Source organism: Stenotrophomonas genospecies 3, assembly GCF_054473855.1.
In genome coordinates this window covers 168,571-525,067 of record NZ_JBTMUR010000002.1, presented here as the reverse complement: position 1 = coordinate 525,067, position 356,497 = coordinate 168,571, and the positions used below count along the sequence as shown (strand labels likewise).

Here is a 356,497-nt window from a genome sequence, read left to right as displayed (position 1 = left end):
GGATCGCTCGACTCGTCTGTCGGCTAGTATCCGCAGATGCATGCTTGACGGTCCCTCCACCCTGGCTCCTACATACCTCGTAGGAGCCGGGAGGAACATACAAGCCATGCTCGACTCCGCTCTTTGACGGACTACGGGTGCCTTCTGGAACAGTGGTCGAGCATGGCTCGACTCTACAGGGGGCAATGGCAGTCGAGCATGGTTCGTCGCCACATTGTCCATAGCGCGTGCATTTGGCACACTGCGCGGCTTCTCTTTCAAGGATCGATGCCGTGCAGGAAATGATTCTGCCGTTGAAGCGCTACGCCCAGTTCGAGGGCCGCGCCAACCGTCGCGAGTACTGGATGTACCAGCTGTTTCTGTTCCTGGTCGCAACCGCGGTGATGCTGCTGGCCGGTGTGCTGGCGATCCTCCTGCGCAACAGTCCCGATGCACTGGCCGGCATCCTGATCGGCATGGTGGTGCTGCTGGGCGTGATGTGGCTGGCCACGATCGTGCCGCTGATTGCCGTGACCGTGCGCCGCCTGCATGACTGCAACCAGTCGGGCTGGCTGTTCCTGCTGGCGCTGGTGCCGGGCGGTGGCATTGTGATCATGATCTTCTCGCTGCTGCCGGGCACGCCGCAGGAGAACGTGTACGGTCCGGTTCCCGCGGGGCCGTGAGGCTGCGGGAGTCGAGCATGGCTCGACTCTACAGAAGCGGGGGGGGCGAAGCCGGCGTGATGCCGGCTTCGTCATTTGCAAGGGGGTGTCGGTTGCGCGAGGCAGGATACCGGAGGGGGCTGACGGCCTATGCAGCGCGTGCCGTTATAGGCAAGCCCAGCAGGCTCTCGTGGATGATGCCCCATTGCGGGTATTGGCTATCGTGCAGCTTGACGTCAACAAAGCCGGCTTCCCCCAGCAATCGCACCAGGTGAGGATACGAATAGATCCTCAGTTCCAAAGTTGAGCCGTCACCACCATGGAAGGACAGGTCAGAGAATCGTTGCTCCCTGCCATCGCTGGTGATGTTGACAAGAACCCGATCCGCACCTTTGCCCTCGATCCGGTAGTCGTTGAGCTCAGGGAAGTGCTCAATCGTGACCTCGTGAAATCCATAGGGAACGGTGAGCACAAGCAGCCCGCCCGGCTTCAGCAATGCACGCAGGTTTCCGAGCGTGCGCTCGCAGGGCCCATCCACGTGTTCCAGCACATCTGAGCTGACAACAAAGTCATATTTTCCCAGGTAGTGTGCGGCTGGGTGACGGATGTCCAGCATGGGGCGCTTGTGGAAGTAGGTATTGATGTAATCGAACTTGCGCCGCAGGGCATTAGTGTAGATATGGGCGTCGGTCATGCCGATTCCCTTGATCTGTCCGCGCCTGGGGATCCGCTCAAGCACGCGGATCTCCCGCGCTTGGTCCATCTCCGACTGCAGGGCTGCCATGAGGGCACGGAAGCGCAGAGTGGATCCGCAGCCAATACAGCTGCGGGTTTCCCTTTCGGCGATGGCTTCGCGGGATGCTCGCAGGCGGAAACCGCAGATGTTGCACGCGGGCCTCTCGGTGGTCGGGATGCTCACGGGGAAGACGTGTGGGCGAATTGTGTCGAGCCCTTTTCGGGCAAGGCTGCGGCAAATGGCGTACACGCTATGACAGTCCCTGTTCTTGTTGATACCGCCTAGCTTGCCGTATGGCCGTGGCGCGAATCCAGCCTGCCCATTGCCTCGTTTCGTGCCGAAGGCCCTCATGCGCGCGTGATACACAGTGTGACGTTCGATCGATGTGATAATCATTCGCGTTTAAGGTAGACTGCGGTCCCTTGTGAACCGGCGGCCGTGAGCCGCTTCTGCCGCCGCTGATGAAGCATTTCGTCCCGCCTTCGCGCCGTGGTCCACTGGCCCGCGGCCTGGTCGCCTTGATGATGGGTCTGCTCCTGGCCACCCCATACGCCCATGCGCAGCAGCGCAATCCGCTGCAGAAGATCGGCCACACCGTGCTCGACGAGCCGGCGGTCAGTTATCGCTTCGAGCATTTCGTGGTGGACAGTCCCGACCAGCAACGCCGCTGGCGGGTGAATGTGGCGATCCCGGCCAAGGCCAGCAAGGCGCCGCTGCCGGTGCTGTACGCGCTGGACGGCAATGCCGTCGCCATGGTGCTGAACCAGCCGCTGCTGGCCGAACTGGCCGCGCGCAAGGCGCCGCCGGTGCTGGTGCTGATCGGCTACGACAATGACCTGCGCATCGATTCCAAGGCGCGCACCCGCGACTACACCGCGTGGATCGACCGCGCCGACGATGAGAGCGGTACGACCCAGGCGGTCGGCGGTGGTGCTGCGGCCTTTCTGGATGTGATCGAACGCCGCATCAAGCCGGAAGTCGAGCGTCGCGCACGCATCGATACGCAGCAGCAAGCGCTGTGGGGCCACTCGCTGGGTGGGTTGTTCGTGCTCAATGCGCTGTACACCCGTCCCGCCGCCTTCCAGTCCTATCTGGCGGCCAGTCCCTCGCTGTGGTGGAGCCAGGGCGCGGCGCTGGGTGATCCGGAACAGCAGTTCGTGCAGAACGTGCATGGCCAGCCGGCAAAGCTCTGGTTGATGCTGGGCGGTGCCGAGCGTGTTGGCGATCGTGGCAAGCGCGACATGAACAATCCGCGCGTGGTCGCACACCTGCGCCGCATCGGTGGTGCCACCCCGGATGCGGCGATGCAGCTGTCCGAGCGGTTGGGCAAGGTGCCGGGCATGCGCGTGCAGTACCGCGAGTTCCCCGGCCTCGGCCATGGCCCGATGCTGCCCGCGTCGTTCCACGCTGCGCTGCACGAGCTGTATGGCGTGACCGACCGCAGCGCCGGTGACGGCGCGCCCAACGGTGGTGACAACGCCGCCGAATGAATCCCTTCGCATGCCAAGGCATGCGACCCCACTACCCAGGCGAGGCTGCCGATGTGCAGCGGCCCAGGCAACCGATGAATCCCGCGTCACGTGGCGCGGCCTACGTGTGCAAGGAGCCTTCCATGTCGTTCCGTCCGTCTTTCCGTCTCACTTCTCTCGCCGCTGGCCTGTTGCTGGCCGTGACCGCCACCGCACAGCCGGTGTTCGATCAGCCGGCCAACGCCACCTTCAAGGGCGAGGTCGTCTCGCGCGGTGAGAACGTGGTTCCCGGCAGCACTGCCGACGTGATCGGTCGCGGTTTCGTGCCGGGCCAGAAAGTCAGCCTGCTGCGTGGCGACAGCGTGCTCAACACGCAGCCGCTGGTGGTCGATGCCGATGGCAACTTCAAGACCCAGCTGAGCATTCCGGCCGACGCGGTGCCGGGCACCCACCCGGTGGTGGTGCGCGCCAGCCAGCCGGCTGCAGCCACCGTGCTGAAGCTGCGCGTCTCGCCGCAGTTGCCGCTGTCCGGCCAGGCGCAGTTCGCCACCCAGTCCAACAAGCTGGTGCCGGGCCTGTACCAGTCCGCCTACAGCGCCGCCAGCAACGCGGTGTTCGTGACCTCGGCCGTGGGCCGTCCGCCGGTGACCCAGTCGCAGCTGCTGAAGCTAGACCCGAAGTCGCTGAAGGTGACCAAGGCGATCACCCCGGCGCAGGTGCCGGGCGGTACCAATGGCGCGGTCTATGCGGTCTACGGTGTGGGCGTGGATGACACCAATGGCAACGTATGGGTGACTAATACCCGCCAGAACTCGATCGCGGTCTACCGCCAGAAGGACCTGTCGCTGGTCCACCAGTTCCCGGTCGACACCGTGCCGCACGCGCGCGACGTGGTGGTCGATGGCACCCACGGCAAGGTGTTCGCCTCGGCCACGGGTGAAGACCACCTGTCGGTGTTCGATGCCAAGACCTTCAAGGAGCTGCCGGCAGTGACGCTGGAATCCGGCGTGGACGACGGCAAGTTCACCCCGATGAGCCTGGTGCTGGACGAGAAGGCCGGCAAGCTGTTCACCGTCAGCATCGGCACGCCGGAAGCGGCGGTGATCGATGTGGCCAGCGGCAAGGTCGAGAAGGTCATCGACCTGGGCAACTCGATCAGTGCCTCGGGCGTGGCCTTCGACGCGGCACGCAACCGCCTTTACGTAGCCTCGCAGGGCACCGACAACCTGCTGATCGTCGACGTGGCGGCCGGCAAGGTGCTGCATGACGTGCCGGTCGGCGCCGGTGCGCTGAACGTCGCATTCGATGATGCCTCCGGCCTGGCCTATGTCAGCAACCGTGGCGCTGGCACGGTCACCGTGGTGAATGGTGACGGCAAGGTGGTCGCCAACCTCGATGGCGGCACGCTGCCGAACCATGTCCGCGCCGACGGCAAGGGCAACGTGTTCGCGGTGAACAAGTCGCGTGGCGCCGAAGACCCGAAGGGTGACCGCATCACCCGCATCACCCCGAAGCAGTAAGTCACACGGCAGGGCGGCGTGCGCGTCGCCCTGCCAGCAAGGAGAACGAGCATGAACATCGCGTCCCGTCTGCGCCTCTGTGCGCTTCCATTGGCTGTCTCGCTGGCACTGGCTGCCTGTGGCGGTTCATCGACGCCCTCGGACACCGGCAAGCCGTCTGAGCCTGCCGCCGCGACCGCGGCTGGCGAAGCCGCGTTGCCGGCTGGCTGGCAGCGCGTGGCCGGCACCGATATGCCGGCCGTGCGCGATCAGAAGGCTGTGCTGCCGGCCCAGGTGCATTCCGATGACGGCGCCGACGTCGAGGTGGCCGATACCAGCCGCATCATTGCCGGTGGTGACGACGTGATCGCGGTGATCGAGGCGCTCGGACTGGACAAGCAGGTGTTCGCCGCGCCGACCAACACCACCACCGGGGCCGGCCTGGCCGCGCCGCACCAGTTCCTGTTCAACCGCACCACCGGCGTGGAGGGCGTGCTGAGCCTGCAGGGCTCGCTGTTCCTCGGCAACAGTCTGCGCCGCCACACCGAACTGGCGAAGAAGCTGCGTGAGGTGGGTGAACCGGCGGTGGTCATCGATGACCTGCAGCCGGCGCCGGACAAGGTTCGCAAGGTCGCCGCCGCACTAGGGCTGGCCGAGGCAGGGCAGGCACTTGCCACACAGGTGCAGCGTCAGCTCGACGAGGCTGCAGCGATTGGCAAGGGGTTGGGCCATGCGCCACGAGTGATCCACGTCTCGGCCACCGGCGCCGGTGGCTCACCCACCGTTGCGGGTGCCGACAGTGCGTCGGCGCAGCTGATCGCACTGGCCGGTGGCGTCAACATCGGCACCGAAGCGGGAGTGAAGAACTACTCGCAGCTGAGCAATGAGGGCGTGGTCGCGGCGGCACCGGAAGTGATCCTGGTGACCGAGCATGACCTGCAGCTGTTCGGCGGTGCCGAGGGCCTGTGGAAGGCGTACCCGACGCTGAAGCAGACCCCGGCCGGGCAGGCCAATCGGGTCTGGGTGATGCCGGATGTGCAGCTGAAGTACACCAGTGTCGGTTCCGGTGCTGGTGCGCTGGCGCTGGCCAAGGCCCTTGCGGCGTTGCCGAAGGCATGAGTCCGGCGGATCGGCGCCGCCGTCGCGGGCGGACGATGTTGCTGGTGGCGTTGCTGGCACTGCTGGGGGCAGTGCTGGCCTCGTTCGCCGTGGGTCCGTTGCGGTTGCCGCCGCTGGAGGTGATGCAGGCGCTGGCAGTGAAGCTGGGGCTGCTCGACCCGCAGGCGGTCAGCAGCCGTGATCTGGCGGTGGTGTGGCAGTTGCGTATTCCGCGTGCCCTGTTGGGCGCGATGGTCGGTGCGTCGCTGGCGATGGCCGGTGCCAGCCTGCAGGGACTGTTCGGCAATCCGCTGGCCGATCCCGGCATTGTCGGTGTCAGCCAAGGTGCCGCACTGGGTGCAGTTGCCGCCATCGTGCTGGGTGCTGCGGGCGCGGCCGGTTGGCTGGTGCCGGTGGCCGCGTTCGCTGGCGGCGCACTGGCCATCGGCCTGACCTACGCGTTGGCCCGGCCCGGCAAGGGTACGGGCAACGCCACGCTGCTGCTGGTCGGCATCGCGATGGCGGCGTTCTGCTCGGCGTTGATCGGTTTCCTTACATATATCGCCAGCGAGAGCGAGCTGCAGTCGCTGGTGTTCTGGCAGATGGGCTCGCTGGCGCGCGCCAACTGGGCCGATGTGGCGGCCGTGGTGCCGTTGTTTGCCATCGGCGTGTTTGCGTTGCAGCGGTTGGCCACGCCGCTGGACATGCTGGCGCTGGGCGAGCGCCAGGCACAGCACCTCGGGCTGGATGTGACCCGCACGCGGCGTCGTCTGGTGGCGTTCAGTGCGCTGCTGGTGGGCGCAGCGGTGGCGTTTGCCGGTTCGATCAGTTTCGTCGGCCTGGTGGTGCCGCACGTAGCGCGCCTGCTGGTCGGTCCGGGCCATCGCTGGCTGCTGCCGTTGTCCGGCCTGCTGGGCGCACTGCTGATCGTGGTGGCCGACACCGCGGCTCGCACGCTCGATCCCCCGGCGGAGATTCCGCTGGGCCTGTTTTCGGCCGCACTGGGCGCACCGTTCTTCCTCTGGCTGGTGCTGCAGCAGCGCCGCAAGGCCGCGCCATGAGCGTGCTGCTGAAGCTGCATGAGGTGGTGGTACGCCGCCAGCAGCGCGAGATCCTGCACGGCATCTCGCTGGCGTTCGAACCGGGTACGGTCACCGCACTGGTTGGCCCGAATGGCGCGGGCAAATCCACGCTGTTGGCGGTGGCTGCCGGTGACCTGCGTGCCGACGCAGGCGAAGTAAGTCTGCTCGGCAAGCCGTTGGCCGGTTACAAGGCCGGGCCACTGGCGCGCGAGCGTGCGGTGATGCCCCAAGAGCACGGCGTGCGCTTCGCCTTCAGCGTGGAAGAAGTGGTGGCGATGGGGCGGCTACCGCATCCGCCGGATCCAGCCGTGGATGACGCCCAGGTGGAAGCGGCGATCGATGCTGCCGAGCTGCAGGCGCTGCGCTTGCGCGAGGTGCAGCAGCTGTCCGGTGGCGAGTCCGCCCGGACCACGTTCGCGCGCGTGCTGGCGCAGGACACGCCGCTGCTGCTGCTGGATGAGCCGACCGCAGCGCTGGATCTGCGTCACCAGGAACGCACGCTGCGCAGTGTGCGCGCCTGTGCCGAGGCCGGTGCGTGCGTGATCGTGGTGCTGCACGACCTCAATCTGGCTGCCGGCTATGCCGACCGCATCGTGCTGCTGGAGCAGGGCAGGGTGGCAGCCGATGGCACGCCGTTGCAGGTGCTCACCGAAGACAACCTGCAGCGGGTCTACCAGCAGGATGTGGTGGTGCTGGAGCACCCACGGCGCGGCGTGCCGCTGGTGGTTGTGACCTGAGCGTCCAGTCGTTCTGCGCGGCCACGTATCATGTGCAGTTCGTTTTCTTCAATGGACTGATGTGATGAGCTGTTTCTTCCCGCGCGGCGCACTCTTTGCTGCAATGACTGCGGTTGCCGGCGTGGTGAGTGCTGCACCGGCAACCTCCATTTCCCTGATGGATGCGACCGAGCAGGCTTCGCTGATCGAGAGCCGCCATTCCTCCGGCGAGGGCGCTGCGGTGTCGTCGATGAGCACCAGGTACTACGCCAGTGACGAAATGCATTTCAGCTGGGACGGTCAGCAGGTGCTGACGTTGTGCGAGGGTGCGGTGTATCTCAGGTTTCCCGAGGGCAAGCCAATGATGTTGACCGCAGAGCAGCGTCAGATGTTTGCTTACCAGGCCATGATGTCCAGTCTTGGAGCAATCGCTGCCGTTGGTGCCGCATCGGGCGAATCCCTGGAGGTGGCGGCTGATGGCAGCGGGACCCGCAGCGCGGGGGAGAGTCCATGGGCCTATGGGGTGGAGCGCTTCGATGTGACCACCCAGCGCATGCCGGATGGCGCGGTGCGCGTGCATTCCCGCAAGACCGAGATCGTGAACACGACGCCCCCGGCGCGCCCGGACGATATGTTCAGCACCGAAGACGATCAGGCGGCGCGTCTGTCCGAGTTGGCGCCGGTGGGCAGCTGGACCGAGGTGATTGTCCATGAGGGGCCGCGGCTGCCACATGTGGATCCGGCGATGTCGTTGAAGGGCTGGATCTCGATGGGGGACGACCAGGCTGCGACGGTGGGTGAGGCGCGCAAGCTGCACAAGTGCAAGTGAGGTCAGCTGGGGTCAGAGCCCTTTGCCCGTGGCCAAGGGACCGGACCCCAATCGCTGTCGGCTTCATCGTTCCATTTATGTGCGCAATATTCACTTGCGCGCCAGATTGGCAGGTCTAGAATGCGCCCCATGAACCGGATGCCGCTCCTGACGTTTTTCACCCTGACCCGCGCAAGCGCGGAACGGGCGTGTCTGCCTGGAGCCCCACGAAGCCGTTGAGACGGCCATCGCTGGACCTTCGACAGAGCGCCCTCCGGGGCGCTCTTTTTGTTTCCGCAGTTCCATTCCCCGTAACCCGGTGTACCGCAAGGAGAACGTGCCATGCACCAGATCGCCGAGACCGAACGCTAGCCGCGCACCCTGTCGCCAACCGGGGTGCGCGGCCCCTGGAGTTGGCTTTGCAGGAACCTCTTTATGAACACCCAGACCCTTTCCCACCGTCGCAACCTCGGCATCATTGCCCACATCGACGCTGGCAAGACCACGCTGACCGAACGCCTGCTGTGGAAAAGCGGCGAGATCCATCGCGTCGGCGAAGTGCACGACGGCAATGCGACCACCGACTTCTCGGCGATCGAACGCGAACGTGGCATCACCATCGGCGCCGCCGCCGTGCAGGCGCAGTGGGCGCCGCGCGACCTGCCGCCGCATCGGCTGACCCTGATCGACACTCCCGGCCACATCGACTTCGCCATTGAAGTTGAGCGTTCGCTGCGCGTGCTCGACGGCGCCGTGGCTGTGTTTTCGGCCGTGGATGGCGTGCAGCCGCAGTCAGAGACGGTGTGGCGCCAGGCGCGTCGCCATCGCGTGCCGCTGATCGCGTTCGTCAACAAGATGGATCGCGTCGGCGCATCGTTCGAGCGCGTGCTGGAGCAGCTGCAGGACAAGCTGCAGGGGCGGCCGTGGGCGCTCGGTGTGCCACTGGGCAGCGAAAGCGACTTCAACGGCTGGGTCGACCTGGTCGATGAGCGTGTGCTGCACTGGCAGGATGGTGCCGTAACCACGGTGACCCCGTGGGACGCCGCCGCGCGCACCGTGTGGCAGCCGCAGCGCGACGCACTGGTCGAGGCCGTGGCCGACCACGACGAACTTCTGGCCGATGCCTGGCTGGAAGGTCGCGCGATCGATGCCGAACAGCTGCGCGCGGCGATCCGACGGGCGACGCTGGCCGGTGCGGGCGTGCCGGTATTGGCCGGTGCGGCCTTCAAGGACAAGGGCATCGAGACGCTGCTGGACGCGGTGGTCGATTACCTGCCGTCGCCGCTGGATCGGCCTGCCGTGACCGCCGAAAGCGAGAGCGGCGAGGTGGTGCTGCCGCCGGATCCGGACGGTCCGCTGGCCGGTCTGCTGTTCAAGATCACCCACCAGCAGCACGGTGCGCTGAGCTTCGTGCGGCTGTACTCGGGCACCTTGAAGGTCGGTGATGCCGTGGCCAGTTCGCAGCATCCGCAGGGTCGACGTGTCAGTCGCCTGGTGCGGGTGCAGGCCGACCAGACCCACGACATCGAACAGGCCGTGGCCGGCGATATCGTGGCGGTGCTGGGCTGGAAGGATGCGGTCAGCGGTGAAACGCTGAGCGGCCGTGCGCAGCCGCTACGCCTGGAGAACATCCAGGCACAGGCGCCGGTGCTGGCCTGGCGGCTGGAGCCGGCGCGTGCGGCCGACCTGATCCGGATGGCGCAGGGCCTGGCCAGCCTGGCCCAGGAAGATCCCTCGTTCCGCGTCGAAACCGATCGCGACACGGCGGAGACCCTGGTCTGGGGCATGGGCGAGCTGCACCTGGAGGTGATGGTCGAGCGCCTGCGCAGCGAGTGGAAGGTCGAGGTGGGCGTAGGTTCGCCGCGCGTGGCCTACCAGGAGACACCGCTGCGAGCGATGACCGGCGTGGTGGGGCGGCTGGTCAAGCAGACCGGTGGCCAGGGCCAGTTCGCGCACGTGGTGCTGGATGTGTCGCCGCGCGAGGACGACCAGGTCGTGTTCAACGACCGCATCGTCGGTGGCGTGGTGCCGCGTAGCTTCATCGCGGCGGTGGAGAAGGGCGTGCGTGCCGCGCTGTCGGAAGGTCCGCAGGGCCATCCGGTGGTCGGTATCGAGGTCAGTCTTGTCGATGGCCAGACGCATGCCAAGGACTCGTCGGAGATGGCGTTCCACCGTGCCGGTGCCGAAGCGGTCAAGGCGGCACTGGTGGAGGGCGGTACGCAGCTGCTGGAGCCGGTGATGGCGGTGACGGTGCATTCGCCGTCGGCGTCGGTGGGTGATGTGGTGGGCGATCTCAACCGTCGCCATGGTCGCATTGCCCGCATCGACGACCAGGACGGTCGCGCCGAGGTCAGCGGCTTTGCGCCACTGGCGCAGCTGGTGGGTTACACCACGTCGCTGCGGTCTCTCAGCCAGGGGCGGGCCAGCAGTGAGGCGCACCTGCATGGTTACGAGCCGGTACGCGCTGCGTAAGCAAAGGCGAGGGGAGCCCGTGAGCGGGCTCCCCTTTTTTGTAGGCGTTGGTGGGGTTCCGTATCCACGCATGGCGTGGATCTACTGCGAAGCGGCGCGAATGATGAATCCGCATCAGCACGCGAGTATTTGCACTGCATTGCAACAAAACTGCAGAAAAAGCTGGATTAAAGTGATGCCTCACGATAAATTGCGCACCCCCCGTTGCTCGCCGCCGCCCGCACCCCTCTCATGCGTGATGACAAAGACCCCGGAACCCTGGAGCTGACCCTGCCGCGAAAGCGCGGTCGTCCGCCCAAGTTCGGGTACGCAATGAGTGACGCGCAGCGCGCAGCGCGCTACCGCGCGCGCCGGGCCGGGCAGGCCAACCACGCCGATGTGCGCTCCTGCTCGGACATGGTGCTGCTGGACAAGATCCGCGCTGCGGTGAGCGCGCGCGACACCGAGCTGGCCGGGTTCCTGGTCCACGTCCTCTGGCAGCGCTACCCCCTGCAGTTGAAATAGGCCGTCGGTGGGGTGGCCGTTGTCATCGAGCTTGTTGATAATGCGGGATTCAGGTTGTTCCCGCTGGCGCGCCCGGGATGGCAGGCGCGCATGATCGAACGGTTCCCAAGATGACGACCACCAGCGACACCACCACCGAAGCGGCGCCGAGCAGCGCCCCCCTGTTCTACACCCGTCCGGTGCCGCTGCAGGCCGATGTGCATGCCGATCTGCGCATCCTGCCGGGCAGGCTCGAGTTTGCCGCCGGCAACAACGCCATTCCGCTGGTGCTGGGCGAGTTCTCGCTGGCCCTGCACCACTTCCCGATCCTGTTCGCCGGCCCGACCGCCGTGCCGATGGCAGCCGTGGGCGTGTCCGACCAGAACCTGTTCATCAAGGACGGCCTGTGGGAAGACGAGGCCTATATCCCGGCCTACCTGCGTCGCCACCCCTTCATCTTCATCGACACCGGTGCAGACAACGACTTCCTGCTGGGCATCGACGAAGAGAGCGCGCGCGTGGTCAAGGGCGGTGAAGAAGGCCAGCCGCTGTTCGTTGATGGCAAGGCCACCGACATGGTGCAGCAGGCGTTGGAGTTCTGCGGCCAGTACACCCGCGAGCACGAACAGACTCAGGCCTTCTCCAAGGCGCTGATCGACAACGGCCTGCTGGTCGAGCGCAACGCCACCGTCCGCACTCCGGATGGCCGCGAGTTCAATCTCAACGGCTTCCTGGTGGTGGACGTCGAGAAGTTCGTAGCGCTGCCGGAAGCGACCGTGGTCGAGTGGCACCGCAGCGGCTGGCTGGCGCTGATCCACCAGCACCTGATGTCGCTGGGTCGCTTCAATGACCTGACCCGTCGCCAGGTCGAGCGCCTGGCGGCCTGATCAGGCCGATGGTGCGGCTTCCGCCTTGCGGGAGCCGTGCCACTGCTGCAATCCCCGCAGCAGTCGCCGCGCCTCGACCCAGTCAGGCGCGGCCTCATGCCCCAGTTCCCACAGGTCGGCCGCTGTGCCGGCCTGATCCGTTGCCCGGCACATCTGCAGCGTTCCCTGCAGCCGATGTGCATGATGGCGCAGTGTCGAGGCATCGGCGTCCTGCACGGCCTGTTCAATCCTGGCCAGCTCATGGGCAATGTCCGCAGCGTAATCCGGCTCGGCGCCAGGGGTGTCATCGGGCGCAGTGCCGTGCGCCGAGGGCGGCAGGTCCAGCGCCTGCAGCAGGCTCGCAACCTGCAGCGGCTTGACCAGGATGGCGTCGAAGCCGGCCCTTCGGCAGCGTGCCGCGTGCCGGCGCCCCATGCGGGCGGACAGGGCAATCACTCGCAGAGGTGCCTGTGCCTGCGCGCGCAGCTGCTGCGCCAGTGCATAGCCATCCGAGCCGCGAAGCCCGATATCCAGTACTACCGTGCCGCGCGGTCGTAGCGCATGCTCGGCCAATGCGGCGTCGGCATCGGCAACCGCGCGTACGTCGGCGCCCAGCCGACGCAGTTGCTCTGCGACGACATGCCGGCTGAGTGCATGATCTTCGACAAGGAGCAGGTCGATGCCGGTCAGTGGCGTCTGCTGCAGCGGCTCGATGGGCGGCTGATCGCCGTGAACGGCGCGGACCGGCAATCGCAGGGTGAAACGGCTGCCGCGCCCATGCACGCTGTGTGCGGTCAGGTTGCCGCCCATGGCAACGGCCAGTTCGTGCGCAATCGTCAGGCCCAGTCCGCTGCCGCCACGTCTCTGGCCATCCTCGTTCTGCTGGAATGGTCGGAACAGAAGCGCCAGTTGAGCGGGTGCGATGCCGATGCCGCTGTCGATCACATCCAGCAACAGCTCCCGGGGAGACAGGGCGGGTTGTAGTTGCAGGCGCACCTCGATACCGCCGACATCGGTGAATTTCAATGCATTGCCCAGCAGGTTGTCGACAATCTGACGCAGTCCATCAGCATCGAGCACAACCACTGGCGCTGGATCGGGCGCGCGATCCAACTGGAGTGACAGCCCTCTCCGCAGTGCCTCCGGCCGGATTGCTTCCAGTGCACGGGCACAGAGTTGGCCGACGTCGCAGGGCGTGGGATGCGGCCTGAAGCTGCCGCTGGCAAGGCGCGAGAACGCCAGCGAGCGATCGAGCAGCCTGCGCAGCGAGTGGCCGGCGGCAAGGGCAGCCGCGAGCAGTTCACGCTGCCCCTTGGGCAGGTGTGACTGGCTCAGCAGGTCGATCGAAGCCAGTACTGTCTGCGCGGAATTGCGCACTTCATGGCTGATCATTCCCGCCGCGCGCCCGAGGCGTTGTTCCGCGCGGCCGATTCGCCAGCGTAACGCCTGCCAGAGCACGGGCAGGCCGATGAGTGCCGCGGCCAGACACAGCAGCCAGAGCAGGAGCGGGGAACGCACCCGATCCAGTGCGCTCTCGATGGATGTGGGCAGCATCTGCTGCGCCCACAACTCCAGCAGGCCTGCGTGCTCTTCGAGGGTGATGGCGCGCAGCGCCTGATCGATGCGCGCCAGCAGCTGCTGGTCCTCCCGGCGGACAAGCAGGTGCAAATCGGTGGAGAATCCGCTGTCGAACGGGTGCAATTGCAGGTTTCCCGTGAAGTGCTGCCGGATCATCGAGTGCAGCGTTGCTTCCAGCCCGATCGCAGCATCGGCGTTGCCGCTTTCAACAGCGGCCAGGGCCGCATGGCGGTCGGGGAGATGCAGGAGGTGGATCCGGGGGTGGTGGATCGTCAGCCAGTCGGCATAGGGACCGCCTTCAACTACGGCCAGCAGCTGCGCCCTCACGCCGGTAATGTCACGGGGCGGGTGCTCGCCTTTACGCACAGCCAATACCGTCTTGCCGCCATGGAAGGCGCCGGAGGCCCTCAGGTCGGGACAGGGAAGCGGGTGATGCGAGGGGCTGCCCATGACCAGCACCAGGTCGGCCTCGTCCCGGCAGACGGCAGCGACCGCTGCGCTCGTGCTGGGGTAGTTGAGATCGCGGAAGCGCAGGCCGGAATGCCGAGCCACAAGCTTGGCATAGCCATGGGCGAGGGTGGGCAGTGCGCTTGAATCCGCCAGCGTTGGGGGGAGCGGTCGCAATGATGGCGCGGTGGCAACCCGCACTTCGCGGCCGGCGGACCATCTCCGCAACTGTGCATCCTCGGCCGATGCAGCCGGCAGCAGGATCAGGGCCAGCAACAACGTGCACGACGTGCGCAGACGGAGGCGAACGCGCCGCCTCATTGGATCTCCAGCTGCTGCCGCAGTGCATAGATCTCCGCATCATTGCGCAACCCGAGCTTGCGCAGGGCCGCGACCTTCTGGGTACTGACCGTCTTGACGCTGCGGTGGCGACGCAGCGCGATTTCCGAGACAGTCAGGCCGGCCAGGAGCAGGTCCAGCACTTCGCGTTCATTGCGGCTGAGTTCCTCGCGGCACGCCGGGAACAGGCAATCGGCAGGGAGGCGGCACAGCCCCTGCGAGATGCGCACGATGGCATCAGACAGCATCTCCAGGGGCTCGGACTTGCTGACTACGCCGGAGATGCCGGTCGCCAGCAGGTGGTCGATGCGGGTGGATGGCGTCAGCGTGGCGAAGGCGAGCAGGGGAATATGTGGGAAGCACTCGCGCAGCAGCGGAACCAGCTCATCACTGCTGCGGTCGCCAGGCGCCAGGGTGAGATCGATGATGGCGACATCCACTGCCAACTGGCGCAGGCTGCCGATGAGCTCATCGCTGCGGGTGTGGCTGGCGACAATGCTGAAGCGGACGTCGTGGGACAGGTGCAGGGCGGTGCCGCGGCGGACGATTTCGTGATCGTCGAGGAGTGCCAGCCGCAGTCGGCGCGGTGCAGGATATCCATTCATGCGCAGGGAGGTGATCGGCGCCCGCAGGGCGTGGCGATCATTCTGGCGCCGCTGTCGCGTCGAGCATCGAACTTGTTGGAATTTTGCGATTATTCCTAAGAATCGATGCGTAAAGCCCATCAATTCAATGCCGCCGATTGATGAGGTGGATCGTCAGTACCCAATCAAGCGTTTCGGGGTACTTCGCTCGCGCTGCGCAGGTCGCGGGCCATTTCGCTGGTCGCAGCCCATCCGAGATCCGCATACAGTGGTTTCCCTTGGGTGGTAGCGTGCAGCACCGCGTAGGCCACCGCTCGTCCGGCGAATGCATGGTCGGCCAGTTTCATCAGTTGGCGGGCGATGCCGCGACGCCGATAGCCGGGCTCCACGTAGACATTGAGTACGTAGCCGCGCGTGTCCTGCTCTGGATGGGCGGGGTGGGGCGGCCAGTCGATCAGCATCAGGCCAATGCCTGCGATGGGTTGTCCATTGTCGGAAAGGACATGGCCGAAGTAGTCGCCTGACACCAGGCGCGGTTCGAGCCAGGTACGGAACGGGGCCGCCATCTGCTGAAGGATCTCTTCGCTCCGGCCGCTTTCACGGAACATCGCTTCTCGGTGAGCGCAGATGAGGTCGAGGTCGCACGGAAGGATCTGCCGGACTTCGAATCCATTCCAGGAGGTTGTGATGGCATCGTCCGCGGGGCTGTTCATCGATCGTGTATCCGTTCCGGCCTTGCTGGCCTGCCCAGCATCGTATCTGCAGGGCGCGTCGAGAGTGCACCACGTTGCAATGATTGATGATCGACTGATGCTCCAGGACGATCGACCCGGGCAGAAGGTGCCGCGTCATCGCACCGATTGCGGCACCCGCCTCAGCTTGCGGGTGTCGTAACCCATGGCCGCAATCCGCTCGACCGCCTGCTGGTAGTCACTGTCCGACACCTGCGGGGTGCGGGCCATGTACCAGACGTAATCGCGCTTGCTTCGTGCCACGATGGTCTGGCGGTAGCTTTCATCGAGCCAGGCGATCACGTACTCAGCCTGGATCGGCCAGATGAACTGCATGCCCCAGACCGCGCCGTTGCCTTCCTTCTCGACACGGCCGATGGGGTGCATGGACTTCTGTGGCGCTTCGAAGCTGCCTTTGCGGTACGTGAAGGTGGTCTGGATGCGTCCATCGGGGCGCAGGGCATAGCTCTCCACGGCGTCGAAGGCTTCGCGCTCAGGGCGCGACGGGATATGCGCGATCACGTACCAGTCGCCCATGAAGCGCGGCACATCCACCGACGGTGGACGCGGCAACGGGCGGGTGTCGCTGGAACTGCAGCCGGAACCGAACAGGCCGACCGCGATCAGGGGAAGCAGCGGAAACATGCGCATCGGGCACCTCAGCGGGGTCGGAACAGATAGTGGGCCACCAGCCACTGCTGGCCGTCGTCGTAGCCGAACAGCTCGGCGCATGCCATCCAGAACATCCGCCAGCGCTGCCACCAGACCTTCGCTGCAACCTGGCCATAGGTGGCGATCAACACCGGCATCACCTGCTCGCGGGCTGCATCCTGGTTGGCCAGCCAGTGGTCGGCCGTGCGCTGGTAATGGGTGCCGTCCAGCAGCCAGCGTTGCTCCAGGCGCAGGTCGCGCTGGAAATGCAGCAGTGTGTCGGCCGCCGGCATCAGTCCTCCGGTAAAGAAGTGGCGACCCATCCAGTTGTCGCCGCCGTCTGCCTCGAACGGATACATCAGTGTGCGATGGGCGAAGATGTGCACGAACAGTGCACCGTCCGGTTTCAGCCACCGTGCGATGCCTGCCAGCAGGCGCTGGTAGTTGCGTACGTGCTCGAACATCTCCACCGAGATACAGCGGTCGAACCGGGCCGTCGGCAGGTCAAGCTGGTTGACGTCGCGGGTCATCACCTCGACGTTGCCCAGGCCGCGCGCCTGGCACTGCGCCCTGATGTACTGGCGTTGGCTGTGCGAGTTGGAGACGGCGGTGATATGCGCCTGCGGGTAACGTTCGGCCATCCACAGGGTCAATGAGCCCCAGCCGCAGCCCAGCTCAAGTATCTGCTGGCCATCGGCCAGTCCGGCACGCTGGCCGTACAGTTCCAGCATGGCGTCCTCGGCCTGGTCCAGCGTTTCGCGCCCGGTGGCGTAGTAGCAGCTGCTGTACTTCAGCCGCTTGCCCAGGCAGGCCTGGAAGAATGCCGCGGGAACTTCGTAGTGCTGGCGGTTGGCCGCTTCGGTATGCAGCGCGAGTGGGCTGTCGGCCAGCTCGGCGATGCGCTGGCTGAAGCGTGCCGATTGGCCTTCGATGCCGCCTTCGCTTTCCTCATGCAGGCGTTGCGCGCACAAGCGGCGGATGCCCGCACGCAGCGCCGCATCGGGCACCAGCCCACGTTCGGCCCAGGCGATCAGCCCGGTTTCCGCATCTCCGGCCGGATTCAGTGAAGGGATCGCGCTCATGCGGAATGCTCCTTGGAAGAACGGGAGAACCAGGGAAAGAACATCGATGTAGTGCGCTGGTAGGCGCGGTAGTCGTCGCCTCGGCTGCGCAGCGCTTGCTTTTCAGTGAAGGGAATGCCGCTGAGATAGCGCAGGAACACGTACATCAGCAGCGGGCCGGCCCAGGCCAGCCACCACAGTGGCGAGCCGACCGCGAGCAGGACATAGCTGAACCAGTGCAGCCACTCGAAGAAGTAATTGGGGTGGCGGGAGTAACGCCAGAGCCCCTCGCGGCAGGTGCGGCCCTTGTTCGCTGGATTCGCGCGGAACCGGGCCAGTTGATGGTCGGCCAGGCTCTCGCCGCCGACGCTCAGCAGCCAGACGAGTGCGGCGGCCACGATCCACAACGTCGTGCTTGTCTGCGGATTGTCAGCCACCGCGACGAAGGGCAGGGCGAACAGCACGACCAGCAGCGCCTGGGCCATGAAGAAGCCGAAGATCTTGCCTTGATGCCCTTGCCAGTGCTCGCGCAGATAACGGTAGCGGCCGTCTTCCTGTTCGTGGCGGACCCGGCGCCACAGGTGCAAGGCGAGTCGACTGCCCCACAGGCCACCGAGCACGCCGAGCGCCATCCGTGGCGCCGCCGCACCATCGCCGAGCCACGCCAGCAACAGGGCTGATGCGCCCACGCCCTTGGCCCAGAGCACATCGACCACGCCGATGTTGTCGTGGCGGCGCTGCCAGGCCCAACCCCAGCTCATCACAAGTACGGCATACAGCAGGACCCACAACAGATTGATCATGACGGTGCTCCTGCCAAGGGCGGCGGGAGGGTGCGGGAGCCGCGACGAGCGGCCATGCACAGCAGCGAAAGCGCGATGCTCCAGCCCACACCCAGCACCAGCAGGCCCTGCCACAGCGGCGCAGTGAAACGGACCGCCTCGAAACCGCGCGATGCGGAGATATACGCCAGCGGGGCCAGCAACAGGCCGAACAGGGCTGGCAGGGCAGGGTGGCGCAGCAGGAAGCGCATCGACGTGGTCAGCGTCATCGCAAACGCGGCCCACAACGCCATGATCCAAAGGGGTGGAGTCCAGCCCAGCGGGGCAGCAGCGTAGCGCACGGCGCCGCTGGCGGCGGCACTGGCATCGACCAGCCACGCGCAGGCCAGCGCCAGCAGCATCAGCCGAAGGTCCAGTCGAGGGTGCGGTGAAGTCAGCAGCTGGCTGCCGATATAGATCGTTGCGGCCAGCAGCGCCGGCCACTGCCAGCCTCGCCCTGCGCCGGCCACGGCACACAGCCAGACCAGCTGGTTGCCAAGCAGATTGGCCCAGAACCGGCGCATGTCAGCGGCTGTCGCCCGCAGCGAGGACGGGCCGGTGGTCCGGACGGGCCAGCAGCAGATGCGAGACGCCGATCGAACGTTCCAGGAAGCCGCCCTCGCAATAGGCCAGATAGAACTCCCACAACCGGCAGAAGCGCGCATCAAAGCCCTGAGCCTGCACCGCAGGCAGCTGGGCCAGGAAGCGCTGGCGCCAGGCGCGCAGGGTCAGTGCGTAGGAGTGGCCGAAGTTCTGCTGGGCGATCAGCTGCAGGTCGCTGGATCGGGTCTTGGCGGCCATGATCGCGTTGATCGATGGGATGAAGCTGCCCGGAAATACATAGCGCTTGATGTAGTCGACGCTGCGCCGGGCCTGTTCGTAGCGATGGTCCTCGATGGTGATGGCCTGCAGCAGGGCAACGCCATCCGGCTTGAGCAGGCGTTGCAGCGTAGCCATGTAGGTGTCCAGGTACTCGGCGCCGATCGCTTCGATCATCTCGATCGAGACCAGCTTGTCGAACTGGCCCTGCAGGTCGCGGTAGTCCTGCATCAGCAGCGTGACCTGATCCTGCAGGCCCGCCGCCTCTACGCGCTGGGCGGCCAGCGCATGCTGTTCCGCGGAGATGGTGGTGGTGGTCACATGGCAGCCATAGTGCTGGGCGGCGTGTACCGCGAAACCGCCCCAGCCGGTGCCGATCTCCACCACGCGGTCGCCTGGCTTGAGTTGCAGCTGCTGGCAGATGCGGTCCAGCTTGCGCCGCGAGGCGGATTCCAATGGCTCGGATTCGCTGGCGAACATCGCCGACGAGTACATCAGGTCCGGCGACAGGAACAGGGCAAAGAAGTCGTTGCCCAGGTCATAGTGCGCGGCGATATTGCGGCGACTGCCTTCGCGGCTGTTGCGGCGCAGGCGGTTCCAGGCCCGCAGCATCCCCCCACCCAAGCGGGCCGGGCCACGCTCCATGCCGTCGAGCAGATCGCGATTGCGCACCAGCAGCCGGATCAGTGCCACCAGATCATCGCAGTGCCACTCGCCCTGGATGTAGCTTTCACCTGCGCCCACGCTGCCTTGCGCAGCAACCTTGCGATAGAACGACGGGTCTTCGATGGTGACGGTGACATGCAGTTCGCCGCGGGCATCGCCCAGCCAGACCTCGCCCAGTGCGTCGCGCACGCACAGCCGACCGTCGCGCATGGGGGCAAGCTGGGCCAGCAGGCGGCGGCGCAGGAACGCGTCCAAGGCACCGGGGCGCGGCAGGGCAACCCAGGGAGTCATCGAGTTCATCGCGGTTTCTCGGCAAGAGTGGGGTGGTCGTGCACCGGGTTGCGTTTCAACCACAGCCGCAGTGCGTGCCAGTGAATGGCGGCCACCACCTGGGTGGTCATCAGTGGATAGCAGGCCAGGACGCGGGCCAACCCGCGGCCATCCAGGGTGTGCCGTTGCATGACCTGGGTGGCATCAAACTGGCGCGCGCCGTCGCGCCAGACCTGCATGTGCACGCGCAGATCCTCATCCGGGCAGTTGAACCGCCAGTCGTAATGGCAATCCATCGGCATGAAGGGCGAGACATGGAAGCACTTGTCGAACCGCCAGCGCAGCGAGTTGCCTTCGTGCGTGGCCGTCGCGACCGGCAGCACATAGGCGTGCCGTTCCTTCCAGGGCGTGTTGGTGATCTCGGCGACAATGCAGTCCAGCGTGCTGCCGTCTGCCTGGTAGCAGTAGTAGAAACTGACCGGGTTGAACACGTGCCCGGCAAAGCGAAGATGGGTGAGCAGGCGCACCGGGCCGGTCGGCCGGTAGCCAAGCGTGTGGGCAGCGTGATCGCGGATGGCATCGGCCAGTGGCCGTGCGGGATCGCCGAAGTAGTCGCTGCGGCGGAACTCGGCCAGGTTGCGGCGATTGACCGACCACAACCAGCGCCCGTCGAACACCGTATCGAGTTCGTCCAGATCGAGCAGCAGCTGGGCGATGGGGTAACGGAAGGCATGCGGGTGCGGATGATGCCGGCGATGCATCACCTGCCCGATGTAGAGCGCGCTGGCACTCATGCCGCCACCTCATCCGCGGCGGATGCCAGCCGATGTGGAGCGCAGGCCTGCAGGGCATCGACCACGCGGCGGGCGCTGCGGATGCCATCCTCATGGAAGCCCCAGCCCCAATAGGCGCCTGCGAACCACGTATGGCGACGGCCCTGCAGTTCCGCCCAGCGCTGCTGTGCCCGCACCGCGGCGTGGTCGTGCACCGGGTGGGCATAGCGCAGCGTACGCAGTACTTTGGCCGGATCGATTGCCTCGCTGCGGTTGAGGGTAACCACCAGGGGCGTATCGCCGGGCAGGCCCTGCAGCAGGTTCATGCAGTAGCTGACCGTGCAGGGCGCGGCGCGATCCTCTGGCACGTGCGCGTTCCATGCTGCCCACGCCTTGCGGTTGCGCGGCAGCAATGACGCATCGGTGTGCAGCACCGCTTCATTGGTTTGATAGCGGATGGCGCCGAGCACGTCGCGCTCGATGGGGTTGGCGTCGGCAAGCAACGCCAGCGCCTGGTCGCTGTGGCAGGCCAGGATGACCTCATCGAAGCCTTCCACGCCGGCCGCGCTGTGCACGCGCGCGCCCCAGGGCATGCGCTCGACCGACTGCACCGGGCACTCCAGCCGCTCATGCACCCGCCAGCGGGCGCGCAGGGCATCGACATAGCGTGCCGATCCGCCGCTCACCACCCGCCACGGCGCGCGCCCGCTCATCTGCAGCATCTGGTGGTTGGCCATGAACTGGGCCAGATAGCGCGCCGGGAAGTCCTGCACGGTGGCGGTCGGTGAGGACCACAGTGCCGAGGCCATCGGCAGCAGGTGCTCGTCGATGAAGGCCTCGCCATAGCGCTGGCTGCGCAGGTACTCGCCGAGCGTGGGGCCGTCTTCCTCGGCCAGCAGCAACGGCGCATCCCGATAGAACCGGCGCAGGTCGGCCAGCATGCCCCAGAATCGAGGTGACACCAGGTTGCGGCGCTGGCAGAACAGGCCATCCAGCGAGGTGGCGTTGTACTCCACGCCGCTGCGCTCGCTGTGCATCGAGAAACTCATCGTGGTCGGCTGCGAAGCCACACCCAGCTCGTCGAAGAGCGCGGTCAGCAGCGGATAGTGCTGGGGATTGAACACGATGAACCCGGTATCCACCGCCATGCGTGTGCCATCCACCTGCACGTCGTGCGTGTGGGTATGGCCACCGAGGTAGTCGTTGGCCTCGAACAGTGTGACGTCGTGCTGGCCATCGAGCCACCAGGCACTGGCCAGCCCCGCGATACCCGAGCCGATGACGGCGATGCGCATGTCAATACCTCGCCTTGGCCAGGACCCACTCGGGGATGGGCTTGAGACCTTTGACCAGGCCCAGCGCCGCCATCGCGCGCAGTCCGTACCAGGTCAAATCCACTTCCCACCAGCGGAAGCCCTGGCGGACAGTGCCGGGGAAGAAGTGGTGGTTGTTGTGCCAGCCTTCGCCGAAGGTGAGCAGCGCCAGCCAGAGGTTGTTGCGGCTGTCATCGCGTGTGTCGAAGCGGCGGCGGCCGAATCGATGCGCCAGCGAATTGATGGTGACCGTGGCATGGAACAGCACGATGGTGGAGATGAAGAAGCCCCACACCAGCAGCTGTGGGCCGGAGGTGTGCAGGCCCGGTGCCCAGCGCTCCAACCCGGCGCCCAATGCATACAGCGCTGCGGCCAGCAGTACCGGTACGGCCGTATCGAAACGGTCCAGCCAGCGCAGTTCGGGGAAGCGTGCCAGGTCCGGTACCCGCGACAGATCGGTGGCGAACGCCTCGCGGGTCAGGAACCAACCCATGTGGCTGCGCCAGAAGCCGCCCTCGCGTGGCGAGTGCGGATCCAGCGGCTGGTCGGCATGCCGATGGTGATGGCGATGATGGGCGGCCCACCAAAGCGGCCCACGCTGCACGCTGGAGGCGCCGATGACAGCGAACACGAACTGCACCGTTCGCGATGCCTGGAAGGTCCGGTGCGAGAAATAGCGGTGATAGAACGCCGTGATGGCGAACATGCGCACCGCATAGAGCACTGCGGCGACGATCACCGCTGTCCATGAGATTCCGACCCAGAGCACAGCGATGCAGGCCAGGTGCATCAGTGCGAATGGCACGGCGCGCAACCAGTCGATGCGGCCGGGCTGTTCGTCGGTGGTCTCTGCGACGTTGCCGGTGTCGATCCAGCGCTGCAGCGTACGCAGCAGGCGCGAGCGTCGACGGGGGAGGGGCGCTACAGAGGCCATTGGGGGATCTCGGCGGGTGTCGTGTCTACCTGTACGCAGCAGCGCGTGCAATGGATGCGCTGCCACGCGAAGAATCTCGACTTCACCTGGGCGTCACGGCGCAGCGGTCGACCAGAGGATGCGTCCAGGCCTGCTGCCATTCCGCGGCAGTCTGCTCGGCAGCAGGCGAGCTGAAGCGCACCGTCACCTGCGGATAAGTGCCGCGTGCATCGCGCAGGTTGCTGGTACCGCGGAATTCCAGCAGGCGGCGGTCGGTGCTGGCATAGACCAGTGACAGACGCGGGGCGATGCTGCCGTACCAGGTGTCCAGACTGACGTCGATCGACTGGGCATCAATACCCTGCCAACGTACCGGACCGATGCGCCGCACCTGCACCGGGAAGTAGCGCTGCCGCCCCGGCACCAGGAAGGGCAGGCTGATGCGTTCGCCGCGCAGCAGCGCCGGCCAGTGCAGGTGCACCGCCGCGTCGAACCCTGCATCGATCACCGCGTCCGGCGGCAGTTCAAGCCGGCGCTGATGCGGCTGGCTGGCGGCATCTTCCTTCCAGGCAATCGACACCGAGTCGCCAGTGGCGTCGACTTCGGCGGTCTGGCCGCTGCGGCGGTCCTGCAGCGAATAGCCCCGTGCCTGCGGGCGGGCGCTGGCGGGCAGATGCTTGCGGGCGAAGGGCTGGCCATCCGGGCACTGGTACAGCACCCAGCGTTCGGCACCCTCCGTTGCCTCGCGCCGCCAGTGCACTTCACGGTAGAGGATGTCGCCCTGCGCGGAGGTGGCCACACCCTCACTTCGCAGCCAGGGTGCCGCCAGCGCGGCATGGGGCAGGCACAGCAGCAGCCAGGCAGTGCGCATGGTGTTCATCCGGAAGGGTAGGTCTCTCAGGTCATACGGTGGGGGCGCCCGGTTGGATGCGCAGTGCCGACTGCATCCAATGGCTGCCCCTGCACGTACAGAGGACAGACCTTCACCCGCCCGCCGCGAACGCAGATGTACCCTGACGCCGCCAGCACACTCCTCAACTTCGATAGCGCACGCACCGTGTCCAGTTCCCAGCAGCCGAGCAGCGAGCCGACGAACTGGGCCGGTGACATGGACGGCGTGGCGCGGCTGCGCGACCGCGAGTGTTTCATGCGGATCTACGACTACTTCATGCCGCGGCTGTGCGTGTACCTGCGCGGCCTGGGCGCACCCGATGCCGTAGCCGAAGAGCTGGCGCAGGAATGCCTGTTGCGCCTATGGCTGCGGGCCGCCGATTTCGATCCGGCACAGGGGGCGCTGAGTACGTGGTTGTATCGCATCGCCCGCAACCTGCATATCGATCGAGTGCGCCGTGAGCGCAGCTGGATGCAGGTGCAGGCGGCGGTGGAGGACGCGGCGACGCTGGATGTGATCGAGCGCAGCAGCGCCGAGCAGTTCGCCGACCAGGCGCGTCTGCGCCAGCGCATCAACGAGCTGCCTGCGGTGCAGGCGCGGCTGGTGCGGATGTCCTATTTCGAGGCCAAGAGCCACAGCGAGATCGCCGAAGCGCTGGGCATGCCGCTGGGGACGGTCAAATCGCATTTGCGCCGTGCCTTCCTGCAACTGCAGGCGAAAGTGGGAGGTGTGCTGTGAATCCGCACCACCACCTGCACGAATCCACGCTGATGAGCTATGCCGCGGGTGCGCTGTCGTCGCCGTTGAGCATCGTGGCCGGTGCCCATCTGGAGCAGTGCCCGCATTGCCGTCAGCGCCTGCGCGATGCTGAGGCGATCGGTTCGGTACTGCTGGAGCAGACCCAGCCGCCTGCAACCGACACGCGGCGCGAACAGTTGCGCGAGGCCATGCTGATGCAGCTGGCCACGGAAACGCCGATGGCCATGGCGGAATCCCTGCGCCCTATGCCGAAGGAGCGGCCCGAGGCCGATCCCGATCATCTGCCGGTATCATTGCATCCCTACTTTGGCACCTCGCTGGGTGACCTGCGCTGGCGTTGGATGGCGCCGGGGGTGCACTGCATCCGGGCCGAGCAGATGCCCTCGCTGATCATGCTGAAGATCGCCCCCGGCAAGTGCCTGCCCATGCACAGCCATGGCCGCAGCGAGCTGACTCAGATCCTGCGCGGTTCCTACAACGACGCGCTGGGGCTGTTCGCGCCGGGTGACGTGGCGGATCTGGACGAGGAGGTGGAGCACCAGCCGGTGACCGCGCCGGGTGTGCCGTGCATCTGCGTGTCTGCGTTGGATGCGCCGTTGGTGTTCAGCGGTTGGCTGGCGCGGAAGATCCAGCGTTTCGTGAAACTGTGAGGCGGGTGCGATGATGGTCGGGACAGGTGCACTACGGATTCTGTTGACCGGTGCCGCAGGCCTGGTCGGGCAGGGTGTGGTGCTGGCCTGCCAGCGCTCACCGCAGGTCTCCCGCCTGACCGCGCTGGTTCGTCACCCAGGCAGTCTGAGCGGCACCGGCAGCGAACTGATTGTCCCGGACTTTCTGCGTATCCAGGAGCGGGTGGAGGAGCTTGCCGGGTTCGATGCATGCCTCTACTGCGCCGGAGCGCCACCGGTCGGCACCGCCGAGGCCGAGTACCGACGCGTTACCGTGGACACCACACTGGCGGTAGCCCGTGCCTGGGTGGCCGCGAATCCCGAGGGATGCTTTCTGTATGTATCCGGTGCGGGTGCGGACCCTCAGAGCCGGCTGATGCCGCTGAGGGTCAAGGGCGAGACCGAAGTTGCTTTGCAGGCCCTGCCGATGCGCTCGGTGATGCTGCGCCCGGGTGGCGTCAGGCCGGTCGCGGGAACCGGCACCCGTCATGCCCTGTTGAAGCCGTTGTACTGGGGCGGCGCGCCGTTGATGAAGCTGGCCGGTGCGATTGCGCCTTCGTTGATGACCAGCAATCTGGCCCTGGGCCAGGCGATGATTGCGTTGGCCGGCAGGGAGCATCCGCCGGCCACGGTGGAGTGCGCAGACATCAACCGGATCGCCGCTGGCATGCGTGATCCGGCGTCCTGACCTCAGTGCGTCGCCCCCAGCGCGGTGCGTACCGCCGCTGCAAGATCACTGCGGGTAAACGGCTTTGGCAGCAATGAAACCGCGCGTCCCTGGCTGCCCACCTGGTCGTGGTCACGTGGATAGCCCGACGTGAACAGGACGGCGACTTCCGGCCAGCGTTCACGGACTTCGTGCACCAGTTCCCACCCCGACATGCCGGGCATCACCACGTCCGAGAACAACAGATCCACCTTGGTGTCGGGGCGCTCCAGCAGCCGCAGCGCGGAGGGGCCGTCGTGGGCTTCCAGCACGCGGTAACCGAGCAGCCGCAGCGCATCCACCGTGTGGGCGCGGACATCGTCATTGTCCTCGGCGACCAGAATGGTTTCCTCGCGCGGTGAGTAACCCGCCAGGCCGGTCTGTGGGGTGCGTGCTTCGCAGGGCAGGGCCAGCGGAGAGCGCGGGAACATCATGGTGATGCTGGTGCCGCCGCCTTCCACCGAGTCGATCAGCACGTGGCCACCGGACTGCTTGACGAAGCCATGCACCATGGACAGGCCAAGCCCGGTGCCGCGGCCAACCTGCTTGGTGGTGAAGAACGGCTCGAACACGCGCGCCAGGGTCGCCGCGTCCATGCCGTGGCCATTGTCGCGAACCCGCAGCATCACGTACTCGCCAGGCGCTGCATCGGGAAACAGGGCGGCGTAGTCGTGGTCGAGATGGCTGTTGTCGACTTCGATCACCAGCCGGCCGCCATGCGGCATCGCATCGCGGGCATTGACCGCCAGGTTCAGTACGGAGGCCTCCAGCTGGCTGATGTCGATCTCCACGCACCAGATGTCCTCGGCATTGCGGATCTCCAGCTGCACCAGCTCACCCAGTGCACGCTGCAGCATGTCGTGCATGTCCAGCAGGCGTTCGTTGAGGTTGGCGGCCTGGCTGTGCAGCGGCTGGCGACGGGCAAATGCCAGCAGGCGCTGGGTCAGGCTGGCGGCACGGCCGACGCCTTTCAGTGCATTGTCCAGTGCACGGCTGACCATTGCCCCGGGTTCTCCGGCGCGTTCGTTGAGCAGCATGGCGTGCTCGACGTTGCCGGAGATGACCGTCAGGATGTTGTTGAAATCATGGGCGATGCCGCCGGTGAGCTGGCCGACCGCCTCGATCTTCTGCGACTGGCGCAGTGCGTGTTCTGCCTGCAGCCGCGCGGTGGTTTCCACCGCCTCGGAGACCACGGCGGTGACCACGCCTTCGGTATCCAGCAGCGGGCGGAACGAGAAGTCGAAGCTGCGCCGCCCGGTCGGGAGTTCCAGTTCCAGTGCATGCAGCGAACTGCGGCCCTGTACGGCTGCAGCGACGGCCTGTTCGATCAGCGCACTGATGCCATCGGTTGTGGCAAACCAGAGCGATTCGCCGAAGCGCGCGCCAACAGTGTCCTTCTTGTCCGCAAGCACCGCGGCCAGTGACGCGTCATTGGCATCAACCACGCGTCCGGACAGATCCAACAGCACCTGATGCTGGAAGCTGGATTCGAAGATCGCCTGCAGGCGCCGCTTGCTGGCCCGCAACTCGGCGGTGCGTGCCTGCACCTGTCGCTCGAGAACCTGGTTGTCCTCGCGCAGCGCCAGTTCGGCCTGCTTCAACAGTGAAACATCGCTGCCCATGCAGATGTAGCCGACCACGCTGCCATCGGCCGCATGTTCCGGTACGCAGTCCATCTGCACGAATCGGGATTCGCCGCTGCGGTGGACCAGTTCGACCTGGAAGCTGGTGCGCTCGCCCTGCAGTACCCGCTCCAGGCTGGGCAGGGCGTGCTCGAAGGCGGAAATGCCGGTGACATCCCGTGCCGCGCGACCCAGCAGTTCGGCCAGGCTGACGCCGTGCCAGTCCAGGAACGCCTTGTTCGCGAAGCGGTAGCGATGCGCCGCGTCGAGCTGGGCGATCAGCGCAGGGACGGCATCGGTTACCTGCTGCAACTGCGCCTGGCTGTCGTTCAGTGCGGCCTGCGCCTGCACAAGCTGGGTGCGTTCATGGGCCTCCTGCCGCGCACGACGGATCGCATCCGGCAGGCGCTGCAGGCGCTGCTTGACCACGTAGTCGCGCGCGCCGCGGGTCAGGGCCTGCACGGCCAACTCCTCGGTAAGCGTGCCGGAAACGAAGATGAAAGGGGTCTGCGGAATCCGCTCGCGTGCCAGTGCAAGGGCCGCATCGCCGTCGAATCCGGGCAGCACATGATCGGCCAGGATCACATCGAAGGCGCGATTCTCAATTGCCTCGATGAAGGCATTGCGGGTCCACAGGCGCTCGGCCTCGAAATCGAGGCCGGCACGCTGCAGCTGTGCGCTGATCAGCTCCGCATCAAGCGCGCTGTCCTCCAGCATGAGGATGCGCAGGCGCTCGCTGCGGCGCGATCCATCACGCATTGTGCTGCCCCGAGCCGTTGGGCCGATACGGCGGGGGCTGGTTGGTGATGCCCCAGAACATGCCCAGCCCCTGGATAGCGTCGAAGAACTCCTTGAAGTCCACTGGCTTGACCACGAATGCGTTCACGCCCAGTTCGTAACTGCGCACGAGATCCTGTTCTTCGCGCGACGAGGTCAGCATCACCACCGGGGTGCTGCTCAGCTGTGGGTCACCACGCACCTGTTCCAACACTTCCAGACCGTTCACCTTGGGCAGCTTCAGGTCCAGCAGCACCACCACCGGGCCGCCGTGCATGGCGCCGGCGAACTTGCCTTCGCAGCGCAGGTAATCCAGCGCCTCGGCACCATCGCGTACATGGATGACATCGTTCAGCAACTGGCAGCGCGACAACGCGGCCAGCGTCAGCTCGGCATCCTTGGGGCTGTCCTCCACCAGGAGGATCGGCCGCAGGTCCCTCATGGGTGATCTCCTGTGGAACGGGGTAGGGTGAAATGAATTGTGGCGCCCTTGCCGGGCTCGCCCTCGGCCCAGGTACGGCCGCCATGGCGGCCGATGATGCGGCGTACATTGGCCAGGCCGATGCCGGTGCCTTCGAATTCTTCGACGTGATGCAGGCGCTGGAACACACCGAACAGCTTGTCCACGTAGCGCATGTCGAAGCCGCAGCCGTTGTCACGCACGAAAAAGTGGTCTTCGTCGACGTTGCGCTCGTGACCGACCTCGATAACGGCCTGCTCGCGCTCGCGGGTGAACTTGATCGCGTTGGCCAGCAGGTTCTGCCAGACCAGACGCAACATCGTGGGATCGGCCTCCACCTCGGGCAGCGGCGCCAGCGTCCATTGCACGTCGCGTCCGGCGTAGTCCAAAGCCAGGCTCCGGTGCATATCTTCGGCCAGCGCCGCCATATCCAGCCGTACCCGGCCGAGCGTGGAACGGCCCATCTGCGAGAAGCTCAGCAGATCGTCCACCAGTGTCCCAGCGGATTTGGCCGACTCCACGATCGTATCCAGGAAGCGGCGCTCGGTATCGTTGAGGCGTTCGCCGGCCGAGCTGCCCAGCAGCTCCGAGTAACCGACGATGTGGCGGAACGGCGCGCGCAGGTCGTGGCTGACCGAATAGGAAAACGCTTCGAGTTCCTTGTTGCTGCGGACCAGCTGCTCGTTGAGCTCGGCCATTTCCTCGGCCTTGCGCAGCACGATATCGACGATGGCGGTGCGCATTTCGTGTGCGGCATCGCAGTCGGCGTCGGTCCACGGCAGGCTGCGTTGCCGTACGGTCTCTTTCCAGGCTTCGAATGAACTGCGCGGGGACAGTGCCACGCCGGGCGCCGCCGCTTTGCGTGGGTCGCCACCCCAACGCACGGTGCGCACCACTTCCGGGCGGAACCACATCAGATAGCTGTCGTGCAGCTGCGAAATGGACACCGCCAGTACGCCGCTGGCCACGTCGGACAGGCGCGCGCCGGGCGCCCAGTTGGCTGCCAGATGGTCACTGCAGTACGTTTCCTGCCCGGTCTGCTGGGTAGCCAGCCAATCAGCCAGGGCCAGCACGTCGCTGGCGGGTGGGCACTCACCCACGCGCATGCAGTCGCCCCTGTGCACGATGGCCGCACCGGCAGCGCCGGTCAGCGACAGCAGGCTGGCTTCATCGTGGCGCAGCGCAGCCATGAAATCCTCGTCGCCGGCCATGCGTGCCAGCAGCTTGACCAGCACCGAGCGGCGCGCCACGCGCTCTTCGATGGCGCGTGCACGCTCCTTCAGGGCGATCTGCAGTGACAGGATCTGGCCCATGAACTCGCAGGCAGTGCGCACGTGGTAGGGCAGGCGGCGTGGCTGCACCGTGTGGCAGGACACCAGGCCCCACAGTTGGCCCTCGTGCACCAGCGACACCGACATCGATGCGCCGGTGCCCATGTTGCGCATGTACTGCAGGTGCACGGGCGAAACGCTGCGCAGCACGGCCAGGCTCAGGTCGGTAGCCGGCGCGTCGCGATGGTCCTCGGCCCGCATCAGCGGGGTAGGGGTATAGCTGTTGTCCGCGATCAGGCGCACCCGATTGCGGCGGTACAGCTCGCGGGCCTGCGCAGGAATGTCCGACTCGGGGAAGCGCAGGTCCAGGTAGGACGGCAACAGGCCGTTGCCATCTTCGGCGACCACGATGCCGTTCCAGCCGGGATCGAACTGGTAGACCAGGGTGCGATCGAAGCCGGTCAGCCGGCGCATGTGCGCGGCCGCCAGCTGGCACAGATCTTCCACGGTGGTAGCCGATTCGATGCCGGTCATCAGTTCGCGGATCGACGGATACAATTCTTCCAGCGAACCAGGCTGGCCGGGAACCGGCGCCTCCAGCTCGATCAGCAGATCGGTGGCGGAGCGATGCACCAACAATTGATGGCGGCCGTGGCCATCCAGGTGCACGGCGCCGACATGCGCGCTGCTGCCCACCGTGGCCTGCTGGAACAGCGCCTGGAAGGGCGCCAGCACGCCGCCCAGTACCTCGCTGACATGCTGCATCAACGGTTCGCCGAACTGCTGCAGCAGGCCGGGATGACTGACGGCGCGCTCGCGCACCCGCAGGGACTGCGGTTCAACGACCAGAAGCACGCCGTAGGGCTGGATCGCGCCGGGGGTGTGGATCGGTTCGCGCGCGCAACTGGACAAGGCAGTGTCGTGCGTGGACTCGGCAGAAGGCATCAAAGGCGGGACTCATGATTCGTGGATGGCTGGAATGGCCCAGCGTTGCATCCGGCATGCACGGATGGTGACGCAAAATCGTGCATTCGCATACCGGTACGTGCGTGTGAAGAACGTTTCATTCAAACCTGAATTCTTCATCTGGACATTCCAACAGCACTTGCATGTTTCGCGAAAGGTACATGTGCGCTGCACGCGCACTCGACACCGACTTGCCTAAGGTGAACGCACATTCCTGAGTGACCACGCCCCGTCAACCTGCAGACCTTGCCTTCAACGCCATACCGCATGCTTGCCGACAGCTGCCAGTTTGAGCTGCTGGATGTGGATGCCCTGCAGGATCCGGCCAGTGGGCGCCTGCTCCACCTGTACTCGCTGGTTGCGCGCTGTCTGTGCTGCGAAACGGTGTTCAAGGCGGAGGAAGGGCAAGGGCTGGTCAGCCACACCGCCGCGCGCGTGGTGCGATGCCCCACAGGTTGTGGCCAGCAGGCGTTCAAGCCGGCGTTGCTGCGTGCATGGCAGCCGCAGCGCGTCGCACAGGCCTGAGAGCACTGATACGGGGTCACAGCACCCCGGGATTGGCGCGCCACACCGCGAAGTTCAGCGCCGAGGCGAACGATATCCAGGCCAGGTAAGGCAGCAGCATCGCCGCCGCACCGCGATGGAGGCGGGCGAAGGCAACGATCGTTGCGCACACCAGCGCGATAAGTATCAGGATGTCGACGAAGGCCAGCGCGCCCAGCTTCCAGCCGAAGAACAGCCAGCTCCAGAGGGCATTGACGGCCAGCTGCACCAGATAGAGCACCAGGGCCGGTTGCGCGTTGCGCCAGCCGCGTTCGCGCCAGACCAGCCACGCCGCAATGGCCATCATGGCGTAGAGCAGGCTCCACACCGGGCCAAACACGCTGGCAGGCGGTGCCCAGGCAGGCAGGGCGAGGGTGGCGTAGAAGCTGGCGGCGGATGTCGATGCCCACGCGCCGACCGCCGCCGCCGCAAAAGTGAGCACGCCCCATCCCAGAAGACCCATAACCTGTGAACGCCGCTTCATTCCGTGCTGCTCCATCCTGCGTTTACCCGCTCATACGAACGGAAGCGGCCAATGGATGCATCCCGGGGCGATCAATCTGAAGAACCCGCAGCGCTTCCACTTCCGCCAGCTGGCAACAGCGAAGGGCGCTGGTCGAACCATTCTCGCGCCTTGGCCAGATGCCACTGGCGCTGTTCGCCATCAAGCTCGATGCCCGCGCCCAGCAGCCCCCAGCGCAGGTAGAGATCGCCACGCTTGCGCTGCTCCAGAAGATCCAGCCGCGCACGTACCGCCAGGCGATCATTCTCGGCCCGCAGGCCGTCGATCAGCAGATGACCCGGGCGCCAGCGCAACGTGGCCTGTGCATCGACCTGGCCGGAGTCGAGCAGCGACAGCGTCCAGCGCGGGTAGTCGGTGCGCTTGGCGAACACGGCCAGCAGGGGGCGTGCATCGCTCAGGGTCAGATCGGTGGTAGCGTCCACCTGGAACGGGGACTGCGCGTCGATGCGGCCCCGCTTGAACACAGCACGGCCTTTCCACGCGCTGCTGGAATCGGTGCCCGCCACCTGCACATTGCGCAGCTCCACGGTGGTGCCGGACAGATCGAAGTGGCGCTGGTTGAAGTCCCCGCGGCGAAGCGTCGCGTTCACGTCGACATCGCCGCCCATGTCCAGGCCTGCAACCTTCGCACTGGCGTTGCGCCCCTGCAGGCGCGCGGTGCCGTGGCCGACGCGGCCATCGGTGTCGAGCGTGGCGTCGCCGCTGAGGCTGCCGGTGCCACGCAGCAGGCGCACCTGTTGAGAGCCAAGGTAGCGGTTGTAGGCGGCCAGGTCAGGGATGGTCGCCTCGCTGAAACGCAACCGTGCGCGAACGCCCTTGCGCAGTTCCTGCAGGCGGCCATCGCCGGTAAGGTCCACGGCCAGGTCACGCCCGTCGAACAGCCGCACATCCTTCGCATCGCTGGGGCGCGCGGTGAAGCGGGGCAGCCGGATCGCCAGCTGTGCCTGGTTGGGGGTGCCGGCCTTCAGCTCGCCATGCGCGCTGGCGGTGCCGGCCAGACGCACGCCGGCCACTTCGGCCACCGCCGCGGCGGAGGGAATGTCCACGGTGCTGCCTTCGATCAGTTCGCCATTGCGCAGGCGCAGATCGGCCTTCAGGGTGCCGCCGCCGTCGAGCTGCAGCCACGGCTTGCGCACGAACAGGGCAGGGATCCAGTTGAGCGAGGTGAAGGCCCATTCGCCACGCACTGTACCGGAGCTGCGTTCCAGCAGCTGGGCAGGGTGCTGGAACGGAATCTCGCGCCCGGTGATGAGCAGGTCGGCATCGATGCCGGCGGCCGAATCCGGGCGTGGCGGCAGGCGGGCCTGCAGGCGCAGGTCGTTGGCCACATTGAGCTGCAGGGCCAGCACGCCGCGATTGGGCGCGCCATCGCCGAGGAAGAGCGGCACCTGCCAGAGCGCGTGGTCACCGGGTTGCAGCTGGCCGTCGATCAGGTGGACCGCCAGTTGCAGGCGTCCGGGCACGGGCGCGCTGGAGATCTTTGGCGTTGTGGCATCCGTATCCATGCGCAGGCCCTGGCTGCGCGCATCCACCTCAAGTTGCGCATGCAGCAGCTTCAACTTGGCCAGGCCGGGCGCCTGGTCGCGATAGTGCCGCGGATAGCTGAAGCGCGCGGTCAGATCCATGTCGCCCAGCAGCTGCACGCCGTCATAGCTGGTGTCTGCCTTGCTGAACGAGACCTCGGAATCGAACAGTTCGGACGGGCCGCCGCGCAGCTGCTTGAGGAACCCGACCGTGCCCTGGCCCTTGCCGATGATCAACAGCTTGCCCAGCCGGGCGCTGCGGATGCTGTCGCTGTGGATGGCGTCGAAACGCAGGGTCCAACCCTGGTCGCCGCGCGGGGGCGACGGAATGGCGTCCTCGACGCGACTGATTTCGGCCGACACGCCTGTGGCCTGCAATCGGGGAACCCGCACTTCGCGGCGGAACAGGGGCAGCACGGCCAAGCGAGCGCTCGCACGCTCGGCATGCAGTACGTAGACGGTGTGGTTGACGTGTCCGCGCATATGCACGTTCCAGGCAATGACGTGGCCCGGCAGCAGCGAGATGGCCGGGCCGGTGGTCATCACGAACTTGTGCGGCTTGCGGTTGGTGACCTGGTCGAACAGCGGGGTGTTGAGGAAGATGTTGCCGGCCAGCAGGTAGAGAACGTACATGCCCAGCAGGATGTAGCCAGCGACGCGCCATCGGCGGAGCCGGTGTGGGATGCGCGCGGAAGTAGGGGGCATGTACTGCTCTAAGGGCCGGAATTCACTCAACTATTGCCGAACCGATGGCGGTGGCGCGTGAAGCGGGTGCCGGCGCACTTGCTGGATTCTGCTAGTGTCCGCCTTGCCCACTATGCCGAACCGCGGGGAATTGCATGGAGATCCGAGCTGCCACCGCCGGTGACTTCGACGCCATGTGGGCGATTTTCAAGGCGGCCATTGCGACGGAGGATTCGCTTCCGTTCGCCGGCACCTTCGAGGCCGGAACCTTTCGGAGCCACTGGTTCGGGGTGCAGCCGGCCTTTGTGGCCGTTCTGGAGGGGCGCGTGGCCGGAATGTACAAGATGGGTGCCAACTTCCCGGACCTGGGCGCGCACGTCGCCAGTGCCACCTACGTGGTCGACCCGCTGACGCAAGGGCGTGGCGTCGGGCGGGCGCTGGTGGAACACAGCTTGGATCGCGCCAGATCGGAGGGGTTCCTGGCCATGCAGTTCAACTACGTGGTCAGCACCAATGCGCCAGCGGTTGAGTTGTACCGGAAGCTGGGCTTCGCCGTGGTCGGGACGCTACCGGCGGCGTTCCGGCATCGGGCGCTGGGGCTGGTTGACGTGTATGTGATGCACCGGTTCCTGTAGGACGACGCAGGGCAGGGGCTCACGGTGAGCGGGCGACACTGCTTCCACGCACGAAGGTCGCTGCCAGCCGCAGTGCATCGTTACTGCCACGATCGCCGCGCAGCGCGTCGGCCAGTCGGCCGGGCGTGACGCCGGTCCAGCGCACCAGGTCATGCGTGGCATGGGCCTGGTCGCTGTAACCGTGGCGCGCCGCAGCGGAGGCGATGCTGGTGGCTTCTCCATCCAGCGTGTGCAACAGAGCCTGCAGCCTGCAAACCCGGGCATATTCTTTCGGGGTCATGCCCACGGCCGCCAGAAAACGCGACTGCAAGCCACGCAGGGACATGCCAAGCCGCCGTGCCAGTTCGGCGATGCGCAGGTCGCCTTGCGCTGCATCCAGTTCCCCAACGGCCTGTTCGATGCGCTCGTCCAGGGTGAAACTGGCACAACATTCCCGCAGCACCTGCCAGAGGGGCTCGGGCGTACCGCTTGCCGCGCTGGCGCGTGCGGCTGCACTGAACGTTTCGGCAAAGAAGGCGTCCAGCGTGTACAGATCCGGGGCCTGGTCGCGAAGCCCGGGCAGGTGGACGCCGGCAATCAAGGCACTCGCCGCCGGCTGCAGCCGCACGCCGATGCAGAACACCGGGCCGACGGCCCGCAGACGAATCGGACCGCATTGCTGTGCGGCGAAACAGAACGGCAGATCGGAGCGGATCCGGCCGTCTGCCCCATGCAGATGCATCGGCACGCCCAGTTCCGCCAGCAACTCGCAGCGGCCATCGGGATAGATGACCTGTACGTCATGGCCGGGGGCTTCGTCCTGCAGCCACCAGAGGCACTGGACATGACGGCGCAGTTCGTCGGGGGCAGGGTGCTCGCGGTAGTCCATGCGGCATCGGACGCCATCCTGCGCATTTTTACAAGCGCCCTTGGTGGCCCTGCCGCTAGCCTGCAGCCAACCATCCAGGAGGTCAGTACATGTTGAAGTCGAAGGTGGCGTTGTTGGGCGCAGGCCTGGCGTTGGGAAGCGGCGCGGCCATGGCTGCACCGGCCGAGTTTGACTGGCTGGCCGGGCATTGGTGTGGCGGTACCGAGGAGCGCAGGGTTGATGAGGTCTGGCTGCCCGAGGCCGGCGGCGCCTTGCTTGGCATGTCGCGCACGCTGAGCCGCGGCGATATGGAGTCATTCGAGTACATGCGCCTGGTGCCTGCAGGCAAAGCGGCTGGCCTGCATGTGCAGCCCAATGGCGTGGCGCCGACCACGTTCGTCATTGCCGAACATGGCGCGAACTGGGTGGTGTTCGAGAATCTGCAGAATGACTTCCCGAAGCGCATTGAGTACCGGCGTGATGGAACGTCATTGCAAGCGAGCATTTCGGGACCGGGAGATGATGGGAAGATCCTGCGTATTCCGTTTGACTATCGACTCTGCAACTCATGACGTCGCGACGAATACTCCTACTGCCGCGGTAGCAGGGGAGGCGGGAACTGGACGTCGCCTGAGACCCGCATTCTCCGAACATGAATCCAAGCAGATGGAAAAGAAAGGCCTCCATGGATCGTATTGACATTGCCACGCTGTCAGCGCTGAAAGTAGTTGATGTGCCAATTAGCCAGGCAATCAACGTTCACACATCTGATCTGGCGAGGCCGGCCGAGGCCGGATGCCACGGTCAGTCGTTGGCACGCAGCTGGTCAATTTTCTATGGAGAAAGATCCCATGTTCATCAAAAATCTTCTTGCATTCGGCATGGCCGCCATCGGTACGACCGCGCTGCCATCCGCGGCGTCCGAGAGAGCGCTGAGAGGGCACTTCGCACTTCCGGGATCAACCGAGAAGGTGACTGCCGAAATTTCCATTGAAAAAACGGGCCCTCTTTCCCGCGAGTTACTTATCACATTCTCCGAAAAGACCACGGGTAAGCGCATAACGAAGTTCGAAGAGGAGTTGACGCAGGATCTGCATGTTCTGGCAACCGACAGCAACTTCTCCAGCTTCCTGCACGAGCATCCGGGCAAACCGGAGCCGGATGGTCGCTTCCGGGTGGCGATGAACTTCCCGAAGCCGGGCCTTTACCATGTTTTTGCTGACGCGGTTCCTGCTGGGCTTGGACAGCAGGTGGTTCGCTTCGACGTTTCAGTGGATGCAGCAACCGGCGCGTCTGGAACCGAGCCTCCCCTGTCATCCAGTGAAGGAGCCGACGGCCCCTATACAGTGCAACTGGATCAGAAGGGGTTGCAGGCGGGCAAGGAGAGCATGCTGAAACTAACGGTTCTCAAGGACGGAGAACCTGCCCAGGACCTGGGCCTGTACCTTGGCGTCCCGGCTCACGCGGTGTTCGTCGGAATTCATGACCTTGCTTACGTCCACGCCCATGCAATGTCGATCAATACACCCGAGGGCGCGCACGGTTCCCACAGAGCAGGGCATGTTCAAGCTGGCCCTATCCCAGCACAGATGATGCTCCACGCGAATCCTCCTAGACCGGGCCAATATGCGCTTTGGATCCAGTTCATGGGTAGCGGTGAGATCCGAACGGTTCCGTTGGTCGTCAATGTTGCTGAGAGTTCCTGAGACGAGCCGGGGTCTTGCTGAAGCAAGGCTTTGACAGGCCCTCTGTCGCGGCAGGTTTGAGCGTGGCCGGATTGCCTAGATGCACGTTGCTGGAAGCTACGGGCCCAGTGGCCAGTCACCCAAGCGAACGCTTGCCCTGACCTGTCGGCAGGGGGGTGCATCAACATTGATGCGCATACCTGCGCGCATGATTCCCACTGTTGACTCTGTCAACGTTGTAAGTCTGACACTCACCATCAATCGCAATTGGCGAGCACTTGATACTTGGAAGTCTCAATGCAGAAGAACATACCTGACCCGAAAAGATGGGCCGCTCTAGCTCTTCTTTGTACTGCCCAATTTATCGTTATTCTTGATACATCCATCATCGGCGTGGCCCTACCCGCAATGCAGGCTGAACTAGGCTTCAGCGCCAGTGGGCTTAGCTGGATCTTCAATGCCTATGTCATCGCATTTGGCGGTCTGCTGCTCCTGGGCGGGCGACTGGGTGACCTCTTCGGTGCGCGGAGGATATTTGCGAGCGGCTTCTTCATACTTACCGCCGCATCCCTGGTAGCGGGGCTGGCACAAAGTCAGGAGATGCTGCTTGCCGGCCGCGCCTTGCAGGGCGTTGGCGCTTCACTCATCGCGCCGTCCGCATTGATGATCCTCATGCGTCTTTTTGGACACAATGGTGCCGAACTTGGCAAGGCATTCGGCTTCTGGGGTGCCGCTGCTGCTGCCGGCGGATCTGCGGGTGTGTTTCTAGGTGGCGTCATCACCGAATGGCTGACTTGGCCCTGGACCTTCCTGATCAATGTACCGCTCGGCCTGTTGGTGCTCGCCTTGATACCGGCTGTGCTCCGCAAGTCTCCGCGCAACGCCGGCGCAGTTGATTGGTTTGGGGCGATCAGTGTGACGATTGCGCTTGTCAGTCTTGTCTTTGCCATCGTTACCATTGAAACGGCTGGATTCTATTCTCCGCAGGTTCTGGCAATGCTGGGTGTATCACTCGTTCTGTTCGCCGTCTTCTTGGTCGCGCAGTTCGTGAGGCGCGAGCCGCTTCTTCCCATGAGCATCTTCAAAGCACGAAACCTGGCGGCGGGCAACCTTGTAATGGCGCTTCTTGGCGCCGCTTGGATTCCACTATGGTTCTTCCTGAACCTCTACCTCCAGCAGATCCTTGGTCTCTCTGCGCTAGCCAGTGGCTTGGCACTTCTGCCGATGACCGGCACGATCATGATCGTGATGGTTGGCCTTTCCGGTAGGCTTATTGGGCGGTTTGGCGTGAAAGCAAACCTTGTGATCGGATTGGTGCTTATGGGTGGAGCGCTCCTGATGTTTGCGAATCTGCCGCCGGATGGTTCATTCGTGACGCACGTTCTTCCTGCTTCTCTCCTCGCCGCGTTCGGGATGGCCTTGGCGTATATTCCGACGACAATGGCAGGCATGGCTGGCGCCAAACCCGAGGAAACCGGCCTGGCTTCGGGCCTGATCAATACAACCTACCAGATTGGCTCTGCCATAGGTCTCGCTACTATGGTTGCGCTTTCTACATGGGGCTCCAGCTCTGTTGCAGGCCAAAGTGCGGAAGGTACGCTGACGGGTTTCCAGGCTGCGTTCTTGGGTGCGGCAATTGCTGCCGGCCTGGCCGCTCTGGCTGCAGTGGTGCTCGTTGGATCCAACGGTTCGAAGAGGGATGTGCCAGTGGGCTAGATGGGCTGAGGTCAGCGGATGCGGTGCGTCCGCTGACTCAACCATGATGAAATCGGGAGGGCTTCAATCAAGCTTGGATCCAATGGATCCAAGCAGGAGGGGGCGTAGCTGTGGCGGTCGAGTCCAATGGCTGAAGCCCATGACGCTGCAATGCGCGTACTGCCGGGTAGACAGGTGACTATCACCCTATCCTGGGAACAAATAGGATGCCGACTCCAGTCGAGCCTGATGGACCCATTCAGCGAGGGCGGCTCTTGTTGAGACGGTCAACTCGAACTGAACTGGCATGCCGGTCTTACGCTGCAATACGATAGCCCTCATTAGCAATGACCGCACCATGCGATACGTCTCGCAGTCGTAGGCTGATCAGATCGCAACCTCTCAGCTTTGTGTCGATCGCCAGGTTGAACAGCGCTAGGTCACGAGCACCTCCTGCAAGCTGTAGGCGCGCCCTGATCGACCAGATGTCACTGAGTGTGAGCGGCGCCTTCTGACCAGCGCCGCCGAAAGCGGCCGCTTCTGGATTCTGCGCTTCGCGCTTCCAGCGGGTTAGCAGGTTGTCGCGAATTCCCAGCTCCCGGGCCACCTGGGCGCAGCTGATGCCGGGCTGGTTCGCCTGCTCAACCGCACCGCGCTTGAACTCGGCACCGAACTTCCTACGCTTTGACATGAACACTCCTCATGGCCTGAATCGGCCTTCTTGTAAGTGTCCGTGAAAACGGGGTAGAACCCGATATATTGAGGGTAGGGGAGGGCTGCTCCCCGCTCCATGCCGAGCTGCGCTCCCCGTCCGAGATTGAGTAGCGCGTGGCGCAGCAAGTTCGGTGGCATGAGCGTGCCCGACGCCAAGCGGCTCAAGGACTTGGAGGCCGAGAACACACGCCTGAAGAAGTTGCTGGCCGAGCAGGTGTTCGAGAACGGCGCCCCCACGAGGCGGCGGCCATCGACGTGGCGAGGGTGGCGTGGGCTCACGAGAAGGAAATTGCCCAGCGCCTGATTGAGCCCGGCAAGCCGAACCAATGCGTTTACGTTGAGTCCTTCAACGGGCGGCTGCGTGTTGATTGTCTGAACGAGCATTGGTTCCCGACGTTGCTCCATGCCAGGACCAGTATCGAAAGATTGCGGCGTGACTACAACGAAGAACGGCCTAAAGTCTCCGCCACGATGGCCGACGCGAAATCTTCCAGCAGCAGCTCGCATCCCTTTGGGGGGTGACCAGTCGACCGCACTTGAACGAAAAGCCGACCTAAGGGGCGGTCGTTTCAGGGCACGCATTGATCGGGCTCCATGCCAACGTCGGAGCCGGGGGCTGGGCAAGACCCGTGCCAGCCACCGCTGCAGGAGGGTGAACATAATATACATTATGCGAAATAGTGGGTCCATCGAATCTGAGCCTTTGTAGGCTCTGTCCGATATGCCGACGCACGCGCCTGAAGCGGCCTATGACGCCTGGCTCTTATGACTGCCACAACGGAAACGCCCCAGATCCCACAGCTGTCCGCCCGTATTTCCCCACAAGGACGCCCGCGATTTCCAGATCTCCCCCAAAGATGCCCTTGATTCCTGGATCCGCACCTAAGACGCCCTCGATTTCTGGCTCCACATCCAGCTCGCCCTTGAGTTCCCAACTGCGCACCTGATCGGTCAGAGCTTGTCGCCTGCACTTCCCAGTTCCGCCAGTCGCGACATTGGTCGCAAGAACAATTAGACGAGATCTCGGGCCTGAACGTGCGAACAGTTCAGCGGGTTGAGCAGGACTACAACACCGCGACTTCCCTGGGTGACGCGCCACGCCCCGCACCACCTGCTCAAGCGCGTCGCTCGCCCCCTGACCAAGCTTTGACCTTAACTGGGCGTCGGTGACTCCCTCCCGTTCTGGTCGGCATCTGGGCCTTGTAGCGGCTCAAGCGCTGAGCTATAACGCCTTAGCCAGTCGCTATAAAGCGCCGGTGTTGTGCCCGCATAGCCAATAGGCTCCGGGTGCCCGAGGTCCACCCAATGGGGGCACGGGAATCCTTCGATTCCGGAGCCATCCATGACCGCCAAACGCCGCAGATCCCTTCGCACTTCTGCCTTCTACGCCCAATCGGGCCGTTGCTTCTATTGCGGCCTGCCGATGTGGCTCACTGCACCCTCAGAGCTCGGGCTGAAGGCCAGTAAGGCCCGAGCCTTTCAATGCACCGCCGAGCACCTGGTGGCCCAACAGGACGGGGGCAGAGACGTGTCCGGGAACGTGGTGGCCGCGCATAGCCGGTGCAACCAGGGCAGGCACCAGCGGAAGGGACCAGCCCCTTCCGCTGAAGCGTTCCGGGCGCTGGTTCAGACGCGGCTGGCAATGGGGAGATGGTGGTCCCGACTGCCATCAGGGATTGCACGTGCTTCCGTATGGCCAATTGAATTGAATCTTTGCAAGGAATCGGCAGCTGCTTGCCTGATTCGCTAGTCCACACTAGTGGCGCCCGGTTGCGGTGCTAGAACGGCGAGTCTGCTGCGAAATGGTCGCGCATTGGGCCTAACAAGGTCTGCGACCCTGTCAACACGTCCGAGAATTCCACCTGTCGCCACCTTCTCGTTCCAATATCGTTCCATCCACTCGGCTTTATCCAGGATCTTACCCGGAGCGCCTAGCAGCCTCTTGGCGATGAAATGCCGGATGAGAGCGGCCTGGCTATCGAGAATCACGACGCCCGCCCTTGGATTAGAGTCATAAGCGCTGTACGAGATCAGATAGTGGACATAGTGGCGGTCTGGCTCTTCGTCATCCCACGTCAACAGGTTGCTTAACCCCGCAGCGCGAGCATCCGATCGCACCTCTTCGCTCACGAGCACCATGGGATTGCGTGCTTCCTTACATTCCATGCGATAGGCGTCCAGCATCGCCGGTCCGAAGATCATCTGAGAATCATGATGAATGCTTCCAACTGTGAGCCCTCCACGTATCAATATATCAACCACTAGCAGGTTCTCGGCCAACATTCTGATGCAGCTCAGGATGTCGGCAAGGCCAGCAGGAGAGCGGCTGCTTGATATGACGATGCAGTCGCTGAAGTAAGTGAACAAAAGTCCTGTTGCTGGGTTGCAGCACGCTGTGTTCTTTAGTCTGTCGATGGCCTCTGCTATTTCATCAAGCTTGCTCATGTCGGCTGCCGACTCTTGGACAAGTGCGGAGAACCCGAGCATGTCGATGAAGGCGACGTACTTATCTTGGTAGAGCATGAAGAACTCCTTAGATGGTCGTGCCCATGGTGCCGAGGGCGGTTCCATTTGACCAGCGGGTGCGGGGCACGTCATAGGCCATGGAGCAATGTCAGCGACCTGGCTCGCGCACTAGTCTCGCAGAGGCTTGTTACGGCGCATCTTCGCATCGGATAGAAGCGAGCGAACGAGAGAGTTGAAGTCCATCCTGGCCCTAAAAGTTTCCTTCACCCTTGGTTAAACGAATGTCCGCTTTCGGTCAGAAGCGGACCAAAGTAGCCGGTGCTCTTCGCAGCCCGTACGCGACTTGGAGTCATATCATCAATCTGTATCAGGGCTCAGACCTAAGTGCCTGATGGTCCAATTCAGCGACACTATCCAGCTTCGGCGTCATCGCACACTTCGGGATACAGCCAGCGCGATCCGCTTATGGAACCAAACCGCACTGTGCCTTACTCTTAAGGAACATTGCCAACGGCAACCTTCGGCAATTGAATTTAGAGAATCCGGGCGGTTCATCCCGCGCGGCCCGTTAATGTCTACAGCTGTGGAGTTGTGAATGGCAGAAGATCAAGGTGGTGAAGAGGTAATTAGGGAGATAGGGAAGGCGCTAGCCCTTGCGTCTGAGCTTGATCCACAAATTGTTAGATCGCTTCGCTCCGCGATTGTTCAGGCGATGTCTGATTACGAGGACGACACGAATGCACAAGCTGCAGCCGCACTTGCGGCGGTTCTCGATTTTAGACCTGTGACGACCCAAGACGCCCTCTCGCAAACCTTGGGTGAGATCGGGAAGCTGGTCCAAGGTCTCACCGGACTGGAGGACGTTCATTACACTGTTGAGACACCAGAAGGTCGCCGAGTTCGCTCAATCCGGTCACATCTACCAACTGTATCACCCCAGCGTTTGACGGATCACGAGCAGGCAGATCTTGAGGCCTATATCGCTCGATATCTGCCACCGGACGACCCTCGCGAGGAACACGCGCCACGAGGACCGCGACTGTGACGATCAGTAAGTTAGCAATCCTCAACGCTGTGAAAGCAGCCATTTCGCGTGCTAAGGCGAGCGGGTCTCCCTACGCGCAAGGAAAGGCTTACGAACTTCGGGTGCTGCTTAGGCTTCTGCGAATCATCGATAGTGCGGGCTACAAGCTCACGTGTACCCCCAAGATGGCAGGCGTCCTGACGTTTGGAGGATCTCCATGCAAAGCAAACCATCCGGATCACGATTACATCAGTGGATCTACGTCTACTGAGAAGCTCGAGATTAGGATTTCAGTGCAGGTCACCACACTAAGCCATAGCTGGAAAGGCACGACGGTGGTCAAAGCGGCTGACCGTCACGAGATTGACGTCGGTGTATATCGTCCGATTAAGACCCGTCGCTATCCCGCATTTACGGAGTTACTTCTTGGGGTCTCGTGCAAGACTGGCGGCTGGAACAAGGCGTACGTCCGCGAGGCGCTAGGTATGCGTAGGGAGCTAGGATTCCTCACATCACCTAGGACGAGCTTGACGAGCTCAGCTCCGTGGTTCATCGCAACAGTTCCCTGCGATCCTCCGGTTCCCTTTGCCTTGTACGCGACCAACGCTGGGTCCGCCGTGTATGCGTCGTTGGCAGCTTTGGGGCTCTACGTCGAGCACTACAAGGGGTAGCGGAAACAGGCTTTGGAGTACGGATCAACTCAGGTGTGTCGAGAACGATGCCCGCTTTGGGTCGAAGGCGGATGCCATCACCGGGCCGGTCGCCGCCCAATGTCCGCTTCCGGCCAGAAGCGGACATCCACCCTGCCCTCGATAAACATCCCAAATCCACGGACGACCTTGGTCTGCTTTGGCCTTCTGCCTTAGGGCCAGACCTGAACTTCGATTTCAGCCCCTAGCGTATTTGACTCCCGCGACCTAGATCTCTCCTAGATCCTTGAGCAGGGCTTGCCCCTTCTGCAGAAACCCAACTAGCAGTCGACCTCCTGCTACTTTCCGGCCCAATTGCCCATTGAGGTAGCTGACCTGGAGACGCGCATGGGCCAGCAGATCCACCTGGGCCATGCTAGGGGTCGCGGCCTGGAGCGGTTCGCCCGGCGACGCCATCTGCCCCCCGATCGGCTGGACAACGCAAGGGCGCCGGCTGTCACTCTTCGCATACGCCGTGGCCATCATCCGGCCGTTCTTCAACGACCATCCACCAAGCACCAACTCGGTCCCGAGTTGCTCGATCGGCAATCCCGCTTCGCTAACCGCTTTCTCAAAGTTCGGCCAGAGTTGGTCCACCACCAGCCCTAGCTCGGCAGATAGCTGTTCTATTGTGAAATCTGCGCGGAAGCTGGCCTGCAGTGCAAGCTCGTAGATGCGGAGGAAGGGGGAACCGCAGAATTCGGAAAAAATCGTACGCTAAGCTAACGGTGTTCTCGTGACAGCTCTTTGACTAGGCTTTCTAAGGGGTCGTCTCAGAAAACGGAAAATAAAGCACGCTAAGGCATAGCCGAACCTGCCAAGCTTGCTCCACCCTGTAGTGACGCGATCAGCGGGCAGGAAACGTTCCCCCTTCGCGCATGGCAGGCGCGCACCAACTCAGACAGCACGGCCTCCATGCGCGCCAGGTCAGCCATTTTCTCGCGCACGTCCTTGAGCTTGTGCTCGGCCAGACTGCTGGCTTCCTCGCAATGGGTGCCATCCTCCAGCCGCAGCAGCTCGGCGATCTCATCCAGGCTGAAGCCCAGCCGCTGGGCTGATTTCACGAAGCGCACCCGCGTTACATTCGCCTCGCCATAGCGGCGGATGCTGCCATAGGGCTTGTCAGGCTCCAGCAACAAGCCCTTGCGCTGATAGAAACGGATGGTCTCCACATTGACCCCGGCCGCCTTGGCGAAAACGCCAATGGTCAGGTTCTCCAAATTGTTTTCCATATCGCTTGACTCCGTACATGAGTACGGAAGTAAGGTTACGCTATCCAATTTCAATTCGAAAGGACAAGCGCATGTCTGAACCAAAAACCGGGCGCGGCGCGCTCTTCACTGGAGGGCTTGCCGCCATCCTCGCCTCGGCTTGCTGCCTCGGGCCGTTGGTTCTGATCGCCTTGGGGTTCAGCGGCGCTTGGATCGGCAACTTGGCGGTGTTGGAACCCTATCGCCCCATCTTTATCGGCGTGGCGCTGGTGGCGTTGTTCTTCGCCTGGCGGCGCATCTACCGGCAGGCAGCGGCCTGCAAACCGGGTGAGGTCTGCGCGATTCCCCAAGTGCGAGCTACTTACAAGCTCATTTTCTGGATCGTGGCCGCGCTGGTTCTGGTCGCGCTCGGATTTCCCTACGTCATGCCATTTTTCTACTGATCGGAGTTCACCATGAAGAAACTGTTTGCCTCCCTCGCCCTCGCCGCCGTTGTTGCCCCCGTCTGGGCCGCCACCCAGACCGTCACGCTGTCCGTACCGGGCATGACCTGCTCCGCCTGCCCGATCACTGTCAAGAAGGCGATTTCCAAGGTCGAAGGCGTCAGCAAAGTTGACGTGACTTTCGAGACACGCCAAGCGGTCGTCACCTTCGACGATGCCAAGACCAGCGTGCAGAAGCTGACCAAGGCAACCGCAGACGCGGGCTATCCGTCCAGCGTCAAGCAGTGAGTCACTGAAAACGGCACCGCAGCACAACGGACGTCATTGTCTGGCGCCACAAACGATAAAGGATCTGTTGCATGACCCATCTAAAAATCACCGGCATGACTTGCGACTCGTGCGCGGCGCACGTCAAGGAAGCGCTGGAAAAAGTGCCAGGCGTGCAGTCGGCGCTGGTGTCCTATCCGAAGGGCACAGCGCAACTCGCCATCGTGCCGGGCACATCGCCGGACGCGCTGACTGCCGCCGTGGCCGGACTGGGCTACAAGGCAACGCTAGCCGATGCGCCACTGGCGGACAACCGCGTCGGACTGCTCGACAAGGTGCGGGGATGGATGGCCGCCGCCGAAAAGCACAGTGGCAACGAGCCCCCGGTGCAGGTAGCGGTCATTGGCAGCGGTGGAGCCGCGATGGCGGCGGCGCTGAAGGCCGTCGAGCAAGGCGCGCAGGTCACGCTGATCGAGCGCGGCACCATCGGCGGCACCTGCGTCAATGTCGGCTGTGTGCCGTCCAAGATCATGATCCGCGCCGCCCACATCGCCCATCTGCGCCGGGAAAGCCCGTTCGATGGCGGTATTGCGGCAACTGTGCCTACGATTGACCGCAGTAAGCTGCTGGCCCAGCAGCAGGCCCGCGTCGACGAACTGCGGCACGCCAAGTACGAAGGCATCCTGGGCGGTAATCCGGCCATCACCGTTGTGCACGGTGAGGCGCGCTTCAAGGACGACCAGAGCCTTACCGTCCGTTTGAACGAGGGTGGCGAGCGCGTCGTGATGTTCGACCGCTGCCTGGTCGCCACGGGTGCCAGCCCGGCGGTCCCGCCGATTCCGGGCTTGAAAGAGTCACCCTACTGGACTTCCACCGAGGCCCTGGCGAGCGACACCATTCCCGAACGCCTTGCCGTAATCGGCTCGTCGGTGGTGGCGCTGGAGCTGGCGCAAGCCTTTGCCCGGCTGGGCAGCAAGGTCACGGTCCTGGCGCGCAATACCTTGTTCTTCCGTGAAGACCCGGCCATCGGCGAGGCGGTGACAGCCGCTTTCCGTGCCGAGGGCATCGAGGTGCTGGAGCACACGCAAGCCAGCCAGGTCGCCCATATGGACGGTGAATTCGTGCTGACCACCACGCACGGTGAATTGCGCGCCGACAAACTGCTGGTTGCCACCGGTCGGACACCGAACACGCGCAGCCTCGCGCTGGACGCAGCGGGGGTCACTGTCAATGCGCAAGGTGCCATCGTCATCGACCAAGGCATGCGCACGAGCAACCCGAACATCTACGCGGCCGGCGACTGCACCGACCAGCCGCAGTTCGTCTATGTGGCGGCAGCGGCCGGCACCCGTGCCGCGATCAACATGACCGGCGGCGATGCGGCGCTCGACCTGACCGCAATGCCGGCCGTGGTGTTCACCGATCCGCAAGTGGCGACCGTGGGCTACAGCGAGGCGGAAGCCCACCACGACGGGATCGAGACCGACAGCCGCACCTTGACCTTGGACAACGTGCCGCGTGCGCTCGCCAACTTCGACACACGCGGCTTCATCAAGTTGGTTATCGAGGAAGGCAGCCATCGGCTGATCGGCGTACAGGCGGTCGCGCCGGAAGCGGGTGAACTGATCCAGACGGCGGCTCTGGCCATTCGCAACCGCATGACGGTGCAGGAACTGGCCGACCAGTTGTTCCCCTACCTGACGATGGTCGAGGGGTTGAAGCTCGCGGCGCAGACCTTCAACAAGGATGTGAAGCAGCTTTCCTGCTGCGCCGGGTGAGAAAAAGGAGGTGTTCAATGAACGCCTACACGGTGTCCCGGCTGGCTCTTGATGCCGGGGTGAGCGTGCATATCGTGCGCGACTACCTGCTGCGCGGATTGCTGCGCCCGGTGGCGTGCACACCAGGCGGCTACGGCTTGTTCGATGACGCCGCCTTGCAACGGCTGTGCTTCGTGCGGGCGGCCTTCGAGGCGGGCATCGGCCTCGACGCGCTGGCGCGGCTGTGCCGGGCGCTGGATGCGGCGGACGGCGACGAAGCGGCCGCGCAGCTTGCCCTGCTGCGTCAGTTCGTCGAGCGTCGGCGCGAAGCGTTGGCCGATCTGGAAGTGCAGTTGGCCACCCTGCCGACCGAGCCGGCACAGCACGCGGAGAGTCTGCCATGAACAACCCCGAGCGCTTGCCGTCCGAGACGCACAAACCGATCACCGGCTACCTGTGGGGCGGACTGGCTGTGCTGACTTGCCCCTGCCACCTGCCCATCCTCGCTGTCGTGCTGGCCGGCACAACCGCCGGTGCTTTCCTCGGCGAGCATTGGGTCATCGCGGCGCTCGGTTTGACCGGCCTGTTCCTTCTGTCCCTGTCGCGGGCGTTGCGGGCATTCAGGGAAAGAGAATGAGCGCTTTCCGGCCGGATGGATGGACGACGCCGGAACTGGCCCAAGCGGTCGAGCGCGGGCAGCTTGAACTGCACTACCAGCCCGTCGTCGATCTGCGCAGTGGTGGGATTGTCGGCGCGGAAGCCCTGTTGCGCTGGCGTCATCCGACGCTTGGACTATTGCCACCGGGCCAGTTCCTGCCCGTGGTCGAATCGTCCGGCCTGATGCCTGAAATCGGCGCTTGGGTGCTGGGCGAAGCCTGCCGCCAGATGCGTGACTGGCGAATGCTGGCATGGCGACCGTTCCGGCTGGCCGTCAATGTTTCGGCGAGCCAAGTGGGACCGGACTTCGACGGGTGGGTAAAGGGCGTGCTGGCTGATGCCGAGTTGCCCGCCGAGTATCTCGAAATCGAGCTGACCGAATCGGTCGCGTTTGGTGATCCGGCGATCTTCCCCGCCCTGGACGCCTTGCGGCAGATCGGTGTGCGCTTCGCCGCCGATGACTTCGGGACGGGGTATTCCTGTCTGCAACATCTGAAGTGCTGCCCAATCAGCACGCTCAAGATCGACCAATCGTTTGTCGCCGGGCTCGCCAACGACCGCCGCGACCAAACCATCGTGCACACCGTGATTCAGCTTGCGCACGGGCTGGGCATGGATGTGGTGGCTGAAGGCGTGGAAACATCGGCGAGTCTTGATCTATTGCGACAAGCGGACTGCGACACAGGACAAGGCTTCCTGTTCGCGAAGCCAATGCCGGCGGCGGCATTCGCCGTCTTCGTCAGTCAATGGAGGGGTGCCACCATGAATGCAAGTGACTCGACCACCACCAGTTGCTGCGTGTGCTGCAAGGAAATCCCGCTCGATGCCGCCTTCACCCCGGAAGGCGCGGAATACGTCGAGCACTTCTGCGGGTTGGAGTGTTATCAACGCTTCGAAGCGCGTGCCAAGACAGGGAACGAAACCGATGCCGATCCGAACGCCTGCGACTCGCTACCGTCAGATTGAGGCATACCCTAACTGGATGTCAGGCAGGGCCGCGCCGCTTAGTCAGAATAGAGTCATCTTTCGCATTTTTTGACACATGCCTGCGAAGGTCATAGATTTCAGCCTGACAGAAACGGGGTTTGAGGCACAACGGAACAGAAGGAGCACTTAAGCCGCCTTCAACCAAGGAGACATCGTGCAGGGGCACCGCATCGGCTACGTCCGGGTCAGCAGCTTCGACCAGAACCCGGAACGCCAGCTGGAACAGACACAGGTGAGCAAGGTGTTCACCGACAAGGCATCGGGCAAGGACACCCAGCGCCCCCAGCTCGAAGCGCTGCTGAGCTTCGTCCGCGAAGGCGATACAGTGGTGGTGCACAGCATGGACCGGCTGGCCCGCAACCTCGATGACCTGCGTCGCTTGGTACAGAAGCTGACTCAACGCGGCGTGCGCATCGAGTTCCTGAAGGAGGGCCTGGTGTTCACTGGCGAGGACTCGCCGATGGCCAACCTGATGCTGTCGGTGATGGGGGCCTTCGCTGAGTTCGAGCGCGCCCTGATCCGCGAGCGGCAGCGTGAGGGCATCACCTTGGCCAAGCAGCGTGGCGCGTACCGGGGCCGCAAGAAAGCCCTGTCCGATGAGCAGGCTGCTACCCTGCGGCAGCGAGCGACGGCCGGCGAGCCCAAGGCGCAGCTTGCCCGCGAGTTCAACATCAGCCGGGAAACCCTCTACCAGTACCTCCGCACGGACGACTGACACATGCCGCGTCGCTTGATCCTCTCGGCCACGGAGCGGGGCACCCTGCTCGCGTTGCCAGAAAGCCAGGATGACCTGATCCGCTACTACACCTTCAACGACTCCGACCTGTCGCTGATCCGTCAGCGGCGCGGCGACGCCAACCGCCTCGGCTTCGCCGTGCAACTCTGCCTGCTGCGCTACCCCGGCTATGCGTTGGGCACTGACAGCGAGCTGCCCGAACCGGTCATCCTGTGGGTGGCCAAGCAAGTCCAGACCGATCCGGCGAGTTGGACGAAGTACGGCGAGCGCGATGTGACCCGTCGCGAGCACGCCCAGGAACTGCGCACCTACCTTCAACTGGCCCCGTTCGGCCTGTCCGACTTCCGCGCCCTGGTGCGCGAGCTGACCGAACTGGCCCAGCAGACCGACAAGGGCTTGCTGCTGGCCGGCCAGGCGCTGGAGAGCCTGCGGCAGAAGCGACGCATCCTGCCGGCGTTGAGCGTGATCGACCGGGCTTGCTCGGAGGCCATTGCACGGGCCAATCGGCGGGTCTACCGCGCCCTGGTTGAACCGCTCACGGACTCGCATCGGGCCAAGCTGGACGAGCTGTTGAAGCTCAAGGCCGGCAGCAGCATCACCTGGTTGACCTGGCTGCGCCAGGCACCGCTGAAACCCAACTCTCGGCACATGCTTGAGCACATCGAGCGGCTGAAGACATTTCAGCTGGTGGACTTGCCCGAAGTCCTGGGCCGGCACATCCACCAGAACCGCCTGCTCAAGCTGGCCCGCGAGGGTGGGCAGATGACGCCCAAAGACCTCGGCAAGTTCGAGCCGCAGCGGCGCTATGCGACCCTGGCCGCCGTGGTGCTGGAGAGCACTGCAACCGTGATTGATGAGCTGGTGGATCTGCACGACCGCATCCTAGTCAAGCTGTTCAGCGGCGCGAAGCACAAGCATCAGCAGCAGTTCCAGAAGCAGGGCAAGGCGATCAACGACAAGGTGCGCCTGTACTCCAAGATCGGCCAGGCGCTGCTGGAGGCCAAGGAAGCCGGCAGCGACCCCTATGCCGCCATCGAGGCGGTGATCCCCTGGGACGAGTTCACCGAGAGCGTCAGCGAAGCCGAGCTGCTGGCCCGGCCGGAGGGCTTCGACCACCTGCACCTGGTCGGCGAGAACTTCGCCACCCTGCGCCGCTACACGCCGGCTCTGCTGGAGGTATTGGAGCTGCGCGCCGCCCCGGCCGCGCAGGGCGTGCTGGCAGCCGTGCAGACGCTGCGCGAGATGAACGCCGACAACCTGCGCAAGGTGCCGGCCGATGCTCCCACCGCCTTCATCAAGCCGCGCTGGAAGCCACTGGTGATCACCCCGGAAGGCCTCGACCGGCGCTTCTACGAAATCTGCGCCCTGTCCGAGCTGAAGAACGCCCTGCGCTCCGGCGACATCTGGGTCAAGGGCTCGCGGCAGTTCCGCGACTTCGACGACTACCTGCTGCCGGCCGAGAAGTTCGCCGCGCTCAAGCGGGAACAGGCCCTGCCGCTGGCGATCAACCCGAACAGCGACCAGTATCTGGAAGAGCGCTTGCAGCTGCTGGACGAGCAGTTGGCCACTGTCGCCCGCCTGGCCAAGGACAACGAGCTGCCCGATGCCATCCTCACCGAGTCCGGGTTGAAGATCACCCCGCTGGATGCGGCGGTGCCGGATCGGGCGCAGGCGCTGATCGACCAGACCAGTCAGTTACTGCCGCGCATCAAGATCACCGAACTGCTGATGGACGTGGACGACTGGACGGGCTTCAGCCGCCACTTCACCCACCTGAAGGACGGGGCCGAGGCCAAAGACCGGACGTTGCTGCTGTCCGCGATCCTCGGTGATGCGATCAACCTCGGGCTGACCAAGATGGCCGAGTCGAGCCCCGGTCTGACCTACGCCAAGCTGTCCTGGCTGCAAGCCTGGCACATCCGCGACGAGACCTATTCGGCGGCCCTGGCCGAGCTGGTCAACCACCAGTACCAGCATGCCTTCGCCGCCCACTGGGGCGACGGCACCACCTCATCCTCCGATGGCCAGCGTTTCCGGGCTGGCGGCCGGGGCGAGAGCACCAGACACGTCAACCCGAAGTACGGCAGTGAGCCGGGACGGCTGTTCTACACCCATATCTCCGACCAGTACGCGCCGTTCAGCACCCGCGTGGTGAATGTCGGCGTGCGCGATTCCACCTATGTGCTCGACGGCCTGCTGTACCACGAGTCCGACCTGCGGATCGAGGAGCACTACACCGACACGGCCGGCTTCACCGATCACGTCTTCGCCCTGATGCACCTGCTGGGCTTCCGTTTCGCGCCGCGCATCCGCGACCTCGGCGAAACCAAGCTGTACGTGCCGCAGGGCGTGCAGACCTACCCGACGCTGCGGCCGCTGATCGGCGGCACCCTGAACATCAAGCACGTCCGCGCCCATTGGGACGACATCCTGCGCCTGGCCAGCTCGATCAAACAGGGCACCGTCACTGCCTCGCTGATGCTGCGCAAGCTCGGCAGCTATCCGCGCCAGAACGGCCTGGCCGTGGCCCTGCGCGAGCTGGGCCGGATCGAACGCACGCTGTTCATCCTAGACTGGCTGCAAAGTGTTGAGCTGCGCCGCCGCGTGCATGCCGGCCTGAACAAAGGTGAGGCGCGCAACTCGCTGGCCAGGGCGGTGTTCTTCAACCGCCTTGGGGAAATCAGGGATCGGAGCTTCGAGCAGCAGCGCTACCGGGCCAGCGGCCTCAACCTGGTGACGGCGGCTATCGTGCTGTGGAACACGGTGTACCTGGAGCGCGCCACCCAGGGGTTGGTCGAGGCCGGCAAGCCGGTGGACGGCGAGCTGCTGCAATTCCTGTCGCCGCTGGGCTGGGAGCACATCAACCTCACCGGCGATTACGTCTGGCGGCAGAGCCGCAGACTGGAAGACGGGAAGTTTCGGCCCCTACGGATGCCCGGAAAACCTTAGCGTACGATTTTTTCCGAATTCTGCGAGCCCCCCAGGAAGAATTGCGTAGACCCGCGCGCAGCAAGCACTACGTTGTGCTGAGGGATCAGCAGCAGCTTTGCCCCCGCGGAATACGCCCCTGTGAGAGCATCCTCTGCCAGGGTATCCGCTGCGACGACGAGGTGGTCACGAGTGAGGAGAACGTTGAGGATGCTCATTGCGGGATCGTCTAGACGTTTGCAGACTATCGCCTTCCCCTCCCCTCCTGTCCAGACTGCTATGGCCTCCGCGATCACACAAATTCTTGGTCGCCCCAATGCTTGCGAGAACGCACTTGAGATACGCCGCGGCTACCTCAAGGCGATGGAAGATGCGCTGCGGGTTTCGCTTCTGATCCACCAAGATCCAAGGCTTCTGTTCGACACGTGGGCCAGACTGCTCCCCTTGATCGCTCAAAGCCACGAGAGTGACGGCAGCCAGCCATTTGCGACCGGGATCGTCCGCTCGCGCGATCATGGATCCCGGCGGTTGGCTGGCTGAGCGTATGGTTGCAATATAGGAAGCAATCGCGCGCGGACCAGAACGCTGTTCATCGCAGACATTCTTAGGGTGCCATTGCAGAGATTTCAGCTTTTGAGGAATAAAATTTCAGTGCAAGACGGTCCATTGCAGAAAAATTTGACTTGCGACTGACGCAACGCAGAAATTGCTGATGCACGGATGATGCAATGCAGAGATTACCGGCTAACAGATGCTGCAGCCCAGCCGGCCAACTGAGGGCTTTGCCCGATGGACGAGCCGTTACTCTTGCCTGCAGATCACGATTCTAGGATGACTTGTGCCTCAATCGGCTGACCAGGATCGGGCGTCTGTGCTGGAGGGCTCCTTAGAGCTCTTGGGTGAAATTCGAGCCGCTTGGATGGAGATAGAGCATGGACGTGACCGAAGATCGACGGCGGTGGCGGCACTTTGCCAGATGTCCCTTGATCACGCCGTGGCAGTACAGTCCCTGATCGCTACTCTGCCCCAGTCAGCAATCTCGCTGGTCCGGCCCCAGTATGAGGCCCTCGTGCGTGCAACCTGGGCATGTTATGCAGCTACCGACACCGACATCGAGAAGCTTCTTGCGCCCCTGACTCTGGAGAGTCAGCAAGCGGCAAAGAGGCTCCCTGGCGTTCAGGACATGCTCGTAAAGCTTGAGTCCTCTGGGCCCCGAGGAGCATCACAGTTGTTGGGCAGAGCCAGACAATGCCTTTATGTCGGCTTGAACTCCTATCTCCATGCCGGGATTCACCCCTTGGCAAGGCAGTTAAATGGCTACCCGGGCGCGCTTCTGGCGGGGGTGGCCATGAACAGCAATGCGCTTGCCATGCTAACCCTTCTGAATCTGGCGCACCTGTGGCCAGGCGAACCAGTTCTGGCATGGATGAATGCACTGCATCATCAATTTGGGGGTGTTTTGCCAGAGTTGGAGCCATTGACCCCCCATCAGCCCTCGCCATAGAGCTGTCCCGGATCGCCTGCGCGTCTAGGGTGGGGTCTGTGGTGAGTGACTAGGCAGTTGGGCCTCGCCCCCCTCTGGGGGCACGGGGAGAACATCACGGGCGCATAAGCAGTTGCCCCGGATTTCTCGTTGGGGCAAGTCCTGGCAGTTGATCTGTGTCGGGGGCCTGTCGGGCGACTGTCATGTTTCCAAGTTCGGCACCCTCCTAATCTGGGCTCCCTACCCCTCCGGAGTTATCTTCTATGACCACCAAGACCCCGCCTCGCCTGCTTACCGCTGCTGAGGTTGGCGCCTGCATTCGCCAGTTCCGCCAGTTGCGTCATTGGTCGCAAGAACAATTGGCCGAGATCTCGGGCCTGAACGTGCGAACAGTTCAGCGGGTTGAGCAGGGTGACTCGGCCAGTTTCGACACCCGTCGCGCACTGGCGCGCGCCTTCGATTTCAATGACATCGATGCACTCAACAAGCCTTTCTCGCTGCCGACAGACGAGGAACTGCAGGCGGCGCAAGCGCAGTTTGAGCGCGACTACATCACCCTGGCGGTGTCCCCGCTTGCTGCTGGGCGCGAGCTGGCCAGCCTGATCGTTTCGTGCGACATGGATCTGTCCGAACCGGCTTTCGAGCTGTCGCGCGAGGCGGCGAGCGAGTTTGCTGCACTGGTCGACTACTACCGTGAGTATCGCGACTGCCAAGACCTGTATTCAGAAGTCGACAAGCTAGACATCTACGACGGGCTGCAGCAGCGCATTGAGGTCCTGCGGGAACTGGGAGTATCACTGTCGCACGGTCAGCGTAAGGTCGTCATTCGGATGGGCTCAGGTATGCCGATGGATGCCACGGTCCTGTACGTCGTGGCGTTTCGCCTCGGCCACGAGTGCAGTCAGATCGTAACTCCTAAGGCAGCACGCATCGGCTGAGTCAGCATTCATTAGATCGATAGTGGTGGCGATACATCTGACAGATGTCTATTGATCGCGCCGTCGCAGTACAGTCCCTGGAGGTTGCCCTGCCTTAGTCAGCGATAGCGCTGGTCCGGCCCCAGCACAAGACCCTGATTCGTGCGACAGCAAGGTTCTTAGCTTTCGAGGCAGCGAATTTTTGATGTGCCCTGAACCCTCGCGAAGATCCACTATGGAGACGCCGTCGATTTCTGGATCCAGACCTAAGAAGCCCTCGAGTTCTGGATCCACAGGCAACTCGTCCTTGAGTTCCTGACTGCGCACCTGAGTGGTCAAGCTCCGCCCGGGTGAAGGCTCTGCGCCCAGTACTCTAGGAACTCCTCTTGAGCAATCGTTTCGATTGCGCCTGGCCTGGCATGCCGCACCATGTGGATGGCATCCGATGCCCGCTTGGCCTCGCCAGACTGCAGCAAAAGCATGGCAGCGACCGTTCCCGCGCGTCCCAACCCCCCCTTGCAGTGGACCACGATCCTTTGACCGCTCAGCATGTCAGCGACGAGCTCAGCACTTAGCTGTAGCCAATCTTTGAGGAGTCTGTCGTCTGGTGCGGCTCCATCAGTGATTGGCAGTCCATGCCAAGAGATGCCCTTCCCCGCCACTATCGCCGGTAAGCTCTCGATTCGAAGGTCCTTGAGCTCCCAAGGCTCAAGCAAGGTGACTAGGTGAGTGGCACCCCAGTCCTGAATAGCCGAGACGTCCACATCTAGGTCTCTCGCCCATGCTCCAGTCATGGCGACTTCCTGGTACTTGCCTGGCGCAAATGTCACCCCTATGCCGCCTCCATGGGCTCCAACAGGCAACTCTGCAATCAGTAACGGGTGGCTAGCGCTGGTGCGCATCATTTCGGCTCTCCCAACATGCGGTAACGTTCTGCGTCGTGCGCCGGGGCGCTCCCCGCTCATTCGCTGCACGGCTAGGATATCGGATGTTCAGATATCGTTGAACTGGAGAGAACACCTAAGGGTCAATATCGGAAAGTCAGATAGACAGTCTGTGGGCAGGTTGATATCCTGACAACTGGTATCGCGATTTGAGGGCTGTGTGGCCTATGTCGTTAGCCAACCGACCCTCATCGCGCCCTGGCCAGAACTGGACAATTTCGTTCGTTCAATAGGTCCCTTTCTTGCGTGCGCGTGGTGCGCGCTAGAGCGCTCAAGAACGGCTAGTTCGCCGGTAGCTGCTGAGGGGTTGGCCTCGCAGGCACTTGACACGCTTGCGACGCTGCGCGTCCTCCATCGCGAACCAGTCGAATGTTCTCGGCTTGCCGCAAGATCTCTGTATGAGCCCCTGGCTTGGTCCTACAAATCTCCGTGGTCTCGCAGTGACTTGAACCTTGAGTCGGCATTGACCCGGTCGCTCACCCAGTGGGCGGCTGAGTGCACGCCCAGTGCGAGGCGGAATCTCGGAATTTCACTGGCATCCACCGAAGCTCGAGCGTACTTGGCAAACCTTCTGCGGAAGCATCGGTTGGACCCGAAGCTAGGCGACGGGCTTCAGTCGATTGGATCGCCTGAATGGAATGCGCTCAGCTTGGGGCGTAAGCGCTACGTGCTGTGGGCGAGCATGCGAAATTCTGCCTCGGAGTTCATACAAAGCGGTTTGGATGAGCATGCCGCGAGGCGAGCACTTGATCGCGAGATAAAACGCAGATGCATCTGGTTAGCTGGACGCGAGCAAGCTGGAACCCTCGCCCGGAAGGATTTTTGCTTCTTGCCTGGTCAGGGTTGGCGTCAGCCGTTGATCCTGGACGTTGCAATGGAGACTTTCCTGCCGCTGGGCATGGCGTACTGGCTGGAACCTAGCGGCAGTTGGCAGCTTTAGCTTCTAGTCTGAGTAGACCGACCAGCTGCCACGGGTCCATGAGATGGTTTGAGGGGGCTCAGGACTCTATCGCGGTAAACGCCCCCCCAGGTCTATATCGACGGTTCTCCAACGAAGCGCTGGACCTTGGTTGACCGGCGAGCCTGTGGCCCATTGGACGCTGGCCAAGAGATGGCCCTCTAGTACTCGTTCAGTCGCTTACGGATTGCCTCGATGGCATCGTCCAGTCCCGCGTCGTCCTCGGGGTAAGGAGAACAAAACAGTTGAACCGGGACCCAGCAATGTTCCTGTCCCGGTTGTACATAGGGGGCGTAATCATCTAGTAGCCATGCAGAGCCGATGGGCTGGGAAACGTTGGCAAGATCCTTCGTCGGCCCAGTCCAGTCTATGTATGGCAAGCGGGCAAACCAACCCGGGGCCGCTCCTTCGCAAGCCAATAGGTCGGCAATCTCGCGAAATCTAGGCTCCGGAACTGTGGTGAAGATGACTAGACCCTCAAAGAGCGACTTTGCCGACTCCAGAAATTCGTAGAGGCCCGGGCGCGGGATCTGGCTTACAGCGTTGGAAATCAGCGTTCCTTCTAAGTCCAAGGCGAGGATGGACGGGCGCATTGTGTAATGGTCCTCTTTGGCGGGGGTGAACGTCGGTACCGCTACCAAGCCCCGCCGGAGGGTGATCCGCCGGCGGGGCTTGGTAGCATCAGACATCTTCGAACTCGCTCGCTTGCTTGAGTTGGTTCTCAAGGAAATCAATGCGCTTCTGAAGATCGGCACTTAGATAGGCTTTGTCCGTAAAGTCCATTGCTGTCTCAGGGATCATCTCCAGCTCGACGCGTGTGGATGTAGCTGATGTACAGCGCCGCATTCCAGCTCGCTTCGCTCAATGGCAGTGTTGAGCGGTTGATGATGCGGGCGGTGATGACTGGCTTGGGCCCAAAGAAGCTGTTTTCCATCCGGAACTCTGGATCAACCGCACTGACCCTCTTTAGCTCGGCGATAGTAGGAAGTTGATCGTTGGCCTCCTGTCATAGCGCTTCTATCTCCTTGGGATTGCTATCCCTGATGTGCTTAACCTGCCCTCTCACCACCTGCCTTACGGAAGCGTTTGGGTAGGTCTGGTTCAGTTTTTCAAGAAGGTCGGCAGGGATTCGTGAGAAAAACAGCCGAATCGTCTCTAACACCATGATTCAACGAGGAAACACCCCTCGACGTCAGGCAGTTCGTGGATTACAGACCTAGGCTTGATTGAACCAGAAGCCGCGTGACACAGGCATTCCTGGAGTACTGCTCAGGCACGCGTGCCCTTTTTGAATATTGGATTCAAGAGTTTCCACGCTCCTGACCCAACGGAAACCTTCAAGAAGGCTCTGACCGTCGCCTGATCCATTGCAGTAGTTCCTCGTGCGGGATCGTACGTCCAGCGTCGACGTCGGCCATACCCTCGCGGGTCCGCCGTTCCTTCTCTTCCTCGGTCAATCCCGGAAGGAGTGCTAGTAGCTTATCTTCAGGGCTCATAGGCCGATGAGCTGTGCTCAAGTTGGCTTGATTCTCGTGAAAAAATATGGGCAGGATCTGGGGATCATCCAAGCCCGCCGGCAAAGGCAGCGATACGTCGTGGACCGCCAAGTCGATGATGACGTCCAAATCTGAGCATAAGGGCTGTATGGCGGTGGTCACCAGACGAGCCGCCCGCTCGGCGAAAGCCAGGTCCACCACCAGCCAGATCAACAGACCGGGAGGCTGTTCGACGCCCCCTGACGAGTGAGTTTCCAGGAGATAGGCCGACGAGACGAAGTCGGCGTGCTCAAGGCTGCCGCTGATGGCCGGAGCGAGCCAAGCCGGCGCGGCCTGGGCAGGTCTCACCGCGAACTCCGCCGGCGCCAGACGTTCCACCCTGGCCAGAAAGCCCGTATCCAACAATGTCGCAACCTCTTCCGGGTACAGGACAACGCCGCCGTAGTTGGGATTGAGCATCAACGTCGCGCCGCGAGTACCGGTTAGCAGCTCACGGCCTGAAACTCCCAGAATTCTGACAGCAGACGAGCTGGCCGCCTGCGCCTTGTCGAGCGAGGTAAAGAAAGGGATCGCATCGAAACCGTCAGGATGGCGGAACTGGACCAGCCGCAGTGTCTGCGCGTCGTCCGAGATGGGCGCATGCACGTACACGATCGCATCCATCAGTCGCTTGAAGAATGCGCGTTCCTCGGCCGCACTGTCGCGGGCCCGTTCAAAGGAAGCCTCCAGCGCTGTCTCCGCAGACGTAGTCCCTCTTCCACGCGGCCTGCTCGGTTGCTTCATGGTCAGATGCGATGAGGGCCGAGCGGGTACCCGGAGAACCAATCCGCCTCGATCTCGCTGCTCAGGTAGGGTCGTACGAAGGCCGACTGGGTCAGCGCTCGCAGCCGCTCTTCGTGCTCAGCAATCGCCTCGATGTCGCTGACGGTTGGATAGTGCCGCAGCAGTCGATATGCCTCTTGCCGCACCTCTTTAGGCACGGCTTGGCTGGCCGCTAGCTGCCTGAGGAACGCGCCCGCCTGCAGCACATTGCGGGTGCGCTCAGATGGCATCGTCATGACATCAAGAATGACTAGCACTAAGGAATGCTTAGCTTATCGCGTTTGTGGCCGGCCAGGGCACGGTGCAACTACAGACCTTGCGATTCCTGTATTAATGTAATATAATCAATAACTTAATTCGCATAAGTGAGCGTTATGTCCATGGAGTGAGGGCCAATAGGAACGAGCAGGTAGCCTGAGCCTTCCCATGATGGGAAGGTCAACAACGCGGGACGGATTACCACTCAACTTGCCTGTCGTTTGACCTTCCCACCGTGGGAAGGCTCATCGTCACGCCGTCGGCAAACCGCCGATGCTTTTGGAGGGTTGTCCATGAATCTCGTTGTTGAAGGTATGACCTGTGGTCACTGTGTCCGAACGGTCACCCAAGCCATTCAGGCCCTTGACCCCCACGCCCAGGTGGACGTCGATCTGGGCAGTGGCGTGGTCAAGATCGAGGGCCTGCTTGCCGTAGAACAGGCGGTTGAGGCTATCCAGCGGCAAGGCTATGTGATCGCTGCGGTGCTCCCTTCTGAGGCTGGTACGCCGGCCGCCCCGGCCGTCGCATCCTCCTGCTGCGGCGGATGCCACCGCTGAGTCCGCGCGAGGGCTTGATCCTGATCAATGACAGTCGGCCCCAAGAGGGCTAGACTGGCCATCATGAGAGCTCGCACGTCCCCTGCCCTGATCTGCCCAGCGTCCGCAGGCGCTGCTTCGGGCGTGCGGGAGCTGTCATGGTGAGGCTGCTGAGGCGGTGGCGGCGACCCCGTTCTCGTGCCCGACTGGCATGGCTGGGACTGTGGGCGCTGCTGCTGCAGCAACTCGCGCTGGTGGCTTACGCCTGTCCGCTGGAATCGGTGGAAGCTGGACAAGCGACCCTGATGGTCGGTTGCGAAGAGATGTCCACGCCGGATCCCGATGCTCCGGCGTTGTGCGACCAGCATTGCCAGCGCGATCACATCGCCACGGCCGATGCGAAGGCCCCTCAAGTGCCTTACCAGCCCGCGCTGGCCGCCTTCGCGCTGGTGCAGGCTCTGTTGCCACCGGTACACGCGCAGTTGTATCGGGATGTTCCGGTGTGCGTGTCCGATCCGCCTCCCCTGCAGCGCTTCTGTAGCCTGCTGATTTAAGCCCCCTCCTGGATTGACCCGTGCTCGTGCTGCATGCGTTGCAGCGCGCTCGTTGTCGTTTCCCGGAGGTCTTATGGAGATGTCTTTCTTCTTGCGTGCAAGGCGCAAGATGGCGTGTGGGTTCGTGTTTGCCCTGGCGCTCAGTGGTCCTGTGCTGGCGGCATCGCCCGCTATCCCGATCAGCTACACAGAAGCCCTACAACGGGCGCTTGCTAACGCCCCAACCCTGCACGTGCGCCGATCGCAGATCGATGCCAGTACCGAAGAAGCCGCGCGTGCTGGCGCGCTTCCCGACCCACGTTTGATCGTGGGGCTGGCGAACTGGCCCGTCAGCGGACCCGATGCCTTCAGCTTGCGGGCCGATGAGATGACCACCCAGCAAATCGGTCTGATGCAGGAGTTTCCTGCGCGTGCGAAACGACGTGCCGAGCACGCGTTGGCGCAAGCGACGCTGGCGCAAGCGCGCTCACTGTCGATGGCCGAACAGCAGATGGTGGCCCAAGCGGCCGCGCTGGCCTGGATCGAGCTGTGGAGTACGCAGCAAGCCGTAGATGCGTTGGAAGGTCTGCGCGAGCCGGCCCGTATAGCCGAGCGTGCGGCGCGTGCTCGCTTGGCAGGCGGCACGGCCGGGGCCAGTGATGTGCTTGCCGCCCAGGCCGCCCTACTGCAGTTGGACAATCGCCTGGAGCAGGTACATGCGGAGCACGCCGCCGCGCAGGCCGGCCTGGCGCGGTGGTTGGGTATTGCACCAGAGGCGATCTTGGCCAGTGGTGCGGCACCGGATTTTTCGCAGTTGCCATTGGAGCCCACCCAACTGCTGGCCAAACTGGACCAACACACGCCACTACTGGGCTGGGAGGCACGCGAGAGCTTAGCCCAGGCCCAGGTGGATGCGGCCGTGGCCGAAACCCGCCCGGATTGGAGTGTGGAGCTCACCTACGGACGTCGCGAGCGCGCACCCGACGGCATGGCGCGCAGCGACATGCTCATGGTGGAAGTGGGTGTGGGCCTGCCGCTGTTCCAGAAGAACCGCCAAGCACGAGGCATCGCGGCACGGCGGGCCGAGCTGGAGGCGGTGTCCGCAGAGCGCGATGAGGCCCGGCGCATCCAAGCCGAGTCGGTGCAACGCGCGATAGCGCGATGGCGCGGGTTAACCGGCCAGTTGGAGCGCCAGAACACGCAGAGCCTGCCTTTGGCGCGCGATCGTGCACGCACGGCGTTGGCCGCCTACGGCGCCGGTGCCGACCTGCAGCCGTGGCTGGAAGCGCGGCGCGATGAGATCGAATTGCACCTGGAGAACGCCCGTCTGCTGGGCGAACAGGGCCGTGCCTGGGCGGCACTGGCCTATCTGCTACCCCATGAGGAGAACACGCCATGAGCCCGACCAAGACGCGTCTCACACAGCTCGCCGTGGCCCTCGGGTTGCTGGCGCTCGGCTTTGCCGGCGGCTACGCCTGGATGACTCGAACCTCTGATACCACCCCGCCCCCCGGCACGAGCGTCGCAGATCAAGCACGCAAGGTGCTGTACTGGTACGACCCCATGGCGCCGGAGCAGCGATTCGACAAGCCGGGCAAATCTCCGTTCATGGATATGGAGTTGCTGCCCAAATACGCAGATGAGGCCATAGGGGGCGGAACGCAGATCGATCCGCGCCTGCAGCAGAACGTGGGCATACGCACTCAGGAAGTGACGGTAGAGTTACTAGGGACTGCCGTACGCGTGCCGGGCACACTGACGTGGGATCTGACCCAGGAAAGCGTGATCAGTGCGCGCATGGAAGGCTTGATCACCCACGTGCAGGTAAAGGCGCCGTTTACCGAGGTTCGTCGTGGTCAAACGCTGGCCACCGTGCAGGCCCCGGCATGGAACGCGGCCATCGCCGAAGCACATGCCCTGAGCCAAGCTCAGTCCGCGGGCGCGCGTGAGCTGCAGGGTGCGGCGCAACAACGGTTGCGTTCGTTGGGTGTTCCTTCTGGCGCCTCGGCCAGAAGTGGCGTCGTGCTTAGCGCAGACCACAGTGGTGTCGTGACCGAGATCCTGGCACGCGAGGGACAGACGGTGATGCCCGGTACGCCACTGTTCAAGATCAATGGGCTGGACACGTTGTGGCTGGAGGCCTCGGTACCCCAGGCAGCGCTGGGCACCTTGCGGCCGGGGACCTCAGTGCAGGCCACGGTCAGTGCCTGGCCGGCAGAGCGCTTTGCCGGACAGATCCAGGCGTTGCTTCCCCAGGTCGACATGGCTAGTCGCACGCAGCGGGCGCGAATTGTGCTGCGCAACCCGCAGCGTCGGCTGGTGCCGGGCATGTTCGCCGAGGTTCTGGTGCAGCCCGACGCCGAGCAGGCCCTGCCAGTCGTTCCCACGGAGGCGCTGATCGCCACCGGGCGGGACAGCCGGGTCATCGTGCAGGATCCGGACGGGAGCTTCCGGCCAGTGCGGGTGAGTGTGGGACGTAGCGTGCAAGGGCGCACGCAGATCGTGGCAGGCTTGGCCGGTGGTGAACGCGTGGTCGTCTCGGGTCAGTTCTTGCTCGACTCCGAAGCCAGTCTCTCCGGTGCGTTGGAGCGCCTGGGTGCTGCACAACCGACACGCCCTGCCAGCGCATCAGGTGTGCACGAGCGCCATGACGCCGGGCACGAACCACGCACTGTCGTGCCGTCACCGTCCAGACAGCCGGCGCCTGTCGCGCCAGACACCTCCACCTCTACGCCGCCGCGCTGCCCGGTGCAGTACTGGTATGACCCGATGGTGCCGGAGAAGCATTTCGACAAGCCGGGCAAGTCACCGTTCATGGATATGCAGTTGGTACCCAAGTTCGGCCCCGCCGCAGCCGCTGATTGCCAGGCAAGCGAGGTCATGTCCGAAGCGATGGAGGGCACACCATGATCGCGCGCCTGATCCATGCTTGCATCGCCAATCGCGTGCTGGTGCTGGTTGCCGCCGCGCTGCTGGCGGTGGTCGGTATCTGGTCGGTAAAGAACACGCCGCTGGATGCGCTGCCGGACCTGTCCGATACCCAGGTCATCATCCGCACGCAATGGGCGGGGCAAACCCCGCGCATCATCGAAGACCAGGTCACCTACCCGTTGGCCACCACGATGTTGTCCGTGCCGGGCGTGAAGGCGGTACGCGGCTTCTCCTTCTTCGGTGATTCATTCGTCTACATCCTGTTTGACGATGCCACTGATCTTTACTGGGCGCGCTCTCGAGTGCTCGAGTACTTGAGCCAGGTACGCGATCGACTTCCGCCGAATGTGAATCCGGCGCTGGGTCCTGATGCGACAGGACTGGGCTGGATCTACCAGTACGCCTTGGTGGATCGGACAGGTCAACGTGATGTGGGGCAGCTGCGTGCGTTGCAGGACTGGTTTCTTCGTTATGAGCTAAAAACCGTGCCGGACGTGGCTGAAGTAGCCAGTGTGGGCGGTGCGGTGCGCGCCTGGCAGATCCAGCCCGATCCGCAGGCGTTGGCGGCCCGTGGACTGACGGTGGCCGAGCTCATCGAGGCGGTGGATGCGGCCAACGGCGCTACCGGGGGCTCGGTGATCGAACAAGGCGAAGCCGAACTGATGGTGCGCAGCGAAGGCTACCTGCGCACACAGGAGGCGTTCGAACAGGTGCCGGTAACCGGCAACGACGGCATCCCCGTCCTGCTCGGCGAGGTGGCCACGATCAGTCGCGGGCCGGTCTTCCGTCGTGGTATCGCAGAGTTGGATGGTCAAGGTGAGGTGGCCGGCGGCGTGATCGTCCTGCGGACCGGCAAGGATGCCTTGGGGGCCATTCGGAACGTCAAAGCGCGACTGCAGGCGTTGCAATCCAGCTTGCCCGAGGGCGTGGAAGTGGTGCCGGTGTACGACCGCTCCGAGCTGATCCAGGATGCGGTACGCAACCTCACCCACAAGCTTGGCGAAGAGTTTCTGGTCGTAGCGCTGGTATGCCTGCTGTTCCTGTGGCACCTACGCTCGGCGTTGGTGGCCGTCATCACCCTGCCTTTGGGTATCCTGGCGGCCTTCATCGTGATGCACGCCCAGGGGATCTCCGCCAACTTGCTGTCATTAGGCGGCATCGCCATCGCCATTGGTGCGATGGTCGATGCAGCGGTGGTGATGATCGAAAATGCACACAAGCATCTGGAGCACTGGCGGGAGGCGCACGGCCGGGAACCTCAGGGTGAGGAGCGCTGGCAGCTGATGGCCCGCTCGGCGGCCGAGGTCGGACCGGCCCTGTTCGCCAGCTTGCTGGTCATCACCCTGTCTTTCGTGCCGGTTTTTGCCCTGCAGGCGCAGGAAGGGCGATTGTTCTCGCCTCTGGCCTACACCAAGACCTACGCGATGGCCGCCGCAGCAGGGTTGTCGGTGACCTTGATCCCCGTCTTGATGGGCTACCTGATCCGCGGCCGCATCCGCCCGGAACAGCAGAACCCCATCAATCGCATCCTGATCGCTGGCTATCGGCCCATCCTGCTGTGGGTCCTCAAACATCCCGGTGTCACCTTGCTGCTCAGCGGCCTGCTGCTAGTGCTCACCTTGATCCCCTTTAGCCGGTTGGGCAGTGAGTTCATGCCGCCCTTGGAAGAAGGCAGCCTGTTGTACATGCCCACGGCCCTGCCCGGCCTGTCCGCCGACAAGGCCCGTCAGTTGCTCCAGCTCTCGGGCCGGATGATCAAGACCGTACCGGAGGTTGAGCACGTGTTCGGCAAGGCGGGCCGTGCCGAAAGTGCGACCGATCCGGCACCGATCGAAATGTTTGAGACCACCGTGACCTTCAAGCCGCGGGATCAATGGCGCCCGGGCATGACCCCCCAGAAGCTACGCCAGGAGTTGGACGCAGCGGTCAAGATTCCCGGTCTGACCAACCTATGGGTCCCGCCCATTCGCAATCGCATCGATATGTTGGCCACCGGCATCAAGAGCCCGATTGGGATCAAGGTCTCCGGACCCGATGTGGAGCAGATCGAGCGCCTGAGCCAGCAGATCGAGCAGGTGGCCAAGACTGTGCCCGGCGTGAGTTCGGCACTGGCCGAACGCGTCACGGGTGGGCGCTATGTCGATGTACAGGTGCGCCCGGAAATCGCTGCACGTTACGGATTCACTCAAGGCCAACTCCAGCAACTGATTGCCACGGTCGTTGGCGGTGATCCAATCGGGGAAACGATCGAGGGGCGCGAACGCTATCCCATCGTCTTGCGCTACCCCCGTGGCCAGCGTGACTCGTTGCAGGCCTTGCAGGATCTGCCGCTGATCGCGCCAGGCGGTGTGCAACTGACCTTGAGCCAGGTGGCGGAGCTGTCAATCAGCCCAGGCCCGCCGATGCTCAAGAGCGATAACGGCCGGTTGGTGGGCTACATCTACGTGGATGTGGCCGATCGCGACTTGGGATCGGTGGTCCAGGACCTGCAAGCCGCGGTGCAGACCCAGGTGAGTTTGCCTGCCGGCTATGGTCTGGCGTGGTCGGGGCAGTACGAGTATCTGCAACGGGCTTTGGCACGCCTGCAATGGGTGGTGCCCGCGGCGTTGGCGATCATCTTCCTGGTCATCTGGATGGTGTTTCGCCGGCTTAGCGATGTATCCATCATCCTGCTCAGCTTGCCCTTGGCGTTGGTGGGCGGTTTCTGGTTGATCTGGGGGCTGGGCCATGCGATTTCGGTGGCCAGCATGATCGGATTCATCGCCCTGGGCGGCGTTGCGGCTGAGTTCGGCGTCATCATGCTGCTGTACCTGCGTCATGCCTGGGAGCAGCGCTTGGCCAGCGGTGCGCCGGAAGATGTGTCTACCCTGCAAGAGGCTATCTACGAAGGCGCCGTGCAACGGGTGCGCCCGAAGGCGATGACGGTAGCCGTCATCCTGGCCGGGTTGTTTCCGCTTTTCGTCGGTGCCGGTGCCGGCTCGGAGGTCATGCAACGTATCGCCGCGCCGATGCTGGGTGGCATGCTCACCGCACCGGTGCTCTCTATGGTGGTGATTCCCGCAGCGTTCTATCTAGTGCGGCGACGTGGATTGCGCGCGGCGCGGGGCGACCAATGAGAGACAGACTGAGCACTTGAGGTAAGTCCCCACAAAAAGACGCCAGTCATGGAAGAAGTCATGACTGGCGTCAAAGGGGAGAGTACCGCCTACATGCTTACTTATCAGTGCCCGGCGTGCGGGGAAATCTCAAAGCTCAGCGACGCCCGATCCGACACAAAATCCAAACCCTTTTGTGTAGAGGGCACAATGTGATTGGTGTGGATGTACCAGGTCTTGGCGGTGGTCACCTGGAAACTGGCTTGGCCTTGGGCATCGGTGCGCAGGAGCGTAGCGCTACCGTGCCCACCCTTGACCGGTGCGTCAGCACGATGACCGACGTACACGCGTAGGTTGGGCACTGGCGTGCCCTGCTGCAGCACCTGGAACGACAGCTGTTCGCCGACCTTCACGCTTCCAGGATTGCGGGCCAAGCGGATCTCCAGCGGATAGCCCAGCGAGGCAGCGAAATCGTCGGTCAGTTTTGTGCCCACCTGTCCAATGGTACGAGCATGCTTGGTATAGCTATAGGTGACCCCTTTGGGAAACTTGCTCGCATCATAGGTGGCCAGGGTATCGGGCAAGTCTTCCAACTCCAGGTACTTGCCGAACTCGCTGGCCGTACGCGTGCTGGTGGAGGCCATCGTCGAGACCCCCAGCAGATAGGTGCCCTCGCCCGCCGGATGCACGGTGAGCTGGCTCTGCTTGCCGACCTCTTTCCAACTGGCCAAGTCCGGTGCAGCCTTAGCGCCGCCCTGACTCAGCGAAACGTCCTGTAGACGCGCTCGGGTGACTGCACCTGCACTTTCATCGAAGGTGCCATTGTTCACCAACGCTGTGTTCGCCTCGCCCGCTGCGGTGCCAGGCTTGGAGAAAGCGACAAACAGGTCGTGCGCACCGGCACTGCCGGCCACAGCGAACAGCAGTAGTGTGGCGGATAGTTGCGTGTTTCTCATGATGTGTAGCTCCTCGTGATCGTGGCTTACCAGTGGTAACCAAAGCGGACATTCCAGCGACGACCCAGCAAGTCGTACGTCATGGTGTCGGTGTCGGTGTTGGGGTTGTTCTTCACGAACGGCGCCTTCTTATCGAGCACTTTTTCAACGCCGGCGGAGATATCCCACTTCTTCTTGATGCCGTAGCTCAGTTGCAGGCTGTGGTACACCACGCTGGACACATGCGAGCCGATCGTGTCGGGCACGGCGATGATGTCGTCCGCGCTGCCGATGTACTGCGCCGAATAGACGCCGGTCCAACGGTTCTTGCCCATACGCAGTGAGCCCAAGCCACGCCACTGGGTGTAGCTACCCAAGCCGCTGGTGATCTTGCCGGCGTACTCAATGGTGGTGGCCCCGGGCGTGAGCGCCCCCAACCCACGCGGGGTGAGTCTGGAGGTCCTGGAAGCCCTGCTGGATCTGGTCATGGCCTCGGGCAAGGTACGTGTGGTCGACGTGGCGGAACTGTGTCCGCCCCTGGATCCGGATCAAGCCACCGCACGTGTGGCCGCGCGTTTGATCCACCGAATGGTCAGTGCGCAGGCTCAGTGAAGTGATATCGGCTGGCAAAAGGCAGTGAGCTAATGGGAACGCTCAGCCAGCAACTGCTTCATTTGCGCGATCTCCTGTGTCTGCGAGGTAATAATGTCCTGGCAGAGCTTCACCAACTCAGGATCCTTCAGACGATTCTCCTCACACATCAGGATGGCGCCAGCGTGGTGGGGAATCATCGAACGGATGAACTGTTTGTCAGTGACCGCTGCTTGAGTGCGAATGCCCCACCAGCAGAACAGCATGAACGCCACCGTCAGACCAGCCAGAATCAGATTGCGTCGGCGATCGGGGTACATGCTGGACATTAGCCACAGCTCGATCAGCAGCATGGGAGCGGCCATCAGGCCCGCCATGTAGAACTGGTTCACGTTGTTATAGACGTTAGCCCACTGATCGACCATTGCGTACATCAATGCGTACATGGCCACGAAAGACAGGCCCATCATCAACAACAGGCGGCCGTAATGGCCTTGATGCCCTTGTTGTGCCTGGTGGGCAGGTTGGTGTGAGGCGTGCGGTTTTGCGTGCTGGGACTGCGGGTCTTGCGCGTTTTCGTGCGTACCGTGCGAAGAGGACATAACAATCTCCGTGGGAATGGCAGAACGGCGGAAGAACCCGCGAACTGTTGGAACAGCTCCCGGGCTGAGAACACTTACATACCCTTGCCGGCAGCGAATTCCTGCGGGCTCAGCTTGCCATCTTTGTTGCTATCGAGCATGCCAAAGTGCGGCGCCAGCTTGTGCTTGGCCAGTTCTTCCTTGGACAGCGAGCCGTCCTTGTTGGCATCGAGCTTGGTGAAATCGGCATCGGCCGCCGCCGGCTTGTGCTGACCGTGGTCGGTGGTGGGCGTGGTGGTCTGGCCGCCGGCGAAGGCCGCGCCCGCCATCAGGAACAAGGCCATCATCGAGAGGGAGGCATAACGCTTCATTGCAGTACTCCTTGTGGGATATGAGCCATCAGTGACAGGAATGGCCGCGCGCAGGCTCATCGGCGCGGTCAGGGTGGGGGGTGGCAACAACGGTGGAGCCGGACAAACGCAGGGCATTGGTGACCACCGAAACCGAGCTCAGGCTCATGGCCAGGGCCGCCATCATCGGACTGAGCAAAAGGCCGAAGCTGGGATACAGCAAGCCGGCGGCGATAGGCACGCCGATGGCGTTGTAGACGAAGGCGAAGCCCAGGTTCTGCTTCATATTGGCCACCGTCAAAGACGAGATGGCACGGGCTTGCACGATGCGCCTCAAATCACCCTTGACCAGGGTGAGCTGGGCGCTGGACATGGCCACATCCGTGCCCGTCCCCATCGCGATGCCCACATCGGCTGCCGCCAGGGCCGGCGCATCGTTGATGCCATCGCCAGCCATGGCCACGCGACGACCCTGGGCTTTGAGTTGCTGGACCAGGTCGGCCTTGTCCTGCGGCTTGACGCCACCACGCACATCCTCGATGCCCAGCGTGCGCCCCACGGCCTCGGCCGTCGCCTGTGCGTCACCGGAGGCCATCACCACGTGCAGGCCATCGGCACGTAGCAGGTTCAAGGCAGGCAAGGTCGTGGCTTTGATGGGATCAGCCACCGCAATGGCGCCGGCCAACCGACCATTGACCGCCAGGAACATCACGCTAGCGCCTTCTTTCCGAAGACGCTCGGCGCTGCTTTGCAAAGGTGCTACATCGGCGCCAACCGACGCCATCAGGCTTTGGTTGCCGAGCACGACATCCTGATCGGACACGCGCCCGCGGACGCCTTGGCCGGTGAGCGAATCAAAATCTTGGGCGGCCACCAGGTTCAAGCCACGTCGCTGGGCTTCAGCCACGATGGCCTCGGCCAAGGGGTGCTCACTGCCCTGCTCCAAGCTGCCGGCCAAACAAAGGATCTGATCGGCGTCGAAGCCGGCGTTGGAGAGCGTGTCGCGAAAGGCTGGACGCCCCTCGGTCAACGTACCGGTCTTGTCCACGATCAACGTGTCGATCAGACGTAGCTGCTCGATCGCCTGAGCATCGCGGAACAGGACCCCGACCTGCGCAGCGCGGCCAGTGGCGACCATGATCGACATGGGGGTAGCCAAACCCAAGGCACACGGGCAAGCAATGATCAGAACCGATACGGCATTGAGGACGGCAAAGGTCCAGGACGGTTCGGGTCCAAACAGACCCCATCCGAAGAACGTGAGCACCGCCGTGGCCAGCACGGCCAGGACAAACCAGTACGCCACCTTGTCCGCCATACGCTGCATCGGCGCGCGGGAGCGCTGGGCTTGGGCTACCAACTGCACAATCTGCGCCAGTACCGTCCCGGATCCGACTTTGTCCGCCCGGATGACTAAGGCGCCCGTCCCGTTGAGCGTGGCGCCTATAACGTGATCACCGACAGCCTTCTCCACCGGAATGGGTTCACCGGTCAGCATCGACTCATCGACACTGGCGCGGCCTTCGATGACTTCCCCATCGACCGGCACCTTCTCGCCCGGTCGTACGCGAAGCAGATCACCCACGTGCACGTGATCCAGCGCAACGTCCTCTTCGCCCCCATCGGGTTTGACGCGGCGAGCCGTCTTGGGCGCCAATCCCAGCAGGGACTTGATGGCCGCCGAGGTTTTGGAACGCGCCCGCAGTTCCAGCAGCTGTCCGAGCAGGGTGAGCGAGACGATGACCGCTGCCGCCTCGAAGTAGACCCCTACCCGTCCATGCTCGCGGAAAGAGTCCGGAAACAGGTCCGGTGCCACGGTGGCCACCACGCTGTAGCCAAACGCGGCGGCCACGCCGATGCCGATCAGCGTCCACATGTTGGGGCTGCGATTGCCGATGGACTGTAGGCAGCGCTCAAAGAAAGGCCACCCCGCCCAGAGCACCACCGGGGCGCTCAGCACGAGCTCAATCCAGGTGCGCGCCTGCGTGGACAAGCCGGGCAGACGGTGTCCCAGCATGGCCAAGACCAGGACGATCAACGTCAAAGGCAACGTCCACCAGAACCTTCGGGTGAAATCGCGTAACTCTGGATTGTCGTCCTCCTCCAGCGAGGGCATCTCCGGCTCCAGCGCCATGCCGCAGATCGGACAGGTGCCGGGACCTGGCTGACGAATCTGCGGATGCATCGGGCAGGTGTAGACCGTGGCGTGGGTACCGCTGGGTTGGGCCACCGCTGCTGGGGCGGTCACTTCAACTTGCTGGGGAGCATCGTCCGTATAGCGGACGGGATTGGTGATGACCCGTCCATCCGCAGCCTCGACAGGGGCTGCGCCTGCAGAATGGTGATGGTCATGGGACGACGGTGAGTTCATGCCGATGCTCGCTTTAGTGGGGATGGACTGCCAAGGCAGTGTGCCATTGCGGGTTACACAGCTATTCGGGGCTGAGCGTCCCGAGCACTGAAACAACAATCAGGATCAAGATGGCCAGCGCGGCCTCAGCCGTAACACTCTGCCGCAAAGCCCGCACCTCCTGCGCGGGATCTCCGCTGGTCAGCGCTCGTTCCAAGCGCGGCACCAGCGTCCATCGGTGCAGCGCTCCCAAACCCAGCATTCCAGCGAACAGGGCCAGTTTGAAAAGCAGCAACTTCCCGTAGGTGCTCTGGAACAGGGCCGAAAACGACCACGCGGTGAGATCCCCGTAGTGCGCGATGCCGGACACGATGAGCGCACCAACGAAGATCGTTCCCAGCGTCGAAAAACCATGCAGAAAGTCATGCGTTGATCGCAGACGCCCGCTGCCGTTCGTCTCTTTGCCGCGCAGCAGCATGGCAAGGAACATCAGGACCGCTGCGATCCAGCCGCCTGCCGCGAGAAGATGGACGATGCCTGCAGCAAGCCGGACCGCGCCTGCCAAGCCCTCGCCAGCGGCGGCGTGGCCGTTCCATGCCAGCGAAGCGAGTGCGCCGCCCGCCAGCATCGCCCCCAGCGGGAAGGCGGTCTCCACCTTCCCGCGGCGACGATGCCATCCGAGCACGAACATCAGGGCGACCAGCAGCGCGCCTCTCGCCATGGCTGCCCGGCCCGCGGACGTCTCGAGCAGATACCAGCCAAGCGATGCGCGATCAACCTCGGCAAGCGGCATTCCCATGATGCCCGCGGTCTTGAAGACGACATCGAGCCCGGTGAGCACGAGACCGGCTACGGCACCCGCCAATAGAACGCCCATGAGTGACCACCCGGCCAAGGCGTCGGCGAGTGCCGATCGACGCGACCCGTACCAACCGAAGAGTGGAACCCCGAAAAGAACCATGATGACAAGGTATTCCAAGAATCTCAGTGCATAAGCCGACAGGTCGAACATTCGCGACTCCTCAGCGCACCGTGAAGCTGAAGCTGCCCGGCATGGGGTGGTTGTCACCACCGACGGCGCGGTATTCCACGGTATAGACGCCCGGAGCCAGCGGTCCAGGCAACTTGGCACGCAGGGTCTTGCCGTTGTTGACGATCTCGGTCGTGAAATTCTCGATCGGCATGGTGGAACTGCCGTGCTTCATGAGCAACTTGAGACGCGACGCCCGCGGAATCAATGTCTCGTTGAACACGAGATCGATCTGGCCTGGCGAGGCCACCACCGCATTTGCCGCCGGTGTGGACTGCTGCAGCGCGGCGTGGGCGTGCGCGACCTGCAGCGAAAACTGCCCGGCCGCGATTGCGAGGACGAGCGCGAAGGAGCGAATGACGTTGGACGACTTCATATGGATAAATCCTCATTGGAATGTGATGCAAAGCCCGTTCGGGAGGGGCCGCGCTGTGTTCGATGCGACAAGCGTTAGATGTCGGACTGTCACTGAAACCACGATTTGTCGGATTTTCTTGATACTTCCGCTTTCGCGAGACGAGGATCCCACCGGCTCAGGCGGGATCCTCGACGCATTACGCTGCCATGGCGCTGCAGCTTTCCGCGCAGCGGCGACAAACTTCGGCGCAGCGCGTCATCTCAGGGTCGTTCATGGCGTCGCATGCATCGGCGCACTGGCGGCAGATCTCCGCGCAGGCACCGCAAACCACGTCGTGAACGCTGGCACCGCGCAGCATCGCGTCGGCACTGGTTGCGCAGGTATCGGCACACGTCGCCAACAGCGCGATGTGCTCCGGGGCCGCGTGAACACCTCCTTTGGTCAGGCAGTAGTTGATGGTCTCCAGGCAGATCGCATGGCATTGCGTGCAGTTGTCGATGCACTCGTTCATGGCCTGGGGCCGGTGTGCTGCGGAATGGTGAGTCATGTAGTTCTCCTTCTTCCTCGCGGGCGAGAATCGGCGCGCCCGCAACACCGTCCCCTGTTGCTGCGACGGATCAGTGCTGTGCGAACGGTTCAGTGGTTCCGTCGCGATGTATCAGCTCGACCGTGAACGGCTGCTGGCGTCCCTCCGGGACCTCCATGCCCGGAGAACCAAGCGGCATCCCTGGGAGGACCAGGCCGCGTGCGTTCGGCTTTTCTTCGAGGAGACGCTTGATGTCCGCGGCCGGAACGTGGCCTTCGATGACGTATCCGCCGATCTCGGCCGTGTGGCAGGAGCCCTTTGCATAGGGGACACCCAACCGCTCCTTGACCAGACCCAGGTCATCCATGTCGTGCACATCCACGGTGAATCCCGCCTTCTGCACGTGGTCGATCCAGACACCGCAGCACCCGCAGGTCGGGGTCTTGTGGACGGTCATGCGTGGCAGGGCTGCTGGAGTCGCGTCGGCTGATTGGACGACAACCTGTGCGGAGGGCGAGGTTGTGGGTTGCGCGGATGAAGCATCCTGGGTGCAAGCACCCAGACCAGCCACGGCAAGGACCACAAAAGTCAGACGGTGCAATGTGAGCGTAGTCATTTCAATCTCTCGACTCAGCGCTTGGTCCGCGAGGACCAGTGGATGTGGACGATCCGCCAGCCGTCCGCGGTCTCCTTCAGCACCATCGTCTCGTCGCTCTGGACGGTCAGTGGCTGGCCGTCCTTCTGGGCATGCAACTCGCTTTCGGTTCCGACCCACGCGAACTCGCCAGCGGCTCGTGCGCGCTGACGGAGCAGCTGGCGATGGGCGCCCTTGAGGAACGCCGCATCGCTGACTGCGTGATGGCCCATGTATTCCTCGCGGCTGCGTTCGGCGCCCCCGGACTCGAGGATGAGAACGTCGGCAGCGAGCAGGGCTTCGACCGTGGCCAGATCGCCGCTAGACAGGGCCCTGTTGAAACGCTCCGCTACGGCGACCGCGGCCTCTGCAGTGACTGGGACGTCGACGTCCGCAGATGCCGCGGCAGCGGGGTGATGTGCGTGCGGCTGTGTCGCCTGCGCCATTGCGGGGGACACGACGGCCAGTGCCAGTGCGAGGGTGAACGAGATTGCTGTTGCGTTCATTGCGTGGGCTCCAAGAAGATCAATGGGGGTGCGCATGGCCGTCATCGGCCACGGGCGTGTGTGGTGCAGGGTGCGACTCCACCTTGCCGTCGGGATGGCCGTGGCTCACCAACCCGACTTCCGTGTCGCTGGGTGTCGGGCCGTGGTGATCGTCGTCCACGCCCGGCGGGTGCGCATGCGGCATGGAGTTGTTGCCCGGCTCGAATAAGGCAGGGTGATCCTCGGCCTTTTCGTCGTCATGGTGGCCTTGCGTCTCGCCGCCGCCATGCGAATGGCCCTCGCTGCTGTCGACAAGTTCCTTGTACGCAGTCGCGTCCAGCGTGGGCAACTTCTGCAGGAAGGCCGACATGTTCCATATGAACTCATCGTCCATGCTGCCGCCCCAAGCGGGCATGCCGCTGGCCTTGATGCCGTGCTTGATCACCCAGAACGCCTCAGCTGGAGCGACCGGCTGTTTGCTTAGGTTCGGTGGCGCGGGGTACAGGCCCTTGCTCATCTCGGTGGCCGCCGCGTCTGGTGAAAGATGGCAGGTCACGCACATGGCGTTGTAGTTGCCCGCACCCTGGCGGATACGCTCAGGATCATCAAGGTTCGTGGGTAGCTGAAGCTTGGCGGCGCGCACCTCAATGGAACGCTCGCGCGCCGTTTCAAGTAGCGCATACACCGGGCGACTATGCGGATCGTCGGCGGCCACGTTGTACACGCCCAGAGAGAGCGTGGCGGTTGCGACCACCGCAACCAATGCCACGCCGGCACCGAGCCATACCCACATCTTTTTGTTGGATTTCATTGTCAGTTCCCCTTAGAACCAGGTACGAAGGCCGATGACCAAGCGCGTGTCTTCAAAGGACTCGCCATGCTCGCGTCGCATGTCTGCGGTATTGCCAAACGCGCGCTCGTACACCACGCCGATGTAGGGAGCGAACTTTCGGGTGAACTCATAGCGAAGTCGTAGCCCCGCCTCAGCGGCACTCAGACCCGAACCTATCCCGCGCAATGGATCGTTCTTGCCATAGGCGGTGACTTCCACCAGCGGCTGCAAGATCAGCCGGTTGGTTAGCAGCAATTCGTACTCGGCCTCGACATTGGCGGCAGTCTGGCCCCCTTCGCCGAGATAGGCTGTGGCGGACACTTCGAACTTCATCGGCGCCAAGCCCTGTACACCGATAGCGGCGAAGTTCTGCGATGCCCCAGGCTTGAAGTCATGACGCACACCGGCCACCACATCCCACCACGTGGAGATACTGCGGCCGTAAAGCACTTCCAGATCAGCCGACTCGGTCTGACCATCCGTGCGTTCGCCTTCACTGCGGAGCCAGACGCGATTGAGGTCCGTACCGATCCAGCCCTGGCCCTCCCAGCCCAGCCCGGTGCCCGGATCGGCATCCCAGGTTTCCAGGCGATTGAGCAGCACGTAGCTCTTGATCGAGTTGTCATGCACCGGATGCGCGTGTTCCGGCGCGATGGCCGCCTTGCGATCCGCGTCCGTCACCGCGGGAATCGGGGTGCGCGGCTGCGTTGGCGCTGCAGGCCCGTGTCCCATCTGACTGTGGTCCATGCCCTCCATCGATTGCATTCCCGCTTCTGGTGTAGCGGGCGCGGGCGAATCATGGCCCATCTGCGAATGGTCCATCCCCTGCATCGCAGGCGTGGCCGTGCCGGAGGTGTCGGCTGCAGCGGGCTGTGCCATCTGACTGTGATCCATGCCCTGCATCGACTGCGCCTGCGCTGTGGGCGCCGCAGGTGTGCTCGCGGGCGAGCCGTGCCCCATCTGCGAATGGTCCATGCCCTGCATGGCAGGCTCGGCTGCGTTAGCCTGCGGCTCGGCGTGGCCCATCGCCGCATGATCGATCGTCGCTTCGCTCGTCTTGGCCGGTGTTGCAGGCTTTTGGGCTGGCGCAGGTTTTGATGTCGGTGCCTGATGTGCAGAGTGATCCTGAGTCTGGGTCTGCGCGCCCTGCTCCATCTGCATGGAGCCGTGCTGCATAGATTGGGCGCTGGCCGCATTGGCCAGGGCCAGCGAGATAGCCGTCAGCGCAGTCAGGGTGGTATCGCGTCTATTGATGTTCATTCGTCGACCCTCACCGTGCGCATCATTCCGGCTTCCATGTGATAAAGCAGGTGGCAATGGAACGCCCAGCTGCCCAACGCATCGGCACGCACGCGATACGTGCGTCGGCTACCTGGCGGCATATCCACCGTGTGCTTGCGCACCATGAAGTTGCCGTTGTCGTCCTCCACGTCACTCCACATGCCGTGCAAATGGATGGGATGGGTCATCATCGTGTCGTTAACCAATACGATGCGCATACGCTCGCCGTAGTTCAGCCGCAGCGGCTCGACATCGGAAAACTTCTGACCGTTGAAGCCCCAGGAGAATTTCTCCATGTGTCCGGTCAGATGCAGCTCGATCTCGCGACCGGGGTCGCGTCCGTCAGGGTCTTCAAAGGTGCTCTTGAGCATGGAATACGTCAGCACATGACGGCCGTTATCGCGCAGGCCATTGCCCGGATCATCCAAGCGCGAACTCACGCTCATGGCTTGGTTGTCCAACAGGGGATTGTTGGTCTCGCTAGCAGGGTGTGATTGCATGCCCCCGTGCTGCATGCCTGCCATGGCACCATCGCCGGCGGCGGGCATCGCATGGCCTGCATGGGCCGAGGTCGCGTTACCGCTGACAGGTGGGGTCATGCCAGGCATGCCCATGGCCGCACCACAGCCGCCTTCCATGCCCTTGCTGCCGCCAGACATATCCATCGACCCATGATCCATGCCCATGTCTGCCATCGTCAGCAGCGGCCGGGGATCCACAGACGGAACGGGCGCGCGTAATCCTTCGCGCACAGCGAGCGTGCCGCTGATGTAGCCGGTGCGACCGGAGTCTTGGGCAAAGATGGTGAATGCGTCCTGCCCGGAGGGCTCCACGATCACATCGAAGGTTTCTGCTACCGCGATGCGGAACTCGTCGACGGAAACCGGATGGACATACAAGCCATCTGCCGCCACCACGGTCATCTTCAGCCCCGGAATACGCACATCGAAGTACGTCATGGCAGAGCCATTGATGAAACGCAGGCGCACCTTCTCGCCACTGCGGAACAAACCGGTCCAGTTGCCCAGTGAGGTCGTGCCGTTCATCAGGTAGGTGTAGGTGTTGGCGTTGACGTCGGACAGGTCCGTGGGCGTCATCCGCATCACGCCCCACATCTTGCGATCTTCCAACGTGGCCGACAGGCCGTTGCGCTTCACATCGCGCGCAAAATCGCCGACCGTGCGCTTGTAGTAATTGTCATGGCCCGGCATCTTCTTCAAACGATCGAACAGGGCCGTCGGGTCCAGGTCTGTCCAATCGCTCAGCATCACGACGTAGTCGCGATCGAAACTGAAGGGCTCCGGCTCCAATGGGTCGATGACGATCGGGCCATAGAGCCCGGCTTGTTCCTGGAACCCTGAGTGGCTGTGGTACCAGTAGGTTCCGCCCTGATGCAGGGTGAACCGGTAGTGGTAGGTCTCACCACGTCCGATACCGTCAAAGCTCAGACCCGGCACGCCGTCCATGTTGGCCGGCAAAATGATGCCGTGCCAATGGATGGAGGTGTCCGCGCCATGGATGGAGTTAGCGGGCAATGCATTAGAGACGCGCAAGTTGACCGTGGTGCCTTCCCGCCACCGCAGCAACGGCGCCGGAACGGACCCGTTGACCGTGATCGCGGTGCGGGTCTTGCCGGTGAAGTTCATCGGCGTCTCGCCAATGGTCAGGTCAAACTCAGTGCCCGATAGTACGTTGGGTTGTCCCGGCCCCTTGAGCGCCCAACTGGCTTTGGGCCAGAAACCTAATCCTGCGACTGCGCCTCCCAAGGCCAAGCCTTGGACAAATCGCCGCCGCGAAGGCAGCAGCGGTCCACCGCGTGGACCACGAAAATCATCATGCGACATGAAAATGCTCCAAGCGTCGTGTTGCCACCGGCGGGCGGTGGTACAGAGCGGGCGGCTGGCCTAAACAGGCATGCAAGCCACACCAACGGCGCCATTGCGGCGCCTAGGGACGCTTAGCCGATCGGTGGTCGGATCAGATGAGGCAAGGCAGGTGCCGCATGCCCTAGGGGCAGCGGCATGACATCCAGGCCCAAGGCCAGTTGCACCGAAACATGCAGGCGCGCAGGAAGTGCGCTCGCGCAAGCGTGTACGCAGGCGCACCGGCACGCAGAAGACTTGCAACAGTCGGGACCGGCATGGTCGCCATGCCCAGTGCCAGCCTTTTCAATCGATGTGGCATCGGGATGATGCTCAGCACTGTGATGGGCGAAGCAGTCTTCGTCGACTTGCACCGCGGCAGCCACTTCGCTGGCCTGCTCTTCCATGACCGGGTTCATACTGACGGACGCAAACGCCGACCACGCGCCGTTAAGCACGAGCATGGCGATCAGGAACAGTCGCAGTAGAAGTGAGGAGGCTGACACGGGCGACATGGTATATCACTTTAGACAAGGCGCGTGTGTATCGGTCGTGAACAAAATCTCAAGTAAGCCTGAGATGTCGCGACTTGTCAGTCGCACTAGCCGCGGACACTGCAGCTCCCTCCAGAAGCGCCCAAAGGGCGGGTTGAGGCGAAGAGTTGCCCATAGGGCGAGCGCTTGTTCGGTTTACTTCTCGGGCGTGGCCTCGATCAGCTTCACCAACTCGCGCTTCTGCTGCTTGCTTAGCGAGCCCCAGCGCAGGAGCAACTTGGCCAGCAGATCATCGTCGGTGTAAAGGAAGGCGGCGGGGATCCCCAACGCTTGGGCCAACCGCTCAGCAATCTCCAGCATGGGCTCGTGCTTGCCACGCTCGTACTGGTTGATTCGGGGGCTGGCCACGTGAGGATCCAGACCGGCCCGGATGCCCAACTCCTTCTGCGACAAACCCGTGTGCAGGCGGGCTTGTTTGAGGCGTCGAGCGAAGGTCGGTGTTGAGTCGACGGACAAAGTCACGCGCGCACCCCATGGAGACCCCATAAGGATGGCGGATGTACCCAGCCTTGCATACTAAGATATTCTTAGCTTTGAGGCAACCGGCGACACCGGTAGCGCCGCCCCCCCCCCCCAGGAGCCACGCCGCTCCCTCATCCCCGGAAACCGCATGCCCGGAACCTCGTCAATGACGCCATCTGGGGTCGCCAGCATCGAGGAGTTGGGCCTTCGTGGCACCCTTTTCCTAGCCGCACTGTTAGCCGCGCAGCTACGACGCCTACCGGTGGCGCCCACACGCCGCTCCACCTTGCTGGTGCTGGACACGCTGCGAGACTTGGCCTTGATCCAAGTTCCCTGGCCAGCGGATCGATGGCAGATCCGCCCCGATGCCGAGGTCACGCCCATCGAAGATCCGCAATGTGCTTTCGCCTGGTCTACCCACGAGCGCAGGCACCTGCTCCCGGTGCTGGAAGACCAACTCGGCGATATGGCACACGATGTAGACTTGGCGGACGCGAAACTGGAGCTGTGGGATGAACTTGCACTCTGGGAGACCGAGCAGTTTCTGGAGCAGCAATTGCTCAAACATCACTTCGACCCAGGCTGGGCACGTGATGTGGGGTTCGTCTTTCAATCCGGACCGCGGGGCTTGCCGATCGCGCGGTGGCGTTACTGCTGCTGGGCGGCGGTACGCCAAGGTGCCTCGGTGGCGATGCGTCTTGGCGTGCACGACAGCGCCCATGTGCGGGAAGCCATCTTTCAGGAGGTCCAGAAGCGCCTGCGCTACCTGATGACCAGTTCGCCCGAGCAAGGCATGTTCAAGCCCTATCATTTGGCACCGGAGTCCTCAGTAGCCAAACTGTTTGTAGATTGGGTCGTCCCTATGGAATGGGCGTACTGGACAGGTGAGCGCCACCCCAGCCGCTAGCAGACAAACGAGCAGCCTCGTCAGTCGGCTCCCCCATCTTGCGCATGGCCGCGCCGAGTTTTCTTCACCGCATTTTGTGCTGGCGTCAGTTGATTCAGTAGAGGCTCTAGCGCTTCAAGACGTGCATTGGCACGCAACGCATCGGCTTCAGCGCTCTCGCGGCGCTCACGCTCCCGCGCAAGGGTGTCTTGAACTTGAGCTAGCTCGTTGCGCATGGTATCCAAGGTCTTGGCGTCAGTCTTCCAGCGCTCCTGCAGTGCCAAATAGTCCGTCGCGGTCTGGCGCAACGCCACGACCTCGCTGTGTTGGCCTTCGTGGGCCTGTCGTAGCTGGGCAAGCTCACGCTCAATCCGCCCGTGGCGCTCCAGCCATTGACCATTGTCGCGGTTCAGCACCAACAGCTCCTGATTCTTCGCGCCCAAGGCTTCATTGGCCTGACGTAAGGCTACTTGCAGCTCTTGGGCCTGATGCTCGTGACGGCGAAGCTCTTGCTCACGCTGCTCTTTGGTTGAAGTGCGGTAGTGCTCAAGCGCTTCCCGGGCATGGGCATGCTTGTCCTCCAGAGAACGCGTATGCGCCTCATGATCAGCCAGCCGCACCGTCATGCCAGCGATGCGCTCGTTCAACTGGGCGATTTCCGCGATCCTGTCACCTAGATTCTGTTGAAGGAGGGCGTGAGCAGCTTGCTCTTGGTGCAGGCTTGCTTCGGTGCGCTGCAGCCGACTGCTCAAGGCGGCAGCCTCCTCTTGGGCACCGGAAAGCGCCTGTTGCCGACTGTGGAGCTCAGCCTGATGGCGCTCACGCTCCTGGGTGAGGATGGCCTCTGCTTCCTCCTGGAGCCGCGAGGCCAAGCGCGCAACCAAGTCCTGCAAAGCATCACTAACGGCTACCGTCCTCGCCGGACCGCCGCCTTCCTCTCCTTCCAGTTCACGCAAGTAGCGGTGGATCGTGGTCTTGGAGCCCGTGTTGCCCAAGGCCACTCGCACCGCGTCGACTGACGGCTTCTTGCGTTGGGCCAGCAGCGCGTCGCGCGCCTTCTGGACGTCACTCTTATAGAGTCCTGCGCGCGCCATCGTGCCACCTCACTTTATTTCGTAATGTATTACATACCATGTAATTACATACTATTAAAGCAGGTAGACGACCGCTCGTCGGCGAAAATAGTTATACGGGATAATATTGAATTATCCCGCGTAAGGCGGATTCTGACCCTTCCCGGCGTCCCAAGCAGTACGAAACCGCCCAGGGCCGGCGATCGCTGGGTAGTATGGCCCAGAGCGGAAAGGAGGCCAGCCAGGGTGCAGGCAGGCTCCGCCACCGAGCCCGTTGGCCATCATAGGACTGTGCATGCCGATCGAACGTATCGTCATCGACAACTTCAAGTCGTTTCGCCATCTGGACCTGCCCCTCAATGCCCACATGAACCTGGTGGTGGGCGACAACGAGGTCGGTAAATCCACCCTGCTGGAGGCCATCCACGCGGTGGTCACCGGCCAGCTGCATGGGCGCAATCTTGCCTACGAGCTCACGCCCTACCTGTTCCACCAGCCCACGGTGCAGGAGTACTTGGGAGCGCTTGCCACGGGCACGCCGGCCTCGCCGCCACGGATCTCCATCGAAGCCTATCTGGGCGCCGACGCCGCGCTGGCGTCGTTACGCGGCACCAACAACTCCCTGCGTCTGGATACCGCCGGCATCCGGCTGCTGGTCGAGCTCAACGACGACTACCGCGAGGAGTTCAACGCCTACCTGCAGCAGCACCAGGGCGCGGTCAGCCTGCCGGTGGAGTACTACACGGTGCGCTGGTACTCCTTCGCCAACAATGGCGTCACCGCCCGTAGTATTCCGTTCGACTCGACCATCATCGACACGCACGGCATCAAGACCTTGTCCGGTGCCGATCGCTATATCGCCGGCATCATCGAGCAGGCACTGACGCCTGCGCAGCGCGTCTCGCTGTCGCTGAGCTTCCGCCGCATGCGGCAGAGCTTTTCCGAAGAAGCGGATGTGGCAGCGATCAATGCCTACTTGACCGAGCACACCGGGGACATCAGCCACAGGGCATTGACGGTAGGCGTGGACACATCGCCGCGCTCAACGTGGGAAACCAGCCTGTCACCCTACCTGGATGAGCTCCCGTTCACCCAGGCCGGCAAGGGCGAGCAAAGCGCGGTGAAGATGAAGCTGGCGATGCACGCGGCCGGCGCGGCTCACGTGCTGCTGATCGAGGAGCCGGAGAACCATCTGTCCTATTCCAGCATGACCCAGCTGATCGACAAGATTGCGGCCCTCTCCACCGCCCAGCAGGTGATCATCGCCACCCACAGCAGCTTCGTGTTGAACAAGCTGGGCGTGGACAACGTGATCCTGTTCAGCGCGCAAGGCCAGATGAAGCTGGACCAGCTGCCCAGCGATACCCACGACTATTTCATGAAGCTGCCGGGCCACGACACGCTGCGGTTGATCCTGGCCAAGCAGGCGATCCTGGTGGAAGGCCCTTCCGACGAACTGATCGTGCAGCGTGCCTACAGTGACCATCACGGCGTGGCGCCGATGGCTCACGGCGTAGACATCATTTCGGTCAAGTCGTTGGCATTCAAACGCTTCTTGCAGATTGCCGATCGACTGAGGATTCAGGCCAAGGTGATCACCGACAACGACGGTGATATCGCAGTTGTGCAAGAGCGCTATGCCGAGCACATCAACGCGATCTATTACGATTCCGACGAGAGCGCCCCTTCGCTGGAAGAGCAGCTGATCAAAGCCAACTCGCTGGCCGAACTCAATACCGTGCTGGGCAAGGCCTTTGCCGATGAGGTGGCGCTGCTCAAGTACATGAAGGGCCATAAGACCGATACGGCCTTGGCGATTTTCAATAGCCCGCACTCGATCAGGTTCCCGGACTATGTCCAGCGTGCCATCACCTAACCGGGTCCTGCTCTCGGCAGGCTCGGGCAAGACCACGTTGCTGGTCCGGCAGGCCTTGGAGCGACCTGAGCGCCGCATCGCGATTGTCACCTACACGCTGGAAAACCTGGAAGAGATCCGGCGCTCGTTTGAGGCCCACGCAGGCGCGGTCCCCGCGCATGTCACCTTGCACAGCTGGTATGGCTTTCTGCTGCGCCAGTGCATTCGCCCGTACCAGGCTGCGCTTTGCCCTGAGCCTCGCATCGAGACCATCCTGTTCGTAGAAGGTGTCACCAACAACCGCGCCCCACGCACCCAGGTGGCGCGCCACTACCTGGCGGGCAACCGGATGTATTCGGACCGAGCGGCCGATTTCGCTGTGCGCTGCGATGAGCTGACCCAAGGCCAGGTCGTGGCGCGATTGGCGGCGATGTACGACGAGCTCTACATCGACGAAGTCCAGGATCTGGCCGGCTTTGATCTGGATCTGGTCGAACGGCTGTTGAAGAGCGAGATTGCCATCACGTTGGTAGGCGATACGCGCCAAGCCACGTATGCGACCAACTATGCGCAAAGGTACAGCCAATACCGTGGTCCGAATCTGGCAGCGCTGTTTCAGATTTGGGAGGCCGACGGCTTATGCCGGCTGGATCACCGCCTCACCAGTCTGCGCTGCGTCCAGGCCCTGTGCGATATGGCTGACACGCTCTATCCGCAGATGCCGCGGACCCAATCAGGCAATGGCGAGGTCACCGGACACGATGGCATCTACCTCGTCGCTCCAGGGGATGTGGCCGCGTACATGCAGGAGTTCGCCCCCACCGTGCTCCGGCATGACCGGCGGCAGGCGTGCGACGGACTGCCGGCGGTGAACTTTGGGCAGTGCAAGGGCCGCACCTACAGTCGGGTCCTCATCTTTCCGAACGGGCCGTTGACGCAGTACCTGCGCACGGCCGATGCAGCGCGTATCACCGCGCCGCCGAAATACTACGTGGCCTTCACCCGGGCGCGGCAAAGCGTGGCCTTTGTGTATGCCGGCGCGTGCGCGTTGCCGGGTCATCAGCTCTATGCGCCTGCCAGCGCAGACGCATAGAGCCAGGGGCTGCGATCACATCTTCTTTAACGGCGCCGCGGTGGGCGGCGGCGGTACCGGGCCCGGGTCGTTGAAACACAGCATGATCTGATCGATGCCGAATTGATCGGCCAGGACCTGGGCAATCACAGCATGCACCAGGTCCAGGTCGACCGAGGGCGCCGCGACCGTGATGGTGGCCGCGATCGCACGGCCATGCTCACCGGCGACCAGGCGCAGGTCGTCCACCGCTTTCACGCCCGGGTCGGTAAACATCGCCGCACGGACCTGTTCCAGGTTGAGCTCGTTCATGGGGACTCCAAAGCAGTGCTACCGGCGCGGGGAGCTCGGTCGCGATGCAGCCAACGATAGAGCACCGGCAGCACCAACAAGGTCAATGCGGTGGATGAGACGATGCCGCCGATGACGACAGTGGCCAGCGGCCGCTGCACTTCCGAGCCAGCACCGACATTCAAGGCCATGGGTAGGAAGCCCAGCGAGGCTACCAGGGCGGTCATCAACACCGGTCGCAGGCGTCCAAGGGCGCCGTCGCGCACAGCGTCGTCTAGCGGATCGCCCTGTTCGCGCAGACGGCGGATGAAGGCGATCATGACCAGCCCGTTGAGTACGGCCACGCCCGACAGCGCGATGAAGCCCACGCCGGCAGAGATCGACAACGGAATCCCGCGCAGAGCCAGTGCCAGCACACCGCCGGTCAGCGCCAGCGGCACGCCACTGAACACAATGGCCGCATCCTTGGCCGAGCCGAAGGCCATGAATAGCAGAGCGAAGATCAACGCCAGTGTCACCGGAACGACCACGCCCAGGCGTTGGGTGGCCGAGATCAGCTGCTCGAAGGTGCCGCCGTAATCGATCCAGTAGCCCTCTGGAAGCGCGACATCCTGGCCGATGCGTGTGCGCAACTCGCCGACGAACCCGCCCAGATCGCGCTCGCGCACGTTGGCGGTGATCACCACGCGGCGCTTGCCGTTCTCGCGGTTGATCTGATTGGGCCCGCGCTCTACCTGGATCTTCGCCACTTCCCGCAGCGGCACCGTGCGAGGCCCCCCATTGGCGCCGGCGGCCAGACGGCTGGACTCATCGACACTGGTGCTTGCCGGCAGCGGAATGGGCAGATCTGCCAGCACAGCGGGGTCTTGGCGCTGCGCTTCGGGCAGGCGCACGACCAGGTCGAAGCGGCGGTCGCCCTCGATCAACTGGCCGGCAACACTGCCCCCAATGGCGGTGGCCACCGTTTCCTGCACATCGCCCGGGTTCAGGCCATACCGTGCCAATGCCGCCGGATCTGGCGTGATGGTCAGCAGCGGCAGGCCGGAGACCTGCTCGGCCTTGACGTCTTCGGCGCCGGGGACGCTACGCATGACCCGCTCGACCCGGCTGGCCAGGCGCGTCAACTGGTCAAGGTTGTCGCCGTAGACCTTGACCGCCACGTCCGAACGGACGCCGGAGATCAACTCGTTGGTGCGCATCTGGATGGGCTGGGTGAACTCGTAGTTGCTGCCCGGGATTTCCTTGGCCGCCGCCTCCAGCTCTTCCACCAGCTCGGCCTTGGGCTTGCGCGGGTCGGGCCACTGGTCGCGGGGCTTGAGCATCAGGAAGGTGTCGGCCATCGACGGCGGCATAGGATCGGTGGCCACCTCGGCGGTGCCGATCTTTGAGAAGATGTTGGCCACCTCCGGGAACTGGGCCAGGCGCTTCTCCAGCGTTTCCTGCATGGCCACCGACTGCTCCAAGCTGGTGCCGGGAATACGCATGGGCTGCAAGGTGATGTCGCCCTCATCCAGGCTCGGCACGAACTCCGAACCCAAGCGGGTGGCCAGCACGCCACAGCCCACCACCAGCACGGCCGCGCCGGCCAGCACCACCACGCGCCGACGCAGGGCCCAATCCAGCAGCGGCGTATAACGGGCACGCGACCAGCGCATCAGGCGGTTGTCGTGCTCAGCCACACGGCCGCGCAGGAAGCTGGCGATCGCCGCCGGCACGAAGGTCAGCGACAACACCATGGCGCCGGTCAGGGCCAGCACCACCGTGATCGCCATCGGGTGGAACATTTTTCCTTCTACCCCGGACAGCGAGAAGATCGGCAGGTAGACCGCGGCGATGATGCCCAGGCCAAACAGGCTGGGACGGATCACCTCGGCGGTGGCCGAGGCGGTCAGGTCATAGCGCTCTTCATCGTTGAGCTGGCGGCCTAGCGCGTGCTGCGCCTCGCCGAACCGGCGCAGACAGTTCTCGATGATGATCACCGCCCCGTCCACGATCAGGCCGAAGTCCAGCGCGCCCAGGCTCATCAGGTTGCCCGACACGCCGCCACGCACCATGCCGATGATGGTGAACAGCATCGCCAACGGGATCACCGCCGCGGTGATCAACGAGGCGCGCACATTGCCCAGCAGCAGGAACAGCACCACCACCACCAGCAGCGCGCCCTCGATCAGGTTCTTGGACACCGTGCCGATGGTGCGATCCACCAGCGCGGTGCGGTCATAGACGGCCTTGGCATGGACGCCGGCAGGCAGGCTGGCGTTGGCGGCATCCAGCTTGGCCGCGGCCGCCTGGGAGACTTCCCGGCTGTTGGCGCCGAACAACATGAAGGCGGTACCGACCACGACCTCGTGGCCATTCTGGGTGGCCGCGCCCGTGCGCAGCTCCTTGCCTTCGCCCACGCTAGCGACGTCGCGCACCCGAATGGGCACGCCATCGCGCCGGTCCAGCACGATGTTGCCGATTGCCTCCAGATTGGCTAGCTGGCCCGGCACGCGCACCAGGAACTGCTGTCCGTTGCGCTCGATGTAGCCGGCGCCGATGTTCTGGTTGTTGCGCATGACCGCGGCGACCACGTCGTTCAACGTGAAGCCCAGCGCCACCAACTGAGCTGGATCGGGAGTGATGTGGATCTGCCGCTCGAAGCCGCCGATGGTGTTGACCTCGGTGACGCCGGGCGTGGTGCGCAGCTGCGGCCGGATCACCCAGTCCTGCAGGGTGCGCAGGTCCGTGGCCGTGTACGGGGTGCCGTCGGGCTTGCGAGCGTTGGGCTCGGCCTCCACGGTGTACATGAAGATCTCGCCCAACCCGGTGGAGATCGGCCCCATTTCCGGGTCCAACCCTTCGGGAAGCTGGGAGGCGATCTGCTGCAGGCGCTCGGCGACCTGCTGGCGGGCAAAGTACAGGTCGGTGCCGTCCTTGAAGACGACGGTGACCTGCGAAAGCCCGTAGCGCGACAGCGAGCGGCTGTAGTCCAGCTTGGGCAGACCGGCCATGGCCGTTTCGATGGCAAAGGTGACCCGTTGTTCGGCCTCCAGCGGCGAGTAACCCGGGGCCTGGGTGTTGATCTGGACCTGGACGTTGGTGATGTCGGGTGTGGCGTCAATGGAAAGGTGACGGTAGCTCCACACGCCCAGCGCAACCAGCGCAGCGGTGAGCACTAGCGTCAGCCAGCGATGGCGGATGGACAGCCCAATGAGGCGTTCGAGCATGGCGGGCCTCATTCTTCTTCCACGGTGGACTTTTCGATGTCGGCCTTGATCAGGAAGCTTTGGGCCACCACCACCTGTTCACCGGCCTTGAGGCCTTCCAGCACTTCGGCGCGTTCGGCGTCGCGGCGCCCCAGCTTCACCGGCCGGGTGTGGTAGGTTTCGCCCTGCTGCACGTAGACCACGTCCTGGTCTTCTGCGGTCTGCAGCGCCGTGATCGGCACCACCAACGCTGCCGATTGGCGATCCACGGTGACCCGCGCCTTGACCGCCGACCCCGGCCGCCACAGGCCATCGGTGTTGGCCACCGTGCCGCGCGCAATGGTGCTTTGGCTGGCGGTGGCGGTGCCGGGCAGGACGCGCTCCAAGGTGGTCTGTGCGGTGACGCCATCGCTCAAGCGGGTAACCGTCACCGGCACGCCAGCACCGATGTGCTGGGCGTCGGCGCCGAAGATGTGCAGGTCCACCCACAGCGTGGACAGGTCGGCGACCTCAAACAGCGGCGCGCCCTCAGCGGCGGCCATGCCTACGGCGGCCGTGCGCGCCATGACCACGCCACTGATCGGCGCGGTGACGGTATAGGTGGTCAGGCTCAGGTTGCTCTCTACCGTGGCCAGTGCCTGGCCGGCCCGTACCTGATCACCCACGCCCGCACGCACGGAGCGGACCGGTCCGGGGAAGCGTGCCGTGACCTGCGCGATGCGACCGTCAATCGGGGTCAACAGCCCTTGCACCTCATGCTCGTCAGCAATCTCACCGGGGCCTGCCGGTGCGACCTGGATACCCGCTGCCTGCGCAGCTTTGGCGGCAATCTTGGTTTCCAGCGGCGCTTCCTCGTGCTCGCCGTGCTCTTCGCCCTCAGCGGCGGCGCCGCCTTCGGACGCTTCGTTGGGGGCCGACGCGTTGCAGGCGGCCAGCATCATCAGGGCCATGCCCAGTGCGGTCCAAGAAAAGCGATTCATGGGGTCTCTCCGGTGGAAGCAGCCGCCGGCGGCGCGACAAGCGCTTGGCCGGTCAGGCGTTGAATTTCGATCAGGGCGCGCTGCGCATCGAGCGCCACGTCCAGCTGCTGCTGGGCCATGGCCGTGCGTTCGGACTGCAGCTGTGCCCATTCCAGGTAGCTGATCGCGCCGGCGCGATAGGCGCGCTCGGCGGCCTTCTCAGCCCGGGCCAACTTCGGCAGCACCTCGCCTTGCAGCCGTGCCACCTCGGCCTGCGCCACGGTGTAGCGACCATGGGCTTCGACCAGCGTGGAATACAGCGACAGGCCCTTGGCCTCGCGCTCGATCGTCAGAACCTCCAGCTCGGCTTCGCCGGCGCGGATCTCCGGCTGCGCGCGGCTGCGGCTGCCCAGTGGCATGGACAGGCTGGCCACCAGCGCGGTGTCGTCAGTCTCCTGCAGGCGGCGCACGCCCAGCTGCCACGACAAGTCCGGCGAGGCCGCCGAACGCGCCAGCTGCAGTCGTGCCTGCGCGATCCGGCGGGCATCGGCAAACTGCGCCAACTCGGGAGTGCGCTCCAATTCCTCGGCCAGCGACTGCATGGACGCGATCGCCGGCAGGGTCATGGGATCCGCCGCGGCCACCTCGAAGCTCGGAGCACGTTCGCCCCAGAGGGCAGCAAGGTGCTGCCGGGCGGCAATGCGCTGCTGCTCGGCCCGATCACGGGTCAACTCTGCTCTCGCCAGTGCTGCTTGTGCGGTGAGCATCACCGATTCGGGAGACGCGCCAGCCTGCAGGCGCTGCCGGGCAGCGGCGACGGTCCGCTGGCGCTGGCCGACATCCATGTTCGTCAGGCTGCGTTGCCGGTCGGCACCGACAACGGCCAAATAGCGCTGCGCCGTCTCGGCGAGCAGGTCCAGCCGCCTGGTCTCGCGCTGCACGGCCAGTGCATCAATCCGGCTTTGGGCCAAGGTGCGGCGGGCGTCGAGCTTGCCGCCGCGCTCCAGGACCGAGCTCAGGCTCAAGGTCAACTCCGCGCTGTCCAGGCCACGGGCCGCGCCCGTGCCCAGCGCATTTTCAACCTCCGCCCCCAACGTCCACGGTGGCCGCTGCACGGCCTGGTCGCGCTCGGCAGCGAGCACCGTGGCTCGCGCATCGACCAGGCGCAGCTCGGGGTGGGTTTGGGCCACGCGTGCAAACGCGTCGTCCAAGGTCATCAGCTCTTCTGCTGTCGCCGGCGTTGCCGCCGCGCTCAACAGTAGCCACGCGGCCAGGGCCGCCAATCGCACATGCATGAAGTACTCCAGAATTTTCGATAGCCAACAGGGATCCGGCGCACGCCGGCGCGCATCACCCTGCGATCGGCGGCCGGAACGGCGCGAGCAGGTGCTCATGCCGATATCTGTCCGCATGGGCTGTCGCCGACGGCCAATGCCGGCCGATATGAGCAATGGCCAACACTATTTCTGGAGCCGGCGCGGCCTGGCTACAGCACAGCACCAGCTGCTGTAGCCGGTGCAGCGCGGCGTCTACGCCACGCTCGGAAGCTGGTGATGCCACTGCCGGGTCATGGTCGGCCGCGGCCAGATGGGTTTGAGCATGGAGCTCGCCAACCACTGCCAGCACCGGCTGCGTCACAAGGCCCACGGCCAAGTGCGCCAGCAGCAGCCAGCGCAGGCCACAGCTCAGCCGGCCAAGCGCTGTCATGCAGGCGTTTTGCGCGCGTCGGCACGCGCCCGGCGAGCATCACCCAAGATCTCGAAAGCCTCCTTGATCACATACAGGCCGATCAGGGCGCCGATCACGAAATCCGGGTAGGGGCTGGCCAGCCACCACACCAACAGGCCGGCCAGAATCACCCCAACGTTGGCCACCACATCGGCGCGGGTAAACAGCCAGGTCGCTCGCAGATGCACTTCGCCAGACTTCAAGGGGGCGAGCATACGGAGCACCTTCAGGTTCACGGCCAGCGAGACCAGAGCGGTACCGATCATCCAACCGCTGACCGGCTCGGCGCCGTACATCACCCGGCGGCCGACTTCGACCAGCACGCCTACGCCCAGCACCAGCAGCACGCTGCCACTGACCCACGCGGCGTTGGCCTTGAAGCGCGCCGTGCGCCCGATAGCGACCAGGCCAATGGCATAGGCGGTGGCGTCAGACAGCATGTCCAGCGCGTCAGCCAGCAGCCCGGTGGAATGGGCAATCCAGCCGGCAATGCCGCCGATCACGGCCATCGCTGCATTCAGGACCAAGGCGATCCAGAGGATGCGTCGCTCCTCCTTGTTCTTGGCTTCGTGGTGGCACCCGCAATCACTCATGTCTTGGTCCTCTGCTGTGTTGTTTCATTGCTTGTTTGCGCCTGGCTGTCTACGCACACCGGAACGGGCATTGGCGAGGAACCCCACGATGGCGGCGGTGCCTACCAATACCTGCGCCAGCAGCGACTGCCAGGTGGGATACAGGCCGATCCACTCGATGCGCGGCAACGCGAGCGGTGTTTGAGAGATCCAGCCCGCTTCCTGCAACGCGGCCACGCCTTTACCGATCAGGATGACCGCCATCACCGCGATGAGAATCGAGCTGATCGAAAAGAACCGGCCAATCGGCAGCCGCCTGCTCATGCGCAGCATCCAGTACGCCACCGCAGCCAACACCGCGATTCCCGCCGCCAGGCCTGCGAGGATGGCGGTGGACGCCTGATCGCTCCACATCGCGATGTAGAACAAGATCGTCTCAAACACCTCGCGGTACACCGCGACAAAGGCCAGCATGAACAGGAAAACAGCCGAGCGCCGTGTCAGCGCAGTCGTCAGCTTGGCGTGCAGGTACTCCTGCCACCGCCCTGCAAGGCTCTTTTGGTGCATCCAGATGCCTACGCTGAGCAGGACAGCGGCAGCGAACAAGGCCGAGACGCCCTCAGTGACTTCCCGGTTCGCACCGCTGATATCAACAAAGTAAGTGGCCACCGCCCAGGTAGCTGCGCCTGCCAACAACGCGCAGATCCAACCCGCATGCACATACGGCAACACATCAGACCGCTCGGCTTTACGCAAGAACGCCACGATACCAATCACGATCAGCAGCGCTTCCAGTCCTTCGCGTACCAAGATGGTAAAGCTGCCTAGAAACGCGGTGCTGGCGCCTATTCGGGTGTCCTGCAGCGCCACGTCCGCGCGATCAAACAGCTGGGCAATTTGCGCTGCCTGCCCGGCAACGTCAGCCGCGGGCGCATGCTGATCCAGCTGCGCGCGGTAGCCTGCCATGGCCGTCTCGATCTCTCGCAGCAATGACGGATTGCGCGTGGCCAGCGTGGGTTCAAGCGGCTCTACACCATCCAGATAGGACGAGAGCGCAAGCTTTTTGGCTTGAGCCAGGTCCTCATCAGCGTAAGCGCGCTGGCTGGCGGCCAGTCGCTGCCGCGCCACCGCAAAGCGATCGGCTCCTGGTACCGCTTCGTTTACTACCTGTGGCTGCGAACGCAGGTAGGCGATGATCGCGTTTGCCTGATCGGCGGGCATCGTGGTGGCAAGATCGGCCTCTCGCGTGCGTGTCAGCGCTTCGAGCGAGGGAATGTGCGTATGGGCCTCGGCACTGGTGCGCCATAACGCCTCACCTTGAGCCTTGGCTTGCGAGGAGTACCCCAAGCTGCCCACATAGAATGCCAACGCCCAGCGATCACTTTCTGACAGCCCAGAGAAGCTGACCATGCCGGTACCCGGCACACCCTGGGAAATGACCTCGTACAACGACAGCGGCGTTCGCTGCGCGGCGCGAGTGGCATCGGTGAACGCGATCGGCGGCGGACTTAACGCTTGCGCGGCGGGGCCATCACCGTGACCTGTGGGGCCGTGACAGGCCGCGCACTGCTGGCTGTAGATGGACGCGGCCTGGGAGGTCTTCGGCGCGCTCGCCGGAACAGCGCCGATCGGGTAGCGGGCCAACAGCGTCGTGCCGAGCCCGCGCGCCAACGTTGCCACTTGCGCCGGGTCGGCCTTCTCTGCCACCGCCTGGACCAGGCGGTCGGCCTGGGCCGTCAGCTCCTGCTGGTTCTGGCCACTGGGCAATGCTGCCAGCTGACTGCGCACGGCGCCGGCAAACTCGCTCATTTCGGCGTATTCGTTGGGGGCAATTACGCGACCGGCCTGGACCGCGCCGGGGTAGTCGACCGCGATGTAATCGAGCATCTGCCAGGTTTGGCGCAGGTCTGCTGCGGCAGGCTCCGCCTGAGCAGAAGCGGGCAGAACCCAGCCGATCAGCAAGGCAATCAGGCAGTAGCGAATCAAGGCGATGGGCAGTGGCATGGTCGTCACATGCAGCGCCGCGGCCGGAGTGGCGGCGGATACGGGTTCAGCGTAAAGTCCGTAGCTACTACGGAGTCAAGCGTACTACGAATGAAAATCAGTGAGGCTGCCGACGCCAGCGGATGCCACTTGGAGACGATTCGCTATTACGAGCGGATCGGGTTGCTGCCGCGCCCGGGGCGCACGGGCAACGGCTACCGGGTCTATGGCCCGGCCGACATCGAGCGGCTGCGCTTCATTGCGCGTGGCCGGGACCTGGGCTTCAGCCTGGAGGAGGTCCGCAGCCTGCTGCAGCTGGCCGGCGATGAGGAGCTTTCGTGCGGGGACGTGGACCGGTTGGCCCGCAGCCATCTGGCCGACGTGCGCGCCCGCATGGCCGACCTGCAGCGCATGGCCAGCGAGCTGGAACGGGTGATTGCCAGTTGCCATGGCGGGCAGCGGGCGGAATGCACCATCCTGTCGACGCTGCGCCAGACGACCTCGGTGGAGGCCACGCGCCAGTGACCGAACTGGACCGCTACCTCGATGCGGCCACGCGCCAGAACACGGTGCGCAGCTATGCGTCGGCGCTGCGGCACTTCGAGGTTGAATGGCAAGGCCACCTCCCAGCGACACCTGACAGCGTGGCCCGGTACCTGGCCGCTTATGCGCAGACCTTGGCGACCAGCACCCTCCGCCAACGTCTGGCGGCCATCGCCTCTTGGCACCGCGACCACGGCTTTGTCGACCCGACCCGATCGCCGCTGGTGCGCAAGGTGCTCAAAGGCATCCAGACCCTGCACCCGGGCCAGGTCAAGCAAGCCGCGCCGCTCCAGATTCGGCGGCTGGTCGAGCTCGATGACTGGCTGGCCGCGGCGATCGCTGCGGCACATGCCCGGGGCGATGGGCCGGCGGCGCTGCGCCATCAACGAGACCGAGCGCTGGTGCTGCTCGGGTTCTGGCGGGGATTCCGTGGCGATGAACTGCTGCGTCTGGACGTGGCCCATCTCACGCTGGTGCCGGGACAGGGGATGACCTGCTTCTTGCCACGCAGCAAGGGTGATCGCCAAGCAGCCGGCGTCACCTACAAGGTGCCGGCGCTGTCGCGGTTATGTCCGGTGGAGGCGACCCAGGCGTGGCTGCAGGCGGCCGACCTGCAAGAAGGGCCGGTGTTTCGGGCAGTCAACCAATGGGGCCAGGTGAGCGCCGAAGGCCTGCATCCCAACAGCTTGGTGCGCCTGCTGCGCGAGTTGCTGACCAGTGCAGGCTTTGCCGATGCGGGGCTCCACAGCAGCCATTCGTTGCGCCGCGGCTTTGCCAGCTGGGCCAACGACCAAGGCTGGGACATGAAGGCCTTGATGGAGTACGTGGGCTGGCGCGATGTGCAGTCGGCCATGCGTTACCTGGACGGGCGTGACCCGTTTGCCCGGGACCGCATTGAAGCAAGCCTGCCCAGTCCAACCGTGCCGGTACCGGCGATGGCACTGCCGGCGCCGGAGGGCAAATCGGCCCTGCAGCTGCGCCTGCGCATGGTGCTGACCCCGTTTGCCCGCACGGGCCGCGGCGCGGCCAAGGCCCGAGGCCGAATTGAAGAGATCTGCTTGGCCCCGTTCCAGGCTGTGCGCCTGAACACCGCCAGCAGCGAGTACCAGTTGACTGCTCCCACCGATCCCGAAAGGGATCTGGATGAAATCCTGGCCACGTTGCTCGATGACATGCACCGCATGGCCGATACGCACCAGTGCTTCCTGGAAGCGTCGCTCAGTACAGACGACGGCCGGCACTGGGACTGATCCCCCTCACACCCTCCGGATCCAATGGCTACCCTTCACGAGACCGCCTACCCGCGACTGAAGCCTGATCCCACCGCCAAGGAACTGGAGGAGATCTATACCCCGACCGCCGCTGAGATTGCATTCGCCAAGCAGCTGACCACCCAGCCGGGTCCGCAGCTGGCGGTACTGATTCATCTCAAGCTCTTCCAACGCTTGGGCTACTTCACGCTGTTGGCCGACGTACCCGAGCGGATCCGGAAGCACATCGCCAAGGCCGCCCGACTCGGGCGCGTATTGGACACCGACCAGCTCGAACGCTACGACGCTTCCGGCAGCCAGCGCCGGCATATGCCGCAGCTTCGGCAATTCATCGGGGTACGTCCCCTGGATAAATCGGGCTTGGCTTGGCTGGACACAGTGGCCACCGGAGCAGCCCAGACCAAGCACACCATCCCGGACATCGTGAACGTCCTGCTCGAAGAGCTGGTGCACCATCGCTACGAACTGCCCGGTTTCCGCACTCTGGAGCTGGCCGCCATCGGCGCCCGTGAGCGGGTCAATCTGGGCTACTACCGCAGCATCAGCCACGCGCTGACGCCTGCCACGCGCACGCTCATCGACGAACTGCTGCGCGCACCGGAAGGGTCCAGGTTCACCGGCTGGCAATCACTCAAGCGCGAGCCCGGCCGGCCCACCAACAAGGAAGTTCGGTTCTACCTGCAGCACATCCGCATGCTGCAGCAGTTGGCCGACCAGCTGCCTCCCATCGATGTGCCGGTGCCCAAGCTCAAGCAGTTCCGTGCAATGGCTCGGGCCTATGACGCCAGCGAGCTGGCCGAACTGGCTCCGGACAAGCGCTATGCGCTGGCCACCATCTTCATTCGCGCCCAGCATGCCAAGACACTGGATGATGCAGCCGAGTTGTTCATCAAGCAGGTGCGCGGGCTGGAGAACACGGCCCAGCAGAAATTGCTGGCCTACCAGCTCGAACATGCCAAACGGGCCGACTTCCTCATCGGCCAGCTCAAGGAAATCCTGCAGGCCTATCAGCTAGACGGCAGCGATAGTCAGCGCGTGGATGCCATCGACAACAGCCTGGAAGCGGAAGTGTCGACCTTGCTGGCCGAATGCGAAGAACATATGGCCTACGCCGGGAAGAACTACCTGCCTTTCATGCTGCAGCCCTATGGCGCGGTCAGGCCGCTGCTGTTCAATGGGCTGGAGCTGATGAAACTTCGGGCGACCAGCCACGACGCCGGCATGGAGCCGCTGATCGCAGCGGTGCTCTCGCTGCGCAACCAGCGCCGTGAGCTGATCGAGGTCGCCTCCCTCGGTTTGGACCCGGAAAAGGACTTTGACTGGATGTCCAAGCTCTGGTGTCAGCACGTGTTCGGCAAGCGGGCCAGTGCAGCCGGCGCCGGCTGGATGCACCGTAAGTACTTCGAGCTGGCCGTGCTGGTGCAGGTCAAGGACGAACTGAAGTCCGGAGATCTCTTCATTCCCAGCAGCGAACGGTTTGATGACTACCGTGAGCAGCTGGTCGATGAAGCCACCTTGGCCCAGGAACTGGAAGCCTACGGCCAGGTGTCAGGCCTGCCCACCGACGCCGAGTCTTTCGTGGCGGGATTACGTGCACAACTGACCTCCCTGGCCGATGAGGTCGACGCGCGTTTCCCGGAGAACGTACATGCGGACATCCTGGATGGGCGCCTGGTGCTGCGGAAGGGGCAACGCGCCGAAGTCTCCAGCGCGATTACCACGGTGGATCGCCTCATCGCCGAACGGCTTCCAGAATCCAGCATCGTCGATGTCCTGATCGATGCCAGCCAATGGCTGGATCTGCACCGTTTCTTCCGCCCGATCGCCGGCACCGAGAGCCAGGTCGAAGATCTGCCCCGACGTGTGATCACCACGCTATTCTGCTATGGCTGCAACCTGGGGCCGACGCAGACGGCGCGGTCGATCAAGGGCTTCAGCCGGCGCCAAGTCGCTTGGCTCAACCTGAAATACGTGACCGAGGATGTGCTTGAGAAGGCCATCGTGGAGGTCATCAATACCTACAACAGATTCGACCTGCCTGGCTATTGGGGCAGCGGCAAGAGCGCATCAGCTGATGGCACGAAGTGGAGCGTCTACGAGGACAACCTGCTGTCGGAGTATCACATCCGCTACGGCGGCTACGGTGGCATCGGCTACTGCCACGTGTCCGACAAATACGTAGCGCCGTTCAGCCACTTCATTCCCTGTGGCGTGCACGAGGGCATCTACATCCTCGACGGTCTGTTGGCCAACACTTCCGACATCCAGCCTGAGATCGTCCATGGCGACACGCAGGCCCAAAGCTATCCGGTCTTCGGCCTGGCCCACATGCTGGGCATCCAGCTGATGCCCCGGATCCGGAACATCAAGGACCTGACATTCTTTCGGCCCGAACCGGGTAGGGCTTATAAGAACATCCAGGCACTGTTCGGGGACAGCATCGACTGGCAACTGATCGCCACCCATCTCCACGACATGCTGCGGGTGGTGATCTCAATCCGATTGGGCAAGATCACCGCGTCCTCGATCCTGCGCCGGCTGGGCACCTACAGCCGGAAGAACAAGCTGTACTTCGCCTTCCGGGAACTTGGCAAGGCCGTTCGAACGCTGTTCTTGCTGCGCTACATTGATGACAATGAGATCCGCAAAACGATCCATGCTGCCACCAACAAGAGCGAGGAATACAACGGCTTCGTGAAATGGGTGTTCTTTGGCAGCCAGGGGATCATTGCTGAGAACGTCCAACACGAGCAGCGCAAGATCATCAAGTACAGCCAGCTGGTGGCCAACATGATCATCCTCCACAACGTGGAAGGCATGAGCCGGACCTTGGCCGAGATGAGGAAGGAGGGGATTGAACTGACGCCCGAGATCCTGGCCGGCCTGTCGCCTTATCGGACCAGCCACATCAATCGCTTCGGCGACTACCACCTGGATCTTGAAAGGGAAGTGGCGCCGCTGAGCTACACAGCCAAGGTGCTTGAACAGACCCCATAGATGGGGAGAACCTGATCGAGAGACGAGCAATCAACTTTGAAATTCAGTCGCTTAGGCAGCTTTTGGCCCTGTACGTAATGATTCCCTGCCGACCCTCTTCAAGGTTCATCCCAGCGACTGCCCAGTTGAAGGCCGCTCTTTCGTGGGCATTGAGTTCCGCGTCGATAGCGTCAATTGACTGCCGGTATTGCTGCTGGGTTCCATTCGTAACCATCTTCTTGTCTGTCGGACCGCTGCAGGCAGCTAGCAGTGCTGATGCTGCCAGGATCAGTGTTGCTCTGCTTCTGGCCGCGGTGATGAAGCGGTATGGCTGTTCGCTCATGCGTCCCCCTGTCAATGAAGAAGACAGAATATCTGGTTTTTAGATATCGGAGAACTGGATATAGCTTTCTAGGCCGCTCAGCCAAGGCGCGGCCGTGTCGAAGTCCATCCATCGAAAAGAGTACGCTGCCCTCATTGAGGCTGTTCGCGAGGCGCGGCTAGCTGCCGGTCTGACCCAGGCCCAGGTGTCCAGCATGCTGGGCCGCAGCCAGTCATTCATCAGCGACGTCGAAACAGGCAAGAGAAGGGTTGATGTGGTGGAGCTGAGAGATATCGCCCGCCTGACAGGCCTTTCGCTGGGCAAGTTGATCACAAACTTTGAGAAGCGAATCAAAGACTAAAGCCCCTTAGGGTGTAGCGGTAGGTTCGCGCTTCTTGCCGGCCGGTCGGGACCAGGCGCACACGCCAGTGACAGACGGCCAACCGGATGGAAGGGGCACGCCCTGCCGGAAATCCGTGACGTAGATCGGCCTCGGCGTGCCGGGTCGAAACTTTAGGCTGTTTTGTGGAACCGTGGGGTCTGAACCCTCGTGTAGATCCGGGTGAAGCGACGTCTTTACAGTTGTTGATGTGAAGACATTTCTCCGGCCCACTCCACAGCAGCTCCACAGGTCGCTAAAGCGAACCCCTAAATGCCTCCGATGGGCTTGTCGCGGGGCCTATACCCTTTCGGCGCGACTGTCTGACGTGGAGGATTGCGCCCTACACAAGCTTCGAGACGCAAAGGCTATCGCTTGGCGGCGGCAGCGCAAGATGCGCAGCTGGGCCGCGAAGCATCCCCGGTTCCTACTGTTAGCCTTTCCGCTTTGGGGTGATCCCCGGTCATTCGCTGAGTTACCGGAACAGAAGCTTTGGCCGCGCATTCTTGGCGTTTTCGCGCTTGTTAGCCCCCATCATCGATGCGCTACAAGCCGATCCAGGAAGTGGCCAGTCACTAGTTCAATGGGCAGAAGTTGCTGGCGTATCCTCTCGGACTCCTGCAAGACGCTGGGTTGCCGCTACTGGCCTGGGATGTTGTGAGTGGCGCCAGAGGCTGAAGCTTGCTGCGTCCCTCCCTCTCCTCCAGAGCGACTGCAAAGTTGGTGATGTTGCCAAGCGGCTGGGCTATAGCGGCCCCTCCCCTTTTATTGCAATGTTTCGCCGACTAACCGGCATGTGCCCAACTCAGCTGAAGAGCGCTGTCTAGATGCAACTTCACCTTGAGGAGAGGGCCCTTTGAACCTGGCTAGCCGAAGAAGCGTTCCCCGAACAAGGAGAACGGGCCTCAAGCGGCCCGTTTTCATTTGAACTGCAGCTATGCAATTGTCTTTCAGCGCTTGGTCGAGGTGTCATCCACGACCATGACCTCGTCAGGCTTCTTGCGAGCTGCGTACTCCGCCAGTACCACACCAAATACTGCCATCAAACCGCCACCCACGACCCAGGTGCTCAGAGACTCTTTGAGGACCACCACCGCAAGCAATGCAGTGACGATCGGGACGAGATTGAAGAACCCGGCCACGCGAGCAGAGCCCAGCCGATGCAGGCCGGTCATCCATGCCAACGGTGCCATGATCGAAGCGCCGATTGCTGCGAATGCAATGCAGCCGATGGCTGCGCCACCCTGGACGCCAGTGCCTGCGACAAGGAAAAGAGGTAGCAGCAGGATCGTTGCAGACATGGCTTGAAGAAACAGGGATTCGATCAGCGTTACGGGAATGCGCCACTTGTGCATCAGCAAATTGTAGGTGGCAAAAGCCAAAGCGCCCAGCAGCATCAGGGCGTCACCTTTGTTGATTCCATGGGAAACCAAGGCTTCAAAGTCACCATGGGACACTACCGCTATCACCCCAACCAAGGAGATGATCGAACCAATCACTGCGCCACCGCGGACTGCGTGACCCATGAAGATGCGCGACAAGGCAAGAGCGATCAACGGGATGAGTGCCTGGATAACGCCCATGTTGGTCGCAGAAGTGAAATGTGCGGCGTAGTACGCCAGGCATTGGAACATGACACCGCCCAAAGCACCGAGCACGAGGAAGCGTGCCCAATTGGCTTTCAGGACCGCTAGGTTCGACTTCAGGCGCGGCAGGGCGAATGGGAGCAAGATGATGGCCGCAGCAAGCCATCGCCAGAAGCTAATATCGACCGGGCCGACGGTCCCTGCAGCGAGCTTTGTAACGATGGTGTTGGCGCCCCAGAGAAGGCAGGCCAGGAGGGGGAGCAGGTAGTACATGGCATCCTCAGATACTGGATATCAACAGCCAGTAGCGTAGACTTGGCGGAATTTCGTTACATCCATAATTTGCGCCAATCTTCATCTTGAATGCGACATGGCAATGGACCCCGTCCCCTCGTTCAGCTCCATCCCTGGAGACATCTACGTTCGGCAAGGGACTTTGCCTCCCTCCGACTGGGATGCTCGTGTGCATCCGTGGGGGCAGTTCAACTATGTTGCGCAGGGTGTCATGGAGTTACAGGTAGGCGAGGACTGGATGGTGTCCCCTACCCACTATGCGATATGGATTCCGCCTGGTGTTCACCACTCATCCCGAAACCGTGGTGCGGTTGCTTATCGATCCGCATACCTTTCGGTCGGCGCGTCGGCGCAGATGCCCAGCATTCCGACTGCGTTAGCGGTTAGCTCGTTGCTTAGGGAGATCTTGGACGAACTGGCCCGTCGTGACATCGGCGAGGCCGTTAAGCCAGAAGACCGGCGACTCTCCGCGGTCGCCCTTGACCTGATTCTGGCCGCGCCGGTGATGTCGAGCTTCCTGCCGCTGGCCAGCGGTGACGTGCTAAAGCGGATTCTGAGCTATGCCGAGACCTCCCTTCAGGACTCTCCGTCGGCACTTGAGGTCGCAGAGCGCCACCACATTAGTGTTCGATCACTTGAGCGCTTGGCAAAGCGCGAGCTAGGGATGGGGTTCGGAGAGTGGCGCAGTCGGCTTCGTTTTCTGAGGGCAATTGATGCCTTGGGTTCAGACCGATCAATTACGCAGATTGCAGACGATCTGGGCTATGCAAACTCAACGTCTTTCAGTGAGATGTTCAAGCGACACTCTGGCCGGACCCCAGACCAGTATAGAAGGGGCCTCAGTCCGCTCCAGCGAGAGGTGGAGCCCTCCTCCCGCTGAATCGAGGCAGGCCTCGAAGCTGTTGGGTCAACCATTTAGCTGGCCCAGACAGTGGCCATTCGGATCGATGGATCATCCAGAGGGTGTCAACCACCGGAGATCCACAGTCAACCACCTCAATTGCGTCTTGCCGAGCGAAGGATTCACGGGCGTGTCGCGGAATGACAGTGAATCCCAGCCCGAGCGATACCGGCTCAAGGATGAGCGCAACCTGATTGGTGAAGCCGTGTATAGGAAGCGCGCGTACGCCTGGATTTCCTGGGAACTTGCGGGCGAGAAGGCGGGTGGCCATAGCCTGGCCATCTGGATGATCAACGAAACCCAACTTTTGAAGATCCGCCCAGCTGTCCGCGCAGGCACCTCTCGGAACTACCAGCTCAAGCGCCTCCTCGGTGAAGGGCTCAGCCCGCAGCCGAGGGTCATCCGGCCGAAGTGCAAGTAGACCCACCTCGTACTTCTTCTCCAGTACCGCCGATAGGATTTCTGGGTCCGGCGAGAAGCGATGACGAATGATCAAGCCGGGATGGGTGCGCTGGAAGTCCAGCAACACCGGGTAAAGAGCAAGGCCAACACTCCCGGGGGTTATCAGCGCAAACTCCCCCTGATCGCTGTCCGCGCTCGCGAGCTTGGCTTGAAGCCGGCGATCGGCCGAATCCATCTCTTGGCAGTACTGCAATAGAGCCATTCCCGCCGGCGTCAGCTCAATAAATCGTGGTCTGCGCAGAAACAGGGCACCCAGCTGTTGCTCAAGATGACGTACAAGCAGGGCGATGCGGACGCGCGCGGATTCCTCCGGGTCGTGCTCGAAGCCGTTGTGCCAGTTCGGCTGGTCGAAGCCGACCGCGAACACCGCGTCACCGGCGAAGGTCAGGGCCTGCCCGGCAGACGCCACGCGCACCACGCAGTGGCCCGGGGTATGCCCTCCGGTGCGGCGGGCCATCACGCCCGGCGCGATCTGCTGTTCGTCCTGGAAGGTGTGCACGTAGCTGCTGTACTCGGCCCAGAAGTGCTTGGCCGTGGCGCGCAGCGCATCGGGGAACCCCTGCGGCATGTTGGTACGGCTGAAGTCCGGCGACTTCCAGAACTCCACCTCCGCCGCGGCCACGTGGATTTTCAGGTCCGGGCGCAGCTGTTCCTTCACGCCTTCAACCAGCAGCCCGCCGACGTGGTCCATGTGCATGTGGGTGATCACCACATCGGTGATTTCGCCCAGGTTGATACCGGCGGCACCGAGGCGGCGGATCAACTGGCCGGCGCGCGGCAGCTGCAGGTCCGGGTCCATGCCCAGGCCGGCATCGATGAGGATGGTGCGATCACCGCTGTGCACCACCATCACGTTCAATGCCCAGTCGAAGGCATCCTGCGGCAGGTACATCTCTTCGAACCATTCGGCACGGTCGGCGGCCGGAACGTTGTGGCCGAGCATCTGGGTGGGCAACGGCAGGACGCCATCGCTGATCACCAGCACTTCGACGTCGCCCACCTTGAGGGCGTAGCGCGAGGGCACCAGTTCATCGAGGGCGGGGGCAATGGGCGCGGCGGTGTTTTCCAGACTGAACATGAGGGATCTCCACGAAGGGGCATTGGGCGGGCAGCGATGCAAGGCTGGCGCGGAACGATTCCGGGCGTTTTCCCACGGCGCAGGGCGTGGCGTTGCCAGGGCACGATGCCTGGCAGGCCAGCGCTGCAGGGTTCATGGGAAGGCGGGCCACTGCGCAAGCGGTGGGCCCGGAACACGGCATGTGCCGTGTGCGATCAGCCTAGGCAGCACACCGTTGCTGCGGTAGGCCCGTGGAGGGGGACGTGATGTTGCATTCCAGGAAGCAATGCGAATCACATACCCAGATCAGACAGCCCCGGATGATCATCGGGGCGGCGCCCCAGCGGCCAGTGGAACCTGCGGTCGCTTTCCTTGATCGGCATGTCGTTGATGCTCGAGAACCGGCGCTGCATCAATCCATCGGCGCCGAATTCCCAGTTCTCGTTTCCATAGGAACGGAACCAGTTGCCGGAGTCGTCATGCCACTCATAGGCGTAGCGCACGGCAATACGGTTGTCGGTGAATGCCCACAGTTCCTTGATCAAACGGTAGTCCAGTTCCTTCTTCCATTTGCGGGCCAGGAACTGCCGCGCTTCCTCGCGACCGTGGGTGAACTCGGCACGGTTGCGCCACTCGGTGTCCAGCGCATAGGCCAGCGAAACCTTGTCGGCATCGCGGGAGTTCCAGCCATCTTCGGCAAGGCGAACTTTCTCGATGGCCGATTCACGGGTGAACGGGGGGAGTGGCGGACGGGGTGCTTCAGTGGACACGGTGGGGCCTCCAATCAAATGGATGAACGGGGTGCTTCGACGGATTTTGATGGCTCAGGCGTCAGCGCCTGGCCTGCTCCAACAGCACTTCTGCAACATCCCTTGCAGTGTCTGCGGCGTTGTAGTCGCCCATCACGCGCGAGACGGTGATGGCGCCTTCCATGAGAACCAGCAGCTGCCGCGCCAGTGCGTCCGGCTGCTGGATATCCAGTTGCGTGGTGAGTTCCAGCGTGTAATCCAGCAGCTTCTGCTTGTGATGTTTGGCGATGTGGCGAATCGGATCATCGGGGTCGCCGACCTCGCCTGCGGTGTTGATGAAGGCGCAGCCGCGATAGCCCTCGGACTGGAACCAGCCCTTGAGCACGGTGAACATGCCGAGGATGCACGCTTCCGGGGTGTCGGCCTTGTTGCACTCCTGCTGGAACCAGGTGAGCCAGCGCACGTCGCGCGCGTTCAATGCCGCAGCGGCCACCTGGTCCTTGTTTTCAAAGTGCCGGTAGATGCTCTTCCGGGCAACGCCGGAGGTCTTCACCAGCAGGTCCATGCCGGTGGCGTGGATCCCGTTCTGGTAGATCAGCGCCTCGGCCGTGGCCAGGATCTTCTGCTGGGTATCGGAGGTAGTTGTGTTCACGACGCCAAGGTAGAACGATCGTTCTACTCTGTCAACGGGTGGCGCGGCGACCTCTCGCGCGGGCAAGCTCGCGCAGGACGATCTATCAAGAAATTCGTACATGTCATCATCCAGGCGCCTGATTTCGGTCGCAAAGTACGTCTCACCACCCACCCATGAGACGCCTCGCATGAACACCTTTGCCCGTTCCCTGGCCGTTGCCGCCCTCGCCCTCTCGGTCCAGGCCGGCCTGTCCGCGCAGGCCGCCGAACCGGCCAAGCCGGCGGCAGTCACCAGCATCGCGCGCACCGCCAGCTACATCACCACCGCCGATGGCGTGCAGCTCTACTACAAGGACTGGGGCCCGAAGGACGGCCCGGTCGTGACCTTCAGCCACGGCTGGCCGTTGAACGCGGACAGCTGGGAATCGCAGATGATCTTCCTGGCCAACCACGGCTACCGCGTCATCGCGCATGACCGTCGTGGCCACGGCCGTTCCAGCCAGCCCTGGGAGGGCAACGACATGGATCACTACGCCGATGACCTGGCCACGGTGATCAACACGCTGGACCTGCACGATGTCACCCTGGTGGGCTTCTCCACCGGCGGCGGCGAAGTGGCGCGCTACATCGGCCGTCATGGCACCGGCCGGGTGAAGAAGGCGGTGCTGATCAGCTCGGTGCCGCCGCTCATGCTGAAGACCGCCGACAACCCCAATGGCCTGCCGATCGAAGTGTTCGATGGCATCCGCAAGGCGCAGATGGACAACCGCGCACAGCTGTACAAGGACATCCCGTCCGGGCCGTTCTACGGCTTCAACCGCCCCGGCGCGAAGGTGTCGCAGGGGCTGATCGATGCATGGTGGGCACAGGGCATGCAGGGTGGCCACAAGAACACCTACGATTCGATTGCCGCGTTCTCGGCCACCGACTTTCGCGCCGACCTGAAGAAGTTCGACGTTCCGACGCTGGTCATCCACGGTGACGACGATCAGATCGTGCCGATCGACATCTCCGGCCGCCAGTCGGCGAAGCTGATCAAGGGCGCCAGGCTGATTGTTTACCCGGGCGCGCCGCATGGCCTGACCGACACCCACAAGGACAAGGTCAACCAGGATCTGCTGAACTTCCTGCAGGAGAAGTGAGTAACCGGGGCTCCGGCATCGCGCCGGAGCCCGTCTCACATCAGAGTGTTTCTGCCCCGCCGCGTGTCCGTTCCCGGTCAGAGTCGCCCCCGTGCGGATTCGGGCGGTGCAGAATTTCATCCGGGCCCGGCTGCAAGGGCGTGGAAATGGCCATGCCAGAACCTCGGTACCTGGCAATAATCCTCTACCCCTCGTTCGCAAAAATAGCTCGGCTTTACAGGGAGCGAGCGGGTAATCTGAAAACACGCGTTCGTGAAGGTGGTCACGGTTAAGTCCAGGGAAAGTCAATACCTTCAATCTCGCTGTAACGTAATTGTTGAAGATGCGAGTGGATTCCGGGCGGGCCAACAATCAGCTGTGACATGGAGGTGGGGATGTGCACGGTATCCTGCAGGTCTTCAGCAAAGCTTGCGGCTCTCCTTTATTTGATGATTGCCTCCTGCATCGCCGCGATCATGCCGGTTGGCGCCAAAGAGGGCCGATCACTTGTGCTTGTCAGACTCTCACCTGAGCAGGGGGCGGTCCTGGCAACCGGGCTACTCAGGGGGGTGTTGAGGCCAATCAATGGCTGTGTCTACTTCGTGGATCCAGGTGGCACGGCATATCTTGCAGCATGGCCTCACGATTACTCGCTGGCCATGAAGGGGGGCGTTCCCGTAGGCGTGCAGGATGAACGATCGGGGGAAATAATGGAATTCGGAATCGCCGCATCATTCGGAGGGGGGCATGGAGGTGAATCGCTCCGTTCGAGTCTTGCTGCGTCCATTCCGGATGCCTGTACTGGCCCACTCATGACGATTCACTTGATGCGTCAGGCAAAGGAGCAGCCATGATTAGTCTGCGCACGAAGCTATCCATGCGCGCCCTGGCATTGTCCGCCCTCGGTGCGTTCGCATTCTCCCTGAACGGCCAGCCGATAACTGGCAACCCCACGGCACACACCTACTCGCGAACGTTCAATGTATCTGAGGCCGAAGCAAAATACAGGTCGATGAAATCGATCTCTGCGGCAGGTCTGGAAGCCAGGATTCAGGCATCTGAGCCGGATACGTTTGGTGGCTTGTACGTTGAGCATGAGCCAGAATTCAAGATCGTCGTGCTGTTCACGAAGAGGCCGAAAGAGACCTTGGCAAAGTACACGCAGGATCCTGTATTTACCGGCCGCACTTCCGCTCAATCGCTCGAGATGCTCTTGGCGACCCAGGCGGAGGCAGAGGCCCAGCTTCTCGCAAAGAAGGTTGGGTTCGAGTCGGGCGTTGATATCAAGCGGTCCATTGTGACCTTTTACGTGAAGGACGAAGCGGCCGCTAGACGCGCACTCCGGCCATTGCTGGGCGCTGTCGATTTCATGGCGATCAAGCAAGTGAAAGGCTTTACTGTCACTACCGCAATCTCCGGCGGCCATAAGTTGACCGGTACTGCCTTCAGTTGCACTACTGGCTTCAACGTCTTCGACGCAGATCGTGAGCTTGGCGTCCTCACGGCCGGTCACTGTGACAATACGCTGACCTATCAGGGCATTGCCGCGCCTCTCGTTTTCCAGAGCGAGCAGAACGTAGGCGACTACGATGTCCAGTGGCATAAAGAGCCGCCCAGGGGCCCGCGCCACGCGCAGACAAATGAAATCTCCCTGATCAATGGTCCGTCGCAGACGCTCGAAATAACCAGCACGCTCCCCTCCAGTTCGACGCATGTGGGGGATGTGATCTGCAAGAGTGGAATTCACGGCCATTACGCATGCGGGACCATTGAGGATATGAATTCAAGGTCCAATCATAATGGGGCCATAGGCAGGTACATTCGTGCACGCAACCTTTCTCCAGGTCCTCTCAGCGTCGAAGGTGACAGCGGTGGGCCGGTCTTTTCGAACAATGCGGCCGTCGGCGTCATTCACGGCCGGGGCGGTGAAGACACGGGATTTGAGAACGACCTGTTCTACATGCCCATCGAGCGGGTTTCAGCACTTGGCGTTACCGTATTGACGGAGGCCTTTGAAGTTACCGGCATCGCAGATCGCACTGAGAATTATTTCAGGCCATTTTCCGTTCCGGTTGCGTACAAGGGAGTTCCGAAGTTCCCTATAGAGTTGACGCTGGAGCGCCCGGTGTGCCCGAGCGGGCCCTGCGAACCCGCCACGGAAACGTTGCCGGACAAGATGCCGTCCCCGCTCAACTACACATGGGCCTGCTTCTACCCCATCGTGCTCTACCCGCCTCCCGTCATTCCCCCTCCCCCGTTGACCTGGAGGGAGCGGATTACCTTGAAGGATGCGTCTGGAATCACCGCCGAGCCCGTTGAGTACAACCTGCACTGCAGTGGATGCCCTGATTGTCCATAGCCCGCATCTGTTGATGAGTGCAGTGCTGGAACCACGTGCGTGGATTCTTCGTCAGCCGAGCATGGCTCGGCTCTACATAAGCGCCAGCTCCCTGGCAAGGAACGGCGCCGTCCTGCTGCCTTTGGCGCGAGCCACCTGTTGCGGCGTTCCTTTCGCGACGATGGTGCCCCCTGCCCCGCCAGCTCCGGGGCCTACGTCAATCACCCAGTCCGCCTGTGCAACCGCGCGCATGTCATGCTCGATCATCACCACCGTATTGCCCGCGTCCACCAGCCGCTGCAGCTGCAGCAGCAGCCTGTCTGCGTCCGACGCATGCAGGCCGGTAGTGGGTTCGTCCAATACGTACAGCGTGCGCCCGCGCTGGCTGCGCTGCAGCTCGGTGGCCAGCTTGATGCGTTGCGCCTCACCGCCGGAAAGCTCCGTGGCTGGCTGGCCCAGCCGCAGGTAGCCCAGGCCGATCTCCTGCAGCAACTGCAGCGGCCGGGCAATGGCCTCTTCCTCGCTGAAGAACGCATGCGCCTGGTCGACTGTCATCTGCAGGACCTCGGCGATGTTGCGGTCATTCCACTGCACCTTCAGCGTGGCTTCGTTGTAACGGGCGCCGTGGCAGGTGGGGCACGGCGCATAGACGCTGGGCATGAACAGCAGCTCGACGCTGACGAAACCCTCGCCCTCGCAGGTCTCGCACCGGCCCTTGGCCACGTTGAACGAGAAGCGGCCGGCATCGAAACGGCGGCGGCGCGCGGCCGGCGTTGCGGCGAACAGCTTGCGCACGTGATCGAACAGCCCGGTATAGGTGGCCAGGTTGGAGCGCGGCGTGCGGCCGATGGGCTTCTGGTCGACCTGCACCACCCGCTGGATCGCGTCCATATCGCCTGCCAATGTGCCCCGCGTCGTTTCGATCACGGTCGGTCCGTCGGTGGGCGCGCTATCGGCGCGGTCGTCGGCAGGCTCATGCCCGAGGTGCAGCAGCAACAGCTCGGGCAGCGCCTGCGCCATCAGGCTGGATTTGCCTGAGCCGGAAATGCCGGTCACCGCCGTCAGTAGCCCCAGCGGCACCTGTGCGTCCACGCCCTGCAGGTTGTGGCGGTGGATGCCCTTCAGTTCCAGCCAGCTGTTTGCGCTGCGCTGGCGGCTGGCGGGTGCCGGCACCTGGTCGAACAGATACTGCGCCGTGCGCGACTCCTGGATCTGGCGCAGGCCGTCCGGCTCGCCGCTGTAGAGGACCTGGCCACCGTGCTCGCCTGCTTCCGGTCCAACATCGACCAGCCACTGTGCGCGGCGCATCAACTCCAGGTCATGTTCAACCACAAATACCGAGTTTCCGCTGTCGCGCAGCCGCTCAAGCGCGTCGTACAGCGCCTGGCTGTCGGCAGGATGCAGGCCGGCCGAGGGTTCATCGAGCACATACAGCACGCCAAACAGCAACGAGCTGAGCTGGGTGGCCAGCCGCAGGCGCTGCAGTTCGCCGGCCGACAGGGTTGGCGTGGCGCGGTCCAGCGAGAGGTACCCCAGGCCCAGGTCACGCAATTGCCGTACACGGGCCATGACCCCGCCTGCCAGTCGTTGTGCTGCCAAGCGCTTCTCTTCGGACAGGGCGGAGGTCAGCCGCACGTCGGGGGCACCCTCGTGAGTCGCCTGGCCACTCGCGGCCCTCCGGGCGCGATCGCGGGGTGTCGCGCTCCTGTTGGTGCGAGCGCCCGTGCTGTGCGCGCCGAAATCACCTTGTGCGATGGGCTCCAGCAGCGCCGCCAGCTGGTCCAGCGGCAGCCGCATGAACTCACCGATATCCACCCCGGCAAAGGTGACCGAGAGCGCCTCCGGCTTCAGGCGCTTTCCGTGGCACGCCGGGCACAACCGGCCTTCCATGTAGCGCGACACGCGCTTGCGCATAAGCGCGCTCTGGGTATTGGCAAAGGTGTGCAGCACGTAGCGGCGCGCGCCGGTATAGGTGCCCATGTAGCTGGGCTCCTGCTTGCGCTTGAGCGCGGCACGCGTCTCTGCGGGCGTGAACCCGGCATAGACCGGCACGCTGGGCGCGTCTTCGGTGAACAGGATCCAGTCCCGGTCCTTCTTCGGCAGCGTCTTCCACGGTACGTCGATGTCGTAGCCGAGCGTGACCAGGATGTCGCGCAGGTTCTGGCCATGCCATGCCGGCGGCCAGGAGGCGATGGCGCGATCGCGGATGCTCAGCGAGGGGTCCGGAACCATCAGCGCTTCGGTCACTTCGTAGACATGCCCCAGGCCATGGCAGGTACTGCAGGCGCCCTGCGGCGTATTAGGTGAGAAGTCCTCGGCATACAGCATGGGCTGGTTGGCCGGGTACGCCCCCGCACGCGAGTACATCATGCGCACCAGGCTGGACAGCGTGGTCACGCTGCCCACCGATGAACGCGCATTGCTGGCGCCGCGCTGCTGCTGCAGGGCCACTGCCGGCGGCAGGCCATCAATGGCGTCCACATCGGGCACGCCCGCCTGGTCGATCAGGCGCCTTGCATAGGGCGCGACGGATTCGAAGTAGCGCCGCTGCGCCTCGGCGAAGACAGTACCGAAGGCCAGCGATGACTTGCCGGAACCTGATACGCCGGAGAACACCACCAGTGCATTACGCGGAATGGAAACGTCGACATTCTTGAGGTTGTGCTCACGGGCACCACGCACCTCGACGCAACCGCTGGCGGCGGCAGCGCATGACGATTCACCAAAGGGGGTGTTGGACATTTCAGCGTTCCTGCATTCGGTGGGCGGGCCACACAATGGGCGCGCCCGGTAGGCCATTCTCGCTGCTGCGGAGTGAATGGTGTGAGGGCGCAGGAGGCGGAATGCCGCCTTCACCTCCCCTTGCTACGCCGTTGCGCGGCCAAGGGCTAGCGTGAGTCATCTGCACGATAGGAGGCGATCATGCATCCCGATGTACTTGGCTGGATCGCCACGGCGGTCCTGATGGCGACGTTGATCCGGCAGATGGTGAAGCAGTGGCAGTCGCCAAACCCCGAGGCGGTATCGAAGTGGCTGTTCGTGGGCCAGATGACCGCGTCCGCGCTGTTTACCGTGTACAGCGCGATGCTGGGCAGCACCATCTTCGTGGTGACCAATGCGATGTTGCTGTTGACGGCCGTGGTGGGCCAGGTGATGGCCTGGCGCCGTCGCGGCCGACCCCGAACACCCCCGCCCTGCTGATTGTTAACGCGCTTTGCCTGAAGGCTTGACGCCACGTTGCTCCGCCCTTGATGGGGCCGCTCACGATGCAGTTCCTATGCTGGGCGCGCCACCTGAGCCGTGGCACCCAACCTGGAGACCGCACCATGCAACGTGATCAGAAAGACCTTCCCCACCCGGACCCGGAAGCGCAGAATCCCGATCCTGTCAGTCCACTGCAGGCGAAGCTGCACAACCGCCGCAACCATGACGAAGCGCTGCAGGAAACCTTCCCCGCCAGTGACCCGATCTCTCCCTTTGTTGCTGCACCAACCCCGGAAGAGCAGGCCAAGCGCCTTGGGGAGCGGGTCACGCTGCCAGACCGCCGCACGGATAAGGAGGCCGCGGGAGGTGACGCGTGATCCGGCGCGGTTTTGCCCGTGTGGCGGCCGCAACGGCACGATTGTCCGGCAGCCTGGGCGCATTCGTCGCCGCGCTGGGGGTGATCATCACCTGGGCCGCCAGCGGGCCGGCCTTCCACTTCAATGATACGTGGCAGCTGGTGGTGAACACGGGGGCGACCATCGTGACCTTCCTGATGGTGTTCCTGATCCAGCATACGCAGAACGCCCATACGGCCGCGCTGCACATCAAGCTGGATGAACTGATCCGGGTCAGCAAGGATGCCAACCAGGAGCTGTTGAACCTGGAATCGATGGAGCCCGCTCACCTTGAAGAGATACGCCAGCATTACGAGGCGCTGGCGAAGACCGCTGCAGACATCAAGTTCAAGAAAGAGCGTTGCATGCCTTGCGATGCGGACCCGGCCGCCGAGGCCTGAAGGGGGCCGCGACGGCGGCAAACCCGCGTGGGGATGTCCTGGTGCAAGGCGCTGCCCGGCAGGGCCTTGCAGCGCTGTTCCGACGGAGGCCATCGACCGGGGACGCAAGCAGTCCCAAGCTGCGATGCCATCGTGAAGCCATGCCGAAGGCCTGCCGGCAGGAAAATGCAGCCACACACGGTGACGGGCGCCGCTTCGTGAAGACGGCGCGCAGGCTTTCTGCTGACGTTCCCATGCAGCCTTCACCTGGCCCCTGCTTTGGCGCAACCGGGCGACGCCTACGCTGAGCGCTCCACTCAACGCGGAGCCCACTATGGCTATCAAGACGGCGGAAGACCTGTTCATCCACGAACTCTCGGACATTTACAGCGCAGAGAAGCAGCTGACCAAGGCCCTCCCGCGCCTGGCCCGTGCGGCCGAGAATCCGGATCTGGCGGCGGCGTTCGAAACGCATCTGGAAGAAACCCAGGGCCAGATCGAGCGCATCGACCAGGTGGTGGAGGTGCTTGGCATCCGCCTGAAGCGCATCAAGTGCGCGGCGATGGAGGGTCTTGTAGAGGAAGGCAAGGAGGTGATTGACAGCATCGACATGGGCCCTGTGCGTGATGCCGCGCTGATTGGTGGCGCGCAGAAGGTCGAGCATTACGAAATTGCGTCCTACGGCACCATCGCCGCGCTGGCCAAACAGCTGGGCTACAAGGATGCCCTCCCCTTGCTGCTGGAGACGCTGGAGGAAGAGAAGGCGACCGATGAAAAGCTCACCCTGCTGGCCAAGGGCGGCGGCAACGCCAAGGCCGCGCAGGCTGCCTGAGCCGCGGGGAATGCAGCCCGGCCGCCATGGAAGGCGGCCTCAGGGTTCGTACAGCACCTGGTCGTTCGGGCAGAAGAAGGTGCGCCGCCGGGTGGTACCCATGTACAGCTTGCTGATCGGGCCACCGCAGACCGGGCAGATCCTGCGCGTATGTACCTGCCAGTGCTTCTTCAACGCGAAGCGGCGCTTCCACTCCAGGAAATCGAAGCTGTAGGTGCGTGCCTGCGTGATCAAGGCGGTGAGCTCGCGCGGCGGGAGGTTACCCAAGCGAGTGGCCGGGTGCACGCCTATGCGGAACAGCACCTCGTTCTTGATGATGTTGCCGACGCCGGCGAAGACAGTCTGGTCCAGAAGCGCGTCACAGACCAGGACGTCCGGCATTGCCTTCAGCTTGCGCCGAGCCAGCTTCGGATCCCAGGCATCGTTCAACACATCCGCGCGCCAATCATAGACGTCGTCCAATGGCTCGCCAATGAGCTTTACGGAACAGGCATAGAAGTTCAGCTCGCCATTGTCGAACCCCAGGGACACCCGCGCAGGGGTTGGCTTCCGTTCGTCGATGCGCCAGCTGCCGAACATCATCAGATGGATGCGCAGGGTCTGGTGGCTGAACTCCAACAGGAAATGCTTGCCCCAGCTTCGAACGGCTTTCACCCTGCGTCCTTGAAGTGGCGACAGATCGATCCGGCTGTTCCCTGAAACCGCGCGGACGACGTGCCCTTTGAAATGCCTCGCAGCCTCGCACAGCAGGACAATGGATGGGCCCTCAGGCATGCTCGTCCTCCTGCAGCAAGGCCTGCAGGCGCAGGGCGTTGCTTGTGGCGTGGCCCAGCGCGGTATTGTCCAGTACGAACCAGACTGATCGTTGCGTGTCGGCTTCGCGCCGCAGCCGTTGCGCCAACTCCGCCAGGGTCTGTTCACAGTACGCACTGCGATAGATCTGTGGCTGGCCGTGCCAGCGCCAATAGCTCCAGGAGCGGTCCCCGCCAGGAATCGCGGCTGAGGGCGCCCGTGCCGGGTCCGCTGCAACCCGTGCAACACCATGGTCGCTCAGCAGGGCGTCCGCTTCCGTAGTGAACCAACTGGGATGGCGCGGCTCACAGGCCACATCGACCTGGACGCGTTCGCGCAGACCCTGCAGAAAGCTCTCCGCCGTCGCCGGTTCGTATGCCAGGCTGGGTGGCAACTGGAGCAACAGCGGACCCAACCTGTCACCCAGTGCCAGCACCCCATCAAGGAACCGCTGCAGCGGCGGCATTGCATCGCGAAGCCGGTGTTCATGGCTGATCGAGCGCGGCATCTTCACTGCGAAGCGGAAATCGTCCGGCACGCTCGCAGCCCACCGCGCATAGGTACTGGGCAAGTGCGGACGATAGAACGAGGAGTTGATCTCGACCATGGGCAGGCGGGTGGCATAGCGTTGAAGAACGCTATTGCCCTGCCCAAAGGCTTCCTGCGCCGACCGGGACAGGGACCAGCCGGCACAACCGATGCGTACCGGACCAGACGGCGACGGAGTTGTATTCATCGCGCCACCCAGCCGTCAGGTTCGATAGCGCGGCTGGCAACGCCTTCCAGATTTGATTGCGTCACCCACAACAGGCGATCGAGCGCGCTGGTGCCTGAAGCCAGCGCCGATGCGCTGCGCACGAAGCCTGTCCAGTCGGAGATGGCGATCTTTCCCAGCGCCAGTTCATCCACCCGCACGCAGCACATCCGCCAATGGGGGAACTGCCGCCGCCCCACCCTCCCCCGGTTGAGCTCAACCACGCCGCTGTGGCTGCCGGCTGCCAGGATCCGCTTGTACGCGCCGTTGACCCCAGCCTCGGGGCCTTCGAGGTACTGCAGGAAGCGGCTGCCATCAAATAACAGCGTACCGGTGACATCGGCGGATTCATTGAACAGCACCGCGTCCATCACAAGCTGCTGCAGTCGTTCCGCAGTCAGGCTGTCGGACGCTTCACTTACATAGGCAATTGCGCGAAGAGGCATGACACCACCGGCTGTTGCAGACAGCCCTACCTTAGCGACGCGCATCGTACGCGCGGTGACACCGGTGTGGAGGTTGCGTCGAGCTGTGGCGTGGCCGCTGCGCATCGCGTCTACAAGCAACGTGCGCTTCAGATGTGCGCACGCGTGCCAGCACATGGCGGGCTTCAGCCGCGAGGGCGGCCGGCATGGGCTGACAGTGGCAATCAAGGCGGAATGCCGTATCGGCCCAGGTCGCACTCAGGCGGTCATCGAGCTGGAGAGTGCTGCGCCCGGGAAACCCTTGGGCCTGGCCGGGTCGCGGCCCGGTTCCGCCGAAATCAGCGCCTGCATCACGTGATGCTGGACGCGATTCCCACTCTCCTCCATGCCCACGAAATACACAAAACGGCCATCGAACTTGGCCTGCGCCCCCTCCAGGGCGGTGTTGGCCTGAACGGCTCGCTTCAGCGACTTCATCCACACCCGTTCGGGTGTGCGGTCAAGCTCTACAACAACGGCGGTGCCACCGCAGTCCAGGGACATGCTCTCGACACGCAGCACGCGTGGCGAAGCGGGATCGGTTCCAGGTCGATGCATGGCAGAAGCTCCAGTGTCGAAGATGGCGGCAATAATCCATGGCCGCTGCCAAAATGCCGTCAAGGAACGCCGCGCTCTTTCCACGCCACCTCGACAGCATTGGCGACACCTTCCCAGCTTCGCACCGGGCTGACATTCCACACGCGCAGCGTTGATGCAGCACAGCACACACTGCAGTTCCCGAGGCAATACAGGCATGCGCGCATGCAACCCGATATGAGCTGGCGCAGGTGCCACCTGCTGCTGGTGGAAGATCAGTTCGATCTGGCCGCACTGATGGAGCAGGCGCTCGAAGACGGAGGGGGCCAGGTAACCCATGCGTATAGCGTGTTTGATGCGATGGGGCTGTTGGAGAAGCAGACGTTCGATGGCGCCGTGCTGGATGTGGAGCTTCGTGACGGCGTGGTCTTTCCGGTTGCCGATCGCTTGGCCGAGCTTGGCATCCCGTTCCTGTTTGTGTCTGCGGTCTACGACCAACTGGTGCCGCAGCGCCACCGAAGCGCGGCCTTCGTGGCCAAACCGTTCCACATCGCCCAGTTGCAGCAGGCCGTCCAACGCGTGATGGGCGATGCCTGCACGCCCTTGACCACGCACTGATCCTGCTGCGCAGTCAACTCAGTGGTGTGTCAGCAAGGGAAAACCCATTTCACTTGTCCTGCGCCGCCCTGCGAAATTCGGGAGGGTCGGCCTACAGCAACGCATCGACCAGTCAGGCCGCTTTAGCATAGGGTTCGACGATCGAGAGGAGCTTTTCCATCGCGGTAGCTCCCGCCTGGTTCGTCGCCGCCCGCTGGATGAAACTGGTCCAGTCAGCAAGGGCGATCATCCGCAGCTCATCCGCACTGACTGGCAGGCAGCGCATTGGCCAGAACGGCAACCGCCGTTGCCCGACACGCCCGCGAGCAAGCTCCATCAGGTCGGTGTGACTGCCGGCGCCACTGACGCGGGAGAAGGCCACATCCAGCCCGTCGGCGGGGCCCTCCATGTATTGCAGGAAGTGCCGGCCGTCGAATAGAAGCACGCCGGTCACACCCGCTGATCGGTTGAAGCGGGCCGCATCTTCCATCAGTGCTTCCAAGCGCGCGGACGTGAATCCAGCGACGGCTTCGCTGACATACACAATGGCTCTGTTCGGCATGGTGGCGCTCCTGCTCTCCCGGTCGCTCAATCTAAGGCTGGTGTCGTTGAGAGACCGTAAACGCCAAACGTGAATTGGTCACATATCGCCCGGCGAACCGGTGTTTTTACAGCATTTCCGTTGCATCCCGCCATGGCACGCCGAAGCGGCTGATTTTCAAGCCAACAGGATCGGCTGGCCCGCCGCCGGTGCGGCGCCCAACCCGCCCATCTCCGCCAGATAGGCTGAAAACCCGCCTGTCGCGCGCCCTGCCAGGCGGGCACTGGTCATGACGAGCGGCGCCCCCGCCCACCGCACATCAGCGCCGAGACGCTGCAATGTCCTCACCAGCTGGACGTCCTCCCCGCAGTGCAGTGGCGAAAAGCCGCCTGCCGCACGATAGGCCTGGGCGGAAACACCCAGGTTCGCACCGTGGATACGCCCATGATCGTCCCCCCATTGCTGCCGCCTCCGGAACGCCTTGCGCAGGCGCTCCTCGGCGCTGCAGTTCGTTGCGATGTCCACCAGCCCGCAGAAGACGTCCCGGCGTCCCTCAAGCTGTGCGACCAGCCACTCAGGAGGTACCTCGCTGTCCGCGTCCGTGCTCGCCAGCCATCTTGCACCCCGGCCCAGCAGCTCGGCGGCGGCGGCGGCTCGGGCGATGCCGACGCAGCGTGCATCCAACCGCAGCGTATCAACCCGTTGCTGGGCGCAGATGGATTCCGTGGCGTCCGAACAATCGTCCAGCGCAACAATCACCTCCACCGCTTCGCCACCCAGCCCGGGATTCAGGGCCGCCCTCCTGATCGACTGCAGGCACCGCTCCATGCTGGCAGCCTCGTTGTGGGCCGGAACCAGCACGCCTATCACCGCAGGCCCTCCAGACGGGCCAACGACAGCGCGCTGCGCGTCCACCCCTGCAGTACGAAGTCCGCGTCGCGATAGTGGAAGGCCTCCTGCAGGCCTTCACCCAGGCATCGATGCACGACCTCGGTGCGGCTCGCGCGCCCCGGGAACGAGGGCAGCCAATGGCAGGCCACCAGCAGTCCATCATCACGAAGCGCTTCCCCGATACCGGTGCGCAGCTCGCGCAGCGCGCCGGCTCCCAGGTAGTAGCCCATTTCGCCGCAGACGATCAGATCGAAGCGGCCCGGCGGCCATTGCTCGGGATGGCTGGCGCAGTGGACCTGCACGTGCGGCAGGTGGGCCAGGTTGCGGCGCGCCTGGAACGCAGCACGCGGACTGATGTCGGTTGCCAGAAGGCGCTCGCAGCGGGCGGCCAGGGCCTCGGTCAGCACGCCATTGGAACAACCCAGCTCCCACCCGCGAATGAAATGGCGCTGGCTCAGGCTTGCCAGCAGCAGTGCACGCTTGCGTTCTTCATACCATCGGCTTCGGTAGCCGAACGGGTCCTCCTGCTCATGCAGGTCATCGAAGTACGGTTGCGCGCTCATGCCAGGAATACCTCGTAGTTTCGGAAGAATCGGGTCAGTACATGCGCGGGCAGCACCGGAGGGCTGTTCAAGCCCGGCACGTCGCCCGTCTGCGTCCGGAAATGCGCGATCGCGTTTCGTTTCGCGGCCGCTACTGCTGAAATGTCGACCAGTCTGGGCACCTCCCACGCCATATGTGCACAGGCCGGATCCAGCCAGTGCCATCCCCAGACCGGGTACTCCAGACGGCGGCACCCCACCGCCCGGGCGGCGCGGCAGGCAGCACGCCCTGCCGCTTCATGGTCGGGGTGGCCATCAAACCGCCATGGCGCCAGGACCAGATCGCGGGGCTGCAGTTGCTGTTGCAGCCAGCCTTCCAGGCCCTGTTCGTGCGTGCTGACCGCGCCGTCGGCGATACCCAGGTGAAATATGGAACCGGCCGGGATGCCGAGTTCGCCAAGGGCCGCGGCAAGCTCCGCCCGCCGTGCCGACCGCAAGCGCCCTGGCGTCCACCACGGCTCGCCCGGATAGCATGCTTCGCCGTCGGTCACGGCAACGACGCTCACCTCCATGCCCTGCCCCACTGCGTGATGGAGCAGTCCGCCACAGCCGAGGATCTCGTCGTCCGGGTGCGGCGCGACCACCACCAGGCGGTCATGCCCGGTGCACAGCGCGCTTGCCGGCGTAATCGGCTGCTGCCAGAGCCAATTGCAGCGCAGCCACGCCTGTTCCTGCGTTCCTTCGCCTTGCAGCGGTGCTTTGGCTACAGCGCCCATGTCGCCTCCTGGGCCGCCCGCTGCCCACCCAGCCATTCCCAATCGCGGTCGGCGTGGTTCTGGCGAAGGAACACGGTCAGGTCAGCGCAGCGGTGGGCATGGGCATCTTCCAGGCACATGGGCGCCGGGCCCAGGGCCCGACCCGCCAGATCCAGCACGCGCGTAGCCGCACGCTCGACCACGCAACGTATCCGCACCACGTCCTCGCGATGCGCCGATTCGGGCTCGGCATCGATGCGTGCCGCCAGTTCGCGAAGCAGCGCCGCTGCCGGCGCCAGCGCGAGGTCCACTTCACCCAGTAGACGTGCACGATTTCCCTCGGTGCAGGCTGATCGCATGCGTTCGGCCAACGCGACCGCTGCGCCAAACCATACCGCCGCCATACCCGCGCCTCCATGCCAGAAGCCCGGTCGTTGCAGATAGTCATCGCGAGCCCCCAATATCACCATTGGCGCGGCATCAAAGCGCACGGTGGTGGACGGAATCCCGGCCATGCCTACGGCGGGCCATGGTTCACCGGACAGCGTCCTCCAGTGCTCCGCTGCGACCTGGCATAGCCATACCCCCTGAGCACTGCGAACCGTGACCAATGCGGCATCCACCCAGGCGCTGCCCGAACACCAGGGCTTGTCCCCGCGCAGCCTGCCCTCGGCGTCGATGCGGAGTGTGCTCGCCGGGCCCTCTGCCGCCCACACCCCCAGCAATCTGCCTTCAGCAGCCGACGGTGCCTTCAACTCGGCCATGATCGCCTGTGCGTCGTAGTGCGCCTCCAGCACCTTGGCCAGGCAAAGATCTTCGCCCCCCAACGCCGCGAGCGCCCTCCAACGATCCAGTGTCTGCCCGCATCCCGGTAATGGCAGTTCAGGCTGCTGGACGAGTAGCTGGCGGGCGCGGTTGATCAATGATGATGGCGGCGTCACATCCTGCATGAGGGCTTCTGCAATGAAGATATGTCATGAACGTAGGCGGCAGGCGGTCACATCACTGTCTTGGAGGTGTGGCGGGCACATGAATGCCCTGCGCAGTGATCCTCACGCACCTGTCCCACGCCGTTGCTGCCTCACGCGCAGGCACTGCTGCAATTCCCACAGCCATGGCAGCACCACCAGCACCAGCGCAGGCAGCAGAACGAGCCACCAAACCTCCAGCGCTGCAGGTTCTACGCTCAGCGACCACTCCGGCTCCGCGTGCCAGCCCACCCAGCCCAGCAGGGCCCACGGCGCGGCATCGAGCACGCTATGCACATGCTGCTCTGCAGGGCTGATGCGCCGGCGGCCGTCCGCGCTGACGGTGTCGAAATAGCCGGTGATCGCGTGTGCGATCACCAGAAGCGCCAGGAGCGCGACGAGTGACCGGGTATTCTCCAGCAGGAGCCATGCCAGCACGCCACTACCAATCAGCAGTAGCTGCAGCCCGTGCAATGCGCTTTCCCGCAACGCAGAGGTGTGCGGCAGGTCGGTACGCCGGTGGAAATGGAAGTCGAGCCAACCGGCGGCCAACCAGAGCGCATAGACGCATGCCATGACGATCGCGCTCATGGCGGCATGCTCAGGGTGTCAATACGATCTTGCGGCAGTCGTCGTCCTTGGCGTCAAACATCGCGTAGCCCTGCGCCGCATCGGCCAGTCGCATCCTGTGCGAGATGATGTCGCCCGGGTCCAGCTTTCCTTCCATGATTGCGTCGAGCAGTTCCGGCATCAGTCCCTGCACATGGGTCTGCCCCATCTTGAACGTCAGCCCCTTGTCGAACGCGTCACCCAGCAGGAAGCCATGGATGAAGCCGGCGTAGACGCCTGGGATGCTGACCACCCCGCCGCGGCGTGCAGCTGCAATACATTGCCGGATCGCCACGCCGCTGCTGCCTTCCAGCTTTACAGCGGTCAACGCTGACTCCAGCGCACTGCCCTCGGCCTCGAAGCCCACCGCCTCGATGCAGGCGTCCACACCCCGTCCACTGGTCTGGGCGAGGATGAAATCGGCCGGGACTTCGATCTCGTTGAAATCAATGGGGGTCACCCCGTAGGCGCGGCGCGCATAGTCAAGGCGGTACCGAAGATGATCGATCATGAAGATGGTCTCGGCCCCCAGCAGGCGGCAGCAGGCCGCGCTCATCAGCCCGACCGGGCCCGCACCGAAGATGGCCACCGTTGAGCCCGGCTTCACCCCTGCGTTCAGCGCGGCCTGGTAGCCGGTGGGCAGGATGTCAGACAGGAACAGGACCTGCTCGTCGGCCACGCCTTCCGGAATACGTAGCGGGCCCACATTCGCCTTGGGCACGCGCACGAACTCCGCTTGGCCACCGGCAACCCCACCGTACAGATGGCTGTATCCGAACAGCGCGGCCGGCGGCAGAAGGCCCTTCTGATTCAGCGCGGCACCCTTGCCGGTATTGGTGGTTTCGCAGGCGGCATACTCGGCCAGCCGACAGTGGAAGCACTCACCACAGGCGATCACGAAGGGAATCACCACCCGATCCCCCGGCTTCACCTGGGTCACCCCGCTGCCGACCTCTTCCACGATGCCCATGAATTCGTGGCCCAGCACATCGCCGTCGTGCAGATCGGGAATCTTGCCCCGGTACAGATGCAGGTCCGAGCCGCAGATGGCGGTGGCGGTAACACGCAGGATCAGATCGTCATCAGCCGCCAGTGCCGGGTCCGGCACGGTCTCGACGCGTACATCCTTGCGGCCGTGGTAGGTCAATGCCTGCATCGCGGTTCTCCAGCAAGAGGGGGTTCCAGCATCGCAACACCCCCCTCCCCCTGCGGTGACATCCCGGTGTGCATGGTGTTCATTTCGCGACGTCACCGCGTTAACCGGATTGATTGCACGCTTCAACCTCCTGCTGCAGGAGCAACCCATGACCGACAAGCTCCCCTTCAATCCGACCACGGACGTGGATGATCAGTCGAAGGCACATACGCCGGACAAGCGGCGCAATGATCGAGCCAGATGGAAGGAGCACGACATGCCCGACGATGGCGATGGGCCCAAGGCTGTACCCGAGGACTACGAGCGTCCTGATCCCGATCCAACAGGGAAACGTTGAGACCGCCTCACATACTGGATGCGCCGGATTCACAGCTCATGGCCCGCTGGCGGCGCAAGCTTCATCATGGCCATTGAAACAGCCTGAACGAGGTGTTGCATGTGGAAGCGCAACGGTCTCTCGCTGGTGCTGCTTGTGCTCACCGTTGTATTCATTGGTGGGCAGGCAATTGCGGGACATCACGTGCACAACCAGGAGCTGCTGCAGCACGGACGCACGCCGATCGATCTCTGGCACTACCTGGCAACCGGGCATTTCGTCAGCGCCACATTCGAGAACTGGGAGAGCGAATTCCTGCAGATGGGGATGTATGTCCTTCTGACAGTGAGCCTTCGCCAGCGCGGTTCGGCCGAATCGCGGCCCTTGGACCCTGCGCAGGAACAGAATCGCGTCGAGCCGGGGCCCACGCCCTGGCCCGTGAGGCGTGGTGGCGCATGGAAAATCATCTATGGCCATTCGCTTGCCATCGCCTTCGGCCTGTTGTTCCTGGCCAGCTTTACGCTGCACGCATTGGGAAGCTGGCGAGCCGAGCAGGCCGAGCAGCGGCTGCAGGGCTTGCCAGTGCCGGGCTTTCTCGAGCACCTGGCCAGCAGCACGTTCTGGTTCGAATCGATGCAGAACTGGCAAAGTGAGTTTCTGGCCGTGCTGTCTCTGGTTGTGCTGACCATCTTCCTGCGCCAGAAGGATTCGCCACAGTCCAAGCCGGTCGAAGCGCCCCATGCCCAGACAGGAGATTGAGGCATGGCACGTGCCCCTTCTACCGCCCTGCTGATCATCGACATGTTCAGTCGTTTCGACTTCCCAGGTGCAGATGCGCTGGCGCCAGCGGCAGAGAAGGCGGCCCGGCAGATCCACCGCCTGAGAGACCACTTCGATGACCAAGGGTGGCCAGTCATCTATGCCAATGACAACTTCTCAGATTGGAAGCGGGACTTCCGCCAGCAAGTGGAGCAGTGCCAGCGGGACGGGGGGACGGCTGCCCGAATTGCCACAACCCTCTCCCCCCTGCCCGGCCACTATTTCGTGCTCAAGCCCAAGCACTCGGCGTTCCTCGCCAGTCCCTTGCCGATTCTGCTGGCCAAGCTGGGAGTACGCCGTCTTTGCCTCACTGGCATGACGGCCGACTCGTGTGTCCTGGCCACGGCGCTGGACGCCAACGCCAGGGAGTTCGAGGTCGTGGTGGCATTGGAAGCTGTGGCGGCGATGCCCTCGCAGAAACGGCGTGCACTGGCAGTGCTGGCAGACTCGGGCGCAGCCCGGGTCGTCCGACTTTCGTCGCTGGTCTCTGCGTAATCGGCAGGATCAAATCGAGGCAGTTCAGGCCCGGTCCGCTACACCCTGTACACCGGCATGACCGGCGCAATGTGCACAGCAGAAGATCTGGCCCTTTCCTTCAACGCCATGCCCGATAACCGCGCAGTTGCAATGTGCGCAGCGCGGCGCGAATGCATGGATCGCGCATTCGAACGAATCGAAGGTTCCGCTGCGTCCGCCCTGCTGCAGGGTGAAACTCATGTCGTAGTTGTTGCCGCAGACATCACAGGTGGCCATGTGGCACCCCTTTGTGTGTAAGGAAGGGGGAGTGTGGTGAGTGCGGTTGTCGGTGGCCGTGAACGCAGTGTGTCCAGAAGGTCCAGAATACGCATCGCAAGGTACTCTAGAACGTGCCCCGCCCAGTTGACGGGTGGGCTGTCCAGGCGTGCGTTCCGCCTGGTCAAACTCTTGCCGTGTTCTGCATCGGTTGGGATGCGGCACGTTTCCGGATCGGTAGCGAAGAACCCGCACGCGAGGGCCGGCTGCAGGGCGGCGATCCTGTTCCAGTGAGCCCATCGCGGCTGTGATGCCGGACGGTCATCGAGGCAACATCGACCTAGACCCGCAATGCCTCCAGCACCAGGCTGAACGCCGGGGAAGGCTGCCGCCTGCTCGGGTAATACAGATGATAGCCGGGGAACAGCGGGCACCAGTCCTCCAGTACCCGCACCAGGCGGCCGCTTTCCAGATGGGGGGCCAGCTCATCAACGGGCAGATGCACCAGGCCCAGGCCGTCAAGCGCGGCATCGATCATGTGCGGTGACGTGCTGAACACCAGCGGGCCATCCACGCGCACATTGATCTCGCGACCCTTCTTCTCGTACTCCCACACATACAGTCCACCGCTGGTGGGAAGACGGATGTTGATGCACCGGTGACCAGTCAGATCGCCCGGCACCTTCGGCATTCCGTACGCAGCGAAGTAGCCCGGCGTCCCTGCGGTGGCCATGCGCAGGCGTGGGCCGATGGGCAGGGCGACCATGTCCTTGTCGATGGATTCGCCAAGGCGAACACCGGCGTCGAAGCGGTCGGCAACGATGTCACGCAGTGCATAGCTGACGTCGAACTCGATGCGGATGTCCGGATAGCGGTGCAGCAGCGGCATCAGCTTGGGCAGCAGCACCGTGCGCAGTACGTGGTCGCCGCTGGTGATCCTGACCTGCCCGGCTGGCGTGTCCCTCAATGCAGTAAGGGCTTCGAGCTCCATTTCGATGTCGTCGAAGTGGTTGCCGATCGACTGCAGCAGGCGCTCGCCTGCCGTGGTCGGCGAAACGCTGCGCGTCGTGCGGGTCAGCAGCCGGATGCCGAGACTCTCTTCCAGGGTCTTGATGGCCTGGCTCAGTGCGGACTGGGTAACTCCCAGCACGCCCGCCGCGCGGGTAAAGCTGCCCTCCCGCGCTACGGTCACGAAAGCCAGCAGGTCATTGAAGTTGCGTCGTGCCATGCGTGCAGTGTGTCACAGGAATTAATTAGCGCAACTAATTGACCCATTCGCAATTGATTATCTAATCAAGTACCTCTGCGTGGTCCAGACTGGCCCCCTTCCCCACCAGGGGAGCTCCGGCCGCCGTAGCTTTCCGCCGTCATCGCCCTTCTGGGCCTGGAAACCTTCATGAGTTCACTCAATCTCCCCCCGACCGGGGCGAGCACGGCCGCGCCTGTCCGCTCGGCATCTCCCAGGGAATGGGGTGCCGTGCTGGCCCTGTCACTCGGCGCCTTCGCGCTGGTCGCTTCCGAATTCATGCCGGTCAGCCTGCTGACGCCCATCGCCACCGACCTGCACGTCAGTGAAGGCCAGGCCGGACAGGCCATCGCGGTGTCCGGCGGGTTCGCCCTGGTCACCAGCCTGTTGGTCTCGCCACTGGCCGGACAGCTGGACCGCAAATGGCTGCTGCTGGGCCTCACTACCGCGATGATCCTCTCGGGCACGCTGGCGGCACTGGCGCCCAGCTTCCCGGTGTTCATGCTGGGCCGTGCGCTGATCGGCGTGGCCATCGGTGGCTTCTGGGCCATGTCGGCCGCCACCGCCATGCGCCTGGTTCCTTCGCACCAGGTGCCCCGCGCACTGGCCATCGTCAACGGCGGCAACGCGCTTGCCACCGTCATTGCGGCGCCGATGGGCAGTTACTTCGGCGCCATCATCGGTTGGCGCGGTGCGTTCTTCTCGCTGGTGCCGGTGGCTGTGGTGGCTCTGCTGTGGAAGATCGCCGCGCTGCCATCGATGAAGGCGACCGCCGGTCGCGCTTCCTGGAATGTGTTCGCGCTGTTGAAGCGCCCGCCGGTGGCGTGGGGCATGGCGGGCGTGAGCCTGTTCTTCATGGGCCAGTTCTCGCTGTTCACCTACCTGCGCCCGTTCGTGGAAGGCACGCTGCACGTATCACCTTCGACGTTGTCGCTGTTGCTGCTGTTGATGGGTGCTGCGGGCCTGGCCGGCACGTTGTTGATCGAGCCCTTCGTGCACAAGGCACTCTTCCGCACACTGGTGCTGCTGCCCGCACTGATGGCCGTGGTGGCGGCGTGCATGATCCTGCTCGGCAACACGCTGCCGAGGGTGGCGGTGTTGTTCGCCCTGTGGGGCCTGCTTGGCACGTCGGCGCCCGTGGCCTGGTGGTCGTGGCTGGCCCGCACCCTGCCCGATGACGGCGAGGCCGGTGGCGGCCTGATGGTAGCCGTGGTGCAGATGGCCATCGCCATCGGTGCGACCGTGGGCGGCCTGCTGCTGGACCACCAGGGCTACCGCGCCACGTTCTGGTTCAGCGCTGTCCTGCTGTTGGGCTCGGTGGTCACGTCCTGCATCGCTGCGCGCTCGGCGCAGCACCATCGCCTGCCTGTCCATACCTGAAGGAGTCCCCCATGCACTACACCTGTCTGGGCCGATCAGGCCTGAAGATCAGCCGGCTGGGTCTTGGCACCATGAATTTCGGCGAGCTTGCCGACGAGCCAACCAGTTTCGCCATCATGGATGCCGCCGTGGACGCCGGCATCAACTTCTTCGACAGCGCCGACGTCTACGGCGGACCGCAGTCGCCGGACATGGCGCAGGGCTTCGGCGTGTCTGAAGAGATCATCGGGCGCTGGCTCAAGCGCAGTGGCAAGCGTGATGGTCTGGTACTGGCGACCAAGGTGTACCAGCCGATGGGGCTGGGCCCGAATGATCGCCGGTTGTCGGCGTACCACATCCGCCGCGCCTGCGAGGCCAGCCTGCGCCGACTGCAGACCGACCACATCGATCTGTACCAGATGCACCATGTGGACCGGGCCACTCCATGGGAAGAAATCTGGCAGGCCATGGAACAGCTGATCCGCGAAGGCAAGATCACCTACGTGGGCAGCAGCAACTTTGCCGGCTGGGACATCGCCACCGCACAGGGCGTGGCCACCGCGCGGCACACCTTCGGCCTGGTGGCCGAGCAGAGCCTGTACAACCTGACCCAGCGCACGGTGGAGCTGGAAGTGATCCCGGCCCTGCGCTACCACGGGCTCGGCCTGATCCCCTGGAGCCCGATCGGCATGGGCCTGCTGGGCGGCGTGCTGAAGAATGTCGCCAATGGCCGACGCGCTACCCCGCACCTCCTGCAGCGTATCGAACAGCTGCGCCCGCAGCTGGAAGCGTATGAAGCGTTCTGCGATCAACTGGGCGAAGCGCCGGCCGATGTTGCGCTGGCGTGGCTGCTGCACAACCCGGTGGTGACCACCGCGCTGAGCGGGCCGCGCACGGTGGACCAGCTTTTGCAGAACCTGAAGGCCCCTGCCCTGAAGCTCTCAGGTGAGTCATTGGCTCGGCTGGATGCGATCTGGCCTGGCCCCGGTGGCGAGGCGCCCAATGCCTACGCCTGGTAATCCCCCAACTCCTGGAGTACTCCCCATGTCCATGCTTCTCGGTACGTTGATATCCATGGCTGCGCCTGCGACCGGCGGCGGCCCGGCCAGCGATGATCTGAGCATAACGCCTGCTGGCAGCGCATCGTCCGTGGCGGGCCCCGCTGACTACTTCACTGGCAACGTGCGCATCGATGGCGGGTTCCAACGCCCTGCGCCGGCACGCGTAGGAGGTGCAACGGTCACCTTTGAGCCCGGCGCACGCACGGCCTGGCACACCCACCCGCTGGGCCAGACCCTCATCGTGACCGCAGGCGTGGGCTGGGTGCAGCAGTGGGGTCAGCCACGCCAGCAGATCCGTCCGGGGGACACCGTGTGGATCGCCCCGGGCGTGAAGCATTGGCATGGTGCAAGTGCCACAGTGGCGATGACCCACATCGCGATTGCCGAGGCGGTGGATGGCAGCCCGGTGACGTGGCTGGAGAAAGTAAGCGACGAACAGTATTCGGAGATGCGCGAATGAAGACGCTGATGCTTTCTCTGGTCCTCGCGGCCATCCCCCTCACTGCAGTTGGACAGGACATGGCCCACGGCGCGGACAACTTCTATCGCAGCACCCAGCTCACCAGCGAGAAGGTGCGCTTCAACAACCAGTACCACATGCAGATCGTCGGCAATCTGTACGTACCGAAGAACCGCAGGCCTGGGCAAGCATTGCCCGCGATCATCGTGGGCCATCCCATGGGCGCGGTGAAGGAGCAGAGTGCGGATCTCTACGCACAGAAGCTGGCTGAACAAGGCTTCGTGACCCTGGCTATCGACCAGTCATTCTGGGGTGAAAGTGCGGGCGAGCCCCGCAATGCAGTTGCGCCGGACATCTATGCCGAGGCCTTCAGTGCAGCCGTCGATTACCTGGGCACGCAGCCACAGGTGGATCGCGAACGGATCGGCGTGCTTGGCATCTGCGGCAGTGGCAGTTTCGTGATCAGTGCGGCCAAGATCGACCCGCGCATGAAAGCCATTGCTACCGTCAGCATGTACGACATGGGCGCCGCGAACCGCAGTGCCCTCAACCGCTCGCAGAGCGTTGAGCAGCGCAAGGCCGTGATTGCTGCTGCCGCGCGCCAGCGTTGGGTCGAAGCCGAGGGCGGCGCCGCACAGTACACCTCCGGCACGGTGCATAGGCTTGAGGCAGATACTCATCCGATCCAGCGCGAGTTCTACGACTTCTACCGCACTTCGCGCGGCGAGTTCACGCCGACTGGTTCATCACCGCAGCTCACCACCCACCCGACGCTGACCAGCAACGTGAAGTTCATGAACTTCTATCCGTTCAACGACATCGAGACCATCTCCCCGCGTCCGATGTTGTTCATTGCGGGTGATCAGGCGCATTCAAAGGAATTCAGTGAGGAGGCCTACCGGCTGGCGGGACAACCGAAGGAACTGCTGTGGGTGAAGGGTGCAGGCCATGTGGATCTGTACGACCGCACCGATCTGATTCCGTTTGCAGCGCTGGGGGCGTTCTTCCGGAAGAGCCTGGACGGAAGCATGTGACAGGCCAACGCCCCCCCTGGCCTCACCCCGTCCGCAGCATCGCCACCAGCAACCCCATCAGGGCACTCCCCGCCGCCAGACTCAGCCACACCCTCCCAACACTGCGGGCACTGAAGACGCCCGCAGCAACGGCAATGAACAGCACGAACCCCAGCAGTGAACTGGCCAGGACCGAAACGGACGTCCTTACCCCCACCAGCGCGGGCAGCAACAACGCCAGTGCCGCAGCGGTAACGGCGGTGAACACGTAGCCGCCCAGCGAGGCGGCCAGCACACGGCTCGCCACCTGCCAGCGATAGGCCGCTTCCCGCCCGGCCGGAGGCTTGGCCGTACGCGCCGCCTCCGGTGCCCGGGGCCAGCGGCGCTGCAGCATCAGGGCCATTCTTGCCAGCATCAACCCGAATGCCAGTGCGACCAGCTCCACGCCGGCCTGCTGCCACGCGCCCCGCTGCAGATACATCAGCAGCCCCTGCCCGGTGGTTGCCATGTTCACCAGCGGCAGCGCCAGGCACAGTGCTGCAGCCAGCCACAACTGCTCGATCCAGGCCAGGCGCGGTGGGCGCCACAGCGCGTGCAGCACCGAGGCAGCGCAGGCAGCAAGAAAAATGCGTATTTCCCATGCGCTGCGATCGCTCATTCCCAATGGCAGCAACCGATTGCCATGCAGGTAGACGATGCTTGCCAGCGCCACCCCGGCCAGCGATGCCACGTTGAAGGCTTCCACGCAGCGGTAGATGCCCGCCGTGGCCGCGCCGAACTCATGCTCGCTGCGCTTGCGCCGCTTGATGGAGAACAGCAACGTGCCGATGGCGATCATCGCCGTGCCCAGCAGGCCGCTGATGAAGTACAGCCACTTCATCGGCCAGCCGCCGAAATCGGCCTTGTGCAGTGCTTCGATGGTTTCGTGCACCTGTACGGCGCCAATGGCATGCGGATGTGCACCATGCTGTTGCAGCAGCGCGCCGCTGGCAGCATCGAACGCCGCCCGGCTGGTCTCGGTCAGCAGATGCCTGGCCGCGCCCCCCTCCGGCTTGCGGCCGATCACCTCCACCACGCTGTGCACGGTGCCGGGCGCCTGGATCACGATCAGTACTGGCGGCTGCCCGCTGATAGCCTGCGCGCGTGCGAGCAGGTGCTGCAGGTCCGGCAGTCGCGCGGTGGATATCAGGATGCCTGGCGGAGTCGGCTGTGCAGGCGCCAGCTCGGCTTCATAGCGCGCATAGGCGTCATCGGCATCGCCATAGGCTGCCTGCACGGGCCACGGCAGATAGCTGCTGTAGAAGAAGGTCAGCCCCGTGTAGCCGATCATGAACAGGAACGGCAGGGTCAGCACGGCACTCAGGTTGTGCGCATCCAGCCAGCTGCGCTGTCCCTTGCCCGGGCGAAAGGTGAAGAAGTCCTTGAAGATGCGTTTATGCACCACCACGCCGGACACCAGCGCCAGCAGCATGCAGGCCGTGATCCAGCCGACCAGCCAGTAGCCGGCCATGCCGCCGTGCAGGGTGTAGTGGAAGGACATGAAGTGGCGCCCGCCTTCGGTTTCCCGACGGCGAGGTGGAGGCCGTGGCATGCCTGTGCTGGTATCCACCCAGCGTTCGTGCGCGGTGCCGTCGCCACCCTCCCATGACAGCTCCAGTGGCCAGCCCGGCTGGGCAGGCCAACGGATCTGCCACGCCCGGGCATCGGCGGCGTTGGCGGCCAGCCAGTGCTGCGCACGTACCGCCTGCGTTGCGGTGTCCACCCCCGGCGAGGAGGCCGGCACGGGGCCGGCCTCCATCCATCGCGTGATCGGCTCACGGAACACGCTGAGCGTGCCGGTCAGGAAAATCGCGCACAACAGCCAGCCACAGGTGAGGCCGCACCAGGTGTGCAGCCACGACATGCTCTGCCGGAAGCCCGCTTTCATGCCTGCCCCGTGGCGGGCAGGCTGTTGCCCCGCCGATTGCGGAAGATCACAGCGATCCGCGCAGCGTCAGCATCACATTGCGGGGTTCGCCAAAGAAGTTGCCGCGGCGGATCTGGCTGATCATCGCGTAGTAGCGGGTGTCGAACAGGTTGGCCACGTTGACGCCCACGCTCCAGCGCGGATTGATCCGGTAGCCGGCGCGCAGGTCCCACACGGCACGTCCCGCTGCGCCCATGCGCCAGTCCGGGTCGTCGTAGGCCGGATAGGAGTAGCTGCTCTGTGCCGATACACCCCCGCCCACAGAGAACGCGTTCCACTTGCCCGGCAGCTGGTAGGACGTCGACAGGCGCAGCAGATGGCGGGGCGTCTCGGCGCTGATGGTCGCGCCCTCATCGTCGCGGCTGGTGACGTGGGTATAGCCCGCCATCATCTGCCAGCCCGGCGCCAGTTCGCCGCTGGCCTCCAGCTCAAAGCCCTTGCTGCGCAGCTTGCCGCCATTGCGGTAGCAATCGGACGACGCCAGCGAGCCACGGCAGCTGCCCGGGTCGGATTCGTCCACCACGGCGTTGCCGGTCTTGCGGATGGAGAACACTGCGGCGGAGACATTCAGGCGGCCATCGTTCAACTCACCCTTCACGCCCAGCTCGTAGTTGGCGCCGATGGCCGGATCCAGCACCGAGCCGGACGCGGTGACGTACGAGCTCTGCGGCTGGAAGGTATCGGCGTAGCTGGCATAGACCGACCATTGCGGACCCAGGTCGTAGACGAGGCCGGCGTACGGGGTGAATTCGTGCTTCTGTTCGTAGTCGCGGCTCTTGGCGCCGGTGAAGCCATCGCTGGACTGGTACTTCACCCAGCTCAGCCGGCCACCCAGCGTGAGGTGCAGCGGTTCTGCCAGCTGCAGGCGCAGGTTGCTGTACACGCCGCTCTGCTGGGCGCGGGCGTTTTCTGACCAGTCCCACGCGGGCTGCAGCGGCTGCGCGATGGCGCTGTGGTCGGGTGCGTAGACATCAATCGGCACGTCGATGGCCAGGTCCGCCGAGCTCTGGCGGGTACGCTGGCGCGACCACATCGCGCCCAGCAGCAGCTGATGGCTGCGGCCGAAGGCGTCGAAACTGCCGGTGGTGTGCAGGTCGATGCCATCACTACGCACGCGCGAGCGGTTGAAATAGATGTCATAGAAGCGCGAACCGATGCCGGTGGCGCGGTCCACCCCACCCAGCGGAACCGCGACACGCTGGTCCAGGTCCGACTCGGTGCGGTTCACCGACAGGCGTGCCTTCCAGCGTTCGTTGAAGCGGTGCTCCGCCTCTGCAAAGGCTTCGTCGACGGAGCCCTCCTGCCGGTTCCAGTCCTGGATGAGCGAGGTGGAACGCTTGATGTCCAGCGCACCGCCATCGGTGTAGCGCGGCAGGCCGAACAGCCAGTAGCCGTCGGTGTCACTGGCCTGATGGCGCAGGCCGAAGGTCAGCGTGGTATCCGTGCCCAGATTGGCATCGATCACCCCATAGGCCACCGGCGTCTTCGATGAGGTGCCCCGCTGGAAGTAGTCGCGGTCCTGATAGGCGGCGACCAGTCGGCCGCGCACGCTGCCGGTAGCATTGAGCGGGCCACCGCCATCCACCTCGACGCGGTAGTTGTCCCACGAGCCCAGCGTGGCCGCCAGATCCAGATGGGCCTGGTCGCGCGGGCGCTTGCGCACCATGTTGATCGCCCCGCTGGGGTCGGCCGCGCCGAGCATCATGCCACCGGCACCGCGCAGCACTTCAACCCGTTCCAGCACGGCGGTGTCGATCGGCAGCCAGCCCACCGGGGCATAGACAATGCCGGCCACGCCATCGACCAGATAGTTGCTGTCGTCCACGGTGAAGCTGCGGATCGAGAACTTGTGGTTGCCGAAGTTGCGGGCGGTCTTGGTCACGCCGGTGGTCTGTGCCAGCGCTTCGTCCAGCGTGGTGAGGTTGCGGTCGTCCAGCTGCTGGCGGGTGATCACGCTGACCGACTGCGGGGTCTGGCGGATGCTCTGCCCCAGCTTGCCCAGGCTCAGTTCACGTGCCGTGTAAGCGCCATCGCTTGGGGCATTGGCGGTCACGTTCACCGTCTGCAGGGTGGTCTGGGCATCCTTGCTGCGCGCAGGCGCTGCTGCTTCCTGCGCCAGGGTGAACACGCCCGGACGGGTGGCATTGACACGCACGCCACTGCCCTCCAGCAGGCGCGCCAGTGCCTCCTGCGGCGTGTAGCTGCCGGTCAAGGCCGGGGCGCGACGGCCCGCCACCGCCGATTCGCTGAACAGCACCTGCTGCCGGGACTGCTCGGAAAAGCGGCGCAGTGCGGCATCCAGCGGTTGCGCCGGAATATTGAACTGCACGCGCGCAGCCGGCTGCGCCTGTGCGATGGCTGGCGCTGCCAGCGCGCTGGAAATGCACAGTGCCAGCAACGGCAGCCGCTTGGCGTGTACCCCCGTAGAGAACGCGCCAGCAACAAGTGCGCGCTTGATCTTCATGTACCCCATTACCGCTCCATCATGCTTGGCCGCTACTGGCCTCACTGGGGTAAACGGAAAATGGCGGTGGGGTGGGAACCCGCGCCGGAAGAAATTTTCGTTCCGGCGTCAGCGGGTGACAGGCCGTTCGTCGATGCGATAGCCGCCCTGGGCAGTGCGGGTCACCTGCACGGGCAACAGATCCGGCAGCGCTTCCAGGAAGGTGGCCGGGGCATCGGTGGCTGCGTAGCCGGAGACCGGCAGGAACTTCAGCCCTGGCTGGCCCAACGTGACGGGATGGCCCAGATACTGCCCGACCTCCTGCGCCACTTCGTCCAGCGGGGTGCGCCGGAACACCAGGCGCCCGTTGCGCCAGCCGCCAATGCTGTCTGCGCTGGCGGCAATGGAGCGGTAGGCGGCTGTAAGCGTGGTAACGGCCAGGCCTTGTTCGGCGTGCAGGCTGACCGGCGCGGTGCCTTCGGCGCGATCCGGCTGTACCCGCACGTGCCCATGCAGCACCTTGACCACGACTTCGCCCGGCCCATTGCGCACATTGAAGGCTGTGCCGACCACCGTCACCCGGCTGCGCTGGGCATCGACGGTGAAGGGCCGGTCGGCCGCCGGGGCGACCTCGAAGAAAGCCTCGCCCTGGCTGAGCACCACTTCACGACGGGATCGATAGAAATGCACCGCCAGCGTGCTGCGTGCATTGAGTGAAATCCGTGAGCCGTCCGGCAATTGAAGATCGCGTATCTCGCCCGCACCGGTGGCCACGTCCTGTACGTAGCTGGGCGCGGTGTACCAACCGTAGCCGACGTACCCCAAGGCCAGCATCGCCACGGCCGCAGCCGCCGCAACGCGTGGCAGGCGCCACGACCGTGCACGCCGCGCCGCCCTGCCCCGCCGTGGAGCGGCAGGTGCAGGTACTGCTGGGGCGATCACCGCATGCGGGTCCGAGGCCAGCACGGGGCGCGGCAACTGGCCGAGGTCGTGCCAGGTTCTGGCCACGTCGGCGAACGCCTGTCGGTGCGCTTCGCTCTCGGCCAGCCAGTGCTGCAGGGCCGCCTCTTCTTCCGGTTGCCAGTCCGCATCCTGCCGCCGCACCATCCACGCGGCGGCCGCCTCATGCAGGGCAAACGGGTCGGAACCTGCGGCAGAAGGGAGATCGGTCATCGGCAGGGAAAATCAGCATCGATGGCAGGCGCCAACGCCTCGCCCGCCTTGATCGGGCGATGCAGTTCCTGCATCTGTGCCAGAGACGCATAGCGTACCCGCACTTCGCAGTAGGCAACCGCTCGCGACAGGTGCTTGACCACCATGCGGCGGGAGATCTGCATGCGAGCGGCCACGTCCTCCTGGGTCAGCCCATCGAAGCGGCAGAGCACGAATGCCTCGCGTTGACGCTCGGGTAGCTCGGCCAGCGCTTCTCGCAGGCGCTCCAGGCGCTGCCGCTGGGCGCTGAGCTGCAACGGGCACTGTGATTCATCGCTGGCGATGGCTTGGCCCGCATCCTCTGCATCTGCCAGCGGCAGCGTCTGGAGACGGCGGCCTGCGGTGTGCTCACGATATTCATCGGCCACGGTGTTCATCACCGTTCGCCGGAAATAGGCGCCTTGCTGGTCGCACGAGGCCAGTGCAGGGTTTGCCGCCAGCCATTTGACTGCACCGTCGTGCAGGGCGTCCTCACCCTCCGCACCTCTGACACGCGCAAGGCTGCGCAGAATGGGCCCGCGCCAGCGGGCATAGGCTTTCGCAAGGAGGTTCCCGCCCATTGGCGAGGCGTCTTCCGGAATGCCCGCCTCCGTGGACGAGGCCCGATCCGCGTTGCTGCCCGTGCCCCGGCCTAGCGTGGACACATCACCCTCAGGGCAAATGCCTGCGGTCTGCACAGGTGGGGCGGGGAATTCACGTTGGGAGCCGGAGTTCTGGCCGCCATAGGCGGCGGAAGGGGTGGGATGCCGCAAGTGTAGTGAGAGTCATTTGCAATTGGAACCACTTGCCCCGCCCCGGCGCCGTAGTGAAATGCAAGCAGCAGCTCACCAGTGATGGTGCTGCCTGCCAGCGAGACCTGCCGAATGCGTTGATTGCGGGCATGCGGGTTGATTGGAGCCTGTAGGGACAAGGGCTGCCGGCCAGCGGCCGGCACTACCCCTTGGGGCTATTAATGTGACGCGTCACGACGGAGCTGGTTTCAGCCTGCCACCCCAACCCCTTTACCTGCCTCACCCAGTCGCAACGAGGCCAGATAGCGGCAGTACTTGCCGATGAAGAGGCCGGTGAATCCGCCTGCCAGCAGCAGGTAGGCGGCGCTGAAGCCGGCGTTGGCGGTCAGCGACGGCGACACTGCAAATGCAACTTCGAAGCCGTACTTCACCAGGAAGGTGATCAGCAGCAGCGGCAGCAGGCTGAAGTCCGCGTTGCGCCAGAGCTTTCCGGTAGCGCCCTCCAGGGTCAGCTTCACGTGGCCCAGCAGCAGCCATCCCAGTGCCGCGCCGGTGCCGATGCCGGCCAACCACTCGCCCCAGGCGGTCAGCGAGGCGCCGAAGCGATGACTGATCGACCACGCGCCCCACACGGCGAACAGGACGGGCACGCTCGCCAGCTTCTGTAACGAAGTCTCACCCGGTTTCATGGCGGCGATGCCACGCGTGACCAGGAACGCCAGGAGCAGCCAGACCCAGATCGGCGTCTGCGAGGTGAGTTGCTGGAGCATGTTCATAAGCGGTCGCCTTGGTGGGTGGTGGCGAGGTGCCCTCGCCTTGGCGTCCACTATTCGCTTCCGCCCGGGTTGCAACCAGTGACAGCTGTGAGTCTTCGGGGGTTACGGGACGATTAGTGGGCGCACTCAGGACGCTCTCGATCCAACCCACATAGCGCGATACCCGAACGTTGTGCACAACCTGCCCGTAGAAGCCGGCCTCAAGGGCATGCTCGGGAACGGCGGTGATCCAGGAGCCCAGCCCCACCAGCTGCCAGACGCCGTGATCCTTGATCACCAATGGGCCGCCGCTGTCCCCGTTACCGAGCACGCCTTCCAGTGGGAGGCCCTGTGGCGGGGCATCGAACCGATACCAGAGATAGCGATCATTGCCGCCGGTAATGGCGTTGTATGCCCGCCGCAGCGTGGTGCGATGCGGCCCGCCCGGCACCAGTCCAACCGTACCATTGCCAGTGGCGCCCTTCCCGATCAAGGCGGCGATCTGCGTGACTTCGGCGCTGCCGCGATACAGCGCCACGGGCTGCACGTCGTTCACGGGCGCTGCGAGCCGGATCAGTGCAATGTCATCCGACCCGGCCAGGAAGGCGTGGATCTTCGCAGGATTTCCCGTTGCCAATGCCTCCTTGCCCAATGCGTCAGGCATTCTCCGGTAACCGGGGTGCAGGAATACGCGTTCCACGCCGTAGTCCTTCCCCTTGATGGTGATGGTCTGCCCCATCCCCTCCATCGGTGCGGCATGCGCTGCCGTCAGCACCCACTGCGGCGCGATCAGAACGCCTTGCCCTTCGCCCGGCATGTCGGCCAGGGCCGGAAACGCGGATCCATCGATCCGGTATCGGGCATCGTCCACATCGTGGCGGATGACCACGGCCCCAGCATCGAACGGCAGCGTGGCAAGCGCCAGAAACAGCCAGCGGATCATGAGTGCCTTCATCCTTGCGGTCAGTTGCTGCAGCCTAGCCGAACACCTCCGGCGAAGGGGAAACGTCCGACCAACCTCCCGTGTTCGACGACGAATGCGGGTGAACCTGCCCCGAAGCCGGGGCGGCCACAGGCCGTTAACAGCCCCGCTCTATGCTGGAGCATCATTGGAGACCCATGAGGTACGCGGCATGACCAGACTGCACACCCTGATGTTGACCGGCTGCCTGTTGGTCCTGAGCCCGCTGGCCTCCGCCGAGACCGTGAACCTGACCAACAGCGCCGACGGTGCCAATCGCGATGCGGGCATCGCGGCGGTCAAGAAGAAGCTGCAGGACGCGTGCACCGACCGCAAGGGCTCGCCCGATGCGGCGTCGTTCGAGGTGGTCTTCGAGAAGACCAGCGAGAACCCGAACGTACCCAAGCCGTACTACGTAGATGGCAAGATGAAGTGCGAACTGCCGGGCTGAAGGGCCCGGCCACGCGATCATCGATAGATCATCAGACGCTGGCGGCCGACGTGCGCCGCCGGTACCGCTCGATCCAGTCCAGTGATGGGGCAATGCCGCCGAACGGGAAGAAATGCGGACTGACCGGACCATGGGCGTCCGTCAGCCCACTCAATAGGCGATCCACAAACACCTCTGGCCCCGCCGTGCCGAGCAGCCGGCCGATCGAGATGCCATACCGCGCCAGCATCGATGCACTGGCACTCACGCCGCACATCGCGGCGTAGCGGGCCAACCGCGCAATGCTGGCCGGCCCCGGCACGCCCACCAGTACCGGAACCGTGATGCCACGGGCGCGCAGCGCATCCAGCCAGGCCAGCACGATATCGGCATCGAAGGCGAACTGGGTGATGATCAGCGGTGCCATGCCCCGCGCCTCGATGGCCTGGCACTTACGCTCCAGCACGCGCCAACGGTCCTCGGCGTTCATCATCGGATGCCCTTCCGGATGCCCGCCCATGGCAACAACCTTGATGCCGCAACGTTCAAGAAGGCCAGTCTCGATGATCGAAGTACTGTCGGCAAACGGCCCTGCGGGCGCGGAAAGATCACCCGCGATCAGCAGGCACGTCTCTACCCCCGCTTCGCTGGCGGCGCGTTCCAGGAACCGCGCAAGCGCCGCACGCGACGCGATGCGGCGGGCAGAGAGATGGGGCATCGGCTCGAAGCCGAGTTCGCGCACCGTGCGCGCGGCCGCCAGCCGGGCGTCGTCGTCCTCGCTCGCCAGGTAAGGGATCGAGATCGTCGTTCCCGGAGCGATGCGATCCGCTTCCGCGCGCAGTGCCGGCATGGCCTTCGCGCTCACTTCCAGAGAAAACGCGTTGATGAAGGCTTCCGCCCGCTGCGATCCAGGTGCAGGCATCAACGCGCTCCGCCCACATTGCCGGCAATCGGCGTGCTGTTACGCGCCAGTTCGACGAAGGCCTGCAGGTAGTCGATACCGGTATCGGCCTCGCGCGCGCCCAGGTAGATCTGCTTGGGAATGCCCTTCGCCCCCAGGCGCACCGGCACCACGTCCATGCGCGCGGCATATTCCTCCACCAGCCAGCGCGGCATCGCGGCCACGCCGCGACCGCTGGCCACCATCTGCATCATGATGTCGGTGGTTTCGATGGTCTTGTGGCGCCGCGGCGTGATGCCGGCCGGCAGCAGGAACTGGTTGTAGATGTCCAGGCGCTCGAACGGCACCGGGTAGCTGATCAGCACTTCCTGGCCGAGCTGACGCGGCTTTACGTGGTCCACATTGGCCAGTGCATGGTCCTTGGCCACCACCAGCACCTGCTCGTAGTCGAACACGGGCACGAACTTCAGGCCCGGCTTCAGCAGCGGATCGGGCGTGACCAGCAGGTCGATCTCGTAGCCGAACAGCGCGCCGATACCGCCGAACTGGAACTTCTGCTTGACGTCCACATCCACGTCCGGCCAGGCGGCCAGGTAGGGCGAGACGATCTTCAGCAGCCACTGGTAGCAGGGATGGCATTCCATGCCGATGCGCAGCGCGCCGCGCTCGCCCTGGGCGAACTGGCCCAGCCGTTCTTCGGCCAGGTCCAACTGCGGCAGCACGCGGTTGGCCACCGCCAGCAGGTACTGTCCGGCCTGGGTTAAGCGCAGGCTGCGGCCTTCGCGCAGCCAGACGTCGGTGCCGAGCTGCTGCTCCAGCTTCTTCATGCTGTGGCTGAGGGCTGACTGGGTCAGGTTGAGCACGCCGGCGGCAGCGGTCAGCGAGCCCTGCTGCTCGACCTGCTGCACGATGCTGAGGTGGATCCGTTCCAGCATGACGATGAATCCCGCTCATGGATTGGTGAAGTAATACCATTTTACGTCATGGAAGGGCATGACTAGGATCGGGTCATGCCTTCGGTTGCCTGCCAGCCCGGTCACCTCGCCGGCCTGCAGGACTGCGCCCCCGCAGATCGCCCGAAGGAGCTCCCTCCCCTGCTGAAAGCGAACAGATGACCCGCCCCCTCCGTATCGCCGCCGTTTCCGGCGGACTGCAGCGCCCCTCCAGGGCTGCAACCCTGGCCGAGCACCTGCTGGACCTCATCGGCGAGGACGTTGCCTGCGAGCCGCACCTGATCGAGCTGGGCGAACTGGCGCCGCAGCTGGCCGGTGCGCTGTGGCGCTCGCAGTTGCCCGACAGCGTGGAGCGGCAGCTGGTGGCCGTTGAACAGGCGGACGTGCTGGTGGTGGCCACGCCGGTCTACCGCGGTTCGTACACCGGCCTGTTCAAGCACTTCTTCGATTTCATCCACCAGGACGCACTGGTCGACACCCCGATCCTGCTCGCCGCCACCGGCGGCAGTGAGCGCCACGCGCTGGTGATCGACCACCAGCTGCGGCCACTCTTCAGTTTCTTCCAGGCCCGCACCCTGCCCCTGGGCGTGTACGCCACCGACCGCGATTTCGCCGAGGGCCGCGTGCACAACGACGCCCTGATCCAGCGTGCACGGCTGGCGGTGCAGCGGGCGCTGCCCCTGCTTGCGCTGTCCCATCGTGCAGCGCCCGCTGCCGCCGAGGCCGCTGCAGTCCTCTGAATGCCGAATGCCTGCGACCAGCATTCGGATGTCACCCCCGCAACCCGGAACGCCGCCCATGACGACCGACACCTTCACTTTCAGCATCACGCGCATCCCCTTCAACGAGGACTACCAGCCCGCTGACGGCACGCGCATCACCACCAACTTCGCCAACCTGGCCCGTGGCGCATCCCGCCAGGAAAACCTGCGCAACACGATCAGCATGATCAACAACCGCTTCAACGACCTGGCGCACTGGGACAACCCGAGCGCGGACCGCTACGCCGTTGAGCTGGACATCATCTCGGTGGAGATGCACATCGATGGAGCCGATGGCAGCGATCCGTTCCCGCTGATCGAGGTGTTGCGCCCGACCATTGTCGACACGCGTACCGGCGCTCGCACCGAGGGCATCGTCGGCAACAACTTCTCGTCCTATGTGCGTGACTACGATTTCAGCGTGGTACTGCCGGCCAGCAACGAGGGAAAGGCGACCTTCGGCATTCCGGAAGGCTTCGGTGATCTTCACGGCAAGCTGTTCCAGCACTTCCTGGAATCGGAGGCCTACCGCGCCAATTTCAGCAAGGGGCCGGTGATCTGCATCAGCGTCTCCAGCAGCAAGACCTACCATCGTACCGAGAACCACCATCCCATCCTGGGCGTGGAGTATCGCCAGGGCGAGTTCTCCCCCACCGACCAGTACTTCGACAAGATGGGCCTGCAGGTGCGCTACTTCATGCCGCCGGGCAGCGTCGCGCCGCTTGCGTTCTACTTCCAGGGCGACCTGCTGGGCGACTACTCGAACCTGGAACTGATCGGCACCATCAGCACGATGGAGGCATTCCAGAAGATCTACCGGCCGGAGATCTACAACGCCAATTCCGTGGCCGGCAAGGTCTACCAGCCCAGCCTGAAGCACCAGGACTACTCCTCCACCCGCATCGTCTACGACCGCGAAGAGCGCAGCCAGCTGGCGGTCAAGCAGGGCAAATTCACCGAAGAGCACTTCATCAAGCCGTATCGCGCCGTGCTTGAGCAGTGGGCTGCCCGCTGATCCACCGATTCTCCATCCGCCCCAGGACACAGAACGCAATGTCGACGAAGAAACTGCTCCCTACCTCCACCGCCGGCAGCCTGCCCAAGCCCTCCTGGCTGGCAGAGCCCGAAAAGCTCTGGTCGCCCTGGAAGCTGCAGGATGAAGGCCTGACCGAAGGCAAGCAGGATGCCTTGCGCCTGTCCCTGCAGGAACAGCAGCACGCCGGCATCGATATCGTCAGCGACGGTGAGCAGACCCGGCAGCACTTCGTCACCACCTTCATCGAGCATCTCAGCGGCGTCGACTTCGAGAAGCGCGAAACCGTGCGCATCCGCAACCGCTACGACGCCAGCGTGCCGACCGTGGTCGGCGCCGTGAGCCGCCCCAAGCCGGTGTTCGTGGAGGATGCGAAGTTCCTGCGCCGGCAGACCACGCAACCGATCAAGTGGGCCCTGCCCGGCCCGATGACCATGATCGACACGCTGTACGACGCGCACTACAAAAGCCGCGAGAAGCTGGCCTGGGAATTCGCGAAGATCCTCAACGAGGAAGCGAAGGAGCTGGAAGCCGCTGGCGTCGACATCATCCAGTTCGATGAGCCCGCCTTCAACGTGTTCTTCGACGAAGTGAACGACTGGGGCGTGGCCGCACTGGAGCGCGCGATCGAAGGGCTGAAGTGCGAGACTGCCGTGCACATCTGCTACGGCTACGGCATCAAGGCCAACACCGACTGGAAGCAGACGCTGGGCTCGGAATGGCGCCAGTATGAAGAGTCGTTCCCGAAGCTGCAGACCTCCAACCTCGACATCATCTCGCTGGAATGCCACAACTCGCACGTGCCGATCGACCTGATCGAGCTGGTGCGCGGCAAGAAGGTGATGGTGGGCGCCATCGACGTGGCCTCCAGCACGGTGGAGACGGCCGAGGAAGTGGCCAACACCCTGCGCAAGGCGCTGCAGTTCGTGGATGCCGACAAGCTCTACCCGAGCACCAACTGCGGCATGGCGCCGCTGGCCCGTGACGTGGCACGGGGCAAGCTGCGGGCGCTCAGCGAAGGGGCCAGGATCGTGCGCGAGGAGCTCTCGGCGTAACCGCTGAAAGAGATCAGCGTCCGGACCTCTGTGCGGGGTCCGGACGCATCGGCACTCAGCGCTTGCGCGCGCGCCGCTCGGGGCACTCCTTCGGATCGAACAGATCGTAGGTCTGCTTGATGGCCAGATTGCGGATCGCCCTGCGGTTTCCCTGCGCTGCAGCCTCACAGGTCCAGTAGATATCCTCATCCTGGTCCTTGGGCACCCCGCGCCCGATGGAGTACAGGTATCCCAGCTCGGCCTGTGCAGGCGCGTAGCCCGCCATTGCCGCCTTGCGATACAGGTCGGCGGATCGGGCCTCATCCTTCTCTACGCTGATACCCTTGGCATACATCAGGGCGAGCCTGGTCTGCGCCTCCACATCACCGCCATCGGCAGCCGCTGTGAATGCTTCAACCGGGCCAAACGCGCCGGGCGTGTCCATCTCGGCACACCACACCTCGTTCTCCTTGCGATTCAGGCACAGCTCCAGACGGGCCTCCTTGACTCCCGCTAGGCCGAGCTCCTGCACGGCTGCCCTGGCATACCACTGCATGGCCTGGGCCTCGTCTTTCGTGAGGCCGGCGCGTCCCTTCTGATAGAGATTGGCAAGGCTGTACTGCCCGGCCGGCGAGCCGAGTTCAGCGGCTCGGCGGAGCCACAGGACAGCCTGGGCATCATCCTGCTGCGGGCCCAGGCCCTGCAGGTACATGATCCCGAGATCGGACTGTGCGTCCGCATTGCCCTGATCGGCAGCCTTGCGTACCCAGTGCAGGGCCTGAGCGGAATCCTTCGGCACGCCATTGCCTCGCAGATACAGCACACCCAGCATGGACTGTGCCGGCGCATAGCCCTGATCGGCCGCCTTGCGGTACCAGTCCGCTGCCTTCGCTGCGTCCCTGTCGACGCCTGCGCCGCGCAGATACCTGTCCCCAAGTTCATTCTGGGCTTCCGCGTTGCCGGTCTTCGCCGCAGCCATCACGCGATCCCGCTCGGCTGCGTTGTCATTGCCAAGCGCAGGCGTGCTGCAGGCCAGGGCAGCCAGTCCCGCACAGAGTGCGACGCGCCGCAGGGCGCCAATCCATTCTTCCGTGAACGTCTGCATTCTTGATCAACTCCAGATGGATGCCGCAGGTAGACCCGGCAGGTGCCTCGATCAGCAAGTGATCGGGGCCGGGGGCGGCATTATAGGTGCGCGCAGGACCACGTGGCCGAGGTTCTATCTGGGTAGCGGGCGTGCCTGCTCCTGCGCTCGCGACATCGCAGGGGGCCGTCTCAGCGCGAGCGCCTCCTTGATCCGGCCCATCTCGCGCGACCCGGCCTCGGCCAGGCGGCGGGCCTGCTGCCGCTGCTCCCGCGTGAGCGTGGAAGGTGGTGGAGTACCGGCATCCAGCAGCCGCGCCACCGCATCGCGCAACCGCAACTGCGGGCAGAGCCGGGCGGCGCACCAGCGTTCGGCGTAGCGCTTGGCCTGCCGCGCATTTGCGGCAGCCACCACCTTGGTCTGTGACATTTTCCGCGCGTCGAGGAACAGGCGGACACCGAGCACGGCATGCGGCACGATGTTGGCCACGCAGCGGCCGTTCCACCACAGGTCCCAGTGGTCACCGCGCTGCACCCAGCCGGAGGGCCGGCGGGCCGTCATGAAATCGGGAGGGCTGGAGGGGGAATGCATGGCCGGAAGAATACGGTCGGCCGTCGCATGGACTGAGATTGCGGAGTGGCGCTGGCAACCTCACAATGCTTCTGCCGCAGTGAAGCCCTCTTTACCACTCTGGGCCGAGCAGCTTCTCCACCTCGGTTTCGAGCCTCTTGGCGGCTTCCTCCTGCGAGGCCACCTTGATGCACAGCCCGGACTGGGCGGGCCCGGGGGTCAACTGGTAACGATTGATGGTGCCGCCGCCGTCGCCATCCAGTTCCACCCGGGCCACCAGGGTTCGGCCATTGGCGTTGAAGGTCCAGTCCTGGTATTCGAACATCGTTGAGTCCACCGCAACGCCTTGAATGGCTCCCACCTTATGCGGGGTGGTGGTGAAGAACGCCCGAAGAAAACGTTCGCGGAGCGTGGGTGCCGGGGGCACGCGGCAAGCAGACGAGCATGGGCTGGGCTCCACAGCTCGGGCGCGGCTCACGGAGTATGATGCCGCCTTCCCCGAACTGCCGTGATTGCAGCGGGCGCGCTCCCGTGAGGTACGCGTCGGCGCCGCTGAGACACCCCGCCCGATGCTCGTTTCCCACTCCTCTTTTCTCATCTGGGCGGCCGTGGCCGTTGCCACCGTAGGCCTGCTGTTCCGGCCATTCCGCATTCCGGAGTACGTGTGGGCACTGGGGGCTGCCCTTCTGCTTCCACTGCTGGGAGCGATGTCGTTCGGCGCGACCTTGCACGCGGTGGCCGAGGGCCGCGATGTCTATCTGTTCCTGGTCGGCATGATGATGCTGGCCGAGCTGGCCCGGCGCGAAGGCCTGTTCGACTGGCTGGCGTTGTACGCGGTCCGTCATGCGGGAGGCTCGGGACGACGCCTGTTCGACCTGGTGTTCCTGGTCGGCACGCTGGTGACCGTGTTCCTTTCCAACGATGCCACGGCGGTGGTGCTGACCCCGGCGGTCTACGCAGCCTGCAAGGCGGCCCGTGCCAACCCCCTGCCCTATCTGTTCGTCTGTGCGTTCATCGCCAATGCGGCCAGCTTCGTGCTGCCCATTTCCAACCCGGCCAACCTGGTGGTGTACGGCCAGCACATGCCGCCCTTGATGCAGTGGCTGGCACAGTTCGCGTTGCCGTCACTGGCCGCGATCGGCGCCACCTATCTGGTGCTGCGCTGGGTGCATCGGCGCGAGATCGCGCAGCCGCTGGTGGCGGCACCGGCGCATCGCCCGCTGACCGATGGTGGCCGGCTGAGCGTGCTGGGCGTGTTGTTCACCGGCACCGTGCTGCTGGTGACCTCCGCACTGAACGGCCCGCTCGGATTGACCACGTTCTGCGCAGGCACGCTGAGTGTGGCGGTGGTGGCGATGCGCCAGCGGCGCAGTCCGTTGCCGTTGCTGCGCCATGTGTCATGGGGCGTACTGCCGCTGGTGGCCGGCCTGTTCGTATTGGTGGAAGCGGTTGCCCAGACCGGCGCCATCCAGACTGCAGCCAGCGCGCTGCAGGCCGTAGCGCAAGCCTCCCCACACCAGGCCAGCTGGCTGGCCGGTGGCGCGGCGGCGTTGCTGAGCAACGTGGCCAACAATCTGCCGGTCGGCTTGGCCGCTGGCTCGCTGGGCCAGATGGCCGACCTGCCGGCACAGACCCGCGCCGCATTGCTGGTCGGCGTGGACCTGGGCCCCAACCTGTCGGTGACCGGCTCGTTGGCCACGATGCTGTGGCTGGTGGCGCTGCGCCGCGAGGGCGAGCATGTCAGCGCGCTCGACTTCCTGCGCGTCGGCGCGCTGGTGATGCCGCCTGCGCTGATCGGGGCGCTGTTGCTGCTCTAGTTGGGCGTGGTTCGGTCGCCATGACCAAGTTGCTCAGCGATCACTCTCCAGCTCAATCACCCGGTCAGTCGGGCTCACGATACCGCGCCGATGGGTGATGGCCACTACGGTTACATCGTTCGCCAGTGCGCGGATATGGTCCATGATCTCGCGTTCAGTGGCCTCATCCAGCGCGGAGCTTGCCTCGTCCAGGAACAGGATCGCCGGCTCGCCATACAGTGCACGGGCAATCGCGATGCGTTGGCGTTCCCCACCGGACAACTTCAGGCCCCGCTCGCCCACCGTGGTTTCCAGCCCCTCGGGCAGCGCCTCGATCAACGGCAGGATCGCAGCCTTGCGTGCGGCATGCCGCAGCCGATCATCATCACGCGCGCGCCCGAGCAGGATGTTGTCGGCCAGGCTTTCGTTGAGCAGGATGACATCCTGCGGAACCACCGCGACAGCGGCATGCCAGGCCGCACGGTCGATCCGGGACAGGTCAAGGCCATCGACCAGGATCCGGCCACGCTGGGGATCGATCGATTTCAGGGCGAGCTTGAACAGCGTCGACTTCCCTGCCCCGGTCGGCCCGATCAGGAAATTGATGCCGCCACGTTCGGCCTCGAAGGACACATCGCTTACCCCGCGACCGTTGCCATAGCGGTGGCTGACTTGCTGGAACGCCAGGCGACCGCTTTCCCCGGCGAAGCGCTGGGCATCGGCTGCCTGCTGCTCCTCGGGCGCCGCCCACAAGGTGGAAAGCGGAGCCAGCATGCTCCACGAGCGCGCGACGTCATCGATCGAACGGGCGATCATCTCGAACGGCATGTTGAGCTGGAGCAGCAGCAGATTGAACAGGACGATGTCGCCGACGCTCAGACCGCCGCTCTGGTAGCGCGGCAGCAACAGATGGAAGGTAACGATGAACTCGACCGCCAGGCCGATGCCCAGCAGCGCAATGAAGCCGATCCGCTGTAGTACGTAGGCGCGCCAGCTGTCGCGCACCTCCTGGGCCTTCTGCTCGAAGCGCTGCACCATCCAGGCGCTGCCGCCGAACTGGCGCAGCGTCTCCATGGCATTCATGGCATTGCCGACGAAGCGCGCGTTCTGCTGGCCGGCCTCGACCGCAGCTTCGCGATGGATGCGTGCGCGCCGGGTAGCGATGGCGGAAAGCGTGACGGCTACCGTGCCGTAGGCCAGCACGATGGCCACCACCTGCAGGTTGATCAACGCACCCAGCGTTATCAGCGTCAGCAGGATCTGCAGCGCGCTGGGAATGAAGGCCACCAGCCCCAGCTGCACCACGATCTTCAGCGCGCCACGGCCTTTCTCCCCTGCAACCTGCAGCTCGGCGGCGTTGTACTCCAGGAAGAAGCTGTTGGTCTTCTTCAGCAGACGGGCGAAGTAGCGGGTACTGGTGATGAAGCCAAGATTCTCGCCGCTGAGGAACGACAGGTACTGCACGGTGTTCTGCAGGGCGCTGCCAGCGCCAAGCATGACCGCATACAGCAGGAAGCCGCCCGCGAGAGCGCCGACCCCGTCGATGGGCAGACAGTCGATCAGGCGTGAGAAAAGATAGGGCGCCGCAACATTGGCCAGGCTGGACAGCACGACACTGCCGGCGATGAGCAGCAGCAGCCTGCGGTCAGCCTTCCAGTACGTGCCCAGGATTTCAGCGACGGGCGGCGGAACAGCAGTCTTCTTCATCGGCCTGGTTCCGGCGTGGACTCAACCCCATAATGATATGCTATAACATATCCATTCAGGAGCGACGTAGCCACGTCGCAGGCCACTTTCGGATGGGATCGATGGACCGGGGAATGACGAACGTATCCGCTGCCATGCCACGCGCGCTCATGGCCCTCAGCATTGCCGCTGCACTGTTGGCCAGCGTGCCTGCGATCGCCCAGAACCCCGGCGATGCCCGGCGTTCGCGGGCCGCAGGCGCAGCACCCGAGGCGCCGACCGCCACCCTGGACAAGGTGCTGGTGGTAGGCAGCAACATCCGCGATGCCATTGGCGGAGGCGCCTCGCCGGTGATCGTGATCGACAAGGAGGCCATCGACCGCACCGGCGTGGCCACCGTGCAGCAGCTGTTCGAGAAACTGCCGCAGAACTTCGGCGGTGGCGCCAATGGTGCCAACGTCGCCAACCTTGGCGTCGACCGCGATATCGGCAACAACTTCGGCCAGGGCACCGCCATCAACCTGCGCGGCCTGGGAACCGGCACCACGTTGACCCTGATCAACGGCCATCGCGTGACCTCGTCGAACCGCTACCAGTACGTGGATGTCTCGCTGATACCGCTGAGTGCGGTGGAACGCGTTGAGATCCTCACCGATGGTGCCTCGGCCATCTATGGCACCGATGCGGTCGGCGGTGTGGTCAACATCATCCTGCGCCGCGACTTCACCGGGTATGAGACCGCTGTGCGTTACGGCGCCGTGACCACCGGCGGCATGGAGGAATACCAGGCCTCGCAGTCGGCAGGCTGGTCGTGGGATGGTGGCCATGTGCTGGCCAGCTACGAGTTCCTGAAGCAGAGCAACCTGCCGGCGGTGGACAAGGATTTCTCGAAGAACGTGCGGGTCAAGCCGTACGACCTCTACCCCGGTTCGAAGCGCCACAGCCTGTACGTGGACGGCGTGCAGCAGCTCAGCGATGTGCTGACCCTGAACGTGACCGGCTCGTTCGCCAAGCGCGAGATGGACACCACCATTTCCGGCACGGCCGACGAAACCCGGTTGTTCCCGCATACGCGCCAGTTCGACCTGTTCGCGGGACTCACCCTGGATCTTCCACGCGGGTGGCAGGCGCGCCTGAATTCCGGGTTCGGCAGGAGCGATGTGTCCTATCAGCGCACCACCATCACCGGCAGTTCGGCCAGTACGGCGCCACCGACCGATACGAACTCCGAATCGCGTTACCTGGACCTGGTCGCCGACGGTGAGCTGTTCAGCCTGCCCGCCGGTGGGGTTCGCGCGGCATTCGGCGCGGGCTATCGCCGCGATGGCTATGAACTGATCGATCACCGCGGCCTGGAAAAGCCACTCGACCTGCAGCGTACCGTGAGGTCCGCTTTTGCCGAGCTCAACGTTCCGCTGCTGAAGGATCTGCCGGGCGTGCGCAGCCTGTCCCTGACCGCCGCAGCGCGCTATGACGACTACAGCGATTTCGGTTCCACGCTGAACCCCAAGTTCGGCCTGCTGTGGGAGGCGACCCAGGGGCTTTCGTTCCGTACCAGCTACGGCCGCTCCTACCGGGCGCCGGTGTACCAGGACATGCAGTTGAACAACACCGTGGTGGTGGCGAACGTGCCCAACCCGAGTGCAGCCAATGGCAACACCATCCTGATGATGCTCTCCAATGGCAATCCCGATCTGGGCCCCGAACGGGCCAAGACCTGGACCGGCGGTTTCTCGTTCGCGCCGCCGTCGCTGCCGGGGCTCAAGATCGATGCGAACTACTTCCACATCGAATACGCCGACCGTATCGGCAGCGGCTTCGGCGGCAGCTTCCCGTCGCTGTTCCTGCAGTCCACCGCACCTTACGCAGACATCCTGACCACCAATCCCACGCAGCAGCAGATCCAGCAGGCACGCCAGCTGGGCGTATCGGGGCTGGGCCTGTTCGTCTCGCGCGTGGGGCCGTATGCGTTGCCGCCAGGCATGGACGAAACCAACAGCCAGGTGATCCTCGACAACCGCTTCCGCAACAACGCCTTCACCCGGCAGCGTGGTGTCGACTTCAGCGGATCGTATGGCTTCGATGCCGGCCAGACCCACATCGGGCTGAACCTGGCCGGGCAGTACATCATCGAGTCGAAGCGGCGCGTGACCAGTACGTCGCCCGAGGTGGATGCGGTGAATTCGGTTTACTACCCGGTGGACCTCAAGATGCGCGGTGGCATCGCGCTGAGCCGGCAGCAGGCCGCGGCGGGGATCTTCATGAACTACGTGGACAGTTATCGCGACCCCGCCAATGTCGCCCGGCCCCACGTCAGCTCCTGGACGACCGTAGATCTGAACCTCGCCTACCACTTCGGTGCATCGGCGGACCCGCAGCGTGGCACCTCGCTTGCGTTCAACGTGCAGAACCTGCTCGACCGGGATCCGCCGTTCATCGTCAACAGCATCAACACCGGCTACGACCCCACCAATGCGACAGCGCTGGGCCGCTTCCTGTCCATGTCGCTGACCCACCGCTGGTAAGCCGCCATGCGCGCCGAAGCCCCTGCCTTGTCCCGGTCCGTCATGGCCATCCAGCAGGCGTTTGCTGTTGCGGCAACCCAGCTCACGTTGATGTGGCGCGAGCGGCGCGTGCTGTGGCTCGCCCTTGCCCTGTTGCTGATTGCGGGAGCATCGGTGCTCGGTGGTGCTGCACGCCTGACCCTGCAGGCGCAGGAGCGCCAGGCAATGAGCGAGGAAGAGGCGCGGCTCTGGGACAGCCAGGGCACAATCGACCCGCATAGCGCCGCACATGTGGGGCGTGCCATTGCTGCCCCCGTGCGGCCACTGGCTGCACTGGACCCGGGGCTGACGGATTACCTGGGAACCTCGGTGTTCATCGAAGGCCACGCCCAGAACCCGGCCCGGCACCGTGCCGTGGATGGTGGCACCGCACTCAGCCGTTTCGAGGGTTTCTCTGCGGCGTGGGCGCTGCAGGTGGTGGCGCCGCTGCTGATCATCCTGGCCGGGTTCGCGACCCTGTCCGGCGACGTCGCCCGCGAGACGCTGCGCCAGGAGCTCGGCACCGGTGCCTCGGCCGGCGTGCTGATCTGTGGACGCTTGATTGCCCTGGCGGCCGCCTCGCTGCTGCTGGTGATGGCCATGCTGCTGATCAGTCTTCCGGGGCTGTCCATCCAGTACGGCGACGCCACGGATCTTGCCGCCCTGCTCGCACTGGCGGCCGCCTACCTGCTCTATCTGCTGGTGTTCTGTGCACTTACCGTGGGGGTGTCGGCACTTGCCGGCTCGGCACGGACGTCACTGGTCGTGCTGCTCGGCTTCTGGGTGGTGTCCACGCTGCTGCTGCCGAGGGTGGCGCCTGCGGTTGCCGAATCCCTGTACCCGACCCCTTCGGCACCGGCGTTCAGGACCGGCGTGACCGAAGAAGCGGAGAACGGCGCGGATGGCCATGACCCGGCCGACAAACGCCTTGATGCCCTGCGCACGGCGTTGATGGCGCGCTACCGGGTCGACAGCGTTGACGACCTGCCGCTGAACTTCCGCGGTGTGGCGCTGGAGTTTGCCGAGGCCAACTCGACGCGCGTCTACAACCGCCATTTCGATCGCCTGCATGCCACCTACCAGCAGCAGGACGCCACCCAGCGCCTGTTTGGCCTTGCCTCGCCGACGCTGGCGCTCCAGTCCTGGTCGCGCGCCTTCGCCGGCACGGATTTCCCGGCGCATCTGGTGTTCCTGCGCGGCGTGGAGGACTACCGTTATCGGTTGATCCAGGCTCTCAACCAGGAAGTGAAACTGCACAAGGCACCACAAGGCGGGAAGCATGTGGCCGACATCGCCGGCATCACCCGTTCAGTGCACTACCGGCCGCCGCAACAGACCCTGGCCGGTACCGCTGCCGCGCAGCGCGGAAATCTCGTCATTCTGCTGGTCTGGCTGATGCTGGGTTGCGTGGTGGTGCTCATCTCCGCTCGGAAGCTGGGGAGATCGCCATGAACGTTGTGTCGATTGCCCGCTATGAGATCCGCCGATTGCTGCGCGATCGAGCGCTGCCGGTGCTGCTTGTCCTGCTGCTCGGGCTGGGTGCCTACGCCGCGTGGAACGGCCGCGCATGGGTGGACCAGCGGGAGGCGGCCATCGCCCTGATCAAGCAGGAAGAACAACAGACGAAGGAACGCAGCCGGGCATTCGTCGGCAAGGCGCCCTCGGTGCTGCCCCGCGCCCAGCCGGTGCTGGCGCCCGCCGCCATGGCAACGCTGTCGATCGGCCAGGCAGACGCCTACCCCTACACCGCCGATGTGGTCGCGCTGGGCGATCCGACCCTGCTGCTCAAGCACGTCTGGGCCGACATCGGCAATCCAGCGGCACGGGCTGCGGGACGGTTCGACCTCGCCTTCGTCATCGTCTTCCTGCTGCCGCTGGTCATTCTCGTGGCCACCCACGATCTGTGGTCACGTGAGCGCGAGCGCGGCATCGCGGCGCTGGTGCTGTCGCAGCCGGTGCCGGCAACGCGCCTGCTGGTGGTCAAGGTGCTGGCCCGTGGCCTGGTGGTGCTGCTCCCCGCACTGGCCATCCTCCTGGCGGTAACGATCGGGGCCGGCGCGCGCAGTCCTGCGGGCCTGGCCATGCTGGCCCTGACCGTCCTCCTGTACGGCGCGTTCTGGCTGGCCCTTGCACTGCTGATCGGCTGCCTTGCCCGCCGCACCACCGAGGCGGCCATCGCCGCCGGCGCGCTGTGGCTGCTGATCGTGGTCATGGCACCGTCGCTGGCGCTGGCCACGGCGAATCTGATCGCGCCGCCGCCGTCACAGATGCAGTTCGCCACCGAAGTAAAGGCGATGCAGTCCGATATCGCCACGCGCCAGCAGCGCGAGCATGCGACGTCGGCACCAGTGAATTCGCCGTCCCCCGTCATCTCCGACACTGTGCGCCAGGCCTACGCCGATCGGGTTGCAGCTGACCGGGAACTGGAACGTCTGATCGCCTCGCATGCGCAGGCCGAGGCCGCGCATCGCCAGGTTCTGGACAAGGTGCGGCTGCTGCTGCCGGCCGTCGTGACACAGGACGCGCTCGACCGCATCGCAGGCTCGGATGCCGACCGCGCGCTCGACTTCCAGGGGCAGGTCCACTCCTTCTGGCAGGCGCGGCGGCTGTTGCACAAGGCCTATCTGGATCGTGACGCGCCGCAGACCTTCGAAGAGTACGACACCCTGCCCCGCTTCCAGTTCCACGAAACAGCCGGCGTCGCCCAACGTGGTGTCCTGGCCGATCTCGCCGCACTGATCATTGCCACCCTGCTTGTCCTGCTTGCAGCCGTTGCATTGCGCAGCCGGCTGGCAACGCCCTGAGGAGACGTCCGCATGCTGTCTGCAAAAAGCCTGGTCATGGAACACGGTGCACATCGGGCGCTGGATGACGTCAGCTTCGAGGTGAAGCCCGGCGAGATCTTCTGCCTGCTGGGCGCCAACGGAGCCGGCAAGTCGACCACCATCAAGCTGTTCCTTGGCTTTCTGAAACCCACCTCCGGTGCGGCCGAAGTGGACGGTCTCAGTTCGCACCAGCAGCCGCAGGAGGTACGTCGGCGGCTGCTGTACATCCCCGAGACCGTGGCGCTGTACGACGAGCTGACCGGCTACGAGAATCTGGACTACTTCGCCCGCCTGGCCGGTGTCGAGGAGCGCTCGCCGGCGCGGCTGAAGGACGCGCTCAGATCGGCCGGGCTGGCGACCGACGCATTCGGGCGACGCGTGGGCCTTTATTCCAAGGGCATGCGGCAGAAGGTCGGCATCGCACTGGCCATCGTCAAGGAAGCCAGGGCTCTGTTGCTGGATGAACCCACCTCGGGCCTGGACCCTACGGCGTCAGCCGAATTCCATGAGTTGATCGTGCGGGAACGCGATCGCGGCACAGCGATCCTGATGGCCACCCACGATCTGTTCCGTGCCCGTGAGGTGGCGACCACGATCGGCCTGATGCGGGCCGGCCGCCTGCGCAGAAGGCTTGATGCCAGCACGATCACCGCGAACGATCTTGAGAGCCTGTACCTGGAAGAAATGAGCCGCAGCGCCTAGGCCATGGCCGCCGCCTGCGCGCCACGTTGGCCGGACCAGCGCCGCAGCCACGCTTCGATGTTGATCTGCGGGCCGAAGATGCCGAGCACCTGCGACGAGTGGTCCGGGCCGACCTGCTGGATGCCGGCATCGGCCAGCGCGCTGTCGAGATAGCCGCGCCTGGAAAGCATTCCATCGACCAGAAGATTCCTGATGAACTGCTGGTGCCCCTGGGTGACCGCCACGGAATGATCATCCAGATAGGATTTCACCTTCCGCGACAGCAGCACCTCCGGCAACAGGCCTTTCATTGCACGCCGCGCGATGGTGCGGTCTTCCGCGTCCGCGATGAGCAGGTGCAGCGGAATGCGCGCGAACAGTTCGACAAGCGGCTGCGCACTGATCGGCGATACGCCATGCCAGTGGCCTGCACCTTCGAAGGGATCAAGGACGCTGGTCGGAAACACCATGCGGCCGATATGGGCCAGCTTGTAGGGTGATACGCGATGCCCCTGCGCCTGCGCGTGCCGCAACCAGGCCGGCTGCAGGCCATCCTGTTCGGCGCGGTCCACCCGCACCCATGGGCAGGGTTTGCCCCAACGGCCATTGATGCTGCCTGGCCGCTTGAGCAGACCATGGACCATCGCATCCTTCAGCACGCCGTACAGTGAATCGCCGGACTGCGCGGTTTCGAAGGCGACGCGGAAGAAATCCCGGTCGATGCCGCGCCGCCAGGCGTAGTCGATCGCAGCGGCATTGCCCTTGAAACGCAGGAACACCGCATCACCGCCAACGCCGGTGAACTGCACGGTGTCACCGTCGAAGGCCACTTCACGGCGGTGGAGAAGATAGCCGGAACAATGCGCCGGCCGGGCTGTACGCGGGAAGGTCATGATCTCTTCCAGCGCGCAGTGAGGTTGCCTTCGATACTCGATGTACTCGCAACGCCTGCCCGAGGAATCACTGGCCCCTTGCACTGCCATCCGCGCGAACAGCCGTTCGTCGGCACCGATGCCATCATCGTAGTGGTGGACACACGTCACCTCCGGTGCCGACGGCGCCTGCAACAGGCCGGCCAGGATGATCGAGGAATCCAGCCCGCCCGACAGCTGCAGCTGGATGCGCCGGTGCGGGCTGGCCAGTGCACCGATGCAGCCCAGCAGCGTGGAACGCGCCAGCGACACGGCTTCCTGAAGATCTTCGATCGGCGCGTCGCGGGCCAGCCGCACCACGTCCCACTGGCAGTGCCGGCCCACCGGCTCTCCATCGCGGATTGAAACCGCTTCACCCGCTTCGACCGCCGTGACCTCCTCGAAGCCGGTCTGCAGGCCATCACGAAACGGGTACAGCAGCGAGTACGACAGGAAGGACCAGTCAACGCTGAAGTCGCGCAGACCCAGCATCAGGCAGTCTTCCATGTTGGAGAAGGCCAGCGTCAACTGGCCCACCGTGGTCATATAGCACGGGATCTCCGCAGTGGGATCGCGCAGGACGAACCAGCTCGACGTTTCCTGCTGGAAGCCGAACGCCACATAGCGGCCCCAGTAGTGTTCTACGATGCTGCGGCCCTGGCTGCTGCAGGCGGCGTCCGCTGTGGCGGGATCCAGGTTCACGCAGCAAGGCAATTTGCCTTCGCCGAACGTCTTGTGGAACAGCTTGCCCAGTACCACCAGCGCGTTCGAGCGATTGCATTCGAAATAGCCGTGGTTGTCGCTCTGCACATGGATCGCCGCGCCGTTGTCGTTCAACACGCAGGCGATGCCGGGCAGCCTGGCGCCGATCCTTTCCACGATGCGTTCCGCCTGCGCCGTCGCGGATTCCGAGTGGGTGTTCCAGAGCACGGCGATGTATCGGTACATGGCAGGTTTCGTTACAGCACCAGGATGGGAACCATCCGGCGCAGGTTGAAGGGAATGTCGGTCAACACCTGATCGCCGTGCTGCAGCCAGCAATGCGCGGCGAACGGCTGGGTTCTGACGGCGAACACCCAGGCCGGAACGATGCCGTAGTTCGACAGGAATCCGCGCATCGCCAGGCAGTAGAGAAAGCACTCATCGGTTTTCCTGAAGGCCAGGGGTCGAAGCCAGTCGAACACCCGCACCCGCAGGGCCAGTTCTTCAGCGCTTACCGGCCGGCTGTGGCCGCGATCCGCCCGACGGCGCACGGCCGACACCGTGGAACTGAAAGGAAGGAACGTTCTGCTGCAGGCGGCATAGGCGCACGAGGCGATGAATCGACGCAGGTCGCGCGCCATGATGGGCGGACGGCCTCGCGGCGCGCCTTCGCGCGCCCAGTACCGAGGCAGCGCAATGGCAGGGCTGGCAGCGGATTTCCCCTGCTGCGGATCCGCGGTGATCAGGCGGCGGTCGATCAAGGCCTGCAGAAGCCTTGGCGTGCTTGCGTCATCGGACTGCAGGGGCCAATCGAGAACGAGCTTGCCAAGGCCTGCGGCGCCGCGTTTTTCAAGGGAAAGATACTTTCCCGTGGCCTGGTCCAGAATCACCATCGCATCGCCGGTGACACAGACGTGGGCGTGCTTTGACAGGAAATACGGGGCGGCAGCCTGCTCCATCATGCGCTCCTGCGCCGGAACCGGAGAAGCGGTGCATGCAGGGCATGCACCGCAGATGCGACATTGCGCGGTAGATCAGGGCGACGTGGTCGGGAACACGCCATCCCACAACGTGCCGTGGTTGTGCGCCTTCGTTTCCGAAACCACCGAGCCCAGCTCGATCAGTTCGCCACCCATGCCCTGATCCTCAGGGTTCTGCTGTCCTGCCACTACACCCAGCTCAATCAGCTCGTTCATGAACATCTCCTATCGTCAGTGGATGTACCCGCGCATTGCGTTGGATCGCGTTGCATTGGATACGGAGCAGCCAAGCCACCATCGCCGCGACATTGCAGGGCGATTGCCGCCAAGGCACCCAAATGTTACGATATAACATATTATTTTGGCGTGACGAATGACGCCAGTGGCCCGTTGTCGATATGACCTACGAGAGGCGAGAGGGATGAGCAGCGAGATCAGAGACGACGGCCTGGATCCCACGCTTCTGCTGAAAGGGATGTTTCCCTTGCCGAAGCTCATCCGTTTCGTACGGGAGCGTTGCCCACCGGGACGCTTCGACGAGGCTGCGCTGGTGGAGGAATGGCGGACGGCACGTGCCGAGGTGCCCAAGTTACAGCAGGAGGAAGCCGGTGAGGCCGAAGCCATCAATGTCCATGCGTTGCCGGATGAGATGCTGCCGCTGGCTGAGCAGGCGCTGCGACAACCCTCGATGCACCGGATGACGAGTGTTCTGCCACGCAGTTGGCAGATGGTCGAGATCGATCGACTGGTGATCTTCCAGGAGTGCATCAACCTGCGTCACATCGATCAGTTGGCGGCATCCCTGACCGCCTCGCCCAGCGCGCAGGAGGTCATGCAGCTTGTCGCGCGCAGCGGCAGCCATGCACATCCGGAAGTGCGCTTCACCCAGTCCGATGGCAGCTACACCTTCGCGTCCACCTCGAACGACCTGCGCTTCCTCGATGTGGCGACCCTCGATCCGGCTGCCATCGCCGACTACGAGCCGTTCGGCGCAGCCAGCCACGCCGTCGTCATCTATCTGGGTTTCAGTGACAACCTGATCAGCGCCACCCGGTTCGGCAGGCGCATGGTGCTGACCAATGGCTCCCATCGCCTGTACCTGCTGCGCCGGCTCGGGTTCCGCCATGCGCCCTGCCTCGTCACCGATGCCTCCGACAGCGACCTCAGCGAGGTTCTGCTGCCGGCGGCGGTCAAGCAGGATCGCGGGTTCTACCTGTCTTCCCCGCGTCCGCCGCTGTTCAAGGACTATGTCGATCCCCGCCTGACCTGCGTCGTGCCGGTCACCCGCAAGCACTACGCCCTGCGGGCCACGCTCGACCTGCAGAGGATCACGGTTCCGGCGCTGTAATCCTGGGCCGAACCCTCCCTTCCCTGGGGCCACGTCGACAGAGATGGCCGGATTGGTGAATCACCTGGCGGAACTGTCGAATGACGGTCTCCGGCCCGCCGAATACGCTTCCCCTCCTCGGTTCCAGAGGATGCCCGCATGAATGACACCGCCCCCGCCACTGAAGCAACACACAGCAGTCTGCCCATCATTCACGTCCTGATGGGATTCATCTGCGTCTGGCACCGACATGAACCCGGGCAGGCCCGTGATGAGGAGTGAGGCACGCTGTGGCGCCCGGCCGACCAGGGTTGCGCAGGTGCAGGCGTGACCAAGGCGGTTGCCGGGCGCAATGACGTGGGCGCCGATTACCCGGATCGGGTCGCGCAGACGGTCATGGTGTTCGAACTGGACCCGATCCCGGATGCGTGGGAAATGGACTTTCATTCGCATCGGAAAGCGCAGCTGCTGGTGGCCACGCATGGCCTGATCACGCTAGAGTCGCCAGCCGGCCTGTGGGTGGTGCCGCCGCAGGGGGCGATCTGGATTCCCGGCGGGTTGACCCACCGCGCCAGCAGCAGCGGAAAACCCCATGGGTTCGTCGTGTTCATTGATCCCGAGGCGGTTCCGGGATTGCCAGCCCACTGCTTCGCGATGGCGATCACCCCGTTCATGCATGCCCTGCTGCAACGCACCGCACGCCTGCCGCTGCAGTACGAGGACGGCAGCGCCCATGCCCGGCTGATGACCGTGCTGCTGGATGAGCTTGCTGCGGCGCCGCCGGAGTGGCTTCACCTGCCCATGCCTTCCGAGCCGCGACTGCGCACCCTGGCCAATGCCATGCTGGCTGCACCGGCCGAGCGCGCAACGCTCGACCTGTGGGCCGGCCGGATTGGAATGAGCGAGCGCAACATGTCCCGCCTGTTCTGCGCTGAAACCGGATTGAGCGTGAGGCGCTGGCGGCGGCAGATGCATGTGATGGTTGCCCTGCCGATGCTGGCAAGGGGCAGGACGGTGCAGTCCATTGCCGATGACCTTGGCTACGACAGCGCTGGCGCCTTCGTGACCATGTTCCGCAAGGCGGTCGGCGCCCCGCCCAAGCGCTTCCTCGCCGAACGCGGGGCCTGGCTGCAGGCGCCCGACGCAGGCGATCAACCGCGGGCGTGGCCCGCCTGCGGTTGATCGTGCGCCCGGCGGCTGGCAAGGGCACGCCCAGGCTGCGCCCGGGCGCAGCGATCACTCAGCGCTGCTGATCCTTCAGGAACAACCACGTGATCAGCGTGGCATCCGGTCCCTTCGGGTCGGTGAACGGCAGGCCGGACTGGCTGCCGCTCCAGGCATGGCCCATGCCCTGCACCACGTAGTGCTGCACCAGCGTCCTGCCACCATAGGCATAGGTGTCCACGGTGTAAGCGCGCCCACCCGGCACCTGCCCCTGGTAGGTGCTGGTCGGCAGGTACTTCACCGAGTCGTTGTCCAGGCCGTCGTCGGCCAGATCATTGGTCTGCAGGAACTGGCGCACGGCCTGCTGGCCGTTCACCGGATTGACGGTGAGATCGGCGCTGCCATGGAACACCAGCACCGGGATCGGACGCGGTGACGGCGAGCCCGAACACTGCCAGGCCAGACGGCCATTGCTGTCCGGCGAATAGATGCTGCCGGCCAGCAACGCATAGGCGCTACCGGAAATCGTGGTCGCACCCTTGAACATGCCACCGGAATGGATGGCGCCGGCAGCGAACACATCCGAATAGCAGGCCAGCATGATCGAGGTCATCGCGCCGCCCGCGGAAATGCCGGTGACATAGACCCGGTGCGGATCCACGCTGTAGCCCGCTTTCACCATGTCCACGATGCCGGCCAGGATCGATGCTTCGCCGCTGTCGCGGGCCTGGTTGATCGGCAGCTGCCAGTTCCAGCAGCGGGCCGGATTGGAGGTGACGTTCTGCCGGGGGTAGACCACGATGAACCCCTCCGTGTCGGCCACATCATTGAAGCCTGACGCCTCGCCCATCAGGTTCGGCCCGGTCACACAGCCATGCAGCACCAGCAGCAGCGGCAGCGGCCGGCTGTCGTCATAGCCGGCCGGCACCCATACCTGGTACTCGCGGGCGCCGAACAGATTGCCGTACAGGCCGATATCCCAATGCCCGGCCGGGCCAGCGGCAACCGCGCTGCCCGCCATCGCCAGCCAGCTGCACAACACCAGCAGTACCGCCTTGATCGAATCGATTCCGGATTTCATGACCTGATCCTCGTGCGTGAGTCGTGGATGAAGGAGTACCGGGGACCGCTTCCGGTTGGGGGCGCGCCCAGTATCCGCATCCACCGGCCGCTGCCGACTGGACCTAGGTCCACTCGCTGCTGGCCGATGACACCGCTAGCCTTGGCTGCAGGGGTGGCAATGGGCCATCCGCACGCTCATGCCTGGGGGAGGACCGAATGAAACGGAATTGTTTGAGTCTCATGATCGGCGCGCTGCTGGCCACGGGGCCGGTACTGGCACAGGAATCACCGACGGCAGGCAGATCCGCTTCGCCGACCAACCTGGACAGCATCAAGGTTACCGCGCGCAAGCGTGAGGAAACCTTGCAGGAAGTGCCGGTGGCAGTCACCGCCTTTACCTCCGAGGCGCTGGACAAGATGAATGTCCAGGACATCAGCGACCTGGACGCGCAGGTGCCCAACCTGACCATCTACGCGGCGCGCGGCGCCAGCAGCACGGTCACCGCCTACATCCGCGGCATCGGCCAGTCCGATCCCACCTGGGGCGCCGATCCGGGTGTAGGCATCTACCTGGATGACGTCTACATCGCACGCCCGCAGGGTGCGCTGCTGGATGTGTTCGATGTCTCGCGCATCGAGGTGCTGCGCGGCCCGCAGGGCACGCTCTACGGCAAGAACACCATCGGCGGCGCGATCAAGTACATCTCGCGCGGCCTGCCCACCCAGACCGAGGGCTTCGCCCAGATCACCGTGGGCAACTACAGCCAGCTGGATGCGAAGGCGGCCATCGGCGGCCCGATTGGCGGCGCCGACAGTGGCCTGCGCGCCCGTGTGGCGGTGGCCAGCATGAACCACGACGGGTTTGGCGAGAACACCTTCAACGGCCAGCCGGTCAGTGACAAGCAGATCAATGCGGCACGCCTGAACCTGGGCGCGTACGCGGGCGATGACTTCGACGTGCAGTTCGCACTGGACTGGATCGACGACCAATCCGGCATGCGCGGCTCGAAGATGCTGGAGCCCAATCCGTTCCTGCGCGCCTATCCACCGATGGACAGCCGCTACGACATCCGCTCGGGCATGCGCAATCTCAACAACGTGGAGAGCAAGGGTGCCTCGGCCACGGTGAACTGGCGGCCGAACGACGACATTGCACTGAAGTACGTGGTCGCCAAGCGTGAATCGGACAGCGAGGCCAACATCGACTTCGATACCGCGCCGGTCAAGCTGGCCGACGTGGGTGGCACCTATCACGACGACCAGGTCAGCAACGAAGTGCAATTGAACTACGATGCCGGCGGCCGGGTGCGCGGTGTGGTCGGCCTGTACCAGTTCAGTGGCGAGGCGGGCGGCCAGATCCAGAACAACTACTTCAGTGCGCAGTTCGCCGACAACCAGGGCAAGGTGTTGACCGACAGCATCGCGCTGTACGCGGACTGGACCTTCGACCTGACCAGCAAACTCAAGCTGGATGTAGGCGCCCGTTACACCGACGAGGACAAGCGCGCGATCGTGCTGAACCGCCTGTACGCCGACCCAGGTTTCAGCCGGCCGGTGGCGGTGACCGCGGACTTCGACAAGAAGACCAACTTCAAGAACGTCTCGCCCAAGGTCTCGCTGGACTACCAGATCACTCCGGACATCATGGTCTACGGCCTGGCCACGCGTGGCTTCAAGTCCGGTGGCTACAACATCCGCGCCAACGCGGTGGCCGTGCCGCGCTCGGCCGAACCGTTCGATGACGAGACCGTGGACAGCTACGAGGTCGGCAGCAAGATGGCCTTCCTCGACCAGCGCCTGTTCCTCAATCTGTCGGCCTTCTACAACAAGTACAAGGACATCCAGTTGTCGGTGTTCACCGGCCTGGATACCAATGGCGATGGCGTCGATGACTCCTTCTTCGGTGATTTCACCAATGCCGGCGCAGGTACGGTCAAAGGCCTGGAAGTCGAGTACCAGTACCTGCCCAGCCAGCACTGGCTGATTTCCGGCAACCTGGCGTGGCTGGATACCAAGTACGACGAGTACATGGATCGTGGCGTCAATGTGGCCAGGCAGATGAAGTTCACCAATTCACCGGAATTCTCCGGTGCGTTCAACGTGGAATACCGCACCGAGCTGGCCAACGGCAGCAACCTGTCAGCGCGGGTGAGCTACAGCTATCAGAGCGAAGTGTGGCCGACCACTGATCTCAGTCCGGTGATCCGCCAGCAGGGTTACGGGCTGGTCAATGCCGGCGTCATCTGGCGCCTGGATGATGCGTGGACCTTCTCGCTGCAGGGCACCAACCTGGCCGACAAGGAATACCGCACCACCGGCTACAACATCCCGGCGGTCGGCACGCTGATTGGCTTCTATGGTCCGCCACGCCAATATAGCCTCAGCGTCCGTTACGATTTCTAGCGCATCCGTTACGATCTCCAGGAAGCTTCTGCATGACGCAGTCTTACGACGACCTGTACTGGAACAGCAATGATGGGTTGCGCCTGCACGCGCGCGACCATGCACCCGATGCGGGGCAGGCAGCGCGTGGCACGGTGGTCTGCATTCCCGGGCTGACCCGCAATGGCGCCGATTTCGATGCGCTTGCCGATGTGCTCACCGCCGAGGGCTGGCGCGTGATCGCGGTCGACCTGCGCGGTCGCGCAGGGTCGGAACGCGCATATGACCCGTCCAGCTACAACCCGCGTGCCTATGCGGATGACATGGTTGCGCTGCTGCGCTCGCAGAACATCGCCAAGGCGGTATTCGTCGGCACCTCGCTGGGCGTGCTGGTGACCATCACCCTTGCCTCGCGCGCGCCCGAGCGGATCGCGGCCGCGGTGCTCAACGATGCCGGCCCCAAGGTGCCGCGTGAGGCGCTGGCACGGATCGGCAAGTACGCCGGCAAGCCGGTGCCGCCGATGGACCTGGTGCAGGCCACCGCTTACGTGGAATCCATCGGCAAGGCCGCGTTCCCTCGCTTCAGTACCGACGACTGGCGGCAGATGGCGGTGCGCACCTTCCGCCCGCGCAGCGATGGACTGCTGGAGCTGGATTACGATCCGGCCGTGATCCGAACGACACGTCCCTGGCTGCTGTGGTTGCTGCGGCCGTTGCTGTGGCGTGCGGTTCGTGGGCTGACCGCACGGGTGCCGGTGCTGGTGGTGCGCGGTGCGCTGTCCGACATCCTGCCGGCCGATGTCGCGCGGCAGATGGCGGCCACCTCGGAAAGTGCCCGCCTGGTGGAAGTGCCGGATGTGGGCCATGCGCCGATGCTGTCCGAGCCAGAGGCACGTGACGCGATCCTGACCTTGCTGGAGCGTGTGGCGTGAGTGCGGAGAGCAATCTGCCTCCCGCGCTGCAGGCGTTGCAGCAGTGGGCGGCCAGCGAGCGGGTGAGCGGCGTGACCCACGTGGACCAGGCGCGCATCGATGCCTTTGCCGACGCCACCGGCGACCACAACTGGATCCACGTCGATCCAGGCCGCGTGCAGACGCAGCTGCCGGGCGGGCAGACCATCGCGCACGGTTTCCTGCTGCTCTCGCTCACCGTGCAGGACGATGTGGTCGCCCTCACCGGCTTCCCCGGCATCGCCCATGCGCTCAACTACGGCCTCAACAAGGTCCGCTTTCTGGCGCCGGTACCCAGCGGGTCGGGGGTGCGGGTACGCTCGCAGCTGCTGTCACTGGAGGCGCGCCAGCCCGGCCAGTGGCTGCTGACCCAGCACAAGGCCGTCGAGCGGGTTGCCGATGGCGAGCTGGCACTGGTCGCTGAGCAGCTGTCACTGATCGTGGTCGTCCCCTAGCACCACCCTGCCCGGTTCTCTGCCTACACTGGAGCGATGTTGACGCCCTCCATCGTCCTCTTCGCCTGCATTGCATGGACCGCACTGCTGTTTGGCGTGGCGCTGTGGGGTGAGCGCCGGGGGCACCGGCTTTCGAAGGCATGGCCGCTCATCTATGCGCTGTCGCTGGCCGTGCACTGCACCGCGTGGACCTACTACGGCGCAGCCTCGCAGGGGCTGCAATGGGGCTTCCCCATTCCACCCACCCTGGCCGGCATGGCGTTGATCTTTGCCTTCGGTCTGCCGTTCCTGCTCCGCCTGGGGCGGCTGGCCAAGCAGCACAACAGTGCCACCATCGCTGATCTGGTCGTCGCACGACTGCGTGCCGATCGCGGCCTCGGCTTCACCATCACTCTGGTGGCACTGTTCGGCATCATTCCCTACATCGCCCTGCAGCTGAAAGCCGTCAGTCAGGGCCTGGGCGCCTTGCTGGGCGATCGTTTCGCGCCTGCTGCCGCGCAGCTGGACATGTCGTTCTGGTTCGCCCTGACGATGGCCGCGTTCACCCTGCTGTTCGGTGCACGCAAAGCATCGGCCACCGAGCCCAATCGTGGCATCGTGGTCGCCCTGGGGCTGGAGTCGGTATTGAAGCTGGTGGCGCTGCTCGCCATTGGCCTCTATGCGGCGCTGTCGGTGCGCCAGGCGGGCACGCCGCTGCTGGAAAAGATGACGCAGCTGCCACCACCGGCCATCATGCCGGACTATCTGACCATGGTCGCGCTGGGCGCGATCTCCGCGTTCACCCTGCCGCACCAGTTCCATGTCGGCGTGGTCGAGCTGCGCCAGACCTCGGACCTGAGGACGGCACGCTGGTTGTTCCCGGTCTACCTGCTGCTGATCGGGCTGCCGTCGGTGCCGATGGCGCTGGCCGGTGCCGCGCAGCTGCCCGCATCGGTGTCGCCTGACCTGTACGTGCTGGCGCTGCCGCAGGCCGGTGGCCACCACCTGCTGGCCTTGCTGGCCTATCTGGGCAGCCTGAGCGCCGCCACCGGCATGATGATCCTTTCGGGGCTGACCCTGTCGATCATGCTCGGCAACCATGGCTTCGGCTCACGGTTGCTGGACGGTATTGCCGGCGGTGCCGCGGCGGCCGACCTGCGTCCACGCGTGCTGGCCTTCCGCCGTGCCGGCATCCTCGCCGTGTTCCTGATGGCGTGGCTGTACAGCCGGGCGATGAGCGACACCGAGGCACTCAGCGATTTCGGCCTGATGTCCTTCACCGCCCTCTCGCAGCTGGCGCCGGCGGTCCTGCTGGCGGTGTATCGCCCGCGCACGCCCTCTCCGGCCATCATCGCCGGCATCGTGCTGGGGTCGTTGGCCTGGCTGTGGCTGGTGCTGCTGCCGATGGTGATCCCTGCCACGCCCCCCGCCTCGGGGCCCGATGACCTGCACTGGCTGTCCGTGGTCTCGCTGCGCCTGCAGTCGGGCCATATCGCCATCAGCATGGGCGCCAGTCTGGCGGTCAACCTGCTGACGGTTGCGCTGGTGTCGCGCGCGGTGCGTCCCTCGTTGCCGCGACGACGGGATGCGGTGGCAGCAGCCTCGCTGCGCAGGACGGCCGGACGCTTCCTCGGCCAGGAGCGGGCCCGGCAACTGATGGATGGGCATGCCGGGCAGCTGCTGGACGACGACCGGGTCATCACCATCGAACGCGAACTGAGCGCCGTGGTCGGCGCGGGCATGGCGCGCCTGCTGGTGGAGGCCGCTCGCGATGGCGGTGCCGCGCCCTTGGATGCGGTAACCCGTGCTGTAGGCGAAGCCACCCAGGCGCTGCGCTTCAACCAGCGCCTGCTGGAAGCGGCGCTGGAAAACATGAGCCAGGGCATCAGCGTGGTCGACGCGCAGCTGCAGCTGGTGGCCTGGAACAGCCGCTACGCCGCGTTGTTCAAGTTTCCGCCCGAGTTGCTGCAGGTCGGGCAGCCGGTGGTCAATCTGACAGCGTGGGCGCTGGCCGAACTGAAGATCGGCGACGGCCCTGGTGACTCTCGCGACAAGGCCCTGCAGCGTCGCGCCGCACACATGCGGCGTGGCACGCCGCATCTGTCCGAACGGATCTTCCCCGACAACACCATCGTCGAGATCCGTGGCAATCCAATGCCCGGCGGTGGCTACGTGGCCACCTTCACCGACGTCACCGCCTTCCGCCGCGCCGAGGAAGCGCTCAAGCGCAGCAATGAAACCCTGGAGCGCCGCGTACAGGACCGCACCGCACGGCTGGAACAGGCAGTGCACGAAGCCGAGCGCGCGAACGTTGCCAAGACACGCTTCCTGACGGCGGTCGTCCATGACCTGATCCAGCCACTGCATGCGGCGCAGCTGCTGACCGATGCGATGTCGCAGCACATCGAATCGGAGTTCCTCGACAGTTTCCTGCGCCAGATCCGTGGTGCGCTGGACTCCACCGACGACCTGCTGTCCGGGCTGCTGGATATCTCCCGGCTTGAGGCGGGTGGACTGGTCGCCGATCCGCGCCCCTTCGCGCTGTCGACCGTCCTGGATCCGCTCGCGCAGGAGTTCGCGGTACTGGCGGCGGCGCGCGGCCTGCAGTTCCGCCATGTGCGGAGCCAGGCCTGGGTCCATAGCGACCCCCTGCTGCTGCGCCGGGTGCTGCAGAACTTCCTGGCCAATGCCATTCGTTACACCCGCCATGGCGGTGTGTTGCTCGGTGTGCGCCGCCAGGGACAGGCACTGCTGATCGGTGTGCATGACACCGGCCCCGGCATTGCTCCGGAGCAGCAGGCGGTGGTGTTCGAGGAATTCCACCGGGTCGATCGCAGCAACGGCCAGGGACTGGGCCTGGGCTTGACCATCGCACACCGCATCGCCGACCTGCTGCACGCACCCCTGCACCTGCGCAGCGTGCCCGAGCACGGCTCGGCCTTCTCGATCAGCGTGCAACGCGCAGCACCCCCTGCGACCCCGCGCAGCTCGCCGCCGGCAGCCGGCAGCAGCGCGCTCAAGGGAGTCCGCGTGCTGGTGGTCGACAACGACCCGGACGCATTGGAGGCGATGCGGCAGCTGCTGCTTTCCTGGGGTTGCGATGTCATCGCGGCAGGCCAAGCCGATGACATCGGACCGTCAGCGCACGAGGCGGCGCTGTGGCTGTTCGACTATCACCTGGATGATGGCGATACCGGTGTTGCGCTGTGGAAGCGGCTGGTAGGCATGCATGGGCCGCGTCCGACGGTGATCCTCAGTGCGGATGCCGGCAGCGAGACGCGCGAGGCGGTGCGCGGCGTTGGGCTGTCCCTGCTCAACAAGCCGTTCAAACCGTTGGCGCTGCGCTGGGCGATCAACCACCTGCTGGCGGCCAGCACCACGCCCTGACCGGTCAGGGCTCAGGCAGTTCTTCGATCTGCCGGGACGGATCGGCCAATCCCATTTCGTGCAGCACGCGGATGGCCTGCGCGCGGTTGCGCACGCCCAGCCGCTCCATGATGCGTGTCATGTGCGCCTTGACCGTGCGCAGCTGTACGCCCAGCCGGTCGGCAATCTGCTTGTTGAGCAGGCCCTCGGCCACCAGGCCCAGCACCTTGTACTGATGTGCCGACAGGCTGGCCAGGCGTGCGGCCAGGTCGGCATCCCTGCTGAACGTCGCCACCCGGGCCACCGGTTCGCGCAGCAGCGCCGGGATCCAGCGCTCGCCCTCCAGCACGGACTGCAGCGCGGACTGCAGCTCGTTCAAACCCGAGCTCTTGGGCAGATAGCCCGCGGCGCCAAGGTCGATGGCACGCCGGATGACCTGCGGCTCCTCGTTGGCGGAGACGATGATGATCGCCAGACCCGGCTGCAACGCACGGATCGTGGCCAGCCCGGCCAGTCCGTGGTTGCCCGGCATGTGCAGGTCCAGCAGCATCAGATCGATCGACTGGTTCTCGATCACCTCCAGCACGCTGTCCAGCGAATCAGCTTCGCTGATCTGCAGATCGGCGACCGCCTCTTCCGCCGCGCGATGCAGTGCCGCGCGGAACAAAGGGTGATCGTCGGCGATGAGCAGGGTGGGCATGTCCTGGCGAGATTATCAAATCGGGTGCGCGCAGGAACAGGTACCTAGGTACGCTGGTGCAGCAGGAAGGGCTTGCTAGTGTGGTGCGGAGAAGGCCGGCGACCGCAACGCCGCCCACGAGGAAATGCCATGTCATCCGCCCCCACTCCCGATGCCAATGCCTATCCACTGCTGATCAAGCAGCTGCTGCTGATGCCGCTGGCGGTGAGCCCTGAACAGGAGATCGTCTACGGCGACCAGGTCCGATTCGACTACCGCACCCTGCAGGTGCGCATCGGCCAGCTGGCCGGCCTGTTGACCTCGCTGGGAGTCGGCCACGGCGACACGGTGGCGGTGATGGACTGGGACAGCAACCGCTACCTGGAGGCCTACTTCGCCGTGCCGATGATCGGTGCGGTGCTGATGATGGTGAACGTGCGCCTGGCCCCAGAGCAGATCGCCTACACGCTGAACCACAGCGGGGCGCGGGTGATCCTGGCCAACCGCGAGTTCCTGCCGCTGCTGGACGCCATCGACGAGCAGCTGCCGGACCTGCGCACGCGCATCCTGCTGGACGATGCAGGCGGTCCGCTGCCGCCAGGCTTCGCCACCGAGTACGAAGCGGGGTTGCGCGATGCCACACCGATCGTCTGCTTCCCGGACTTCGACGAGAACGCCCGTGCCACGGTGTTCTACACCACTGGAACCACCGGGTTGCCCAAGGGCGTGTATTTCAGCCACCGGCAGCTGGTGTTGCATTCGCTGGCGGCGATGGCCGCGCTTGGCGGTGCACCCCGTCAAGGCCGCCTGCATCGTGACGATGTCTACATGCCCATGACCCCGATGTTCCATGTGCACGCGTGGGGCCTGCCCTACGTGGCAACGGCGATGGGCATCAGGCAGGTCTATCCGGGGCGCTACCTGCCTGCGAAGCTGCTGGCATTGATCGCCCGTGAGAAGGTGACCTTCTCGCACTGCGTGCCAACCATCCTGCACATGCTGCTGGAGCATCCGGACACGGCGCAGACCGACCTGGAGGGCTGGAAGGTGATCATCGGCGGTGCGGCTCTGCCGCGTGCGCTGGCGCAGCGTGCGCTGGCGCGGGGCATCGACATCTTCGGCGGCTATGGCATGTCCGAGACCTGCCCTCTGCTCACCATCGCCCAGATCGACGTGGACAGCGTGACCGATGCCGATGAGGTGCTGTCGCTGCGCACCAAGGCCGGCATACCGGTACCGCTGGTGGACCTGCGCATCGTCGATCCGGACATGAAGGATGTCGCCCACGACGGCATCGCCACCGGAGAGGTCGTCGTGCGCGCACCCTGGCTCACCCAGGGCTACCTGCACGATCCGGATGCATCTGCAGCACTGTGGGCAGGAGGCTATCTCCATACCGGGGACATCGGCAACATCGATGAATACGGCTACCTGAGGGTGACCGACCGGATCAAGGATGTGATCAAGACCGGCGGTGAGTGGATCTCCTCGCTCGCCCTGGAGGACATCATCGCCCTGCATCCGGCGGTCAGCGAAGTCGCGGTGATCGGCATCGCCGACACGAAATGGGGCGAGCGGCCGTTGCCGCTGGTGGTCAGGCAGCCTGGCAGTGAGGTGACCGAAGCGGAGATCATCGAACTGGTCGCTGCGCGAAGCCGCTCAGGGGACATCTCACGGTATGCGATTCCGGAACGGGTCAGTTTCGTGGAATCGATCGAGCGGACCAGCGTGGGCAAGATCAACAAGAAGAAGCTGCGTGGGTTGCATGACCCAGCGACTGGCTCGGGCCGTGGGTGATCTCCGCCCGATCGCCGAGGTCAATGCTCGAAGGACACGATGCAGGGCACGCCAAAATATGGAGCGGCGCCCCGGGACGATGATCTCCCGGGGCACCACTGCTCTGCAGCAGACCTGGTTCAGTTCTGCCAGGACCGGTCACCCTCAGTCGATGCAAGGTCCCTTCGCAGCGATCTCCGTGCCGGATCCCTTCGCACCGATGCTGGCCGGGCCCTGGCATGCATCAAAGCTGTACTTGATCAGCTTCCACGCCCCACTCGACCACCGGTATGTCCACGACTCGGAAGCACCGCTCGGCAAGGTATTGGAGATCGAGATGACCTCGCCCTCCACACCGCGTGCAGGCAATGGAACAGGCGGGCCCGCCGCACCGGCCGACTTCAGGCTGCCAGCAGACTGATAGCTGTGCGAGATGGCCAGTTCGCCCGTCTGCAACGCCGGCGCGTAGGCGGGCGAATTCCGTTTGATCCAATCGACGATGTAGCCGGCTTCCAGCGAATCCGGCGCGTACGTGGCCTTCGTAACTACAGTGGCGGTCGCGGTGCCCGCGATCGGTCCTGCATTGACGCTTCCACCGGGGACTCCACTCAGTGCCAGCACCAATGGCAGCGCCGCGCCCAACAGCGAGAACTTCATACCCTGCTCCTTGTGTGTATGCAGCTTTCTCAACGGGCCGTCTATGACCCGCGGGCAGTGTAGGCATTGCGGACAGGCTGGGCATCGGCGCAGTCATGCCCATTTCTCATATCCATCAGGCTTCGAGCGCGAGCTGCCCTGCTGAAGGTCGCAGCGCCGATTGTGTTGAACGCGGCGCTCAGATCCGCGTCGTTGCCATGAACCGTTCGCGGTCCTGCTGCGTGCGGCGGCGGATCTCCTCCAGCGCCTGGCTTTCGGTCGCCTGCAGCATGGCTTCGAACAGGCGCTGGAAGTGAAGGCGCATCGCATTGCGCGCGGCCACCGGATCACGCGCGCGCAGGGCTTCGAAGATCGCCATGTGCTCGTCCGCACGGCTGGCGCCATCATCATGGCAGACCCGGGCATAGACCTCGGTCACCCGCGGCAGTTCGCTGCGCATGCGCCAGATCTGCTGCACGAAGAATTCCACCACCGGGTTGCCGGAAAGCCGTGCGATGGCCAGGTGGAAACGGCGGTCGTACTCGCCGGCTTCCGCGTCACTCAGGTCGCGACGGCACAGCGCTTCGGCCAACGCCTGCAGCTCGGCAATGCCGGCATCATCCAGATTGCTGGCAGCCAGAGCGGCGGCCTCGGCCTCGAATACCGCGCGGGCGGCGGTGAGGTCGAAGGCGCTGACATCCGGCAGCCCGCCGGACGCCTGCGTCGGGCGCGGTTTCACATGCACGCCCGAGCCGATGCGGATGGCGATCCAGCCCTGCGCTTCCAGTGCGATCTCGGCTTCGCGGATGGTGACCCGGCTGACACCGAACCGTTCGGCCAGCTCACGCTCGCCCGGCAGCCGCGAGCCCGGCGGAAATTCGCCGTCCTCGATCAGCTTGCGGAGCTTGGCAGCGATGGTCTGGTAAAGGCGGTTGGCGGACATGCGGCTGACCCTTGGCGATTCCTTCCGGGTCCCTGCCCTGCCACCGCGGCCGGCAAGGGTCCGGTTGGAGCGACGGCGCGACCACTGGCCGCGCCGCCCTGTTCAGAACTTGTATCGTACACCGAAATACGCACGCCGCCCGTAGGTCACCACTTCGCGGAAGTTCCCATAAAGCGGCTGGTAGGCCACGCGCGGCTCGTTGGTCAGGTTCATCAGCTCCAGCGACAGCGACAACTGCTTGTTCACCCGGTAGCGCAGGCGCAGGTCCACGCTGGTGTTGTCATCGTAGTAGCGGTTCTGCTGCGCGGTGTTGCCGGTGAAGTCCTGGTAGTAGTGCGAGCGGAACTTGCCGATGGCCTGGATGTTGAAGCGCCCGACGTCCCAGTAGATCGAGCCGGACAGCACGTGCCGCGAGAAACCACTCAGGCCAGCCGGTGGCACGATGGCCGGAATGATCGTGCCATCGCTGGCCAGCTGCTCGCCCAGTCGCGAGTCCTGGGTCTGATAGTCGGCATCGGCGTAGTTGTAGCTCAGCTTGAAACCCAGCCCGTCGAACGGCTTGGGCAGGTACGACAGTCGATGGGTGGCGGTCAGCTCGAAGCCGGTCAGCGTGCTGTTCTCGTCGGTGGTTACCTGTTGCCGCACCGGCACGGTCACGCTCTGGCCGTCGATGGTGTAGGTCTCCGGCACCAGCGCAGTGGCAGTGCCGCCGTTGAACTGCTTCCAGTACACCGCGCCGGCCAGCATCGTGTCCGGGTTCGGGTACCACTCCAGGGAAAGGTCGCCGTTCCAGGACATCAGCGGCTGCGCGGCGGGGTTGCCGCTGGCGCTGATGTCATCCAGCGCGTCGGCCAGGTTGCCGTAGGTGGCATCACTGCTCACGTTGATGGTGCGCCCGGCACCCAGCGCGGCAATGTCCGGCCGTGACATCGCGCGATATGCACCGACCCGCAGCAACACGTCCGGGCGCAGCTCGAAGGCCGCGTTGAGGCTGGGCAGCAGCTTGTCGTTGCCCGCCTTGAACACCTGCGTGCTGTACTCGCCGGTGGGTTGCAGGCGGATCGTCCCGTCACCGTTGTCCTCGATGCGCAGCCCGGTACGCACGCCTTCAGAACGAACATCGGTCTTGACCCAGCGCAGGCCGAGGTTGCCGGTCACCGGCAAGCCGAACAGGGTGCTGCTGAACTCACCCATCAGATAGAGCGCGCGTGTCTTCTCGGTGATGTCGACATTGTTCGGATCCTGGAAACCCGGATCCAGCCCGCTGTCGAGGCTGCCGCGGAACGACTGGTACAGGCAGTTCGGATCGAAGTACGCCCACGAGGAGATCGTGTTGCCGCTGGCGGCATCCATGAAGTCATCCTGCGGGAAGGGTGAACGGCAGGCCTGGTTGGCGGCGATGATCTTCGCTTTGTCGGCCGCCACGCGCTGGTCGTAGTCGGTTACCAGGGTGTTGTCGCGCAGGCGGTAGTCGGCCTGGCTGGCGCGCACGCCGCCCTTGATGCGGGTGAAGAAACCGGACTCCGGCATGAAGCTGGCATCGAAGCGGCCGGCCTTGATCCTGTGGTCATTCTCGGTGGCGCTGGAGGTCACCCGCGCCGCGCCGGTGTAGGCGTCCCAGTTGTTGGGGTCGAAGTTCGGCGCCAGGGCAACACTGGGCACTTCGCCGTGCCAGTCCCAGTCATAGTCCACGTAGCCGGTGGCACCACTACTGATACCGGGCACGACGGCATTGTTGACATCGCGCTGGTTGGCGCGCAGACGGGTCATGCGCTCGCTGTCGAGGCGATTGGTGTGCGAGTAGGAAAGATCGGTAGACAGCTCCCAGGCCGGGGTCGGGCGCAGGATCAGGTTCAGGCCACCCCCGGTGTATTCCTCGCCACGCCAGTAGCGGTTGGAGGTGGAATCAATCGAGGTGCTGCCGTGCAGGTGGCGCACGATACCGTCTTCGTCAACCTCGCGCTGGGTGATGCCGCGTCGTGCGTTGGACAGGCTCAGATCGCTGCGGTTCTCATACCAGTTGCGCTCGGTGTGCTCGAAATCGAGGTTCAGTTCAACCACATCATTTGGCCGCCACTGCAGTGCGGCGAACTCGCTCTGCCGGTCGTTGCGCTCCTGCTTGAGCCGGTAGATGCGGCTGCTCGGCACCAGGTAGTACGGCGCGCCGTTGGCGATGGCCTGCGCGGACACTTCGTTGCAGTTGGCATTGCCCACGTTCTGCGTGCCATCGCAGGCATACCAGGTGGAACCGCTGGTAATGCTCTCTTCCGGATCGGTGCCGTCCAGGCGCTGGAAGCCCAGCGAGATGCCCAGCTTCTGCCCGTTGCCGAACTCGAACTGATCGATGTAGCTGGCGGTGCCGCGATAGCCGATGCCGTCCTTGTCACGGTACTTGCTGTCGTACTCCGCCCAGCTGCCGCGCAGGTCCAGCTGCGCTGCACGCTTGCCGTACTCCAGTGGGCGCACTGTTTCCAGGCCGATGGTGCCGGCCACGCCGCCTTCGATGATGTCGGCGCGCTGGGTCTTGTAGATGGCCACCGTATTGATCAGCTCGGCCGGGAACATGTTGAAGTTCACCGAGCGGTCGCCGCTGCCGTTGGTGATCTCGCGGCCGTTGAAGTTGGTGCTGCTGAGGAAGGCGCCCAGGCCACGGATCGAGATCTCCGAGGCGCCGGTCTTGTCGCGGGTCGAGGCGGCGCCGGTCAAGGTCTCGATCGCATCGGCCAGCGACGGTGCCGGCAGGTCGCCGATGTCATCGGCCGAGAGCACGTCGGCGATGACCGTGTCGTCGCGCTTCTTGTTGATCGAACTCTGCATTGATTCGCGGATGCCGGTGACCCGCACCTGGTCCAGCGTGGTGGGATCCTGCCCTGACGCGTCCTTGCTGGACTGCGCCTGGGCCGCGGGCATGCCTGCCAGCAGGGCAAGCAGCGCCACGATCAGGGGTGTGGGGGACAACGAGATGCTGTGCACTGCTCCGGCGGGTCGCCGCATGGTTTCCTCCTCCCAAAGGATCGCCTGCATGCCAGGCGTGGGACGCAGCTTCGGCACGGCGAGATGAAAATGTCAACCAATTGGTATGTGAACGTTCAAATGCCTTTGATCCATACCAGTTGAACGCAATTTAATGTGCTCATGCAGCATGACTTTGCGCGAAAGCTGGCTTACAACGGACTCGAAAGTGGTATGCAGACCCACCCTGAAACGACGGCCCGCCCGTCTCTGGAAGGATTTCATGCGCATTCGTCCGCTTGCTCGACATCCGCTCCGCAATCCATCACTTTTTTGCCTGACCACTGGTCTGGCCATGTGCCTGACCACTTCAGCGGCAAGTGCAGCCAGCTGGCTCGTCCACGATGTCGCTGAGTTCACGACCGCCGCCTCGGCGCTGCAGCCCGGCGATGAGATCGTGTTGGCTGACGGCACCTGGACCGACGCGCGGTTGCTGCTGAAAGGCCACGGCACGGCAGCCGCGCCGATCGTGTTGCGCGCGCAGACCGCCGGCAAGGTCGTCCTCAGCGGACGTTCGGACCTGCGCCTGGCGGGCAGCTACCTGCAGGTGTCCAACCTGGTGTTCCGCAACGGCTATACGCCGGGTGATGCGGTGGTGGCGTTCCGCGAATCCAGCAAGGCGGTGGCCCGCCACAGCCGGGTGACCGGCCTGGTGATCGATGACTACACCAACCCCGATGCCAGCGACCAGGACTACTGGGTATCGCTGTATGGCAGCAACAACCGGTTGGATCACAGCCAGCTGCGCGGCAAGACCAACGCCGGGCCCACGGTAGTGGTGGTGCGCGATGCCACCCAGGGCCTGGACAACCAGCACCGCATCGACCACAACTGGTTCGGACCGCGCCCGGCGCTGGGCGTCAACGGCGGCGAAACCCTCCGCGTCGGCACCAGCGACACTTCGTTGAGCGATTCCAACAGTACGGTGGAGAACAACTGGTTCGAAGGCTGCGACGGCGAGACCGAGATCATCAGCAACAAGTCCGGCGGCAATACCTACCGCGGCAACGTGTTCTACCGTTCGGCCGGCGCGCTCACGCTGCGCCATGGCAACGGCAACCGGGTGATCGACAACGTGTTCCTGGGCGACGACAAGACCGGCACCGGCGGCGTGCGCATCATCAATGCCGACCAGACCGTCAGCAACAATTACTTCGAACGACTGGCCGGCTCCAGCAACCGTTCCGCGCTGGCGGTGATGGACGCGCAGGCCGATCCGCCGCTGTCCGGCTATGCGCCGGTGGTGAATGCCACGATCAGCCGCAATACCTTCGTGGACGTGGCGAAGATCAGTTTCGGCGTCGGCCATGATGAGGCCAAGGGCATCGTGGTCGCCGCCAGCAACAGCCGCTTCAGCGCCAACCTGATCGTCAACCGCACCAGCAGGAACCCGCCGAATGCCGCCAGTTCGCTGGCCGGCATCGACTTCAGTGGCAACGTGCAGTCACCGGCAGCCAGCACCGTATTCCCGGGCGGCGTAGAGGGGCGTGGCGTCAGCCTGCAGCAGGCTGCCAGCGGATTGTGGGTGGCCGCGCCTGCCCTGCCCGCCGTGGGCGCCGATCCTGCCCTGGCGATGACCGCGCGCGAGGCGACCGGCGTCAACTGGTATCCCAAGGTGGGCGAAGTTGCCCTGTCACGCACCCGCAATGGAGTTGATCGATGAGGTTGCAGCCGCTGTTCGTCTCCCTGGCCCTGGCCACCCCCTTTGCCCTGCTGCCGGCCGCGCCGCTGTTCGCAGCCCCCGCTGCCGCAGCGAGGCAGGCCGACACCGCGCCGGTGCTGGTGACCGCAGCGCAGTGGCAGCGGATGGCCAGCGAAGGCGGCCGCTACCCGTGGTTCGCCAAGGAACAGGCGCGCACGGAAAAATCGCTGAAGAAGATGATGAAGGCCGGCATCGACGTGCCGGTACCGAAGGACAAGGGCGGCGGCCGCACCCATGAACAGCACAAGCGCAACTACCAGGCCCTGATGGCGGCCGGCACCCTGTACCGGCTGACAGGCGACAAGGTCTATGTCGACTACGCGCGCGACATGCTGCTGCAGTACGCCACGCTCTACCCCACCCTGGGCCCGCACCCCGAAGGCCGCGGACAGATTCCAGGCCGCGTGTTCTGGCAGGTGCTCAACGATTCGGTGTGGCTGGTCAATGCCATCCAGGGCTACGACGCGATCCGCGACGCGCTGTCCGCCGAGGACCGCGACACCATCGAATCGAAGGTGTTCCGGCCGATGGCTGAGTTCCTCGTCAGCGAGCCGAAGAACTACGACCAGATCCACAACCACGCCACCTGGGCGGTGGCCGCCACTGGCATGACCGGCTACGTGCTGCGCGACCCTGAGCTGGTGGAGAAATCGTTGCGCGGCAGCCAGAAGAACGATCAGTTCGGCTTCCTTCGCCAGATCGACCTGCTGTTCTCGCCCGATGGCTATTACGAGGAAGGCCCGTACTACCAGCGCTACGCACTGGCACCGTTCCTGCTGTTCGCCAACGCCATCGAACGCAACGAACCGCAGCGCAGGATCTTCGCGCGCCGCGACGGCGTGCTGCTGAAGGCCGTGGATGTGCTGGTGCAGTCCAGCTATGACGGCCTGTTCTTCCCGATCAACGATGCCATCCTGGACAAGGGCATCGATACCGAGGAACTGGTGGCCGGTATCGGCATTGCCTATGCGCGCACCGGTGACGACCGCCTGTTGTCGGTGGCCCAGCAGCAGAAACGCCTGCTGTTGTCCCCCGAGGGACTACAGGTGGCGCAAGCCCTGGCCGCCAACAAGGCCAAGCCCTTCGATTACCGTCCGATGCTGCTGCGCGATGGCCCGGACGGCGACCGCGGTGGCCTGGCGATCCTGCGCATGAACGGCGAACGCGGCCAGGCGCTGGTGCAGAAGGACACGATGCAGGGCATGGGCCATGGCCACTTCGACAAACTCAACTGGTTGTTCTACGACAACGGCAATCCGGTGGTGACTGACTACGGCGCTGCCCGCTTCCTCAACGTGGAAGCCAAGCGGGGTGGCATCTACCTGGCCGAGAACCGCAGCTGGGCCAAACAGACCGTGGCCCACAACACCCTGGTGGTGGACGAACAGAGCCACTTCAAGGGCGACTGGAAGCGCGGCGAGGAGCATGCCCCGCAGGTGCGCTTCTTCCAGGCCGATGCCGATACCCAGGTTGCCTCGGCGACCATGCGCGATGCCTACCCCGGCGTGGTGTTCACCCGCACCCAGGCGCTGCTGCGCCATCCCGACTTGGGCCTGCCGGTGGTGCTGGACCTGCTGCAGGTGCACGGCGACAAGGCCGCGCGCTACGACCTGCCGCTGCACTTCAAGGGCCACATCGTCACCACCGGCTTCGAGGCAGAACACTTCCCCACCCAGCGCCCGGTGCTGGGCAAGGACAACGGCTACCAGCACCTGTGGCTGGATGCACGCAGCACGCCCGGCAGCGAATCGCGTTCGCTGGCGTGGCTGCTGGATGGGCGCTTCTACACCTACCGATTCGGCAGCAGTGCGCCGGCACAGGCGCTGCTGGTGGAAAGTGGTGCCAACGATCCGGAGTTCAACCTGCGCCGTGAACCGGCCCTGCTGCAGCGCGTGGAAGGCCAGAAGGACGTGACCTTCTTCAGCGTGCTGGAGCCGCATGGCGAGTACAACGGCACCGCCGAGTACGTGCACGGCGCGGACAGCCGCATCAAGGACATCGTGCGCAGCCGGGGCAGCGATGCAGAGGTGATCGAACTGCGCCTGGCCAGCGGTGCACGCATCGCCCTCGGCGTGGCCGACGACAGCAGCGCCAAGGGCGAGCACAGCGTGACCGTGGACGGCCATGCCTACCGCTGGAACGGCAGCCATGCACGCATGGACCGCAGCAAGGGTGACGGAAAATGAACGGCCCTGCCGTGGTGGCCAACCTGCGCAAGGTGCCGGTGCGTTCAGCAGTGCGCTGGTTGATCGTGGGCCTGATCGCCGTCGCTACGGTCATCAACTACATCGACCGCAATGCACTGGCGGTGATGTGGCCGGAAATCGCCAGGGAAGTAGGCGCGACCAAGGACGACTATGCCCTGCTGGTAACGGTGTTCATGCTGTTCTACGCCGCCGGCCAGTTCCTGTTCGGCCGCCTGTTCGACATGATCGGCACGCGCCTGGGGTTCGCCCTGTCGATCAGCGTGTGGTCGATCTCGATCGCGCTGCACTCGATCACCCATTCGATGCTCTCCTTCAGCCTGGTAAGGGCGATGCTCGGCATCAGCGAAGCGGGTGCGTGGCCCGGCGCGGTCAAGGCCAATGCCGAGTGGTTCCCTGCGCGCGAACGCGCGTTGGCGCAGGGCGTGTTCAACGCGGGTGCGTCGATCGGCGCGATCGTCTCCGCACCCGCCATCGCCGGCCTCTATCTGTGGCTGGGCTGGCGCGGCACCTTCGTGCTGGTCGGTGCGATCGGCTTCCTGTGGCTGCTGCCGTGGCTGTTTGTCTACCGCGCCGGGCCGGACAAGCATCCGTGGGTGAGCGATGCCGAGCGCCGGCTGATCCAGCAAGACCAAGCCGGGCAACAGACAGAGGCGGCGCCCAAAGCCAGCGTGCGCGAGCTGCTGGCCCATCGCCAGAGCTGGGGCATGCTCGCCTGCCGCTTCCTGCTGGATCCTATCTGGTGGCTGTTCGTGTCCTGGCTGCCGATCTATCTCGCTGAAACCTTCGGCTTCGACATCAAGCAGATCGGCCTGTTCGCGTGGGTACCCTTCGTCGGCGCGATGCTGGGCAGCCTCAGTGGCGGCTGGCTGTCGGGTCGCATGATCCGCGCCGGACACAGCGTGGACCGCGCCCGCAAGCTGGCCATCACCCTGGGGTGCGTGATCATGGCGCCTGCCCTGCTGGGTGCTGTGCTGGCCAATCAGCCGCTGCTGGCGGTGCTGGCGATCGCTGCGGTGCTGTTCGGCTTCCAGGTAGCCATCGGCAACATCCAGACCCTGCCCGGCGACCTGTTCGACGGCCGTTCGGTGGGCACGCTGGCAGGCCTGGGTGGCCTGGCGGCGGTCGCCGGCACCTTGATCACCACCTGGCTGGTGCCGGTGCTGACCCGCCACTCCTACGCCCCGATCTTCATCCTCGTTGCCGCGCTGGTGCCGCTGTCGCTTGCTGCGCTGTGGTGGTGGACCGGACCTATCCAGAAGCTCGACCGTCGCGGCGGCTGAGCCTGGGTCTCCTTCTTTTCCAAGTACATCCATTCCCCCGCAAACCAAGGAGTTTTCCGCATGTCGTTCCAGGACAAGGTGGCCATTGTCACCGGTGGTGGCCGCGATATCGGCCGCGCCGTTTCGATCAAACTGGCTGCCGCCGGTGCACGCGTCTGCATCAACTACGCCCATGATGAAGCCAGTGCCCAGGAAACGCTGGCACAGATCCAGGCGGCCGGTGGCCAGGCCATCGTGCATCGCGCCGACGTCACCGATGCCGCCGCCGTGGCCGGCCTGGTCGCTGCGGTACAGGCCGCGTTCGGCGAGCGTATCGACCTGCTGGTGAACGTGGCCGGTGGCATGGTGCAGCGTCGGCCGCTGGCCGACATCGACCCGGCGTTCTTCCACGCCGTGATGGACCTGAATCTGACCTCGACCTACCTGACCACGCACGCGGTGGTGCCACACATGCGCGACGGCGCAGCCATCGTCAACTTCGCCTCCCAGGCAGGTCGTGATGGCGGCGGCCCGGGGGCATCGATCTACGCCACCGCCAAGGCGGCAGTGATGACCTTCACCCGTGCCATGGCCAAGGAGCTGGGGCCGAAGGGCATCCGCGTGAATGCGCTGTGCTGCGGCATGATCGCCACCCGTTTCCATGATGAGTTCACCAAGCCGGAAGTACGAACGGCCGTTGCCGGCGCTACCCCGCTGCGCCGCCAAGGGGCACCGGACGAAGCCGCCGACGCTGCGGTATTCCTGGCCTCGGATGCGGCGGCGTTCATCACCGGTGCGAATCTGGACGTCAACGGCGGCACCTACTTCTCCTGACTGGAATCCTGACCATGCAGCGCTGGACGCTCCTGCTTTCATTGACGATCTGTTCCGCCGCGGCCGCGCCTGGCGCGTTGGCCGCACCGGTCTGGGTCACCGCGTGGACCGCCTCGCCGGCACCGGACCGCAAGGATGGCATCGCCGAGGCCCCCGTACAGTTCGCCGCGCAGACCGTGCGCCAGGACATGCGCATCGGCAGCCGTGGCGATGCGTTGCGGCTGCGCATCAGCAACGAACTCGGCACGGCGCCGTTACGGGTCGAGGACCTGCGCGCAGGAGTGAAAAACGGCACGTCCGCCCCTCTGCCGGTAACGGTGGATGGCCGCGCGGTCATCGAGGTGCCGGTGGGTGCCGCGCTGCTGAGCGACCCGGTACCGATGCCGGTGACGCCGCTGCAGGAGATCAGCGTGACGGCCTATTTTCCGCAGCCGACCCGCCCGGCGGTGCGCCGCACCGAAGTGCGGGTAGCGGACGGCAGGCAGACATCGGTTGCCGACAGCGTGCGGCTGAGCTACCAGCAGAACGTGTTCTCGGCAGTGATGGTGCAGCGCGCTGATCGTCCCCAGGTGATCGTGGCACTCGGCGATTCCATCACGGAAGGTGCCACCGCCCGTCGCGGAACCTTCAACCAGTGGCCGGAGCGATTGGCGCAGCGCCTGCAGCAAGCCTGCCCGAACCGGTTCGTGGTACTCAATCAGGGCATCAGCGGCAACAAGCTGCTTGACCATGGCCGCAGCCACAGCGCCCTGTCACGATTGGATCGCGATGTGATCGCGGTGGCCGATGCCGATCAGGTCATCCTGTTCGAGGGCATCAATGACATCCGCCACGGTGGTGGCACGCAGCCGCTGCCTGGACGCAGTGCGGCGGACATGCTGCTGGGCTATCAGCAGGTTGCAGCGCGACTGCATGCGCACGGCATCCGCGCCTGGCTGGGTACGTTGACCCCATTCGGTGGTTCCGAGCGCTACGAGCCCGTGTCCGCAGCGACCCGCACCTCGATCAACCAGTGGGCACGCGGTGGGAAGACCGGGTTCGATGGCATCATCGATTTCGATGCCGCGCTGCGTGACCCGAAGGCCGTGGAATCGTTGCCCAACGACATCACCCGCGACCACCTGCACCCCAATGACGAAGGCTACCGGCGCATGGCCGATGCCATCGATCTGCGCGTGCTGGGCTGCACCCCCACCGAATGAGAGAGAACCGATGAGCCGCGTCGTTTGTTTCGGTGAACTGCTGCTGCGCCTGGGCGCACCCGGTCGTGAACTGCTGCTGCAGACACCGCAGCTGCAGGTCCACGTGGGGGGCGCCGAGGCCAATGTGGCGGTCTCACTGGCCTGTTTCGGCCACGATGTGCAGATGGTCAGTACGGTGCCCGGCAACGCGCTGGGCCGGCATGCCGTGGCCGAGCTGCGGCGGCATGGTGTGGGCGTGGCAGGTGTGCGTGAAGTCGACCGCGACCGCATGGGCCTGTATTTCCTGGCCACCGGCGCGCTGCGGCGCGCCAGTGAAGTGGTGTATGACCGGGCGGGTTCGGCATTCGCCAACACTGCCCTTGCCGACCATGATTGGCCAACGCTGTTGCGTGATGCGCAGTGGCTGCACCTTTCAGGCGTCAGTCCCGCGCTGGGCGCCAATGTGGCCGAATCCGTCTTGAGCGCTGCACGGGCCGCACGCAGGTCAGGCGTGCGTGTGTCCTTCGACGGCAACTACCGACCTTCGCTCTGGCAGCGTTGGGGCGGCAACGCCGCCGCCATCCTGCGGGAACTGTTCGCAGAGGCGGATATCGTCTTTGCCGACCATCGCGATATCGAACTGGTGCTGGGACTGCGCTTCGCCGAGGACAGCCCCATCGCGCGGACCGAGGCGGCTGCAGCGGCAGCGTTCGCGGCGCTCCCGCACCTGCAGTGGCTGGCCTGCACCCAGCGCGACGTGGTGAGTGCAGACCATCACATCCTGGGCGCGCTGCTGTTGGGACGCGACGGTACCCGTGCGCAGGCCCCCTCGCGGCCATTGCCCGGTATCGTTGATCGCATCGGCGGCGGCGATGCATTCGCGGCAGGCATCCTGCACGGGCTGGCGTCCGGGTTCGATGCAGAGAGCACCGTGCGCTTCGGTCTGGCTGCAGGTGCGCTGAAGCACTCCATTCCCGGAGACTTCAGTCCCGTGTGCGAGGCCGAGGTCTGGGCGCTGCTGGAGAGTGACCAGTTCGACGTCCGGCGCTGATCTCGCTCCGCCCTACAGGCCGCTCGGCCTGGCCAGCGGCACACGCACGCCGACCATGTACTTCAGCAGCGCCACGCCGAGCAATGCACCGGGTGTCAGCATCCAACGACGGAAGGCTCCTGCCCGCGATGGCGGCCTGGCAGCGCTGGGTGGCGGGATGTTCATGCGATCCTCTCCTGCGGAATTCAGCCCTGCACGAGGTCCTGCGCGCACTTACAGCGTCAGCAGCCACGCTTCCAGCGACCGGGTGTCGCGCATGTCGCCCGTATAGCGATGATCGGGCACATGCGGTTCATTCGAACCACGTACCCGCCCACGGAACACCTTCATCGGCACCGAGATCCTGGCCAGCCCGCTGGGCAACCGCTCCGGCCGCACGTCCATGTACAGACTGTCGGCCGAGGTCTCGACGCCCACCTGCATCGCGCCCAGCCGCTTCCAGAGGTCCAATGCATCCAGGCAGGCCGAGCCACAGGAAGCATCGGCCACAACCAGGACCCTGCCCTTGCGCACAGGTCCGGCCTGGCTTGCGGCGGATGCTGGATCTGCGCTGGCCTCCGATGGCTCGCGCCACAAAGCCTCACCCCGGCCGCGAGCCTGCGCCATGCTTGCCGTCACCGATTCCAGCATGCGACGCAGCTCGGGCGACGCGTCGGGCGCCTGTTCCAGCTTCTGCAGGAAGCCGCGAAGCCGGGCGATGTTGCCCTCCGAGGTCCGCCACTCTACCCAGCTGCGGTCGGGCAGCGCGTCGACAGCGGCCCGGCCCCAGATCAATCGCGCCAGTTCGATGCTCCATTGCGAAGCACCGCCAGTGTTGCCACGCACGTCCAGCACCACCGTCGGTGCCTGCTGCAACCCTTCGGCTTGCGGTGCAAGCTGCTCAAGCAGCGCGGTCAGTTCCTTGAAGTTCTGCTCCGCAGGGTCGGCATTGAAGCTGCTGGTGGTGATCCAGTAACTGCCATCGGGCATCGCGTGCCAGCCGTTGGGGGGACGGAAGCTGCGCCGGGTATCAGCCAAGCGCTCCTTGCGCTGTGCTGCCTGCAGCGGCTGCCACCGCAGTGCATAGGATGTCTCACGTCCGCCCACCTGGAAAACGCAGGTACGCAATGCAGGCACGTAAGGATTGCCCTGTTCGAGCAGCACTTCACCGCCACCCTGGATGCGGCTGGCCTGCAGGTTCCAGCGCCCGTTGAAGTCACCCACCCGGCGTGCAGCCAGCGTCTGCGCATCGATGCCATCGCAGGCCAGCATTCGAGCCCCCAGCGGCGGATGGCCCGGACCACCATCCACGGTCATGACCACCTGTGCGTCGCCATCGAAGCCGGTCAGGAAGCCGGGCCACTGCGTTGGAAGATCGGGAGCATCGGCAAGCGCATTGAGGCTGACATGGCCATCATTGAAGGAGGCCGCATAGCCCTTCATCGCCCACCAGTAGCCCGGGTAGCTGGCGACCCGTTCCGCGCGCGAGCGTGCAAGCGCCAGGGCATCGTCCAGCTGTGCGCCGAAACCAGGATTCCGCAGGTCCACGGCGCCCGGATGGCTGCCGCGCATGGCGGCGTCGGCAGCGTCCAGATCCTTCAACAGCGTATCCGACCAGTCGATCGGCGCGCCTTGCGCGGTAGGTGCCGCAAGCACTGCACCGAGCAACAGCCATGCAGTTACCATGGATTCCTCCCTTCCCCGGAACAAACGCCAGTCTCGCAGTTCTACTGCCTGACGTACCGCGCCCGCCGCAACGGGCGCGGCCTTCCATCAATGCAACGGCACCTTCAACACTGATGGCGCATTGGCCGGCGAACTGAAAGTCACCGTGCCACCCAGCTGGCTGATGCCCGCGTACCGCAGGTCCACGGTGTCCACCACCAGGGTCAGGCGGCTGCCGGCCGGAAGGTTCCAGCTGCTGGCTTCCAACCGCAGGTCGATGGTCTTCGCCTGCCCCGGCGTGGCACCACGCAGCGTATAGGGCTTGTGGCTGATCAGCTGGCCGTTGCCCAGCACATCCTCGGCGTACAGGTAGGCGTACAGCGTGGTGTTGGCGCGGCTGGGCGTGACGGTCAAGCGTACCTCCGGCGTTCCATCCAGGCGCTGCGCACTCCACTGGATCGGCCCCTGCCAGACACCTGCGGCGTTGCGGCCCACGAAGGGCACATAGGCACCGGGCGGCAGGTTGATCATCTGCAATGCACCGGAGGCCATCGCCACGCCGGAATTGGCGGCGGTCAGCAGCCCGCTGCCGATCCGGCAACTCCAGCCGGTGCTGCTGCCGCTCGCGACCAGGCCGCCCGTGGGCAGCAGAAGTCCTTTGGGCGCGCTCAGCGCATAGCTGACAGCGCCGGAATTGGTCGCCTGCCAGTTCGGATAGGTACTCCAGCTGCCCTTCTGCGATTTCAGCTGTACTGCAGGCTGGCGGTCGATGCCATTGGCTTCACCCTTGAGGTAATGGTCGAACCAGTCGCCCACCGAATCGTAGACCTCGTTGGGAACACCCAGAGCGCCAAAGGCTTCGTTGAGCGCATGATCGCCATGGCGCAGCTGCAACTGCTTGGGGCCTTTCAACCGGGTGAAGAAATCGACCAGCTGGCCCGGCGGGAACAGGCTGTCGTTGAAGGCGTTGGCGAGGAACACCGCTGGCTGGTTGGCGTTGATCTCATCGATGCTGGCCCCAGGGCTGCGCTGCGCCGCCACCGGCAACAGCGAATCCACCGCGCCCTGGTAGTTGCCGACCAGTACATTGCGATTGATGGTCGTCAGTTCCGGTCCCGGGCGGCCGGTGGCCAGGCCGGCTGCCACCAGCAAGGCGATGCCCTGCGCGCTGGGGGTGTCGTTGCTGTACAGCGAGGCCTGCAGGTCGGCCCAGCCACTCAGCGCCGCCACGGCCTTGATGCGTGGATCGCGCGCCGCCGCCAGCAGGCTGGTGCCTGCGCCGTAGGAGATGCCCGAAACGCCGATCCGGGCCGGATCGGCGCGGGTGTTGTCCAGCGCCCAATCAATCAGGGCGCTGACATCTTCGACCGTGGCTGGCCCTGCGATGTCGATGCTGCCGCCGGACTCCCAGAAACCCCGCGAGCTGTAGCTGATCACCACATAGCCGCGCCGCGCCAGCGACTGCGCCACCCCCACATACTCCACGCTGGGTACCGCCCAGCTGCTGGGCATCACCAGCAGTGGATAGCGCCCGCTGCCCGCGTCCTGCGGTTCGATGACGAAGGCCCCGAGAGGCGTTCCATCCCAGCTGGGAATGGTCCGGTGGGTGGTCTTGACCGTAGCGGCCCAGGCGGTGGGCGCCAGTCCGGTCAGCAGGATCAACAGCAGCAATACCTTGCGCATCGTCGTCTGTCCCCGTCGGTGGTGGTGCAACGGGTTGGACCGTACCAGTGCGAATGGTGGGTGGCACCTTGCGACGCAACATGACGTTTGCTGCATTGCCGGCCCATGGGATCGATGCTATGAGAGCTGGGCCCAAAGGATGAATGGACGTCATGAGGTCACGCTTCCTGCTCTTCGCTGTACTGGCGCTATGTGCGCAACGAACTGTGATGGCCAACGAGCAGGCGTTCTCCGACGCGGCGGCCCGCGAGGTCTTCCGGCGCGCCGAACAGCTCTGCAACGGAGACCGGGGTCGATTGTGGGGTCAGTCCCTGTGCGGGCCGATGATGCTGGTGGATCCAAAGAGCCGGCAGGTCATCGCCTCGCAGGCAGACGCACAAGGTGCGCTGAAGGAGCGCGGCAATGTGTTCGCAGGCCAGCTTCCGTCTGATGCGATCGTCGCCAACACCGCCGTGGACTGGTCCGGCACACGCTGGACGCAGCTGCTCTGGCCATTGCCGCAGGACGCGTCCAGACGCAGTACGCTGCTGGCTCACGAAATGTTCCATCGCCTGCAGCCGGCGCTGCCCATCATCGCGCCGGCGGCAGGTGGAAACGAACACCTCGACACGCTTGAAGGACGTTACTGGCTGCAGCTGGAATGGCGCGCGCTTGCGGACGCACTTGAATCCACCGATGCAGTAGCGCAGCACACTGCGATGACGGACGCGCTCGCATTCCGCGCCGAGCGCTACCGCCGGTTCCCTGCGGCCGCGCAGGAAGAAGCGGCGCTGGAATTGAACGAGGGCCTGGCCGAGTACACCGGCGTGTTCGTCGGCAATCCGACGCCGTCGACACGTATCCAGGCGGCACTGCATGACCTTCGCGCACACGTGGGTGATCGCAGCTTCGTCCGCTCTTTCGCCTATGCCACCGGCCCGGCCTATGGCCTGCTGCTGGACCAGGCGGCACCTGGCTGGCGCGGCGACCTCGCCCACCAGTCTCGCGATCTCGGCACGCGTCTGGCCGAAGTGACGCAGGCCCCATTGCAGCTGGACGCGACCGCGCTGGGAGCGGCTGCCGCGCGCTATGACGGGCCAGAGCTGCACGAAGCCGAAACGCTGCGCGAGCAGCAGCGCCTTGCGCAGCTGGAACACAACCGTGCGCGCTTCGTGACAGGCCCGGTCGTGCGCCTGGATCTGCGCAACATGCGCATCCAGTTCGATCCCAACACCATGCAGCCGTTGCCAGGCCAAGGCATGGTGTATCCAGCAATGCGGCTGTCCGACGTCTGGGGCAGCCTGGATGTCACCGACGGTGCGTTGCTGCAGAGCGACTGGAAGGTCGTATTCGTGCAGGCCCCGGCAAGTGCTGAACCGCCACTGGAGGGGCCGGGGTGGTCGCTGAGCCTGAAGCCGGGATGGTCGCTGGTGCCGGGAACACGCAAGGGCGACTACGTGTTGAAGACGAACCCCTGACCATCGCTACAGGCAGCGCGATGTCCTAGCACGCCTGCGTTTCATCCACGCGCCGCATGATCTGACACATCTCCAGTGCTTGCGCGCTGTCACAGCTTCGTCGTTTCGCCATTGACCGAAAGACGACAGCTTGTGACGCTTACGACACCGCACGGCCTCCGCGGCCCTGTCATCGCGGTCACGTCCCACGCATTCCGCACTACCCGACTCCGCAGTGTCCTCACATGACCTCGCTCTGGCCCGGTCGTGGCGGGCGGCTGCGTCCTGAACTTCTGCTGGAGAATCGCAATGCGCCTTGCAGGTTTCTTCTTCGCGTTCGTCCTCAGTACCTTCGCCGGTGCCGCCCAGGCCCAGGTCGTCACCCTCAACAAGGGCGGCTTCGTGCTCACCTACGACTGCAGCATCCACAGCGCCACCCGCTACGAGTACACGCTCACCGCCGACACCGGCTCCGCCGCGCGCCCGTCCAGCTTCTACAAAGACCCGGACCTGCCGGCCGGCTGCCTCGGCCAGAACAGCACCGCGTCGTATGCCAGCATCCGCAGCGGCTATGACCGCGGCCATCTGGTGACCTCCAACCACATGGACTACAACGCGACCTACATCCGTCGCGCCAACTACATGACCAACATCGTTCCGCAGGTGTCCAGCTTCAACCAGGGCATCTGGGTGAAGGCCGAGAACGTGGCCGAGTGCTACCGCGACATCGCGCCGGTGGATGTCTATGGTGGCGTGGTCTACGGCGACGCCTCCAACGACTACTTCCTTTCCAGCCACGGCATCCCGACGCCGGAGTTCTTCTGGAAGACCATCATCACCCGTGACCCGAACACCGGCACCGCCAAGGCGATCAGCTGGATCATTCCCAACGAAGCCAATCTGGGCAGCCTCGACAGCTATCTGGTGACCATCGCCGACCTGGAGGAGCTGCTGGGCGCCAGCTATGTGGCGATCAACGCGCCCGCTTCGTTGAAGAACATGCTGCCGGTCACCACCTGGCCGCAGCCGGCGGGCTGTGATCTGGGCTGAGCTGCCAGGACGCCCGTGCGGTCGCGATTCCGGCCGCACAGGCGCACTTCGCCTGGACAGGCACGGCGCAGTTGGATTCAGTGCTCTGCCACCTGCACCACCACTTTGCCGAACGGCCCCTGCTGCAGTGCTGCCAGAGCCGCAGGCAGGCCGGCGAACGAATGCACGCTGTCGATGACAGGCTGCAGGCGCTCGCGTTCGATGAAGACGTTCATCGCCTCGAAGGCCCGGCGATGGCCAACCGAAACCCCCTTCAGGGTCGCGCGGCGCAGCATGAGAGGAACCGCCGGCATGTGCAGGTCGGGATCCTCGAGGAAGCCGATCTGCAGGATGTGCCCGCCCACTGCGAGCGCCTCCACGCTCTGGGCGAGGTCGCCGCCTCCGAGCAGCTCAAGCACATGATCGACGCCCTGCCCTCCGCTCAGCTCCATCGCTCGCGCGCCCCATGCAGGATGTTGCCGCGTGTTGATCGACGCCCATGCACCCAGCCGTTCTGCAAGGGCAAGCTTGCTGTCACTGCGTGAAGTCACGATTACCCGGGCTCCCAGCCGCTGGGCGAACTGCATCCCGAACAAGGAAACACCACCGGTACCCTGCACAAGCACGGTCTGGCCAGGAGCGAGTTGGCCGGCCTCGACCAGTGCAAACCAGGCCGTCAGCGCCGCCACCGGCAACGTGCTGGCCTGCAGGTCAGACAACGAGGGGGGGCGTAGCGACTGCCACGTCCTCCGGCAGCACCACATACTCCGCCAGCACGCCCGGCAGCGGACCGCCCAGGGACAGTCCGTGCTGCAGCATCTCGGGCGGAGGCGCGCCATCGAGCCACTGCGTCCAGAAATTGCCCATCACCCGCTGGCCAACGCTGAAGCGTCGCGCTGGGCTTCCGGTTTCGACAATGACGCCGGCCATGTCCGAAGCGGGAACAAACGGGTGTGGCAGCGGACCGGACAACAGTCCGCCGTCGATCACCAGGCGATCGCGGTAGTTGAGCGACACGGCACCGACCTTGACCAGTACCTCACCAGGGCCTGGCCTGGGAATGGGGCGCCGTACGCAGCGCAGGTGAGCAAGGCCCGGGGCATCGAGCTCCCAGACCTTCATGGTCGAAACAGACATGGGAAATCACTCATTGGCGCGCGGAAGTGCGCCAGGAAAGTCTATTGACGCACGCAGGTGTTCAGTGACGGGATATTGTCGATACACTGAATCCATTAATTCCCCAATTGACGCATATGACCAGCTACAGTGCGGCGCGCCTGCAGGGCATCAGTGTGTTCGTCCAGGCCGTGGACGCCGGCAGCTTCACCGCAGCCGGTCTGCGCATGGGGCTGAGCAAATCGGCCGTTGGCAAGAGTGTGGCCACGCTGGAGCGGCGACTGGGCACCCGGTTGCTGGATCGCACCACGCGCAGGCTGGCGCTCACTGTCGAGGGCGCCGAGTTCTACCAGGTCTGCCGGCGCATCCTGGCCGAACTGGACGAAGCCGAATCCAACGCAGCGTCGCGGCGGCAAGAGGTTTCCGGCCTGTTGCGGGTCAGCCTGCCGGTAGCGTTCGGGCAGCGCTGGGTGATGCCGGTACTGATCGGACTGGCGCAACGCCATTCGCGGCTGCAGCTCGATGTCAGCTTCACCGACCGCAGGGTTGATCTGCTCGAGGAAAACGTCGATCTGGCCGTCCGCCTGGGGCCGCTTGACGACAGCAGCTCGCTCTCTGCCCGGGCGCTCGGCCGCCAGCATGCCGTGATATGCGCTGCACCCGGATACCTGGCGGCACGTGGCGTCCCGGTGCGCGCCGAGGATCTTGCCGGACACGACTGCATCACCTTCGGCCGGCAGGGGCACGCGCTGCCCTGGACGGTGCCGGACGGCTCCGGCGGGCTTGTCCAGCACCGCATTGAAGGGCGCCACCGCATCAGTGACGGCGATGCGCTGCGTAGCGCATTGCTGGCCGGGCTGGGCATTGCAGAAGCGACCACCTGGCTGGTGGGGGACGCGCTGCGCAGCGGCGCACTGGTGGCCGTATTCCCTGCCACGGGTAGCGCGGGCGCGCCCCTGCATGCGCTCTGGCCTACCACCCGCGACCTTGCTCCCAAGGTGCGTGCCGCAGTGGATGCGCTGGTCTAGGCGTTCGTTCCGTCTCCACCGTGGGAAAATACCCGCTGATCGCCCCCATGGGTGTTGTTTCAAGGAGCTGTAGATGTCCCGTTTCCCCTTCGATGCCGTGCTGTTCGACTGCGATGGCGTACTCGTTGATTCCGAGCCGCTGGTCGCCCGCGTGCTCTCGGAAATGCTGACCGAGCGCGGCTGGCCGCTGACCCCGGCGCAGGCCGGTGAGGTGTTCCTGGGCCAGTCCGTGGCCCATCTGGCCGGCCTGATCGAAGAACGCACCGGCAAGCCGTTCACCGAGGAATGGCTGGAAGAGTTCCGCCAGCAGCGCAACCGCGCGTTGGAACGTGACCTGGTTGCCATCCAGGGTGCGCCCGAGGCGGTGCGTGCGATCGCGGTGCTCACCGGAGGCCGGATTGCCTGCGCGTCCGGCGCCGATCTGCACAAGGTGAAGCTGCAGCTGGGCAAGGTCGGCATCCTTGATGCCTTCGGGGCCCACGTGTTCAGCGGCCAGGACATGCCGCACACCAAGCCGCATCCGGATGTCTATCTGGCCGCCGCCGCTGCGCTGGGCGTGGACCCGAAGCGTTGCGCGGTGATCGAGGACACTGTTACCGGTGCAACGGCCGGTGTGGCCGCTGGCGCAACCGTGTTCGGCTTCAGTGAAGGCGGTCCGCACCACAGTACGCCGGAGGCCCTGCGTGCAGCGGGTGCACAGGTGATCTTCCAGCGCATGGAAGACCTGCCCGCCCTGCTTGCCGCCCATGCGGTCGACGCGGTCGCCTGACCTTGCCTCAGCCCGTAGCGCCGAGTGCGGCGCTGCGGCGCCTTCCGGCGTAGTGCAGCACGAACAGGTAAAGGCCGGTGAACAGTTGCAGGAACAGGGGTGGCAACGGCGAGTAGGTGAGCCACGCCGCAGGCTCGCCCTGTCCCATCGCGCGCACTACGAAGTTGGCGATCACCGCCAGGGTGAACACGATCGAGGTCCAACGATGCACGGGCCGTGCCCAGCCACCGCGGCTCATTGCCGGCGCCTCGTCTCGGAGCGGGCTTCGATCATCTTCCAGCCATTGCCTGATGGATCGCGGAATCCGGCGTCCACGGCACCATAGCGCTCGATCGGCTCCTGGGTGAATTCCACGCCCAGCGCCAGCCATTGCGTGTAGCACGCCTGGCAGTCATCCACGGCCAGCACCAGCGGCGGCATTGCGCCCTTGGCCACCAGCTGCTGCAGCGAAAGTGCGGTGGCCGCATCGTGGGTGGGCGGGCCAGGCACGAACAGGCCCAGCTGGAAACCGTCCTGGCCCGGGCTGCGTACCGTCAGCCAGCGGTAGCTGCCGTTGCGTACATCGGTATGCACTTCGAAGCCGAGCTTGCCGACATAGAACGCGAGCGCCTCATCCTGGTCGCGCACATACAGGCCGACCGTGTTCACAGTGTTCGTCATGGGACCTCCCTCAGGTGGGGTCCACGTTAGCAACCGCCTCGCGGCGACGCTTCTCCAAAACTGCGATCTTCAGGTCCGGTCGCTGTGCGGCACGTGCGTGGCATTCCGGCACGCTGGCCGACGCCGCCTGGCCTGCACGCTCACGCTCACGCACATTGCCCGGGCTGTCACCGGTGATGTCACGGAAGATGCGGCCAAAGGTGCCCAGGCTGCCCCACCCGGTCTGCACGGCGATTTCGGTCACCGGCAGGTCGGTGTCACGCAACATCGCCACGGCCCGTTCGATGCGGCGGCTGAGAAGATACCGGTGCGGCGGCAGCCCGAATGCCTGCTTGAACGAGCGGGCGAAGTGCGCCGGCGACACCGCACTGACCTCGGCCAGGCGTGTGACTGGCCATTCCTCATGGCTGGCCCGGTCCATCCGGTCCTTGGCACGCAGCAGTCGTCGCAGCAGTTCGGGGCTCTGGTTCACGGCGTCACCGCTTGCGCCAGATGATGGCGTGCTGCGTGCCGTGCCTCGGCGGCCTGTTCGACCAACCAGTCACGGAATGCGATGACCTTGGCGCTGCCACTCCGCGCCGAGGGCGCCACGAACCAGAAGCTGCGACCGTCGCTGGCGACACCCGGATGCGCCTGCACCAGGCGCCCGCTCTCCAGCTCGGCCTGGAACAGGATCGGCGAACCGATGGCGATGCCCTGCCCTGCGATCGCGGCACCGACATCCAGATGCTCGACGGCGAAGGGCGTGACCAGACTCCCTGGTGCCGGCGGTGGAAGGTGCGCGTGCGCGGCGAACCACAGGGCCCACCAGTCCGGCCGACCGAGCAGGGGAATCTCCAGCGCGGTGCTGCCCAGCCCACGGGCCGCCGGCAGCAGCGCCGGCGCACACAACGGCATGAAAACGCTGGGGAACAAGGGCGTGGCCTGCAGCCCAGGCCACTCGCCATGCCCGTTGCGGATGGCGGCATCGAAGTGGCCGGCGGCAAGATCCTGCGGCTCTGCCGACAGATCCAGTTCCAGCAGGAGCTGCCGATGGCGGGCGCGGAACGTACCCAGCCGCGGCGTCAACCAACTGGTGCCCAGCGTTGGCAGTACGGACAGGCGCAGTCGCGCCGCATCCATGCCAGCGGCGCGCATGAAGCTGGCGCGTAGTGCGTCGAATGCCCGGGTGGCTTCCTGCGCGACGCTGGCACCCACCACCGTCAGTTCCACGTGCTGTGCGTGGCGCAGGAACAGGCAGGTACCGGTCTGGGCCTCCAGCCGCCGCACGTGATAGCTCACCGATGCCGCAGTGGTGTCGAGCTCCTCGGCGGCACGCGCGAAGCTGCCCAGCCGCGCCGCCGCCTCGAAGGCGCGGATGGCGGCAAGCGATGGCAGCTGGCGTTGGGTGACCATAAGTGTGACTTAGCCTGAGCCCCGATATCTGCGTGGTCAATCCCCTTCGTACCCGCAACCATGGGGGCACCTTCGGTAGGGGATCACGCATATGGATCGACGGCAGTTCCTGGTCACCCTGGCCGCCACGGCCGCGTCCACCGCCCTGCCCGCCGGGTGGGCCCTGGCCAGTCACAGCGAAGACTGGAAATGGTTGCAGGGCGACTGGCAGGTCCGGCACCAACGCCTGAAGGAGCGGCTGGTGGGCGATACCCGCTGGGAAGCCTTCACCGGCGCCAGCGCGGTCTGGCTCACCCTGGGCGGGCTCGGCACCATCGATGACAACGTCATGGAACTGCCCTCGGGTCCCTACAGGGGCCTGGGCGTGCGTGCCTTTGATCCGGTGTCTTCCACATGGTCGATCTGGTGGATCGATGGCCGCAATCCTGCCCATATCGAAGCCCCCGTACGCGGCGGTTTCAAGGGCGATGCCGGCAGCTTTCGCGGCACCGACCGGATCGACGGACGCCCCATCGACGTGTGGTTCAGGTGGCACGCCATCCACGGCGAGGAGCCGTGGTGGGAACAGGCGTTCTCCGACGATGCCGGTGCGCACTGGGAAGTGAACTGGCGCAACTGGTTCCGCCGCACAGCTGCGGTCCCCTCGCCGCTTCCGAAGCTGCCGGATGCACCGGGCGATTTTGATTTCCTGGTGGGCCATTGGAATGTGCGCCATCGTCGCCTGCGCGCTCGGCTGGCAGGCAGCGATGCGTGGGACGCGTTCGACGGCACCCTGCACAACTGGCCGGTGCTGGGAGGATTCGGCAACGTGGGTGACAACCTGATGGACATGCCTGGAGCGCCGCTGCGAGGCATGGGCATCCGCGCCTGGAATGCGGCGGAGCGGCACTGGCTGAGCTGGTGGCTGGATGGCCGGGAACCGACCCGGATCGGCGCGCCGCTGCGCGGTGGTTTCGAGGCCGGTGTCGGTCGCTTCTTCGGCGAGGACCAGCACGACGGACGAGCGATCCAGACGCGGGTGATCTGGTCACGCATTACCCCGCGTTCGGCGCGCTGGGAACAGGCGGCCTCGACCGATGGTGGACGCAGCTGGGAAACCAACTGGGTCAGCGACTTCGAGCGACAGGCATGAAGGCGCTGCTGGCCGTGATGCTGCTGGTGTCTGCATCGCCTGGCGCGTCTCCATCCAGGGTGCTGCAGATCGTCGGCCCGGCCGAGCGCTTTGCTCCGGGCATTGCATCCACGCAGTACGACGAGATTCGACTGACCTTGAGCCCGGACGGAAAAACCGCATTGTGGTTCAGCCGCAACCGGCCCGGCGGTCCGGGCGGGTATGACATCTGGGTCTCCCGCAACGATGGTCAGCGCTGGCGGCCGGCGATGCCGGTGCCGTTCAACTCGCCGGGGCGCGACTTCGATCCCGCCTTTTCCGCCGATGGCCGCGTGGTGTATTTCTGTTCGGATCGCGCAGGCGGCCAGGGCGGCGACGATCTGTATCGGGTCAGCGTGGGGAGCGACGGCCGATTCGGGGAGCCGGTCAATCTTGGCCCCGCAGTGAACAGCGCGGCCGATGAGTTCGCGCCGATGCTCTCACCAGACGCAGCCACGCTGCTGTTCTCCAGCGATCGTGCAGGCGGTGCGGATGGCCATGACCTCTACGTCGCAGCGATGGTCCGTGGTGAGGCGCAGCCCGCGCGGCCACTGCCCGGAGACCTCAATACCTCGGCGCAGGAGTTCGATGCCACCTTCCTCGGGGATGGCCGTACTGTGGTCTTTGCCCGCGCTCTCGACTTCGGCAGCGCACCGGTGCGCCAGTTCATTGCTTACGAACGTGGAGGCCGTTATGACGCGGGCCATGCATTGCCCTCGCCCTTGAACGAGACCTCCGGCAACAGCTACGGCGCGATGCTGGATGGCTCGCAACCCGGCACGTTGACCTATTCGGCGCGGCGTGCGGACGGTGCAGGGTTGGACCTGTACCGCATCCACTACCGGATGAAGCGCCCTTGAAGGCGGATGTTGTCGATTCCCGGCGCCCCGGTTCGTCGAGAGGATGAGTACCCAGGAGAAAATGCAGATGCCCTCCCAACAGTCCCTTGCCTGCGCCTGCGGCCAGGTCCGCCTGACCGCCACGGGCCAACCCATTGCCACCGTCGAATGCTGCTGCGACAGCTGCCGCAAGGCCGGCGCCATGCTGCAGTCGCTGCCCCGAGCACCCGAAGTACTGGGCCCGCACGGCCAGACGCTTTTCGTAATGCACCGCAAGGATCGCGTCAGCATCGACGCCGGACATTCCATGCTGCGTGCGTTGCGCTTGTCCAGCAGGGGCGGCAGCCGCCGCGTCCTGGCGGGCTGCTGCAATACGCCGCTGTTCCTGGAGTTCAGTGGCGGCCATTGGCTGAGCCTGTATGGCCTGTTGTGGCCCGCATCGGCAAGACCCGCCGTGGAGATGCGGACGATGGTCAGTGATCTTCCTGATGCGTCTGTCCTTCCGGACGATGTGCCGAACCTGCAGACCCGGTCGCTGCGGTTCTATGCACGGTTGATGAAGGCGTGGATCGCCATGGGCTTCCGCAGCCCTCGCATCGAAGTCGCGGGAGATAGCCATGTCTGAGCCCGAGCGGATCGAGATCGAGAGCATCACCGCGCCCGGGCACACCCAGCGTGTGGATCGTGCCAAGTATCTCGCCATGCGCCATGCCTTGCTGCAGGCCCTGCCTGCGCAACCGCCAGGCCTGACCGTTGCGCAGGCCAAGCAGGCGCTGCTGCCGCACCTGCCCGCCGCCCTGTTCCCGGCAGGCGCCACCGCCGGCTGGTGGTTGAAGGCCGTGCAGCTGGACCTGGAAGCCAAGGGCGTGATCGAGCGCGTCACGGGCAAGCCGTTGCGCCTGTTCAAGCACCTGGCGGCCGGCTGATCAGCGCTGCGCAGGCAGCTCCAACCGGTGCTTGCGGCACAGGCGATACACCGTCACCCGCGAGATCTGCATCTGCCGCGCGCACTCGGAAACGTTGTAGCCGGTCTGGCGCAGGGTCTGCAGCAGCACATCGCGCTCGGCCTGCCCCCGCGCATCGTGCAGCATAGCCCCAGGCAGGACCGCCACCGATGCGCCCAGCTCCAGGTCACGCTCGCTGATCAGCTCGCCCTCGGCCATGATCGCTGCACGCTGCACACGGTTCAGCAGTTCGCGTACGTTGCCGGGCCATTCGAAACGCCGCATGGCCTGCAGTGCGGCCGGCGCAAAGCCGCGTGCACGCACGCTGTGGCGCTGCCGGAAACAGCGCAGGAAGTGTTCGGCCAGCAGCTGCACATCGGCACCGCGCTCACGCAATGGTGGCATGAGCAGGCGCAGCACGTTCAGACGGTAGTAGAGATCGCTGCGGAACCGGCCCTGCGCCACCGCGTGTTCCAGTTCCACGTGGGTGGCAGCCAGCACTCTCACATCCGCCCGCAACGGCTGGCTGCTGCCGACGCGCTCGAAGGTGCCTTCCTGCAGTACACGCAACAGGCTGGTCTGTGCCTCCGACGGCAGGTCACCGACTTCGTCCAGAAACACCGTGCCGCCGTGCGCGGATTCGAACACGCCGATCTGCCGCTTGTCGGCACCGGTGAACGAGCCACGTTCGTGGCCGAACAGCTCCGACTGCACCAGGTTGGCCGGAATCGCACCACAGTTCACCGCAATGAAAGGCCTCCCAGCACGCCCCGACAACGCATGCAGCGCATGTGCGGCCAGTTCCTTGCCTGTACCGGTTTCGCCGGTGACCAGCACCGGCAGCTCCACCGGCGCGAACTTGTGCAGCACCGTGCGCACCGCATGCAGCGCAGCGCTTTCGCCAATCAATGCGTGCGGTCCCTGCCCGCTGCAGGTTGCGTCGACAGGCGGATCATCTGCGTCGAACTGCTGGCGCATTGCGCAGACCAGATCCTGCAGGCCGAACGGCAGCGTGAAGCGGGCACGGCATCGCTGCAGCAACGGCAGCCAGGCCGCTGAAGCAGGTCCGCCACCCGGTGGCAGTACCGCCAGCCAGGGTAGATGCTGGTGCTGCTCGATCCACGGTACCAGCAGCTGCAGCGCGACCGCATCGAGGTGGCGCAGATCGAGCACGGCGAGCAAGCGATCGCGCCCGCGCAGGCCAATCGCCATGGCGGGATCGGGACGGATGCTGCGCACATACCAGCCTGCTGCCGCCAGCGCACTGCGCTCGTTCGCCAACGGCTCGCCAAACCAGAGCACGCAACGTGACGTTGAAGCCTCCGGGACCGCTGCCATGCTTCCCCCAGCATCCGGACACCGTCGGCGGACTGTCAGGCAATCACCGGCGTGCCGCCCCCCGCCGGGACCTCTACGGCCACCGGGGCGGCCTTTGTTGGGCGGATCCTAGCGCTTCCCTAAACGGTGGCGCAATGAGCAGTGCGTCAAGAAATTCCTGGCTGAAGCGGCACCGTTGCAGACCGCGACGCCACCTGTAACACGGATGCGACAGTCGCCCGCCGCCCTTGCCCTGCAGTGCCTGGGGCTTCGAAATCCCAACAATTCCACGACGTGCCTGTAACAGCGTGGCAGCAGCCCGGTCAGGTGCGGCACGGTGCCGACATTGGCCGGTGGGTACTTCGAAGTTGGCACGGTTGATGCGTGGTTTCGCCGCACCCATCGCGGGAGATCGGCATGGACGGCTCCACCCTGATTCGCGGCCTGGCCGCAGCACTGGCAGTGGCCCTGCTGTCGGTTGGCGCGGGCGCATCCGCATCCGGCGCCCGCCAAGGCGTGAAGGCACAACCGGGCGAAATCGTCCTGCTGCGGGATGTATCCGCGCGCCCGGCATATCGCATGGCGCCGCCGGGCATGGCGCTGATTGCCGACCCGAAGCCGCAGCGCGAGATCGCCACCGCATTGGGTGCCGGCGGCACAACGACCGGCATGGACGAGTTGAGCGATGAGGACTATGCCGGCATGGGCGCCGGCCAGGCCGCGTCCATCACGGCGCCGGGTGGCACCACCGTTGAACAGGTCACCCAGCAGGCCCTGGGCGGCACGCTGGGCCGCAGTGGCGACGGCATGGTCGGCAGCAATCTGGGGGGGGCCATGAGTGGGCCGCTCGGTGCGGTCGGCAGCAGCACCCGCAGTATCGCCGATACCGTGCGCGGCGCACTGGCCCAGTTCCCGCTGCAGGGCACGGCCCCGGCAGGTGGAAAATGAAGCCCCTGCACGGGTTGCTTCTGCTGCTCGCTGCCGCGCCCTGGGCGACCCGGGCCGATGACTACAGCGGCATGCTCGCCTATCTCGACGTGGCCCGCATCGACGGCCACGCACTTGCCGGAACAAATGGCGCCATCGCCGTGAACCAGGCCGCCGGCGACCTCAACGTGCAGACCAACCTACGGGGTATCGCCAAGGGTGATCGCGCCGACGTCGCGATCAATGCGCGGCAACTGCAGCAGGGCAACCGCGTGCTGTCCGGGCCGCTGCAGGCCACTGCATTCATTGGCGGTGACGCACTGGCCGATGCCAGTGGCATCGCATCCATCAACCAGGCCAGCGGCGTCGCCAACACGACGCTCAACGTCGTCAGCGCGACGCTGGCCCGACAGGGCATACGCGAAACCGACGATACGGCCTTGGCCGCCGAGGGTTCCGTGTTGGCAGGGGGGCGGGACGACACCGGTCACGGCGTCGCGACGGGCACCCGCAGCGCAGGTGTAGCCAGCACCGCACTGCGGGGATTCGACGGGGTCCTGCAACTCAATCAGATCGCGGGCAACGGCAACGACACGGCCAACGTATTGGGCCTGGTCGTGCAGGACCGCCCGTGACAACCACCCAACCGATGCACCACCTGATGAGAGAGAGGGCACCATGAAAGCGACCGTCAAACAGACCATGCTCGCCATGGCGATTGCCACTGCCTCGACCGCCGCTGCGGCCAATGGCTGGGACAACCAGAACGCCAACGCGAACATCAACCACAACCACACCGTCAGTGAAACCCGCAACGATACGCACAACCACACCGACAACGACGTGCGCAACCGCACCGTCAACGTCAATGTGCAGAAGCACAGCAACATCCAGGCCGACGAACGCAAGGAGAAGAACAACCACGGCGTCGACGTGAACCTGGAGAAGGACCTGCGGCTGAGCACCGACATCAATTTCTCCGGCGATCCGAACATCACCGGCGACATCGACCTCGACTCGGCGGCCATTGCCGTGATCGACAACCGCCAGTCGATCAGCAACAACGCCACCAGCAACAGCCTGGTCACCAACAGTGCGTCCATCGGTGACAGCGTGGGTGCCGGCGCATCGGGCAATCTCGGCTTCAACGTGGCCTCCGGCGACAACAATGCCCAGGACAATGCCGCGTCGTTGTCTGCTGCCGATGCGTCCTTCAGCTTCGGCATGGCTGACGCCGAGGTGTTCGTCAACCAGGCCGGCTTCGGCAACGCCACCATGAACTCAGGCGTCACCAACGCCGCAGGTCTTGGCGGCAACGCTTTCGGCGGCGCGTCCGGCAACATCGGCGTGAACATCGCCTCGGGCAACAACAACGAGCAGAAGAACGCGCTCGCGGCCTCGGTCGCGACCACGGCGGTGGCCCAGTCGAGCATCAGCTCCAACCAGGTCTCCACCGGCAACACGGTCAGCAACGCCGGCTTCGTGCAGTCCTACACCGATACCGTGCAGGTCGGCATGCGTGGCGGCGTCAGTGGCCTGACCCTGGCCTATGGCGCGGGCACCTACCGCGGTACCGGCAACGCCTACCAGATGGCCAACTACTACCTGGATACGTGGAGTGGCGAGCTGCCACACCCGGGTGGCAACAGCACCGGCCACATCGACCTGGACAACCAGATCCAGAACGCCACGATGAACCCCAACCGGCCGGGGGTGGGCGGCCTGGGCTTCGATACGCGTGAGAGTGGCACCAGCCAGTTCGTCGAACTGGGCGTGGCCGATCTGTACGCCAGCCTCAGCGGCACGGTCAGCACCACGCGCTGGGTGAACGTCAACGCCACCAACACCTCGGCGTTGTCCGGCAGTGCCTTCTCCGGCGCCTCCGGCAACATCGGCGTGAACGTTGCTGCGGGCACCGGCAACCTGCAGGCCAACAGCCTGGCCCTGGCCGTCGCCCAGCCCAGCACCGGCGGCGGTGGCGGCAGCGGCGAGTAAGCGCAACACCCCGGCCGTCCGCCAATGGCCGGGTCCCCGGGAGCCCCTGTTCCTCCTCCCCCTTGGGACAGGGGCTCCCCCCTGCTGCCGGAGACTGTGATGATCCGTTGCCGTCTTTCGATGTGCCTGCTGGCCTGCCTGTTGCTGCTGGCCACTGTTCCTGCGTGGGCGGGCGACGTGCGCTTCAGTGGCGTACTGCCCAATGGCGCGCTGCTGCAGCAGAAGGTGGAGAGCATGCAGGAGCGGCGCTACCGCAACGTGGTACGCCAGCACACCGACTACAGCTGCGGGGCTGCGGCGCTGGCGACCATCCTGCGCCACGCCTACCACCTGCAGACCGACGAGGCGACGGTGATCGAGGGAATGATGGGGGTCTCAGATCCCGCTCTGGTAGCCGAGCGCGGCTTCTCGCTGCTCGACATCAAGCGCTACGTGGAGTCGCTGGGCATGCGTGGCCGGGGCTACCGCATCGACGAAACACGACTGCGCACCCTTCGCGTGCCGGGACTGGTGCTGATGGACGTGCGCGGCTTCCGCCATTTCGTGGTGCTCAAGCAGGTGCGCAACGGCACCGTGGAAGTGGCCGACCCGATCCTGGGCAACCGCAGCCTGGCCCTTCCGGAGTTCCTGGCCGCCTGGCCATCGCGCGCGGTCTTCGTGGTGATCGGCAGCGACTTCGATCGCAACACCGCTCTTCTGCAACCCAGCGAACGGCCAAGCGCCCGCGCGCTCTACGCGCGGCAAGGGCCGATCACCGATGCCGAACTGGTCGACTTCGGCTTCAGCCACGCCGACCTGTTCTGAAGGAGGTTCGACCATGTTCCGCCAACCGATGATGATGGCTCTGCTGCTGGCCTTCCCTTCCCTGCCTCTGCAGGCGGCAGAGGGTGCTCCCGGTCGCGGCCTGAAGGAAATTCCGGACCCGGAACTGAGCCTGATGCGGGGGCGCTACACCGTGGGTGGCAACAACGTTGCCTGGTTCGGGGTCACCATGGTGTCGCAGTGGCAGGCCAGCAACGGCGCGACGCTGCAGGGCAGCCTCACCCTGGGCATGGACTTCCGTGGTGGTGGCGCGCCGAAGCTGAGCTTCCAGCCCAGCGTGCATGTCACGGCAGCCGATGCGCCGCTGCCCGATACCCACGGACGCAGCATCGACAGCAGCGGCCTGGCCAACGCCAGCGGCCTGGTGCAGAGCGTGCAGGTGGCCGGCGATGACAATGTCGCGCGCAACGTCACCACGCTGACCGTCCGCGAGGGTGGCGTGCCAGCCGTTATCTCTGATGGCGCAGGCAACGTCACCGCGCAGCAGGCCGGCGCCAGCGCGACCGCCGTGCTGGAAGGCAACCAGGCACGCCTGCTGCTGCAGGTGGATGGCCAGGGGCTGGTGCAGCAGTGGATCCGCAATGGCAGCGTCGGCCAGGGTATCGCCCTCGCCGGTGACGGCCAGATCGCCAGTAACCAGCTGCGGCTGGAGCTGGTGCGCAACGCCGTGGGCAGCAACCTGCCGTTGAGCCAGAACGTGGCCCAGGCGATTGCGTTGAACCGCGGCATGGGGCCAGGCCAGTAACAGGGCCTGGCATTGGGGGAAACGCTCCACAACGCAGGACACCAACATGCACACCCTGATGAGGATCACCCCGTTGGCGCTGGCGGCGCTGGCGGGCACCGCCCTTGCCGCACCGCCGACGTCCGACGATGGCGCTGACGTGCAGGCCCTGGCCAACCAGCTGGAACAGCTGAAGGCCAACTACGCACAGGAAGTGCGGCGGTTGCGCGAACTGGACATGCAGGTCCAGGCCATGCAGGCGCGCTTGAGCGGGCGGGTTGGCCCGGTCACAGCCCCACCGGCCGCACCATTGGCGCAGGCGGCCGCCGCCGCGGTCCCTCCGAGCAGCGAGGGCTACGCCAGTACCGCCGCCGAGGCGCAACAGGCCAAGCAGGAGTCGCGGCGCAGCGTGGACGACGTGAAGCAACAGCAATCGGCCCTGTTCTCCCGCCGCTTCACCATCGAGAACAGCCTCACCTACGCCCGCTACGACCGCAAGCAGCTCACCCTCAACGGCTTCCTCGCGCTGGACGCCATTTTCCTCGGCAATATCGCCATCGAGAACGTGGAGTCCGACTCGCTGACCTACAACGTGGCGGCCCGCTGGGGTGTCAGCCCGAACCTGACGCTCAACCTGGACGTGCCTTACCTGGCCCGGCGCACCGTATACCAGAAGGGCGGCGCCGGCGGAGCAGCGGCCGCCATTGCACAGGAAGAGACCAACGGCAACGGCCTGGGTGATATCGGCCTCAGTGCGAACTACCGGTTGTTCGGCGAACGCGGCTGGCGTCCTGAGACCGTGCTTACCGCCGGCGTCACCGCCCCCACCGGGCGCGCACCCTACGGCCTGGACTGGAAGGTGATCGAGCGCGATGACGACGACTACATCCGCTTCGCCGTGCCGCGCGAGCAACCCACTGGCAATGGCGTATGGCAGGCCAACCTGGGCCTGTCGATGGTGAAGACCGCCGACCCGGCCATCCTGTTTGCCAACATCGGCTACGTGCACTCCATCCCGCGCGGGTTCAACGACATCGACAGTAATCCGGACACGGTGAACCCGGGCGATGTGAAGCTGGGCGGCTCGGTGTACTTCGGCGCAGGCGTGGCCTTCGCATTCAACGAGCGGACCAGCCTGAGCCTGTCCTTCAGTGACCGCATCAGCGCACGCGCTTCCACCCGCTTCCAGGGCGGCAAGTGGATGAAGGTAATCGGCAGTGATGCCAATGCGGCATCACTTAACCTGGGCGTGACCTATGCGCTGAACCAGCACACCACGCTGGTGACGCTGCTGGGCATCGGGTTGACCCCGGATGCGCCGGACTTCACGTTGGCGTTCAAGATTCCGTACATGTTGTAGCTACTTGAACAACTCGTCCCAGCCAGTCATCGGCATGGCTGGGACGGCTGCCCTGCCCTCATTATCGGTATCGACTGAATACACACTCCAGAAGTGTGTCCATCGCCTTTGAATAATTGCCCTGCAGACTATAGAGGAGCTTCATCCGGCGAAAGCGCCGTTTGATCTCTTCATCAGAGAATTCAGGCGATCCCGATCGGTTTGCGAGGAAGAACCCATCGATCACCGGACTCAGCACCGCCTCGACGAGCTTTACTGGATAGCCACGCCCAAGAATGGGCCTGATCTCTTCCCGGAATCGGGAGTAGTCAGGGACGTCTTCGAGCGAGCACTCATCAAGAAGTGCATGGATGTCGCATGCGAAAGCATCGGCGTCGGCGGAGAACCGCACTTCGATGTCTGGCAACAGATCAGCAGCCCGGGCGAATGCACGATCGATCAGATCTGCAACCAATACGATCTGTTCGAACGTCGCTTCATCCTCACAGCAATCGCGCAGTGCCTGTCGCATCGCCCCAAGCCGATCTGGGAGAGCAGGATGAGAGCCCGCATCAGTCGCATGATCGCCCAAGCGTTCCAGCAAGGACCACGACTGTAGCGCGAACTCCGCAGCTGCATAGTTGAGCATGTGGAAATCCGGATCATCATCACGCGCCGAACTGGCGTGCATCGAGAGCTGCACCGCGATGTAGTCGCAAACAAGCTCCTCCTCCACAGGCCCGACGGCTTCTGGCCGCGCCTCTCGCAGCTTATCCTCAACGTCGCACATCACATGCGCGAGTTCATGTGCAACCAGAAAACGCTGAGCACGCATGGCGAGCTCGCTGGCATAGGCGCGCTGATGCTTTGAGATTTCGTAGTCAGGGCCGAAACTACCCTCGCACTGCCACCAGACAATCTCGCCCAGGATGCGCGCCAACTCGTCGAGCTCAAGCCCCTTGGAAGGATTGCTTTCAAGGCGAATGAGCGCACTGGAAAGAGGCCTTGCGACCCGATAGAGATACTCGGGGAGCGCTGATGTCATCACGATGCCGTAACTCCCGTCCTGGAACGTTTGGACGTATACGGCTGGGTTGTACTCGTAGATTTCCGCAGCTGAGATCCGACCATCGTCAAGGCGGCTGATGATGGACTCTGGAAGCAGGGGCCGCAGATCCTGAAGAACCATCTGCACCCGACAGGCGGCATCTGGCAAGCCAGTTGCCGCAGGTAGTTCCAGTTCCTCGGCAATCTCCGCGATCAGCTCCGGGCGCACTTTGCCTAGAGGATGATCCTGCTCCCGCTTCCGACGCTCGATGAAACTGCTGGCCTCAGTACTCATCTCATCAGCCCTTCCGCTTGAGCTTGAGCTTAAGCCCCGCCTGGGTCCCAGCAGAGAACTTCCCGAGCAACTCAACGCCGCCGCTTGCGGTTACGGCCAACGAAAGTTCGATTTCATCCACAACGACTGAAGTCGAGGCCAAAAAGCCGTCCTCCAGCATCTTCGAGAAATGTTCGGCCATCTTCCGGACACTATCATCCATTTCCATGGCACCTACTTCAACCACACGTGCCATGCCCGAACGCATCGACGCCAGGCCGTTTCTTACATTGCCTTCGGAAGGCTCTTCAACCAGAACGCGAATAACATCCATGAATCCCCCTGTTCGTCCGTTGATACTCTGAATTTCATATTGCCTCGCTCGAGGCGGGCTGATTATGTCCCGGTGGGGCGCCCTGACGCCAGATCAATCTACTGCCCGGACCTGCTGAGCCATTCGCGGCACAAGCGGTCGAAGGCAGAGACGGCATTCACCCACCGGCACCACAGCCGCCCCCGGCCACTGCTATATTCAGTCCAGCGCGGCAGGCATGGTGCCTGCCCTCGAATCACAGGGAGTTGGTCATGGGTCTGGTACAGGCGGTGAAGGGTGCGGTTGGCGGTGTGCTGGCCGACCAGTGGAAGGACTTCTACACCGTGCCGGCGGGCCTGCCGTCCACGGCGGCCCTGTTCGCGGCGGTGCCGCAGGGCACCAATGCCGGCCGCGGCTCCAACACCAGCGGCTCGTCCAACATCATCACCAATGGCTCGAAGATCATCGTGCCGGAAGGCTACGGTCTGCTGCTGCTCCAGGACGGCGCGATCACCGCGTTTGTTGCCGAGCCGGGCGGCTACGAGTGGCGTTCGGACGATCTGAACTCGCAGTCGATCTTCGCCGGCGACGGCCTGGTCAGCACCTTCATCAAGCAGAGCTGGGAGCGCTTCAAGTTCGGTGGCCAGCCGGGCGCGCAGCAGGCGGCCTACTTCGTCTCGCTGAAGGAGCTGCCGGACAACCGCTTCGGCACCCAGTCGGAAATCTACTGGGACGACGGTTTCCTCAATACCCAGGTCGGTGCGATCACCCGCGGCTCGTACACGCTGAAGATCGTCGACCCGATCCTGTTCGTGAAGAATTTCGTACCGGCCAGCTACCTGCGGCCGGGCCAGGTGTTCGACTTCACCGATCTGGACAACGCCGCTGCCAGCCAGCTGTTCAATGAAGTGGTCGGTTCGCTGGCGCCGGCCTTCAGCCTGTATACGAACGATCCCAGCAAGGGCAACCGCATCACCAAGCTGCAGCAGGACTCGTTGGGCTTCGCGCAGAGCCTGTCGGCCGCCGTCGAACAGGGTTACCAGTGGAAGTCGGACCGTGGCCTGGCCATCGTCAAGACCGCCATCGTCTCGATCGAGTACGACGCCAATACCCGCGAACTGCTGAAGACCGTGCAGCGCGCCGATGCGTTGTCCGGTTCGCGCGGCAATTCCAACCTGCAGGCCAGTGTCGCCCAGGGCATCCAGTCGGCTGGTGAGAACGGCGGCGCGGCGGGCCTGGTCGGCGTCGGCATGGCGTCGGGCATGTTCGGTGTGGGTGGCATGCAGCAGCCGGTCACCCCGGCGGCAGACGATCCGGTCGCCAAGCTGAAGAAGGCCAAGGAAATGCTGGACCTGGGCCTGATCACCCAGAGCGACTATGACGCCCTGAAAGCCAAGGCACTGGGCCTGTAACAGCAGGACGCACAACGAACATGTCCGATCCCCGAAACGGCCCACCGCCGCTGCCCGGATCCGGGCCCGCGACGCCGCCGCCCCTGCCGGCGTCGTCGTTGGATGGGCCCGGTTCGCCGCAGGACGTCCCTCCCCTGCCCGGCAGCTTCCCGCTGGACACCTCGAAGCTGCCGCAGGCCATCCGCGATGAAGTGGAAGCGCCCGATCCCGTGGCCATCGATACCTCGGCCAGCGAGCTGAAGGACGGCCTCAACCGCTGCCCGAAGTGCGGCGCCACCGACATCCGGCCCAAGGCCGGCACCGACATCCTCGTCTGCCTGTACTGCCGTCACGAATGGCATGGCGCGCGGGTCGAGGAGGAATTCGGGCTGGGCGAAGCCATCGACCAGCTGCGCGGCACCGTCATCGCGTCCGGCGCACGCGACATCGATGCCGACACCTCGGCGTTGATGACGTTCAAGTGCACCGGCTGCGGCGCCGAAGTCACGGTCAATACCGAAAGCACGATGACGGCGCGCTGCCACTGGTGCCGCCACGTATTCGGCGTCAACGAACAGATCAGCAATGGCGCGGTACCTGATGCAGTGCTGCCCTTCCATATCAAGAAGGACGACGCGGTCGCGCGCATCCGCCAGTTCGTCGACAAGCGCCGGATGTTCGCGCTGAAAGCGTTCAAGGACCAGTTCACCCCGGAAAACGTGGTGGGCGTGTTCCTGCCCTACATGATCGTCGACAGCAATGTCAGCGCTGCGGTGGCCGGCAAAGGCGAGATCAAGACCCGTGAGTACACGGTCGGCAGCGAGAAGAACAAGCGCACCCTCTACGACGCCGATGTCTACCAGGTCGAACGCCAGGTCGATTTCACCGTCGACGATCTTCCGCTGGAATCCTCGGCCGAGCGCGGCAACCTGGATACCCGCGCCAACACCAACAACATCATCAACACCATCCTGCCGTTCGATACCAAGAACGCGGTGAAATGGAACGCCTCCTACCTGGCCGGCTTCACTTCGGAGAAGCGCAACCTGGATGTGGAAAAGCTGCGGCCGCGGCTGGAAGACCAGCTGCTGTCGATTGCCCGCGCACAGGTGGAAGGCTCGGTGAAGCGCTACAACCGCGGCGTGCGCTGGGAGCAGGAACAGCTGGAGGTGCATGGCACCCGCTGGGTGTCGATGTACCTGCCGGTCTGGCTGTACTCGTACCATCAGCCTGGCAAGAACGGCGGCATGCTGCACTACATCGCGGTGAACGGCCGTACCGGCGAAACCATGGGCAGCGTGCCCGTGCAGCAATGGAAGATGCTGCTGGCGGCCCTTGCCACCGGCACCGTCATTGAAGCCCTCGCAATTGCCTTCCTGGTGGCATCGACATGAGCGACGACAGTGGCCTCTGGCTGTTGGCGGCAGGTCCGGCCGGCGCAACCGCGCTGTACTGGGCGTTGTACCGCTATTACCGCAACACCGACAAATCGCATTCCTTCGAGCACGAGACCGAAATCGAGGCGCAGCCCGTGACCGGTTCGGACCAGCAGGTGGGCCGGGTCACCGGCACCGAGGAAAAGCGCATACGCGGTGACAACGTGTACGAGTACCGGAAACGGGTGGCAAGGGTGAAACCCGACCCGTAGAGCCAGGCCATGCCTGGCTGATCGACAACGCCGCAACGACGACGGTGAACAGCTTCAGCCGGGCAGATGTGTACGCGCCTGCGACTGTGGCCTGCTTCGCAGATCAGCTCTGTTTGCCATGCCTATACTACCGCCGCTTCCACCCCGGCCATCGTTGCACCTGCCGGTGGAAGCGGCGGGGCTGGATGTCCCCGTCGGGCCGGCCGCCACGCTGCCGCCGGCCCTGCCAGTGATTTGTAACCCAACGCGGTTCAACCAATCACCAGGGGAAGGCTATGCGCTACACACGTCGTGATTTTCTTGCCACCACCGCCAGCGCTTCATTGGCGTCACTGGTAGCACCCGGGGCCTGGGCCAGCGGCGCCGCACCGGCCGGAAAGGCCGCGCAGGCACGCTACCACCGCTACAACGTCACCAGCCCCGAAGGCCAGCGCATGCTGGCCAGCTATGCACGCGGCATCAAGGCCATGCTGGCATTGCCGGCAGACGATCCACGCAACTGGTTCCGCAACGCCTTCGTGCACCTGATGGACTGCCCGCACGGCAACTGGTGGTTCTACGTCTGGCACCGGGGCTATGTCGGCTACTTCGAACAGACCATCCGCACGCTCAGTGGTGATCCGCAGTTCGCCATGCCCTACTGGGACTGGACCGAGCTGCCACGGATTCCCCCAGCGATGTTCGACGGCGTATTGACGCCCACTGACGGCGCCTATGCGCCGTATACGCGCAACCTGGCGGTCTTCACCCGATTCATGCGCCCGGCGCTGCAGCGCTACTGGGATACGCTGGATGCAGGCCAGCGCGGCCAGCTCAAGTTCCGCGGCTACCTCACTGCAGACGATGTCTGGAACGATGTGACCGGCTACAGCGTCGCGGAAAAGACCGGCATCTCGGGCAATGCGGCCTATGCGATCACCTGCGGCGCCCGCTACCTCTGGCGCGAGAATCCCGGCTTCGATGCAAAGACCGCTTCGGCCGTGTCTCCCGACACCATCCACGCGGGGCTGTCGCCGGTCGAGTTCTACAACGACGATGTCAGCCGCAGCTTCACCAGCTCGCGTACGGCCTCGCACGTGGTGCAGCCTGACGGCGCCACGAAATTCTCGGTACTGGAAGGATTCCCGCACAACAAGGTGCACAACTGCATCGGTGGCGTCGGCGCGGTCGATCCCGGCCCCTACGGCAACATGACCAACTTCCTGTCACCACTCGATCCGATCTTCTACCTGCACCACGCCAACATGGACCGCCTGTGGGATGTGTGGAACCAGCTGCAGCAATCCCGCGGCAAGCCGATCATGCCCGTCAATGTCGACCAGCGGCGCCAGTTCATGAACGAACCGTTCCGGTTCTTCGTCGATGCACAGGGCAAGCCCGTTGGCGAGCGTCCGGCCAGCGCGTTCTTCTCCACCACGGCCTTCGACTACGACTACGTCTACGCGCGCCGCAACGACATGCTGGAGGCGGTCACGCTGCCAGCAGCTGCCGGCGCGGTGCGGCTGGTGCGCGGCACACGCTCCGATGGCGCCGTCCGCGTGGCTGTCCCCAATGAGGCGGTGCGCGCGCACCTGACCACATCGGGCCCGCGCCAGTTGATTGCCGAAGTGACCCTGGAGCGACCACGCGGTTTGAACAATACGCGCGAGTTCGACGTGCTGATCAACGCACCGGCGGGCACCGCCTCCGTGGCGGCCGACAGTCCGTACTACGCCGGCACCGTATCGTTCTTCGGGCCGACCATGGCCGGGATGGATCACAGCCACCCAACCACGTTCGCGGTGCCGCTGCCGCAGAAACTGGGGGCCCTGCAGGCACTGAATGCCGCCGATGGGGGAACGACCACGCTGGAGATCCGCCTGGTCGCATCGTCCGGCCAGGCACCGCAGACTTTCCCGGTACTGGATGCCGCCATCCTGGTAGCACCGCAGCAGCCGTGATGACGCACGGCAGGTGCCGGGCTGTCCGGCACCTGCCTTCAGCCTGGCAGTCTTCAGCCAGCCTGCCCCAGCCGCACCTTCAACTGCTGGATCTCCTGCTCGCTCACTCCGATCGACTTCAGGTACCCTTCCGCACCACCATACTGGCTGTGCAACGCCGCCAGGAACTGCTCCATGTTGTCCGGTGCGGTACCGGCCATACCGGCCATCTTGCGGGCGATCTCGGGGTTCTGCTTGACCAGCGCCATGATCTGCGCGTTCATCGCGCTGTCCTTCGGCTGCCCTTCCAGGTAGTGCGCGGAGATCGCGTAGTTGTGCACGATCTCGGCCTTCGGCACGCCCGCCAGGTCCAGCAGCAGGCCAGCGATGATGCCGGTGCGGTCCTTGCCGGCCGTGCAATGGAACAGCACGGCACCGTCCTGCTGCGCGGCGATGCGCTGGAACACCTGCTTGAACTGCGGCTGGCTGTAGCCCAGCCACTGCACATAGGCTTCGCCCAGCGAATCCGGGAAACTGGTCATCATCTTCTGCAGGTCCATCTTCTCGGTGCCCATCAGCGAAATGCGCTGGTAGGCAAAGCGATCATCCCTGGCCAGCAGGTCCGGCGACTGCGCCTCTTCATCGGCGGTACGCAGGTCGATATCCAGCTTCACGCCGGCCGCGGCCAGGGCATCACGGTCGGCATCGGTAAGGCGGCCGAGGTCTGCGGTGCGCACGAACGCATCGGCCGGAATCGGACCGTGGCGGCCCTGCAGGCCGGCGAAGGTACGCACGTTCCAGGCGCCCTGCAGCGGGATCACGCGCTGCGCATCGGCAGCGACGGGCTTCACGTTCGCAACGGCCGTCGGCTTCGCGGCGGCGACCTGCGGCGCATCAGCGGCAGCAGCCGTCGCAGCCATCGGCAGGCTGAGCATCAGGGCCAGGACAAGTTCGGTAGAGCGGTGCTTCATGGAATTCTCCGTTCGAATCAGAAGTTGACGGCCATTTCCAGGCCGAAGGTACGCGGGTCGTTGAAGATGCCGCTCTGGCCCAGCGCCGCGCTGTTGATCTTGTAGAACAGGTGCTGCTCATCGAGCAGGTTGCGTGCCCACAACGAGAACGACATGGTGGTGCCAGTGCTGTTGACCGGCACATCCACCAGCGCCACCCGTGCGTTCACCACGAACGAGCTGTCGGTCAGCATCTGGTCGTACTCGCTGGTGTAGTAGCCATCGGACCAGTTGCCGTCCACATGGAACTTCAGTGCCGAGAAGTTCGCGAACGGCACCAGGTAGTCGACCGACAGGCTGCCGGCGTTCTTCGGCGCCAGCAGCGGCTGGACCGTTACCTGCACCCCTGCACCGAACGGGTCCGTCGCGGTCTGCGCGTCGATCTTCGTATAGGCGTAGTTGAGGCCGAGGGTGAGGTTGTCGACCGGCATCACGTTGAACTCCAGCTCTGCGCCGCGCGACCTGCCATCGCTCAGTGCATTGGTGGTGACCATGGTGGTGCGGGTTTCCCCGCTGTTCGGGTCGAACGGCAGCGAGAAGTCCATCTGCTTGTGCGCGATGGTCGAATCGAACACCGCCAGGTTCAGGCGCGCGCGGTTGTCCCAGAACTGCGATTTGAAGCCCAGCTCATAGGCCGTCACTTCTTCAGGACCGAACGCGCTGTAGTTGGTCGAGCGCGAGTTGGCACCGCCGGCCTTGAAGCCGGTGCTGTACTTGGCATAGACCATCGCGTGCTCGCCGAGGTCGTAGGCGATATTGACCATCGGGTCGAAACGGCTCCAGCGATCCTTGAACGCAAGGTTGGTCGCCGCACCATTGACGATGTACAGGCTGCCCTTCTTGTCATCGCGGGTATAGCGGCCACCCGCTGTCAGGTGCAGCCGCTGCATCGCTTCCGGGGTCCACGTGGCCTGGCCGAAGACGCCCAGGCTGTCGGTCCAGGCCTTGCTGGCGCGATCGATGCGTACCCGCGAGAGATCCAGCGGGTTGGTCGCCGGATTCACGGTGTAGCTGTTGCCACCCGCCCCCCAGACCAGCATGTTCGGGGTCTGCGCATTGTCACCGGCAGTCTCGTGGTAGTAGAACGCACCGCCAAGGAACTGCACCTGCGAGGTGTTGCCGATCAGCTGGAACTCCTGGCTGTACTGGTGCTGGTAGACCTGCGCCAGGCTGTAACGACCGAACGGCGTCCCTGCGCCACCATAGGCGGAAATCGCATCGACCAGGCCCATGTCGAACTGGCCCTGGGTCAGTTCGCGGTAGGAACTGATCGACTTCAGCTCAAGGTTGTCATTCAACACCCACGACAGGTTCAACAGATGGCCACTGGTGCAGCCGATGTTGTCTTCCTGCGGTCCACCGAGGATGGCGCTGTCGCGGCGGTCCAGGCTGGCACCCGCCTTCTGCAGTGGGCTGAGGTAGGCGCCCGGCACCAGCACCTGGGTGTGGTACGGCGTGGTGGCGTCGTAGGAACGGTCGAACGCGTACAACAGCGAGAAATCATCGCTCGGCTGCCACAGCGCACTCAGTCGTGCGCCACGCTTGTCGTAGCTGTTGAAGTCCCGCTCGCCGCGCATCGGGTTGTCGGTGGTGCCACCGCGCTTGGCCTGCACGGCGTCGATCTTGAAGCTGACATCGCCCACTCTGGGCAGATCCAGGTGCAGCGCACTGTTGTAGCCGCTGAAGTTGGACACACCGGCACTGACGCTGCCGCCGAATTCACCGGTCGGCTGCTTGGTCACGATACTCACTGCACCGCCTTCGGTGTTGCGGCCGAACAGCGTGCCCTGCGGCCCCTTCAGCACTTCGATGCGCTCCACGTCGTAGAGCATGCTGCCCAGCCCCTGCGCACGGCCCATGAACACACCATCGACATAGATGCCGACGCCGGCATCGCGGGCCGGTTGGTTGGCGTCGCCGGAGGCACCGATGCCACGGATGCCGATGTTCAGCGCGGAACTGCGGGTAGCGAACGGCGTGACCCGCAGTGATGGGATGGAGCCATCGGACAAGCTGCCCAGCGAAATCGCGCTGCGGTCCTTCAGCGCTTCGGCATCGACCACCGATACCGAGATCGGGGTCTCCTGCAGGTTGGTGGCGCGTTTCTGCGCAGTCACCATCACCTGGTCAAGGGCGACCACGGTGCGCGCGGCATCGGCGGATGCCTCGGCGTCGGCGCTGGGACTGTCTTCGGCATGGGCCAGCGCCGGCAGTGCGGCGGCAATGGCGAGGGTGAGCAGCGGGCGGTGCAGCAGGGCGTGGCGCATCGGACTCATTCGCGGAAGGAGAAGGCCGGCGCAGTCTGGGAGGCGGGAATTACAAATGAATGACCGTTCATTCACACCTTTTGTGACGTACTATCCCGCCTCTGGACGCCCCGACTTCACGCAATGACGCCGAAAACCGCCGTAGCCGTACCCGCTGACGCCCATGCCGAAGCCCAGCGCCGGCGCATCCTCGACGCCGCACAGAAGTGCTTCATCACCCGCGGCTTCCATGCCGGCTCCATCGGCGATATCGCCGCCGAGGCTGGGATCAGCCAAGGGCTGATGTACCGCTATTTCGCCAACAAACGCGCCCTGATCCTGGCCCTGATCGAGCGCCAGCTGCGTCACGACCAGGCCTCGATCGGCGAGATGCCGGTGGCGTCCGATCTGATTGATGGGCTGCTGGAGTGCTACCAGCAATGGGCACGCGGCGAGGTGCTGCCGATCCACGGCAATGCCATTGCCAGCGTGGCCCTGTATGCGGAAATCAACGCCGAGGCACACCGCGACCCCGTGCTGGCCGAGGTGCTGCGTACCCATGACAAGCAGACCAGCGCCGCGATCCATGCCTGGCTGCGCCAGCGCGATGTCGATCAGGGCCGGATCGTGGACGAAGAGCAGATTGCAGGCCGCACCCTGCTGCTGCGGCTGCTGGTGGAAGGTCTGGCCATGCGCGCCGTGCGCGATCCCGACCTGCCGCCGGAACGGGTGCGGGCGCTGCTGGCCGATGCCATTGGGCGGGTGATGGGGTAGTGCCGGCCGCTGGCCGCAACTCCAAGGGCAGAACTGCCCTGACTGACTCGCATTAGTTCCAGGAAGTCATCATTGCCACGCCTGTAGCTTGCATTGGCGCAGTTGCATCAGTGCCAGTGCACATCAACATCCAAGCTGTGCTCGGTTCTTGGCCGCAGCGAACGATGCGGCTGCCTGCAAAGATCGAACATTCAAGCAAAGCGCCCTGCAGCCGATACTTCTTCTTGGAACTCCCCCCATGGAAGAACCAGATTGTCTTTCTCACCGCCCTACCCCTACACGACCCCGCCACCGCCCCGCCCACTTTGGCCAGCGATTTCAAAGTTGCTTGTTGAAATCTACACGCACAAGTGGCTGTTCCTGCTGCTCGGCACCCTCGTAATGGTCGCGTTCTTCTGGCGTGTTCGATATCTGCCTGCAATGACGCTGACCGACCTCGGGCTGGTTGCAATTGCCATTGTCGCATTCTCGGCTTTGATGATAGTTCTGCTCGTTGTTTACGCTTTGCTACCCGTCGCTTTGTTGCGCGAGTGGCATGCGGCCGGGGCCATCACAGACAAGCTCAGCCCCAGGAATAGCAATGGGCCTTGGGTTGCACCCACTGGACTCAGCTTGCTGCTGCTACTGGTGGGCGGCGTCATCGCTCTAATTTTCCTCTGGGCCGCGTTGTTCACTGAAACTGGCGAGCAAAATTTGTGGGCACTTCCGCTACTCCTGCTTCTTGGCGCGCTGCTTTCGTTCGCCCCTATCCTTCTAAAGCGCGATGCATCCAAGCCGGTCAGCCGCATCGCATGGTCATTGAGACTGGTTGCGTTCTCGACAGGGCTCTACCTCTTCTTCTTTCCTTTCTTGACCCTTGTAGTTTTCGGCACGCATTCAGCCGCAGAGAATCTAACCACCGCCGAACTGGTGTGTATCTATCTCGCGCTCCCTTTGCTCCACTTCCTCTTTCTGTCTCTTCGCGCTCTGCCCATGCAGCAGAGGCTTATCGCCGCATCTATTACAATCATCTATCTGCTCTCAATGGCAGGCACTATGTTCGAGGCACTTGATCGTGCTGCGGCGACGTTCCAACTGGGCCTGCGCCCGCATCAGAATGTTGTTGTATCAAGTGAAGGTTGCCGCATCGCCAAGGCCGCTTCGGTCATTGCTTCATGCAGCACGGTCCAAGGCTCAGGGAAGGAACTCTATGAGATTCACGATGTCTTCGTTCTCAATCGCCTTGGTAGCCACATGGTCATTGCAGAGTCCGGTTGGACGCCAAAGAAGCCATCTCGCTCTGTTCCGATCCCGGCCAGCGATGTGGTGACGTGGTACGCAACGCCTCCCTCGGCGACACCTTTGGCCGAGTATGCGCCACGTTCTTCGACGTCCCCTCCCAAGATCGCGCCAAAGGAAAAACTGCCCAAGAAAATGCATGGCAGCTGAAGCCACGGTGTCGGATGCACTTGCTCGGGGAAACGTCGACGGTGGGCGCAGCCCTTCTCGCCCCGCCACGCGGAGGCCGTCGACGTGCTGAGCACGGCCAGGCGCGGAGGATGAGCCACTCCGACTGTATCTACCCACACCCGAATGTCTGCCCCCACCGGTTCCCGTCTGGTCATCTACGCCGCCCTCGCGGGCAACCTGGCCATTGCCATCGCAAAGTTCATTGCTGCCGGCATCTCCGGCAGCTCGGCCATGCTCAGTGAGGGCGTGCATTCGCTGGTCGACACATTGAATGAACTCCTGCTCTTGTACGGCCTGCGCCGCGCCGGCAAGGCGCCAGACCCCGTGCATCCGTTCGGCTATGGCCGCGAGCTGTACTTCTGGAGCTTCATCGTCGCCCTGCTGGTGTTCGCCGCCGGCGCCGGTGTTTCGGCCTACGAGGGCATCCAGCACATCCGCCGGCCGGAGCCGGCCACCAACCACGCGTTGAGCTACAGCGTGCTGGGCATCTCCATCCTGTTCGAGGGGGCTTCGTGGTGGGTCGCGTTACGGGAGTTCCGGCGTACCAAGGGCAAACTGGGCTACTTCGAAGCCTTCCGTCGCAGCAAGGACCCGTCCACCTTCACCGTGCTGCTGGAGGATAGCGCGGCCCTGCTGGGCCTGGGTTTCGCACTGATCGGGCTCGTGGCTGCCCAGATGCTGGACATGCCGGTGCTTGATGGTGTGGCGTCGCTGTGCATCGCCGGCGTGCTTGCCGCCACCGCCTTTCTTCTTGCACGCGAAACCAAGGGACTGCTGGTGGGTGAGCCAGCCCATCCGGCGGTGGCCGAGCGGATCATGGCCGTGGCGGAAACCGACCCGGACCTGCGCCGCGCAAATGGCGTGACCACCATGCAGATGGGCCCCGAACAGGTCGTGGCCATGCTCAGCGCCGAGTTCGAGGATGACCGTAAGACACCGCAGATCGAGGCGTGCATCACCCGCATCGAATCAGCCGTGAAGCGTGAGTATCCGGAACTGGTGGCACTGTTCATCAAGCCGCAGACACCCGAGGTCTATGCCTCCCGCCGCGCCGCACTGGCCGTTCCGCCTGCGCAGGAATGACACTGCGTCTGCGCCCGTTTCACCTGTTTGGTGCCACAGTGCCATCACCGTTTACCCGAGCCTGCCTCTACCGTGCCGGATTGGTTGCCCGCCGCTCTTCAGATCCTCCCCCGCAGCTTCTACCGGCGCCCGCCCGTCGAGGTTGCGCCCGAGCTGCTCAACAAACTCCTGGTCCGTGACGATAGCCGGGCCGGTCGCATCGTTGAAGTCGAAGCCTACGCGGGCAGTGTCGATCCGGCCGCACACTCCTATCGCGGGCAGACCCCGCGCACGGCCAGCATGTTCGGCGAGGCCGGCCACCTGTATGTCTACTTCACTTACGGCATGCACTGGGGCAGCAACGTTGTCTGCGGCGAAGTGGGTGAAGGCGTGGCGGTGCTGCTGCGGGCCATCGAGCCGCTGGCGGGCCTGGAGCGCATGCGCGAACTGCGCCCCGCCGCGCGCCGCGACCACGATCTGGCCAGCGGGCCCGGCAAGCTCTCGCAGGCCTTCGGGCTGGACCGCAGCTTCGACGGCGCTGATCTGGTGACCGGCAACCACGGCATTGTCATCGCCAGCGATGGCGTGCCGCCGCCGGAGGATCCAGTGGTTGGGCCCCGCATCGGCATCACCCGCGCTGTTGATTTCCCCTGGCGTTGGCACATCCGTGATCACCGTCACGTATCGATCCAGCCACGTCGCGCTTCCGCCCCAGCGAGGAAACGATGATGACCCCGCTCGACAAACCATTGCGCCGCGAACTGCACATCGACGGCCAACCCTACACTCTCACCGTGGCCCCTGAGGGCCTCAAGCTGGTTGAGAAGGGGTGGCGCAAAGGCATCACACTGCGCTGGCAGGACCTGGTATCCGGAGACGCCGCTCTGGCCACCGCCTTGCAGGCATCGCTGCAACAGCACTGAGCCGGCGCGCCCACCTCACATCCGCATCACCCCGCCGTGGCGATACATAACGGCGCGTGCACTAGCTTAGCGCCAGACAGCCGCCGCAACCGCCCTCGCCACCCAGCCCTGAAAAGCGCCATGGACGAAGCCGAACGACTGCTCGAAATCGAACGACTGCACCTTTTGGATACGCCCCCGGAGCCGGTGTTCGATGCCATCGTCGCCGCCGCCCGCGCCGCCACCGGCATGTCCATGGCGTTGATCTCGGTGGTGGCCGACGAGCGCCAGTGGTTCAAGGCCAACATCGGGCTGGAAGGTGTCAGCGAAACCGCGCGCGAGATTTCATTCTGCACCCATGCCATACAGCAGGACACGCTGTTCGAGATTCCGGACGCGCGTCAGGACCCTCGCTTCTCTACCAATCCCCTGGTGACCGGCGGCCCGCGCATCCGTCACTACGCGGGCATCTCGCTGGGCTCGGCGCACGGCGCACGCATCGGAACACTGTGCCTGCTCGACCCGATGCCCGGCGTGCTGTCGCCTTCGCAACGCGAACTGATGGTGCATCTGGCCCGGGTCACCACCCAGGTGCTGGAGCAGCGCAGCACGCTGATGGCGCAGGTCGGCCAGGCCAAGGCCCTGCATCGCGAATTGAAGCGCAGCGAGGACTTCCTGGAGCGCACCAACCGCGCGGCCCGGGTGGGTGGCTGGGAAATGGACCTGGTCAGCAACGAGGTCCGCTGGACCCGCGAAACCAAGCAGATCCACGGCGTGCGCAGCAACTTCGAACCGACGCTCGAAACTGCGCTCTCGTTCTATCGCGAGGACAGCCGAAACATCATCCGCACGGCGGTGCAGCGTTGCATCGATGAAGGCACGTCGTGGGAGGTGCAGCTGCCGATGACCACCGCCGACGGACGAGCCATCTGGACCCGCGTGGTTGGAGGCCGGCAGCAGGTCGATGGCCGGCCGCGGCTGGTCGGGGCCATACAGGACATCACCGAGGAGCGCGCCGCGCTGGATGCACTGGAAGCAAGCGAAACCCGCTACCGGCGGTTGTTCCACTACAGCCTTGGCCTGATCTGCACCCACACGCTGGAGGGCGTGCTGACCTCGGTGAACCCAGCGGCCGTGCAGTCACTGGGCTTCGATGAGAGCTACATGATCGGGCGCAGCTTGTGCGACCTGATGCCGCCGGAGAAGCGGGCCGCGTTCAAGGCGTATCTGGAACGCATCGCAGTCAACCACACCGATGCCGGCGTCATCGAGCTGATCGCCGCCGATGGTACCCGGCATTTCTGGGCGTATCACAACGTGCTCGACAACGAGGCCACCCCACCCTACGTGCTCGGCCATGCGCAGGACGTCACCGCACTGCGGATGCAGGAACAGCAGTTGCGCGAGATGTCCTTCAAGGATCCCCTCACCCAGAGCTACAACCGCCGCTTCCTGCCCCGCCTGGACGAACTGATCGACCAGCCTTGGGCTTGCCTGATGTTCGATCTGGATCATTTCAAGCAGATCAACGACACCCAGGGCCATGCACGGGGTGACACGGTGCTGGTGGAGTTCGCCGCCTTCCTGCGCGCTCCACTGGGGTCAATGGAAAGCGTAGTGCGTATGGGTGGCGACGAGTTCATGGTGGTGCTGACTGCACCGGAACCGGGACGGCTGGCCGCGCTGGAGCAGTGGTATGCGCAGCATGCCGGGCAGTCACCCACACCCTTCTCGCTGGGCGCGACCCACCATGCACCCGGCGAGACGGTGGCCGACACCCTGCAGCGCGCCGACAGCCGTCTGTATCGCGAGCGTGCACGCGTGCGCACGCATCCGCGCCCCTCATCCTGAGGCTGCTCCTGTGGAGCCAAAGGCAACGGATCCTGCCGTTGCCTTCGGCTCCACAAATGCCCGCACCGGGCCTGCGCCTACTCCGCTGCCAGCGCCTGGATCGGATCCAGTTGTGCCGCGCTGCGCGCCGGGAAGTAGCCGAAGCCAAGCCCGATCGCAGACGAGCACGCCAGTGCAGCCAGCACCGGGCCCGCGGTGAACAGGAACGGCACACCCAGCGACAGCAGGCTGGACAGCACACCCACGCCGAATGCGAACAGCACCCCCAGCACACCACCGAACAGGCAGATCAACACCGCTTCAATCAGGAACTGGCGCAGGATGTCCCCTTGCCGCGCGCCCACCGCCAGCCGCACGCCGATCTCGCGCACGCGCTCCTTCACCGAGACCAGCATGATGTTCATCACGCCCACGCCGCCGACCACCAGCGCCACCGCCGCAATCGCCGAAACCAACGCAGCCATGGTCTGGCTGGACTTCATCACCGCCTTGCGGATCTGGTCGGCGTTGTAGATGAAGAAGTCACGACGGCCATGCAACCGCTCCAGCTCGGCTCCCAGCGAGGCTTCGGCGGCGTTGGTGGGCACGTCGTCGCGCACACGCACCGTGATGCTCTCCAGGCGCTCGCTGCCCAGCAGCCGCGAGGCCGCCGAGGTATACGGCACGTAGACCGTCGGGGTTGCACCGCCAGCGAACGCATTGGCCCCGACCACACCGATCACCTCCACCGGCATGCCGCCCAGCAGCACCGTGCTGCCGATCGGGCTGCCGCTGAACAGCGCTTTGGCCGCCTTCTGGTCGACCACGCCCACGGCACGGTGCGCATCCACTTCGGCGTCGGTGAAGAAGCGGCCGGCCTTCAACCGCAGCCCACGCACGCGCGGCATGTCGGCGCCTACGCCCAGCACTTGGGTGTTGGCACGCCGATTGCCTTGCAGCGCCGCCACCGATCCGCTCAGGTTCGGGCTCACGCTGTCCACGTAACTCAACGCCGCAAGATGGTCCGCATCGCCCACCACCAGCGTCTCGATCTCCGCCGAGCGCGGGTCACCGAAATCCGAGCCCGGGAAGATCTCCAGCGTACTGGCGCCCAGTTCGTTGATCTGTGATTCAACCTGCGCCTGTGCACCCTTGCCCAGCGCAACCACGGTCACCACGGCCGCGACGCCGATGATGATCCCGAGCATGGTCAGCAGCGTGCGCAGGCGATGGGCCAGCATCGAGCGCACGGCCATGCGCGCGGCTTCGCGAATCGCATCCATGCTTGCGCGGCGCTCGGTGACCGGCGACACGCCGCGTTCGGTCCCGGGTGTTTCAGCCACAGCACGCGATCCCCGCTCGCCGCGGTCGGTCACCACCCGGCCGTCGGCGATCTCGATCACCCGCGCCGCGTTGGCGGCAATCGCCGCATCATGCGTCACCAGGATCACCGTGTGGCCCTGTGCATGCAGGCGCTTCAGCTCGGCCATCACCTGCTGGCCACTGGCGTGATCGAGCGCGCCGGTGGGTTCATCGGCCAGCACGATCGCGCCGCCGTTCATCAGCGAACGGGCAATGGACACGCGCTGCTGCTGGCCGCCGGACAGCTGGCTCGGCCGGTTCGCCATGCGTTCGCCCAGCCCAAGTGTTTCCAGCAGCGTGCGTGCACGGGCAGTGCGCACGTCCGCCTCCACGCCGGCATAAACTGCCGGCAGCGCCACGTTCTCGGTGGCACTCAGGTTCTCCATCAGGTTGTAGCGCTGGAAGATGAAGCCGAAATGCTCGCGGCGCAGGCGTGCCAGCGCGTCCGGCGCCATCTGCTCGGTGGCCTCGCCGTTCACGCGGTAGCTGCCCTCGGTCGGCCGGTCCAGGCAGCCAAGGATGTTCATCAGCGTGGACTTGCCCGAGCCCGAGGGACCAATGATGGCGATGAACTCGCCGGCATCGACGCGCAGCGACACGTCCTTCAGCACCACCACCTCGCCGGCGGCCGAGCGATAGGCGCGCGATACGCCATGCAGTTCAAGCAGTGCGTCGGCCATGCTCACATCCCCAACAGGCTGGCGGCTTCTGGTTCAGCGCCGCTGGATGCCTGGCCGACCACCACGTTCTCGCCCTCGCGCAGGCCGGACAGGATCTGCACGGCGGTGGCGGTGCGCAGGCCGGTCGTCACCGCACGCTGCTGGGGGCGGCCCTTGGTGTCCACCACGCGCACGGTTCCACGGCTGCCGTCCTTGCCATCCGAATCGACCAGCGCCGTCAATGGCACCTGCAGCGCGTTGGCGACCCGCGCCAGCTGCAGGGTCACCTTCACCGTCATCGAGGGCTTCAGCTTCAGGCCGGGATTGGCCACGTCGAACAGGCCGGCGTAGTACACCGCCTTCGGCGTCTGCGCAGAGCCACCCGCATTGCCGGTGGCGACGTCGGCAATCGAGGACGGCGCCGGTTCCAGCTGCTGCAGGTGGGATTCATAGCGGCGGCCGCTCGGCCCCAATGTCGAGAACCACAGCGGTTGTCCCGGTGCCACCAGCTCGACATCAGCCTCGGCGATCTCGGCACGCACGGTCATTGTATCCATCTGCGCCAGCATCACGATCGTCGGCGTGGTCTGCATCGAGTTCAGCGTCTGCCCGGCCTTGGTGACAATGGCCACGATGTAGCCATCGCTGGGCGACACAATGCGGGTATAGCCCAGGTTGATCCGTGCGGTTTCGACTTGGGTCACGGCCTGGTCGATCTGCGCCTGCAGCGCGGCCACCTCCGAACGCGCCGCATCACGTGCCACGCGCGCGGCTTCGAAACCTTCCTGTGACACCAGGCGCGATGCCACCAGCTGCGACTGCCGCTGGTAAGCACGACTGGCCTGCGCATAGCGGGCCTGGCTGGCGGCATGCTGGGCGCGCAGCGTGTTGGTGGCCGCCTCGGCACTGCGCAGCGCGATACGCTGCGGCTGCGAATCGACCTCGGCGATCAGGTCACCGGCCTGTACGCGCTGGCCCAGCACCACATGCAGGCGCTTGACCTGGCCGGACACCTGCGCACCCACCGCCACCAGCTCCTTGGGATGGACCCGGCCGACCGCCTGTACGGTCTTCTCCAGATCCGCCACCCTTGCCGGCGCGGTGATCAGCGCGGCATCATCGCCGCCGGCAAACGCCCACCATCCAGCGCCGGCGGCCAATGTGGCCACAGTAGCGGCAATGATCCAGGTCCTGCGGTTGCTCATCGAAACGCCCGGCTGCGTGCAGTCGCCCAGTGCGACCGCCGAAACCGCAGTCTGGAAGCCGCGGATGGACGTTTCTTGGAGCCACTGTGGAGATTTCATGGAGGCGCGGCAGCCGTTCAGGCACCAGCCCCGCGCCTGAATGCTGCGGCCTGCGTCCACGCAATCTCGACACAATCTCGACCGAGTCTCCATCAACGGTCGCTAGCCTCGTCGGCCTCGCCGACTGCCCGCCTGCCGTGTCCCTTTCCCATCCAGACCTGCCACCCATCGATGTGCGCCGTGCCTACCTTGCGTGGTGTGCGCCTTCGCCGTGGTTGATCGCCGTCGTGTTGGCATCGACCACCAGCTGGATGCTGGCCGCGCCGGATCCGTTACCCCCGCTGCTGGCGGGCTTTGGGGCGGCCGCCCTGGTGGGGTTCCGCAGCGATGGGCCCGGTGGCACTGGCCGTTCCGGCGCACCCGCGTCGCTGGCGCTGATTGGTCTGGCGGTCTGGGCGGCAACGCACCCGGTCGCCGACGCCACCCTGCATCTGCTGCTCGCCCTAGCCACTCTCGTGGTCGTCGCCCTGCTGGCACTACGTCTGCGCGCCATCCTGGGCATGGCCTTGCGGCTGCAGGCCCGGGTAGATGCCACTCCCATGGCATCGCGCTGGAGCAAGCTGCCGGCGGCGGTGTCCACCCTGATGCTGCAGCAGCTGCGCGGCGCAGGTGCAGTGGAACCGAGTCTGCGGCGCACGCTGGTGCTGGCCACCCTGGCCTGGGCTGCCAACGAAGAGGCGCAGGACATGCAGTGCCGACGATGACCCTGCCCCAGATCCCGCCCTTGCCCACCCCTGCCCCGAACCCGCAGCACGCAATGAAACACGATCTCCGTACCCGACAGGCACCGTTGGTGCTGATTGCCGAAGATGAGGGCGAAATCGCCGACATCCTCAATGCCTATCTGGCCCGTTCCGGCCTGCGCAGCGCCCGCGCCGCCGACGGTGAGGCGGCACTCGCCAGCCACCGCCAACTGCGTCCGGACCTGGTGCTGCTGGATGTGCAGATGCCAAAACTGGATGGCTGGCAGGTGCTGAGCGAACTGCGACGGATCGGCAACACCCCGGTCATCATGCTCACTGCGCTCGACCAGGACGTGGACAAGCTGACCGGCCTGCGCGTGGGCGCCGACGACTACGTGGCCAAGCCGTTCAATCCGGCCGAGATCGTCGCCCGCATCCAGGCCGTGCTGCGCCGGAGTTCCCGGCCCCTGGTCGAAGCGCCCAACGGGCTGATCCGCCAAGGGCCCTTCGAGATCGACCTGCGCAGCCACGAGGTGACCGTGCGCCATGGCGAGCAGGTGCACGAGCTGAACTTCACCCTCACCGAGTTCCGGCTGCTGGTGCATATGGCACGCGCGCCGCGGCAGGTGCATGCGCGGGTGGATCTGCTGCATGCCTGCCTGCCCGAAGGCGATGCGCAGGAACGCACCGTCGACAGCCATGTCAGCAAACTGCGGCGCAAGCTGGAGGATGTCGGTGTGATCGGCATTCCCGCCACCATTCGCGGCGTCGGCTACCGCTTCTTGGACTGAATGATGAACCCCAAAGGCAAGAGCATCGGCCGCCAGATCACGCTGTCCATCACGGTCGCCTCGCTGTGCTCGACGGTGCTGTCGATCAGCGGCTTCTACCTGTTCTATTACCTCATGGAGGTGTTCTATCCGCGCTGGTACGACGAGCCGGAAACGATCATGCCGTCCGGGCTGGAATGGCTGTGGATCGGATTGACCGCCACCGTGGTCGTCATCTTCGCCACGCTGGTCGCCTCGCGCCTGACCCGGCGCATCATCACGCCGTTGAACTCGGTGGCCGAAAGCCTGCGCCGGGTCGCCAGTGGCGATCTGGAAGCACGTGCACGCGGTGGTGATACCACGATGGCCGAAGCGGCCACGCTGGTCAGCGATTTCAACTCCATGGCAGAACGGCTGAGCCGGATGTCCGAGAACCGGGTGTTCTGGAACGCGGCGATCGCGCATGAACTGCGCACGCCGATGACCATCCTGCGCGGCCGCCTGCAGGGCATCGCCGAAGGCGTGTTCGAGCCGGGGCCTGAGCAGTTCAACAGCATGCTCACCCAGCTGGAAGGCCTGACCCGCATCATCGAGGACCTGCGCGTGGTCAGCCTGGCCGAGAGTGGCCACCTGGATCTGCGCCTGCAGCGCAGCGATGTCAGTGTGCAGGTGGCCGCGGTGGTTGAAGCGATGTCCGAGGCACTGACCGAGAGTGGTTTCTCGGTGACATTGGACGCACGACCTTCGCTGGCCGACTGCGATCCTGCACGCATCCGCCAGGCAGTACTGGCACTGCTGGAGAACGCGCGTCGCCATGCCATTCCCTGCCCGCTGCGGGTGTACGTGACGCTGGCAGAAGGCCATTGCACCGTCACGGTGGAAGATGGCGGCCCCGGTGTGTCGGACGACCTTCGCGACAGCATCTTCGAAGCCTTCCAGCGCACGGATGTCTCGCGTTCGCGGCAGAGTGGTGGCTCCGGGCTTGGCCTGGCCGTGGTGCGTGCGATTGCCGTGGCCCATCACGGAACAGCGCTATGCCGGGCCACCGAACGTGGTGGCAGTGCCTTCGAAATCCGCTGGCCGGTGCATGCCCGCCGTTGAGGCGGTAGACACTGCCCTGGTAGCGGCCCACCTTGGTGGACATTCGCATCGCTGAACGGCGCCGGTTTCTCCACGCAATCTCCATCGTCCCTCCATGCCTTCTCCAAAGGGCTGCAGATACTGGGCGCGATCCGGGAGATGGCAGGCACCCGTCCCCTGCCCTGACTCCTACCCACCCAGGCATCCCCATGCAACCCCCACACGATCCGGCGGCCGCCGCCGGCAGCATCGGCCAGCAGAACGCGGCCGCCACTCTCAAGGCCATCCTGCGCACCTACCCCTGGCAGCTCACCGGCACCTTTTCCCTGGTGGCGCTGGAAAATGCGCTGCTGCTGGCGTATCCGCTGTTTGCCGGCTTCGCGGTGGACGCGATCATCCGCGGCAACATCGGCCACGCAATCTCCTACGCCGGCGTGGTACTGCTGTTCTGGCTGGTCGGTGCTGCCCGCCGTGCGGTCGATACCCGTACCTTCACCCGCATCTATGCCGACCTGGCGGTGAACGTGGTGCAGGCGCAGCGCAAGCTGGGCCAGGCCACCTCCACCTCGGCCGCACGCGTGGTGCTGGCCCGTGAGTTCGTCGACTTCTTCGAAAAGCACGTACCGATCATCGCCACCGCGCTCGTATCAATGTTTGGTGCGGCGGTGATGCTGCTGGTGATCGAACCGCTGGTGGGCGCCGCGAGCCTGATCGCCCTGCTCGGCGCAGTGTTGTTGATGCCGTCGTTCGCACGCCGCAACGAGCAGCTGCATGGACGCCTGAACAACCGGCTGGAACATGAGATCCGCCTGGTCGACCGGGTCAGTCCCTCGGTGCTGCGTCGCCACTACACCACGCTGTCGCGGCTGCGCATCCTGCTCTCGGACCGAGAAGCTGGGGCCTTCGTGGTGGTGGGTGCGGCGGCGGCGGTGTTGTTCGCGCTGACCATCGGCCGTCTCGCCACCACCGACGGGGTTACCCCGGGTCATGTGTATGCGGTGATGACCTATCTGTGGACGTTCGTCGGCAGCCTGGATGATGCACCGTCGATGGTGGATCAGCTGGCGCGGTTGAAGGACATCGGCCGCCGCGTCAGCCCGGGCATGGAAGACGCGGAGCACAAGGATGCCGCGTGACCGGTAGATGCCCACCTTGGTGGGCAACGATGTATCGCGGCGCCAACCAAGGTTGGCGACTACCGGGGCAACGGCGCCAACCAGGATTGGCGGTTACCTCGTGGAAGGACATCGGCCGCCGCGTCAGCCCTGGCATGGAAGATGCGGAGCACAAGGATGCCGCGTGACCGGTAGATGCCCACCTTGGTGGGCAACGATGTATAGCGGCGCCAACCAAGGTTGCCGACTACCGGCGCAACGGTGCCAACCAGGATTGGCGATTATCTAGCGGAAGGACATCGGCCGCCGCGTCAGCCCGGGCATGGAGGATGCTGAGCGCAAGGACGCCGCTTGACCGGTAGACGCCCACCTTGGTGGGCACCGACACATCGCGGGGCCAACCAAGGTTGGCGACTACCGGGGCAACGGTGCCAACCAGGATTGGCGGTTACCTCGCGCCTGCCATGCGCCCGCACATCGCCAATGCACCGATGATCAACGCTTCCATGCTGCGGTCGAACTCGGCCTCCTGCGCCTTCCGATCCAGCGGGCGTCGCGTGGTATCCACCACCGCATGCCGCGAGTACACGGTGTCGGCCAACGCCACGGCGTGATACGCCACGGTCGACAGCAGCCACGCTGCCTGCTCCAGCGGCAGATCGTGCACGCGACTGAACTCGGCATGGTGGCGCTGGATGCGGGCCAGCATCTCCGGCGTCTTCGCGCCGTGGCTGACCAAGAAGGGCGCCAGGCCCGGATTCCCGTCCACCAGCGTCCGCAGTGAACGTTGGAACGCACGCAGATCCTCCTCGATGCTGCGCCGGCCAGCGGCATCCAGTGCCGGTGCCTGCCAACGCTCGAAGATCGCCTCGGCCACCAGCTCGCGCAGTGCCGCCAGATTCGCCACATGCTTGTACAGCGCGATGTGGCTGACCCCCAGCGCCGCCGCCACGCCCACGAAGCTCAGCCCCGGCAGCGTCATGGCAATGCCGGCGTCGGCGATGCGCTCGCGGGTGATGCTGGGCGGTCGCCCACGGGCAGCGGTCTTTTTCGGTGCAGCCATGCGGTAACGGTTCCTGCGCGGTGCGCGGGCAAGGGCTGTCATGGTGGTCCGCAGCGACGCCGCGGTCAACGCGTCGCTGCGGTCCGTGGACAGGCCCCGGTTGCGGCGCGATCAATTTAGTTTACTATGATGTAACTAATTAGCATTTGCAGTGTCCAGGATCGTTGTCGATGTCCGCGTCCCCCACTTCAATCACCCCGGCCGGGCCGCTGCGCGGCGCCGACCATGATCGCGGCCTGCAGGCGCTGCAGGTCCAGGTGGTCGCGGTTGCACAGCCGTGCGCCAGCCTGCTGCGCCTCGTGGTCCAGCTGCCGGAACATGCAGAACTCGCGCCCTGGCAGCGTGCCAACACCGCCGTGCGCATCCAGCTCGGCGCCACGTTCGGCGATGTGTCACGGATCTACACCGTGCGCAGCCTCGATCCCAACACCCGCCAGTTCACCCTGGACGTAGTGCTGCACGAGGCGCCGGGGCCGATGCTGGCCTGGGTACGTGCGCTGCGCCCCGGTGATGCCTTCGTTCTGACCGGACCGCGCCCCCATCTGCAGGTACCGCAGCGCGAGGGCACCTGGGCCCTCCTGTTCGCCGACCCAAGCGCCATCCCTGCTCTGTTTGCACTGCTGCAGCAGTGGCCGGCCGACCTGCGCGCAGAGGTCTGGATCGCCTCGGATGATGCATTCCCGGTAGACGAACTGCCCGCCATTGAAGGTGTCCGCGTGCTCCGCCTCGCCACCGGTGACGTGCCGCTGCTGCAGCAGGCGCGCCAACTGCTGCCGGAACCCGGCAGCACGGTCTGGGCGGCCGGCGAGCGAGAGGAAATGCGTGCCCTGCGCCGCCACTTCATCGAAACCGTCGGCCTGCCACGCAGCGACGTTGCCGTGGCCGGCTACTGGAAACGTGGCGAGACCACCACCGAGACCGACCAGCGTCGCCGCCGCAACTACGAGCGCGTGCTGGCACGCGGCGGTGGCCTGCAGGACCTCGACGACCTCGCCGACGATATCTGATCCACCCCGCAGTATCCGCGCCCCGCGCTTCGTTCCACCCAGCCACAGATCGCCCACGCACCTCGCGTGCAGCACTGCCACACCGGCAGTGCCGTGCCCTCTGCCAGCCATTCCACAGCCCGCGTCGTCCTGCCCCTGCAGGTCACAGACGGCGCCGTGCTGGCCGATCGCACGACCCACCACACGAGAACCGCCATGTCCCTCCCCCTGCGAACCCTGCCCCTCCCACGCCGCTCGGCGCTGTCTCTGGCCGCCCGTGCGGCGTTGCTGCCCACCCTGCTGATCGCCACCGCCGCACACGCCAACGATGCACCCGATGGCGCCCGCCAGTTGCCCACCGTGAACGTGCGCGCCGACAAGACCGCACCCACCGATACCTACGCTGGCGGCCAGGTCACGCGCGGCAGCGGCGTCGGCCTGCTCGGCGAGCTCGCCTTCATGGACACGCCGTTCAACACCACCCGCTACACCGCCGAATTCATCGACAACATCCAGGCGCCGGACCTGGTGCGGGTCATCGCACTGACCGACCCCAGCGTCTACAACAGTGGCTCCAGTGGTGGCATCACCGACTACTTCAACATCCGCGGTTTCGGTGTCGCCTCGTCGGATATCGGCTTTGGTGGCCTGTACGGGCTGATCCCCTACTACCGCGTCACTCCCGAACTGGCCGAGAGCATCGAAGTGCTGAAGGGCCCGTCCGCGCTGCTCAACGGCATGCCGCCCGGTGGCTCGGTGGGCGGTGCGGTTAACGTGGTACCCAAGCGTGCAGGCGACACACCGCTGACCCGCTTCACCGCCAGCTACGGCAGCGACGCGCAGTGGCGCGGTCACCTGGATGTCGGCCGCCGCTTCGGCGCGGACAAGCAGTTCGGCGTACGCCTCAATGCCGTGCATCGCGACGGCGACACCGCCACCGACCACCAGCAGCACAAGACGCAGCTCGCATCGCTCGGCCTGGACTGGCGTGGTGAGCGCTCGCAGGTGTCGCTGGACCTGTTCAGCAGCCGCGACCATGTGGATGGCCTCAACCGTGGCGTCTCGCTGGCGCCCGGCCTGGCCGTGCCCCGCCCGCCGAAAGCCAGCACCCTGTTTGCACCGGACTGGACCTTCAGCACCGTCAAGGACCAGGCCGCCGCACTGCGCTGGTCGTTCGACATCAATGACCACCTGCAGGCGCATGCCAGCTACGGCCACGGCCATACCGATTTCGACTCCATCGCCAGTGCCACCACGCTGATCACCAACACCGCCGGCGACTTCCGCAACAACTTCGCCCACCAGCGCTTCATCTACAGCAAGGACACCGCCGAAGCCGGATTGTCGGCGCGTTTCCGCACCGGCGCGGTCGATCATGCGCTGGCGATCAGTGCGGCCTGGTACCAGCACGACCAGAAGTTCGGCTTCAAGCGCAACCTGCTGGCCCGCGATTGGGTAACCAATATCTACAACCCGCAGTGGGGCCCTGCCATCGACCGCAGCTTCAGTGATGCGTCGCTGCCGAAGACCGCGGAAGTGCGCACCACCAGCTTCGGCATCGCCGATACGCTGTCCTTCATCGATGATCGTGTGCAGCTGACCCTGGGCCTCCGTCACCAGACCGTGCTCAGCGATACATTCGATGGCGGCACAGGCAAGCGCACCGCACGCTACGACGCCAGCGCCAACACCCCGGCCGGTGCACTGCTGTTCAAGGCCAGCGACCGCCTGTCACTGTATGCCAATTACATCGAAGGCCTGAGCCAGGGCAGCACCGCCCCGGCAACCGCCGCCAATGCTGGCGACGTGTTCCCGCCCTACAAGACCCGCCAGCGCGAGGCCGGTGCCAAGTTCGACTTCGGTCGCCTGGCCAGTGTGTTGAGCGTGTACGAGATCGAGAAGCCCGGCTCCTATACCGACCCGACCACCAACGTGTTCTCGTTCGGCGGGCAGCAGCGTAACCGAGGCGTGGAATGGACCGTGTTCGGCCAGGCCACCGAACAGCTGCGCGTGCTCGGTGGCATCGGCTGGCTGCAGCCGAAGCTGACCCGTACCCAGGGCGGTATCAACGAAGGCCGCCTGGCGACGGCCACACCGCAATGGCAGGGCAAGCTGGGCGTCGAATGGGATGTGCCGACCGTGGCCGGCCTCACCCTCACCGGCAACGCGGTCAGCCTGTCCAAGGGCTACATCACTGCTGACAACAGCCAGTGGGTGGCGGGCCGCACCGTATTCGATCTCGGTGCCCGCTATGCGACGCAAGCGGCCGGCCATCCGCTGGTACTGCGTGCCACCGTGCAGAACGTGACCAACAAGGCGTACTGGGCCGGCAGCCTCGGCTCCGGGCTGGGCACGCCGCGCACCGCCCTGCTGTCGGCCACCGTCGATTTCTGATCCTCGTTTCAAGGGCGCCACGCCATTGCGCGTGGTGTCCTGGAGAAGTGCTTTGACCGTTTCCCGTACCGCCTCCGTGCTGACCTGGCTGCCCCTGGTCTCACGCATCATCGCCGCGTTGTTCGGCGGCTATGTGCTGGCCGCACTGTGCAGCATCGCGGCACTGGCGCTGCCCATTGATGGTCGCCAGGCCGTGTTCACCGGCATGCTGGCCAGCTTCCTGCTGTACGCCGGCGCCGTGGTCTGGGTGTTCGCGGTGCGCTCGGCGTGGCGCGCGTGGCTGGGCCTGATCGTCGCCGCGCTTCCGCTGTGGCTGGTTGCACAGATGGTCGGCAACGGAGGCGCTGCATGAGCACGGTCGATCGCACTCCCAAGCCACGCGGCATCCGCCAGACCATGTCCGACCTGCATATCTGGGTCGGGCTGCTGGCCGGCTGGATACTGTACGCGATGTTCCTCACTGGCACTGCCAGCTACTTCCGCGACGAGCTCTCGCGCTACACCCGCCCGGAAATCGCCACACCGTCCACGTTGCCGGACGCCGCCACGGTCGCGCAGCGTACCGTCACGGCGATCATGGCCGACACGCCTGCGGCCAGCCAGATCAACCTGGGCCTGCCGAGCACGCGCATGCCGTGGGTGTCGGCGATGTGGGCCAGCCCGGGTGGAAGAGGCCGACATGGTTTCGACTCGGGCCTGTTCGACGCCAGCACCGGCGCGCCGCTGCAGGCACGCGACACCGGCGGCGGCGACTTCTTCTACGCCTTCCACTTCAACCTGCACTACATGCCGGCCATGTGGGGCCGCTGGATCGTCGGCCTGTGTGCGATGTTCATGCTGGTGGCCATCGTCAGCGGCGTGATCACCCACAAGAAGATCTTCGCCGACTTCTTCACCTTCCGCTGGGGCAAGGGCCAGCGCTCATGGCTGGATGGGCACGCGGCGCTGTCGGTGCTCGGGCTGCCTTTCCATTTCATGATCACCTGGAGCGGGCTGGTGATGCTGGCGGTGCTGTACATGCCGTGGGGCCTGGCCAAACTGCCGGACAAGCGCCAGCAGGCCGAGGTGGTCAGCGAGATGCGCCTGTTCCTGCCACCGCAGAAGGCCGCGGGGCACACCGCTCCACTTACTGACATTGGCGCACTGGTGCGGCAGGCCGAGCAGCGCTGGGGAGCCGGCGCGGTGGGCAGCGTGCAGGTGCAGAACCCGGGCGATGAGAACGCGCGTGTCGCTGTTGTACGCGCGCAGTCCAGCCGCGTTTCGACCACGCCGAACTATCTGCTGTTCGACGGCAGCGGTGGGCAGCTGCTGCAGGTCAAGGAACACTCGGGCGTTGCCGCCGATACCCAGGGCGTGCTGTATGGCCTGCACCTGGGACGCTTTGCCGACGCTGCGCTGCGCTGGCTGTACTTCATCGTCAGCCTGGCCGGCACGGCCATGGTCGGCACTGGGCTGGTGCTGTGGACGGTGAAGCGCCGTGCGCAGCTGCCCGATCCGCAACGACCGTACTTCGGCTTCCGTCTTGTCGAGCGACTCAACATTGCCACGGTCGCCGGCCTGTCGGTGGCGATGACCGCCTACCTGTGGGCGAACCGCCTGCTGCCCGTTGCCATGGACGCGCGCGCGGCGTGGGAGGTGCATGTGTTCTTCCTGGTCTGGGCGGGCATGTTCGTGCATGCAACGCTGCGCACACCGAAGCGCGCATGGATCGAACAGTTCCTGCTGGCGGCGTTGCTGCTGGCGCTGCTGCCGGTGCTGACCGCGGTGACCACGCCGCATCCGCTGTGGCGCACGCTGGCCTCGGGCGATTGGGCGTTCGCAGGGACCGACCTGACCCTGCTGGCATTGGCCGCCCTGCACATACTTCTGGCCTGGCGCACCTGGCGGCATGCGCCGAAGGTGAAACGCGCCCGGCCGTCTGCCGCGTCACGCACTGCGGCACCGGAGGCCAGCGCATGATCCACGTCATTCTGTTCGTGTTGTCGCTGGCCGCGTTCGCCTGCCTGGCACTGGCGATGGAGCGTCATCAGCGGGACGTATTGCGTCGTGTGCTGAGCGCGCAGGCAACCCAGCAGCTGCGCGCGATTGGCTGGGCGCTGCTGGTGTTCAGTACCGTGTTTGCCATGCGCGGGTTGGGCGTGGGTTTCGGTCTGGCTGCGCTGTCCGGTCACACCAGCGTTGCCGCGGGCGTGGTGGTGTTGGCGATGGTGGTGCATGGGCGGTGGAATCGGTAGATGCCCGCCTTGGTGGGCATTGATGAAAGCGACGCCAACCAAGGTTGGCGACTACCGGGCTTGAGCGGCGCGGCTTTGGTAGCTGCCCACCTTGGTGGGCAACGATGGAAGCCAGCGCCAACCAAGGTTGGCGACTACCGGGCCTGAGCGGCGCTGCTTTGGTAGCTGCCCACCTTGGTGGGCACCGGGAGCGATAGGTGCCAATTCGCCGCTCGGCTCTACAGAAAAGCTGCCATGCGCTGCAGCTCATCTTCCAACGCGCCACGAAATACCTTGTCGCGGGCCAGTGACTTGCCGGCGTAGCCCACGCTGGACGCCAGTTCACCGTCTCGCACGCTGAGATTGGCCCAGCCCACTACCCGGTCGTGCCACAGCACCGGCAGTGCGTAGTAGCCGTACTGGCGCTTCGGCGCAGGCGTATACGCCTCGAACTTGTAGACCCAGCCCCACAGCAGCTCGAAGCGGCGGCGGTCCCACACCACCGGGTCGAACGGGGCCAGCAGCCGCACCTGTTCGTCCGGCGCATGCCGGCGCGAGCGCGGGTTCTCGTAGGCAGGCCAGTACCAGGTGGTGCCCTCCAACGTACAGCTGGCCAGCTTCTGCTTGGCCAGATTCAACGCCTGCCGGGTCTGCTCGGCCAGATGCGGTGCACCGTAGCCCAGCAGGCGCACCAGGTAGGTCAGGCTGGCCGATGGCAGTGGCGCGTACTTGCGCACCACCAGGTCAATCAGGGCGGCGGCGCGTTCAATCTGTGCCTGCTCGCTGGCATCGACTTCCGCGTGGTCGGCCACCGCGTAGATGCGCGTACCGCTGTCGCGCCGCTGCACGCGCAGCAGGCCACGGTAATGCATGCCATCCAGCAGGTGCGTGCTGGCATTGCTGGTGCCGCCCCAGTAGTTGGTCACCCGGCCATGCGCGAACGCCTGGTCGACCTCGCGTGGGTGCACGCTGCCGCGCTCGCGCACGAAAGCCAGCACGTCCGCCGCGCGGCGCTGGGTCTCGGTGTCCCATTCGCGCTTGGACACGCGCGGGTGCATCAGCGCCAGATGTTCGCGCGGCAGGAAGCCGTAGTTCACCAGGCAATCCTCTTCCACTGGCAGGCGCGCATAACGCCGCTCCAGATCACCGGCACGGTAGTCCTTCACCCGATGGCGCAGGGTCAGGTCCTGCGCACGCGCGGGCGCACGGATCGGATCGGCCTGCACGAAGCCCAGGCGACGGATCGCGGTCAGCAGCGTGGTGGGCTTGAACAGCGTGCGCGCCACCGCGTGGCGGCGCAGATCATCGAGGGTGGGCGTGGCAGGCATGGCCGCATTGTAGATCCACGCCATGCATGGAGGGGGCCGTGGCGAACCGTGCAACCGCATCCACGCATGGCGTGGATCTACCGAAGTTCCAACACCTCCAGCGAACCGATCACCAGCGCACGCATGCCCTGCTTGAACTCGGTGATCACCTGGCCCTCTTCGTCGTCGGCAATCCCGTAGACCGTGTCCGCACCGGCAATGCAGTAGAAAGCAATCGTGGCCAGCAGCCAGCGCGCCTTGTCCAGCGGCAGGCCGAACACCTCGGCCACATGGGCTTGGTGCGAGGCGATCTTCTCCAGCATCGGCGTGGTTGCCACCGAACGGCGCAACAGGTACGGCGGTAGTCCGGGGTGCGCTTTCACCACCTCGCACAGCGATTCCACGAACCCCAGCAGGTAAGCCTGCAGCCCGCCCGGTGCATCGGCCGACGCGCGCGGAATCTGCCAGCGCTGGAACACCGTATCGGCCACCAGACGCTTCAAGGCCTCCAGGTTGGCCACACGCTTGTAGAGCGCGGCCTGGGTCACCGCCAGTTCGGCGGCCACGTTGGCCATGGTCAGGTTCGGCAGGCCCAACGTGATGCCGATGTCGGCCAAGCGATCGGGGGTGATGGTGGGCGGACGGCCACGGGCCGACGCCGGGGTTTCAGGGTGCATGTTCATACCGTAGTGAGGGTGCCAGCAAAGGGACCCTCTTGTCCGCTTCATATGGTTTAGTTTAATTTACTCAACTAATTCGGAATGCGTGTGGTTCGCAACCCCGCCGCCGTCCGCAATCGAGCCCATGGCTCACTTCCCGCCAGGTCCCCACCCAGCCGACAACCCTGCGCCGCGCCCTCCCCCGTGCTTGCCGTCGGCAGCGCGCCAGGCGCGCTCGCACCTGCGATTCACAGGAACCTGGCATGACCGTGTACCACCTTTCCTCCCCGCTGCAGCGTGCAGCGGCCGCCGCGACCCGCGTGCATCCGCATCCGCCGATGGCCCGGCGCTACCGGGTGTCGGCCCTCGCGCTGGGGCTGCTGGCATCGTCTGCCGCGCTGGCCGACTCCGCACCATCCACCCTGCCCTCTGTGCAGGTGCAGGAACAGCGCCGGGTCACTGCAGACTATGCGGGCGGCCAGGTGGCCGCCGGCAGCCGCGTCGGCCTGCTTGGCGACAAGGACTTCATGGACACGCCGTTCAGTACGGTCAGCTACACCGAAGCCTTCATCCGCGACCGTCAGGCCAAGGACCTCACCGACGTCATTGCCGCCACCGACCCCACGGTGTTCAGCAACGGCGTCACCGGCGCCTGGAGCGAGAACTACGCCATCCGCGGCTTCGCCTCCAGCACCAGCGATACCACCTTCAACGGCCTCAACGGCATGGCGCCGTACTACCGCACCTCGCCGGAAATGTTCGAGCGCATCGAGGTGCTGAAGGGCCCGTCCGCTCTGCTCAACGGCATGCCGCCGGGCGGCTCGGTCGGTGGCAGCGTCAACCTGGTGCCCAAGCGTGCCGGCGATCAGCCGCTGCTACGCGTCAGTGCCAACTTCGCCTCCGATGCGCAGTTCGGCACCCATGTGGATGTGGGCCGCCGCCTGGGCGCCGACAAGCAGTTCGGCATCCGCTTCAACGGCGCGTACCGTGATGGTGATGGCGCCGTGGGCAAGCAGAGCAAGAAGGTACAGCTAGGTTCGCTGGCATTGGACTGGCGCGGCGAACGTGCGCGGCTGTCGGCCGATCTTTACAGCGCCGACGACCGCGTGGACGGCCCGGCGCGTGGCGTCGGTCTGGCACCGGGCGTGGCGATTCCGCGACCGCCGCGTGGCGACACCCTGATCAACCCGGATTGGGCCTACGTGGACAGCCAGGACAAGGGCGCGATGCTGCGTGGCGAGCTGGACATCAACGAACACCTGATGGCCTACCTGGCCTACGGCACCAGCAAGACCGACTACCGCTACAACGGTTCGATCAGTGCGCAGATCCTCAACCCGGCCGGTGACTTCACTACCGTGATCGGCCAGCTGGCGTTCGACATCAAGAAGCAGTCCGGTGACGCTGGCCTGCGCGGCAGCTTCCGTACCGGCAGCGTCGGCCACCAGTGGGCTGCCAACGTGACCCATTACCAGCACACCCAGAACGACTACGGCCGCCGCAGCGTGCCGGGCTGGGACTGGACCACGAACCTGTACAACCCGGTGTGGGGCCCGGCGGCGCCGTTCGTGGCACCGCATATCTCGCACACCGAGCTGCGGCTGGACAGCCTCGGCTTCGCCGATACCCTGTCCTTCGCCGAGGACCGCGTGCAGTTGACCGTAGGCGTGCGCCGCCAGCAGGTGGTCAGCGAGACCTTCAATGTCGCCAGCGGTGCACGCACCTCACGCTACGACGAGAGCGCCACTACGCCGGCAGCGGCCCTGCTGGTGAAGGCCACCGACACGGTCTCCCTCTACACCAACTACATCGAAGGCCTCAGCCAGGGCGCCACCGCGCCGATGACCGCCGCCAATGCCGGCGATGTGTTCGCACCCTTCCGCACCAAGCAGAAGGAGCTGGGTCTGAAGCTGGACCTCGGCAGCTTCGCGCACACGTTCAGCGTGTACGAGATCAAGCGCCCGAGCAGCTACACCGACCCGGTCACGAATATCTTCTCGTTCGGTGGCGAACAGCGGAACCGTGGCGTGGAATGGGGCTTCTTCGGCTCACCACTGGATGGCGTGCGCCTCCTCGGTGGCGTGGCCTATGTAGAGCCGAAGCTGACCCGCACAGCAGGCGGTGTGAATGAGGGGCGCATCGCCACTGCCGTAGCGCAACGGCAGGCCAAGCTGGGTGTGGAATGGGATGTGCCGACCTTGCAGGGCCTCACCTTGACCGGCAATGCCACCGCGATGTCGAAGCAGTACATCAGTGCCGACAACAGCCTGTCTGTGCCGGGGCGCACGTTGTTTGATGTGGGTGCGCGTTACAACACCACGATGGCCGGACGACCACTTTCCTTGCGCGCCAGCGTGAACAACGTGACCAACAAGGCGTACTGGGGCATGCCGTTGCTTTCCAGCCTGGCGCTGGGCGCACCGAGGACGGTGTTGTTGTCGGCCACGATGGATTTCTGAACCGGGCGGCCTCCGCGCCAGACATGCATCACCTGTAGAGTCGAGCCATGCTCGACTCGCTTCATCAGTAGAGCCAGGCCATGCCTGGCTGCCGCCATGTTGATCCGCCAAAAGCATCCACGCATGGCGTGGATCTACTGAACCTCGGCCTACCCTTTCATTCCGGATGCAGGCGATAGATGGCATGACTGGCCAATGCCAGCGCGGCCAGCTTCAACCCTTCCATCACGCGGTCGCCGACGTAGTGTTCCGGGCCGCCATTCTGGCGGGCGCGTTCGGCCGCCAGAAGGATTTCCTGCACGATGCGCAGCCCGGCCAGCGCACCATCGGCATCGGCCAATGCCATGCATCGGCCCGGCAGTTGATGGCGCTCGGGCCAGGGCTGGCCGTCAGAAGCCGCGCCCAGCCCGATGCGATGCAGCAGGGCCGTCAGGTTGTTGGGATCGGGCGGGATGTCGTGCCCTTCATCGGCATTGGCCGGGGCGCGCTGATGGGGGAACTCCGATGCGTTCATGGCAGGTCTCCGTGCAAGGCATGCGGGACCACCGCCCTTAACAAAGGCGGCGGACGGTGCGTGGCTGGAATCCGGTGGTTGCGTGAAGACAGTCCGGTAGGCACGCTTGCGCGCACCTCCACGCACCGCCCGCCATAAGGCGCGGACGGGTTGTCAGCCGGCGCCGCACAAGGCGACGCCGGCTGACAAGCGCGAACAACACAACCAACGGGGATTCCAGCCCCCGGCCATCCTTTGTCGATGGCAACTCATCATGTGCACAACAGGGTGGCAGGCGCCAACAACCCAAGTGCAAAGACAGCAACGTTCACGCAGTGGCAGCATTGTCGCATATCGACAATCGCGCCGAAAATTCAATAACTTGCACCATGCCGGTGGCGGCATGCTTCACCCGCATCGGCACCGCGCATTCCTTGACCGCATCCGGCATTCAGGACATGCCACATGCCAGTTCCGACATTACGTAAGCAGATGGGCAATCAACGCCAGCACCGCCAGATGGCCCACGTAGTACCCGTAGAACGCCCACCGCCAGCGCGGCAGTTGCCACGGCACCCGCGCCGCCAACAGCACCACCGGAACGGCCAGCAATGCCCAGCCGTTGTGGTTGGCCCAGCACACCGCTGCAAGCCCAACCAGCAACAGCCACCACGCCCGGTGCCGGAACGCGATCCAGGCCAGCAGCACGCTGCCGACACCGGCCCACTGGTAATCCACGAACATCGGCAGCACGCCGGCGGCCAGCAGCAGCTGCGCCGGCCGATTGTTCGCCAGCGCATGCACGGCCACTGCGGCAAAAGCAAAGGTGAGCAGGATGTTGAGCGGCAGCCAGTCGCCGAAGGCCCATGCGTGCAGCGGCTGTGCGATGACGCCCCATACGGCCAGGCGACGGATCGACTTGCGCAGGTCCGCCCCCGGCTGGGCGAGGTTGCAGGCCATCACCAGCGCGAACAGCGGGAACGCGATGCGCCCCAGTTCGCTTATGACCGGCAGGTAGCCGCCGTAGACCACTTTTGCCGCGTGGTCGCCGGTCATGGTCAGCAGTGCGATCCATTTCAGCAGCTCGCGTGCGCCGCTGCTGAGGCTGGGGTCGGGCGTGGACATCCCTGTCGTGGTCGCTTGCATCGCGGAAGCTTATGCGCATCGGCCAGCCCATTTCCAGCACCGCGAAAGCATGTGCCACTGCAGGCAGCGGGCGGCGGCGCTATGCTGGCCGCCCCTGCTTGTGAGACACGCCCCATGCGCACCCTCTACCCCGCCATCGAGCCCTACCGCGAGTTCACCCTGCCGGTGAGCGATCTGCACACTCTGCATATCGAAGAGTGCGGCAGGCCCGAGGGCATCCCGGTGGTGTACCTGCATGGCGGCCCCGGCGCCGGTATCTCGCCCACCCACCGCCGCTTCTTCGACCCGGCGCGCTATCGCATCGTGCTGATCGACCAACGTGGCAGCGGTCGCTCCATTCCGTTCGGCGAGCTGCGCGACAACACCACGCAGGACCTGGTGGCCGACATCGAGAAGGTGCGCGAGCACCTGGGCATCGAGCGCTGGCTGGTTTACGGCGGCTCCTGGGGTTCGACCCTGTCATTGGCGTACGCGCAGGCGCACCCAGAGCGTGCCACCGGCCTGATCGTGCGTGGCGTGTTCCTTGGCCGCGAGATGGAGAACCGCTGGTTCGCCGAGGCCAACGGCGGTGCACGCTGGATCTTCCCGGAACGCTGGGACCGCTACGAGGCCTATATCCCGGAGGTCGAGCGCGGTGACATGCTCGCGGCCTACTGGGCACGCCTGGACAGCGCCGATGAGGCCACCCGCATCGCGGCCGCGCAGGCCTGGCTGGGCTGGGAAGACAATGCAGCGACCCTGCAGCACGACGTGGATGCCGTGTCCACGGATGACCCGCTGGATACGCTGGCCAAGGCCCGCATCGAAGCGCACTACTTCCGCAACGGCATCTTCCTGGAACCGGACCAGCTGCTGCGCGACATCGATCGCATTCGCCATCTCCCCGGCGTGATCGTGCAGGGCCGCTACGACATCATCTGCCCGCCGCGCAGCGCCTGGGACCTGGCCAAGGCCTGGCCGGAGGCCACGCTGGAGATGGTGACCTCCGGCCACAGCGCGAACGAGCCTGCGACGGTGGATGCGCTGGTGCGCGCCACGGATGCGTTCGCCGACCGTTTCTGAAGGCACGAGGTAGTGCCGGCCGCTGGCCGGCATCCCAGCGCTCTGCCCACCTGTCACGGATTGGCATCGAACACCACCGTCATGTTGCCCTGCCAATGCGAGCCGGGCGACTTCAGCATCTCCGTCACCGCCTCGCGGCCCGCGGTAAATCGAAGCGTCGAACGCCGCTGCATCAGATAGCCATCCGGGGTGAAGCGTGGCGCCCGCGCATCATCCGGCAGTAGCGCTGTGTTCTGCGCAGGCCGTCCATCGCGCACATTGCTCATTCCCGGAATGGTGACGTCAACGTCCACCGGTACCAGCTCATCATTGGCGGCATTCTGAATCCCGCAACGATCATCTACCTCATACTCACATCGCAGCTTCATGCTGAAGTCCATCGACGAGGTCAGGTTGAAAGGGAGCTCCTGATGCAATCGTCTCGGCACCAGACCGTAGTCGATCCATTGAGACCAGCCTCCATCAGGCACAAGTCGTGCGGTGGGAGACTCGCTGGAGAACATCACCTCAAAGTCATGAATCACGTCGAACACGAAGTTCATTCGGATGCTGCTGGTGCCAGTGATGTTGTCACCGAGGTCGATATCGGCGTCCAAACCACCTGTCGACCAACTCTCGGAAGCCTCATAGCGTCCATTCAACAACGTGGTCGCACGTGGCAACTCCACCTCGATGCCAATGCCAACATTGCGATACCTGTAGGTTCGCGAGTTTCGAGGCCTGTTGCTGAAGCATTCCTTCGGTTCCGAAGGATCTCTCACGCCCCAACCGCCGTTTGACCAGCCGAGCCCACCACCACCGCGAATTGCCGTGCAGCCACCGCTGATTCCGTAGTACCAGGGGTCCACGCCATTGGTAAAGTCAAGTCGGAGCGCGATAGCCGCGAAGCTGATCTTGGCTGGGAATGAACGTCCTGTAGCTACTTCGGTCAAGTTTATGATGCGTGGATTTGGGAAACGCACGTATGTCGTGTCACGACGCGAGGCATTGTCCCCATCGCCGGATTTTCTCCAGAATTCACCGCCTCCGACGTTGAAGATGTAGGCTCCTTTCTTGTCACATTCTTCAGGTCTCCAGTTGCAGAAGCTGCCCCTCGGGGTCGTGTTCTCGAATTCGCTGTTTCCGGGATTCAGCGCACTCGGCCTGAATCGCCCGGTCACCTTCACCTCAGCGACTTGCGCCAAGGCGGGTCCTGAGACCAGAAACATCAGCAGCGCGAAACACAGTCGAAGCAGTTTCATTCCCTCCCTCCTACGATTCGCGGCCCCACCTGCCCACGCGAGACCACCGCTGCAGGACAGCCCAAGCTGCCCACCATCAGCACATCGCTCTCGCGCGGATACCGTCCCTCTTCCATCGTCAGCACGCAACTGACCAGGTTCGGGTAGCGCAGCTCCACCACCGGCGCCCGTGCACTCAGCTCCAGCGTGAAGAAGCCTTCCTCCTGGCTGACGCTGCGCCCGGCGTGGTTGATCACCTGCACACCGCGCACGCCGTCGCCATCCGCATCGAGCACCTGGCCCATCACGGTGATGGTGCGAAGTACATCCACGGTGGCGTGCATCACGCCACCTTTGTTGAGGTGGTAGCTGACCGTGGACGGCTGCAACGCAGCAGCGGGTGCGTACCGGCCCTGGAAGTCGAACTGCACGTGGCCCGCGCGGTAGGCAGTCACCGGCACGAAGTTGCGCCCGGACTTCAGTTCCACGCCTCCGCCCCGGCTGTCGTCGCCGCGCAGCATCACGTCGGGGTAGTCGCTGCGCACGTCGACGATGATGCCGGTATCCACGCTGCCACTGCGGCCTTGACCAAGCACCGCGGCATGGCCACCGCCGATCACAAGCGTGCTGTCCAGATTGGTGCTCCCACTGACGTGGCCCGAGCCCGCGCCACGGTACAGCTGCACATCACCTTCCAGCCGCGAACTCTGCAGGTAGGCACCGGCGCCTGCGCCAACGCCGCCGCGCTCGGCGCTGATCATGCCGTTCACGCTCTGCACAAGCTTGCCATCCACGCGCTGTGTCGCCGCCGCGCTGACATAGGTGTCGCGCTGGCCGGCTTCGCCAGTGCGGCTGCCCAGGCTGCCGCTGTAGCTGCGACGCTCGCTGCCCAGCGATACGCTGACCGTCAGGTCGACACCTCGCTGGCGGCGGTAGCGGGTGAAGCGGCCGCCAGGGCGATCGTAGGCCGAGACCCGCCAGTTCACATCGTGCTTGCCAAACACGGTCTCGCGACGGCCATAAGACACATCGATGCCGTTGCCTTTGGTGAAGCCCGAGCTGCGCGCTACCCGCACGCTGGCGTTGTCGCGATGACTCAAGCGATGGGTGATCGACACGGCAGTTGTGTCCTGCCAGCTCCCGCGGGTTACCCAACGCGGTGCGGAGCCGTCACCGGGCAGGACGCGCTGGCGCTGCTCGGCCCAGCTGCGAGCATGGTTGGCCACTACCGACCCGGCGCGGTAGCGGTACAACCCCTGCAGGTCGACGCCGCGCCCGGCATCACTGGAGGTGTAGACATTGGTGTAGGTGCTGAAGCGGTCGCTGGCCTGCCAGTCCATCGACAGCCCCGCCGCGCGGCGCGTGCCGATCTGCTGCACGGTGGCACCGGCCACCGCCCGCGGGTGCACCAGGTAATTGACCACCGCACCCGCGACCAGCCTGCCCTCCTGCAGTGCACGACCGCTATCGAGCAGGCCACGCTGTTGGCCGGCGAACACGCTGTAGCGCCATCGGCGTGTGGGGTCGCTCCAGCGACTGGGCTTGTGGATCGACGCGGTCTCACGCGAGGCCTCGTGGCCATCCTCGATGACCCGCAGTTCCACGTCGTAGATGCCACCGGGAAGACGGCGGGTGTCGATCTCCTGGATGCCCGGCTTGACGGCCTGCGTGGACAGCAGGTTGCCGTCGCGCAGGATCTCCACCACGCCTTCGCGGCTGGCAGTGACATAGACCGGGTACACACTGGGGCTGCGCCTGTCGGCCAGCAGTACGTCCGACGAGCCGAGCATGAAGCCCAGCGCAGTATCGTTCTGCGTGCCGGGTGCGCGCGGCTGGCGGATGATGCCTTCGAAGGTGGGCAGGAAGTAGCCCGCACGCACGAAGTGGTCGCCCAGCTCGCGTTGGGTATACAGGGCACTGAGATAGTGCTCGCGGCTGCCCGGCTGGGCGTAATACTGGTAGCTGCCGACAGTGCTCCAGCGGCCAACACTGCCACGCAGCTCGGCGCTGTAGCGTGCGGACGTCTGTTGCTCCTGGCCGCCATGTACGGCCACGCTGTTGCGGACGATCAGTCCATGGCTGCCGCGCTCCGGCAGCGCCACGTGGCGACCTTCCTTGTGCGCACCTGCTTGAGTCAGCAGGCTGAGCAGGGAATTGGACAGGCTGTAATGCAGCGCAGCCAGGCCCCGGCATTGCTGGCTGCACACGCCCAGCGCCATCGGCTCGGCCAGCGCCTCGACCCAGCGCGTCCGCTCCGTCTGCGGAAGCGGGCTGTCATGGGCTTCGCCAAAGCCGATCAGCTGCACACGATTGTCTTCGTGCAGCAGCACCTCGGCGTCCCCCAGGTAGCGACCGTCCAGCTCCACCCGCACGGTGAGCGGATTGCCGAACAGATGCTCGCGGAACTCCGCAGGCATGCGCTCGCGCTGCTCCAGCAGGCTGGGCAGCTCACCCAGCGCAAGACCGGCGGCATGGCTGGACGCGGCAAACACCACGGCGCCGATGCCAGCAGCCAATCGCGCAAGGGCCGGAGATGCGGGACGGAGGGGTCGTTTCATGGGCGGATGCCCGTGCCCTCCCGCTGCATCGGCGATGCGGCAGGAAGGGCACGAAGCTGCATGATCGTCAGATGTCGCTCTCGAAGATCATGTGGAACTGGCCGCCGTAGCTGCCCTGCTTGTAGCCACCGCTCGGCGCGGTCGGGGCAATGGCGAAGGCCAGTGACTTGCCGGCGGCCGCCTGGGTGGCATTGGCCACTTCGATCTTCGCGGCCGAGGTGGGCGGCACCACCACGTTGTCCAACTTCACTGCCAGGTCGACCACATCGGCGGCCGATGCCATCTGCGCCGGTGCCGACAGATAGGCACTGATCGCCGCCGGCGACTTGATGTTGATGACGCGGCCGGTCAGATCGCTCAGGGTCTGGCGCGCGGTATCCCACGGCAGGTTCTGCGGCAGGCCTTCCCAACCATCGGGGGTGGACACCTGCAGGCCGGCGCTGTTCGGTACGTCGGCGGTGACATTGATAGTGATGGACTTGGTTTCGGTAGCGGCCAGGGCAACGGCCGGGGTGATCAGCAGGGCGGTGGCCGCTGCCAGCAGGGTGGTCTTCAGGGACATGGATGCACTCCAGGTTCAAGGGTAGGAATCAAGGTGCCAGGCAAGGGCAACGCCGTCCCAGCGGGCGCCTGACAGGCCCGTTCGGGACAAAACCATCGGTGGAAGCGGGCTTAACGGCGCGAGTCGATGCTGCGCTGGCTGTCGCCTTCGCGAAGCTCGAAACGCAGGTACTGATGCTCGGCGGCCTGCAGCGCGTAGCTGTTGCCGGGGCGTACATGGGCGATGATTCCCGGCGTGCAGGTATCGGGGTGGTTCCGCTCGCACTGGCGCAGATTGTCCAGCACCACGGTGGCATTGCCGCGATTGCGCACCTGCTGTTGTTCGATGAGCGTGTCGTAGTGCGGGTTCTCCGGCGCGACGAAGAAGATCGTGCCGTAGCCGGTGAATACGCGGATGGCCGAAGTGAGCTCCGCTGCCTCCCGGGCCTGCTCTTCGCTGAGCGAGAATTCCTCGGCTGTCGGCGCCACCGGGATGAAGCGCAACCGGTAGTAGCGCTCCTGGTCACGCGCACCGCGATACACCAGGCGTGTAGCCTGCTGTCCATTGCCTGCGATGATCAGGCGGCTGGGACTGGCGATGACCCCTTGCGCATCCGGCGTGTTGCGGACAAGCGCGGTGGTATCCACCGGCGTTTCGCTGGCCTTGCCGTCTGCATCGAAGTGCATCTGGGTGACTTCTACGCGCACATAGGCCGTGGCGTCGCCGGTATTGCGGATGCGCTTGAGAAGGTTGCTGTGCGTGGGTTGAAGATAGTCGAACAGTACGCCGACGTTGATCTGTGGGGTGGATGCGTGCGCGCTACCAGACAGAATGACCAACAGAATCAAAGTGAGAAGACGATGCATCGCGAGCCCGCGGGGAAAGGCGAGCGCGAATTTTCACGGCGGCGTCACAACCTCGACATACAAGAAGTTGCAAAAATCAAACATGTCCTACTCGTTTGAAAACATTCTTAGTCTGCCGCTCCTGGTCTGCAGGACCTGCACGCACGCGGTGAACGGCAACCAACTTGCCTGCACGCTTACCTGCATTCTTCGCAACCGGCTTACAGTCCCGCGCAGAAGATCCGGCCGTGGCCACCACAACGGTGGCCCGCACCTCTACTTCTGGAGCCTGTCATGACCGAGGTCCGCTATCTTCCCGTCGCCCTCACCCTTTGCGCGGGCCTGCTGCTCGGTGCGTGCTCCAAGGCCCAGGAAGCCAGCAAGGCCACCGCGGCCGAGGACGTAACCGAAGTGAAGCTGATTCCGTCCTATGAGTCGCTGGACAAGGACAAGGACGGCATCGTCACCCTGGCCGAAGTGGATGCCGTGGCACCCGACTGGGCCGAGCGCCTGCACGCCTGTGATACCGATCGCGACAAGACGCTCACATCCGCCGAATATGACGTCTGCAAGCAGACCACGCCGGCCGCCCATTGATCCGCGCCTTGGCACTTCGCGGGGTCTGGCTATACCAAGGTATAGCCGGGCTAACCCACGAGCCTCTAGGACTACCCCATTCAGGGGCGGACAATAGCGCCACTGGCCAGGGCAACCCTGGCTGGCTCCCTCCCCTCATGGAGACGCAGATGGACCCCGACCCTGCCGGGCGCACCGCGCCCCGTATGCCCGCCTGTTGCCTGTTCCTGGCGCCTGCCCGCCGGTCCCTGCCTGCCTGAGTGACGGGGGATCGCCAGGTGCCGCCTGCCTGGAGATCGCCCCCATGTCCTACAAGATCCTCTACATCACCCTGCGCCGCCTGATTGGTGAGCGCGATGTTGCCGCGCTGCGCAGCCAGCTGCTGCAGCACGGCCCGGTCATGTTCGCCCGTTCGCTGTCGCTCGGCTCGCCACGCGTGGTGGCCGACGCGATGTCGCTGCTGCCGATCAGCGAGCGCATCAATGTGCTGCGCCACCTGCCCTACCCGCTGCGCGATGCGATGAAGCCGCTGTGCATCGGTGGCAGCCAGCGCCTGCACATGCAGCCGTGGTCGCCGGCGGTGCTGGCGATGCGCCACGCCTGACCTGTTCCAACCGTTCCGTTCGTGTTCCGGCCGCGGCCGGCTCTGACATTCGAGGAGAGTCCCATGAGCCTGCTCAACGCCTGGTTCAATGCCTTCCTGCGCAGCCGTCGCGCAGGCAACCTGTTCCGCCGCCGTGCGATGCCCGAAGCCGGCTTCGGTCCGGGCAGCGCCGAGGCCGCGCCGTTCGCGCTCACCACCGGCCTGGTCACCCTCGCCCAGCAGGAGGAAGCCGAACTGCTGATCACACTGGAGTCGCATGCCGATGGCCTCAGCCCGCATGAGGCCGAGGAACGACTGGCCACGCTCGGCCCCAACGAGGTGGATCACCAAAAGCCGCTGCCGTGGTGGCGGCACCTGTGGCAGTGCTACCGCAATCCGTTCAACCTGCTGCTGACCGTGCTGGCGGCGGTGTCCTGGCTGACCGAGGACATCAAGGCCACCGTGGTGATTGGTGCGATGGTATTGCTGTCCACGCTGATCCGCTTCGTACAGGAGGGGCGTTCGAACCGTGCCGCCGAGCGGCTGAAGGCACTGGTCGGCAACACTGCGCGCGTGCTGCGCCGCAATCCCGGCACCGAGGCCGCCGATGTGGCCGACCAGTACTTCGGCGCGCACCTGCACAGCCGTCGCCCGGCACGCCTGCTGGACCTGCCGATCCGCGAGCTGGTGCCCGGCGACCACATCGTGCTGTCGGCCGGCGACATGATTCCGGCCGATTGCCGCGTACTGACCGCCAAGGACCTGTTCGTCGCCCAGGCCGCGATGACCGGCGAATCGCTGCCAGTGGAAAAGTTCGCGCACCCGGGCGACGGCCTGGCCGGCCTGCTGGAACAGCACAACCTGCTGTTCATGGGCACCAATGTGGTGTCCGGAACGGCCACCGCCGTGGTGCTGGCCACCGGCAACCGCACCTACTTCGGCACGTTGGCCCAGCGCAGCACCGCCACCGACCGTGCGCCGACCGCATTCCAGGCCGGCGTCAACAGTGTCAGCTGGCTGCTGATCCGCTTCGCGCTGGTGATGGTGCCGTTCGTGCTGCTGATCAACGGCTGGACCAAGGGTGACTGGACCGAGGCGTTTCTGTTCGCGCTGTCGGTGGCGGTGGGCCTGACGCCGGAGATGCTGCCGATGATCGTCACCTCCACCCTGGCCAAGGGTGCGGTACTGCTGTCGCGGCGCAAGGTGATCGTCAAGCGTCTGGATGCGATCCAGAACTTCGGCGCCATGGAAGTGCTGTGCACCGACAAGACCGGCACGCTCACCCAGGACAGGATCGCGCTGGAGCGCCACACCGATGTGTTCGGCCACGATTCGGAAGACGTACTGAAGTTCGCCTACCTCAACAGCCACTTCCAGACCGGGCTGATCAACCTCCTGGACCGCGCGGTGCTGGAACACGTGGAGCTGCAGAGCTCGCTGCGGCTGTCGCAGGACTACCACAAGGTGGACGAGATTCCGTTCGACTTCGAGCGCCGCCGCATGTCGGTGGTGGTGTCCGAGCGCGAGGACCACCACGAGCTGATCTGCAAGGGCGCGGTGGAAGAAATGCTGGCGGTATGCAGTACCGTTCGCGAGAACGGCCAGGACATGCCACTGGACGAGCACCGCCTGGCCCGCGTGCGGCAGACCACCGAGGAACTGAACGAACAGGGCCTGCGCGTGGTGGCGGTGGCGATGAAGGAGACCGCTGCCAGCCAGACCACCTATTCGCAGGCCGACGAATGTGGGCTGACCCTGGTCGGCTACGTGGCCTTCCTGGACCCGCCGAAGGAGTCTGCTGCGCAGGCGCTGCAGGCGCTGACCGCACACGGTGTCGAGGTCAAGGTCTTCACTGGCGACAACGAACTGGTGACCGCCCGTGTCTGCGCACAGGTGGGGCTGGACGCGGACACCATCCTGACCGGCCCGCAGATCGAGCGCATGGATGACGGCGCGCTGTCGCGGGCGTTGCACCATCACCGTGTGTTTGCCCGATTGACACCACTACACAAGGAGCGCCTGGTACGCCAGCTACGCGCACAGGGCAAGGTGGTCGGTTTCCTCGGCGACGGCATCAACGATGCACCGGCGCTGCGCGCGGCCGACATCGGCATCAGCGTGGACAGCGCGGTGGACATCGCCAAGGAGGCCGCCGACATCATCCTGCTGGAAAAGAACCTGATGGTGCTGGAGGAAGGTGTCATCCAGGGCCGGCGCACGTTCAACAACATGCTGAAGTACATCCGCATGACCGCCAGCTCCAACTTCGGCAACGTGTTCTCGGTGCTGGTGGCCTCGGCCTTCCTGCCGTTCCTGCCGATGCTGCCACTGCAGCTGCTGGTGCAGAACCTGCTGTACGACTTCTCGCAGATCGCCATTCCGTTCGACAACGTGGACGAGGAGCTGGTGCGCAAGCCGCTGAAGTGGAACCCGGCAGACATTGGGCGCTTCATGGTGTTCTTCGGACCGATCAGCTCGATCTTCGACCTGAGCTGCTTCGCGCTGATGTGGTACGTGTTCGATGCGCGCACACCGGCCGACCAGGGCCTGTTCCAGTCCGGCTGGTTCGTGGTCGGTCTGCTGACCCAGACCCTGATCGTGCACATGATCCGTACACCGAAGGTGCCGTTCCTGCAGAGCATCGCCGCGCCGCCGCTGCTGGTGATGACCGGCCTGATCATGGCCATCGGCGTGGCCCTGCCGATGAGCCCGCTGGCGGGTTACTTCAAGCTGCAGGCCCTGCCGACCGGCTACTGGCCGTTCCTGGTGGCGATCCTGTTCGGCTACGCGGTGCTGACCACCGTGCTGAAGAAGATCTACATCCGTCGCTACGGCTGGCAGTAAGCGCCCGCCGCCTGGTCCAGGGAGAAACACAATGGACATCAATCCGAACCTGCCGGCGTTCACCGCCGGCGCAACCCTGAGCTCGCTGATCAGCCTGTCGGTGGCGTTCGTGCTTGGCACCGTCATCGGCCTGGAGCGGCAGCTGCGCCAACGCACCGCCGGTCTGCGCACCAATACCCTGGTGGCGGTGGGCGCGGCAGTGTTCGTGGACCTGGCCGTGCGCTTCCACGACCTGTACGGCGGTCCGCCGTCGCCACTGCACGTGGTGGCCTATGTGATCTCCGGTGTGGGCTTCCTCGGTGCCGGTGCGATCATGAAGGACGGCGCCCAGGTGTCTGGCCTCAATACCGCCGCCACCCTGTGGGGCTCGGCGGCGGTGGGTGCCTGCGCGGGTATCAAGCTGCTGCCGGAGGCGGTGCTGGCGGCCGTGTTCGTGCTGGCCGCCAATACCCTGCTGCGGCCGGTGGTGAACCGCATCCAGCGGCAGCCGCTGCCGGAGGCGTTCAGCGAAGCAACCTATGCGATCAACGTGGTCTGCCAGCGCGAGCAGCAGGCCGAGGTGCTGGATCAGCTGTTGCTGCTGCTGGAACAGGCGCACTACCCGGTGCGCGCGGTGGACCAGCGCCCATTCGGCGAACGCGACGTGGAGATCGAGGCGGTTCTGTATGCCACCACGGTGGATGCCGGTGAACTGGATGCGGTACTGGCCACGCTGGCGACCACCCCCGGCGTGCTGCAGGGGTTCTGGAACGCCAGCCTGGAGGAGTAGTGCCGGCCGCTGGCCGGCAACATCGTGCACCGCTTGGTAGGTGCCGACCTTGGTCGGCACAGACCCGGGTAGTGCCGGCCGCTGGCCGGCAACCTCATGAACTCCGGGACGATCCTGCAGCTGCCGGCCAGCGGCCGGCACTACCAGGCATCGCTTTGGTGGGTGCCGACCGCACAGGAGCACGCCAAGCACGGTCGGCACCTGCCAGAGGCAGCTTTGCTATCCTTTCCCCCCACGCCCGGGAGCCGTTCCGATGCCATCGCTGTCGCCCCGCCGCCCGCTGGTGCTGCTGGCCCTGATCGTCGTGATGGCGGCGATCTTCCTGATCGATACCGTCACCGATTACGCCGTGGCGGCGGCCTGCTTCTACGCAGCGGTCATCCTCGCGGCATCGCGCGTACTCGCCGCGCGCGGGCTGATCAGCCTGGCCATCGCCTGCATCGCACTCACCGCCCTGAGCTTCTTCCTCACCCGCTTCGGCACCTACCGCATCGGCCTGGTCAATTCGGTGATCGGCATGCTGGTGATCGGCATCACCACCTACCTGGCGTTGAAGATGGAAGCGGCCAAAGCCGCAGTGCAGGAGGCACAGGGCCGCCTGCTGCGAGTGGCGCGCGCATCGACCGTGGGCGAGCTGACCACCTCCATCGCACATGAAGTGAACCAGCCGCTGGCGGCCATCGCCAGCAGCGCCGAAGCCTGCCAGCGCTGGCTGGCACAGGACCCACCGAACGTGGACAAGGCACGGCAGACCGTGGCCCGCATCCTGGCCGACGCGCACCGCGCCGGTGACGTGATCGCCCGTATCCGCGGCCTGACCCAGGGTGCTGCACCGGAACGACGCGCGTTTGACCTGAACCAGGCGGTGGAGGAAATGCTGGCGCTGTCGCGCAGCGAGCTGGACCAGCACGGCGTGGCCGTGGCCCTGCTGCTCGATGCCGACCTGCCGCTGGTGCAAGCCGATCGCGTGCAGGTGCAGCAGGTGATCGGCAACCTGATCCTCAATGCGGTGGACGCGATGGAAGCAGTGCCGGCTGCCGATCGACGCCTGTCCCTGTTGACCCAACGCGACGGACAGCGGATCAGCCTCAGTGTGCGTGACCGCGGTGTCGGCTTGCCAATCGACCATCCTGAGCGTGTGTTCGATGCGTTCTGGACCACCAAATCACACGGGCTGGGTCTCGGTCTCAGCCTGAGCCGTTCGATGATCGAGGCCAACGACGGCCAGATCCGCGCTGAGCGGCCGGCAGGTGGCGGCGCCTGCTTTGTGTTCGACCTGCCCATCGCCACGGAACGCCCTCATGCGTAAGCCCGCTGCACCCGCCGCCGATCCAGCGCCCATCGTCTACGTGATCGACGACGATCCGTCGGTGCGCGCCGCGTTGGAAGACCTGCTGGCCTCGATGGGTCTGCAGGTGCGGGCCTTCGCCTCCACCCAGGCGTTCCTCGAACATGAGCTGGAAGATGCGCCGGCCTGCCTGGTGCTGGACGTACGCATGCCGGGCCAGAGCGGGCTGGAGTTCCATCGCACGATGGGCAGCCACGGCCTGCAGCTGCCGGTGGTGTTCATCACCGGCCACGGCGACATCGCGATGGGTGTCAATGCGATCAAGGACGGCGCCATCGAGTTCCTGACCAAGCCGTTCCGTGACCAGGAACTGCTGGATGCGATCCACAAAGGCATCGAGATCGACCGCCAGCGCCGCCGTGACGGCGAGGCACTCGATGCCCTGCAGCAGCGCTGGAACACCCTCAACGCCGGCGAGCGCGAGGTGGTCGACGGTGTGGTGCGTGGCCGCCTCAACAAGCAGATCGCCGGCGATCTCGGCGTCAGCGAGATCACGGTGAAAGTGCGCCGCGCGCAGGTGATGCGCAAGATGGGGGCGCGTACGCTGGTCGACCTGGTGCGGATGTACGACCGCCTGCAGGCAGGTTCCCCATGAGCGTGCATGTCGCACTGCTGCGAGCAGTCAATGTCGGAGGTACCGGCAAGCTGCCGATGGTTGAACTGGTGGCGATGTGCGAAGACGCCGGCTTCACCGACGTGCGCACCTATATCGCCAGCGGCAACGTGGTGTTCCGCAGCGGACTTGACGAAGCCGGCGTGCGGAAAGCCCTTGGCCAACGGCTGCAGGCCTATGCAGGAAAACCGGTGGGTGTACTGGTGCGCTCGGCAGCCGAGATCGCAGCGGTTGCCGCCGGCAATCCGTTTCCGCATGCCGCCGGCAATCGCGTGGTCGCGCTGTTCGTGGATGAGGCACTGCCCACTGATCCCTTGGCCGGGGTGACCGGCCTGCGCGATGAGCAGCTGGCGCTGGGTACCCGCGAGATCTTCGTCCACTATGGCGACGGCATGGCCGACTCACGCCTGCGGATTCCCTATGCCCAGCAAGGCACCGCCCGCAACCTCAACACGGTCGGCAAGCTTGCGGCAATGGCCGCCGCGCTCGGCCAGGCCACCTCAGGCGGTAGAGGGCGGCGGTAGCGTCGACTGTCAGTCGACTATCGCGCGCAGCGCTGGATTTTCCACAACCTTGTGTAAGAGCAGTCGACCAACAGTCGACTCTACCCGGCACAGGCTGGATACCGGACAAGATCACGCCCGTTGCAGGCGGTGCTTCAACCGCGTATCCATCAATCCCACCGCCAGCAGCACCGCGCTGGTCAACCAGCCAGCGGTCAGCAGATGGGTCTGCGGCAATACGAAACCCATCACACCCAGTGCCACTGCACCGATCAGATGCGAGTACGGTGCGCGCCCGTACACCACCCGCTTGTACAGCGCGCTGCCCAGCAGGTAGATCAACGGGCCGGCCACCAGCACGGCCGCATACACCGGCGTCACCGCAGCGTGCGGGTGGTCCATGACCAGGTCATTGCCCACCGCCGTAGCGATGATCCCGGCGATCAGCAGCGCATGCACGTAGTGGAAGTTGGCGCCCATCCGCCCGGGGTCTTCAGCATGGCTGATGGCCTCGGTGGCATCGCGGCTGGAGATGCCGAAGTACAGCCACCACATGGCGATCGTACCGGCGAAGGTGGCGAGCACTGCGGACACCACCGCCCCACTCCACTGTTCGACCTCGCTGAGCACGCCACCGGTGGCCAGCAACGTCTCGCCCAGTGCGACGATGACGAACAGCTGGCAGCGCTCGGCCAGGTGCCCACCTTCGATGGTCCACTCGCGGGTGTGCGAACGGCCCAGCCCCGGGAACGCGAAGCCGAACATCGGTGAGACGTATTCGCAGGCCACCGCCACCGCCCACAGCGCCAACCGCGTATTGCCCTCGGATGCCGCACCTGCCAGCCAGAAGCAGGCCGACACGCTCACCCAGGCCAGCATGCGACGGAAGTTCGGTGCCAGTGGATGCCTGCGACCGACCTCGAGCAACACGAAGGCGGTGCGCCCGACCTGCATGGTGGCGTAGGCTCCGGCGAACACCCAGGCGCGGTCAGCGAACGCCTCGGGAATGGACGAGGACATCAACAAGGCCAGCAGCATGGTGGCAAACAGCAGGCCACGGATGCGCGGTGCCTCCGGATCGAACCAGTTGCTGACCCAGCAGGCGTACTGCCAGCCCAGCCACACCGCAAACCACAGCACCAGGGTCTGCAGCACGCCGGCCAGATCCAGGTGGTGCAGCAGGTGGTGGCTGAGCTGGGTGACCGCGAACACGTAGACCAGGTCGAAGAACAGCTCTTCGTAGGTCACCCGTGCGTGGTGACCATCGCGCTGGCGCAGGGCCGGCAATCGCAGTCGTGTGCTCATGGCTTTCCTTCAGCGCGCCAGGCGCCAGTAGAGCAGACCGGCCAGCAGGGCCGGCACCGCGAACACCAGCAGCAGGATCGGCAGCTCCTCGCGTATCCCGTAGCCGGCCCTGCTGACGCCCACCCACAGGTTGGCCACCGTCACCAGCAGCCAGGTGGCAATGAACGCGATCAGGGCCGTGGGCAGCTGTGAGGTGCCCACGCTCCACAGCCGCCCGAACAGCAGGAACACCCCAAGCAGCACGACGCCACCCACCATCACCAGAAGCACATGCATGGTCCACCTCCTTGAGCCTGCAGGCAGGCTAGCCGTGGCCGATTCTGCGCTCCAGCCGATGATCGTGGATTCACTTTCCAGGCGCGGCGAACAATCGCCCTGATGATCGCGGCATGGCAAACGAGAACAGTTCCCATTAGTATTGCGTCATTGCGCAGGGATGACCTCCCGGCACCCGCCTTTCACCCTTGCTGCCCGTCCGGATGTCCCAGCCGACACTTCCCCGCCCACCTGCGCTGCCGCTGGTGACCTCGCTGGTGCGCCACTACGAGGAACTGGTGGACTACCTGCATCGCCGGTTCCGCTCGCCCGGGCTGGCCCGCGAAGTGGTGCACGATGTCTGTGTGCGCCTGCTGGAACGCCCGGCCGCGCATGACGCCCGCCAACCGATCGCGCTGCTGCGCAGGATCGCCCACGATGCGGCGGTCGACCGCTGCCGCGCCGAGGACCTGCGCCGGCACTGGGTGGAGCCCCGCGCCGAGCTTCCCGAAGGCGCCTGTGAGCGCCCCGGACCCGAGCGCCAGGCGCAGGGCCAGCAGGCGCTGCAGCGGCTGACTACCAGCATCGAGCGCATGCCCTGCCGGCGGCAGCAGGTGTTCATCCTGCACAAGATCCACGAGCTGCCCCAGGCCGAGGTGGCGCAGCGGATGGGCATCGGCCTGAAGGCGGTGGAACGTCATCTGCGCCTGGCCATGGCCGACTGCCAGCTGCACGGTGCGCTGCGGTGAGTCCTGTATCACCCGATCCGGCACCGCCGTCGGCGCCCGCCGAACCGTCCGCCGAGGACATGCTCGACCAACACCGGGAGGCACTGAAGGAGCGTTTCCCGTTGCCAGGCCCGGAGCAGTTGCAGCGGCGGCGCGGCGGATCTGGCGCGAAACGGGTACTGCCGGTGCTGTTGCTGGCGGCTGCCGCGCTGCTGCTGGCCGACCCGGCCTGGCAGGTGCGTGACTACCAGACCGCCGTCGGCGAGCGCCGCGACATCGAGCTGCCGGACGGCAGCCGCGTGCTGCTCGACGCGGGAACCCACCTGCAGGTCCGTCGCCATCTGCGTTCGCGGCAGGTGCTGCTGGCGCAGGGCCATGCGCGCTTCGAGGTGCAGCATTCGGCGTGGCGCCGCTTCCAGGTCGATGCCGGGCCGGTACAGGTACGCAACTACGGCACGGTGTTCGATGTTGACCGCCAGGGCGATCTCAGCGAGGTCACGCTGTGGCGCGGCGAGGTCGGTGTCAGCGTGGATGGCGGCGGCACCGAGCAGCGGCTGAAACCGGGGCAGCGCCTGCTGGCCCAGCCGGGGTCGCTGTCTCCTCCGGAAGCCGTGGATCCGGACCGGGCCGACTGGACCACCGGCCGGCTGCAGTTCGACCGCATGCCACTGAGCGAGGTGCTGCGCATCCTGCAGCGCTATCACGACCGTCCGATCGTGCTGGACGACCCGGCACTGGGTCCGCTGCAGGTGTCGGGTGTGTTCGATGCCGATCGTGCCGAGACGGCGGTCGCGCTGTTGCCGGAGATCCTGCCGGTCCAGGTGCATACCGCCGCCGACGGCAGCCTGCATCTGCGCGCCCGCGATTGATTGCCACGCCGAGGGTGGGTTGCGCGCCGTCCCATCCGGCAAGTGCTTGAACCCTTCCGAAGGACCCCCGCATGACCCGCCCTGTTCCGCCCGCCGCGCTGCGCCGGCTGGCCCCCACCCTGCTCGCCGCCTGCCTGTGTGCGGCGCTGCCCGCCACCGCGCAGACCGCTGCGTCCGCACCCGTCGAACTGCACCTGCCGGCCGGCCCGCTGCAAACTTCGCTCAACTCGCTGGCGCGGCAGAGTGGCATCCAGCTGCTGTTCGCGGCCGACAGCGTGAGCGGCCGCAACGCGCCCGCCCTCGACGGCCGCTACACCCCGCACGACGCCCTGCAGCGCCTGCTGGCCGGGCAAGGCCTGGCGATGCAGGAGCGCTCGCCGGGGGTGTTCGTGGTGAGTGCCGCGCCGGCACCCCCCAAACCCCGCGCTCCGGCCCGGGCCGCGTCATCGGCAGCGTCCCCGGCCACGACCACTTCACTGGCCCGCGTCACGGTATCGGCCTCGACCGCGCGCATGCCGCAGGGCGAGACCGCGATGCCCAACACCATCACCGTGCTGACCCGCGAGGACATCGCGCAGCAGCTGGCGCTGGGCTCGGATGTCTCGCGCGTACTCTCGTCACAGATCCCGGCGTTTGCCCCGGCGCGCGAGAAGATGTCCAACTACGGCGAAACCATGCGTGGCCGCGGCATCCTGTACATGGTCGACGGCGTGCCGCAGTCGACGCCGCTGCGCGATGGCTCACGTGATTCGCACACCATCGATCCGGCGATGATCGAACGCATCGAGGTCATCCACGGTGCCAACGCACTGCAGGGCATCGGCGGTACCGGTGGCATCGTCAACATCATCACCCGCAGCGCGCCCAGCGAGCCGGGCGCCTTCCTGCTCGATACCAACATCAGCTACAGCTCGGCGCTGCCCAGCCGCCGTGATGACAACGGCCAGCGCGGCTCGGCACTGGTCGGCGTGCGCGGCGAGCAGTTCGATCTGGTGGCCGGCCTGGCCTATGAGAAGCAAGGCCTGTACCACGACGGCGAGGGCCGTTCGATCGGTACCAACGCCCAGGGCGAACTGATGGATTCGACCTCGTCGAACGTGTTCGCCAAGCTGGGCTGGAACATTGCCGAGGGCCACCGCCTGCAGCTGATGGCCAACCGCTACGAGCTGCGCGGGCTGGACAACTACCTGGCGGTGAACGGTGATTACCGCACCGGTCGCCCGACCATTTCGGTGCCCGGCGATACCCCGTTGGAGCCGCCGATGAACCGCTCGCGTTCGTTGACGCTGGACTACAGCGCCGCCGATCTGCTCGGTGGCCGCTTCCAGGCGCAGGCCTTCGCGGTGGACTTCGAAGGCCGCTATGGCGCCAGCCAGTGGGACCCTTGGGGCAACACCGGCGCCAACGCCGCCTGGGACCAGACCCAGAACGAATCGGACAAGCGCGGCTTCAAGCTGACCCAGAGCTGGGCCCGCATCGCCGACACCACGCTGGACGTGACCCTGGGCCTGGACGGCCTGCGCGACCGCACTCACCAGGTGCTGCTGGCCAGCGGCATGAACTGGGTACCGCAGACCACCTACCAGAGCCTGTCGCCACTGCTGCAGTTGCACTGGTGGCCAACCGACCATCTGATGCTGTCCGGCGGCCTGCGCTACGAAAAGGGCGAGCTGGACGTGGGCGACTACACCACCCTGCCGCGCTATGGCGCGCGCAAGGTGGCCGGCGGCAAGCCGACCATGAGCGAGACCCTGCCCAACTTCGGCGCGGTCTGGTACATCAACGATCGCCTCAATGCCTACGCCTCGTATTCGGAAGGCTACACCGTGGCCGACGTCGGTCGCGTACTGCGTGCGATCAACCGCGACGGCCAGCGCGTTGACAATCTGATTGACCTGTCACCGGTGGTGTCGGACAACCGCGAGATCGGCCTGGAGTACGACGATGGTCGTTTCAGCGGTGACATCGCCTACTACACCTCCGAATCCAAGCTCGGCTCGGTGCTGATCTACGATCCGGGCATCGACGCCTATGCGGTGCAGCGCCAGGCCACCCGCGTGGAAGGATTCGAAAGCAACCTGCGCCTGCGCCTGGGCGACAGCCGGCTGGGCCTGGGTTATGCACGCGCCAACGGTCGCTACGACGCCAACGTCGATGGGCGTCTCGACAGCGATCTAGCTGGCGTCAACATCGCGCCAAACCGGCTGACAGCGTTCTGGGAACAGAACTGGACGCCGCAGCTGAGCACCCGCCTGCAGGCCAGCCATGCCTTCGACCGCGACTTCGACCTGCAGGGGACACGCGTGGCCGAGTTCAAGGGCTACACCACGGTGGATCTGGTCGCACGCTATGCGCTGGACAAGCACGCCTTCACGCTGGGCGTGCAGAACCTGACGAACAAGCAGTACATCAGCTACTACTCGCAGACCACGCCGTCGAACCCGAGCTATTTCTCGGGCCGTGGCCGGGTGGTGACGCTGGGGTGGCAGTACCGGTACTGATCCATGGCGCCCTTATGGGAGCCATGAAATCTATGCGCGACGCGATGAAGGAGGCCCATGCTAGTTTCTGGGCCTCCTTCAAACGGACGTGAACCATGCGTTTTTCCCCGCTCGCCTTCGCCCTGGTCACTGCTCTCCCGATCGCGCACGCCAGTGGCGCCGAGACACCACTGCCGCAGCTGCGGGCCTACACCGTGGACGCCTCGTGGCTGCAGCCGATGGCACCGCTGCAGATTGCCGACCACACCTGGCAGATCGGCACGCAGGACCTGACCGCCCTGCTGGTGCAGACCGCTGACGGCGCGGTACTGCTCGACGGCGGCATGCCACAGATGGCCGGCCACCTCATCAGCAACATGAAGGCGCGCGGCGTGGCCCCGCAGGACCTGCGGTTGATCCTGCTTAGCCATGCACACGCCGACCATGCCGGGCCGGTGGCGGAGCTGAAGCGCCGTACGGGCGCCAAAGTAGCGGCCAACGCCGAATCGGCGGTGCTGCTGGCGCGCGGTGGCAGCGACGATCTGCACTTCGGCGATGGCATCACCTACCCGCCTGCCAGTGCAGACCGCATCGTGATGGATGGCGAGGTGGTCGAGGTGGGCGGCATCGAATTCACAGCCCACTTCATGCCCGGGCACACCCCGGGCAGCACCGCGTGGACCTGGAGCGATACCCGCGAGGGCAAGCCGGTGCGCATCGCCTACGCCGACAGCCTGAGTGCACCGGGCTACCAGCTGCAGGGCAATGCGCGCTATCCGCGCCTGGTCGATGACTACAAACGCAGCTTCGCGACGGTGCGGGCGTTGCCCTGTGACGTGTTGCTGACCCCTCATCCGGGTGCCAGCAACTGGGACTACGCCTCCGGCAGCAAGGCCAGCGCCAAGGCACTGACCTGCAAGGCCTACGCGGATGCGGCCGAACAGAAGTTCGACGCACAGCTGGCCAAGGAAACAGCCGGGGCCCGCTGATTCTGTAGAGTCGAGCTTGCTCGACTGAAGCAGAGCAGTCGAGCATGGCTCGACTCTACAAAGAGCATGCCGAGGGTGGGCTCGGCTCTCCGAGGGGTGCCGGTCAGGACGACCGGCACCGCCGCCTGTCAGCCGCCCTGGCCGTGCTGCGCGAACGGCTCGGTGGTGCCATCGTTGCGCACCAGTTCAACGGTGTACGGCTGCACGTAGCCGTCCGGCATTTCCATGCCCGGCGAGCCGGCCGGCATGCCCGGCAACACCAGGCCGCGCGCTGCCGGCCGCTCCGCCAGCAGTCGCTTGATGTCCTCGGCCGGGATATGGCCTTCAACCACGTAGCCACCGATCTCGGCGGTGTGGCAGGACGCCTTGCCGACCGGCACACCCAGCCGGACCTTGATCGGGTTCATGTCATCGGTATCGCGAACATCCACCTGGAAGCCTTCGGCCTTCAGGTGGTCGACCCAGATACCGCAGCAGCCGCAGCTGGCGGTCTTGTGCACGATGGCGATGGGCAGTGCCGGATCCACCTGCGACGGGCTGGCCTTGATCGGTGCCGGCGGGGCTTGGCTGGCAACCGGCGCAGCAGGCGATTCTTCGGCAGCACGCGCGCAGGCGGTGGTGGCCAGCACGGTGCCCAGCAGCAGGCCGAGGGAGAGAGAACGGTTCATGGTGTTGATTCCTTTGCAGATGCGGGCAACGCGGCCCGCTGCCTGCGCACCGAAGGCACAGGCAGAGTCGAGAATGAGTCGAGCAGCTACGGCAGGCGCTTGAGGCCTGCAGGGAATCACACGATGGGCGGCCGTAGCGGATCCGGCAACGGCGGCGGTGCGCGTTGCTGGGTGCTGGCTGGCAAAGGCGCCTCACGCCAGGGTGACGCTGGCGTTCCGCTCAGGGTGGCCAGCATGCCGAGGCTGGCCGGCGGGCATTCGCACTCATTGCTCTGGCAGACCGTTGATGCTGCCTCGTCGCAACATCCGGCCATGGCCGCCGAATGCGGTGCGGCGCAATGGTCCGCGCTGGACTGCGCCGCGTACGAGAATGAGGCAATCGCAAGCGCCGGTGCATTCAGCACCAGGGCAACAAGCATCATCCATCGCAGCAGCAGGCCAGGCAGGTTCACCCGCTGATGATAGCCGATGCGCACGTCACGCAATCACCGCCACCATTGCGCTCATCCGCACCGGGATCGACTTGGCCGCTGGGGTACCGCTGACTCGATCGTAGTAGTCCAGCGGCAACAACGGGTTCAGTTCCGGGTAGTAACCAGCCAGGGCGCCGCGCGGCATCGGGTAGTCCAGTACGGTCAGGCCCTCGATGCGCCGCTGCACGCCATCACCGCTGATGGTCTCCAGGCTGACCAGCGCCTCCTTCTCCAGCCCGCGCGCCAGCCGGTCCTCGATGTTCATGAACAGCACCATGCGATCGTTGTACACGCCGCGGTAGCGGTCGTTGTAGCTGTAGATGGTGGTGTTGTACTGATCGTGCGAGCGCACCGTGGCCAACCGCAGCATCCCGGGGTCGTCCACCGGCGCGTCCACGTCCAGGCCCGGCATCACCAGGATGTTGGCCTTGCCATTCGGCGTGGGCCACACCCGGCGGCGCGGCGGAATGTCCAGGTGGAAGCCGTGCGGCTGCTGGATCCGCTCGTTGAAGCCGGTGTAGATCTCCGGATACACCGCCGCAATCAGCTCGCGGATGGATGCGTAGTCATGCATGCACCCCGCCCAGTCGACCTTGCTGTGCGGCAATGTTGCCAGCGCCATGCGACAGACGATCTCGACCTCCGGGAGCACGTCCGTGCTGACCGGCTCGAGCACGCCGCGCGAAGCGGTCACGTTCGACATCGCGTCTTCGATAGTGACGAACTGCTCGCCGGCAGGCGTAACGATGCGCTCCGAACGTGCGACCACCGGCAGGATCAAGGCATCGCGGCCATGCACCAGGTGACCGCGATTGAGCTTGGTGGCGATGCCCACCGTCAGCTCCAGGCCGCGCATGGCCTCGTACGCGCGCGGCGTATCGGGCACGGCGTGGATGAAGTTGCCGCCCATACCGATGAACACCTTGGCGCTGCCGTCCAGCATCGCCTCGATCGATTCGACCACGTGATGACCGTGCTCGCGCGGCGGATCGAAGCCGAACACCTGCTGCACGCGGTCCAGATAGGCCGGCTTGGGTTTCTCGTCGATGCCGACGGTACGGTCGCCCTGCACGTTGGAATGGCCACGGATCGGCCCGATACCGGCACCGGGCTTGCCGAAGTTGCCACGCAGCAACAGCAGGTTGGCCACCTGCTGCAGCAGGGTCGAACCATACTGATGCTGCGTCAGGCCCATGCCATAGCAGATCACCGTGGCCTTGGAGCGGATGTAGATCTCGGCGCAGCGACGGATCTGCGCCTGGGTGATGCCGGAGACCTCCACGATCTCGTCCCAGTCCTGCGCCAGCACGTCTTCGCGTAGCGCCTCCAGGCCCACCGTGTGTTCTGACAGGAACTCATGGTCGAGCACGCGCTCACCCTGCGCCTCGCGTTCGAACATCACCTTCATCATGCCCTTGATCAGGGCCAGGTCGCCGCCGATGCGGATGTGCACGAACTCGCTGGTGATCTCGGTCGAACCGAACGTGGCCATCTGCACCACATCCTGCGGCTCGGCGAAACGGATCAACGCACGCTCGGGCATCGGATTGACCGCTACGATCGGGATGCCGCGTTTGCGCGCCTCGACCAGGTTGCTCATCATCCGCGGCGAATTGGTGCCGGTGTTCTGGCCGATCACGAAGATCGCCTCGGCGTGCTCGAAATCCTGCAGCACGATGGTGCCCTTGCCCACGCCGATGGCCGGCGGCAGGCCGCGACTGGTCGGCTCGTGGCACATGTTCGAGCAGTCCGGGAAATTGTTGGTGCCGAATTCGCGCACGAAGATCGAATACAGGAACGCGGCTTCGTTGGGTGTACGGCCGGAGGTGTAGAACTCGGCCTGGTGCGGGCTGTCCAGCGCCTGCAGATGATGGCCGATCAAGGCAAACGCCTCATCCCAACTGCACGGCACGTAATGATCGGTGGACGCGTCGTAGCGCATCGGCTCGGTCAGCCGGCCCTGCATCTCCAGCCAGTAGTCGGTCTGCGCCATCAGCTCGGTGACCGTGTGCTGGGCGAACAGCTCGCGGCCAGCACGGAACTGGGTGGCTTCCCAGGCCAGCGCCTTGGCGCCGTTCTCGCAGAATTCCAGTTTCTTGCGCTCATCGGCATCGGGGAACGCACAGCTGGGGCACTTGAAGCCGCCGGGCTGGTTCATCGCCAGCAGCGCCTTCGACCCCTTGCCGATCACGCTCTGCTGCAGCAGCACCTTGGCCGTGGCGCCGGCGGCACCCCAGCCACCGGCCGGCTGGTTGTAGGGCTTGTAACGCGGCGGCTTCTGCTCGGACATGTTCGGGAACCTGGCGGGAGGAACACAACAATCAACGGCGCGAGACGGGCCGGATGCGGCCTCTGCAGCGCGGCCAGCCCCGCAGTCAAGCACGGACAAGGCCGCTTCGCCAGAGGCAGACGCTGTTTTCAGCGCAGCCTGCCATGACAACGGTTACACCCGCGTCAGCGCCCGGCCACTGCGCTATTCTCGAAGCCGTGGGTGGTCCACCACCTGCGTATTTCCCTTGCCCGGACGCGCTGCATGCCTGACTCGACCCCGCCGCACATCCCGCCTGCCGGTACGGCGCAGCGCCCGTTGCAGCGCTGGCGCAGCGAGGGGCACCAGCAGCAGGTCGACGTGGTGGCCGAGGAAGTGCCGGTTGCACTGCGCTACAACGGCGCCGCCTTCGCGGTGATGATGGCCACGCCCTGCGACCTGGAAGACTTCGCGCTGGGTTTCTCGCTCAGCGAGGGACTGATCACTGCGCCCTCGCAACTGCTGTCGATCGAGGTCCGCCCGCAGCTGGAGGGCATCGAACTGCAGATGACCGTTTCCGAAGACGCACCCGGTGCCGATCTGGATCCGGCCAATGGCCGCCTGCTGCCCGGTCGCGGTGGCTGCGGCCTGTGCGGCACGCGCCAGCTGGAGGATGTGCTGCGCCCGCTGCCGCAGATCCGCGAGCGCCGCACCTATCCTCATGCCGCGTTGCAGCGGGCGCTGGCCACGCTGGCGCAGCATCAGCCGATGAATGCGGTGAGTGGATCGACGCACGCCGCGGCCTGGGCCGATGCCAGCGGGCGCATCGGCTGGGTGCGCGAGGATGTGGGCCGTCACAATGCGTTGGACAAACTGATCGGCGCCCTCCATCACAACGAGCACGCCATCGACGGTGGGTTGCTGGTGATTTCCAGCCGCGCCAGCTATGAGATGGTCAGCAAGGCGATACGTGCGGGTGCCAGCGTGCTGGCAGCGGTGTCTGCGCCGACCGCGCTGGCGATCGACCTGGCTCGCAGTGCCGGACTGTGCCTGGTCGGATTCGCGCGGGAGAGCGGGTTCAATGTGTATACGCACCCCGAGCGGCTGCAGGCGGACGACAGGTAGCGCCGATCACCCCGTCTGCTCCCTTTCGACCGGCCCGGGCGGCCCATTGCCACCCGGGCCAGACCGTACCTCAGCGCAGCGCCACCTTCGGGAAGTCCACCGGCACGTCGAACGCCACGTTGACGTAGTTGGTGAACAGGTTGAGCGCCACATGGGCGAGGATCTCGACGATCTGCTCGTCATCGAAGCCGGCTGCGCGCAACGCCTGCACATCACTGTCGGCGATCTGCGCACGTTGCTCGACCACCTTCAGCGCGAAGTCGAGCGCCGCCGAAGTGGCCGGATCGCTGGACTGGCCGATCTGCGCGGCAGCCATCTGCTCGCTGCTGGCGCCGGCCTTGCGACCCAGCGCCGTGTGCGCGGCCAGGCAGTATTCGCAGGCATTGCGGTTGGCGATGGCGACGGCGATCTGCTCGCCCAGCAGCGGCGACAGGCGACCGCCGCCCAGTGCGCCGAACGAGCCCCACATGCTCTGCAGGGCGGCCGGCGAATTGGCCACCGCGCGGAACATGGCCGGGGTGGCACCGAAGGCGGCGTGGACCTGGCCCAGCAGGGCCTGGCGGTCGGCGGTGGTGTTGGCGGCATCGATCAGGGGGACACGGGACATGGTGGATCTCCTTCGGAAAGCGCCCGGGATTGGACGACCCGGCCATCCTAGGTAGACTCGATGGACGCAACAGACCAGATCAGCCGCCATTGTTGTCCATTCGTCCATGCGCACACTTCCCACTCCTGCAGACCGCTCCGCGCCCGACCGCCTCTCCTCCCTGCTGGAACGCTTCCGGGTGCAGGCCGCGCTGTTCCATAGCGGCCCGCTGTGTGGACGGCAGGTGTTCGAGCCGCAACCCGGGCGCGCTTTCCTGCACATCCTGCGCCAGGGTGAGATGGAGGTCCGTCATCCCGATGGCGATACCGCGCTGCCACGGTTGAAGATCGACACCCCGAGCCTGCTGCTGTACCCACAGCCACTGCACCACGTGTTCTTCAATGCGCCGCTGGATGGCCCGGACTTCACCTGCGCCACGCTCGACTTCGATGGTGGCGCGCGCAACCCGATCGTGCAGTCGCTACCGCCGGTGATGGTGGTGCCGCTGGCCGCGATCAGCGAGCTGGACGACACCCTGCATCTGCTGTTCACCGAGGCCGACCGCCAACGTTGCGGTTCGCGGCTGCTGACCAACAGGCTGTTCGAAGTGGCGCTGATCCAGGTCCTGCGCTGGGTGGTGGATCATCCGGATGCGGCCGGGGTCAGCCATGGGTTGATGCGCGGGCTGTCCGACGCGCGGCTGGCACGCACGCTGGTGGCGATGCACCAGGCGCCACAGGACGAGTGGACGCTGCCGCGCATGGCCGCCACCGCTGGCATGTCGCGCAGTGCGTTCGCAGCGGTGTTCAAGGAGGTGATGCAGGCGACGCCGGCCAGTTATCTGCTGGATTGGCGGCTGAGCCTGGCCTGCGCGCAGTTGCGTGCGGGCGTGGCGGTCAAGCAGGTGGCGATCGAGGTGGGGTTTGCCGATACCGCGTCGTTGTCGAAGGCGTTCCGCAAGCGGTTGGGGGCTTCGCCCAGGGCGTGGTTGGCGGCGACCGCAGCACAGGCTGGGTAAATGGATGAGGGGTAGAGTCGACCGCTGGTCGACTATCGCGCGAAGCGCGGGATTTTCGTGAGCAGCCGACCAGCGGTCGGCTCTACCAAGAGCGGCGTCCCCGCGTCGGTCGACGGCTCAGCTGGACGTCCCATCAGACTTCGCCAGCAGCCCGGCGATGCGCTCCGCCACCTGGCCGCGCACGCTTTCATCCAGCTGCCCTTCGTACATCGCTTCGTAGATCCACAGGCCATCGGCGGCCAGCCGCGCCACGAAGTTGTCGAGCGCAGCCGGGTCATTCTGTCCGGCCGACGGCGGCAACGGTGCCCAGCGCCGCACAGCCGGTCCCCACGGACGCTCGTCGGCGTCCGGGTCGGCCGATTCAAGCATGAACATCAGTTCGGCACGGGTGGCGCTCTGCGCCGAGACGCGCACGAAGGTCTGGTAGCGTTCCAGCGCAGATGCTTCCTCCGCACGCTTGCCCAGCAGCGTTTCCATCGACGTCTCCCAGGCCTGCACCAGGTGCTCGTCGATGCCGCGCAGCAGCGCCTCGCGCGACGGGAAGTGGTACAGCAGGCCGCCGCGGGTCAGCTTGGCCTCGGCCGCCACCGACTCGAAGGTCACCGCGCGCACGCCGTCACGATTGATCACGTTGACGGCGGCGTCGAGGATGCGGTCGCGCTTGCTGGTTCTCATCGCGTCATTTTACGCGATCGGCCGCACCCTCGCGGCCACCGACGCGCCCCCGCAGCAGGCGCGCGATGATCGCCGCGCCCACTGCCAGCACCACCGTGATCACCAGCAGCACGATCTGGTAGCCACGGTCATACGCGACCGTGGCCAGTGCGAACCACTCGCCCTGCCCGCTTTCGCGTGCCGCGTGCAGCGCCTGGGTGAAGCCTTCGCGGGCAAGCTCGGGCATGTCGGCCGAGGCCGGCAGGAAGGCGCCGTACATTGCCGCACTCAGGCTGCCCAGCATCGCCACCGCCAGCAGGCCACCGAATTCGTAGGACACCTCTTCCACCGACGAGGCCATGCCTGCGCGGTGTGCCGGCACATTGTTGAGGATGGCGGTGGATGCCACCGAGATGGCCGAACCCATGCCGAAGCCGGTGATGGCCATACCAGCCACCACCCAGCCAAGGCCGTGCGGGAAGCCGAACGCCACCACGCCGACGCCCAGCGCACCTGCGGCCAGGCCACCACAGATCAGCGGGCGCAGGCCCACCCGGTGCAGGATGCTGCCGCCCAGCAGCGCGCTGGGCAGGCTGCCCAGTGCCGCCACCGAGACCAGCAGGCCCGCCTGCAGCGGCGTGAAACCTGCCACCAGCTGGAAGCGCTGGGTGGTGACCAGCTGCAGGCCGGCCATCGCGAACAGAGTGAACACCGCCGACAGCGTGCCGGCCAGGAACGCAGGATTGCGGAAGATCGCGAAGTCCAGCAGCGGGTACGGCAGCTGCTGCTGGCGGCGTGCAAACGCCGCACCGCTGATGACGGCCAGCAGCAGCGCGCCTGCGCCCAGCGCATACGACGGCGGCGTAGCGATCAGCGACTTGATCGCCAGCACCAGGCCGGACAGTGCCGCCAATGCCAGCAACGAAGACACCAGGTCCCACGGCCGCGAGGTATCTCGCTGGCCTTCCGGTGCCAGCAGCAGGGTTGCAACGAAGGCCACCACCACCACCGGCACGTTGATCAGGAACACCGAGCCCCACCAGAAGTGCTGCAGCAGCCAGCCGCCAATGATCGGTCCGAGCGCCGCGCCGACGATGGCCACCGAACCCCAGATCGCGATGGCGATGTTGCGTTCGCGCTCTTCGTGGAAGCTCAGGCCGATCAGCGCCAACGTGGCCGGCATCATCGCTGCGGCACCGACCGCCAGGAAGGCACGTGCGGCAATCAGCTGCGCTGCGGTGTCGGCGAACGCCGCTGCCAGCGAGGCGACGCCGAACATCACCAGGCCGATCAGGAACATGCGACGATGGCCGATGCGGTCGCCCAGCGTGCCCGCACCCAGCAGCAGGCCGGCCATCACCAGCGGATAGGCGTTGATGATCCATAGCGCCTGGCCGGCGCTGGCCGAGAGTTCTTCGGTCAGCGTGGGCAGTGCGGTGTAGAGCACGGAGTTGTCGAGGGTGACCAGCAGCAGGCCGGCGGCGACGGTGAACAACAGTGCCCAGCGACGGGCACGCGACAGGGCCGGAGCACCGGCCAAGGGCTGGGACAAAGCCATGGGATAACCTGATGGGGGCGGAGTACGGCCATAACTATACAGGATGTCCTGTATAGTTATCAGGACAGCGCCGCCGGTTCAGATTGGGGCCCGGGCAATGTTCATGTTGCAGTGCCCGTATGCCGGGTCGTGGCCGGTGTCAGGAATCATCACCGGCAGTCTTCCGGCAGCGCCGCAATCGCCGATACCACCGCTGCCTGCATGCCCTGCCCCACGGCCATGTCCAGCTCCCCGCCCGTTGCCCCATGTTGGCGCCGCAGTTCGTCCTCGCACAGCCCACGCACCCGCGCACGCGCATTGGCGCGCAGGCTGCTGCATCGCCAATCGGTGCCACCCAGCGGCAACACCGAATACACCACGCTGTTGCAGGCGTTACCGGCCCGCTGCTGCAGCGACAGGCCGCCGAAATCCCGCGGCTCGCTGCTGCGCTGCGGGTCGAAATAGCTGTCCGGGAAGGTGCGCGCGTACTGCTCGATGTCCACGGCCATGCTGCGCCCACCGGCCAACGGCATCTGCAGCGGCTGGCCACACGGCGTCGCATCGGCCCGGTGCTGGATGTACTGGTAGATCGGCCGGTCCAGCGATGGATCCTGCTGGGTCACCGCACTGACCGCCGCCAGCACCGGCAGCGATGCACGATTGGCCATGCGCGCCAGCAGCCCCGTCTGTGCCGGCTGGCAGCGGTCGCGCAAGGTCGCCGCAAGCAGGAACAGCACGTCGTTGCGAAAAGCGTGGTCTTCGCCGAGGCGTTGTTCGATGCGCTGGCTGGCATCGGTCGCGGGTGCCGGGAAGGCGATCGCCGGTGGCTCGGTCACGTCGACGCGCAGGTGCCACCACACCAGCAACACCACGCTGGTGACCAACACGCCCGCAACGATGATCCAACGCGTGCGCTTCAATTGTGGATCGCCGTCAGTGTCGCCGCCGCCGCGTCGTAGGACGCGCTGGCGATATCCGCATCGAAGCGCTTGACCTGCAGGCGGCCGGCAAGCCGGTACGGGTCCCACAGGTCTCCCAGTGCGATCGGCGTGGCCAGGGTCACATGGATGATCTGGTTCGGTGGCGGTGGCGGCACATGGATGCAGGCCCCGTAGAACGGCACGAACAACAGTTCCTCAACCAGTCCCGCGTCGTTGGTGCCCAGCGGCACCACGTAGCCATCCAGATCCACCGCGCGACCGTCGACAGCGTCGACCACGCGCGAAGAGCCGAACTGCTTGGCGCGATCCGGGCTGGAATGGTCGATCTCCTGCCCCGGTGGCGTGCCCGAGCCGGTGTCATCGATCAGCCCGCCCACCCCGTCCATGCCATTGCGTGACAGGCCGATCTGCGGCGGCGGACGCTGGTAGGTCACTTCGTCGGGCCGCAGTGCATCCCAGCGGTCGATGGGCGCCTCGGTCGTGGCCGGCTGTGCCGGTGCTGCGGCGCCGGTGGTGGCTCCCCCGCCCGCCTGCGTACACCCCAACAGGCCCAGGCAGCAGGTCAGTCCGATCAGGACGCTACGGTTCATACGGCCTCAGCTGCGCATCGCGCATGGTGTAGGCGGAGCCGGCCAGATCATCGTCCAGCCGTTCGGCGCGCAGGGTACCGGCCAGGAAGAACGGCGAATACATGTCCGGCATCTCGATCGGGCGCGGCAGCACCACGTGCACGATCTGGTTCGGCGGTGGCGGCGGCACATGGATGCAGGCGCCGTAGTACGGCACGAACAGGAATTCGGTCAGCCGCCCGTCCTGCGCGTTGGCCAGCGGCACCACGTAACCCGGCAAGCGCACCGGCCGCTGCAGTACGGTGTCCACGGTGCGGAACGTACCGAACTGCGGCATGCGCCGGTTGCCGTTGTGCTCGACTTCCGGGCCGTCGCCGCGTTCCAGCGCGGCCAGCTCGTCCCTGGGCATCATCTGCAGCCAGTCCAGCTCCTGTTCTTCGGCAGCTGCCGGGGCATCGCGATCGATCACCGGCGACGGTGTCAGCGCCTGCACGCCGGTATCGACCGTGCGTTCGCAGGCGGTCAGCACGAGCAAGATTGGCAACAGCGGCAACCAGCGGATGCTCAGCCCCCGGGTGACAGGCCATCGGCCAGCGTGCGCCGATAGGCCAGCAGCGCCGGTACCAGGCCGGCCACCGCGCTGATCGCCAGCACACCTGCGACCCACGCCAGTTCGCGGCCATCCGGCCAGATGTGGGTGATCGACAGGCCAAAGTTGGCCAGCGCCCAGCCACGCCCGGCCAGGCTGGCCACCACCAGTGCGGCCAGTGCGAGCACGCAGGCAAGCGCGCTGGTCGCCACCGCCTCCACCACCAGCAGGCTGGCGATATAGCCCGGGCGTGCACCGATGGCACGCAGTACCGCCATCTCGCGCCGGCGCTCCTGCAGGGTCGAGACCAGCAGCGCCACCAGCGAGACCATGCCCAGCAGCACCACCATCGCACTGATCAGCTGCAGCGCCCGCTCGGCGGTGCCCAGTGACTGCCACAGCTGCTGCAACGTCACGCCGGGCAGGATCGCCAGCATGGCCTCGTCCGGGTACTCGTTGATCCTGCGCTGTACCGAGAACGTGGCGATGCGCGAATTCAGGCCGAGCATGAAGGCGGTGATGCTGGTCGGGGTCAGGTCCAGATGGCGCGCCTGCTCGGCGCTGACACTCTGGCTGCGCAGCTGCACGCCGGAGCGCCAGTCGACATGGATCGCCTCGATGGCCGGCAGCGAGACCAGCACCGAGGAATCGACCGGCGTGCCGGTGCGCTGCAGGATGCCGGCCACGCGGAACGGCTTGTCGGCATGCGTGGCCAGCGTGACCGCGCCGGTGCCATGGGCCAGCACGATCTCGTCGCCGAGGCCGACCTTCTGCGCGCGTGCCACCTCTGCGCCGATCACGGCGTCGTACAGATCGTCGAACGGCCTTCCCTGTGCAAACGCCAGCGCATGTCCCGCGCCGTAACGATAGTGCTCGAAGTAGCCGCCACTGGTGCCGACCACCCGGTAGCCGCGCCACGAATCGCCCAGCGACAGTGGCACCGCCCACTTCACCTGCGGCAGCGAGGACAGCTCCTGGTAGGACTGCCAGGACACGTTGTTGGTCGGGTCGCCGATGTGGAACACCGAATACAGCAGCAGGTTCACCGGCCCGGAGCGGGCACCGACGATCAGGTCGGTGCCTGAGACGGTGCTGGCGAAACCTTCATGCGCCTGCGTGCGCACGCGCTCAACACCGAGCAGCAGCACCACGCTGAGGGTGATCACCAGCACGGTGAGGCTGACGCTCAATGCGCGGCTGCGCAGGCTGGCCCAGGCAAGTTCAAGCATGAGTGCCACCTGCGTGATTGATCTGCGACAACGCGATGGTGCGGTCGAACAAGGGCTGCAGGCTTTCATCGTGGCTGACCACCAGAACCGTGGTACCGGCGGCCCGGCACTGTGCGGACATCAGCTGCAGGAAGGCGGTCGCAGCTTGGCGATCCAGCGCCGAAGTCGGCTCGTCGGCCAGCAGTACTGCGGGGCGGCCGATCAGGGCGCGTGCGGCGGCCACGCGTTGCTGCTGGCCGACACTCAGGGTACCGGCCGCACGCTTGGACAGCGCCGGGTCCAGCTGCAGCGCTTCCAGCAGGCGCAGGATCTCGTCGTCCAGCGGCCCGCTGATGCGCTCACTGCGCACCGGAGAAAAGCGCAGGCCAAGCGAGATGTTGTCGCGCACGCTGAGGAACGGCAGCAGGTTGAACTGCTGGAAGATCACGCCCAGGTGATCGGCACGGAAGCGATCGCGCGCGGCACCCCGCATCATCTGCAGCGCGTGACCCGCCACTTCGACGCGCCCCCTGCCGGGTAGCAGGACGCCGGCCAGCAGGCCGAGCAAGGTGCTCTTGCCGCCCCCGCTCACTCCACGCAACAGCACGCTGCTGCCCTGCTCTATCAGCAGCTGCGGGATATCCAGCACCAGGCGTGTTGCGTAGCCGAACTGCACATCCTCCAGGGCGATCACCGCTGGCGTACTCACGGCGCCAGCACCACGCGCAGGTTGTCGGCACTCAGCACGCTGCGGTCCTGACCGTTGGCCGTCGCACTGTTGACGATGACTTCGTGCAACCCGGGGAACAGCACCGGCAGGCGCACGACCAGGGCGCGCAGTGCACTCGGATTCGTGCAGCGATACTGCAGGTTGGCAGTGAAACCGGCGTGGCGATGCTGCCCGGCCGCTGGCACAGCGGCGGTCGCAGCGAAGCCTTCGGCACTGGCGTCACTGCTGGCCAGGCGGCAGTTGGCGGCGGTGGGCAGGGTCACCCAGCTGCCGCCCTTCAGCAATGCCGTGGCGCGCGACAGTGCCGCCTGCTCGGTCGCGTTGGCGGGCGGCCGCTCGAAATCAAGAATGCCGATACCCGGCGCCTGCAGGGCGAACTCCAGCGTTCCCTGGTCGAGTGCGAGATCAACGGTGGCCTGGCCGTGCACGTGTGGCGCGTGCTGGCGTACATCGTGTGCCTGGGCCGCGTTGGCAGCCAGCAGCAGGAAAAGAGCAGCGGGAAGCTTCATGGGGGAGACTCCAATTGTTACTATGTAACATAATGGACCACATCCCCCCGACCCCCGCAAGGGCTCTGGCCCAGCCGCCAACTTCGGCACGCTGGCATCCCCGTTTCGATCTGGCCGGCGCCTGGCTGTCGCTGGCCTGCGCCGCCCATTGCATCGCCCTGCCGCTGCTGCTGGCCTTCGTGCCGGCGGCAATGATGGCGCTGCGCTCGTTCCAGCACCCCGGCCACGGCGTGATGACGCTGCTGTTGATGATGTCGCGCTGGGAATGGTTGTTCGCCATGATGGCCTCGACGCTGGCGCTGGCCAGTACCAAGGCCGGGCTGCACCGGCATGGGCGCTGGCTGCCGGTGCGGCTGGCCGTGGTTGGCACGGTCCTGCTGGTGTCGGCGTCGCTGTACCTGCCGTTGAAGGAATCGCTGCTCTGGCATGGTGTGGCCACTGCCTGCGGTGGCGTGCTGCTGGCATGCGCGCACATCGGCAACCGGCGGGCATTGCACGGCCACAGGTAGCGTTCCGAAGATGCCGGCCAGCGGCCGGCACTACCGTTTCCTTGGACCGGTAGCGCCGGCCGCTGGCCGGCGCGCGGCCCGCCTCCTCAGAAGCGGTAGCCCACTTCCGCGCCGAAGATCCGCGGGCTGTCCACCGGGCCGTAGTAGTTGCCGTCGCGCCCGAAGGCCAGGTTGTCGAAGATCAGGCCGTTGATGCGGCGCTTGTTGGTCAGGTTCTGCACGAACACCCGCGCGCTCCACGGCCCGGTCTCATAACCCAGCTGTGCCCCCAGCACGACCACGGCCGGCTGGAACGCACGGTTGCGTTCATCCAGCGCGCTGGAGCCGGTGAACTGCGATTCCAGCCGTGCATGGATGCCCGAGTCGAACTGATAGCGCGCCGCCAGATAGCCAGTGTAATGAGGGGTCAGCTTGACCCGCTTGCCATCCAGGTTCTGGTCCACGCTGACCCACAGCTTGGTGTACTTCGCATCGACGTAGCCCACATTCGCCATCAGGGTGAAACCGGGCAGCACTTCGAACACGCCCTCCAGCTCGGCACCGCGCGAACGGATCGAGGCATCCGAACCCACGTAGTCCGACGAGATCGGGCGGCCGTTGCCATCGGTGGCCACCTGGATTTCCTGCCAGTTGTCCGAGGTGATGTGGAACAGCGCGCCGCCGATGTGGCCACGGCCGCCGGCCAGGTTCATCTTGAAGCCCAGCTCATGGCTCCACATGCGCTCGGATTCGTAGCGCAGTACCTTGTCGTTGACCACATCGCTCTGCGCCGCGGCCAGATTGAAGCCACCCGGAATATAGCCCTTCGCCGATGCCGCATAGAACGACAGATCGTCGGTGGCGTCGTAGCGCAGCGACAGCCGCGGCAACGTGGCCGAGAAGGTGTGCGCCAGTGCGGCATCGCGATACAGCACGCGGCCGCCGGCGCCCAGGTCCAGCGCACCGGCGCGCTGTTCGGTGGAACGCCGCGCCTGCTCATGGCGCAGGCCGGCGCTGGCGGTCAGCTTGGGCAGCCCCGGGAAGGTGTAGCTGGCGGTGGCGAAGACGCTGTAGTCCTCGCCCTTGGAGGTCTGCCGTGGCGCCAGGTTGTAGCTGTCCAGCCCATGCAGCGCCGGGCCGACGAAGGTGCCCAGGATCGAATCCTTGCTGTTGCGGTAGGTCGACACACCGGCCATCCAGGTCAGCGTCTGGTCGCTGGGCGAGCTGAAGCGCGCCTCGGCCGTCCATTCCTTCTTCCTGTCGTAGATGCGGCCGGCCAATGCCGGGCTGTTGGTCATGTCGAAGTCGTAGCCGGCCGAGGTCACCTCCTCGTCCCGCCAGGAAGCGGCCACGTCCAGCGTGCCGGCCTGCAGCTGCCATTGCGCACTGAGGCCCGCCACCGTTTCGTCCTTTTCGGTGCGCTTGGGGGCATCGTTGATGTAGGTGAAGTCTCCGGCACGGCGGCCGCCATTGAGCGATGTGCCGTAGGTGCGGTTATAGAGGCCGGTATCCAGCGGCAGGTATTCATACTCGAACATGCCCGGCGCGCGGGTGCGCAGGTGGTAGGCCAGCGCGTTCACCGAAACGTAATCGCTCGGCTGCCAGCGCAGCTTGCCCTGCAGGTAGCCTTCGCCGACCTTGCCGCGCGCACCGGAAGGCGTGAGGTTCTTCAGGTAGGCGTCCTCATCGGAGCCCATGAACGCCACCGAGCCGGACAGGCTGCCCGTCTTGTTCAGCGGCCCTGCCAGGAAGCCATCGAGAGCGGTGCCATTGCCGTTGCCGAACCAGGTGCTGCGCACATTGATCTCGCCCTCGCGTGCATCAGCCGGGCCGCGTGTGCGCACCAGTACCAGGCCGGTCGAGGTCCCGGAACTCGGTGACGCCGGCTTCTTTCAGCGCCTGCCGATCGAGCACCGTCACCGACAGATCGCTCTTCAGGTAAGGGGTATCGCGCTTGGAACCGGTGACGCGGACACCGTCGAGCGTGGCAGGGTCGGCCTGCTGGGCGAGCACGGGCATTGCAGGAATGAGCAGGGATGCCGCGACGAGCGCGGCGGCGGGCGTGGACGACTTCAACGGGGAACCTCGGCGAATGGAGTGGCGGACGCGCGAGCGGCGGCAGCGCGGGCAAGAGTGTTATCCTGTAACATTCACGCGACGCCGCCACTCCATTTCCGGCAGTGCCGCTCCATTCCCGGATCCGTGATGCCCGCCCTCGCCGACCAGCTGCTGCAGGAAACCGGCCCGCAGGCCCCTGCGGCCTACGCCAGCGATGACGGTGCGGTGGTGCTGCTGCGCCATCGCTTCGATGCCAGCGAAGGTGAGATGGGACATCCGCAGCAACTGCGCCTGGGCATGGCCGTGGGCGGCGGCGGTCGGCTGCAGCAGCGCACCCTCAGCGGTCTTCTGCAGGCGCCGTGGCGGCCCGGCCAGTTCAATCTGGTGCTGCCGGGAGACACCGGCACCTATGCCAGCCCCGCGGTCGATCTGCTCGGCATCGCCATCGATACCCGCATGTTGCCGCACGACGCGCCGGCGCTGCAGCACCTGCAACCCCTGGCGGCGCGGCTGCACCGCGATCCGGTGGTGACTTCGGTGCTGCAGGCGCTGTGGTCCAGCGCACAGGCCGACGCCTGCCTGCCCGGCTTCCTCGAGCATGGCGCGCAGGTGCTGCTGCACCGCCTGGGTCAGCTTGCCGGTCAGCCGCGCCAGGCGCGTGGCTCGGCGTCCCCACTGTCGGCACGACGGTTGCGGCAACTGGAGGCCTACATCGACGCGCAACACGGCCAGGCGCTGACCGTTCCACAGCTGGCCGCTGCAGTGCAGATGGAGGCCGCGACGTTCGGCCACGCGCTGCGTGCGGCCACTGGCCTGCCGCCCTATGCGTTCCTGACCGAGCACCGCATGCAGCGGGCGCGCGCCGAACTCGCGCAGGGCCGGCGTGTCACCGAGGTTGCGCTGGCCAGCGGATATGCCAATCCCAGCAAGTTCAGCGCGGCGTTCCGGCGTGTGGTCGGTTGTTCGCCGTCGGCATGGATCGCGCAGTCACGGGCCCGGTAGTGCCGGCCGCTGGCCGGCCGCCAACATTACAAACTGGTAATGTCCAGGTCAGGGCCTCGAAAGGCGGTGGACGTCACCCTGCAGGCCACTTCCTCATCGGTGATCCGCATATGACCCGCTCCCTGTTCCGCGTCGCCCCGCTCGCCCTGCTGCTGTCCGGCCTTTCGGCCGCGCCGCTGGCGCTGGCCCATCCCAGCCTGGTGCGTTCGACGCCAGCGGCCGATGCCACCATGGCCCCGGCCAGCCAGATCGAGCTGCAGTTCAGTGAGAAGGTGATGCCGCGTGCCACCCGCATCGAACTGAGCATGGACCACGGCCGCATGAAGATGGCGATGCCAACCACGGCGCAGGAGATCTCCGAGGACGGCCACACCCTGCGCGCGCGCTTTGCCAAGCCGCTGCCCGCCGGCAGTTACGCGCTGCAGTGGCGCGCGGTCGGCCAGGACAGCCATCCGATCACCGGCACCTACCGCTTCACCGTGAAGTAAGGCCATCGCTGTGGCCGAGCTTTCGCCATACGCGCTGCGGCTGGCGCTGTATCTGGCCCTGATGCTGCTGTTCGGGCGGATGCTGTTCGTCCGCCCCGGACTGCCGCGCAGCGTCTCGCTGGCCCTCGTTCTGGTGGCACTGGTGCTGGTCGGCATCGATGCGGTCACCCGATTGTCCGGCGTGCTTGGCATATCACCGGTCGACATCGATGGCGAGACAGCGCGCTGGTTTCTTACCGGTACGCCGGTGGGCGAGGCGGGACTGCTGCGCATCCTGGCCCTGCTGGCGATGCTGCCGCTGCTGGCAGTCAATCGCCCGGTGCAGGGCCTGCGCCGTCCTGCACTGCTGGCACTCTCGGCGGTGACCCTCGCCAGCCTCGCCTGGAACGGCCACGCCGCTGCTGGGGATGGGATCGCTGGCAGGCTGCGTCTTGCTGCCGGCATCGTGCACCTGCTGGCGGCCGGCGCCTGGATCGGTGCGATCGCCGCCATCGTGCAGCTGGCACTGCGCCGCCAGGGCCTGCGCCTGCGCGAACGCACCCACGAACTATGGCAGGCCGCGCACGGCTTCGCCCTGCCCGGCACGATCATCGTCGCCCTGCTGGCGATGACCGGCACCTATGCCTATGTCGATCTCGGCGGTTCCATACAGACCCTGACCGGCGCCGCGCATGGACGCTGGCTGCTGCTCAAGCTGGCACTGGTGGGTGGCATGCTGGGCCTGGCCGCGCTGCATCGCTGGCGGCTGGTGCCGGCGCTGGCGGTCTCCATCCGGGGTGGCTGGCAGCCCAGGCCACTGCGTTCGCTCCGCCACAGCCTGGCCTGCGAATCGGTACTGGCCGTGCTGGTGCTGGCCTGTGTCGCGATTCTCGGCACGCTGGATCCGCTGGCATGAGACTGCGCAGCCAGCCCACGCCCAAGCTGCGATGATGGGCGCACCATGAAACTGCTGATCGTCGAAGACGAACCCAAGACCGGCAACTACCTGCGCCAGGGCCTGATCGAGGCCGGCTACGTGGTCGATCTCGCCTGCAACGGCGTCGATGGGCTGCATCTGGCCGGCAACGGCGAGTACCAGCTGGTCATCCTCGACGTGATGCTGCCCGGCCTGGATGGCTGGAACGTGCTGTCGCGGCTGCGCGAAGCCGGCTGGCAGGTGCCGGTGCTGTTCCTCACCGCGCGCAGCAGCATTGCCGACCGCGTGCAGGGCCTGGAGCTGGGCGCCGACGACTATCTGGGCAAGCCGTTCGCCTTCGCCGAGCTGCTGGCGCGCGTGCGTACCCTGCTGCGCCGGGGCCAGGCGCTGCCGCAGGCCGAGCGCATCGTCATCGCCGACCTGGTGGTGGACACCCTGCGCCGCCGGGTCGAACGCGCCGGGCAGCGCATCACCCTCAGCCCGAAGGAATACACCCTGCTGGAACTGCTGGCGCGACGCCGCGGCGAGGTGCTGCCGCGCTCGTTGATCGCCTCGCAGGTGTGGGACATGAACTTCGACAGCGACACCAACGTGATCGACGTGGCGATCCGCCGCCTGCGCGCCAAGATCGATGATGGCTTCGACGCCAGGTTGATCGTCACCGTGCGCGGCATGGGCTACGTGCTGGAGGCACCGGACGACGGTGCAGTGCACAGCGGATGAGCCTGCGTCGTTCCATCGCGGTACGGCTGACACTGCTGTTCGCCATCGTGGCCACGCTGGTGCTGGCCGCACTGGGCGTGGCGATCTATGTCAGCGCCCGCCATGACCTTGTTGCCCAGGACTTCATCGAACTGGAGAACAAGGTTGCGTTGATCCGCGATATTGCTGGCAATGGGCCCGCCGCCGCACGCGGCCCGCGGTTGGCAGAGGCGCTCAGCCATCATCCCGATATCGCCTTCCACATCGTCAATAGCCACGGAGCCGTGCTGTTCTCGACCGCACCGGCACTGCTGCGCGAGCACGCACACAGCCAGCCCATCGACGCCGCGCCACGGCGGCACGACTGGATTCTCGACGATGGTCGCTGCATGCATGCCCTGCACCTGCGGCAGACCCTGGCCGAAGGCAGCCAGCTGGTCACCCTGCTGGCCATCGATGACGACCGCCATGCCGATTTCCTGCAGCGCTTCCGCCATCTTCTGGCGATCGCCATCATCGGCGCCGCCGTGGCCAGCAGCCTGCTCGGCGGCTACGTAGTGCGACGCACGCTGCGACCGCTGCGCACGTTGGCCGATGAAGCCCGGCAGATCACCGCCGGTCGATTGCAGCGGCGTCTGAGCGCGCGCACGGCACCGGCCGAACTGGAACAGCTGGCACAGACACTCAACGGCATGCTGGCGCGCCTGCAGCAGGACTTCGCGCGCCTGACCGAGTTCTCTGGTGATCTGGCCCATGAGCTGCGCACGCCGATCACCAACATGCTGACCCAGGTACAGGTGGTGCTGGCCCACCCGCGCAGCAACGAGGCCTACCGCGAGACGCTGGCGTCGTGTGCCGAGGAGCTGCAGCAGCTGGCGCAGACCGTAGGCGACCTGCTGTACCTGGCGCAGGCCGAAGCGCCGGGCGCACTGCCCTCGCGTGAGCCGGTGGCGCTGGATGCGGTGGTGGATTCGCTGCTGGAGTTCTATGACCTGCTGGCCGAGGACCGGCAATTGACCCTGCGCCGCGACGGCGTGGCGAGCGTGGAAGGCAACCGTCTGATGCTGCACCGGGCGATCGCCAATCTGCTGTCGAATGCGTTGAAGCACGCAGCCGTGGGCAGCGAGGTGCGGGTGCAGCTGGTCGAGGGCGATGGCGTGTGCAGGGTCAGCGTGCACAATCTCGGCCCGCCGATTGCCGAAGCAGCACTGCCGCGCCTGTTCGATCGCTTCTATCGCGGCGAGCGTGGCCGCCACGAAGGTGCCGGACTGGGCCTGGCGATCACCCGTGCGATTGCACAGGCGCATGCCGGAACGGTAAGCGTGACCTCCGATGAAACCGGCACCGTGTTCGAGCTGGTGCTGCCAAGCGCATCAGCCCGGTAGTGCCGGCCGCTGGCCGGCAACCTTGGCACATCACGCGTGTTGCAGTTGCCGGCCAGCGGCCGGCACTACCTCATCTGGTCGAACACCCCGGCCACCCAGTCGATGAACACCCGCAGCCGCGGCGATGGTGTGCGGTTGCGGGGGTAGACCAGGCTCAGTGGGCTCGGTGTCGGCGGTGCGTGCGGCAACAGCTCGACCAGCTGCCCACTCGCGATGTAGGGATCCATCCGGTAGCGCGGTGCCTGGATGATGCCGAGACCCGCCAAGGCGGCACCAAGGAATGCGTCCGCGCCGGAAACCCTCACCCGCGCGGGCAGTGGCACGTAGCGCACCTGCGCGCCCTGCTGGAACTCAAGCGGAATCAGCTGGCCGGTGGCGCTGGAGCGATAGCCGACCATCTGGTGGCCTTGCTCCAGTGATTCGATGGTCTCGGGCACACCGTGCGCCCGCACATAGCCCGGTGCGGCCACCGTAACTTCCCGCAACATCGTCAACCGGCGCGCCGCCAGATCGCTGTCGGCCAGGGTCCCCACCCGCAACGCCGCATCCACGCCTTCGCGCAGCAGGTCGACATAGCGGTCGCCTTCGCTGACCTCCAGTTCGATCTCGGGGTAATGCTGCAGGAAGTCCGGCAGATGCGGAAACAGCAGGTGCCGGCCCAGCGTGCCATGCACTTCAATCCGCAGCGGGCCGCGCGGCGGCACGTCACGGAACGCGGCTTCGGCGTCGTCCATGTCGGCGATCAGGCGCAGGCAACGGCCATAGAAGGCCTCGCCCTCCAGGGTGGGCACCACCAGCCGGGTGGTCCGGTGCAGCAGGCGCACGCCCAGCCGCTGTTCCAGTGCTTTGATCGCATCGGTCACCGTGGCCCGCGGCAGGCCCAGGTCCTCGGAGGCACGGGTGAAGCTGCGACGCTCGACGATACGGACGAAGGCGCGCATGGCCGTGAAACGGTCCATTGTTCGGCTACCCGGATGATGTTGGCGGATTATGCATGATTATCCGGATCGATGAGATGGCGAAGATGGCACTGCGCCAGTCCGGCGCGCCCTGCTGGAACCTACCATGCCCACCTCCTCCGCCCGCCGTGTCGCCCTGGTCACCGGTGGTTCCCGTGGCATCGGCGCTGCCATTTCGCGCCGCCTGGCCGCCGACGGCCATGCCGTGGCGATCAACTACGCCGGCCGCCGCGATGACGCCGAAGCACTGGCCGCCGAACTCACGGCCACTGGCGCACACGCCGTCGCGCTGCAGGCCGATGTGGCGGACCCGCAGGCGGTGCGCCAGCTGTTCGACGCCATCGAGGCCCGCTTCGGCGGTATCGACGTGGTGGTGAACAGCGCCGGCGTGCTGCAGCTGGCGCCGCTGGCCGACAGCGACGATGCCTTGTTCGAGCGGGTGATCGGGATCAACCTGAAAGGCGCTTTCAACGTGCTGCGCGAAAGCGCGCGACGGGTGAGCGACGGCGGCCGCCTGATCAGCCTGTCCACCAGCGTGGTCGGCATCAGACTGGAGAACTACAGCGTGTACGCGGCCAGCAAGGCGGCGGTGGAAACGATGGCAGCGATCCTCAGCAAGGAGCTGCGTGGGCGCAACATCACCGTGAACACAGTAGCTCCCGGCCCGACCGCCACCGACCTGTTCCTGGAGGGCAAGTCACCGGAACTGATCGAGCGGTTGGCGAAGATGAATCCCCTGGAACGGTTGGGTACGCCGGAGGACATCGCCGGTGCGGTGGCGTTCCTGGCCGGTGCCGATGGCGGGTGGATCAACGGCCAGGTGCTGCGCGCCAATGGCGGGATGGTGTAGGTAGTCGCCCACCTTGGTGGGCGCGTCGCCGCGTGCCCACCAAGGTGGACACCTACCGGGCCATGCCTGGCGGCCGGGTGGCATCCACGCATGGCGTGGATCTACGGTGCCGATCAGCCGGCGCGGGCCTCGCGGCGCCGGTGCACCCAGTAGTACAGCGTCGGCAGCACCAGCAGGGTCAGCAGCATCGCCGACAGCAGGCCACCGATCACCACCACCGCCAGCGGCTTCTGGGTCTCGGCACCGATCGCATGCGAGGTCGCCATCGGCAGCAGGCCGAACATCGCCAGCAGTGCGGTCATCAGCACCGTGCGCAGGCGCTGCAGCGAGCCCTGCACCACCGACTGCAGCAGGTCCATGCCCTGCTCGCGCAGCTGGGCGAAGCGACTGAGCATCACCACACCGTTCAGTACCGCCTGCCCGAACAACGCAATGAAACCGATGGCCGCCGACACCGACAGCGGAATACCGGTCAGCCACAGGGCCAGGATGCCGCCGATCATCGCGAGGGGCACGTTGGCCAGGATCAGTGCTGCGCTGCTGATGTCCTTGAAGGCATCGAACAGCAGCACGAAGATGAGCAGCACCGACAGCGGAATCACCCAGCCCAGCCGCTTCATCGCACGCTGCTGGTTCTCGAACTCGCCGGACCACTCCAGCCGGTAGCCTTCCGGCAGCTGCACGCTGGCATCCACGCGCTTGCGCATGTCGGCCACTACGCTGCCCATGTCCCGCCCGGCGATGAAGATGCTCACTGCCTTTACCCGCTGTGCGTTCTCGCGCGAGATGTTGATCGCGCCGCTGGCCATGCGGAAGTCGGCCACGTCGGACAATGTCACCGTGTGGCCATCGCCGACGCCCACCGGCACCGTACGCAGCCGTTGCAGGTCACGGTCGGCATCGTCCAGGCGCAACGTGATCGGGAACCTGCGGTCGCCCTCCCACAGCTCGCCGACCTGGCGCCCACCCAGTGCTGTCTCGATCACTTCGTCGATGTCGCGCACGTTCAGGCCATAGCGTGCTGCACGGTCGCGGTCGATCTCGATCTGCAGCTGCGGCAAGGAGCCATCGCGGTCGATGAAGGCACTCTCCACGCCCTCCACCCCACGCACCTGGCCCAGGATCGCCTGCGCCTGCCGGTTCAGTACGTCCAGATCCGAGCCACTGACCTTGATCACCACCTGGCCTTTGATCTGCGAAATGCTCTCCAGGATGTTGTCGCGCACGGGCTGCGAGATCGAGAACTCCGGCCCCGGAATGCGTTGCTCCAGCGTGCGCTGCAGGTCGCTCACCAGCTGCCGCTTGTCCACGCCCTTCGGCCATTCCTTCTCCGGCTTCAACGCCACCAGCGCCTCGATCTGGTTGGCGCCCTTGGCATCGGAGCCGTCTTCCGGGCGCCCCAGCTTGGCCACCACCGTCGACACCTGCGGGAAGGTGCCGACCAGCTCACGGATGCGCCGCGACTGCTGCTGTGCTTCGGCCAGGCTGGTGCTGGGGTCGAGTGTGGCGGTCAGCCAGATCGATCCTTCGTCCAGCTCGGGCAGGAACTCCGAGCCCAGGCGGGTGCCCAGTGCCAACGTACCCACCAGCAACGCCACTGCGGTCAGCACCACCGCACGTGGCCGGGCCAGTGCACGCTCCAGGATCGGCCGGTACCAGCCGGTCAGGCGGTCCATCAGCGGATTGCCATCTCGCATGCGGTCCCGTCGCAGCCACCAGTAGCAGAACAGCGGCACCACGGTCAGCGCCAGGATCAACGCACCGATCAGGGCCGAGGTCACCGAGTACGCCATCGGTGCGAACATGCGGCCTTCCTGCCGCTGCAGGGTGAAGATCGGAATGTGCGCGGCGATGATGATCAGCATCGAGAAGAACGTCGGCCGGCCCACTTCCGATGCGGCTGAAAGAATGGTCGAGAGCCGCGTCTTCCGGTCGGCCGTAGGTGGCAGTTTCGACAATCGCGAGACGATGTGTTCGGTGACGATCACTGCGCCATCGATGATGATGCCGAAGTCCATCGCACCCAAGGACAGCAGGTTGGCCGGCACGCCCCACAGGTGCAGGCCAAGGAAGGTCGAGAGCAGCGCCAGCGGCATCATCGCCGCCACGATCAGCGCGGCGCGGGCGTTGTACAGGAACAGCCACAGCACCAGGAACACCAGCACCGCACCTTCCAGCAGGTTGCGGAAGACGGTCTTCAAGGTAGTCGACACCAGCCAGGAGCGGTCGTAGAACGGCTCGATGCTGACCCCGGCCGGCAGCTGGTTCGCTTCGATCTCGGCGATGCGCGCATGCAGGGCGTCGAGCACGTCGGACGGATTCTCACCCTTGCGCATCAGCACCATGCCGAACACAGCATCGTCATTGTCGTCCTGGCCAACCAGACCCTGCCGTGGCAGGCCGGTATCGGCGATGCTGGCCAGGTCGCGCACCAGGATCGGCGTACCGCCGCGCTGCGCCACCACCACCTTGCCGATGTCACCCGGCGAACGCATCAGGCCCACGCCGCGGATCAGGAACTGCTGCTGGCCGCGCTCCACGTAGCCGCCGCCGGCATTGGAGCTGCCCTTCTCCAGCGCCTCGGCGAATTCACCGAGGCTGATCCCGCGGTCACGCAGCTTGTCCAGGTCCGGCTTGACCTGGAAGGTGCGCGCGAACCCGCCGAAGCTGATCACATCGGCCACGCCCGGCACGGTGCGCAGGCTGCGCTCCATCGTCCATTCCTGCACCGTGCGCAGCTGGGTCGGCGTCATGTGCGGGCCCTTGAGCACGTAGCGGTAGATCTCGCCCACCGCCGAACTCATCGCCTCCAGCTCCGGGGTCACGCCCTCCGGCAGCTCCACGCCCTGCAGGCGTTCAAGCACCTGCTGCCGCGCGAAATTGTCGTCGGCCTTATCGTCGAAGGTCAGGATGATCATCGACAGGCCGAACTGGGTATGCGAGAACACCCGCACCGAATGCGGAATGCCGGACAAGGCCACTTCCAGCGGCATCGTCACTTCGCGCTCCACCTCTTCGGCGGCACGTCCCGGGTGCAGCGACACCACCGTCACCTGGGTGTCGGACACATCCGGGAAGGCTTCCACCGGCAGCACGCGGAACGCGGCAATGCCGGCGCCGATGAACAACAGCAACGCCAGCATCACCATCAGCGGCTGGCGCAGGCAATAGGCAATCAGGCGATCGATCATGGCGCGGCGTGCCCGCTACCGGTGCTGGCGGCGGCCGGTGCGCTGTCGACCAACTGCTGCAGCAGCAGGCCCCCTTCGACCACCACCCGGCTGCCGGCGGCGAGGCCGTCACGTACCCACAGCCGGCCGTCACCCAGCTCCTCGGCGTGCACGGCGTGGCGCACGAAGCGGCCCTTGCCCTCTTCCACGAACACCACCTGCGTGCCGTCGATCAGCAGCACCGCGGCATCGGGCAATGAGACACCGCCCTCGGCCGGCAACGCCACCTGGGCGCGCACATACTGTCCCGCCTTGAAGCCGCGTGCGCGATTGTCCAGCTCGGCGCGTGCCTGCACCACGCGGCGTTCGCTGTCGACGAAGTCATCCACGTGCTGCAGGGTCGCCTGAAGTGACTGTCCATCGGCGCCGGGCACGCTCACCTGCATGCCGGCCTTCAAGCGTCCGGCCAGGCTTTCGGGAATGTCCAGCAACAGCCACAGGCGGTCCGGGTCGCCGATCATTGCCAACGGCTGATCGCTGTCGGGGCTGACCGACATGCCCGGGCTCATCCGCCGCTCCACCAGCACGCCATCGATGGGCGCGCGCAGCGGCAGGCGCTGGTCGACGCGCTGGCCGTTGCCATAGGCCTTGGCGAAGGCGGCCGCGCGTGCATGATCAGCCTGACTGCCAGCGAAGTTTGCCTCGGCCTCGTCCAGTTCACGACCCGACGCCACTCCCGCCGCATGCAGTTCGCGGGTACGGTCCAGTTCCTTGCGTGCCTGCTGCAGCTCGGCGCGACCACGGGCACCTTCAGCCTGAGCCTGGCCGAACTCGGGCGAGGTGATCCAAGCGATGACCTGGCCGGCTTTCACCTTCTGCCCCGGCTGTGCCTCGATGCGCGCCACCTGCCCCGACAGCGGCGTGTGCAGTGCGCTGGAGCGCGTCTCATCCCAGACCACCCGGCCCGGCAGCTGTAGGCTGGCGCTGGCGCCGGCACTCACTGTCTCGCTGCGCAGCACGTCCAGCTGGCGGCTGTCGGAAGGAAACTGAATCTGGCCGGCGCTGACCCGAGGTGCGTCCTCAAGATAGGAAGCTGGCTCCCGACCACAGCCGCCCAGCAGGATCAGCGCCAGCAAGACGGGCAGCACGGCGTATCGCGCCTGCGGGCGATAGGCGACGGTGGACTTCATCGGGATTCTCCTTCGGCAACGGATGTGGCGGCTTCCCAGCGCGCCAGTGCAATGGCCTGGTCGGTGCGCGCCTCGATCAGTGCGGCCTCGAAGTCGCGCCAGCTGCGGCGCGCATCCAGCAGATCGGTCAGATTGGCGGCACCGCGCCGGTACGCCAGTTCGATGCCCTGCACCGCCTTGCGTGCGGCGTCGGACTGCAGTCCCTCATAGTCGCTGCGGCGCTGAGCGGCGGACTGCGCGCTGGCCTGCAGCTGGTCCAGCTCGGCGCGTGCTTCGCGCTGCAGCACCTGCAGCTCCAGCGCGGCGCTGTCACGGTCGGCCTCGGCACGCTGGATCGCGCCGCGCGCGCGCGACGGCCCCCCCAGCGGAATGGTCAACGACACGCCCCAGGTAACACCGCTGATGTCGGTCGGCTCTCGTTCGGCCTCCACGCCCAGCTGGATATCGCGATGGCGCTCGCTGCGCGCCAGGGCCACGCCTGCGTCGGCCGCGACCAGGCGCGAACGCGCGGCACGCAGGTCGGCGCGCTGCTGCGGGTCGAACGCGCGTACATCGGCCACGCTGCTGGCATCCGGCCAGGGGTCATCAGCACTGAGGCCGCGGCTGTCATCGCTGCCCAGCAGCATCCCCAGCACACTCCGCGCGTCACGCAGATCCAGTGCTGCCTCGCGCGCCGCATCCGCCACAGCCAGGTCGTCCACCGCCAGGCGCGCGCGATCCACCGGTGCCATCGCCCCTGTCGCAACCTGCTTATCCGCCGCCGCCATCTGCTCGGCCGAACTCTGCCGGTTGGCGTTGGCAATCTGGGCCCGCTCCTGCGCGCCCTTCAGGCCGAAATAGGCTTCATGCAGTGCCACCTGTTGTCGGCGACGGGTATCGAGCATCTCCAGCCCTGCGACTTCCAGCAGCGCGTCGGCCTGGCGGATGCGCAACGCACGCTTGCCACCACGTTCCCAGGTCCAGCCCAGGCCCACGGTGCTGTCCACGCGCTTGTCCTGCCAGCGCCCAGGGCCGATGCCATGCTTGGGGCTGATCTTGCTGGTACCGATCGACAGTTCGGTTGCCGGCCGCAGCGCCGCTGTCTGCGCATCACCCTGCACCCCTCGCAGCTCCAGTGCCGCCGCGCGCAGGTCCGGGTTGTGCGCTTCCATTGCACGCTGCGCCTCTGCAAGGGACAGCGCCGAAGCCGCAGGCGCGCACAATAGGGCGGCAAGCAAGGCCGCAAGACGAGGGGAGAAATTCATGCACGTCACGGTAAGGTGACGGACTTGCGCCAAACTTGCCCCAACCTTGCACGAAGCTTGCAATGCGAATCCTGCTGATCGAAGACGATGCCGCCCTGGCCGATGGACTGATCCGCGCCCTGCAGGGTGCCGGCCATCTGTGCGACCACCTCTCGCGCGGACTGCACGCGCCTGCGGCGCTGGCCAGTGCTCCGTATGACGTGATGGTGCTGGACCTTTCCTTGCCGGACGTGGATGGCCTCGACCTGCTGTCGCGCCTGCGCAACGATGGCGCCACATTGCCGGTGCTGATTCTCACTGCGCGCGATGGCGTGGAGGATCGCATCCTTGGCCTCGACCGTGGCGGCGATGACTATCTGGCAAAACCATTCGCGCTGGGCGAGCTGGAAGCGCGCCTGCGTGCGTTGTCGCGCCGCCGCAGTGACGCACCCGCACAGAAACGATTGGGCCGGCTGTGCTTCGACAGCATCCGCAACGAAGTGCAGGTGGACGGCCAGCGCATCGAGCTGACCGCGCGCGAGCTGTCGCTGGTCGAAGCGTTGATGCAGCACCCTGGCCGCACCGTGACCAAGCAGCGCCTGTTCGATGCGCTTTACAGCTGGGACCACGAGGCCAACCTGTCGGTGATCGAGGTGCACGTCAGCCGCCTGCGCCGCAAGCTGGAGCAGGCCCGCGCCGGCGTCGGCATCCGCATGCTGCGCGGCCTCGGCTACCGGCTGGAGGCCGTGGGTGACTGAGCGCGTGCACAGCCTGCGTGGCCTGCTGCTGCGGCGCCTGTGGCTGCCGCTGCTGGTGCTGCTGCTGTGCAGTGCGGTGGGTTCATTCGCGCTGGCGCGCTTCTATGCCGGCCAGGTCTACGACCGCTGGCTGCTGGATTCGGCGATGTCGTTGTCCGAGCTGGTGACAGTGCAGGATGGTCGCGCTTCAATCGAGATCACCCCGGCGGTATCACGCATGTTCACCTGGGACACCGCCGACGAAGTGCATGGCGAGGTGGTCGATGCGGATGGCGGGCGCCTGTATGGCGACCTGCCCGAGGCATTGCCACGTCCGGCGAGCGCCGCCGCGAATGACGATGCGGTCTACTACGATGCGCGCCTGCGTGGTCAACCGGTGCGCATGGTCGAAGTGGTGGTCAGCGCCGGCCCGGGCCATGACATCCGGCTGCGCGTGGCCGAGACACTGCGCAAGCGCCACCGGCTGGAACGCAAGCTGCTGCTGACCAGCGTTCCGTTCCAGGCCGCGATCCTGGCACTGGCGGCGTGGCTGGCCTGGTCCGGCACCGGCGCCGCCGCAGGCCACGCCAACCTGGTCGCACGGAAGCTGGCCAGCCCGCGGCCGGATCCGTTGGCACCGCTGGATCCGGCGCAGGAGGCACCGCGCGAACTGTGGCCGGCGGTTGAGGCCTACAACGCCCTGCTGCAGCGCCTGGACACGATGCAGGATGCGCAGCGGCGCTTCGTCAGCAACGCCGCACATCAACTGCGCACACCGTTGGCGGCCATGCAGGTGGAGCTGGAGAGCTCATTGCGCCAGCATGATCCGCAGGCCCAGCAGCTGGCGCTGTCCGGCACGCTGGCCGGGTTGGCCCGCTTGCAGCATCTGGTCAACCAACTGCTGATGTTGAGCCGCTCCGAAGATCCGCATGGCAGTGCACTGCAGCTGCAGCCAGTGGACCTGGCCGCGTTGGCGCGCGGCGTGGTGGAGCGCTATGCGGACCGTGCATTGGCTGCAGGCGTGGACCTGGGTTATGACGGGCCCGACGACGGCGTGCAGGTACAGGGCGATCCGCAGCTGCTGCGCGAGGCGTTGGGCAACCTGCTGGACAACGCGCTGCGCTACGGTGCCGTGCCAGGCGTGATCACCCTGGGACTACAGCAGGATGCCGAGGGCGTGCAGGTGTGGGTGGACGATGACGGCACCGGCATTTCCGAGGCCGAGCGCGCGCGCGTCACGGAACGCTTCTACCGGGCCAGCAGTGAAGGTGATGGCTGTGGGCTGGGACTGGCGATCGTGGCCGAGATCGCGCAGCGGCATGATGCGGCGCTGGTGATCGATACCGCCCCGATCGGTGGCGCGCGGGTGGGGATGCGGCTTCGATCCCGCTGACGTCCTGCGTGCCAACCAACGTTGGCACCTACCCGGTCACGCCATCCGGTAGACGCCCAACCTGGTGGGCGCTGTTGACGTCCCGCATGCCAACCAAGGTTGGCACCTGCCAAAAGCACCCCAGCCGGCGGATTCCGGTAGACGCCCACCTTGGTGGGCGCCGTTGACCTCCCGCGTGCCAACCGAGGTTGGCACCTACCAAAGGCACCCCTCCGGCGGATCCCGGTAGATGCCAACCTTGGTGGGCGCTGTTGATGTTCCGCATGCCAACCAAGGTTGGCACCTACCAAAGGCGCCTCGGCCGGCGGATTCCGGTAGACGCCCACCTTGGTGGGCGCTGTTGACGTCCCGCATGCCAACCAAGGTTGGCACCTACCAAAAGCACCCCAGCCGGCGGACCCCGGTAGATGCCAACCTTGGTTGGCGCCGTTGATGCTCCGCGTGCCAACCAAGGTTGGCACCTAACAAAGGCACCCCAGCCGGCGGGCTCCGGTAGATGCCAACCTTGGTTGGCGCCGTTGATGCTCCGCGTGCCAACCAAGGTTGGCACCTACCAAAGGCACCCCACCGGCGGATCCCGGTAGACGCCCACCTTGGTGGGCGCTGTTGACCTCCCGCGTGCCAACCAAGGTTGGCACCTACCAAAGGCACCCCACCGGCGGATCCCGGTAGACGCCCACATTGGTGGGCGCTGTTGACCTCCCGCGTGCCAACCAAGGTTGGCACCTACCAAAAGCACCCCAGCCGGCGGATTCCGGTAGACGCCCACCTTGGTGGGCGCCGTTGTCCTCCCGCGTGCCAACCGAGGTTGGCACCTACCAAAGGCACCTCGGCCGGCGGATTCCGGTAGACGCCCACCTTGGTGGGCGCTGTTGACCTCCCGCGCGCCAACCAAGGTTGGCACCTACCAAAAGCACCCCAGCCGGCGGATCCCGGTAGATGCCAATCTTGGTTGGCGCCTACCCATCATCATCGGCTCATCGAATACGGCGCCTGCGCGCCCTGCCCCGGCCAGTCCCTGTTCGGCTCGGCCTGCATGCTGAAGCGCAGCTCGCCACCGGCCAGGATCTCGTCGTGGCGCAGGAAGGTGCGCTGCAATGGCTTGCCGTTGAGGCTCACATTGCCCACATAGGTGTGCTTGTCATCCAGCCCATCGGCCACGATGGTGAACGTCTTGCCGTTCGGCAGGCGCATCGCCGTCTTCGGCAGGAACGGGCGGCCGAGGATGTACTCACCCGAGCCGGGGGCCACCGGGTAGAAGCCCAGCGCGGTGAACACGTACCACGCCGACATCTGACCGACGTCATCGTTGCCGGCCAGGCCATCGGGACGGTCGGCGTACTGGGTGTCCATGATCTGCTTCAGGCGCGCCTGGGTGCGCCACGGCTGGCCGGCGTACGAGTACAGGTAGGCCACGTGATGGCTGGGTTCGTTGCCATGCGCATACCAGCCGATCAGGCCGGTGATGTCTTCCATGTGCTCGAAGATGGACGGATCGACCTTGGCGTTGAACACCTCGTCCAGGCGCGCGAGCAGCTTGTCGCTGCCACCGTGCGCGGCGGCCAGGCCGGCGACGTCCTGCGGTACGTACCACAAATACTGCCAGGCATTGCCTTCGGTGTAGTCGGTGCCGTAACCACTTGCGCTGGGATCGAACGGCGTGCGGAAGCTGCCATCGCGCTTGCGTGCGCGCATGAAGCCGGTGTCCTTGTCGAAGGCGTTGCGCCAGTTGCCGGCGCGCTTGTCGAAGGTGGCCGCAACATCGGTCTTGCCCATCGCCTGTGCCATGCGTGCGATGGTCCAGTCATCAAAGGCGTACTCCAGCGTCTTGCTGGCCGCTTCGCCTTCCTCGTCGATCGGCACGTAGCCCAGCTCGCGGTACTGCGCGATGCCATCGTACGGGCCGTAGTTGGCGGTCTCGACCATTGCCTTCAGCGCCTTGTCGGCGTCGAAGCCGCGGATGCCCTTCACGTAGGCGTCGGCGATCACCGGCACCGCGTGGTAGCCGATCATGCACCAATCTTCCAGGCCATGGAACGACCACACCGGCAGCATGCCGTAGGGGCTGTGCTCATGGTGGGCCAGCATCGAATTGACGAAATCGCTGTTGCGCTTCTCCGGCTGCACCAGCGTCAGCAACGGATGCAGCGCGCGGTAGGTATCCCACAGCGAGAAGGTGGAGTAGTTGGTATAGCCCTTGGCCTGGTGCACGGCATTGTCCGAGCTGCGGTACTGGCCATCGGCATCCATGAACAGCGTCGGCCCCAGCATCGTGTGGTACAGCGCGGTATAGGCGCTGCGTCGCGCATGTTCCGGCGCTTCGATATCCAGCACCGACAGCGCCTGCGTCCATTCCTGCTTTGCCTGCGCGCGAACGCGGTCGAAATCGAAGCCGGCCACTTCCGCGTCGAGATTGGCGATGGCACCGGCTTCACTGACCGGCGAGATCGCAACCTTGACCACCAGCGGTGCGTCCAGCTTGCCGAATGCGAAGGTACCGACCAGCTGACGGCCTTCGATCTGCGCCCGCTGCGCTGGATCCTTCTCGCCCGGCGGCGGGAAGCCCTTGTAGACAATGTCCTGCTCGGTGTTGTGCAGCTCATGCCCGGAAAGCGGCCGCGAGAAACGCATCGCGAAATACAGCTGGCGGCCCGGCGCCCAACCACGGGTTTCGCGGAAGCCGGTCACCGTGCCATCGGCGCGCACCCGAACCCGCGACCACAGCACCTTGCCCGGGTAGTCGTACATGCTGGTGCGCATGTCCAGCAGCACCTTGGCATCGGTGCCCTTGGGGAAGGCATAGCGGTGCACGCCCACGCGCGCACTGGTGGTCAGCTCCGCGCGCACCTTGTAGTCATCCAGGGTGACTGCGTAGTAGCCCGGCTCGGCCTTCTCGTCGTCGTGGCGGAAACGCGAGGCGTAGCCGCTGCGTGGCTTTTCCGGATCACCGCGCTCCAGGCCGGGATTGCCGGTGAACGGCATCAGCAGGATGTCGCCGAGGTCCGAATGACCGGTGCCGGAAAAATGCGTGTGCGAGAAGCCGACGATGCTGCTGTCGTCGTAGCGATAGCCGGCTGCCCAGCCATAGGCCTTTTCGCGTGGTTGGATGCGTGTGTCCGGGCTGAGCTGGACCATGCCGAACGGCACTGTGGCACCCGGGTAGGTGTGGCCTTCACCTCCAGTACCAATGAACGGGTCGACCGAGGCGTAGGCCTTGTCGGCGGCGGTTTTGGCGGGAGCGGCCGACGCCAGGCCGGAAGCGAGCATTGCCGTGGCGGCGACAGCGATCAGGAGACGACGGTCCAGCGTGGGCATCGGCGTTTGGATCGATTCAGGTGGTAGCCGGATGCTAGCACTGGGCCTGTCACGCCGCATGCTGCAGTGCGACTGCCCGGTGTCCCGCGCCGGGTTCAATCATCAACCGGGAAGCGCGCTCTGCAACGACATGAGGTCCGCACTGTCCAGCGGCCTCACCACCCGCGCGACCTCTTCTCCATCGCGCAGCAGCACCACTGTCGGCCACAGCTTCACCTTGAACGCTCGCCCCAATGGCCTTCCCTTGCCATCCTCGATCTTCCAATGCGGCAGATCGTTCGCTTCGACGAAGACCTGCAACGCGGGCTGCGCGGCCTGGCAATGACCGCACCAGGGCGCACCGAACTCCAGCACCTGCCACCCAGCCTGCGCCGCCACCCCCGCAAAGGTGGGCTCGTTCGGAAGGTGATCACGCATGAACGGCATGAGCGCTACGCCGCCAGTGCCTTCTGGATGTCTTCCAGCGGCGCGTTGGTCAGATCCTTGGCAATATCCCCGAGCAATCGCGCCTGGACCTCCTTGTGCAGCAGCGGACGAATGCGACCCAGCGTGGTCGGGTCGGCGATCAGCACCAGGTGCGCATAGCGGTTCTTCAAGGCATCCTCATTGAGCTGTTCGGCCACCTGCTTGGCGAACGTCGCCTCGTTGAGCTGCGAGACCGACATGTCCTTCGGCACTGCACCCGCAGGCCCCTGCCCGGACACGCCCTGCTCACTGATGTCCTGCAGGCGCAGCTCGCCCTCCTGCTTCAGGGTCAACTGATGGTTGCTGCCCACGTTGGTGAACACCCGCGCCGAACCACCGTCGGCAACCACGATCAGCGTTCCTTCGGGAATCGTCCGCGCCATTGCATCCTCCATCAATCCAAAAAGTGGGTGTGCGCTCCACCTTATGCACGCCGATGTCACCAGAGCGCGTACAGAATGTGATTCCGTCATCGCAATCTGAAATCCGCCCTAAATTTACCCGGAGGCCTGCCGCTATGGCCTCCATCATCGCGAGGAACCGCTGTGCACGCTGGCTCACTGTTCCACGTCTGCTTCGCCACCAGCCTGGCCATTGCCGGCTGCGCCGGCTGCATCCACCAGTTCCTGCAGGGCCAACCGTTCTTCGCCCTGGCCATCATGCTCTCGGTGCTCACGATGATCGGCGCCGCACTGGTCACGCGGAAACTGGCACTGCCGGGCGCCTTGGCGATGGCCTGCACGGTGTTCGGTTTGCTGGCGAAGTCGGCCTGAGCCTTCTGAACAGGCGACGTGGAACACAGCGTGCAGATCAGCCCGCTTCGCTGCACGCTCACGCCGGTGCCGTTATGATGAACGGATGATCGACACGACCCACTACGTGACGGGCGCACCTGTTACGTGGAAAGCACTGCCGACCGGCGCTTCGCTTGCCACGAATGCTCCCGCCCTGCATTTCCATCGCCTTGCGCTGGATCCCGGCGGATGACGCCCGCAGGCCCACGGCCTGCCTTCCCCACACGCTGATGTGACACGCGGCTGCCAACTGCGCTGCCGTTGTGAGCCCGTTGCTGCGTTTCCGCCCCTGCGGCGGTGCTTTGCCGTGCGCGTGGCGTTGCGCCTGCACACCTTCCCCGGCCTCCACGCCGCCTTCCGATGCCCCTGCGCCACTTGCGCCTGCATCGCCGTTTCCGATTTCCGGGACACACCACACCGCCCATTCCCCTATTCCATACCTACAAGGGAGCCCCTATGCAGGACACGCCCGATTCCCATGCCCACTTCGGCTGGTTCAAACGCCGCCGCCACCTGAAGGTCGATGAGATCACCGTCGTCGACAAGCCCATGCTCAAGCGCGCCGTCGGTGCCGCTGCACTCGGCAATGCCATGGAGTGGTTCGACTTCGGTGTCTACGGCTATCTGGCCGTCACCATCGGCCAGGTGTTCTTCCCGTCGAGCAATCCCACCGCGCAGGTGATCGCGGCCTTCGCCACCTTCACCGTAGCATTCCTGGTGCGTCCACTCGGCGGCCTGGTGTTCGGCCCGCTCGGCGACCGCTATGGACGCCAGAAGGTGCTGGCGTTCACCATGATCCTGATGGCGCTGGGTACCTTTGCGATCGGCCTGATTCCTTCCTACGAGCGGATCGGCATCTGGGCACCGGTGCTGTTGCTGCTGGCGCGCGTGGTGCAGGGCTTTTCCACCGGTGGCGAATATGGCGGCGCGGCCACCTTCATCGCCGAGTATTCCACCGACCGCAACCGCGGGTTGATGGGCAGCTGGCTGGAGTTCGGCACGCTGGGCGGCTACATCGCCGGCGCCGGTACGGTCACCGCACTGCACATGCTGTTGAGCAACGCACAGATGCTGGACTGGGGCTGGCGCATTCCGTTCCTGGTGGCTGGCCCGCTGGGCCTGCTCGGCCTGTACATGCGAATGAAGCTGGAAGAGACCCCGGCATTCCGCGCCTTCGCCGAGGAAGCCGAGAAGCGCGAGCACGACCGGCCCGGGCTGGCCGCGCTGTTCCAGGTGCACGGCCGCCAGCTGCTGGTGTGCATGGGCCTGGTGCTGGTGTTCAACGTCACCGACTACATGCTGTTGACCTACATGCCCAGCTACCTCAGCGTCACCATGGGCTACGCCGAGAGCAAAGGCCTGCTGCTGATCATCATCGTGATGCTGGTGATGATGCCGCTGAACATCGTCGGCGGATTGTTCAGTGACAAGCTGGGCCGCCGGCCGATGATCATCGGCGCCTGCATCGCGCTGCTGGTACTGGCGATTCCATGCCTGCTGCTGGTCGGCAGCGGCAACGACTGGATGATCTTCCTTGGCCTGATGCTGCTGGGCCTGGCGCTGGTGTGCTTCACCAGTTCGATGCCGTCCACGCTGCCGGCGCTGTTCTATACCCCGGTGCGCTACAGCGCGCTGTCGATCGCCTTCAACGTCTCGGTATCGTTGTTCGGTGGCACCACGCCGCTGGTGACCGCGTGGCTGGTGGAACGTACCGGCGACCCGCTGGTGCCGGCCTACTACCTGATGGGCGCGGCGGTGGTCGGCCTGATCACGATGCTGTTCGTGAAGGAAACCGCCGGCCTGCCGTTGCGTGGTTCACCGCCGGCCGTCGGCAGCGACAGGGAAGCTGCGGCGCTGTTGAAGAGCGATGTGCCGGTCACGGTGGACCCGAGCCTGCCGCCGCTGCCGGACGTTGCTGAGCCCGAGCAGGTGAAGCCGGCCTGAGGCTCGCCGCGAAATGCCACACGCATGGCCTGGATCTACATGGGGCCTGTGGCGCCGGGCGGATACGCCCGGCGCTACCTGGCGCTATTTCTTGATGCGGGTCAGCTTCCCCGGCGTCCAACGCAGCGTCCAGGTGTAGTTTCCGTCCGGCGGACAGACGTGGCGGTTCGGGCTCTTCCATTCGCAGACCGTCGCCCCGGCACTGACGGTGAAATCGACAATGATGCGATCACCCTGGATGCGGATCGCGCGGATTGCGCCTGGAATCTGTTCAACCGCGTCGTCACCATAGCCATACTGGCGGATGGCGGCATAGTCCTCTGCTTCCACCGGCGACAGGCTGTTCGGGTTCTCCTGGCCGCGCGGATCGTTTGCCGTCAGCGTCGTCATCACCGCCACCACATTGCGTTGCGCGAAGCTGCCGCCGGTGTAGGTGGACGTATAGAAGTACACGACCTCGGCACGGCCATCGCCATCGAGGTCGGCAACAGCGGTCCACACCGGACGGAAATCGGATTCAATGTCGTCGCCGGGAATCAGCCGCAGGTTGGCTTCGGCGGCGAGGTAGGCCTGTACCAGGCTGGGCGGCGGCGCCACCCGCTTGGACGCGGCAGGCGCGGCCGTCGCCGTCAGGCTGGACAGTGCCAGCGCAGCAAGCACCAGCCAGATCGAAGTGGAGCGGAACGTCGCAGGCCCGTGCATGTCGTCCTCCATGAGTGTGCGGTCAGTCTAACCGCAGCTCCGGTGGCGCCCGGTCGTGCACGGCGCGGTTTCGCGCGATGCGTGAAAGACATCCACACATGGCGTGGATCTACTGCGGGGTGTCCAACTCCATCGCACGCATCACGATCGGTTTGGCCCAGTCCGGCGTGTGCAGCAGTTCGGCCACCGAGACCGGGTACTGCAGCTGGCCGCGCTCCATCGCCAGCACCGGGAGGGGCGCGGCGCAGCCTTCTGCGTCGGCCGGCGCGCTGTTGTCGTAGACATGCAGCTCAGCCAGGTGCGGCAGCAGGTCCAACAGGTTCTCGCGCGCCGAATCGAAGCGGGCGTGGATCTTTTCCACCGGAATATCGTGGCCACCGGCCTCTACCCGCGCCGCCACGCGGGCGATGTGCAGCTCGACCGTGGCCAGGCCACAGAACCAGATCGCGACGTGATGGTGCTCGCAGGCCTCGCGCAGCAGGCGCGGAATGGTGTTGCCACCCAACGTCGTCTCGAAGGCGAAGTCCGTGCCATCAGCCATGGCCTGGCGCAGGCGGCGGGTGCCTTCCTGCCAGGCCTCGGCATTGGCTTCGGGCAGCGGCCAGCCAGCCTCGACCAGGCGGCGGGTGAACGAATCGGGGTTGAACCAGCTCAGTCCTTCGGCTTCCAGCCAGGTACCCAACAGCGAACTTTTGCCGGCGCCATTGACGCCGGCCAGCACCAGGATCCGCCCCATCGTTCAGAGCGGACGGCCGAGGGTGACCTTGCGGCCACGGCGGATCGGCTGGCCCAGCACCTTGCCCAGCCCCTCACCGCGCTGCAGGCTGGCCAGGGTCTGGTCGAACTCACCGCGCAGGCGCAGCAGTTCTTCACTGCGCTCACCGGCGTCACCGCCAGCGGCCTTGGCCAGCAGCTCCTGGTACGTGCGGATATCCACGATCACCGCTTCGGGATGATTATGGTTGGTGATGACCAGTGCCTGCTTCTCGCGCACGGTGCGCATCAGGCTCGGCCAGCCACGGGTCTTCACCGACGAGGCCGGGGCCTTTTCGAGGCCAGGCAGATCCAGCGGCAGGGTCATGGCACGGCTCCAGACGGGGATAGTTGAGGCCATTATGCCCAATTTGGCCCAATTGGGGATAAATGGACCATTACCTGACGGAACCCTCCGCCGCCGCGCCCGGCGCATCGGTCTGCAGCAGGCTGTCGCGCTCCCGCAGCGGGAAGCGGATCCAGGCATCCAGGCCTTGTGGGCCAAAGCGCAGCTCCCCGCTGCCAGCCAGCTCGTACGGCACGCGCTGCTCGATCAGCGCCCGGCCCAGGCCGCGCTGGCGGGGCAGCTCCCAGTCCTCCACCTCGGCATGACGCTCGCACCAGTGCAGGCCCAGCCATGGCTGGCCGGCCTGAACCTGCAGATCCCAGGTGACCTCGATCCGGCCATCCTCATGGGTGAGCGCGCCATGCCTCAGCGCGTTGGTCGCTAATTCGTGGATCGCCAGGGACAGTACTTCGGCTGCTTTCGGCGGCAGCAGCACGTCCTCGCCCTGCAGGCGGTAGGCGGCCGCTGCAGGCGTCTGCGCAGCGATCTCCTCGTCGAGCATGCCACGCAGGCAGACGCCGGCATTGGCACCACGGGTCAGCAGGCTCTGCGTGCGTGCCAGCGACATCAGTCGCCCGCACAACCGTTCAGCGTATTCATCCACACTGCTGACCGACTCGCGGGTCCGCCAGGCAATGGCATGGATGGTCGACATGATGTTGCGCACCCGGTGCTGCAGTTCGGCCAGCAATACCGATTGACGCTCAGTGGCACGCTTGAGGTCGTCGATGTCCACCGCGATGGCAAATACCCCGCTGACCTCACCGTCGCCATCGCGCAGGGGCGCGGCAGCGACCCGGGTCCAGCGCGCGCGGCCATCATCATGCAGGTACTGGAACTCCAGCCCCGGCACCACGGTCTCGCCGCGCATTGCGCGGGCGATGGCGAAGTCGTGCGCCTCGATGGCGTTACCGTCCGCATGCCACCCGCGCCATCGATGCAGGTTCACCTCATCCGTGGAAGGCACCTTGCCGCTGGGCAGGTAGGCACGCATCTGGTCGTTGGACAGCTGCAAGCGCCCCTCGGTGTCGACAATGCAGACACCTACCGGCAGCACCTTGAAGGCCAATGCCAGGCGCCGGTCCGCCTCCCGCCGCTTCTGCTCTTCGCGCTCGCGTGCCAATTGGGCCACATGTGCCGCTGTGGTCTCGAACATGGTCACCAACACGCCGTTGATGCGTCCCTCCTCGCCACGGATCGGGCTGTAGGTAATGGTGAACCAGACGTCCTCCAACCGCCCTCGGCGCGCCAGAGGATAGAGCTTGTCCTCGTAAGTGATGGTTTCGCCCTGCCAGACGCGCTGGTAGATCGGCCCGTTGATATGCCACACCTCGGGCCAGCACTCGCGGGTCGGCTGGCCGAGCCCGCCGGGATGCTTGTCGGCCAGGATCTCGGCATAACCATCGTTGTAGAGCTGCACCAGCTGCTCGCCCCACAGCACGATCATCGGGAAGCCATGGGCCAGCATCAGGTCGACAGTGGCGCGCAGGTGGGGCGGCCACTGCTCACAGGCACCCAATGGCGTGGACGACCAGTCGTGGCGGGCGATGCGCGCGGCCATGCCATCGTGGCGCGCATGCAGGCGCGGCGCAGGTGGCATCGAGCCACGCAGCTTGGCAGCGTGGATGCCTTCAGGACGGCGCGACATGCCGCGCAATCAGGCGATGCCCGCAGAGACCTGCGGCGCCGCCACCAGCCCGGCCAGCTGCTGCACCAGGGTTTCGATGTGATAAGGCTTGGTACAGCGCGGCGCGCTGGCGAAGCGGCTGGGCAGGTTGTCGTCGTAACCGGAGGTCAGCAGAAAGGGCGTACCCGCCTCGGCCAGCCGATCGGCCAGCGGATAGACCTGCTCACCGCCCAGGTTGATGTCCAGCAATGCCACATCGATGGGATGGGTATCGACCAGCTGCCCCAGCGCCTGCAGGTCACCAGCCGGCCCCACCACCTGTGCGCCTTTCAGCTCCAGATAGTCGACCAGGAACATCGCGATGGCGAATTCATCCTCCGCCACCAGTACACGCAGCCCTTTCAGGCCCTCTGGTTTGTTGCCCGCTTCCAGCACGACCGGCGCTCCTCGATACACGCGGCCCAGCTCTGCCGCAACGCCCGCAGGATGCGCGAACCGGTCTACAAGAGCGCGTGATGATGGATGAAGATCGCGGCCACGGCCCGTTCACCTCGGCATTGCAGCGGCGTGTTCAGAAGGCCCGCTCCCACTTCAGGCTGAGCAGGCTGCGGTCGTGGCTGTACAGCCAGCCAACGTTGCTGTCGATGCGCGCGTAGCGCAGGCTCAGGCTGGGTACCAGCCCGGCCACGGCAAGGCGCTCGCTGCGCACGATGGCGATCAGGTTCTGCTCGCTGTCCTCACGCCGCGCCTGCAGCAACGGACTCCACGCGTCGTAGTCGCGCTCGCGCAACGAGACGAATACGGTGGCGGTGGTGCCACTCCATTGCCGCGCCGCACCCAGCCGCACGCCGCGCTGGCGATAGCCGTTGGCTGGGTTGGCGGCGCTGCTGTCACTCAGGTCCAGCCCGCCAAAGAGGGTCCAGCGCGGGTTGAGCGCACGGAACCAGGTGGCATACACCGCGGCCAGCTCACCGTCGTAATTGCTGGCCAGGCCACGCTGGCGATAGCGCTGGCGCTTCCAGTCGGCCTCCAGCTTGAGCAGGCTGCGCGCGTCCAGCGCATATTGCCATTCGCCATGCAGCCCGCTGCCGCCCTGCAGGGCCCGGTTGCCGAGGCTCTGATAGTCATAGCTGGGGGCGATCTGCAGGGTATGCCGTGCGCTACGCCAGCTGTAACCCGCCTGCACGTTGGCATTGAGCTCGTTGTAGGCGCTGTGCCCGCGCCATGCCTGGCCGAATGCGAGGCCACGCACGTACACGCCATGGTGGCCCCTCAGGGCCCAGCGACGTTCGAGGTTACCGTCGTAGTCCAGGCCCATGGCGCGCTGGGCATCGGGAAGATTGCGCTGGATGATGCAGGTGTCGCCTACCCCGAACAGGCAGGTGCGGCTGGCCGAACTGCGGTTGATGTTGTCGCTCCATGCCGGGCCGGCGGACAGCGCGCCTTTCCAGCGCTGGCGCGCCTGCAGCGCAGCCAGATAGGCGTCCACCCGTCCGCGTACACCTGCGGTGGCGGGGTCATCGGCACTGATGCCATCCGCGATCGCCGTGAACAACGCCACCGCATCGCGATCGCGCTGGTCTTCGGCGTAGACGCGCGCAAGTTCAAGGCGGGCCGGCAGGAAATCCGGCTGTGCCTCCAGCAGCGCCTCGTACTCGTTGGCCGCGCGATGGTGATTGCCGGCCACCCGCGCCAGGCCGCCCTGCGCATAGTGGCGCAGCAACGGGTCGTGGCCAGGCAGTTCGATGTATTCATCCAGGAAGCGTTGCGCGGCGCCCCATTGCTGATGCTGCAGCGACAGGTACAGCGCCTGGCCCAGATCGTCGACCGTGCGCTCCACGCGCAGGGTCTGGCCGTCGATGGTGATGGTCGGTCGCTCCGACTCGGCCTGCTGCAGGCGCTGCTGGTCCTGCTGCTGGTGGCGCAGGTCGGTGCCCTGTTCGAGCACGCGGCGAAGATCGTCCTGCTGGGCGCGCACGTCGGCAGCCGCCAGCAGCAGTACGACAAGGAAGATGGGATGGCGCATGGTCGATCCGTGGTGGTGCATGCAGCGGGCCGAAGCAGGGACTGGCGGATCGCGGCTTGTCCCTGCCCTGCCCCGTCAGGGGCGTGGCAATCAGTTCTTGCTGCCGCCGAAAGCGGTGTCGTACTGGCTGTTGCCGCTGAAGGTGGCGATACCGGCCAGGGCGGCCGCGTTGGCGCCGAAGAACTGCCCCTGGGTGGTGCCGGCAACGCTGCCGTTGGCTGTGGCCGAACCGGCGAACGATGCGTCGGCACTGTTGATGTTGGCAACGATGGCCAGATTCAGGCCGTTGCCCGACAGCGCACCATCCAGGGTGCCGGCGCCGAAGTCGGCGTCGAAGGTGCCGCTCAGCAGGTTGCTGCCGTTGAACTTGTTCAGGCCAGCAACGGTGTAGGACGCCACGCCGGCGGGCAGCGTGGTGCCGGCGCGGTCACCAACGAAGTAGACCTGGCGGTTGTTGAAGCCACCGGCGGCGCCATCCTTGGACCATTCACCGAACCAGACATCGCCACTGCCGACCTTGACGAAGTTGAAGTGGCCCATGCCGGCGTGGCTGCCCGGTGCGCCGGTGATCGGCATGGCCAGGGTACGTACCGTCACGCCATTGACGGTGGTGGGTGCCGAGTAGGCGCTCAGACCCTGGAAGTCCACCGGCTTGGCCTGGGACACGGTACCGACACCGATACCGGCCTTGCCAGCGCGGTGCGGGCCGCCATTGACCTGCGATTCGCCAACCGCCACATACAGCTCGGCATCGGTCTTGGCACTGGCGGCACCGACGATATCGGCAGCATGCGCGGCACCGACCAGAGCCAGCGAGGCAGCAACGGCGAGAACCGAACGGGAGATCATTTTCATGGTATTGCTCCTTGGTTGAGGGAACTACGGGTACAACGCTTGAAGGTGGGAGATCAGAAACGTGCGGTGACGCCGAGCTTCAGGGTGCGACCCGGGGCCGGCAGCGTGGACCGCGTGGCTGGATCGACGTAGTAGCGGTTGCCGAGGTTGCTGCCGACCAGTTCGACGCTGGCATGCTCGTTGAAGCGCCAGCGCGCATAGGCATCGACGGTGGTGATGTTTCCCCAGGTGAACGGCACGTTCTGCCAGAGCAGGCCGCTGCCACCGCTCAGCAGGCGGTCACGGTAGGCCTGCAGATCAGGGTTCTCGTGGCGCTGGTAGTGCACGATGCGGCTGCCAAGCTCCAGGCGCTCATCGAACAGGCGCGTGCCCAGCGACCCGTTGATCGACAGCTTGGGAATGGCCTGGGTCAGCAGGTAGCCACCGACGAAACCATCCTGCACGCAGTTCGGGACCAGGCCGCGGTTCGCATCCAGGAGCACCGCCGTGCTCTCGTCACACACCTCGTTTTCCAACGTGCGGGTGATGCCCAGATCGGTGAAGAAGCGCCGGTTGTCGAAGCGGGCCTGCAGTTCGATGCCACGGATGGTCTGCTTGTCGATGTTGTCGAACAGGAAGTTGCCATCGCGCTCGATCACGTCACGGGTCTTGTGCACGTAGTACGCCAGCTTGACGTCGGCATCGGCGGTGTTGCCGAACAGCGCCGACAGGTTGTGCACGTAGCCCACTTCGTAGTTGTAGGCGTGCTCGGGCTTGAGCGCATGCAGCGGATTGAGGCTGCCGGAGAAGGCGATGGTGCTTTCGAACATGCTCGGGAAGCGCACCGCTTCGCTGTAACGCACGTAGGCACGGGCGGCCGGGGACAGGTGTGCAGTGGCCGAGAAGGTCGGCAGCCAGGCATGGTCGCGGCGGCGGCTGTTGCGTGCATCGACCGGCTGCGACTGTACGCTGTTGCCGATGTTGCAGACCTGGTCGCTGCCGGCGAACACCGGCTGCACGCCGGGAATGGCCGCCACTTCGCCATTGAGGCAGGGATTGCCGGCGCGGGTGTAGTTGCCATCGGCATCGGGCAGCCAGGGCCGCGTGTACCTGACCGGACGCGGCGTCTCGTACGGTGCCAGCAAGGCACGGATGCTGTCATCGATGAACCAGCCCATGCCGCGCTTTTCCCATACGGCGCGGCGTGCTTCCAACGCGTCGATGCGGGCCTGCAGATTGGCGGGACGGGGCGGCAACTCGTTCACGGTGTACTGCGCTTCCTTGCCACCTACGCCCTTGGTCAGCAGCTCGGGGTGCGCCTCGAGGAAATCGTCGAAGGCCCAGTAGCGGCTGTAGCGCACGCCTGCATTGAGGGTAAGGAAGTCGACCGGCCGCCACTCCAGGGTGAGGTAGCCCTCGCCCTCCTGTCGGCGCCCGGCACGCGGGAACATACGCCAGCCATCGGTGGTACCGAAGTACGGGTCGCTCGAGCCGAGCTTCTCGTATTGCCAGTTGCCGCCCACGGTCAGGTCCAAGGTCGAATGCAGCGCGAAACGGTTGCTCAGGATCAGGCCGGTGCGGTCGTTGCGCGCGTTGGCCAGCGCGGTGTTGCGCAGGATCGGGCTGGCGTCCGGGTTCCATGCCGGATTACCCACTGCGAAGTTCGGGAAGCCGCCAGCACTGTAGGTATCGCTGTCCGTCTCCGTGCGCCACAGGTTGGCGTAGAGGTCCAGCCAGCGGCTGCCGGCCGGCTGGAAGCGGTATTCCAGGTTCCAGGCATCGGACGCAACCCGGCTGAGCGGCCACTGGATGCGCCCGTAGTCGGGCGCGGACAGGATGCGCGACGGCATGATCTCGCCGTAGTGCGACAGCGTGCGCCGCCAGGTGGCCTTCAGCTGCTGGTCGTCGTTGATCTGCCAGCTGCCCTTGACCAGCCAGGACTCCTGTTCGCTGGAGGTATTGGGCACTTCATCGCCCGGTTTGAAGTAACGCGCCAGCGTGGTGATGTAGTCGATGCCCTGGTACTCGTACTGCTCGCGCCGGTCCTGGTCGTAGTACGCGCTCCCCTTGCTGCCGGAGAAGTAGTTGCCGCGCTTGCGCCAGGCGTAGGCAGCCATCAGGTCGACGTTGTCGCCGCGTACGCCCAACGCCAACCGCCAGGCCTGGTCTTCGCCATCGAAGGGGTTGTTGCCACTGCGCGACTTCACCGGCACCACCAGGGTGCGGTCGTCATAGGGTGAGTTCGGCGAGCCCTGCGGGAACCCCGGCACAGTGCGGTAATCCTCGCCGGTGTGCAGGCGCGGCAGGCGCGGTGCCACCGCATTGCTGCTGCCTTCGATCTTCAGCTCCCCGCCGAAGCGCTCGCCGGCAGCAACAATGTCGTCAACGTCGATGGTCTTGATCACCAGCGCACCGCCGATCCCGCTGTGCACATCGCGCACCAGCCCTGGCCCCTTGATGACCTGGATGCCACCAATCAGGTTGGGATCGATGTAGTTGCGGTTGCTGACGCCGTTGTAGCCGCGCCAGACCGTGAGCGCCTGTTCGCCACCGTCGATGCTGACCGGCACCCGCCCGGGCCCCTGGATGCCACGGATGTTGACGTCCAGCGCGCCGCTGTTGCGCGCATCGCCGCTGAACACGCCGACCAGATCCTTGACCACGTCGGCCGGATTGGAACCGCGATAGCGCTCCACCCGGTCGCGCCCCGAATACGCCGTGGTCAGGTCAAGCGCGAACACATCATCGTAGCCGCGCCGATCGCGCGCCTCACCCCCTTCCGACTGAAGGCGACCGACCACGTCCAGTGTTTCGGTCACCCGCACCCCTTCCCCTTCACCCACCTCCGCTGCGGCCCGCAGGCTCCAGGTACCGTCCATGCCACGCTGTGCGCGCACGCCGCTGCCGCGCAGCAGCTGCTGCAGGGCCTGCATCTGGCTGTACTCGCCACTCACCGCACTGGAGCGGCGGCCCTCCACCAGGTCACTGCGGAACACCACCTGCACATCGGCCTGGCGGCCAAAGGCACGTACGGCATCAGCCAGTGGCTGCTCCGGGATGGCGTACTGGCGCACCGGCGCGACGATCGCCGGTTGTGCCTGCACGGCCGGCACCCAGGCCAGCGGCAGCAATGCGGTGGAAACGGCCAGGGCCAGAACGGTGGCGCGACGATGACAGGCGGATGCCGTGGACGGCATGGACAGGAACTCCTCAAGCGTGGCTGGACCACGGGCACATCCGGTGCCGGTGGTGTGTCTGGCTTGAGGAAAAACGGTGTTTCGCTCTGGCTATACCTCTATAGACAGCGGAACACTGCAGGTGCCCACGGTTTTTTCATGTTTTTTTCATGCCGCGTATTCCGCCATGAACCGGCGGCACCTCACCACAGCACCAACGCGCCACCAGGCAAGCGCTGCACGCGCAGTCCTGCCTGTGCGGCCACGGCATCAATGGCGGTCTCCGGCTGCTGCAGGTGGAACAGGCCACTGACCCGCACGTTCGCGCCCTGCCCGCCCAGTACCCAGACCGGTGCACGCCGATAGCGGGCCAGATCGGCGATGGCCTGCGCGGCCGGCAGATTGTCGATCGCGACCTCACCTCGCCGCCATGGCGCCACGGCCTCGGGATCTTCCAGCCGCACAGGCTGCAGCCAGCGACCGTCACGGAACGCCCGTGACTGCCCCGCATGCAGGCGCTGTACGCTGCCATCGCCCGGACGCACCTCGACCACACCCTCGCTGACCTGGGTGGTGACCGTGGTATCCAGCATCGACACACTGAAGGCGGTACCGATGTCACGTACCAGGCCGCCCACCGCCTCGACCTGGAACGGGCGCGCCTCGTGCGCCACCTGGAACCAGGCCTGGCCGCGCAGCAGGCGCAGGTGCCGCTGCTGGCCATCGAACTCGACCGCCAATGCGGTGCCCGCATCGAGCACGGCAGTGCTGCCGTCGTCCAGCTGCACCACGCGCGGTGCATCGCTGCTGCGCAGGTCACTGCGTGCCAGCAGCAGCGCGTGCGGCGCAGCGGCAACCATCAGCACAACTGCGGCGGCACTGGCCAGCAGCCAAGGCAGGCGACGGCGCGGCGCGATCGGGCGCAGGCCCTCGCGATCGGTGGTGAGCTCGGGCAGCGCCGCCAGCACGTCGGGCCCGGCGGCATCCAACCCCTGCCAGAAGGCCTGCTGCTGGCGCCAGGCCAGCGCATGGCGCGGATCGGCCCGCAGCCAGCGCTGCAGGGCTCGTTGCTGGCGTTCTGGCAGCGGGCCTGCACTGCACTGGATCACCCAGCGCAACGCCTGCCTGGCCTGACGCGGCGAGGGTTCGGACGTGGTCATGGTTGTGGCCTGCCGCACCACGAACGGGTGCGCTTTCCTGTTGTGACAACGGCGGGCGCGATCTGCCCACGGCAATCGCCGCTCATCGATGCATTCCCTGCTGGTGCTGCTGGATCAACAGTGCCGCGCGCAGCACATGCTTGCCGACCAGGCTCTTGGAAATACCCAGCCGTGTGGCGATCTCGCGCTCGCTCAGGCCCAGGTAGCGGTTGAGCACGAAGCACTCGCGGACCTGCGCTGGCAGCGCGAGGATGGTCTGGGTGATCTCGCGCAGCTGTGCCTGGTCCAGTGCCTGCGCCTCGCCGTCGTGGCCCGCCTCGGCCATGTCGGCGGCGTACTCGGCCATCGCGCGCCGCTCGCGGGCGTCGGCCTGGCTGCGGTTGAGCGCATGGTGATAGGCCATCCGGTACAGATAGCCGCGCGGCTCCAGGATCGGTGGATCACCGGGCACGCTGCTGGCCTTCAGGTACAGGTTCTGCAGGGTGTCCTCGGTACTGGCCGGGTCGAGATAGCGCGCGATGAAGCGAGACAACGCACGGCGCTCGCGGATCAGCAGCTCGACCAGCGCCAGGGCATTGGGAGACATAGGTGCCAAGGCCGGACCGGGGAATGATGGGCGTGATGGCGACGGTCCGGACATGGATTGTGGGCTGCGCGGCCGCAGGCGGCAAGCGAAAGCCCGTCGCGCGGCACCAGGATCTCCACGCATGGCGTGGATCTCCCAGGCGGCGCCGGATCCAGTAGATCCACGCCATGCGTGGATGCGGAGCCTACGGTTCGTCCAACGCCTCGAAACGCTCGGCGAGGTAATCGATCAACGCGCGTACCGCCGGCAGCAGCCCACGCCGCGAAGGGAACACCGCATGCACGATGCCGTGCTTCGGCACCCACTCGGGGAGCACCGGCAGCAGCGCCCCGCTCTCCAGCTCATCGGTGATCATCATCCGCGGCAGCATCAACAGCCCGACCCCGGCCACCGCGGCTGCGCGCAGCGCGATCATGTCATCGCTGACCAGGCGCGGGCGGTGATGCACACTGGCCTGGATCTCGCCGGGCCCACTGTATTCCCACACATGCTGCTGACTGGGCGAGGCCAGATCGACGGTCGGCATCATCGCCAGGTCGGCCGGCACCTGCGGCGTGCCCAGCCGCTGCAGCAGCACCGGACTGGCACTGGTGCACCACACCCGGCGCGCCAGCACACGCACCACCAGGTCGCTGTCCTCCAGCGGCGGCGGCCGTACCCGGATCGCCACGTCCACACCCTCGCCCACCACGTCCACGCGGCGGTTGGTGGCGTCCAGCTGCACCGTCACCTGCGGATGCAGGGCCAGGAAGTCGGCCAGCATCGCGCCGATGCGCGCGTGCAGGATCGCGATCGGGCACGCCAGGCGGATGGTGCCGCGCGGCTCGGCGCGTGACATCGCGATGGCTTCCTCGGCTGCTTCGGCCTCGACCAGCATCGCCTTGCAGTGGCGGTAGTAGCCCTGGCCGACCTCGGTGACCGAGAAGCGCCGGGTCGAACGCTGGATCAGGCGCACGCCCAGGCGTTCCTCCAGCAGCGCGATGCGCCGGCTCAGTTTCGACTTCGGCATGGCCAGCGCCCGGCCGGCCTGCGAGAAGCCGCCGTGCTCGACCACCATGGCGAAGTAGAACAGGTCGTTGAGGTCGCAACGGCGGATATCAGCGGTGAACACGGGGCGATCTCCTGTGGCGCAAGGCCCGCACCAATTGTTCACCAGATAGGACTATGACGGCAAATATTGGCGTCTACCGGCCCCATTGTCGCGGCGATATCGTCCCCTGCAACGAAGAACAGCGGCCGGCAACCCCGGCCAGGAGATCGCCATGAAGCGTGTCACCGGTACCTACAGCGCCCCCCGCCCGCACTGGGTGGGCGACGGATTCCCCGCCCGTTCGATGTTTTCCTACAACACCCACGGCCAGCACCTGAGCCCGTTCCTGCTGCTGGACTATGCCGGCCCCTACACCTTCGCCCCCAGCGACACCCCGCGCGGCGTCGGCCAGCATCCGCACCGCGGGTTCGAGACGGTCACCATCGTCTATGAAGGCGAGGTCGCGCATCGCGATTCGACCGGGGCCGGCGGCACCATCGGCCCGGGTGACGTGCAGTGGATGACCGCTGCCTCCGGCATCCTCCACGAGGAATTCCACACGCCGGAATTCAGCAGGCGCGGTGGCACCCTGGACATGGTGCAGCTGTGGGTGAACCTGCCGGCACGCGACAAGATGGGTGCGCCGGGCTACCAGACCCTGCTCGATGCAGACATTCCTTCGGTGGATCTGCCCGATGGCGCCGGCAGCGTGCGTGTCATCGCCGGCCGCTTCGACGGCCATGGCGGCCCGGCCCGCACCCACACGCCGATGGATGTCTGGGACATCCGCCTGCAGCAGGGCCACCACGCCGAACTGCCGGTGGCCGACGGCCGCACGCTGGCGCTGGTGGTGCTGAAGGGCTCGGTCCGGATCAACGGCGGCCAGCCGGTCGGCGAGGCGCAGCTGGTCACCTTCGACCGCAGCGGCGAGGACGTGTTCGTCGACGCCGACAGCGACGCCACCGTGCTGCTGCTCAGCGGTGAACCGATCGACGAGCCGGTGGTGGGCTATGGCCCGTTCGTGATGAACAGCCAGGCCGAGATCGCACAGGCGGTCAACGACTTCAACAGCGGCCGTTTCGGCCGGATCGCGCACTGAGCGCTTCCGCGCGGCGGGTGATGACCCGCCGCGCCAATGGGCCATCGCCCACCTTCCCCAGGAGACTGACCATGAGTACCCCCGCCAACTTCAATGGTGCCCGCCCGGTGATCGATCCGGACAACGCCGCGATGCTGCTGATCGACCACCAGAGCGGCCTGTTCCAGACCATCGGTGACATGCCATTCACCAGCGTGCGCGCCCACGCCACTGCGCTGGCGAAGATGGCCACGCTGGCAAAGATGCCGGTGATCACCACCGCCTCGGTCCCGCAGGGCCCGAACGGTCCGCTGATCCCGGAGATCCACGACGCGGCCCCGCATGCCCAGTACGTGGCGCGCAAGGGTGAGATCAATGCCTGGGACAACCCGGAATTCGTTGCTGCAGTGAAGGCCACCGGCCGCAAGCAGCTGATCATTGCCGGCACCATCACCAGCGTGTGCATGGCCTTCCCGTCGATCGCCGCCGTGGCCGATGGCTACCAGGTGTTCGCGGTGATCGATGCCTCGGGTACCTATTCGAAGATGGCCGAAGAGATCACCCTGGCCCGCGTGGTGCAGGCCGGCGTGGTGCCGATGGACACCGCCGCGGTGGCCTCGGAAATCCAGCGCAGCTGGAACCGCGACGATGCCCAGCAGTGGGCCGAGGTCTACACGAAGATCTTCCCGAACTACCAGCTGCTGATCGAAAGCTACCTGAAGGCGCAGGACGTGCAGAAGAACCAGGAGCAGCTGGATTCGCAGCGCAGCTGAGCTGCCCCCGGGGTGCCGGCCAGCCGCCGGCCCCCTCCCAACCGGAGACCCACCATGTCCAGTGAACCGATCCGCGACCCGGCCAGCGACCACCTGCTGACCCCGCAGAATTCCGCCTTCATCATCATCGACTACCAGCCGGTGCAGGTGAACTCCATCGCCTCGATGGACCGCCAGCTGCTGGTCAACAACATCGTCGGCACCGCCAAGGCCGCTGTGGCTTACGGTCTGCCGATCGTGCATTCGACGGTCAACGTCAAGACCGGCCTGAACAAGCCGCCGATTCCGCAGCTGCGCAAGGTGCTGGGCGACTACCCCACCTACGACCGCACCACCATCAATTCCTGGGAAGACGTCGAGTTCCGCAAGGCGGTGGAGGCCACCGGCCGCCGCAAGCTGATCATGACCGCACTGTGGACCGAAGCCTGCCTGACTTTCCCGGCCCTGGATGCGTTGAAGGAAGGCTATGAGGTGTACGTGGTGGTCGATGCCGTTGGCGGTACCTCGCTGGCGGCGCATGACGCAGCACTACGCCGCATCGAACAGGCCGGGGGCCAGTTGATCAGCGTGCCGCAGCTGTTCTGCGAGCTGCAGCGCGACTGGGCCCGCTCGGAAACGGTGCCGGCTTTCATGAATCTCTTCATTGAAACCGGTGGTACGGCAGGCATCCAGTTCTCGTACGATCGTACCGAGTGATTTCGTGGCGGCGCTGGCCTTGGCTGGCGCCGCCTTTTGGAGCAGTCGAGCACGGCTCGACTTTACAGTGGGTTGGTCGAGCATGGCTCGACGCTATAGACAGATGGAGACTCCGATGGCCTACGCGCGCATTGTTTCGACCGGCGACAACTACCTGCACCACATCAGCAATGGCAGCTTTGATGTGGACGCGGACGAGCCCGCCTCGCTGGGCGGCCAGGGCAAGGGCTTCGCCCCCTTCGATCTGTACCTGGCCTCGCTGGCCGCCTGCACCGCCATCACCCTGCGCATGTATGCGCAACGCAAGGGCTGGGAGCTGGGCGAGTTCCATGCCGAGCTGCGCTCGGAACGCGACGAAGATGGACGCTTCCACGTGCACCGCGTGCTGCATGCCAGCGCCGAGCTGAGCGATGCGCAGTGGCAGCGGTTGCTGGAGGTGGTGGAAAAGACCCCGGTGACGCTGGTGATGCGCGAAGGTGCGCGCATCACCAGTGAGCGCGGGGGCGCAGCGTAACCCCATCCACGCGTGGCGTGGATCTGCTTCAGCGCCGCGAATGCAGCACGGTGCGCTGGCGCATGGCGTTGAATTCCTGCTCCACCTGCTGGATGTCCTCGGCCTGGAAACCGGCCGCATCCAGCAGCTGGTCGGCGGCAGCCGCCGCCAGCGGATCATCGTCACGCTGGCGCCAGCAGCGCGCCGGCAGGAAATAGCCCACTTCGCTGCGCCCGCGCATGATCACCACCGGCCGGCCCGCATACAGCAGGAACTCGGCCAGGTGCTGGCGCAGGCCCTCCACTGAAACATAGGCCGGTCCAACACCCAGCATCTGGCTGGACGGTTCGGGACTCTCGAACAGTTTGCGACGGCTCATCCACTCCTCCTTTTGAACAACGCGTGGTCTCCTTTCCTTAGACGGGCGCATCGCTGCGCCCCCGCCACGCACTACGTGATCCGCATCACGCCCGCCACTCAGAAGCCGGTGTTGAACTCCAGCTGGAACACGTCGATCGACAGCGGCGCACCGGACACTTCCTTGGCCGCCATCCACTTGCCGCTGATCCAGCTGCGCGCGTCCAGCGCGTAGGCACCGCCCACGTAATAACCGCGGGCGTTGGTGCCGCCCAGGTGGAAGTTCGGATCGTTGTAGGCGTCGGGCAGCGCGTCGGCCTCGATGTGCTTGTAGCCCAGCAGCACCTGCCACTGGCCCTTCTCCTTCAGCTCGGTGGCACCGAAGGTGGCCTGCAGCATCCAGGCGGTGTCGCCGCTGCGGAAGGTATCGATGCCGACAGTATCGCCGGCGCCGTAGTTGTTGACGATGCCGTTCTGGGCACGACTGAACATGGCCTGCTTGTCGTAGGCCAGGTTGCGGATGTAGTCGCCATCCAGGCGCAGACCGATGCCCTGCGCCAGCTGTGTATCCCAGCGCAGGTTCAGCGTGGCCAGGCGGAAGGCCGAGGCCAGGCCGACATACTGCGGGGTCGGCGTACCGGCCGGATCCACCGGATTGCGCGCGATGTTGCGGATCAGCATCAGGGTGTTGCCCTTCTGCATGAACGCCGGGCGCGACCAGTCAGTGTCGCAGCCCACCGCGCCCGAGTACAGCGAGCACGTTGAGGACAGGCGACCGCTGATGTTCTTGAAGTCGTAGTAGCCCAGCGCAGCACGCAGCGCGTTGTCATCGTTGAAGCGCCAGTTCACGCCCACCTGGGCACCGGACAGCCACTTGTTCTCGTTCGGAGTCTTGACCTTGCTCTGGCTCGGCGAGCTGTCGGAGGTGTACTCCAGCGGTACCACCGCGAGGTTGCCGAACAGGTCGAGGTCGCCACCATCGAAGTCATACTTCAGGTTCGCGGCCAGGCCATCGAAGTTGAGATCGCTGGAGAACAGCGTGTCGCTGGTCCAGAACGGATTGCCGAAGCGGCCGCCACGCACCGTCACCCAGTCCGCCGGGCTGTAGGCCAGCCAGGCCTGGTCCAGCCACACGTCCTTCTTGCTCAGGCCGCCGCCGAGCTGCTCGGTGGTCGACACCGGGCCATTGCTGCTGCCGCTGGCCAGGCGCACGCCGGCCGTGGTGTGCTGGCCAATGGTTGCCTCGATGCCCAGGCGGGCACGGATGCGCCACAGGTTGCGGCGGTCCTGGCGGGTGTTCAGCAGCGGCGGCAGCTGCAGGTTGGTATTGGTGTTGGTGTCGAAGCCGTTGCCGGCGTTGATCGACGACCAGTTGCTCACGATGTCGCTGTTGCGCTCGGAGTAGAAGCGCGACTCGCTGCGCACACGCATGTCACCGGTGACCTTGATGCGCTTGGTCCATTCGGCCACTTCGTTGGGTGCCGCCCAGCCTTCCGACTTCGCCTGCGCCATCACGTCCTGGCGCACTTCGTCACGGATACCGTCGCGCACGCTCTGCGGTACGTACGGCACGCGCACGTCACCGGCCTCCAGTGCCACGCCACCGCTCGCTGCGGTGCTGTCCGTGGCTGCAGTGCGCTGTGCGGCCGCCGCTTCGGCCTCGGCCTGCACCAGCAATGCCTGGCCATCTTCGGGCTTCAGCGCACCGCTGGCGATCAGGCCCTTGATCAGCTTGACCATGGTGGTTTCGGCGGCCATCGCACCGGCCGGGGCGGCCAGGCTGAGCAGCACGGCGCAGCACAGCAGCGCCCGTCGGGCCGGCCGCGGGCGGCGGGAGTCGGTTCGTGCGCGGACGTGGTCGTTCATCACGGTTCTCATCGAAAGAAGGGAAATCACGGAGGTCGGGAATCAGGCCCCGGGCCGGCGGCCCTGGATCAGGACGCGGGCGGGGAAATCGAGTGACGGCGGCGGTGCCTGGTCAACCTTGCCGATGCGACGCAGGGCATCGAGCACGGCCTCGTCGGCCTCCTCGTTGCCACTGCCGCGTACCAGTTCGACCTTTTCCAGGCGGCCGTCGTTGGCCAGCCACACATTCACCTGCAGCTGGAACGCCAGGCGCTTGACCTTGTCGTCGCGCGAGATCGCCTGCTGCATCAGGTAGCCCAGGTAGCGGCCGTAGGTAGCGTTGCCGGCGCCACCACGGCCAACGCCGGACGAACCGCCACCACTGCCGGACTGGATACCGAAGTTGTCACCACCGGCCTGCGCGTCGGCATTCATCGTCACCGGATCGCTGTTATCCGGCGTCGGCGTCGGCTCTTCGGCCGGCGTCGGCTGATCCAGCGGCTCCGGTTCGGGCATCGTCTCTTCCGGCGGCGTCTCCGGCTCCGGTGGTTTTTCCGGGGGCGGCGGGGGCGGCGGCGGAGGGGGTGGCAGCGCCAGCATCGGCGGTTGCACCACCGGCCGGCGGGTGCTGGCGGTGTCCTTGAACAAGAGCCACCACACCGCGATACCGAGCACCAGCAACGCGGCCAGCACCAGGGCCACGGTCACCAGCAACTGGCGACCGCGCATGCCGGGCTCTGGTCGAGGGGGTTGATGGGCCGTCATGCCTCAGCCCTGCGCCTTGCCGGTGACCAGGCCGACCTGGGCCAGCTCCAGGCGCCGCAGCAGGTCCAGTACCTCGACCACGCGGGCGTACTGCACCTGCGCATCACCGCGCACGATCACCGGGAAATCCGGCGTGGTCGCGCGTTCGGTACGCAGCCGGTCTTCCAGCTCGGCCATCGTCACCGGGTAGGCATCCAGGAACACCTGGCCGCTGGGGTCGATGGTGATCGCCTTGGTCTTCGGCTTTTCCAGGGCCACGCTGTTGCTGGCCTTCGGCAGATTGACCTCGATACCGGGGATGGAGGCATTGCTGGTCAGGATGAAGATCACCAGCACCACCAGCAGCACGTCGACGAAGGGCGTCACGTTGATGCCCTTCTCGCGCTTCTTGATGCCGAACTTCGCCTTCTGGCCCATGGCGCGCCCCTCAGCCCTGGACCGCGGCCGGGCCGCGCCCGTCCTGCTCTTCGGCCAGGCGCGCGGCGAATTCGTCGATGAACACCGCCATGTCCGCGCCGATCGCTTCGGCACGCGCACCCAGGTAGTTGTAGCCGAACAATGCCGGGATCGCGACGCCGAGGCCCGCAGCGGTACACAGCAGCGCCGCGGCCATGCCGGGCGCCACCGAGTTGATGTCCACCGCGCCGGCCATCGCCGCCACCACGAACACCAGCATGATGCCGATCACGGTGCCGAACAGGCCCACGTAGGGCGCACCTTCGATGGTGGTCGACAGCCAGTTCATGCGCCGCGCCATCGCCTCCTGCTCGCGCACCATCACCGCATCCATCGAGGCACGGATCGCGGCGATGGTGGCGCCACTCAGGTAACCACTGTTGCCGTCGCGCTGGTGGCGCTGCTGCATTTCATCGATGGCCACCTGGTAGATGCGCCACAACGAGCCATCGTGCATGGCGGTCGGTGCCTTGCCCTGGCGATCCATGTCCGACAGGGTGCGCAGCGGCACGCCGGACAGCTTGCCGAAGCTCTCGGTGAACACCGCATTGGCCTTGCTGGTACGGCCGAAGTGGCGGCTCTTGGCGATCATGATCGCCCACGACAGCAGCATCATCAGGCCAAGGATGGCGACCACCACCCAGGCATCGAACGGCATCGCCTTGAGGATGAAGGCGAAGTGGCTCTGGCCGGCCGACTGCTCGTCGGCACCGTAGCTGATCAGGCGTGAATCGGCGCCCTGGGCGGTGGCGTCGGCCAGCAGCAGCGCGGCCGGGCGTGCCACCCGCGAGACGCGCAGCTCATCCAGCGCACCTTCGAAGTTGGCCAGCGGCTGCGCCGCACCCGGGGCATCGGCACCGACCACCGGCGCCGTGCCCAGCGCCGGCAGCTCGCCGCTCAGCTGGGCCACCACACGGCCGTTGAGGTACAGCTGCAATGCGCCCTTCTCCGCCGTCAGCGCGACGTGCGCCCACTGCCCTTCCGGAATCGGCTGCGCAGGCGTACTGCGCTGGCCGTTGAGCTGCACGAACGGCACCCGGTTTTCGATACCCAGCACCAGCTCGGACGCGCCATCACGACGGGCGTAGATCGCTTGAGCCGCATTGTTGCCGCCCGGCTTGATCCAGGCTGAAACGGTGAGCGGCGCACCCGCTTCCAGTGCAAGTGATGCGCTGGCGGGCAGTGGCAGCGGGCCCGCACCCAGCTGCACGCCACGACCGATCACCGCGCCCTCGGACGGCGGCACCACAGCACCGGCGTTGTTGCCGTAAGCGGTGGTGTCGCGCGCCGGCGCATTGGCCTCGGCAAAGTGGTAGACCAGCGTGTAATCCGGGTCGAACACCTGCTGGCCGTTGCCGCTGGCCGGTGCCTTCTCATTGCCGTAGTACATCCAGATCGTCTGCGGCGCGGCAGCGCTGACTGCCGGCACATCCACCCAGACCAGGGCCAGGCCCAGCTTGGGATCGAACTGTTCGATCTGATGGGCCAGCACAGTCCGGCCATCGCCCGAGACGAAACGCAGGTCGTTGCCCGCGTCCTGGGTACCGTCGAAACCGAAGTTGCCGGTATGCAGGCGCAACAGCAGCGGCGTGCGGCCCGGGTCAGCGGCCAGGCCGGCGCCTTGCGGGCCGGCGTCGACGGTGATCGGCTTGCGGTACTTCCATTCGGCCTGCCACCAATTGGCATCGGCCGCAGCAGCAGGCAACGCAACCAGCGCGGCCAGCAGCAGCAACACTCGGGAAAGCAAACGGTCCATGCGAAGGGTCTCCGGAGAACGCATGTTCAAGGGAAGGGTCAGTAACTGGTGCTGATGTTGAAATGCAGGCGCGGGTCGTCCTTGCGCGTGACCGGGCCATCGGCATAGGGCCAGGCGTAGTCCAGGCGCAGCTGCAGGTGCTCGCCCAGGCGCAGCTGCGCGCCCAGGCCGACCGAGGCCAGGTTGTACTTGTCACGCTGTTCGGGCAGTGGCTGGCGCAGGCGCAGGTAGGCGGCGTCTGCAAAGCTGTAGACGCGCAGATCCGTGCCGCTCCACAGCGACCACGCCGGGGTGCGCCATTCCAGGCTGGCCAGGCCGCCGTAGTCGCCGATCGCCTCGGCCGACAGATAGCCGCGCACGGTGTACATGCCACCGGCGGCGAACTGCTCGGCCGACACCAACGGTGCGTCGGTCACCTGCAGCGAGCCGCGCGCGTACCACTGCCAATCGCTGCCGAAGGTGTGGGTGTTGGCCACGTCGGCCTTGAACGCGATGAAACTGGGGTCCGCCCAGTAGCGCTTCTGCCCGAATCCGATGGCATCGCTGCCATAGCCGAACAGGCGGCGGGTGCCGGCCACCAGCTGGGTGTTGATGCTCAACTGATCCTGCTCGCCCTGGCGCACACCGACAAACGCCAGGGTGATCGGCGCGTACTTCAGCGGCGTCTTCAGGCTCTCCTTGCCCATCTGCGTGTCTTCCTCGGTGTCCTTGAAGTCCACGCCGAGGCTGAGCTGGCGCCACCACTGGCTGCTGCCGGCCAGTCGATAGTTGAGCTTGAGACCGATCGAATGGCCGTTGCCGATCACATTGGTTCCGGTGCCGGTACCGACCTGTCCGCCCGCGTTCAGCACGCGGCTGTCGGACTTGTAGCCGGACGCTTCCAGGCTCCACGGCGTGCTCTCGAACGGCATCATGTACGAGGCCGAGAACACCTTGGCCTGCTTGGTATCTTCCGGCGCCAGGTACACGCCGATGTTGGCGCTATGGCCGCGCTTCCACAGGTTGTCGTAGGCCAGCGACGCACTCAGGCGCAGCTTCTCGGTATCGGCGCTGTGGTCGTTGTTGAGCGCCGCGCTGGCACGCCACGGCGACTTCTCCTCGACCTGCAGGTCCACATCCATCGTGCCCGGCACCTGGCCCTCTCGCACCAGCGGCATCACCTGGCGACGTCCGCCTTCATTCAGCGCGGTCAGTTCCTTCTGCGCCTGGTCGAAGTCCGGCACCTTGCCCTCGGCAAGTGCCGGCACGCGTTCGCGGATGCGTTCGGGCGATTCGTGCTTCGTGCCTACGACCCGCAGCTGCCCGATCGGCGTCTGCTGCACCTTCAGCAGCACCACGCCACCACTGACCTGCTGCTCGGGCAGCTCGACGTAGACCGACTGGTAGCCTGCCTGCTGGTACAGCGCATTGACGGCATCGCGCGCCTTCTCGACATCGGCCAGGGTCTTGCCCGGGCCGAGGAACGGCTCCACCGCACGTTCGATCTGGCGCGGATCGAGCACGGTGTTGCCGCGCACGATGTATTCATTGATGTTCACGCTGGGCGCAGGCGCCGCGTCCTGCGCGAACAATGGCAGCGGCATCGCGGCCAGAGCCAGCACCAGCGGATGCAGGCGCAGCGGAAGGCGGACGGCTCGGCACGGAACAGGAGTCATCGAAGGCATCGCGTCGTATCGAAGGGAGTGGCCAGGGAGCGGCGCGTGGGTCTATCAACAGGACGTGTACGTCGCGTCAAAACCGCCAATAGTTTTGTGACAGTACTGTCATCTTTTGACAGCGCCGGAACAGTTGCAGGCGGACACTGTCTTCGCCATACGTCTTCATTGCTGAGCGTCGGTTTTCGCAGGAGATTCAAGATGAGTGAGTCGTTGAAGGCGGGCCTTCGCCCTGCCCTCGCCCTTGCCTTGTTGCTGGCGTTGCCATCGGCCTGGGCCGGAGAGACGAAGAAGCAGGACGATGCCGCACCCTGCATCGAAGTACAGGTCAACGGCGAGCGCATCCCCGCCTGGGAGTGCCTGCAACGCAAACTGGCCCCGGCGCCGAAATCGGCGAAGTCACCGGCGCTGCCTGAAGCCGAACGCCTGATGCGGCAGCCGGGCAACCAGCTGATGCAGTACAACCTGGAAGGCACACGACAGCGCATGGGCGATGCCTTTGGTCGTTCGGTGGAACCGCAGCGTCCGGCGCGTTGAGCCTGCGCAGCTGTAGAGCCGGGCCCGCGCTCGGCAGGATTTTGTGGAGCCGGGCCCGCGCTCGGCAGGATTTTGTGGAGTCGAGCCATGCTCGACTGGATTTTGTAGAGTCGAGCCTTGCTCGACTGTTCTTCCAGACGCAGCCGAGCGCAGGCTCGGCTCTACAGGGACCCGCCCGGCACGATGCCATCGGTCGGCACCGCTGGCAGCGCGGGCACCGGCAGGCTGCGCGATTGCCCGGCCTGGTTCAGTTCCACAGCGCTGGCGCTGATGCTGGCCAGTACCGTGCAGGGTCCGAGTCGTTGGCCGGGCGCATACGCTTCCGCTGGGCGTCCATCTACCGAGAGCAGGGCCAATGGCGCATGGTCACCCGCCATCACGCCCAGCACGACCACCTCGGTCTGCACCGCACCGGGAGACAGCAACCGCACCAGTGGCAGGCTGGCCACTGCATCGAACATCGGCCGTACCGGCGCCTCTGCATGCGCTTCGCTCGCGGCCGCCGCTGGCGCCACCGCAGACAGGGTGACGCTCCAATAGGCCACCACGGCCAGCAGCAGCGTCGCCGCCAGCAGGGTCAACATCCGATTCCGATCCCAGCGCCTGCCGTCCATGTTCCACATCATCGCCACGTTCGTGTCCGCCTACGCTAGCAGGTGCGGCTGACGCTTTTGTTTCATCATGCAGGCCTACGCTGGCACGCATCGGCAAGGGACAGGAGGCAATGTCGATGCGACGCATCCCGCGTGGATTCACCCTGCTGGAACTGATGGTGGTGCTGGTGATCATCGGCATCTGCACGGCAGGCATCGGCCTGGGCCTGGGCAGCCTGCTCGACCCCGCGCGCCAGCTGCGGCAGGAAGGCGAACGCCTGGCGCAGCGCCTGCAGGTGGCGCGCGACGAGGCCCGCATCGATGGCCGCCCCCTGCGTTGGCAGGCCGACGCCGCCGGCTATCGTTTCAGCCGCCTCGAAGGCAGCCGCTGGGTCACCGTTGAACGCGATGATCTGCTGCGTCCACAGAAGTGGCAGGCTGCAGGCATCACGGTGCAGCCCACCAACGCCATCGAGCTGAGCCCGGAGTGGATCGGTACCGCCTGGGAGCTTGGACTGTCGCTGGACGGCCGCGCACTGCGTCTTCGTGATGATGGCAGCGGACAATTGCAGGTCGTGCAGTGAAGCAGACGGCGCGCGGTTTCACCCTGATCGAGGTGCTGATCGCGCTGGCGATCGTATCGATTGCACTGGCTGCGGTGATGCGCTCGGTGGCAGTGGCGACCGACGATCAGTCACGGCTGCGCGACCGTCGCCTGGCGCTGTTGTGCGCGCAGGACCGCTGGCAGGAGCTGCGCCTCGTCGGGCAGCCGCCGCGGGATGCGCGGCAGCGCTGTGTGCAGGGACGCGGCAGCTTCCTGGTCCTGCAGCATCTAGGCACCGGCAGCGACGGGCAGCCGCAACTGGAATTGACCGTGGTGGCCGAAGATGCACCGCGACAGTCGCTGGCCCGGATGCAGCTGCCGTGGACGGCGGCGCAATGAGGCGCGCCGTGCGTGGCTTCACCCTGATCGAGGTGATGATCGCGATCACCATCATGGGCGTGCTGGCGCTGATCTGCTGGCGTGCGCTGGACAGCGTGGCCAACAGCGACCAGCGCCTGCGCCAGGCCGATGCCGAGACCACGACGGCGCTGCGCGTGCTGCAGCAGTTCCAGCGCGATATTGAAATGCGTGCCGACGATGCGCTGATGAATGGCGCGGTGCGCCCGGCAGATCGTCCGCAGCGATTGCTGCCCCCGTCGCTGGTGAGCGAGCGGCACCCGGATGGCAGCTTCGCACTGGAGATCACCCGCAGTGTCGGCAGTGATGGGCTGCACTGGCAGCGGGTGCGCTGGTGGCGGCAGGGCAGCACGCTGTGGCGGGCCAGTGGTGCGGCTACGGACCGGTATCCCCTGCCCGCACCGGATCCGTCGAAGGGCATTGCGGTGGCGCGCGAGGTGCAGCGGTTCGAGGTGCGGGCGTGGCAGCCTGGAACGGGATGGGCCGTGTTGCCGAGCGAGGGCGAGGTATTGCCGGCCACCGGACTTGAACTGCGGTTGGGCCTGCGCGATGGGCGTGGGCCGTTGAGTTACCGGCGGGTGCTGGAGCTTTAGGATTGGTTCGTGGCACCGCATCCACGCATGGCGTGGATCTACGGCCGAGCGGCTCCTGCTGCCACGCCTGCTCTGGTGGGTGCCGACCGTTGGTCGGCACTGAGGCTGTCCGGGCATCCACGCATGGCGAGGATCTACTGCCGACCAAGGTCGGCATCTACCGTGACACATGCGCGCGTCCCTCCTGCCGCCGGGTGCTCTCCTGCACCCGGCGGCGCTGTGTCGGTGGTCCTCACCGCTGATGGCCTCTCCCTGCCCTCCGTGCCGTCCTGGCTGGGGCCGCCACCGTTCCCTGGCGGCTGGCCCGATGCTGCAGCCCGATGCGCTGCATCGGGCAATGCGTGCCGACCAAGGTCGGCACCTACCGGGGCGTGCTATGCCTATCGGCGCTGCGTGCCTTCGTCGCGGCTTGCCTGCGGGAACTGGAAGGCGCTGTTGGCGTCGTAGCCGCTGTTGGCGGTCGTGCCGCGTGCCGGCGGCGCAATGCTGCTGGTGCCACTGCCGAAACCGAGGATCTGCACGCTGATCACCGATGGCTGGTTGCGTCGTGCATCGTCCTGGCTCTTGCGCATCACGTCCTGTGCCGCCTGGCTGGCGCTGTTCGCCGCTGCACTGGCCGAAGCCAGCGCATTGACGTTCACCGTGGCCAGCACCGGCAGGCCCTTGCTCTCACCCTGCACCTGGATGTTGGCCGCGTTGAGCACCTGCAGCGCGGCGAGGTTGATGTTGCCCGAGACACGGATGCCTGCTTCGCCCGCATCGATGGTGCCCAGCGGCGCGATCAGGTCGACGTCGCCCGGCGGCACTTCGGCGATGGGGTTCAAGGTCGCAATGCCTGCGCCACTGGCGGGAGCCTGCGGCGACAGGATCACATTGCCCCAGCCGTCATAGAGGCGACGCGGTGGCGTGTACAGCAGCGTCGTCTGCGAACCGCGACCGGCATTGATGTCACCCTGCTCCGACCAGGCCAGGATGTCGCCGCCGAACGTGGTCATCACCCGCGATAGGCCCAGCAGGACGCTGTCCTGGCTGAACAGGCGGATATCGCCCTGCCCCTGGGTGACGAGGCCGGCGCTGGCAGGCGGCACCACGCCCTGTACGCCGACCACGATCTGTCCGCCCGGTGCCATCAGTTCGACGTTGCCGCCCGCCTCGGTGCGCACGCCGGAACCGCCGTACATCACGATATCGCCGGTACGGTCGATCGTCGCACCGACCGCATTCCTGTCCGGCATCAGCGTGGCGATGGCTTCGCGCCCGCGCAGGTAGGAGCCGAAGCGGGGCCCTTCTGCATCGGTGTACTCACGCCCACCTTCGCGCAGTTCGGCGTAGTACACCTGACGCAGGAAGATGCGCTGCTGTTCCTGCGGCAGTGCGTCGAATGCAGCCAGCGCCCCGTCGCCGTCGGCAGCCACGCCGAAGCGCTGCTGCAGCCACTGCTTCAGCTCCTGGTTGTAGACCTTGACTGCCTTGCCCGGCTGCGACGCGAGCGATTGCGCGGGATCGGCAAGGTTGACCGGGTCCAGATAGCGGGCACGCAGGGCCGCGAAATCGATCTGCTGGTTGCCGGCCGTCAACGCGATGCTGGCGCCGGGACGGGCATCGCCCTGCACGATGCCACCGAGGCTGACGATGCTGCCCGCATCCTCCTGGCGCAGCTGGCGGCCGGCACTGACCTCGGTGTCGCCGGGGCCGGCGATGGTCGCGTTCAGATGCACGATGTCGCGGCCCGCCGCCACCACCGTGATGTCGGTGGGCGCGGTGTTCAAAGCGGTCATCGACACCCCGAGGATGTCCTGGCCTGCCCGCAGTTGCACGGCGCCGGCGGCCTCGAACCAGTTCAGCTGCGTGCGCCGCCCCCCGTTGGCATCCAGCGTGCGTTGGGCGCCGGTGGCCAGACCGATGATGTCGCCCTGCACCGCGTAGAAGCGGCTCGGTGCCAGTGCCGCAGAGACCGTGGACAGCGGTGTACCGGGGCCGAAGGCGAACAGCGGAAGCGATGCCTGCGGCGATGCAATGTTGCCGTCCACCGACAGGTTGTGACGCGAGCGGGTCACATTGCCGCTGGAATCCCCCTGCTCGGCCATGAATGCAGGGTCGAAGGGTCCCGGCAGGCGCGCGTCGCTGGCGGAGCGCGCGATCTGGGTCGCGCCACGCTGGGCGAAGATGCCGCCACCGGCCAGGACGTCCAGCCGTCCTGTCGCCGAGGGTGCCAGCAGGATCACATCCTGCGTCCCCGGCGTGGTGCTGATCCGGTGCAGCTTGACGTCGCCCTGCGCAGCAATGGCGCTGAAGCGCGAAGGATAGAGCCAGTAGTTCAGCAGCTCCTCCCGGCTCCCCGGTGCCAGCGCAACCTGCTCGGGCCACAGATTGCTGCCGGTCACGTTATCCGGCCCGGCCAGGCCCGGCGCCAGGTCGCCACCGGCACTGAACAGGTCCACGGCGGTCGTGTCGGTCCACAGGGAGAACCAGGTGCTGCCCGCAGCGCGGCTGCCGTTGTCGTGCACCACCGCGCTGTAGTTGGCCAGTGGAACCCGACCGGCATCGGCGACGCCGCCGAGCACGACGTCACCCCGCGCCTGCAGCTGCGCGACCGCATCGCCCAGCACCAGCACCGGCCCGCCCATCGGGCGAGCGGCGTCGGCGGCGAACAGATCGGCCGCACGCAGCTGGCCCAGCGTCGCGTAGCTTTCCAGGGTGACGCCCATTGCACCGATGCGTCCCGCATCCAGCTGCAGGCTGCCACGCAGATTGCTGAAGGTACCGTTGAGGTCGAGATTCTGTCCCGCCCTGGAGGCATTGAGGCTGGAGAACGTCGCCCGCAGATTCGGATTCAGTGCGCCACCGATACGCAGTTGCAGGTCGCCGCCGCCGGTCAGGTGCAGCTGGCCATCGCTGACCCGGCCGGTCGATCCCACCGCCGCGATGATCGCACCCGAGCGCGGTGCGATCGTCGAGTCCAGCGCGTCACCTATCGCATCGCGCACGCCGGCGTCACGCCCGGCCTCCAGCGTCAAGTTGCCGCCGCCCAATGTACCGAAGCCGGTGAAGCCGACCATCCGCGGAGAGGCGCCAGCAGCAGCGGACACGTTGGTGTAGGCGCCAAAGTTCACCCACCAGCTGGTCGGCACCGGCTCCACGCCGGTGGTGCTGCCGGTTCCCTGCCGCCACAGCCAATTGCCGACCGCGGCACTGGAGTACAGCGCCCAGTCACGCTCGCTGGTGCCCGACTCTGCGCGCCCGGTCCAGACGTCACCGACGATATCTCGCCCGGCTTCGACGCGCAGGTTGCCGCCATGATCGGGATACCAGGCCTGATAGCCGGCCAACGCGGCATCATAGCTGCCCGGCACCAGGTTCGGACCCAGCAGTGCGGTGTTCCTGGGGGCTGCTGCACGGGGCGAATTGAAGGCAGCGTCGCGGCCCTCGCCCAGCGTGGTGGGAGTGCCCGCCGTGTACACACCGAAGCCGGACTTCATCACGACATCACCGGCAGCGAGCAGTTCCAGGTCCCCCTTGCCGGTGCGCAGCACGCTCCAGGCCGGCGTGCCCGCGCGCTTGCCGTAGGTGGTCACTTCGGTCTGCGTGCCACCGCCGGCGCAGTAGCTGGGTGCGGTGCTGCAGAACTCGTCTTCGGTCATGCCGAACATCGCCGCGAAGTCCTTCGCAGGGGTGCCCACGTAGGACTCATCGCCCCAGTAATCCAGCGAGCCCTGCGCGGCCACCTGGCGGGGGGCCGGGCCGCAGTAGTCAGCCGACATCGCACAGAACTCATCTTCGGTGAAGCCGTACATGTCGGCCAGCTCCGCGATCGGACGGCCCGCATAGGAGGTGTCGCCGATCCAGTCCAGCGATGCCCGCTCAGTCAACGCACGATCACCCACCCAAATGATTTCGGTCTTGACCGTACCGATTGAGCCCTGGTGGGTGTCGGCCAGCACCACGCTGCCTTCGGCGCCCCAGCGCCGGCTGCGTGGATCGGCCGCCCCGGAATCGGCACCGGCAACCACGGTCAGGTCCCAAGATGTGGTGCCCTCGGCCAGCATCGGCGCCAGCGCCCAGTTGCGCCCCTGGTTGCCGTTGGCATCGGCCGGCCGCAGATTCACCGGCCCGTTGCCGGGCAGCTCCACCTTGGTCAACGATGGGATGTAGGCGCCCACCTTGAGCTCGACTTCGCGTGCCAGGCGCAGCGCAACCGGCAGCACCGCGCCGGCGGGCCACTCCTGTGCCGCCATCTGTACGGCGCTGCGCAGGCGGAAGCCGGCCCCCAGGCGCGCACCGGCCGCCAGCACCAGCGGCTTCTGCAGCACGGTGCCCGCCGCCAGCGTCTGCCCGGAGTCGGTGGTCACCGCCGCACCCAGCACCGTGCCCGCAGGCAGGCGCAGGGTCTGCGAGATCACCATCGGCGCGGGCAGCACGGTACCGACCGGAAGCGTTACCGATTCGACCGGCACGTCATAGTTCAGGCGGGTGCCGGCCTGGAACTCGGTGCCGGGCTGCAGCTTCACTCCGTCCACCGGCACCACCAGGTCGCCACCGAAGGGGGTGTGCCCGGCGCTGCCATTGCGAGCCTCATACAACTGCCAACCGCCCTCGTCCGGCGTGGACGGCGGCGGTGCGAAACCATCGTTGATGCTGCCATGGACGTTGATGTTGCCTTCGGCGCGCAGTACCAGCGAAGCCGATTCACCGAAGCCACGCCGCGATGGATCGGCGCGGTTGGCTTCGGGCCCGTAGCGGTAGCCGGACAGATCGATGTCGCCGGCAATGGTCAGGTCGCCCTCGGGATTGGCCTCGCTGCGCCGCGCCACCACCTGCACGCCGGGACGCAGGCGGACGTCGCCCAGCGCGGCGGTGCGCTGCTGCAGATCCGGATTGCCCAGCGCGCCATCGATCCAGGCCACGCTATGCGGATCGACCACCTGGTCCAGCCACTGCTGGGTGACCAGCTGCGCGCGGTTGCCGCGCACATCAGCGGTGCTGGCCAGGGGCGCATCGTCGTAGCGACGGACACCATCGAGCTGGATGTCGGCCGCGCCATCGATGCGCAGGCCGCTGGCCGCAGCAATCGCAGCGTCGTTGCTGCCCAGCCGCGGCACATCGATCTTCAGCGAGCCCCGCGCCATGCCGTCGTTCTGTCCAGGGACGTCACCGAGGGCAACGTCGCTGCCTGCACGCATGTCCAGGTGCGCCGCGCTGCCCAGACCAACGGTGCCTTCGGCGCTGCCCAGCGTGATGGTGGCCCGGTTCGGACTGTCGATGATCTTGCCATGGCTGTCCACGCGCAGGCCGGTACCGTGCGCGTCCAGCGTGCCGTCCACCTGCAACTGATCACGGGCGTACAGGCGGATGCTGCCGACCTGCTCGCCGCTGGCGTCGATGCGGCCGGCCACGGTCATGCTGCCCGCGTCGACACTGATGTCGACCCGGCGCGCCTTCACTTCGTCGCCGATCCGCAGATCGCCTTCACCGATCTGGAAGCTGCGACCACCGACGACGCCGCCGGCGGTCAATCGCTGGTTGAGGCCGGTGAAGTCCTGCAACTGGCGTGCCCGCACCACAAGTTCACCACCGTCGTAGGGCACCAGCGTGCCACCGGCATCGTAGCGGCCACTGGCGGTGCCCTGCAGATCACCCGCCAGATCGGCTCGGCCGGCCATTGCGGTGACCGTCATGCGCCCGCCGCGGTTGTTGCGGGCGGAAACATCGATGCGGGAGGCCGCATCGGTGCGGATGTCCCCCGTGTCGCTGGACAGCAGGACATCACCGCCCCAGCTGAACTTGTCCACGTCGTACAGCGAGACCTTGCGCCCGGCAAGGTCCAGCGCCGCCCGGCTGCCAAGCGTGATGCCCTCGCGCGCGTTCGCAGACAGCCGTCCTGAAGCCAGCGCGATCGTGCTGTCCAGCGTGATCCGGTTGGCGTCGATGCTCAGCTCACTGCCCAGTGCATCGCCACCCGCCTTACCGGTGCCCCCCTGCAGGCGGAAGTCGCCGCCGGTGCGCACGCGCAGCTGCGCGGCGGGATCGGCGGTCAACAGCGGTGTATCGATACCCAGGCTGCCTCCGCTGTACTGCCAGCCCTTGTCGGCCAGATAGTCGCCGCGCTGCTGGAACACGTCCAGCGTGCCCTGCGCGGAGAACGACAGCTGCTCCGAAGCACTCAGGTTCAGCGCACTAAATCCGAGTACCTGACGGTTGGCAGGCACCTCGGAGCTGGGACGGCTGAACGGGGCGCGCGCCAGCTGCAGGTTGCGGGTGACGATGTCCAGCTGCCCCGCGCCGAGCCGGTCCACCATCGGATCGGCCGGCGGCACCGACGCATCGCTGCCCGGCGCCTGCGTCGCCGCCAGCGAACCGTCCCAGACCAGTGTGTCCACCAGGATGCGCGCACGGTCGCTCGCCGCACCATAGCCATGGATGGCCTGCGCGCCCAGTACCAGCGTCTGCAGGCCACCGCGGCCGGTGGCACTGTCGCGCGCATCCAGGTCGACGCTGCCGAAGACGTTGACCGAATCCCGTGCGACCAGGCTCAGCGTATCCAGCGCCGGTGCGCCGGTGGCATCATTGCCGCGCAGCAGCTGCTGCAGCACGGACTGGTTCATGGTCATGCCACTGGGCAGCGCCCCTGCGGCCGCCGCCTGCGCGATCGCCTCGGCCGTGCCGAGGTTGAGCGCCGCCATGCTCACGCCAAGCTGACGCGTGCCATAACGGGCGGAATCGCGCATCTGCAGCGTGCCATCGGTCGCTACCGCGATGCTGCCATCGGAAACCAGCCGGGTCTGGCCGTCGCATGCCGTCTGGCACCCCCCGATGTCGATCGCCACCGGACCGGCCTCCACGCCGGTGGTGCCGGTGATCAGGTTCAGGCGCTGGTTGGACACCGCCAGCAGGCCGCCGGAGACCTGGTAAGGCAGCGTCGCCCTGGCATCCGCGTTGGCGGATGCGAACGGCAGTGTATCGAGGGTCGCACCGGCCTCGACCAGCACGCCGCTGCCACCGGAGGCCGCTGCCACCAGCACTTCCGGTGCGTTCAGGGTGACTCCGGAACGGATCGCCACGCTGCGTGCCTGGCCGGTCACCGCCACCTGCGAAGTCACCTGGTTGAACTGCCCGCCGATCATCATCCGCACAGGCAGGAAGGCATTGAGCGCGTCGTCGCTGAAGGTGGCACCGCGATCACGCGCCTGCGATTGCGCACCGCCATCGACGATCTCCAGTGAACCGACCGCCGGGCTGGCCAACGTGGCTGTCAGCGTGCCGCCGCGCCCGTTGTCGGTGGCGGCGCCGAACCGCGCGGTGCCGGCAAAGCGGATGGCAGGCGTGTCTGCACGACCTGCGCCTTCGCCCAGCGCCAGGGTCAATCCGAGCGCATCGATGGTCTGCCAGCCGCGCGACTCGCCGCGGCGGTCGGCCACCGATTGCGCGAAGCTGTTGTAGGAGGTTTCGTTGTAGCCCGAGTGCCGGCGTACCACCGCGGCGGGGGTCAGCAGGATGTCGGTGAGCAACGGCGAGATTGCCGCGCCCAGCGCCGTGCGCTGCTGCCCGGACACACGCCAGGTGCCGGTGCCGGTCGCGATGGGTTGCGCGATGCCCGAGGTACCGGTGGCGCCCAGCTCCACCCGGAAGGCACCGGGCTGCAGCGCATAGCTGGCCGGCATCAGCGTGTAGGTGCCGGCCGCCAGGCCAGGCACGCCCGCCGGCACGGTGATCTGCTGGCCCACCGCCGGTGCGGCGAATCCTTCCTCGCCGCTGGGGGCGAACGTCCCGGCGCGTCCCGGCACGATCGCATACACCGGGTTGCCCGACGCACTGAATTCATAGCGCGGATTGGCGTCGGCCAACGCCGTTCGCAGCACGTCGACCGAGCCGCCGCGCCCCGACACGAAGGCCGCACCGGTCAACTCACCACCGCCGGACATGTCCAGCAGTGCCCCCGGCGCCACCTCGATCTCGTTCGCCTTCAGGGTCACCCCCATCGAGGAGATGCCGGCCGGCGTCAGCGAACTCACGCTGCGCGTGCCGACCCGCCAGTCCACACCATCGACGGTGCCACCATAGGGCAGCGACAGGCCGGCACCGCTGGTGGAGGTAACGCTGCCCGGGAGCAGTTCCACCCGGCTGCCGACGGTTCCGTTCTGGATCAGGCCGCCCAGCTGCAGCGTGCCCATCGGCACCTGTACGTTGCCGCCCTGCTGCACCGTGGCGGCCACCAGGCGAAGCGTGCCCCGCGCCGATTCCGGCGCCGGCTGCGTACCCGCACCGATGCCGTGGATGCGCAGCACGGCATCTGGATCAGCCCAGTAATCAGCGGTCTGCACGGTCTGCGCCGAAGCGCCGGCCACCAGCGTGCCGGCCGCACCCGTGGTGGGGTACAGGCGGGCAGCGGTCACATCCATCGAACCGGCCGCCATCAACGCGCTGGTGTTGCCATTGCTGGCAATGCTGTTGGTCAGGCGCACATCACTGCGGCTTTCCAGCGCCACGTGTTCGAACCCGGGCAGCCAGGTGACGTCGCGGATGTCGATCAGCTCGGCCTGCACCGCCAGCGCATGCTGGTCCGGCGCCGCCGAGGCAACCTCGGCCGTGACCAGCAAGTTCTCGCCCGGCAGCTGGCGCCAGCGTGCCTGCGCCAGACTGACGTAGGGCGCACTCAGTCGCAGCCCCGAGGACAGCCCGGCATCCATGGCCATGCCCAGGCTCGACGTTCCCTGGCCGTGGATGCGCAGGCTCTGGGCCAGGCGTAGGTCGACATCGCCGACGGCGCGGATGTCACCGAACACGGACAGGTTGCCGAAGCCGCCGGCCTGCAGCTGCTCGACCGACAACGCGGCGTGGCCATATTCCAATGCGGCCGGCAGTGGCTGCGCCGGTGCGTTGTGCTGGCTGAGGCTGATCGCACGCGCCCGCAGTACCTCCTCGCTGGCGCCACGTGCATGGATGCTGCCGCCAAAGGCCAGGCCAAGCGTGCCGCCGCGTGCGCCGGCACCACCGGCGGCCGCGTCCATCCCGCCCTCCAGGTACAGCGCATTGGCCGAACGCAGCACGATCTGCCCGCCGTCGCTGTCCACGCGCACGCGGCCCTGGCCATCGATGTCCAGTTCGGCCGACGCGCCCCGCGCCTGCAGGCGCGCACCGCGTTCGACCACCACGAAGGCTTCCGGTGGTCGGTTGTCGACGAATGCGGTGGCCTCCCAGTCCAGCGCCCCGCCAATCTCGATGCGTCCACCCGCGCGCACCTGCCCGCGCAGGCGGCCGCTGGGATCGGGCAGCGAAATAGCGTCTGCATCGGCATCCAGCAGCGCGCCTTCGGCGAAACGCCAGGTGCGTTCGGTGCGCTTCCCGGCGTACAGCGCGGTTTCCGGGCGCACATCGTCGATCAGGATGCGGCCGCCCTTGGCCCGCAGCGTGCCTTCAACATCGATGTTGCCTGCACCGAGCAGCGAGATCGTCTGCCCTGGATCGACCGCCACCAGTGCATCCTTGCCAACCCGCAGGTCACCGCCCACGCTGTTGCGGTCCGAACGCAGGCTGATGCTCGCGCCCGCGCGCTGGCTGATGCGCCCGCTCGACGGATCGGCGCTGTACAGCGGCGCATCCCACGCCGCCAGCGCGCTCGCCCGATCGGTTGCCATCCGAGCGCCCTGGGTCAGCTGCAGGCCCGGCAGGGAAGCGACCAGCTGCGCGCCATCGGTCACCTCCAGGCCCTGATGGCCATTGATGTCGTACTGCGCAAAGCCACTGCCGAACAGGCCGGGGTCCAGTCGCAGCGACGCGCCCGCCAGGGCCGCATCGCCCACCCGCACCTGGCCACCGGTCCCCAGCGAGAAGGAACCACTGCCCTGTCCTCGACCGCTGAACCGGCTTCCCTCGCCCAGTTGCACCCGGCCGCTGCCGTCGGTCGTAACCGTGCTGCTGTTCGCCTGCAGGCTGATGCTGCCCCCTTTCCCGATGTGGCCCTTGCCGCGCAGGTCCAACGCGGCACCGGCCTCGACGTCGACCGTTGCCTCGGCGCCCACGACCACGTCATGACTGTTGCTCAGGCTCAGGCGGCCGCCATCCGTCCAGGCACCGCTCGCGTCGAGCGGCATCGCCAGTGACGCGTTGCTCCATTCACCGGAGAGATCGATCCGCGTGCCGTCGGCGATGGCGGTGCGGGCGCGGCCATCGTGCAGCAGCGCCGTCGGCCGGCCCTGGACATCCAGCAGGTTGCCCGCCGACAGCTGGCCGCCGGCAATGCCGATGTCGCCTGCCAGTTCCACCTCGCTGCCGGTCAGGTTGAGCTGTCCACCTGCCTGAAGCCGAAGGTTGCCGTCGAGGCGGATGCGATCGGCGGTCGCCAGGTCGATCCGTCCCCACTGCTGGGCACTCAACTCTGCGATATCCAGCCACACCGTGTCACGCCGCTCCTCGTTGACCGGAGCCAGCAATGACCATGCCGCCTTCGTCGGCGCCTTGTCATCCAGGCGCACGTCCGAGCCGAACACACCACTGCGACCCTGGCCGTCGTAGCGCCCCAGGTACAGCTGCGCATTGCGCGCGACCGCCGTCTGCGCCTGCGCATAGCCGTCCAACCCGGTATCCGGCCTGCGGTTCTGCTGCGCGCCCTGGAAGGTGGCAGTCTCAACCTTCCCGTCCAGCACCGCGGTGGGTGCGGAGACGATCAGGCGTCCTGCATCACGGCCGACCGTGTACCCATTATCGACACGCTGCGCCGCGAATACGATCGGATCACGGAAGGTCTCGGTGATGCCCCAGCGCTCCTGCTTCACTTCATGGCCGCTGTACAGGCCATCGAACAGCATCTCCGCCGGCGCATCATCAAGGCGGTAGACCTGGCCATCGACGCCGCGCAACCAGCTCTGCCGGATCACGCCGCTCTGCACATCCAGGCTGCCGCCGGCAAGGTTGATGCGTGAGCCACCATGCGTGACCACTTCCCTGCCGCCCAGCAGGACGGTGCCTCCCTGCGCGGCCCATTCGCCGATCGAGTGCCCCTGGTTGTCGAGATAGCCACCCACTTCCAGCAGGCCGCCTGCAGCGTACCAGCGCTCACCCTCGTAGCCCCCGGTACCGGCCGGAACGTGGACCAGCCTGCGGCGGTCGACCCAGACTTCGCTGCTGGTCAGCTTGCCGCTGTCGCGGTTGTCCAGGGCATCGCGCAGTTCGTTGCCCTGCACCTTGACCTGGACATTGTTGCTCTCCATCGACACCTGTACGCCCACTGCGCCGGACACGTCCACGCGCGCGGCGTCGTCTACGTAGCTGCGGGCCGCCGCATCGGCGATGATCTGGCCGCCGGTGGCAACCGTCAGCGAATCCGCACTGAAATGGATGTTGCCACCCGAGACGATCTCCACCCGCGACTGGTCCCGGCGATCATTGTGCTGGGACAGATTGTCGAAAGTTGCCGAGCGCGCGCCGGCGCGGATCGCGTCCTGCTCTGCCGATTCCTTGATGAGGCTGTCGCGCTGCGTATCCAGCACCGTGGCCTTGCCATCGTCCTCGATCAGCACCGCCGTGGTGGCTCCATCGGCAAGCGTGACGCTGCTGCCGGCATCACTGGCCGAAGCCAGAAGATGCACAGTGCCGCGCTGAGCAAGCGTGGTGCTGGCCACGGCCACACCGGCCTGCTCGACGCTGCGCCCGGCCAAGGTCACGTCACCCTCGCGGGCGCGCAGCAGGCCGGTGTTGCGCACGCTGCCAGCCGTGCTGCCCGCGATGAAGCGCGGCGCGATTTCATTGCCGCGGGTGGTGGAGCTGGTATTGGTCGCCGTACCCACGCCGCGCCGGATCACGAAACTGTCACCGGCAGCGAGCTGCACCTGGCCCTTGCGCGCCTCGATCTGGCCGGCGTTCTCCACGCTGTGCCCGGCCAGCAGCACGTAACCACCGCCGCGCGTCGCACTGGTCGGCTCATGGGTCGCGATGCGGGCGCCCTGCTCCACCATCACCTTGCCGAATGCATCGCTGAGCGCGCTGCTGCTGGCATCGGGGCTGTACAGGCCGTTGTCGAGGAACTGCGCATCGCTGATCCGTGCTGCAGCCGCCAGCAGGTTGCGTACATTGACCTGGCTGTTGTTGCCGAACACCACCCCGTTGCGGTTGGCCACGAACACCGTGCCATTGGCCTTCAGCTGGCCCAGGATCTGGCTGGGCCGCGCCTGCGGATCATTGACCCGGTTCAGCACGGCCCAGTCAGGGTTCTGCAGGAAGTTCAGCGTGGTGTTGCCGCCGATGTTGAAGGTCTCCCAGTTCAGGATTGCCTTGTCCGCGGTCTGCTCGACCGTGACCTGCACCCGCCCGTCGCTGCCCTGCGACTGGATCGCCTCGCGCGCATTGAGCCAGCCGCGGGTCAGCGGGTTCTGGTCGACGCTCAGGCCGTCCTTGCCGAGGCCATCGGCAACGATGAAGCCAGCCTCGCGGCGCGCCTGCCGCGCCTGTTCCTGCAAGCGCTGCTGCAAGGCAATCGCCTGCGCCGCGGTGCCGAGATTGTCGATCGACTGCTGCAGCTTCTGCCGTGCTGCATCCTGCTGCTGGGCCGGCAACTGGAACTGGATCGGCACGCCGTTGGGCATCCGGCCACTCTGTGCCGCGCTGCCCTGAGCCGCGCCCCGTTCGGCGAACCAGCCCGGGCTGAACGCCTGCTGCGCCTGGCTGGCCGGGGCCACCATGCTGCCCAGTGCGACCGCGATGGCCCACGCCATCGGATGATTGCGGCGCATCGGCGCGGCCGGATGAACAGCGGACGGGAGCGGGTGCGACATCGGAACCTCATCAACCTGGGGGCCGCGGCTGCGGCGACGATCGGGGAGGCACGCGCAACGCATGCCCTGCCCCTGATAGACGGTTCACGTGACACGAAGCCGACAGCGAAACGCTGCAGTGGCACCGTCGCGGAAATGGCGACGCCGGCCCAGGAGGCCGGCGTCGGGTCAAGCAGGACTCAACCAGTGCTGCGGATTACAGCGGACGACCGATGCCCGAGCAGGTGCTGGGATTGTTCAGGCCGGCAGCGCTGCTGGCCAGCACGAAGCGGTTGCGGATCGCATCGCGCCAGGCCTTGGTCAGCGGGATGAAGCCGTGGTCGGTGATCGACTTCTCATACGCGACGGTGTAGGTCGCCGGATAGTGGCGGGCCAGGAAGCCGCGCAGGCTGGTGGCGACGCTCGAATCCTTGTAGCACTGGCCGATCACCAGGTTGGTGTAGCCGGCGATCGGATAGCCGGCCGACGGGTTGCCGAACACCGGCACCCAGTTGGCGGGGTCCTCAGCAGCGGCGCCGGTCGGCGGAGCGACGGTGTCCAGGGTAGCCTGCACGCTCACCTGGTCCGGCGAGAAGCCCTTGACCTTGGCGACCTTGGTCGCATCGGTCAGGCTCGGGATCACGTCCGGGCCGACGTAGCCGATACGGCCTTCAGCAGCGTAGACAGCGTTGTACAGCGAGGTGCCACCGGTGGCCGGGGCGGCCACCAGGAACGCCGGCAGGGCGCCGTTGTCATCGCGCTTGTACAGGTCGGCGAAAGTCGACTTGATGGCGAACTTGCCACCCACCAGCTTCGAGGTTTCAGCGTTCTCAGCGGCACAGGCGGCGGTCAGGAAGCGGCTGAACATTTCGCTGGTACCGCTGCTTTCCGGGCGGTACACCACCTGGATCGGGCCGCTGCGGTTGGAATCGATGGTCGACCAGTCGCTGATCGCACCCGAGAACACGCCGCAGATCTGCGCCACGCTCAGGTCCACCGCCGAACCGGCCTTGTTGAACGGGATGGTGACCGACGTGGCCACCGACGGCACCTGGATCAGCGCGCCGTAGCGGTTGGCGTTGGTCGGCTGGTTGAAGTTGGTGGTGTAGGTGCTCAGCTCGGTGCTGCTCAGCACCGAATCGCTGCCGGCGAAGTGCACGGTGCCGGTGGTCGAGAACAGCAGCGAGTTGTTTTCCAGGAAGGCCTTCTTGCCGGTGCCCGAACCGGTCACGGCGTAGGTGAAGTTCGCCGGCAGGATGCTGTCGGACGAACCCTTGTAGAGGTCGGCGGGCAGCGAAGCGCCGCCGCCGGTAACGGTCTGCGCCGAGGCGGCGCCAACGGTGGCGAGCAGCGCGGTAGCAACCAGCGCGGCCAGGGTCTTGTACTTGTTCATGATCTTCTCCTGAAGGGTTTACTGCGAAGGGAAACACCAAGGGAGGAACGGTCACTACACGCCTGCTGCCGCCGAGGGCCTCCCAGCCCACTCTGCGGCGACGTGGCTATGCTGGTCCGCGCCGATGACAGGCCGCTTAAGAAACCTGTGGAAGATCGAAAAAAGGTGTGGAGGATTGTGTGGAGAAATCCAGGCACCAGTAGATCCACGCCATGCGTGGATGTGCCGCCCATGTCGCGCGTCGGTTGATCCATCCACGCATGGCATGGATCTACTGCACCAGCTGATTCATTTCCATGATCGGCATCAGCACCGCCAGCACGATCGTCAACACCACGCCGCCCATCACCAGGATCATGGTCGGTTCCAGCAGTGCGGTCAGTGCCATCGCGCGGCGCTCGATCTCGCGCGAGATGGTCTGCGCAGCGCGATCCAGCAGCGGTGCCAGCGAGCCGGTCTTCTCACCGCTGACCACCAGGTGCACCAGGATCGGCGGATACACCTTCTGCACCTTCAACGCAGAACCCAGTGCAGCACCTTCGCGTACGCGCGAAGACACATCATCGGCACAGCGCGCCAGCAGCGCGTTTCCCAGGGTCTGTCGCGCCGCTTCCAGCGCACGCAGCAGCGGCACACCGGCATCCAGCAGGATCGCCAGAGTCGAGGCAAAGCGCGCACTGTTCACGCCCAGTACGAAACGCCCGACCATCGGCACCCGCAGCAGCATCGCGTCCCAGCGCAGGCGCAGCTCGGGCTTGCGCAGAGCCAACCGCCATGCCACCACCAACGCAGCGATGCCGAGCCCCGCCCACACTCCCCAGCTGCGAACGAATGCACTGGCCGCCAACATCACCTGGGTCAGCATCGGCAGCGTCTGCCGCGCCTGCACGAACGCGGTCACCACCTGCGGCACTACGTAGCTGAGCAGGAAGATCACGATCGCCACCGACACCAGGCTGATTGCCGCTGGGTAGATGAAGGCGGTCAGTACTTTGGCCTGCAGCGCGTTGCGTTCTTCGATGTAGTCGGCAAGGCGCTCCATCACCCGCGCCAGGTCACCGGAGTCTTCACCTGCGCCCACCAGCGCCCGATAGATCGGCGGAAAATCGCGTGGCCGCGCTGCCAGTGCAACAGTCAGGCGCTGGCCAGCGCGCACATCGGCACGAACGGCAGTAAGCGCCTGCGCGACATGGGGGCGCTCAGCCTGTTCGATCACCGCACTCAATGCACCTTCCAACGGCAGGCTCGCGGCCAGCAGGCTGGCCAGCTGGCGGGTGGCCCAGGCCAGCTCGCTGGCGGACAGCCGGCGCGTGCCCCAGCCACTGCCCGCACTGCGCGCCGCGCTGACCTGCACGGGCGTCAACCCTCGACCGCGCAGCACCTGGCGCGCGCCGCGCGGGCTGTCGGCGTCCAGTTGACCCTTCTCGATGCGGCCCTGCGCGTTGGCGGCCTGGTAGTCGAACAGCGCCATGCAAGCCTCAGTCGTCGCCCGTGACGCGCAGGATCTCTTCCAGCGTGGTCACCCCGCTGTCGACCCAACGCTGGCCGTCCTGGCGCAAGGTCCGCATCCCGGCGCGCCGTGCCGCCTCGCGCAGCGCAGGCTCGCCCTGCCCTTCATGGATCAACGCGCGCACGCGGTCGTCCACCACGAACAACTCATGGATGCCGGTGCGTCCGCGATAGCCGCTGTTGGCGCAGGCCGCGCAGCCCACCGCGCGCCATACGGTGCGACCCTCGCCGTCCACCTCGGCACGACGGCACTGCGTGCACAGCCGCCGCACCAGCCGCTGCGCCAGTACGCCGCGCAACGACGAAGCCAGCAGGAACGGCTCCACACCCATGTCGGCCAGGCGGGTCACCGCCGAGATCGCATCGTTGGTGTGCAGCGAGGCCAGCACGCCATGCCCGGTCAGCGACGACTGCACCGCAATCTGTGCGGTTTCCAGGTCGCGGATCTCACCAATCATGATCGTGTCCGGATCCTGACGCAGAATCGCGCGCAGCGCGGTGCCAAAGCTCATGCCGATGCGCGCGTTGACCTGGATCTGGCCGATGCCGGCGAAGTCGTACTCCACCGGGTCCTCCACGGTGAGGATGTTGCTGGTGCTGCTGTCGAGCTGGCCCAGCGCGGCGTACAGCGAGGTGGTCTTGCCACTGCCGGTCGGGCCGGTGACCAGCACGATGCCGTGCGGCTGACGGATCAACCCGGTGAACGTGGCCAGAGTGTCATCGGCCATGCCCAGGCGCTGCAGCTGCAGGCGACCGGCATCCTTTTCCAGCAGGCGCAGCACGGCACGCTCGCCATGACCGGTCGGCACCGTGGAGACACGGATATCCAGCGGCCGCCCGCCCACCCGGATCGCGATGCGCCCGTCCTGCGGCAGGCGCTTCTCGGCGATGTCCAGGTGGGCCATGATCTTGATGCGCGACACCAGCGCCGCGTGCAGTGCGCGCCGTGGCTGCACCATGTCGCGCAGCGTGCCGTCCACCCGGTAGCGCACCACCGAATGGGTCTCGAATGGCTCGATGTGCAGATCGCTGGCGCCATCGCGTGCGGCCTGTGCCAGCAGCGCGTTGATCATGCGGATCACCGGCGCATCGTCCTGCGCATCCAGCAGATCGGTGACCTCCGGCATGTCCTGCATCAGCCGGTCCAGATCGACTTCGCTTTCGGCGGCACCGACCACGGCAGCGGCATCGCCGCCGTCACGGTACTGCTCACCCAGCCGCTGCTGCCAGGTCGCGGCATCCAGCGCCTGGAACGGCAGCGGTCCATGCCGTCGGCGCAGTTCGGCCACGGCCCACGCCGCGGTGTCGGCGGTGCCCAGCAGGACCGGCTCGCCGCCAACTTCGGACAGCATCACGCCATGGCTGCGCACCCAGGCGTACGGCAGTGGCGCGGCCGCGCTCACGGCCCGATCACCAGTTCCGGCGTGTAGCCCAGCCCGCGCAGCTGCTGCAGCGCCGGGTCCAGCGTCGCCGGGTCGCGCGGCAATCGCACCCGCAGGCGTTGCCCGCTCTCGCCCGGCGTCGCTTCGGCATAGGCCTGCAGGCCCAGTGCCCGCACCTGCGCCACGCCCTGGCTGGCACGGGCCGGGTCCAGCCCCTGCGCGAACTGCACCAGCTGTGCGTCGCTGTCACCGGACGGGTACAGCGCCGCCAGGCTGCTGCTCTGCAGCGGCTGGCCCTGGCCATCGCGCGCATTGCCCTGGCCGAGTACAGACAGGTCCTGCGGCGGCAGCTGCGGTGCGGACAGCGCCGGCAATGCCCAGCTCTGTACCGGCTGCGCGCCGGCCTGCGCGTTGCGCATGTAGTCGTAGCGGTCGCGGGTCAGGCTCTGGCCGGCGGCGGGGTCACGCACCACGTGCGGGCGCAGGAACACCATCAGGTTGGTCTTGGAACGCTTGCGCGTATCACTGCGGAACAGCGCCCCCAGCACCGGGATCCTGCCCAGGCCCGGCACCGCATCACGGCCATGGCTGACGTTGTCCTCCAGCAGGCCACCAAGCACCATGATCTGGCCATCGTCCAACAGCACGCTGGTATCCAGCGCACGCTTGTTGGTGATGATGCCGGCCGTGCTGTTCGCGCTCTGCGCGTCGATGCTGCTGACTTCCTGGTAGATGTCCAGCTTCACCGTGCCACCCTCGGAGATCTGCGGGCGCACCCGCAGCTTCAGCCCCACGTCCTCGCGCACGATGGTCTGGAACGGGTTGTTGCTGCCGCCACCGCCGTCGGTCACGTAGCGGCCGCTGACAAACGGTACGGTCTGGCCGACCATGATGCTGGCCGCCTCGTTGTCCAGCGTCATCAGGTTCGGCGTGGACAGGATGTTGGCACCGCCCTTGCTCTGCAGCGCGTTGGCCAGCGCCTTCATGTTGAGGATCTGGCCGACACCGGGCAGGTTGATGGTGCCGTCGATGACACCGATCTTCAGACCGTCCTTGGGCAGCACGTCCAGGGTGGTGCGCGCGGCGGTGTTCAGGCCGCTGCCGCCGGTGACACCACCGAAATGGGTGCCGCCGAAGGTGCGGCCATTGCCCAGCATCCACTGCACGCCCAGTTCGGCCGCGTCGGTCTGGTTGACCTCCACGATGAGGCTTTCCACCAGCACCTGTGCACGGCGCTGGTCGAGCTGGTCGATCACCCGCCGAAGGTTGCGGTAGACCGGCTCCGGCGCCGAGATCAGCAGCGTGTTGGTGGCCACGTCGGCCTGCACCGAAATGCCGTTCTGGCTGAAGCCCGTGCTTCCCGTATCGATCGGGTCGCGGCGGTTCGGGTCCAGCCGCTGCGATTCCAGCGCATTGCCACCGGTCTTGGCCTGCTGCGGCTGCGACGGCTGCGCCGGTGTGGCGCGGTTGGCGTCGCCGGGCAGTGGCGTGATGCCTTCGTTGCTGCCCATTGCCGGTGCATCGCTCTGCCCGGCCACCACGCCGCGCAGCACGCCGGCGAGCTGATTGGCCTGGGCATTGCGCAGGTAGACCACATGCAGGTTGCCGGACTCGTCCTGGGCACGGTCCAGCTTCTCAACCAACTGCCGCGCCAGGCGCGTTCGGCCCGGGCTGCTGGAGCGCAGCAGCACGCTGTTGCTGCGGGGGTCGGCCATCACCACCACCTTCTGGCTGGGCTCGGCGCCCTGCGCATCCAGCAACGGCGCGACCATCGCCGCTACGTCAACGGCAATGCCCTGCTGCAGCTTCACCACATCCGTGTCCATGCCGGCCGGTGTATCGACGCTGGCGATCACGCGCGCGATGCGCTCCAGGTTGTCGGCATAGTCGGTGATCACCAGGGTGTTGTTGCCCGGGTTGGCAGTGATCGGATTGTCCGGGCTGATCATCGGCCGCAGCACTGCCACCAGCGCGGCCGCATTCTCGTAGCGCAGCGCGAAGGTGCGCGTGGCGATCTCACCCCCTGCACCGCCGCTGCCCACGCGGCCACCGAGCAGCTTGGCGTCGGCCTGCGGCACCACCCGGCTGACCCCGCCGTTCTCGACCACGGCGAAGCCGCGCATGCGCAGCGCGCCCAGCAGCAGCTGGTAGGCCTGGGAACGGCTGACCGGGCCATCGGAGACCACCGTCATCTTGCCGGTCACCCGTGGGTCGACCAGGAACTGGCGGCCGGTGAACCGTGCTGCCATGCGCAGCACGCCACCGATATCGGTATCCACCAGGTTCAGCTGCACCGGCTCATCGGGGGCGTCCTGCGCCTGTGCCGGTGCAACAACGTGAGCGGAACCCACGATCAGGGCCAGTACAGTGCTGCAGGCAAGGCTGCGCATCGCCCTCATGAATGGCCACCCGCAGTGAGTGCCACCACGATGTTTCCGGATATCCGTGCCGCCGGCATGTTCGCATCCCCTGTGCGTGTCAGTTGCAGCTGCTGCAGTTCGATGGCCGGATCGGCCAGCACGGGCAGCAGCCAGTTCCACAGTGCGTCAGCAGGTACGGCCTGCACCTGCAGGTGCCAACGCCCGTCGCGTGCTTCGACATGCAGTCCATCGGCGAGGCCGGCGGACTTGATTCCATTACGCAGCGAGGCCAGCGTCGGGCGCTGCCCCTGCACCTGCTGCTGGCGTTCGCGTGCACGCAGCAGCGGCGCCAGTGCGCGCGCCTGCGCCTGCAGCCGCGGCAGCTCAGCCTGCCAGTGCGCACGCTGTTTCAGCAGCGGCTCCAGCCAAAATGACCACAGCCCCGCTACCAGCAGCGCCAGCACCATCACCCACAGCATCCAGCGGTCGCGCGGCGGCAGGTGCTGCCAGCGTCGCTGCAGACCGGCCACACCCTCGCCCAGGCGCACGGCTCTGGCGGTCACTGTCCGCCCCCGCTCACGCGCAGGCGTCCACCGGCCTCGCGCGCCAGCTGCAGGCCCTGCGCCTGCGCCGCCTGCTGCCACTGCTCCAGCCGCTGTGCGTCATCGGCTACCGCCTGCGCATCGGCGTCCAGCTCCAGTTCCAGCTGGCCGGGTTGATAGTGCAGGCCGCGCACCTGGCCGCCCAACTCCGGAATCGCCTGCAGCGTCGTTGCGACCTGCCGCTGCACCGGTGGCAACGGCGGCGCCGGCAACGGCACGGCCAGCGCGCGCCGCGCCTGCAGCACCGGGTCCACCACATCGGTGATCTCCGGAAAGTGCGAGCTGAACTGCCGCGCCATGTCCTGCTGCAACGCCTCGCCCTCGCTGCGCCAGCGCGAGACCTGCAGCTGCAGCCCAAGCGCAGCCAGCAACACCGCCGCCAATGCGAGGCCGATCGCCACGCGTGGTGCCTGCCTGCTGCGACCAGGCAGTGGCAACGACCACGCTGGCACGGGTCCGCTGGCCTGCAGTTCATGCGCGACCACGGTGGCCGGCAGGTTCTCCGGCCACGCCAACGGCACGCTGTCGATCCACTGCACGGCCTGCACCCCGGATTGCTGAAGACGCGTCGCGAGCGACTGCAGCACCGCCGCCGTGTCCCGCCCACCGCACCACTGCACAAAACCACGATCGCGCCCGCAGCGCACCAGCAGATGCTCACCGTCAGCCTGCAGCGTTGCCTGGCCGTTCTGCCACGGCAGCAGCAGCGGCGTCGGATACAGCGCCTGAAGCTGCAGTGCGCACGAGGCCAGCAGCTGTTGCGCCTGCAGGACTGCCTGCTGGCCAAGCCACGCCACAGGAACCGTGCCGTCCGCCGCCTGCGCACCGTGTGCCAACGCGACCTCCTGCAGGTCATCCAGCAGCATCGCCTCTACTTCGCCCTGCAGTGCGGCCTGCAGCCTGCGGCCCGACAGTGGCGGCAGCTGCAGTTCCAGCAGGATCAGGTCCTGCGGATCGAGACAGGCCAGCACCTCGGCCTGCGGATGACGTTGCCCGAGCACGGCCAAGCCCTCGCGGCCATGGGCCAGCACCCCACCCTTGTGCAACCGCGCCCACTCGACCGTACTGTCGGCGCGCAGGTGTTCCAGCGCCGGCAGGCGCACCCTCAGCTGCACGCTCATGCTCCAATCCTCGTCCACACACGCTGCACGCGCACACTGTCATCGCGATACTCTCGCCAGATCAGGGCCCTGAAGTCGACCGCATTGCCATCGGCCTGTACCTGGCCGACGGCAAGGAACCACTCGCTATGAATGCCAAGCGGCACCACGGCCATCTGCGCGTTGCTCAGTTGCAGTCGATTGGCGATATCGCCGCGGTTGAGCAGCCAGTGGCCACCGTCGCGCTCACCGAGCAGCGCCTGCAGGCGCCCCGGCTCCACGCCGGGAGTGACCGCCTGCAACACGCTGATGTCACTAGTGTTGGCATTGACCAGGGTCTGGGCCGGCAGCACCACGGTGCGCCGTGCCAGTGCCTGCACCGCCACTGGGTCGGCGCCCGCCAGGGCCTGCTCGATCAGCGATTCACGCGGCAACGGCGCCTGCGCCTGCAGGTCGCCATCACGCAGCCGCGCCTGGATGTGGTCGGCAGCAAATGCACAGGCACCCTGCCCCAGTCCCTGCCCGGCACACAGCGCGATGAACGCGCGCCGTGCCTCCAGGTCCGGCTTGCCATAGGCCAGCAGGTTGCGCAGGTTGAACATGGACTGTGCATCGACCAGCTGCAACTGCACCGGCAGCGGCGCCTGCAGCGTCAGTGGACGCGCCCAACGGCCGCTGCGCACTGTGGTCAACTGCTCCTTTACATCGTCACGCAGCTGCTGCGCCGCGCGCTCCAGGGTGGCATCGACCGCCATGCGCACCTGCGCACGCAGCTGGTCGCCACGCAGCGCACGCAGCTGTGCCGACTGCCGGGTCAGCAGTGCAGTGGCAATCACCGCCACCAATGCCACCACCAGCAGGGCGACGATCACCGCCATGCCGCGCTGGCGGGTGCACGGGACCGAACGCGTCCGGGCTGTCATCTGCACGCCTCACAGCTGCCAGGAGCCGATGTCCGCGTTCCCGGCGTCGCCACCGGGCTTGCTGTCCGCACCCAGCGAGAACACATCGATGTCGCCATGGGTTCCGGGAATCTGGTACTGGTACGGATGGCCCCATGGGTCATTCGGCAGGCGATCCAGATACGGTGTCACCGGCATCGCACCGCTGCCCTGCGGCGGCTTCACCAGCGCCTGCAGGCCCTGTTCGGCGCTGGGGTAGCGCCCGTTGTCCAGCTTGAACAGCTTCAACGCCTGCATCAGCGCCGCGATGTCCTGGCGCGCCGCCACCACGCGCGCCTGGTCGGGACGGTCCATCAACCGCGGCACGATCAATGCCGCGAGAATGCCGATGATCACCACCACCACCATGATCTCGATCAGGCTGAAGCCCTGCTGCCGTGCCCTGCGACCACCCACCTGCCTTGCCATTGTTCCGCCCTCGTCATCCTGGAAGAGACCGCTGCGCCATGGTCAGCGGTGCATGTGTCAGTACGATAAACATCCGCCTGCTATTCGCTGCGCGTGTGCCTGTGCAGGCGCAACACGTGCCGCAGGTACACTTGCAGACTCGAACAAGTGCTGCGGCACGCTGGCCAGCGCATCGTCGATGCAGCCGCGCAGCAACGGGTGCGCGCAGGCCTGCAGCAGCCGAACGCACTGCATCGGCGACCACGCTGTTCCATGATCGAGGCCGATGAACATCCGGTAGGCCTGGTGATAGCGCAGGTCGTCGTACACGCGCTGGGCACTGTTCAGATCGCGCATGACCACCAGCAGGGCCGCGCGTTGCAGCAGCCGCGCATCGCCTGCATCAAGCGGCAGCGCGTTCATGGCCGCTTCGGGCCAGGGCCGCAGCTGCAGGTCGAGCGCTTTCCGCAGCGCCACCAGTGGGTGCGCACTACCATCCAGTGCCGCCCAGCGCGCCGCATCCGCCCAGGCGTCACTGGACAGCACCCAGACCCACGAGTGCCCATAGCGCTGCACGTTCACGGGCGTATGCCGTGCCTGTTCCAGCGACTGGCTCAGGTGACGATCCAGCTCCAGCATGCTGATCCTGCGACTGTCTGCCATCGGCGCCGCCCGTGCTCCGCGACGCGTGGTGCGTCGTACTCTGCAGAAGACGTCAGCAAGGCAGGTGAAGCGACAACGCGCATGCAGCTCTGTGCGCTGCGTGGCGCTTCATCAGCAACGTCATCGCAGCGTCATCTGCCTGCAGGCTTCGCGCTCCAGTCGCGGTACGTCGCCGCCGCAGCGCCGCGCCAGAATCGCCACATCGCTGCGTGCGGCGAACGTTGCCAGCGCATTGGACATATCCACGTCATCGCACCATGACGCCATAGCAACACGCAGCGCTGGCAGCTGCCAGCCATCCATCACCCCATGGCTGCCGGCCACGAACCAGTGCCAAAGACGATGATGCTGTACCTGCTCGTGCAGTTGCACGAGATCGTCGATGCCGTGCATGCCCATCAGCAGCAGCACGCGCGCCATCGCCGCAGGCGGCAGCGTGCCGGCCTCAGCGAGGGGCAGCACCTGCTGCTGCAGCCGCAGCAGCATCGCCAACGGGTGCGACTGCGGATCGAAGTCCAGCAGCACGGCCTGTTGCTGCCACTGCGCGTCGGACACCACGCACACCCATGGCGAGCCGTAGCGATGCACCATCAAGGGCCGTCGCTGCGTGGTTTCCAGCAACGCCGACAGGTTGCGGCGCAGATCCAGCACACCGATGATCTCGTTGCGCATCCTTGGCGTCTCCTTGCTTGCAACAGCCCTGCACGGCGCGCACGGCCAGCGTCTTCATCTAACCAAGGACGGCAATGCCACCCGGAAAGCGACGCAGATCCAGCGACATCGTCAGTCGCAGCTGCTCCAGCGCCGCGTCCGGATCATCGATGCGGAAGCGGCCGCTGACCGGGGCCCGCGCCAATGCCGATTCGCCCAGCAGCACCTTGCCGCGGCGGTAGCGGTTGATTTCATCCACCACCTCGCGCAATGGAGCGCGACGGAACACCAGCATGCCCTCGGTCCAGGCGCTCACTTCCGAGGCCAGGGCTTCGGCCACCACGCCACTGAGGCGCTCGTCGTATTGGGTCTGCTGGCCCGCCTGCAGCTGCAGGCGGCCCTGCGGGTGCTCGATGCGGGCGCTGCCCTGCAGGCAGGTCACCCGTACCTGGCCGTGGGTGTTGCGGACGTCCAGGCGCACCGCACCTTCATCGGCGATCACGCAGCCCGGCCCCGCGAACAGGGCGAGGCGCAGGCCTGCCTGGGTTTCGATCGCGGCCTGGCCCTGCACCAGCTCGAAGCCTTCGCCTAGCGTGTCCGAACGACGGCGCAGGCTGCTCTGTGTATCCAGTTCGATCTTCAGCTGCGGCAAGGGCGCGATCTGCAGCCGTTCACCGGTGCCGGTGTGGAAATCGGCCGCCATCGCCGTCACCGAGGGCCACAGCCCCAGCGGCGGGCGGATCGCCGCCACCACCACCAGACTGGCCGGGGCGGCAATCGCGGCGCCCAGGAAGGCGCGCCGGCTCCAGCGCTGGGACGGCGTCGGCGCGACCGGTTGGCGGGCGGCGGCGGGCAGCTGCTCGCCGGCCAGCCTTACCTGCTCCCATTGCCGGCGCGCACGGCCGAATGCTTCGCGATGACGCGGGTCAGCCTCGCACCACTCGCGGAACCTGCGCCCATCGGCGGCGGTCGCCTCGCCCGAGGTCAGCCGCACCACCCACGCGTGGGCCTGACGCTCGACGGCATCCAGCGGGCGTTGCGGGCGATCGTCAGGATCCATGGGGGCTCATGCCGGACCCGCACGCTGCGGGGTTCTGCTCGGCGTCAAAGTGTAGACGGATGCCGCCGCTCAGAACCGCACCTGACGCCCCTGTCCGCTGCGCTCGGCCAGGTAGTCCTGGGCCGCTTTCAGCTCGCGCTGCACAAGCCGCAGCGACACGCCCAGCTGGTCGGCGACGTCGCGCTGCTGCAGGCCATCGACCCGGATCGCCAGCAGGATGCGGCGTCGGCGCTCGGGCATGCGCTGCAGCAGGCCGACCATGTCTTCCAGCGCGAAATCCAGTTCGGCCGCCTGCGCCGGGCCCGGTGCCGGGTCGGCCATCTCCATCAGCGTATCCACCTCTTCCAGGCTCAGCAGGCGGTGGTCGGCACGCTGGCGGTCGATCACCGTGTTCATCGCCATGCGCAGCAGGTAGGCCGCGGGGTTCTGCACCGCATCCAGGCGGTCACGGCGCGCACTCAGGCGCATCCAGGTGTCCTGCAGCGCATCGCCGGCCAGCTCCTCCGAGCCCAGCTTGCGCACCAGGCGGCGCTTAAGCTCGTCGTAGGCCCCCAGAAGGTGGTCCATCAGGTCAACTGCCCCAGCCGTACCGTTGCTCATGTTCGAATCCTTGAAGTCATGGAAGGGGCGCGCGCCGGCCACAGTCGTGGTCGGTGCCGGAAGGTCGGATCTGCAGCGTCACCGGCTGCGGCAGCGCGGCGGCCTCGGGCGCCAGCACCAGGCTCTGCAGCGCCTGCACCAGGCGCGCATCGCGGCGGGCACTGCCACTGCCCGACAGCAGCTCGGGCTGCTGCACCCGGCCCTCGCCGTCGACGCGGAAGCGCAGCGTTGCGGCATAGCGGCCGGGCGCGATCTCGGGGTCGTCACAGAACGCCGCACGCAGCCGCTGCTGCAGGCCGCCGTAGCGACGCCGACGTTCAGCATCCGGGAGCTCGGCGCCAATACCGGGTTCGGCTGCCGCGGGCGTGCCCCGGCGCAGCACCACGCGCTGCTCGCCGATCACCTCGGCCTCGATACCGGAATCCTGCAGCAGCATCTGCAAGGCAGGCAGCGGCGCAAGGCTGGCGCGCAGCGCATGGCTGCTACGGCCGGCGGCAAGATCGCCCGGGTACATCACCGACCACCCGCTGATGACACTGAAGCGCTCGACCGCCTGTTCCAGCGGCTGCGCAGGGATGTCGTAGGCATGAACACCGTCCTGCGCGGCAGCGGCAAAGGACAGCAGCAGCCATGCGGCGATGGCCACCTTCCAAGTTCTGACCGCATGGTGTCCATTCAGCCCCCTGACGTAGAACACATGACCCTCGGCAGCGACAGCAGCTGCAGTGGACGCGCGCCACGACCGCAGACCCGGCCCGCGCGACCAGCAAGCAGGCTCAAACCGTACCGGGGCCAGATGTCATTGCGATGACCGCTGCCTACGCCCGGCGTTGAGCCAGGCTCCGTGAACCCAGTCACGCATCAGGAATCAATGAATCGAACAGACATGTCCATCTGCTCCCGGGGTCAGAGCCCGTTGCACAGCAACGGGATCCGACCCCAACAGGTCGCGGGGAACTGTCAGGCGCGGGGCGGTGTGGGCAGGCAGGACCGTTGGCGCCATGGATGGCGCCATCGAGCCCCCATGGATGGGTCTACGGCGTGTCCTGCCTGGCCACACCGCCCCGCCGCCCTGGGAACATCGCCGTTGCGGTTGCTGTTGCTCCTGACGTTGCCGGCCAGCGGCCGGCACTACCGCGGGTGCCGGGTGCAACCTGGCCGGAACCCCCATCCCTCAAAGCGGCAGCTGGGTGGTCTGCTTGATCCGCTGCATCGGAATCTCGGTCTTGGTGTTCTGCACCCCGGCAATCCGGTTCAAGTGCTGCATCTGGAACTGCCGGTAGGCATCAAGGTCCGCCACCGCCACCCGCAACAGGAAATCGCAGTCGCCCGCCATCAGATGGCATTCAAGCACTTCCGGGAAAGACTTGATGCTGTTGATGAAGTGATTGGTGGTGTCCTCGTCCTGCCCGCGCAGCCAGACCCGCACGAACACCGTGAAGCCGCGCCCCACCTTGCCCTCGTTCAACAGGGCCACGTAGCGGTCGATGTAGCCGCCCTCCTCCAGCAACCGCACCCGCCGCAGGCAGGCCGAGGGCGAAAGGCCCACCAGCCGGGCCAGCTCCAGGTTCTGCAGGCGACCATCACGCTGCAGGGCATCGAGGATGCGGCGATCGAGGTTGTCGAGCTGATAATGCATGGGATTTCACCGTTGGCGACCTTGGCCGCATGGAATCTCAATATTCCCGAACTGAATGGCATCAACGCAACCCGATTTCGCGATCGGGCCGCTAGCATGGGCCACCCCCACCTCGTTGTGCCGTTCCATGGACGCCCGTACCACCCTCCCCCTGCCCGACACCTGCGATACCGCGCCGCGTGCCGAATTCCTGCGCGGCCTGCGCGCCGCCGTGCCGGTGATGATCGGCTTCATTCCGTTCGCCCTGGTGCTCGGCGCCCAGGCGGCCCAGAAAGGCCTGAGCGCACTGGAAGTGCCGCTGATGACCGGCCTCACCTTCGCCGGCGGCTCGGAGTTCGCCGCCGTCGAACTGTGGACCTCGCCGCCGCATATCGCGCTGATCGTGGCGATCACCGCGCTGGTCAACAGCCGCCACCTGCTGATGGGCGCCAGCCTGGCCCCACTGCTGCAGCATCTGCCGCGTCGTCGCGTGCTGCCGGCGCTGTTCTTCATGTGCGACGAAAGCTGGGCGATGGGCGTGGCCGATGCGCGCCGCCGTGCGCTCGGCTTCAGCCTTTCCTACTACCTGGGCGTCTCGGCCGGCCTGTACACGGTCTGGGTGGCCTGTACCGCGCTGGGCGCGATCGTCGGCCCGATGCTGGGCGACATCCACGCCTATGGTTTTGACATGGCCTTCCCGGCCGTGTTCCTGGTGCTGCTGCGCGGCATGTGGCAGGGCATGAAGGCCGCGCGGCCGTGGCTGGTCAGCCTGGTGGTGGCCGCGGCCACCTATCTGCTGATCCCGGGCGCGTGGTACGTGGCCAGCGGCGCATTGGCCGGCCTGGCCGCGGCCTGGCTGCTGGCGGAGGACGCGGCATGATCTTCAACGGACTGATCCACTGGACCTCGGTGCTGACCATCGTGCTGATGGCCGCGGCGACCTACCTGACCCGCATCGTCGGCTTTCTCGCTCTGCGTAACCGCACGTTGAGCAAGCGCGCGGTGACGGTGATGGAAGCCGCGCCGGGCTGCGTGCTGATCTCGGTGATCGCCCCGGACTTCGTTGCCGACAAGCCGGCTGATCTGGCCGCGCTGGCGATCACCCTGCTGGCCGCCACGCGGTTGTCGATGCTGCCGACGGTGCTGATCGGCGTGGTCTCGGCGGGTGTGTTGCGTTATCTGATGGGCTGATACCTCTTCGCCGGGCATGGCCCGGCGCTACACTTGTACCGCCACCCTGATAGCGCCGGGCCATGCCCGGCGGCCCCCCTGCGACACCTAGTCGCAGTCGATCCCGCCACCTACTTGACCAATGTCAAACCGCCCGCCACCGCGCGGGCGTATCTCTATGCAGGAACCCAATACGCCGGTGTCACCGGCATCCAAAGGACCTGCGATGAGCTACACCCCCGACAACGCCCAGCTGCTGAATGCCATGCAGAACGTCATGGTGATCTCCACCACCGACCTGCAGGGCAACATCACCTACGCCAACGACCTGTTCTGCACGCTTACCGGCTTCGCCCGCGAGGAACTGATCGGCCAGCCGCACAGCATCGTGCGCCATCCGGACGTGCCCAAGGCGGTCTACAAGGACATGTGGGACACCATCAAGGCCGGCAAGACCTGGACCGGCATCGTGCCCAACCTCGGCAAGGGTGGCGTGCTCTACGTGGTCGACACCACCGTGCAACCGCTGTTCGACGCCGACGGCAACATCACCTCGTACATCAGCATCCGCCGCGTGGTGAACGACCTGATGCAGAACTACGACCTGGTCGAGTTCAGCAAGGAAAAGTTCGACGACTTCTACGAGGCCGCGTGAACGCCCTCCCGACAAGCACGCCCTTCAGCCGCCTGCTGGTGGGCTTCGCGTCCGAGTCGGGCAATGCCCGCGCCCTGGCCCAGCGCCTGGGCGCGGACCTGCAGCCGCACAGGCCGCAGGTGCTTCCGTTCAACGATATCGACGTGGCCAGTCTCGGCCAAGGCGATGTGCTGCTGGCGATTTCCAGTTCCTTCGGTGACGGCGAACCGCCAGCCAACGGCGAGCAGTTCTTCGAAACACTGCGCCAGACCCCGACGCTGAGCGGCCTGCGCTATGCAGTATTCGGCCTTGGTGACACCGGCTACCCCAGTTTCTGCGGCTTCACCAAGGCGCTGGATGCCGCGCTGAGCGAGCGCCAGGCGCAGCCGCTGCTGCACCGCGTGGATGCCGACCTGGGTTACGAGCAGTTCTTCCAGCAATGGCAGCCGGTGCTGGGCCAGGTTCTGGATGGCGACCTCAACGCTGGCCAGGACCTGCACCTGCAGGTCACCGCCTATGGCGAAGACAATGCCTTTGCCGCCCGCATTCTCGAACGCCGCCGCTTGAACAGCAGCGACCCGGCCGCCTGGCACCTGCAACTGGACATTGCCGGCAGTGGCATGGCCTACCGCGCCGGCGACACCCTGCACGTGGTACCCGAGAACGACCCTGCCCTGCTGCAGGCATTGGCCACCTGGTACGGCGACACCGCCGCTGTGGCTGCGCTGCATGACCGGGAGCTGCGCCTGCTGAGCAAGGGCGTGCTGCGCGAGCTGGCCAAGCTAGGTGGCAGCGAGGTACTGAAGGGCCTGTTGAAGGTCAGCCAGAAGCGCGAGCTGGAAGCCTACCTGCACGGGCTGGACCTGCTGGACGTGCTGCAGGACCACGCCACGCCGGCCAGCGTGCCGCTGGCCCGCCTGCGCGAGCTGCTGTCACCGCGCCTGCCGCGCGCCTACTCGATCGCCTCGCACCCCTGCAACGACCAGCTAAGCCTGTGCGTGCGCGAAGTACGCTACACCCTGCGCGGTCGCGAGCGCTTTGGCACCGCCACAGGCAGTCTGCTGCACGGCGGCGATACCGCTCGGGTGTACTGCCGCTCCAATCCCGGCTTCCACCTGCCCGATACCGGCGAGGCACCGCTGCTGCTGGTCGGCACCGGCACCGGCATCGCACCGTTGATGGGCCTGATGCAGGAGCTGCAGGCCAGCGCCTGCGCGCGCGAAGTGCACCTGGTGTTCGGCGAGAAGCACAGCCAGCACGATTACCTGTACCGCGAACAGCTGCAGGACTGGCACGCGCGTGGCGTGCTGGCCGGCCTGCATACCGCGTTCTCGCGCGATGGCGCCGAAAAGCTCTATGTGCAGCATGTGCTGCAGCAGCGGGGCGATGAAGTGCGCGATGTACTGGCCCGCGGTGGGCATCTGTACCTGTGCGGCAACAAGAGCCACCTGGAAGGCGCGGTGCGCGAGGCCATCGATGCCATCAGTGGCGAAGGGCACTGGGACGCGCTGCGGGGTGAAGGCCGCACCCACTGTGAGTTGTATTGATCCATGCCCCTTGATTGAACGGACCCTGGATCGGTAGAGCCGGCCGCTGGCCGGCTGCCCCAGATTCTGTGGTTGCCGGCCAGCGGCCGGCACTACCATCAGCTGTAGTCAACCATCGTCTGTGCGTCGCGGAACCCCTGAAACGGTAGAGCCGGCCGCTGGCCGGCTGCTCCGGATTCCATGGCTGCCGGCCAGCGGCCGGCACTACCATCAGCTGTAGTCAACCATCGTCTGTGCGTCGCGGAACCCCTGAAACGGTAGAGCCGGCCGCTGGCCGGCTGCTCCGGATTCCATGGTTGCCGGCCAGCGGCCGGCACTACCACCAGATGCAACCATTCATCACCTGAGCGTCGCGGAACCCCCGAACCGGTAGGGCCGGCCCTTGGCCGGCTGCTCCGGATTCCACGGTTGCCGGCCAGCGGCCGGCACTACCATCAGCTGTAGCCATCCATCGCCCGTGCGTCCATCACGGATCAACCGCCGACGATGCGGCCATCCACTACGCGCGCCACCTGCTGGCCGAACATGGCCACATCCTGCGGATCGTGGCTGATCAGCAGCAGCGGAATGCCGGTCCTGTCCAGCACGGTCTCCAGCTCCTGGCGCAGGTGCTGGCGCAGGTCGTGGTCCAGCGCGGAGAACGGCTCATCCAGCAACAGCGCCTGCGGCTGCGTCACCAGGGCACGCGCCAGGGCGGTACGCTGGCGCTGTCCCCCGGAGACCTGCGAGGGCAGCAGATCGCCCACGGTGTCGATACGGAATGCATGCAACCACTGCTCCACCGCCTCGAAGCGCTGGCCGGCGCGCGGATTGAGCCAGCCCTTCTCCAGACCGAACGCCACGTTCTGGCGCACGCTCAGGTGTGGGAACAACGCATAGTCCTGGAAGACATAGCCCAGCCGGCGGCGTTGCGGCGGCAGATCCACGCCGGCGGCCGCATCGAACAGGGTCTGCCCCTGCAGGCGCACATGGCCCTGGCCCGGCCGCAGCAGCCCGGCCACCGCCTTCAAGGTCAGGCTCTTGCCCGCGCCCGAGGGCCCGAACAGCACCACCTGCCGCTGCGTGCACTGCAAAGCTACGTCCAGCACGAAATCCTGGCCGGCCGCCTGCAGTCGGCGCTGCACCTGCAGGTCAAGCCACATCACGCAGCTCCCGGCGACGCCCGCCCACCAGCCGTGCGGCCAGCAGCAGGATCACGATGCACACCACCGAGGTCAGGATCACCAGCGCATTGGCCTTGCCGTCCTGACCGGCCTGCACCGCTTCGTAGATGGCGATCGACAGCGTCTGCGTGCGGCCCGGAATGCTGCCGGCCACCATCAGCGTGGCGCCGAACTCGCCCATCGCGCGTGCAAACGCCAGCAACAGGCCGGCGAGGATGCCGCGCCAGGCCAGTGGCAACGTGATGCGGAAGAACACCGCCGCTTCGGACACACCGAGCGTGCGTGCGGCCTGCTCCAGCTGACCGTCCACTTCCTCGAACGCCGCGCGCGCCGGTTTGAACACCAGCGGCAGCGAAGCTACCGCCGCAGCAATCACCGCCGCCTGCCAGGTGAACACCAGGTTGATGCCGAACCACGACTGCAGCCATGCACCGATCGGTCCGTTGCGGCCGATCAGCACCAGCAGGTAATACCCCAGCACCGTCGGCGGCAGCACCATCGGCAGGGTCAGCAGCGAATCCAGCAGCTCACGGCCGGGAAATCGCCGCCGCGCCAACAGCGCGCCCAGTGCCACGCCCAGCACCAGATTGATCGCGGTGGCCCAACCGGCCACCTTCAGCGACAACCCCAGCGCGCTCCAGTCGAGATCCATGCCTCAGGGCTTGCCGAACCCGTGCTTGGCCAGGATCGCCTGGCCCTGCGTCGAACGCACGAAGGTGGCGAAGCGTTTGGCCTCGGCCGGCTGCGCGCTGGCCTTGGTCACCGCCAGCGGATAGGCGATGAGCCCCGCCACCGGCACCGCGAAGGCACGACGCACGCGGTCGGGCATCGCCTGCGCATCGGTGGCATAGACGAAGCCGGCATCCACTTCACCGCGCGCCACGTAGTCCAGCGACTGGCGTACGTTCTGCGTGGTGATGACCCTGCCCTGCACCGACGGCCACAGGCCCGCCGCTTCCAGCGCGCCCTTGGCGTAGCGACCGACCGGCACGCTGTCCGGGTTGCCCAGTGCGATGCGCTGCACGCCGGCACCGGCCAGGTCCTTCAGGGTACGCGGCGCGGCCTTGGCCTGCGGCGGCACCACCACCCACAGCGCGTTCACCGCGAACACCTCGCGGGTACCTGCGGCCAGCAGATCCTGCTGTTGGGCCTGGTCCATCGTGGTTTCATCGGCCGACGCGAACACATCCACCGGCGCGCCACGGCTGATCTGCTGCAGCAGCACGCCGGACGCGGCGAAGTTGAAATCGACCTTGGTCCCCGGGTGCGCCTTCTCATAGGCGGCGCCCAGTTCGCGGAAGCTCTCGGTCAGGCTCGATGCCGCCGACACCGTCAGCTCGACCGCCCAGGCCGGCATCGCAGCCAGCAGTCCCAGCAACAACAGTCCAGCTCGCTTCATCGTCGGCTCCCGGCCAGGTTCAGTTCGGATCGGATTCGTCGGCCACCGCGAGCGCCGCCAGGCGCTCGGGCTGCAGCAGCAGGATCTCGCGCTGCTTCACCGCGATGATCCCATCATCGCTCAGGCGGCGCAGCACGCGGCTGGCGGTTTCCGGCGCCATCCGCAGGTAGTTGGCAATCTCGGTACGCGCCATCGTCAGGTTGAAGCGCGTGGCTGAAAATCCACGACGCGCGTAACGCTCGGACATGTCCAGCAGGAAGGCCGCCATGCGCTCTTCGGTACGGTGATTCGCGGCCAGCGTGGCGACCTTGCCGATCTCCGCACTGAGCAGGCTGAACAGCTTGGCCTGCAGCCCCGGCATGCGCGTGGCCAACAGGCTCAGCTTGGGGAACGAAATGCGGCACAGGTGCACGGTATCCAGCGCCACCGCATTGCAGGGGAAGCGCGAGCCGTGGATCGCATTCAGGCCGATCACTTCGCCCGGCAGGCTGAAGCCCAGCACCTGCTCGTTGCCCTGGCTGTCATCGACGAAGGTCTTGACCATGCCGGCGCGTACCGCGGCGATCGAATCGAACGATTCGCCGGCGCGGAAGATGTAGTCACCCGCATGGAACGGGCCGACGTGGTCGACCAGGACGTGCAGGTCGCCCAGCGCGGTCTTGTCGTAACCCTGGGACATGCAGGCATCGGAAAATGCACAGGTGCTGCAGAAGTGCAGCGCGTCGCCGTCATCGGCGGCGGCGGGGTTCGGCGTGGCCCGGCCGAGGCGACCCTGGGAAGGCGGAGTTGAAGACATCGGGGCAGGACTCAAACGATGGCGGCCGCCGGCCGGAAGCATGCGGCCATCATACGCCACAGCAACCGCCCTTCTTCGGCCAGCCGCAGCACACGAGCATCCCACTGCGCCCAGCCGCGCGCCAGCAGCGGCGACAGCGCCGGCAGCTGTTCGGCGAAGCATTCGTCGAACGGTTCATCATTGCGCCACTCGAAGGCGGCCGCATCGAGCGCATGATCGCAGGCGATGCTCTGTGCCACCTCGGCCGCCATCCGCTCGTCCTCGGACAGGATCAGGCCCGCGGCCACGCCCATGTGACCGGACTGCAATCGCGCCCGCCATTCGCCCAGCTCGTCCTCCAGCCGGTAGAACACTTCGCCGATCTGGCTGCAGGCGGACAGGCCAAGCCCGATGAAATCACTGCGGTCACGCCGTGGCACGCCGGCCAGGTCGCAGTGGCGCTGGCCATCGCCGGGCCCATGTGGGTTGGGCAGGTCGCCGCGCTGGTAGTGATCACCACCGATCGGTTCGTAACTGGCCGCGCGCAGCAGGCGCCAGGCCTGCAGCCAGTGCGCCGCCGAGGGATCCCGTGGCAGCGCACACGGCGCCGGCAGCAGGATGCGCTCAGGCGCTTCGGCCAGCACCTCATGCAGCCGTTCGATGAAGCCGGTGTCCTCGCTACCGGGCACCCGCAGCTGGTAGTAGCGCGCAGTGAAGCCGACCTGCCGCGCCTGTGCCAGCAGAGTCGGCCCCGGCGCATCGGCACGGTCGATCACGTTCAGGCGGGTGCACCCCACCGCGCGCAGCTGCGCCGGTGACAGCGCGCTGCCGGCGTCCAGCCGCACTTCCACCTGCGGCCGCGCCACCGTGCGAAGGTGCTGCGGCACGGCGTCCAGCAGCTGGCCCAACTGCGGCGGCGGCAACGTCTCGGCCAAGCCCAGCTGCAACACCATCGCCACCACTTCGCGGTCCTCGGCCAGGGCATCGGCCTGCAGCTGCAGGGCCAGCAGCAACGTGTCCAGATACGCCTGTGGCGGCACATCGCGCCCGCCACGACCGGCCTGGAAGCCGAGCGTCAAGCCACGCGGGATCAGGTGCTCATTGCTGGCGCGCACGGCGGCGCGCCAGCCGCTTTCGCCAAACCCGGTGCTGAACTGGTCAGCCGCCGGGAACAGCACATGCCGGGGCTGCCGCAGCAATGCTGCCTGCAGCGCAGTGTCCTCACTCTCATCGACGTGGAAGCTCATGGCACACATCTTCGGGCGTTCCTCTTCGCGTGGCCCTGATTGAAATCAAGCGTGGCGCATCGGTCGGTTCATGCCGGCCAGCGGCCGGCACTACCAGGCGCCGCGTGGCTCACCGCATTGGTAGTGCCGGCCGCTGGCCGGCAACCCCGTTCACCTGCCACGCACCCGCTCGGCGGCGGCCGCATCGATGGCTTCGGGCAGGTCGGTCTCGCGGTCGATCTGCGGGAAGTGACGGCGCTCCATGCGGCGAATAGCAAAGTGCATCCACGCCAGTGCAGCCGCCACCAGCACGAACAGCAGCATGAAGCAGCTGCTCCAGATGCCCACGGCGTCGTTCAATGCCCCGAACACGATCGGCAGGATGAAGCCACCCAGGCCGCCGATCATGCCGACCACACCGCCCACCGCACCCACGTGCTGCGGGTAGTACACCGGAATGTGCTTGTAGACCGCGGCCTTGCCCAGCGACATGAAGAAGCCCAGCACGAACACCAGCACGGTGAACATCACCACGCCGATGGCCAGATGGAAGTGGATCGGGCCATGGATGCCCTTCACCACGTACTCGGTATCCGGGTAGGCCAGCAGGAAGGTGCAGATGGCCGACACGCCGAAGGTCCAGTACATCACCCGGCGCGCACCCATCCGGTCCGACATCCAGCCACCGACCACGCGGAACAGGCTGGCCGGGATCGAGTAGCACGCCGCCAGCATGCCCGCGTGGCCCACGTCCATGCCGTAGGCGCCCACCAGGTAGTGCGGCAGCCACAGCGCCAGAGCCACGAAGCCACCGAACACAAAGAAGTAATACAGCGAGAACCGCCACACCTGCAGGTTCTTCAGCGGTGCCATCTGCTCGGCGAACGGCACCGGCTTCACGCCCTCGCGGCGGCGCTGCTCCAGCGACGGATCTTCCTTGCTGAAGAGGAAGAACAGCACCGCCGTGACCGCCAGCGCGACCGCCCAGACCTTGGCAACCATGGTCCAACCCGCGGCCACCATCACCAGCGGCGCCAACAGCTTGGTCACCGCCGAGCCGATGTTGCCGGCACCGAAGATGCCCAGCGCGGTGCCCTGCTTGCTGGCCGGGAACCACTTCGACACGTAGGCCACGCCCACCGAGAAGTTGCCGCCGGCGATGCCCACGCACAGCGCGGCGATCAGGAACTGGGTGTAGGTCTGCGCATAGGTCAGCATCCAGGTGGCCACGGCGCCACACAGCATCACCAGCACCATCACCTTGCGGCCACCGAACTGGTCGGACCAGATGCCGAGGAAGACGCGGCTGACCGAACCGGTCAGTACCGGCGTGGCGATCAGCAGGCCGAACTGGGTGTCATTCAAACCGAGCTGCTGGCTGATCTGGATGCCGATGATCGAAAAGATCATCCACACCGCGAAGCACACGGTGAAGGCAAACGTGCTCAGCCACAGCGCACGTTGCTGCTGCCCGGCACTGGCGGGGGCAAGGGCCTGGTTCATGGGGTCTCCTCGTTCAATGGGGGTCAGCCGATATCCGCGTCGGCTTCGATCTCGTCCAGCCCGCGCACCGGGTAGCGTTCCTGCAGCTGCAGCAGGTAGGCCTGCACCTCGCGCTGGCGTACCTGCAGTTCCAGGTAATCACGCAGCTGCGGCAGCACCGCCTCGAACGGCTGCGGCTGGCCTTCCTCGCGGGCATCGACGCAGACCACGTGGTAGCCCCAGCGCGATTCCACCGGGAAACCGGCTAGGCCCTCGCGCAGGCGGAACACCTGGCGGTCAAACTCCGGCGTGGTCTGCCCGCGCTGCAACCAGCCCAGGTCACCGCCCTCGCTGCTGGAGGGGCAGCGCGAATGACGCAGGGCGAAATCGGCGAACAGGTGCGGCGACTCCTTCAGCAGTCCGACCAGCCGCTCGCCTTCGGTGCGTGCGGCAAATCGCCCGGCCACGTCGTCGGCCGGCGCCGCCAGCAGTATATGGCGCAGGCGCACGCGATCGGGCGAGCGGAAGCGCTCCGGGTTCTGTTCAAAGTAGCGGCGGCAGTCCTCATCGGTCGGCACGCGGTCTTCGATCGCGTCTTCCAGCAGTTGCTGGATCAGCACTTCCTCGTCGCTGACCCGGTTGCCCTCCGGCGCCTGCAGGCCCAGCCGCTGCGCTTCCAGGCGCAGCAGCTCGCGCACCACCAGTGCACGCGCCGCTTCGGCGCGTGACTGTTCCGGGCGCATCGCCCGGTGGTGCTGCATCTCGCGGGCGATGTCGGCCTCGCTGATCGCGGTCTCGTCCACGAACAGCCGGCACGGTGCCGGCTGCCCGAGCGAGCGCGGCCCCTGCTCCGCCGCGTCGTGGTGATGCGAATGCGCCTCGGCAGGCACCGGTGCGGCGGAGTCGATCACGGTGATCGGCAGGAATTTCGGCAGGTTGCCCATGGCTTACTCCCGCGGACCGTAGCGCAGCGTGGCCTGGCGGCGGCGCACCACCTGGTACGGCCTCCACAGGTAACTGATCGGAATGCTCCACACGTGCACCAGGCGGGTGAACGGCGCGATCAGGAACAGGGTCAGGCCCAGGAAGATATGCATCTTGTAGACCCAGCTGACGCCCTCGATGTAGTCGGCGGCACCGGCGCGGAAGGTCACGATGTGCTGCGCCCATTCGGCCAGCTGCACCATCACCCCACCATCCAGGTGGCCGGACGAGATGCGGATGCTGTACAGGCCCAGGCACAACTGTGCGAACAGCAGCACCAGCACCAGCGTGTCACCGAAGCTGCCGGTGGCCCGTACCCGCGCATTGAACAGCCGGCGCACCAGCAGGATGCTGATGCCGATGAAGCACAGCGCGCCGAACACACCGCCGACCACCATCGCCAGCATCTGCTTCTGCGACGAGGTGATGAAGTGCTCGTACACCGCATGCGGGGTCAGCAGGCCGACCAGGTGGCCACCGAGGATGGCCAGGATGCCGATGTGGAAGCAGTTGCTGCCGATCCGCATGCCCT

329 protein-coding genes and 5 pseudogenes (1 of these 334 cut by a window edge) are annotated in these 356,497 nt (G+C 65.5%); 156 read left to right on the top strand and 178 right to left on the bottom strand.

The window, feature by feature from the left end; genetic code table 11:
• The first annotated feature begins 272 nt into the window (after positions 1-272).
• Positions 273-662, top strand: coding sequence for a DUF805 domain-containing protein (locus ACX9OT_RS04845; protein WP_071227421.1), 390 nt, complete (start codon positions 273-275; stop codon positions 660-662).
• Positions 663-789: 127 nt separating this feature from the next.
• Here the strand turns inward: ACX9OT_RS04845 and ACX9OT_RS04840 are convergent, their stop codons facing one another.
• Positions 790-1,560 (bottom strand): class I SAM-dependent methyltransferase, encoded by a 771-nt coding sequence (locus ACX9OT_RS04840; RefSeq protein WP_459001207.1) that lies wholly within the window; start codon positions 1,558-1,560, stop codon positions 790-792.
• Between the two features lie 278 nt (positions 1,561-1,838).
• Between ACX9OT_RS04840 and ACX9OT_RS04835 the strand changes: the two genes are divergently transcribed.
• The 9 genes from ACX9OT_RS04835 to ACX9OT_RS04795 all read left to right on the top strand — a co-directional run bounded on the left by ACX9OT_RS04835 (position 1,839) and on the right by ACX9OT_RS04795 (position 11,891).
• On the top strand, positions 1,839-2,867 hold the full coding sequence (locus ACX9OT_RS04835; RefSeq protein WP_459001205.1) for an alpha/beta hydrolase: 1,029 nt from the start codon (positions 1,839-1,841) through the stop codon (positions 2,865-2,867).
• 122 nt (positions 2,868-2,989) lie between these two features.
• Positions 2,990-4,366, top strand: coding sequence for a YncE family protein (locus ACX9OT_RS04830; RefSeq protein WP_459001203.1), 1,377 nt, complete (start codon positions 2,990-2,992; stop codon positions 4,364-4,366).
• 51 nt (positions 4,367-4,417) lie between these two features.
• Positions 4,418-5,464 (top strand): heme/hemin ABC transporter substrate-binding protein, encoded by a 1,047-nt coding sequence (locus ACX9OT_RS04825; protein ID WP_459001202.1) that lies wholly within the window; start codon positions 4,418-4,420, stop codon positions 5,462-5,464.
• Complete coding sequence (locus tag ACX9OT_RS04820) at positions 5,461-6,504, top strand: FecCD family ABC transporter permease (protein WP_014037165.1); 1,044 nt, start codon at positions 5,461-5,463, stop codon at positions 6,502-6,504. The genes ACX9OT_RS04825 and ACX9OT_RS04820 overlap by 4 nt, the downstream gene beginning before the upstream one ends.
• Entirely contained in the window at positions 6,501-7,262 is a 762-nt protein-coding gene (locus tag ACX9OT_RS04815) for a heme ABC transporter ATP-binding protein (protein ID WP_006366865.1), read from the top strand. The genes ACX9OT_RS04820 and ACX9OT_RS04815 overlap by 4 nt, the downstream gene beginning before the upstream one ends.
• 64 nt (positions 7,263-7,326) lie before the next feature.
• Positions 7,327-8,070 carry a hypothetical protein gene (locus tag ACX9OT_RS04810; protein WP_459001199.1) on the top strand — a complete coding sequence of 248 codons (744 nt, stop codon included), beginning with the start codon at positions 7,327-7,329 and terminating at the stop codon, positions 8,068-8,070.
• A 414-nt stretch (positions 8,071-8,484) separates the two neighbouring features.
• On the top strand, positions 8,485-10,521 hold the full coding sequence (gene fusA / locus ACX9OT_RS04805; protein WP_459001198.1) for an elongation factor G: 2,037 nt from the start codon (positions 8,485-8,487) through the stop codon (positions 10,519-10,521).
• Between the two features lie 231 nt (positions 10,522-10,752).
• Positions 10,753-11,025, top strand: coding sequence for a hypothetical protein (locus ACX9OT_RS04800; protein ID WP_005409616.1), 273 nt, complete (start codon positions 10,753-10,755; stop codon positions 11,023-11,025).
• A 110-nt stretch (positions 11,026-11,135) separates the two neighbouring features.
• A complete protein-coding gene (locus ACX9OT_RS04795; RefSeq protein WP_459001196.1) occupies positions 11,136-11,891 on the top strand; it encodes a SapC family protein in 756 nt (251 codons plus the stop codon).
• Here the strand turns inward: ACX9OT_RS04795 and ACX9OT_RS04790 are convergent, their stop codons facing one another.
• From ACX9OT_RS04790 to ACX9OT_RS04735, 12 genes are all read right to left on the bottom strand, one after another.
• The gene (locus ACX9OT_RS04790) at positions 11,892-14,216 is read right to left on the bottom strand and encodes an ATP-binding protein (protein WP_459001194.1); all 2,325 of its coding nucleotides are present in this window, start codon (positions 14,214-14,216) and stop codon (positions 11,892-11,894) included.
• Positions 14,213-14,839 (bottom strand): LuxR C-terminal-related transcriptional regulator, encoded by a 627-nt coding sequence (locus tag ACX9OT_RS04785; RefSeq protein ID WP_049399337.1) that lies wholly within the window; start codon positions 14,837-14,839, stop codon positions 14,213-14,215. The genes ACX9OT_RS04790 and ACX9OT_RS04785 overlap by 4 nt, the downstream gene beginning before the upstream one ends.
• A gap of 164 nt (positions 14,840-15,003) precedes the next feature.
• Entirely contained in the window at positions 15,004-15,531 is a 528-nt protein-coding gene (locus ACX9OT_RS04780; RefSeq protein ID WP_459001191.1) for a GNAT family N-acetyltransferase, read from the bottom strand.
• 135 nt (positions 15,532-15,666) lie between these two features.
• Entirely contained in the window at positions 15,667-16,200 is a 534-nt protein-coding gene (locus tag ACX9OT_RS04775; protein ID WP_049421983.1) for a lipocalin family protein, read from the bottom strand.
• 8 nt (positions 16,201-16,208) lie between these two features.
• Entirely contained in the window at positions 16,209-17,282 is a 1,074-nt protein-coding gene (locus ACX9OT_RS04770; RefSeq protein ID WP_459001189.1) for an SAM-dependent methyltransferase, read from the bottom strand.
• The gene (locus tag ACX9OT_RS04765) at positions 17,279-18,064 is read right to left on the bottom strand and encodes a DUF1295 domain-containing protein (protein ID WP_459001187.1); all 786 of its coding nucleotides are present in this window, start codon (positions 18,062-18,064) and stop codon (positions 17,279-17,281) included. The genes ACX9OT_RS04770 and ACX9OT_RS04765 overlap by 4 nt, the downstream gene beginning before the upstream one ends.
• Complete coding sequence (locus ACX9OT_RS04760) at positions 18,061-18,606, bottom strand: DUF2878 domain-containing protein (protein ID WP_459001185.1); 546 nt, start codon at positions 18,604-18,606, stop codon at positions 18,061-18,063. Before ACX9OT_RS04760 ends, ACX9OT_RS04765 begins: the two co-directional genes overlap by 4 nt.
• 1 nt (position 18,607) lies before the next feature.
• Positions 18,608-19,867 (bottom strand): class I SAM-dependent methyltransferase, encoded by a 1,260-nt coding sequence (locus ACX9OT_RS04755; RefSeq protein WP_459001183.1) that lies wholly within the window; start codon positions 19,865-19,867, stop codon positions 18,608-18,610.
• Positions 19,864-20,631, bottom strand: a complete 768-nt coding sequence (locus ACX9OT_RS04750; RefSeq protein ID WP_107431857.1) for a DUF1365 domain-containing protein — start codon at positions 20,629-20,631, stop codon at positions 19,864-19,866. The genes ACX9OT_RS04755 and ACX9OT_RS04750 overlap by 4 nt, the downstream gene beginning before the upstream one ends.
• Positions 20,628-21,905: an NAD(P)/FAD-dependent oxidoreductase gene (locus ACX9OT_RS04745; protein WP_071227407.1), complete on the bottom strand. Its 1,278-nt coding sequence runs from the start codon at positions 21,903-21,905 to the stop codon at positions 20,628-20,630. Before ACX9OT_RS04745 ends, ACX9OT_RS04750 begins: the two co-directional genes overlap by 4 nt.
• Before the next feature lies 1 nt (position 21,906).
• Positions 21,907-22,857, bottom strand: a complete 951-nt coding sequence (locus tag ACX9OT_RS04740; RefSeq protein WP_459001180.1) for an acyl-CoA desaturase — start codon at positions 22,855-22,857, stop codon at positions 21,907-21,909.
• A gap of 82 nt (positions 22,858-22,939) precedes the next feature.
• A complete protein-coding gene (locus ACX9OT_RS04735) occupies positions 22,940-23,707 on the bottom strand; it encodes a hypothetical protein (RefSeq protein ID WP_459001178.1) in 768 nt (255 codons plus the stop codon).
• Positions 23,708-23,842: 135 nt separating this feature from the next.
• On the opposite strand from ACX9OT_RS04735, the gene ACX9OT_RS04730 reads away from it, so the two are divergent.
• From ACX9OT_RS04730 to ACX9OT_RS04720, 3 genes are read left to right on the top strand one after another with little or no spacing between them, the layout of a single operon-like run.
• Positions 23,843-24,466: a sigma-70 family RNA polymerase sigma factor gene (locus ACX9OT_RS04730; protein ID WP_277778750.1), complete on the top strand. Its 624-nt coding sequence runs from the start codon at positions 23,843-23,845 to the stop codon at positions 24,464-24,466.
• Positions 24,463-25,137, top strand: a complete 675-nt coding sequence (locus tag ACX9OT_RS04725) for a ChrR family anti-sigma-E factor (protein WP_459001176.1) — start codon at positions 24,463-24,465, stop codon at positions 25,135-25,137. Before ACX9OT_RS04730 ends, ACX9OT_RS04725 begins: the two co-directional genes overlap by 4 nt.
• Before the next feature lie 13 nt (positions 25,138-25,150).
• A complete protein-coding gene (locus ACX9OT_RS04720; protein WP_071227441.1) occupies positions 25,151-25,843 on the top strand; it encodes a Rossmann-fold NAD(P)-binding domain-containing protein in 693 nt (230 codons plus the stop codon).
• Positions 25,844-25,845: 2 nt separating this feature from the next.
• Here ACX9OT_RS04720 and ACX9OT_RS04715 read toward each other — a convergent pair whose 3' ends face one another.
• Genes ACX9OT_RS04715 through ACX9OT_RS04705 form a run of 3 tightly spaced genes read right to left on the bottom strand, consistent with a single transcriptional unit; the run spans position 25,846 to position 30,936 of the window.
• The gene (locus tag ACX9OT_RS04715; protein ID WP_459001174.1) at positions 25,846-28,242 is read right to left on the bottom strand and encodes a response regulator; all 2,397 of its coding nucleotides are present in this window, start codon (positions 28,240-28,242) and stop codon (positions 25,846-25,848) included.
• On the bottom strand, positions 28,235-28,702 hold the full coding sequence (locus tag ACX9OT_RS04710) for a response regulator (RefSeq protein ID WP_049399316.1): 468 nt from the start codon (positions 28,700-28,702) through the stop codon (positions 28,235-28,237). The genes ACX9OT_RS04715 and ACX9OT_RS04710 overlap by 8 nt, the downstream gene beginning before the upstream one ends.
• A complete protein-coding gene (locus tag ACX9OT_RS04705) occupies positions 28,699-30,936 on the bottom strand; it encodes an ATP-binding protein (RefSeq protein ID WP_459001172.1) in 2,238 nt (745 codons plus the stop codon). The genes ACX9OT_RS04710 and ACX9OT_RS04705 overlap by 4 nt, the downstream gene beginning before the upstream one ends.
• Before the next feature lie 288 nt (positions 30,937-31,224).
• On the opposite strand from ACX9OT_RS04705, the gene ACX9OT_RS04700 reads away from it, so the two are divergent.
• Positions 31,225-31,482, top strand: coding sequence for a hypothetical protein (locus tag ACX9OT_RS04700; RefSeq protein WP_014037187.1), 258 nt, complete (start codon positions 31,225-31,227; stop codon positions 31,480-31,482).
• A gap of 16 nt (positions 31,483-31,498) precedes the next feature.
• Here the strand turns inward: ACX9OT_RS04700 and ACX9OT_RS04695 are convergent, their stop codons facing one another.
• Both ACX9OT_RS04695 and ACX9OT_RS04690 read right to left on the bottom strand, forming a co-directional pair.
• Complete coding sequence (locus ACX9OT_RS04695; protein ID WP_459001170.1) at positions 31,499-31,984, bottom strand: TspO/MBR family protein; 486 nt, start codon at positions 31,982-31,984, stop codon at positions 31,499-31,501.
• Positions 31,985-32,055: 71 nt separating this feature from the next.
• Positions 32,056-34,251, bottom strand: a complete 2,196-nt coding sequence (locus tag ACX9OT_RS04690) for an AsmA family protein (protein ID WP_459001168.1) — start codon at positions 34,249-34,251, stop codon at positions 32,056-32,058.
• A gap of 134 nt (positions 34,252-34,385) precedes the next feature.
• Here ACX9OT_RS04690 and ACX9OT_RS04685 point away from each other — a divergent pair, with 134 nt between their 5' ends.
• Positions 34,386-34,865 (top strand): GNAT family N-acetyltransferase, encoded by a 480-nt coding sequence (locus ACX9OT_RS04685; protein WP_262082627.1) that lies wholly within the window; start codon positions 34,386-34,388, stop codon positions 34,863-34,865.
• A gap of 19 nt (positions 34,866-34,884) precedes the next feature.
• On the opposite strand, the gene ACX9OT_RS04680 is transcribed toward ACX9OT_RS04685, so the two are convergent.
• On the bottom strand, positions 34,885-35,733 hold the full coding sequence (locus ACX9OT_RS04680) for a helix-turn-helix domain-containing protein (protein WP_459001166.1): 849 nt from the start codon (positions 35,731-35,733) through the stop codon (positions 34,885-34,887).
• Between the two features lie 89 nt (positions 35,734-35,822).
• On the opposite strand from ACX9OT_RS04680, the gene ACX9OT_RS04675 reads away from it, so the two are divergent.
• The 3 genes from ACX9OT_RS04675 (at position 35,823) to ACX9OT_RS04665 (ending at position 39,113) form a co-directional block, all read left to right on the top strand.
• Positions 35,823-36,284: a DUF6265 family protein gene (locus tag ACX9OT_RS04675; RefSeq protein ID WP_459001164.1), complete on the top strand. Its 462-nt coding sequence runs from the start codon at positions 35,823-35,825 to the stop codon at positions 36,282-36,284.
• Positions 36,285-36,563: 279 nt separating this feature from the next.
• Positions 36,564-37,418, top strand: coding sequence for a DUF8832 domain-containing protein (locus tag ACX9OT_RS04670; protein WP_180844240.1), 855 nt, complete (start codon positions 36,564-36,566; stop codon positions 37,416-37,418).
• Positions 37,419-37,694: 276 nt separating this feature from the next.
• Entirely contained in the window at positions 37,695-39,113 is a 1,419-nt protein-coding gene (locus ACX9OT_RS04665; protein ID WP_149908498.1) for a DHA2 family efflux MFS transporter permease subunit, read from the top strand.
• Positions 39,114-39,606: 493 nt separating this feature from the next.
• Here ACX9OT_RS04665 and ACX9OT_RS04660 read toward each other — a convergent pair.
• Positions 39,607-39,783, bottom strand: a pseudogene (locus ACX9OT_RS04660) (transposase); the annotation flags it as partial.
• Between the two features lie 138 nt (positions 39,784-39,921).
• Between ACX9OT_RS04660 and ACX9OT_RS04655 the strand changes: the two are divergent.
• The 4 genes and pseudogenes from ACX9OT_RS04655 to ACX9OT_RS04640 all read left to right on the top strand — a co-directional run.
• Positions 39,922-40,017: pseudogene (locus ACX9OT_RS04655) on the top strand (transposase); the annotation flags it as partial.
• Between the two features lie 47 nt (positions 40,018-40,064).
• Positions 40,065-40,265: pseudogene (locus ACX9OT_RS04650) on the top strand (integrase core domain-containing protein); the annotation flags it as partial.
• Positions 40,266-40,793: 528 nt separating this feature from the next.
• Positions 40,794-40,976: pseudogene (locus ACX9OT_RS04645) on the top strand (hypothetical protein); the annotation flags it as partial.
• A 172-nt stretch (positions 40,977-41,148) separates the two neighbouring features.
• Positions 41,149-41,556 carry an HNH endonuclease gene (locus tag ACX9OT_RS04640; protein ID WP_349675278.1) on the top strand — a complete coding sequence of 136 codons (408 nt, stop codon included), beginning with the start codon at positions 41,149-41,151 and terminating at the stop codon, positions 41,554-41,556.
• Here ACX9OT_RS04640 and ACX9OT_RS04635 read toward each other — a convergent pair.
• Together ACX9OT_RS04635 and merR are read right to left on the bottom strand one after the other, a co-directional pair.
• The gene (locus ACX9OT_RS04635; protein ID WP_032966761.1) at positions 41,553-42,329 is read right to left on the bottom strand and encodes a hypothetical protein; all 777 of its coding nucleotides are present in this window, start codon (positions 42,327-42,329) and stop codon (positions 41,553-41,555) included. The two genes, ACX9OT_RS04640 and ACX9OT_RS04635, sit on opposite strands and share 4 nt — an antisense overlap.
• A 2,453-nt stretch (positions 42,330-44,782) precedes the next feature.
• Entirely contained in the window at positions 44,783-45,217 is a 435-nt protein-coding gene (gene merR / locus ACX9OT_RS04630) for a mercury resistance transcriptional regulator MerR (protein ID WP_005413387.1), read from the bottom strand.
• Between the two features lie 71 nt (positions 45,218-45,288).
• On the opposite strand from merR, the gene merT reads away from it, so the two are divergent.
• The 8 genes from merT to ACX9OT_RS04590 all read left to right on the top strand — a co-directional run bounded on the left by merT (position 45,289) and on the right by ACX9OT_RS04590 (position 52,992).
• Complete coding sequence (gene merT / locus ACX9OT_RS04625) at positions 45,289-45,639, top strand: mercuric ion transporter MerT (RefSeq protein WP_003131974.1); 351 nt, start codon at positions 45,289-45,291, stop codon at positions 45,637-45,639.
• A 12-nt stretch (positions 45,640-45,651) separates the two neighbouring features.
• Positions 45,652-45,927: a mercury resistance system periplasmic binding protein MerP gene (gene merP, locus ACX9OT_RS04620; RefSeq protein WP_003131987.1), complete on the top strand. Its 276-nt coding sequence runs from the start codon at positions 45,652-45,654 to the stop codon at positions 45,925-45,927.
• Between the two features lie 71 nt (positions 45,928-45,998).
• On the top strand, positions 45,999-47,684 hold the full coding sequence (gene merA / locus ACX9OT_RS04615) for a mercury(II) reductase (protein WP_003156770.1): 1,686 nt from the start codon (positions 45,999-46,001) through the stop codon (positions 47,682-47,684).
• 17 nt (positions 47,685-47,701) lie between these two features.
• Complete coding sequence (gene merD, locus ACX9OT_RS04610) at positions 47,702-48,067, top strand: mercury resistance co-regulator MerD (protein WP_000995360.1); 366 nt, start codon at positions 47,702-47,704, stop codon at positions 48,065-48,067.
• Positions 48,064-48,300: a broad-spectrum mercury transporter MerE gene (gene merE, locus ACX9OT_RS04605; RefSeq protein WP_003132004.1), complete on the top strand. Its 237-nt coding sequence runs from the start codon at positions 48,064-48,066 to the stop codon at positions 48,298-48,300. Before merD ends, merE begins: the two co-directional genes overlap by 4 nt.
• Positions 48,297-49,286: a DUF3330 domain-containing protein gene (locus ACX9OT_RS04600; RefSeq protein ID WP_003132006.1), complete on the top strand. Its 990-nt coding sequence runs from the start codon at positions 48,297-48,299 to the stop codon at positions 49,284-49,286. The genes merE and ACX9OT_RS04600 overlap by 4 nt, the downstream gene beginning before the upstream one ends.
• A gap of 175 nt (positions 49,287-49,461) precedes the next feature.
• Positions 49,462-50,022 (top strand): recombinase family protein, encoded by a 561-nt coding sequence (locus ACX9OT_RS04595; protein WP_010921730.1) that lies wholly within the window; start codon positions 49,462-49,464, stop codon positions 50,020-50,022.
• Positions 50,023-50,025: 3 nt separating this feature from the next.
• Positions 50,026-52,992 carry a Tn3-like element TnAs1 family transposase gene (locus ACX9OT_RS04590; protein ID WP_005413400.1) on the top strand — a complete coding sequence of 989 codons (2,967 nt, stop codon included), beginning with the start codon at positions 50,026-50,028 and terminating at the stop codon, positions 52,990-52,992.
• Here the strand turns inward: ACX9OT_RS04590 and ACX9OT_RS04585 are convergent.
• The gene (locus ACX9OT_RS04585; RefSeq protein WP_032966765.1) at positions 52,989-53,189 is read right to left on the bottom strand and encodes a hypothetical protein; all 201 of its coding nucleotides are present in this window, start codon (positions 53,187-53,189) and stop codon (positions 52,989-52,991) included. The two genes, ACX9OT_RS04590 and ACX9OT_RS04585, sit on opposite strands and share 4 nt — an antisense overlap.
• A 61-nt stretch (positions 53,190-53,250) precedes the next feature.
• Between ACX9OT_RS04585 and ACX9OT_RS04580 the strand changes: the two genes are divergently transcribed.
• The 3 genes from ACX9OT_RS04580 (at position 53,251) to ACX9OT_RS04570 (ending at position 55,392) form a co-directional block, all read left to right on the top strand.
• The gene (locus tag ACX9OT_RS04580; protein ID WP_049401600.1) at positions 53,251-53,511 is read left to right on the top strand and encodes a hypothetical protein; all 261 of its coding nucleotides are present in this window, start codon (positions 53,251-53,253) and stop codon (positions 53,509-53,511) included.
• A gap of 379 nt (positions 53,512-53,890) precedes the next feature.
• Positions 53,891-54,475: a DUF6988 family protein gene (locus ACX9OT_RS04575; RefSeq protein ID WP_401750236.1), complete on the top strand. Its 585-nt coding sequence runs from the start codon at positions 53,891-53,893 to the stop codon at positions 54,473-54,475.
• A 242-nt stretch (positions 54,476-54,717) separates the two neighbouring features.
• On the top strand, positions 54,718-55,392 hold the full coding sequence (locus tag ACX9OT_RS04570; RefSeq protein WP_005413401.1) for a helix-turn-helix domain-containing protein: 675 nt from the start codon (positions 54,718-54,720) through the stop codon (positions 55,390-55,392).
• Positions 55,393-55,706: 314 nt separating this feature from the next.
• Here ACX9OT_RS04570 and ACX9OT_RS04565 read toward each other — a convergent pair whose 3' ends face one another.
• The 5 genes from ACX9OT_RS04565 to ACX9OT_RS04545 form a co-directional block, all read right to left on the bottom strand.
• Positions 55,707-56,165: a cyclin-dependent kinase inhibitor 3 family protein gene (locus tag ACX9OT_RS04565; protein WP_021201830.1), complete on the bottom strand. Its 459-nt coding sequence runs from the start codon at positions 56,163-56,165 to the stop codon at positions 55,707-55,709.
• A gap of 1,269 nt (positions 56,166-57,434) precedes the next feature.
• Positions 57,435-57,962 (bottom strand): NIF family HAD-type phosphatase, encoded by a 528-nt coding sequence (locus tag ACX9OT_RS04560; protein ID WP_021201831.1) that lies wholly within the window; start codon positions 57,960-57,962, stop codon positions 57,435-57,437.
• A gap of 101 nt (positions 57,963-58,063) precedes the next feature.
• Positions 58,064-58,207, bottom strand: a complete 144-nt coding sequence (locus tag ACX9OT_RS04555) for a hypothetical protein (protein WP_153855340.1) — start codon at positions 58,205-58,207, stop codon at positions 58,064-58,066.
• 403 nt (positions 58,208-58,610) lie between these two features.
• Positions 58,611-59,552, bottom strand: a complete 942-nt coding sequence (locus tag ACX9OT_RS04550) for an SseB family protein (RefSeq protein WP_049401588.1) — start codon at positions 59,550-59,552, stop codon at positions 58,611-58,613.
• 2 nt (positions 59,553-59,554) lie between these two features.
• Entirely contained in the window at positions 59,555-59,848 is a 294-nt protein-coding gene (locus tag ACX9OT_RS04545) for a BPSL0761 family protein (protein ID WP_223224794.1), read from the bottom strand.
• Between the two features lie 294 nt (positions 59,849-60,142).
• Here ACX9OT_RS04545 and ACX9OT_RS04540 point away from each other — a divergent pair, with 294 nt between their 5' ends.
• From ACX9OT_RS04540 to ACX9OT_RS04520, 5 genes are all read left to right on the top strand, one after another.
• The gene (locus tag ACX9OT_RS04540; RefSeq protein WP_021201833.1) at positions 60,143-60,406 is read left to right on the top strand and encodes a heavy-metal-associated domain-containing protein; all 264 of its coding nucleotides are present in this window, start codon (positions 60,143-60,145) and stop codon (positions 60,404-60,406) included.
• A 233-nt stretch (positions 60,407-60,639) separates the two neighbouring features.
• Positions 60,640-60,939, top strand: a complete 300-nt coding sequence (locus ACX9OT_RS04535) for a hypothetical protein (RefSeq protein ID WP_232017559.1) — start codon at positions 60,640-60,642, stop codon at positions 60,937-60,939.
• Between the two features lie 73 nt (positions 60,940-61,012).
• A complete protein-coding gene (locus ACX9OT_RS04530) occupies positions 61,013-62,317 on the top strand; it encodes a TolC family protein (RefSeq protein WP_153855341.1) in 1,305 nt (434 codons plus the stop codon).
• Positions 62,314-63,828, top strand: coding sequence for an efflux RND transporter periplasmic adaptor subunit (locus ACX9OT_RS04525; RefSeq protein ID WP_005413406.1), 1,515 nt, complete (start codon positions 62,314-62,316; stop codon positions 63,826-63,828). The genes ACX9OT_RS04530 and ACX9OT_RS04525 overlap by 4 nt, the downstream gene beginning before the upstream one ends.
• Positions 63,825-66,965 (top strand): efflux RND transporter permease subunit, encoded by a 3,141-nt coding sequence (locus ACX9OT_RS04520; protein WP_005413407.1) that lies wholly within the window; start codon positions 63,825-63,827, stop codon positions 66,963-66,965. The genes ACX9OT_RS04525 and ACX9OT_RS04520 overlap by 4 nt, the downstream gene beginning before the upstream one ends.
• A gap of 104 nt (positions 66,966-67,069) precedes the next feature.
• Here the strand turns inward: ACX9OT_RS04520 and ACX9OT_RS04515 are convergent, their stop codons facing one another.
• Entirely contained in the window at positions 67,070-67,900 is an 831-nt protein-coding gene (locus ACX9OT_RS04515; RefSeq protein WP_005413408.1) for a DUF4198 domain-containing protein, read from the bottom strand.
• A gap of 26 nt (positions 67,901-67,926) precedes the next feature.
• A complete protein-coding gene (locus ACX9OT_RS04510) occupies positions 67,927-68,367 on the bottom strand; it encodes a TonB-dependent receptor (protein WP_229298439.1) in 441 nt (146 codons plus the stop codon).
• On the opposite strand from ACX9OT_RS04510, the gene ACX9OT_RS04505 reads away from it, so the two are divergent.
• Positions 68,285-68,491: an arginase family protein gene (locus ACX9OT_RS04505; protein WP_005413410.1), complete on the top strand. Its 207-nt coding sequence runs from the start codon at positions 68,285-68,287 to the stop codon at positions 68,489-68,491. The genes ACX9OT_RS04510 and ACX9OT_RS04505 overlap by 83 nt on opposite strands.
• A 29-nt stretch (positions 68,492-68,520) precedes the next feature.
• Here ACX9OT_RS04505 and ACX9OT_RS04500 read toward each other — a convergent pair whose 3' ends face one another.
• The 13 genes from ACX9OT_RS04500 to ACX9OT_RS04440 form a co-directional block, all read right to left on the bottom strand.
• Positions 68,521-69,072, bottom strand: a complete 552-nt coding sequence (locus ACX9OT_RS04500; RefSeq protein ID WP_031269107.1) for a DUF305 domain-containing protein — start codon at positions 69,070-69,072, stop codon at positions 68,521-68,523.
• 74 nt (positions 69,073-69,146) lie between these two features.
• Positions 69,147-69,422, bottom strand: a complete 276-nt coding sequence (locus tag ACX9OT_RS04495; protein WP_005413412.1) for a hypothetical protein — start codon at positions 69,420-69,422, stop codon at positions 69,147-69,149.
• Between the two features lie 28 nt (positions 69,423-69,450).
• Positions 69,451-71,586: a copper-transporting P-type ATPase gene (locus tag ACX9OT_RS04490; RefSeq protein ID WP_024957401.1), complete on the bottom strand. Its 2,136-nt coding sequence runs from the start codon at positions 71,584-71,586 to the stop codon at positions 69,451-69,453.
• Between the two features lie 247 nt (positions 71,587-71,833).
• Positions 71,834-72,763 (bottom strand): copper homeostasis membrane protein CopD, encoded by a 930-nt coding sequence (gene copD / locus ACX9OT_RS04485; RefSeq protein ID WP_017354978.1) that lies wholly within the window; start codon positions 72,761-72,763, stop codon positions 71,834-71,836.
• 10 nt (positions 72,764-72,773) lie between these two features.
• Positions 72,774-73,157 (bottom strand): copper homeostasis periplasmic binding protein CopC, encoded by a 384-nt coding sequence (gene copC, locus ACX9OT_RS04480; protein ID WP_005413416.1) that lies wholly within the window; start codon positions 73,155-73,157, stop codon positions 72,774-72,776.
• A gap of 178 nt (positions 73,158-73,335) precedes the next feature.
• Positions 73,336-73,686, bottom strand: coding sequence for a four-helix bundle copper-binding protein (locus ACX9OT_RS04475; protein WP_012480213.1), 351 nt, complete (start codon positions 73,684-73,686; stop codon positions 73,336-73,338).
• 70 nt (positions 73,687-73,756) lie between these two features.
• Positions 73,757-74,281, bottom strand: coding sequence for a DUF411 domain-containing protein (locus tag ACX9OT_RS04470; protein WP_012480214.1), 525 nt, complete (start codon positions 74,279-74,281; stop codon positions 73,757-73,759).
• Between the two features lie 14 nt (positions 74,282-74,295).
• Positions 74,296-74,841 (bottom strand): nuclear transport factor 2 family protein, encoded by a 546-nt coding sequence (locus ACX9OT_RS04465; protein WP_223224792.1) that lies wholly within the window; start codon positions 74,839-74,841, stop codon positions 74,296-74,298.
• Positions 74,825-75,595: a c-type cytochrome gene (locus ACX9OT_RS04460; RefSeq protein WP_005413420.1), complete on the bottom strand. Its 771-nt coding sequence runs from the start codon at positions 75,593-75,595 to the stop codon at positions 74,825-74,827. The genes ACX9OT_RS04465 and ACX9OT_RS04460 overlap by 17 nt, the downstream gene beginning before the upstream one ends.
• A 12-nt stretch (positions 75,596-75,607) precedes the next feature.
• A complete protein-coding gene (locus ACX9OT_RS04455; RefSeq protein WP_005413421.1) occupies positions 75,608-76,876 on the bottom strand; it encodes a copper-binding protein CopB in 1,269 nt (422 codons plus the stop codon).
• On the bottom strand, positions 76,873-78,741 hold the full coding sequence (locus ACX9OT_RS04450; protein WP_012480217.1) for a copper resistance system multicopper oxidase: 1,869 nt from the start codon (positions 78,739-78,741) through the stop codon (positions 76,873-76,875). Before ACX9OT_RS04450 ends, ACX9OT_RS04455 begins: the two co-directional genes overlap by 4 nt.
• Before the next feature lie 113 nt (positions 78,742-78,854).
• Positions 78,855-79,274, bottom strand: a complete 420-nt coding sequence (gene copL, locus ACX9OT_RS04445; RefSeq protein WP_012480218.1) for a transcriptional regulator CopL — start codon at positions 79,272-79,274, stop codon at positions 78,855-78,857.
• Positions 79,275-79,448: 174 nt separating this feature from the next.
• Positions 79,449-79,799 (bottom strand): helix-turn-helix domain-containing protein, encoded by a 351-nt coding sequence (locus tag ACX9OT_RS04440; RefSeq protein WP_043033515.1) that lies wholly within the window; start codon positions 79,797-79,799, stop codon positions 79,449-79,451.
• Positions 79,800-79,923: 124 nt separating this feature from the next.
• On the opposite strand from ACX9OT_RS04440, the gene ACX9OT_RS04435 reads away from it, so the two are divergent.
• Positions 79,924-80,682 (top strand): hypothetical protein, encoded by a 759-nt coding sequence (locus ACX9OT_RS04435; protein ID WP_231298593.1) that lies wholly within the window; start codon positions 79,924-79,926, stop codon positions 80,680-80,682.
• A gap of 20 nt (positions 80,683-80,702) precedes the next feature.
• Here ACX9OT_RS04435 and ACX9OT_RS04430 read toward each other — a convergent pair whose 3' ends face one another.
• Positions 80,703-81,755 (bottom strand): DNA-binding protein, encoded by a 1,053-nt coding sequence (locus ACX9OT_RS04430; protein ID WP_459001159.1) that lies wholly within the window; start codon positions 81,753-81,755, stop codon positions 80,703-80,705.
• Positions 81,756-82,029: 274 nt separating this feature from the next.
• On the opposite strand from ACX9OT_RS04430, the gene ACX9OT_RS04425 reads away from it, so the two are divergent.
• Together ACX9OT_RS04425 and ACX9OT_RS04420 are read left to right on the top strand one after the other, a co-directional pair.
• Positions 82,030-83,610: an ATP-dependent nuclease gene (locus ACX9OT_RS04425; RefSeq protein WP_026070029.1), complete on the top strand. Its 1,581-nt coding sequence runs from the start codon at positions 82,030-82,032 to the stop codon at positions 83,608-83,610.
• Complete coding sequence (locus ACX9OT_RS04420) at positions 83,588-84,682, top strand: UvrD-helicase domain-containing protein (protein WP_459001157.1); 1,095 nt, start codon at positions 83,588-83,590, stop codon at positions 84,680-84,682. Before ACX9OT_RS04425 ends, ACX9OT_RS04420 begins: the two co-directional genes overlap by 23 nt.
• Positions 84,683-84,697: 15 nt before the next feature.
• Here the strand turns inward: ACX9OT_RS04420 and ACX9OT_RS04415 are convergent, their stop codons facing one another.
• Genes ACX9OT_RS04415 through ACX9OT_RS04385 form a run of 7 tightly spaced genes read right to left on the bottom strand, consistent with a single transcriptional unit; the run spans position 84,698 to position 93,403 of the window.
• The gene (locus ACX9OT_RS04415; RefSeq protein WP_019184735.1) at positions 84,698-84,973 is read right to left on the bottom strand and encodes a hypothetical protein; all 276 of its coding nucleotides are present in this window, start codon (positions 84,971-84,973) and stop codon (positions 84,698-84,700) included.
• Positions 84,970-88,161 carry an efflux RND transporter permease subunit gene (locus ACX9OT_RS04410; protein ID WP_049402758.1) on the bottom strand — a complete coding sequence of 1,064 codons (3,192 nt, stop codon included), beginning with the start codon at positions 88,159-88,161 and terminating at the stop codon, positions 84,970-84,972. Before ACX9OT_RS04410 ends, ACX9OT_RS04415 begins: the two co-directional genes overlap by 4 nt.
• Before the next feature lie 8 nt (positions 88,162-88,169).
• Positions 88,170-89,120, bottom strand: coding sequence for an efflux RND transporter periplasmic adaptor subunit (locus ACX9OT_RS04405; protein WP_021201906.1), 951 nt, complete (start codon positions 89,118-89,120; stop codon positions 88,170-88,172).
• Positions 89,117-90,394, bottom strand: a complete 1,278-nt coding sequence (locus tag ACX9OT_RS04400; RefSeq protein WP_043033510.1) for a TolC family protein — start codon at positions 90,392-90,394, stop codon at positions 89,117-89,119. The genes ACX9OT_RS04405 and ACX9OT_RS04400 overlap by 4 nt, the downstream gene beginning before the upstream one ends.
• Positions 90,395-90,449: 55 nt before the next feature.
• Positions 90,450-90,806, bottom strand: a complete 357-nt coding sequence (locus ACX9OT_RS04395) for a hypothetical protein (RefSeq protein ID WP_012480228.1) — start codon at positions 90,804-90,806, stop codon at positions 90,450-90,452.
• On the bottom strand, positions 90,803-91,420 hold the full coding sequence (locus ACX9OT_RS04390) for a cation efflux transmembrane domain-containing protein (RefSeq protein WP_005413376.1): 618 nt from the start codon (positions 91,418-91,420) through the stop codon (positions 90,803-90,805). Before ACX9OT_RS04390 ends, ACX9OT_RS04395 begins: the two co-directional genes overlap by 4 nt.
• 24 nt (positions 91,421-91,444) lie before the next feature.
• Positions 91,445-93,403, bottom strand: a complete 1,959-nt coding sequence (locus ACX9OT_RS04385) for a cytochrome c/FTR1 family iron permease (RefSeq protein ID WP_043033508.1) — start codon at positions 93,401-93,403, stop codon at positions 91,445-91,447.
• A 90-nt stretch (positions 93,404-93,493) separates the two neighbouring features.
• On the opposite strand from ACX9OT_RS04385, the gene ACX9OT_RS04380 reads away from it, so the two are divergent.
• The 3 genes from ACX9OT_RS04380 to ACX9OT_RS04370 are packed head-to-tail and all read left to right on the top strand — an operon-like array spanning position 93,494 to position 98,193.
• Positions 93,494-93,907, top strand: a complete 414-nt coding sequence (locus ACX9OT_RS04380; protein ID WP_012480230.1) for a MerR family transcriptional regulator — start codon at positions 93,494-93,496, stop codon at positions 93,905-93,907.
• Positions 93,904-95,175 (top strand): site-specific integrase, encoded by a 1,272-nt coding sequence (locus tag ACX9OT_RS04375; protein WP_005413373.1) that lies wholly within the window; start codon positions 93,904-93,906, stop codon positions 95,173-95,175. The genes ACX9OT_RS04380 and ACX9OT_RS04375 overlap by 4 nt, the downstream gene beginning before the upstream one ends.
• 24 nt (positions 95,176-95,199) lie before the next feature.
• On the top strand, positions 95,200-98,193 hold the full coding sequence (locus ACX9OT_RS04370) for a Tn3 family transposase (protein WP_043033507.1): 2,994 nt from the start codon (positions 95,200-95,202) through the stop codon (positions 98,191-98,193).
• A gap of 43 nt (positions 98,194-98,236) precedes the next feature.
• On the opposite strand, the gene ACX9OT_RS04365 is transcribed toward ACX9OT_RS04370, so the two are convergent.
• Entirely contained in the window at positions 98,237-98,515 is a 279-nt protein-coding gene (locus ACX9OT_RS04365; RefSeq protein ID WP_033835997.1) for a hypothetical protein, read from the bottom strand.
• Between the two features lie 94 nt (positions 98,516-98,609).
• Between ACX9OT_RS04365 and ACX9OT_RS04360 the strand changes: the two genes are divergently transcribed.
• Both ACX9OT_RS04360 and ACX9OT_RS04355 read left to right on the top strand, forming a co-directional pair.
• Positions 98,610-98,855: a helix-turn-helix domain-containing protein gene (locus ACX9OT_RS04360; protein WP_043033505.1), complete on the top strand. Its 246-nt coding sequence runs from the start codon at positions 98,610-98,612 to the stop codon at positions 98,853-98,855.
• Between the two features lie 470 nt (positions 98,856-99,325).
• Positions 99,326-99,700: a helix-turn-helix domain-containing protein gene (locus ACX9OT_RS04355; protein WP_080334755.1), complete on the top strand. Its 375-nt coding sequence runs from the start codon at positions 99,326-99,328 to the stop codon at positions 99,698-99,700.
• Positions 99,701-99,823: 123 nt separating this feature from the next.
• Here the strand turns inward: ACX9OT_RS04355 and ACX9OT_RS04350 are convergent, their stop codons facing one another.
• Positions 99,824-100,732: a DMT family transporter gene (locus tag ACX9OT_RS04350; protein WP_043033504.1), complete on the bottom strand. Its 909-nt coding sequence runs from the start codon at positions 100,730-100,732 to the stop codon at positions 99,824-99,826.
• Positions 100,733-100,829: 97 nt separating this feature from the next.
• Between ACX9OT_RS04350 and ACX9OT_RS04345 the strand changes: the two genes are divergently transcribed.
• On the top strand, positions 100,830-101,633 hold the full coding sequence (locus tag ACX9OT_RS04345; RefSeq protein WP_043033503.1) for an AraC family transcriptional regulator: 804 nt from the start codon (positions 100,830-100,832) through the stop codon (positions 101,631-101,633).
• Here ACX9OT_RS04345 and ACX9OT_RS04340 read toward each other — a convergent pair.
• The 3 genes from ACX9OT_RS04340 to ACX9OT_RS04330 form a co-directional block, all read right to left on the bottom strand.
• Positions 101,593-103,194 (bottom strand): LysR substrate-binding domain-containing protein, encoded by a 1,602-nt coding sequence (locus tag ACX9OT_RS04340; protein WP_459001154.1) that lies wholly within the window; start codon positions 103,192-103,194, stop codon positions 101,593-101,595. The genes ACX9OT_RS04345 and ACX9OT_RS04340 overlap by 41 nt on opposite strands.
• Positions 103,195-103,466: 272 nt before the next feature.
• Complete coding sequence (locus ACX9OT_RS04335; RefSeq protein WP_459001152.1) at positions 103,467-103,943, bottom strand: nuclear transport factor 2 family protein; 477 nt, start codon at positions 103,941-103,943, stop codon at positions 103,467-103,469.
• 61 nt (positions 103,944-104,004) lie between these two features.
• The gene (locus tag ACX9OT_RS04330) at positions 104,005-104,574 is read right to left on the bottom strand and encodes a TetR/AcrR family transcriptional regulator (RefSeq protein WP_071228241.1); all 570 of its coding nucleotides are present in this window, start codon (positions 104,572-104,574) and stop codon (positions 104,005-104,007) included.
• A 169-nt stretch (positions 104,575-104,743) separates the two neighbouring features.
• Here ACX9OT_RS04330 and ACX9OT_RS04325 point away from each other — a divergent pair, with 169 nt between their 5' ends.
• Positions 104,744-105,697 (top strand): alpha/beta fold hydrolase, encoded by a 954-nt coding sequence (locus ACX9OT_RS04325; protein ID WP_459001150.1) that lies wholly within the window; start codon positions 104,744-104,746, stop codon positions 105,695-105,697.
• A gap of 829 nt (positions 105,698-106,526) precedes the next feature.
• Positions 106,527-108,035, top strand: a complete 1,509-nt coding sequence (locus tag ACX9OT_RS04320; protein ID WP_459001148.1) for a S1 family peptidase — start codon at positions 106,527-106,529, stop codon at positions 108,033-108,035.
• Between the two features lie 72 nt (positions 108,036-108,107).
• On the opposite strand, the gene ACX9OT_RS04315 is transcribed toward ACX9OT_RS04320, so the two are convergent.
• Positions 108,108-110,756 carry an excinuclease ABC subunit UvrA gene (locus ACX9OT_RS04315; protein WP_459001146.1) on the bottom strand — a complete coding sequence of 883 codons (2,649 nt, stop codon included), beginning with the start codon at positions 110,754-110,756 and terminating at the stop codon, positions 108,108-108,110.
• Positions 110,757-110,936: 180 nt separating this feature from the next.
• Here ACX9OT_RS04315 and ACX9OT_RS04310 point away from each other — a divergent pair, with 180 nt between their 5' ends.
• From ACX9OT_RS04310 to ACX9OT_RS04295, 4 genes are all read left to right on the top strand, one after another.
• On the top strand, positions 110,937-111,215 hold the full coding sequence (locus tag ACX9OT_RS04310; protein WP_459001144.1) for a hypothetical protein: 279 nt from the start codon (positions 110,937-110,939) through the stop codon (positions 111,213-111,215).
• 125 nt (positions 111,216-111,340) lie between these two features.
• Positions 111,341-111,595 carry a hypothetical protein gene (locus ACX9OT_RS04305; RefSeq protein ID WP_049463392.1) on the top strand — a complete coding sequence of 85 codons (255 nt, stop codon included), beginning with the start codon at positions 111,341-111,343 and terminating at the stop codon, positions 111,593-111,595.
• Positions 111,592-112,014, top strand: coding sequence for a low affinity iron permease family protein (locus ACX9OT_RS04300; protein WP_459001142.1), 423 nt, complete (start codon positions 111,592-111,594; stop codon positions 112,012-112,014). The genes ACX9OT_RS04305 and ACX9OT_RS04300 overlap by 4 nt, the downstream gene beginning before the upstream one ends.
• 313 nt (positions 112,015-112,327) lie before the next feature.
• On the top strand, positions 112,328-112,825 hold the full coding sequence (locus ACX9OT_RS04295) for a YciE/YciF ferroxidase family protein (protein ID WP_049463394.1): 498 nt from the start codon (positions 112,328-112,330) through the stop codon (positions 112,823-112,825).
• Between the two features lie 39 nt (positions 112,826-112,864).
• Here the strand turns inward: ACX9OT_RS04295 and ACX9OT_RS04290 are convergent, their stop codons facing one another.
• The 4 genes from ACX9OT_RS04290 to ACX9OT_RS04275 form a co-directional block, all read right to left on the bottom strand.
• Positions 112,865-113,599 (bottom strand): DNA-formamidopyrimidine glycosylase family protein, encoded by a 735-nt coding sequence (locus ACX9OT_RS04290; protein WP_459001140.1) that lies wholly within the window; start codon positions 113,597-113,599, stop codon positions 112,865-112,867.
• On the bottom strand, positions 113,592-114,353 hold the full coding sequence (locus ACX9OT_RS04285; RefSeq protein WP_459001138.1) for a DUF72 domain-containing protein: 762 nt from the start codon (positions 114,351-114,353) through the stop codon (positions 113,592-113,594). The genes ACX9OT_RS04290 and ACX9OT_RS04285 overlap by 8 nt, the downstream gene beginning before the upstream one ends.
• On the bottom strand, positions 114,350-114,817 hold the full coding sequence (locus ACX9OT_RS04280) for a BLUF domain-containing protein (protein ID WP_071228249.1): 468 nt from the start codon (positions 114,815-114,817) through the stop codon (positions 114,350-114,352). Before ACX9OT_RS04280 ends, ACX9OT_RS04285 begins: the two co-directional genes overlap by 4 nt.
• A 237-nt stretch (positions 114,818-115,054) precedes the next feature.
• Positions 115,055-115,393, bottom strand: coding sequence for a hypothetical protein (locus tag ACX9OT_RS04275; RefSeq protein WP_053091051.1), 339 nt, complete (start codon positions 115,391-115,393; stop codon positions 115,055-115,057).
• Positions 115,394-115,597: 204 nt separating this feature from the next.
• Here ACX9OT_RS04275 and ACX9OT_RS04270 point away from each other — a divergent pair, with 204 nt between their 5' ends.
• Positions 115,598-115,990: a response regulator gene (locus ACX9OT_RS04270; protein ID WP_459001218.1), complete on the top strand. Its 393-nt coding sequence runs from the start codon at positions 115,598-115,600 to the stop codon at positions 115,988-115,990.
• Positions 115,991-116,102: 112 nt separating this feature from the next.
• On the opposite strand, the gene ACX9OT_RS04265 is transcribed toward ACX9OT_RS04270, so the two are convergent.
• From ACX9OT_RS04265 to ACX9OT_RS04235, 7 genes are all read right to left on the bottom strand, one after another.
• The gene (locus ACX9OT_RS04265) at positions 116,103-116,531 is read right to left on the bottom strand and encodes a BLUF domain-containing protein (RefSeq protein ID WP_049463400.1); all 429 of its coding nucleotides are present in this window, start codon (positions 116,529-116,531) and stop codon (positions 116,103-116,105) included.
• A gap of 156 nt (positions 116,532-116,687) precedes the next feature.
• On the bottom strand, positions 116,688-117,380 hold the full coding sequence (locus ACX9OT_RS04260; RefSeq protein WP_049463401.1) for a glycosyltransferase family 2 protein: 693 nt from the start codon (positions 117,378-117,380) through the stop codon (positions 116,688-116,690).
• Positions 117,377-117,964, bottom strand: coding sequence for a class I SAM-dependent DNA methyltransferase (locus tag ACX9OT_RS04255; protein ID WP_459001135.1), 588 nt, complete (start codon positions 117,962-117,964; stop codon positions 117,377-117,379). Before ACX9OT_RS04255 ends, ACX9OT_RS04260 begins: the two co-directional genes overlap by 4 nt.
• A complete protein-coding gene (locus ACX9OT_RS04250) occupies positions 117,961-118,719 on the bottom strand; it encodes a PIG-L deacetylase family protein (RefSeq protein ID WP_459001133.1) in 759 nt (252 codons plus the stop codon). Before ACX9OT_RS04250 ends, ACX9OT_RS04255 begins: the two co-directional genes overlap by 4 nt.
• On the bottom strand, positions 118,707-119,648 hold the full coding sequence (locus tag ACX9OT_RS04245; protein ID WP_459001131.1) for an acyl-CoA dehydrogenase: 942 nt from the start codon (positions 119,646-119,648) through the stop codon (positions 118,707-118,709). The genes ACX9OT_RS04250 and ACX9OT_RS04245 overlap by 13 nt, the downstream gene beginning before the upstream one ends.
• A 102-nt stretch (positions 119,649-119,750) precedes the next feature.
• On the bottom strand, positions 119,751-120,257 hold the full coding sequence (locus ACX9OT_RS04240; RefSeq protein ID WP_459001129.1) for a hypothetical protein: 507 nt from the start codon (positions 120,255-120,257) through the stop codon (positions 119,751-119,753).
• Positions 120,258-120,267: 10 nt separating this feature from the next.
• The gene (locus ACX9OT_RS04235) at positions 120,268-121,431 is read right to left on the bottom strand and encodes a zinc-dependent alcohol dehydrogenase (RefSeq protein WP_459001127.1); all 1,164 of its coding nucleotides are present in this window, start codon (positions 121,429-121,431) and stop codon (positions 120,268-120,270) included.
• 148 nt (positions 121,432-121,579) lie between these two features.
• Here ACX9OT_RS04235 and ACX9OT_RS04230 point away from each other — a divergent pair, with 148 nt between their 5' ends.
• The 3 genes from ACX9OT_RS04230 (at position 121,580) to ACX9OT_RS04220 (ending at position 123,061) form a co-directional block, all read left to right on the top strand.
• The gene (locus ACX9OT_RS04230; protein WP_080355380.1) at positions 121,580-121,768 is read left to right on the top strand and encodes a hypothetical protein; all 189 of its coding nucleotides are present in this window, start codon (positions 121,580-121,582) and stop codon (positions 121,766-121,768) included.
• A gap of 99 nt (positions 121,769-121,867) precedes the next feature.
• The gene (locus tag ACX9OT_RS04225) at positions 121,868-122,506 is read left to right on the top strand and encodes a DUF6766 family protein (protein ID WP_071228258.1); all 639 of its coding nucleotides are present in this window, start codon (positions 121,868-121,870) and stop codon (positions 122,504-122,506) included.
• Positions 122,507-122,509: 3 nt separating this feature from the next.
• Positions 122,510-123,061 (top strand): cysteine hydrolase family protein, encoded by a 552-nt coding sequence (locus tag ACX9OT_RS04220; protein WP_459001124.1) that lies wholly within the window; start codon positions 122,510-122,512, stop codon positions 123,059-123,061.
• A gap of 24 nt (positions 123,062-123,085) precedes the next feature.
• Here the strand turns inward: ACX9OT_RS04220 and ACX9OT_RS04215 are convergent, their stop codons facing one another.
• Together ACX9OT_RS04215 and ACX9OT_RS04210 are read right to left on the bottom strand one after the other, a co-directional pair.
• Positions 123,086-123,319 (bottom strand): hypothetical protein, encoded by a 234-nt coding sequence (locus ACX9OT_RS04215; RefSeq protein ID WP_459001123.1) that lies wholly within the window; start codon positions 123,317-123,319, stop codon positions 123,086-123,088.
• Between the two features lie 319 nt (positions 123,320-123,638).
• Positions 123,639-124,526 carry a LysR family transcriptional regulator gene (locus tag ACX9OT_RS04210; RefSeq protein ID WP_049422289.1) on the bottom strand — a complete coding sequence of 296 codons (888 nt, stop codon included), beginning with the start codon at positions 124,524-124,526 and terminating at the stop codon, positions 123,639-123,641.
• 168 nt (positions 124,527-124,694) lie between these two features.
• Between ACX9OT_RS04210 and ACX9OT_RS04205 the strand changes: the two genes are divergently transcribed.
• From ACX9OT_RS04205 to ACX9OT_RS04190, 4 genes are read left to right on the top strand one after another with little or no spacing between them, the layout of a single operon-like run.
• Positions 124,695-125,924 (top strand): MFS transporter, encoded by a 1,230-nt coding sequence (locus tag ACX9OT_RS04205; protein WP_459001121.1) that lies wholly within the window; start codon positions 124,695-124,697, stop codon positions 125,922-125,924.
• An 11-nt stretch (positions 125,925-125,935) separates the two neighbouring features.
• Positions 125,936-126,922 (top strand): aldo/keto reductase, encoded by a 987-nt coding sequence (locus tag ACX9OT_RS04200; RefSeq protein ID WP_459001119.1) that lies wholly within the window; start codon positions 125,936-125,938, stop codon positions 126,920-126,922.
• A gap of 25 nt (positions 126,923-126,947) precedes the next feature.
• A complete protein-coding gene (locus ACX9OT_RS04195) occupies positions 126,948-127,424 on the top strand; it encodes a (R)-mandelonitrile lyase (RefSeq protein WP_189719432.1) in 477 nt (158 codons plus the stop codon).
• Positions 127,421-128,458: an alpha/beta hydrolase gene (locus ACX9OT_RS04190; protein ID WP_049422285.1), complete on the top strand. Its 1,038-nt coding sequence runs from the start codon at positions 127,421-127,423 to the stop codon at positions 128,456-128,458. Before ACX9OT_RS04195 ends, ACX9OT_RS04190 begins: the two co-directional genes overlap by 4 nt.
• Before the next feature lie 22 nt (positions 128,459-128,480).
• Here ACX9OT_RS04190 and ACX9OT_RS04185 read toward each other — a convergent pair whose 3' ends face one another.
• The 6 genes and pseudogenes from ACX9OT_RS04185 to ACX9OT_RS04160 form a co-directional block, all read right to left on the bottom strand.
• Positions 128,481-130,364, bottom strand: a complete 1,884-nt coding sequence (locus tag ACX9OT_RS04185) for a PepSY-associated TM helix domain-containing protein (protein WP_459001116.1) — start codon at positions 130,362-130,364, stop codon at positions 128,481-128,483.
• A 46-nt stretch (positions 130,365-130,410) separates the two neighbouring features.
• Positions 130,411-132,867: a TonB-dependent siderophore receptor gene (locus ACX9OT_RS04180; protein WP_459001114.1), complete on the bottom strand. Its 2,457-nt coding sequence runs from the start codon at positions 132,865-132,867 to the stop codon at positions 130,411-130,413.
• 108 nt (positions 132,868-132,975) lie between these two features.
• The gene (locus tag ACX9OT_RS04175; protein ID WP_459001112.1) at positions 132,976-134,019 is read right to left on the bottom strand and encodes a FecR family protein; all 1,044 of its coding nucleotides are present in this window, start codon (positions 134,017-134,019) and stop codon (positions 132,976-132,978) included.
• Positions 134,016-134,702, bottom strand: a complete 687-nt coding sequence (locus ACX9OT_RS04170; protein WP_459001110.1) for an RNA polymerase sigma factor — start codon at positions 134,700-134,702, stop codon at positions 134,016-134,018. The genes ACX9OT_RS04175 and ACX9OT_RS04170 overlap by 4 nt, the downstream gene beginning before the upstream one ends.
• Before the next feature lie 335 nt (positions 134,703-135,037).
• A complete protein-coding gene (locus ACX9OT_RS04165) occupies positions 135,038-135,565 on the bottom strand; it encodes a DUF6622 family protein (RefSeq protein WP_459001108.1) in 528 nt (175 codons plus the stop codon).
• A gap of 121 nt (positions 135,566-135,686) precedes the next feature.
• Positions 135,687-136,487 (bottom strand): annotated as a pseudogene (locus ACX9OT_RS04160) (S1 family peptidase); the annotation flags it as partial.
• Between the two features lie 190 nt (positions 136,488-136,677).
• Between ACX9OT_RS04160 and ACX9OT_RS04155 the strand changes: the two are divergent.
• A complete protein-coding gene (locus tag ACX9OT_RS04155; RefSeq protein ID WP_459001106.1) occupies positions 136,678-136,956 on the top strand; it encodes a hypothetical protein in 279 nt (92 codons plus the stop codon).
• Between the two features lie 31 nt (positions 136,957-136,987).
• Here ACX9OT_RS04155 and ACX9OT_RS04150 read toward each other — a convergent pair whose 3' ends face one another.
• Entirely contained in the window at positions 136,988-137,857 is an 870-nt protein-coding gene (locus ACX9OT_RS04150) for a methylenetetrahydrofolate reductase (RefSeq protein WP_459001104.1), read from the bottom strand.
• A complete protein-coding gene (locus ACX9OT_RS04145; RefSeq protein WP_459001102.1) occupies positions 137,857-138,771 on the bottom strand; it encodes a LysR family transcriptional regulator in 915 nt (304 codons plus the stop codon). The genes ACX9OT_RS04150 and ACX9OT_RS04145 overlap by 1 nt, the downstream gene beginning before the upstream one ends.
• Positions 138,772-138,947: 176 nt before the next feature.
• On the opposite strand from ACX9OT_RS04145, the gene msuE reads away from it, so the two are divergent.
• The 3 genes from msuE to ACX9OT_RS04130 are packed head-to-tail and all read left to right on the top strand — an operon-like array spanning position 138,948 to position 141,638.
• On the top strand, positions 138,948-139,529 hold the full coding sequence (gene msuE / locus ACX9OT_RS04140; RefSeq protein ID WP_459001100.1) for an FMN reductase: 582 nt from the start codon (positions 138,948-138,950) through the stop codon (positions 139,527-139,529).
• A 58-nt stretch (positions 139,530-139,587) separates the two neighbouring features.
• Positions 139,588-140,565: a DUF1852 domain-containing protein gene (locus ACX9OT_RS04135; protein WP_459001098.1), complete on the top strand. Its 978-nt coding sequence runs from the start codon at positions 139,588-139,590 to the stop codon at positions 140,563-140,565.
• Between the two features lie 38 nt (positions 140,566-140,603).
• Positions 140,604-141,638, top strand: a complete 1,035-nt coding sequence (locus ACX9OT_RS04130) for a methionine synthase (protein ID WP_049401536.1) — start codon at positions 140,604-140,606, stop codon at positions 141,636-141,638.
• Positions 141,639-141,693: 55 nt separating this feature from the next.
• Here the strand turns inward: ACX9OT_RS04130 and ACX9OT_RS04125 are convergent, their stop codons facing one another.
• The 3 genes from ACX9OT_RS04125 to ACX9OT_RS04115 form a co-directional block, all read right to left on the bottom strand.
• On the bottom strand, positions 141,694-142,722 hold the full coding sequence (locus tag ACX9OT_RS04125; RefSeq protein WP_459001095.1) for an SEL1-like repeat protein: 1,029 nt from the start codon (positions 142,720-142,722) through the stop codon (positions 141,694-141,696).
• Positions 142,723-142,836: 114 nt separating this feature from the next.
• A complete protein-coding gene (locus ACX9OT_RS04120; RefSeq protein ID WP_423173967.1) occupies positions 142,837-143,292 on the bottom strand; it encodes a hypothetical protein in 456 nt (151 codons plus the stop codon).
• A 91-nt stretch (positions 143,293-143,383) separates the two neighbouring features.
• Entirely contained in the window at positions 143,384-143,596 is a 213-nt protein-coding gene (locus ACX9OT_RS04115; protein ID WP_459001093.1) for a hypothetical protein, read from the bottom strand.
• 244 nt (positions 143,597-143,840) lie between these two features.
• Between ACX9OT_RS04115 and ACX9OT_RS04110 the strand changes: the two genes are divergently transcribed.
• Positions 143,841-145,088, top strand: a complete 1,248-nt coding sequence (locus tag ACX9OT_RS04110) for an arsenic transporter (RefSeq protein WP_459001091.1) — start codon at positions 143,841-143,843, stop codon at positions 145,086-145,088.
• A gap of 33 nt (positions 145,089-145,121) precedes the next feature.
• Here ACX9OT_RS04110 and ACX9OT_RS04105 read toward each other — a convergent pair whose 3' ends face one another.
• The gene (locus ACX9OT_RS04105; protein WP_459001089.1) at positions 145,122-146,774 is read right to left on the bottom strand and encodes an ABC transporter ATP-binding protein; all 1,653 of its coding nucleotides are present in this window, start codon (positions 146,772-146,774) and stop codon (positions 145,122-145,124) included.
• A 113-nt stretch (positions 146,775-146,887) separates the two neighbouring features.
• Here ACX9OT_RS04105 and ACX9OT_RS04100 point away from each other — a divergent pair, with 113 nt between their 5' ends.
• From ACX9OT_RS04100 to ACX9OT_RS04085, 4 genes are read left to right on the top strand one after another with little or no spacing between them, the layout of a single operon-like run.
• Complete coding sequence (locus ACX9OT_RS04100; protein ID WP_459001087.1) at positions 146,888-149,278, top strand: TonB-dependent receptor plug domain-containing protein; 2,391 nt, start codon at positions 146,888-146,890, stop codon at positions 149,276-149,278.
• Between the two features lie 27 nt (positions 149,279-149,305).
• Positions 149,306-150,748: a DUF3526 domain-containing protein gene (locus ACX9OT_RS04095; protein WP_459001085.1), complete on the top strand. Its 1,443-nt coding sequence runs from the start codon at positions 149,306-149,308 to the stop codon at positions 150,746-150,748.
• The gene (locus ACX9OT_RS04090; RefSeq protein WP_459001083.1) at positions 150,745-152,100 is read left to right on the top strand and encodes an ABC transporter permease subunit; all 1,356 of its coding nucleotides are present in this window, start codon (positions 150,745-150,747) and stop codon (positions 152,098-152,100) included. The genes ACX9OT_RS04095 and ACX9OT_RS04090 overlap by 4 nt, the downstream gene beginning before the upstream one ends.
• A 12-nt stretch (positions 152,101-152,112) precedes the next feature.
• Complete coding sequence (locus ACX9OT_RS04085; RefSeq protein WP_459001081.1) at positions 152,113-152,823, top strand: ABC transporter ATP-binding protein; 711 nt, start codon at positions 152,113-152,115, stop codon at positions 152,821-152,823.
• Here the strand turns inward: ACX9OT_RS04085 and ACX9OT_RS04080 are convergent.
• The 3 genes from ACX9OT_RS04080 to ACX9OT_RS04070 all read right to left on the bottom strand — a co-directional run bounded on the left by ACX9OT_RS04080 (position 152,820) and on the right by ACX9OT_RS04070 (position 155,611).
• On the bottom strand, positions 152,820-154,661 hold the full coding sequence (locus ACX9OT_RS04080) for an asparagine synthase-related protein (RefSeq protein ID WP_459001079.1): 1,842 nt from the start codon (positions 154,659-154,661) through the stop codon (positions 152,820-152,822). The two genes, ACX9OT_RS04085 and ACX9OT_RS04080, sit on opposite strands and share 4 nt — an antisense overlap.
• 11 nt (positions 154,662-154,672) lie before the next feature.
• Positions 154,673-155,377, bottom strand: coding sequence for a lasso peptide biosynthesis B2 protein (locus ACX9OT_RS04075; RefSeq protein WP_459001077.1), 705 nt, complete (start codon positions 155,375-155,377; stop codon positions 154,673-154,675).
• A gap of 72 nt (positions 155,378-155,449) precedes the next feature.
• Positions 155,450-155,611 carry a hypothetical protein gene (locus ACX9OT_RS04070; protein ID WP_162292259.1) on the bottom strand — a complete coding sequence of 54 codons (162 nt, stop codon included), beginning with the start codon at positions 155,609-155,611 and terminating at the stop codon, positions 155,450-155,452.
• Between the two features lie 205 nt (positions 155,612-155,816).
• Between ACX9OT_RS04070 and ACX9OT_RS04065 the strand changes: the two genes are divergently transcribed.
• From ACX9OT_RS04065 to ACX9OT_RS04055, 3 genes are all read left to right on the top strand, one after another.
• Entirely contained in the window at positions 155,817-156,743 is a 927-nt protein-coding gene (locus tag ACX9OT_RS04065) for a hypothetical protein (protein WP_459001075.1), read from the top strand.
• 138 nt (positions 156,744-156,881) lie between these two features.
• Positions 156,882-157,004 (top strand): hypothetical protein, encoded by a 123-nt coding sequence (locus ACX9OT_RS04060; RefSeq protein ID WP_256200927.1) that lies wholly within the window; start codon positions 156,882-156,884, stop codon positions 157,002-157,004.
• Positions 157,005-157,049: 45 nt separating this feature from the next.
• The gene (locus tag ACX9OT_RS04055) at positions 157,050-157,904 is read left to right on the top strand and encodes an AraC family transcriptional regulator (RefSeq protein WP_107431947.1); all 855 of its coding nucleotides are present in this window, start codon (positions 157,050-157,052) and stop codon (positions 157,902-157,904) included.
• Positions 157,905-157,962: 58 nt separating this feature from the next.
• Here the strand turns inward: ACX9OT_RS04055 and ACX9OT_RS04050 are convergent, their stop codons facing one another.
• Positions 157,963-158,967, bottom strand: coding sequence for an extracellular catalytic domain type 1 short-chain-length polyhydroxyalkanoate depolymerase (locus ACX9OT_RS04050; RefSeq protein ID WP_459001072.1), 1,005 nt, complete (start codon positions 158,965-158,967; stop codon positions 157,963-157,965).
• A 221-nt stretch (positions 158,968-159,188) separates the two neighbouring features.
• On the opposite strand from ACX9OT_RS04050, the gene ACX9OT_RS04045 reads away from it, so the two are divergent.
• Genes ACX9OT_RS04045 through ACX9OT_RS04030 form a run of 4 tightly spaced genes read left to right on the top strand, consistent with a single transcriptional unit; the run spans position 159,189 to position 166,101 of the window.
• Positions 159,189-161,351, top strand: a complete 2,163-nt coding sequence (locus tag ACX9OT_RS04045) for a TonB-dependent receptor (protein ID WP_459001216.1) — start codon at positions 159,189-159,191, stop codon at positions 161,349-161,351.
• A gap of 32 nt (positions 161,352-161,383) precedes the next feature.
• A complete protein-coding gene (locus ACX9OT_RS04040; RefSeq protein ID WP_459001070.1) occupies positions 161,384-162,262 on the top strand; it encodes an alpha/beta fold hydrolase in 879 nt (292 codons plus the stop codon).
• Complete coding sequence (locus tag ACX9OT_RS04035; RefSeq protein WP_459001068.1) at positions 162,259-162,735, top strand: MaoC family dehydratase; 477 nt, start codon at positions 162,259-162,261, stop codon at positions 162,733-162,735. Before ACX9OT_RS04040 ends, ACX9OT_RS04035 begins: the two co-directional genes overlap by 4 nt.
• A gap of 36 nt (positions 162,736-162,771) precedes the next feature.
• Complete coding sequence (locus tag ACX9OT_RS04030; RefSeq protein WP_459001066.1) at positions 162,772-166,101, top strand: hybrid sensor histidine kinase/response regulator; 3,330 nt, start codon at positions 162,772-162,774, stop codon at positions 166,099-166,101.
• A 4-nt stretch (positions 166,102-166,105) separates the two neighbouring features.
• Here the strand turns inward: ACX9OT_RS04030 and ACX9OT_RS04025 are convergent, their stop codons facing one another.
• Positions 166,106-166,780, bottom strand: coding sequence for a response regulator transcription factor (locus ACX9OT_RS04025; RefSeq protein ID WP_032127250.1), 675 nt, complete (start codon positions 166,778-166,780; stop codon positions 166,106-166,108).
• 129 nt (positions 166,781-166,909) lie between these two features.
• Here ACX9OT_RS04025 and ACX9OT_RS04020 point away from each other — a divergent pair, with 129 nt between their 5' ends.
• Positions 166,910-168,556 (top strand): fatty acid--CoA ligase, encoded by a 1,647-nt coding sequence (locus tag ACX9OT_RS04020; protein ID WP_189721187.1) that lies wholly within the window; start codon positions 166,910-166,912, stop codon positions 168,554-168,556.
• A gap of 144 nt (positions 168,557-168,700) precedes the next feature.
• Here ACX9OT_RS04020 and ACX9OT_RS04015 read toward each other — a convergent pair whose 3' ends face one another.
• The 3 genes from ACX9OT_RS04015 to ACX9OT_RS04005 form a co-directional block, all read right to left on the bottom strand.
• The gene (locus ACX9OT_RS04015; RefSeq protein ID WP_459001063.1) at positions 168,701-169,192 is read right to left on the bottom strand and encodes a hypothetical protein; all 492 of its coding nucleotides are present in this window, start codon (positions 169,190-169,192) and stop codon (positions 168,701-168,703) included.
• Between the two features lie 178 nt (positions 169,193-169,370).
• Entirely contained in the window at positions 169,371-170,114 is a 744-nt protein-coding gene (locus ACX9OT_RS04010; RefSeq protein WP_049401514.1) for a FadR/GntR family transcriptional regulator, read from the bottom strand.
• Positions 170,115-170,216: 102 nt separating this feature from the next.
• Positions 170,217-173,108: a TonB-dependent receptor gene (locus tag ACX9OT_RS04005; protein WP_459001061.1), complete on the bottom strand. Its 2,892-nt coding sequence runs from the start codon at positions 173,106-173,108 to the stop codon at positions 170,217-170,219.
• 241 nt (positions 173,109-173,349) lie between these two features.
• Here ACX9OT_RS04005 and ACX9OT_RS04000 point away from each other — a divergent pair, with 241 nt between their 5' ends.
• From ACX9OT_RS04000 to ACX9OT_RS03975, 6 genes are read left to right on the top strand one after another with little or no spacing between them, the layout of a single operon-like run.
• Positions 173,350-174,789, top strand: coding sequence for a polysaccharide lyase 6 family protein (locus ACX9OT_RS04000; protein WP_107431940.1), 1,440 nt, complete (start codon positions 173,350-173,352; stop codon positions 174,787-174,789).
• A complete protein-coding gene (locus ACX9OT_RS03995) occupies positions 174,786-177,014 on the top strand; it encodes an oligoalginate lyase (protein WP_459001059.1) in 2,229 nt (742 codons plus the stop codon). The genes ACX9OT_RS04000 and ACX9OT_RS03995 overlap by 4 nt, the downstream gene beginning before the upstream one ends.
• Positions 177,011-178,315 carry an MFS transporter gene (locus tag ACX9OT_RS03990; protein WP_049461096.1) on the top strand — a complete coding sequence of 435 codons (1,305 nt, stop codon included), beginning with the start codon at positions 177,011-177,013 and terminating at the stop codon, positions 178,313-178,315. Before ACX9OT_RS03995 ends, ACX9OT_RS03990 begins: the two co-directional genes overlap by 4 nt.
• 60 nt (positions 178,316-178,375) lie before the next feature.
• Positions 178,376-179,128 (top strand): SDR family NAD(P)-dependent oxidoreductase, encoded by a 753-nt coding sequence (locus ACX9OT_RS03985; RefSeq protein WP_049461094.1) that lies wholly within the window; start codon positions 178,376-178,378, stop codon positions 179,126-179,128.
• A gap of 14 nt (positions 179,129-179,142) precedes the next feature.
• The gene (locus ACX9OT_RS03980) at positions 179,143-180,330 is read left to right on the top strand and encodes a GDSL-type esterase/lipase family protein (RefSeq protein WP_459001056.1); all 1,188 of its coding nucleotides are present in this window, start codon (positions 179,143-179,145) and stop codon (positions 180,328-180,330) included.
• A gap of 10 nt (positions 180,331-180,340) precedes the next feature.
• Positions 180,341-181,360, top strand: a complete 1,020-nt coding sequence (locus ACX9OT_RS03975) for a sugar kinase (RefSeq protein WP_459001054.1) — start codon at positions 180,341-180,343, stop codon at positions 181,358-181,360.
• A gap of 12 nt (positions 181,361-181,372) precedes the next feature.
• Here the strand turns inward: ACX9OT_RS03975 and ACX9OT_RS03970 are convergent, their stop codons facing one another.
• The 3 genes from ACX9OT_RS03970 to ACX9OT_RS03960 form a co-directional block, all read right to left on the bottom strand.
• Positions 181,373-181,525 carry a hypothetical protein gene (locus ACX9OT_RS03970; RefSeq protein ID WP_459001052.1) on the bottom strand — a complete coding sequence of 51 codons (153 nt, stop codon included), beginning with the start codon at positions 181,523-181,525 and terminating at the stop codon, positions 181,373-181,375.
• Positions 181,526-181,573: 48 nt separating this feature from the next.
• Positions 181,574-183,025, bottom strand: coding sequence for a S41 family peptidase (locus ACX9OT_RS03965; protein WP_459001051.1), 1,452 nt, complete (start codon positions 183,023-183,025; stop codon positions 181,574-181,576).
• 87 nt (positions 183,026-183,112) lie between these two features.
• The gene (locus ACX9OT_RS03960) at positions 183,113-184,687 is read right to left on the bottom strand and encodes a S15 peptidase family protein (protein ID WP_459001049.1); all 1,575 of its coding nucleotides are present in this window, start codon (positions 184,685-184,687) and stop codon (positions 183,113-183,115) included.
• A gap of 209 nt (positions 184,688-184,896) precedes the next feature.
• On the opposite strand from ACX9OT_RS03960, the gene ACX9OT_RS03955 reads away from it, so the two are divergent.
• Complete coding sequence (locus ACX9OT_RS03955) at positions 184,897-186,144, top strand: hypothetical protein (RefSeq protein WP_459001047.1); 1,248 nt, start codon at positions 184,897-184,899, stop codon at positions 186,142-186,144.
• Positions 186,145-186,432: 288 nt separating this feature from the next.
• Positions 186,433-187,173 carry a DNA/RNA non-specific endonuclease gene (locus tag ACX9OT_RS03950; protein WP_459001045.1) on the top strand — a complete coding sequence of 247 codons (741 nt, stop codon included), beginning with the start codon at positions 186,433-186,435 and terminating at the stop codon, positions 187,171-187,173.
• 77 nt (positions 187,174-187,250) lie between these two features.
• Here the strand turns inward: ACX9OT_RS03950 and ACX9OT_RS03945 are convergent, their stop codons facing one another.
• Together ACX9OT_RS03945 and ACX9OT_RS03940 are read right to left on the bottom strand one after the other, a co-directional pair.
• A complete protein-coding gene (locus tag ACX9OT_RS03945; protein WP_459001043.1) occupies positions 187,251-187,871 on the bottom strand; it encodes a zinc-dependent alcohol dehydrogenase family protein in 621 nt (206 codons plus the stop codon).
• Complete coding sequence (locus tag ACX9OT_RS03940) at positions 187,864-188,289, bottom strand: alcohol dehydrogenase catalytic domain-containing protein (protein ID WP_459001041.1); 426 nt, start codon at positions 188,287-188,289, stop codon at positions 187,864-187,866. Before ACX9OT_RS03940 ends, ACX9OT_RS03945 begins: the two co-directional genes overlap by 8 nt.
• Before the next feature lie 116 nt (positions 188,290-188,405).
• Between ACX9OT_RS03940 and ACX9OT_RS03935 the strand changes: the two genes are divergently transcribed.
• Both ACX9OT_RS03935 and ACX9OT_RS03930 read left to right on the top strand, forming a co-directional pair.
• Positions 188,406-189,296, top strand: coding sequence for a LysR family transcriptional regulator (locus ACX9OT_RS03935; protein WP_459001039.1), 891 nt, complete (start codon positions 188,406-188,408; stop codon positions 189,294-189,296).
• Between the two features lie 73 nt (positions 189,297-189,369).
• Positions 189,370-190,065, top strand: a complete 696-nt coding sequence (locus ACX9OT_RS03930; protein ID WP_049401501.1) for an HAD family hydrolase — start codon at positions 189,370-189,372, stop codon at positions 190,063-190,065.
• A 7-nt stretch (positions 190,066-190,072) separates the two neighbouring features.
• Here ACX9OT_RS03930 and ACX9OT_RS03925 read toward each other — a convergent pair whose 3' ends face one another.
• Genes ACX9OT_RS03925 through ACX9OT_RS03910 form a run of 4 tightly spaced genes read right to left on the bottom strand, consistent with a single transcriptional unit; the run spans position 190,073 to position 192,120 of the window.
• On the bottom strand, positions 190,073-190,303 hold the full coding sequence (locus ACX9OT_RS03925; protein ID WP_049461076.1) for a hypothetical protein: 231 nt from the start codon (positions 190,301-190,303) through the stop codon (positions 190,073-190,075).
• Complete coding sequence (locus tag ACX9OT_RS03920) at positions 190,300-190,725, bottom strand: VOC family protein (protein WP_121503347.1); 426 nt, start codon at positions 190,723-190,725, stop codon at positions 190,300-190,302. Before ACX9OT_RS03920 ends, ACX9OT_RS03925 begins: the two co-directional genes overlap by 4 nt.
• 10 nt (positions 190,726-190,735) lie before the next feature.
• Positions 190,736-191,197 (bottom strand): helix-turn-helix domain-containing protein, encoded by a 462-nt coding sequence (locus ACX9OT_RS03915; RefSeq protein ID WP_107431935.1) that lies wholly within the window; start codon positions 191,195-191,197, stop codon positions 190,736-190,738.
• Complete coding sequence (locus ACX9OT_RS03910; RefSeq protein ID WP_189721173.1) at positions 191,194-192,120, bottom strand: LysR substrate-binding domain-containing protein; 927 nt, start codon at positions 192,118-192,120, stop codon at positions 191,194-191,196. The genes ACX9OT_RS03915 and ACX9OT_RS03910 overlap by 4 nt, the downstream gene beginning before the upstream one ends.
• 91 nt (positions 192,121-192,211) lie before the next feature.
• On the opposite strand from ACX9OT_RS03910, the gene ACX9OT_RS03905 reads away from it, so the two are divergent.
• The 4 genes from ACX9OT_RS03905 (at position 192,212) to ACX9OT_RS03890 (ending at position 195,035) form a co-directional block, all read left to right on the top strand.
• Complete coding sequence (locus ACX9OT_RS03905) at positions 192,212-193,252, top strand: hypothetical protein (protein ID WP_459001035.1); 1,041 nt, start codon at positions 192,212-192,214, stop codon at positions 193,250-193,252.
• Complete coding sequence (locus ACX9OT_RS03900; protein WP_459001033.1) at positions 193,249-194,130, top strand: TolB family protein; 882 nt, start codon at positions 193,249-193,251, stop codon at positions 194,128-194,130. Before ACX9OT_RS03905 ends, ACX9OT_RS03900 begins: the two co-directional genes overlap by 4 nt.
• Before the next feature lie 61 nt (positions 194,131-194,191).
• Positions 194,192-194,734, top strand: a complete 543-nt coding sequence (locus ACX9OT_RS03895) for a GFA family protein (RefSeq protein WP_107431932.1) — start codon at positions 194,192-194,194, stop codon at positions 194,732-194,734.
• Positions 194,727-195,035: a DUF6958 family protein gene (locus ACX9OT_RS03890; protein ID WP_071228316.1), complete on the top strand. Its 309-nt coding sequence runs from the start codon at positions 194,727-194,729 to the stop codon at positions 195,033-195,035. The genes ACX9OT_RS03895 and ACX9OT_RS03890 overlap by 8 nt, the downstream gene beginning before the upstream one ends.
• Here ACX9OT_RS03890 and ACX9OT_RS03885 read toward each other — a convergent pair whose 3' ends face one another.
• Positions 195,036-196,391 (bottom strand): sigma-54 interaction domain-containing protein, encoded by a 1,356-nt coding sequence (locus ACX9OT_RS03885; RefSeq protein WP_107431931.1) that lies wholly within the window; start codon positions 196,389-196,391, stop codon positions 195,036-195,038.
• 396 nt (positions 196,392-196,787) lie between these two features.
• On the opposite strand from ACX9OT_RS03885, the gene ACX9OT_RS03880 reads away from it, so the two are divergent.
• The 6 genes from ACX9OT_RS03880 (at position 196,788) to ACX9OT_RS03855 (ending at position 202,198) form a co-directional block, all read left to right on the top strand.
• A complete protein-coding gene (locus ACX9OT_RS03880; RefSeq protein WP_459001031.1) occupies positions 196,788-197,318 on the top strand; it encodes a hypothetical protein in 531 nt (176 codons plus the stop codon).
• Entirely contained in the window at positions 197,315-197,932 is a 618-nt protein-coding gene (locus tag ACX9OT_RS03875; RefSeq protein ID WP_459001029.1) for a hypothetical protein, read from the top strand. The genes ACX9OT_RS03880 and ACX9OT_RS03875 overlap by 4 nt, the downstream gene beginning before the upstream one ends.
• A gap of 43 nt (positions 197,933-197,975) precedes the next feature.
• Positions 197,976-199,292 (top strand): adhesin, encoded by a 1,317-nt coding sequence (locus ACX9OT_RS03870; protein WP_459001027.1) that lies wholly within the window; start codon positions 197,976-197,978, stop codon positions 199,290-199,292.
• A 99-nt stretch (positions 199,293-199,391) separates the two neighbouring features.
• Positions 199,392-200,096: a C39 family peptidase gene (locus ACX9OT_RS03865; protein ID WP_459001025.1), complete on the top strand. Its 705-nt coding sequence runs from the start codon at positions 199,392-199,394 to the stop codon at positions 200,094-200,096.
• A 13-nt stretch (positions 200,097-200,109) separates the two neighbouring features.
• Positions 200,110-200,859: a hypothetical protein gene (locus tag ACX9OT_RS03860; protein WP_459001023.1), complete on the top strand. Its 750-nt coding sequence runs from the start codon at positions 200,110-200,112 to the stop codon at positions 200,857-200,859.
• 46 nt (positions 200,860-200,905) lie between these two features.
• On the top strand, positions 200,906-202,198 hold the full coding sequence (locus tag ACX9OT_RS03855) for a transporter (protein ID WP_032127219.1): 1,293 nt from the start codon (positions 200,906-200,908) through the stop codon (positions 202,196-202,198).
• 61 nt (positions 202,199-202,259) lie between these two features.
• On the opposite strand, the gene ACX9OT_RS03850 is transcribed toward ACX9OT_RS03855, so the two are convergent.
• Together ACX9OT_RS03850 and ACX9OT_RS03845 are read right to left on the bottom strand one after the other, a co-directional pair.
• Positions 202,260-203,519 carry a phage exclusion protein Lit family protein gene (locus ACX9OT_RS03850; RefSeq protein ID WP_459001021.1) on the bottom strand — a complete coding sequence of 420 codons (1,260 nt, stop codon included), beginning with the start codon at positions 203,517-203,519 and terminating at the stop codon, positions 202,260-202,262.
• 4 nt (positions 203,520-203,523) lie between these two features.
• On the bottom strand, positions 203,524-203,832 hold the full coding sequence (locus ACX9OT_RS03845; RefSeq protein ID WP_152906899.1) for a Pepco domain-containing protein: 309 nt from the start codon (positions 203,830-203,832) through the stop codon (positions 203,524-203,526).
• 251 nt (positions 203,833-204,083) lie between these two features.
• On the opposite strand from ACX9OT_RS03845, the gene ACX9OT_RS03840 reads away from it, so the two are divergent.
• The 4 genes from ACX9OT_RS03840 to ACX9OT_RS03825 all read left to right on the top strand — a co-directional run bounded on the left by ACX9OT_RS03840 (position 204,084) and on the right by ACX9OT_RS03825 (position 208,790).
• Positions 204,084-205,223 (top strand): SPFH domain-containing protein, encoded by a 1,140-nt coding sequence (locus ACX9OT_RS03840; RefSeq protein WP_180844322.1) that lies wholly within the window; start codon positions 204,084-204,086, stop codon positions 205,221-205,223.
• Positions 205,224-205,243: 20 nt separating this feature from the next.
• Positions 205,244-206,596, top strand: a complete 1,353-nt coding sequence (locus ACX9OT_RS03835) for a TFIIB-type zinc ribbon-containing protein (RefSeq protein ID WP_459001018.1) — start codon at positions 205,244-205,246, stop codon at positions 206,594-206,596.
• Complete coding sequence (locus ACX9OT_RS03830; RefSeq protein ID WP_071228322.1) at positions 206,593-206,850, top strand: hypothetical protein; 258 nt, start codon at positions 206,593-206,595, stop codon at positions 206,848-206,850. The genes ACX9OT_RS03835 and ACX9OT_RS03830 overlap by 4 nt, the downstream gene beginning before the upstream one ends.
• A gap of 275 nt (positions 206,851-207,125) precedes the next feature.
• Entirely contained in the window at positions 207,126-208,790 is a 1,665-nt protein-coding gene (locus ACX9OT_RS03825; RefSeq protein WP_459001016.1) for a tyrosinase family protein, read from the top strand.
• A 53-nt stretch (positions 208,791-208,843) separates the two neighbouring features.
• Here the strand turns inward: ACX9OT_RS03825 and ACX9OT_RS03820 are convergent, their stop codons facing one another.
• Positions 208,844-209,740: a tyrosine-protein phosphatase gene (locus tag ACX9OT_RS03820; protein WP_459001014.1), complete on the bottom strand. Its 897-nt coding sequence runs from the start codon at positions 209,738-209,740 to the stop codon at positions 208,844-208,846.
• 17 nt (positions 209,741-209,757) lie between these two features.
• Entirely contained in the window at positions 209,758-212,046 is a 2,289-nt protein-coding gene (locus ACX9OT_RS03815; RefSeq protein WP_459001012.1) for a TonB-dependent receptor, read from the bottom strand.
• A 123-nt stretch (positions 212,047-212,169) separates the two neighbouring features.
• On the opposite strand from ACX9OT_RS03815, the gene ACX9OT_RS03810 reads away from it, so the two are divergent.
• The 6 genes from ACX9OT_RS03810 to ACX9OT_RS03785 all read left to right on the top strand — a co-directional run bounded on the left by ACX9OT_RS03810 (position 212,170) and on the right by ACX9OT_RS03785 (position 218,063).
• Positions 212,170-212,799 (top strand): TetR/AcrR family transcriptional regulator, encoded by a 630-nt coding sequence (locus ACX9OT_RS03810; protein WP_180844324.1) that lies wholly within the window; start codon positions 212,170-212,172, stop codon positions 212,797-212,799.
• A 324-nt stretch (positions 212,800-213,123) separates the two neighbouring features.
• On the top strand, positions 213,124-214,227 hold the full coding sequence (locus tag ACX9OT_RS03805) for a hypothetical protein (RefSeq protein ID WP_180844325.1): 1,104 nt from the start codon (positions 213,124-213,126) through the stop codon (positions 214,225-214,227).
• A gap of 144 nt (positions 214,228-214,371) precedes the next feature.
• Positions 214,372-215,331: a cation diffusion facilitator family transporter gene (locus ACX9OT_RS03800; protein ID WP_132810190.1), complete on the top strand. Its 960-nt coding sequence runs from the start codon at positions 214,372-214,374 to the stop codon at positions 215,329-215,331.
• Between the two features lie 72 nt (positions 215,332-215,403).
• Entirely contained in the window at positions 215,404-216,039 is a 636-nt protein-coding gene (locus ACX9OT_RS03795) for a DNA-3-methyladenine glycosylase (RefSeq protein WP_132810191.1), read from the top strand.
• Positions 216,039-216,233 carry a hypothetical protein gene (locus tag ACX9OT_RS03790; RefSeq protein WP_180844326.1) on the top strand — a complete coding sequence of 65 codons (195 nt, stop codon included), beginning with the start codon at positions 216,039-216,041 and terminating at the stop codon, positions 216,231-216,233. The genes ACX9OT_RS03795 and ACX9OT_RS03790 overlap by 1 nt, the downstream gene beginning before the upstream one ends.
• Positions 216,234-216,353: 120 nt before the next feature.
• Positions 216,354-218,063: a sensor domain-containing diguanylate cyclase gene (locus ACX9OT_RS03785; RefSeq protein ID WP_459001009.1), complete on the top strand. Its 1,710-nt coding sequence runs from the start codon at positions 216,354-216,356 to the stop codon at positions 218,061-218,063.
• Positions 218,064-218,140: 77 nt separating this feature from the next.
• Here the strand turns inward: ACX9OT_RS03785 and ACX9OT_RS03780 are convergent, their stop codons facing one another.
• On the bottom strand, positions 218,141-220,084 hold the full coding sequence (locus tag ACX9OT_RS03780; RefSeq protein ID WP_459001007.1) for a MacB family efflux pump subunit: 1,944 nt from the start codon (positions 220,082-220,084) through the stop codon (positions 218,141-218,143).
• A gap of 2 nt (positions 220,085-220,086) precedes the next feature.
• A complete protein-coding gene (locus ACX9OT_RS03775; protein WP_107432015.1) occupies positions 220,087-221,268 on the bottom strand; it encodes an efflux RND transporter periplasmic adaptor subunit in 1,182 nt (393 codons plus the stop codon).
• 326 nt (positions 221,269-221,594) lie between these two features.
• Here ACX9OT_RS03775 and ACX9OT_RS03770 point away from each other — a divergent pair, with 326 nt between their 5' ends.
• From ACX9OT_RS03770 to ACX9OT_RS03755, 4 genes are all read left to right on the top strand, one after another.
• Entirely contained in the window at positions 221,595-222,071 is a 477-nt protein-coding gene (locus tag ACX9OT_RS03770; RefSeq protein ID WP_459001005.1) for a hypothetical protein, read from the top strand.
• Between the two features lie 53 nt (positions 222,072-222,124).
• The gene (locus ACX9OT_RS03765) at positions 222,125-222,841 is read left to right on the top strand and encodes a response regulator (RefSeq protein WP_459001003.1); all 717 of its coding nucleotides are present in this window, start codon (positions 222,125-222,127) and stop codon (positions 222,839-222,841) included.
• A gap of 3 nt (positions 222,842-222,844) precedes the next feature.
• On the top strand, positions 222,845-223,921 hold the full coding sequence (locus tag ACX9OT_RS03760; RefSeq protein WP_459001001.1) for an ATP-binding protein: 1,077 nt from the start codon (positions 222,845-222,847) through the stop codon (positions 223,919-223,921).
• A 188-nt stretch (positions 223,922-224,109) separates the two neighbouring features.
• Positions 224,110-225,036 (top strand): ABC transporter six-transmembrane domain-containing protein, encoded by a 927-nt coding sequence (locus tag ACX9OT_RS03755; protein ID WP_459000999.1) that lies wholly within the window; start codon positions 224,110-224,112, stop codon positions 225,034-225,036.
• Between the two features lie 427 nt (positions 225,037-225,463).
• On the opposite strand, the gene ACX9OT_RS03750 is transcribed toward ACX9OT_RS03755, so the two are convergent.
• Entirely contained in the window at positions 225,464-226,078 is a 615-nt protein-coding gene (locus ACX9OT_RS03750) for a TetR/AcrR family transcriptional regulator (RefSeq protein ID WP_459000997.1), read from the bottom strand.
• 170 nt (positions 226,079-226,248) lie between these two features.
• On the opposite strand from ACX9OT_RS03750, the gene ACX9OT_RS03745 reads away from it, so the two are divergent.
• The 5 genes from ACX9OT_RS03745 to ACX9OT_RS03725 all read left to right on the top strand — a co-directional run bounded on the left by ACX9OT_RS03745 (position 226,249) and on the right by ACX9OT_RS03725 (position 231,692).
• Positions 226,249-227,085, top strand: coding sequence for a siderophore-interacting protein (locus tag ACX9OT_RS03745; protein ID WP_459000995.1), 837 nt, complete (start codon positions 226,249-226,251; stop codon positions 227,083-227,085).
• Positions 227,086-227,280: 195 nt separating this feature from the next.
• On the top strand, positions 227,281-229,458 hold the full coding sequence (locus ACX9OT_RS03740; protein WP_459000993.1) for a TonB-dependent receptor: 2,178 nt from the start codon (positions 227,281-227,283) through the stop codon (positions 229,456-229,458).
• A 52-nt stretch (positions 229,459-229,510) separates the two neighbouring features.
• Positions 229,511-229,810: a DUF3649 domain-containing protein gene (locus tag ACX9OT_RS03735; protein WP_459000991.1), complete on the top strand. Its 300-nt coding sequence runs from the start codon at positions 229,511-229,513 to the stop codon at positions 229,808-229,810.
• The gene (locus ACX9OT_RS03730; RefSeq protein WP_459000989.1) at positions 229,807-231,417 is read left to right on the top strand and encodes a PepSY-associated TM helix domain-containing protein; all 1,611 of its coding nucleotides are present in this window, start codon (positions 229,807-229,809) and stop codon (positions 231,415-231,417) included. Before ACX9OT_RS03735 ends, ACX9OT_RS03730 begins: the two co-directional genes overlap by 4 nt.
• On the top strand, positions 231,414-231,692 hold the full coding sequence (locus tag ACX9OT_RS03725) for a DUF3325 domain-containing protein (protein ID WP_121503367.1): 279 nt from the start codon (positions 231,414-231,416) through the stop codon (positions 231,690-231,692). The genes ACX9OT_RS03730 and ACX9OT_RS03725 overlap by 4 nt, the downstream gene beginning before the upstream one ends.
• Positions 231,693-231,910: 218 nt before the next feature.
• Here ACX9OT_RS03725 and ACX9OT_RS03720 read toward each other — a convergent pair whose 3' ends face one another.
• Both ACX9OT_RS03720 and ACX9OT_RS03715 read right to left on the bottom strand, forming a co-directional pair.
• Positions 231,911-232,999: a DNA glycosylase AlkZ-like family protein gene (locus ACX9OT_RS03720; RefSeq protein WP_458074442.1), complete on the bottom strand. Its 1,089-nt coding sequence runs from the start codon at positions 232,997-232,999 to the stop codon at positions 231,911-231,913.
• Between the two features lie 77 nt (positions 233,000-233,076).
• Positions 233,077-233,661 carry a TetR/AcrR family transcriptional regulator gene (locus ACX9OT_RS03715; protein WP_106468148.1) on the bottom strand — a complete coding sequence of 195 codons (585 nt, stop codon included), beginning with the start codon at positions 233,659-233,661 and terminating at the stop codon, positions 233,077-233,079.
• Between the two features lie 239 nt (positions 233,662-233,900).
• Between ACX9OT_RS03715 and ACX9OT_RS03710 the strand changes: the two genes are divergently transcribed.
• Positions 233,901-236,096 (top strand): TonB-dependent receptor, encoded by a 2,196-nt coding sequence (locus ACX9OT_RS03710; RefSeq protein ID WP_459000986.1) that lies wholly within the window; start codon positions 233,901-233,903, stop codon positions 236,094-236,096.
• Between the two features lie 157 nt (positions 236,097-236,253).
• On the opposite strand, the gene ACX9OT_RS03705 is transcribed toward ACX9OT_RS03710, so the two are convergent.
• Positions 236,254-236,610: a hypothetical protein gene (locus ACX9OT_RS03705; RefSeq protein ID WP_459000984.1), complete on the bottom strand. Its 357-nt coding sequence runs from the start codon at positions 236,608-236,610 to the stop codon at positions 236,254-236,256.
• Positions 236,611-237,069: 459 nt separating this feature from the next.
• Positions 237,070-237,735 carry a TraX family protein gene (locus tag ACX9OT_RS03700; RefSeq protein ID WP_071229604.1) on the bottom strand — a complete coding sequence of 222 codons (666 nt, stop codon included), beginning with the start codon at positions 237,733-237,735 and terminating at the stop codon, positions 237,070-237,072.
• 114 nt (positions 237,736-237,849) lie between these two features.
• On the opposite strand from ACX9OT_RS03700, the gene pip reads away from it, so the two are divergent.
• A complete protein-coding gene (gene pip, locus ACX9OT_RS03695) occupies positions 237,850-238,797 on the top strand; it encodes a prolyl aminopeptidase (RefSeq protein WP_459000982.1) in 948 nt (315 codons plus the stop codon).
• Between the two features lie 53 nt (positions 238,798-238,850).
• Here pip and ACX9OT_RS03690 read toward each other — a convergent pair whose 3' ends face one another.
• From ACX9OT_RS03690 to ACX9OT_RS03675, 4 genes are all read right to left on the bottom strand, one after another.
• Positions 238,851-240,038 carry a hypothetical protein gene (locus ACX9OT_RS03690; RefSeq protein ID WP_459000981.1) on the bottom strand — a complete coding sequence of 396 codons (1,188 nt, stop codon included), beginning with the start codon at positions 240,036-240,038 and terminating at the stop codon, positions 238,851-238,853.
• Positions 240,035-242,575 carry a TcfC E-set like domain-containing protein gene (locus tag ACX9OT_RS03685; protein ID WP_459000980.1) on the bottom strand — a complete coding sequence of 847 codons (2,541 nt, stop codon included), beginning with the start codon at positions 242,573-242,575 and terminating at the stop codon, positions 240,035-240,037. The genes ACX9OT_RS03690 and ACX9OT_RS03685 overlap by 4 nt, the downstream gene beginning before the upstream one ends.
• Positions 242,576-242,642: 67 nt before the next feature.
• Positions 242,643-243,137, bottom strand: a complete 495-nt coding sequence (locus tag ACX9OT_RS03680) for a CS1 type fimbrial major subunit (RefSeq protein WP_071229608.1) — start codon at positions 243,135-243,137, stop codon at positions 242,643-242,645.
• A gap of 110 nt (positions 243,138-243,247) precedes the next feature.
• A complete protein-coding gene (locus ACX9OT_RS03675) occupies positions 243,248-243,955 on the bottom strand; it encodes a CS1 fimbrial subunit B flags: Precursor (RefSeq protein WP_240792068.1) in 708 nt (235 codons plus the stop codon).
• A 300-nt stretch (positions 243,956-244,255) separates the two neighbouring features.
• Here ACX9OT_RS03675 and ACX9OT_RS03670 point away from each other — a divergent pair, with 300 nt between their 5' ends.
• The 7 genes from ACX9OT_RS03670 (at position 244,256) to ACX9OT_RS03640 (ending at position 251,218) form a co-directional block, all read left to right on the top strand.
• Positions 244,256-244,558, top strand: coding sequence for an EF-hand domain-containing protein (locus ACX9OT_RS03670; protein WP_459000978.1), 303 nt, complete (start codon positions 244,256-244,258; stop codon positions 244,556-244,558).
• Between the two features lie 283 nt (positions 244,559-244,841).
• Entirely contained in the window at positions 244,842-245,141 is a 300-nt protein-coding gene (locus ACX9OT_RS03665; protein ID WP_459000977.1) for a hypothetical protein, read from the top strand.
• A gap of 63 nt (positions 245,142-245,204) precedes the next feature.
• Positions 245,205-247,964 (top strand): magnesium-translocating P-type ATPase, encoded by a 2,760-nt coding sequence (gene mgtA / locus ACX9OT_RS03660; protein ID WP_459000976.1) that lies wholly within the window; start codon positions 245,205-245,207, stop codon positions 247,962-247,964.
• A gap of 31 nt (positions 247,965-247,995) precedes the next feature.
• Positions 247,996-248,733 carry an MgtC/SapB family protein gene (locus ACX9OT_RS03655; protein WP_459000974.1) on the top strand — a complete coding sequence of 246 codons (738 nt, stop codon included), beginning with the start codon at positions 247,996-247,998 and terminating at the stop codon, positions 248,731-248,733.
• A gap of 253 nt (positions 248,734-248,986) precedes the next feature.
• Positions 248,987-250,042 carry a sensor histidine kinase gene (locus tag ACX9OT_RS03650; RefSeq protein ID WP_329810007.1) on the top strand — a complete coding sequence of 352 codons (1,056 nt, stop codon included), beginning with the start codon at positions 248,987-248,989 and terminating at the stop codon, positions 250,040-250,042.
• The gene (locus ACX9OT_RS03645) at positions 250,035-250,676 is read left to right on the top strand and encodes a response regulator transcription factor (protein ID WP_049462638.1); all 642 of its coding nucleotides are present in this window, start codon (positions 250,035-250,037) and stop codon (positions 250,674-250,676) included. The genes ACX9OT_RS03650 and ACX9OT_RS03645 overlap by 8 nt, the downstream gene beginning before the upstream one ends.
• On the top strand, positions 250,673-251,218 hold the full coding sequence (locus ACX9OT_RS03640) for a DUF1697 domain-containing protein (protein WP_459000971.1): 546 nt from the start codon (positions 250,673-250,675) through the stop codon (positions 251,216-251,218). The genes ACX9OT_RS03645 and ACX9OT_RS03640 overlap by 4 nt, the downstream gene beginning before the upstream one ends.
• Positions 251,219-251,329: 111 nt before the next feature.
• On the opposite strand, the gene ACX9OT_RS03635 is transcribed toward ACX9OT_RS03640, so the two are convergent.
• A complete protein-coding gene (locus ACX9OT_RS03635; protein WP_189721140.1) occupies positions 251,330-252,502 on the bottom strand; it encodes a low temperature requirement protein A in 1,173 nt (390 codons plus the stop codon).
• 9 nt (positions 252,503-252,511) lie between these two features.
• Entirely contained in the window at positions 252,512-252,778 is a 267-nt protein-coding gene (locus ACX9OT_RS03630; RefSeq protein WP_458074712.1) for a hypothetical protein, read from the bottom strand.
• 203 nt (positions 252,779-252,981) lie between these two features.
• Between ACX9OT_RS03630 and ACX9OT_RS03625 the strand changes: the two genes are divergently transcribed.
• The 4 genes from ACX9OT_RS03625 to blaL1 all read left to right on the top strand — a co-directional run bounded on the left by ACX9OT_RS03625 (position 252,982) and on the right by blaL1 (position 257,823).
• Positions 252,982-253,506, top strand: a complete 525-nt coding sequence (locus ACX9OT_RS03625; protein WP_107433398.1) for an RNA polymerase sigma factor — start codon at positions 252,982-252,984, stop codon at positions 253,504-253,506.
• On the top strand, positions 253,503-254,354 hold the full coding sequence (locus ACX9OT_RS03620; RefSeq protein WP_189721137.1) for a FecR family protein: 852 nt from the start codon (positions 253,503-253,505) through the stop codon (positions 254,352-254,354). Before ACX9OT_RS03625 ends, ACX9OT_RS03620 begins: the two co-directional genes overlap by 4 nt.
• 71 nt (positions 254,355-254,425) lie before the next feature.
• Positions 254,426-256,855 carry a TonB-dependent receptor gene (locus ACX9OT_RS03615; RefSeq protein WP_459000968.1) on the top strand — a complete coding sequence of 810 codons (2,430 nt, stop codon included), beginning with the start codon at positions 254,426-254,428 and terminating at the stop codon, positions 256,853-256,855.
• Between the two features lie 95 nt (positions 256,856-256,950).
• Positions 256,951-257,823: a L1 family subclass B3 metallo-beta-lactamase gene (blaL1, locus tag ACX9OT_RS03610; protein ID WP_071229619.1), complete on the top strand. Its 873-nt coding sequence runs from the start codon at positions 256,951-256,953 to the stop codon at positions 257,821-257,823.
• Positions 257,824-257,951: 128 nt separating this feature from the next.
• Here blaL1 and ACX9OT_RS03605 read toward each other — a convergent pair whose 3' ends face one another.
• A complete protein-coding gene (locus tag ACX9OT_RS03605; RefSeq protein WP_081352281.1) occupies positions 257,952-258,491 on the bottom strand; it encodes a DUF411 domain-containing protein in 540 nt (179 codons plus the stop codon).
• Positions 258,492-258,968: 477 nt separating this feature from the next.
• Positions 258,969-261,254 (bottom strand): FdhF/YdeP family oxidoreductase, encoded by a 2,286-nt coding sequence (locus ACX9OT_RS03600; protein ID WP_459000966.1) that lies wholly within the window; start codon positions 261,252-261,254, stop codon positions 258,969-258,971.
• Positions 261,255-261,497: 243 nt separating this feature from the next.
• Here ACX9OT_RS03600 and fdhD point away from each other — a divergent pair, with 243 nt between their 5' ends.
• Entirely contained in the window at positions 261,498-262,337 is an 840-nt protein-coding gene (gene fdhD / locus ACX9OT_RS03595; RefSeq protein ID WP_065723396.1) for a formate dehydrogenase accessory sulfurtransferase FdhD, read from the top strand.
• Between the two features lie 70 nt (positions 262,338-262,407).
• On the opposite strand, the gene ACX9OT_RS03590 is transcribed toward fdhD, so the two are convergent.
• Entirely contained in the window at positions 262,408-262,944 is a 537-nt protein-coding gene (locus tag ACX9OT_RS03590; RefSeq protein WP_032129465.1) for a carboxymuconolactone decarboxylase family protein, read from the bottom strand.
• Positions 262,945-263,050: 106 nt separating this feature from the next.
• On the opposite strand from ACX9OT_RS03590, the gene ACX9OT_RS03585 reads away from it, so the two are divergent.
• Positions 263,051-263,941 (top strand): AraC family transcriptional regulator, encoded by an 891-nt coding sequence (locus tag ACX9OT_RS03585; RefSeq protein WP_459000963.1) that lies wholly within the window; start codon positions 263,051-263,053, stop codon positions 263,939-263,941.
• 117 nt (positions 263,942-264,058) lie between these two features.
• Here the strand turns inward: ACX9OT_RS03585 and ACX9OT_RS03580 are convergent, their stop codons facing one another.
• The 8 genes from ACX9OT_RS03580 to ACX9OT_RS03545 all read right to left on the bottom strand — a co-directional run bounded on the left by ACX9OT_RS03580 (position 264,059) and on the right by ACX9OT_RS03545 (position 270,678).
• Positions 264,059-264,616, bottom strand: coding sequence for a TetR/AcrR family transcriptional regulator (locus tag ACX9OT_RS03580; RefSeq protein WP_071227996.1), 558 nt, complete (start codon positions 264,614-264,616; stop codon positions 264,059-264,061).
• 4 nt (positions 264,617-264,620) lie between these two features.
• Positions 264,621-266,153, bottom strand: coding sequence for an MFS transporter (locus ACX9OT_RS03575; RefSeq protein ID WP_459000961.1), 1,533 nt, complete (start codon positions 266,151-266,153; stop codon positions 264,621-264,623).
• Positions 266,154-266,302: 149 nt separating this feature from the next.
• Positions 266,303-267,031: a hypothetical protein gene (locus tag ACX9OT_RS03570; RefSeq protein WP_459001214.1), complete on the bottom strand. Its 729-nt coding sequence runs from the start codon at positions 267,029-267,031 to the stop codon at positions 266,303-266,305.
• Positions 267,032-267,048: 17 nt separating this feature from the next.
• Positions 267,049-267,663 carry a DUF3299 domain-containing protein gene (locus tag ACX9OT_RS03565; protein WP_071227994.1) on the bottom strand — a complete coding sequence of 205 codons (615 nt, stop codon included), beginning with the start codon at positions 267,661-267,663 and terminating at the stop codon, positions 267,049-267,051.
• Positions 267,653-268,180 carry a DUF3299 domain-containing protein gene (locus ACX9OT_RS03560; protein WP_459001213.1) on the bottom strand — a complete coding sequence of 176 codons (528 nt, stop codon included), beginning with the start codon at positions 268,178-268,180 and terminating at the stop codon, positions 267,653-267,655. The genes ACX9OT_RS03565 and ACX9OT_RS03560 overlap by 11 nt, the downstream gene beginning before the upstream one ends.
• 26 nt (positions 268,181-268,206) lie before the next feature.
• On the bottom strand, positions 268,207-269,460 hold the full coding sequence (locus tag ACX9OT_RS03555; protein WP_071227992.1) for an ABC transporter permease: 1,254 nt from the start codon (positions 269,458-269,460) through the stop codon (positions 268,207-268,209).
• Entirely contained in the window at positions 269,453-270,148 is a 696-nt protein-coding gene (locus ACX9OT_RS03550) for an ATP-binding cassette domain-containing protein (protein WP_071227991.1), read from the bottom strand. Before ACX9OT_RS03550 ends, ACX9OT_RS03555 begins: the two co-directional genes overlap by 8 nt.
• Positions 270,145-270,678: a ZrgA family zinc uptake protein gene (locus ACX9OT_RS03545; protein ID WP_071227990.1), complete on the bottom strand. Its 534-nt coding sequence runs from the start codon at positions 270,676-270,678 to the stop codon at positions 270,145-270,147. Before ACX9OT_RS03545 ends, ACX9OT_RS03550 begins: the two co-directional genes overlap by 4 nt.
• A 32-nt stretch (positions 270,679-270,710) precedes the next feature.
• On the opposite strand from ACX9OT_RS03545, the gene ACX9OT_RS03540 reads away from it, so the two are divergent.
• Positions 270,711-271,187: a MerC domain-containing protein gene (locus ACX9OT_RS03540; protein ID WP_459000957.1), complete on the top strand. Its 477-nt coding sequence runs from the start codon at positions 270,711-270,713 to the stop codon at positions 271,185-271,187.
• Positions 271,188-271,273: 86 nt separating this feature from the next.
• Here ACX9OT_RS03540 and ACX9OT_RS03535 read toward each other — a convergent pair whose 3' ends face one another.
• Complete coding sequence (locus ACX9OT_RS03535; RefSeq protein WP_459000955.1) at positions 271,274-273,010, bottom strand: TonB-dependent receptor; 1,737 nt, start codon at positions 273,008-273,010, stop codon at positions 271,274-271,276.
• Positions 272,988-273,242, bottom strand: a complete 255-nt coding sequence (locus tag ACX9OT_RS03530) for a hypothetical protein (protein WP_459000953.1) — start codon at positions 273,240-273,242, stop codon at positions 272,988-272,990. Before ACX9OT_RS03530 ends, ACX9OT_RS03535 begins: the two co-directional genes overlap by 23 nt.
• 129 nt (positions 273,243-273,371) lie before the next feature.
• Between ACX9OT_RS03530 and ACX9OT_RS03525 the strand changes: the two genes are divergently transcribed.
• From ACX9OT_RS03525 to ACX9OT_RS03505, 5 genes are all read left to right on the top strand, one after another.
• Positions 273,372-274,226 (top strand): helix-turn-helix domain-containing protein, encoded by an 855-nt coding sequence (locus ACX9OT_RS03525; protein ID WP_459000951.1) that lies wholly within the window; start codon positions 273,372-273,374, stop codon positions 274,224-274,226.
• A gap of 110 nt (positions 274,227-274,336) precedes the next feature.
• On the top strand, positions 274,337-274,714 hold the full coding sequence (copC, locus tag ACX9OT_RS03520; protein ID WP_459000949.1) for a copper homeostasis periplasmic binding protein CopC: 378 nt from the start codon (positions 274,337-274,339) through the stop codon (positions 274,712-274,714).
• Between the two features lie 10 nt (positions 274,715-274,724).
• On the top strand, positions 274,725-275,609 hold the full coding sequence (gene copD / locus ACX9OT_RS03515) for a copper homeostasis membrane protein CopD (protein ID WP_459000947.1): 885 nt from the start codon (positions 274,725-274,727) through the stop codon (positions 275,607-275,609).
• Between the two features lie 45 nt (positions 275,610-275,654).
• Positions 275,655-276,353 (top strand): heavy metal response regulator transcription factor, encoded by a 699-nt coding sequence (locus tag ACX9OT_RS03510; RefSeq protein WP_459000945.1) that lies wholly within the window; start codon positions 275,655-275,657, stop codon positions 276,351-276,353.
• A complete protein-coding gene (locus ACX9OT_RS03505) occupies positions 276,350-277,717 on the top strand; it encodes a heavy metal sensor histidine kinase (RefSeq protein ID WP_459000943.1) in 1,368 nt (455 codons plus the stop codon). The genes ACX9OT_RS03510 and ACX9OT_RS03505 overlap by 4 nt, the downstream gene beginning before the upstream one ends.
• Before the next feature lie 65 nt (positions 277,718-277,782).
• On the opposite strand, the gene ACX9OT_RS03500 is transcribed toward ACX9OT_RS03505, so the two are convergent.
• Complete coding sequence (locus ACX9OT_RS03500; protein ID WP_459000941.1) at positions 277,783-278,676, bottom strand: LysR family transcriptional regulator; 894 nt, start codon at positions 278,674-278,676, stop codon at positions 277,783-277,785.
• 106 nt (positions 278,677-278,782) lie between these two features.
• Between ACX9OT_RS03500 and ACX9OT_RS03495 the strand changes: the two genes are divergently transcribed.
• A complete protein-coding gene (locus tag ACX9OT_RS03495; protein ID WP_049399740.1) occupies positions 278,783-279,526 on the top strand; it encodes an SDR family oxidoreductase in 744 nt (247 codons plus the stop codon).
• A gap of 113 nt (positions 279,527-279,639) precedes the next feature.
• On the opposite strand, the gene ACX9OT_RS03490 is transcribed toward ACX9OT_RS03495, so the two are convergent.
• Genes ACX9OT_RS03490 through ACX9OT_RS03480 form a run of 3 tightly spaced genes read right to left on the bottom strand, consistent with a single transcriptional unit; the run spans position 279,640 to position 285,130 of the window.
• Positions 279,640-282,717: an efflux RND transporter permease subunit gene (locus tag ACX9OT_RS03490; RefSeq protein WP_459000938.1), complete on the bottom strand. Its 3,078-nt coding sequence runs from the start codon at positions 282,715-282,717 to the stop codon at positions 279,640-279,642.
• Complete coding sequence (locus ACX9OT_RS03485) at positions 282,714-283,886, bottom strand: efflux RND transporter periplasmic adaptor subunit (RefSeq protein ID WP_459000936.1); 1,173 nt, start codon at positions 283,884-283,886, stop codon at positions 282,714-282,716. Before ACX9OT_RS03485 ends, ACX9OT_RS03490 begins: the two co-directional genes overlap by 4 nt.
• Positions 283,883-285,130, bottom strand: a complete 1,248-nt coding sequence (locus tag ACX9OT_RS03480; protein WP_459000934.1) for a TolC family protein — start codon at positions 285,128-285,130, stop codon at positions 283,883-283,885. Before ACX9OT_RS03480 ends, ACX9OT_RS03485 begins: the two co-directional genes overlap by 4 nt.
• Positions 285,131-285,192: 62 nt before the next feature.
• On the opposite strand from ACX9OT_RS03480, the gene ACX9OT_RS03475 reads away from it, so the two are divergent.
• Together ACX9OT_RS03475 and ACX9OT_RS03470 are read left to right on the top strand one after the other, a co-directional pair.
• Positions 285,193-285,867, top strand: a complete 675-nt coding sequence (locus tag ACX9OT_RS03475; RefSeq protein ID WP_006370279.1) for a response regulator — start codon at positions 285,193-285,195, stop codon at positions 285,865-285,867.
• A complete protein-coding gene (locus tag ACX9OT_RS03470) occupies positions 285,860-287,239 on the top strand; it encodes a sensor histidine kinase (RefSeq protein WP_459000932.1) in 1,380 nt (459 codons plus the stop codon). Before ACX9OT_RS03475 ends, ACX9OT_RS03470 begins: the two co-directional genes overlap by 8 nt.
• Positions 287,240-288,208: 969 nt before the next feature.
• Here ACX9OT_RS03470 and ACX9OT_RS03465 read toward each other — a convergent pair.
• The 3 genes from ACX9OT_RS03465 to ACX9OT_RS03455 all read right to left on the bottom strand — a co-directional run bounded on the left by ACX9OT_RS03465 (position 288,209) and on the right by ACX9OT_RS03455 (position 291,402).
• A complete protein-coding gene (locus ACX9OT_RS03465; protein WP_459000930.1) occupies positions 288,209-290,554 on the bottom strand; it encodes a GH92 family glycosyl hydrolase in 2,346 nt (781 codons plus the stop codon).
• Positions 290,555-290,656: 102 nt separating this feature from the next.
• A complete protein-coding gene (locus ACX9OT_RS03460; protein ID WP_071227975.1) occupies positions 290,657-290,980 on the bottom strand; it encodes a thioredoxin family protein in 324 nt (107 codons plus the stop codon).
• 5 nt (positions 290,981-290,985) lie between these two features.
• Positions 290,986-291,402, bottom strand: coding sequence for a baeRF12 domain-containing protein (locus ACX9OT_RS03455; protein WP_019337746.1), 417 nt, complete (start codon positions 291,400-291,402; stop codon positions 290,986-290,988).
• A gap of 162 nt (positions 291,403-291,564) precedes the next feature.
• On the opposite strand from ACX9OT_RS03455, the gene ACX9OT_RS03450 reads away from it, so the two are divergent.
• Entirely contained in the window at positions 291,565-291,792 is a 228-nt protein-coding gene (locus ACX9OT_RS03450; protein WP_049462507.1) for a hypothetical protein, read from the top strand.
• Between the two features lie 477 nt (positions 291,793-292,269).
• Complete coding sequence (gene proP / locus ACX9OT_RS03445; protein ID WP_071227973.1) at positions 292,270-293,757, top strand: glycine betaine/L-proline transporter ProP; 1,488 nt, start codon at positions 292,270-292,272, stop codon at positions 293,755-293,757.
• Positions 293,758-293,841: 84 nt separating this feature from the next.
• Here the strand turns inward: proP and ACX9OT_RS03440 are convergent, their stop codons facing one another.
• From ACX9OT_RS03440 to ACX9OT_RS03390, 11 genes are all read right to left on the bottom strand, one after another.
• Positions 293,842-294,459, bottom strand: a complete 618-nt coding sequence (locus tag ACX9OT_RS03440) for a hypothetical protein (protein WP_107433740.1) — start codon at positions 294,457-294,459, stop codon at positions 293,842-293,844.
• 109 nt (positions 294,460-294,568) lie between these two features.
• Complete coding sequence (locus ACX9OT_RS03435) at positions 294,569-295,195, bottom strand: ATPase (RefSeq protein WP_132810239.1); 627 nt, start codon at positions 295,193-295,195, stop codon at positions 294,569-294,571.
• Positions 295,196-295,198: 3 nt separating this feature from the next.
• Positions 295,199-295,540: a type II toxin-antitoxin system prevent-host-death family antitoxin gene (locus ACX9OT_RS03430; protein WP_005413623.1), complete on the bottom strand. Its 342-nt coding sequence runs from the start codon at positions 295,538-295,540 to the stop codon at positions 295,199-295,201.
• 70 nt (positions 295,541-295,610) lie between these two features.
• A complete protein-coding gene (locus ACX9OT_RS03425; RefSeq protein ID WP_107433688.1) occupies positions 295,611-297,206 on the bottom strand; it encodes a sensor histidine kinase in 1,596 nt (531 codons plus the stop codon).
• Between the two features lie 9 nt (positions 297,207-297,215).
• Positions 297,216-297,620, bottom strand: a complete 405-nt coding sequence (locus ACX9OT_RS03420; protein WP_019337750.1) for a response regulator — start codon at positions 297,618-297,620, stop codon at positions 297,216-297,218.
• 136 nt (positions 297,621-297,756) lie between these two features.
• On the bottom strand, positions 297,757-299,211 hold the full coding sequence (locus tag ACX9OT_RS03415) for a surface lipoprotein assembly modifier (protein WP_107433689.1): 1,455 nt from the start codon (positions 299,209-299,211) through the stop codon (positions 297,757-297,759).
• Between the two features lie 90 nt (positions 299,212-299,301).
• On the bottom strand, positions 299,302-300,066 hold the full coding sequence (locus ACX9OT_RS03410; RefSeq protein WP_032129432.1) for a Slam-dependent surface lipoprotein: 765 nt from the start codon (positions 300,064-300,066) through the stop codon (positions 299,302-299,304).
• Between the two features lie 53 nt (positions 300,067-300,119).
• Entirely contained in the window at positions 300,120-303,242 is a 3,123-nt protein-coding gene (locus tag ACX9OT_RS03405; RefSeq protein WP_107433690.1) for a TonB-dependent receptor, read from the bottom strand.
• 182 nt (positions 303,243-303,424) lie between these two features.
• The gene (locus tag ACX9OT_RS03400) at positions 303,425-304,381 is read right to left on the bottom strand and encodes a FecR family protein (protein WP_459000924.1); all 957 of its coding nucleotides are present in this window, start codon (positions 304,379-304,381) and stop codon (positions 303,425-303,427) included.
• 82 nt (positions 304,382-304,463) lie between these two features.
• Positions 304,464-304,967 carry an RNA polymerase sigma factor gene (locus ACX9OT_RS03395; RefSeq protein ID WP_049462496.1) on the bottom strand — a complete coding sequence of 168 codons (504 nt, stop codon included), beginning with the start codon at positions 304,965-304,967 and terminating at the stop codon, positions 304,464-304,466.
• A 184-nt stretch (positions 304,968-305,151) separates the two neighbouring features.
• Positions 305,152-306,078, bottom strand: a complete 927-nt coding sequence (locus ACX9OT_RS03390; RefSeq protein ID WP_107433692.1) for a LysR family transcriptional regulator — start codon at positions 306,076-306,078, stop codon at positions 305,152-305,154.
• Between the two features lie 151 nt (positions 306,079-306,229).
• Between ACX9OT_RS03390 and ACX9OT_RS03385 the strand changes: the two genes are divergently transcribed.
• From ACX9OT_RS03385 to ACX9OT_RS03370, 4 genes are all read left to right on the top strand, one after another.
• Positions 306,230-307,096: a pirin family protein gene (locus ACX9OT_RS03385; RefSeq protein ID WP_107433693.1), complete on the top strand. Its 867-nt coding sequence runs from the start codon at positions 306,230-306,232 to the stop codon at positions 307,094-307,096.
• A 71-nt stretch (positions 307,097-307,167) separates the two neighbouring features.
• Complete coding sequence (locus ACX9OT_RS03380) at positions 307,168-307,848, top strand: hydrolase (RefSeq protein ID WP_071227966.1); 681 nt, start codon at positions 307,168-307,170, stop codon at positions 307,846-307,848.
• Positions 307,849-307,902: 54 nt separating this feature from the next.
• A complete protein-coding gene (locus tag ACX9OT_RS03375) occupies positions 307,903-308,544 on the top strand; it encodes a hydrolase (RefSeq protein ID WP_005409869.1) in 642 nt (213 codons plus the stop codon).
• A gap of 115 nt (positions 308,545-308,659) precedes the next feature.
• Positions 308,660-309,058, top strand: coding sequence for an OsmC family protein (locus ACX9OT_RS03370; protein ID WP_071227964.1), 399 nt, complete (start codon positions 308,660-308,662; stop codon positions 309,056-309,058).
• 28 nt (positions 309,059-309,086) lie between these two features.
• Here the strand turns inward: ACX9OT_RS03370 and ACX9OT_RS03365 are convergent, their stop codons facing one another.
• From ACX9OT_RS03365 to ACX9OT_RS03340, 6 genes are all read right to left on the bottom strand, one after another.
• Positions 309,087-309,416 (bottom strand): hypothetical protein, encoded by a 330-nt coding sequence (locus ACX9OT_RS03365; protein ID WP_005409871.1) that lies wholly within the window; start codon positions 309,414-309,416, stop codon positions 309,087-309,089.
• Between the two features lie 98 nt (positions 309,417-309,514).
• The gene (locus ACX9OT_RS03360) at positions 309,515-311,260 is read right to left on the bottom strand and encodes a putative porin (protein WP_459000917.1); all 1,746 of its coding nucleotides are present in this window, start codon (positions 311,258-311,260) and stop codon (positions 309,515-309,517) included.
• Between the two features lie 42 nt (positions 311,261-311,302).
• Positions 311,303-311,968, bottom strand: a complete 666-nt coding sequence (locus tag ACX9OT_RS03355) for a cell envelope integrity protein TolA (RefSeq protein WP_107433696.1) — start codon at positions 311,966-311,968, stop codon at positions 311,303-311,305.
• A 39-nt stretch (positions 311,969-312,007) separates the two neighbouring features.
• Positions 312,008-312,421 carry an ExbD/TolR family protein gene (locus tag ACX9OT_RS03350; protein WP_005409874.1) on the bottom strand — a complete coding sequence of 138 codons (414 nt, stop codon included), beginning with the start codon at positions 312,419-312,421 and terminating at the stop codon, positions 312,008-312,010.
• A gap of 10 nt (positions 312,422-312,431) precedes the next feature.
• On the bottom strand, positions 312,432-314,216 hold the full coding sequence (locus ACX9OT_RS03345; protein WP_107433697.1) for a DUF2341 domain-containing protein: 1,785 nt from the start codon (positions 314,214-314,216) through the stop codon (positions 312,432-312,434).
• A gap of 38 nt (positions 314,217-314,254) precedes the next feature.
• Positions 314,255-315,871: a ShlB/FhaC/HecB family hemolysin secretion/activation protein gene (locus ACX9OT_RS03340; protein ID WP_107433698.1), complete on the bottom strand. Its 1,617-nt coding sequence runs from the start codon at positions 315,869-315,871 to the stop codon at positions 314,255-314,257.
• A gap of 201 nt (positions 315,872-316,072) precedes the next feature.
• On the opposite strand from ACX9OT_RS03340, the gene ACX9OT_RS03335 reads away from it, so the two are divergent.
• Positions 316,073-316,408 (top strand): hypothetical protein, encoded by a 336-nt coding sequence (locus ACX9OT_RS03335; RefSeq protein ID WP_107433699.1) that lies wholly within the window; start codon positions 316,073-316,075, stop codon positions 316,406-316,408.
• Between the two features lie 161 nt (positions 316,409-316,569).
• On the opposite strand, the gene ACX9OT_RS03330 is transcribed toward ACX9OT_RS03335, so the two are convergent.
• Positions 316,570-317,034, bottom strand: coding sequence for a general secretion pathway protein (locus ACX9OT_RS03330; protein ID WP_189721131.1), 465 nt, complete (start codon positions 317,032-317,034; stop codon positions 316,570-316,572).
• Between the two features lie 104 nt (positions 317,035-317,138).
• On the opposite strand from ACX9OT_RS03330, the gene gspH reads away from it, so the two are divergent.
• Genes gspH through ACX9OT_RS03315 form a run of 3 tightly spaced genes read left to right on the top strand, consistent with a single transcriptional unit; the run spans position 317,139 to position 318,555 of the window.
• Positions 317,139-317,585: a type II secretion system minor pseudopilin GspH gene (gene gspH, locus ACX9OT_RS03325; RefSeq protein WP_107433742.1), complete on the top strand. Its 447-nt coding sequence runs from the start codon at positions 317,139-317,141 to the stop codon at positions 317,583-317,585.
• On the top strand, positions 317,582-317,944 hold the full coding sequence (gene gspI, locus ACX9OT_RS03320; protein ID WP_107433700.1) for a type II secretion system minor pseudopilin GspI: 363 nt from the start codon (positions 317,582-317,584) through the stop codon (positions 317,942-317,944). Before gspH ends, gspI begins: the two co-directional genes overlap by 4 nt.
• Positions 317,941-318,555 (top strand): prepilin-type N-terminal cleavage/methylation domain-containing protein, encoded by a 615-nt coding sequence (locus ACX9OT_RS03315; protein ID WP_107433701.1) that lies wholly within the window; start codon positions 317,941-317,943, stop codon positions 318,553-318,555. Before gspI ends, ACX9OT_RS03315 begins: the two co-directional genes overlap by 4 nt.
• 380 nt (positions 318,556-318,935) lie before the next feature.
• Here ACX9OT_RS03315 and ACX9OT_RS03310 read toward each other — a convergent pair whose 3' ends face one another.
• From ACX9OT_RS03310 to ACX9OT_RS03240, 15 genes are all read right to left on the bottom strand, one after another.
• Positions 318,936-331,319, bottom strand: coding sequence for a filamentous hemagglutinin family protein (locus ACX9OT_RS03310; protein ID WP_459000911.1), 12,384 nt, complete (start codon positions 331,317-331,319; stop codon positions 318,936-318,938).
• Between the two features lie 196 nt (positions 331,320-331,515).
• A complete protein-coding gene (locus ACX9OT_RS03305) occupies positions 331,516-332,691 on the bottom strand; it encodes a substrate-binding domain-containing protein (protein WP_049422989.1) in 1,176 nt (391 codons plus the stop codon).
• Positions 332,692-332,962: 271 nt separating this feature from the next.
• On the bottom strand, positions 332,963-334,162 hold the full coding sequence (gene gspF / locus ACX9OT_RS03300; protein WP_459000909.1) for a type II secretion system inner membrane protein GspF: 1,200 nt from the start codon (positions 334,160-334,162) through the stop codon (positions 332,963-332,965).
• A gap of 7 nt (positions 334,163-334,169) precedes the next feature.
• Positions 334,170-335,603, bottom strand: a complete 1,434-nt coding sequence (gene gspE / locus ACX9OT_RS03295; protein WP_121503442.1) for a type II secretion system ATPase GspE — start codon at positions 335,601-335,603, stop codon at positions 334,170-334,172.
• The gene (gene gspD, locus ACX9OT_RS03290; RefSeq protein WP_459000907.1) at positions 335,600-337,981 is read right to left on the bottom strand and encodes a type II secretion system secretin GspD; all 2,382 of its coding nucleotides are present in this window, start codon (positions 337,979-337,981) and stop codon (positions 335,600-335,602) included. Before gspD ends, gspE begins: the two co-directional genes overlap by 4 nt.
• The gene (gene gspM / locus ACX9OT_RS03285) at positions 337,978-338,505 is read right to left on the bottom strand and encodes a type II secretion system protein M (protein ID WP_071227949.1); all 528 of its coding nucleotides are present in this window, start codon (positions 338,503-338,505) and stop codon (positions 337,978-337,980) included. The genes gspD and gspM overlap by 4 nt, the downstream gene beginning before the upstream one ends.
• Positions 338,502-339,665: a type II secretion system protein GspL gene (gspL, locus tag ACX9OT_RS03280; protein ID WP_071227948.1), complete on the bottom strand. Its 1,164-nt coding sequence runs from the start codon at positions 339,663-339,665 to the stop codon at positions 338,502-338,504. Before gspL ends, gspM begins: the two co-directional genes overlap by 4 nt.
• Complete coding sequence (gene gspK, locus ACX9OT_RS03275; protein ID WP_459000904.1) at positions 339,662-340,567, bottom strand: type II secretion system minor pseudopilin GspK; 906 nt, start codon at positions 340,565-340,567, stop codon at positions 339,662-339,664. Before gspK ends, gspL begins: the two co-directional genes overlap by 4 nt.
• A gap of 9 nt (positions 340,568-340,576) precedes the next feature.
• Positions 340,577-341,014: a type II secretion system major pseudopilin GspG gene (gene gspG / locus ACX9OT_RS03270; protein WP_014037416.1), complete on the bottom strand. Its 438-nt coding sequence runs from the start codon at positions 341,012-341,014 to the stop codon at positions 340,577-340,579.
• A gap of 57 nt (positions 341,015-341,071) precedes the next feature.
• Positions 341,072-341,632 carry a hypothetical protein gene (locus ACX9OT_RS03265; protein WP_459000902.1) on the bottom strand — a complete coding sequence of 187 codons (561 nt, stop codon included), beginning with the start codon at positions 341,630-341,632 and terminating at the stop codon, positions 341,072-341,074.
• A 144-nt stretch (positions 341,633-341,776) separates the two neighbouring features.
• Positions 341,777-342,328: a hypothetical protein gene (locus tag ACX9OT_RS03260; protein ID WP_459000900.1), complete on the bottom strand. Its 552-nt coding sequence runs from the start codon at positions 342,326-342,328 to the stop codon at positions 341,777-341,779.
• Positions 342,329-342,386: 58 nt separating this feature from the next.
• Positions 342,387-343,367: a FecR family protein gene (locus tag ACX9OT_RS03255; protein ID WP_182266213.1), complete on the bottom strand. Its 981-nt coding sequence runs from the start codon at positions 343,365-343,367 to the stop codon at positions 342,387-342,389.
• Positions 343,368-343,436: 69 nt separating this feature from the next.
• On the bottom strand, positions 343,437-343,967 hold the full coding sequence (locus ACX9OT_RS03250; protein WP_032128154.1) for an RNA polymerase sigma factor: 531 nt from the start codon (positions 343,965-343,967) through the stop codon (positions 343,437-343,439).
• Positions 343,968-343,983: 16 nt separating this feature from the next.
• On the bottom strand, positions 343,984-344,664 hold the full coding sequence (locus ACX9OT_RS03245; protein WP_071227943.1) for a TonB C-terminal domain-containing protein: 681 nt from the start codon (positions 344,662-344,664) through the stop codon (positions 343,984-343,986).
• Between the two features lie 477 nt (positions 344,665-345,141).
• Positions 345,142-345,606, bottom strand: coding sequence for an Lrp/AsnC family transcriptional regulator (locus tag ACX9OT_RS03240; protein ID WP_459000897.1), 465 nt, complete (start codon positions 345,604-345,606; stop codon positions 345,142-345,144).
• 127 nt (positions 345,607-345,733) lie between these two features.
• On the opposite strand from ACX9OT_RS03240, the gene ACX9OT_RS03235 reads away from it, so the two are divergent.
• The 4 genes from ACX9OT_RS03235 to ACX9OT_RS03220 all read left to right on the top strand — a co-directional run bounded on the left by ACX9OT_RS03235 (position 345,734) and on the right by ACX9OT_RS03220 (position 348,936).
• Positions 345,734-346,465, top strand: a complete 732-nt coding sequence (locus ACX9OT_RS03235) for an AzlC family ABC transporter permease (protein WP_459000895.1) — start codon at positions 345,734-345,736, stop codon at positions 346,463-346,465.
• Complete coding sequence (locus ACX9OT_RS03230; RefSeq protein WP_005409898.1) at positions 346,462-346,776, top strand: AzlD family protein; 315 nt, start codon at positions 346,462-346,464, stop codon at positions 346,774-346,776. The genes ACX9OT_RS03235 and ACX9OT_RS03230 overlap by 4 nt, the downstream gene beginning before the upstream one ends.
• Before the next feature lie 205 nt (positions 346,777-346,981).
• Positions 346,982-347,410, top strand: a complete 429-nt coding sequence (locus tag ACX9OT_RS03225) for a PAS domain-containing protein (protein ID WP_005409905.1) — start codon at positions 346,982-346,984, stop codon at positions 347,408-347,410.
• The gene (locus tag ACX9OT_RS03220; protein WP_459000892.1) at positions 347,407-348,936 is read left to right on the top strand and encodes a diflavin oxidoreductase; all 1,530 of its coding nucleotides are present in this window, start codon (positions 347,407-347,409) and stop codon (positions 348,934-348,936) included. The genes ACX9OT_RS03225 and ACX9OT_RS03220 overlap by 4 nt, the downstream gene beginning before the upstream one ends.
• 473 nt (positions 348,937-349,409) lie before the next feature.
• Here the strand turns inward: ACX9OT_RS03220 and ACX9OT_RS03215 are convergent, their stop codons facing one another.
• The 8 genes from ACX9OT_RS03215 to narI form a co-directional block, all read right to left on the bottom strand.
• Complete coding sequence (locus ACX9OT_RS03215) at positions 349,410-350,078, bottom strand: sulfate/molybdate ABC transporter ATP-binding protein (protein WP_459000890.1); 669 nt, start codon at positions 350,076-350,078, stop codon at positions 349,410-349,412.
• Positions 350,068-350,751 carry a molybdate ABC transporter permease subunit gene (gene modB / locus ACX9OT_RS03210; RefSeq protein WP_006371078.1) on the bottom strand — a complete coding sequence of 228 codons (684 nt, stop codon included), beginning with the start codon at positions 350,749-350,751 and terminating at the stop codon, positions 350,068-350,070. The genes ACX9OT_RS03215 and modB overlap by 11 nt, the downstream gene beginning before the upstream one ends.
• Positions 350,752-350,754: 3 nt before the next feature.
• Positions 350,755-351,498 (bottom strand): molybdate ABC transporter substrate-binding protein, encoded by a 744-nt coding sequence (gene modA, locus ACX9OT_RS03205; protein WP_459000887.1) that lies wholly within the window; start codon positions 351,496-351,498, stop codon positions 350,755-350,757.
• A gap of 19 nt (positions 351,499-351,517) precedes the next feature.
• A complete protein-coding gene (locus ACX9OT_RS03200) occupies positions 351,518-352,294 on the bottom strand; it encodes a helix-turn-helix domain-containing protein (RefSeq protein ID WP_012511268.1) in 777 nt (258 codons plus the stop codon).
• A gap of 11 nt (positions 352,295-352,305) precedes the next feature.
• The gene (locus ACX9OT_RS03195) at positions 352,306-353,520 is read right to left on the bottom strand and encodes an oxygen-independent coproporphyrinogen III oxidase (RefSeq protein WP_459000884.1); all 1,215 of its coding nucleotides are present in this window, start codon (positions 353,518-353,520) and stop codon (positions 352,306-352,308) included.
• Positions 353,521-353,670: 150 nt separating this feature from the next.
• Positions 353,671-355,002, bottom strand: coding sequence for an MFS transporter (locus tag ACX9OT_RS03190; RefSeq protein WP_014037437.1), 1,332 nt, complete (start codon positions 355,000-355,002; stop codon positions 353,671-353,673).
• A 23-nt stretch (positions 355,003-355,025) separates the two neighbouring features.
• On the bottom strand, positions 355,026-355,925 hold the full coding sequence (locus ACX9OT_RS03185; RefSeq protein ID WP_132810265.1) for a peptidylprolyl isomerase: 900 nt from the start codon (positions 355,923-355,925) through the stop codon (positions 355,026-355,028).
• 3 nt (positions 355,926-355,928) lie between these two features.
• Positions 355,929-356,497: the 3' portion of a respiratory nitrate reductase subunit gamma gene (gene narI / locus ACX9OT_RS03180; RefSeq protein ID WP_010485313.1), read on the bottom strand. 139 nt of this gene lie beyond the right edge of the window; only the last 569 of its 708 coding nucleotides appear in the window; its start codon lies beyond the right edge, outside the window; the stop codon is at positions 355,929-355,931.

Coding starts and splice junctions, on each gene's coding strand:
- ACX9OT_RS04700 (WP_014037187.1), top strand. CDS start 31,225: ATGCTTGCCGACAGCTGCCAGTTTGAGCTGCTGGATGTGGATGCCCTG.
- ACX9OT_RS03930 (WP_049401501.1), top strand. CDS start 189,370: ATGTCCCGTTTCCCCTTCGATGCCGTGCTGTTCGACTGCGATGGCGTA.
- ACX9OT_RS04405 (WP_021201906.1), bottom strand. CDS start 89,120: ATGAATCGCTTTTCTTGGACCGCACTGGGCATGGCCCTGATGATGCTG.
- ACX9OT_RS04190 (WP_049422285.1), top strand. CDS start 127,421: ATGAAGACGCTGATGCTTTCTCTGGTCCTCGCGGCCATCCCCCTCACT.
- ACX9OT_RS04100 (WP_459001087.1), top strand. CDS start 146,888: ATGACGAACGTATCCGCTGCCATGCCACGCGCGCTCATGGCCCTCAGC.
- merD (WP_000995360.1), top strand. CDS start 47,702: ATGAACGCCTACACGGTGTCCCGGCTGGCTCTTGATGCCGGGGTGAGC.
- mgtA (WP_459000976.1), top strand. CDS start 245,205: ATGAGCCTGCTCAACGCCTGGTTCAATGCCTTCCTGCGCAGCCGTCGC.
- merA (WP_003156770.1), top strand. CDS start 45,999: ATGACCCATCTAAAAATCACCGGCATGACTTGCGACTCGTGCGCGGCG.
- ACX9OT_RS04680 (WP_459001166.1), bottom strand. CDS start 35,733: ATGGACTACCGCGAGCACCCTGCCCCCGACGAACTGCGCCGTCATGTC.
- ACX9OT_RS04085 (WP_459001081.1), top strand. CDS start 152,113: ATGCTGTCTGCAAAAAGCCTGGTCATGGAACACGGTGCACATCGGGCG.
- ACX9OT_RS04740 (WP_459001180.1), bottom strand. CDS start 22,857: ATGGCCTCTGTAGCGCCCCTCCCCCGTCGACGCTCGCGCCTGCTGCGT.
- ACX9OT_RS04250 (WP_459001133.1), bottom strand. CDS start 118,719: ATGGGCGCTGTAGCCAAAGCACCGCTGCAAGGCGAAGGAACGCAGGAA.
- ACX9OT_RS03385 (WP_107433693.1), top strand. CDS start 306,230: ATGAAGCGTGTCACCGGTACCTACAGCGCCCCCCGCCCGCACTGGGTG.
- ACX9OT_RS03995 (WP_459001059.1), top strand. CDS start 174,786: ATGAGGTTGCAGCCGCTGTTCGTCTCCCTGGCCCTGGCCACCCCCTTT.
- ACX9OT_RS03355 (WP_107433696.1), bottom strand. CDS start 311,968: ATGCGCGGTCGCCAGTTGCTGGTGACCGTGGCCCTGGTGCTGGCCGCG.
- ACX9OT_RS03760 (WP_459001001.1), top strand. CDS start 222,845: ATGAACCCCAAAGGCAAGAGCATCGGCCGCCAGATCACGCTGTCCATC.
- ACX9OT_RS03240 (WP_459000897.1), bottom strand. CDS start 345,606: ATGCATTATCAGCTCGACAACCTCGATCGCCGCATCCTCGATGCCCTG.
- ACX9OT_RS03230 (WP_005409898.1), top strand. CDS start 346,462: ATGATCTTCAACGGACTGATCCACTGGACCTCGGTGCTGACCATCGTG.
- ACX9OT_RS04040 (WP_459001070.1), top strand. CDS start 161,384: ATGACGCAGTCTTACGACGACCTGTACTGGAACAGCAATGATGGGTTG.
- ACX9OT_RS03460 (WP_071227975.1), bottom strand. CDS start 290,980: ATGCCGTTCATGCGTGATCACCTTCCGAACGAGCCCACCTTTGCGGGG.
- ACX9OT_RS04530 (WP_153855341.1), top strand. CDS start 61,013: ATGGAGATGTCTTTCTTCTTGCGTGCAAGGCGCAAGATGGCGTGTGGG.
- ACX9OT_RS04755 (WP_459001183.1), bottom strand. CDS start 19,867: ATGAACTCGATGACTCCCTGGGTTGCCCTGCCGCGCCCCGGTGCCTTG.
- ACX9OT_RS03480 (WP_459000934.1), bottom strand. CDS start 285,130: ATGAATTTCTCCCCTCGTCTTGCGGCCTTGCTTGCCGCCCTATTGTGC.
- ACX9OT_RS03765 (WP_459001003.1), top strand. CDS start 222,125: ATGAAACACGATCTCCGTACCCGACAGGCACCGTTGGTGCTGATTGCC.
- ACX9OT_RS03455 (WP_019337746.1), bottom strand. CDS start 291,402: ATGGCGCGGACGATTCCCGAAGGAACGCTGATCGTGGTTGCCGACGGT.
- ACX9OT_RS04590 (WP_005413400.1), top strand. CDS start 50,026: ATGCCGCGTCGCTTGATCCTCTCGGCCACGGAGCGGGGCACCCTGCTC.
- ACX9OT_RS03350 (WP_005409874.1), bottom strand. CDS start 312,421: ATGGGCCAGAAGGCGAAGTTCGGCATCAAGAAGCGCGAGAAGGGCATC.
- ACX9OT_RS03330 (WP_189721131.1), bottom strand. CDS start 317,034: ATGATGTGGAACATGGACGGCAGGCGCTGGGATCGGAATCGGATGTTG.
- ACX9OT_RS04240 (WP_459001129.1), bottom strand. CDS start 120,257: ATGAGCGCGATCGTCATGGCATGCGTCTATGCGCTCTGGTTGGCCGCC.
- ACX9OT_RS04520 (WP_005413407.1), top strand. CDS start 63,825: ATGATCGCGCGCCTGATCCATGCTTGCATCGCCAATCGCGTGCTGGTG.
- ACX9OT_RS04830 (WP_459001203.1), top strand. CDS start 2,990: ATGTCGTTCCGTCCGTCTTTCCGTCTCACTTCTCTCGCCGCTGGCCTG.
- ACX9OT_RS03235 (WP_459000895.1), top strand. CDS start 345,734: ATGGACGCCCGTACCACCCTCCCCCTGCCCGACACCTGCGATACCGCG.
- ACX9OT_RS03360 (WP_459000917.1), bottom strand. CDS start 311,260: ATGAACGACCACGTCCGCGCACGAACCGACTCCCGCCGCCCGCGGCCG.
- ACX9OT_RS03955 (WP_459001047.1), top strand. CDS start 184,897: ATGGCCAACGAGCAGGCGTTCTCCGACGCGGCGGCCCGCGAGGTCTTC.
- ACX9OT_RS03900 (WP_459001033.1), top strand. CDS start 193,249: ATGAAGGCGCTGCTGGCCGTGATGCTGCTGGTGTCTGCATCGCCTGGC.
- ACX9OT_RS03375 (WP_005409869.1), top strand. CDS start 307,903: ATGTCCAGTGAACCGATCCGCGACCCGGCCAGCGACCACCTGCTGACC.
- gspD (WP_459000907.1), bottom strand. CDS start 337,981: ATGAGGGCGATGCGCAGCCTTGCCTGCAGCACTGTACTGGCCCTGATC.
- ACX9OT_RS04090 (WP_459001083.1), top strand. CDS start 150,745: ATGAACGTTGTGTCGATTGCCCGCTATGAGATCCGCCGATTGCTGCGC.
- ACX9OT_RS03820 (WP_459001014.1), bottom strand. CDS start 209,740: ATGAAGCACCGCTCTACCGAACTTGTCCTGGCCCTGATGCTCAGCCTG.
- ACX9OT_RS04735 (WP_459001178.1), bottom strand. CDS start 23,707: ATGCGCACTGCCTGGCTGCTGCTGTGCCTGCCCCATGCCGCGCTGGCG.
- ACX9OT_RS04025 (WP_032127250.1), bottom strand. CDS start 166,780: ATGCCCACCCTGCTCATCGCCGACGATCACCCTTTGTTCCGCGCGGCA.
- ACX9OT_RS04385 (WP_043033508.1), bottom strand. CDS start 93,403: ATGCCACTGCCCATCGCCTTGATTCGCTACTGCCTGATTGCCTTGCTG.
- ACX9OT_RS04540 (WP_021201833.1), top strand. CDS start 60,143: ATGAATCTCGTTGTTGAAGGTATGACCTGTGGTCACTGTGTCCGAACG.
- copL (WP_012480218.1), bottom strand. CDS start 79,274: ATGTCGCCCGTGTCAGCCTCCTCACTTCTACTGCGACTGTTCCTGATC.
- ACX9OT_RS03625 (WP_107433398.1), top strand. CDS start 252,982: ATGTCCCAGCCGACACTTCCCCGCCCACCTGCGCTGCCGCTGGTGACC.
- ACX9OT_RS04415 (WP_019184735.1), bottom strand. CDS start 84,973: ATGAACGAGCTCAACCTGGAACAGGTCCGTGCGGCGATGTTTACCGAC.
- ACX9OT_RS04710 (WP_049399316.1), bottom strand. CDS start 28,702: ATGAGGGACCTGCGGCCGATCCTCCTGGTGGAGGACAGCCCCAAGGAT.
- gspH (WP_107433742.1), top strand. CDS start 317,139: ATGCGACGCATCCCGCGTGGATTCACCCTGCTGGAACTGATGGTGGTG.
- ACX9OT_RS03755 (WP_459000999.1), top strand. CDS start 224,110: ATGCAACCCCCACACGATCCGGCGGCCGCCGCCGGCAGCATCGGCCAG.
- ACX9OT_RS03895 (WP_107431932.1), top strand. CDS start 194,192: ATGCAGATGCCCTCCCAACAGTCCCTTGCCTGCGCCTGCGGCCAGGTC.
- ACX9OT_RS03410 (WP_032129432.1), bottom strand. CDS start 300,066: ATGAAAATGATCTCCCGTTCGGTTCTCGCCGTTGCTGCCTCGCTGGCT.
- ACX9OT_RS03190 (WP_014037437.1), bottom strand. CDS start 355,002: ATGAACCAGGCCCTTGCCCCCGCCAGTGCCGGGCAGCAGCAACGTGCG.
- ACX9OT_RS04155 (WP_459001106.1), top strand. CDS start 136,678: ATGACCAGACTGCACACCCTGATGTTGACCGGCTGCCTGTTGGTCCTG.
- ACX9OT_RS04370 (WP_043033507.1), top strand. CDS start 95,200: ATGGCTACCCTTCACGAGACCGCCTACCCGCGACTGAAGCCTGATCCC.
- ACX9OT_RS04325 (WP_459001150.1), top strand. CDS start 104,744: ATGAACACCTTTGCCCGTTCCCTGGCCGTTGCCGCCCTCGCCCTCTCG.
- ACX9OT_RS04720 (WP_071227441.1), top strand. CDS start 25,151: ATGGTCGGGACAGGTGCACTACGGATTCTGTTGACCGGTGCCGCAGGC.
- ACX9OT_RS03365 (WP_005409871.1), bottom strand. CDS start 309,416: ATGAGCCGTCGCAAACTGTTCGAGAGTCCCGAACCGTCCAGCCAGATG.
- ACX9OT_RS03260 (WP_459000900.1), bottom strand. CDS start 342,328: ATGCGCAACGAGATCATCGGTGTGCTGGATCTGCGCCGCAACCTGTCG.
- ACX9OT_RS04695 (WP_459001170.1), bottom strand. CDS start 31,984: ATGAAGCGGCGTTCACAGGTTATGGGTCTTCTGGGATGGGGCGTGCTC.
- ACX9OT_RS03850 (WP_459001021.1), bottom strand. CDS start 203,519: ATGAGTACTGAGGCCAGCAGTTTCATCGAGCGTCGGAAGCGGGAGCAG.
- ACX9OT_RS03745 (WP_459000995.1), top strand. CDS start 226,249: ATGTCCGCGTCCCCCACTTCAATCACCCCGGCCGGGCCGCTGCGCGGC.
- ACX9OT_RS04580 (WP_049401600.1), top strand. CDS start 53,251: ATGGCCTCCGCGATCACACAAATTCTTGGTCGCCCCAATGCTTGCGAG.
- ACX9OT_RS03680 (WP_071229608.1), bottom strand. CDS start 243,137: ATGTCCCTGAAGACCACCCTGCTGGCAGCGGCCACCGCCCTGCTGATC.
- ACX9OT_RS03380 (WP_071227966.1), top strand. CDS start 307,168: ATGAGTACCCCCGCCAACTTCAATGGTGCCCGCCCGGTGATCGATCCG.
- ACX9OT_RS04320 (WP_459001148.1), top strand. CDS start 106,527: ATGATTAGTCTGCGCACGAAGCTATCCATGCGCGCCCTGGCATTGTCC.
- ACX9OT_RS03830 (WP_071228322.1), top strand. CDS start 206,593: ATGAGCGACGACAGTGGCCTCTGGCTGTTGGCGGCAGGTCCGGCCGGC.
- ACX9OT_RS04635 (WP_032966761.1), bottom strand. CDS start 42,329: ATGCTCTACCAAGATAAGTACGTCGCCTTCATCGACATGCTCGGGTTC.
- ACX9OT_RS04515 (WP_005413408.1), bottom strand. CDS start 67,900: ATGAGAAACACGCAACTATCCGCCACACTACTGCTGTTCGCTGTGGCC.
- ACX9OT_RS03430 (WP_005413623.1), bottom strand. CDS start 295,540: ATGACCCTGCCGCTGGATCTGCCTGGCCTCGAAAAGGCCCCGGCCTCG.
- ACX9OT_RS03890 (WP_071228316.1), top strand. CDS start 194,727: ATGTCTGAGCCCGAGCGGATCGAGATCGAGAGCATCACCGCGCCCGGG.
- ACX9OT_RS04065 (WP_459001075.1), top strand. CDS start 155,817: ATGAGCAGCGAGATCAGAGACGACGGCCTGGATCCCACGCTTCTGCTG.
- gspF (WP_459000909.1), bottom strand. CDS start 334,162: ATGGCGCTGTTCGACTACCAGGCCGCCAACGCGCAGGGCCGCATCGAG.
- ACX9OT_RS04220 (WP_459001124.1), top strand. CDS start 122,510: ATGGCACGTGCCCCTTCTACCGCCCTGCTGATCATCGACATGTTCAGT.
- ACX9OT_RS04270 (WP_459001218.1), top strand. CDS start 115,598: ATGCAACCCGATATGAGCTGGCGCAGGTGCCACCTGCTGCTGGTGGAA.
- ACX9OT_RS04435 (WP_231298593.1), top strand. CDS start 79,924: ATGCCCGGAACCTCGTCAATGACGCCATCTGGGGTCGCCAGCATCGAG.
- ACX9OT_RS03400 (WP_459000924.1), bottom strand. CDS start 304,381: ATGACCACGTCCGAACCCTCGCCGCGTCAGGCCAGGCAGGCGTTGCGC.
- ACX9OT_RS04200 (WP_459001119.1), top strand. CDS start 125,936: ATGCACTACACCTGTCTGGGCCGATCAGGCCTGAAGATCAGCCGGCTG.
- ACX9OT_RS04110 (WP_459001091.1), top strand. CDS start 143,841: ATGCTCGTTTCCCACTCCTCTTTTCTCATCTGGGCGGCCGTGGCCGTT.
- ACX9OT_RS04665 (WP_149908498.1), top strand. CDS start 37,695: ATGCAGAAGAACATACCTGACCCGAAAAGATGGGCCGCTCTAGCTCTT.
- ACX9OT_RS04550 (WP_049401588.1), bottom strand. CDS start 59,552: ATGAAGCAACCGAGCAGGCCGCGTGGAAGAGGGACTACGTCTGCGGAG.
- ACX9OT_RS04555 (WP_153855340.1), bottom strand. CDS start 58,207: ATGGAAAACAGCTTCTTTGGGCCCAAGCCAGTCATCACCGCCCGCATC.
- ACX9OT_RS04245 (WP_459001131.1), bottom strand. CDS start 119,648: ATGCAGGATGTGACGCCGCCATCATCATTGATCAACCGCGCCCGCCAG.
- ACX9OT_RS04345 (WP_043033503.1), top strand. CDS start 100,830: ATGGCAATGGACCCCGTCCCCTCGTTCAGCTCCATCCCTGGAGACATC.
- ACX9OT_RS03860 (WP_459001023.1), top strand. CDS start 200,110: ATGTTCCGCCAACCGATGATGATGGCTCTGCTGCTGGCCTTCCCTTCC.
- ACX9OT_RS04575 (WP_401750236.1), top strand. CDS start 53,891: ATGGAGATAGAGCATGGACGTGACCGAAGATCGACGGCGGTGGCGGCA.
- ACX9OT_RS03485 (WP_459000936.1), bottom strand. CDS start 283,886: ATGAAGTCCACCGTCGCCTATCGCCCGCAGGCGCGATACGCCGTGCTG.
- ACX9OT_RS04430 (WP_459001159.1), bottom strand. CDS start 81,755: ATGGCGCGCGCAGGACTCTATAAGAGTGACGTCCAGAAGGCGCGCGAC.
- ACX9OT_RS03645 (WP_049462638.1), top strand. CDS start 250,035: ATGCGTAAGCCCGCTGCACCCGCCGCCGATCCAGCGCCCATCGTCTAC.
- ACX9OT_RS03340 (WP_107433698.1), bottom strand. CDS start 315,871: ATGACTCCTGTTCCGTGCCGAGCCGTCCGCCTTCCGCTGCGCCTGCAT.
- ACX9OT_RS03835 (WP_459001018.1), top strand. CDS start 205,244: ATGTCCGATCCCCGAAACGGCCCACCGCCGCTGCCCGGATCCGGGCCC.
- ACX9OT_RS04670 (WP_180844240.1), top strand. CDS start 36,564: ATGTTCATCAAAAATCTTCTTGCATTCGGCATGGCCGCCATCGGTACG.
- ACX9OT_RS03855 (WP_032127219.1), top strand. CDS start 200,906: ATGCACACCCTGATGAGGATCACCCCGTTGGCGCTGGCGGCGCTGGCG.
- pip (WP_459000982.1), top strand. CDS start 237,850: ATGCGCACCCTCTACCCCGCCATCGAGCCCTACCGCGAGTTCACCCTG.
- ACX9OT_RS04070 (WP_162292259.1), bottom strand. CDS start 155,611: ATGAACGAGCTGATTGAGCTGGGTGTAGTGGCAGGACAGCAGAACCCT.
- ACX9OT_RS04815 (WP_006366865.1), top strand. CDS start 6,501: ATGAGCGTGCTGCTGAAGCTGCATGAGGTGGTGGTACGCCGCCAGCAG.
- proP (WP_071227973.1), top strand. CDS start 292,270: ATGCAGGACACGCCCGATTCCCATGCCCACTTCGGCTGGTTCAAACGC.
- ACX9OT_RS04715 (WP_459001174.1), bottom strand. CDS start 28,242: ATGCGTGATGGATCGCGCCGCAGCGAGCGCCTGCGCATCCTCATGCTG.
- ACX9OT_RS03985 (WP_049461094.1), top strand. CDS start 178,376: ATGTCGTTCCAGGACAAGGTGGCCATTGTCACCGGTGGTGGCCGCGAT.
- ACX9OT_RS03935 (WP_459001039.1), top strand. CDS start 188,406: ATGACCAGCTACAGTGCGGCGCGCCTGCAGGGCATCAGTGTGTTCGTC.
- ACX9OT_RS04340 (WP_459001154.1), bottom strand. CDS start 103,194: ATGTTCAGTCTGGAAAACACCGCCGCGCCCATTGCCCCCGCCCTCGAT.
- ACX9OT_RS03885 (WP_107431931.1), bottom strand. CDS start 196,391: ATGGCAGCGGTCCCGGAGGCTTCAACGTCACGTTGCGTGCTCTGGTTT.
- ACX9OT_RS04365 (WP_033835997.1), bottom strand. CDS start 98,515: ATGAGCGAACAGCCATACCGCTTCATCACCGCGGCCAGAAGCAGAGCA.
- ACX9OT_RS04075 (WP_459001077.1), bottom strand. CDS start 155,377: ATGATGGAGCAGGCTGCCGCCCCGTATTTCCTGTCAAAGCACGCCCAC.
- ACX9OT_RS04205 (WP_459001121.1), top strand. CDS start 124,695: ATGAGTTCACTCAATCTCCCCCCGACCGGGGCGAGCACGGCCGCGCCT.
- ACX9OT_RS04420 (WP_459001157.1), top strand. CDS start 83,588: ATGTCCAGCGTGCCATCACCTAACCGGGTCCTGCTCTCGGCAGGCTCG.
- ACX9OT_RS04005 (WP_459001061.1), bottom strand. CDS start 173,108: ATGCGGCGACCCGCCGGAGCAGTGCACAGCATCTCGTTGTCCCCCACA.
- msuE (WP_459001100.1), top strand. CDS start 138,948: ATGACCCGCCCCCTCCGTATCGCCGCCGTTTCCGGCGGACTGCAGCGC.
- ACX9OT_RS03740 (WP_459000993.1), top strand. CDS start 227,281: ATGTCCCTCCCCCTGCGAACCCTGCCCCTCCCACGCCGCTCGGCGCTG.
- ACX9OT_RS03490 (WP_459000938.1), bottom strand. CDS start 282,717: ATGATCGATCGCCTGATTGCCTATTGCCTGCGCCAGCCGCTGATGGTG.
- ACX9OT_RS04505 (WP_005413410.1), top strand. CDS start 68,285: ATGGTGGTGGCCCCGGGCGTGAGCGCCCCCAACCCACGCGGGGTGAGT.
- ACX9OT_RS03865 (WP_459001025.1), top strand. CDS start 199,392: ATGATCCGTTGCCGTCTTTCGATGTGCCTGCTGGCCTGCCTGTTGCTG.
- ACX9OT_RS04565 (WP_021201830.1), bottom strand. CDS start 56,165: ATGACTGGAGCATGGGCGAGAGACCTAGATGTGGACGTCTCGGCTATT.
- ACX9OT_RS04060 (WP_256200927.1), top strand. CDS start 156,882: ATGAATGACACCGCCCCCGCCACTGAAGCAACACACAGCAGTCTGCCC.
- ACX9OT_RS04210 (WP_049422289.1), bottom strand. CDS start 124,526: ATGGCACGACGCAACTTCAATGACCTGCTGGCTTTCGTGACCGTAGCG.
- ACX9OT_RS03710 (WP_459000986.1), top strand. CDS start 233,901: ATGACCGTGTACCACCTTTCCTCCCCGCTGCAGCGTGCAGCGGCCGCC.
- ACX9OT_RS04015 (WP_459001063.1), bottom strand. CDS start 169,192: ATGAAGTTCTCGCTGTTGGGCGCGGCGCTGCCATTGGTGCTGGCACTG.
- ACX9OT_RS04235 (WP_459001127.1), bottom strand. CDS start 121,431: ATGCAGGCATTGACCTACCACGGCCGCAAGGATGTACGCGTCGAGACC.
- ACX9OT_RS03555 (WP_071227992.1), bottom strand. CDS start 269,460: ATGCTTGAACTTGCCTGGGCCAGCCTGCGCAGCCGCGCATTGAGCGTC.
- ACX9OT_RS03545 (WP_071227990.1), bottom strand. CDS start 270,678: ATGAAGCTTCCCGCTGCTCTTTTCCTGCTGCTGGCTGCCAACGCGGCC.
- ACX9OT_RS03575 (WP_459000961.1), bottom strand. CDS start 266,153: ATGGCTTTGTCCCAGCCCTTGGCCGGTGCTCCGGCCCTGTCGCGTGCC.
- ACX9OT_RS04455 (WP_005413421.1), bottom strand. CDS start 76,876: ATGAACATCAATAGACGCGATACCACCCTGACTGCGCTGACGGCTATC.
- ACX9OT_RS04675 (WP_459001164.1), top strand. CDS start 35,823: ATGTTGAAGTCGAAGGTGGCGTTGTTGGGCGCAGGCCTGGCGTTGGGA.
- ACX9OT_RS04745 (WP_071227407.1), bottom strand. CDS start 21,905: ATGCGCATCGCCGTCATCGGCTCGGGTATCGCGGGGCTGGCCAGTGCC.
- ACX9OT_RS03495 (WP_049399740.1), top strand. CDS start 278,783: ATGCCCACCTCCTCCGCCCGCCGTGTCGCCCTGGTCACCGGTGGTTCC.
- ACX9OT_RS03525 (WP_459000951.1), top strand. CDS start 273,372: ATGCCCGCCCTCGCCGACCAGCTGCTGCAGGAAACCGGCCCGCAGGCC.
- ACX9OT_RS03580 (WP_071227996.1), bottom strand. CDS start 264,616: ATGAGAACCAGCAAGCGCGACCGCATCCTCGACGCCGCCGTCAACGTG.
- ACX9OT_RS03880 (WP_459001031.1), top strand. CDS start 196,788: ATGGACGGCTCCACCCTGATTCGCGGCCTGGCCGCAGCACTGGCAGTG.
- modB (WP_006371078.1), bottom strand. CDS start 350,751: ATGGATCTCGACTGGAGCGCGCTGGGGTTGTCGCTGAAGGTGGCCGGT.
- ACX9OT_RS04135 (WP_459001098.1), top strand. CDS start 139,588: ATGACGACCGACACCTTCACTTTCAGCATCACGCGCATCCCCTTCAAC.
- ACX9OT_RS03510 (WP_459000945.1), top strand. CDS start 275,655: ATGAAACTGCTGATCGTCGAAGACGAACCCAAGACCGGCAACTACCTG.
- ACX9OT_RS04470 (WP_012480214.1), bottom strand. CDS start 74,281: ATGACTACGCTCACATTGCACCGTCTGACTTTTGTGGTCCTTGCCGTG.
- ACX9OT_RS03225 (WP_005409905.1), top strand. CDS start 346,982: ATGAGCTACACCCCCGACAACGCCCAGCTGCTGAATGCCATGCAGAAC.
- copD (WP_017354978.1), bottom strand. CDS start 72,763: ATGTTCGACCTGTCGGCTTATGCACTGAGATTCTTGGAATACCTTGTC.
- gspL (WP_071227948.1), bottom strand. CDS start 339,665: ATGAGCGTGCAGCTGAGGGTGCGCCTGCCGGCGCTGGAACACCTGCGC.
- ACX9OT_RS04105 (WP_459001089.1), bottom strand. CDS start 146,774: ATGAAGAAGACTGCTGTTCCGCCGCCCGTCGCTGAAATCCTGGGCACG.
- ACX9OT_RS04810 (WP_459001199.1), top strand. CDS start 7,327: ATGAGCTGTTTCTTCCCGCGCGGCGCACTCTTTGCTGCAATGACTGCG.
- ACX9OT_RS04585 (WP_032966765.1), bottom strand. CDS start 53,189: ATGAGCATCCTCAACGTTCTCCTCACTCGTGACCACCTCGTCGTCGCA.
- ACX9OT_RS03980 (WP_459001056.1), top strand. CDS start 179,143: ATGCAGCGCTGGACGCTCCTGCTTTCATTGACGATCTGTTCCGCCGCG.
- ACX9OT_RS03685 (WP_459000980.1), bottom strand. CDS start 242,575: ATGAAACGACCCCTCCGTCCCGCATCTCCGGCCCTTGCGCGATTGGCT.
- ACX9OT_RS03950 (WP_459001045.1), top strand. CDS start 186,433: ATGCGCCTTGCAGGTTTCTTCTTCGCGTTCGTCCTCAGTACCTTCGCC.
- ACX9OT_RS04765 (WP_459001187.1), bottom strand. CDS start 18,064: ATGATCAATCTGTTGTGGGTCCTGCTGTATGCCGTACTTGTGATGAGC.
- ACX9OT_RS04145 (WP_459001102.1), bottom strand. CDS start 138,771: ATGCTGGAACGGATCCACCTCAGCATCGTGCAGCAGGTCGAGCAGCAG.
- ACX9OT_RS04500 (WP_031269107.1), bottom strand. CDS start 69,072: ATGTCCTCTTCGCACGGTACGCACGAAAACGCGCAAGACCCGCAGTCC.
- ACX9OT_RS03715 (WP_106468148.1), bottom strand. CDS start 233,661: ATGAACATGCACCCTGAAACCCCGGCGTCGGCCCGTGGCCGTCCGCCC.
- ACX9OT_RS03875 (WP_459001029.1), top strand. CDS start 197,315: ATGAAGCCCCTGCACGGGTTGCTTCTGCTGCTCGCTGCCGCGCCCTGG.
- ACX9OT_RS04730 (WP_277778750.1), top strand. CDS start 23,843: ATGTACCCTGACGCCGCCAGCACACTCCTCAACTTCGATAGCGCACGC.
- ACX9OT_RS03785 (WP_459001009.1), top strand. CDS start 216,354: ATGGACGAAGCCGAACGACTGCTCGAAATCGAACGACTGCACCTTTTG.
- merT (WP_003131974.1), top strand. CDS start 45,289: ATGTCTGAACCAAAAACCGGGCGCGGCGCGCTCTTCACTGGAGGGCTT.
- ACX9OT_RS04030 (WP_459001066.1), top strand. CDS start 162,772: ATGTTGACGCCCTCCATCGTCCTCTTCGCCTGCATTGCATGGACCGCA.
- ACX9OT_RS04775 (WP_049421983.1), bottom strand. CDS start 16,200: ATGCGCATGTTTCCGCTGCTTCCCCTGATCGCGGTCGGCCTGTTCGGT.
- ACX9OT_RS04685 (WP_262082627.1), top strand. CDS start 34,386: ATGGAGATCCGAGCTGCCACCGCCGGTGACTTCGACGCCATGTGGGCG.
- copC (WP_005413416.1), bottom strand. CDS start 73,157: ATGAAGTCGTCCAACGTCATTCGCTCCTTCGCGCTCGTCCTCGCAATC.
- ACX9OT_RS03590 (WP_032129465.1), bottom strand. CDS start 262,944: ATGTCCCGTGTCCCCCTGATCGATGCCGCCAACACCACCGCCGACCGC.
- ACX9OT_RS04315 (WP_459001146.1), bottom strand. CDS start 110,756: ATGTCCAACACCCCCTTTGGTGAATCGTCATGCGCTGCCGCCGCCAGC.
- ACX9OT_RS03395 (WP_049462496.1), bottom strand. CDS start 304,967: ATGTCTCCCAATGCCCTGGCGCTGGTCGAGCTGCTGATCCGCGAGCGC.
- ACX9OT_RS03305 (WP_049422989.1), bottom strand. CDS start 332,691: ATGAACAAGTACAAGACCCTGGCCGCGCTGGTTGCTACCGCGCTGCTC.
- ACX9OT_RS03255 (WP_182266213.1), bottom strand. CDS start 343,367: ATGGATCCTGACGATCGCCCGCAACGCCCGCTGGATGCCGTCGAGCGT.
- ACX9OT_RS03370 (WP_071227964.1), top strand. CDS start 308,660: ATGGCCTACGCGCGCATTGTTTCGACCGGCGACAACTACCTGCACCAC.
- ACX9OT_RS03250 (WP_032128154.1), bottom strand. CDS start 343,967: ATGAGCAACGGTACGGCTGGGGCAGTTGACCTGATGGACCACCTTCTG.
- ACX9OT_RS04750 (WP_107431857.1), bottom strand. CDS start 20,631: ATGAGTGCCAGCGCGCTCTACATCGGGCAGGTGATGCATCGCCGGCAT.
- ACX9OT_RS03970 (WP_459001052.1), bottom strand. CDS start 181,525: ATGAACATCCCGCCACCCAGCGCTGCCAGGCCGCCATCGCGGGCAGGA.
- ACX9OT_RS04215 (WP_459001123.1), bottom strand. CDS start 123,319: ATGGCCACCTGTGATGTCTGCGGCAACAACTACGACATGAGTTTCACC.
- ACX9OT_RS04380 (WP_012480230.1), top strand. CDS start 93,494: ATGAAAATCAGTGAGGCTGCCGACGCCAGCGGATGCCACTTGGAGACG.
- ACX9OT_RS03500 (WP_459000941.1), bottom strand. CDS start 278,676: ATGGACCGTTTCACGGCCATGCGCGCCTTCGTCCGTATCGTCGAGCGT.
- ACX9OT_RS04195 (WP_189719432.1), top strand. CDS start 126,948: ATGTCCATGCTTCTCGGTACGTTGATATCCATGGCTGCGCCTGCGACC.
- ACX9OT_RS04115 (WP_459001093.1), bottom strand. CDS start 143,596: ATGTTCGAATACCAGGACTGGACCTTCAACGCCAATGGCCGAACCCTG.
- ACX9OT_RS04790 (WP_459001194.1), bottom strand. CDS start 14,216: ATGAGGCGGCGCGTTCGCCTCCGTCTGCGCACGTCGTGCACGTTGTTG.
- ACX9OT_RS03705 (WP_459000984.1), bottom strand. CDS start 236,610: ATGAACGCATCGGAGTTCCCCCATCAGCGCGCCCCGGCCAATGCCGAT.
- ACX9OT_RS03475 (WP_006370279.1), top strand. CDS start 285,193: ATGCGAATCCTGCTGATCGAAGACGATGCCGCCCTGGCCGATGGACTG.
- ACX9OT_RS04080 (WP_459001079.1), bottom strand. CDS start 154,661: ATGTACCGATACATCGCCGTGCTCTGGAACACCCACTCGGAATCCGCG.
- ACX9OT_RS03585 (WP_459000963.1), top strand. CDS start 263,051: ATGCGCACACTTCCCACTCCTGCAGACCGCTCCGCGCCCGACCGCCTC.
- ACX9OT_RS04825 (WP_459001202.1), top strand. CDS start 4,418: ATGAACATCGCGTCCCGTCTGCGCCTCTGTGCGCTTCCATTGGCTGTC.
- ACX9OT_RS03335 (WP_107433699.1), top strand. CDS start 316,073: ATGAGTGAGTCGTTGAAGGCGGGCCTTCGCCCTGCCCTCGCCCTTGCC.
- blaL1 (WP_071229619.1), top strand. CDS start 256,951: ATGCGTTTTTCCCCGCTCGCCTTCGCCCTGGTCACTGCTCTCCCGATC.
- ACX9OT_RS03810 (WP_180844324.1), top strand. CDS start 212,170: ATGACGCCGAAAACCGCCGTAGCCGTACCCGCTGACGCCCATGCCGAA.
- ACX9OT_RS03505 (WP_459000943.1), top strand. CDS start 276,350: ATGAGCCTGCGTCGTTCCATCGCGGTACGGCTGACACTGCTGTTCGCC.
- ACX9OT_RS04640 (WP_349675278.1), top strand. CDS start 41,149: ATGACCGCCAAACGCCGCAGATCCCTTCGCACTTCTGCCTTCTACGCC.
- ACX9OT_RS04785 (WP_049399337.1), bottom strand. CDS start 14,839: ATGAATGGATATCCTGCACCGCGCCGACTGCGGCTGGCACTCCTCGAC.
- ACX9OT_RS03750 (WP_459000997.1), bottom strand. CDS start 226,078: ATGGCTGCACCGAAAAAGACCGCTGCCCGTGGGCGACCGCCCAGCATC.
- ACX9OT_RS04705 (WP_459001172.1), bottom strand. CDS start 30,936: ATGCCTTCTGCCGAGTCCACGCACGACACTGCCTTGTCCAGTTGCGCG.
- ACX9OT_RS04525 (WP_005413406.1), top strand. CDS start 62,314: ATGAGCCCGACCAAGACGCGTCTCACACAGCTCGCCGTGGCCCTCGGG.
- ACX9OT_RS04820 (WP_014037165.1), top strand. CDS start 5,461: ATGAGTCCGGCGGATCGGCGCCGCCGTCGCGGGCGGACGATGTTGCTG.
- ACX9OT_RS03540 (WP_459000957.1), top strand. CDS start 270,711: ATGGACCACATCCCCCCGACCCCCGCAAGGGCTCTGGCCCAGCCGCCA.
- ACX9OT_RS03565 (WP_071227994.1), bottom strand. CDS start 267,663: ATGAACCGTAGCGTCCTGATCGGACTGACCTGCTGCCTGGGCCTGTTG.
- merR (WP_005413387.1), bottom strand. CDS start 45,217: ATGGAAAACAATTTGGAGAACCTGACCATTGGCGTTTTCGCCAAGGCG.
- ACX9OT_RS03905 (WP_459001035.1), top strand. CDS start 192,212: ATGGATCGACGGCAGTTCCTGGTCACCCTGGCCGCCACGGCCGCGTCC.
- ACX9OT_RS03670 (WP_459000978.1), top strand. CDS start 244,256: ATGACCGAGGTCCGCTATCTTCCCGTCGCCCTCACCCTTTGCGCGGGC.
- ACX9OT_RS04690 (WP_459001168.1), bottom strand. CDS start 34,251: ATGCCCCCTACTTCCGCGCGCATCCCACACCGGCTCCGCCGATGGCGC.
- ACX9OT_RS04350 (WP_043033504.1), bottom strand. CDS start 100,732: ATGTACTACCTGCTCCCCCTCCTGGCCTGCCTTCTCTGGGGCGCCAAC.
- ACX9OT_RS04760 (WP_459001185.1), bottom strand. CDS start 18,606: ATGCGCCGGTTCTGGGCCAATCTGCTTGGCAACCAGCTGGTCTGGCTG.
- ACX9OT_RS03185 (WP_132810265.1), bottom strand. CDS start 355,925: ATGGGCAACCTGCCGAAATTCCTGCCGATCACCGTGATCGACTCCGCC.
- ACX9OT_RS03630 (WP_458074712.1), bottom strand. CDS start 252,778: ATGCATGTGCTTCTGGTGATGGTGGGTGGCGTCGTGCTGCTTGGGGTG.
- ACX9OT_RS03440 (WP_107433740.1), bottom strand. CDS start 294,459: ATGCACGGGCCTGCGACGTTCCGCTCCACTTCGATCTGGCTGGTGCTT.
- modA (WP_459000887.1), bottom strand. CDS start 351,498: ATGAAGCGAGCTGGACTGTTGTTGCTGGGACTGCTGGCTGCGATGCCG.
- ACX9OT_RS04410 (WP_049402758.1), bottom strand. CDS start 88,161: ATGCTCGAACGCCTCATTGGGCTGTCCATCCGCCATCGCTGGCTGACG.
- ACX9OT_RS04295 (WP_049463394.1), top strand. CDS start 112,328: ATGGCTATCAAGACGGCGGAAGACCTGTTCATCCACGAACTCTCGGAC.
- ACX9OT_RS04305 (WP_049463392.1), top strand. CDS start 111,341: ATGCAACGTGATCAGAAAGACCTTCCCCACCCGGACCCGGAAGCGCAG.
- ACX9OT_RS04390 (WP_005413376.1), bottom strand. CDS start 91,420: ATGAGTGATTGCGGGTGCCACCACGAAGCCAAGAACAAGGAGGAGCGA.
- ACX9OT_RS04275 (WP_053091051.1), bottom strand. CDS start 115,393: ATGCATCGACCTGGAACCGATCCCGCTTCGCCACGCGTGCTGCGTGTC.
- ACX9OT_RS03195 (WP_459000884.1), bottom strand. CDS start 353,520: ATGAGCTTCCACGTCGATGAGAGTGAGGACACTGCGCTGCAGGCAGCA.
- ACX9OT_RS03920 (WP_121503347.1), bottom strand. CDS start 190,725: ATGACGAACACTGTGAACACGGTCGGCCTGTATGTGCGCGACCAGGAT.
- ACX9OT_RS03790 (WP_180844326.1), top strand. CDS start 216,039: ATGACCCCGCTCGACAAACCATTGCGCCGCGAACTGCACATCGACGGC.
- ACX9OT_RS04450 (WP_012480217.1), bottom strand. CDS start 78,741: ATGTCGCATGATGATTTTCGTGGTCCACGCGGTGGACCGCTGCTGCCT.
- ACX9OT_RS03775 (WP_107432015.1), bottom strand. CDS start 221,268: ATGAGCAACCGCAGGACCTGGATCATTGCCGCTACTGTGGCCACATTG.
- ACX9OT_RS03435 (WP_132810239.1), bottom strand. CDS start 295,195: ATGGGGCGGATCCTGGTGCTGGCCGGCGTCAATGGCGCCGGCAAAAGT.
- ACX9OT_RS04465 (WP_223224792.1), bottom strand. CDS start 74,841: ATGCGCACCCCCATTGATCTTCTTGGAGCCCACGCAATGAACGCAACA.
- ACX9OT_RS03200 (WP_012511268.1), bottom strand. CDS start 352,294: ATGTCTTCAACTCCGCCTTCCCAGGGTCGCCTCGGCCGGGCCACGCCG.
- ACX9OT_RS04045 (WP_459001216.1), top strand. CDS start 159,189: ATGATCGGCGCGCTGCTGGCCACGGGGCCGGTACTGGCACAGGAATCA.
- ACX9OT_RS03825 (WP_459001016.1), top strand. CDS start 207,126: ATGCGCTACACACGTCGTGATTTTCTTGCCACCACCGCCAGCGCTTCA.
- ACX9OT_RS04020 (WP_189721187.1), top strand. CDS start 166,910: ATGTCATCCGCCCCCACTCCCGATGCCAATGCCTATCCACTGCTGATC.
- ACX9OT_RS03720 (WP_458074442.1), bottom strand. CDS start 232,999: ATGCCTGCCACGCCCACCCTCGATGATCTGCGCCGCCACGCGGTGGCG.
- ACX9OT_RS03815 (WP_459001012.1), bottom strand. CDS start 212,046: ATGCGCCACGCCCTGCTGCACCGCCCGCTGCTCACCCTCGCCATTGCC.
- ACX9OT_RS04795 (WP_459001196.1), top strand. CDS start 11,136: ATGACGACCACCAGCGACACCACCACCGAAGCGGCGCCGAGCAGCGCC.
- merP (WP_003131987.1), top strand. CDS start 45,652: ATGAAGAAACTGTTTGCCTCCCTCGCCCTCGCCGCCGTTGTTGCCCCC.
- merE (WP_003132004.1), top strand. CDS start 48,064: ATGAACAACCCCGAGCGCTTGCCGTCCGAGACGCACAAACCGATCACC.
- ACX9OT_RS03665 (WP_459000977.1), top strand. CDS start 244,842: ATGTCCTACAAGATCCTCTACATCACCCTGCGCCGCCTGATTGGTGAG.
- ACX9OT_RS04440 (WP_043033515.1), bottom strand. CDS start 79,799: ATGGGGTCTCCATGGGGTGCGCGCGTGACTTTGTCCGTCGACTCAACA.
- ACX9OT_RS03780 (WP_459001007.1), bottom strand. CDS start 220,084: ATGGCCGACGCACTGCTTGAACTGCATGGCGTATCGCGCGCCTATCGC.
- ACX9OT_RS04780 (WP_459001191.1), bottom strand. CDS start 15,531: ATGAACAGCCCCGCGGACGATGCCATCACAACCTCCTGGAATGGATTC.
- ACX9OT_RS04310 (WP_459001144.1), top strand. CDS start 110,937: ATGCATCCCGATGTACTTGGCTGGATCGCCACGGCGGTCCTGATGGCG.
- ACX9OT_RS04280 (WP_071228249.1), bottom strand. CDS start 114,817: ATGCCTCTTCGCGCAATTGCCTATGTAAGTGAAGCGTCCGACAGCCTG.
- ACX9OT_RS04120 (WP_423173967.1), bottom strand. CDS start 143,292: ATGCATTCCCCCTCCAGCCCTCCCGATTTCATGACGGCCCGCCGGCCC.
- ACX9OT_RS04010 (WP_049401514.1), bottom strand. CDS start 170,114: ATGTCCGCCAACCGCCTTTACCAGACCATCGCTGCCAAGCTCCGCAAG.
- ACX9OT_RS03425 (WP_107433688.1), bottom strand. CDS start 297,206: ATGTCGCGCCGTCCTGAAGGCATCCACGCTGCCAAGCTGCGTGGCTCG.
- ACX9OT_RS03215 (WP_459000890.1), bottom strand. CDS start 350,078: ATGTGGCTTGACCTGCAGGTGCAGCGCCGACTGCAGGCGGCCGGCCAG.
- ACX9OT_RS04285 (WP_459001138.1), bottom strand. CDS start 114,353: ATGAATACAACTCCGTCGCCGTCTGGTCCGGTACGCATCGGTTGTGCC.
- ACX9OT_RS04150 (WP_459001104.1), bottom strand. CDS start 137,857: ATGCCTGCACCTGGATCGCAGCGGGCGGAAGCCTTCATCAACGCGTTT.
- ACX9OT_RS03940 (WP_459001041.1), bottom strand. CDS start 188,289: ATGTCTGTTTCGACCATGAAGGTCTGGGAGCTCGATGCCCCGGGCCTT.
- ACX9OT_RS03615 (WP_459000968.1), top strand. CDS start 254,426: ATGACCCGCCCTGTTCCGCCCGCCGCGCTGCGCCGGCTGGCCCCCACC.
- ACX9OT_RS03690 (WP_459000981.1), bottom strand. CDS start 240,038: ATGAAACTGCTTCGACTGTGTTTCGCGCTGCTGATGTTTCTGGTCTCA.
- ACX9OT_RS04225 (WP_071228258.1), top strand. CDS start 121,868: ATGTGGAAGCGCAACGGTCTCTCGCTGGTGCTGCTTGTGCTCACCGTT.
- fdhD (WP_065723396.1), top strand. CDS start 261,498: ATGCCTGACTCGACCCCGCCGCACATCCCGCCTGCCGGTACGGCGCAG.
- ACX9OT_RS03465 (WP_459000930.1), bottom strand. CDS start 290,554: ATGCCCACGCTGGACCGTCGTCTCCTGATCGCTGTCGCCGCCACGGCA.
- ACX9OT_RS04395 (WP_012480228.1), bottom strand. CDS start 90,806: ATGACAGCGCTTGGCCGGCTGAGCTGTGGCCTGCGCTGGCTGCTGCTG.
- ACX9OT_RS04165 (WP_459001108.1), bottom strand. CDS start 135,565: ATGAACATGCTCCAGCAACTCACCTCGCAGACGCCGATCTGGGTCTGG.
- ACX9OT_RS04570 (WP_005413401.1), top strand. CDS start 54,718: ATGACCACCAAGACCCCGCCTCGCCTGCTTACCGCTGCTGAGGTTGGC.
- ACX9OT_RS04125 (WP_459001095.1), bottom strand. CDS start 142,722: ATGCAGACGTTCACGGAAGAATGGATTGGCGCCCTGCGGCGCGTCGCA.
- ACX9OT_RS04050 (WP_459001072.1), bottom strand. CDS start 158,967: ATGAAATCCGGAATCGATTCGATCAAGGCGGTACTGCTGGTGTTGTGC.
- ACX9OT_RS03925 (WP_049461076.1), bottom strand. CDS start 190,303: ATGAGCCGCGGTGGCTGGGCACGGCCCGTGCATCGTTGGACCTCGATC.
- ACX9OT_RS03840 (WP_180844322.1), top strand. CDS start 204,084: ATGGGTCTGGTACAGGCGGTGAAGGGTGCGGTTGGCGGTGTGCTGGCC.
- ACX9OT_RS03910 (WP_189721173.1), bottom strand. CDS start 192,120: ATGGTCACCCAACGCCAGCTGCCATCGCTTGCCGCCATCCGCGCCTTC.
- ACX9OT_RS04000 (WP_107431940.1), top strand. CDS start 173,350: ATGCGCATTCGTCCGCTTGCTCGACATCCGCTCCGCAATCCATCACTT.
- ACX9OT_RS03345 (WP_107433697.1), bottom strand. CDS start 314,216: ATGGACCGTTTGCTTTCCCGAGTGTTGCTGCTGCTGGCCGCGCTGGTT.
- ACX9OT_RS03870 (WP_459001027.1), top strand. CDS start 197,976: ATGAAAGCGACCGTCAAACAGACCATGCTCGCCATGGCGATTGCCACT.
- ACX9OT_RS03845 (WP_152906899.1), bottom strand. CDS start 203,832: ATGGATGTTATTCGCGTTCTGGTTGAAGAGCCTTCCGAAGGCAATGTA.
- ACX9OT_RS03730 (WP_459000989.1), top strand. CDS start 229,807: ATGAGCACGGTCGATCGCACTCCCAAGCCACGCGGCATCCGCCAGACC.
- copC (WP_459000949.1), top strand. CDS start 274,337: ATGACCCGCTCCCTGTTCCGCGTCGCCCCGCTCGCCCTGCTGCTGTCC.
- fusA (WP_459001198.1), top strand. CDS start 8,485: ATGAACACCCAGACCCTTTCCCACCGTCGCAACCTCGGCATCATTGCC.
- ACX9OT_RS04290 (WP_459001140.1), bottom strand. CDS start 113,599: ATGCCTGAGGGCCCATCCATTGTCCTGCTGTGCGAGGCTGCGAGGCAT.
- ACX9OT_RS03600 (WP_459000966.1), bottom strand. CDS start 261,254: ATGTCCGAGCAGAAGCCGCCGCGTTACAAGCCCTACAACCAGCCGGCC.
- ACX9OT_RS04230 (WP_080355380.1), top strand. CDS start 121,580: ATGACCGACAAGCTCCCCTTCAATCCGACCACGGACGTGGATGATCAG.
- ACX9OT_RS04800 (WP_005409616.1), top strand. CDS start 10,753: ATGCGTGATGACAAAGACCCCGGAACCCTGGAGCTGACCCTGCCGCGA.
- ACX9OT_RS03640 (WP_459000971.1), top strand. CDS start 250,673: ATGAGCGTGCATGTCGCACTGCTGCGAGCAGTCAATGTCGGAGGTACC.
- ACX9OT_RS03265 (WP_459000902.1), bottom strand. CDS start 341,632: ATGCTGGAGCTGGATCGTCACCTGAGCCAGTCGCTGGAACAGGCACGG.
- ACX9OT_RS04425 (WP_026070029.1), top strand. CDS start 82,030: ATGCCGATCGAACGTATCGTCATCGACAACTTCAAGTCGTTTCGCCAT.
- ACX9OT_RS04255 (WP_459001135.1), bottom strand. CDS start 117,964: ATGAGCGCGCAACCGTACTTCGATGACCTGCATGAGCAGGAGGACCCG.
- ACX9OT_RS04185 (WP_459001116.1), bottom strand. CDS start 130,364: ATGAAAGCGGGCTTCCGGCAGAGCATGTCGTGGCTGCACACCTGGTGC.
- ACX9OT_RS04175 (WP_459001112.1), bottom strand. CDS start 134,019: ATGACCGATCTCCCTTCTGCCGCAGGTTCCGACCCGTTTGCCCTGCAT.
- ACX9OT_RS03310 (WP_459000911.1), bottom strand. CDS start 331,319: ATGTCGCACCCGCTCCCGTCCGCTGTTCATCCGGCCGCGCCGATGCGC.
- ACX9OT_RS03990 (WP_049461096.1), top strand. CDS start 177,011: ATGAACGGCCCTGCCGTGGTGGCCAACCTGCGCAAGGTGCCGGTGCGT.
- ACX9OT_RS03650 (WP_329810007.1), top strand. CDS start 248,987: ATGCCATCGCTGTCGCCCCGCCGCCCGCTGGTGCTGCTGGCCCTGATC.
- ACX9OT_RS04770 (WP_459001189.1), bottom strand. CDS start 17,282: ATGAGCGCGATCCCTTCACTGAATCCGGCCGGAGATGCGGAAACCGGG.
- ACX9OT_RS04560 (WP_021201831.1), bottom strand. CDS start 57,962: ATGTCTGATGCTACCAAGCCCCGCCGGCGGATCACCCTCCGGCGGGGC.
- gspG (WP_014037416.1), bottom strand. CDS start 341,014: ATGGCAAGGCAGGTGGGTGGTCGCAGGGCACGGCAGCAGGGCTTCAGC.
- ACX9OT_RS04130 (WP_049401536.1), top strand. CDS start 140,604: ATGTCGACGAAGAAACTGCTCCCTACCTCCACCGCCGGCAGCCTGCCC.
- ACX9OT_RS03635 (WP_189721140.1), bottom strand. CDS start 252,502: ATGAGCACACGACTGCGATTGCCGGCCCTGCGCCAGCGCGATGGTCAC.
- ACX9OT_RS03700 (WP_071229604.1), bottom strand. CDS start 237,735: ATGCAAGCGACCACGACAGGGATGTCCACGCCCGACCCCAGCCTCAGC.
- ACX9OT_RS04835 (WP_459001205.1), top strand. CDS start 1,839: ATGAAGCATTTCGTCCCGCCTTCGCGCCGTGGTCCACTGGCCCGCGGC.
- ACX9OT_RS04490 (WP_024957401.1), bottom strand. CDS start 71,586: ATGCATCCGCAGATTCGTCAGCCAGGTCCCGGCACCTGTCCGATCTGC.
- ACX9OT_RS04180 (WP_459001114.1), bottom strand. CDS start 132,867: ATGAAGATCAAGCGCGCACTTGTTGCTGGCGCGTTCTCTACGGGGGTA.
- ACX9OT_RS03965 (WP_459001051.1), bottom strand. CDS start 183,025: ATGGTAACTGCATGGCTGTTGCTCGGTGCAGTGCTTGCGGCACCTACC.
- ACX9OT_RS04475 (WP_012480213.1), bottom strand. CDS start 73,686: ATGACTCACCATTCCGCAGCACACCGGCCCCAGGCCATGAACGAGTGC.
- ACX9OT_RS03800 (WP_132810190.1), top strand. CDS start 214,372: ATGTCTGCCCCCACCGGTTCCCGTCTGGTCATCTACGCCGCCCTCGCG.
- ACX9OT_RS04265 (WP_049463400.1), bottom strand. CDS start 116,531: ATGCCGAACAGAGCCATTGTGTATGTCAGCGAAGCCGTCGCTGGATTC.
- ACX9OT_RS04510 (WP_229298439.1), bottom strand. CDS start 68,367: ATGACCAGATCCAGCAGGGCTTCCAGGACCTCCAGACTCACCCCGCGT.
- ACX9OT_RS03315 (WP_107433701.1), top strand. CDS start 317,941: ATGAGGCGCGCCGTGCGTGGCTTCACCCTGATCGAGGTGATGATCGCG.
- ACX9OT_RS04400 (WP_043033510.1), bottom strand. CDS start 90,394: ATGCATGTGCGATTGGCGGCCCTGGCCGCGTGGCTACTGTTGAGCGCG.
- ACX9OT_RS03415 (WP_107433689.1), bottom strand. CDS start 299,211: ATGCGCCATCCCATCTTCCTTGTCGTACTGCTGCTGGCGGCTGCCGAC.
- ACX9OT_RS03725 (WP_121503367.1), top strand. CDS start 231,414: ATGATCCACGTCATTCTGTTCGTGTTGTCGCTGGCCGCGTTCGCCTGC.
- ACX9OT_RS03960 (WP_459001049.1), bottom strand. CDS start 184,687: ATGCGCAAGGTATTGCTGCTGTTGATCCTGCTGACCGGACTGGCGCCC.
- ACX9OT_RS04495 (WP_005413412.1), bottom strand. CDS start 69,422: ATGAAGCGTTATGCCTCCCTCTCGATGATGGCCTTGTTCCTGATGGCG.
- ACX9OT_RS03655 (WP_459000974.1), top strand. CDS start 247,996: ATGGACATCAATCCGAACCTGCCGGCGTTCACCGCCGGCGCAACCCTG.
- ACX9OT_RS04600 (WP_003132006.1), top strand. CDS start 48,297: ATGAGCGCTTTCCGGCCGGATGGATGGACGACGCCGGAACTGGCCCAA.
- gspK (WP_459000904.1), bottom strand. CDS start 340,567: ATGACAGCCCGGACGCGTTCGGTCCCGTGCACCCGCCAGCGCGGCATG.
- ACX9OT_RS04460 (WP_005413420.1), bottom strand. CDS start 75,595: ATGAAATCCAACAAAAAGATGTGGGTATGGCTCGGTGCCGGCGTGGCA.
- ACX9OT_RS03605 (WP_081352281.1), bottom strand. CDS start 258,491: ATGAACCGTTCTCTCTCCCTCGGCCTGCTGCTGGGCACCGTGCTGGCC.
- ACX9OT_RS03405 (WP_107433690.1), bottom strand. CDS start 303,242: ATGCCGTCCACGGCATCCGCCTGTCATCGTCGCGCCACCGTTCTGGCC.
- ACX9OT_RS03975 (WP_459001054.1), top strand. CDS start 180,341: ATGAGCCGCGTCGTTTGTTTCGGTGAACTGCTGCTGCGCCTGGGCGCA.